This is a genomic window from Symbioplanes lichenis (assembly GCF_030709675.1).
Classification (GTDB): Bacteria; Actinomycetota; Actinomycetes; order Mycobacteriales; family Micromonosporaceae; genus Actinoplanes; species Actinoplanes lichenis.
On the sequence record NZ_JAUZQD010000006.1, the window covers coordinates 115343 to 500185 of the forward strand.

Annotated in this window: 357 protein-coding genes and 7 pseudogenes (1 of these 364 running past the window's edge); 162 read left to right on the forward strand and 202 right to left on the reverse strand. The window is 72.5% G+C overall.

What is annotated here, in order from left to right; genetic code table 11:
• Positions 1 to 518, forward strand: the final stretch of a protein-coding gene (locus RAN62_RS15835; RefSeq protein WP_305785406.1) for an NAD(+) synthase. The gene continues 1522 nt to the left of window position 1, outside the view; 518 of the gene's 2040 nt are visible here — the last part of the coding sequence; its start codon lies beyond the left edge, outside the window; the stop codon is at positions 516 to 518.
• Here RAN62_RS15835 and RAN62_RS15840 read toward each other — a convergent pair.
• Positions 508 to 960 carry a MarR family winged helix-turn-helix transcriptional regulator gene (locus RAN62_RS15840; protein WP_305785407.1) on the reverse strand — a complete coding sequence of 151 codons (453 nt, stop codon included), beginning with the start codon at positions 958 to 960 and terminating at the stop codon, positions 508 to 510. The genes RAN62_RS15835 and RAN62_RS15840 overlap by 11 nt on opposite strands.
• Before the next feature lie 73 nt (positions 961 to 1033).
• Between RAN62_RS15840 and RAN62_RS15845 the strand changes: the two genes are divergently transcribed.
• From RAN62_RS15845 to RAN62_RS15855, 3 genes are all read left to right on the forward strand, one after another.
• Complete coding sequence (locus RAN62_RS15845; protein WP_305785408.1) at positions 1034 to 2071, forward strand: LLM class flavin-dependent oxidoreductase; 1038 nt, start codon at positions 1034 to 1036, stop codon at positions 2069 to 2071.
• On the forward strand, positions 2068 to 2769 hold the full coding sequence (locus RAN62_RS15850; protein WP_305785409.1) for an NADPH-dependent F420 reductase: 702 nt from the start codon (positions 2068 to 2070) through the stop codon (positions 2767 to 2769). Before RAN62_RS15845 ends, RAN62_RS15850 begins: the two co-directional genes overlap by 4 nt.
• A 174-nt stretch (positions 2770 to 2943) precedes the next feature.
• Positions 2944 to 4599, forward strand: a complete 1656-nt coding sequence (locus tag RAN62_RS15855; protein WP_305785410.1) for a serine/threonine-protein kinase — start codon at positions 2944 to 2946, stop codon at positions 4597 to 4599.
• Between the two features lie 878 nt (positions 4600 to 5477).
• Here RAN62_RS15855 and RAN62_RS15860 read toward each other — a convergent pair.
• Positions 5478 to 6020 (reverse strand): GNAT family N-acetyltransferase, encoded by a 543-nt coding sequence (locus RAN62_RS15860; protein WP_305785411.1) that lies wholly within the window; start codon positions 6018 to 6020, stop codon positions 5478 to 5480.
• Positions 6021 to 6351: 331 nt separating this feature from the next.
• On the opposite strand from RAN62_RS15860, the gene RAN62_RS15865 reads away from it, so the two are divergent.
• The 5 genes from RAN62_RS15865 to RAN62_RS15885 all read left to right on the forward strand — a co-directional run bounded on the left by RAN62_RS15865 (position 6352) and on the right by RAN62_RS15885 (position 12929).
• On the forward strand, positions 6352 to 7365 hold the full coding sequence (locus RAN62_RS15865; RefSeq protein ID WP_305785412.1) for a LacI family DNA-binding transcriptional regulator: 1014 nt from the start codon (positions 6352 to 6354) through the stop codon (positions 7363 to 7365).
• Positions 7366 to 7827: 462 nt separating this feature from the next.
• On the forward strand, positions 7828 to 9903 hold the full coding sequence (locus tag RAN62_RS15870; protein WP_305785413.1) for a glycoside hydrolase family 36 protein: 2076 nt from the start codon (positions 7828 to 7830) through the stop codon (positions 9901 to 9903).
• Positions 9904 to 9905: 2 nt separating this feature from the next.
• Complete coding sequence (locus RAN62_RS15875; RefSeq protein WP_305785414.1) at positions 9906 to 11213, forward strand: ABC transporter substrate-binding protein; 1308 nt, start codon at positions 9906 to 9908, stop codon at positions 11211 to 11213.
• A gap of 1 nt (position 11214) precedes the next feature.
• Positions 11215 to 12099, forward strand: a complete 885-nt coding sequence (locus tag RAN62_RS15880) for a carbohydrate ABC transporter permease (RefSeq protein WP_305785415.1) — start codon at positions 11215 to 11217, stop codon at positions 12097 to 12099.
• Positions 12096 to 12929 carry a carbohydrate ABC transporter permease gene (locus RAN62_RS15885; protein WP_305785416.1) on the forward strand — a complete coding sequence of 278 codons (834 nt, stop codon included), beginning with the start codon at positions 12096 to 12098 and terminating at the stop codon, positions 12927 to 12929. Before RAN62_RS15880 ends, RAN62_RS15885 begins: the two co-directional genes overlap by 4 nt.
• 359 nt (positions 12930 to 13288) lie before the next feature.
• Here RAN62_RS15885 and RAN62_RS15890 read toward each other — a convergent pair whose 3' ends face one another.
• Positions 13289 to 13720, reverse strand: coding sequence for a winged helix-turn-helix transcriptional regulator (locus RAN62_RS15890; RefSeq protein WP_305785417.1), 432 nt, complete (start codon positions 13718 to 13720; stop codon positions 13289 to 13291).
• Between the two features lie 269 nt (positions 13721 to 13989).
• On the opposite strand from RAN62_RS15890, the gene RAN62_RS15895 reads away from it, so the two are divergent.
• Entirely contained in the window at positions 13990 to 14820 is an 831-nt protein-coding gene (locus RAN62_RS15895; RefSeq protein WP_305785418.1) for an alpha/beta fold hydrolase, read from the forward strand.
• A 135-nt stretch (positions 14821 to 14955) separates the two neighbouring features.
• On the forward strand, positions 14956 to 20337 hold the full coding sequence (locus RAN62_RS15900; RefSeq protein ID WP_305785419.1) for an ATP-binding protein: 5382 nt from the start codon (positions 14956 to 14958) through the stop codon (positions 20335 to 20337).
• Between the two features lie 53 nt (positions 20338 to 20390).
• Here the strand turns inward: RAN62_RS15900 and RAN62_RS15905 are convergent, their stop codons facing one another.
• From RAN62_RS15905 to RAN62_RS15935, 7 genes are all read right to left on the reverse strand, one after another.
• Positions 20391 to 20834, reverse strand: a complete 444-nt coding sequence (locus tag RAN62_RS15905; protein WP_305785420.1) for a hypothetical protein — start codon at positions 20832 to 20834, stop codon at positions 20391 to 20393.
• A gap of 19 nt (positions 20835 to 20853) precedes the next feature.
• Complete coding sequence (locus RAN62_RS15910) at positions 20854 to 21348, reverse strand: EndoU domain-containing protein (protein ID WP_305785421.1); 495 nt, start codon at positions 21346 to 21348, stop codon at positions 20854 to 20856.
• A gap of 6 nt (positions 21349 to 21354) precedes the next feature.
• A complete protein-coding gene (locus tag RAN62_RS15915; RefSeq protein ID WP_305785422.1) occupies positions 21355 to 21849 on the reverse strand; it encodes a WXG100-like domain-containing protein in 495 nt (164 codons plus the stop codon).
• 3 nt (positions 21850 to 21852) lie between these two features.
• Positions 21853 to 22179, reverse strand: coding sequence for a hypothetical protein (locus RAN62_RS15920; protein WP_305785423.1), 327 nt, complete (start codon positions 22177 to 22179; stop codon positions 21853 to 21855).
• Positions 22176 to 22598, reverse strand: coding sequence for a YbaB/EbfC family nucleoid-associated protein (locus tag RAN62_RS15925; protein ID WP_305785424.1), 423 nt, complete (start codon positions 22596 to 22598; stop codon positions 22176 to 22178). The genes RAN62_RS15920 and RAN62_RS15925 overlap by 4 nt, the downstream gene beginning before the upstream one ends.
• 203 nt (positions 22599 to 22801) lie before the next feature.
• Entirely contained in the window at positions 22802 to 24502 is a 1701-nt protein-coding gene (locus RAN62_RS15930) for a dihydroxy-acid dehydratase (RefSeq protein WP_305785425.1), read from the reverse strand.
• Positions 24499 to 25284 carry an SAM-dependent methyltransferase gene (locus RAN62_RS15935; protein ID WP_305785426.1) on the reverse strand — a complete coding sequence of 262 codons (786 nt, stop codon included), beginning with the start codon at positions 25282 to 25284 and terminating at the stop codon, positions 24499 to 24501. Before RAN62_RS15935 ends, RAN62_RS15930 begins: the two co-directional genes overlap by 4 nt.
• Before the next feature lie 85 nt (positions 25285 to 25369).
• Between RAN62_RS15935 and RAN62_RS15940 the strand changes: the two genes are divergently transcribed.
• Complete coding sequence (locus RAN62_RS15940) at positions 25370 to 25927, forward strand: thymidine kinase (RefSeq protein WP_305785427.1); 558 nt, start codon at positions 25370 to 25372, stop codon at positions 25925 to 25927.
• 69 nt (positions 25928 to 25996) lie between these two features.
• Entirely contained in the window at positions 25997 to 27412 is a 1416-nt protein-coding gene (locus tag RAN62_RS15945; protein ID WP_305785428.1) for a DUF5005 domain-containing protein, read from the forward strand.
• Here the strand turns inward: RAN62_RS15945 and RAN62_RS15950 are convergent.
• On the reverse strand, positions 27354 to 28697 hold the full coding sequence (locus RAN62_RS15950) for an FAD-dependent oxidoreductase (RefSeq protein WP_305785429.1): 1344 nt from the start codon (positions 28695 to 28697) through the stop codon (positions 27354 to 27356). The genes RAN62_RS15945 and RAN62_RS15950 overlap by 59 nt on opposite strands.
• A gap of 97 nt (positions 28698 to 28794) precedes the next feature.
• On the opposite strand from RAN62_RS15950, the gene RAN62_RS15955 reads away from it, so the two are divergent.
• From RAN62_RS15955 to RAN62_RS15985, 7 genes are all read left to right on the forward strand, one after another.
• Positions 28795 to 29646: a S1C family serine protease gene (locus RAN62_RS15955; RefSeq protein WP_305785430.1), complete on the forward strand. Its 852-nt coding sequence runs from the start codon at positions 28795 to 28797 to the stop codon at positions 29644 to 29646.
• A gap of 18 nt (positions 29647 to 29664) precedes the next feature.
• Positions 29665 to 30648: an AAA family ATPase gene (locus RAN62_RS15960; protein ID WP_305785431.1), complete on the forward strand. Its 984-nt coding sequence runs from the start codon at positions 29665 to 29667 to the stop codon at positions 30646 to 30648.
• A gap of 3 nt (positions 30649 to 30651) precedes the next feature.
• Positions 30652 to 31530 carry a DUF58 domain-containing protein gene (locus RAN62_RS15965; RefSeq protein WP_305785432.1) on the forward strand — a complete coding sequence of 293 codons (879 nt, stop codon included), beginning with the start codon at positions 30652 to 30654 and terminating at the stop codon, positions 31528 to 31530.
• On the forward strand, positions 31527 to 32495 hold the full coding sequence (locus tag RAN62_RS15970; RefSeq protein WP_305785433.1) for a VWA domain-containing protein: 969 nt from the start codon (positions 31527 to 31529) through the stop codon (positions 32493 to 32495). The genes RAN62_RS15965 and RAN62_RS15970 overlap by 4 nt, the downstream gene beginning before the upstream one ends.
• Positions 32495 to 33532, forward strand: a complete 1038-nt coding sequence (locus tag RAN62_RS15975; protein WP_305785434.1) for a VWA domain-containing protein — start codon at positions 32495 to 32497, stop codon at positions 33530 to 33532. The genes RAN62_RS15970 and RAN62_RS15975 overlap by 1 nt, the downstream gene beginning before the upstream one ends.
• A 33-nt stretch (positions 33533 to 33565) precedes the next feature.
• Positions 33566 to 34528 (forward strand): SAM-dependent methyltransferase, encoded by a 963-nt coding sequence (locus tag RAN62_RS15980; RefSeq protein ID WP_305785435.1) that lies wholly within the window; start codon positions 33566 to 33568, stop codon positions 34526 to 34528.
• 265 nt (positions 34529 to 34793) lie between these two features.
• The gene (locus tag RAN62_RS15985) at positions 34794 to 35156 is read left to right on the forward strand and encodes a hypothetical protein (protein ID WP_305785436.1); all 363 of its coding nucleotides are present in this window, start codon (positions 34794 to 34796) and stop codon (positions 35154 to 35156) included.
• 208 nt (positions 35157 to 35364) lie between these two features.
• Here the strand turns inward: RAN62_RS15985 and RAN62_RS15990 are convergent, their stop codons facing one another.
• From RAN62_RS15990 to RAN62_RS16005, 5 genes and pseudogenes are all read right to left on the reverse strand, one after another.
• Entirely contained in the window at positions 35365 to 35673 is a 309-nt protein-coding gene (locus tag RAN62_RS15990; protein ID WP_305785437.1) for a hypothetical protein, read from the reverse strand.
• A 544-nt stretch (positions 35674 to 36217) separates the two neighbouring features.
• Positions 36218 to 36622 (reverse strand): SMP-30/gluconolactonase/LRE family protein, encoded by a 405-nt coding sequence (locus tag RAN62_RS15995; protein ID WP_305785438.1) that lies wholly within the window; start codon positions 36620 to 36622, stop codon positions 36218 to 36220.
• The gene (locus RAN62_RS16000; RefSeq protein ID WP_305785439.1) at positions 36595 to 36717 is read right to left on the reverse strand and encodes a hypothetical protein; all 123 of its coding nucleotides are present in this window, start codon (positions 36715 to 36717) and stop codon (positions 36595 to 36597) included. The genes RAN62_RS15995 and RAN62_RS16000 overlap by 28 nt, the downstream gene beginning before the upstream one ends.
• Positions 36718 to 36923: 206 nt before the next feature.
• Positions 36924 to 37109 (reverse strand): annotated as a pseudogene (locus RAN62_RS41135) (AraC family transcriptional regulator); the annotation flags it as partial.
• 24 nt (positions 37110 to 37133) lie between these two features.
• The gene (locus RAN62_RS16005) at positions 37134 to 38252 is read right to left on the reverse strand and encodes an epoxide hydrolase family protein (protein ID WP_305785440.1); all 1119 of its coding nucleotides are present in this window, start codon (positions 38250 to 38252) and stop codon (positions 37134 to 37136) included.
• Here RAN62_RS16005 and RAN62_RS16010 point away from each other — a divergent pair.
• A complete protein-coding gene (locus RAN62_RS16010; RefSeq protein ID WP_305785441.1) occupies positions 38230 to 39441 on the forward strand; it encodes a hypothetical protein in 1212 nt (403 codons plus the stop codon). The two genes, RAN62_RS16005 and RAN62_RS16010, sit on opposite strands and share 23 nt — an antisense overlap.
• On the opposite strand, the gene RAN62_RS16015 is transcribed toward RAN62_RS16010, so the two are convergent.
• Genes RAN62_RS16015 through RAN62_RS16030 form a run of 4 tightly spaced genes read right to left on the reverse strand, consistent with a single transcriptional unit; the run spans position 39413 to position 43837 of the window.
• Positions 39413 to 40783: a GH1 family beta-glucosidase gene (locus RAN62_RS16015; protein WP_305785442.1), complete on the reverse strand. Its 1371-nt coding sequence runs from the start codon at positions 40781 to 40783 to the stop codon at positions 39413 to 39415. The genes RAN62_RS16010 and RAN62_RS16015 overlap by 29 nt on opposite strands.
• Positions 40784 to 40788: 5 nt before the next feature.
• The gene (locus tag RAN62_RS16020) at positions 40789 to 41676 is read right to left on the reverse strand and encodes a carbohydrate ABC transporter permease (RefSeq protein ID WP_305785443.1); all 888 of its coding nucleotides are present in this window, start codon (positions 41674 to 41676) and stop codon (positions 40789 to 40791) included.
• A gap of 2 nt (positions 41677 to 41678) precedes the next feature.
• Positions 41679 to 42584, reverse strand: a complete 906-nt coding sequence (locus tag RAN62_RS16025) for a carbohydrate ABC transporter permease (protein ID WP_305785444.1) — start codon at positions 42582 to 42584, stop codon at positions 41679 to 41681.
• On the reverse strand, positions 42581 to 43837 hold the full coding sequence (locus tag RAN62_RS16030; RefSeq protein ID WP_305785445.1) for an ABC transporter substrate-binding protein: 1257 nt from the start codon (positions 43835 to 43837) through the stop codon (positions 42581 to 42583). Before RAN62_RS16030 ends, RAN62_RS16025 begins: the two co-directional genes overlap by 4 nt.
• Positions 43838 to 44015: 178 nt before the next feature.
• Between RAN62_RS16030 and RAN62_RS16035 the strand changes: the two genes are divergently transcribed.
• From RAN62_RS16035 to RAN62_RS16045, 3 genes are read left to right on the forward strand one after another with little or no spacing between them, the layout of a single operon-like run.
• Positions 44016 to 45029 (forward strand): LacI family DNA-binding transcriptional regulator, encoded by a 1014-nt coding sequence (locus tag RAN62_RS16035; RefSeq protein ID WP_305785446.1) that lies wholly within the window; start codon positions 44016 to 44018, stop codon positions 45027 to 45029.
• The gene (locus RAN62_RS16040; RefSeq protein WP_305785447.1) at positions 45026 to 45493 is read left to right on the forward strand and encodes a DNA polymerase ligase N-terminal domain-containing protein; all 468 of its coding nucleotides are present in this window, start codon (positions 45026 to 45028) and stop codon (positions 45491 to 45493) included. The genes RAN62_RS16035 and RAN62_RS16040 overlap by 4 nt, the downstream gene beginning before the upstream one ends.
• Positions 45494 to 45504: 11 nt before the next feature.
• Entirely contained in the window at positions 45505 to 47748 is a 2244-nt protein-coding gene (locus tag RAN62_RS16045; RefSeq protein ID WP_305785448.1) for an ATP-binding protein, read from the forward strand.
• Between the two features lie 79 nt (positions 47749 to 47827).
• Here the strand turns inward: RAN62_RS16045 and RAN62_RS16050 are convergent, their stop codons facing one another.
• From RAN62_RS16050 to RAN62_RS16060, 3 genes are all read right to left on the reverse strand, one after another.
• A complete protein-coding gene (locus RAN62_RS16050) occupies positions 47828 to 48301 on the reverse strand; it encodes a DUF2267 domain-containing protein (RefSeq protein ID WP_305785449.1) in 474 nt (157 codons plus the stop codon).
• 128 nt (positions 48302 to 48429) lie between these two features.
• Positions 48430 to 49281 carry a pyridoxal kinase PdxY gene (pdxY, locus tag RAN62_RS16055; protein WP_305785450.1) on the reverse strand — a complete coding sequence of 284 codons (852 nt, stop codon included), beginning with the start codon at positions 49279 to 49281 and terminating at the stop codon, positions 48430 to 48432.
• Entirely contained in the window at positions 49278 to 49691 is a 414-nt protein-coding gene (locus RAN62_RS16060; protein ID WP_305785451.1) for a hypothetical protein, read from the reverse strand. Before RAN62_RS16060 ends, pdxY begins: the two co-directional genes overlap by 4 nt.
• Positions 49692 to 49798: 107 nt before the next feature.
• On the opposite strand from RAN62_RS16060, the gene RAN62_RS16065 reads away from it, so the two are divergent.
• Positions 49799 to 50209 (forward strand): hypothetical protein, encoded by a 411-nt coding sequence (locus RAN62_RS16065; RefSeq protein ID WP_305785452.1) that lies wholly within the window; start codon positions 49799 to 49801, stop codon positions 50207 to 50209.
• Between the two features lie 54 nt (positions 50210 to 50263).
• Here the strand turns inward: RAN62_RS16065 and RAN62_RS16070 are convergent, their stop codons facing one another.
• The 3 genes from RAN62_RS16070 to RAN62_RS16080 form a co-directional block, all read right to left on the reverse strand.
• Positions 50264 to 52273, reverse strand: a complete 2010-nt coding sequence (locus tag RAN62_RS16070) for a CHAT domain-containing protein (RefSeq protein ID WP_305785453.1) — start codon at positions 52271 to 52273, stop codon at positions 50264 to 50266.
• A 135-nt stretch (positions 52274 to 52408) separates the two neighbouring features.
• Positions 52409 to 53548 (reverse strand): endonuclease, encoded by a 1140-nt coding sequence (locus tag RAN62_RS16075; RefSeq protein WP_305785454.1) that lies wholly within the window; start codon positions 53546 to 53548, stop codon positions 52409 to 52411.
• Between the two features lie 104 nt (positions 53549 to 53652).
• Positions 53653 to 55134, reverse strand: coding sequence for a cellulase family glycosylhydrolase (locus tag RAN62_RS16080; RefSeq protein WP_305785455.1), 1482 nt, complete (start codon positions 55132 to 55134; stop codon positions 53653 to 53655).
• A 157-nt stretch (positions 55135 to 55291) separates the two neighbouring features.
• On the opposite strand from RAN62_RS16080, the gene RAN62_RS16085 reads away from it, so the two are divergent.
• Positions 55292 to 55864, forward strand: coding sequence for a hypothetical protein (locus tag RAN62_RS16085; RefSeq protein WP_305785456.1), 573 nt, complete (start codon positions 55292 to 55294; stop codon positions 55862 to 55864).
• Between the two features lie 26 nt (positions 55865 to 55890).
• Here RAN62_RS16085 and RAN62_RS16090 read toward each other — a convergent pair whose 3' ends face one another.
• The 5 genes from RAN62_RS16090 to RAN62_RS16110 all read right to left on the reverse strand — a co-directional run bounded on the left by RAN62_RS16090 (position 55891) and on the right by RAN62_RS16110 (position 59605).
• Positions 55891 to 56412, reverse strand: coding sequence for an NAD(P)/FAD-dependent oxidoreductase (locus RAN62_RS16090; protein ID WP_305785457.1), 522 nt, complete (start codon positions 56410 to 56412; stop codon positions 55891 to 55893).
• Positions 56413 to 56643: 231 nt separating this feature from the next.
• Positions 56644 to 57432: a HoxN/HupN/NixA family nickel/cobalt transporter gene (locus RAN62_RS16095; protein ID WP_305785458.1), complete on the reverse strand. Its 789-nt coding sequence runs from the start codon at positions 57430 to 57432 to the stop codon at positions 56644 to 56646.
• The gene (locus RAN62_RS16100; RefSeq protein ID WP_305785459.1) at positions 57429 to 58112 is read right to left on the reverse strand and encodes a hypothetical protein; all 684 of its coding nucleotides are present in this window, start codon (positions 58110 to 58112) and stop codon (positions 57429 to 57431) included. Before RAN62_RS16100 ends, RAN62_RS16095 begins: the two co-directional genes overlap by 4 nt.
• A gap of 51 nt (positions 58113 to 58163) precedes the next feature.
• Positions 58164 to 58688 (reverse strand): cysteine dioxygenase, encoded by a 525-nt coding sequence (locus RAN62_RS16105; protein ID WP_305785460.1) that lies wholly within the window; start codon positions 58686 to 58688, stop codon positions 58164 to 58166.
• The gene (locus RAN62_RS16110) at positions 58685 to 59605 is read right to left on the reverse strand and encodes an amidohydrolase family protein (RefSeq protein ID WP_305785461.1); all 921 of its coding nucleotides are present in this window, start codon (positions 59603 to 59605) and stop codon (positions 58685 to 58687) included. The genes RAN62_RS16105 and RAN62_RS16110 overlap by 4 nt, the downstream gene beginning before the upstream one ends.
• 56 nt (positions 59606 to 59661) lie before the next feature.
• On the opposite strand from RAN62_RS16110, the gene RAN62_RS16115 reads away from it, so the two are divergent.
• A complete protein-coding gene (locus tag RAN62_RS16115) occupies positions 59662 to 60663 on the forward strand; it encodes a LacI family DNA-binding transcriptional regulator (protein ID WP_305785462.1) in 1002 nt (333 codons plus the stop codon).
• Here RAN62_RS16115 and RAN62_RS16120 read toward each other — a convergent pair.
• From RAN62_RS16120 to RAN62_RS16130, 3 genes are all read right to left on the reverse strand, one after another.
• Positions 60660 to 62132, reverse strand: a complete 1473-nt coding sequence (locus tag RAN62_RS16120; protein WP_305785463.1) for an aromatic amino acid lyase — start codon at positions 62130 to 62132, stop codon at positions 60660 to 60662. The two genes, RAN62_RS16115 and RAN62_RS16120, sit on opposite strands and share 4 nt — an antisense overlap.
• On the reverse strand, positions 62129 to 63133 hold the full coding sequence (locus RAN62_RS16125; protein ID WP_305785464.1) for an ornithine cyclodeaminase family protein: 1005 nt from the start codon (positions 63131 to 63133) through the stop codon (positions 62129 to 62131). Before RAN62_RS16125 ends, RAN62_RS16120 begins: the two co-directional genes overlap by 4 nt.
• Before the next feature lie 86 nt (positions 63134 to 63219).
• Complete coding sequence (locus RAN62_RS16130) at positions 63220 to 63384, reverse strand: hypothetical protein (protein ID WP_305785465.1); 165 nt, start codon at positions 63382 to 63384, stop codon at positions 63220 to 63222.
• Positions 63385 to 63538: 154 nt separating this feature from the next.
• On the opposite strand from RAN62_RS16130, the gene RAN62_RS16135 reads away from it, so the two are divergent.
• Positions 63539 to 64171 (forward strand): LysE family translocator, encoded by a 633-nt coding sequence (locus RAN62_RS16135; RefSeq protein ID WP_305785466.1) that lies wholly within the window; start codon positions 63539 to 63541, stop codon positions 64169 to 64171.
• Positions 64172 to 64181: 10 nt separating this feature from the next.
• Here the strand turns inward: RAN62_RS16135 and RAN62_RS16140 are convergent, their stop codons facing one another.
• Complete coding sequence (locus RAN62_RS16140) at positions 64182 to 65618, reverse strand: aromatic amino acid lyase (protein WP_305785467.1); 1437 nt, start codon at positions 65616 to 65618, stop codon at positions 64182 to 64184.
• 123 nt (positions 65619 to 65741) lie between these two features.
• Between RAN62_RS16140 and RAN62_RS16145 the strand changes: the two genes are divergently transcribed.
• From RAN62_RS16145 to RAN62_RS16175, 7 genes are all read left to right on the forward strand, one after another.
• A complete protein-coding gene (locus RAN62_RS16145) occupies positions 65742 to 66758 on the forward strand; it encodes an ABC transporter ATP-binding protein (protein WP_305785468.1) in 1017 nt (338 codons plus the stop codon).
• Positions 66755 to 67390, forward strand: coding sequence for an ABC transporter permease (locus tag RAN62_RS16150; RefSeq protein WP_305785469.1), 636 nt, complete (start codon positions 66755 to 66757; stop codon positions 67388 to 67390). The genes RAN62_RS16145 and RAN62_RS16150 overlap by 4 nt, the downstream gene beginning before the upstream one ends.
• Positions 67387 to 68046, forward strand: a complete 660-nt coding sequence (locus RAN62_RS16155) for an ABC transporter permease (RefSeq protein ID WP_305785470.1) — start codon at positions 67387 to 67389, stop codon at positions 68044 to 68046. Before RAN62_RS16150 ends, RAN62_RS16155 begins: the two co-directional genes overlap by 4 nt.
• A gap of 20 nt (positions 68047 to 68066) precedes the next feature.
• A complete protein-coding gene (locus tag RAN62_RS16160) occupies positions 68067 to 68993 on the forward strand; it encodes an ABC transporter substrate-binding protein (RefSeq protein WP_305785471.1) in 927 nt (308 codons plus the stop codon).
• A 99-nt stretch (positions 68994 to 69092) separates the two neighbouring features.
• Positions 69093 to 69500, forward strand: a complete 408-nt coding sequence (locus tag RAN62_RS16165; RefSeq protein ID WP_305785472.1) for an SRPBCC family protein — start codon at positions 69093 to 69095, stop codon at positions 69498 to 69500.
• Positions 69501 to 69509: 9 nt separating this feature from the next.
• Complete coding sequence (locus RAN62_RS16170) at positions 69510 to 70391, forward strand: helix-turn-helix domain-containing protein (protein ID WP_305785473.1); 882 nt, start codon at positions 69510 to 69512, stop codon at positions 70389 to 70391.
• A gap of 27 nt (positions 70392 to 70418) precedes the next feature.
• Entirely contained in the window at positions 70419 to 70976 is a 558-nt protein-coding gene (locus RAN62_RS16175; protein WP_305785474.1) for a dihydrofolate reductase family protein, read from the forward strand.
• Between the two features lie 7 nt (positions 70977 to 70983).
• Here RAN62_RS16175 and RAN62_RS16180 read toward each other — a convergent pair whose 3' ends face one another.
• The gene (locus tag RAN62_RS16180; protein ID WP_305785475.1) at positions 70984 to 71946 is read right to left on the reverse strand and encodes a GrpB family protein; all 963 of its coding nucleotides are present in this window, start codon (positions 71944 to 71946) and stop codon (positions 70984 to 70986) included.
• Entirely contained in the window at positions 71943 to 72533 is a 591-nt protein-coding gene (locus tag RAN62_RS16185) for a TetR/AcrR family transcriptional regulator (RefSeq protein WP_305785476.1), read from the reverse strand. The genes RAN62_RS16180 and RAN62_RS16185 overlap by 4 nt, the downstream gene beginning before the upstream one ends.
• A 68-nt stretch (positions 72534 to 72601) precedes the next feature.
• Between RAN62_RS16185 and RAN62_RS16190 the strand changes: the two genes are divergently transcribed.
• From RAN62_RS16190 to RAN62_RS16225, 8 genes are all read left to right on the forward strand, one after another.
• The gene (locus RAN62_RS16190; protein ID WP_305785477.1) at positions 72602 to 73669 is read left to right on the forward strand and encodes an FAD-dependent oxidoreductase; all 1068 of its coding nucleotides are present in this window, start codon (positions 72602 to 72604) and stop codon (positions 73667 to 73669) included.
• Positions 73670 to 73921: 252 nt separating this feature from the next.
• Entirely contained in the window at positions 73922 to 74605 is a 684-nt protein-coding gene (locus tag RAN62_RS16195) for a DUF1684 domain-containing protein (protein ID WP_305785478.1), read from the forward strand.
• The gene (locus RAN62_RS16200) at positions 74602 to 76086 is read left to right on the forward strand and encodes an ABC transporter substrate-binding protein (RefSeq protein WP_305785479.1); all 1485 of its coding nucleotides are present in this window, start codon (positions 74602 to 74604) and stop codon (positions 76084 to 76086) included. The genes RAN62_RS16195 and RAN62_RS16200 overlap by 4 nt, the downstream gene beginning before the upstream one ends.
• Entirely contained in the window at positions 76086 to 77036 is a 951-nt protein-coding gene (locus RAN62_RS16205; protein ID WP_305785480.1) for an ABC transporter permease, read from the forward strand. The genes RAN62_RS16200 and RAN62_RS16205 overlap by 1 nt, the downstream gene beginning before the upstream one ends.
• Entirely contained in the window at positions 77033 to 77905 is an 873-nt protein-coding gene (locus RAN62_RS16210; protein ID WP_305785481.1) for an ABC transporter permease, read from the forward strand. The genes RAN62_RS16205 and RAN62_RS16210 overlap by 4 nt, the downstream gene beginning before the upstream one ends.
• The gene (locus tag RAN62_RS16215; protein ID WP_305785482.1) at positions 77902 to 78690 is read left to right on the forward strand and encodes an ATP-binding cassette domain-containing protein; all 789 of its coding nucleotides are present in this window, start codon (positions 77902 to 77904) and stop codon (positions 78688 to 78690) included. Before RAN62_RS16210 ends, RAN62_RS16215 begins: the two co-directional genes overlap by 4 nt.
• Complete coding sequence (locus tag RAN62_RS16220) at positions 78683 to 79432, forward strand: ABC transporter ATP-binding protein (protein ID WP_305785483.1); 750 nt, start codon at positions 78683 to 78685, stop codon at positions 79430 to 79432. Before RAN62_RS16215 ends, RAN62_RS16220 begins: the two co-directional genes overlap by 8 nt.
• Before the next feature lie 46 nt (positions 79433 to 79478).
• A complete protein-coding gene (locus RAN62_RS16225; protein WP_305785484.1) occupies positions 79479 to 79922 on the forward strand; it encodes an ankyrin repeat domain-containing protein in 444 nt (147 codons plus the stop codon).
• Here the strand turns inward: RAN62_RS16225 and RAN62_RS16230 are convergent.
• Positions 79907 to 80662 (reverse strand): GNAT family N-acetyltransferase, encoded by a 756-nt coding sequence (locus RAN62_RS16230; RefSeq protein ID WP_305785485.1) that lies wholly within the window; start codon positions 80660 to 80662, stop codon positions 79907 to 79909. The genes RAN62_RS16225 and RAN62_RS16230 overlap by 16 nt on opposite strands.
• 138 nt (positions 80663 to 80800) lie before the next feature.
• On the opposite strand from RAN62_RS16230, the gene RAN62_RS16235 reads away from it, so the two are divergent.
• Positions 80801 to 81598: a class I SAM-dependent methyltransferase gene (locus tag RAN62_RS16235; RefSeq protein WP_305785486.1), complete on the forward strand. Its 798-nt coding sequence runs from the start codon at positions 80801 to 80803 to the stop codon at positions 81596 to 81598.
• Between the two features lie 40 nt (positions 81599 to 81638).
• Positions 81639 to 82376 carry a LiaF transmembrane domain-containing protein gene (locus RAN62_RS16240; protein WP_305785487.1) on the forward strand — a complete coding sequence of 246 codons (738 nt, stop codon included), beginning with the start codon at positions 81639 to 81641 and terminating at the stop codon, positions 82374 to 82376.
• On the opposite strand, the gene RAN62_RS16245 is transcribed toward RAN62_RS16240, so the two are convergent.
• A complete protein-coding gene (locus RAN62_RS16245) occupies positions 82360 to 82980 on the reverse strand; it encodes a hypothetical protein (RefSeq protein ID WP_305785488.1) in 621 nt (206 codons plus the stop codon). The genes RAN62_RS16240 and RAN62_RS16245 overlap by 17 nt on opposite strands.
• A gap of 810 nt (positions 82981 to 83790) precedes the next feature.
• Between RAN62_RS16245 and RAN62_RS16250 the strand changes: the two genes are divergently transcribed.
• Together RAN62_RS16250 and RAN62_RS16255 are read left to right on the forward strand one after the other, a co-directional pair.
• Positions 83791 to 84561 carry an NYN domain-containing protein gene (locus tag RAN62_RS16250; RefSeq protein WP_305785489.1) on the forward strand — a complete coding sequence of 257 codons (771 nt, stop codon included), beginning with the start codon at positions 83791 to 83793 and terminating at the stop codon, positions 84559 to 84561.
• A 64-nt stretch (positions 84562 to 84625) separates the two neighbouring features.
• Positions 84626 to 86371, forward strand: coding sequence for a right-handed parallel beta-helix repeat-containing protein (locus RAN62_RS16255; RefSeq protein WP_305785490.1), 1746 nt, complete (start codon positions 84626 to 84628; stop codon positions 86369 to 86371).
• 95 nt (positions 86372 to 86466) lie between these two features.
• Here RAN62_RS16255 and RAN62_RS16260 read toward each other — a convergent pair whose 3' ends face one another.
• The 5 genes from RAN62_RS16260 to RAN62_RS16280 all read right to left on the reverse strand — a co-directional run bounded on the left by RAN62_RS16260 (position 86467) and on the right by RAN62_RS16280 (position 93322).
• Entirely contained in the window at positions 86467 to 87429 is a 963-nt protein-coding gene (locus tag RAN62_RS16260) for a phosphotransferase (protein ID WP_305785755.1), read from the reverse strand.
• Complete coding sequence (locus RAN62_RS16265) at positions 87429 to 88088, reverse strand: response regulator (protein WP_305785491.1); 660 nt, start codon at positions 88086 to 88088, stop codon at positions 87429 to 87431. Before RAN62_RS16265 ends, RAN62_RS16260 begins: the two co-directional genes overlap by 1 nt.
• On the reverse strand, positions 88085 to 89218 hold the full coding sequence (locus RAN62_RS16270) for a sensor histidine kinase (protein WP_305785492.1): 1134 nt from the start codon (positions 89216 to 89218) through the stop codon (positions 88085 to 88087). Before RAN62_RS16270 ends, RAN62_RS16265 begins: the two co-directional genes overlap by 4 nt.
• Before the next feature lie 5 nt (positions 89219 to 89223).
• A complete protein-coding gene (locus RAN62_RS16275) occupies positions 89224 to 92253 on the reverse strand; it encodes an efflux RND transporter permease subunit (protein ID WP_305785493.1) in 3030 nt (1009 codons plus the stop codon).
• A gap of 91 nt (positions 92254 to 92344) precedes the next feature.
• The gene (locus RAN62_RS16280; protein WP_305785494.1) at positions 92345 to 93322 is read right to left on the reverse strand and encodes a quinone oxidoreductase family protein; all 978 of its coding nucleotides are present in this window, start codon (positions 93320 to 93322) and stop codon (positions 92345 to 92347) included.
• 86 nt (positions 93323 to 93408) lie between these two features.
• Between RAN62_RS16280 and RAN62_RS16285 the strand changes: the two genes are divergently transcribed.
• Genes RAN62_RS16285 through RAN62_RS16295 form a run of 3 tightly spaced genes read left to right on the forward strand, consistent with a single transcriptional unit; the run spans position 93409 to position 95143 of the window.
• Positions 93409 to 94338 carry an AraC family transcriptional regulator gene (locus RAN62_RS16285; RefSeq protein ID WP_305785495.1) on the forward strand — a complete coding sequence of 310 codons (930 nt, stop codon included), beginning with the start codon at positions 93409 to 93411 and terminating at the stop codon, positions 94336 to 94338.
• A gap of 11 nt (positions 94339 to 94349) precedes the next feature.
• On the forward strand, positions 94350 to 94661 hold the full coding sequence (locus RAN62_RS16290; protein WP_305785496.1) for an ArsR/SmtB family transcription factor: 312 nt from the start codon (positions 94350 to 94352) through the stop codon (positions 94659 to 94661).
• The gene (locus RAN62_RS16295; RefSeq protein WP_305785497.1) at positions 94661 to 95143 is read left to right on the forward strand and encodes an SRPBCC family protein; all 483 of its coding nucleotides are present in this window, start codon (positions 94661 to 94663) and stop codon (positions 95141 to 95143) included. Before RAN62_RS16290 ends, RAN62_RS16295 begins: the two co-directional genes overlap by 1 nt.
• Here the strand turns inward: RAN62_RS16295 and RAN62_RS16300 are convergent.
• Positions 95113 to 96060 carry a DUF6879 family protein gene (locus RAN62_RS16300; RefSeq protein ID WP_305785498.1) on the reverse strand — a complete coding sequence of 316 codons (948 nt, stop codon included), beginning with the start codon at positions 96058 to 96060 and terminating at the stop codon, positions 95113 to 95115. The genes RAN62_RS16295 and RAN62_RS16300 overlap by 31 nt on opposite strands.
• A 98-nt stretch (positions 96061 to 96158) precedes the next feature.
• Between RAN62_RS16300 and RAN62_RS16305 the strand changes: the two genes are divergently transcribed.
• A complete protein-coding gene (locus RAN62_RS16305; RefSeq protein WP_305785499.1) occupies positions 96159 to 97079 on the forward strand; it encodes a siderophore-interacting protein in 921 nt (306 codons plus the stop codon).
• Between the two features lie 50 nt (positions 97080 to 97129).
• Complete coding sequence (locus tag RAN62_RS16310; protein ID WP_305785500.1) at positions 97130 to 97825, forward strand: AraC family transcriptional regulator; 696 nt, start codon at positions 97130 to 97132, stop codon at positions 97823 to 97825.
• A 27-nt stretch (positions 97826 to 97852) separates the two neighbouring features.
• On the opposite strand, the gene RAN62_RS16315 is transcribed toward RAN62_RS16310, so the two are convergent.
• Positions 97853 to 99007: a 4-hydroxybenzoate 3-monooxygenase gene (locus RAN62_RS16315; protein WP_305785501.1), complete on the reverse strand. Its 1155-nt coding sequence runs from the start codon at positions 99005 to 99007 to the stop codon at positions 97853 to 97855.
• Between the two features lie 113 nt (positions 99008 to 99120).
• Here RAN62_RS16315 and RAN62_RS16320 point away from each other — a divergent pair, with 113 nt between their 5' ends.
• The 4 genes from RAN62_RS16320 to RAN62_RS16335 all read left to right on the forward strand — a co-directional run bounded on the left by RAN62_RS16320 (position 99121) and on the right by RAN62_RS16335 (position 104791).
• Positions 99121 to 100500 carry a S28 family serine protease gene (locus RAN62_RS16320; RefSeq protein WP_305785502.1) on the forward strand — a complete coding sequence of 460 codons (1380 nt, stop codon included), beginning with the start codon at positions 99121 to 99123 and terminating at the stop codon, positions 100498 to 100500.
• Between the two features lie 162 nt (positions 100501 to 100662).
• Complete coding sequence (locus RAN62_RS16325) at positions 100663 to 102132, forward strand: hypothetical protein (protein ID WP_305785503.1); 1470 nt, start codon at positions 100663 to 100665, stop codon at positions 102130 to 102132.
• Positions 102133 to 102253: 121 nt separating this feature from the next.
• Complete coding sequence (locus RAN62_RS16330; RefSeq protein ID WP_305785504.1) at positions 102254 to 102781, forward strand: hypothetical protein; 528 nt, start codon at positions 102254 to 102256, stop codon at positions 102779 to 102781.
• Between the two features lie 84 nt (positions 102782 to 102865).
• The gene (locus RAN62_RS16335; RefSeq protein ID WP_305785505.1) at positions 102866 to 104791 is read left to right on the forward strand and encodes a potassium transporter Kup; all 1926 of its coding nucleotides are present in this window, start codon (positions 102866 to 102868) and stop codon (positions 104789 to 104791) included.
• Here RAN62_RS16335 and RAN62_RS16340 read toward each other — a convergent pair whose 3' ends face one another.
• The gene (locus RAN62_RS16340) at positions 104792 to 105631 is read right to left on the reverse strand and encodes a hypothetical protein (RefSeq protein ID WP_305785506.1); all 840 of its coding nucleotides are present in this window, start codon (positions 105629 to 105631) and stop codon (positions 104792 to 104794) included.
• A gap of 132 nt (positions 105632 to 105763) precedes the next feature.
• Between RAN62_RS16340 and RAN62_RS16345 the strand changes: the two genes are divergently transcribed.
• Entirely contained in the window at positions 105764 to 106861 is a 1098-nt protein-coding gene (locus tag RAN62_RS16345; RefSeq protein ID WP_305785507.1) for a hypothetical protein, read from the forward strand.
• Positions 106862 to 107006: 145 nt separating this feature from the next.
• On the opposite strand, the gene RAN62_RS16350 is transcribed toward RAN62_RS16345, so the two are convergent.
• From RAN62_RS16350 to RAN62_RS16360, 3 genes are read right to left on the reverse strand one after another with little or no spacing between them, the layout of a single operon-like run.
• On the reverse strand, positions 107007 to 108041 hold the full coding sequence (locus tag RAN62_RS16350; RefSeq protein WP_305785508.1) for a sensor histidine kinase: 1035 nt from the start codon (positions 108039 to 108041) through the stop codon (positions 107007 to 107009).
• Positions 108041 to 108703, reverse strand: a complete 663-nt coding sequence (locus RAN62_RS16355; protein WP_305785509.1) for a response regulator transcription factor — start codon at positions 108701 to 108703, stop codon at positions 108041 to 108043. Before RAN62_RS16355 ends, RAN62_RS16350 begins: the two co-directional genes overlap by 1 nt.
• A 41-nt stretch (positions 108704 to 108744) precedes the next feature.
• A complete protein-coding gene (locus tag RAN62_RS16360) occupies positions 108745 to 110448 on the reverse strand; it encodes a hypothetical protein (RefSeq protein WP_305785510.1) in 1704 nt (567 codons plus the stop codon).
• 48 nt (positions 110449 to 110496) lie between these two features.
• On the opposite strand from RAN62_RS16360, the gene RAN62_RS16365 reads away from it, so the two are divergent.
• Positions 110497 to 111138, forward strand: coding sequence for a hypothetical protein (locus RAN62_RS16365; protein WP_305785511.1), 642 nt, complete (start codon positions 110497 to 110499; stop codon positions 111136 to 111138).
• A 2-nt stretch (positions 111139 to 111140) separates the two neighbouring features.
• Here RAN62_RS16365 and RAN62_RS16370 read toward each other — a convergent pair whose 3' ends face one another.
• Positions 111141 to 112058 (reverse strand): serine/threonine-protein kinase, encoded by a 918-nt coding sequence (locus tag RAN62_RS16370; protein ID WP_305785512.1) that lies wholly within the window; start codon positions 112056 to 112058, stop codon positions 111141 to 111143.
• Between the two features lie 126 nt (positions 112059 to 112184).
• Here RAN62_RS16370 and RAN62_RS16375 point away from each other — a divergent pair, with 126 nt between their 5' ends.
• Genes RAN62_RS16375 through RAN62_RS16385 form a run of 3 tightly spaced genes read left to right on the forward strand, consistent with a single transcriptional unit; the run spans position 112185 to position 115238 of the window.
• The gene (locus RAN62_RS16375; protein ID WP_305785513.1) at positions 112185 to 113072 is read left to right on the forward strand and encodes a polyphosphate polymerase domain-containing protein; all 888 of its coding nucleotides are present in this window, start codon (positions 112185 to 112187) and stop codon (positions 113070 to 113072) included.
• Positions 113062 to 113739, forward strand: coding sequence for a DUF4956 domain-containing protein (locus RAN62_RS16380; protein WP_305785514.1), 678 nt, complete (start codon positions 113062 to 113064; stop codon positions 113737 to 113739). Before RAN62_RS16375 ends, RAN62_RS16380 begins: the two co-directional genes overlap by 11 nt.
• Entirely contained in the window at positions 113739 to 115238 is a 1500-nt protein-coding gene (locus RAN62_RS16385; protein WP_305785515.1) for a CotH kinase family protein, read from the forward strand. The genes RAN62_RS16380 and RAN62_RS16385 overlap by 1 nt, the downstream gene beginning before the upstream one ends.
• On the opposite strand, the gene RAN62_RS16390 is transcribed toward RAN62_RS16385, so the two are convergent.
• From RAN62_RS16390 to RAN62_RS16400, 3 genes are all read right to left on the reverse strand, one after another.
• Positions 115225 to 115869 carry a class I SAM-dependent methyltransferase gene (locus tag RAN62_RS16390; protein ID WP_305785516.1) on the reverse strand — a complete coding sequence of 215 codons (645 nt, stop codon included), beginning with the start codon at positions 115867 to 115869 and terminating at the stop codon, positions 115225 to 115227. The two genes, RAN62_RS16385 and RAN62_RS16390, sit on opposite strands and share 14 nt — an antisense overlap.
• 42 nt (positions 115870 to 115911) lie before the next feature.
• On the reverse strand, positions 115912 to 117471 hold the full coding sequence (locus RAN62_RS16395) for an ABC-F family ATP-binding cassette domain-containing protein (protein WP_305785517.1): 1560 nt from the start codon (positions 117469 to 117471) through the stop codon (positions 115912 to 115914).
• A gap of 92 nt (positions 117472 to 117563) precedes the next feature.
• Positions 117564 to 117860 (reverse strand): winged helix-turn-helix transcriptional regulator, encoded by a 297-nt coding sequence (locus RAN62_RS16400; protein ID WP_305785518.1) that lies wholly within the window; start codon positions 117858 to 117860, stop codon positions 117564 to 117566.
• 25 nt (positions 117861 to 117885) lie between these two features.
• Here RAN62_RS16400 and RAN62_RS16405 point away from each other — a divergent pair, with 25 nt between their 5' ends.
• Entirely contained in the window at positions 117886 to 118617 is a 732-nt protein-coding gene (locus RAN62_RS16405; protein WP_305785519.1) for an enoyl-CoA hydratase/isomerase family protein, read from the forward strand.
• Here the strand turns inward: RAN62_RS16405 and RAN62_RS16410 are convergent.
• Positions 118598 to 119209: an AbfB domain-containing protein gene (locus RAN62_RS16410; RefSeq protein WP_305785520.1), complete on the reverse strand. Its 612-nt coding sequence runs from the start codon at positions 119207 to 119209 to the stop codon at positions 118598 to 118600. The genes RAN62_RS16405 and RAN62_RS16410 overlap by 20 nt on opposite strands.
• 94 nt (positions 119210 to 119303) lie before the next feature.
• Here RAN62_RS16410 and RAN62_RS16415 point away from each other — a divergent pair, with 94 nt between their 5' ends.
• Entirely contained in the window at positions 119304 to 120080 is a 777-nt protein-coding gene (locus RAN62_RS16415; protein WP_305785521.1) for an SAM-dependent methyltransferase, read from the forward strand.
• A 126-nt stretch (positions 120081 to 120206) separates the two neighbouring features.
• Here the strand turns inward: RAN62_RS16415 and RAN62_RS16420 are convergent, their stop codons facing one another.
• Together RAN62_RS16420 and RAN62_RS16425 are read right to left on the reverse strand one after the other, a co-directional pair.
• On the reverse strand, positions 120207 to 121724 hold the full coding sequence (locus tag RAN62_RS16420) for an Ltp family lipoprotein (protein WP_305785522.1): 1518 nt from the start codon (positions 121722 to 121724) through the stop codon (positions 120207 to 120209).
• Positions 121725 to 121780: 56 nt separating this feature from the next.
• Positions 121781 to 122698, reverse strand: a complete 918-nt coding sequence (locus RAN62_RS16425; RefSeq protein WP_305785523.1) for a Bug family tripartite tricarboxylate transporter substrate binding protein — start codon at positions 122696 to 122698, stop codon at positions 121781 to 121783.
• A 28-nt stretch (positions 122699 to 122726) separates the two neighbouring features.
• On the opposite strand from RAN62_RS16425, the gene RAN62_RS16430 reads away from it, so the two are divergent.
• Entirely contained in the window at positions 122727 to 124283 is a 1557-nt protein-coding gene (locus RAN62_RS16430) for a sensor histidine kinase (RefSeq protein ID WP_305785524.1), read from the forward strand.
• Positions 124280 to 124954: a response regulator gene (locus RAN62_RS16435; RefSeq protein WP_305785525.1), complete on the forward strand. Its 675-nt coding sequence runs from the start codon at positions 124280 to 124282 to the stop codon at positions 124952 to 124954. Before RAN62_RS16430 ends, RAN62_RS16435 begins: the two co-directional genes overlap by 4 nt.
• Here the strand turns inward: RAN62_RS16435 and RAN62_RS16440 are convergent.
• The 4 genes from RAN62_RS16440 to RAN62_RS16455 form a co-directional block, all read right to left on the reverse strand.
• A complete protein-coding gene (locus RAN62_RS16440) occupies positions 124944 to 125684 on the reverse strand; it encodes an aminoglycoside phosphotransferase family protein (RefSeq protein WP_305785526.1) in 741 nt (246 codons plus the stop codon). The two genes, RAN62_RS16435 and RAN62_RS16440, sit on opposite strands and share 11 nt — an antisense overlap.
• A 538-nt stretch (positions 125685 to 126222) precedes the next feature.
• Positions 126223 to 127932: an ABC transporter ATP-binding protein gene (locus tag RAN62_RS16445; protein ID WP_305785527.1), complete on the reverse strand. Its 1710-nt coding sequence runs from the start codon at positions 127930 to 127932 to the stop codon at positions 126223 to 126225.
• A complete protein-coding gene (locus RAN62_RS16450; protein WP_305785756.1) occupies positions 127929 to 129509 on the reverse strand; it encodes an ABC transporter transmembrane domain-containing protein in 1581 nt (526 codons plus the stop codon). Before RAN62_RS16450 ends, RAN62_RS16445 begins: the two co-directional genes overlap by 4 nt.
• Before the next feature lie 172 nt (positions 129510 to 129681).
• Positions 129682 to 130665 carry an SDR family oxidoreductase gene (locus RAN62_RS16455; RefSeq protein ID WP_305785528.1) on the reverse strand — a complete coding sequence of 328 codons (984 nt, stop codon included), beginning with the start codon at positions 130663 to 130665 and terminating at the stop codon, positions 129682 to 129684.
• Positions 130666 to 130739: 74 nt separating this feature from the next.
• Between RAN62_RS16455 and RAN62_RS16460 the strand changes: the two genes are divergently transcribed.
• The 7 genes from RAN62_RS16460 (at position 130740) to RAN62_RS16490 (ending at position 137257) form a co-directional block, all read left to right on the forward strand.
• Positions 130740 to 131573 carry a helix-turn-helix domain-containing protein gene (locus tag RAN62_RS16460; protein ID WP_305785529.1) on the forward strand — a complete coding sequence of 278 codons (834 nt, stop codon included), beginning with the start codon at positions 130740 to 130742 and terminating at the stop codon, positions 131571 to 131573.
• Between the two features lie 60 nt (positions 131574 to 131633).
• Positions 131634 to 132647, forward strand: a complete 1014-nt coding sequence (locus RAN62_RS16465) for a tripartite tricarboxylate transporter substrate binding protein (protein ID WP_305785530.1) — start codon at positions 131634 to 131636, stop codon at positions 132645 to 132647.
• The gene (locus RAN62_RS16470) at positions 132648 to 133103 is read left to right on the forward strand and encodes a tripartite tricarboxylate transporter TctB family protein (protein ID WP_305785531.1); all 456 of its coding nucleotides are present in this window, start codon (positions 132648 to 132650) and stop codon (positions 133101 to 133103) included.
• Positions 133100 to 134641, forward strand: a complete 1542-nt coding sequence (locus RAN62_RS16475; protein ID WP_305785532.1) for a tripartite tricarboxylate transporter permease — start codon at positions 133100 to 133102, stop codon at positions 134639 to 134641. Before RAN62_RS16470 ends, RAN62_RS16475 begins: the two co-directional genes overlap by 4 nt.
• Positions 134642 to 134679: 38 nt before the next feature.
• Positions 134680 to 135849 (forward strand): winged helix DNA-binding domain-containing protein, encoded by a 1170-nt coding sequence (locus RAN62_RS16480; RefSeq protein WP_305785533.1) that lies wholly within the window; start codon positions 134680 to 134682, stop codon positions 135847 to 135849.
• Between the two features lie 36 nt (positions 135850 to 135885).
• A complete protein-coding gene (locus tag RAN62_RS16485; protein ID WP_305785534.1) occupies positions 135886 to 136515 on the forward strand; it encodes an MDR/zinc-dependent alcohol dehydrogenase-like family protein in 630 nt (209 codons plus the stop codon).
• 94 nt (positions 136516 to 136609) lie between these two features.
• Complete coding sequence (locus RAN62_RS16490; protein ID WP_305785535.1) at positions 136610 to 137257, forward strand: M50 family metallopeptidase; 648 nt, start codon at positions 136610 to 136612, stop codon at positions 137255 to 137257.
• 16 nt (positions 137258 to 137273) lie between these two features.
• On the opposite strand, the gene RAN62_RS16495 is transcribed toward RAN62_RS16490, so the two are convergent.
• The 7 genes from RAN62_RS16495 to RAN62_RS16525 form a co-directional block, all read right to left on the reverse strand.
• Entirely contained in the window at positions 137274 to 139265 is a 1992-nt protein-coding gene (locus tag RAN62_RS16495) for a S9 family peptidase (RefSeq protein ID WP_305785536.1), read from the reverse strand.
• Between the two features lie 13 nt (positions 139266 to 139278).
• Positions 139279 to 140466: an RNA polymerase sigma factor gene (locus tag RAN62_RS16500; RefSeq protein WP_305785537.1), complete on the reverse strand. Its 1188-nt coding sequence runs from the start codon at positions 140464 to 140466 to the stop codon at positions 139279 to 139281.
• Positions 140463 to 140840 carry a YciI family protein gene (locus tag RAN62_RS16505; RefSeq protein ID WP_305785538.1) on the reverse strand — a complete coding sequence of 126 codons (378 nt, stop codon included), beginning with the start codon at positions 140838 to 140840 and terminating at the stop codon, positions 140463 to 140465. The genes RAN62_RS16500 and RAN62_RS16505 overlap by 4 nt, the downstream gene beginning before the upstream one ends.
• 86 nt (positions 140841 to 140926) lie before the next feature.
• Entirely contained in the window at positions 140927 to 142111 is a 1185-nt protein-coding gene (locus RAN62_RS16510) for a hypothetical protein (protein ID WP_305785539.1), read from the reverse strand.
• Positions 142083 to 142637: a SigE family RNA polymerase sigma factor gene (locus tag RAN62_RS16515; RefSeq protein ID WP_305785540.1), complete on the reverse strand. Its 555-nt coding sequence runs from the start codon at positions 142635 to 142637 to the stop codon at positions 142083 to 142085. The genes RAN62_RS16510 and RAN62_RS16515 overlap by 29 nt, the downstream gene beginning before the upstream one ends.
• A 46-nt stretch (positions 142638 to 142683) precedes the next feature.
• Entirely contained in the window at positions 142684 to 143442 is a 759-nt protein-coding gene (locus tag RAN62_RS16520) for an ABC transporter permease (RefSeq protein WP_305785541.1), read from the reverse strand.
• Entirely contained in the window at positions 143439 to 144353 is a 915-nt protein-coding gene (locus tag RAN62_RS16525; protein WP_305785757.1) for an ABC transporter ATP-binding protein, read from the reverse strand. Before RAN62_RS16525 ends, RAN62_RS16520 begins: the two co-directional genes overlap by 4 nt.
• 98 nt (positions 144354 to 144451) lie before the next feature.
• Here RAN62_RS16525 and RAN62_RS16530 point away from each other — a divergent pair, with 98 nt between their 5' ends.
• Positions 144452 to 145084 carry a TetR/AcrR family transcriptional regulator gene (locus tag RAN62_RS16530; protein WP_305785542.1) on the forward strand — a complete coding sequence of 211 codons (633 nt, stop codon included), beginning with the start codon at positions 144452 to 144454 and terminating at the stop codon, positions 145082 to 145084.
• An 895-nt stretch (positions 145085 to 145979) separates the two neighbouring features.
• Here the strand turns inward: RAN62_RS16530 and RAN62_RS16535 are convergent.
• From RAN62_RS16535 to RAN62_RS16560, 6 genes are all read right to left on the reverse strand, one after another.
• On the reverse strand, positions 145980 to 146948 hold the full coding sequence (locus tag RAN62_RS16535) for a hypothetical protein (protein ID WP_305785543.1): 969 nt from the start codon (positions 146946 to 146948) through the stop codon (positions 145980 to 145982).
• A gap of 325 nt (positions 146949 to 147273) precedes the next feature.
• Positions 147274 to 147528: a hypothetical protein gene (locus RAN62_RS16540; RefSeq protein WP_305785544.1), complete on the reverse strand. Its 255-nt coding sequence runs from the start codon at positions 147526 to 147528 to the stop codon at positions 147274 to 147276.
• Between the two features lie 93 nt (positions 147529 to 147621).
• Positions 147622 to 149661: an iron ABC transporter permease gene (locus RAN62_RS16545; RefSeq protein ID WP_305785545.1), complete on the reverse strand. Its 2040-nt coding sequence runs from the start codon at positions 149659 to 149661 to the stop codon at positions 147622 to 147624.
• Positions 149658 to 150716, reverse strand: coding sequence for an iron-siderophore ABC transporter substrate-binding protein (locus RAN62_RS16550; RefSeq protein WP_305785546.1), 1059 nt, complete (start codon positions 150714 to 150716; stop codon positions 149658 to 149660). The genes RAN62_RS16545 and RAN62_RS16550 overlap by 4 nt, the downstream gene beginning before the upstream one ends.
• Positions 150713 to 151531, reverse strand: a complete 819-nt coding sequence (locus RAN62_RS16555) for an ABC transporter ATP-binding protein (protein WP_305785758.1) — start codon at positions 151529 to 151531, stop codon at positions 150713 to 150715. The genes RAN62_RS16550 and RAN62_RS16555 overlap by 4 nt, the downstream gene beginning before the upstream one ends.
• A gap of 73 nt (positions 151532 to 151604) precedes the next feature.
• Positions 151605 to 152423, reverse strand: a complete 819-nt coding sequence (locus RAN62_RS16560; protein ID WP_305785547.1) for a helix-turn-helix domain-containing protein — start codon at positions 152421 to 152423, stop codon at positions 151605 to 151607.
• 55 nt (positions 152424 to 152478) lie between these two features.
• Between RAN62_RS16560 and RAN62_RS16565 the strand changes: the two genes are divergently transcribed.
• Positions 152479 to 153294: an SAM-dependent methyltransferase gene (locus tag RAN62_RS16565; RefSeq protein WP_305785548.1), complete on the forward strand. Its 816-nt coding sequence runs from the start codon at positions 152479 to 152481 to the stop codon at positions 153292 to 153294.
• 44 nt (positions 153295 to 153338) lie between these two features.
• On the opposite strand, the gene zwf is transcribed toward RAN62_RS16565, so the two are convergent.
• Entirely contained in the window at positions 153339 to 154700 is a 1362-nt protein-coding gene (gene zwf, locus RAN62_RS16570; protein WP_305785549.1) for a glucose-6-phosphate dehydrogenase, read from the reverse strand.
• A 289-nt stretch (positions 154701 to 154989) separates the two neighbouring features.
• On the opposite strand from zwf, the gene RAN62_RS16575 reads away from it, so the two are divergent.
• Both RAN62_RS16575 and RAN62_RS16580 read left to right on the forward strand, forming a co-directional pair.
• Entirely contained in the window at positions 154990 to 155610 is a 621-nt protein-coding gene (locus tag RAN62_RS16575) for a hypothetical protein (RefSeq protein ID WP_305785550.1), read from the forward strand.
• 195 nt (positions 155611 to 155805) lie between these two features.
• Positions 155806 to 156756: a LuxR C-terminal-related transcriptional regulator gene (locus tag RAN62_RS16580; protein WP_305785551.1), complete on the forward strand. Its 951-nt coding sequence runs from the start codon at positions 155806 to 155808 to the stop codon at positions 156754 to 156756.
• A gap of 218 nt (positions 156757 to 156974) precedes the next feature.
• Here RAN62_RS16580 and RAN62_RS16585 read toward each other — a convergent pair whose 3' ends face one another.
• The 10 genes from RAN62_RS16585 to RAN62_RS16630 all read right to left on the reverse strand — a co-directional run bounded on the left by RAN62_RS16585 (position 156975) and on the right by RAN62_RS16630 (position 165278).
• Complete coding sequence (locus tag RAN62_RS16585) at positions 156975 to 157523, reverse strand: BON domain-containing protein (protein ID WP_305785552.1); 549 nt, start codon at positions 157521 to 157523, stop codon at positions 156975 to 156977.
• A gap of 1 nt (position 157524) precedes the next feature.
• Positions 157525 to 157929: a monovalent cation/H(+) antiporter subunit G gene (gene mnhG / locus RAN62_RS16590; RefSeq protein ID WP_305785553.1), complete on the reverse strand. Its 405-nt coding sequence runs from the start codon at positions 157927 to 157929 to the stop codon at positions 157525 to 157527.
• Complete coding sequence (locus RAN62_RS16595; RefSeq protein ID WP_305785554.1) at positions 157926 to 158186, reverse strand: monovalent cation/H+ antiporter complex subunit F; 261 nt, start codon at positions 158184 to 158186, stop codon at positions 157926 to 157928. Before RAN62_RS16595 ends, mnhG begins: the two co-directional genes overlap by 4 nt.
• Complete coding sequence (locus RAN62_RS16600; RefSeq protein ID WP_305785555.1) at positions 158183 to 158674, reverse strand: Na+/H+ antiporter subunit E; 492 nt, start codon at positions 158672 to 158674, stop codon at positions 158183 to 158185. Before RAN62_RS16600 ends, RAN62_RS16595 begins: the two co-directional genes overlap by 4 nt.
• Positions 158671 to 160167: a Na+/H+ antiporter subunit D gene (locus tag RAN62_RS16605; RefSeq protein WP_305785556.1), complete on the reverse strand. Its 1497-nt coding sequence runs from the start codon at positions 160165 to 160167 to the stop codon at positions 158671 to 158673. Before RAN62_RS16605 ends, RAN62_RS16600 begins: the two co-directional genes overlap by 4 nt.
• Positions 160164 to 160640 (reverse strand): Na(+)/H(+) antiporter subunit C, encoded by a 477-nt coding sequence (locus RAN62_RS16610; RefSeq protein ID WP_305785557.1) that lies wholly within the window; start codon positions 160638 to 160640, stop codon positions 160164 to 160166. Before RAN62_RS16610 ends, RAN62_RS16605 begins: the two co-directional genes overlap by 4 nt.
• Positions 160637 to 163354: a Na+/H+ antiporter subunit A gene (locus tag RAN62_RS16615; RefSeq protein ID WP_305785558.1), complete on the reverse strand. Its 2718-nt coding sequence runs from the start codon at positions 163352 to 163354 to the stop codon at positions 160637 to 160639. Before RAN62_RS16615 ends, RAN62_RS16610 begins: the two co-directional genes overlap by 4 nt.
• 16 nt (positions 163355 to 163370) lie before the next feature.
• Entirely contained in the window at positions 163371 to 164018 is a 648-nt protein-coding gene (locus RAN62_RS16620) for a response regulator (protein ID WP_305785559.1), read from the reverse strand.
• On the reverse strand, positions 164015 to 164941 hold the full coding sequence (locus RAN62_RS16625; protein WP_305785560.1) for a sensor histidine kinase: 927 nt from the start codon (positions 164939 to 164941) through the stop codon (positions 164015 to 164017). The genes RAN62_RS16620 and RAN62_RS16625 overlap by 4 nt, the downstream gene beginning before the upstream one ends.
• 82 nt (positions 164942 to 165023) lie before the next feature.
• Positions 165024 to 165278, reverse strand: a complete 255-nt coding sequence (locus RAN62_RS16630) for a hypothetical protein (RefSeq protein WP_305785561.1) — start codon at positions 165276 to 165278, stop codon at positions 165024 to 165026.
• Positions 165279 to 165581: 303 nt separating this feature from the next.
• Between RAN62_RS16630 and RAN62_RS16635 the strand changes: the two genes are divergently transcribed.
• Positions 165582 to 165971, forward strand: a complete 390-nt coding sequence (locus RAN62_RS16635; protein WP_305785562.1) for a hypothetical protein — start codon at positions 165582 to 165584, stop codon at positions 165969 to 165971.
• A 121-nt stretch (positions 165972 to 166092) separates the two neighbouring features.
• Positions 166093 to 166791 (forward strand): hypothetical protein, encoded by a 699-nt coding sequence (locus tag RAN62_RS16640; RefSeq protein ID WP_305785563.1) that lies wholly within the window; start codon positions 166093 to 166095, stop codon positions 166789 to 166791.
• Positions 166792 to 166851: 60 nt separating this feature from the next.
• Here the strand turns inward: RAN62_RS16640 and RAN62_RS16645 are convergent, their stop codons facing one another.
• Positions 166852 to 167718, reverse strand: coding sequence for an RNA polymerase sigma-70 factor (locus RAN62_RS16645; protein WP_305785564.1), 867 nt, complete (start codon positions 167716 to 167718; stop codon positions 166852 to 166854).
• Positions 167715 to 168293, reverse strand: coding sequence for a carboxymuconolactone decarboxylase family protein (locus tag RAN62_RS16650; protein WP_305785565.1), 579 nt, complete (start codon positions 168291 to 168293; stop codon positions 167715 to 167717). The genes RAN62_RS16645 and RAN62_RS16650 overlap by 4 nt, the downstream gene beginning before the upstream one ends.
• Positions 168294 to 168365: 72 nt before the next feature.
• On the opposite strand from RAN62_RS16650, the gene RAN62_RS16655 reads away from it, so the two are divergent.
• The gene (locus RAN62_RS16655) at positions 168366 to 168653 is read left to right on the forward strand and encodes a hypothetical protein (protein ID WP_305785566.1); all 288 of its coding nucleotides are present in this window, start codon (positions 168366 to 168368) and stop codon (positions 168651 to 168653) included.
• Here RAN62_RS16655 and RAN62_RS16660 read toward each other — a convergent pair.
• Positions 168640 to 169224, reverse strand: a complete 585-nt coding sequence (locus tag RAN62_RS16660; RefSeq protein WP_305785567.1) for a bifunctional 4-hydroxy-2-oxoglutarate aldolase/2-dehydro-3-deoxy-phosphogluconate aldolase — start codon at positions 169222 to 169224, stop codon at positions 168640 to 168642. The two genes, RAN62_RS16655 and RAN62_RS16660, sit on opposite strands and share 14 nt — an antisense overlap.
• Before the next feature lie 41 nt (positions 169225 to 169265).
• Between RAN62_RS16660 and RAN62_RS41140 the strand changes: the two are divergent.
• Positions 169266 to 169598, forward strand: a pseudogene (locus RAN62_RS41140) (helix-turn-helix domain-containing protein); the annotation flags it as partial.
• 20 nt (positions 169599 to 169618) lie between these two features.
• Positions 169619 to 170194, forward strand: coding sequence for a ClpP family protease (locus tag RAN62_RS16670; RefSeq protein WP_305785569.1), 576 nt, complete (start codon positions 169619 to 169621; stop codon positions 170192 to 170194).
• Here the strand turns inward: RAN62_RS16670 and RAN62_RS16675 are convergent.
• From RAN62_RS16675 to RAN62_RS16685, 3 genes are all read right to left on the reverse strand, one after another.
• Positions 170187 to 170756, reverse strand: a complete 570-nt coding sequence (locus RAN62_RS16675) for a Sua5/YciO/YrdC/YwlC family protein (protein WP_305785570.1) — start codon at positions 170754 to 170756, stop codon at positions 170187 to 170189. The genes RAN62_RS16670 and RAN62_RS16675 overlap by 8 nt on opposite strands.
• Positions 170753 to 171970, reverse strand: a complete 1218-nt coding sequence (locus RAN62_RS16680; RefSeq protein WP_305785571.1) for a hydroxymethylglutaryl-CoA lyase-like TIM-barrel protein — start codon at positions 171968 to 171970, stop codon at positions 170753 to 170755. The genes RAN62_RS16675 and RAN62_RS16680 overlap by 4 nt, the downstream gene beginning before the upstream one ends.
• A gap of 94 nt (positions 171971 to 172064) precedes the next feature.
• Positions 172065 to 175424, reverse strand: a complete 3360-nt coding sequence (locus RAN62_RS16685; RefSeq protein ID WP_305785572.1) for an SIR2 family protein — start codon at positions 175422 to 175424, stop codon at positions 172065 to 172067.
• Positions 175425 to 175506: 82 nt separating this feature from the next.
• On the opposite strand from RAN62_RS16685, the gene RAN62_RS16690 reads away from it, so the two are divergent.
• Both RAN62_RS16690 and RAN62_RS16695 read left to right on the forward strand, forming a co-directional pair.
• Positions 175507 to 176271 (forward strand): hypothetical protein, encoded by a 765-nt coding sequence (locus RAN62_RS16690; RefSeq protein WP_305785573.1) that lies wholly within the window; start codon positions 175507 to 175509, stop codon positions 176269 to 176271.
• The gene (locus tag RAN62_RS16695) at positions 176268 to 178247 is read left to right on the forward strand and encodes an SIR2 family protein (RefSeq protein WP_305785574.1); all 1980 of its coding nucleotides are present in this window, start codon (positions 176268 to 176270) and stop codon (positions 178245 to 178247) included. The genes RAN62_RS16690 and RAN62_RS16695 overlap by 4 nt, the downstream gene beginning before the upstream one ends.
• Here the strand turns inward: RAN62_RS16695 and RAN62_RS16700 are convergent.
• From RAN62_RS16700 to RAN62_RS16720, 5 genes are read right to left on the reverse strand one after another with little or no spacing between them, the layout of a single operon-like run.
• Positions 178238 to 178591 (reverse strand): nuclear transport factor 2 family protein, encoded by a 354-nt coding sequence (locus RAN62_RS16700; protein WP_305785575.1) that lies wholly within the window; start codon positions 178589 to 178591, stop codon positions 178238 to 178240. The two genes, RAN62_RS16695 and RAN62_RS16700, sit on opposite strands and share 10 nt — an antisense overlap.
• The gene (locus RAN62_RS16705) at positions 178588 to 179010 is read right to left on the reverse strand and encodes an SRPBCC family protein (protein WP_305785576.1); all 423 of its coding nucleotides are present in this window, start codon (positions 179008 to 179010) and stop codon (positions 178588 to 178590) included. Before RAN62_RS16705 ends, RAN62_RS16700 begins: the two co-directional genes overlap by 4 nt.
• The gene (locus tag RAN62_RS16710; protein ID WP_305785577.1) at positions 179007 to 179342 is read right to left on the reverse strand and encodes an ArsR/SmtB family transcription factor; all 336 of its coding nucleotides are present in this window, start codon (positions 179340 to 179342) and stop codon (positions 179007 to 179009) included. The genes RAN62_RS16705 and RAN62_RS16710 overlap by 4 nt, the downstream gene beginning before the upstream one ends.
• Positions 179343 to 179389: 47 nt before the next feature.
• Positions 179390 to 181564, reverse strand: coding sequence for a CATRA conflict system CASPASE/TPR repeat-associated protein (locus RAN62_RS16715; RefSeq protein WP_305785578.1), 2175 nt, complete (start codon positions 181562 to 181564; stop codon positions 179390 to 179392).
• Positions 181542 to 181916 carry a CATRA system-associated protein gene (locus tag RAN62_RS16720; protein WP_305785579.1) on the reverse strand — a complete coding sequence of 125 codons (375 nt, stop codon included), beginning with the start codon at positions 181914 to 181916 and terminating at the stop codon, positions 181542 to 181544. Before RAN62_RS16720 ends, RAN62_RS16715 begins: the two co-directional genes overlap by 23 nt.
• Positions 181917 to 182060: 144 nt before the next feature.
• Between RAN62_RS16720 and RAN62_RS16725 the strand changes: the two genes are divergently transcribed.
• Both RAN62_RS16725 and RAN62_RS16730 read left to right on the forward strand, forming a co-directional pair.
• The gene (locus RAN62_RS16725) at positions 182061 to 183083 is read left to right on the forward strand and encodes a zinc-dependent alcohol dehydrogenase (RefSeq protein ID WP_305785580.1); all 1023 of its coding nucleotides are present in this window, start codon (positions 182061 to 182063) and stop codon (positions 183081 to 183083) included.
• 163 nt (positions 183084 to 183246) lie between these two features.
• Positions 183247 to 183519 (forward strand): DUF3040 domain-containing protein, encoded by a 273-nt coding sequence (locus RAN62_RS16730; RefSeq protein WP_305785581.1) that lies wholly within the window; start codon positions 183247 to 183249, stop codon positions 183517 to 183519.
• Between the two features lie 76 nt (positions 183520 to 183595).
• Here the strand turns inward: RAN62_RS16730 and RAN62_RS16735 are convergent.
• Together RAN62_RS16735 and RAN62_RS16740 are read right to left on the reverse strand one after the other, a co-directional pair.
• Positions 183596 to 184111, reverse strand: a pseudogene (locus tag RAN62_RS16735) (alcohol dehydrogenase catalytic domain-containing protein); the annotation flags it as partial.
• Positions 184089 to 185522 (reverse strand): carbohydrate-binding module family 20 domain-containing protein, encoded by a 1434-nt coding sequence (locus tag RAN62_RS16740; RefSeq protein WP_305785759.1) that lies wholly within the window; start codon positions 185520 to 185522, stop codon positions 184089 to 184091. The pseudogene RAN62_RS16735 and the gene RAN62_RS16740, both read right to left, overlap by 23 nt.
• A 624-nt stretch (positions 185523 to 186146) precedes the next feature.
• Here RAN62_RS16740 and RAN62_RS16745 point away from each other — a divergent pair.
• From RAN62_RS16745 to RAN62_RS16755, 3 genes are all read left to right on the forward strand, one after another.
• Entirely contained in the window at positions 186147 to 187517 is a 1371-nt protein-coding gene (locus tag RAN62_RS16745; protein ID WP_305785582.1) for a sulfatase family protein, read from the forward strand.
• Positions 187518 to 187645: 128 nt separating this feature from the next.
• The gene (locus RAN62_RS16750; protein ID WP_305785583.1) at positions 187646 to 188425 is read left to right on the forward strand and encodes a S1 family peptidase; all 780 of its coding nucleotides are present in this window, start codon (positions 187646 to 187648) and stop codon (positions 188423 to 188425) included.
• 166 nt (positions 188426 to 188591) lie between these two features.
• Positions 188592 to 192191 carry a family 78 glycoside hydrolase catalytic domain gene (locus RAN62_RS16755; protein ID WP_305785584.1) on the forward strand — a complete coding sequence of 1200 codons (3600 nt, stop codon included), beginning with the start codon at positions 188592 to 188594 and terminating at the stop codon, positions 192189 to 192191.
• Here the strand turns inward: RAN62_RS16755 and RAN62_RS16760 are convergent.
• Positions 192178 to 193023 (reverse strand): NAD(P)H-binding protein, encoded by an 846-nt coding sequence (locus RAN62_RS16760; protein ID WP_305785585.1) that lies wholly within the window; start codon positions 193021 to 193023, stop codon positions 192178 to 192180. The genes RAN62_RS16755 and RAN62_RS16760 overlap by 14 nt on opposite strands.
• Positions 193024 to 193103: 80 nt before the next feature.
• Here RAN62_RS16760 and RAN62_RS16765 point away from each other — a divergent pair, with 80 nt between their 5' ends.
• Positions 193104 to 194066, forward strand: a complete 963-nt coding sequence (locus RAN62_RS16765; RefSeq protein WP_305785586.1) for an NAD-dependent epimerase/dehydratase family protein — start codon at positions 193104 to 193106, stop codon at positions 194064 to 194066.
• A 91-nt stretch (positions 194067 to 194157) separates the two neighbouring features.
• Here the strand turns inward: RAN62_RS16765 and RAN62_RS16770 are convergent, their stop codons facing one another.
• Positions 194158 to 194958 carry an SAM-dependent methyltransferase gene (locus RAN62_RS16770; RefSeq protein WP_305785587.1) on the reverse strand — a complete coding sequence of 267 codons (801 nt, stop codon included), beginning with the start codon at positions 194956 to 194958 and terminating at the stop codon, positions 194158 to 194160.
• 41 nt (positions 194959 to 194999) lie between these two features.
• On the reverse strand, positions 195000 to 196169 hold the full coding sequence (locus RAN62_RS16775; RefSeq protein WP_305785588.1) for an RCC1 domain-containing protein: 1170 nt from the start codon (positions 196167 to 196169) through the stop codon (positions 195000 to 195002).
• Positions 196170 to 196325: 156 nt separating this feature from the next.
• Between RAN62_RS16775 and RAN62_RS16780 the strand changes: the two genes are divergently transcribed.
• The gene (locus RAN62_RS16780) at positions 196326 to 196871 is read left to right on the forward strand and encodes a hypothetical protein (RefSeq protein ID WP_305785589.1); all 546 of its coding nucleotides are present in this window, start codon (positions 196326 to 196328) and stop codon (positions 196869 to 196871) included.
• A 6-nt stretch (positions 196872 to 196877) separates the two neighbouring features.
• Here RAN62_RS16780 and RAN62_RS16785 read toward each other — a convergent pair whose 3' ends face one another.
• From RAN62_RS16785 to RAN62_RS16820, 8 genes are all read right to left on the reverse strand, one after another.
• Complete coding sequence (locus RAN62_RS16785; protein ID WP_305785590.1) at positions 196878 to 197255, reverse strand: hypothetical protein; 378 nt, start codon at positions 197253 to 197255, stop codon at positions 196878 to 196880.
• On the reverse strand, positions 197252 to 199759 hold the full coding sequence (locus RAN62_RS16790) for a prenyltransferase/squalene oxidase repeat-containing protein (RefSeq protein ID WP_305785591.1): 2508 nt from the start codon (positions 199757 to 199759) through the stop codon (positions 197252 to 197254). The genes RAN62_RS16785 and RAN62_RS16790 overlap by 4 nt, the downstream gene beginning before the upstream one ends.
• Entirely contained in the window at positions 199759 to 201174 is a 1416-nt protein-coding gene (locus RAN62_RS16795; RefSeq protein ID WP_305785592.1) for a class I SAM-dependent methyltransferase, read from the reverse strand. Before RAN62_RS16795 ends, RAN62_RS16790 begins: the two co-directional genes overlap by 1 nt.
• A complete protein-coding gene (locus tag RAN62_RS16800; protein WP_305785593.1) occupies positions 201171 to 202136 on the reverse strand; it encodes an L-histidine N(alpha)-methyltransferase in 966 nt (321 codons plus the stop codon). Before RAN62_RS16800 ends, RAN62_RS16795 begins: the two co-directional genes overlap by 4 nt.
• An 80-nt stretch (positions 202137 to 202216) precedes the next feature.
• The gene (locus RAN62_RS16805; protein WP_305785594.1) at positions 202217 to 203020 is read right to left on the reverse strand and encodes an ABC transporter permease; all 804 of its coding nucleotides are present in this window, start codon (positions 203018 to 203020) and stop codon (positions 202217 to 202219) included.
• Positions 203017 to 203847 carry an ABC transporter permease gene (locus RAN62_RS16810; protein WP_305785595.1) on the reverse strand — a complete coding sequence of 277 codons (831 nt, stop codon included), beginning with the start codon at positions 203845 to 203847 and terminating at the stop codon, positions 203017 to 203019. The genes RAN62_RS16805 and RAN62_RS16810 overlap by 4 nt, the downstream gene beginning before the upstream one ends.
• Complete coding sequence (locus RAN62_RS16815; protein ID WP_305785596.1) at positions 203844 to 205010, reverse strand: ABC transporter substrate-binding protein; 1167 nt, start codon at positions 205008 to 205010, stop codon at positions 203844 to 203846. Before RAN62_RS16815 ends, RAN62_RS16810 begins: the two co-directional genes overlap by 4 nt.
• Positions 204961 to 206034: an ABC transporter ATP-binding protein gene (locus RAN62_RS16820; protein ID WP_305785597.1), complete on the reverse strand. Its 1074-nt coding sequence runs from the start codon at positions 206032 to 206034 to the stop codon at positions 204961 to 204963. Before RAN62_RS16820 ends, RAN62_RS16815 begins: the two co-directional genes overlap by 50 nt.
• Before the next feature lie 104 nt (positions 206035 to 206138).
• Between RAN62_RS16820 and RAN62_RS16825 the strand changes: the two are divergent.
• The 3 genes and pseudogenes from RAN62_RS16825 to yidC form a co-directional block, all read left to right on the forward strand.
• Positions 206139 to 206285 (forward strand): annotated as a pseudogene (locus RAN62_RS16825) (phosphatase); the annotation flags it as partial.
• Positions 206286 to 206361: 76 nt separating this feature from the next.
• Entirely contained in the window at positions 206362 to 206637 is a 276-nt protein-coding gene (locus RAN62_RS16830; protein ID WP_438874512.1) for a DUF6412 domain-containing protein, read from the forward strand.
• 54 nt (positions 206638 to 206691) lie between these two features.
• Positions 206692 to 207537 (forward strand): membrane protein insertase YidC, encoded by an 846-nt coding sequence (yidC, locus tag RAN62_RS16835; RefSeq protein ID WP_369077170.1) that lies wholly within the window; start codon positions 206692 to 206694, stop codon positions 207535 to 207537.
• On the opposite strand, the gene RAN62_RS16840 is transcribed toward yidC, so the two are convergent.
• A complete protein-coding gene (locus tag RAN62_RS16840) occupies positions 207464 to 208201 on the reverse strand; it encodes an alpha/beta fold hydrolase (protein ID WP_305785598.1) in 738 nt (245 codons plus the stop codon). The two genes, yidC and RAN62_RS16840, sit on opposite strands and share 74 nt — an antisense overlap.
• Positions 208202 to 208249: 48 nt before the next feature.
• Positions 208250 to 210100 carry an ATP-binding protein gene (locus tag RAN62_RS16845; RefSeq protein ID WP_305785599.1) on the reverse strand — a complete coding sequence of 617 codons (1851 nt, stop codon included), beginning with the start codon at positions 210098 to 210100 and terminating at the stop codon, positions 208250 to 208252.
• Between the two features lie 20 nt (positions 210101 to 210120).
• Between RAN62_RS16845 and RAN62_RS16850 the strand changes: the two genes are divergently transcribed.
• The 3 genes from RAN62_RS16850 to RAN62_RS16860 all read left to right on the forward strand — a co-directional run bounded on the left by RAN62_RS16850 (position 210121) and on the right by RAN62_RS16860 (position 212877).
• On the forward strand, positions 210121 to 211011 hold the full coding sequence (locus tag RAN62_RS16850) for a helix-turn-helix transcriptional regulator (protein ID WP_305785600.1): 891 nt from the start codon (positions 210121 to 210123) through the stop codon (positions 211009 to 211011).
• A gap of 11 nt (positions 211012 to 211022) precedes the next feature.
• Positions 211023 to 211805 (forward strand): alpha/beta fold hydrolase, encoded by a 783-nt coding sequence (locus RAN62_RS16855; protein ID WP_305785601.1) that lies wholly within the window; start codon positions 211023 to 211025, stop codon positions 211803 to 211805.
• A gap of 82 nt (positions 211806 to 211887) precedes the next feature.
• Positions 211888 to 212877 (forward strand): MsnO8 family LLM class oxidoreductase, encoded by a 990-nt coding sequence (locus RAN62_RS16860; protein ID WP_305785602.1) that lies wholly within the window; start codon positions 211888 to 211890, stop codon positions 212875 to 212877.
• On the opposite strand, the gene RAN62_RS16865 is transcribed toward RAN62_RS16860, so the two are convergent.
• Positions 212862 to 213536, reverse strand: a complete 675-nt coding sequence (locus RAN62_RS16865; protein WP_305785603.1) for a CBS domain-containing protein — start codon at positions 213534 to 213536, stop codon at positions 212862 to 212864. The two genes, RAN62_RS16860 and RAN62_RS16865, sit on opposite strands and share 16 nt — an antisense overlap.
• Before the next feature lie 146 nt (positions 213537 to 213682).
• Here RAN62_RS16865 and RAN62_RS16870 point away from each other — a divergent pair, with 146 nt between their 5' ends.
• Positions 213683 to 214420, forward strand: a complete 738-nt coding sequence (locus RAN62_RS16870) for a maleylpyruvate isomerase family mycothiol-dependent enzyme (RefSeq protein ID WP_305785604.1) — start codon at positions 213683 to 213685, stop codon at positions 214418 to 214420.
• Between the two features lie 6 nt (positions 214421 to 214426).
• On the opposite strand, the gene RAN62_RS16875 is transcribed toward RAN62_RS16870, so the two are convergent.
• Together RAN62_RS16875 and RAN62_RS16880 are read right to left on the reverse strand one after the other, a co-directional pair.
• Positions 214427 to 214834, reverse strand: coding sequence for an arsenate reductase ArsC (locus RAN62_RS16875; protein WP_305785605.1), 408 nt, complete (start codon positions 214832 to 214834; stop codon positions 214427 to 214429).
• Positions 214831 to 215214 carry an ArsR/SmtB family transcription factor gene (locus RAN62_RS16880; protein ID WP_305785606.1) on the reverse strand — a complete coding sequence of 128 codons (384 nt, stop codon included), beginning with the start codon at positions 215212 to 215214 and terminating at the stop codon, positions 214831 to 214833. Before RAN62_RS16880 ends, RAN62_RS16875 begins: the two co-directional genes overlap by 4 nt.
• A gap of 73 nt (positions 215215 to 215287) precedes the next feature.
• Here RAN62_RS16880 and arsM point away from each other — a divergent pair, with 73 nt between their 5' ends.
• Both arsM and RAN62_RS16890 read left to right on the forward strand, forming a co-directional pair.
• On the forward strand, positions 215288 to 216079 hold the full coding sequence (gene arsM, locus RAN62_RS16885; RefSeq protein ID WP_305785607.1) for an arsenite methyltransferase: 792 nt from the start codon (positions 215288 to 215290) through the stop codon (positions 216077 to 216079).
• A 111-nt stretch (positions 216080 to 216190) separates the two neighbouring features.
• Positions 216191 to 216895 (forward strand): VIT1/CCC1 transporter family protein, encoded by a 705-nt coding sequence (locus tag RAN62_RS16890; protein ID WP_305785608.1) that lies wholly within the window; start codon positions 216191 to 216193, stop codon positions 216893 to 216895.
• Between the two features lie 114 nt (positions 216896 to 217009).
• Here the strand turns inward: RAN62_RS16890 and RAN62_RS16895 are convergent, their stop codons facing one another.
• Together RAN62_RS16895 and RAN62_RS16900 are read right to left on the reverse strand one after the other, a co-directional pair.
• Positions 217010 to 217405, reverse strand: a complete 396-nt coding sequence (locus RAN62_RS16895) for a DUF6582 domain-containing protein (protein WP_305785609.1) — start codon at positions 217403 to 217405, stop codon at positions 217010 to 217012.
• A gap of 217 nt (positions 217406 to 217622) precedes the next feature.
• Complete coding sequence (locus tag RAN62_RS16900) at positions 217623 to 218408, reverse strand: SDR family NAD(P)-dependent oxidoreductase (protein ID WP_305785610.1); 786 nt, start codon at positions 218406 to 218408, stop codon at positions 217623 to 217625.
• A 119-nt stretch (positions 218409 to 218527) separates the two neighbouring features.
• On the opposite strand from RAN62_RS16900, the gene RAN62_RS16905 reads away from it, so the two are divergent.
• Both RAN62_RS16905 and RAN62_RS16910 read left to right on the forward strand, forming a co-directional pair.
• The gene (locus RAN62_RS16905; RefSeq protein ID WP_305785611.1) at positions 218528 to 219349 is read left to right on the forward strand and encodes an ABC transporter ATP-binding protein; all 822 of its coding nucleotides are present in this window, start codon (positions 218528 to 218530) and stop codon (positions 219347 to 219349) included.
• Complete coding sequence (locus RAN62_RS16910) at positions 219346 to 221946, forward strand: ABC transporter permease (RefSeq protein ID WP_305785612.1); 2601 nt, start codon at positions 219346 to 219348, stop codon at positions 221944 to 221946. The genes RAN62_RS16905 and RAN62_RS16910 overlap by 4 nt, the downstream gene beginning before the upstream one ends.
• A 77-nt stretch (positions 221947 to 222023) precedes the next feature.
• On the opposite strand, the gene RAN62_RS16915 is transcribed toward RAN62_RS16910, so the two are convergent.
• Positions 222024 to 222740: an HD domain-containing protein gene (locus RAN62_RS16915; protein WP_305785613.1), complete on the reverse strand. Its 717-nt coding sequence runs from the start codon at positions 222738 to 222740 to the stop codon at positions 222024 to 222026.
• A 70-nt stretch (positions 222741 to 222810) separates the two neighbouring features.
• Here RAN62_RS16915 and RAN62_RS16920 point away from each other — a divergent pair, with 70 nt between their 5' ends.
• Positions 222811 to 223692 carry a LysR family transcriptional regulator gene (locus RAN62_RS16920; RefSeq protein WP_305785614.1) on the forward strand — a complete coding sequence of 294 codons (882 nt, stop codon included), beginning with the start codon at positions 222811 to 222813 and terminating at the stop codon, positions 223690 to 223692.
• An 8-nt stretch (positions 223693 to 223700) separates the two neighbouring features.
• Here the strand turns inward: RAN62_RS16920 and RAN62_RS16925 are convergent, their stop codons facing one another.
• The 5 genes from RAN62_RS16925 to RAN62_RS16945 all read right to left on the reverse strand — a co-directional run bounded on the left by RAN62_RS16925 (position 223701) and on the right by RAN62_RS16945 (position 227929).
• Positions 223701 to 224516: an SDR family oxidoreductase gene (locus RAN62_RS16925; RefSeq protein ID WP_305785615.1), complete on the reverse strand. Its 816-nt coding sequence runs from the start codon at positions 224514 to 224516 to the stop codon at positions 223701 to 223703.
• Positions 224513 to 225682: an NAD(P)/FAD-dependent oxidoreductase gene (locus RAN62_RS16930; protein ID WP_305785616.1), complete on the reverse strand. Its 1170-nt coding sequence runs from the start codon at positions 225680 to 225682 to the stop codon at positions 224513 to 224515. The genes RAN62_RS16925 and RAN62_RS16930 overlap by 4 nt, the downstream gene beginning before the upstream one ends.
• Positions 225679 to 225876, reverse strand: a complete 198-nt coding sequence (locus RAN62_RS16935) for a ferredoxin (protein WP_305785617.1) — start codon at positions 225874 to 225876, stop codon at positions 225679 to 225681. Before RAN62_RS16935 ends, RAN62_RS16930 begins: the two co-directional genes overlap by 4 nt.
• 10 nt (positions 225877 to 225886) lie before the next feature.
• Positions 225887 to 227116, reverse strand: a complete 1230-nt coding sequence (locus tag RAN62_RS16940) for a cytochrome P450 (RefSeq protein WP_305785618.1) — start codon at positions 227114 to 227116, stop codon at positions 225887 to 225889.
• Between the two features lie 108 nt (positions 227117 to 227224).
• Positions 227225 to 227929 (reverse strand): response regulator transcription factor, encoded by a 705-nt coding sequence (locus tag RAN62_RS16945; RefSeq protein WP_305785619.1) that lies wholly within the window; start codon positions 227927 to 227929, stop codon positions 227225 to 227227.
• 348 nt (positions 227930 to 228277) lie between these two features.
• On the opposite strand from RAN62_RS16945, the gene RAN62_RS16950 reads away from it, so the two are divergent.
• Positions 228278 to 228532 (forward strand): TM2 domain-containing protein, encoded by a 255-nt coding sequence (locus RAN62_RS16950; protein ID WP_305785620.1) that lies wholly within the window; start codon positions 228278 to 228280, stop codon positions 228530 to 228532.
• Positions 228533 to 228636: 104 nt separating this feature from the next.
• The gene (locus RAN62_RS16955; protein WP_305785621.1) at positions 228637 to 229596 is read left to right on the forward strand and encodes a CE1 family esterase; all 960 of its coding nucleotides are present in this window, start codon (positions 228637 to 228639) and stop codon (positions 229594 to 229596) included.
• Between the two features lie 10 nt (positions 229597 to 229606).
• Here RAN62_RS16955 and RAN62_RS16960 read toward each other — a convergent pair whose 3' ends face one another.
• Positions 229607 to 230140 (reverse strand): TetR/AcrR family transcriptional regulator, encoded by a 534-nt coding sequence (locus RAN62_RS16960; protein WP_305785622.1) that lies wholly within the window; start codon positions 230138 to 230140, stop codon positions 229607 to 229609.
• A gap of 97 nt (positions 230141 to 230237) precedes the next feature.
• Here RAN62_RS16960 and RAN62_RS16965 point away from each other — a divergent pair, with 97 nt between their 5' ends.
• The 5 genes from RAN62_RS16965 (at position 230238) to RAN62_RS16985 (ending at position 234766) form a co-directional block, all read left to right on the forward strand.
• Positions 230238 to 231395, forward strand: coding sequence for a 4-hydroxybenzoate 3-monooxygenase (locus RAN62_RS16965; RefSeq protein WP_305785623.1), 1158 nt, complete (start codon positions 230238 to 230240; stop codon positions 231393 to 231395).
• Between the two features lie 22 nt (positions 231396 to 231417).
• Positions 231418 to 232326, forward strand: coding sequence for an RNA polymerase sigma factor (locus RAN62_RS16970; RefSeq protein WP_305785624.1), 909 nt, complete (start codon positions 231418 to 231420; stop codon positions 232324 to 232326).
• A 93-nt stretch (positions 232327 to 232419) separates the two neighbouring features.
• Positions 232420 to 233529 carry an acyl-CoA dehydrogenase family protein gene (locus tag RAN62_RS16975; protein ID WP_305785625.1) on the forward strand — a complete coding sequence of 370 codons (1110 nt, stop codon included), beginning with the start codon at positions 232420 to 232422 and terminating at the stop codon, positions 233527 to 233529.
• A 45-nt stretch (positions 233530 to 233574) separates the two neighbouring features.
• Positions 233575 to 234423: a polysaccharide deacetylase family protein gene (locus RAN62_RS16980; protein ID WP_305785762.1), complete on the forward strand. Its 849-nt coding sequence runs from the start codon at positions 233575 to 233577 to the stop codon at positions 234421 to 234423.
• A gap of 16 nt (positions 234424 to 234439) precedes the next feature.
• Positions 234440 to 234766 (forward strand): DUF2256 domain-containing protein, encoded by a 327-nt coding sequence (locus RAN62_RS16985; protein ID WP_305785626.1) that lies wholly within the window; start codon positions 234440 to 234442, stop codon positions 234764 to 234766.
• Position 234767: 1 nt separating this feature from the next.
• Here the strand turns inward: RAN62_RS16985 and RAN62_RS16990 are convergent, their stop codons facing one another.
• On the reverse strand, positions 234768 to 236315 hold the full coding sequence (locus RAN62_RS16990; protein WP_305785627.1) for a YncE family protein: 1548 nt from the start codon (positions 236313 to 236315) through the stop codon (positions 234768 to 234770).
• A 183-nt stretch (positions 236316 to 236498) separates the two neighbouring features.
• Here RAN62_RS16990 and RAN62_RS16995 point away from each other — a divergent pair, with 183 nt between their 5' ends.
• Positions 236499 to 236744: a hypothetical protein gene (locus RAN62_RS16995; RefSeq protein ID WP_305785628.1), complete on the forward strand. Its 246-nt coding sequence runs from the start codon at positions 236499 to 236501 to the stop codon at positions 236742 to 236744.
• Between the two features lie 7 nt (positions 236745 to 236751).
• Here RAN62_RS16995 and RAN62_RS17000 read toward each other — a convergent pair whose 3' ends face one another.
• Entirely contained in the window at positions 236752 to 237570 is an 819-nt protein-coding gene (locus RAN62_RS17000) for a phytanoyl-CoA dioxygenase family protein (protein ID WP_305785629.1), read from the reverse strand.
• A 60-nt stretch (positions 237571 to 237630) separates the two neighbouring features.
• Between RAN62_RS17000 and RAN62_RS17005 the strand changes: the two genes are divergently transcribed.
• Positions 237631 to 238614, forward strand: a complete 984-nt coding sequence (locus RAN62_RS17005) for a LacI family DNA-binding transcriptional regulator (protein WP_305785630.1) — start codon at positions 237631 to 237633, stop codon at positions 238612 to 238614.
• Between the two features lie 4 nt (positions 238615 to 238618).
• Here RAN62_RS17005 and RAN62_RS17010 read toward each other — a convergent pair whose 3' ends face one another.
• Positions 238619 to 239530 carry an NAD(P)/FAD-dependent oxidoreductase gene (locus RAN62_RS17010; protein ID WP_305785631.1) on the reverse strand — a complete coding sequence of 304 codons (912 nt, stop codon included), beginning with the start codon at positions 239528 to 239530 and terminating at the stop codon, positions 238619 to 238621.
• Positions 239531 to 239619: 89 nt separating this feature from the next.
• Here RAN62_RS17010 and RAN62_RS17015 point away from each other — a divergent pair, with 89 nt between their 5' ends.
• Together RAN62_RS17015 and RAN62_RS17020 are read left to right on the forward strand one after the other, a co-directional pair.
• Positions 239620 to 240480, forward strand: coding sequence for an AraC family transcriptional regulator (locus RAN62_RS17015; RefSeq protein WP_305785763.1), 861 nt, complete (start codon positions 239620 to 239622; stop codon positions 240478 to 240480).
• Between the two features lie 95 nt (positions 240481 to 240575).
• Positions 240576 to 243908 carry a 3-keto-alpha-glucoside-1,2-lyase-like domain-containing protein gene (locus RAN62_RS17020; protein ID WP_305785632.1) on the forward strand — a complete coding sequence of 1111 codons (3333 nt, stop codon included), beginning with the start codon at positions 240576 to 240578 and terminating at the stop codon, positions 243906 to 243908.
• A 4-nt stretch (positions 243909 to 243912) separates the two neighbouring features.
• Here the strand turns inward: RAN62_RS17020 and RAN62_RS17025 are convergent, their stop codons facing one another.
• The 6 genes and pseudogenes from RAN62_RS17025 to RAN62_RS17045 form a co-directional block, all read right to left on the reverse strand.
• Entirely contained in the window at positions 243913 to 244056 is a 144-nt protein-coding gene (locus RAN62_RS17025; protein ID WP_305785633.1) for a hypothetical protein, read from the reverse strand.
• A 373-nt stretch (positions 244057 to 244429) separates the two neighbouring features.
• Positions 244430 to 245170 carry a hypothetical protein gene (locus RAN62_RS17030; RefSeq protein WP_305785634.1) on the reverse strand — a complete coding sequence of 247 codons (741 nt, stop codon included), beginning with the start codon at positions 245168 to 245170 and terminating at the stop codon, positions 244430 to 244432.
• Positions 245167 to 245697, reverse strand: coding sequence for an RNA polymerase sigma factor (locus RAN62_RS17035; RefSeq protein WP_305785635.1), 531 nt, complete (start codon positions 245695 to 245697; stop codon positions 245167 to 245169). The genes RAN62_RS17030 and RAN62_RS17035 overlap by 4 nt, the downstream gene beginning before the upstream one ends.
• A 113-nt stretch (positions 245698 to 245810) precedes the next feature.
• Positions 245811 to 246428 carry a carbonic anhydrase gene (locus RAN62_RS17040; RefSeq protein ID WP_305785636.1) on the reverse strand — a complete coding sequence of 206 codons (618 nt, stop codon included), beginning with the start codon at positions 246426 to 246428 and terminating at the stop codon, positions 245811 to 245813.
• Positions 246429 to 246444: 16 nt separating this feature from the next.
• A complete protein-coding gene (locus tag RAN62_RS41370) occupies positions 246445 to 246864 on the reverse strand; it encodes a methyl-accepting chemotaxis protein (protein ID WP_438874514.1) in 420 nt (139 codons plus the stop codon).
• Between the two features lie 87 nt (positions 246865 to 246951).
• Positions 246952 to 247998: pseudogene (locus RAN62_RS17045) on the reverse strand (GAF domain-containing protein); the annotation flags it as partial.
• 164 nt (positions 247999 to 248162) lie between these two features.
• Between RAN62_RS17045 and RAN62_RS17050 the strand changes: the two are divergent.
• Positions 248163 to 249323, forward strand: coding sequence for an alkaline phosphatase PhoX (locus RAN62_RS17050; protein ID WP_305785638.1), 1161 nt, complete (start codon positions 248163 to 248165; stop codon positions 249321 to 249323).
• Between the two features lie 51 nt (positions 249324 to 249374).
• Positions 249375 to 249644: a hypothetical protein gene (locus RAN62_RS17055; RefSeq protein ID WP_305785639.1), complete on the forward strand. Its 270-nt coding sequence runs from the start codon at positions 249375 to 249377 to the stop codon at positions 249642 to 249644.
• A 54-nt stretch (positions 249645 to 249698) separates the two neighbouring features.
• Here the strand turns inward: RAN62_RS17055 and RAN62_RS17060 are convergent, their stop codons facing one another.
• Positions 249699 to 250523, reverse strand: coding sequence for a helix-turn-helix transcriptional regulator (locus tag RAN62_RS17060; protein WP_305785640.1), 825 nt, complete (start codon positions 250521 to 250523; stop codon positions 249699 to 249701).
• Between the two features lie 120 nt (positions 250524 to 250643).
• Here RAN62_RS17060 and RAN62_RS17065 point away from each other — a divergent pair, with 120 nt between their 5' ends.
• Positions 250644 to 251462, forward strand: a complete 819-nt coding sequence (locus tag RAN62_RS17065; protein WP_305785641.1) for an SDR family NAD(P)-dependent oxidoreductase — start codon at positions 250644 to 250646, stop codon at positions 251460 to 251462.
• A 92-nt stretch (positions 251463 to 251554) separates the two neighbouring features.
• On the opposite strand, the gene RAN62_RS17070 is transcribed toward RAN62_RS17065, so the two are convergent.
• Positions 251555 to 252337 carry an LLM class F420-dependent oxidoreductase gene (locus RAN62_RS17070; RefSeq protein WP_305785642.1) on the reverse strand — a complete coding sequence of 261 codons (783 nt, stop codon included), beginning with the start codon at positions 252335 to 252337 and terminating at the stop codon, positions 251555 to 251557.
• 99 nt (positions 252338 to 252436) lie between these two features.
• Between RAN62_RS17070 and RAN62_RS17075 the strand changes: the two genes are divergently transcribed.
• Both RAN62_RS17075 and RAN62_RS17080 read left to right on the forward strand, forming a co-directional pair.
• Entirely contained in the window at positions 252437 to 253564 is a 1128-nt protein-coding gene (locus tag RAN62_RS17075; protein ID WP_305785643.1) for a sensor histidine kinase, read from the forward strand.
• Entirely contained in the window at positions 253555 to 254013 is a 459-nt protein-coding gene (locus RAN62_RS17080) for a response regulator transcription factor (RefSeq protein ID WP_305785644.1), read from the forward strand. Before RAN62_RS17075 ends, RAN62_RS17080 begins: the two co-directional genes overlap by 10 nt.
• 169 nt (positions 254014 to 254182) lie before the next feature.
• Here RAN62_RS17080 and RAN62_RS17085 read toward each other — a convergent pair whose 3' ends face one another.
• The 3 genes from RAN62_RS17085 to RAN62_RS17095 form a co-directional block, all read right to left on the reverse strand.
• Positions 254183 to 254884, reverse strand: coding sequence for a DedA family protein (locus tag RAN62_RS17085; RefSeq protein ID WP_305785645.1), 702 nt, complete (start codon positions 254882 to 254884; stop codon positions 254183 to 254185).
• 110 nt (positions 254885 to 254994) lie between these two features.
• Positions 254995 to 256578, reverse strand: a complete 1584-nt coding sequence (locus RAN62_RS17090) for an aminotransferase class V-fold PLP-dependent enzyme (RefSeq protein WP_305785646.1) — start codon at positions 256576 to 256578, stop codon at positions 254995 to 254997.
• Positions 256579 to 256631: 53 nt separating this feature from the next.
• Complete coding sequence (locus RAN62_RS17095) at positions 256632 to 263399, reverse strand: polyketide synthase (protein ID WP_305785647.1); 6768 nt, start codon at positions 263397 to 263399, stop codon at positions 256632 to 256634.
• 225 nt (positions 263400 to 263624) lie between these two features.
• Here RAN62_RS17095 and RAN62_RS17100 point away from each other — a divergent pair, with 225 nt between their 5' ends.
• The 5 genes from RAN62_RS17100 to RAN62_RS17120 all read left to right on the forward strand — a co-directional run bounded on the left by RAN62_RS17100 (position 263625) and on the right by RAN62_RS17120 (position 267683).
• Entirely contained in the window at positions 263625 to 264326 is a 702-nt protein-coding gene (locus RAN62_RS17100) for a hypothetical protein (protein ID WP_305785648.1), read from the forward strand.
• A gap of 73 nt (positions 264327 to 264399) precedes the next feature.
• A complete protein-coding gene (locus RAN62_RS17105) occupies positions 264400 to 264639 on the forward strand; it encodes a hypothetical protein (protein ID WP_305785649.1) in 240 nt (79 codons plus the stop codon).
• 78 nt (positions 264640 to 264717) lie between these two features.
• A complete protein-coding gene (gene bla, locus RAN62_RS17110) occupies positions 264718 to 265641 on the forward strand; it encodes a class A beta-lactamase (RefSeq protein ID WP_438874515.1) in 924 nt (307 codons plus the stop codon).
• A 70-nt stretch (positions 265642 to 265711) separates the two neighbouring features.
• A complete protein-coding gene (locus RAN62_RS17115) occupies positions 265712 to 266341 on the forward strand; it encodes a hypothetical protein (protein WP_305785651.1) in 630 nt (209 codons plus the stop codon).
• 127 nt (positions 266342 to 266468) lie between these two features.
• Positions 266469 to 267683 carry an MFS transporter gene (locus tag RAN62_RS17120; RefSeq protein WP_305785652.1) on the forward strand — a complete coding sequence of 405 codons (1215 nt, stop codon included), beginning with the start codon at positions 266469 to 266471 and terminating at the stop codon, positions 267681 to 267683.
• Here RAN62_RS17120 and RAN62_RS17125 read toward each other — a convergent pair.
• The 3 genes from RAN62_RS17125 to RAN62_RS17135 all read right to left on the reverse strand — a co-directional run bounded on the left by RAN62_RS17125 (position 267670) and on the right by RAN62_RS17135 (position 270539).
• On the reverse strand, positions 267670 to 268494 hold the full coding sequence (locus tag RAN62_RS17125) for an alpha/beta fold hydrolase (protein ID WP_305785653.1): 825 nt from the start codon (positions 268492 to 268494) through the stop codon (positions 267670 to 267672). The genes RAN62_RS17120 and RAN62_RS17125 overlap by 14 nt on opposite strands.
• 104 nt (positions 268495 to 268598) lie before the next feature.
• Entirely contained in the window at positions 268599 to 269540 is a 942-nt protein-coding gene (iolC, locus tag RAN62_RS17130) for a 5-dehydro-2-deoxygluconokinase (protein ID WP_305785654.1), read from the reverse strand.
• 48 nt (positions 269541 to 269588) lie between these two features.
• Positions 269589 to 270539: a helix-turn-helix transcriptional regulator gene (locus RAN62_RS17135; protein WP_305785655.1), complete on the reverse strand. Its 951-nt coding sequence runs from the start codon at positions 270537 to 270539 to the stop codon at positions 269589 to 269591.
• Between the two features lie 132 nt (positions 270540 to 270671).
• Here RAN62_RS17135 and RAN62_RS17140 point away from each other — a divergent pair, with 132 nt between their 5' ends.
• On the forward strand, positions 270672 to 271133 hold the full coding sequence (locus tag RAN62_RS17140) for a VOC family protein (protein WP_305785656.1): 462 nt from the start codon (positions 270672 to 270674) through the stop codon (positions 271131 to 271133).
• A gap of 50 nt (positions 271134 to 271183) precedes the next feature.
• Here RAN62_RS17140 and RAN62_RS17145 read toward each other — a convergent pair whose 3' ends face one another.
• Both RAN62_RS17145 and RAN62_RS17150 read right to left on the reverse strand, forming a co-directional pair.
• Complete coding sequence (locus RAN62_RS17145; RefSeq protein WP_305785657.1) at positions 271184 to 272590, reverse strand: FAD-dependent oxidoreductase; 1407 nt, start codon at positions 272588 to 272590, stop codon at positions 271184 to 271186.
• A gap of 232 nt (positions 272591 to 272822) precedes the next feature.
• Positions 272823 to 273749: an ATP-binding protein gene (locus RAN62_RS17150; RefSeq protein ID WP_305785658.1), complete on the reverse strand. Its 927-nt coding sequence runs from the start codon at positions 273747 to 273749 to the stop codon at positions 272823 to 272825.
• A gap of 70 nt (positions 273750 to 273819) precedes the next feature.
• Here RAN62_RS17150 and RAN62_RS17155 point away from each other — a divergent pair, with 70 nt between their 5' ends.
• Positions 273820 to 274989 carry an MFS transporter gene (locus RAN62_RS17155; RefSeq protein ID WP_305785659.1) on the forward strand — a complete coding sequence of 390 codons (1170 nt, stop codon included), beginning with the start codon at positions 273820 to 273822 and terminating at the stop codon, positions 274987 to 274989.
• On the opposite strand, the gene RAN62_RS17160 is transcribed toward RAN62_RS17155, so the two are convergent.
• Positions 274961 to 275821, reverse strand: a complete 861-nt coding sequence (locus RAN62_RS17160; protein ID WP_305785660.1) for an NAD-dependent epimerase/dehydratase family protein — start codon at positions 275819 to 275821, stop codon at positions 274961 to 274963. The two genes, RAN62_RS17155 and RAN62_RS17160, sit on opposite strands and share 29 nt — an antisense overlap.
• Positions 275822 to 275981: 160 nt before the next feature.
• On the opposite strand from RAN62_RS17160, the gene RAN62_RS17165 reads away from it, so the two are divergent.
• From RAN62_RS17165 to RAN62_RS17180, 4 genes are all read left to right on the forward strand, one after another.
• Positions 275982 to 277568, forward strand: coding sequence for a methyl-accepting chemotaxis protein (locus tag RAN62_RS17165; RefSeq protein ID WP_305785661.1), 1587 nt, complete (start codon positions 275982 to 275984; stop codon positions 277566 to 277568).
• 17 nt (positions 277569 to 277585) lie between these two features.
• A complete protein-coding gene (locus RAN62_RS17170; RefSeq protein WP_305785662.1) occupies positions 277586 to 278443 on the forward strand; it encodes a helix-turn-helix transcriptional regulator in 858 nt (285 codons plus the stop codon).
• Positions 278444 to 278486: 43 nt separating this feature from the next.
• Positions 278487 to 278993, forward strand: coding sequence for an SRPBCC family protein (locus tag RAN62_RS17175; protein WP_305785663.1), 507 nt, complete (start codon positions 278487 to 278489; stop codon positions 278991 to 278993).
• A gap of 118 nt (positions 278994 to 279111) precedes the next feature.
• Positions 279112 to 281220, forward strand: coding sequence for a DUF4153 domain-containing protein (locus RAN62_RS17180; RefSeq protein ID WP_305785664.1), 2109 nt, complete (start codon positions 279112 to 279114; stop codon positions 281218 to 281220).
• Positions 281221 to 281357: 137 nt separating this feature from the next.
• On the opposite strand, the gene RAN62_RS17185 is transcribed toward RAN62_RS17180, so the two are convergent.
• Genes RAN62_RS17185 through RAN62_RS17220 form a run of 8 tightly spaced genes read right to left on the reverse strand, consistent with a single transcriptional unit; the run spans position 281358 to position 289806 of the window.
• Entirely contained in the window at positions 281358 to 282338 is a 981-nt protein-coding gene (locus tag RAN62_RS17185) for a sugar phosphate isomerase/epimerase family protein (RefSeq protein ID WP_305785665.1), read from the reverse strand.
• Positions 282335 to 283705, reverse strand: a complete 1371-nt coding sequence (locus RAN62_RS17190) for an FGGY family carbohydrate kinase (RefSeq protein WP_305785666.1) — start codon at positions 283703 to 283705, stop codon at positions 282335 to 282337. Before RAN62_RS17190 ends, RAN62_RS17185 begins: the two co-directional genes overlap by 4 nt.
• Positions 283698 to 284651 carry a transketolase family protein gene (locus RAN62_RS17195; protein WP_305785667.1) on the reverse strand — a complete coding sequence of 318 codons (954 nt, stop codon included), beginning with the start codon at positions 284649 to 284651 and terminating at the stop codon, positions 283698 to 283700. Before RAN62_RS17195 ends, RAN62_RS17190 begins: the two co-directional genes overlap by 8 nt.
• Positions 284648 to 285529, reverse strand: coding sequence for a transketolase (locus RAN62_RS17200; protein ID WP_305785668.1), 882 nt, complete (start codon positions 285527 to 285529; stop codon positions 284648 to 284650). The genes RAN62_RS17195 and RAN62_RS17200 overlap by 4 nt, the downstream gene beginning before the upstream one ends.
• 14 nt (positions 285530 to 285543) lie before the next feature.
• A complete protein-coding gene (locus tag RAN62_RS17205) occupies positions 285544 to 286515 on the reverse strand; it encodes a D-ribose ABC transporter substrate-binding protein (RefSeq protein WP_305785669.1) in 972 nt (323 codons plus the stop codon).
• Positions 286516 to 286575: 60 nt separating this feature from the next.
• The gene (locus RAN62_RS17210) at positions 286576 to 287646 is read right to left on the reverse strand and encodes an ABC transporter permease (protein ID WP_305785670.1); all 1071 of its coding nucleotides are present in this window, start codon (positions 287644 to 287646) and stop codon (positions 286576 to 286578) included.
• Positions 287643 to 289154, reverse strand: coding sequence for a sugar ABC transporter ATP-binding protein (locus RAN62_RS17215; RefSeq protein WP_305785671.1), 1512 nt, complete (start codon positions 289152 to 289154; stop codon positions 287643 to 287645). The genes RAN62_RS17210 and RAN62_RS17215 overlap by 4 nt, the downstream gene beginning before the upstream one ends.
• A gap of 1 nt (position 289155) precedes the next feature.
• Positions 289156 to 289806, reverse strand: coding sequence for a DUF2291 family protein (locus RAN62_RS17220; protein ID WP_305785672.1), 651 nt, complete (start codon positions 289804 to 289806; stop codon positions 289156 to 289158).
• Between the two features lie 125 nt (positions 289807 to 289931).
• Between RAN62_RS17220 and RAN62_RS17225 the strand changes: the two genes are divergently transcribed.
• Both RAN62_RS17225 and RAN62_RS17230 read left to right on the forward strand, forming a co-directional pair.
• Positions 289932 to 290927: a sugar-binding transcriptional regulator gene (locus tag RAN62_RS17225; RefSeq protein WP_305785673.1), complete on the forward strand. Its 996-nt coding sequence runs from the start codon at positions 289932 to 289934 to the stop codon at positions 290925 to 290927.
• A gap of 209 nt (positions 290928 to 291136) precedes the next feature.
• Complete coding sequence (locus RAN62_RS17230; protein ID WP_305785674.1) at positions 291137 to 292105, forward strand: pectinesterase family protein; 969 nt, start codon at positions 291137 to 291139, stop codon at positions 292103 to 292105.
• Positions 292106 to 292156: 51 nt separating this feature from the next.
• Here RAN62_RS17230 and RAN62_RS17235 read toward each other — a convergent pair whose 3' ends face one another.
• Complete coding sequence (locus tag RAN62_RS17235; protein ID WP_305785675.1) at positions 292157 to 292783, reverse strand: DUF2510 domain-containing protein; 627 nt, start codon at positions 292781 to 292783, stop codon at positions 292157 to 292159.
• Positions 292784 to 292912: 129 nt separating this feature from the next.
• A complete protein-coding gene (locus RAN62_RS17240) occupies positions 292913 to 293512 on the reverse strand; it encodes a phosphoesterase PA-phosphatase (RefSeq protein ID WP_305785676.1) in 600 nt (199 codons plus the stop codon).
• A gap of 95 nt (positions 293513 to 293607) precedes the next feature.
• On the opposite strand from RAN62_RS17240, the gene RAN62_RS17245 reads away from it, so the two are divergent.
• Positions 293608 to 294147 carry a hypothetical protein gene (locus RAN62_RS17245; RefSeq protein WP_305785677.1) on the forward strand — a complete coding sequence of 180 codons (540 nt, stop codon included), beginning with the start codon at positions 293608 to 293610 and terminating at the stop codon, positions 294145 to 294147.
• Here RAN62_RS17245 and RAN62_RS17250 read toward each other — a convergent pair.
• The 3 genes from RAN62_RS17250 to RAN62_RS17260 form a co-directional block, all read right to left on the reverse strand.
• On the reverse strand, positions 294117 to 294854 hold the full coding sequence (locus RAN62_RS17250; protein ID WP_305785678.1) for an SDR family oxidoreductase: 738 nt from the start codon (positions 294852 to 294854) through the stop codon (positions 294117 to 294119). The two genes, RAN62_RS17245 and RAN62_RS17250, sit on opposite strands and share 31 nt — an antisense overlap.
• Before the next feature lie 61 nt (positions 294855 to 294915).
• Positions 294916 to 296367, reverse strand: coding sequence for a nucleoside hydrolase-like domain-containing protein (locus tag RAN62_RS17255; protein ID WP_305785679.1), 1452 nt, complete (start codon positions 296365 to 296367; stop codon positions 294916 to 294918).
• 24 nt (positions 296368 to 296391) lie between these two features.
• Positions 296392 to 296967, reverse strand: a complete 576-nt coding sequence (locus RAN62_RS17260) for a DUF4760 domain-containing protein (RefSeq protein ID WP_305785680.1) — start codon at positions 296965 to 296967, stop codon at positions 296392 to 296394.
• A 106-nt stretch (positions 296968 to 297073) separates the two neighbouring features.
• Here RAN62_RS17260 and RAN62_RS17265 point away from each other — a divergent pair, with 106 nt between their 5' ends.
• Positions 297074 to 298786: a DUF6055 domain-containing protein gene (locus tag RAN62_RS17265; protein ID WP_305785681.1), complete on the forward strand. Its 1713-nt coding sequence runs from the start codon at positions 297074 to 297076 to the stop codon at positions 298784 to 298786.
• 11 nt (positions 298787 to 298797) lie between these two features.
• Here RAN62_RS17265 and RAN62_RS17270 read toward each other — a convergent pair whose 3' ends face one another.
• Positions 298798 to 299304, reverse strand: coding sequence for an urease accessory protein UreH domain-containing protein (locus tag RAN62_RS17270; protein ID WP_305785682.1), 507 nt, complete (start codon positions 299302 to 299304; stop codon positions 298798 to 298800).
• A gap of 174 nt (positions 299305 to 299478) precedes the next feature.
• Here RAN62_RS17270 and RAN62_RS17275 point away from each other — a divergent pair, with 174 nt between their 5' ends.
• Both RAN62_RS17275 and RAN62_RS17280 read left to right on the forward strand, forming a co-directional pair.
• Positions 299479 to 299913 (forward strand): RrF2 family transcriptional regulator, encoded by a 435-nt coding sequence (locus tag RAN62_RS17275; RefSeq protein ID WP_305785683.1) that lies wholly within the window; start codon positions 299479 to 299481, stop codon positions 299911 to 299913.
• An 11-nt stretch (positions 299914 to 299924) separates the two neighbouring features.
• Positions 299925 to 301103, forward strand: coding sequence for a globin domain-containing protein (locus RAN62_RS17280; RefSeq protein ID WP_305785684.1), 1179 nt, complete (start codon positions 299925 to 299927; stop codon positions 301101 to 301103).
• Here the strand turns inward: RAN62_RS17280 and RAN62_RS17285 are convergent.
• From RAN62_RS17285 to RAN62_RS17305, 5 genes are all read right to left on the reverse strand, one after another.
• The gene (locus RAN62_RS17285; protein ID WP_305785685.1) at positions 301094 to 302320 is read right to left on the reverse strand and encodes an NAD(P)/FAD-dependent oxidoreductase; all 1227 of its coding nucleotides are present in this window, start codon (positions 302318 to 302320) and stop codon (positions 301094 to 301096) included. The two genes, RAN62_RS17280 and RAN62_RS17285, sit on opposite strands and share 10 nt — an antisense overlap.
• A 592-nt stretch (positions 302321 to 302912) precedes the next feature.
• Positions 302913 to 303434 carry a hypothetical protein gene (locus RAN62_RS17290; protein ID WP_305785686.1) on the reverse strand — a complete coding sequence of 174 codons (522 nt, stop codon included), beginning with the start codon at positions 303432 to 303434 and terminating at the stop codon, positions 302913 to 302915.
• A gap of 35 nt (positions 303435 to 303469) precedes the next feature.
• Positions 303470 to 303673 (reverse strand): hypothetical protein, encoded by a 204-nt coding sequence (locus RAN62_RS17295; protein WP_305785687.1) that lies wholly within the window; start codon positions 303671 to 303673, stop codon positions 303470 to 303472.
• 87 nt (positions 303674 to 303760) lie between these two features.
• Positions 303761 to 304420: a DUF8692 domain-containing protein gene (locus tag RAN62_RS17300; RefSeq protein WP_305785688.1), complete on the reverse strand. Its 660-nt coding sequence runs from the start codon at positions 304418 to 304420 to the stop codon at positions 303761 to 303763.
• On the reverse strand, positions 304417 to 305382 hold the full coding sequence (locus RAN62_RS17305) for a 2-hydroxyacid dehydrogenase (RefSeq protein ID WP_305785689.1): 966 nt from the start codon (positions 305380 to 305382) through the stop codon (positions 304417 to 304419). Before RAN62_RS17305 ends, RAN62_RS17300 begins: the two co-directional genes overlap by 4 nt.
• A gap of 130 nt (positions 305383 to 305512) precedes the next feature.
• Between RAN62_RS17305 and RAN62_RS17310 the strand changes: the two genes are divergently transcribed.
• Positions 305513 to 306151, forward strand: coding sequence for a hypothetical protein (locus RAN62_RS17310; protein WP_305785690.1), 639 nt, complete (start codon positions 305513 to 305515; stop codon positions 306149 to 306151).
• On the opposite strand, the gene RAN62_RS17315 is transcribed toward RAN62_RS17310, so the two are convergent.
• The 6 genes from RAN62_RS17315 to RAN62_RS17340 all read right to left on the reverse strand — a co-directional run bounded on the left by RAN62_RS17315 (position 306139) and on the right by RAN62_RS17340 (position 316450).
• Positions 306139 to 310341, reverse strand: a complete 4203-nt coding sequence (locus RAN62_RS17315) for a PDDEXK-like endonuclease domain-containing protein (protein WP_305785691.1) — start codon at positions 310339 to 310341, stop codon at positions 306139 to 306141. The genes RAN62_RS17310 and RAN62_RS17315 overlap by 13 nt on opposite strands.
• A 58-nt stretch (positions 310342 to 310399) precedes the next feature.
• Complete coding sequence (locus tag RAN62_RS17320; RefSeq protein WP_305785692.1) at positions 310400 to 311899, reverse strand: sulfatase family protein; 1500 nt, start codon at positions 311897 to 311899, stop codon at positions 310400 to 310402.
• A gap of 68 nt (positions 311900 to 311967) precedes the next feature.
• A complete protein-coding gene (locus RAN62_RS17325; RefSeq protein WP_305785693.1) occupies positions 311968 to 312909 on the reverse strand; it encodes a phosphotransferase in 942 nt (313 codons plus the stop codon).
• Positions 312906 to 314222 carry a helix-turn-helix domain-containing protein gene (locus RAN62_RS17330; protein ID WP_305785694.1) on the reverse strand — a complete coding sequence of 439 codons (1317 nt, stop codon included), beginning with the start codon at positions 314220 to 314222 and terminating at the stop codon, positions 312906 to 312908. Before RAN62_RS17330 ends, RAN62_RS17325 begins: the two co-directional genes overlap by 4 nt.
• 334 nt (positions 314223 to 314556) lie before the next feature.
• Positions 314557 to 315309, reverse strand: coding sequence for a ZIP family metal transporter (locus RAN62_RS17335; protein ID WP_305785695.1), 753 nt, complete (start codon positions 315307 to 315309; stop codon positions 314557 to 314559).
• Positions 315310 to 315355: 46 nt separating this feature from the next.
• On the reverse strand, positions 315356 to 316450 hold the full coding sequence (locus RAN62_RS17340) for an FAD-dependent monooxygenase (RefSeq protein ID WP_305785696.1): 1095 nt from the start codon (positions 316448 to 316450) through the stop codon (positions 315356 to 315358).
• Here RAN62_RS17340 and RAN62_RS17345 point away from each other — a divergent pair.
• Complete coding sequence (locus RAN62_RS17345; RefSeq protein ID WP_305785697.1) at positions 316449 to 316733, forward strand: hypothetical protein; 285 nt, start codon at positions 316449 to 316451, stop codon at positions 316731 to 316733. The two genes, RAN62_RS17340 and RAN62_RS17345, sit on opposite strands and share 2 nt — an antisense overlap.
• A 5-nt stretch (positions 316734 to 316738) precedes the next feature.
• On the opposite strand, the gene RAN62_RS17350 is transcribed toward RAN62_RS17345, so the two are convergent.
• A complete protein-coding gene (locus RAN62_RS17350; protein ID WP_305785698.1) occupies positions 316739 to 317449 on the reverse strand; it encodes a TetR/AcrR family transcriptional regulator in 711 nt (236 codons plus the stop codon).
• Positions 317450 to 317575: 126 nt separating this feature from the next.
• Between RAN62_RS17350 and RAN62_RS17355 the strand changes: the two genes are divergently transcribed.
• A complete protein-coding gene (locus tag RAN62_RS17355; protein ID WP_305785699.1) occupies positions 317576 to 318190 on the forward strand; it encodes a TMEM175 family protein in 615 nt (204 codons plus the stop codon).
• Between the two features lie 64 nt (positions 318191 to 318254).
• Here the strand turns inward: RAN62_RS17355 and RAN62_RS17360 are convergent, their stop codons facing one another.
• From RAN62_RS17360 to RAN62_RS17375, 4 genes are read right to left on the reverse strand one after another with little or no spacing between them, the layout of a single operon-like run.
• Positions 318255 to 319523: an SGNH/GDSL hydrolase family protein gene (locus RAN62_RS17360; RefSeq protein WP_305785700.1), complete on the reverse strand. Its 1269-nt coding sequence runs from the start codon at positions 319521 to 319523 to the stop codon at positions 318255 to 318257.
• Between the two features lie 56 nt (positions 319524 to 319579).
• Positions 319580 to 320908 (reverse strand): urease accessory protein UreH domain-containing protein, encoded by a 1329-nt coding sequence (locus RAN62_RS17365; protein WP_305785701.1) that lies wholly within the window; start codon positions 320906 to 320908, stop codon positions 319580 to 319582.
• On the reverse strand, positions 320905 to 322215 hold the full coding sequence (locus tag RAN62_RS17370; protein ID WP_305785702.1) for a tetratricopeptide repeat protein: 1311 nt from the start codon (positions 322213 to 322215) through the stop codon (positions 320905 to 320907). Before RAN62_RS17370 ends, RAN62_RS17365 begins: the two co-directional genes overlap by 4 nt.
• A gap of 4 nt (positions 322216 to 322219) precedes the next feature.
• Positions 322220 to 323815, reverse strand: a complete 1596-nt coding sequence (locus RAN62_RS17375; protein WP_305785703.1) for a DUF4331 domain-containing protein — start codon at positions 323813 to 323815, stop codon at positions 322220 to 322222.
• Between the two features lie 160 nt (positions 323816 to 323975).
• On the opposite strand from RAN62_RS17375, the gene RAN62_RS17380 reads away from it, so the two are divergent.
• Entirely contained in the window at positions 323976 to 324317 is a 342-nt protein-coding gene (locus RAN62_RS17380) for a YciI family protein (RefSeq protein ID WP_305785704.1), read from the forward strand.
• Positions 324318 to 324604: 287 nt separating this feature from the next.
• Here the strand turns inward: RAN62_RS17380 and RAN62_RS17385 are convergent, their stop codons facing one another.
• The 6 genes from RAN62_RS17385 to RAN62_RS17410 all read right to left on the reverse strand — a co-directional run bounded on the left by RAN62_RS17385 (position 324605) and on the right by RAN62_RS17410 (position 330886).
• Positions 324605 to 325297 carry a class F sortase gene (locus tag RAN62_RS17385; RefSeq protein WP_305785705.1) on the reverse strand — a complete coding sequence of 231 codons (693 nt, stop codon included), beginning with the start codon at positions 325295 to 325297 and terminating at the stop codon, positions 324605 to 324607.
• Between the two features lie 6 nt (positions 325298 to 325303).
• Positions 325304 to 326116: a GVDTG sorting domain-containing protein gene (locus RAN62_RS17390; protein WP_305785706.1), complete on the reverse strand. Its 813-nt coding sequence runs from the start codon at positions 326114 to 326116 to the stop codon at positions 325304 to 325306.
• A 102-nt stretch (positions 326117 to 326218) separates the two neighbouring features.
• Positions 326219 to 327913, reverse strand: coding sequence for a serine/threonine-protein kinase (locus tag RAN62_RS17395; RefSeq protein ID WP_305785707.1), 1695 nt, complete (start codon positions 327911 to 327913; stop codon positions 326219 to 326221).
• Positions 327914 to 328028: 115 nt separating this feature from the next.
• A complete protein-coding gene (locus tag RAN62_RS17400; RefSeq protein WP_305785708.1) occupies positions 328029 to 328778 on the reverse strand; it encodes an anti-sigma factor in 750 nt (249 codons plus the stop codon).
• Positions 328775 to 329344: an ECF RNA polymerase sigma factor SigK gene (gene sigK, locus RAN62_RS17405; protein WP_369077171.1), complete on the reverse strand. Its 570-nt coding sequence runs from the start codon at positions 329342 to 329344 to the stop codon at positions 328775 to 328777. Before sigK ends, RAN62_RS17400 begins: the two co-directional genes overlap by 4 nt.
• Before the next feature lie 558 nt (positions 329345 to 329902).
• Positions 329903 to 330886: a DMT family transporter gene (locus tag RAN62_RS17410; RefSeq protein ID WP_305785710.1), complete on the reverse strand. Its 984-nt coding sequence runs from the start codon at positions 330884 to 330886 to the stop codon at positions 329903 to 329905.
• Positions 330887 to 330959: 73 nt separating this feature from the next.
• On the opposite strand from RAN62_RS17410, the gene RAN62_RS17415 reads away from it, so the two are divergent.
• From RAN62_RS17415 to RAN62_RS17435, 5 genes are all read left to right on the forward strand, one after another.
• Complete coding sequence (locus RAN62_RS17415) at positions 330960 to 331898, forward strand: LysR family transcriptional regulator (protein WP_305785711.1); 939 nt, start codon at positions 330960 to 330962, stop codon at positions 331896 to 331898.
• A 41-nt stretch (positions 331899 to 331939) separates the two neighbouring features.
• Positions 331940 to 333505 (forward strand): M1 family metallopeptidase, encoded by a 1566-nt coding sequence (locus tag RAN62_RS17420; RefSeq protein WP_305785712.1) that lies wholly within the window; start codon positions 331940 to 331942, stop codon positions 333503 to 333505.
• Positions 333506 to 334086: 581 nt separating this feature from the next.
• The gene (locus RAN62_RS17425; protein ID WP_305785713.1) at positions 334087 to 334863 is read left to right on the forward strand and encodes an SAM-dependent methyltransferase; all 777 of its coding nucleotides are present in this window, start codon (positions 334087 to 334089) and stop codon (positions 334861 to 334863) included.
• 146 nt (positions 334864 to 335009) lie between these two features.
• Positions 335010 to 338825 (forward strand): Pls/PosA family non-ribosomal peptide synthetase, encoded by a 3816-nt coding sequence (locus tag RAN62_RS17430; RefSeq protein ID WP_305785714.1) that lies wholly within the window; start codon positions 335010 to 335012, stop codon positions 338823 to 338825.
• Positions 338822 to 340168 (forward strand): M1 family metallopeptidase, encoded by a 1347-nt coding sequence (locus RAN62_RS17435; protein ID WP_305785715.1) that lies wholly within the window; start codon positions 338822 to 338824, stop codon positions 340166 to 340168. Before RAN62_RS17430 ends, RAN62_RS17435 begins: the two co-directional genes overlap by 4 nt.
• A gap of 7 nt (positions 340169 to 340175) precedes the next feature.
• Here RAN62_RS17435 and RAN62_RS17440 read toward each other — a convergent pair.
• Positions 340176 to 341333: pseudogene (locus RAN62_RS17440) on the reverse strand (pyridoxal phosphate-dependent aminotransferase); the annotation flags it as partial.
• A gap of 32 nt (positions 341334 to 341365) precedes the next feature.
• On the reverse strand, positions 341366 to 342142 hold the full coding sequence (locus RAN62_RS17445; RefSeq protein WP_305785716.1) for a copper chaperone PCu(A)C: 777 nt from the start codon (positions 342140 to 342142) through the stop codon (positions 341366 to 341368).
• A 157-nt stretch (positions 342143 to 342299) separates the two neighbouring features.
• Between RAN62_RS17445 and RAN62_RS17450 the strand changes: the two genes are divergently transcribed.
• Complete coding sequence (locus RAN62_RS17450; protein ID WP_305785717.1) at positions 342300 to 343367, forward strand: alkene reductase; 1068 nt, start codon at positions 342300 to 342302, stop codon at positions 343365 to 343367.
• A gap of 388 nt (positions 343368 to 343755) precedes the next feature.
• Positions 343756 to 344475: a hypothetical protein gene (locus RAN62_RS17455; RefSeq protein WP_305785718.1), complete on the forward strand. Its 720-nt coding sequence runs from the start codon at positions 343756 to 343758 to the stop codon at positions 344473 to 344475.
• Positions 344476 to 344485: 10 nt separating this feature from the next.
• Here the strand turns inward: RAN62_RS17455 and RAN62_RS17460 are convergent, their stop codons facing one another.
• From RAN62_RS17460 to RAN62_RS17475, 4 genes are all read right to left on the reverse strand, one after another.
• Positions 344486 to 345256 (reverse strand): phosphotransferase family protein, encoded by a 771-nt coding sequence (locus tag RAN62_RS17460; RefSeq protein WP_305785719.1) that lies wholly within the window; start codon positions 345254 to 345256, stop codon positions 344486 to 344488.
• On the reverse strand, positions 345253 to 345993 hold the full coding sequence (locus RAN62_RS17465) for an alpha/beta fold hydrolase (protein ID WP_305785720.1): 741 nt from the start codon (positions 345991 to 345993) through the stop codon (positions 345253 to 345255). The genes RAN62_RS17460 and RAN62_RS17465 overlap by 4 nt, the downstream gene beginning before the upstream one ends.
• Before the next feature lie 15 nt (positions 345994 to 346008).
• Complete coding sequence (locus tag RAN62_RS17470) at positions 346009 to 346743, reverse strand: SDR family oxidoreductase (protein ID WP_305785721.1); 735 nt, start codon at positions 346741 to 346743, stop codon at positions 346009 to 346011.
• 70 nt (positions 346744 to 346813) lie between these two features.
• Complete coding sequence (locus RAN62_RS17475; RefSeq protein WP_305785722.1) at positions 346814 to 347572, reverse strand: SDR family NAD(P)-dependent oxidoreductase; 759 nt, start codon at positions 347570 to 347572, stop codon at positions 346814 to 346816.
• An 86-nt stretch (positions 347573 to 347658) separates the two neighbouring features.
• On the opposite strand from RAN62_RS17475, the gene RAN62_RS17480 reads away from it, so the two are divergent.
• Positions 347659 to 348495: a helix-turn-helix transcriptional regulator gene (locus RAN62_RS17480; protein ID WP_305785723.1), complete on the forward strand. Its 837-nt coding sequence runs from the start codon at positions 347659 to 347661 to the stop codon at positions 348493 to 348495.
• Here the strand turns inward: RAN62_RS17480 and RAN62_RS17485 are convergent.
• The 5 genes from RAN62_RS17485 to RAN62_RS17505 form a co-directional block, all read right to left on the reverse strand.
• Entirely contained in the window at positions 348482 to 349624 is a 1143-nt protein-coding gene (locus RAN62_RS17485; protein ID WP_305785724.1) for an FAD-dependent monooxygenase, read from the reverse strand. The genes RAN62_RS17480 and RAN62_RS17485 overlap by 14 nt on opposite strands.
• A gap of 310 nt (positions 349625 to 349934) precedes the next feature.
• A complete protein-coding gene (locus tag RAN62_RS17490; protein WP_305785725.1) occupies positions 349935 to 350627 on the reverse strand; it encodes a glycosyltransferase family 2 protein in 693 nt (230 codons plus the stop codon).
• Entirely contained in the window at positions 350624 to 351232 is a 609-nt protein-coding gene (locus RAN62_RS17495; RefSeq protein WP_305785726.1) for a methyltransferase domain-containing protein, read from the reverse strand. The genes RAN62_RS17490 and RAN62_RS17495 overlap by 4 nt, the downstream gene beginning before the upstream one ends.
• Positions 351229 to 351942, reverse strand: coding sequence for a PIG-L deacetylase family protein (locus tag RAN62_RS17500; protein ID WP_305785727.1), 714 nt, complete (start codon positions 351940 to 351942; stop codon positions 351229 to 351231). The genes RAN62_RS17495 and RAN62_RS17500 overlap by 4 nt, the downstream gene beginning before the upstream one ends.
• Entirely contained in the window at positions 351936 to 352820 is an 885-nt protein-coding gene (locus RAN62_RS17505) for an acyl-CoA dehydrogenase family protein (RefSeq protein ID WP_305785728.1), read from the reverse strand. The genes RAN62_RS17500 and RAN62_RS17505 overlap by 7 nt, the downstream gene beginning before the upstream one ends.
• Before the next feature lie 58 nt (positions 352821 to 352878).
• Between RAN62_RS17505 and RAN62_RS17510 the strand changes: the two genes are divergently transcribed.
• Both RAN62_RS17510 and RAN62_RS17515 read left to right on the forward strand, forming a co-directional pair.
• A complete protein-coding gene (locus RAN62_RS17510) occupies positions 352879 to 353424 on the forward strand; it encodes a DUF3632 domain-containing protein (protein ID WP_305785729.1) in 546 nt (181 codons plus the stop codon).
• Between the two features lie 8 nt (positions 353425 to 353432).
• The gene (locus tag RAN62_RS17515; protein WP_305785730.1) at positions 353433 to 354077 is read left to right on the forward strand and encodes a DUF4232 domain-containing protein; all 645 of its coding nucleotides are present in this window, start codon (positions 353433 to 353435) and stop codon (positions 354075 to 354077) included.
• A gap of 219 nt (positions 354078 to 354296) precedes the next feature.
• Here the strand turns inward: RAN62_RS17515 and RAN62_RS17520 are convergent, their stop codons facing one another.
• Positions 354297 to 354878, reverse strand: coding sequence for a dihydrofolate reductase family protein (locus RAN62_RS17520; protein ID WP_305785731.1), 582 nt, complete (start codon positions 354876 to 354878; stop codon positions 354297 to 354299).
• A gap of 75 nt (positions 354879 to 354953) precedes the next feature.
• On the opposite strand from RAN62_RS17520, the gene RAN62_RS17525 reads away from it, so the two are divergent.
• From RAN62_RS17525 to RAN62_RS17535, 3 genes are read left to right on the forward strand one after another with little or no spacing between them, the layout of a single operon-like run.
• The gene (locus RAN62_RS17525) at positions 354954 to 355295 is read left to right on the forward strand and encodes a cytochrome P450 (RefSeq protein WP_305785732.1); all 342 of its coding nucleotides are present in this window, start codon (positions 354954 to 354956) and stop codon (positions 355293 to 355295) included.
• A 27-nt stretch (positions 355296 to 355322) separates the two neighbouring features.
• A complete protein-coding gene (locus RAN62_RS17530) occupies positions 355323 to 355736 on the forward strand; it encodes a prenyltransferase/squalene oxidase repeat-containing protein (RefSeq protein WP_305785733.1) in 414 nt (137 codons plus the stop codon).
• A 34-nt stretch (positions 355737 to 355770) separates the two neighbouring features.
• The gene (locus tag RAN62_RS17535) at positions 355771 to 356424 is read left to right on the forward strand and encodes a TetR/AcrR family transcriptional regulator (RefSeq protein WP_305785734.1); all 654 of its coding nucleotides are present in this window, start codon (positions 355771 to 355773) and stop codon (positions 356422 to 356424) included.
• Positions 356425 to 356505: 81 nt separating this feature from the next.
• On the opposite strand, the gene RAN62_RS17540 is transcribed toward RAN62_RS17535, so the two are convergent.
• From RAN62_RS17540 to RAN62_RS17555, 4 genes are all read right to left on the reverse strand, one after another.
• A complete protein-coding gene (locus tag RAN62_RS17540; protein WP_305785735.1) occupies positions 356506 to 357750 on the reverse strand; it encodes a glycoside hydrolase family 6 protein in 1245 nt (414 codons plus the stop codon).
• Positions 357751 to 358113: 363 nt separating this feature from the next.
• Complete coding sequence (locus RAN62_RS17545; RefSeq protein ID WP_305785736.1) at positions 358114 to 358764, reverse strand: response regulator; 651 nt, start codon at positions 358762 to 358764, stop codon at positions 358114 to 358116.
• Entirely contained in the window at positions 358761 to 360704 is a 1944-nt protein-coding gene (locus tag RAN62_RS17550) for an alpha/beta fold hydrolase (RefSeq protein WP_305785737.1), read from the reverse strand. The genes RAN62_RS17545 and RAN62_RS17550 overlap by 4 nt, the downstream gene beginning before the upstream one ends.
• Positions 360705 to 360756: 52 nt before the next feature.
• Positions 360757 to 361578, reverse strand: a complete 822-nt coding sequence (locus RAN62_RS17555; RefSeq protein WP_305785738.1) for a hypothetical protein — start codon at positions 361576 to 361578, stop codon at positions 360757 to 360759.
• A gap of 268 nt (positions 361579 to 361846) precedes the next feature.
• Here RAN62_RS17555 and RAN62_RS17560 point away from each other — a divergent pair, with 268 nt between their 5' ends.
• From RAN62_RS17560 to RAN62_RS17575, 4 genes are all read left to right on the forward strand, one after another.
• Positions 361847 to 364090, forward strand: coding sequence for a LuxR family transcriptional regulator (locus RAN62_RS17560; RefSeq protein WP_305785739.1), 2244 nt, complete (start codon positions 361847 to 361849; stop codon positions 364088 to 364090).
• A 155-nt stretch (positions 364091 to 364245) separates the two neighbouring features.
• Entirely contained in the window at positions 364246 to 365454 is a 1209-nt protein-coding gene (locus tag RAN62_RS17565; protein WP_305785740.1) for a hypothetical protein, read from the forward strand.
• A 103-nt stretch (positions 365455 to 365557) separates the two neighbouring features.
• A complete protein-coding gene (locus RAN62_RS17570; protein ID WP_305785741.1) occupies positions 365558 to 367327 on the forward strand; it encodes a dynamin family protein in 1770 nt (589 codons plus the stop codon).
• Positions 367324 to 368793, forward strand: coding sequence for a dynamin family protein (locus tag RAN62_RS17575; protein WP_305785742.1), 1470 nt, complete (start codon positions 367324 to 367326; stop codon positions 368791 to 368793). Before RAN62_RS17570 ends, RAN62_RS17575 begins: the two co-directional genes overlap by 4 nt.
• Positions 368794 to 368798: 5 nt before the next feature.
• Here RAN62_RS17575 and RAN62_RS41375 read toward each other — a convergent pair whose 3' ends face one another.
• Positions 368799 to 369257 (reverse strand): hypothetical protein, encoded by a 459-nt coding sequence (locus RAN62_RS41375; RefSeq protein ID WP_438874513.1) that lies wholly within the window; start codon positions 369255 to 369257, stop codon positions 368799 to 368801.
• Positions 369258 to 369341: 84 nt separating this feature from the next.
• Between RAN62_RS41375 and RAN62_RS17585 the strand changes: the two genes are divergently transcribed.
• The 3 genes from RAN62_RS17585 (at position 369342) to RAN62_RS17595 (ending at position 373004) form a co-directional block, all read left to right on the forward strand.
• Positions 369342 to 371294, forward strand: a complete 1953-nt coding sequence (locus RAN62_RS17585; protein WP_305785743.1) for an Hsp70 family protein — start codon at positions 369342 to 369344, stop codon at positions 371292 to 371294.
• Positions 371295 to 371439: 145 nt separating this feature from the next.
• A complete protein-coding gene (locus RAN62_RS17590; RefSeq protein ID WP_305785744.1) occupies positions 371440 to 372003 on the forward strand; it encodes a GNAT family N-acetyltransferase in 564 nt (187 codons plus the stop codon).
• Positions 372000 to 373004 (forward strand): ThiF family adenylyltransferase, encoded by a 1005-nt coding sequence (locus tag RAN62_RS17595; RefSeq protein WP_305785745.1) that lies wholly within the window; start codon positions 372000 to 372002, stop codon positions 373002 to 373004. Before RAN62_RS17590 ends, RAN62_RS17595 begins: the two co-directional genes overlap by 4 nt.
• Here the strand turns inward: RAN62_RS17595 and RAN62_RS17600 are convergent.
• Both RAN62_RS17600 and rho read right to left on the reverse strand, forming a co-directional pair.
• Complete coding sequence (locus tag RAN62_RS17600; protein WP_305785746.1) at positions 372935 to 373969, reverse strand: epimerase; 1035 nt, start codon at positions 373967 to 373969, stop codon at positions 372935 to 372937. The two genes, RAN62_RS17595 and RAN62_RS17600, sit on opposite strands and share 70 nt — an antisense overlap.
• 52 nt (positions 373970 to 374021) lie before the next feature.
• Positions 374022 to 375245: pseudogene (gene rho, locus RAN62_RS17605) on the reverse strand (transcription termination factor Rho); the annotation flags it as partial.
• 346 nt (positions 375246 to 375591) lie between these two features.
• On the opposite strand from rho, the gene RAN62_RS17610 reads away from it, so the two are divergent.
• From RAN62_RS17610 to RAN62_RS17620, 3 genes are read left to right on the forward strand one after another with little or no spacing between them, the layout of a single operon-like run.
• Positions 375592 to 377409 (forward strand): AMP-dependent synthetase/ligase, encoded by a 1818-nt coding sequence (locus RAN62_RS17610; RefSeq protein ID WP_305785747.1) that lies wholly within the window; start codon positions 375592 to 375594, stop codon positions 377407 to 377409.
• A 38-nt stretch (positions 377410 to 377447) separates the two neighbouring features.
• Positions 377448 to 378446 carry a quinone oxidoreductase family protein gene (locus RAN62_RS17615; RefSeq protein ID WP_305785748.1) on the forward strand — a complete coding sequence of 333 codons (999 nt, stop codon included), beginning with the start codon at positions 377448 to 377450 and terminating at the stop codon, positions 378444 to 378446.
• A gap of 11 nt (positions 378447 to 378457) precedes the next feature.
• The gene (locus tag RAN62_RS17620; protein ID WP_305785749.1) at positions 378458 to 378988 is read left to right on the forward strand and encodes a GNAT family N-acetyltransferase; all 531 of its coding nucleotides are present in this window, start codon (positions 378458 to 378460) and stop codon (positions 378986 to 378988) included.
• On the opposite strand, the gene RAN62_RS17625 is transcribed toward RAN62_RS17620, so the two are convergent.
• From RAN62_RS17625 to RAN62_RS17640, 4 genes are all read right to left on the reverse strand, one after another.
• A complete protein-coding gene (locus RAN62_RS17625; RefSeq protein WP_305785750.1) occupies positions 378964 to 379980 on the reverse strand; it encodes an acetamidase/formamidase family protein in 1017 nt (338 codons plus the stop codon). The genes RAN62_RS17620 and RAN62_RS17625 overlap by 25 nt on opposite strands.
• On the reverse strand, positions 379977 to 381341 hold the full coding sequence (locus RAN62_RS17630) for an APC family permease (protein ID WP_305785751.1): 1365 nt from the start codon (positions 381339 to 381341) through the stop codon (positions 379977 to 379979). Before RAN62_RS17630 ends, RAN62_RS17625 begins: the two co-directional genes overlap by 4 nt.
• A gap of 192 nt (positions 381342 to 381533) precedes the next feature.
• Positions 381534 to 383570 carry an nSTAND1 domain-containing NTPase gene (locus RAN62_RS17635; protein WP_369077172.1) on the reverse strand — a complete coding sequence of 679 codons (2037 nt, stop codon included), beginning with the start codon at positions 383568 to 383570 and terminating at the stop codon, positions 381534 to 381536.
• Positions 383567 to 384517 (reverse strand): SIR2 family NAD-dependent protein deacylase, encoded by a 951-nt coding sequence (locus RAN62_RS17640; protein ID WP_305785753.1) that lies wholly within the window; start codon positions 384515 to 384517, stop codon positions 383567 to 383569. The genes RAN62_RS17635 and RAN62_RS17640 overlap by 4 nt, the downstream gene beginning before the upstream one ends.
• Between the last annotated feature and the right edge of the window lie 326 nt (positions 384518 to 384843).

Genomic DNA, 384843 nt, shown 5'->3' on the forward strand with positions numbered 1-384843 from the left:
GCGTACCGAAAACGCTCATGCAGCACCTGATCCGCTGGGTCATCACGAGCGGCCAGTTCGACGCGGCGGTCAACGACGTGCTGTCGTCGGTGCTCGACACGGAGATCAGCCCCGAGCTGGTCCCCGGCGCGGAGCTCCAGTCGACCGAGAGCAAGATCGGCCCGTACGCGCTGCAGGACTTCACCCTCTTCCACGTCCTGCGCTACGGCTTCCGCCCGTCCAAGATCGCGTTCCTCGCGTGGCACGCCTGGCACGACGCGGCCGCCGGAGCGTGGCCGCCGCACTTCCCCGAGCACAAGCGCAACGCGTACGACCTGCCGACCATCCGCCAGTGGCTCGAGGTGTTCTGCCGGCGCTTCTACGGCTTCGCCCAGTTCAAGCGCTCGGCCATGCCCAACGGCCCCAAGGTCAGCGCCGGCGGCTCGCTCTCCCCGCGCGGCGACTGGCGCGCACCTTCCGACAGCTCGGCCAAGGCCTGGCTGCGCGACCTCGAGCGCTGGGACCCCTTCATGAAGTGAGAGTCCTCCGCAGGGCCCCGGCCACGTCGGCGGCGGCGGCGAGCTGCTCGGGCGTCAGCGCGTCGACGAAGAGCTCGCGGATCGCGCGCAGGTGGGGCGCGGTGGCCTCCCGGAAAGCCGCCGCGCCCGCCGGCGTCAAGGTGATCAGAGCACCACGGTTGTCGTCGGTGGCGCGGCCCCGGCTGATCAGGCCGCGGCGCTCCATGCGGCCGAGATGGTGGGACAGCCGGCTGCGTTCCCAGCCGACGGCGAGAGCCAGGTCCGACGATCGCAAGCGCTGGTCGGGAGCCTCGCTCAGCGCCAGGAGTACGCCGTAATCGCCGGCCGAGAGACCGGAGTCGCTCTGGAGCCGGGCGCCCACGGCGGCGCGCAGGGCCTCGGTGGTCTCGATGAACTCCCGCCAGATGTGCAGCTCGTCACGTGTGGGCAGTCTCCTGGGCATAAGTGGGCGCCCTCCTCTGTTTGACGTGTCAATCGTACAAGTTGACATGTCAATCACGTGGAGGAGCGGTCCCATGAGCGAGCTTCAGCTCGGCCTCGACACCTTCGGTGACGTACCCGTGGACGACAACGGCGCCCCGGTGACCCAGGCTGCCGCGATCCGCCAGGTCGTCGACGAGGCGGTGCTGGCCGACGAGCTGGGCATCGATGTCATCGCGCTCGGCGAGCACCACCGGCCCGAGTACTCGATCAGCACGCCCGAGACCGTGCTGGCCGCGGTCGCCGCCCGTACGCAGAGAATCAAGCTGGCATCGGGGGTGACCGTCCTGAGCTCGGACGACCCGGTGCGGGTGTTCCAGCGGTTCGCGACCGTGGACGCGATCTCGCGCGGGCGGGCGCAGGCCATCCTCGGGCGTGGGTCGTTCACCGAGTCGTTCCCGCTGTTCGGGTACGACCTCAGCGACTACGACGTGTTGTTCGAGGAGAAGCTCGATCTCTTCGTCCGGCTCCTCGACGAGAAGCCGGTCACGTGGGAGGGCACGACCCGGGCCGCGCTGACGGGCGCCGACGTCTATCCGAAGACGGAGTCCGGGCGGCTCGACACGTGGGTCGGCGTGGGCGGCTCGCCGCAGTCGGTCGTGCGGACAGCCCAGCACGGCCTGCCGCTCATGCTGGCGATCATCGGCGGCGACCCCGCGCGGTTCAAGCCCTACATCGACCTGTACGAGCGGGCAGCCGAGCAGCTGGGCACGGTTGCGCATCCGGTGGGCATGCACTCCCCCGGGTTCGTGGCCGACACCGACGAGGAGGCGAAGGAGCTGTTCTACCCGTCGTACAAGGTGATCCGCGACCGGATCGGTGCCTTGCGCGGGTGGCCGCCGTTGCGCCGGGCGGAGTTCGACGCGGAGGTGGCGCACGGCTCGATGTACATCGGCTCCCCGGAGACGGTGGCCCGTAAGATCGCGGCGGCGGTGCGGACGCTGGGCGTGGGGCGCTTCGACCTCATCTACACCGCGGGGGAACAGCGGGTCGGCGCCCGTACGCGGGCGGTGGAGCTTTTCGGCAGCAAGGTGGCACCCATGGTTCGTGACCTGGTGGGGAGGGCGAAGTGACGACGATCGGCATCCTCGGCGCCGGCAAGGTGGGCACGGTGCTGGCGCGGCTGGCCGTCGCCGCCGGGTACGACGTGCTGATCGCGGGGTCCGGCGACCCGGCGAAGATCGCGCTGATCACGAGCGTGCTCACGCCGGGCGCCGTCGCCGTGACCGCGGCCGAGGCGGCCGCCCGGGCGGACATCGTCGTGCTGGCGCTTCCGCTTGGCAAATATCGGACAGTTCCCGTCGAGGAGCTGCGCGGCAAGCTCGTCGTCGACGCCATGAACTACTGGTGGGAAGTCGACGGAGTGCGCGACGACCTCGGATCGTCCAGCGAGCTGGTGCAGGCCTTCCTGCCGCAGTCACGCGTTGTGAAGGCGTTCAACCACATGGGTTACCACGATCTCGAGAGCGGCGCGCGGCCGGCGGGAGATCCGGGGCGGCGCGCGATTGCCGTCGCCGGCGACTCGTCGGTTTCCGAGGTGGCGGCATTCGTCGACAAACTCGGATTCGACCCGGTGATGGCCGGGCCGCTGACCGAGGGCGTACGGATGGAGCCCGGCACGGAGCTCTTCGGGGCCAACACCGACGCGGCGTCCGTACGGGCGATGCTATCGCGTTTTTCCGCTTCGTCGCCGCCGCTTCCCGCGTCGCCGCCGGAGCCCGCCACTTCGGAGAGTGTTCGTATCGTTACGCAATCCGGTGACGCTTGGTGACACGCGAAATGTTGCATGTGGATCACGTGGCTTAAGCGACACTTTTTCGCGATGGCCTCCCCTTCCGTGGGCCGGTAGGATCAGCTCACCCGGTGGCGCCGAGTATCTGTCGACTCCTCGTGACACGCTGCGTGACGACTCTGGGTAACGGGGAGGAACAGCAAAATCGGGGAGGTGCCCGTGGTGCGGATGCTCGCGGGACGCTACAGGGTCGAAGAGGCCGTGGGACGCGGGGGCAGCGCGGTCGTGCACCGCGGCTGGGACCGCACGCTCAAGCGACGGGTGGCCGTCAAGGTCTTCTCGTCCTACCGGGCCGACGGTGACGAGCCGTCGGCCGAGGTGCTGCGCGAGGCACGGACGGCGGCGGGGCTCAACCACCCCAACGTCGCCCGGGTCTACGACTACGGCGAGGCGACCGAGGGCAGCCACCGCGTGCCCTATCTCGTCATGGAGTTCATCGACGGCGACACGCTGGCCGACCGGATCGCCCGCGAGGGCGCCCTCCCGTGGCCCGAGGCCGCCATGATCTGCGCCGCCACCGCCGCCGCGCTGGCCACTGCCCACGAGCGCGACCTCGTGCACCGCGACATCAAGCCCCGCAACGTGATGCTGCCCTCCGGCGGCGGCGTCAAGGTCGTCGACTTCGGCATCGCCGCCGCCGCGGGTCAGAACAGCGTCGACACCCAGGGCAACCTCTGGGGCACCCCGGTCAGCCTCGCGCCCGAGCAGCTGCGCGGCGAGCCGACCTATCCCGCCGCCGACATCTATGCGCTGGGCCTGGTCCTCTTCGAGTGCCTGGTCGGCCGCGCCGCCTGGCAGGGCTCCAGCGTGGGCGAGATCCTGGCCCAGCGCCACAACAACCCGGCGCCCCGCCTCCCCCGCATCTCCGGCCTGCCCCGCGAGATCGTCAAGCTCTACGAGGCGTGCACCGCCGACAAGCCCGAGCAGCGCCCGACCGCCGCCGAGGCCCGCGCCGTCCTGCGCCGCGCCGCCGGCCTCGTGCCGACCCTGCGCCCGCAGATCTCCCTGCTGCCCGCCGTCCCCCGCGCCGCGGGCACGCTGGTCACCGCGGCGCCCGCCGCCACCACGGTCGCGGCGCCCGAGACCCCGGCCGCCCCGTCGCGCCCGGCCGGCCTGCTGCCCAAGTACGTCCTTTCCCGCTCGCGCCCGCCGGGCTCGCGCCCCCAGCAGCAGCGCTCCCGCCGCCGCGCCGCCGCCGTCGCCTCCATGGCCGTGGCCACCGCGGTCGTCAGCGTCCTCGGCCTCCAGCTGGCCAACGGCACCGCCAACCCGGGCGGCCGCACAGCCGAAGCCGCCGTCGACGGCGCCGCGATCGCCCCCACCCCCCAGCCGATCGACACCCCACCCCTCGGCTCCGCCTCACCCCGCGCCACCACCCCCACCCCGACCGCCACCACGACCGCCCCGGTCTACGCGGTCCCGGTCGACCGCACCACGCGCGACCACGACTCGGACAACGACGACGACTACGACCCCACCAAGCCGCCGAAGTCCTCCAAGCCCACCACCAAGCCCACCGACGACCCCACCGACCCGTCGGAAAGCACACCCCCCACCTCCCCGGACCCGTCCACCCCCACGGACGACGACCCGACGGACGACCCCACCACCGACCCGACGGACCCGGACGAGCCCCACGACCCGGAAAGCACCCCCACCCCCGACGACCCCACCGACGACCCCACCACCGACCCCGAAACCACCCCCACCGGCGACCACACCACCCCACCCACCGGCGACGGCGGCGTCAGCGGCAACAGCACCGGCAGCAGCACCGGCACCGGCACTGGCACTTCGACCGAGTCGTAGCCCCCGCCCACGCCCGGCGACAGTGGCGCCGTGGCCGGCAGCGCTGGGCTGGGTTGGGCCGCGCTGGGCAGGGCTGGGCTGACCCAACGCGCGGCGCCCGCGTGTGGTGGCGTGCGGGTATTGCAGCGCCCATGAGGTGGCACCCGCGTCCAGTGGGCGCGCCAGTGTGGCAACGCCCGCACGCGGTCGCGCCCCGCACGCGGTGATGCGCGAACGTGGTGGCACCCCGCACGTAGCGGCGCGCGAACGTGGTGGCACCCCGCACGTAGCAGCGCGCGAACGTGGTGACGCCCCGCACGTAGCGGCGCGCGAACGTGGTGGCGCCCCGCACGTGGCGGTGCGGGCGTGTGGTGGTGCTCATTTGTCGCGGTGCCCGCATGGTGCACAGCGGCCTGACGTGACAGCGCCCGCACAGTGCACCGTGTGGGAGACGCCCGCGCCGGACCAATACCGCATGGGCACACCATCAAGGGCGCCTACGCCGCGCCACCACACGGTTGGTAGCAACCATCAGATTCGAGAGCGTTCCTAGAGGCGGTCGCCTCACGAGGCGAAGTCCCCCCGAATCAGAGAGCCCCTCCGACCCCAGCCATCCCGTCCGCCGTCGACCCACCCGAAGGGGTGCAGGCCGGCGCCGGGGCCGCCACTGACCGCAAAGCGCAACCAATCGGCCCAAGCCTGGCGGCCCCGGCGCCGGTCTGCAAGGCTCCCCTGGGTCGACGGTGGCCGGGATGACTGGGGTAAACCCCATCCCCGAAGCCAGAGCCCCCCGCCGGAGGCAAACTCCCCCGACCAAAGCCTTCGCCAGAGTCACGCTCAGCCGACCAAAGCCCCCGCCAGAAACACACTCTGCCGACGCAGCGCCGACGGACTTCGACTCAGCCCCGACCGGCTCGCCACTCGGCCGCCAGCAACCCGTACCGAACAGCATCAAGAAACCGGCCATTCACCCAGGCCGCCTCCCGCCGCACCCCCTCCTCGGCGAACCCGGCCGCCCGAGCCGTCCCCCGCATCGCGTCATTGTCCGCAAGCGTCTCGATCTCGATCCGATGCAGCCCGCGCACATCGAACCCGTACCAGCACAGCACCGCCACGACATCCGCCCCGAACCCCCGCCCCCGCGCACCCGGCCGCAGACTGATGCCCAGACCGGCGTTCCGGCTGAGCAGATCAATGCGATGCAGCCCGCACTGGCCGAGAAGCTCCCCACTCCCCAGCTCCACCACGGAAAACCGCGCCCGGCTCACATCATCTTCCGGCGCCAGCCCGCACGGATCGGCATCACTCCCCGCCGTCATCGGCATCCACGCCCGGCTCGTCCCGCGCGCGAACGTCAGCACGTCACCGTGCAGCTCCTCGTGCAGCACCGGCACGTCCGCCGCTTCCCGGGCCCGCAGCCCCACTTTCTCACCACGCAGCATGCGCCGCTTTCTATCGCCCGCGCACCCCGCCCAGCAATCGAATTCCCCCGAGCTCCGCCCACCGGATCCCCCGCACCGCCCGCCGGATCCTCCCTGGCCGCCACCGAAAAGGCACCCAGACGAAGGCGCGCAAACCAAGGCGTGCAAACCAAGGCGTGCAAACCAAAGCGTGCAAACCAAAGCGCGCAAGCCAAAACGCGCAAGCCAAAACGCCCAGACCAAGGCCGAAGAGCTGAAGCGAGCGGCCGGCGCCAGGAGACCGCATACACCGCGGATTCCTTTACCGGCAGCCGTCGCCGGGCGCCCGCCGACGCTGAGTACCCTGATCAGCGTGAACAGCCGGCCGGTGAAACGTGCGCCCGTCCTGGCCGACGTGGCCCGGGCGGCGGGCGTCTCCGTGCCCACCGTCTCTCGGGTGCTCAGCGGGTCGACGCCGGTCAGCGCGGACAAGGTGCGCCTGGTCATGCAGGCCATCCAGGACCTGGGCTATCACCCCAACGCCGCCGCGCGGGCGCTGGTCACCGGGCAGCGGTCGATCATCAGTGTGCTGACGGGCGACACGACCCGCTACGGGTACGCGACCACGATCCAAGGTATCGAGGAAGCCGCCCGGGCCGCCGGGCTCGTCGTGGCGATCACTGTCATCGACCGGCCGGACGAGCAGTCCGTACGGGCGGCGGTGGATCTTGCTCTGACGCAGCCGCTCGCGGGGGCCATCGTCCTGGAGTTCGACATTCAGGGCAGCCGGGCCCTGGCCGCCTTGCCGGACACCCTCGCCCTCGCGGCGGTCTCGTCGTCGAGCAGTGCCCGCAACGTGCCCCGGGCGCTCTTCGACGATCACGCGGGCGGGCGCAAAGCGACGGACTACCTGCTGTCGCTGGGCCACCGCACTGTCCACCACGTCGCCGTGCCGGGCTCGGGGCGCCCGAGCGGCCGCATGCTCGGCTGGCGCGAAGCCCTCCGCGACGCCGGCGCCAAGGTGCCCAAGCCGCTCGAGACCGACTGGTCCGCCCGTTCCGGCTACGAGGCCGGCGTCAAGCTCGCCCAGCGCGCCGAGGTGACGGCGGTGCTGTGCGGCAACGACGAGGTGGCCTTCGGCGTGATCAAGGGCTTGCAGTCCCAGGGCCGCCGGGTGCCCGAGGACGTCAGCGTCGTCGGCTTCGACGATCATCCGCTCGCCCAGCTGTGGACGCCCGCCCTGACCACGATGGGCCAGGACTTCGCCGCCCTCGGCCGCACGGCGGTCGGCTTCCTGTTGGGCCGCCTCACCGGCGAACCCTACGAAGCCCCGCGAGCCGACCTCCACCTCGTGGTCCGGGAGAGCACCGCCGCCCCGCACGCCTGAAACCCGCGCGCAAGAGGCCGGACCGACGCGCCAGACCCAACCGCGATCTGGGCCCTGGCGACAGCGCGCCGCGCGCCATGGGAGTGCGCCGCGCGCCATGAGGAGGGGCGCTATTCAGCGCGCCCAGCCCAGTCGGCGATGGTGCGCGGCGACGGCGGCGCGGCGATAACGGCGGCGCGAGGGCGGTGGCGACGCGGTGACGGCCGCGCGGTGACGGCCGCGCGGTGACGGCCGCGCGGTGACGGCGGCGGCGTTGCGGGGCGAGACGAGGAATCACGCGACCCACGTCACGGCTTGCGAGACCGAAGCCACACCACCGGCGCGACGCAGTCACACCACGCCACCCCGAGCCCGTGATGAAAACGTTATCACGCGACTTCGCGAAAAACTCTTGTAACAAACCCTGATAAACGTTTTCATGGCCCCAAGCCCCGCTGAGCTGGGATCGAGCGAAGGGAAGCCATGACAGGCACGTTAATCGAGTGGGCCGCGGGAGAGATCCGGCTCACCGTGGACATCCCGGCCGACGCCCCCGCGCGCCTCGCCGGTCTGAGCACCACCACCGGCGACCACCAGGTCACCGATCGGCTGCAGCCGCTGGTCGAGCTGCTCGTCCTGGGCGAGGGCCACTCGCTCACCAACACCCGCTTCTCCAACACGCTGGCCGGCAACCGGTTGCGCTACGCCGACCACACGGCCACGGACACCGAGCTGCGCATCCGGCAGAGCGACCCGGTCACCGGCCTCGAAGTGACCACCGTCTTCCAGGCCGAGCCCGGCGTCCCGGCCACCAGGACGTGGACGGAGGTCGTCAACCGCGGCGCCGTCCCGAAGGTGATCCAGATGGTGTCGTCGTTCGCGGCCTCCCCGCCGGGCGACCGCGACGTCAACCTCATGCGGGCCCGCTCCGACTGGTGCGCCGAGGGCCGCTGGGCCACCATCCCGCTGCGCGGCCCCGACGGGCTGGCGGACATCAACAGTGACCTGCACTTCCACGACGGCCGCGGGCAGCACGTGACCAGTGCGCGCAGCACGTGGTCGTCGGCCGAGTTCGTACCCGTCGGGATTCTGCACGACACGGCCACCGACGTCGCCTGGGCGTGGCAGATCGAGCACAACGGCGGCTGGCGCTGGGAGGTCGACGGGCGGCGTGACCACGACAACGCGTACGGGCTGATCGTCACCGGCCCGAACGACAGCGACCACCAGTGGGCCGTCAAGCTGGCCGGGAACGAGCAGTTCGTGTCCGTACCCGTCTCAGTTGCCGTGTCGGACGACGGCTGGCAGGGCGCGCTGGCCGGCCTGACCCGGCAGCGGCGCGCGTCGCGGCGGCCGCACCCGGCGGACGACGGCCTGCCGTTGATCTTCAACGACTACATGAACACGCTGATGGGCGAGCCGACCACCGAGCTGCTGCTGCCGCTGATCGACGCGGCCGCCGCGGCGGGGGCGGAGTACTTCTGCATCGACGCCGGCTGGTACAGCGACGAGTACTGGTGGGACAGCGTCGGCGAGTGGGAACCGGCCACGGGGCGGTTCCCGGACGGCGGGCTCAAGGCGGTGCTCGACTACATCCGTGGCCAGGGCCTGCGACCCGGGCTGTGGCTGGAGCCTGAGGTCGTCGGCGTCCGCAGCCCGATCGCGGACAAGCTGCCGGTCGAGGCGTTCATGAGCCGGCACGGCGAGCGGGTGGTCGAGCACTCGCGCTACCTGCTCGACCTGCGGCACCCGGCCGCCCGCGCACACCTCGACGAGGTCGTGGACCGACTGATCAACGACTACGGTGCGCGATATTTCAAGCTGGACTACAACGTGACGCCCGGGCCGGGCACCGACCGGGACGCGTTGCAGCCGGGCACCGGCCTCCTCGAGCACAACCGAGCCCACCTGGCGTGGCTCGACGGCGTTCTCGACCGCCACCCCGAGGTGATCTTCGAGAACTGCTCCTCCGGCGCCATGCGCTCCGACTACGCTCTGTTGTCGCGGCTCGATCTGCAGTCCACCTCGGACCAGCAGGACTTCCGCCTGTACGCGGCCATCGCGGCCGCCGCGCCCGCGACGATGCTGCCGGAGCAGGCCGGCAACTGGGCGTACCCGGAGGCCGGGCAGACCGACGAGGAGATCGCCTTCACCATGGTGAACGGCCTGGCCGGGCGGCTCTATCTGTCGGGCTACCTCAACCGGATGGGCGAGCGGGAGCTGGCCCTGATCCGCGAGGCCGTCGAGGCCCACAAGCGCATCCGGGCCGACGTCAAGCGGGCCGAGCCGTTCTGGCCGGTGGGGCTGCCGGCGTGGGACGACGACCTGATCGTTCTCGGACTGCGGGCCCCCGATGCCACGTACTTGGCGGTGTGGTGGCGGGGTGCGGAAAGCACCCAGGTCTCGCTCGACGTCGCCGGAGACGCGCAGGTCGTGTATCCCGCTCACCTCACCGACTGGCAGCCCCGGACGACCGGCGGACACCTCGAACTCACGACCACCCCCGGACCGGCCGCGCGCCTGTTCCGCCTCGACCCCACCCCCCGACAGGAGAGCTGATCATGAACAAGCTCCGCACAGCGATAGCGGTCGGCGCGGTCGCCGCCCTGCTCACCGGCTGCTCCGCCAACAACCCCGGCAGCGACACCGGCAGCGGCGGCGTCACCTGGAACGACCCGACGGCCAAGCTCGACGACGTCACGCTCACCTTCTGGACGGCCACGCAGACGGCCACGATGGCCGACGGTGTCATCAAGGCGTTCGAGGCGCAGACCGGGGCGAAGATCAACAAGGTCATCATTCCCGACGTGTACGAGACCAACGCGCCCACCAAGCTCGCCACCGGCGCCAAGCCCGACCTCGCGACGTGGCAGCCGACCGGGAGCATGCTGGCGCTGCTCAAGCCGGCCACCGGGCTGCAGCAGCTCGACGGCGCCCCTTGGCTCGCGCAGCAGACCCCGGCGATCCAGCAGCTCGGCAAGGTCGACGGCCACAACTACGCGGCGTTCGTCAACGTGCCGTCGACGCTGGGCATCTTCTACAACAAGGACGTCTTCGCCAAGGCCGGCATCACTGACCCGCCGAAGAACTTCCAGGAGCTGCTGACCGACGCCGGCAAGATCAAAGCGTCGGGTACGGCCCCCTTCTTCGGCGCCGCCGGCGACCAGTGGCCGACACAGTGGTGGCCGCAGGTGCTGCTGGCCGAGCAGTCCAAGGACGGCATGTGGGACAAGGTCAACTCCAACGAACTCAAGTTCACCGACCCGCCGATCATCGACGCCATCAAGCAGTTCAAGCAGATGAACGACGACGGGCTGTTCAACGCGGACAACAAGACGTCGAAGTACACCGAGTCCGGCCCGGCGCTGCTCGACGGCAAGGCCGGCATGGTGCTTCAGCTGACCTCGTTCACGTCGCTGCTGCAGTCGACGGCGGACACGGCGACGATCGACAAGAAGATCGGCTGGTTCCCGATCAGCCAGGACGGCAACGTCGCCACGTCGGTGCCCGGTGGTGACAACGCGCTGGTCGCCATGAAGACCGGCGACGCCAAGCGGGAGGCGGCAGCCCGGCAGTTCCTGAGCTTCTGGCTCCAGACGGACTACAAGGACTACCTGACCGCCGCGAAGGGCGTCTCGATCGAGCCGTCGGTGCCGACCCCGGACGGCGTACCCCAGGTGGCGAAGGACGCGTCCGCCGCGCTGGACACCGCCGCGGGCTCGATGCAGCAGAACGCCGCCGTCAACCCCGACTTCTATGTCAACCTGGCGAACATGGTCAACGGCACGATGACCCCCGAGCAGGTCGCCCAGACCACGCAGGCCCAGTTCGCGCAGCTCGCCCAGGCCCTCGGCATCCAGGGCTTCTGAGGTGACAGCGCCATCCGTACGACGGGGCCCCCTCCTGGGAGGGGGCCTCTACCCCACCTGGTTCCTCGCGCCCGCGTTCGCCATCCTGATGGTGTTCTTCTTCCTGCCGACGCTGTTCAACTTCATCTACGCCTTCACGAACTGGTCGGCCTTCCACGACGACATCGCCGGCGTCGGCTTCGCCAACTTCGAGTCCGTGCTCAGCAACGGCTCGCTGGTGTCGTCGCTCAGGATCACCATCGTGTACGCCGTCCTGGTCGCGATCCTGCAGAACGGCATGGGCCTCGGGCTCGCGCTCCTCCTCGAACGCGACACGCGGCTCAACCGTTTCGCGCGGGTCGTGTTCTTCGTCCCGGTACTCATGTCGGCGCTCGCGGTCGGCTACATCTTCCAGGCGCTCCTCAAGCCCGACGGCGCGCTCAACGGCCTGCTGCACGTCTCGGTCCCCTGGCTCGGCAGCACCACCTGGACCGTCGTCACGGTCGCCTTCGTCAACTCGTGGAAGTGGATGGGGCTGGCAATGGTGATCTTCCTGGCCGGCCTCAAGACCATCCCCGAGGACGTCCTCGAAGCCGCCCGCCTCGACGGCGCGGGCGTCTGGAAGACCTTCACCCAGGTACGGTTCCCGCTGCTCGCGCCGGCCGTCACGTTCAACGTGGCGACCGCGCTGCTCGGCTCGTTCAACGGCTTCGACACGATCCTCGCCACCACCGGCGGCGGCCCGGCCCAGACGACCGAGGTGCTCAACATCTACATCTTCAAGGTGTACGGCAACGGCCTCTTCGCCCAGGCGACCACGATGAGCCTCGTCCTCTTCCTGATCGTCACGATCCTGGCCTTCCCCGTCATCGGGTATCTGCGCAAGAGGGAGCGGGTGCTGTCGTGAAAGGCTCGGTGCTCTGGACGCGCGTGCTGCACCCCGTGATCGTGGTCGTCCTGCTGGTGACCGCGATCGGGATCCCGCTGTGGCTCGCGCTGATCACGTCCTTCAAGTCCCAGGGCGAGGCGAACATCCCCGACCTGACCCTGCCGTCCTCGTGGCACGTCTGGGACAACTACCGTCAGGCGTTCACGCAGGGCGACATGCTGTGGGCCCTCTTCGGGAGCCTGCTCGTCATGATCCCGGCCGTGCTGGGCGTGCTGATCTTCGGCTCCCTCGCGTCCTGGGTGCTCGCCCGGCGTACGGGGAAAATGGTCTCGATCCTCTACTCGGCGGCCATCAGCGGCATCATCCTGCCGCCGGCCGTCGTGACGATCGTGCTCCTGCTCAGACAGCTCGGCCTGGCCAGCACGCCCTTCGGGATGATGTGCGTCTACATGGGCATGTACATGTCGCTGGTCGTCTTCTTCATCACCGGCTTCATCCGGACCATTCCGCTGGAGCTCGAAGAGGCGGCCCGCATGGACGGCGCCAAGCCGCTGGGCATCTTCCTCAAGGTGATCCTGCCGCTGCTGCGCCCCGTCATCGCCACGGCGACGATCCTCATCTGCCTCTACATCTGGAACGACGTCTTCTACTCGTTCTTCGTGCTGGGCGGCGGATCGGTCACGACGCTGCCGCTGAACCTCTACTCGGTGGCGAGCAGCAACCTCTACCAGAACAACTGGAACCTGGTGTTCGCGTACGTGATCCTGATGAGCCTCCCCCTCATCGTCATCTTCGCCTTCGCCCAGCGCCGCATCATCTCCGGCATCACCGGCGGCGCCGTCAAGTAACCCCGGCGCCCGGGTGGCGCGCCGTTCCGACGGCGCGTCCCCGCCGCCGGGAACCGCCGGCCCGTCGCCGGAGTCGAGCAGCCAGAAGTCATCCACGGTCAACGCTTCCGGCCCCGGCGCCGGATCCACCAGGAGTTCCACGGTCACCAGGGACTGTCCCTTCGCGCGGACCGAGGTCGTCGCGGTCACCGTCTGCGGCGTGACCCGGAAGTCGCCGGGGCCAGTCCGATCAGCAGCACGAAGACTCCGACGTCGACCACCAGGATGGCGAGCGGCCTGCCGGTCAACGTCCCGCGACCCTCGCCGTCCACGCCGCCCCCCAAGATCGATCCAACGACAGGCCCTCGGGCACGACCGCGTCAGGCGACGCGGGTGTCGTACTTGTCGCGGTTGGCGAGGACCTCGTCCATGTTGTTCTGGGCCCAGCTCTTGATGCCGCCCATCATCTCGCGCAGGGAGAGGCCCAGCTCGGTCAGCTCATACGTGACCGTCACCGGCACGGTGGGCTCGACGGTGCGGGTGACCAGGCCGTCGCGTTCGAGGTTGCGGAGGGTCTGGGTGAGCATCTTCTGGCTGACGCCGGCCAGCAGGCGGGACAGCTCGGAGTAGCGCAGCGGGCCGGGCTCGCCGGGGCCGGTGTCCGGGCGCCAGCCGCCGAGGGCGGTCACGATCAGGGTGACCCACTTGTCGGCGATGCGGTCGAGGAGCTTGCGGCTCGGGCACTGGGCGAGGAAGGCGTCGTACTCCGCCTTGGCCTGGGCGCGCTTCTGCGCCGCCGTCGTCGTCGCCATGAGTGCCTCCTGGTGCTTGCCGAGCCCGCGAGTACCTGCTTCCCAAAAGAAAGTTACCGCACCGCCGGCAACGGCCGTCACCTTTGCGTTCATCGATCGCTCATTGCAACGGTACGAAGGGATAAGTTGCTTTACGTTCATAACCATTGCAACAACTTCGGCGCTTCTAGCAGCCAGGACGCCAGGTCAACGCAATATGACTGTTGCCCATCCAGTGAAGGCAACGTAGCGTTTCTGGTGTTGGAAACATGGCATCGAAGGGGGTCGCGATGACTGCTCAGGAGCAGGTGGGACGCATGACGGGGAACAGCGATGTCCCGGCCGCATCGGCGTGGTCCGGCATGGTGGCGGTCGAGGACACGGCGCTGGCCGTCACCGACAGCGGTGGGGCCGGCGTGCCGGTGGTCTACCTCAACGGGCAGTTCGCCACCCAGGGGTACTGGCGCCGGGTCGTCGCCGAGTTGGGCCCCGGGTGGCGGCACATCACCTACGACGAGCGGGCGCGCGGCCGGTCGCGCCGCTCGGCGGACTACTCCTTCGAGGCCGCCGTGCGGGACGTCGACGCCGTCCTGGCGGCGCGCGGGGTGGACCGGGCCCTGGTGGTGGGCTGGTCCTACGGAGCGGTGGTCGCCGCGCACTGGGCCCGGCGCAACCCGGACCGGACGATCGGCGCGGTCATGGTCGACGGCGCCTTCCCGCACGACTGGCTCGACGAGGCCATGGAGCGACGGATCCGGAAGCTGTTCCGGCGGATGGGCTGGTTCCTGCCCTTGATGCGCCCGACGGGTCTGACCCCGCGGATGACCGCCGCCCAGCAGGCCGACAGCAACATCGAGCTCGGCCGGCTGTCCCGCGAACGCGAGCTCGGACCCGTGCTCGACGCCATCACCGTCCCCACCCGGTACGTGGTCGCCTCGGGCTCTTCTCTCGGCAGTCGCGGTGACGAGCAGGAACGGATCCGGGCCGGCCTCGACGCGGTCACCGTTCGCAATCCGAACATCCGCGTCCACGCGAAGGTCGCCAGCAACCACGGTGCTCTGCTCAAGAAGGACTTCCCGGTCATCGCCGGCGCCGTCCGCGACGTTGCCGCCCACGATTGACCCGAGCCACCAACGTCTTTGTAGGTTTCCTACAAAGCTGCCCCGATGGCCCGCGCTGCGGACGACATGGCGCGGGCGCCCGGGAGGAGGAAAGGTGGAGTCAGCAGCGTTCCATCCTCAGAAGGGCCAGCTCTGGTGTTCAGCCGTGTCGCCATCGTCAACCGCGGTGAGGCCGCCGTCCGGCTCATCCACGCCGTGCGGGATCTCGCCGCGGAGACCGGACAGCCGATCGAGACCGTCGCCCTCTACACCGACGTCGACCGGACGGCCACCTTCGTCCGCGAGGCCGACCGCGCGATCGATCTCGGCCCGGCGTCCGCCCGGCCCTACCTGGACCTGAAGGTCCTGGAGCACGCGCTCGTGGAGTCCGGCGCCGACGCCGCGTGGGTGGGCTGGGGCTTCGTCGCCGAGGACCCGGCGTTCGCGGAGCTGTGCGAGAAGATCGGCATCACGTTCGTCGGGCCCAGCGCCGACGCGATGCGCAAGCTCGGCGACAAGATCGGCGCGAAGCTGATCGCCGAGGAGGTCGGGGTGCCCGTCGCGCCGTGGAGCCGGGGCGCGGTCGAGAGCCTGGAGGCGGCGACCGAGGCGGCGGCCGGGATCGGCTACCCGCTGATGCTCAAGGCCACGGCCGGCGGCGGCGGGCGCGGCATCCGGGTCATCCGCAGCGCGGACGAGCTGGCCGACGCGTACGAGCGGACCTCGCAGGAGGCGGCGCGCGCGTTCGGCAGCGGCATCGTCTTCCTGGAGCGCCTGGTCACCGGGGCCCGGCATGTCGAGGTGCAGGTCATCGCCGACGGTCAGGGCACGGCGTGGGCGCTGGGCGTGCGCGACTGTTCCGTGCAGCGGCGGAACCAGAAGGTCATCGAGGAGTCCGCGTCGCCGGTGCTCCCGCCGGCGCGGGTCACCGAGCTCAAGGAGTCGGCCGAGCGGCTGGCCGTGCGCGTGGGCTACCGGGGCGCGGCGACGGTCGAGTTCCTCTACCACCCCGGCGACGACCTGCTGGCGTTCCTCGAGGTCAACACCCGGCTGCAGGTCGAGCACCCGATCACCGAGTCGACGACCGGCTTCGACCTGGTCAAGGCGCAGCTGCACGTGGCGTCGGGCAACCGGCTGGAGGGCACGCCGCCGGCCGAGCGCGGGCACGCCGTCGAGGCGCGGCTCAACGCCGAGGACCCGGACCGCGACTTCGCCCCCTCCCCCGGCCGCATCGTGCGCCTCGACCTGCCCGCCGGCCCCGGCATCCGGGTCGACACCGGCGTGAGCGAGGGCGACACGATCCCGGCCGACTTCGACTCGATGATTGCCAAGATCATCGCGTACGGGTCGGACCGCGAGGAGGCGCTCGCCCGCCTGCGCCGCGCCATGGCCGAGACCACGGTCGTCATCGAGGGCGGCGCCACCAACAAGAGCTTCGTGCTCGACCTGCTCGACCAGCCGGAAGTCATCGACGGCAGCGCGGACACGGGCTGGATCGACCGGGTCCGCGCCGAGGGCCGCCTGGTCAGTCACCGCCACTCGGCCGTCGCGCTGGCCGCCGCGGCCATCGAGGCGTACGAGGAAGAGGAGCGCGCCGAACGGCAGCGCCTGCTCTCCACCGCTTTCGGCGGACGCCCGCAGGTCCAGCACCGCAGCGGTACGCCGCTCGATCTCAAGCTGCGCGGCGCGAGCTACCGCATCCGCGTCGCCCGGGTCGGCGCCCACCGCTTCCGCGTCGGCATCGAGGCGGGCGGCGACGTGCGCACGGCCGACGTCGAGCTCGACCGCTACGACACCCACGCCGGCCAGATCACCGTCAACGGGCGCCGCCACCGGCTGCTCACCGGCACGCACGGCCCGATCCACCTGGTCGAGGTCGACGGCGTCACGCACCGGGTCAGCCGGGACGAGGGCGGCGTGCTGCGCTCCCCGATGCCCGCGCTGGTCGTGGCGACGCCGCTGGCCGTGGGGGCCGAGGTCGAGGCGGGGGCCCCGGTCCTCGTACTCGAAGCCATGAAGATGGAGAACGTCCTGCGCGCACCCTTCCGCGCCCGGCTCAAGGAGCTGGTCGTCGCGGTGGGCAGCCAGGTCGAGAGCGGCGCCCCGCTGCTGCGGCTGGAGCCGCTCGGCGACGGCGCGGAGGCCGAGCAGGCGGCGGGCGAAGCGGTCGAGCTCGATCTCCCCGCGGACGGGCCGCACTCCCGCGGTCTCGAGGATCTGCGCAACTTGCTGCTCGGCTATGACGTCGACCCGATCGACCAGGGCCGGGTGCTGGCGGGCTTCCTCGCCGCCCGGAGCGGTCAGCGCTCGCTGGAGGGCGAGCTGGAGCTGCTCTCGCTCTTCGCCGACCTGGCCGAGCTGAGCCGCAACCGGCCCGCCGGCGAGGACGCCGCGAGTGACACGCACGTGCACAGCGCCCGCGAGTTCTTCCACACGTACCTGCAGAGTCTCGACGTCGAGCGCGCGGGTCTCCCGGCGTCGTTCCAGGCCAAGCTGACCAAGGCGTTGCGGCACTACGGCGTCAGCGAGCTGGAGCGCTCGCCCGCGCTCGAGTCGGCCGTGTTCCGCATCTTCCTGGCCCAGCAACGCGCGGCCGCCGACGTCCGGATTGTGACGACTGTGCTGCGCACGTGGCTGCAGGAGGCCCCGCCGGAGGACGCGCTGCGCGAGCCGACCGGTCTGGCCCTCGAGCGGCTGATCGGCGCGACCCAGGTCCGCTTCCCGGTGGTCGCCGACCTCGCGCGCGGCGTCGTCTTCGCGTGGTTCGCCCAGCCGTTGCTGCGCCGCGAGCGCGCCCGGGTCTATGCGGACGTGCGCCGCAACCTGCGCCACCTCGACGCCGACCCGCAGGCGGCCGACCGCGACGAGCGCGTCGCCGAGATGGTCCGCAGCACCGAGCCGCTGGTCCGGCTGCTCGGTCAGCGGTTGCTCCGCGCCGACCTGGACAATTCGGTCATGCTCGAGGTGCTCAACCGCCGCTACTACGGCAACAAGAACCTCACCGCGCTGCGCACGACCGACGGGTTCGTCGTCGCCGAGCGCACGGACGGGACCATCGTGTCCGCGGCGGTGCGCTTCGACGCGCTGGGCGGCGCGCTCGACGGGCTGGCCGCCTTCGGCGACGCGGTGGCCGCCGACATCTACGTGGCCTGGGAGAGCCAGTCCGAGGACTTCGACGCCATGGCCGCCGCCCTCCAGGAGGTGCTGCGCGAGCACCCGGCCGAGGCGGGCCGGATCACGTTCACCGTGGCGGGGCGCAACGGCGCTGTGATGCACCACCACTTCACGTTCCGCGACGGCGTCGAGGACCGGCTGATCCGGGGCATCCACCCCTACATCGCGCAGCGCATGCAGCTGGAGCGCTGGCACAAGTTCGACCTCACCCGGCTGCGCGCGGCCGACGAGGAGGTCTACCTCTTCCAGGCCGTCGCGCGGGGCAACCCCTCCGACGACCGGCTCGTCGCCTTCGCCCAGGTCCGCGACCTGACCGAGCTGCGCGAGCAGGACGGCCGCCTGGTGGCGCTGCCCACCGCCGAGGACACGATCGCGACGTGCCTCGACTCGCTCCGCCGCGCGCAGGCTCGGCGGGCCTCCAAGCAGAGGTTCAACACCAACCGCATTGTCCTGTACGTGTGGCCGCCCATCGACATCACGCGGGAGGAAGTGGAGACGCTCGCCGCCCGGGTGCTCCCGACGACGGCGGGCGCCGGTCTCGAGGAGATCCAGTTCATCGCCCGCCGCCGGGACCGCGACACGGGCGCCCTGGTCAAGACGTCGGTGCGGATCGCGCTGGGCGTGACGGGCGGTGCCGAGGTGACGTTCGGCGAGCTGACCGACGAGGCCGTCGAGCCGCTGGACGACTACCGGCTCAAGGTGCTGCGGGCGGCGGCGCGCAACACCGTCTACCCGTACGAGCTGACGGGGTTGCTCGGGTCCTTCCGCGAATTCGACCTCGCCGCGTCGGGGGTCCTGGAGCCCGTCGACCGGCCGAAGGGGCAGAACAAGGCGGCGATCGTCGCCGGCGTGGTCACGACGCCGACGTCGCGCCACCCCGACGGCATCACGCGCGTGGTGCTGCTCGGCGACCCGACCAAGGCGCTGGGCGCGCTGGCCGAGCCCGAGTGCCGCCGGATCATCGCCGCGCTCGACCTGGCCGCAGAGATGCGGGTGCCGCTGGAGTGGTACGCGCTGTCGGCCGGCGCCAAGATCTCCATGGACTCGGGCACCGAGAACATGGACTGGGTGGCCGCGGCGCTCAAGCGCATCGTCACGTTCACCCAGGACGGCGGCGAGATCAACATCGTGGTCGCGGGCATCAACGTGGGCGCCCAGCCCTACTGGAACGCCGAGGCCACGATGCTCATGCACACGCGCGGCGTCCTGATCATGACCCCGGACTCGGCGATGGTGCTGACCGGCAAGCAGTCGCTCGACTTCTCGGGTGGCGTGTCGGCCGAGGACAACTTCGGCATCGGCGGCTACGACCGGGTCATGGGGCCGAACGGGCAGGCACAGTACTGGGCGCCGACCCTGCCGGCGGCGCGCGACATCCTGATGTCCTATTACGATCACTCGTACGTGCTGCCGGGCGAGTCGTCGCCGCGGCGGGCCGTGACGTCGGACCCCGTCTCCCGGGACGTCTCGGACTACCCGCACGCTTTCGGCTCGGACTTCACGACTGTCGGGCAGATCTTCTCCGCCGAGCACAACCCGGACCGCAAGAAGGCGTTCGACATCCGGACGGTCATGCGGGCCGTCAGCGACCAGGACTTCCCCGTGCTCGAGCGCTGGGCGGGCATGGCGGACGCGGAGACGGCAGCCGTGCAGGACGTGCACCTGGGCGGCATCCCGGTCACACTGCTGGGCATCGAGTCGCGATCGGTGCCGCGGCGCGGCTTCCCGCCCACCGACGGGCCGGACACGTACACGGCGGGCACGCTCTTCCCCCGCTCGTCCAAGAAGGCGGCGCGCGCCATCAACGCGGCCTCGGGCAACCGCCCGCTGGTCGTGCTGGCCAACCTGTCCGGCTTCGACGGCTCCCCCGAGTCGATGCGCAAGCTGCAGCTGGAGTACGGCGCCGAGATCGGCCGGGCCATCGTCAACTTCCAGGGCCCGATCGTCTTCTGCGTCATCTCGCGCTACCACGGCGGCGCGTTCGTCGTCTTCTCGAAGGCGCTCAACCCGAACATGACGGTCCTCGCGCTGGAGGGCTCCTTCGCCTCGGTGCTGGGCGGCGCCCCGGCCGCGGCGGTCGTCTTCTCGGGCGAGGTCAAGGCGCGTACGGCGGCCGACCCGCGCATCCGCGACCTGGAGGCCCGCGTGGCCGCGGCCACCGGCACCGACAAGGCCGCGCTGACCGCGGAGCTGGACGAGCTCCGCGGCTCGGTCCGCGCGGAGAAGCTGGGCGAGGTCGCCGCCGAGTTCGACCGCATCCACAACATCCAGCGCGCGGTCGAGGTCGGCTCGGTCGACGCCGTGATCAGCGCGGCCGAGCTCCGCCCGAAGATCATCGAAGCCATCGAGGCGCGTCTGCGCTGACGGCTTCTGCTTCACGGCCCTGTCCCGGTGCTCCGGGGCAGGGCCGCTTTCTGTCAGAAGAGCCGGCCCCGGTAGGGGTGGGTGCGGCCCCACTTCTCCTCCCACCAGAGCAGGTCGGCCTGCCATCTCAGGAGGTCGGGACGGTATGCCCGGACGGATACTCGCTCCGGCTGAGAAACCAGGAAACGCCAGTAGTCCTCGATCGACGCCCGGGCGACATCGGCCGGGAACGCACCCTCGGCGCCGGGCACCCACAGGTTGGTGATCAACAGCTCCGCCGGGCTGAACGACACGGCGTAGTTCTCGCTGCTCCATTCCTCGAACGGCGGCTCGCCGCGGGCGACCTCGTCGGCCATCGCCAATGCGTCCAGGGTGACCAGGAAGAACCGGTCGAGGTCGGCGGTCAGCCACTGGCCCAGCAGGTCGTACCGCTGGTCCTCGACCTGGTACACGGGCAGGCCGTACGTGGGATCGATCCCGAAGCTGACAACACCCACCGCGGTGCCTCTCGATGCGCTAGGGAACGGGCCAGCCGTGCGTGAAGCCACCGGCCTGGTCGTAGAAGCCTCTTATCGTGACGCCATTGTAGGTACCGGCCCACATGTTGCCGGGGAGCGGTGTCGCGTTCTTGAAGGCGCCGGACACCGCGTTGTCCACCTGCGCCGGCGTCCAGTCGTCGGGGAAGAAGGTACTGATCCCGCCGTTGCCGGCTTTCGGCTTCCAGGCGCCGGTCGGCGGGTTCAGGGTCGGGTCGAAGAACTGGGGTTGCGCCTCGTACACGCCATTCGGATAGGTGATCTCCGAGCCGGGCACGAGCCGGCGGCCGGGGAAGTCCTCGCCGCCCGGGCGGTAGTGGTAACCGGAGCCCTTGGACTGGCCCGGCCGCACATGGCCGCCGCCGATCGTGTGGGTCGTGAAGTGCGGACTCATCCGATCCGGGCGGGCGCGCTTGCGCGTCTTGCGGAGGAACCGCAGCGCGGCCCGCATGAGCCGGCCGGAGCCCCGGGCCATGCCTGGTCACCCGTCCAGAAGCTGCGCGATGGCGTTCTCGACGAGACTTCCGACGATCGACCGGGTGAGCTGCTGGAAGATCGGAATCTCGATGAGGCTCGCACCGAACGTCGGGGCCGCCGTCGCCACCGCCTGGGCGATCTGCACCGCCAGGATGGCGAGCTGGGCGATGATCGCCATCTTGAGGGCCAGCACAATTCCGCCGCAGACCATCAGGCCGGTGCCGGTCAACGTGGCTGCATTCGCGCCGTCGACGAGCACCGTGGCCGGGCTGTCCGGCCGGGCCCACCAGTCCTGGAACGCGGCGACGGCCTCACCTTCGTGCCCGGTCCAGACCTCGGAGGCAGTCGACGCCGCGTCTGACACGATCGCCTCGAGACGGCCGGAGAACGACATCCACGCGCGGCCCATCTCGACCAGCGCCGTCTCTTCGGCCTCCGGCCAGTCGTATCCGAGGATGCCGAGCAGCGACCGCAGTTCGCCCGGTATCTCCAGGCCCATCGGTCAGTCCTCCCGCTCGGTGAGCAGACCACGGAACCGGCGGCTGACGTCCTCGTCGCCCTCCACGTACTGCACGCTCATGTCCACCACGTCGGCGCCGGCCGCGGCCAGCTCCTCCAGGGCGTCCTGATAGCACTCGAACGCCCACGACGACACCTCGTCGTGGGCAGCGCCGATCAGCGAGCCGATGTCGTCACTCCCCCAGGGCGACCCGAACCCGGCCAGCTCGGCCCGGAAGGCCACCAGCTCGGAGGAAAGCCGTGCGGCGACGCTCTGCAGCGCGGCCCCGGAGGCCGTGAGCCGCTCGGGGTCGATCGCGAAGCCGGTCATCGTTCACCGGCCCGGCGGGTGAGTTGCTCCTGTGCTTCGACCAGCGACGCGGTCAGCTTCGCGAACTGGCGCTCGGCATCGAACTGGATGTCCTTGAGCCGGCCGGTCAGCGCATCGAGGTCGGCCGGGGCAGGGGCGACTCGATCCTGCAGGTCGGCGAGCGCGGCGTTGACGGCCGACATGATCTCCCGCGTCAGCTCTCCGGCACTCAGCCGGAGCACCGAGGGCTCTACCTCCAGGGCCGCTATCCGCCCCGGCAGCGCCGCCCAGGCGCGGACCCGGCCGTCGGCGGCCTCACCCGTACCGATCGGTGGCTCTCGCTCGTCCTGGTCGCCGGGCAGGGCCTGGGTCCGGCCGAGCGCGGCCACCACATCGGCCAGCGTGCGGTTCAGACCGGAAGGATCGATCGGGTCGGCCATCGTCAACCTCCTTGCGCGTTCTCCAGGGCCGTCGGGTTGCAGACCTTCCAGGCGCCGCCCTCCTTGCCTCGGCCGCCGCGCGGACGGGCGGGCGGTCGCGGTGCTCCTTGACGCGCTCGAAGGCGACGAGCGACGTGACGCCGCAGCAGCACAGCAGCACCGCCGCGCTCACGGCGAGGCCACCCCGGTAGCGCCGGAGAACATCAGTGAGATTCGCGGGAGACCCGGTCACCGCTGGATCCCAGCAGGAAGTCGCAGTCGGCACCGGTGTCGGCCTGGGTGACGGTGTCGACGTAGAGGCGTTCCCAGCCGCGGACCGGGGCGGCGTAGCCCTTGACGGCCTCGGGGGCCGGGTCGCGGTCGAGGAAGGCCGGGTCGTCGACGTCGAGGCGGCGGTTGGGGACGTCCAGGGTGATGTAGTCGCCGGTGCGGACCTTGGCCAGGGGGCCACCGGCGGCGGCCTCCGGGGCGACGTGCAGGACTACCGTGCCGTACGCGGTGCCACTCATCCGGCCGTCGGAGATGCGGACCATGTCGCGGACGCCCTGGGCCAGGAGTTTGGCGGGCAGCGGGAGGTTGCCCACCTCGGGCATGCCGGGATAGCCCTTGGGGCCGCAGCCGCGCAGGACCAGCACCGAGTCGGCGGTGACGTCGAGTGAAGGGTCGTCGAGGCGGGCGTGGACGTCCTCGACCGAGTCGAAGACGAGGGCCGGGCCGCGGTGGCGCAGCAGGTGCGGGGAGGCGGCGGCCGGTTTGATGACCGCGCCGGAAGGGGCCAGATTGCCGCGCAGCACGGCGATGCCGGCGTGGGACTGCAGCGGCTGTTCCCTCGGGCGGATCACCTCACGGTCATAGACGCGCGCGTCGCCGAGGTGGTCGACGAAGGGGCGGCCGGTGACGGTGAGGGCGGCGGGGTCGAGCAGGTCGCGGATCTCGGTCAGCACGGCGTGCAGGCCGCCCGCGCGGTAGAGGTCGTCCATGAGGAAGCGGCCGGCGGGCAGGAGGTCGACGAGCAGGGGCACGTTCGCGCCGGCGCGGTCGAAGTCGTCCAGCGTCAGGTCGATGCCGAGACGGCCGGCGATGGCGAGCAGGTGGACCACGGCGTTGGTGGAGCCGCCGAGGGCGGCGAGGGCGACGACGGCGTTGAGGAACGAGGCGCGGGACAGGACGGTGCTGGGACGGCGGTCGGTGTGGGCGAGCTCGACGGCGAGGACACCGGTGGCGTGCGCGGCCTCGAGGAGCCGGCTGTCCGGGGCCGGGGTGCCCGCGACCCCGGGCAGCGTCACGCCGAGGACCTCCGCGAGCAGGCCCATCGTGGAGGCCGTACCCATGGTGTTGCAATGGCCCTTGCTCCTGATCATCGAGGACTCGGAGCGCTGGAACTCGAGCGCGCTCAGGGTGCCGGCGCGGACCTCCTCGGAGAGCTTCCACACGTCGGTGCCGCAGCCGAGCGGCACGCCGCGGAACGTGCCGGTGAGCATCGGGCCGCCGGGCACGACGACCGCGGGCAGATCGACCGACGCGGCCCCCATGAGCAGGGCGGGGATCGTCTTGTCGCAGCCGCCGAGCAGCACGACGCCGTCGATCGGGTTGGCCCGCAGCATCTCCTCGATCGCCATCGCGGCCATGTTGCGCCACAGCATCGCGGTCGGGCGCACCTGCGTCTCGCCGAGCGACACGACGGGCAGGTTCAGCGCGATGCCGCCGGCGCGGTGGATGCCGTCGGCCACGCTGCGCGACACCTCGTTCAGGTGGGCGTTGCACGGCGTGAGGTCGGAGGCGGTGTTGGCGATCGCGATGTGCGGGCGGCCGTCGAAGGCGTCGGCGGGCAGGCCGCGGCGCATCCACGCGCGGTGGATGTAGCTGTTGCGCAGATCGCCCGCGTACCACTCGGCGCTTCTCATCGGCGGGCCACCGCGCCCAGGATCATCGGGCAGGGGGTGACCTCGTCGTCGAGCTCCGGATGCCAGTCGCTGATCGGGACCACGCCCGGCAGCAATGGATCCCAGCCGTCGAGCAGGTCGGCGATCTGCTGCGGGCTGCGCACGAAGAACGGCAGCGGAGTACGCCGGTAGAGCTCGCCGACGCCCTCCACCGACTCCGCCGCGTCCTCCACCAGCGTGCCGTGGGAGATGGCGACATGACTGCCGGGCGCGAGCCGGTCCCGCAGGCGGGCCACGAGCGCGCCGGGCTGATCGTCGTCCGGGACGAAGTGCAGCACGGCGACGAGCAACAGACCGACCGGCAGATCAAAATCGATGACCCGGCGTACGTCCGGATCGTCGAGGATGCCGTCCGGATCGCGCAGATCGCCCCGTACGAACACCGCGCGCGGGTTGTCCGCGAGAAGTTGCCGGCCGTGCCGCACCGCGACGGGATCCAGATCGACATAGGCGACCTGCCGGTCGGGGACGATCTGGTGCACGTTGCCGACCGACGGGATCCCGGAGCCGATGTCCAGGAACTGCCGGACGCCCTGACCGGCCAGGAAGCGCACGGCCCGGCCCAGGTACGCGCGGTTGGCGTGGGCGAGCCGGGAGACGTCCGGGAAGAGCTTCTCGGCCTCGCGCAGCATCTCCTGGTCGACCGGCAGGTTGTGCGTACCGCCCAGCGCCGCGTCGTAGACGCGTGCGGCGTTCGGCACCATCATGTCCACCTCGGCGGGCACCCATTCAGGACGATCCATGCCCTCACCCTAGGCAGCTGTGGTGATCGTCTCCAGGGTGCGGGCCGGGTGCGGCATGCCGGAGCGTCGATGGCACGGTCTGCGGATGGATTTGACCGTGATCCTCGGCCCGATGAAGGGCGGCAAGTCGCTGGAGATGATCAGCCTGCTGTCCCCGCTGCGGCACGCCGGCGTCCCGCACCGCATCTACCAGTCGGCGCGGCACGGGCGCGACACCGCGGTGACTTCCCGCTCGGGCGGCAGCCTGCAGACGGTCAAGGTGACCACCCTCGCCGGCGCCGCCGAGCCCGGCGTCGAGGTCATCGGCGTCGACGAGATCCACATGTTCACGGTGGCCGACATCGCCGCCCTGGGCGAGGCGGTCCGCCGCGGCGTCAAGGTCGTCGTCGCCGGCATCGACCTGGACCACCGCGGCAAGCTCTTCGCCCCGGTCACCGCCCTCCTCGAACTGGCCCCGGAGAAGGTCATCCACCGCCGCGCGGTCTGCGACGTCTGCCGCTCCCTGGACGCGACCCACACCCAGGTCCTGGAGCACGGCGAGCCCTTCCTCCGCGAACTGGCCCCGTCGACCGCCCTCCCCGACGACGGCACCTACACGTACGAAGCCCGCTGCCGGCGCTGTGTGGTGCTGCCACTCGACTGACACCGCGCAGTCTTGGCACGATCGGCACGAGGGGTGTGACGCGCGGCGCCAGGAGTCCACAATGGCCGGATGAGCGGACTGCGGCGGCTGGCGGCGACGGCGACGACCTTGGTGCTGGCGGGGTGTGGTGGGTGGTCCGTGGCGCCGACTGACGTCACGGCGACTACGGCGACGTTGCGGGCGCAGGCGGCTTGTGCGGCGGAGACGACGGACAATCCCTGTACGTTCTGGTGGCAGTACTGGGCCGACGGGGCCGGCGGGGTCACCAGCACCGTGCACCGGGAGTGGAATCAGAGCACCGGCGGGAACTACGCCGACGTGGACCAGGCGGTTACCGGGTTGTCGGCGGACACGGTTTATCGGTCGCAGTTCTGTGGCTTCGGGGACAGCAACGTGCCGCAGCCGGGGACGTGCGTCGGGCAGCGCAGCAATCCGGTCAGCAACCCGGGGCAGCAGCCGGACGCCGGCGACCTGAGTGCGACGCAGAACTTCCGGACCGCCGGGAACGGGAAGGTGGCGACGGTCGACGCCGGGCGGCCGTTGTCGACGGCGGACACGGCGGATCGGCGGATCTCGCGGGATGCCGGGCTCAGTGCCGCCTATTCGGCGACGGAGAGTGTCTGGCTGTTCGGGGACACGGTGCAAGACACGTTCATTCCGGGGACCACAGCCGCCGCGGGGCCGTACACGCCGGGGCAGGCGCCGGACGCGCTGCGGGAGTTGCCCACTCCCCCGCAGGCACCCGCGCCGGGGCGGACCAGTCCGGCGCCGTTCCTGCCGACTCCGGTCAACCTCGGGTGCGGCGGAGGGTACCCCGCGTCGTGGCCGTCGGGGGTGGTCGCCGTGCCGGGGACGCAGACGGTGCTGATCACGTACGCGGAAACCTGCGTCACCGGGCCATTGCCGGCGGTGCGCCTGAGCCTCGCCCTGTACGACCCGGCCACCAACCGCATCACCAGGACCGCGACGCCGTTCGTGGCCGCCTCGGCGCAGACCGGGCTGCCCACGGCGCGACGGCTCGGATCACCCGTGTACGGCACCGACGGGTACCTCTACCTGTACGCGTACGACGCAGCCGGGGTCCTGGCCGCCCGTGTTCCCGCCGCGAGCTGGGCGACCGCCTCGGCCTACCGCTGGTGGAACGGCTCGGGCTGGTCGGCCGACAGCGCCACGGCGACCGGCGTCACCGCGCTCCCCTACGTCGGGTCGGTGCACGTGGCGAACTACGGCAGCCGGTACGGGATGATCGTGCAGACGGCGTTCGGCAGCGGCGACTTCCGTATCTTGACGGCGGCCACGCCGGCCGGCCCGTGGGTGCCCGGCCCGGCGGGTCAGGTGCCGGAGGGGTGCCCGCCGCCGACGGGCTGCTACGCCATCGCCGGGCATCCCGAGCTGTCGCCGGCCGGCACGCTCTGGTTCTCCTGGCTCAGCGGGGCTGACCTGAACGAATTCGGTCATCTGCGCCTGGGGTCGATCGCATGGTAGCGATCAGCTCGGCGCGGCTCGGGCCGGGCGCGGGGGCCGGGCGCCAGCCGGACTCGTAGAGCTCGCGCGCCCGCGGTTCGGCGGCGGCCAGGGTCGCGGGCAGGCCGGTCATCGACAGGAAGGGCAGGACCAGGGGCATCAGGGACTTGTCGGCGTCGGCGGCCGCGGTGATGTGGCCGGAGGTCAGGGGGCGGGACAGGTCGACGTCGAGGCCGGCCAGCTGGCGTACGGCATCCGGGTCCCACGCCTGGTGATCGTCGAACCACGGCCGGATCGCCCGGGTGCACCAGTCGTCGAAGGCGAGACTCAGCGAAACCAGGTCGGCCGGGTGCTCGGTGAGCAGTTCGACGAGCCGGCGGGCCTGCAGCAGCGACGTGGCGATGCCGCGCCCGGCGGTCGGGTTCGTGGTGCAGACCGCGTCGCCGGCGTGGATCAGGCCGGGCAGGGCCACCTTGCCGTCCGGGCCGAGCTGCCCCCGGTACGTGTTCCGCAGTCGCACCCCGGGCAGCACGCGCGAGACCGGGCGGGTGCGGGCCGGGTCGGTCCACTCGGCGAGGCCCGGGATCGTGCGGACGACGGCCTCGTACGCGGCCGGGTGCCGGACGGCGGCGAGCTCGGTGTCCGTGGTGAGGTGCGTGAACGAGACCGAGACCGTGCGGTTGTCCTGCAGGAACACCACGCCGATGTAGCCGTCGAACCGGGAGATCAGCCCGACCGCCGCACTGGTGGGCCCCGGCGCGGCGCCCGGCAGCAGCTGGTACTCCCGGGCGACGTACGAGACCCCGCAGTCGCTCTCGACGACGGGGGCGCGCAGGGCGTCGGCGACGTGGCCCGCGCGGCCGGAGGCGTTGACGACCAGGTCGGCGGCCAGCGGCGCGCCGTCCACGAGCAGGCCCGCGGCGCGACCGGCGGCGGGCAGGACGTCGTCGGCGCGGCCGGTCACGAGGGTCACCCCCTTCTCGCGTACGGCCGCCGCCCGCAGCACCCGCTCGAACAGCGGCCGCCCGCAGGTCAGCCCGACCACCTGCGAGCCCCGCACGGTGAGCGACGCCCCGGCCGCCAGCAGGGCGTCCTTGACGTCGGGCAGCTCGGCCTCCAAGGCGTCCGCCACCTGTTGCCGCAGCCCGTGCGGATGGTGGAACTGCATGACCCCGCGCCGGTCCCACGTGCCGTCGGGGGCCGGGCCGGGATCGCGATCCACGACCGTGACCCGATGACCCCGGCGGGCGAGCACCATGGCCGTGTAGAGACCCGTCGGCCCCGCGCCGACCACCGCGACATGCATGGACCGCAGCCTATCGAACGTTAAGTGATCATACCGTCACGGAAAGAGCATCACTCTCTTTCGGTCAATTTTGAGGTGACGCTTCTAGGCTCAAGCAATGGAGCGTCCCGAGATGACGGTGCTGGGCACTGATCCGCCCCCGGAACAGGACAAAAAGCCCGCCCCCGTCACTTTGCGCCGCCGCATCGGCATCGGCCTGGTCGTCGCCTGGGCGCTCGTGCTCACCGTCGTCGTCTTCACCCGCGGCAGCGACAGCGACGAGGAGCAGGCCGCACCTCCGGCGAGGCCGTCCCCGTCGGCGTCGCAGGGGCCGCTGACCACCGGCGAGGTCTATCAGACGCTGCTGCCGTCCGTGGTCCGCATCGAGACCACCCGCGGCGCCAAGGCGAACGCCACCAGCATGACCGAGTCGGCCATCGGCACCGGCGTCATCGCCAACGCCGACGGCTCGATCCTCACCGCGCTGCACGTGGTGGCGAACGCGAGCGCCATCAGGATCTCCTACACCGACGGCACCACGTCGCCCGCGAGCGTGGCGAGCAGCGACCCGGACAACGACATCGCCGTGCTCAGCCCGCAGAAGGGGCCGGAGACGCTGGTGCCGGCGACGCTCGGCGGCGGGGTGCAGGTCGGCGACAAGGTGGTGGCGATCGGCAACCCGCTCGGCCTGACCATGAGTACGAGCGACGGGGTCGTCTCCGGCGTCGACCGCGACCTGGCCCGCGACCAGGAGGGGGCGACGCAGGGCCTCATCCAGTTCGACGCGGCGGTCAACCCGGGCAGCTCGGGCGGGCCGCTGATCAACGACGGCGGCGCCGTGGTCGGCATCGTCGTCTCGCTCGCCAACCCGACCAGCGCCGGCACCTTCATCGGCATCGGCTTCGCCGTCCCCATCGGCACCGCCCTCGGCGGCGGCGGCGAGGGCGACGGGCAGACCCCGCCTCTCTAGAGACCAAAGGACAACCGCATGACGTACGCCCAGAGCGATGCCGGCCCGATCGAGAAGGTCCTCTACGAGGTCAAGAAGGCCATCGTCGGCCAGGACGTCCTGCTCGAACGGCTCATGGTCGCCCTGCTCGCCCGCGGCCACGTCCTGGTCGAGGGCGTGCCCGGGCTGGCCAAGACGCTGGCCGTGAAGTCGCTCGCGGAGGCCGTGGGCGGGCAGTTCCACCGGGTGCAGTTCACGCCCGACCTGGTGCCCGCGGACATCCTCGGCACCCGGGTCTACCACCAGCCGACCGGCGAGTTCCAGGTCTCGCTCGGCCCGGTCTTCACCAACCTGCTGCTGGCCGACGAGATCAACCGCGCCCCGGCCAAGGTGCAGAGCGCGCTGCTCGAGGTCATGCAGGAGCGGCAGGTCACCATCGGCCGCGAGACGCATCAGGTGCCGAACCCGTTCCTGGTGCTGGCCACCCAGAACCCGATCGAGAGCGAGGGCACCTATCCGCTGCCCGAGGCGCAGGTCGACCGGTTCATGATGAAGGTCGTCATCGGCTACCCGAGCGTGACCGAGGAGTTCGTGGTCGTCGAGCGCTCGCTGAGCCCGGCCGCGACGATCCAGCGGATCATCGACCCCGGGACCCTGGTCACCCTCCAGCAGCAGGCCGACCAGGTCTATGTCGACCCCAGCCTGATCGAGTACGCCGTCCTGCTCGCCCACGCCACGCGGGACCCCGCCCGCGCGGGTCTGCCCGACCTCGCGCGCTACGTGCAGTTCGGCGCCAGCCCGCGCAGCTCGATCAGTCTCGTGCAGGCCGGCCGGGCGCTCGCCTACCTGCGCGGCCGGGAGTACGTGGTGCCCGAGGACATCGACGACCTGGCCCTCGACGTGCTGCGTCACCGGCTCGTGCTCAGCTACGAGGCGCTCGGCGACGACGTCTCCCCCGACACGATCCTGCAGAAGATCGTGGCCAACGTGGCGGCGCCCGAGCCCGCCGGGCGGGGCCGCTGACCCATGGCGGGAGCACCCGAGAAGCTGCTGCGCCGCCTCGAGTGGCGCCTGGGCCGCCGGCTGGACGGCCGGCTGCAGGGCGCCTATCGCACGGTGTGGCACGGGACCGGCATCGACTTCACGGACCTGCGCGCCTACACGCCGGAGGACGACGTCCGGCACATCGACTGGAACGTGACCGCGCGCCTGGACGAGCCGTTCGTCCGCCAGTACACCGAGGACCGCGAGCTGACGGCCTGGCTGGTGATCGACCGCTCGGCGTCCATGAGGTTCGGGATCCGGAACGGGAAGGCGGGCGTCGCCACCGAGCTGGCGGTCAGCCTGAGCCGGCTGGTCGCGCAGGGCGGCAACCGGATCGGCGCCATCCTGTACGACAACGCGGCGCACGCGGTCATCCCGCCGCGCCCGGGCCGGGACCAGGTGCTGACCATCACCCGCGAGCTGCTGCGCGAACCGGCCGCGTCGACGGGGACCACGGACCTGGCCGCCATGCTGAAGCTGGCCGCGCTGACGACCGTACGCCGCCGCAGTCTGATCTTTGTCATGAGCGACTTCATCGGCGAGCCGGGCTGGGACCGCCCGCTCGGGCAGCTGGCCCACCGGCACGAGACCGTCGTGATCCGGGTGACCGATCCGGCCGAGCACGAGCTGCCCGACCTGGGCCTGATCCTGGTGCAGGACGCGGAGACCGGTGAGCAGGTGCTCGTCGACACCAGTGACCCACTGCTGCGCGGCCGCCTCGCCGACCAGGTCGGGGCGCGCGAGGACGAGCTGGCGGAGAGCATGCGCCGCGCCGGGGTCGCCCCGCACCACGTGACCACCGACCAGGACCTGCTCGGCGCGCTGCTCGCCATGGTCCGCCGCTCGGGAGTGCGCCGATGAGCTTCCAGCAGCCACTGATCGTCGTGGTCGCCGTGCTCGTCACGGTGGCGGCCGGCTGGGCGTACACGCTGGTGCAGCGCCGGCGGACCGCGGCCTGGACCGGCGCGGGGTTCGCCCCGAACCGCTCGCGCCGGGCGGTGCTGCGGCGCCATCTGCCGTACGTGCTGCTGCTCGTCGCCCTGCCGGTGCTGCTCGTCGGTCTGGCGCGCCCGCAGGCCGAGGTCGCGGTGCCGCACCGCGCCGGGACCGTCGTCCTGGCGTTCGACGTGTCGAACAGCATGTCCGCGACCGACGTGCAGCCGAGCCGGCTGGGCGCCGCGCAGGCCGCCGCGAACGAGTTCGTCGCCGCGCAGGCCGACAGCGTGGACATCGGCGTGCTGCCCTTCGGCGACCAGGCGCTGCTCACCCAGGCCCCGACCGACGACCGGCAGGCCGTCTCCGCGGCGATCGCCCGGCTCAAACCCGGCGGCGGTACGTCACTGGGGCAGGCGATCCTCGTCGCGCTGGGCGCGGTCGTCGGCAAGCCGGTCGCCCTGCCCGAGGCCGGCGCGGCGGCTCCTTCGCTCGGCTACTGGCCCTCCGCGACAATCGTGGTCTTCTCGGACGGGCAGGAGACGGGCGGGCCGGACGTCGAGGCAGCCGCGGAACTGGCGGCGGCGGCCGGGGTCCGGATCCAGACCGTCGGCGTGGGCACCGCGCGGGGTGCCACGGTCGAGGTCGACGGCTACCAGCTCAACACCGCGCTCGACGAGTCTCTGCTGAGTGCGGTCGCGCAGGTGAGCGGGGGCGCCTACCACGCGGCCGGCGACGCGGCGGCGCTCAACGACACGACGAAGTCGATCGACCTGCGGCTGACCACCGAGAAGGAACCGCTCGAGCTGACCGGTCCGATCGCCGCGGCGGGGTTGCTGCTGCTCGTCGCGGGCGCGCTGCTCGGCCTGCTCTGGCACGGGAGGTTCGTCTGATGTCGTTCAGCTGGCCGTGGGCGCTGGTCGCCCTGCTGGCCGTACCCCTGTTGCTCCTGGCCCGGTGGTGGCTCAACCGCCGCCGCAAGCGGGCCGCCGTGATCGTGCCGAGCATCGCCCTCATCCGCGCCGCGCTGCCGGGCCGGACCGCCTGGCGCCGCCGCGTCCCGGTCTGGCTCTTCCTGGCCGGCCTGCTCGTGCTGGCCGTGGGCGCGGGCCGCCCCCAGGCGTCCGTGTCCGTGCCGGCCAACGACACGTCGATCCTGCTCGCGATCGACGTCTCCGGCTCCATGTGTACGACCGACATCGCCCCGAACCGCATGACCGTCGCCATCGACGCCGCCCGCGACTTCGTGAGCAACCAGCGGGACGGCACGAAGATCGGGCTCGTCGCCTTCTCCGGCATCGCGGGCCTGCTCGTCTCCCCCACGACCGACAAGGATCAGCTGCTCGACGCGCTCGACACCCTGACCACGGCTCGGGGCACGGCCATCGGGCAGGCCATCCTCACGTCGCTCGACGCCATCGCGGAGACCAACCCCGACGTGGCGGCGACCGGCGTGGACCTCGGCGACGTCCCGCCGGGCCCGGACGGCGACTACGAGCCGGACACGATCGTCGTGCTGACCGACGGCGCGAACAGCACCGGCGTCGAGCCCGCGGTCGCCGCCGAGCAAGCGGCCGCGCGGCGCGTACGCGTCTTCACCATCGGCTTCGGGACGACGAACCCGGCGCCCATGGTCTGCAGCCCCGACCAGGTCGGCAACGACTCCTTCGGCGGCGGGCGGTTCGGGGGCGGGGGCTTCGGCGGCAGCCGCATCCAGGAGATCGACGAGGAGGCGCTCACCGCGGTGGCCGACACCACGGGCGGGCGCTACTTCAAGGCCGAGGACGCGGGCCAGCTCGACGACGTGCTCGGCGACCTGCCCAAGGAGTTCGGCCTGCACCGCGAGGACCAGGAGATCACGGTCTGGTTCATCCTCGCCGGGGTGCTGCTCGTCTTCGGCGGGATGGGATTCTCGCTCTGGCCTCGCTAGGCAGGTGCCCCTTGGGCCATGCAGTATGCATTCATGGGGATCGAAGAGTTGCTGGCTCGGTGGGGTCAGGGCGCCCAGGCGCTCGCCCTGCTGAGCGCGGCCCAGGAGCTGTCCGGATTCTTGCGGGAGGAGCGGGACGTCGCCGCCGTGGCCGCGTTCGCGGGGCTGACCACCGGCCGGGCCGGCGACGTGCTCGCCGCCCTCGTCGCCCACGACCTGGCCGAGGAAGTCGCCCCCGGCCGCTTCCGGATCGCACCCGGCCTCGCCGCCGCCCTCGCCGACGACGCCCCCGGCGACCTGCCGGCCCGGATCGCGCAGGCCACGCTGCTCACCCGCCAGACCGAGGCCGCCGTACGCACCGGAGTCGTCACACTGTCCGCCGAGGACGCCCTCACGGTGGCCCGCGCCAACGCCTTCCGCCCCGGCGACGGCGCCCGCGCGGTGGTCACCAAGATCTTCGAAGCCGTCCCCGAGGTCGCCGCCGCCATGGCCCACGGCCGCATGCTCGACGTCGGCAGCGGCGTCGGCGGCTTCGTCCTCACCGCGGCGGGCATGCTCCCGGACATGCGCGCCACCACCCTGGAAGTGGTCCCCGAGGTGGCGGCCGTCGCCCGCTCCCGCGCCCGAGCACTGGGCGTGGACGACCGCGTCGACATCCGGGTGCAGGACGCGCGCGACTTCGACTCGCCGGACGCGTACGACATCGCCTTCTGGGCCCAGCCCTTCTTCCCGCTCCCCGCCCGCCCGGCCACCCTCGCCATGATCCACCGCAGCCTGCGCACCGGCGGCCTGCTCCTCCTCCAACAGCTGGACACCGCCCCGGCCGGACGCGCCGAACTGGCCAACTTCGCCCTGCGCCGCATGGTGGCGCACGCGCAGGGGCTCCCCTTCGCCCGCCCGATGGCCGACCTGGTGGCCGAGGCCGCCCCGGCGGGATTCTCTCTGATCCGCGAGCTGGACGAGGACTTCGGCCGCATGGCGCTGTTCAGCCGCTGACCTACCTCGCGCCGACATGGCGCACTGGCTCGCGCGAACTCAGCGCTCATGCCATGTCCGGATCTGCCGATGACAGTGAGGCGGTGATCGAACGCGTGCGGCCCGCGTCGTGGCCCCGCCTCTCCGGGCTCCACCCCCTGGCCGCAGAATGCACCGCACCGCCTTGCGGGATTGCCGACGTGCACCACTTGCCATTCAATTTTGTGTGACGCCCCTCATTCAGTCACCACTTCCGATCTTGAAGTCGCGGGAGAAGAATCAAGTAATGAGGTGGGTTCAGACGGAAATATTCTCGGCCGTCGAATTAGCGTGGCTGCGCGACTCGACACGGCGGCGCAACTATTCCGCGGAGAAGGAGGGCTTCCGGCGTGCGCACGGGGTCCGGCGAGCGTTCGGAAAGGCTCTGCGCCATGCCGCCCGGATGCGGCGCGATGCCCCTGAGGCCCGGACGCCCGACGGTAAGCTGCGGTGGATCGAAGCCGCGCGTGCGGACTTCCGTGAGGCGAACAGAAGGCGAGCACAAGCGGGCGCCGATGACGAGCGTGACCGCAAGCGTGCAACCGGTGACCTGTTCGACTGGGCTCGTTTCACGAACCGGTGGCGAGTGAACCTTGCCGCCGCCTTCTAGTCGTATTCACATGCGTCGGTGCGAACGAGCGCAATGGGGAGCACGCTTCCGTGACATCGCGCGAAATACGGGCGCGGTCCTCGGCAAACCAATGATGAGAGCTCATGAGATATGCGCGCTGAGCGCACCCCTCTGCCACCGACAATGAGCGGCGTGACCGGCTACGGACGTTGCTCGAGCTGTAAGCGCCGCCGGCTTCGTCGCTGCGTCACTGCCCAGTGAGGCCGCGGCCGGCAGCGATCCGGTCCACCGCCTGCTTCGCCTCGAGCAGGCTCGACCCGGTTTGCTTGCGGTAGGCGCGGACGGCCTCGATCGTCCGCCCGTTCTCCAAGTGGTGGATCACCTCGGATTCTTCCGGCGCGGCGATACCAAGGTGGCCCATCACCAGATCAAGTTTGCGCTGCACGGCCGCCAGCTGGGCCGCCGAGCTGCGCCGTTCCTGAAGCCAGGCCCCGGATGCCGCAGCGACCGACCCGATGCCGGCGATGACAAGCAACGCTGTTTCGAAACCGCTCATCGACCCATCGAACCAGCCTTCCGCCAGTCGAGAGTCCGGAGTACCCGCAAGGACCGGGCGGTCCGGGCGATGCTGACTGCTTCCGGCGCACTGCCGGGCGACCGGGACCCGAGGTCCGGCCGACCAGGACGCACGGATCCGCCGCTGACAGCGGGATGGTCAGCGATCGCTTGCGGTGAGTCGGGTGTCGGGGCGTCGCTCCGGACGCGGGTTGACCGAGGCGGACGGGCACCCTCCGGCGCCGCACTCCTCATCGGGGTCGGCCGGGTCGTGCTCGAACTCGTAGTGGAAGCAGACGTAGTGCATGTCTTCGAAGACCTCGCACTGATCGCGGGAGACCGTCACCTGGCGCCCGCACCGTCGGCAGGCCGGTGTCGGAGACTCGTCGCTCACCAGGAAATCCTCGCACGAAACCGTCCCAGCCGAAGACGGCGCACTGATCTGCCGCGACAAGTGCGTGCGGAATGATCGACTGCGCTTGCCGGGAAGGTCGCGGGGAGGAGCTGCCAGGCGGCTGGAGGGTGCGGGAGCATGGGCGGTCCCGTCACGCCAGGACGACGGAGTAGAGGGCGGTGTCGGCGGCGAGGAAGAGGCGGTTGCGTTTGGGGCCGCCGAAGCGGATGTTGGCGACGACGTCCGGGACGAGCAGGCGGCCCAGCAGCGTGCCGTCCGGGTCGTAGCAGTGCACGCCGCCGCCCATGGCCGCGGCCCACAGGCGGCCGCCGGCGTCGGAGCGGATGGTGTCGAAGGTGCCCGAGCGGCATGTCGCGAAGACCCGGTCGGCGCCGATCGAGCCGTCGTCGCGGACGGTGAGCTCGCGGATGTGGGTGGCGCGGCTGTCCGAGAGGCTTTCGTCGAGCGAGAAGACCAAGCCGTTGGGCCGTCGAAGCTGTCGGCGACGACCGTCACCGATCGTCGTACTTAGACAGGGCCCTCGGCCCAACAGCACCCGTCGGAGAGCTTCTCCAGCCGGGAGTCGCCCGCCGTGCACTTCCCGGTGCGGAACCGGTCGTCCAGGATCTCGTAGAGCGGGTCACGAGCCACCGGGCGACCGTACACCCGCGACGGACGGGGCCGGGACCGCGGCGGGCGCCCATCGCGACGGGCGGCATCCGGTGTGGTGCAGGAACACCGCCGAGAAGTGGGGCGTACCGGAGAAGCCGCAGTGGGCGGCCACGGCCGTGACCCGGCAGGCCCTGCTTCAGCAGGCGTTGCGCCTCGCGGACCCGCAGCAGCGTCAGGTGCCGGTGCGGTGTCCGGCCGACCTCGCGGCGGAAGACCCGCACGAAGTGGTACGGGCTCAGCCGCGCCACGCCCGCCAGCTCGGCGATCGTGAGCCGGTGCCCCAGCCGCTCGCGCATGTGGGCGACCACCCGGCGTACCCGTGGGTCCATGCCGTCGATGGTCGGGCGGACGGGCAGCGGGCCACAGCCCATCCGCTGCCCGTTCGGTGCCCATCCTCAGCGCGCGGCCCGGAAGGCGCTCCGCAACTCGTCGACCAGCACGTCCGGGTGCTCCCAGCCGGGGTAGTGCCCGCCGCGCTTCTGCTCGTGCCAGGCTGTGATGTTCTGGTAGCGGCGCTCGGCCCAGCGCCGGGCCACGGGGAACGGCTCGCCGGGGAAGAGGGTGAACGCGGTCGGCACGGTGACCGGCTGGGCGTTCTGCTCCTCGGCGCTGCGGGGCGACCAGCGCGGGCCGGACTCCCAGTACCAGCGGGCGGTGGACGCGCCCGTCCTGGTGAACCAGTAGAGGGCGATGTTGTCGATCTGGCGCTCCTGGGAAACGCCCCGGTTGTCGGCGAAGGCGTCGAGGTGTTCGCCGAGCCACGCGGCCAGCCCGGCTGGCGAGTCGAGCCACGCGTAGCCGAACGTCTGTGGCCGCAGGCTTTGCGCCAGCACATGCACCATGCCGCTGCGGACGAACCGGTCGCGCTGGGCGATCATCGCTTTCTCGGTCTCGTCGGCGGTGTCGGCGTCCGAGGGCAGTGGAGCCGCGAGCGGCATGGTGAGGTGCAGGCCGGCGACCCGTTCGGGCACGATGCGGGCCAGTTCGGTGCTGACGAAGGAACCCCAGTCGCCGCCGTGCGCCCCGAAGCGTTCGTAGCCGAGTTCCGTCATGAGCGACGCCCACGCGGAGGCCGTACGCCCGGGATTCCAGCCTGTTTCCCGCGGGCGCCCGGAAAAGCCGAAGCCGGGCAGCGCCGGGACGACGACGTGGAAGGCGTCCGCCGCCGGGCCGCCGTGCGCGACCGGGTCGGTCAGCGGGCCGATGACGTCCTCGAACTCCAGCACCGAGCCGGGCCAGCCGTGCGTGAGCACCAGCGGCAGCGCGTCCGGCTCCGGCGAGCGGACGTGCCAGAAGGCGATGTCGAGCCCGTCCAGCCGGGCCTTGAAGTGCGGGATCGCGTTCCACCGGCGTTCGAGCGCCCGCCAGTCGTGGCGCCGCCACACGTCGAGCAGCGAGCGGAGGCGGTCCAGCCCGAAGCCCTGCGTGAGCGCGCTGCTGGCCCGGACCGTCGACGCGGCACCGACCTCGCGGCACCGGACGGCGCTCGAGGTGTGCGCGCATCTGCCGGTCACGACCGAGGAGCTGCTGCGCGCGGTGGCCGGGGAGGACGCGGGCGAGCTGTTCAAGTGGCTGCGCACGCTGTCGTTCGTCGAGGAGGGCCCGTACGGGCTGTATCCGCACGACGTGGTCCGCGACGCGCTCGACGCCGACCTGCGCTGGCGCGATCCCGGCGGCTACGCCGAGCTGCACCGGCGCCTCTCCGCGGCGACCCTTGCCCGGATCCGCGCGACCGCCGACCGCGGCGAGCGCCTGCGCCTGATCACCGGCTCGATCGTGCTGGCGGGCGGCCGCTCCCGGGTGGAGACCTGCAGCACTCCCCCGGCGACACTGCAGGCGTACGTGGATGATCTGCGGCCCGGTGACCGCCCGGCGATCGAAGCCATGACCGGCACGTGGCAGGGGGCCGAGCAGGCCCGGCAGGCCGGCTACTGGATGGCGCGGGACCCGGGCGCGTTCCGGGTCTTCCGCACGTTGTCGGGCGAGCCGCGGGGCTACGCCGCCTGCCTGACCCTGGACGGCACGAGCGCGGACCCCGCGGCGGAGGCGATGTGGCGGTACGCCCAGGAGCAGGCGCCCCCGCGTCCCGGCGAGGTGATCCGCGCGTGGCGGTTCTTCGTCGACCGGGAGCACGGGCAGCGGCCGTCGCCGTCGACGACCCTCTTCGCCGCGTGCCAGACGCTCGACATCCTCACCCTGACCGGCGTCGCGTGGACGCTGAACGGCGCCTACGCGGACGCCGGCCAATGGGGTCCCACGATGGAGAATCTGGACTTCTGGCCCGCGTTCGACGGCGCTGAGCACCCGGTGTTCGCCCACGACTGGCGGCGCGTCGACGTCGCCCAGTGGATGGCCGTGGTGCAGGCCCGGCAGGACGGGGAGCCGACGCGGGCGACCGCGGCGGACGCCGGTGCCGTGGTGCTCAGCCGCGCGGAGTTCGACGCCGCCGTCCGGGCCGCCCTGCGCGACTTCGACAACAATCCCCTGCTGGGCACGCGCCTGAGCCCCCTCCGCGAGCTCGTCGAGGAGGCGGCCGCCACGCTGCCGCCGGCGCTGAACGACCTGGTCGACCGCACGTTCCTGCACCCCGTCACCACTCAGGAACGGGTGGCCGAGACGTTGCACCTGTCGTTCAACACGTACCGGCGGCACCGCGATCAGGCCGTCGCCCGCATCACCGACTGGCTCTGGGCACGCTCGTAGCCCGCAGCTGCTCGCGCAGCCAGTGATAGCTCGCGCGCGGGGTGCGCGTACCCGTGGGGTAGTCGACGTGCACCAGGCCGAAGCGGGGTCCATAGCCGCGCGCCCACTCGAAGTTGTCGAGCAGCGACCAGTAGAAGTAGCCCCGCAGGTCGACGTCGGCCGCGGCCGCCGCGGCCACGTGCGCGGCGACGAACTCAATGCGCTTGGGGTCCGGGCCGGTGTCCTCGCGCAGCTCGGCGACGCCGTTCTCGGTGACGTAGATCGGCGGCAGGCGCGGGAACCGGTCGGCGAGACCTCGCAGCGTGTCGTGCAGCCCCTGCGGCTCGATCGGCCAGCCCAGGTCGGTGACCGGCACCCCCTCGCGCGGCACCGACCGCACCCCGATGTCGCACGCGCTGCGCAGGGCGGGGTCGGGCTGCTCGTGCGGGGCGTCGGCGGCGTGGATCCGGTAGTAGTAGTTGACGCCGAGGAAGTCCAGCGGCGCCCCGATCAGCGCGAGATCGCCGTCGTGCCGGAACGACAGGTCGCTCACGCCGGCATAGAGATCTTCGAAACCTGACGGGTACGCACCCCCGAGCACCGGATCGGTGAACTGCCGGTTGAGCATCAGGTCCATCCGGGCCGCCGCCGCCCGGTCCGCTTCGCTGTCGGTGGCCGGCACGGCCGGGGACAGGTTGAGCGTGATGCCGACCCGCGCGCCCGGGGAGGCGGCCCGGATCGCCGGCACCGCCAGACCGTGCCCGACCAGCAGGTGATGAGCCGCCGCCAGCGCGCCGTGCCCGTCCCGGGCGCCCGGCGCGTGCCGCCCCTCGGCATAGCCGACGATCGACGAGCAGTAGGGCTCGTTGAGCGTGATCCAGTCCTGCACCCGGTCGCCGAGCCGGGCCGCGACGACGGCCGCGTACTCGGCGAAGTGGTGGGCCGTGTCCCGCACCCGCCACCCGCCGCCCGCGTCCTCGAGCGCCTGCGGCAGGTCCCAGTGGTAGAGCGTGACGAACGGCCGGACGCCCCGCTCGCACAGGGCGTCGACCAGCCGGTCGTAGTAGTCGAGACCGGCCTTGTTCACCGTCCCCGCCCCGGCCGGCAGGACCCGCGGCCACGACACCGAGAACCGGTACGCGTCCACGCCGAGATCCCCGAGCAGCTGCACGTCGTCGCGCCACCGGTGGTAGCTGTCGCACGCCACCGCGCCGGACGCGCCGCCGACGACGGCCCCGGGCGTACGGCAGAAGACGTCCCAGATCGACTCGCCGCGCCCGTCCTCGGCGGCCCCGCCCTCGATCTGGTACGCCGCCGTGGCGGCCCCCCACACGAAGCCGTCCGGCATCTCTGTCAGTTGCATGGTGTTCAACCTTTGATCGCGCCTTGCATGATGCCGCCGACGATCTGGCGGCCGAGGAGCATGAAGATCACCAGGATCGGGAGCGTGGCGAGCAGCGTTCCCGTCAGGGTGAGGGTGTAGTCGGTGGTGTAGCCACTGGCCAGCGACGACAGGGCGACCTGGACCGTCGGGTTGTCCTGCAGGACGACCAGGGGCCAGAAGAAGTCGTTCCAGGCCTGCATGAAGGTGAACAGGCCGAGCACCGCCGCCGCCGGGCGCGCGGCCGGCAGCACGACGTGCCAGTAGAGGCCGAAGGTGCTGCAGCCGTCGACCCGGCCGGCCTCCAGCAGCTCGTCGGGCACCGCGCGGCCCAGGTACTGCGTCATGAAGAAGACGCCGAACGCGGTGACCAGCCCCGGGACGATGACGGCGGCCAGGTGGTCGGTCCAGCCGAGCTTGGCCATGAGCAGGTAGAGCGGGATGATGCCGAGCTGCTGGGGCACCATCGACGTGGCGATGGCCAGGGCCAGCAGCACCTTGCGGCCGCGGAAGCGGAGCTTGGCGAAGGCGAAGCCGGCCAGCGTCGAGAAGAACACCACGGAGACGGTGACCGAGCCGCTGACGATGAACGAGTTGACCAGGGCCGGCCCGAAGTCGGGCGAGTCGAAGACCCGGGCGATGTTGTCGAAGAGGTGGCCCCCCGGCACGAGCACCGGGGGCACCTGGGCGACGGCGTCGCTGGTCTGCGACGCGACCACCAGCGTCCAGTAGAGCGGGAACACCGAGCCGGCGAGGACGGCGAGCAGGGCCGCATAGGTCCAGACCGAGGCCCGGCGCGGATAGCCCGACCGGCGCTTCCTCGACTTCGCGGGCACCACCGGGGCCGGTTTTGTCCGTTCGGCGATGAGCGTCATGGCTACTCCTCGTTCGCGATGCGCCGGGTGAGCAGGAAGTTGGCGATCGCGAAGATGGCGATGACCAGGCAGAGCGTCCAGGCGATGGCGGAGGCGTAGCCGAACCGGAACTCGCGGAAACCCTGCTCGTACATGAACAGCGCGGCGGTCTGGAACTGCCGGTCCGAGCCGCCGGTCGGGGTGGAGGTGCCCGCGAAGAGCAGCGGCTCCGCCATGATCTGCAGGCCGCCGATCGTCGAGATCACCGCGGTGAACATGATGGTCGGGCGCAGCTGGGGCACGGTGATGCGCCAGAACTGCTGCCGCTGGTTGGCGCCGTCGAGGTCGGCGGCCTCGTACAGGTCGTGCGGGATCGCCTGCATCGAGGCGAGATAGATCAGCGCGTTGTAGCCGGTCCAGCGCCACGCCACGATGAGCGAGATCGCGAGGTGCGAGCTCCACGTGTTCGCCTGCCAGTCGACCGGGCCGACGCCGACGACCCCGAGCAGCCAGTTGATCATGCCGAAGTCGCGGCCGAACATCTGGGTGAAGACAATCGTCACGGCCACGATGGACGTGATGTTGGGCAGCAACACCCCCATGCGCAGACTGGTACGCGCCCGGAGCCGATGGTTGAGCAGGTGCGCGATCCACAGCGCCGCCAGCAGTTGCGGCACCGTGGACAGCACCCAGATGCTCAGCGTGTTGCCGAGCGCGTTCCAGAAGTACGAGTCGTGCAGCAGCTCGCTGTAGTTCGCCAGCCCCACCCAGGTGTGCGCCCCGGCGTCGACCAGGTCCCAGTCGTTCAGCGAGACGTAGCCGGTGTAGAGCAGCGGCCACAGCCCGAACACCCCGAAGAGCAGGAAGAACGGCACGATGTAGAGGTACGGCGACCCCTTGGTGTCGAGCCGGCTGAGGGCGGCCCTCACTTGGCGAGACGCTCGACGTCGCTGACCGTCTGCGTCCAGGACTGCTCGGAGTTCTGCTTGCCCTGCTCGACGCGGATCAGGCCGTCGCGGATGGTGGTCTGGATGTCACCCGTACGCGGGCCCTGGTACTGCGGCTTGAGCTCCTTGGCGGCGGTGGTGAACAGCTTGCCGACCGGGGCGTTGTTGAAGAACGGGTCCTTGTAGTTCGCGATCTCGGGCTTGTCGTAGAGCGCCGGGATCGAGGGCAGGAGACCCTGCGAGGTGAAGTTGCGCGCCTGCTGCTCGGGCGCCGTCAGCCAGGCCGCGAGCTTCTTGGCCTCCTCGGCGTGCTTGCCCTGCTTGGGCACGGTCAGGTACGAGCCGCCCCAGTTGCCGCCGCCCCCGGGCACCGAGGCCACGTCCCACTTGCCGGTGAAGGCCTTGGCCTGGTCCTTGATCTTGGTCATCATCCACGCGGGGCAGGCGATGGTGGCGAACTGGCCCTTGGCGAAGCCGTTGTTCCACTCCGGCGAGCTCTCGACGAGCTTGGCCGACATGTTGCCCTGGATCGCCCGCACGACCAGGTCCCAGGCCTTGCGTACCTCCGGGTTGGTGCCCACGACGACGGTGTTGTCGGGCGCGTAGAAGCCCTCCGCGGCCTGGCCGATGACGGCGTTGTAGAGCGCGCCGCCACCGTCGAAGAACGCGGTGCCGGCCGGGGCCTTCTGCGTGTACTTCGCGCCGACCTCGAGGTACTTCTCCCAGCCCGCGGCCCAGGACGCGGAGACGGCGTCGCGGTCGGACGGGAGGCCGGCCTTTTCGAAAAGGTCCCGGCGGTAGCAGATGGCGAGGCCGCCGACGTCCGTCCCGTACCCGATCTGCTGGCCGTCCTTGGTCAGCGAGGCCTGCCACTTCCAGGGCAGGTACTCGGCCTGGCGCTCGGTGCCGAGGTCCACGAACTGCTTGCCGGCCTCGCGCATCTGGGCGATGAAGCCGGTGTCCACGCCCTCGATGTCGCCGGCGCCCGAGCCGGTCGCGAGGTGGGTGGCGAGGTTGCGGTGGTGGTCGTTGTAGGCGGCCGTGTGCTCCTGGATCTTGATGCCGGGGTGGGCGGCCTCGTACTCCTTGTAGAGCTGCTCGTAGCCGAAGTTGCCGAACAGGTTGACGTCGAGCGTGACGTCGCCGCCGCCACCTTCGCCGTCGCCCCCGGAGCCGCAGGCGGTGACCAGCATCGTGGCCGCCGCGAGCACGCCGACCGTACGGAAGAAGCGCATGCCAAAGGTCCTCTCGCGTTGATGTAACCGGTTACATCCGGCTCGCGGAGATCGCTTAACCGGTTCGGGAGATTGATGGGGACGAGTGTGCCGTCATCACCCGGGGTCCCGTCAAGTAACAAGCCGGTAACGAGATCCACAGGATTGACGCTGTTTTGAAACCGGTTACACTTCCCGCGTGTCGAGCATCCGGGAGGTCGCCCGCCGGAGCGGCGTCTCCGTCGCCACCGTCTCCCGGGTCTTCAACGCCCCCGAGGTCGTCAGTCAGCGCACCCGTCAGCTCGTCCTCGCCACCGCCGCCGAGGTCGGCTATCTGCCCAACGAGTCGGCCCGCACCCTCGCGACGAAGAAGTCGCACATGGTCGGGCTCGTGTGGGACACCGACCACCGCCGCCCCGGCTGGCGGCACCCGTTCTTCCAGGACATCCTCGTCGCCCTCAAGAGCGCCCTCAGCGCCCACGGCCTGCACCTGCTGATGCTCGCCCCCGACCAGACGCCCGGCCTCGACGACCGGCAGCGCTTCCTCCGCGCGGTGCAGCGCCACAGCGTGGACGGCGTGGTCATCATCGACAACGGCAGCCGTGACCCGGCCGTCCTCGCCCTCGTCGACGCCGCCGTGCCGTGCGTCGCCCTCGACCTGCGCTTCACCGGGCCGACCTGCACCCACATCACGTCGGACAACGCCGGTGGCGGCCGCCTCGCCGCCACCCACCTGATCGAACGCGGACACCGGCATCTCGCCACCATCACCGGCCCGCCCCCGACCCTGCCCGCCGCGGAACGCCTGGCCGGCTTCCGCGACGCGCTCACCGAGGCGGGCCTGCCTCTCGCCGACGACGACGTGGTGGCGGGCGACTTCTATCTCGACAGCGGCTACGCCGCCATGCAACGCCTGCTCGCGCGCGACCCCCGGCCCACCGCCGTGTTCGCCGCCGGCGACGAGATGGCGGTCGGCGCCATGAAGGCGATCCACGAGGCCGGGCTGCGCATCCCGGCCGACATCGCCGTGGTCGGCTTTGACGACATCGAGGTCGCGGCCCTGATCCCGCCCGGTCTCACCACCGTCACCCAGGACAAGACCGGCTTCGGTACGGCCGCCGCCGAGGCCGTCATGACGATGCTCCACGGCGCGGCCACTCCCCCGGCGCCGACCACGCTCCCGACCACGCTCGTCGTCCGCGGCTCGACATGATCTTCGTCGTCCAGCGCCACCGCGCCCGCCGGCTGCACTACGACTTCCGGCTGGAGCTGGGCGGCGTCCTCGTCAGCTGGGCCGTCCCCAAGGGCCCGACCCTCGACCCGGGCGTGCGCCGGGCCGCCTACCGAGTCGACGACCACGAACTCAGCTACGGCAGCTTCGAAGGCGTCCTGCCCGCGGGCCGGTACGGCGCCGGCGACGTCATCGTCTGGGACACCGGCCCGTGGCACCTGGCCTCCGGCGCCCTGGAGGACGGCGAGCTGCACTTCGACCTCGACGGCGACAAGCTCCGCGGCCGCTTCGTCCTCGTCCACACGCGCACGTCCCCCGCGGGAAAGGAGGAGTGGCTCCTCCTCCACAAGCGTGACGATCACGCGGTCGCGGGCTGGAACGCCGAGGACCACCCGCGCTCGGTCCTCACCGGTCGCACCAACGACGAAGTAGCCGCCGGCGCCTGACAGGATTGCCGTTGTCTCAGCTGAACGCTTTCTTCGCGCTGCCGGCGCCCGCGGTGTTCGTCGGGCGGCAGGAGTTGCTGGCCGAGCTGGCGACGGCCGGGCCCGTGGTGCTGCTCAGCGGGGAGCCGGGCGTGGGCAAGAGCCGGCTGGTCGTGGAGTCCCTGCAGGACAGCGGGCTGCCGGTGATCGTGGCGCACTGTGACGATCTGCGGGAGCCGCAACCGCTCGGGCCGCTGGTCGACGGGATCCGGGTCGCGCACGCCACCGGGACGTTGCCGCCGTTGCGGAGTCCGGATCCGGTCACCGGGGTGCTGGCGCGGCTGCTGCCGCCGCTCGCCGACCGGTTGCCACCCGCGCCGGCGCCGCTCGGGGACCCCGACGCCGAGCGGACACGGTTGCTGCGCGCGGCGGCGGCACTGCTGGCGGCCCTGGCGCCGGTGGCGGTGGCCGTCGAGGATCTGCAGATGGCGGACCGGGCGACGCTGGAGCTGCTCGATCTTCTGGGTGCTCGGCCCGTACCCGGCGTGCGGGTGGTCATCACCATGCGCGAGGGCGAGGCGCCGCCCGGGTGGCAGCCGGGTCCCGCCGTGCGCACGCTGCGGGTGCCGCCGCTGTCGCGGGCCGAGGTGGGGCTGCTGGCGGCCGCGCTGCTCGACCTGAGCGAGCAGCCCGGCACGTTCATCACCCACCTGTACGAGCGGACCGCCGGCGTCCCGTTCCTGGTCGAGGAGGTCGTACGCTCGCTCGTGGCCGACGGCGACATCGACCGCATCCGGCAGCATCCCGACACGCTGGCCGACGTGGCCGTGCCCGCCCTGCTCCGCGACGTGCTGCTCGGGCGCCTGCGCCACCTCGACGAGCCGGCGCGCGAGATCCTCGGCGCGGCCGCCGTGCTGGGCCGGGCCGACGCGCGCGCCCTGGCCGCGATTTCCGGCACCGACGGGCGTACGGCCGCCGCGGCGCTCGCCCGCGCCGAAGCGACCGGGTTCCTGCACGAGCGCGACGGGCAGCTGTGGTTCCGGCACACCCTCGCCCGGCAGGTCATGCACGAGCTGTTGCCGCCGGTCACGCGGCGCCTGCTGCACCTGCGCACGGCCCACCTGCTCGAACAGCACCAGCCCCGCCCGTACGCCCGGCTGGCCCACCACTATCGCGAGGCCGGCAGCCCCGCCGACCACGTCCGCAACGCCGAGGCCGCGGCCGATCTGGCGACGGCGCGGGGTGACGACGCCTCGGCGGCCCGCTTCCTGCTCGGCACCACCGGGTACGCCCGGCTGCCCCGCCCGGTCCGCGTCCGGCTGGCCGCCAAGCTGGGCCGGTCCGCCATCGAGAGCGTCGCCCAGGCCTCCGCCATCCCGGTCCTGCGCGACCTGCTCGCCGACCGCCGGCTGCCCCCGGGCGCCCGGGGCGAGCTCGGGCTGGCCCTGGGCCGGATGCTGCGCCAGCAGGGCGAGGCGCGGGCGGGCTACGAGGAGATCGAGCGCGCGGTGCCCTCCCTGCGCCACCACGGCCGGCGCGCCCGGGCCCTCGCCGTCCTGTCCGCCCCCGACACCGTGGTGGGCCGGCACCTCAGCGAGCACCAGGCCCGCTGCACCGAGGCCGCCGGGGCCGCCGCCCTGTCGGGTGAACCGTCCGCGGTCCTCGCCGTCGAGATCGCCCGCCTGTCGCTGCTGCTCGAAAGTGGACACCCGGCGGCGGCCGGGGCGATCACCGCGGCCGTGGCGTCACTGGCCGGCAACTCCCGCGAACGCGCCCGCGCCTGCCTCAACTGGGCCCAGGGCGCCTTGCACATCGGTGACATGTCGCTGGCGGAATCGCTGCTGGCGACCGGTGCCCGCGCGGTCGACGACGCCGACTACGAGCGGCTGCGGCCGCTGGTGGAGCTGACGACGTTCGGCCTGGATCTGGTCACGGGCCGGCTGTCCGGGCTGGAGGAGCGGCTGCTGCACTTTCTCGCCCGCCCGTACCGGCTGCCGCTGGCCATGGCCGACGCCCGGCTGTACCTCGCCCGGGTCCGGTGGCTGCAGGGCTCGGCCGACGTCGCCGAGCAGGGCCTGCGCGAGGTCATCGCCGAGGCCGCCCGCGTCGGGGCGGTCTGGCCGCTGATCCCGGCCCGGACGGCGCTCGCCGAGCTGCTGATCGCTCGCGGACACGACGCCGCGGGCCGGGCCGAGGCGGCTGCCGCCCTGGCCCTGGCGGAGGCGAAAGGGTTGCCGGCCTGGGGCCGCACCGCCGCGGCGCTGGGCGTCTCCTGAAACTCGGGCGCGCTGGATGCGCTGAGCCGGTCCTGGGGGCGTCAGGCGAGCTGGGTGCGCCGGGCCGGTCCTGAGGACGTCAGGCGAGCTGGGTGCGCTGGGCCGGGATGATCGCGGGGACGCGGAGCTGGGTCGTGAGGGTGGCCGGGCGCGGGGCCGTGCGGGCGACCGGCGGGCGGCCCGCCAGGAGCAGCGGGCGGAGGTCCGGGGCGACCAGGTGGGCGAACGCGGCGGGGCTGATCACGCGGAGGGAGGCGTTGAGGTGCTCCAGGACCACGCGGGCGAGGAAGGCGTTGGTGGGCTGGTCGACGTACAGGATCGAAGCGACGCGGCCGAGGAAGGCGCGGCAGGTGGCCGGGGTCTCGGTGCGGGCGCGGGTGTCGAGGCGGACGCGGAGCTCGGCCGGCAGGTGCGGGGCCAGCAGCTCGGACGCGCGCAGCGGGAGGACGTCGGCGAGGGCGCCGGTCACCCCGCTGACCACGCGGAGGCTCTCGCGGCGGCCGTGGAGCCGGGCCCGCTGCTCGACACCGGCCAGGAGAAGATCGATTTCCACCGCGACGTCCTTCCAAACCTTCGGGGGTGGTTGTTCTGTGCCCCTCGGGAAAAACGTCAAACGGCAATGAGGCGGACGTCACTCGTCGATCGGCGGGGGAAGCGCCGGCCGGGCGCTCCCCCCGGGCGTCAGCGCACCTGCTCGGCCTTGAACTGCAGGCGCGGCGTGGCATAGAACTCCTGGGCCTCGATGAGCTGCAGCTCGCGCTCGCCGGACTTGTACGTGGTCTCGATCAGGTCGAAGACGCTGGAGGCGGTGCGCTCCAGGGCCACCGACGCGTCGCGGGTCGCCACGTAGTGGGCGGTGAACAGGGCGGCCGTGACGTCGCCGGAGCCGTTCGCCTTGAACGGCAGGTGTGGGGTGTTCACGAGCCAGGCGCCGGCGTCGTCGACGACCAGCATCTCGATCGTGCCCTGCTCGCGGTCGGGGCGTTCGACGCTGGTGACCAGGACGGTCGAGGGGCCCATGGCCCGGGCGAGGTCGGCCGAGGCCAGCGTCGACTCGATGCTCGCCGGCTCGGTGCCGGTCAGGAAGCCCAGCTCGAACTGGTTCGGCGTGATGATGTCGGCGACCGGCACGACCCGGTCGCGCAGCAGCTCGGGGATCTCCGGCGCCACGAAGCAGCCGGACTTGGCGTTGCCCATGACCGGGTCGCACGCGTAGACCGCCGCCGGGTTCGCGGCCTTCACCCGGCGCACCGCGTCGACGATGACGTCGCCGATGCCCACCCCGCCCTGGTAGCCGGACAGCACGGCGTCGACCTGCGGGAACACGCCGCGCTCCTCCACGCCGAGCAGCACCTCGGCCACGTCCGCCGGTGGGATGAGCGGGCCGCGCCAGGCCCCGTACCCCGTGTGGTTGGAGAAGTTGACCGTGTAGACCGGGACGACCTCGACGCCGATGCGCTGCAGCGGGAAGACGGCCGCGGAGTTGCCGACATGGCCGTGGGCCACCGCCGACTGGATGGACAGAATCTTCATGTCCTCACCCTAGAACTCGCGCGTCTCAGCTCGTCAGGAACCACAGCGCCGATGTCAGCCAGGCGGTGAAGAGGAGGCCCCTGGCGGGCGTCGGTCGTGCCCGCGAGCGTCGCCCCCCGCTCCCCGGTCAGCGCCGGCGTGCCGCCGGACATCGCGCCGCGCAGCCGGGCCTCGGCCCGCTGGTCCGGAATCGGACAGCGCCACCGTCGCACCCTCGTGCAGGCGGCGTCCCCGGCCGGCGTCGAGCTGGGCACCGGCCGGCCGTCGACGACGACCGTCGCGGGCGGCTCCGCCCCGCCGAGCGCGGCCCGTACGAGATCGCCGAGCGTGGCGTCGCGGCTGCGCAAACGCGCGTCCAGCTCGAGCTCGGCCCCCGCGTCGCCGGCGTTGAAGATGATGTGCACACCCACCCTCGGTCGTCGCGCTGGGCTCCGCCGAGGGGGACCGATCATCCGGGCCCGGGGTCCGCTGTGGAGTCGATGGACTTGATGTTTTTCCCGGCACCAGGCTGGCTTCCATGACATCACAGCCGAGAACGCTGAGCGACGCGAATCTCTTCGACTTCGCGGGCCCCATGCAGATCAACTACTCGAGCTCCAGCATCAAGGGCGTACCCCTGCTGTCCTACCAGGACGCCCAGCTCAACCTGAACTTCGAGAACGAGGACATCACCCGCGTCGCCCTGGCCGGCGGCGAGGAACTGGTGACCGTGACGCTCGAGCAGGCGGTGGACGCCTTCGTGCGGACCCTGACGCTGGTCATCCCCGGCGTCCGCGTGGCCATGGGCGACGTCGTCGAGTTCGAGACCATCGCCGTCGAGACCGTCGACCGCTCACAGGCCTTCGTGGCCCCGCCCGGCCCGGCCGGCGCCCTCCAGACCTACCTGGTCCACCAGATCCGGGGCTCCGCCCAGGCCGTCAACTTCTGATCCACCGCACCGTCCCCAAGCCCGCGCCCGAGCGCCGTCGAGCGCGGGACCACGTCACCAGCGGACGCCGTGGGCGGCGTAGGCGGACCAGGTCAGGGGGTGGGCCTCGGGGTCGCCGGCGCGCCAGTGGGCGAGGGCTTCGAGCTGGGCCGTGCGGACGGCGGCGGCCGCGTCGGTGGTGTGGTGGAGGGCTTGGGTCAGGGTGGCGGCGAAGGACGCGGCGAAGGGGGTGTCGGGGATCGGCCAGTTGGTGGCGATCACCTGGCGGGCGCCCGACCAGAGGACGGCGGCGGCCAGGGCTGACCATTCGCCCGCGCCGGTGCCCGGGTCGCCTGTGGTGGTGGAGGCGGTCAGGAGGGCGCGCGCCGGGAAGGGGCACGGGTCGGTGAAGAGGCGGGTCGCCGTCAACTCGCCGTTGCGCAGCTGGAGGCCGGCGTCGAGGCCGGCGCCGGCGTGGCCCGCGAAGGAGAACAGGCTCGGGTGCGACGGGCCGAGCCGGGCCAGGGCTTCCCGCAAGGACTGTTCGGTGGCGCCGCCCAGCACGGCGGCGGTCTCGGGCGGGGCCTGGCGGGCGTGGGGCAGGTCGCCGGTCGGGTCCACGCAGGCGAGGCTCACCGGCAGGTCGGGGGCGGGGAAGGTCGGGTGCCTCGCCACGTGCTCGGCCAGCACGGCGGGCGGGCCCAGGCGCAGCACGGCGGACTCGATCAGGCGGGCCGGGAAGCGGTCCGGGGACACCGGTTCCGCCCCGAGCGACGCGACCGGCAGGGCGGCGAAGAGCGTGCCGCTCAGCACCAGCGACAGCGGATCCGTGCGCCGGCCGCGACGGCGGAGGGCCCGGAGCAGCACCGGCGGGACGAGCAGCCGGCCGAGCTCGGCGGACACCGCTTCCTCCGTACGACAGGAAGCCGTCTCCAGAAGCTCCTGCAGCAACCGCCCGAGGTCGGTGTCGTCGCCCGCCTCCAGCAGGCCGCAGTCGGCGACCCCGTCGGCCAGCACGCTCCAGTAGATCCGTTCGTTGAACGCCCACGCGCCCCACCACCAGGCGCCCGGCCCACCCGTACGGTCGATCAGCTCGCGCAGCTCGAGCGGCGCGCCGGCCGCGGGGCGCAGCGGGCCGAGCCGGGAGACGCCGTCCACGGTGACCGTGCGCACGGTGGTGCCGAGCGCTTGGAGGCGGGCGCACTCGATGAGTTCGGCGGCCAGGGCGGCGTCGCCGTGGCGGCAGGCGGTGACGAGCGCGATCTCGCGGGCCGCCTCGCTGCCGGCGGCCGTGAGACGCCGGGCGAGCGAGGATTCCGTACGCACGGCGTGCTCGTCGCCCCACGCCACCGCGCGCAAAGCGTGGTCCCGGGCCCCGGCCAGGTCTCCGGACCCGAGCAGATATCCGGCGCGGTGCAGGTACGCGTCGGCGCACAGTCCCGGATCGCGGGTGCTCGCCGCGGCGGCGACCGCCCGCGCGGAGGCGTCGTCGCACCACTGCGGGAACCGTTCGCCGCGCCGCCTCGGGTCGCCGAGCATGCCGAGCGCGGCCACGAACTTCGCCACGTCGCGGGTCGCGAAATGTTCCGCCGCCCGCCGGACCCGGGAGAAGCCGTCGGGCGCCGGGCCCCCCGCGGCGGACGCCACCACGGGCCTGCGGGCCGGCTGGGCCGCGCGGCGCAGGTCGCTGATCCGCTCACGCCACTCCGGCCGGTCACCGAGCGACTGCTCCGCCCGATCCAGGTACGCGACCGCGCCGTCCCCGAGCCCGAGCCGGCTGAGCGCCACCGCCGTGTCCAGCATCGCCCGCCCGTACTCGACGCTGTTGCGGGCGTCGTGGCCGAGCAGCTCCTCGGCCCGCGCGAAGGCGTCGAGGGCGCTGTCGAAGTCGCCCTCCTCCAGGTGGATCAGCCCGAAGAGATGCTGCACGCGACCCAGATCGCCGCGCCGGCCGGCCGAGTCGGGGGCGGCGGCGAACAGCTGCTCGGCCTTGCGCAGCCGGTCGGCCGCCCGGCGCAGCTCCCCCTGCTCGAAGGCGCGGACGGCAGCCCGGGCCACCGCGGTCGCGCGCAGACCCTCCAGCACCCCTCCACTTCACCCTGTCCCCGGAGCGGAAGGGAGACGCCGTTCGGCGGAGCCGTTCCGGCAAAGGCAGCCGGGGCCGGGCAGGCGCAACGGGCCGGGGGTGCGAGACACCCCGGCCCGCCGCGGGTCCGGTGGTCAGCCGAAGATCGAGGCGACCCATTCCGGGTGGTCGATGAACGGGTTGCGGTTGTGCTGGTACGAGGCGTAGATCACCTGGTTGCGGTTGCGCTCGAAGGCGTCCGGCGGGTCCTGGGTGTTCCAGGCGAGCAGCTTGGAGAGGCGGCCGAGGCGGGGCGACGTGCCGTTGCTCACGGAGTCGTTGACCTCGAGGTCGGGCCACGCGTCGTCGCCCTGGTAACGGACGGCCATGTAGAAGATCATGCGCGCGACGTCGCCCTTGACGGCGTTGCGGGGTTCCCACGAGTCCGAGTCGGTGTAGTTGCCGGTGGCGCCGCTGACGGCCGTACCCCCGGTGTCGAAGTCCTTGTTGTCGCGCAGCGCGTTGACGGTGACGTCCTCGGGGCGCAGGTGGTGCAGGTCGGTGCCGGGCCCGTTGGCCGTACCGAAATCGCCGTGGGACTTCGCCCAGACGTGCTCGCGGTTCCAGTCGCCGCTGTCGCCGCCGTTGAGCGACTTCGAGCGGCTCAGTCCGGAGTAGAGCAGGATCACGTTGGACGAGTTGTTCGGGTCCTGATCGGTGACCTTCAGGGCGTTCCACACCGCGTCGTACGACAGGGTGGTCACGCCCGAGCTGATGATCGTGTGCAGCGCGGTCTTCAGCGCCGCCCCCGACTTGCCGCTCGCCGCCGCGTAATAGGCGTCGGTGCCCCCGGTCGGCGGCGGCGTGGTCGGCGTGGTGCTGCCGCCACCCGCGGTCATGGCCGTCGGGGATTTCAGGCCCGCATGCGAGAAGTACGCGGTGAGGGTGCCCGTGACGGTGATCCGGCCGGCCATCAGCCCGGGGTTGCTCAGCAGCCCGAAGGACGACCGATAGGCGCTGGTCACCTGGATGTAGAGCATCGAGCCGGTGGCCGTCGTGCTCGCGCTGTCGGCGATTGCGATGGCGGTGTCGCCGGTGAAGTTGCTCGTCCGGACGGTGCTCGTGGCGGTGGGCTCGCCGACGACGTAGCCGGTGACCGTGCCCACGGCGCCGGTTTGGCTGCTGATGGCCTGGGCCACGGTCAGCGTGGCGGCCGCGTCCGAGGGCCGTGTGACGGTCAGGCCGAGGAGTGCCAGGACGGCGGTCAAGGGGACGAGCCAGAGGCGCCGGGACATCGCAGCTCCGTTCACCAGCGGGTATAGATGCCGGTGAGCATAAAGGCGGCCGGGGCCCGGCGTGGCCATATCAGCCACGTCATAAGGCCCCGGCCATCAACAATTCAGCTGGTCGGGAAGTTGTCCGCCGTACTGATGCGGCTCTTCAGCAGCTTGCCCGAGTCGGACAGGTTGCCGAACGCCCCGCTGGAGCAGGCGCCGGACTGCAGCGCCGCGGTGGCCTCCGCCTTGTCGGCCCACGACCAGTTCGCGTAGCTGATCTTCAGCTTGTCGAGCAGGTCGAGCCAGGTGGTGGTGCTGGCGGTGTCCACGGAACCGTTGCCGTCCGCGCTGCCCGTGCCGAACTCGGTCACGAAGAGCGGCAGCTTCTGCGCGGCGGACTGCACCTCGGCGCGGTAGTTGTCCTTGTGCGACGCGGCGTAGAAGTGGAAGGCGTACATGATGTTCGTCGCCTTGACCGGGTTGGCGATGATCTCACTGGAGGACGAACCGTCGGAGACACCCAGCGAGGACCAGCCCCGGGTGCCGACGATGACCACGGCGTCCGGGTCGTTGGCCCGGATGACCGGGATGACCTGCTCGGCGTAGCTCTTGATGCCGGTCCAGCTGACGCCGTTGGGCTCGTTGGCGATCTCGTAGATGACGTTCTTCTTGGCCGCGTTGCGGGCGCTCACCGCCGCGAAGAAGGTCTTGGCCCGCTCGAGGTTGTAGTTCGGGTCGCCGGGGTTGAGCGTGTGGAAGTCGACCAGCGCGTACATGCCGCGGGCCTCGGCCTGGTCGACCAGCGTGTTGACCTGGCTGGTGAAGCCGGCGGGGTTGGTCTCGTAGCCGCCCTCCTGCACGTACATGGCGATGCGGAACAGGTCGGCCTTCCAGTCCGTGGCGAGCGTGCCGAGCGCCGACGCGGTGTAGCAGTTCGGGAACCACTGCAGGCCGTGCGAGCTCATGCCGCGCAGCTGGATCGCCTGGCCGTACTGGTTGCACAGGTTGACGCCGCAGACGCTCAGCTGCCCGTTGATGCCGACCGGGGTGCCGGTGGCGGCGGTCTTCGACGGCGTCGGCGCGGCCGTCGTGGGCTTGGTCGTGGCCGGCACCGTCGTGGGAGCGGTGGTCGGCTTCGTCGTCGCCGGCGTCGTGACCGGCTTCGTGGCCGCCGGGGCCGTGGCCGCCGGGGTCGTCGTCGCCGGCGTGTTCACGACGCCGCAGTCCGCGCCGTTCACCTTGCAGGACGTGGGACGGCCGGTCCCGTTGACGACCATGCCGAACTCGGCCGACGCGCCGGCGCCGATCGACGCGTTCCACCCGGCGGGCGTGAACGTGTACGTGCCGCCGGACACCGCCTGCGTGGTGTTCCACGCGTTGACGACGGTCGTCCCGGCCGGGAAGGCGAGCTCCACGCGCCACGTGGACAGGGTCTTCGAGGTGTCGTTCTTGACGACCACACTGGCCTGGTAGCCGGTGTTCCACGCGTTGGTGACGGTGAAGGCGGCGGTCTCCGCGGACGCCGGCAGCGCGATCAGCGCCACCGCCGAGGCCGCGGCGGCAACCGCGCCGGCCACGAGGAGTTTGAGCTTCTTACGGCGCATCGAGCGAACTCCGTCGAGAAGAGGGGGGCAGGGCCCGGCGACTGTAACCACACCCCTCGCGACCAGGCAAAATAGCCTAAAACTTGGCTTAAATCGGGGCTCCGGGCAACCTTTGGCGGTTCGGCGGCCACCTAGGAGTCAGCGTGGGCGCAGTCGAATGGTGCCGCAGCGCCACCAGGTCCACGCCCTGCTGCCCGGCGGCCGGGCCCAGATCGAGCGCTGGCTCCCGGGCTTCACCGCCGAGGCCCTCGCCGCGGGCGCCACCCTGTCGATGCCCGCCGGGATCGAGGCCTGGGTCGACGAGGAACGCGCCGTCACCACGCCCAGCGCGATCCTGCTCAACGCGACCCGGCCCTTCCTCGAGGCCCACCTGCGCCGCCGCGCCCTCGCCCTGCCCGACGTCACGGCCACCACGGGCGCAGTGACCCCCACCCGGCGCTCACCGCCGCCATCTCCCGCTGCTCCCCCACCTACCCCCGGCAGCACATCGGCGCGCTCAACGCCGTCGAGGACAACCGGAGGACGGTGTTGCTGGCACGGCCAAGGCATGAGCTCGGCCGCGCTCCAGGCGTCGTGCCTGTCCGAGTACCTCTGCGGGCACCCCGACCTGACCGAGCCGGCCACCGCCTTCTTCCGCCTCCAGGCCGCCCGGGCCGTCCTCACCAATCTCCGTCACCGCCGCGCCCCCGAGCCGGCCCTCCCCGGCCCCGTTCCCGCCCGCACCGCGTAAGAGAGGACCAGCGGACCGTCCAGACGCTACTTCGCCCGGATGCCGTGGTAGTAGAGACGGCTGACGAAGTGGCGTTCGACGGCGTCGTAGACCCGCAGGGAGTAGCGGAAGTGGCGGCCGGACGCGAGAAACACGAGCAAGCCGTCGCGCAGGGGACCCAGCACGGTCCCCTGCGCGTGCGACGGCGGGCGCCAGGCGCGGGTGCTCCGGCCGCGCAGCGACGCCACGATGTTGCGGGCGGCCAGCTGAGCGCCGAAGTTGCGGGCGGTGGCGCGCAGGGGGTCGCTGGCGGCCACGTCACCGACGGCCCAGAGTCCGGGGTGACCCGGCACGCTCAGGTCGGCCCCGACCGGGACGAAGCCGTCGGCGTCGAGCAGAGCGGAGGGCAGCCACTCCGTGTTGGGACTGGTCCGGCCGGTCGCCCACAGCACGAGCGCGGCCTCCGCCGGGGGCTGACCGGTGGTGAAGCGTACGGGTCCGGCGGAGGGGGCCAGGCCCGTCGCCGCGGACCGCCGCCCACGATCGCGATCGACCCGGCCGCCGCCCATCGCTCGGGACGGGCCAGCCGCAGGCCGGCGTCGCGGCCGCTGAGCCAGGACGGCGTGGTGGAGATGCCGACCAGGTCGAGGTGGCGATGCTGCCGGGCCAGCGCGATCGCGGCGATCAGCCCGGTGTCACCGAGCCCCGCGACGACGACCCTGCTCCGATCCGCTGCCGCCGACATAGTTGACCATCATTTCGCATCGGGCACCGGCGCGGGCTTGCGGGTGGGCGCGTACTCAGGCGACGCCGGTGAGGTTGGCCGCGGCGACGGTGACGAGGCCGGCGCCGAGGAGGGTGACGCCGGTGGCGGCGAGGACGGGGGTGATGCGGCCGGCCAGGTGGAGGGCGCCGAGGGAACGGGCGCTGCGGGTGACCAGGGTGCTGCCGGCGACCGCGAGCACGCCGACGGTGAAGAGGACGACGGCCATGCCGAGGCCGAAGGTCAGGACCAGGAGGAGGGCGAAGGCGCCGCGGCCCAGGAAGAGGCCGGTGGCCAGCACGAGGAAGGCCGCCGGGGACGGGGTGAGGCCGCCGGAGATGCCGAGCAGCAGCAGCCCGGGGCGCTTCGATGGTTCATGCCCATGGCCGCCGTCATGAGAGTGGTCGTGCGAGTGGCCGCCATGAGAGCCGTGCGAGTGGGAATGGCTGCCGTGCGAGGAAAACAGGTGGCGGCGGAGCATCCAGATGCCGGTGCCCAGCACGAGCAGCCCGGCGGCGATCTGCAGCCACGTGGTCAGTGCCTCGAGGCCGATGTGGTCGGACAGCGACAGGAACGTCCACGCCACCCCGATCACCAGCACCGACACCGTGTGCATGACGGCGACCGACCCGCCGAGCCACGCGGCGTCGCGGACGCGGCCCTTCGAGCCGGCGAGGTAGGCCGCCGCCAGCGTCTTGCCGTGCCCGGGGGCCAGGGCGTGACCGGCGCCCGCGACGAAGGCGAGGAGGAAGGCGAGCGGGGTGACGCCCGGGGTGTGGACCAGGTCCTGCATGCGGTCCGAGGCGGAAGTGACGAAGTCCATCATGCTGCTACTCGCTGCCTGCGCAGCCGGCGCGCCACGAGGACGGCACCGGCGATCGTGAGAAGGAGGACGCCGGCCACCGCGGCCAGCTGGAGAAAGGCGCTGCGGGCGAGGCCCGGGCCGGCCGGCGTGGCGGTCGCTGTCCAGGTGTGGGTCTCGGTGCGGCCGTCGTACACGGCGCGTTGGCCGTCCGGGCCCGTCGCCAGGGTGCGGTAGGCCGGGTTGAGGTCGGTGAGCATCCGGACCCCGACCCCGGCCGCGGTGACCGGGCCGGGGCACGTGAAGTCGGCGGTGGCTCCCTTGAGGGCCAGGGCGAGCACCGGCTCGACCACGCCGGTGCACGGGCGTACCCCGTCAGTCACCGTGATGCGCTCGAGCAGATAGCCGGAGAACGTGGCGGAACCACCCACGACGCCGGGGTCCGTGTAGACGTGGTCGACGGTGCCGTCGGCGTGCAGGCGGTGCGCCGGGAGCAGGCCGAGCGACACGCCGAGGGCGGTCAGGTCGTCGGGCCCGCCGACGCGCCACCGCACGTGGACGATCTCGGGGCGCTGCTGGTCGAACGTGACGGCGACGGTCTGCGGGTCGCCGAAGGGGTGGGCCGCGGCGGGCCCGGCCGGAAGGACCGCGGCGCCGGTGACCAGGGCCGTGGCCACCAGCGCGCGGAGGATGAGCGATACCACGGACGGAGTCTGCGGGCCCTTGATGATCTTGGAGGAAGCCTCAGGTGAACATCAGGCGTCGGTCAGCGGCCGCAGCTCGTCGGCGTAGCTGACCGACTTGCGGCGCAGCACCCCGCCCGCGCTGATGGAATACTGCCCCATGCGCCAGAGCGGCGGCGAATAGGCGTGGATCGACACCGACCCGTCGACCGCGCCACCCATGCGGTGAATGTGCTCGGGTCCGAAGGCGAAGACCCGGCCCGCCCCCACCGTACGGGACACCGCCTCGCTCCCCATCCGCGGCGTGGCCTCGGTCACGGCGCCCCGGGTCACCGCCACGGCACCGCTCGACACGTCGTGGTCGTGCCAGCCGGTGTCGTCCTCGACGTTCCAGCACAGCACCCAGACGTCGATGTCGCCGTCGCGATAGAGCGACGCGTAGTGCCGCTTGCCGGTGTCGTGCCGCACCAGCGACTCCCACACCTCGGGGCGCTGGGCGAGCTCGGCGACCCACGCGTGCAGCTCCTGGGGCGACAGGACGCGACCGGGGAGGGCGGGCAGGGACGCGGGGTCGGTGACCGCCACGGTGTCGTTCATCTCGGGTCTCCGTACAGCAAATGGCGGGGGTTGGCGGTGAAGACGGCATGTGTGAACGCGGCGCCGAAGTCGCACTCCAGACGCGACGCGTAGGGCTTGTCCGAGCCGTGCACGATCGGGTCCACGCCGACGACGCGGACGAGGGCGTCGACCGCGCGCGGGCCGTAGGACGAGGTCTCGTAGTAGACGTACGGGTCGAGGGGGCCGAGGGCGCCGCCGCGCGCGGTGAGCCGCTCGTGGTGCAGGGGAGCCAGCCCGGCGAGGGCCACGAAGGCGATGCGCAGCCTGGGGTGTTGCCGGCGGCCCGCGATGTGCCAGGCCAGCCAGGACTGGTGCAGCTGCGACACGTACGGCACGAGGGCCGGCCACCACCCGGGCAGGCCGGGGTCGCACGCCGGCGCCGGGCCGGGATGGATCAGGACCGGCTTGCCCGCCGCCTCGGCCGCGGCCAGCACCGGCCCGCTGCGCTCGATGTCCACGGGGCAGGTCAGCGCGGTCGCGGGCAGCTGGAGACCGGCGATGCGATCCTCGCTGAGCGTCTTCGTGAGCGCGTCGACGTCGGGCTCGGTGACCGATGCCGCCGCCCACACCCGGAACGGGTCGCCCAGCTCGAGCGCGCTCTCGTGCCAGATGTCGATCAGCTCGGCGCCCTCGTCGCCGGGCAGGTGCTCGATGCCGAGCGGGCTCGACAGCGACACCACGACCTCGTCGAGCTCGTCCCGCCGCCGCCGGTCGACGTCGTGCGCGGCGGGATCGACCTCATAGGGCGGCTCGCCGGCCAGATGCAAGGTCCACCCTCGCAGGTACGGGAACGAGCTGCGCCGCCGCAGCGCCTCCACCAGCCGCGGGGGCCACAGGTGCTGATGACAGTCGACCAGCATCTCGACCTCCGAGCCGTAGGGAAGCGCTTCACTCAATGCATCGAGTGAAGCGCTTCCGTTCCGGAAAAGCAAGCCGGTGTTAGTCTCGGCGAGTGGCAGGTCAGCAGCGGCGCCGGACGCTTCAGGACCTGGCCAGTGCGGCGGGGCTCTCCCTCGCGGCGACGTCCTACGCGTTGCGGGGCAAGCGCGGGTCCCCGGCGACGATCCGGCGGGTGCGCGAGCTGGCCGACGAGCTCGGCTACACGGTCGACCCCATCGCGCGGGCCCTGGCCAGCGGGCGCACGGGCGCCGTCGGGGTCAGCGGCTCCCTGCGCGACCTGTGGCAGCAGGAGCTGTCCGTCATGCTCACCCGCGAGCTGCGCCGGCACGGCCGCAACGCCACGATCGCCGACGCGGACGCCGACCCCGGGCGCGAGCGGCTCATCGTCGAGCAGTTCGCGGCGCAGCGCGTCGACGGGGCGCTCGTGTCGCCGGTCGACCCCTCCGCCGCGTACTGGCAGATGCTCGGGCCCGAGGTCGCGGTAGTGTCCATCGGGGACGCGCTGACCACACGGCCCGGGTCCGGCAGCGTGCTCTTCGACAACGCGTACGGGGTGACGACCGCCCTCGAACATCTGGCCCGCCTGGGTCACCGCCGCATCGGCCTGCTCTGCCCGGCGCTGCCGTCCACGCCCGGCCGCCCGGCCCAGCTGCTCGCGGAGGAGATCGCCGCGAAGCTCGGCGTCGGGCTGGTCGCCGTCGCCGCCCCGGCCGCCACCACCGACGCGATCGACGTGGCCGCCGGCCTGATCACCGGCGCGGAGCGCCCGTCGGCCGTCTTCTGCCTCAGCGACTCGCTGGCCTTCGCCGTCTACCGCGCCGCCCGCCACGCGGGCGTGCGCATCCCGGGCGACCTGTCGGTCATCGGCTACGACGACCACCAGCTGGCCGTCCTCGTCGACCCGGGCCTCACCACGCTGGCCTGGGACGAGGACGCCATCGTCGAGGCGGCCGTCAATCAGCTCACCGGCCTGCTGGACGGGCCGGTCCCGAGCCCGCCGCCGTTCCGTCCCGATCTGGTCGTGCGCGGCTCGACCAGCCCGCCGTCCGCTTAGCCGTTCGCTTCGCCATGAGGCCAGCCTGCCTTCAGCAGTGCACTGATCGCGTCCAGGTCGCGGCCGAACGGCCGGTCTCCGGTGCCCGGCGGCAGCACGGCGGCGACCTCGTCCAGCGCGGCCAGCGCGGCCCGGTCCAGTCCGGCGGGTGGTCCCCCCAGCCGCACGGCCTGATGGACGGCCAGCAGCTCGCACGCCAGCCCGTCCCGCACCCCGGCGACGGCCTCCCCCAGGCACTCCGCCGCCTCGAAGCCGAAGCTCTGCACGTCCTCCTGCCCGAGTGACGTCTCCATCGCCCCGCCCAGCGCCGGCACCGCGAACCGCCGCAGCCGGTGCGTGACGCCGACCGCCCGCTTGTGCACCGCCACCAGCCCGGCATGCCGCCCGGGCGCGTCGGAGAGCTGCCGGGGCAGTCCGGTCACCTCGGGGTCGAGCAGCCGGTGCAGCCGTGCCGTCCCCAGCTCGGCCAGGTGCAGCAACGCCGTGGTCAGCGCCCCCGCACACGCGACCAGATCCGTGCCCGCGAACCCGGCCGTCCCCACGAACCGCCCGTCCAGGTGCGCCGGCGAGTCGGTGACCGCGGCCAGCGCCCGATCGGCCGCCGCTTCGAGGGCCGCGACCGCCCGCAGCGCCACCGCGAGCGCCGGAGCCGTCACGCGGAAGGAGACGGGCGCCTGCAACTTCCCCTCGGACTGCTCGTGCAGCAGCCCGCGCAGGGCGTCCAGCACGGTGGCCAGCTCGGGGCTGTCGGCCAGCGCCGGGTGCAGCGGATCCCGGCTGGCCCGCGCGACCGCGTGCGACGCCGCCGTCACGAGCAAGGCCTGCTTTAGCAGCACCCGGGACGCGTCCGCGGCGAGGATCGCCAGCCCGGTGAGCCCCGGCACCCCTTCGAGGAAGGCGACACCCTCCTTGGCCGCGAACGACCGCGGGCTCAGCCCGGCCGCGGCGAGCGCCTCCGCGGCGTCGATCGCGGTGCCCGTGGCGTCCAGCACCTGACCCGTACCGTTGAGGGCCGCGCCGGCGTGCGCGAGCGGGATGATCTCGCCGGCCGCACCGCTGCCCCGCGCCGGGACCGCCGGCACCACGTCCGCGTCGAGCAGCGCGGCCAGGTGCCGGCACAGCTCCGGCGAAGAGCCGGCGGCCGGGTGCAGCAGGGTCCGCAGCCGTACGGCGAGCAGCGCGCGGGCCTCCTCCCGGCGCAGCCACGGCGCCGAGCCGACCGCGCGGCCGGTCATCAGGGTGTCCTGGTGCCGCTGCTGTGCCTCAGCGTCGAGCCGGACGCCGGCCAGCGCGCCCATGCCGGTGTTGACCCCGTAGACGGGCTGGTCCCCATCAAGGTCGCGCAGCACCCGGCGCCGGTTCTCCCCCACCTCGGCCAGCAACCCGTCGGCCAGCGTGAGACGGCTCTCGCCCCTCGCCACCGCGGCGATGAGGGCGCGGTCCAGCTGCTCGGCCCTGGTGACAATCATCGGTAGCGCAGCATCGTGCCGGCGTCGGCGGCCTCGGCCCGGGTCAGCACGAGATGGGCGAGCGCCACGTCCAGGATCGACAGCCCGCGGTGCCAGAAGAGGATCCGCTCGTCGGGCCGCTCACGCCCCGGCTTCTGCCCGCTGACGATCTCGCCGATCTCCGCGTACAGGCTCTCCTCGCTCAGCCGCCCGCTGTCCACGTGCGCGCGCAACGCCCCGAACCGCCCCGACCGCGACTCCCGCCAATCGTCGACGACGACTTTGTCCATGACGTCGAGCAGATCAAGTTCAACCGCGCTGATCGTGCCGTACGGGACCACGAACGCACCGGGCTTGACGGCACTCGTCCGCAGAAGCGGTGCGGGCTTCTCCAGCCGCGACGCCTCGACCAGAATGTCGGCGCCGTCATAGGCCTCGTCCGCCGTCGCCACCGCCCGCACCGGCGTCGTCGTCGCCGCCCGCAACCGCTCGGCGAAGGCCTCACGTGACTCGGGCCGCCGGCTGGTGACCCGAATCTCGTCCAGCTCGAACAGGCTGTCGAGCAGCGTGACGTTGGCGAAGGCCGTGCCCCGGGCGCCCACGTGCCCGAGCACCTTCGCATCGGCCCGAGCCAGATACTTCGCCCCGACGGCGGTCATCGCCCCCGTCCGCATCTCCGTGATCCACGTCGCGTCCATGATCGCAAGCGGCACCCCGGTCGTCGGGTCGTAAACCGTCATGAGCGCCAGCTCACTGGGCAACCCCTTGGTGTAGTTGGGGACGAAGTCCCCCACCACCTTGATCCCGCTCAGCCCACGCTCACCGAACGTGTTCACATGCCCGCGCAGAACATTGAAATGCCCGGCCCCGCCGTTCTCCGGCACCAGATGCACCCGAGGTTCGAAAACCGTCTCCCCCCGCCCGTGCGCCGCCACCACCGCCTCCACGGCAGCCACCGCGTCGGCCGCGCCGATGCCCAGCCCCTCGACATCAGGTCCGGACAGAAAGCGCAGCCAGATCATGGGGTGGGTCCTCTCGCCGGCAGAACAGGGGCCGCCCACCATGCTCCCGGTCTTTCCCCCGCCCGGCCACCGTCTTGTGATCTTTCTCAGCCCCTGACCCGGGAGCTGACGACATTGCCGAAGCGCAGCGCGAACGGCTTGTCGGTGAGGTCGCCCCGTTCGGGCCATCCGGCGATGATCAGCCCCTCCGCTGGCGCGGCCGGCTCCTTCTCTCCGTCACGTCCCGCCCGCGCCAGCCACGCGTTGACCATCGCACCCCTCCCCCGTCGCCCGGGGGAGTCCACCGGATCACCACTGTCTCAAGTGGTGTGTCGGGGGCTTTCGAAGCTCCGGTGCGGCGTCTCGGGCGGCCGGGTGGAGCGACTGCTCGTGGAGGGCGCCGCGGACGCGTGGGAGACTTTGGGCATGATCGATTGGCCCGGGTTTCTGGCGGCGGTGACGCTGGTGTCGCTCATTCCGGGGGCGAGTCAGCTGCTCGGGTTGCGCAACGCCGTCCGGTACGGGCCCGGGCGGGCGCTCGCTGGGATCTTCGGGCGGTTGGCGGCATTTGTCGTGCTGATCGGGCTCGTGGTGGCCGGGCTCGGGGCCGTACTGGCCGCCTCGGCCACGACGCTCGAGATCGTCAAGTGGGTCGGGGTTGTCTACCTGGGCTGGCTGGGCGTGCAGAGTGTGCGGAGCGGGCTGCGGCCGGCCGGCGACGATGACGCGCGGATCGTGGCGGGGCCGCGGCGCGGGGTCGGGGCGATCGTGGTGAACGAGTTCGTGGTGGCGATGAGCAATCCGAAGGCGCTTCTGTTGTTCGCGGCGTTGCTGCCTCAGTTCACCGACACGTCGGCGCCCGGGGCGGGGTGGCATCTGGCGGTGCTCGGGGCGGCCTATCTGGTGGTCGAGCTGGTTGTCGGGCTGGGCTACATCGGCGTGGGGCGGCGGATCGGGGCGACCGGGGTGCCGGCTCGCACGCAGCGTCGCGTCGACCTGGGCGCCGGGGTCACGTTTCTGGGCCTGGCGGGGCTGCTGGCGGCCGACGACCTGGCCTGAGGGACGGTTGTCACAGCTCGCCCGCGGCGACCTCGGCCAGGGCGGGCAGCATCGCGGCGGCGCTCTCCAGGTCGGCGCCGAGGGGGCGGTCGTCGTCGACACTCTCGAGGCGCTTGCCCGCCAGCTCGTACGCGTCCCGGGCCGGGCCGGTGTCGGGCAGGCGGCCGGGGGCCATGCGCAGGGCCCGCACCGCGGCGATCAGCTCGATGCCCAGCAGCACCGGGGCGAGGCCGGTCATCGTGCGCAGCGAGCGGGCGCCCTGGGTGGCGAAGCTGGCGTGCTCCTCGAGGCCGAGCGAGATGGTGAGCGTGCCGGCGGCGGTGGGGGTCATGCCGACGCGGATCTCGGTGAGGACGTCCTGGACGACGTACTCGCCGATCATCAGGCCGGAGCTGGCGGCCGGCCCGGCGGCCAGGAAGGCGCGCAGGCCGGTCAGGTCGGGCCGCATGAGCAGGCCCAATCGGGCAGAGGACAGGGAGAGTACGGGCAGGAAGGCTCCGCGGACGGCGTCGAGCCCGGCCGCGAGGGTCGCCGTGTGGAACTGGCCGTGGTGGCGGACGCCGACATCGGTGACCAGCGGGTTCTCGGCGGCGGCGTTGAGCTCGGCGACCAGGACGTCGTCGAGGTTGCGGGCGGCGTTGACGGCGGGCGCCATGACCTGCGGGAGGACGCGCAGGCCGAAGGGGTCCTGGATGCGGGCGGGGGCGGCGGCGCCGAGGGTGAGGCGGCGCATCAGGGCGGCCACCTCGGCCTGGGCGGGGTGCGGGCGGAGCAGGTGCACGGCCGGGTCGTACGCCTCGGCGTTGCCCCGCAGGGCGTGGAAGGCGAGCGCGGCGACGACCGCGGCGGCGCGCAGCAGCGTGCGAACCTCGTGCAGGGCGAGGGCCGCCGTGGCCACGGTGAGCGCGCTGGAGCTGATCAGCGGGAGGGCGTCGGTGGCGTCGATGGTGGTGACCGGGCCGGGGCCGGTGCGCCACGGCCGCTCCCCCGCCAGGGTCAGGCCCAGCTCGGCCAGGGGCGCCAGGTCGGCCGTGCCGATGGCGCCCCAGGAATGCATCGTGGGCACCGCGCCGGCGCGCAGGGCTGTGGCGAGGGTCTCGGCGACGCGGCGGGAGATGCCGGAACCACCGGCCAGGATCTGGTTGAGGCGCGTGGCCATGGCGGCCCGGGCTGTAAGATCGTCTTCCACCGGGCCGACGGCGGCGCAATGACTGCGCAACAGGCGGAGGCCGTGGTCGCCGTCGTCACCGGCGCTCTCGTGACGATTGGCGCCGACACCGGTGTTGGCGCCGTAGACCGCACCGTTCGTTCGGGCGGCATGCAACAGGGCGTGCCGCTGCTCGATGCGGCCGAGGGCGACAGTGTCGATCTCGGCCTCCCGACCCCCGGAGGCGACCGCGACCAGACCCTCGACCGTGAGGGTCCGCCCGTCGAGGCGAACGACCATACCGCCCTCCAGCTGCGATATTAACGAACCGTAAAGGCTCCGGCGGAACGTTGACACGTTATTCACTACGCCGGAAGTATGAATAGCCGTATTCACCGACCGCCAGCACTCGCCGGGAGCGACATGATCACATTTGACGACGTCGTGAAGGTGTATCCCGGCGGGAGCACTGCCGTGGACCACCTCTCGCTGGAGCTGCCCACGGGCAAGACGACCGTGTTCGTCGGCCCGTCCGGCTGCGGCAAGACCACGTCGCTGCGCATGATCAACCGGATGGTGCACCCCACGTCGGGCCGCGTGCTCATCGACGGCCAGGACGTCGCGGGACAGGACGAGGCCCTGCTGCGGCGGGGCATCGGCTACGTCATCCAGCACGCGGGGCTCTTCCCGCACCGCACGGTGCTCGACAACGTGGCGACCGTACCGATGCTGACCGGGAAGACGCGCCGTGAGGCGCGGACGGCGGCCCTGGGCCTGCTGGAGCGCGTGGGGTTGTCCGAGGAGTTCGCGAAGCGCTACCCCGCGCAGCTCTCCGGCGGCCAGCAGCAGCGCGTCGGCGTGGCCCGGGCGCTCGCCGCCGACCCGCCGGTGATGCTCATGGACGAGCCGTTCAGCGCCGTCGACCCGGTCGTGCGCGAGGGGCTGCACAAGGAGTTCCTGCGCCTGCAGGAGGACCTGGGCAAGACCATCGCGATGGTCACCCACGACATCGACGAGGCCATCAAGCTGGGCGATGTCGTCGCCATCTTCCGCCAGGGCGGGGTCCTGGCCCAGATGGGTACGCCCCAGGAGCTGCTCGACCACCCCGCGGACGACTTCGTCGCGGAGTTCGTCGGGCGGGACCGGGGCTTCCGCGGGCTCTCCTTCGACTCCGCCGCCGACCTCCCCGTCCGCGAGCTGACGCCGGATCTGGTCCTCGACGACAAAGGCCGGCCGGAGGGCTGGCGCGTCGACGGCGGGATCAAAGCGCTCGGCGGCACGTTCACCACGGCCGACTCGCTGCGCCAGGTGACCGACCTCGCCATCATCTCGCCGGTCGGCATCGCGGTGCGGGTGGACGAGAGCGGCGCCGCCGACGGGCTCGTGCGCCACCACGACCTCGCCGACCACCTGGCCGCGCGGCGCGGGCGGTCCGCGTGATCACTTATCTGTCCAACAACGGCGACACGGTGCTCGCCGCGCTGCGCCAGCACATCTGGCTCGCGCTGGTGCCCGTACTCCTCGGCTTTGTCATCGCCCTGCCGATCGGCTGGCTGGGCGTGCGCTTCCCGTGGCTCTACCACCCGCTCGTCAACGTGGCCGGGGTGCTCTACTCGATCCCGTCGCTCGCGCTCTTCGTGTTCCTGCCGGTGCTGCTCGGCACGAAGATCCTGTCCCCGCTGAACATCGTGGTCGCGCTCACCATCTACACCGTCGCGCTGCTCGCCCGTACGGTTGCGGACGGTCTGCGGGCCGTCGACCCGCTGATCGTGCAGGCCGCGTCGGCCATGGGCTACCGGCGGTTCAAGCGGCTGACCGACGTCGAGCTGCCGGTCGCGCTGCCGGTGATCCTGGCCGGCCTGCGCTCCGCGACCGTCGCCAACATCAGCCTGGTCAGCGTCGGCGCCCTGATCGGCGTCGGCGGCCTCGGGCAGCTGTTCACGCGCGGCTTCCAGCTGTTCTACCTGGAGCCCATCTTCGTCGGCATCATCCTGTCCGTGCTGCTCGCGGCGGCGGCCGACGGCATCATCGTCCTCATCCAGCGCGCCCTCACCCCCTGGACCCGCGCATGAACCTCTCCTACCTGTTCGACGCCGCCCACTGGGACCCGTCGGCCACGGGCAGCTTCCCGGACCTGCTGCTGGCCCACCTCGGCTACGTGGCGCTCGCCCTGCTCATCGGTACGGTCATCGCGCTGCCCGTGGGTCTCTACATCGGCCACACGGGCCGGGGCTCCTTCATCGCCATCAACGCCGGCAACGCGGGCCGCTCGTTGCCCACGCTCGGCCTGCTCATGCTGATGGTGACGCTGCTGGGGCTGGGGCTGCTGCCCGTCCTCATCGCCCTGACAGTGCTGGTGATCCCGCCCATCCTCACGTCCGCCTACGCCGGGATGCGCACCCTCGACTCCCAGGTCGTCGACGCGGCCAAGGGCATGGGCATGCGCCCGTGGCAGGTGCTCACCCGGGTCGAGCTGCCGATGGCACTGCCGGTGCTCTTCAGCGGTTTCCGCAGCGCCGCCCTCCAGGTGGTCGCGACGGCGACCGTCGCCGCGGCGGTCGGGCTCAGCGGGCTCGGCCGGCTCATGATCGACGGCCTCGCCGTCAACGACTACTCCCGGGTGCTGGCGGGGGCCATCGTCGTCGCCCTCCTCGCCGTCCTGCTCGATCTTCTGCTCGCCCAGGTCCAACGCTGGATCGTCTCTCCTGGCGTGTCCAAGCGCTTCTAGCTCCTACCGGAAGGCATTTCATGTCCCGCATTCGCCTGGCGGCAACCGCTGCCGGACTTGCCACCGCCCTGTTGCTGTCCGCCTGTGGGTCGGGTGACGACCCCCTCGCCTCCGACGACAGCGGCGCCTCCTCGGCGCCCGGCACCGTCACCGTCGGCTCGGCCAACTTCGCCGAGAGCGAGCTGCTCGCCGAGATCTACTCCCAGGCCCTCGAGGCCAAGGGTGTCACCGTGAAGCGCCAGTTCAACATCGGCGCCCGCGAGCTCTACCTCAAGGCGCTGCAGGACGGCTCGATCGACCTGCTCCCCGAGTACAACGGCGCGCTGCTCTCCGCCCTGCAGACCGGCGGCGCGCCCGAGGGCGTCAGCAAGCCCGAGGACGTGCTCGCCGCCCTCAAGAAGGTGCTGCCCGCCGGCACCGAGGTGCTCGACCAGAGCGCCGCCGAGGACAAGGACACCCTGACCGTGAGCCAGGAGACGGCCACGAAGTACAGCCTCAAGACCATCGACGACCTCAAGCCGGTCGCCGGCCAGCTGGTCATCGGCGCCGGCCCCGAGTGGCAGGAGCGCTACCAGGGCCTCAAGGGCCTGGAGGAGCTCTACGGCGTCAAGTTCAAGGAGTTCAAGCCGCTCGACGCGGGCGGCCCGCTGACCGTCAACGCCCTCAAGAAGGGTGACATCCAGGTCGGCAACATCTTCTCCACCGACTCGTCCATCAAGACCAACAACTTCGTCGTCCTCGACGACCCGCGCAACCTCTACCTCGCGGAGAACATCCTCCCGCTGATCCGCACCTCGGCCAAGACCGACGCGGTCGCCGGGGCGCTCAACGCCGTGTCGGCCAAGCTGACCACGGAGAACCTCACCACCTACCTCGCGCAGGTGCAGGTGGACAAGAAGGACACCGCCACGGTGGCCAAGGCGTTCCTGTCGGAGAACGGTCTCTGATCGTTCCCCGACGACAGCGGCCCGGGCGTTCTCGCCCGGGCCGCTTTTCCGCAATCTGGTGAATGCGGCCGCCGGGCCGGCGCGGCTAGCGTCGTGATCATGAGAGCTTCGTACGACGTCGAGGTCGAGTCGCCGGCCACCCCGGAGCGCGTCTGGGCGCTGCTGACCGACGCGCCCAGCTGGCCGGCCTGGGGCACCGTGGACGAGCTCGTCGCCGAGACGTCGAGCGGGGTCGGCGCCGTCCGGACCTTCCGCACCGGCCGCGTCGTGACCAGTGAGCGGATCGTGGAGCTGCGGCCGCCGTCGCTGTTCGCCTATGTCGACGCCGAGAACCCGTACCTGCGCGACTATCGGGCCGAGATCCGGCTCAGCCCCGCCGCCGCGGGTGGCACCACGATCCGCTGGCAGGGAAGCTACACCGTGGGCCTCGGGGCGTACCTGGTCATGCGGCCGGTGATGAGCCGGACCATGCGCCGGATGGCCGAGGGCCTCGCCCGGGCCGCATAGGCTCTGCCCGTGGACCGCAGCGAGCGCTTCGACCAGGGCGGCTACGCGAATTTCGACACGGATCGGCACGTCACCCGGCGGCTGTCGAGCTGGGCGGACGCGGGCTGGCGGTCGCTGCTGGTGCAGCGGTTCGACCACCGGCCCGCCGCCGACGTGATCGACCTCCCGGCGTCGACCGACACCCACCTCTGGGTGATCACACAAGGCGCCGGCGAGATGCGCGTACGGTCGGCCGACGGCTGGCAGCGGCACGCGATCGCGCCGGGCCTGCTGGGCCGGGCCACCCCGGGCGTGCCCACCGAGCTGCGCTACACCGCGTCCGCCGCTCTCAGCAGCGTCCACGTGCACCTGCCCGCCGACGTCGTCGACCGGGCCCGCGCGCAGACGCGGCCGGCCCGGCAGTCCGGCCCCGACTCCTTGGAGGCCGTCCTCGCTCGCCGGCTGACCTCGCTGGCCGACGCGGCCGAAAGACGCGCGGACCCGATGTACGGTGACACCGCCGCCGAACTCCTGGCGGTGCGGCTCGTCACCGGGGACGGCCGGCGACGGACGGACGAGCCGGCGGGCCGGGAGGACGCGCGGGTGCGGCGGGCGCTCGCCCTCATGCGCGAGCGCCTCGGCGACCCGCTGACGCTGGCCGATCTCGCGACGGCGGCCCGGCTGAGCCCCTATCACTTCCTGCGCGTCTTCAAGCGGGCCACGGGCGAGACGCCGGGGCGGCACCTCACCCGATTACGCGTACGGGAGGCAGCCCGCCTGCTCGACGCCGGCGGCTCGGTCACCGCGGTCGCCGCCCGGTGCGGGTTCTCCAGCCCGTCGCACCTGTCCACGGCGTTCCTGCGGGAGGTCGGCGTCCGCCCGTCGCAGTACCGTGTCTCCGGCCCGGAGTGAGGGCCGGGGCGCCTACACTCGCTGACCATGGGACTGCTCACCTTCAGCCTCAACGTCACCCTCGACGGTTGCGTCGACCACCAGGAGGGGATCGCCGACGACGAGACGCACGCCCTCTTCACCCGGCTCATGGACGAGAGCGGCGCGATGCTGTGGGGCCGCGTCACGTACGAGATGATGGAGAGCCACTGGCCGGCCGTCGCCCGCGGTGACGTGGAGGCGCCGCCGGCCTGGCGCGAGTGGGCGGTCAAGCTGGACGCCAAGCCCAAGTGGGTGGTGTCGTCGTCGCGCTCGGACTTTCCGTGGGCCAACAGCCACCACATCGCCGGTGATCTGCGCGCGGGCGTGCAGAAGCTCAAGGACGAGACCCCGGCCGGGGTGCTCCTCGGCAGCGGCGCGCTGGCGACCGAGCTCGACCGACTGGACCTGATCGACGAGTACAGGCTGCTCGTCCAGCCCCGGATCGCCGGCCACGGCCCGACGCTCTTCCAAAGCGGGCTGCCCGCCACGCGCCGGCTCGAGCTGATCTCGGCGGACCCGCTCCGCAACGGCGCGGTCGCCATGCACTACCGCCGCGCGCGCTGACCTCCGCTCACCCGCTGATCTTGGCGACGATCTCGACCAGGTTGCCGTCGGGGTCACGCACCAGAGCGTTCCTGTTGCCGTTCCCGGCGTCGTGCGGCTCCTTGAGCACCGGCACCCCGGCCGCCCGCAAGGCCGCGACCGCCGCGTCCACGTCGCCGGTCCACACGACGATCACCATGCCGGGGGCGCCGGGCGTGGCGTCGACCTCGTGCACCCGCCGGGCGGCCTCGACCGTGCCGAGGGCGAGCGTGAACCCGCCGAGCCGGAACTCGACATGCTCCGGCCGCCCGTCGGCCGGCGTCCGGAACGTCTCGGTGAACCCGAGCAGATCACGATAGAACCGCAGCCCGGCGTCGATGTCCCGGGTGTAGAGGTTGACGAGCGCGTCCGTGTACCCGGGCGGGCGGGCTCGCCCGGCCCGGGCGCGGGTCTTGATGGCCTGGATGACGTCGGTCTTGGCGTAGGCGTAGTCGTTCATGTCGTCCCAGCGCCGGCTCATCAGGGCTCGTTTCACGCTCTCGTAGAGCTCGCGGTCGCCGGCGTCGGCGCGGAGGTGGTCGCGCAGGAGGAGGTAGTCGTGCACCGCGGCGACTCCCCGCTCGTAGATGTGCACGTGGACGTCGCGGGCCGGCGTGCGGACGAGGCGATGGCCCGGCTCGCGGACCCGCAGCTCGTAGCCGGCCACCAGCAGCCCGGGCAGGTAGTCCTCCTCCGCCGTGATGTCGGGCACCGCGACGACGATGTCGACGATCGGCTTGGCCGCCAGGCCGGGGACCGCCGTGGATCCGATGTGCTCGACGTCGACGTCGACGTCGACGTCGGCGCCGGCGAGCGCGTCGAGGATCCGGCGCCGGTGCTCCTGGAAGTTCGCCGCCCACCGGGGGTCGTAGCTGTGCAGGGACAGCTCGAGGGCCTCGGGGCCTCCGATGATCTCGGCCGTCGTGACGTCGGGCCGGCGCGGGCTGGTCATGAGCGGGTCCTTTCCGGCGGGTGCCAGCCGTGCTCGAGGACGGTGAAGATCTCGTCGATGGCGGCGCCCAGGTCGGGGCGGCCCCGGGTGAGGGCCGGGATGTCGAGGACGAAGCGGGCCAGGGCGAGGCAGCTGAGGTCGCCGGGGGGTGCTCCCGCCTCGGCCGCGATCGCCGCGCCCAGGGCGGCGGTGTGGCGGGTCCACATGCGCTCGCCGTGGTCGCGGAGGGCGGGGGTGGCGTCGATCAGCGCGAAGAACTCGGCGGCCCGGGGGTGGCCCGAGGTGGCCGTCCAGCCCGCGCGGACGTGCTCGCGCAGGGCGTCGAGGATCCCCTGACCGGGCCGGCGGTCGCGGACGGCGGCGACCAGCTGCGCCTCCCGGTCCTCCTCGCGGTCGAAGACCAGGGCCTCCTTGCCGCTGAAGTGCTTGAACAGCGTGGTGGTCGACACGTCGGCCGCCTCGGCGACATCGCGGATGCCGACCTTCTCGTAGCCGTGGGCCAGGAAGAGCTCCAGCGCGGCATCGGCGATGGCCTGCCGGGTCGCTGCCTTCTTGCGTTCGCGCCGGCCGGGGGCAGGGGTGGTCACGCCGTGACCTTACCCGATCCATCAGTTGAACCGTTGCACTTTTGCATTCGTTCCACTTTACTGGAGGCATGACACGCATCGACATCATCGGCGCGGGGCCCGGCGGCCTGACGTGCGCTCGCATCCTTCAGCGGCGGGGCCTGCGGGTCACCGTGCACGACCGGGACGCCGGCCCCGGCGCCCGCGACCAGGGCGGCACGCTCGACCTGCATGCCGACAACGGGCAGATCGCCCTGCGCGAGGCCGGCCTGCTCGACGAGTTCTTCCGGCTGTGCCGCCCCGAGGGACAGGAGATGCGGCAGCTGAGCCCGTCCGGCGAGCTGCTGTTCCGCCTGGAGCCCGAGCCGGGCGAGCTGGTCAAGCCCGAGATCGACCGCGGCGACCTGCGCGACCTGCTGCTGCGGTCGCTCGAGCCCGGCACCGTACGCTGGGGAAGCGCCCTCACCGCCGTCGGCGGCCCGGCCGACGGGCCCCGCACGCTGCACTTCGCCGACGGCTCGACCGTGGAGACCGACCTCGTCGTCGGGGCGGACGGCGCGTTCTCCAAGGTGCGCCCGGCGGTGTCGCCGGCCGTGCCGCAGCACACCGGCGTCAGCTTCCTGGAGGCGTGGTTCGAGGAGGTCGACACCCGGCATCCGGAGCTGGCGGAGCTGGTCGGCCCGGGCAGCGCCGCGGCGGCGGACGGCGAGCGGGGCATGTTCGCCCAGCGCAACAGCCGCGGCCGCATCCGCGTCTACCTCATCCGGCGGGCCGGCGAGGCAACCGAAGCCGCATTGCTCGACGAATATGCCGCCTGGTCGCCCGGCTGGCGGCGCGCGATCAGCGACCACGACGGCCCGTACGTGCACCGGCCGATCTTCGCCCTGCCCGTCCCCCACACCTGGGAGCACGTGCCGACCGTCACGCTGCTCGGCGACGCCGCCCACCTCATGCCGCCGCTCGGGGTCGGCGTCAACCTCGCCATGCTCGACGCGAGCGAGCTGGCCGTGGCGCTCGCGAGTCACGACAGCGTGGCGGCAGCCGTCCGGGCCTACGAGGAGACGATGCTGCCCCGTTCGGTCGAGACGGCCACACTGCTCGAGGGCGGCGCCGAGCAACTGCTGTCGGCGGAGGTGCCCGACTTCGCGCGGGACTGAGGCCGGCGGACGAGGTGCCAGTAGGTGAGGCCGGCCGCCCGGAGCAGACGGGCGAGGATGGAAGCGACAAAACCGGGCATGCCCCAGTTCAACGGACGGCACCCGGCACGGTGACGGACGGGACGTCAAGTGCGACTTCGGTCACCCGGCCCTGCAGAATGTGATCACGCGAACATGGCCGCTAGACCCACCGGTCTCATAGGGTTGACGCCTCAAGCACCAGCCGCGAGGACCAGGAAAGACGAGGACCCCATGAGCCAGGCCGAGGCGCACGACAGGTGGCGTGAGGCACGCCGCCGCAAGGTCACCGCGCCGCAGGGGAACCTCGCGCTGATCGACACGCGCTGGGGCGAGAGCGACGCCGAAGCGGCGCTCGCGGGGCAGCCCGGGACGGTCACGGCCACCCGGCTGCGCCGCAAGGACCTGATCACCGGTCTGGAGCAGGAGGGCGTCCGGCTGTGGGACGCCGACTCGCCGGCGATCCGGGCCTTCACGGGCATCGACACGTACGCTTACGACCCGGCGTGGGTCCTCCCGGCGCGCTTCACCGAGGTGTCCGAGTCGCGTCAGCTGCCGTTCGAGCACCTGCGCGACGAGGGGCGCACCCGTGACCTGGTGGTGCCCGGCGACATCCACGTCACGATCGCCGGCGCGGACTACACGCTGAGCGCGTTCGACGACGACGGCACGCTGCTGCTGGTCTTCGGCGATCCCACGAACGGCACGGAGACGTACGCGACCGGGCGGTTCCTCTTCGTCCCCCGAGAGCCCGGCAGCGACCGCGTGACCCTCGACTTCAACCGGGCGTTCGTGCCGCCGTGCGGATTCTCCGACCACTTCAACTGCCCGATGCCGCCCCGGCAGAACCGCATCGCCGTGCCCGTCGAGGCCGGCGAGAAGCTTCCCATTTTCAGCAAGGAGAACGACCCCCGATGAGAAAGACACTCGTAGCGGCCGCCGCCCTGAGCCTGACGCTGGCGCTCGCGGCCTGCGGGGGCGGCGGGAGCGACGGCACGGCGAAGGCCGGCGACGCCGCGACCATCCAGATCGGCTCGATGTACGAGCCGCAGAACCTCGACAACACCGCCGGAGGCGGCCAGGGCGTCACCGAGGCGCTCAACGGCAATGTGTACGAGGGCCTGTTCAAGCTGACCGACGACGGCAAGGTCGAGCCGCTGCTCGCCCAAGACCAGAAGGTCAGCGACGACGGTCTCACCTACACGTTCACTCTCCGGCCGGACGTCGAGTTCCACTCGGGCAAGACGCTGACGAGCAAGGACGTCAAGGCGAGCATCGAGGCCGTGACGGCGGAGAGCTCCAAGTCGGCCCGCAAGTCGAGCCTGCCCGAGATCAGGTCCATCGAGACGCCGGACGACGCGACCGTGGTCGTGCGGCTCGCCACGCGGTCGATCTCGTTCGTCTACAACCTGAGCTACATCTGGGTCTTCAACGGCGACGCCACCGACCGCACGACGAAGGCCGACGGCACGGGCCCGTACAAGCTGGGTGACTGGAAGCGCGGCTCGACGCTGACGCTGACCCGCAACGACGCCTACTGGGGCACCAAGGCGAAGAACGCGGGCGTCGTCTTCCACTACTTCACCGACGCGACGGCGCTCAACAACGCGCTGCTCACCAACGCGGTGGACGTGGTGACGAGCGAGCAGAGCCCGGACGCGCTGTCGCAGTTCGAGGGCAACAACGCGTACAAGGTGAACAACGGGCAGTCGACCACCAAGCTGCTGCTGGCGTTCAACGACAAGGTCGCGCCGTTCAATGACGTCACGGTGCGGCAGGCGATCAGCGCCGCGATCGACGACAAGAAGCTGCTCACCTCGATCTGGGGCGAGTACGGCACGACGATCGGCTCGATGGTCCCGCCGAGCGACCCCTGGTACGAGGACCTGACCTCGGTCAACGCGTACGACCCGGAGAAGGCCAAGCAGCTGCTCGGCGGCAAGACGCTGACCTTCACGCTCGACACGCCGAGCTACGACCCGCACCCGACCGCGGCGACCTTCATCAAGTCGGAGCTGGCCAAGGTCGGTGTGACGGTGAACATCAACACCATCACCGCCGACGAGTGGTACACGAAGGTCTACCAGAAGCACGACTTCCAGGCGACGATGCAGGAGCACGTCAACGACCGGGACGTGGTCTGGTACGGCGACCCCGACTTCTACTGGGGCTACGACAACAAGCAGGTCACCGGCTGGATCGACCAGGCCGAGCAGGCGAAGACGGCCGACGAGCAGACGGCGCTGCTGAAGCAGGCCAACCGGAAGATCGCCGAGGACGCGGCCAGCGACTGGCTCTACCTCTACCCGCAGATCGTGGTCGCCTCGACGAAGCTGTCGGGCTACCCGGTCAACGGGCTCAACTCGCAGTTCTACGCGTACGGGATCACCAAGAGCTGATGATCGCGTACCTGCTGCGGCGGACCGCGATCCTGCTGGGATCGCTGGTCCTCGCGGCCGTGGTGCTGTTCGTGCTGCTCCGGCTCCTGCCGGGCGACCCGGCCAACGCGCTGCTGGGGGTGGGCGCCACCCCCGAGCAGATCGAGGCCGCCCGGCGGGAGCTGGGCACGGACGCGCCGCTGGCCACCCAGTTCCTGCGCTGGCTGGCCGACGTGGCCACCCTCGACCTCGGGAAGTCGCTGGTCAGCTCGCTGCCGGTCGGCCCCGAGATCGTCGCGCGGCTGCCCGTCACCGTGCCGCTGACCCTGTCCGCCTTCGTGGTGGCCGTGCTGGTCGCGGTGCCGGTCGGCGTGCTCGCCGCCACGCGCGCCGACCGCTGGTACGGCCCGGTGCTCAACGCGATCGCCCAGCTCGGCATCGCCGTACCGGCGTTCTGGGTGGGGTTGCTGCTCATCACCGTCTTCGCGCTGCGGTTGCGCGTGCTGCCCGCCGGCGGCTTCCCGCCGGACGGCTGGGGCGACTTCGGCGCGGCGGCCCAGTCGCTGGTCCTGCCGGTCGTGACGGTCGCGCTGGTCATGTCGGCCTCACTGATCCGGTACGTCCGGAGCGCCACCCTGGACGTGCTGGGCTCCGACTTCCTGCGCACCGCGCGGGCGCTCGGCGCGTCCCCGGCCCAGGCGCTGTGGCGGCACGGGCTGCGCAATGCGGCCGTACCGGTGCTGGCGGTCCTGGCCATGGAGCTCGCGACCACGTTCCTCGGGGCGGTGGTCGTGGAGAGTGTGTTCGCGCTGCCGGGCCTGGGCGGGCTGCTCACGCGCGGGATCAGCCAGCACGACTATCCGGTGGTGCAGGGCGTGATGCTCGTGAGCACGGCCACGGTGCTGGTCGTCGGCTTCCTCGGCGACCTGGCCCAGCGCCTCGCCGACCCCCGGCTGCGGGTGCGCCCGTGAGCCTCGATCCGGAAACACTGTCACCGCCGGCGCCGGCCGGCACCGCCCCGCGGAAGGCGCGCCGCCGCCTGTCGTGGCACCTCGTGCTCGGCCTGATCCTGGTGCTCGTCGTCGCCGGGGCGGTGCTGGTGTCGTACGTGTGGCTGCCCTTCGCTCCCGACGACACCTCCGGCGGCCGGTTGACGCCGCCCGGGGGCGACCACCTGCTCGGCACCGACAAGCTCGGCCGCGACCTCTTCACCCAGCTGCTGATCGGCGGCCGGATCGCGCTCGGCACGGCCCTCGGCGCGGTCGCGGTCGGCGGCGTGCTCGGGGTCAGCGCCGGGCTGCTGGCCGGCTTCGCCACGCGATGGCTCGACGACGCGGCCGCGGTCGTGCTCGACATCCTCATCGCCTTCCCGACGCTGCTGCTCGCGATGCTGATCGTGGCGGGTGCCGGAGCTTCCCTGGGTACGGCGATCCTGGCCATCGGGCTCGCGATGGCGGCGATCGTGGCGCGGCTGACGCGGGTCCTGGTCAAGCAGGTCCTCGCCCGCGACTACATCACGGCCGCCCGGGTCGCCGGCGTGTCCTGGCCCCGCATCGTCGCCGCCCACGTGCTGCCCAACATCGCGCCGGTGCTGCTGGTCAACCTGGCCCTGCAGGCGGGGCTGGCGGTGCTGGCCGAGGCGAGTCTGTCCTATCTGGGCCTGGGCACCCCGCCGCCGAACGCCTCGTGGGGCCGCATGCTCTTCGAGGCGCAGGCGACCGTGCTCACCGCCCCGGCCGCGGCCCTGGCGCCGGGCATCGCGCTCGTCGTCCTCGTGATCGGCATGAACCTCACCGCCGACGGCCTCCGCGACCTCACCGACCCCCGGAGGCGTCGATGACCCTGCTCACCGTGGACGGCCTGACCGTCGGCGACTCGCTCGTGGCGGACGTGTCGTTCACCGTCACGGCCGGCGACCGGGTCGGACTGATCGGCGAATCGGGCTCGGGCAAGTCGCTCACGTCGCTGGCGATCCTGGGCCTGCTGCCGCCGGGCCTGCCCGCCTCCGGCAGCGTCCTGCTCGACGGCGTCGACATGCTGCACGCCCCCGAACGCCGCCGCACGAGAGTCCGCGGCCGGGTCGCCGCGGTCGTCTTCCAGGAGCCGCTCACCGCGCTCGACCCGCTGATGCGGGTGGGCCGCCAGATCGCCGAGCCGCTGCAACGCTTCCAGCGCCTGCGCGGGCCCGCGCTGCGCGACGCCGTGCACGCCGCCCTCGACGACGTCCGGCTCACCGACACGAGCCGCATCGCCCGCGCCTATCCACACGAGCTCTCGGGCGGGCAGCGGCAGCGCGTGGCGATCGCCATGGCCCTGGCCTGCCGGCCCCGGCTGCTCGTGGCGGACGAGCCGACGACGGCGCTCGACGTCACCGTGCAGGCGGAGATCCTCGACCTGCTCGACCGGCTCGTCACCGAACGCGGCACGGCGCTGCTGTTCATCACGCACGACCTGCCCGTCGCCGCCCGCGTGATCCGGGACACGCACGTCATGCGGTCGGGGCGGATCGTCGAGTCCGGGCCGATCGGGTCGCTGATCGCGGCGCCGGCGCACGACTACACCCGTACGCTCGTCGACAGCGCGCGCCGCTTCGACGCCGCGCTCGAAAGGACCGGCCGTGACTGACGCCCTCCTCGCCGCGTCTCACGCCGGCTTCTCCTACCGCGGCGGGACACCCGTGCTCGACGACGTGTCGCTCGAGGTGCACGCCGGCCGCAACGTGGCCCTGGTCGGCGAGTCCGGCGCGGGCAAGTCGACGCTGCTGCGCCTGCTGCTCGGCCTGGCCACCCCCACGTCCGGAGCGATTCTGTTCACGGGCGCTCCCCTCACCCGGGGCCGGATGCGCGACTACCGCCGCTCGGTGCAGGCGGTCTTCCAGGACCCGTACTCGTCGCTCGACCCGAGGCAGCGCATCGGCCGCATCGTCGCCGAACCGTTGCGCGGCCTCGGCCTCGGCACCGACCCGGCCCGCGTCACGGAAGCCCTGACCGCCGTCGGCCTCCCCGCCGACACCGCCACCCGTTACCCGCACGAGTTCTCGGGCGGCCAGCGCCAGCGCATCGCCATCGCCCGCGCCATCGTCTGCCACCCCAAGGTCCTCCTCGCCGACGAACCCGTCAGCGCCCTCGACCTCACCACCCGCATCCGCATCGTCGACCTCCTCACCACCCTCTGCGCCGACCGCGACCTCACCATCCTCCTGGTCTCCCACGACCTGGGCGTCGTCGCCGAACTCTGCCACCACACCGCTGTCCTCGAACGCGGCCGCATCGTCGAACAAGGCGCGACGTCCTCCGTCCTGGGGGCACCCTCCCACCCGTACACCCAGAAGCTCCTCGCCAGCGTCCCCCGCCTCCCGCAAGCCTGACCGCCCGCCGCCGGCGTCACGGCTGCGCTGTCCGACAATGGGTCGCATGAATCGGCGGCGGCGCAAGAAGCTGCAGAGCAGTCTCGTGGAGGCGGCCGGGTGGGGCTCGGCCCGATGGGTGGCCCGGCTGCTCCGGGCGGGGGCCGACCCCGACCGGCCCGATCACCACGGCAGCACCCCGCTCTATCGCGCGAGCGTGCAGAACATGGCCGACAACATCCGCGTCCTCACCGCGGCCGGCGCCGACCCCCGTCGCGAAAGCGGCGCCGGCGACGAGGGACTGCCCCTGTGCGGCGCCGCCTGCTGGGGCCACGAGGCCGCGGTCCGCGAGCTGCTGGCGGCCGGCGCCGACCCGCACCAGCGCGAGGACCACGGCCAGGGCCGCACAGCGATCGACTGGGCCGAGGCCGGCCACCACCACGAGGTCCGCGCCCTGCTGACGGACACCGGGGCGCCGAGCAGGTCGGCGAAAGCTCAGGCTTGCAGGTAGGTCCAGTGCTCGATCGTCGTGAAGCCCATCGAGCGGTACAGCGCCAGCCCCATCTTCGACGGCTGCAGGTACGCGACGGTCACCCCGGCGGCGAAGGCCTCCCGCACGGCGACCTCGGTGATCAGCCGCCCGTAACCTTGGCCCCGGTGCGCGGGCGGGACGGCGATGTTGAAGATGCCGGCGAAGGGGCCCGTGCGCAGGCTGTACGCGGTGGCGACCGGCTCGCCGGCGGCTTCGGCCAGGTAGGCCGTGGCGCCCGGGGCGTCGAGTACCGGGCCGCTCATCAGCGTGTCGAACGGCTCGCGGGGGGCGCCGAAGCCGGCCGCGAGCGTCCCGGCGTAGAGCCGCTGCTCGGCGGAGGTGACCCGGCGCACCGTCACGCCGGTCGCCTTGGGCCGGGCCTCGACCTCCGTGGCGATCATCAGCGGGACTTCCCTGCTGGGGTGGAGTTCGTACTTCTCGCCGAGAGCCACCACCGCGGGCTCGGCTTCGCCGCGCACCTGGATGGACCAGGGCAGGCCGGTGGCGGGCAGGCGGGCGGCGAGGCGGGCCAGCTCCGCCGGGTCGGCCGATCGGGCGCGGGTGAAGACGCCGTTGAGGCCGGCCATCGGCGCGCCCGAGACGAGCAGCTCGGTGCCGTGGGCGCCGGACTCCGCGAAGCCGGTCGGGGACGCGGCCGCCAGCACGCCGATCGCGTCGAAGAACGCCGCCGCCGTCCGGTCGGCCAGGGTGAGATCCACCCGTGCAGCATGCCACGGCGGACCCGAGCCGGCCTTTCCGGCGACGAGCGCGGAGGACAGCACGACGCCCGGCAGGGCGAGCAGGACCACCGGAGCCGTTGACCGATCGCCGCCCCGGAGTGAGAGTGAGACATGTCGATGGAAACGACCCACGGGTACGCGTACGACAATGACAGTGAGCAGGCCGAGGCCCACCACCGGGCGCTCGCCGACCTGCTGGACCGGCAGACGCAGTGGCGTCTCGACGAGCTGATCGACCTGACCGGGCGCCGGTGCCTGGAGGTCGGCGCCGGCGGGGGCAGCGTCGCGCAGTGGCTCGCCGACCGGGTGGGCCCGCACGGCAGCGTGCTCGCGACCGACCTCAAGCCCGAGCACATCCCCCGCAGCCACCTTTTGACCCCGCTGCGGCACGACATCACGTCCGGCGAGCCGCTCGGCCGCTTCGACCTCGTGCACGCCCGGCTGCTGCTGGGCCATCTGCCCGCGCGCGAGGCGGCCCTGCGCCACATGGCGGACGCGGTGGAGCCGGGCGGCGTCCTGATGACCGAGGACTTTCTCCCGACCCCCGACGACGAGATCGTCGCCTGGGCGCCCGACCCCGGGACGGCCGAGCTGGTCGACCGCTACAACCGGCTCCAGATGGGCATCCTGGAACGCCACGGCGCCGACCGCACCTGGTCCCGCCGGGCGGCCGCCGCCTATCGCGACCTGGGCCTCGCCGACATCGAGGTGACGGCGCACGGCGCGACCTGGCGCGGCGGCGGGCCCGGCTGCCGGCTCCTGCTGGCGGGTCTGGGCCAGCTGCGCGCGCCGCTCGAGGCCCTCGGCATGACCGCCGCCGAGCTCGACCAGATCGCCGCCGCGCTGCGGGATCCCCGCCTGGTCCTCAACGGTTACCTGGTCTATCTCACGAGCGGACAGAAGCCCTTGGACTGACGTCTCGATCCGAACCGGAGCACCCGGAATCTCGACACCCATGGTTGGATTCGAAGGTGCAGAGTCGTCGTCTTCTCCGCAGGAGGCCCAGGTGAGCCGCGGCGGCCGGTTCTTCTCCGCCGGACTGGTGATAGCTGGGACGCTGCTTCTGCTCGATCGGACGGTGCCCGCAGTCGATCTGACCGCGCTGGCCGCTCGGTGGTGGCCGGTCGTTCTCATGACTCTGGGGATCGCCGGTTTTGTGCGGCTGCTGCCCACGCCGGACGCCATGATTGGACCGCTCCTTCTGCTGCTCACCGGAGGCGCGGCACTGCTTCTGACCCTACAACCGGTGCCGTTTTGGGCGCGGCCGTTGCTGTTGCCCTTGCTGCTCCTCGCCGCCGGCGTCGTTCTCCTGCTCCCTGGTGCCGCCACCCGGCCCGGGGATGCCGGTGGCGGCCTCGTGCGACGCGAATACGTCCTGGTCGCCCGACCTGTGGAATGGGACCCGGACAAGCATCCCTTGCTGGACGTTCGCACGCTGGCCGGCGGTTGCGTGCTGACCATCCTGCAGCCTCCAGAACGCCTGCCGGAGGAGCCTGCTCCGCGCTTGGAGCTCAGGTCCGCACTCTGCGGACTGGACATCGTCGTGCCGCGCGGCCTCAAGGTGCACGTCGACGTGCGGGGGTGGGGTGCACGGTCACGGATCGACACGGCCCCGACGAGACAGGACGCGGCGGACGTCACGATAGTGGCGTTGTCAGCCTTCAGTTCCCTGCGCGTCAGAGTCGCCGTCTAGGTCGCCGCCGACGGAGATCCTGCAGGAAAATCGCCATGTCACTGTCCGCGCGAGCATAAAGAAAGTTCACGGTGCGGTCGCCAGCCCACAGGGCGCCCAGTTGCCGGTTGATCGCTCTTTCGCCCTCCATGTCAGCCGGCATGTCGAGGCGCATTTCTTGATGCAGTCGCGCGCGGTAGACATCGACGGCAGCGGTCACGGTGATGCCGTAGTTCTCAGCCGCGGAGAGGGCCGATTGGTAGGCGATCACAGCCCCCACCAACAGCGCTCCGGGCAGGAGCCACCACACCGGATAGGAAACTAGCAGACCGACCGAGATGAGCGCGCTCACCCAGAAGGTCAGACACAGACGACAGGCTGTGTCGAGCTGGGTCCGCGATCTATTGATGTAAATCAAAGCCGAGTCGGGAAGGACAAAATACAAGCGCGGCCAGAGCTTGATGGCATCGAAATCATACGAAAGACCAGCTCTGTTCTCGAAAGCTTTGAGTCGATTGCCGAGGGCCGTGGGCAGTAAGTCGTCACCTACCGGATACCGTAGGACCGCCAGCTCGAAGCTTTTGTGCGGGAGACTCCTTGCTCCTGCTGCCTGGTGAAGGAACATCGCTCTGTCCCTCCGCCGACGTTGGACGGAGCGGCCCGCTTGCGACAATCGGCGCAAGGGACCGACATCCGGCCAGTAACCCTCTAGGATCCGCACAGAGGCAAGCTCTAACGGCTCCAGCAACAGAGCCGCCACCGCAACGACCACCGCTCCCGCAGCGGCACCCCACCAACCCCATCGCCGCGCTTGCTCGACCAGATTGCCGAATTCCGGAGCTCGGCCTGGTGCACCGGCCAGGATCAGCGCGGAAATCAGACATGCGAGGAAGGCCGCGGGCAAGGCGTTGACAACCTTAAAGCGAAGCGGGAGATCAGCTACGGCATCACCGGGCGAGACCAATCAAGCCTCCACCCGGTGCAGGACACAGCGGAAGTCGGCCTCAGTGTGCCGTCCTTGAACGTAATCGACGGTCACCGACTCGTTGCGGCATCTACCTTCGGCGAAGCAACGCACTCGTACCGGACCATTCTCGACGAAGAAACTCTTGCCAATATGCCCCGGACTCCGGCAGCCGGTCGAGTCCGACAGGTGCTCAAGGAACATGCGCCAAGAACAGTCCGGGCAACGCGCCAGCCGTCCGCCGCTCGAATAACCTTGCAGTTGGTTCTCGGCGAAGTACAGCGCTGGGACCAACGAACCAAGTAAAGAGGAGCGCATTACCCACTCCTCTCCCACGACCGTCCTTGTGACGCTACGCCGCAAGCCCGGAGGCGACTGTCGGATGAGAGACAGCGGATCACACGGTAAGCACACGCGTCAGCAAGACCACCACGTCGCGGCCATTCCCTGGTTAGGCCGTAAGCTGCGCCGATGAGTACGGGGACGGAGACGTCGGCGCGGCTGGCGGTGCTGATCGACGCGGACAACGCGCAGCCGGCGATCGTGGACGGGTTGCTGGCCGAGATCGCCAACTACGGGACCGCGCACGTCAAGCGGGCCTACGGCGACTGGACGGGCACCGGGCTGCGCGGGTGGAAGGACCAGTTGCTGGCGCAGTCGATCCAGCCCATTCAGCAGTTCGCGTACACGTCCGGCAAGAATGCCACCGACGCCGCCATGATCATCGATGCGATGGATCTGCTCTACTCGGGGCGGTTCGACGGGTTCTGCATCGTGTCCAGCGACAGCGATTTCACCCGGCTCGCGTCGCGCATCCGGGAGTCGGGACTCATCGTGTACGGATTCGGCGAGCGCAAGACGCCGAAACCGTTCGTGGCCGCGTGCGACAAGTTCATCTACACCGAGAATCTGCGCGCCCCGGTGGCCGAGATCGTGCCGGCCGAGACCGAGGCGCCGGCGGCCGGAGCCCGTACGCGCGAGCAGTTGCGGGCCGACAGCGCGCTCGTGAATCTGCTGCGCCGGGCCATGGAGAACGCGTCCGGCGAGGACGGCTGGGCCCGGCTCGCCACCGTGGGCCAGCTCATCACGAAACAGCAGTCGGACTTCGACCCGCGCACGTACGGATACGCCAAGCTGGGCCTGCTCGTCACCGCCACCGATCTGTTCGACACCGAGCGCCGCGAATCCGCGGAAGGCAAAGGCGGCAAGGTCGTCTGGGTGCGGGACAAGCGCCGCCGGTGAGATGCAACAAATCTGCACATTGTTGTCATTGATTTGCATCAATGTGCGGTGACAGGGTGCGAACATGCCCTTCCGCACCCGCAAGGCCGCCCTCGTTCTCGGCGCGGCGGCCGTTCTCACCGCCGTCGCGGTGACCCAGGCCCAGGCGGCCACCGTCTTCACCGCCGACTTCGAGTCCGGCGCCTCCGGCTGGTCGAAGTCCGGCGGCACCTGGACGGTCACCGCCGACGGCTCGCAGACCCTCCGGCAGACCAACGCGACCAGCGAGAACGCCCGCGACTTCGCCGGCGACACGGCGTGGACCGACTACACGCTGTCGGCCCGGGTCAAGCCGCTGTCGCTCGGTGGCAACGGCTTCGCCGGACTGCTCGCCCGGGCCAAGAGCTCGACGACCTTCTACCGGCTGGCGCTGCTGCCCGGCAACCAGGTGCAGCTCCAGGCCGTCAACAGCGGCAACGTCACCGTCCTCGGAAGCGCGTCGCGCACGGTCGCCCCGGGCACCTGGTACACGCTCAGTCTGGCCGTCAGCGGCTCCACGATCACCGGCAGCGTCGACGGGACGCCGGTCGGCTCGGCGACGAGCTCGGTCGCCGCGTCGGGGCGCATCGGACTGCAGACCGCGTACTCGACAGCCGGTTTCGACGACGTGACGGTGTCGACCGGCGGGTCCGCCGAGCCCACGACGCCGCCCCCGAGCAACCCGAGCACCCCTCCCCCGGCGAGCGGGACGATCTACGCCGCCCCGAACGGCAGTGCCGGCGCGGCCGGGACGCAGGCGGCGCCGACCAGCATCGGCGCGGCGATCACGCGGGTCGCGGCCGGCGGCACGGTCTATCTGCGCGGCGGTACGTACAGCCTGGCGCAGACGCTCACCATCGCGCCCGGCAACAACGGCACGGCCGGCGCCCTCAAGAATCTGACCGCCTATCCCGGTGAGACGCCGGTGCTCAATTTCTCGGCGCAGAGCGAGGACCCGGCGAATCGCGGGCTGGCCCTGAACGCCAATTACTGGCACCTGACCGGGCTGGTGGTCGAGCGCGCCGGCGACAACGGCATCTTCGTCGGGGGCAGCAACAACATCATCGAGCGTACGATCACCCGCTTCAACCGCGACAGCGGTCTCCAGTTGTCGCGGATCGCCTCGGACACGCCGAGCGGTCAATGGCCGGCCAACAATCTCGTCCTCAGCGCCGAGTCGCACGACAACGCGGACTCCGACGGCGAGGACGCGGACGGTTTCGCCGCCAAACTGACGGTCGGCGGCGGGAATGTCTTCCGCTATGCCGTGTCGCACAACAACATCGACGACGGCTGGGATCTCTACACCAAGACCGAGACCGGGCCGATCGGCGCGGTGACGATCGAGGACTCCCTGTCCTACAGCAACGGCACCCTCAGCAACGGAACCGTCAACGCCAACGGCGACCGCAACGGCTTCAAGCTCGGCGGCGAGGACATCGCGGTCAATCATGTGATCCGGCGCAACATCGCGTACAAGGACGGCAAGCACGGGTTCACCTACAACCGCAACCCGGGCTCGATGACCTTCTCCCACAATGCCGCGATCGACAACACCGAGCGCAATTTCACGTTCGAGGCGGGCACGACCGTCTTCCGGGACAACACCTCCTGCCGTACGGGCAGCAGCGGCACCAACGACAAGATCGTCGGCAACACGGACAGCTCGAACCAGTGGTGGACCGGCACGAACGGGTCGCGCTGCGCGGCGTACACGGGCGCCCTGGGCTGGTCCTTCGCCTCCGACGGCCGCCTGGTCGTCACCTTCGGCGGCAAGGTGGTCACCCCCTGAGAGGCGGCTCAGGGTCACCCCGTCACCGGGAGTGAGCAGGCGCCCGGTCGGTGGCGGCCGGCCGGGCGCCCCAGGGGTTGCCAGGACAGCAGCTCTCAGGATCGGCCCAGCAGGCGAAGTGCCGCCGGCCCCCACCCCGTCGGGTCGTCGCCGGGCGGCACCATGGCCAGGGCCTGCCACCGCACCAGGATCGCCAGCCACTCCGCCTCGGCCGGGTCCAGCGGGCGCACCGACTCGTAGCCGGCGAGGAACAAGGCATGCACCTCGGCCGGCACGGGACCCCAGTCGTGGTAACGGGTGCCGAGCAGGACCGTCGCCCGGGCCAGCTCGGTCACCCGGTGCTCGTGCCGCGCCTCCTCGAAGTCGAGCACCGCGGCGACTTCCCCGCCGGCCCACAGGATGTTGGCCGAGCGGATGTCGAAGTGGACGAGCTGACGCGGCAACGGCCTGCCCGGCGCGGCGGCCACCATGGCGCGCAGCGTGCCCCGGGCGACCGCCGGAAGGTGCCCGGCCCGCGAGTCCAGCCAGCCGGTGATCTGCTCCGCCAGCGGCACGGGCGCCACGAACCGCTCGGCGCCGGGATAGACCGCCAGCGCGTCCTGCAACCGGGCCAGGGTGGCGCCGGCCGCGCGTACCTGGACGGGGTCCGCGGTGTCGAGCAGTTCGCCGGCGATCACCCGCTGCAGACCGATCGAGACGCCGCCGGTCTCGACCTGGAGCCGTCCGTCGCGCGCGGGCACGGGCGCCGAGACGGGCAGCCCCTTCCCGTCCAGCCACGCCGTGAGCCGCGCCACCTCCGCCAGGTGCGGGAAGAGCGCGGACGCCACCGACCACTTCGCGAGCATCCGCCCGGACGGTGTCGCGACCCAGGCCAGCGCGTTGCCGTCGCTCATGACGATCCGCTCGACCGCGTCGATCCGGACGCCCCAGTGCTCCGCCAGCGTGGCCGCGACCCAGCGCGAAGCGGCCGCGCCGTCGTCGAAGCCGAATCGTTCCTTCAGCACGGCACCCGGGTCCCGCGACTCCCACAGCATCTCCAGCACAGCCCCGTATTGCATCACGGGCGCACCAGCCCGCTCTGGTAGGCGATCACGACCAGCTGGGCCCGGTCGCGGACGCCGAGCTTGGACATGGCCCGGTTGACGTGGGTCTTGGCGGTCAGCGGGGAGAGGAAGAGGCGCTCGGCGATCGTGTCGTTGGAGAGGCCGTGGGCGACCAGGGTCAGCACCTCACGCTCGCGCTGGGTGAGGGTGGCCAGCGACTCGGGGGTGGCGGCCTCGGGCTCGGGGCGGGCGCGGAGGTGGTCCATGAGGCCGCGGGCCGCGCGCGGGGAGAGCATGGCGTCGCCGGCGGCCACGGTGCGCACGGCGCGGACGAGGTCGTCGGGGCCGGCGCCCTTGCCGAGGAAGCCGCTCGCGCCGGCGCGGACCGCGAGCATGACATTGTCGTCGTCCTCGAAGGTGGTGAGCACGAGCACCCGGACGCCGGCCAGGTCGTCGTCGGCGGCGATGCGGCGGGTGGCCTCGATGCCGTCCATGCCGGGCATGCGGATGTCCATGAGCACGACGTCGGCACGGGCGGTGCGGGCCTGGTCGACCGCCTCGCGCCCGTCGACGGCCTCGCCGACGATCACAATGTCCGGCTCCGACTCGAGGATCATCCGGTACCCCGCCCGGATCAGCGCCTGGTCGTCAGCCAGCAGCACACGAATGGTCACACGTCCCCCAGGGGCAGGTCGGCATGCACGACGAAGGTGTCGCCGTCAGCGTCGGCGGTCAGGGTGCCGTCGGCGGCGGCGGCCCGCTCGCGCATGCCGACCAGGCCGTTCCCGGCGCCGGACGGGCGGCCCGGCGCGATCTCGTTGCGCACGTCCACGGAGAGGACGGACGGGGTCCAGCCCACCACCAGGGCGGCGTGCCCCGTGCCGTACTTGTGGGCGTTGGTCAGGCCCTCCTGCACGATCCGGTACGCCGCCAGGTCCACCACCGCGGGCAGCTCGCGCGGCGTGCCGCTCGCCGCGTAGTCGACCCGCAACCCGGCGGCGCGCACGTCGTCGAGCAACTGCGGCAGCCGGACCAGCCCCGGCGTCGGCTCGGTCGCCGCGTCCGGGTCGTCGGACTGCCGCAGCACGCCCACCACCGACGCCAGCTCCTTGAGGACCGTGTCGCAGGCCTTCCCGATGTACGCGAGCGCCGTGCGCGCCTGGTCCGGCCGCCGCTCGAGCACCCGGGTCGCCCCGCCGGCCTGCATGTTGATGACGGCGATGTGGTGGGCGACGACGTCGTGCAGCTCGCGGGCGATGCGCAGGCGCTCCTGGATGACGCGGCGCTCGGCCTCCTCCTCGCGGGTCTGCTCGGCGCGCCGGGCCCGTTCCTCGACGGCCGCGATGTACGCCCGCCGGCTGCGCGCCGCGTCCCCGAACCCGCCCGACATCGCCGTCCACGCCGCGATCAGCAGCATCGGCGGGTGCAGCCAGCCGCCCTCCAGCCCGATCAGCGCACAGGCGTAGAGGACGACGGTGCAGACCCCCGCGTAGGTCCAGCCGGTCCGCCGGTCCGCCGCGGTCGCCGCCACCAGGTAGAGCAGGAACGGGATCACGAACACGAGCAGCCCGGGCACCCACCCGGCGAGCAGGCAGCCGGCCGCGACGACCACCCCGGTCCCGAGCGCCGGCACCGGGGCGAACCGCCGCCCGGCCAGGAGCAGGGCGGCGAGGATCGTGGTGAGCAGCGCGATCGGCGTGGGCGCCTCGTTCGGCCGGCCCGCGACCATGACGGCCGCGATGCCCGCCCCGGCCAGAGCGACGGCGCCCGCGACGTCGGCCGCCAGCAGCCACCGTGTCCGCATGCCGATCACGGTACGGGCTGCAGCTCACGCTCCGGCACCGGATCCGGCTGCACGCGGGGTGCCCGCCGCGACTCCACCATCGTGTAGAGCACCGGGATCAGCACCAGCGTCAGCAGCGTGGAGCTGACTAGCCCGCCGATGACCACGACCGCGAGCGGCTGGGAGATGAACCCGCCCGCCCCGGTGAGGCCGAGCGCCATCGGGAGCAGCGCGAAGACGGTCGCCAGCGCGGTCATGAGGATCGGGCGCAGCCGCCGCAGGCCGCCCTCGACGACGGCCTCGGCCACGGTCGCCCCGCGCTCGCGGTACTGGTTGATCAGGTCCATGAGCACGATCGCGTTGGTGACCACGATGCCGATCAGCATGAGGATGCCGATGAGCGCCGCGACGCCGAGCGGAGTGCCGGTCACGAGCAGCAGCGCGACCGCGCCGACGAAGGCGAACGGGATCGACACGAGCAGGATCAGCGTCTGCCGGATGCTGCGGAACACGCCGACCAGGATGAGGAACACCAGCGCGATCGCGGCGCCCATCGCGAGGAAGAGCTGCGAGAACGCTTCGTTCTGGTCGGCGGTGACACCACCGGTCTCGTACGCGGCCCCGGCCGGAAGGGACAGCGACGCCAGCTTGTCCGCGACCGCGGTGCCGGCCGCGCCCGTGTCCTCGCCCACCGGCGTGGCGGTGACCGTGTTCGTCCGCTCGCCGTCGGCGCGGGTGCGCTGCACGGGCCCGTTCACCAGGGTGACCGTGGCGACCTGGTCCAGCCGGACCGGTCCCGCCGCGGTGGGCACCTTGAGCGCCTTGACCTCGGCCAGGCTGTCCGGGGCGGCCGCGCCGGTGCGGACGACGACGTCGTGACTGGTGCCGTCGATGGTGACCTGCGTGGCGGTGGTGCCCGCCGTCGCCTGGCGCAGCGCTCCGACGATGGTCATGTCGCTGAGCCCGTACTCGGCGGCCTGCTCGCCCTCGGCCACGATGCTGATCTGTGGTGAGCTCTCGGTCAGGTCGCTGCTGACGTCCGTGACCTCGGGCACCTGCGTCAGCGCCTGCTGGATCTGCGACGTGGCCGCCCGCAGCGTCTCGTCGTCGTCCGCGGTGACCGACACCGCGATGTCACTGCTCCCGAGTCCGCCGCCCCCGTCGGAGAAGGAGAGACCGGTGGTCTTCTCCGCGATCGCGTCCTCGACGGTCGCGGCGTCCGCGTCCTCGGCGAGATTGACCGTGTAGGTGACGGTGTTCGCGCCCCCGCCACCGCCGAGGAAACCGCCGGAGGAGCCGATCACGACCTGGTACGACTCGACGCCCGCGACCGTGCCGAGCACCTGCTCGACCTTCGCCGCCGCCGCGTCCGTCGTCGCCAGGTCCGAGCCGGCCGGCAGGGTCTGGGTCGCGCTGACGCTGTCCTGCCCCGAGTCGCCCAGGAAGCTCGTCCTGAGCGCGGTCGCCATACCCGCCGTGGCCACCAGCAGCAGCGCGGCGACGAAGAGGACCGTCTTGCGGCGTCGCACCGACCACGTGATGACCGGCAGATACACGCGCTGCAGCCGGCCCCGGCGCTCCTCGGCCTCGACCCGCTCGCGGTAGACCTCCGGGGGCACGCCGGCGGCGTCCTTCGGCGTGCGCAGGAACCAGTACGCCAGCGCGGGCACCACGGTCAGCGACACGAGCAGCGACGCGATCATCGCCACGGTCACCGTGATCGAGAACGGTCCGAACAGCTCGCCGACGAAGCCGCTCACGAGCGCGATCGGCAGGAACACGGCCACGGTGGTCAGCGTGGACGACGTGACCGCGGTGGACACCTCGCGGACGGCGGTGATGATCGCCCGGCCGCGCTCCTCCCCGTACCCGAGATGGCGTTTGATGTTCTCCAGGACGACGATGGAGTCGTCCACCACCCGGCCCACCGCGATGGTCAGGCCGCCCAGGGTCAGGATGTTGAGCGAGTAGTCCTGCGTCCACACGACGGTCAGGGCGATCAGCAGCGACAGCGGGATGGACACCGCCGTGACCAGCGTCGACCGCGCCGAGCGCAGGAAGAGCAGGATCACGATGACGGCCATGACCAGGCCGAGCAGGCCCTCCTCGAGCAGCCCGTTCACCGAGTCCTTGACCTGCGGGCCGCTGTCCGAGACGACCGTCAGCCGCAGGCCGTCGCCCTGCAGCCCGGGCAGCTTGTCGCGCACGGCGTCGGAGATGGACGCCGCGCTGCCGCCGTGATCCATGGTGATCGACAGGCCGAGGCTGGGCTCGCCGTCGGTGCGCGTGATCGAGGTCGCCGGGGCGTCGGTGAGCGTGGCCGTGGCGACGTCCTTGAGCTGCCGGCCCGGGGCGACCCACAGGTTGCGCACCTGATCGAGAGAGGTCACCGCGCGGCCCACCGCGAGGCTGAGATCCTTGCCGTCGCTCGTGATCGAGCCGGCCGCCGCGGTGCCGCCGAGCGACTGCAGCGCGGCGGTCAGGCTCTGCACCGGGGCGCCTGCCTTCGGCGTCACGGTCACGATCTGCTCGCGCGTGCCGGTGAGCGTCACCTCGTTGACGCCGTCGATCGCCTCCAGCTCGGGCACGACCGTGTCGCGCAGGCGGTCGCCGTCACCCGCCCCGGTGGCGGCCAGCACCATCGTGGGCAGGTCGCCGGTGCTGCCCGTGACGACCTGCGGGTCGACGCCGGAGGGCAGGGTGCTCGCCAGCTTCGCGACCGCGGCGGACACGTCGTCGGCCGCGGCGTCCAGGTCGGCGTCGAAGTCGAACCGCAGCAGCACCGTGGCCGAGCCCTGCTGCGAGGTGGAGGTCATCGACTCGACGCCGTCGAGGTTGTTGACCGCGCCCTCGAGCGGGACGGCGACCTGCTGCTCCACCACCTCGGGGGCGGCGCCCGGGTACTGCGCCACCACGGTGACGGCCGGGAAGGACAGGTCGGGCAGCAGCTGCTGCTTGAGCGCCGCGGTCGCGTACACCCCGAGGGCGACCACGAGGACGGCGATCAGGGCGACCAGTTTCCGGTTGGCCAGGCTGATCCTGGACAGCAAAGACATGCTGACAGCCTCGGGCCCGCACCGCCCCCGCCGCGTCGTCCAGCGGGAGGCAGCCCGGCTACCGCAGCCGTGGTAGCTGGGCGCTCCGCTACTACGGCTGGACGACGATCTTCCCCAGGGGATGGTGGCGCGCGTGCTCCACGACTGCCCGCACGGCGTCGTCGAGGCGGTAGCGGCGGGCGATCGGGGTCGCCAGCTCGCCGGAGATCGCGCCCTCGGCGACCGTGGCCATGCTGCCGAGCTTCCCGTCGGTGTCCAGGATGAAGTGCAGCTCCACGTCGTCGCGACCGAGCTTCGCGGGCTCCGGCGGCGGAAAGATGATCGTGAGGAAGCGGCCGCCGGGGCGCAACGTCCGTGCCGCCGCCGCGAGCCGGTCCTCCGGCAGGATCAGGTTGAGGACGACGTCGACGCCGGTCGGATAGCCCTCCGGGTCGTGGCCGATGATCCGGTCGGCGCCCAGGCCGCGCAGCAGCTCCCCGCCGGCCTCGGTGGCGGCCGTGGCGGTGATGTCGGCCTTCGCCGCGGCGAGCAGCGGCAGCGTCGTGAGGCCGGTCGCGCCGGTGGCCCCGATGACGAGGATCTTCTCCCCCGGCTGGACCGCGGCGACGGCCCGGAGCACGAGCGCGGTGCTGCCCGGGATGACCAGGGCGGCGGCCTGGTCGGCGGGGAGGGACGGCGGGCGGTGGGCCACCTTCGGGGTGTCCGCCTCGAGCACGACGTATTCGGCCAGGGCGCCGGTGCTCAGCGACGGCCGGGCCGCGCCGGCGGTCGCGGCGCGCAGGGAGCGGGGCAGGGCGTGACCGAACACCTCGTCGCCGACGCGGTAGGCGGTGACGCCGGGCCCGGTCTCGGTCACCGTGCCGGCGAAGTCGGTGCCGGGGACGTACGGGAACTCGAGCACCCGGCCGAAGGCGCCGGTGATGGCGTACGTGTCCGGCGGGTTGATCGACGCGGCGGCGACCCGCAGCTGGAGCTGGCCGGGGCCGGGCCGGGGCACGGGCAGCTCGGCCACCGTGAGCTGCTCGGGCTGCCCGTAGTCCGTCGCGACGAGGGCTTTCATCGTGGTCATGACAGAACCGTAGGACGCTCCGGATGCGGCAGTCGATGCTCCTCTGACGCAGTTGATTACTCGTCTGCCTCAGATAGCGTACGGGCGTGGATCTGGTCGGCGATGTGCTCAGCGTGTCGGGAGTCCGGGGTGCCCTGGGGGCGCGGCTGGAGGCGGGCGGCGACTGGGCCGTCGCGGTGGACGACTATCCGGGCGCGGCCCTGCACGCCGTCACGGCGGGCAGCGCGTGGGTCACCGTCCCGGGTCACGAGCCGCTGCGCCTGGCCGAGGGCGACGTCGTCTTCCTGCCCGCCGAGACCCCGCACGTGCTGGGCAGCGCGCCCGGGATCGCGGCGGGACCGTGCGACGCCGACGCGGTGGCGCGCGCGCAGGCGACGGGCGAGGCCGTGCGGGCCGGGTCGGGCCCCGCGCACACCTGGATCGTGACGATCCACTACGACTGCGACCATGCCGTACGCACCCAGGTGCTCGACGCCCTCCCGGCCCTGCTGCACATCCGCGCCGAGCTGTGCGGCGCGGGATTCGGCGACACGGTCCGGATGCTCGGGCGCGAGCTGGCCTCCCCGCAGATCGCGACCGCCGCGGTGCTCAACAGCCTCGTCGACATCATGCTGATCCAGCTGCTGCGCGCGTGGCTGCCCGGCGCCGCGGCCGGCCGGCAGGGCACGTGGCTCGGCATGTTCGGCGACCCGCTGGTGCGGCGGGCCATGGAGCGCATCCACGCCGAGCCGGCCCGGCCGTGGACGACGGCGACGCTGGCCTCGGCGATCGCGGTGTCCCGGGCGACGCTGTCGCGGCGGTTCCCGGCGGCGATCGGGCAGAGCCCCGGCGCGTACCTCACGCAGTGGCGCATGGATCTCGCCGCGACCCGGCTGCGCACGACCGACCAGCCCGTCGAGGTCGTGGCGGCCGCCGTCGGCTATCAGTCCGTGCCCGCGTTCAGCCGGGCCTTCGCGCGCTCGCACGGCGACACTCCCGGGCGATACCGGGTTGCCTCCCGGGCCGGTCGCGACTAACGTACAACCACATGGTTGTAGATCGCGTCTTTCATGCGCTGGCGGACGCCACGCGACGCGACATCCTCACGCGGGTGATCCGGGAGGAGCAGTCGGTGTCGGCGCTCGCCCGGGGCTATCCGATGAGTTTCGCCGCGGTGCAGAAGCACGTCGCGGTCCTCGAAAGCGCCTCGCTGGTGGTCAAGCAGCGGCGGGGCCGGGAGCAGATCGTGCGGGCCGATCTCACCGCGATGCGGCGGGCGGCCGCGCTCCTGGACGCGTACGAGGAGCTGTGGCGCCACCGCGTACAAGGCATCGACCGCATTCTTCAGGAAGGAAGCTGATGGTCACCTCGCACAAGGACGTCGAGAACCTGACCCTCACGTTCGTCGCCGAGTTCCCGGCGCCGGTCGGCCGGGTCTGGCAGGTCTGGGAGGACCCGCGCCAGCTCGAGCGCTGGTGGGGCCCGCCGACGTGGCCGGCCACCTTCGACCGCCACGAGTTCACGGTCGGCGGCGAGTCGCGCTACTACATGACCGGCCCGGACGGCACCAAAGCCCACGGCTGGTGGCGCATCACCGCGATCGACGCCCCGCACCGCCTGGAGTTCGAGGACGGCTTCGGCGACCAGCACGGCGAGCCGACGGACAAGCTGGGCGTCACCCGGATGGTCGTCTCCCTCGAGGCCGCGGGCGACGGCACCCGGATGACCACGGTCTCCCACTTCACCGACGCCGAGCACCTCGAGCAGCTGGTCAAGATGGGCATGGAGGAGGGCATGCGCCTCGCCATGGGTCAGATCGACGACGTGCTCGGCACCGCCTGAGCGCTCTCCCACAGCTCGGCGAAGCGGTGCTCCCGGTTGCCGACGATCCGGGCGTCGAGCAGCAGCCGGGTGGTGAGTTGCCACGGCGCGGCGGACACCTCCCGGCGGGTGACCGGCGTGCTCACATAGCCGAGCTCGCCGTCGAAGACCAGATAGTCGGAGACGCCGCCGTCCTGGGCCGCCTCCTCCGGGCGGTCCAGCAGCCGGACCTGAATCCCGGCGCTGCGCTGCATCGCGACGATGCGGCTCAGCTCGGTGCCGGGGGTCAGGCCGGCGGACTCGACGATGAAGATCCGCCGGACGACGACGCCCCGGCGCACGGCGGCCCGCTGCAGATCCAGATAGCGGGCGCCCAGGTCGCTGAGCCAGAAGCCGGTGCCGGAGCCCTCGCCCTGCGCGTTCATCGCCCAGCAGATCGCGTCCAGCGACCGGGTGGTGCCGCGGGCGAGGGTCAGCAGGAACTCCCGGTCCTCACCGTCGTAGAAGACCTCCTGCCCGGCCGCGAGCGCCTGCAGCGTCTCGGTCAGCCGCCGGGTCTCACTGCCGGCCACCAGCCGTACGAGCGGGGAGGCGTCGCCGGTGATCCGCGCCGCCCGGTGCAGCAGCGCCTCCAGCACGTCGTGATCGACGGCGGAGCGGCCGATCTCGGCGACCAGCTCGGTGGCCTCGTTCACGCTCGCGAAGCCCCGCCGGACCGTGTCGCCCAGGCCGGCGATCTCCGCCCGGCCGGCCCGCTCGGACTCGGCCACCTCGAGCAGGTACTGCACCAGCAGCGCGACACCGCCGGCCACCACCGTGATGATCAGCTGATCGGCCAGGCTGGCCTCGAGGACGTCGTCGAGCACGTTCGAGCCGGTGAAGCCGACGAAACCGGTGAGCAGGGTCCATCCGATCTTGCGCGCGAGCGAGCCGCTCATGGCATTCCCCCCGATCAATGCGTGACCGGGTTCAGCATCGCATCCGGGGTGGCATGTTAGGTTAGCCTCACCTGGCAGCCACCCCCCGGAGGATCGTCATGACCCAGACCGTCGAACGCGTGACCACGCAGCCGTGGCGGTTCTTCATGACCGAGGTGCGGCGCGTGCGGCGGCTCAGCCCGAGCTTCGTGCGGGTGACGCTCACCGGGCCGGGCGTCGACCGCTTCGCCGACAACGGGTACGACCAGCGCATCAAGCTGATCCCGCCGCTGCCCGGCGCCGGGCTGGCGCACGTGCCGACCGGCCCCGAGTGGTACACCGAGTGGCGGGCGCTGCCGGACGAGCTGCGCAACCCGATCCGGACCTACACGATCCGGGCCGTGCGCCCCGCCGCCCACGAGATCGACATCGACATGGTGCTGCACGGCGCCACCGGGCCCGCGTCGGCGTGGGCCGAGACGGCGGCGCCCGGGGCGCAGATGTGCGTGCTGGGGCCGAACGCGGACTTCGCCGGCGAGCACGGCGGCATCGACTTCCGGCCGCCGGCGCACACCGGCTGCCTGCTGCTGGGCGGCGACGAGACGGCCGTCCCGGCGATCGCCTCGATCCTGGAGCGGCTGGCGCCGGACGCGAAGGGCGAGGCGCTGCTGGAAGTGCCCGAGTCGGGCGACCTGCTCGACCTGGTGGCGCCGCCCGGCGTACGGGTGACGTGGTTGCCCCGCAACGGCGCCGCGCAGGGCGACAAGCTGATCCCCGCGGTGCGCCGGGCCACCCGGGGCTTCTTCGGTGAGCGTCCCGCCGGACCCGCCGGGGAGCTCGAGGACATCGACGTCGACCACGACCTGCTCTGGGAGGTCCCGGAGCCGCTCACCGACACCAGCTCGTTCTACGCCTGGCTGGCCGGCGAGGCCGCCGTCATCCGGACGCTGCGCCGCCACCTCGTGGCCGAGTGCGGGGTGGACCGGCGCTCGGTCGCCTTCATGGGTTACTGGCGCGCGGGCAAGGCGGAAGCCAACTGACCGCCGACAGCATCACCCTCGGCGCCGGCCGGCTGCGGCACGGCTTCCGGATGGCGCCGCACTCGCACACCGTCGGGCAACTGGTCTACGCAGCGACCGGCGCCCTGTCCATGACGACCGAGCGGGGCACCTGGATGGCGCCCGCCGACCGGGTGACCTGGACGCCGCCGGGGTTCGAACACTCCCACCGCAGCTACGGCGACACCGACGTCCGGCTGGTCGCGATCCCGGCCGGCCTGTGCGGCGAGGTGGCTCCACGGCCGTACGTCTTCGCCGTCAGCCCCGTGCTCCGCGAGGTTCTGCTGGCGCTGACCGACCGGCCGGAGACCCGCCCCGGCGCCCACAACCGGCTGCGCGCCGTCGCCGTCGACGAGCTGGTCGAACCGGCCGGCTTCTCGCTGCACCTGCCCGAGCCGCGCGACGACCGGCTGCGGGCCGTGACGGACCGGCTGCACGCCGACCCCGGCGACAACACCACGCTGGCCGAGCTGGGCCGGGCCGTGGGGACGAGCGAACGTACCCTCAGCCGGTTGTTCCACGCCGAGCTCGGCCTGGGCTTCCACCGCTGGCGCACGGTGCTGCGCCTGCACCACGGCCTGATCCACCTGTCCGCCGGCCGGTCGGTGACCGACACCGCGATCGCGTGCGGCTGGTCCAACCCGACCAGCTTCATCGAGGCCTTCACCCAGGTCGTGGGTCAGACCCCGGGCCGCTATCAGGCGGAGCTCACGCGACACCTGAGCTGAGCTCCGCTTCTTGTTGTCAGGCGGAGCTCACGCGACACCCGAAGTGAGCTCGGCAAACACGCGGCCGGCCGCCTCGGACTCGAACTGGCGGCGCAGCTCGGCCCGGGCCACCTGCTTGCGGAACTCGCCCGCGGTGGACGAGTCGCCGGCGTCGTGCATGAGATCGGTGATCCAGGTGGCGAAGGCCTGGTAGTTCCAGACGTGGTGCAGGCACGTGTCCGAATAGGCCGCGAGCAGGCTCGGATCGTCGTCCTTCAGCCGCGCGATCACGGCCCGGGCGAACGTCTCGGCGTCGAAGAGCGCCAGGTGGATGCCCTTGGCGCTCATCGGCGGCACGATGTGCGCGGCGTCGCCCAGCAGATAGAGCCGGCCGTACCGCATCGGGTCGTAGACGACGCCGCGCAGCGCGACGACCTCCTTGCTGAGGATCTCGCCCCGGCCCAGGGACCGGCCGACGCGGCTCTCGAGCTCGTCCCAAATTCGGTCGTCGGGCCACTGCTCGACGGTGTCCGTCCGGGGGCACTGCAAATAGATGCGGCTGTTCTCGGCGCCGCGCGGGATCAGGCCGGCCAGGCCTCGCGTGTGGATCGCCATGCCGGACGTCGTGCCTGGCACCGCGGCCAGGACGCTCAGCCACGAGTACGGGAACTCGTGCGCATACCGCGTGAGCACCCCGGCCGGAATCGCCGCCCGGCTCACGCCGCGATCCCCGTCGCACCCGGCGACGTAGGCGCAGTGGATGACGTGCGTCGTCCCGGCCGGGTCCCGGAACCGTACGACCGGATCCGGGCCGGCGACGTCGTCGAGCGTGACGTCCGCCTCGTACCGGATGTCGCCGCCCTCGCGCAGGAAGATGTCGGTGAGCCGCCGGACCAGCAGCTGCTGCGGGATGAACATGCTCTCGTTGTCGTCGTCGGCCTCGATCGGCAGGGCCTCACCGTCGAGGAAGAAGCCGCCCTCCACCTCGGGCGTGGGACCGGCCTCCAGCACCTCGGCCAGCCCCCACTCGCGGAACAGCCGCACTCCCCGCGTGTCGAGCGTGCCGGCCCGCTGGCGTGCTTCGACGTACTCGCGGGGGCGGTGCTCGAGGATCACGCAGCCGATGCCGTTGCGGCGCAGAAAATTGCCGACGGTCAGGCCGGCGACGCCGGCGCCGATGATGACCACGTCAGTTTCGATCATGCGACCCACTATCGGCGGCGGGCGCGGCGGTCACTACCGGTGATCGTCGGCGCGATGCCGGAAACCCGCCGACTTTCCGACCTTGGATCGCCGGGAATCGATATGGTGACGGCGTGAAGACTCGCGTCGTGGCAGCCCTCGCGTCCCTGCTGGTCGTACTCTCCCCCGCGCCGGCCGCGCACGCCGCCGCCGATGATCCGCTGCTCGATCAGTTGCACGCGATCCCCGGACTGACCGTCGTGTCGGAGACGCCGGGCACCGGCTACCGCTTCTTCGTCCTCACCTACCGCCAGCCGGCCGACCACCGGCATCCCGGCCAGGGCAGCTACGAGCAGCGGCTCACCCTGCTGCACCGGTCCAGCGACGCGCCGGTCGTGCTCTCCACCAGCGGGTACGGCCTCGCGGCGACCCCGCGTCCGGGCCAGACCGAGCCGACGGCCATCCTCGGCGGCAACCAGATCTCGGTCGAGCACCGCTTCTTCACCCCGTCGCGCCCCGCGCCCGCCGACTGGTCGGACCTGACCATCTGGCAGGAGGCGACCGACGAGCACCGCATCGTGACGGCGTTCAAGAGCATCTATGCCGCCAAGTGGATCCAGACCGGCGCGAGCAAGGGCGGCATGACCTCGGTCTACCACCGCCGCTTCTACCCGGGCGACGTCGACGGGGTCGTGGCCTACGTCGCCCCCGACGACGTGATCAACCCCGAGGACCGGGCCTACGACAAATTCTTTGACACCGTGGGTACGCCCACCTGCCGCCTCGCGCTCGACAACGTCCAGCGCGAGGCGTTGAAGCGGCGCGACCGGCTCGTGCCCCGGGTGGCCGCCACGGCGGCGGATCAGGGCTGGACCTTCACGAACACGCTGGGCACGGCCGACCGCTCCTTCGAGATGACCGTCCTCGACACGGCGTGGGCCTTCTGGCAGTACTCGACGCTCGCCGACTGCGCCTCGGTGCCCGCCACCACGGCGACCGACGACGAGCTGTACGCCTGGATCGACGGCGTGGCCGGCTGGAGCTTCTACACCGACCAGTCGCTCGAGTACTACTTCCCGTACTACTTCCAGGCGGCGTCGCAGCTCGGCTGGCCCAGCCTGAAGTTCGAACACCTGCGCGGCCTCCGCCACTATCCGGGCCTCTACACCGCCAACGCCTCCTTGCCCGCCTCCCTGCGCCGCCCCCACAACCCCCTGCCCATGATCGACGTCGACCTGTGGGTCCGTACGTCCGCCCAGCGCATGCTCTTCATCTACGGCGAGAACGACCCGTGGGGCGCCGAACGCTTCACCCCGAGCAAGCACGACTCGGCCCTCTACGTCGCCCCGGCCACCAACCACGGCGCGAACATCGCCCGCCTCTCCCCCGCCGACAGCGCCGCCGCAACCGCAACCCTCAAGCGCTGGGCAGGCGTCACCACAACCGCCGCCGCGCAGCGCTCCGCGCCCCTCCCCCTCGACACCATGCTGGAGGGCCGCCATCGTCTCCCCTGACCCTCACCCCTGACACAGCTGGCCGCGCTTCCCGCGACCGCGCCGACCACCCCGAGACGAAGCCAGAATGCTTCACCAATTCGGCTGAATTGCACGGCATCCGAACTCGTTACAGTGGGCGGTCGTGACGAACTGTGGCGCCGTCACGGATGCGGAGTTGCGATGCTGTATGTCGGTGTGGGCGTAGCGAAATACCAGCACCGGTCGTTCGTGAATCTGCCTGCCGCCAACCGGGACATCAACCGACTGCATTATCTGTTCTCGAAGCGCAGATGCGCCGCCGAGCGACTCGCCGATCCCCGCCATCGTGGAGAGGTGACCGACTTCATCGAACAGCATGTTCCCGGGCATACCAGCGCGCTCCTGCACTGGGCCGGTCACGCGCTCATCAGTCCACGGGGTGAACTCCTGCTCGCCCTGGGGTCCAGTCGCCCGAACGATGTGAGCGCCGACAAGCTGCGCGCCGAGGACTTGATCGATCAGTTGGTCGCCCTCGGCGTTCGGCAGCTGATGCTGGTGATCGACACGTGCGGTGCCGCCGCCGGGATGCTCGAGTCTCTGAACGCGGCACTGGCGCGCATCGAAGGCGGCAACAAGTCGGCACGCCGGCATGCGTGGGTGGGAGTGCTGGCCGCCTCTCAGAGCGACGGCACCGCCGTCGACGGGGCGTTCGGCCGTTTCCTGTGCGACCTGTTGCGGACGGGACCCGAGAACGCGGCGGACCGAGTGCACTGGAACGCGTACAACGTGGCAGTCCGCGGCGTCGACGTCGCGCATGCGGCCCACAATGCCTGGGACGAGGACCGGGAGCAACAACTGGCCTACGGTCACATCGGTTGGTCGCAACCCCTTCTGCCGAACCCGTTCTACGATCCCACAGCGGCACCCGCGCACCTCGACGGATCGAGCGGCGGCAAGGCGCCGAGCAACGCCCAGCTTCGGGCCGATCTCGCGCTCATGTCCGCCCCCGAAAGAGCGAGAAGCACCGTGCTCCTCCAGGTTCTGGCAGCCGCGCAGGGCCGCGGAATGCCGGCCCGTGATGTCTGGCTCATGGTGGCGGAGGCCCTGAGTACCGATGAGGAGCCGTTCACGGACGCCGATCTGCAGCACCTGACCGGACGGCTCGGCCGGCACATCACCATCGACGGCGACAACGGTCAAGCGGTGTTTCGATTGAGACACGGCCATGCGCGCCGGTTCCTTCTTGACGCCGAAACGACACGCCGCATCGATCGGGCCGTACTCCGGCTCTCCGACGGACCCGAGACGGGAATCGCGGGCAATCCTTATCTGCGTGAACACTTACGCGCGCATGCGCTGCGTGTTCTGCGGCCCGGGCGGCGGACACCTTTGGCGGACCAGACCGACGATATGGGAGACGCTCGCGCGCTTGCGGCTGACGCGGAAGGCATGCTGCGGGAGGCAGCCGGGCTGTTGTCCGGTGCGCGAACTCATGCCGTTGAGGGTGGTGTCGCGTCTTACCTGGATCACCTGGCTGGTGAAGCCGTCCGCCTGGCGGACGCCGTAGGCCTCCTCCTCCACGAGGTGCGGGGTTACGAGGACTCATTTCCTGCCTTGACATCCGGGGGTGTTGCCGCACTTCCGCGCGGGCAAGGCGCCATCGGTATGTGACCCACGCCCGCAAGTCCGCGTGCGAAATGCGGGGTTGCGACCTCGGCGGGCGGACTCGCCTGGACCGGGGTGGGGGTCGCCGGGGCTCGCGTGTCGGCCGAGGGCGCGCTTCGATGGGCGCATGGCGCAGGTGGAGATCGAAGCGGATGACGTGCGGGCGTTCGAGGCGGCGGCCGCGGCGGCGGGGACCGATGTCGGGCGGTGGCTGGCCGCGGCGGGGCGGGCGTGGCTGGGCGCGGACGGCGACAGCGGCGGGGACGGGGGCAGCGGCGGGGGTGTTGAGCTGGGGGCGCTGTGGCGGGATGTGCTGGACGATCTCGCCGACGGTGGGTTGTCCGGGCGGCAGCTGGAGTTCCTGCGGGCGGCGCAGCCGTTCGCGCTGGTCGAGGACACCTTGTTGCTGCGGGTGCCGGACGTGATGAGTTTGCGGATCATCGACACGTCGTTCCGGCTGATGGCCGCGTTGCATGTCGAGCGGCGGCTGGGGCGGCCCGTGCAGCTCGCGCTCTCGGTCGGGGAGCCGCCGCGCGCCGCGGTCCGGGGTGAGCTGGGGCTGGTGCGGCGCTACGAGCGGCTGATCGCCCGGCCCGAGGTGACCCGTGCGCTCGCGGAGGTGCTGGCGCGGGCCGACGGGATGCCGCCGCGCTGAGAGCGCCGGGAGGTTCGGCGGGTGGGGGCGGGCGGGGGCGGGTATGGTCGCGCTGCAATGTCGTGATCAAGCGGGGGGACCACCGTGGCCGAGCAGCAGCGGACGGCGGGGCACGGGCACGACGGCCTGCGCCTGGCGGGGGTGGTGGCCGCGCTCGGGGTGGTGTTCGGGGACATCGGCACCAGCCCGATCTACAGCTTGCAGACGGTGTTCGATCCGGGCGACCCGCATCCGGTGCCGGTCAGCACGGCCAACGTGTACGGGGTCGTGTCGCTGATCTTCTGGTCGGTGATGATCATCGTGACGGTGACGTACGTGCTGCTGGCGCTGCGGATCGACAACGACGGCGAGGGCGGCATCATGGCGCTCATCGCGTTGCTGCGGGGGCGGGCCTCCGCCTCGGGGCGCAAGACCGCCCTGCTGCTGGCGCTGCTCGGCATCTTCGGGGCGTCGCTGTTCTTCGGCGACAGCATGATCACGCCGGCGATCTCCGTGCTGTCGGCGGTCGAGGGCATCGAGGTGGTCGAGCCGTCCTTCGCGTCGCTGGTGGTGCCGGTGACGGCGGTCATCATCGTGGTGCTCTTCTCGGTGCAGCGTCACGGGACGACCGCGGTCGGGCGGGTCTTCGGGCCGGTGATGATCACCTGGTTCGTCGTCATCGGCGCGCTCGGGGTCAAGGGGATCGTGGCGCACCCGGCGATTCTCGAGGCGCTCTCCCCCACGTACGCGATCGGGTTCCTGGCCGGGCACTTCGGCATCGCCTTCTTCGCGCTGGCCGCGATCGTGCTCGCCGTGACCGGCGCCGAGGCCCTGTACGCCGACATGGGCCACTTCGGCCGCAAGGCCATCTCGCGCGGCTGGCTGTTCCTGGTGCTGCCCGCGCTGACGCTGAGCTACCTGGGCCAGGGCGGGCTGATCATCGCCGATCACGCCAACATCGACAGCCCGTTCTTCCTGCTGGCGCCGGGGTGGGCGCGGCTGCCGCTGGTCCTGCTGGCCACCGCCGCCACGGTCATCGCCTCCCAGGCCGTGATCACCGGCGCCTTCTCGGTGGCGTCGCAGGCCGGGCAGCTCGGCTATCTGCCGCGGCTGCGCCTGGCGCACACTTCCGAGTCGTCCATCGGCCAGATCTACGTACCGTGGATCAACTGGCTCCTGATGGTGTCCGTGCTCACGCTGGTGTTCGCCTTCCGCAGCTCGGCCGCGCTGGCCTACGCGTACGGGATGGCCGCCACCGGCACCATCACCTGCACCACGCTGCTGTCGCTCTACATGGCGCGCCGCCGCTGGGGCACGCCGGTATGGGTGATCGGCATCGGGGGCGGCTTGCTGCTCCTGGTCGACCTGCTCTTCGTCGCCGCCAACCTCACCAAGCTCGTGCACGGGGCGTGGCTGCCGCTGGCCATCGCGCTGACCGCGTTCACGCTGATGACCACGTGGAAGCGCGGGCGCCGGATCGTGACGGACGAGCGGGAGCGCCTGGAGGGGCCGCTGCTCGGCTTCATCGACGAGATCCGCACCGGCACGTCGGTGACGCAACGGGTGCCGGGCACGGCCGTCTTCCTCAACCGGGGCAAGGTCACCGCGCCGCTGGCCATGCGGGCGAACGTCGAGCACAACCACGTACGCCACGAGCACGTCATCATCATGTCGCTGGAGACCGAGCCGGTGCCCCGGGTGGCCGAGGCGGAGCGGATCGTCATCGACGACCTCGGGTACGCCCACGACGGCATCTTCCACGTCGTGGTGCGCTACGGCTACATGGAGACCCCCGACGTGCCGGCGGCGCTGGCCATGCTCGACCCCGGGACCACCGAGGGGCAGCTCGACCTCGACCAGGCGTCGTACTTCCTCTCGAAGATCGAGCTGCACCCGGGGCCGGCGCGCACGATGGCCCCCTGGCGCAAGCGCCTCTTCGTCGCCACGTCGCACGCCACGGCCGACGCCGCCGACTACTTCGGCCTGCCCCGCGACCGTACGGTGATCATGGGGTCCCGGGTCGAGGTGTGATCAGCCCCGGGCGTGCTTCTGGACGTACGTGAAGCCTGGTTCCAACGGTCCGACCTGCTCGTCGGCCAGGGACAGCTGCTTCTCCGACGGGTGGGCGCCGGGCGGCAGCTTGCGCACGAACCCGTTGACCCAGTGCTCGCGGCGGCCGGAGGCTTCCTCGTCGTCCCAGAGTTCCGCCTCCTCGACCAGCGGCGCGTAGAAGAGCATCTCGGCCGGCTTCTGCCCCTCGACCGCCGGATAGGACGGGTAGCCCGCCTTGTCCAGGCTGCCGGTGACCCGGGTGAGATAGCCCTCGCGCAGCAACTGGTCGACGGCGTTGGCCAGCAGGAACTGCCCCTTGGCCCCGCGACCCAGCCCCGCCCGGGCACCGAGGCCCTCCTCGGCCAGCACGGCGCTGCCGTCCTCGAAGACCCGGCCCATTTTGCGTACGGCCGAAAGCACCTTGCCCCGGTTGGACCCCGCATCGGCGAACTCGCGGGTGACCACCTTGGGGTCGTACTCATGGTAGTAGGGCACGCCGTCGACGTGGACCGGCTCGTCGAGCGGCGTCGTGCGCACCTGCACGTCGGCGCCGGAGCCCCCCGGCCAGGTGACGGTGACCAGCACGCCGACCTGCACGTCCTCGGGCCACGCGATGCCGTCGAACTGCCACTCGACGTCCTGCCGCAGCGTCGTCTCGAAGACCCGCTTGGCGGCCGCCCGCCCGTAGAGCCGGTGCTCCAGCGCCAGGGTGACGTCGTCGCGACCGGCCAGCGCCTCCGCGCACTCCTCGGGCGCCGCGCAGATCCCGCCGTCGAGGTCGGCCCGCCACAACGCGGAGCGCCGGGTCACCTTTCGCACGCCGGCATCGTATCCCGGCGGGTACGCAGGGGCAGACAACGGCCCGGGCGCGGACACAGTCAGGTTGAAAGAGCAACTTCCGGAGGCTTGCGGGCATCTAGTACTGAGTAGGTAGGACTTGGGGAGGCAGACATGCCGGGAGCAGCGCAACGGGCGGCGACGCTCGGCACGGCCCGCGCCGTGGAACAGGTGTTCCGCGAGACCGGGGGCGGTCGCCTGATCGAGGTACGCCCGGAGTCCGCCCGCGGCCGGACGACGATCCTGGTCCGCTTCGTGCGCGGCACCTGGATGTGCCACGCCACGGTCGACCCCCGGACCGGCGCCGTCCTGTCGATCGCCGACGAGGGCCCCCGCATCCCCGTCGCCGCCTCGCCCCTGGGCGCACCCGTCGGCGCCCAGCTCGACTTCCGCACGATCGGGGACGTGCAGGCCGCCGTCGACGACCCGGCCGTCGCCTATGTCGCCACCGACGCCGGCGTGGGCCGCGTCCGCTTGAGCCGTGACCTGACCTGGACTCTGACCATCGAGGACCACCACAGTACGGGCTTCGGCGCCACCCGCCACGTCGCCGCGGTCCCCGGCGGCGTGGTCGGCACCACCGCCGACGGCCGCGCCTTCCGCCTCGACGGCGACGGCCGCCGCTGCTGGGCGACCTGGCTGCCCGCGGCCCCGCACTCCGTCGTCGCCGACCCGGCCGGCAACCGGTTGCTCATGGCCACCGACGCGGGCGCCCTGGAGATCCGCGCCGACACGGGCGCCGTGCTCGGGGTGGGCGGCGGGCCGGTCCGGGCGGCGGCCTACCTGCCCGAGGGCAACGGCCACGTGCTGGCCGGCCACCGCGGCGAGCTGCTCGTCACCGGCGCGCGCGGGGGCGTCCGCCGGCGGCACGAGCAGGACGGTTATGTCGAGCGGCTGTGGGCGTACGCGGGAAAGGTGTTCCTGACCGGGGAGAACGGCCTCAAGGAGATCTCCCCGGCCAAGGGCGTCGTGGCGCAGTGGGCCGCCCCGGGCGCGGGCGCCGTGCAGAGCGCGGCCGTCGCGGGCGGCCAGGCCTTCACCTGTACGCGCGACGGCCGCATCGACCGGCACGACCAGGCGACCGCCGCGTGGCACGGGACGCTGCCGGCCCTGGACGGCTGCCCGTCGGCGGTCACGTGCGTCGACCCGGGCACCGGCCCGTGGCTCCTGGTCGCCCACCGCGACGGCCGCCTGACCGCCCTGCCGGTCTGACCTCAGCGGTAGTAGTGCTCGGGCGCTCCGCAGGCCCACGCCTTCAGCGCCCCGCAGACACTCGGTGAGCTCGCCGACCGTGGTCGCGCCCCCGGGATCCGGGACGGACGCGCCGCCGTTCGGACTCGTGCGAACTTTCCGCGAGTCAGACGGGCGGGAGGCGGACGGTGAAGCGGAGACCGCCGCCCTCGACGGGGTCGGCGGTGATGGTGCCGTCGTGGGCTTGGACGATCGAGCGGGCGATGGCCAGGCCCAGGCCGCTGCCGCCACTGTGGTCGATGCGGGCGGCGGCGAGGCGGGTGAAGGGTTCGAAGAGGCGGGCGACGTCCTCGGGCGGGACGACCGGGCCGGTGTTCTCGACGATGAGCACGCCGTCGACGGTGACGCGGACCGTGCCGCCGGGGTGGTTGTACTTGGTGGCGTTGTGGACGAGGTTGCGGACCAGGCGCTCGAGGAGGATGCCGTCGCCCGGGACGCGGTAGGGGTAGACCGCCGTGCTGACCTTGACGTCGTTGGCGCCGGCGAAGGCCGCGTTGGCGTCGATGACGGCCCGGGTGATGCGGTCGAGGTCCTGCGGGGTACGGGCGGCGAGGCCCTGGTCGGCCTGGGCGAGCACCAGCAGGCCCTCGATGAGCCGCTCGTTGCGGGTGTTGGTGGCCAGCAGCTGGCTCGTGAGCAGGGCCGACTGCTCGGGCGTGAGTTGCTCGGCCATGCCGACCTCGATCAGCGTGCGTTGCAGGGCCAGCGGGGTGCGCAGCTCGTGCGAGGCGTTGGCCGCGAAGGCGCGCTGCCCCTCGTAGCCGGACGCGATCCGGTCCATCATCGCGTCGAGGGCGCGGCCGAGGCGCTTGCCCTCGTCGCGGCCGCGCCGCCCCGGGCGTACGCGATAGCCCAGGTTCTGCGGTCCCAGCTGGTCGACCACGGGCACCAGGCGGCGGATCGGGGCCAGGACCCACCAGCCCAGGGGTACGAGCACCAGCAGCGCCACGCCGAGCACGACCGCGTACCCCGTGAGGTCGACGAGGGGGATCTTGCGCGTGACCCGGCAGGCCAGCCCGTTGATGTCTTCGTTGCAGACGTTGTAGTAGAGCCAGGGCCAGTTGAGGCGGTAGTAGAGGAACTGCAGGACGTGCACCAGCGTGACCGTGGCGACGGCGGCCACCGCCAGACGCAGGCGCATCAGGCCAGGCCGATGCGGTAGCCCGCGCGCGGGACGGTCTGCACGACCGGCGGGTCGCCCAGCTTGCGGCGCAGCGTGGACACGGTGACGCGGACCACGTTGCTGAACGGGTCGGTGTGCTCGTCCCAGACCTGTTCGAGCAGGTCCTCGGTGGTGACGGCCTGGCCCTGGGCCCGCATCAGCGCGTGCAGCACGCCGAACTCCTTGACCGTCAGGGCGAGCGGGCGCCCGTCGCGGGTCGCCGTGCGGGTGGCCACGTCGACCACGATGCCGTCGCGCTCGAGGACGGGCGGCAGCGCGGGCGCCGTACGCCGGGCCAGGGCCTGGACCCGGGCCACCAGCTCGGCGAACGCGAACGGCTTGGTCAGATAGTCGTCCGCCCCGAGCCCGAGCCCCTCGACCCGGTCGTAGATGCCCGCCGCGGCGGTCAAGAGCAAGACCCGGGTGCCCCCGCCCGTACGCGCGACATGCCGGCAGATGTCGTCACCCGAGCTGCCCGGCATGTCCCGGTCGAGCACCGCCACGTCGTACCGGTTGACGGTGATCTTCTCCAGGGCCTGCGCCCCGTCGTACGCGACGTCGACCGCCATCGCCTCGCGTCGCAGCCCGACGGCGATCATGTCCGCCAGCAGTTCCTCGTCGTCCGCCACCAGTACTCGCACGGGCGTCATGCTGCCACGCCGGCTATGAAGATCTTGTGAGGTCATGGTTGCCAGAGCCACACGTCGCGGACGGTGACCGGGTCGCCGTACACCTGGGCGATCAGGTAGCGAAGCCCGGCATTGGACGTGTCGGCGCGCATCGCGAGGGCCTCACCGTGCCACCTGGCGACATCCGCGCGTACCGCCGCCTTGTCGTCCGCGGTCAGCTCGGGCGTCTTGCCGGCCATCTGGACCCCGGAGACCAGCTGGGTCAGGCGGCTGGGATGCGTCGTGCCCATCTGACCCTTGCCGTCCGGTCCGGGGCCCAAAAAGTAGCCCTCCGGCACGGTGAACTCCTGCCGCGCCTGCGCACTCCACCCGAGGCTGTCGCGCCCGAGCCAGTTGCTGGGCAGGGGCACCGGGACGAGGGTGCCGCCCGGGTGGACGTACTCGCGCCAGGCGCCGCTGGTGACGAAAGCCGGCGCCGGCCGCTCGGGCATCGCGGGCAACGGCGTCGGCAGCAGCGGGAGCAGGGCCGCCGCGACGAGGAAGCGGGACGGCTTGAGGCGGTCCCAGGCGAGGGCGATGAGGAGGACGATGGCGCCGGTCACCGCGTACGTGAGCCGGCTCGGCATCATGAGGTTGAACACGGGCAGGTGCTCGGGCAGGTGCGCCAGCGGGCCCTGGTGCTCGGTGTTCTCGCCGGCGATGCGCACCACCGGGCCGATCGACAGCACGGCGAAGACCACGGCCACGCCGCTCGCCACGCGCGCCGCGACGGATCTGCGCCAGAGCAACGCGGCGAGGACGATCGTCAGCAGGGTGAGCGGCCAGCCGAACCAGCTGTTCTGCTCGATGCCGCCCTGCGCGGCCTCGTCCGCCGGGGTGCCCGCGAGGCTGTCCCGGGGGAAGGTCAGATAGGTGAGCGGGTCCTCGCCCCACGTCGTGAAGGCGGGCATCCCGACGAAGGTCTGCGGCCCGTGAAACTGGAACCAGATGGGATAGGCGCACAGCGCGCCCGCCACGACCGCGGTCACGGCCAGCGGCTTGAGCTTCGTCAGCGCGTTCCGCGGCCGCAGCAGCACCCCCAGCCCGCAGGCCAGCGCCGTGACCAGCAGCAGCTCCTCGTTGATGAAGAGCTGCCACGTCACCAGCAGGCCCAGGATCGCGCCGTCGCGCACCCAGTGCTTGGTCGCCCCGAGCCGGAAGACGGCGGCCACGATGAGCGGGAGCACGAAGTTCGACACGAAGTTGGGCTGGCCGTTGGCGTGGTGGATCACCCCGGGCGCGAAACCGGCCAGCGCGCCGCCCGCGAAGGCCGCGGCCCGCGAGCGCACGACATGGCGCTGCAGCACCCAGTAGGTCGTCGCGGCGGTGCCCGCCACGGCCAGGATCATCCAGACCACGTACGCGACCCGGGGCCCCGCCAGCCACGTCAGCGGCGCGAGCGGCAGCGTCACCCCCAGCACCGACGTGTTGGCCATCATGTTGACGCCGAACGGGGTGTTCTGGGTCGCCGAGAAGAGCGGGTTGCCGCCGTGCACGAGCACGTGGGCGCCGTGGGCGAGCAGCCACTCGAACCACGTGTGGTCGGCGGGCAGGTGCGAGGAGACGCGCTCGCCGGGCGCCTCGAGGAACCGCCACATGACGACGACACCGAGCGCGAGGTACGCCGTGAGGGCGACCAGGTGTGTCTTCTTGCTCGCCGCCGGGGCCGCCGGGAGCGCGGCGACCCGGACGGGCGCTCGTTCGAGGAGGACGGTCATGGCCGGGGACCGTACGGGCGCCGACATAAGGGCCGGATAAACGCGCCGTTGCACGATGACCGGGGCCTCGACCTCACCCCCGACATGCGCGCCCTCACCGACGCGACGGGCTGGACCCTGACCACGTACGACGACGCCGGGCACCGCTTCCTCGCCGCCGCGACCCGCGCCCGAGTCCGGGACGTCCGCGTTCCGGACAGTTCGGATCAGGCCGAACACTGCCGCCGGCGCACCGGTGTTGATGGGCTGGGCGGGTCACATCCATCGACCCAGGGAGATGACATGCTCAGCATCCGCTCCACGGCGACCCGGCTGACAGCCGTCGGCCTCGCCTGCACCGCCATGATCACCACTGCCGGTTCCGGGGCACAGGGGTCGGCGGCGGCCCTGTCGTGCCCGAGCCGGTCGAACCCCGTGCCCGCCGCCGGATCGGTCACGAACCGGAGCAGCATCGGGGTCGGCGTCTACCACCTCGCGGACGGCAACTGCACCTACGGCACGCACGACGCCGTCCTGCCTCCGGGCCGGAACACCCGCGACTACTTCGGCTGGACCGAGGTCGCCGGGGCCTACGTCGGTGGCGGCTACACCGGATACGCGAGCGCCGGCGGCTCCTACTTCAAGATCGCTCCCGGGCCCGACTTCTTCCCCCGGCCGGAGGGCGGCAGCTGGCAGATCTACGCCGAGTAGGCTCACCGTCCCGTCTCGACCAGGACGACCTTGGACACGCGGACGTGGAAGCCGGGCGGCTGACCGCCGATCTGGAACGTCAGCTCCGAATGCGGATTGGTCCGCCCGCCCGGGAACGTGTACACATGCCGGCATCCGCCCGGCCCGATCCCGAAGTCGCGCGACAGCGACGGGTGGTAGTCGGGCGGCTGCGGATCCTGGGCGCGGACACGGACAGTGGCCGGACGGTCCGCCTCCGCGGTGAAGGCCACGGCGTACGTGTGGCCCTCGGCGACGGAGATGTCGCTCAGGATGAGGACGATGTCGCCCGGGCGCGTGGTGCGGGCGGTCACCGTGGCGTCGAGCCGCCGGCCGCGGGTCGTGAGAGTGGCGCGGGCCGGATCGCTGACCCACCAGCCCCGGCCCGCCGCCGGGACCAGGTCCTTCCCCTCGGGGTCGGGCCGGTCCCCGCACGTGTCCGGCGTCGCGGCCCGCGCGGAGGGCGCCTCGCCGGCGGTCAGGCGCGCCCCGATCGCGCCGACGCCCACGCCGAGCAGGAACGCCACGGATGCGGTGACGACCAGCCTCCACCGCCGGCGGGGACGCTCGCCGGGCCCGGCATCATCGGCCGCCAGCTCGCGCCACCGTTGCTGCCAGCGGGCGGTCTCGGACGCAACGGCGGGCTGGTCCGAGCCGGCGGCGTGCAGGCAGGCGACGACGAAGGACTCGACGAACTCCCAGCGTGGCAGCCCCGGCAACCGCTTGCCGGCGAGCACCTCCGAGACAGTGCTGGGCGGGAGCGGCTCCGGGCGGCTGTGCGGCGCGGCCTCCTCGATCCGTTGCTCGGCGAGGCGGCTCAAGCGGCGAAAGGACGGCTGACCCACGCTCGCCCGCAGCCGCCGCAGATCGGCGAGGAAGAGGGCTTCCCGGGTGTGCACCACGCCCCTCAAGGTATCGATACACATCAACCCCTAAGGACCGTACACCTTCCGTACACCTTGCGTTCCCAGGTTATTCACAGAGGGATCCGAGGTTCTCTTGTCGTGCGCCCCTTCATATAGACACCCATGAAGCGCTTGCCCCTCCGGCGTCGCCGCTCCGAGCCCGTCGGCGACCCCGAGCCCCCGGCCCCGCCCACCCCGCACCAGGCGGACGACCATGCCGGGCACGCGCTGCGGGCGCCGGGCAAGCTGCACGCCTTCAACCGGTACGAGATCAAGTACCTGCTGCCCAGCGACCGGATCCCCGAGCTCCGCGCCGAGCTGACCGCACGGCTGGATCGTGACAGCCACGGCAGCGACGGCGGCTACGGGGTGTGGAGCACCTACTACGACACCCCGGACCTGCGGTTCTACTGGGAGAAGATCGAGGGGCTGCGGTTCCGGCGCAAGCTGCGGATCCGGCACTACGGCGACCGGTTCGCCGTGGACGGCGACACGATCGTGCACGTCGAGATCAAGCAGCGGGTCAACCGGGTCACGCAGAAGCGGCGCGTCGCTCTCCCGTACCGGGAAGCCCTGGATCTTTGTGATCGGCGGCGGATGGTCGCGCCCGAGCCGGGGCAGCGGGCCTTCCTCGAGGAGGTGCTCGAGCTGGTCTCGCGGCTGGATCTGCGGCCGGTGGCGATGACCGGCTATCAGCGGGAGGCCTTCGTCGGGCGGGACGCCGACCTGGGCCTGCGCGTGACGATGGATCACCGGGTCCGGGGCCGGGACCGCGACTTCGGCTTCGCCACGGACGCCGAGAACCGGCTGATCGTGCCCGCGCGGCTGTCGGTCGTCGAGTTCAAGGCGGACGAGCGGGTCCCCGCCTGGCTCACCGACCTGGCCGCCCGGATGAGCCTGTCCGTGGTGCGCGTCTCCAAGTACTGCCAGAGCGTCGAGGCGTTCGGCCGCGCCCCGCGCTCGATCTTCCACATCCCCTCCGAGGAAAGGACCGGCTCGCATGCCATTTGACGTCCAGGACCTGTCGGGCACGTTCAGCGTCGGCGACATCGCCATCGCCCTGGTGCTGTCGTTCCTGCTGAGCTCGATGGTGGCGTGGGTCTACCGGTTCACCCACCGCAACGTGTCCTACAGCCAGTCGTACGTGCAGACGCTCGTCATCCTCGGCATGCTCATCTCGCTCATCATGCTCGTGGTCGGCTCGAACATCGCGCGCGCGTTCGCTCTCGTCGGGGCGCTCAGTGTTGTTCGTTTCCGCAACGCCATCAAGGAGACCCGCGACGTCGGGTTCATCTTCCTGGTGATGGGCGTCGGCATGGCCACGGGTACGCGGTTCTACACCCTCGCGATCGTCGCGGCGGTCGTGATCAGCCTGGTCATCGTCGTGATGTTCCGCTTCAACTGGTTCGCCGCGAACGTCCAGCGGCAGGTCGTCAAGGTCCAGGTCCCGCCGGACGGCAGTTACACCGGGCCCGTCCAGGACGTGCTCATCGCGCACACCAGCGAGTTCGAGCTGATCAGCCTGGAGTCGATCCGGGGCGGCGCACTCACCGAGCTCATGTACACGGTGCGGCTCAAGAAGGGCACCGAGCCCGGCACATTGATCACCGCGCTCGGCGAACGGACCGGCGGGCAGCGGGTGACGGTCCTCACCGGGTACGACCAGACGGACCTGTGATGGCTTCCGGCAAGCGACTGCGTGACCGGATCCCCGTGCGGGTACGGCACTACTGGAAACTCCTCGCCGGGTGCGTGGCGGTCGTGGTCGCGTGCGCGGTCGTGTTCAGCACCGTCCGGGTCGCGCCCCTGGTCACGAGTACGAGCGACGAGTCCGGCGACGACGTGACGGTCGACATCGCCGGCTCGCGCGACCTGTTCGACGCGTCGGTGGCGCACGAGATCAAGCTGACCTTCCGGGACGACGACTATGAGCGGTTGCTCGACTCCTTCTGGAAGGACGGGGAGAAGGATTTCCTCGAGGCCGACCTGGTCGTCGACGGCACCAGTGTTCCGAGCGTCGGCATCCGGCTGAAGGGGAATTCGACGCTGCAGGGGCTGACGCGGGACGGGGAGTCGCGGCAGAACGGGTTCGGTGGCGGGCGCGGTGGCTTCCCCGGCGGCGGTGGACCCGGCGGCGGCGCTCCCGGCGGTGCTCCGGAGGGCGGCCCCGGCGCTTTTCCAGGCGGACCCGGCGGCGGGCGGACGTCGCTCAAGGCCGAGGAGCCGGAAACCCTCCCCTGGCTCATCCGCTTCGACGAGTACGTCGAGGGCCGCCGCTTCCAGGGCCACCGCGAGATCGCCGTCCGCGTCGGCGGCATGGGCGGCGGCGCGAGCGTGCTCAACGAGGCGGTGTCGCTCAACGTCCTGGCCGCGGCCGGTCAGCCGGCCCAGCGGTACGCCTACAGCAGCTTCACCGTCAACGACCGCCCCACCACGGCCCGCCTCCTCGTCGAGCACCCGGACGAGACCTTCGCACAGACGGTGGGCGGCGACGGTGTCCTCTACAAGGCCCTGTCGACCAGCCAGTTCACCGACCAGGGCGACGACCCGACCGACTACGCCGACGACTTCAAGCAGATCAACCTCAAGGGCAGCCAGGACACCCAGCCGGTCATCGACCTCGTCCGCTGGGTGACCACCGCCACCGACGACGACTTCGCCGCCCACCTCGCCGACCACGTCGACGTCGAGTCGTTCGCCCGCTACGTCGCCACGCAAAATCTGCTGGTCAACTTTGACGACATGGCCGGCCCGGGCAAGAACTACTACCTCTGGTACGACCTCGGCACCAGGAAGTTCCAGGTGATCGGCTGGGACTGGAACCTCACCTTCTCCGGCAACGCCACCCAGGACCCGGCCCGGAGCGCGAGCATGGGCGGCGGCGGCTTCCGAGGCGGCAACCGACCAGGCGGCGGATTCGGCGGCAACGCCCTCAAGGAGAAGTTCCTGGCCAGCCCCGCCTTCCAAGAGGTCTACGCCACGGCCTACCGCGATCTGTACCAGCAGTTCTACGGCAACCGGACCGCCCTGACCGCCGTCGACACCCTCACCACGCTGCTCACCACAGTGGACGGCGCCAACGCGGAATCCGTGGCGGCCGAGGCGAAGAACCTGCGCACTCTCATCGAGGAGCGAACGCAGTACCTCGCCACGACCGACATCGTCACCGGCGGGTGAGGAGGAAGCCGTGCTCGGTCAGCTCGGCGAGGCCGAATTTCTCGACCATGCGGTGCTCCGGGCGCGGCTCCCGGCGTACGTGCTCGATCTCGAAGAAGCGCGAGTAATACTCCTCGATCTCCGCCGCCCCCACCGAGAACGGCGGCGTGGGCAGCGTGGGCCGGTATTCGAGCGTGTTGATGAAATAGCGCGCGCCCGGCGGGATCAGCTCGATCATTTTGGCGACGTACCGGCCGCGCATGTCCGGGGGGAAGGCGATCAGTGAGGCCCGGTCGTAGACCACGTCGACCGGGCCCACGTCGCCGGCTGTCAGCTGAAACAGATCAGCGCGGCGGATCTGCAGGTTGCCGGCGGTGAGGACCCCGGGTGGGTCCTCGACCGGCGTCAATGCGTTGTCGGTGAAGAACTGCTCGACCGCCTCGGGCACGAGTTCCACGCCGACGACCCGGCGGGCGTGCGCCGCGAAGTAGAGCAGGTCGACCGACTTGCCGCACAACGGCACCAGAACCGTCGCGTCGTCGAGCAGGCCCAGCTCCGCGAGCAGCGCCGCGTGCGGGTGCACGTCGCGCAGATGGAAACTCGTCCTGGTTCCGCCTTCGGCCCATGACTCGAGCCAGAATCGCTCCTCCATGGTCACGCAACATAGTCAACTGGCGCACGAATTGTGGCCCTGTCACTCCGGCGCGTGACGCTCGTCCGCGGTCAGGCGGCCCGCGTCGAGCCGGAGGCGCCGATCCACGCCGATCGCCGACAAGAAGCGCTCATCGTGGCTGACCACCACAAACGCCCCCTCGTACGCCACCAGGGCGCTCTCCAGCTGCGCCACGCTGACCAGATCGAGATTGTTCGTCGGCTCGTCCAGCAGGAGCAGTTGCGGGGCCGGCTCGGCGAACAGCACGCACGCCAGCGTCGCCCGCAGCCGCTCGCCGCCGGAGAGCACCCGGATCGGCAGGTGCACGCGGTCGCCCCGGAAGAGGAAGCGGGCGAGGAGTGTCATGCGCTCGGAGTCCGTACGGCCGGGGGCGGCCTCGGTCAGGCATTGCGCGACCGTCCGATCGGGGTCGAGCAGGTCGAGCCGCTGGGACAGGAACGCGACCCGTCCGGCCGCCGGGGCCGCTGCGCGTTCGATCAGTCGCAACAGTGTGCTTTTGCCCGCGCCGTTGGCTCCGGTCAGCGCGATCCGCTCGGGTCCGCGGATGATGAGCCCGGCGCCGTCGAAGACCGTGCGTCCGGCCGGGACACGCGTGCCAGGCAGCTCCAACGCGATCCGGTCGTCCTGGCGCGCCGCCCGGTCGGCCTGGTCGCGCCGGGCCTGCGCGGCGGCGACGCGCGAAGCGTGCACATCGGACGTGCGCGCCGCGGACACTTGCGCACTGTTCTTCATGTTCCCCGCGAACAGGCGCGGCAGCCCGGCATCGGCCAGCCCGCGGGCGGCGGTCGATGCCCGGCGCTGCGTTCGCTCACGCGCCTGCTGCAACTCGCGCTTCTGCCGCTTGAGATCCTGCTCGGCGGTACGCAACTGCTGGGCGGCCGCCTCCCGCTCGGTGCGCAGAGCTTCCTCGTACGCGCTGAAGGGGCCCCCGTACCAGCGGATCTCCCCGTGGTCGAGGGCCGCGACGCGATCCATCTCCTCGAGCAGCTCGCGGTCGTGGCTGACGACGAGCAGGCAGCCGGTCCAGCCCCGGACGACGCCGGCGAGCCGGGCCCGGGCGGCGCGGTCGAGGTTGTTCGTCGGCTCGTCGAGCACCAGCACGTCCGGCTGCTTGAGCAACTGCGCGACCAGCCCCAGGGACACGATCTCGCCGCCGCTGAGCGTGTCGAGCCGCCGGTCGAGCCCGACGTCACCGAGCCCGAGCCGATCCAGCTCGGCCCGCGTCCGCTCCTCGACGTCCCAGTCGCTCCCGACGGCCGAGAAGTGTTCCTCGGCGGCGTCACCGGACTCGATGGCGTGCAGGGCGGCGATCGTCCGGTCGACGCCGAGCAGTTGCGCCACGGACTGCGTACCCGTGAAGGGAAGGTCCTGCGGCAGATAGCCGAACGCGCCGTGCACGGTGACCGACCCCGCGGCCGGCCGCAACTCGCCCGCGATCAGCTTGAGCAGGGTGGACTTGCCGGCGCCGTTGGCGGCGACCAGCCCGGTGCGCCCGGCGGGCACCGTCACGGACAGCCCGGAGAAGACCGGCGTGTCGTCCGGCCAGGAAAAGGACAGTGCGGAGCACACGATGGAAGACATGGTGAAGTGACCTCGGAAAAATGGCGGGAATGGGGAACGGCGAAGGAAGCCCGGGGGAACTCACCCGGAGATGTCGTCGTCACCCGCCACAATCACTCCCCCACGATAGCGGGGCCCGCAACCGATTTGCGGGTGTCGTAGGCGCGCTGCCGCTCGGTGATCTCGTCGGCGTGCTCGACCGTCCACCAACAGAGGTGCGAGAACGGCTCGCGCAGCGACACGCCGAGCGGCGTGAGCGAGTATTCGACGCCGACCGGCGAAGTGGGCAGGACGCGGCGCTCAATCATGCCGTTGCGCTCGAGGCGGCGCAGGGTCTGGGTGAGCACGCGCTGGGTGATGCCCTCGAGGCGGCGCTTGATCTGGTTGAAGCGCTGCGGCTCGGTCAGCACCTCAACGTCATCAGCCTGGCTGATGATGGCCGAGCTGACGACGCTGATGCGCGAGCTGCGCGACGACGAGACGGCCAAGGTCGTGGTCTTCGCCAGCGCCGACCCGGAATTCTTCCTCGCCCACGTCGACATGACGCTCGTCGACGACGCGGACGCGGTCGCCGACCCGACCGCCGGGGCGCCGGACGGCCTCAACGTCTTCCAGGCCCTGGGCGAGGCCCTGCGCACCGCGCCGCAGGTGACGATCGTCAAGCTGGCCGGCCTCGCCCGCGGTGGCGGCGCCGAGTTCGTCGCGGCGGCGGACCTGGCCTTCGCGGCGATCGGCCCGGCCGGCCTCGGCCAGATCGAAACGCTCGGCGGCATCGTGCCGGGCGGCGGCGGTACGCAGTATCTGCTGCACCGCACCGGCCGCAACCGCGCGCTCGAGATTGTGCTCGGCGCCGACCTTTTCGACGCGGAGACGGCCGAGCGCTACGGCTGGATCAACCGCGCGCTGCCCGCCGACGAGCTGGACAGCTTCGTCGATCGGCTCGCCCGGAACATCGCGGACCTGCCCGAGGGCACGGTCGCGGCGGTCAAGAGCGCCCTTCCCGCGTACGACCTGAGCGCCGGAATGCTGCGCGAGCACAACGCCTGGGCGAGTCAGTTCGCCCGTCCCGCCGCGGACAAGCTCTTCCGCGCCGCGCTCGCCGCCGGGGCCCAGACGCGCGACGGCGAGCGGAACCTCGAGGAGCTGTTCAGGCCGGCTGGACGATGAACGCCGTCGCCTGCGCGTCGCCGGTCTCGTCGATGTAGAGCTCGGTGTCGCTGCGCCGGTTGAGCACGTGGTCCGGATAGTTCTTGGACTTCAGGCGCACCGTGCCGGCCGGCGCCCCGGACACCGGGCAGAACGTGGCGTCCTCGCGGAACAGGTCCGAGTCGTCGGCCTTGTCGAAGCGCAGCCGGTAGTCGAAGTGGCGCAGCCAGCCGCCGCCGGGCTCGCGGAACGAGAAGCACGCGTCGTCGGCGAGCCCGGCGCTCACGGTCACCACCATGCGCTGGTCGGTGGAGAAGACCGCGAAACCGTCGTCGCCGAGGGCCAGGAAGCTGTCCTTGTCCTCGGCCGGGGACACCAGCCACGAACCGGCGGCGAGCTTGACGGGCGCCGGCGACGGGCGGGAGGGCTGGGGCTGGGCGGGCGCGCTGGTCACCGCGGCGGCGGCCGGCTGGGGAGTGCCGCCCGACGACCCGGTGACGAGCCAGACGCCGATGCCCACGGCGACGAGCACCGCCACGGCGACGAGGGCGAGGACGGCGGGGTGCATGCGGCCGACGGCACCCCGGCGCGGCTCTTGGCCGTACACAGTCATGTTGGTGAATCTCCTGATGGCACACGATTGGGGGAAGTTTGCGAGATTACGCGACGGCGTCCACAACCCGGAAATGCGGAGCACGATGGCGGGCATGAGCCAGCCGGACACGTCAGTGCCGCAGTCCGCCCGCATCTGGAACTACTGGCTGGGCGGTTCCTACAACTTTCCCGTCGACCGCGGGGCCGGGGCCGAGTATCTCAAGGTGTTCCCCGGCATCTCCGAACTCGCCCGCGAGTCCCGCCGCTATCTCACCCGCGCCGTCACCTGGCTCGCCGGTGAGGCGGGAATCACCCAGTTCCTCGACGCCGGCGCCGGCCTCCCCGCCGCCGACAACACCCACCAGATCGTCCAGCGCACCAACCCCGCGGCCCGCGTCGTCTACGTCGACAAGGACCCCTACGTCCTGGAGAACGGCCGCCTCATGCTCGAAGGCACCACCGGCGTCACCTACGCCGAGGCCGACCTCCAGAACCCGACGACCGTCCTCGCCGCCGCCGCCCGCGACCTCGACCTGAGCCGCCCGCTCGCCCTCATCCTCAACGGTGTCCTGGGACACATCCCCTCCACCGCCGAGGCCCGCCACATCGTCAGCACCCTGGTGGCCGGCCTGGCCTCCGGCAGCTATGCGTCCATCAGCGACGGCAGCCTGCAGGAGCAACAGGACGCGGGCATCAACCTGGCCCAGGACGCCTACAACACGAGCGGCGCGGTCCCCTACAACCTGCGGACGCCGGCCGAGTTCGCCGAGTTCTTCACCGGTCTGGAGCTGGTGCCGCCGGGCATCGTGCCCCTGGTCCGCTGGCGTCCCGAGCCGGGCGACGACCAGTCCAGCACGGATCAGTACGGTGGCATCGGCCGCAAGCCCTGACCCGGTCGGCTCGTTCGCGACGACCCCGCCGGCCGGGTCCATGGCAGTGCTGCGCCCGATGTCCGGCATGAATCACCACGGTGGCGTCACTCCCAAGCCCTGACTGTCACGAGCGGCCGGGCCCGTTCAAAGTCCGGCCGCACCGGCTCCGTGAACGGCTTGCGATTCTGTGAAGCCCTCATACTCAAGTTGTTCGATCAGTCCCCTGCGCGAGAACGCCGAATGGCTGAGATACGTCGCCGCCGACTTGGCCGCCTGCTCGTCGTAGTCGACGTCGAGGATATTTACCGCGTTTGTCGCCGCCTCCTTCGAGAAGCCCTCGGCCGAGACCAACTGCTTGATCAGCCCCTTCCGCGAGAACGCCGTGTGGCTGAGGTAACTCTTCGCTGACTCGGCCGCCTGCTCGTCGTAGTCGGCGCCCAACGAGTCCACCGCAGCGGTCGCCGCCTCCTTCGAGAAGCCCTCGGCCGAGACCAACTGCTTGATCAGCCCCTCGCGCGAGAACGCCGTATGGCCGAGATAGCTCTCGGCCATACGGACGGCGTTCTGCTGCTCCATTGACGTCGGCTCAGCGGCAACGGGGTCGATGGGCGTGGTGGTCGTGGGCTTGGGGCGCCGAGGGATGTGCTCACCACCCCGGCTGCTGGTGTGCAGCTTCTCCGCGTCGTTCCGAGGCGCGACCCGCTCCAACAGCGCGAACATCACCTGCGCCGCGGCACGTGCGGCGAATCGCTTGTAGCGGTGCCCTTTCAAAGCATCGGCGTAGTCCGACACGCCTTTGACGACCATCCAGGGCAGCTTCTTTGCGTGGGCGACGGTGGCGATGGTGGCGGCTTCCATGTCGATGGCGGTGATCCACAAGGCGCCCATAGCCTTCAATCGGTCCCACTCATCCGCATCGGTGCTGACGGCGCTGCCACTGGCCATCGGAGATTCCAGCACTCGGTACGGCAGCCGCTGTGGGCCGTCCACATCGTCGTACACCGCCTCTGCCAGATGAGCGATTCCCTCGGCGGTCAAGACAGACGCTCCGCGTTCGCGACGGATCCAGCCCACGTCGACGAGTCGCGCCAACCGAGGTTTCCATGTACCGGCGGGAAAGTACTGCTCACGAGCCGGGTGGTTACGCGGTTCCTGTCCGTGATGAAGCAGTTCGAGAAACCACAGCAGGGCCTCTTCCTCGCCGATCTCGCCGTAGCTGTCCAAATCGGCGGGGCTGAACTCCTGAGCCGCACGCTGCCAGTCAGAGTCCAGCGGGAACTGCTGGTGATTGCCCGCGAATCCGTCACTTGATCGTTGACCTTCGTCCCATTCGTAAACAGGCGAACCGACCACGACGTCTCCCAGCGCCGTTTCGGCGGGGTTGCCCCCGCACACGCCACACATGACCACGGACGAGGGCTGCAGCCGGTCGACCAATGTGGTGACGAACGGTCCCGCCGCCCGTCCGCCCATGCGCAGCGGTCGAGCCAGGGCCACGGTGAACCCGCGTCCTCCATCGACGCGGTACTCGCCCCAGATGTAGGGCGAGGACTTGTCCACCTCTCGTGGCTCCCAGCGGGCCACCCGATCTGACGCAACATCCCGGGCCGCTTTGAGCTCCTCGGGAATGGCCGTCACTACCAGCACGTCGACGTGGTTCATGGGCGTTGATCAAGCTCCTGGAGGCGGGACGGCGCTGTCGTTCCACCATTGTCCGCCTATGCGAGGCCGAGGCGGGTCAGGAGGGTGGTGACGCGGGCGGTTTCGTCGGCGATGAAGGGGCCGAAGGCGGTGCCGTCGAGGTAGGCCGGGCTCCAGCCGAAGCGGGCGCACGCGTCGGCCCAGGCCGGGGAGCGGGCCAGCTCGGCGATGGTGGTGCGGACGTCCGCCAGGTCCGCGGTGGTCAGGCCGGGCGGGGCGACGAGGCCGCGCCAGTTGGTGAAGGTCACGTTCAAGCCCGCGGCGCGTACGGTCGGGACGCCCAGGAGCGGGACGGGGTCGGCGCTGGTCACGGCCAGGGCGCGGAGCTGGCCGGAGGCGATCTGGCCGGCGTACTCGCTCGGGCCGGACAGGGCGAAGGCCAGCTCGCGGCCCAGCAGCGCGGCCAGCAGGTCGCCGCCGCCGTCGTGGCGACGGTAGGCGACGCGGGACGGTGTGATGCCGGCCGCCTCGGCGACGAGCATGGTGACCAGGTGATCCGGGCCGCCGATGGAGGAGCCGCCGCCGACCGGCACGGCAGCGGGGTCGGCGCGCCAGGCGTCGACCAGGGCGTCGAGGGAGCCGTACGGGGAGTCGCGCGGCACGACGACGACGGCCGGCTCCTGAACGAGGCGGGCGACCGGGGCGGTGCCGAGCAGCGTGACGTCGGCCGTGCGCTGGGCGCCGATCAGCCCGAGGCCCATGAGCATGAGCAGGCGTGGGTTGCCCCGCTCGTACGCCAATCGGCGCAGGCCGACCACTCCCCCGCCGCCGGGGAGGTTGAAGACCTCGACGCCCAGCTCGCGCGCCAGCACCCGGGCCGTGATGTCGTAGCCGCTGCCCGGCGGGTTGGGGACCATGATCCGTACGCCGTCCGGGGCGCCCTGGCAACCGGCCAGCGCACCCAGGGCACCGCCCAGCAGCACGCGCCTTCTCATCCCGACAGTGTGCGGGCAGGATCGGGGCATGAGACAGCGGCTCTCGCTGGCCGGTCAGCTGCTCGCCCTCCAGCTGGCCATCGTGCTGCTGGTGGCCGGGGCGGTGGCCGCGGTGTCGATCGCCGAGGCGGACGCGTCGTTCCGGCGGGTCGAGGGCGAGCGGCTGCGGTCGGTGGGTGAGAACACCGCGATCAACCGGACGGTACGCCTCGGGCTCGGCGACCCGCTCGGCCGCGACGCCCTGGAGACCGTGGCGGAGAGCGCGCGGGCCGTGTCCGGGGCCTCGTACGTGACGATCACCGACGCCGCCGGCACCGTCGTCACCGGACCCGACGCCGGGCGTCCCGCCGAGCTCGCCGGCAGTCCCGCCCTCACCGGCCGCTCGTGGGTCGGGATTGCCGGGAACGCCCTGGTCGCGCACGTGCCGGTGCTGCGCGAGCCCGACGGGCGCTTCCTCGGGCTGATCGTGGTCGGCCGCACCTATCCGACGCTCGCCGACCAGCTGGGCAGCGCCCTGACGAACCTGCTCACCTATCTGGTGCTCGGGACCGTCCTCGGCGTGGGCGGGTCGCTGCTGGTCGCGCGCCGGGTCAAGCGCCAGACCCTGGGACTCGAACCGCGCGAGATCACCGGGCTGGTCGAGCACCGGGAGGCGATGCTGCACGGCATCCGCGAGGGCGTGATCGGCACGGATCCCGCGCATCGGGTGACATTGGTCAACGACGAGGCCGTACGGCTGCTGGGGTTGCGTCCCGACGCGGTCGGCCTCCCGCTGTCCGGCTTCGGGTTCTCCGCGGCGCTGCTCGACGTGCTCACCGGCCGGTCGCCGGGCGCCGATCAGGTGGTGCTAAGCAACGACCGGGTGCTCGTGCTGAATCGCCGCCCAGTCGTGCTGCAGGGCCGCGTGGCGGGCTCGGTGACCACGTTGCGTGACCGTACGGAGCTGACGGCCCTGCGCCGGGAGCTGGACGTCAGCCGCCACACGACGGACACGCTGCGGGCGCAGGCGCACGAGTTCGCCAACCGGCTGCACACGATCTCGGGGCTGGTCGAGCTGGGCGAGCACGAGGAGGTGGTGCGCTACATCACGCGCACCAGCGAGCTGCACGAGCGCCTCGACCGTACCGTCACGACGGCCGTGCGCGACCCCGCGCTGGCCGCGCTGCTGATCGCCAAGGCCGCCCTGGCCGCCGAGCAGGGGGTGACGCTCACCCTGGACGCGGAGACCGAGCTGCCGCCGGTCGGGGACCGGCTCTCCGCCGATCTGGTCACCGTCGTGGGCAATCTGGTCGACAACGCGCTCGACGCGGTGGGTCCGGGCGGGTCGATCACGGTACGCGTCCACGGCGCCACGGTCACGGTGACCGACTCGGGCCCCGGGGTGGCGCCGGCGCTGGCCGATCAGGTCTTCCAGCAGGGCTGGAGCACCAAGGCGACCGCGGACGGGCATCACGGGCTCGGCCTCGCCCTGATCCGGCTGATCTGCACGCGTCGAGGCGGTGACGTGTCGGTGCACGGGTCGACGTTCACCGCGCGTCTCGCCGGTCTCGCTGATCTCGCTGATCTCGCTGAGGAGCGTTCGTGATCCGTGTCCTGGTCGTGGACGACGACTTCATGGTGGCCCGGGTGCACCGCGGCTTCGTCGACAAGGTGCCGGGGTTCGCCACGGCCGGCGTCGCCCACACCGGCACGGACGCCCTCGCCCAGACCGCCTCGCTGCGCCCGGACCTGGTGCTCCTCGACATCTATCTGCCCGACATCACCGGGCTCGAGGTCCTGCGCCGCCTGCGCGCCACGGCCGACGGCGGGCCCGACGTGCTCGCCGTCACGGCCGCCCGCGACGTCCCGACCGTACGCTCGGCGTTGCGCGGGGGCGTGGTGCACTACCTGCTGAAACCGTTCGGCTTCGACGTGCTGCGGGACCGCTTGGAAAGGTACGCGGCGGTGCACGACCGGCTCGCCGGGATCGCGGACGTCGAGCAGCCCGAGGTGGACGAGCTTTTCGTGACGGCGCGCGCGGGGGGCGTACCGATGCCGAAGGGTCTCACCCCCGACACCTCGCGCCTGATCGCCGGGGTGATGCGCGCCCGCGGCGAGGACCTGTCCGCCGAGGAGTGGGCCGCGCGGGCGGGCCTGTCGCGGGTGAGCACCCGGCGCTATCTGGAGTGGTTCGTCGCGTCGGGAAAGGCCGAAGTCCATCTCCGGTACGGAACCGTGGGGCGCCCGCAACGCCGCTACCGCTGGATCACTCCATGAGGTGCCGGTGCTCGCGCGCCCACCGGATGCGCGCCGCGGTCGCGTCGAGGGTGCCGTCCTCGCGCCACGCGAGCTGCGGCTGCCGCCCCTCGTCGGCGAGCCGTTGCGCCAGGTCGAGTGTCTCCTGTTGTTGCGCGAAAACCTCGTCCACGAGCCCGTCGCTGCCGATGCCGTAGGCCGCCGCGAACGTCTCCAGCCGCCGTCGCCGGTCCGGCGGTGCAACGTACGCATGCCAACGTAGGCAGGTCTCGTCGTCGCGGAAGGGAACGACGTACTCGAGGGCATATGCAACGTCGAAGACCGGCCGCGCGGGCCGCGCATAGTCCCAGTCGAGGATCCCGACGGGCCGGTTGCCGTGCCACACCAGATTCCACGGCCCGAAGTCCCCGTGACACATCACCTCGTCGCCTTGCATCGTGGCAACCGGCCGGAAGCCGCGCACCGCCTCGTGGTACTCCCGCAGCAGCCGCGCCATTCCGGTCAGCCCTTCGTCGGTGACCACCCGGGCCCATGCCGCCGCCCCCGAATCACCCGCCAGATAGGTGAGCACCTCCCGCCCGTCGTCGTCGATGCCGAGAAACCGCGGCGCGTACGGAAAACCGACCTCCTCCAGGTGCCTCAACACCTCGTGCACACGAGGTGACCAGGGCTGCACCGGCCGTCGCACAGTCCCTCCAACCCGGACCACCCGCCGATGCTCGGCATCCTGCAGCACCTCGTCATCCCCCATGCCCGGACGCTAGCCCTCACCCCCGGCCCGCCGCACTCCATTACCTGCCGGTGGGCAGCGCCTGTCGATGATTACCGCCCCGGCGCCCGTCTCCAGTCACCCTGCGGCACAGCTGACCCGCCTGACCCCGGCCCCCGCCACGTGCGTCACCCCATGTCCGGAGCCTGACGGACACCGCGAACGATGCCGTCAAGGCCCACGCTGTCGTCGTCGACGCCCAGGGCGATCGCCATTACCGGTTCGAGCACGCCGGTGGCTGGTTCGAGGACCAGGTCGTCCCCGCCGCCGGCTTCGACCCGGCCACCGCACCGGCGTCCCGGCTCGCCGCCTTCGGTCTTCCGCCCCGGCCCACCGCCAGCGCCGACCGGACCGTCTGGACCAGGCGGCCCGCAACATAGCCAAGCCACGCACCCCTCAGCCCGCATGCGTCCGGCCGGGAGTCCGCGCGACGGCGTACTCCTCCAACTGGTCCGGCTATCGCGCGAAGGCGGCATCGGGAAAGATCTGCTCCGCGGCGAGCACCTCTTACACCGCGCTCTCACTCGCCGTGCCAGGAGTGCCAGAGGGCGGCGTACGGGCCGCCGGCGCGGAGGAGGTCGTCGTGGCTGCCCAGTTCGATGATGCGGCCGGCGTCCATCACGGCGACGCGGTCGGCGTCGTGGGAGGTCTGGAGGCGGTGGGCGATGGCGATCACCGTGCGGTCGTGGAGGACCGCGGCCAGCGCCCGCTCGGCGCTGCGGGCCGCGCGCGGGTCGAGCAGGGCGGTCGCCTCGTCGAGGATCACCGTGTGCGGGTCGGCGAGGAGGACGCGGGCCAGCGCGAGCTGCTGGGCCTGCCCGCCGCCGGGCGGGTGCGCGCCCAGGTCGGCGTCGAGGTCGTCGGCCCAGTCGGCGCCGACGGTCTTGAGGGCGCGGCGCAGCACGTCGTCGGGCGCGGCAACCATCAGGTTGTCGCGCAGGGTCGAGCGGAAGACGTGGTGGTCCTGGGTGACCAGCACGACCTGGCGGCGCAGCTCGTCCGGGGGCAGGTCGGCGACCGGCACGCCGCCCACGGTGACCGTGCCCGCGCCGGGGCGGTCGACGCCCGCGATGAGCCGGGCGAGCGTGGACTTGCCCGCGCCGGACAGGCCCACGACGGCGAGGCGCTCGCCCGGGCGCACGGTCAGATCGACGTCGCGCAGCACGTCCGGCCCCGACCCGTACGCGTAGGACACGCCCCGCACCTCGATGCGGTCACCGACCGGCGCACCGACCGCCCGCGGGGGCTCGGCGGGCACGGCGGCCAGGCCCTCGACCCGGGCGAAGGAGGCGCTGCTGCTCTGCAACTGCTCGATCCAGATCATGATGGTGTCGAGCGGGCCGACGATCTGACGCAGATAGAGGATCGCCGCGGCCACCGTGCCGAGCGTGACCGCGCCGTGGAAGTAGAGCGCGCCGCCGACGGCCATGATGAACACGACGGGCAGCACATAGGACATCTCCACCATCGGGAAGAAGATCGTGCGCAGACCCAGCGTGGCCATCCGGGTGCGCCGGGTCTCCGCCAGCGCCGCGTGCCCGGCGGCGAGGCGCTGCTCGCGCAGGGCGAAGGCCTCGATCGTGCGGGCGCCCGCGGTCGTGGCGGCCAGCTCCTCGGCCATCACGGAGTTGGCCTCGCCCTCGGTGAGATAGGCGGCGCGGGCCCGGCGCAGATACCACCGGGTCATGAACCAGATGCCGGTGAAGCCGACCAGCCCCACCGCGCCGAGCGGCAGGCTGAGCAGCAGCACGGCGACGGCGATGAGCACCAGCTGGACGAAGCCGACGAGCAGCTCGGGCAGCACGTCGCGCAGCGTGGTGGCGACCGCGTCGACATCGGTGGTGCCGCGGGCGGTGAGGTCACCGGTGGGCACGCGCTCGATGACCGACGCGGGGAGGCTGAGCGAGCGGCGCAGGAAGCCCTCGCGGATCCGGGCGGCGGTGCGCTCGCCGAAGCGATAGCCCACCCGCAGCGCGTAGCGCGACACCACCGTGCGCACGACCGCGCAGGCGAGCACGGCGACGGCGAGGCGGTCGACGCCGGCCGTGCCCTCGCCCGCGGCGACGGCGTCGATGATCCGGCCGAGGAGCCAAGGGCCGCCGAGCGCGGCGACGGCGGCCAGCACGTTGAGACCCAGCATGACCGTGACGGCCCGGCGGTCGGCGGCGATCAGCCGGAGGGCGGCCCGCGCCACCAGGCGGGTGTCGGCGATCGGGAGCACGGTGCTCATCGGTCCTCCTCCTCGCCGAACACCCGCGCGACCAGGCGCCGGTAGCCGGGGGCCGCGCCGAGCAGCTCGCGGTGCGTCCCGCTGGCGGCCACCCGCCCGTCGACCAGGTAGTGCACGACGTCGGCCCGGTCGAGCAGCGCCGGCGACGTGGTGGCGACGACGGTGGCCCGCCCGGCCCGCGCCGCGGGAAGCCGCCCGGCGATGGCCGCCTCGGTGTGGGCGTCGAGGGCGGACGTGGGCTCGGGCAGCAGCAGCGTCTCCGCTTCCTGGTGGAACGCCCGGGCCAGGCGGACGCGCTGCCGCTGGCCGCCGGAGAGGTTGCGCCCGCCCCACTCGACCGGATGATCGGGGGCGCCGACGTCGCGGGCGGCCGCGGCGGCGATCGCCGGGTCGAAGCCCCCGCGCGGCGCGGCGCCGGTCACCACGTCGAGCAGCGACCCGGCGAACAGGTCGGCGTCGTGCTCGGCGACCAGGATCCGGGCGCGGACCTCGTCGCGGGAAATGCTGTCGAGGCGCACGCCGCCCCAGGTCGCGTCGGTGGGCCCGTAGCGCCCCAGCCGCTCGAGCACCGCGGCGGCGTCGGCCGGACGGGCCCCGGCGAGCGCGGTCAGGCGCCCGGGCTCGGCGACGACGCCCGAGGCCGGGTCGTGCAGCGGGGCAGGACCGGCCGGGCCCGGCTCCCCGCCGGCCGGCTCGGGCGGCAGGGCCAGGAAGGCGATCACGTGCCGGGCCGCCACCAGCCCCCGCGTGATGTCGAAGCCGCAGAAGATCAGCACGTTGACCGGGATGGTGAGCATGGCCGTGTAGCCGTAGACCGCGACCAGCTCCCCCGCCGTCAGCTCGCCCGCCGCCGCCTGCCGCGCGGCCAGCCACACCACGACGCCGAGGAAGATGCCCGGCAGCCCGTCGCCGAGCGCGCCGACCCAGCTGCTCGAGCGCCCGACCCGGTAGCCAAGCTCGCGCAGCTCGGCGGAGCTGCGCCGGAACGCGGTCAGGTGCCCCTCCTTGCCGCCCAGCCCGTTGAGGATCCGCAGCCCGCCGAGCACGTCGACCAGCTGCGCCGCCAGCTCGCCCTGCCGCTTGCGGTAGCGCGCCGCGGCCGCCTGCACCCGCCCGAGCAGCGGCGCCAGGACCAGCCCCAGCACCGGCACGCCCGCCAGCACCACGACGGCCAGCAACGGCGACGTCCGGAAAAGCAGGATCGCCACCGTCAGATAGGCCAGCACGCTCGCCACCCCGACGCCGCCGACGTTCATCGCCCGGCCGATGGTCCACACGTCGGCGATGCCGATCGTCACCACCTCGCCGGACGTGACCCGCCGGGGCAGGGCGGCCCCGAGCCGCGTGGCGTGGGTCATCACCGCCTCGGCCGTGCGCAGGGCGGCGGCCAGCCGCAGCTTGGTCATCGAGCGGTGGCGCATGATGCCCAGCCCGGCGCTGGACACGCCGACGACCAGCACCACGGCGGTCCAGCCGGCGAGGGCCCCCGGGTCGCGCGGCGCGAGACCACGGTCGATCGCCCGGGAGATCAGCCACGGCGTGAAGGCCAGGCTGACATACCAGAGCGTGCCGAACATGGCGCCGAGCAGCACTCTGCGCCGCAGCTGTCGCCCGAGCTCCCAGAGGAAGCGGGCCGGTCCCCGTGTGTCCACGGAGACCACTCTGCCAACCTTCCCCTACGTGAGGACAAAACAATATTTGGCGCCCCAAAGCTCCGGACCAGCAGCGACGCGAAGAGAGTGGCGCAGGTCACACGAGAGACCGCGCCGCCGCCACGATCGCCTCCTCCGGGTCGCGCGGGGACCACCCCAGCACCCGGCGCGCCTTCTCGTTCGAGGTCCGCTTCGCGAAGCCCAGCTCCGGCGCGAAGGCCCGGAACTCCGGATTCACCAGCGCCGCCGCCCGGACGATCACGTTCGGCACCGTACGCGTGGGCACCTTGGCCGCCGCCGCACCCAGCCGGGAGCGCATCGTGGCGCCGATGTCCTTGAGCTCGACGGCCGGCCCGTTCGAGAGCAGGAACCGCTCCCCCGCCGCGGCCGGAACGGTCATGGCGAGCACGTGGGCCCGGGCCACGTCGCGGACGTCGACGATGGGCATGAACAGGTGCGGGAACGCGGGCATCCCCCCGGTCAGCATGCGCTGCACGACGTGGTTGGCGCCGGAGACCTCGCTGCCGAACACGGGCCCGAGCACGGCGACGGGCAGGAGCGTGACCAGCTCCAGCGGGGTCCCGGCGACGAACTCCCAGGCGGCCCGCTCGGCCAGCGTCTTGCTCTTCGCGTACGCGTCGACGCCCGGCCCGTCCAGCACGGTCCAGTCCGCCTCGGTGAACACGTGGTCCGACCGCGGATGACCCCAGCCCACGGCATGGAACGCCGAGGTGAGCACCACCCGGCGGACACCGGCGTCCCGGGCGGCGCGCACCACCCGCAGGGCTCCCTCGCGGGCCGGCACGATCACGTCGTCCTCGTTCTCGACGTGTCCCGGCCGCACCGGCGACGCCACGTGCAGCACGACGTCGATGCCCGCCATCGCCTCGGCCCACCCCTCGTCGCGGGTCAGGTCCGCCGCGACGAAACTGAGGTGCGGATCATCACCCAGCACCGCCCGTACGGACGCCTCCCGCGACAAAGACCGGACAGTCGTACGAACGTCGTGCCCCGCGTCGAGCAGCTGCAGAACGCAGTGCCCCGCGATGAAGCCGGATCCCCCGGTGACCAGGATGTGCATGCGTCTCACTGTCGGCGCCGGCGCGAAAGCCAGCCAGTACCTCCTCGATCCTGGTAGTCCGGCTACCGTGAAGTGTGACCACGAACCCGCTGGGCGACTTCCTCCGGGCCCGCCGCGAGCAGGTGACTCCGGAGCAGGCCGGCATCACCGTCGCCGGCGTGCGCCGGGTGCCCGGGCTGCGCCGCGAGGAGGTCGCCATGCTCGCCGGCATCAGCAACGAGTACTACCTCCGCCTCGAGCAGGGCCGCTACCGCAATCCGTCGGCGCAGGTGCTCGAGGCGGTCGCGCGCGTGCTGCGGCTCGACGAGGTGAGCGTCACCCACCTGCTCCAGCTCGCGGGCGAGCGGAAGCGCCGGGACGACAGCGCCGAGACCGTGCCCTCCGGCGTACGGAAAATGGTCGCGGCCCTGCCCATGCCCGCCTTCGTCGAGGGCCGTTTCCTCGACGTCCTGCTGGCCAACCCGCTCGCGACGGCCGTGTCGCCGCGGCTGGCCGAGGGCGGCAACCGGCTGCTCGACGTGTTCCTCGACCCGGGCGAGCGCGACCTGTTCACCGACTGGGAGCTCGCCACGGAGGGGATCGTCGCCGCCTTCCGTCAGTCGGTGGGCACCCGGACCGATCACCCGCGCTGCGCCGAGCTCGTCGACCGGCTGTCCCGGGAGAGCCCCCGTTTCCGCCGGATCTGGGAGCGGCACGACATCGGCGGGCGGCAGGGCGCGGTCATGCGCTTCCGGCATCCGCTCGTCGGCGACCTCCGGCTCAACCGCGAGAAGCTGATCGTCGCCGAGGCGCAGCACCTGACCGTCGCCGTCTACCACGCCGACCCCGGCACGGCGGACGCCGACAAGCTGGCGCTCCTGACGCCCGTACCAGAAAGACCAAAAGAACCTTCACGACCGGAACGGTGACCGCCGCCCGCCACCGCGTGCAGCATCTCTGCAACATGGACGTAACGCGGAGGTGCGGTCGTGAGGAAACATGTCGTCGCCGCGGGGCTGGTGGCGGTGCTCGCCGCCGGGGCCGCCGGATGTGAGAAGGACACCGCGGGCGGGCGTACGGGATCGGGCGACGCCGCCTATCCGGCCAAGACGCTGCAGCTCATGGTGCCGGCCGCGCCGGGCGGAGGATGGGACCTGACCGCCCGTACGATGCAGAAGGCCCTGACCGACGGCAAGCTGGCCGGGGGCAAGGCGGTCGAGGTCTACAACGTCACCGGGGCCGCCGGGACGATCGGGCTGGCGCAGCTCGTGTCCAAGAACGCCGGTGACGCGCACCACCTGATGGTCATGGGCCTGGTGATGGTGGGCGGCGTGGTCGCCAACAAGTCGCCCGTCAAGCTCGACCAGGTGACGCCGATCGCCACGCTGACCGCCGAGCAGGAGGTCGTGGTCGTTCCCGCGAACTCGAAATATCGGGACCTCAAGCAATTGCTGGCCGACGCCAAGGCCAATCCCGCGTCGATCAGCTGGGGTGGCGGTTCGGCCGGCGGCACCGATCAGATCCTCGTCGGACTGCTCGGCAAGGCGGCCGGTGCGGATCCGGCGGCCATGAAATACGTCGCCTATTCCGGCGGCGGCGAGGCCAAGGCGGCCCTGCTGTCCGGCGATCTGACGGCGGCGGTCTCGGGCCAGAGCGAGTTCAAGGATCTGGTCGCGTCGGGCAAGGTGCGCGCGCTCGCGGTTTCCGGCGCGACGGGCGTCGATGTGGGTGGTGGAGCGCCGGCTGAAACCATCAAGGAGCAGGGGTACGACGTCGAGCTCATGAATTGGCGCGGTGTCGTCGCCCCGCCCGGTCTCGACGGGGCCGCCCAGGCGTCGGTCGTCTCCTTCGTCGACACATTGCACTCGTCCCCGCAATGGCAGACGGCTCTCCAGCAACAGGGCTGGGAGGACTTCTACAAGAGTGGCGACGAGGCGAAGGCGTTCTTCGAGAGCGAGAACCAGCGCATCACCACGGTGCTGACCGAGATCGGGCTCGGCTGAATGGAGACCCGCCTGCGCACCGGCGGTGTCGTGCTCGGCGCGGTGCTCGTACTCGCCGGGGTGGGCCTGGTGTGGTCGGCGCTCGCGGCGGCCGACGGCGATCTCGGGCTGCAGAGCCCGCGCCTCGCCCCGGTGGTCATATCGTTGGCGTGGGTCGGGATCGCGGCGGCGTACCTGATGTCGCAATTCCGCACCACCGACGAGGAACCGGCGGAAAGGCCGCACTGGTGGGGCCCGGCCGGGGTGGCGGCGAGCCTGGCCGGCTTCGCCATTGCCCTGGAGTACGCCGGATTCGTCGTCTCCGCCGCCGCCTTCGTGCTCGTGGTCGCCCGCGTTCTCGGCAGCCGCAATCTGCTGCGTGACGCCATTGTCGCCCTGCTGTTGCCGGTGGCGATCTACTTCGCGTTCACGCACCTGCTCGACATCTTCCTGCCCGCGGGGGTGCTGCCGCTGTGAACGTCTTCGGCGATCTGCTGTCCGGCTTCGGCACGGTTCTCAGCCCGCAATACCTGCTGTACGCGGCCATCGGCGTCACCCTCGGCACCTTCGTCGGCGTGCTGCCCGGCATCGGCCCGGCGCTGACCATCGCCCTGCTGCTTCCCGTGACATTCAGCCTGGACGATCCGATCGGGACGTTCATCATGTTCGCCGGCATCTACTACGGCGCCATGTACGGCGGCTCGACCACGTCCATTCTGCTCAACACCCCGGGCGAATCGGCCTCCGTGGCCACGGCGATCGAGGGCTATCAGATGGCGCGCCGGGGCCGGGCGAAAGCGGCGCTCGCCACGGCGGCCATCGGCTCCTTCGTGGCGGGCACGATCTCCACTCTGCTGCTGAGCGTGCTGGCGCAACCGGTGGCCCGGCTGGCGACGACTTTCCGGGCGGCGGACTACTTCGCGCTGGCGTTGCTGGCCATGGTCGCCGTGACGGCATTGGTGGGGCGGTCGATCGTACGCGGGCTGATGTCTCTGGTTTTCGGTCTGTTCCTGGGCCTTGTCGGCATCGACGCGCTCACCGGTCAGGCGCGTTTCACCTTCGGCACCATGGAACTGCTCGAAGGCGTCGACGTCGTCGTGGTGATCGTGGGCCTCTTCGCCATCGGCGAGACCCTTTACGTGGCCGGCCGTCCGCTCCCCGACCAGCTGGAACCGGTCACGCCCGGGAAGTCGCCGTGGCTCAGCCGCGACGACTGGCGGCGCTCCTGGGGCCCGTGGCTGCGGGGCACGGCCGTCGGATTTCCTTTCGGCGCCCTGCCGTCCGGGGGCGCCGATGTGCCGACCTTCCTCTCGTACACCTATGAGAAGCACCGCGCCGCCCACCGCGCCGAATTCGGCAAGGGCGCGATCGAAGGCGTCGCCGGCCCGGAAGCGGCGAACAACGCGGCCTTCTCCGGCGTCCTCGTCCCGTTGCTGACGCTCGGCATCCCGACCTCGGCGACGGCCGCGGTCATGCTGGCGGCCTTCCAGATCTTCAACCTCCAGCCGGGCCCGCAATTGTTCGACACGTCGCCCGACCTGGTGTGGGCGCTGATCGCGTCGCTCTATGTGGGAAACGTCCTGCTGCTGGTCCTGAACCTCCCTCTCATCCGTGTCTGGGTGAAGGTGCTGCAGATCCCCCGGCCGATTCTGTACGCGGGCATCCTCGTCTTCGCGACCCTGGGCGTCTATGCGGCAACGGGCAGCGTGAACCAGGTCTTCCTCGCGTACGGCATCGGCGTCATCGGCTTCGGCATGCGCCATTTCGACTTCCCCATCGCCCCGGTCATCCTCGGCCTCATCCTCGGCCCGATGATGGAAGTTCAGTTCCGCCGCGCCCTCCTCGTCGCCAACGGCGACCTGACCACCTTCGTCGACCGGCCCCTGACCGCCGCCCTGCTGACATTGGCGGTGCTCGCCTTCGTGGTGCCCTACCTGCCCCGCATCATCGCCCGCCTCCGCGGCCGCACCTCCGACGAGGAGCCGAAGAAGCTCGTCTTCGCCGAGGACGACTGAGCCCGATTTTGTCGGACCCTTGTGCCAGCATCATCGGCATGCGGCATGTGACGGACGAGGAGCGGCGGGCCCGGCTCGCGGTGCGGCATGCGCTGGCGCCGGGGCATCAGGTGGGCACGGCGGAGCAGGTTGTGCGGGCCATGACCGTGTTGCACGCCACCGAGCCGGCGACCGTCCATCTGTCGAGCTGGGCCCGGGGCGAGGGTCTGACGGCGGCGGACGTGTCGCGGGCGCTGCACGAGGATCGGACGGTGGTCAAGCAGCTGGCCATGCGGCGGACGCTGTTCGTGTTTCCGCGGGACCTGCTGGCGGCGGCGTGGGGCGGGCCGGCCGCGCGGGTGGCGCGCACCGAGCGGGCCGCCATCGTCAAGGACGTCGTCAAGGCGGGGATCGACGCGGACGGCGAGGCATGGCTCGACCGGGCGCGGAAACAGATGCTCGACGTGCTGGCCGGAACGCCGGAGGGGCTCACCGCGGCGGAGGTGCGGCAGGCCGTACCGATGATCGATGTGAAGGTCGCGGTGACGCCCGGGGTGAGCTGGACCGCGTCCCGGATCCTCACGCAGCTGGGGGCTTCGGGCGAGGTGATGCGCGGCACCAACACGGGCGGATGGCACACGTCGCGCCCGCGCTGGACGCTGACCCGGCACTGGCTGGGGGCGGATCCGGAGCCGGCGAAGGCGGATGACGGCTACCGCGAGATCGTGCGGCGATGGTTGCACACCTTCGGCCCGGGGACCGAGGACGACCTGGTGTGGTGGCTGGGGTCGACGAAGACGACGGTACGCACGGCGCTGACCGAGCTGGACGCGGTCGCCGTGACGCTGGACGGCGGCCGGACGGGCTGGCTGCTGCCGGACGACGCGAACGAGCCGGGCGACCCGGGCGACCCGGGCGACTGGGCGGCGCTGCTGCCGATCCTGGACCCGACCGTCATGGGCTGGAAGGAGCGCGACTGGTACCTCGGGCCCCACCGCGAGCCCCTCTTCGACCGCAGCGGCAACGCCGGGACCACCGCCTGGGTGAACGGGCGGGTCGTCGGGTGCTGGGTGCAGGACGCCGCCGGGGTGGTCGAGGTGCGGCTGCTCGAGCGGGTCTCCGCGCGAGCCCGCCGCGCCCTCGACGACGAAGCGGCCCGCCTGACCGCCTGGCTGGCCGGTTTCCGGGTGCCGTCCCTCTACGGATCCCCGGCTATGCGGGCCCACTGACCCGGCGGCGAGCCGGGCGACGGGTTCCGTGAGGTCATGGGTCACGAGAGCCTGGATCAGCGCCTCGGTCAGCATCGCCGATTTGGTCTGAGCCCGTTCGCGGAGCGCGGGCGTGGTGGCGATGAGTCCGGCGCGCCGCTCGGCGACGGGACGGCCGGCGACGAACAGCGGGATGGCCGCCGCGTACGCACCCACGACCAGCGCCAGCGGAGAGGGCTCGCCCGCGCTGGGCTCGACCCGGTGCAAGCGGCCACGCTGCCGATGGTGGTGCAGACGGCCGCGTGGACGCTGGAGATCCTCGACCCCCGCCCCGGCTCCACGCTGCTGATCCACGGCGCCGGCGGCATGGCCGGCTACGCCTGTGTGCAGGTCGCCCTGCGCCGCGGCATCCAGGTGATCGCCACCGCCGGCCCCACATTCGCCGCCGACCTGGAAAAGCTCGGCGCCCGCGTCACCATCGACGAGCTGAGGCCCGACGTCACCCCGGCGACCGAGCTCCTGCCGCGCTACGCCGCCCTCGCCGCCCAGGGTGAGTTCCACCTGCCGATCGCCAAGACGTACCCGCTGGACGACTGGCGTAGCGCTGTCGAGCTCAGCTTGACCGGCAACCCGCACGGCAAGCTCGTTCTCCTGCCCGGCGACGGCCCGGGCCCGCGTGGGAACTGACCTCCCCGACCGGTCCGCGCCGGTGCTTCCGACCCGGAACGGCGGGTCCCCTCGGCCGATCCGATCAGGCGGGCACCCGGCCTAGCCTGCCTCCATGACGGACACGGCGATGTGGCACGCGGCGATGCTCGCGTGGATCCTCGCCGTGCCGCTGTGGCCGATCACCAAGTTCGTGGTCGTCGTCGCGCACGAGGGCGGTCACGCCATGGCCGCGGTGGCGGTGCTGCAGGCGGTCAAGAGAATCACGTTCAACACCGATGGGGGCGGTGAGACCATGACCGTCTCGCGCTGGCCGTTCACCATTCTGATCTCGGTCGCCGGGTACGCCGGACCGTCGCTCTTCGGCCTGTTCGCGGCCTGGCTGCTCCTGCACACCGAGCCGGTGATGGTGCTCTGGGCGAGCATGGCGTTCCTGGTGCTGATGCTGCCCACGCTGCGCGGACTGCTCGGCTGGATCATCATCCCGGTCCTGCTGACCGCGCTCTTCCAGATCACGACCAAGGCGAGCCCGGAGCACCTGACTCTCGCCGCCTACGTGTGGGTCTGGCTTCTTCTGATCGGCTCCGTGCAGCGGATGATCCTGCACGCGACGCGCGGCGACTGGACGGTCAAGGAGAACGACACCACCCGGCTCAGCGAGCTCACCCTCGTCCCGTCCGCCGTGTGGAGCTTCGTGCTGCTCATCGGCACGATCGGGGCGCTGGTATGGGGCGGGTCCCTGCTGCTGCGGATGCCGGCGTAGGGACCCGCGTCCAAAATCAGCCGAGCAGCTCCGGCCGCTCCCACTTCTCGCCGCGGACGTGCTGGGCCAGGAAGGCGAACACCGTCTCGTACCAGGCGCGGACGTTGCCGGGCTTGAGGATCCAGTGGTTCTCGTCCGGGAAGTAGAGGAACTTGTGCCGCTCCGGGTGCTCGCCCGACTGCAGCTCCCACCACAGCCGCAGCCCCTCGCCGATCGGCACGCGATAGTCCTTGTCGCCGTGGATGACCAGCATCGGGGTGGTGATCGACGCGGCGGAGCGGTGCGGGGAATTCTCCAGCGTCATCTCGCGGGTCATCTCGCGCGTCCAGTAGTACGAGGCGTCGGTCGTCTCCGAGAACTGGTCGAGCGCCCACAGCGAGGCGTGCGTCACGATCGCCTTGAAGCGGTCGGTGTGCCCGGCGACCCAGTTGGCCATATAGCCGCCGAACGAGCCGCCCATGGCCGCCGTGCGGGTGGCGTCGATGTCGGCCCGGGCCTCGGTGGCGTCGGTGAGGCTGAGCAGGTCGGTGTAGGGCGCTTGACCCCAGGCGCCCCAGCCGCGGCGGATGAAGGCGGTCCCGTAGCCGGTGGACAGGGCGGGGTCGGGCAGCAGCACCGCATAGCCGCGCTCGACCGCGAGCCACGGGTTCCAGCGCCAGGACCAGGCGTTCCACGACCCTTGCGGTCCGCCGTGGATCCACAGCAGCAACGGTACGGGCGCCTCCGCGCTCGCTCCGTGCGGCAGCGCGAGCCACGCGCGCAGCGGCGTCCCGTCGGCCGCCGTCGTGGACACCTCCTCCAGCCGTCCGGGGGCGGTGACCGGCTCGGCGGGCCCCGGCAGGGGGGTCACCTCGGGGGCCCCGCTCAGCGCGACGCGTACCGGGGCGGGCGGGGTGTCGATCGTCGCGCGCAACGCGTAGGCCCAGCGTCCGTCCGGGGAGACCACGACATTCGAGTACGCGGCATCGTCCGGTGTCAGCCGCGTGACCTCGCCGCTGCTCGCGTCGATCCGCCACAGCGGCGCGCGGCCGAGGTCGTCGGCGGTGGTGACCAGGGCGGTGCCGTCCGGCGTCCACCGGGGCCGCCCGGGCAGCCTGTCCCAGCCGGCGGTGAGGTCGCGGGCCGGGCCGCCGGTCAGCGGGACCAGCGCCAGCCACGAGTCGCCCGGCTCCTCCGGGGTGGACCGGCGCTGGGCGACGAAGGCGACCTGCGTGCCGTCGGGCGAGATGCGCGGCGCCTCGTAGTCGTGGCCGGGGTCGTCGGCGAGCGTGCGCCGCTCCCCCGACTCGGCGTCGATCGCGACGAGGGTGACCCGCCGGGAGCCCCCGGCCACGGGGACGGCCCAGGTGGTGACGACCGTGCGCCCGTCCGGCGCGAGGTCCCACGAGCTCGTGTCGTCCAGCGCCGAGCTGGCGTGCCCGGTGAGATCGCGGGGCTCCAGCCGCTCGGCGAGCGGGGCGACCAGCAGCCGCGTACGGTCCGGGCCCAGATCGTGGTCCCAGTAGCGCACCGGGTAGTCCTCGTGGAGGATCGCGGAGACGCCGGCGTCCTTGCGCCCGGTGCGGGCCTCCGCGTCGGCCTCGGCGCTCGCCGACGAGGGCAGCAGCGCCGATCCGAGCAGAACCGTCCCCTCCTCGCCGACGACGACCTGCCGGACCCCGCCCCGCGGCGCGGCCACGACGTGCGCGTCACCGCCGCCGGCCGGCAGCGACCAGAGGGCGGACTTCGGCTCCTCGCTGTCGTCGCCGGGCCGCGGCCGCGCCGAGACGAAGAGCAGGTCACCGGCGGGGGTGAAGGCGGCGGCCGACTCGCCCTTGTCGCTGTGGGTCAGCCGCCGGGCCGGGCGGGCGCCCTCGGGGTCGACCTCCCAGAGCGCCGTGACATAGGACGAGTTGTCCTGGGCGGGGGTGCCCACTCCCACGACGAGGCGGCGCCCGTCCGGGGACAGGTGGAGCCCGTCGAGGCGGGGCAGGCGCACGTACGCGTCCAGATCGCTGTAGGGGTTCACTCGACCATTCCTATCACCTGCCCCGGGCCGCCAGGTGGTCGCGCACAGCCGGATCGGTCGCCAGTGCCGCGGCGGTGCGATAGGCCTCGGCCGCCTCGGCGGGACGCTTCGCGCGGGCGAGCAGATCCGCGCGTACGGCGTGAAATGGCTGGAAGGAAGTCACCTGGGCCGCGTCGAGTTCCGCGAGCTCGGCCAGTCCCGCGGCCGGGCCGTCGGTGCGCCCTGTCACGGCGGCGCGGGCGACTCTGCTGCCGAGGCTGGGCGCCACGTGCACCAGCGCCGTGTAGAGCACCCGCAGCGCCGCCCAGTCCACCTCGCCGGTGCGGGCGCGGTCACAGTGCACGGCCTGGATCGCGGCCTCGAGCTGGAACCGACCGGGCGGCCCGCTGCCGGCCCGGCGCAGGAACAGGCCACCTTCGACGATCAACTGCCTGTCCCACGTACGCGGATCTTGCTGCTCGATCGGCACGTACTGCTCGCCCCGGCCCGCCGCCCGGGCCAGCGACAGCGTGATCAATGACGCCAGCCCCCACGCCTCCGGTTCGGTGCCGAGCAACGTGGCCAAAGTGACCGCGAGGTACTGCGCCTCCCCGTCGCCCTGGTCCCAGGTGAGGGCGTGACAGCCGTACACCGCCTCGAGGACCGCCGGCAGCCGCGCGGGCATCGCCTGGCGCCCGGGCACGACGAACGGGATCCGGACGTCGCGGATCTTGCGCTTGGCCCGGACCAGCCGCTGGGCCATCGTGGCGGGCGGCACGGCGAAGGCCGACGCGATCCGGGCGGCCTCGAAACCCAGCACGGTCTGCAGCATCAGCGGCGTCCGCGCGGCGGGGTCGATCGCGGGGTGCGCGCAGACGAACAGCAGCCGCAGCCGCTCGTCCGGAATGGCGTCCGGATCGAGGTCGTCGATCGGCGTCACCGCGGCGTGCCCGGCCGCGTCGTCCAGCGGTGCGCTGGTGCGGTGCGCGGCCGACTTCCACACGTCGCGGACGCGGTTGCGGGCCACGGTGAGCAGCCACCCCTCCGGGTTGCCGGGCACGCCGGCGGCCGGCCAGGTGGTCAGCGCCCGCTCGAAGGCTCCCGCCAGGGCGTCCTCGGCCAGGGCCAGGTCGCCGGTGGGCGCGGCGAGCAGGGCGACGAGCCTGCCGTACGCGGTGCGGGCCACCCGCTCGGTGACGGCCCGCGCCGCGTCGGCACTCATGCGTTGGGGCGCCAGACGCCGTCGGTCACGTACATGGCGCCCGGCCGGACCTCGACCGTGCCCCAGGTCGCGGCCGGCACCCGGCCCGCCCACTCGATCGCGGCGTCGAGGTCGGGCACGTCGATGACGAAGGTGCCGCCGAGCTGCTCCTTCGTGTCCGCGAACGGGCCGTCCTGGATCCGCAGCTCGTCGCCCACCCGGCTGACGGTGGTGGTGGCGGCCGACGGCTGCAGGACCTCGGCGGCGATCAGCACGCCCGCCTGCTGCAGCGTCGCCGTGTAGTCGGTCATGGCCCGCCGCCCCTCGGCCATCGCCTCGGCGCCGAGCGTCTCGGGGGTCTGCTCGGTGTAGTGCATCAACAGCGTGTAGCGCATGTCGTCATCCTCCTCGGAGTCGTCATCTTCCCGGCTTCCAGGAAGATGACGACTCGCGGGCCGCCCGATCGACATCCGGCCGGATGTCACTCGGCCGGCGGCCAGGACTCCTGGTCGCGCATCGTCGCGGGGCGCAGCGACATCAGGATCTTGGTGATGTCCGCGACCGTGAGGCCCTTGCCCGAGCTCTGGAACTCGGCGAAGTGGCCCGCGTCGAGCACCAGCACGCAGTTCCTGATCGGCTCGTCGCAGACGACCCGCCGGCCCTTCCCCGCCTTGTAGCCGTCCTTCGGCGTACCCGTCCAGACCCGGACCACCCCGCCGCTCAGGACACCGTCGTCGACCGGGCCGGCCTGCTCGGCGCGGCTCGGCGGACCGTCGTGCAGCACGACCTCCGAGACGACGTCGGACATGTCCTCGGCGTTCTGCGTCACGCTCACCGCCTGCCAGCCGCCGGGCAGCCAGCCGAAGGTGTACGGCATCCGCAGCGGGCGTTCCGCGGCCGGGCGCACCCCGGCGACGATCGCCAGGGTGTCCTTGCGCGTGAACGGGTCACGGCCCTGACCGGGCAGGAAGGTCGCCCAGGCGTCGTCGGCGTACTCCCAGGCGACGGCGGTGCGCGTGTACTTGACCTGGGGCAGGTCCCGGGCGGACGACGTGTCGCCGTCCTTGCGGGTCGAGAGCCACTTCTTCATGGCCTGCTGCTCCGGCAGCAAGTACGTCAGCTCGCGCACCAGGGCCGTCGTGCCGCCCACGTCCACCTTGGCGGCGGGACCGTAGGCGGTGTTGAACTCGCCCTTCGCCCCGAACGTCGCCGGGTCGAAGACGCCCGGCCGGTAGACGGTGATCGTGGCGTCCGCCAGCGGGTACTCCTTGTCGTCGACACCGATCACGTAGCCGTCGCGATAGACCGGGAGCACCTGGTAGCCCGAGGTCACCTGGTTGACCGGCCCGACCCGGTACTTGCCGGCGCGGAAGCTCGCGAGCGTCGAGGCGAACCCGTCCGGCTGGGTGAAGACCGGCCGCGCGACGACCGGGGACGGCGAGGCGGCGGGGACCGGCGGGGCCGGGGGCGCGCTCCGGAGCGTACCCGTCAAGCCTGTCACCAGAGCGACCACGACGGCGGCCGCGCCTCCCGCCCCCGCGACCGCGGCCGTCCGGCGCCGCCGGCGGATGCGGTGCGCGCCCGCGATGATGTCGTCCGTGCTGGTCCGCGGCGCGGGGGCGCCGTGCTGGACGGCCTCAAGCACGTCCTCGATGCGATAAGACACGATCCGCTCCTTCCGGCGACTCGTCGGCGAGGACCGCCCGCAGCGCGTCCAGCCCCCTGCTCGTCTGACTCTTCACCGTGCCCTCGGTGCAGCCGAGCACCTCGGCCGTCTCCTCGACACTCAGCCCCTCCAGGAACCGCAGCACCAGCGCGGCCCGCTGCCGGGGCGGCACCCGCCGCAACGCCGCCCGCAGCCGCAGCCGCTCGTCGACGTCCACCGACGGGTCCGGCCCGGCCACGTCCGGGAACGCGTCCCCCGCCGAGCGCTCGCGCCGCCACGGCCGGCGCTTCTCCCCGATCGCCGCCCGGACGACCATCGTGCGCGCGTACGCGTCCGGGGCGGCCACCTTGCCCCAGCGCAGGTAGAGCCGGGACAGCGACCCCGCGACCGCGTCCTCGGCGGCCTGCCAGTCGCCGCAGGTGACGTACGCCAGCGCGCGCAGCGACGGGAACCTGGCCCTGACGAACTCCCGGAAAGCCTCCTCGGCCTCGGCGTCCACTCGGTCGTGCTCCTCTCGTCGAGGCATAGAGGAGAGACGAACCCCGCCGGGTTGCACCGCCGCCGAGAAACTCTCAGATATCGCGCCTGCGGAAGACGAGCTGGGCCGCCAGACCGGCGGCCACCGCGGCGCCGGCGAGCAGCAGTATCCCCGGCCCCGGGGCGAGGGCGCCATCCACGGGCACCACCGCGTACGCCGCCTGACCGGCCGTGATCGGCCAGAACCGGCCGAACCAGTCGCCGAGCACGCCGGGCAGACCCGGGCCGAGCGCCGGGACGAGCAACAGGGCGCCGACCAGCAGGGCGAGGCTGCTCGTGGCCGACCGGACCAGCGCGCCGACGGCCAGCCCGAGCAGGGCGACCAGCGTCAGGTACGCCGCCCCGCCGAGCAGGGCCCGGGCGACGCCCGGATCACCGAGGCCGGCCGCGGGCAGATCCGCCCCGCGCACCATGAGCTGCACCACGGCGAAGCTGAGCAGCGTCGTCACGAGAGCGGTCGCCAGCCCGACGGCCGCGACGACGGCTGTCTTGGCCGCGAGCAGCCGGCGCCGCGACGGCACGAAGACCAGGCTCGTGCCGATCATCCCGGTGGCGTACTCGGGCGTGATGGCCAACGCCCCCAGCATGCCGATGACGAGCTGGGCGAAGAGGAAGCCCTTGAGGCTCTCGGCGGTCGGGTCCCAGCCGGCGGACAGCTCGGACGGCGGCGTGCCGAGCAGGTCGGACACGCCCAGCACGCTGAGCGCCACCCCGGCCGCCACCGCGGAGGCCGCCGCGATCCAGGTGCTCCGGACGCTGCGCAGCTTGGTCCACTCGGAGCGGAGCACGCTCATGCCGCGACCCCCTCGTAGTCGGTGGCCTCGTGGGTGAGCCGCAGGAACACGTCCTCCAGCGACTCGCGGACCGGGCTGAGCTCGTCGAGCGCGAGCCCCTCGGCCGCGGCGATCCGGCCGACCGTCGGCGCGTCCGCCCCGGTGACCAGCAGCGACGAGTCCGGCTGGGCCGCGAAGTCGACACCGGCCCGCGCCAGCGCCCCGCCGAGACGATCGGGCGAGCCGGCCCGGACCGTGACCGCCCGGGTGGTGTGGGCCCGCACGAAGTCGTCCAGCGTCGCCTCGGCGATCAGCCGGCCCCGGCCGACCACGACGAGGTGGTGCGCCGTCAGCTCCATCTCGGACATCAGGTGACTGGAGAACAGAATGGTCCGGCCTTCCCGCGCCAGATCCCGCAGCAGCGTACGCAGCCACCGGATGCCCTCCGGGTCGAGCCCGTTGAGCGGCTCGTCGAGCACGAGCACGCCCGGATCGCCGAGCAGCGCGGTCGCGATGCCCAGCCGCTGCTGCATCCCGAGCGAGAACTCCCCCGCCCGGCGGTCGCCGGCCGCCCCGAGCCCGACCAGCTCGAGCACCTCCCCGACCCGCCGCCGGTCGAGCCCCGCCGCCTGCGCGAAGGCGAGGAGGTGCTGCGCGGCGGTGCGATGCGGGTGGACGGCTCGCGCGTCGAGCAGGGCGCCGACCGTACGCGCCGGGTCGTCCAGGTCCGCGAGCCGGCGGCCGCCGATGGTGATGGCGCCCGACGTGGGCCTGGTCAGCCCGGTGAGCATGCGCAGGGTCGTGCTCTTGCCCGCGCCGTTGGGCCCGAGGAAGCCGGTGATCACCCCCGGCTGCGCGGTGAAGGACAAGTCGTCCACCGCCACGGTGGCGCCGTATCTCTTGGTGAGCCGTTCGGCCCGGATGCCGTGCATGCCGCTCCCCTCAGAAATCACACTGTTCGGTGTAGTTTATCGATCGAGGGCAAGCCGGGCCTCGACCCCTTCTGGTCAGGGTCACGTAGTCTGGGCCCGTGCCGAGAACGATCGCGGAGGCCCAGACCCCGGGGCGCCGGCGCCGGTCCGAGGGCAAGAAGACCGCCATCCTGGACGCCGCCGAGGCACTGTTCCTGACCGAGGGCTACGACCGCACGAGCGTGGACGCCGTCGCCGCCCGGGCCGGGGTGTCCAAGCGCACGGTCTACGACCACTTCGGCGACAAGGAAACCGTCTTCCTGCGCGTCGTCGAACGCGTGGGCGAATCCCTCCTCGCCACCGTCCGCGCCGCCGTCGACGAAGAACTGACCTCCGGCCGCGACCTCGGCACCGCACTGACCGCCTTCGCCCACCGCATCGTCGACCGAACCTTCCCGTCCCCCGACTACCTGACCTTCCGCCGCCTGCAGGCCCAGCAGTCCCCGGCCGGCAAGCAGCCCGTCACGGTCCGCGACCGCCCGGAGCAACTCCTCGAAGAACGCTTCGCCGGACTGGCCGCCGAGGGCGCAATCCACGCCGAGAACCCCGCCGTCGCCGCCCGCCACTTCACGGCGCTGACCATCACGCTCGCCCTGCAGGCCGCCCTCGACCAGCGCGAGGACCTGCCGCCCCGGGACTCCGCGCGGATCATCGCGGACGGGGTGGCCGCCTTCCTGCGCGCCTACGCCTGAGCCACTGTGTTCGCCCGCCGGCCCACTCCCGGCGTCGCCGGCGCGGCCGGGGACGCCCGCTGCTCACTTCTGGCGCGCACGTGCCCGATATCGGCCGCGCTCTCGGAGGGTGGCTTCGTTCGCGGCTTTCGGCGCCATTCCGCCGCCATCACGCGCCGGAATGTTTCGTGAGAACCGGCACCAACCGCGAACCTTGACCACCGGTGGCGCAGACGGTCGCCCGCCGAACTCGCTTACGCTGCGTACAACGGATCATGAAATCACTCGGAGCGCAGATGCCTGGATCCGCCGACGAGAGCATCGGTTCGGTCGGCCGTTCAGCCCGGCTGAAGCTCTACAGCCCGAAACTCTCTCCGGCGAAGTTCCAATAGACCAGAGCAGCCACATACCAGAGGGCGTAGAGCCCTGCAACGGTTACAAATCCCCAGACGAACCACCTGAGGATCTTCCGCATCTGCTCGCGTGGCACCTCATCAGGCTGCCGAAGGACGGAGCGGTGTTTTCCCTGTTCAGGTTTTTTGATCTGCCGCCAGTCGCGCGCCATAGGCCGTCACGAGCTGCATGGCGCTGGCCGGTAGCCGGGTATGCCGATGGCAGAGCCCGGTGGTGCGGCTCGGTCGCGCAGCCTCTGGCACTAATCGGGCACCATGCAATTCCGCCCCGGGCAGCAGAGCCGTACTCGACTTCTCAGGTTGAAGCCCATCACGAGGGCGTTGGTGCACTGATCTGCCGCGATCCGGCCGCGACCTAATGTGTTAGTCACTGCGCGGCTTGGCTTGCGATATGCAGAGGCGAGGCCGCCAGCAAGGTTCGCCGAGTAGTGACCAGGCATTACGCAGGCCGACGTCAGTGCATCGGCGACCTCGGTCGTGGGCCGCGACAAGTATCTCGAACATCATCGCGGCCGCTTGAAGTCTTGCCGGTCGACCACTAGCAACGGGGATCCGCCCTGGCCGACGGCACTAGCGATGCTTCCCTGGAATAGGTCGACGCAGTCGCACCGGAGCGACCACGCGATCAGGTCCTCGGCACGTCGCGCGACGATCCGGTGCAGGAACTCGTCGGGATTGTCGGCCGCGGTCGCCGCCGCGGCCGTGAAGTCCTTGAGGGTCACCCGACTGTCGCCCTGGATGAAGTCGGTGTAACCCAGCACCTCCATCTGCGGCAGTAGCGCTTTGATCAAAGTGGCGACGCAGCCCATCACCCGGGCATGGCTCACGTCCTTCGATCTGTGGGCGACCGCAGCCTCGGCCGCCCACACGCCGTAGAGGCGGACGGCGACCGAGCGTAGGGCGTTTTCGTTCGGCTTCGTGGTTAACGTCATGTCGAGCAGTGCCTCGAACAGCAGAAGCTTGGTCTTGTCGCCGAATTGAGGATCCCAGCCCCCGTCGACTGCGCTCGGCCAGTGCAGCGACTGACACGCATCGAGGCTGCGGGCGTTGCGGCAGAGCAGCTCGGCCGCCATCAGCTGGGCGTTGCGCTGATCCGATCGCAGCGCGCCGTCGATGACCAGGATCGCGGTTTCGGTCGAAACCTTGTCCTTTCCCCCGTCCCAGAGGTCGACCAGCATGGCGACGGCGAGGCCGGCCTGGTCGAGGCGTGTCAGCGCCAGCAGGCTGGAGGCCGCCGCGGCTCGGTCGACGCCCAGGCCGTCCTTGGAACTGACAAGCTGCCCGGCGCGCATCGCCGCTTCCAGCTTCAACTGGCCGAAGCTCTGCTTCTGTTCGACCGCGAGCCGACGGTTGGACTGGCGGGTCAGCGTGTGGGCGATCAGCGCGACGAGCGCTGTGACCACGGCGCCGGCGTATACCAGCATCTTGTCTGAGTAGCCGAACAGCGACCCGGCGCCCAACGGGATCACCACAGCGACAAGGGTCAGAATCGCTCCCCAACCCCAGATCCAACGTCTATCGTCGTTCTGGCTCTTCGTCATTTCCCTCGACCTCGTTTGTATTCGCACCGCCGGGACCGGCAAACGATGCACCCACCATCGAGAGCTGTCCATCGCCTAGAACGGTGGCCGCGCTGTCCGATCGAGGACGGCAGCGTCGAAGGCCGTTTGTGCTTCTGCATCCGGTCCGCCGCCTGACCGTGCGCTGGAAACGCCGCGCCGACATCCACGACGGTTTCGTCAGCCTCGTGTGCGCTCCGATCTGCCGGCGACGCGTGGTTCGCTGGACGAACGGCAGCTACGAAGGGCTGTAAACCGTCCGGCCCGTGTCTGGGTCGATCACCGAAACCACCTCGCTGGTCCGGAACACGTCCACGGCGGCGCCCTCGCGGCCGGGGCTGATGTTTGTCGTCACGTGAGCCCACTGGTCGCCGAGGTCGTAGCCCCACGCGATGTCGTACACGACCAGGCGACGGCCGTCCTGAAGCAGCACCACGGTCTCCACGCCGTCACGATCGTGGAGCAACTTCACCAGTGCCGGCGGCTGCGTCATGAGTGCACGCTACCGATACCACCACCAGCCTTCCGCGATCGGGACAAGCGGCACGAGCGGCGCCGGGGCGGTCCGGGCGAGCGGCGGCGCCGGTCAGAGGCGGGAGCGGCGCAGGAGCCAGACGAAGTAGGGCGCGCCGATCAGGGCCATGATCAGGCCGGCCGGGATCTGGGACGGGGCGATGACCGTGCGGCCGAGGGTGTCGGCCATGGTGACGAGGAGGGCGCCCAGGAGCATGGCGACCGGGACGATGCGGCCGTGGCGGGCGCCGGTCAGGGCTCGGGCCAGGTGGGGGGCGACGAGTCCGGCGAAGCCGACCACGCCGACGGCGATGACGCTCACTGCCGCGGCGACGGCGGCGATGGTCAGGAGGGTCAGTCGCGCGGCTTCCCGGCGTACGCCGAAGATGGTGGGTGTGTCCTCGTCGATGGCCAGCAGGTCGAGCTGGCGGCGCAGGCCCAGCACCGCCGGGGTGGCGACCAGCAGCACGAGCGCGACCGGCAGCACGTCGGGGAAGGTCCGGCCGTAGGTCGTGCCGGAGAGCCAGGTCAGGATGCGGGGCGTGTCCCACGGGTCGGCGCGCAGCAGCAGGAAGGTGCTGACGTTGGCCAGCGCGTAGCCGCAGCCGATGCCGATGAGCAGGAAGCGGTCGGGCAGGAGGCCGCCGCGCCAGGCCAGCACGGCGATGATGGCGAAGGTGGCGAGGCCCGTCGCGACGGCCGCCGCGATCAGGGTGGGGCGGCCGGAGTGCAGGGCGAGCACCGCGCCGAGGCCGGCGCCGGCGGTGATGCCGAGGACGCCCGGTTCCGCGAGCGGGTTGCGGACCGTGCCTTGCACGACGGTGCCGGCGAGGGCGAGCGCGGCGCCGGCGGTGACGGCCGCGGCGACCCGGGGGGCGCGGTCGTCGAGGGCCAGGGCGATGAGGTCCGGCGCAGAGCCCCGCAGCCACAGGGCGATGTCCCCGGTACGCAACCACAGGCTGCCGGCCAGCAGACCGGTGAGCACGGTCGCGGCCAGCAGCACCGTCGCGACGATCACGACGATGACGAAGCGGCGCCGGGAGCGGACGGCGACGTGCGTGAGAGGTGTCTCCCCCGCGTCGCGCAGGCGCAGGGCGAGGACGACGATGACCACGGCGCCGAGCAGCGCGGTCGGGATGCCGGTGGGGATCGACGCGGCTGCCTGGGCGCCGAGAATCGCCCGGAGCACGACATCCGCGAGCAGCACCAGCAGCGCCCCGGCCAGGCCGCTCGCCGGGATGAGAAACGCGTGCCGGGTCAGGGCGCCGATGCGGTGCGAGGCGAGGCGTACGGCCACGGGGGCGGCCAGGCCGACGAACGCGATCGGGCCCGCGAGCGTCACCGAGATGCTGGTCAGCAGGACGGCGCAGAGCACGGCGACGAGCCGGGTCGACCGCACCGGTACGCCGAGCGTGGCCGCCGCGTCGTCCCCGAGCCCGAGCACGTCCAGTCGCCGGGCCAGCAGGAGCGCGACCACGAGCACGGCGACGATCACCGGGGCGGCGCGCGTGGCGGCGTCGATGTTGAGTTGCGCGAGCGAGCCGCTGCCCCAGGCGTACAGGCCGGTGGTGCTGTCCTTGAAGAGGATCAGGAGCGTGGCCGTCGCCGCGTCGAGCGCCATGGCCACGGCCGAGCCGGCCAGGATCAGCCGGGTCGACGCGACGCCCGAGGCGGCGCCGACCAGGCCGAGGACGAGTCCCGCGGCGAGCACGCCGCCGCCGAAGGCCACCGCGCCGGAGGTCCACAGCGGCACCGTGAGGTGGAAGGCGGCGACCACGACCAGCGCGAAGTAGGACCCGGCGGTGACGGCGAGCGTGTCCGGGGCGGCCAGCGGGTTGCGGGTGACCGACTGGAGCAGCGCGCCGCCGGCGCCGAGGGCCACGCCGACCGCGATGCCCGCGGCCATGCGCGGCAGGCGGGAGCCGGTCAGCACGTCGCCGACCGGGACACCGCCGACGTTCTCGTGCGCGCCGAGCAGATAGCGCAGCAGGTCCCAGAAGCCCACGCCCGAGGTGCCCTGTGTGACGTGCCAGAGTCCGGTGACGACGACCGTGGCGAGCAGGACGGCCAGGACGGCCGCCCCGCTCGCGCCCCGGCTGGGGGTGGTGCTCACTGACCGGTCAGGATCTTCACGTAGGCGTCGATCGCCTGCTCGTTCGACTTCGGGCCGCCGGCGCCCCAGACGCCGTCGGGGAAGGAGTAGGCGCGGCCCTCCTTGACGGCCGGCAGCGCCTTCCAGATCGGGCTCTTCTCCAGCTCCGGGACGTAGCTGTCCGGCACCTCCTCGCCGGCGTAGATGAGCATCGCGTCGCCGACGGCGGTCAGGCCCTCGATGTCGGTCTGCGCGAGCCCGTACGAGGGGTCGACCCCGCCGCTGCCGTAGCTCTTGTTGATCTCGTCGGTCCAGGCCGCGGTCAGCCCGAGCTGCTCGCCGATCTCGGTGAAGAGCGCACCCTTGCCGTACGGGCGGACGACGACGTTGCCGCCCTCGATCCAGCCGTCGAAGTGCAGGAAGCTCTTGGTCTTGAGGTTCACGCCGGCGACCTTCCGCTTCGCCTCGGCGAGGTGCTCGTCGAAGTGCTTCAGCAGCTGGTCGGCGCGTTCGGTACGACCGGTGGCGGCGGCGATCGTCGAGAAGACCTTCTTCATGTTCGCGATCTGGCCCTTGGCATCGGCGCCGACGGTCGCGAGCACGGGGACGCCGCGCTTCTCGAGCTTGCCGAGCAACTCGTCGTCGGGCTGGTAGGCCTCCATGACGATGAGGTCGGGCTTGGTCGCGTACAGCGCGTCGAAGTCGGGCTCGCCGCGCTGGCCGGCGTCGGCCACGCTAGCGGGCAGCGTCTCCGCTTTCACGTAGGTGGCGTAGCCCTTGGGGTCGGCCGCCGCGACCGGCGTGATGCAGAGCGAGAGCAGGTCTTCGGTCTGCTGCCATTCCAGGACGGCGACGCGCTGCGCGGGCTTGGGCAGGTCGACCTTGCGGCCGAGGCCGTCGGTCAGTGACACCGGGCCCGTCGCGGTCGTCGTGGTGTCGTCGGCGCAGTTCTGCGACGCGGGGGCCGACGGGCCGCCGGCGGCGGGCTCCTCGACGTCCGTGGTGCCGCAGGCGGTGAGCGCCGCCGCGGCCAGGGCCAGCGTCGCCGCCGAGGCCGCGAGACGGGTGGTGATCATGCTTCTCCTGAGATGACGTGACGGGCGGGGTGCCGCCCGACGGGGTCGATGCGCAACCGGCCCGTACGCGGGTCGATCGCGACCTCGACGGGCAGGTCGTAGACCGCGCTGAGGTGCTCGGCGGTGAGCACGTGGAGGGGGTCGCCGGCGGCGTGGACGCGGCCGGCGCTGAGCAGCACGAGCGTGTCGGCGACGCGGGCGGCGTGGTCGAGGTCGTGCAGCACGATGCCGACGGCGGCGCCGTGCTCCCCGGCCAGGTCGCGGACCAGGTCGAGGGTCTCGATCTGGTAGCGCATGTCGAGGTGGTTCGTCGGCTCGTCGAGCAGCACGACCCCGGTGTCCTGGGCCAGGCACGCGGCGAGCCACACACGCTGCATCTCGCCGCCGGAGAGCTCACCGACGGGGCGTCCGGCCTTGTCGCGTACGCCGGTCAGGGTCATCGCCCGGTCGACGGCGGCCCGGTCGGCGGGGCCGGGCCCGGCGAAGCGGCGCCGATGCGGGTGCCGCCCGAACGCGACGACCTCGCTCACCGTCAGCCCGTGCGGCGCCGGGCGGGACTGGGAGAAGAGGGTGACCTCCCGCGCGAAGTCCCGGGCGTTGAGCAGCGACACGGCCCGGTCCCCGAGCAGCACCTCGCCGCCGTCGACGCGGTGCAGCCGGGCGAGGGCGCGCAGCAGCGTGGACTTGCCGCTGCCGTTCGGGCCGATCAGCGCGGTGACGTGACCGGCGGCCAGCTCGACGGAGACGCCGTGGACGACGGCCGTCTTGCCGTAGCGCAGGACCAGCTGGTCGCCACGCAGGGACGTCGTCCGCATCACCGCTCCGAAGTTAGGGTTGCCTTGCCTTACGGAGGCTAGGTGATGATCAAGTTTTTCCGCAATCCCGATGTCAGGACAGGCGATACGGGTTTCCGGACATCGAGCGCGCCGGTGTCACCTTCATCACGCGACGGAAGGCGGCGATGAACGTGCTCGGTTGCGCGTAGCCGAGCCGCTCGGACACCTCCCGCACCTCCGCGCCCGCCGACAGCAGCGCCAGCGCCTCGTGCACGCGCAGCGCCTGCCGCCACTGGGCGAACGACAGCCCGGTCGCCTCGCGGAAGGCCCGGGTGATGGTGCGGTCGCTCGTACCCAGGAAAGCCGCCCATTCCAGCAGGCCGCGCTCGTCCGCGGGGTCCCGCAGCAGCGCCTCGGCGATCGGATCGATCCGGGCGTCGCCCGGCAGATCCAGCGCGAACTGCCGCTCCGAGGGCTCGAGCACGTCGAACACGACCGCCTCGGTCCGGGCCCGCGCCTCGGCGCTCAGGTCGTCGCGGGTGAGGCGGAGCAGCAACGACTCCAGCAGCGGGGTCACGGCGATCGAGGTCGGCCCGGCGAACTCGACGGGGGTGCGCTCGGGCGCGAAGAACGCGGCGTGCAGCTCGACGCCCGCCGTCAGCCGGCCGCCGTGGACCACCTCGGCGGGCACCCACAGGCCGAAGCCGGGCGGCACGGTGAAGATCCGGCTCCCGATCCGCGAGGTCAGCGTGCCGCCGCGCACCCAGACCAGCTCGTGCACGGGATGCGTGTGCGGCAGCCACTCCGTCGGCACCGCGAGCGGCCCGGACTCGGCCACGATCGCGCCCGCCGGGGCACCCGCCGGCATCGGCTCACCGTTGAGCACGACCGTGCCGGGGTCGCGCCGCCATGTGCCAAGTCCGACGTCCATGGTCCCCAGCCTAAGAAGTCTAATGTGGACGCCAAAACGGCGGGAAGGGGCGACGATGGACGAGGAGACGGCGCGGGCACTCGGGATCGACACGAGCGTCACGCATCCGGCGCGGCGCTACAACTATCTGCTCGGCGGCACCGACAATTTCGCGGCCGACCGTGAGTCCGGCGACATGATTCTGAAAGTGTTCCCGGAGGCACGCGTCTCGGCGCTGGAGAACAGGGCATTCCTGGTCCGGGCCGTCCAATATCTGGCGGCCGAGGCCGGGATCGACCAGTTCCTCGACATCGGGACCGGGCTGCCCACGGCCGACAACACGCACGAGATCGCGCAGCGGATCAACCCCGCGAGCCGGGTGGTCTACGTCGACAACGACCCGCTGATCGCCCATCACGCCAAAGCCCTGCTGACGAGTACGCCCGAGGGCCGCACCCACTATCTCGAAGCCGACCTGCGCGACCCGGCCGGCATCCTGGAGCACCCGGAGGTCCGGGAGGTGCTGGACCTGGGCCGTCCGGTGGGGCTGGTGCTGCTGGCGGTGCTGCACTTCATCGAGGGCGACGCCCAGGCGACCGCGATCGTGCGACAGCTCCTCGACGCCCTGCCGTCCGGCAGCCATCTGGTCGTGACGCATGTGACGCTCGACGCCTCGGCGCCCGAGGTCCGCGCGGCGTCCGACGCGATGCAGGCGTCCGGCAAGCTCGACGCCTGGCCGCGCACCCGGGAGCAGTTCGAGCGGTTCTTCGACGGCCTGGAGCTGGTGCCGCCCGGCATCGTGCTGCTCTCCGACTGGCGGCCGGCGCCCGGGGTGGAGCGGCCGCCCACGCCGGCGATCGGTGGCTATGCGGCGGTGGGCCGCAAGCCGTGAGCCTTTCGCCCGGAACGCTGCGGCGTTCCGGGCGGGACCCCGGCTCAGGCGGTCGGCTTGTGCCAGGGGCCGGCGAGCTGGTCGGCGGCCCCGGGCCCCCACGACCCTTCCTCGTACGGGTGCGGCTCGCTCGCCGAGTCCAGGACGGGCCCGACGATCCGCCACTCCTGCGCGATCGTCTCCTCGTGGGCGAAGCGCAGGTGGCTGCCGTCCATCGCGTCGTCGAGCAGCCGCTCGTACGCCTCGCGGCGCGGGCCGAAGGCCTCGTCGAAGCCGGCCGACAGCGCCACGGGCGTCGTGACGACCTCGGCACCCGGCTGCTTGGCCTGCAGGCTCAGCGTGATGCCGTCCTTCTTGCCGAGGCGCAGGCGCAGCAGGTTGGGCTCGGGGTTCGTGGCCGGCACCAGGCTGTGCGACGGCGGCTTGAACTCGACGACGACCTCGGTCGCCGTGGCCGGCAGCAGCTTGCCCGTGCGCAGGTGGAACGGCACGCCGGCCCAGCGCGGGGTGTCGATGGCGAGCGTCGTGGCGACGTACGTCTCCGTGCGCGAGCCCTCGGCCACGCCCGGCTCGTCCCGGTAGCCCGCGTACTGGCCGAGCACCGTCGTCGCTGGGTCCATCGGCGCGGTCCGCTCGAGCACGGCGACCTCGGCCTCGCGGAAGCCCTCCGGCGACGCCGGCGGCTCCATCGCGAGCAGGGCGACGACCTGGAGGACGTGGTTCTGCAGGACGTCGCGGATCGCGCCGACCTTGTCGTAGAAGCCCGCCCGGCCCTGCGTGCCGAAGCTCTCGGCCAGCGTGACCTGCACGTTCGCGATGTGCTCGGCGCTCCAGAGCGGCTCGAGCACGCGGTTGCCGAAGCGCAGCGCCGCGATCCCCTCGACGGCCTCCTTGCCGAGGTAGTGGTCGATGCGGAAGATCCGGTCCGCCGCGAACGCGCCGTTCAGCGTGGCGGCCAGCTCGGCCGACGACGCCAGGTCGTGCCCGAACGGCTTCTCCACGACCACCCGGCCGCGCTCGGCCAGCCCGGCGCCGGCGATGCCGTGCACCACGGGCTCGAACACCGCGGGCGGGATCGCCAGATAGAACAGCGGCGCCTTCGCGTCCTGCAGGGCTCCGGCCAGACGCTCGTACGTCTCCGGGGCGGCATAGTCGCCGGACAGCATCCGGAACCGGGCGGCCAGCGCCTCGAAGGCGTCCTCGTCGATCGGGCGGCCCGTCTCCACGACGGCCTTGCGCGCGGCGGCGATCAGCTGCTGGTCGTCCCAGGGGGAACGGGCGACGCCGATCACCGGGCCGGTCAGCTTGTCGCGGCGGGCCAGCTCGTAGAGAGCCGGGAAGAGCTTCTTGGCGACGAGGTCGCCGGTGACGCCGAACAGCACCACCGCGTCGGAACGCGTGTCCATGGAACGGTCTTCTCTCACGCTTCGGATTTGTTCTTCTTCCCGCGTGAACCTAAAGGCGCCACCCGCTGATTCCACATACCGTCCCACCGTGATCTTGATTACGTCCGGGCGCGGAAAAGTGTCGTACCCCCGGCGCATCATGACCGGTATGGCGCAGCCGGCTTCGCACTCCGGTCCTTTGTCCGCATCGGGATTTCCGCCGCCCGGGGCTCGTCGCGAGCTGCCCGGGGGCCGGCGCGAGTCGTCGGGCGGCCGGCGTGAGCAGCCCGGGGCCTCGCGGAGGCTGCCCGTGGGCCGCGGCGAGCAGCCGGGTGCCCGGCAGGAGTCGTCGGGCGGCCGGCACGAGCTGGCGGTGCAGGAGGCGCGGTCCCGGCTGGTGCCGCTCGCGCGGATGACCGGGCTGACCGGGCAAGTGACGGTGCTCACGGAGGGCGGCCGGGCGCTCGCGGCGCTGGTGCCGGTGGAGGCGCTCGACCGGCTCGACGCCGCGCGGCCGCCGAGTGCCGTCCCGGCGCAGCGGGTCGACGGGCGAGAGGAGGCTGCCCGGTGGCGGTCACGGGCCGAGGCGGCCGAAGCTGCGCTGGCCCAGCGGGCGGACGACGAGCGGGCGACGCAAGCCCGGCGGGCGGACGACGAGCGGGCGGCGGAGGCGCGGCGGCAGGCGGTGGCCGAGGGGTGGCAGCGCCGGCTGGAGACGTTGCGTGAGCAGCTTCGGGTGCAGCACCAGCGGCGCACCGAGGAGCTGGAGCGGGCGCTCGCGCAGGCGTGGGCGGTGGTCGACGAGCTGCGCCCGCCGGGCCGCGACCGGGCGCTCGACCAGCTTCGCGCCGAGCACCGCGCCCTGGCCGGCGACGGTCACGACGATGCGCCCGGACAAGGTGGAGGTGAGCGGAGAGTGACCAGTTACTGATCTTCCAAGTAAGCAGCTGCCCACCGGAACATTGCCGACTGCGTCACGGGGCGGTGGTGTTGATCGAGGGGGAGCGAGCACGTGCGGAGTCCGGTAGGAATGTCGCCGGCGGACCTGGCAGGTCCCGGCCCGCGGCAGGCCGGCCAGGCCCGGGTCCCGGGCGTTGTCCCGGCGGCCACGGGTGAGCTGAGAGTCATGGTCCGGGCGCAGGACAAGGTGGACCTCGCCGGGGCCCGCGCCGTGCTCACCGCCGCCGGGGCGACCGTGACCGAGCGCCCCGAGCGGGCCCAGGTCGCCGTCCTCGTCGTGGACTCCGACCCCGCGGCCGTCCTCGGCGACACCCCGGCCGGTCTCCCGGTGGTGATGGTCACACCCGAGCTGACCGCCGAACAGGCCGAGCCCGCCGCCCGCCGCCACGTCGTCATCGCCCTCCCCAAGGCGGCGGTCACACCCCGCAGCCTGGGCGCCGGCGTGGCCGCCGCGGCTCGGAGCGCGGCCCGGCCCACCGCCTCCCAGCTCTACGCCCAATACCTCCACACCGTCGCCGAGGCCGACGCCCGCCGCCGGGCCCAGCCGCCCGTCCGCCCCGCAACACCACACCACCGGCCGACGACCAACCGCGCGACAGCCCTCCGAGGCACGGCCGCACCCGGGTCCGCACCCGGCCCGACGACATCTGGCGCGGCGTCACCGGGTTCTGCCCGCGGCGCGGCGTCACCCGGCTCTGCGCGCGGCGCGGCGTCGCCGGGCTCTGCGCGCGGCGCGGCGTCGCCGGGCTTTGTGCGCGGCGCGGCTCTACCGGGAGCCTCGCGGGGAGCGGCTGCACCGGGAGCCTCGCGCGGAGCGGCTGCACCGGGAGCGCCGCGAAGCACCGCCCAGCCGGCGACCACCCGGCCGATGCTTCCGGCGCCCGCGCCCGCCGCCGGGTGGATGTCCCCGGGCGACATGCCGGCCTGCGAGCTGACCGAACGCGAGACCACCATCCTCCGCCACGTCGCCGACGGCCTGGACACCGAGGAAATCGCCGCCGAGCTCGGCTGCAGCCGCCGCACCGTCATCAAATGCGTCGGCGACGTCATGCACCGCTACGGCCTGCACAACCGCCCCCACGTCATCGCCTTCGCCATCCGCGCCGGCGCCCTCTGACAAGCCCGGCCACGTCGGCGCCCTCTGACAAGCCCGGCCACGTCGGCGCCCTCTGACAAGCCCGGCCGCACCGACAACGCGAGCCCGGCCGCACGGCGAATGCGATCCCGGCCGCACCGGCGGATGTGGGTCCGGCCGCACCGGGGATGCGAGGAGCGGGCCGGCGGCCGGCTCGAGCGGCGGCGGGCTCAAGCGTCGGTGCGACGGCGGCGGCGGGCTCAAGCGTCGGTGCGGCGGCGGCGCAGGAGGAGGTCGGCGATGCGGGCGATCACGCCCACGGCGACCAGGAGCACGAGTTCGCCGACCAGCTCGGCCAGCACGACGACGGCGGCCACCCCGAGGGCGATGCGCCGCAACATGCGCAGCACGCGGTGCGTGGGCAGCCCACGCAGCACGCCGGGCGGTGGCAGCCCAGGCAGCACGCCGGGCGGTGGCTCCGGGCGGGATCGGGTCTGGCCGGCGTCATGGTGATCCAGCGTGGCCAGGTGGGCGGCCAGCTCGCCGAACTGGGCCGCGTCGCGGGCGGGGCCGATCAGGAAGCCGGAGCGGACGACCAGGCCGTCGCACACGTCCCGCACGCCGGGGACCCGCCGGACGTGGCCGGTGACCACGTCGTGCAGGGCGGCGGTGTCGACCGTGCCGCCGAGGATGGCCACGCCGTGCTGGACCTGGACGCTGAGGTGCTGGCCGTGGAGGCGTTCGTCGGCGGCGAGGACCGCGGCGACCGTGCCGGTGAGGTGTCCGTCGCGGCCCGGCGGCGGCAGCATCTCAGCCCCGCCGGCCGGTTTCGGAAGCGCCGGCCCCGTCGGACTGGGAAGACCGGAGACCGGCGACCGGAGCGGAGCCGGACCGGCGCAGTTCGTCGGTGACCAGGAGGTCGTTGCGGCACTGACCGGCCCGGTACGCCGCCCGGCCCACCATGTGCGCGGCCACCGGCGCGGTCGCCATCTGGAAGACCAGGACCAGCAGCAGCGTCGTGATGTCGACCAGCTCGCGCAGCCGCAGCGCGCACCCGATCAGCACCAGCAATAACCCCAGCACCTGCGGCTTCGTCGCCGCGTGCATGCGGGACAGCAGATCCGGGAAGCGCAGCAGCGCCACCCCGGCCGACAGGCTGAGCAGCGCGCCCGCCACGAGGCACGCCCACGCGACGGCGTCCAGCGCGGCGGTCATCGCGACCGCCCCGAGAAGCGGGCCACGCTGACCGAGCCGACGAACCCCAGGATCGACAGCACCACGAGTACGGGCAGAGCCGTCGCGTCCCGGGTGAACGCCGCCTCGGTGGCGATCGCCACGACGACGATGGCCAGCAGCACGTCGGTGGCGACGATGCGGTCGAGGACGGACGGGCCGCGTACGACCCGGATCAGGGCGAGCGTGGCGCCCGCCGCGAGGAGCGCGGTGATGACGACGGCGACGGCGGTGGTCATGCGGGCCTCCCGAAGGCGCGGATGAGCCGGTCCTCGAGGTCGAGGACGCTGCGGCGGTAACGGTCGGCGGCGGCCGCGTCGGGGACGCCGAGGACGTGGACGTAGAGGACGCCGAGCGACCGGTCGACCTCGACGACGAGGCTGCCCGGGACCAGGGACAGTGCCTCGGCGGTCAGGGTCAGGCCCAGGTCGGAGGGCGCACGCAGCGGCACCGCGATGATGGCGCTGCGGGGGATGTGTCCGAAGCGGAAGGCCAGCACGGCGACCTGGACGCTGGAGACGACCAGGTCGACGGCGAAGCGGCCGGCGAAGCGCAGCACCCCGAGCGGATGGACGCCGCCGGTGTGCGTGACGACCGGCAGCGGGAAGACGGCCAGCACGATCACGGCGATCACCGCCCCGCCCACGAGCGTCAGCGGGGTGAACGAGCCCCAGAGCAGCATCCAGATCACGGTCAGCCCGGCGGCCGCGACCGCCCGCGCCCTCACTGCCCTCCTCCGAACACTGCCTCGACGTAGCCCGAGCGCTTGAGCAGGTCCCCGGCGGCCTGATCACCGATGTCGAAGAGCGGACCCGCGACGACGGTCAAGCCGACTCCCAGTGCGACCAGGGCGACGGTCGGCCACACCATGAGCCTGGGGAGCGTGGCCCGGGGCATGTCCGGGTGCGGCGTACGCCAGAAGGCCAGGTTCCAGACCCGGGCGACGGCGTACAACGTCAGCAGGCTGGTCAGCACGCCTCCGATCACGAGCAGCCAGGCGAGCACGCTGCCGTCCGCGACGCCCGCCTGGATCAGCCCGAGCTTGCCCAGGAAGCCGGAGAACGGCGGGATGCCGGCCAGGTTCAGCGCGGGCACCAGGAACAGCACGGCCAGCACCGGCGACAGTTTGGCCAGGCCGCCGAGCTTGTCCAGGGCCGAGCTGCCGCCCCGCTGCTCGATGAGGCCGGCCGCCAGGAACAGCGTGGTCTGCACGGTGATGTGGTGGACCACGTAGAAGATGGCGCTGGCCAGGCCCAGCTGCGTCGCGAGCCCCACGCCGAAGAGCAGGTAGCCGATGTGGCTGACCAGCGTGAACGACAGCAGCCGCTTGATGTCGGTCTGCGCCACCGCGCCGAGGATGCCCACGAGCATGGTCAGCAGCGCCGCCACGAGCAGCACGGAGGTCGCCCGGCCGCCCGGGAAGAGCAGCGTCTCCGTCCGGATGATCGCGTACACGCCGACCTTGGTCAGCAGCCCGGCGAACACGGCGGTGACCGGGGCGGGCGCGGTCGGATAGCTGTCCGGCAGCCACGAGGAGAGCGGGAACACAGCCGCCTTGATCCCGAACGCCAGCAGGAGCATCGCCTGCAGGATCAGCCGCAGGCCGTCCGGCAGCTCGTCCAGGCGCGACGCCAGCTGGGCCAGGTTCAGCGTGCCCGTGGCGGCGTAGACGAGCCCGATCGCGGTCAGGAAGATCACCGACGACAACAGACTGACGACCACGTACGTGGTGCCGGCCCGGATGCGCGACGCGGTGCCCCCCAGCGTGAGCAGGACGTAGCTGGCGACCAGCAGGATCTCGAAGCCGACGTAGAGGTTGAAGAGGTCGCCGGCCAGGAACGCGTTCGTGACGCCGGCCGTGAGCACGAGGTAGGTCGGGTGGTAGACCGACAGCGGCGTGTCCTCGCTCCCGTCGGCCATGCCCTGGCCGATCGAGTAGACGAGCACGCACACGGTCACCGCCGCCGAGACGACGAGCATGAGCGCGGCCAGCTGATCGGCCACGAGCACGATCCCCAGCGGGGCCACCCAGCCGCCGACCGCGACGACCTGGGGGCCTTCGACGGTCGACAGCCACAGCAGAGCGCCGGACACCAGCAGGGTGACGGTCAGGACCGAGAGGCTGACCGTACGCTGCGCGCGTGGGCGCCGAGCCATCATGAGCGTGAGAGCGGCGCCCAGCAGCGGCAGCACCACCGGAAGCGGAACAAGCCACGTCATCGCGCCACCACCGGCGTCGACGAATCGCGAGAAATGTCCGAGTCGTGCGGCGTGGTCGACGCCGGACCGGCGGGTCCGTGCTCGTCGTGCGTGTCGTCGGCGCCGGAGCCCTCGTCGCGCTCGGCGAGCTCCATGATGCGGCGGTCCTCGACGTCGTCCTGCACCTCGTCGTGCCCGGACATGGCCCAGCTGCGATAGGCCAGGGCCAGCAGGAACGCCGTCATGCCCAGCGTGATGACGATCGCCGTCAGGATCATGATCTGCGGCAGCGGGTCGGCCATCTCCTCGGCCGGCCCGTCCCCCACGATCGGCGGCGTGCCGGCCTTGCCACCGAGCAGGATGAGCAGGTTGACCCCGTTGCCGAGCAGGATCATGCCCATCAGCACCCGGGTCAGGCTGCGCTCGAGCAGCATCGACACACCGGTCGCGAAGAGCACGCCGATCAGGACGATAGAGACGAGATTCGGGGTCATGATGTGGCCTCCTCGTGGACCCGGTCCAGTTCGGCGCCGAGGCTGCGCAGGATCTCCAGCACCAGGCCGATGACGATCAGATAGACGCCGACATCGAAGAACACCGACGTGGCGACGTGCAGGTGGCCGAGCAGCGGCACGTACAGGTCGAGCAGCGCGCTCTGCAGCACCTCTCCCCCGGCCACGAGCGCCGCTGCCCCCGTACCGACGGAGAGCAGCAACCCCCCGCCCAGCAGGAAGCCGGCGTCGACCGGGGCCGCCGCGTTGAGTTCCCGCCGCCCGCCGGCCAGATAGCGGGTGACCAGCGCCAGCCCCGCGACCAGCCCGCCCGCGAACCCGCCGCCGGGCGCGTTGTGACCCGAGAACAGCAGGTAGACCGAGAAAAGCACGATCGTGTGAAAAACCAGCCGGGCCACGACCTGCAGGACGATCGACTGGCGCTGCGCCTCGGGGGTGTCCGCGGCGCGCAGCCAGCCCGGCCCGGCCTCGGCCGTGGGCACGTTCTGCTCGGCGCTGCGGCGCTGCAACGACGAGCTGCGGCGGAAGATCAGGCTGGCCACGCCCGTCGCGGCCACGACCAGCACGGAGATCTCGCCCATGGTGTCCCAGGCCCGGATGTCGACCAGGGCGACGTTGACGATGTTGTGCCCGCCGCCGTAGGAGACGGCCAGGTCCGGGAAGTCGACCGAGATGGGTACGGCCGTCCGCCCGCTGGTGGCCGCCCACGCCATGCCCGCGGCGACCAGCCCGGCCGCCGCCCCGAGCGCGGCGCGCAGCCACCGGGTGGTCCGCAGCGGCCGGGCCGAGAACCGCACCGGCAGCCGCCGCAGCACCAGCACGAACATGACGATCGTGACGGTCTCGACGAGGAACTGGGTGAGCGCCAGGTCAGGGGCCCCGTGCAGCACGAAGAGCACGGCGACGCCGTAGCCGCAGACGCCCACCAGGATCATCGCGGTCATCCGGTGCCGGGCCCGCGCGGCGAGCAGCGCGGCCGCGGCCACCACGACGCCCGCGACCAGCTGCAACGGCGTGTCCCAGAGGCGCAGCCCGGCCGGCCGGGGCGCGCCGAGCAGCAGCGTGACGCCGCCCAGCACGACCAGCGTGACCAGGATGAGCCCGAGCGAGAACGGCATCGACCCGCGCTGGGAGGCGCCGGTGACCTCGACGGCCGTACGGTCGACGGCGCGCATGACCCGCTGATAGGCGCTCTCGCCGGTGGGCAGCAGCCGCGCCGGCCACTGGCGTCCGGCCCGCTGCCACGCGTGCACGCCGATGCCGGCTCCCCAGACGACCAGCGACAGCAGGACGGGCAGCCCGAAGCCGTGCCAGAGGGCCAGGTGGTAGCCGGCTCCCGGGTTGAGCAGATGGTCCAGCCACGGCGCGAGGACACCGGTGGCCAGGCCGGCCGCGGCCAGCAACGCGGCGGGCGCGATGAAAGAGGCATTGACGGGTTGGAATCCGGACACTTCTTGCTTGGTGGCGAAGGCTCCCCAGAGGAAGCGGAGGCCGTACGCGACAGTCAGGGCTGACCCGGCGACCACCGCGACCAGCACCGGTGGGTCGGTGGCCAGCGCGGCGAACAAGGCTTCCTTGCCCACGAAACCGGCCAGCGGCGGCACCCCCGCCATCGAGGCGACGGCGAGGACCGCCACGGTGGCGAGCACGGGGTGGGCCCGGCCCAGCCCGCTGAGCTCCCGCAGGTCGCGGGTGCCGGTGGTGCGGTCGATGATGCCGACGACCAGGAACAGCGTGGCCTTGAAGAGGGCGTGCGACAGCAGGAGGACCATCCCGGCGAGGGCAGCGGCTTGGGTGCCGGCGCCGAGCGCGACCGTGAGGAGACCCAGCTGACTGACCGTCCCGTACGCGAGAAGCAGTTTGAGGTCGGTCTGGCGCATCGCCGCCCACGCGCCCAGCAGCAGCGTGACCACGCCGGCCGTGACCGTGACCGGCCGCCAGCCGGGCACCTCCGCGAACGCCGGTCCGAGCAGCCCGATCAGGAAGACGCCGGCCTTCACCATCGACGCGGCGTGCAGATAGGCCGAGGCCGGGGTGGGCGCCGCCATGGCCGCGGGCAGCCAGAAGCTGAACGGGAACAGCGCCGACTTGCTCAGCGCCCCGGCCAGGATCAGGACGCCCGCCGCCGTCACCGTCGCGGTGCCCGGCAGCGGGCCGTTCGCCGCGATCTCCGACCAGCGGTACGTGCCCGCCGAGTGCCCGAGCAGCACGATGCCGACGAGCATGGCGAGCCCGCCCGCGGTGGTCACCACGAGCGCCTGGGTCGCGGCGCGCCGGCTCGCGGACCGCTCGGCGCTGTGCCCGATGAGCAGGTAGGAGAAGACCGAGGTGAGCTCCCAGAACACGTACGTGAGCAGGAGGTCGTCGGCGAGGACGAGCCCGGTCATCGCGGCGCCGAAGCCGAGGAAGACGGCGGCGAAGCGGCTGTCGTACGACGGGAAATAGCGCGCGCAGTACGCGAGGACAACCGCGCCGACCCCGCCGACGACCACCAGCAGGAGCCCTCGCAACGGGCTCATGGTGAAGGTGATCGTCAGGTCGAGGGCGGGCACCCAGCGGTAGGTCTCGTGGGTCGCGACGGCCGGAACGACAACCGCCGACGCGGGCACGAGGGCCAGCAGATAGAAAGCCCTACGGCGTGACAAAAAGGGCGAAATGACGGCCGCGAGGGCATGCGTCAGCACCAGGACGAGCACGAGAGGTCCCTCCTGGTCAGGGCTCGATGAGCCCGGCGCGGATCGCGTACCGGGTCAGTTCCTGGCGGTCGCGCAGGCCGAGCTTCGACAGGATGTTGGTGCGATGGCGTTCGACGGTCTTGACGCTGATGAACAACAGCTCGGCGATCTCCTTGGTCGAGTGGCCCTCGGCGACGAGCTTGAGGACCTCCTCCTCGCGGTCGGTCACGGCCCGCTCGGGGATCCCGGCGCCCGAGCGGGCCCGTTCGAGATAGTCGCGGACCAGCGCGGTCACGGCGCCCGGATAGAGGAACGGCTCATCGCGCATGGCGGCCCGGCACGCCTCGACGAGGTCGCGGTCGGCGACCGCCTTCAGCACGTAGCCGGCCGCGCCCACGCGCAGGGCCTCGAAGAAGTACTGCTCGTTGTCGTACATGGTCAGGATGAGGATCTTGAGGCCCGGCTGGATCCGGGACAGCTCCCGCGCGGCCTGCAGCCCGGTCATCCGCGGCATGGCAATGTCGAGCACGGCCAGGTCGGGCGGGTCGGTCTTGGCCAGGGTCACCGCCTCAGCGCCGTCGGCGGCCTCCCCGATGACCTCGAGATCGGGCTCGTTGTCGAGAATCAGACGCACACCGCGGCGTACGAGGGCATGGTCGTCGGCGAGCAGGATGCGCGTGGTCATGCGTGGACCCTCAGTGTGATCTCCGTTCCGGGATTCCTGTCGCCGACCGTCAGGGTGGCGTTGATCAGCAGCGCCCGCTCGCGCATGCCGCGGAGGCCGGCGCCTTCCGGTGCACCGCGCAGTCCCCTGCCGTCATCGCTGACGGTGAGTTGCAGGATCTCGCCGTCGCGGTGCAGACGCAGATCCGCGCGGTGGGCGTTCGCGTGCCGGGCGACGTTGGTCAACGCCTCCTGCGCCACGCGATAGAGCACGAGCTCGGTGTCCTTGCCCAGCTCGGGCAGGTCCTTGCACACGTCCCGGCGCACGGACAGCCCGACGGTGGTGAACTCGGTCGCCAGCGCGCGCAGGGCACTGGCCAGCCCGAGCTCCTCCAGCACGCCGGGGCGCAACCGGCGGGCGATGCGGCGCAGCTCGTCGAGGCTGTTACGGGTGCTCTCGACGGCACCGTGCAGCTCGTCGCGCGTACCCGTGGTGTCGGCGACGCGCTTGAGGTCCAGCAGCACCGCCGTCAGCGTCTGCCCGATCTCGTCGTGCAACTCCTGCGCGATCCGGTGCCGCTCGGCCTCCTGTGCCGACAAGGCCCGGGCGGCACTGGTCGCCCGCTCGGTCTCCAGCCGCTCCAGCATCGTGTTGAACGCCGTGATCAGCGCGGCGACCTCACCCCGCCCCTCGGCCGCCAGCCGCGTGCCGGGCCGCAGCAGGTCGATCGTCGTCATCACCCGGGTCAGCCGGGCCAGCGGCGCCAGCCCCACCCGCAGCAACGCGGCGTTGGCGATCAGCACCACGACCATCCCGGCCAGCACGATGGCCGCCTCGGCCGCGCGCGCGGTGGCCGACACGGTCACCGGCGCGAAGAGCAGGAGGAGCGCCGCGACGGCCAGAACGGCCGCGTTGAGGGAGAAGATCCTCCAGAACAACGACACGGCAACTCCTCTCGCTCTCCGGGGTGAGCCTCAAGGTTGCCGAATCGGGGCCGGCCCCCGCATCGGGGCTGACCCCCAACCCTCAGCCCGCGGACATGACCTTTCCCCGCGCCCGCCACGCCATGACCGACCCCACCGCCACCGCCGACAGGATCGACCCGGCCGCCACGAACGACCCGATGCTCAGCACCGACGCGAACGACCCGATCGACCCGACCGACAGGATCGAGCCGCTCGACCCGACGCTCAGGATCGAACCCTTCGAGTACGCACTCAGGATCGACCCCTCCGACTTGTACGACAGAATGTTCAGTTCGCGGCGCGGATGAGGACGCATCGGCCCATCATGGCACCGCTGGTCCGGCCGTGGGCTCCACCGCCGTGTTGTCATGCCGGGGAACGTCGGAACGGCAGGCGGCCGAGGACGGTCCTGACCGCCATTTGTGGGGACATCGACGCATAGGGGCGTCGAAAGCTGGAAAGCGTCGTCAGCCCTCGCGGGAAAAGGTCACCTGTCCGACAGGAACAAGCCGGCCGCCGGATGCGATCGCTACCCTACACAAACAACGCGCAAACCTGCGCCCGATCACGTCACCCGGCGGCGACGCCACACCGGCACCAGGCCCGGAACGGAGGGGCTATGGATTACGGGCCCAACCAGGAATTGATGTTGGCCGTTCTTCAGCACTATCCCGAGACAAGACTCGTGATAGAAGCGCTGGAGTGGCTGGAACAGCGGACGGGATACCCCTTGCGCGCCGCCTCCGACCTCGGGCAGGCGGCCGGTGAGGGCCACGGCGATCCCCCGCCCGATGCGGTGGCCTGGTTCGCCGCAACCATCCCTCCGTACTACTTCCCGATCACCGGCATCGAAGATCTGGCGGCGAAGTTCGTCCATCTCCGGCGCGTCTCGGCCGCACAATTCCCTCCGGCCGATTTTGCCGCCTTGCAGCCTCCGCCGCCGCCGAGCCGGACTCAGCAGCAACATCAGCCGGCCCCGCCGCTCATGCCGGGCGCCTTCTCTTCGTGAGGAGTCCCGCGCACATCGGGTCGGCATCGCAACAGCGCGGGCGGAGGGCCGGGCCGGCCCACGAGCACGTCGAGACGGGACACATCGAGTCGAACGGGTGATGAGACAAGGAAGTCAGTCAATGGCTGATTGGTTCAGAGTCAATTGGTCGGGAGGCGTCAACTTCCCGAGGAACATAACCTTCACCGACCTTGCCAGCGGAGCGGTCCTGCCGCCCGACCTCCCTCTACCGGGTCAGCCGCGAGAATTGTTTCACGTTCCGACCGGCCATTTCAGGGACATCCGGGTGACGGCCGACAACTTCACTCCGGCCTTTGTGAACACCGGCGGAATCGAGACCGGCGAGTTTCCGGGTCAAGCGATTTCCGTAGGTCTGCAGCACGTGTGGCCGTACGCCCTGGACTACAGCAGATTCTCACCGCAGACGTCACCGAACTGCGGCTTCATACCGATCGGGACTCCCCTCGACGCCGGCGACTACATCACGGCCTGCAGAGAGGACAAGGCGCTCCCGGGGAACGTCGTGGAGATCTGGATTCACAGTGATCTCTGGTGGTTCAAGCGGATCAACGTGCCCGATGGCGAGGGGAGCTCCTGGGACATCTGGACGGGCGCTCCCTGGCTCGGCGGACGGCGATTCGACATGGGAATCGGCCTCTGGGCCCATCAGGTGAACAAGCTGCAGTACCTCACCTTTCTCAAGGCAGAAGGAATCGGCACCTTGTCCGCGAAGTACGTCCTCCAGGTCAGCCCGACCTGGCTTCCGGCCGGCTCACGGGTGACCTTCAACTGGATCTCGGATTCCGTACCGGGGACCTGACCAGGCGGAGCAGCGCCGAGGCAGGCGGCGTACCTCAGGACCCGCCGGGAACCGCTCCGGTCAGCGGGTCAGCGTGGCCTCCTCGGTGAGGTGGGCGAGCTTGGCCGGGTTGCGGATCGCGAAGATGCGGGTGATGCGGCCGTCCTCGACGACCAGGCTCGCGACCGTGTCGAGCTCGCTCGCCAGGTCGACGCGCAGGGCCGGGCCGCCGTTGAGGCGCAGGGGCGTCATGGCGTAGTCGGGCAGGTCGGCGAGCATGGCCAGGAACTTGGCGGCGCGGGCGGCGCCGTGGATCGGGTGGCGGGCCGCGGTGACCACGCCGCCGCCGTCGGCCAGGATGATCACGTCGGGGGCGAGGACGTCGAGGAGGCCCTGGAGGTCGCCGCCGCGGACGGCGGACAGGAAGCGGTGGACGACGGCGTCCTGCTCAGCGCGGCTTACGGTGATGCGGGGGCGGCGGGCGGCGACGTGGTCGCGGGCGCGGTGGGCGATCTGGCGGACGGCGGCGGGCGACTTGCCGAGGGTGGCGGCGATCTCGGCGTACGAGATGTCGAAGACCTCGCGCAGCACGAAGACCGCGCGTTCCGTGGGTGCCAGCGTCTCCAGGACCGTGAGCATGGCGACCGAGACGCTTTCCGCCAGTTCGACGTCCTCGGCGACGTCGGGGCTGGTGCGCAGCGGCTCGGGCAGCCACGGGCCGACGTAGTCCTCGCGGCGGCGGGCGAGCGTGCGCAGCCGGTTGAGCGCCTGGCGGGTGACGATGCGCACCAGGTAGGCGCGGGGGTCCCGGACCTCGGCGCGCGCGGCCGCCCACCGCAGCCACGTCTCCTGGACCACGTCCTCGGCGTCGGCGGCGGTGCCGAGCAGCTCGTACGCGACCGTGAAGAGCAGGCTGCGGTGGGCGACGAACGGATCGTCGTCGGTCATGCCCGCGACGGTACGGCGAGCGGGGCCAGGTTGCACGAGGCGGCGAGGCCCTGCGCCTCGATGCCGAGCGCCACGTTGGACCGGGTGTAGACGTTGGCCAGGGCGACGACCGTGGTCAGCTCGATCAGCGCCGGCGCCCCGAGCGTGTCGAGCAGGCGGGCGGACAGGTCGTCGGTGACGGTCGGCGGGGTCTGGGACATGGCTTCCGCGTACGCGAGGACGTCCCGCTCGAGCGGCGAGAACACGTCCGACTCGCGCCAGCGCGGGACCTCCCGGGCCTTGGTCATGTCGAGCCCCTCGTGGTGCGCCTGCCAGTAGCCCAGGTCGAGGCAGAACGAGCAGCCGACGAGCGACGCGACGGCCATGTGGGCGTACGTCTTGAGGTCCTGTCCGCACTCGTGCCACCGGCGTGACTTCATCCCGAGCCCGAGGCTGAACCGCAGGATCGGCTTGTGGTGCCACATCACGCCGATGTTCTCGGGGACCTCGCCGAACATCTTCCTGGTGAATCGCTTGAGCAGGGCACCGTACAGGCCGGTGACCTCGATGGCGGGAATGCGCGTGTCATGGGTCATGCCATCAAGACACCGGCGACCGGAGCGGTGTGACAGTTGAACCTTGCGGGCCCGCGCGCCGTTAAGATCAAAGTGACTGGTGAGACGCGCGGCCTCGCGCTGCGGACCCATCTGGCGATCGTGGCCGGGCTGCTCGGCCTGGTGGTGCTGGCGAGCGTGATCGGCCGGGAGACCGGGCCGACGGCCGCAGCGCTGGCGTTCGTGCCCGCGCTGGCCCTGCTCGGCACGGTCTATCTGCTGGCCATCGTGATCGTCGCCGCGGTACCCGCCCTGCGCCGGAGAAGCGCGCTCATGACCGGCTTCGTCCTGGGATCGATCCTGCTCACCGTCGCCCTGGCGGTCGTCCTCAGCCTGGCGTGACCGCCTCGACCGCGGCCTTGGCCAGAGCGGTCACCTCGTCCAGGTCGCGGGAGATCATCCAGGACCCGCTCACGGTACGCACGGCCGGCACCGCCAGGTAATCGCCAAGCGTGGCCGCGTCGACCCCGCCCGACGGCACGAACCGCACGCCCGGGAAGGGCGCCGACAGGGCCCGGATGTAGCCGGGGCCGCCTAGCAGCCCGGCCGGGAAGAGCTTGACCTCGTCGAACCCGAGGGCCACGGCGGCCATCAGCTCGGAGGCGGTGGCGACGCCGGGCAGCACCGGCACGTCGTAGGACCGGGCGCGCTCGACGACCGCCGCCGACAGCCCCGGGCACACGATGAACTGAGCACCGGCCGCGACCACCTGGTCGACGTGCTCCGGGGTGAGCACGGAACCGGCGCCGACGCGCAGGCCCCCGACCGTACTCGCCCGGCGGATGCCCTCGAGACCCGCCGCCGTCCGCAGGGTGATCTCCACGTCGGTGACGCCGCCGGCCAGCAGCGCCGCGCCGAGCGGGGCGGCCTGCGCGGCGTCGTCGAGGACCACCACGGGCAGGATCGGATTCATCGAGCCTCCTCACTTCGTGGACCTACCCTATGCTGTGGAGCATGTCACTGCTGCGGACCGCCATCGGGACAGTGCTGCGCCGCCTGCGCCAGGGGCAGGGCCGGACGCTGCAGGACGTCGCCGACGACGCGGGCGTGTCGATGCCGTACCTGTCGGAGATCGAGCGGGGCCGCAAGGAGGCGTCGTCGGAGATCCTGGCCACGATCTGCCGGGCGCTGGGCATCGCGCTGCCCGACCTGCTCGAGGAGGTGCGGCTCGAGCTGCTGCGGGCCGACCCCGCCGTGGTGCCGGGCCGGCTGCGCGCCGGGCACAGCCAGGGCTCCTATGCTCTGGGCCGATCTGCCTCGGGCAGAGAAAGCGGCGTCCGCGGCATGCGCACGCCCAGACTGGCCCTATGCAGAACACTCAGCCCTACGGCTTCCAGCTTTTCGACGAGCTGCTGAAGGAGCGCATCGTCTTCCTCGGCACCGAGGTGACCGACGAGAGCGCCAACACGCTCTGCGCCCAGCTGCTCCTGCTCTCCGCGGCCGACCCGGTGAAGGACATCCAGTTCTACATCAACTCGCCGGGCGGCTCGGTCACGGCGGGGATGGCCGTCTACGACACGATGCGGTTCATCCCCAACGACGTGGCGACGATCGGCTTCGGCATGGCCGCGTCCATGGGACAGTTCCTGCTCACGGCGGGGACACCCGGCAAGAGGTACGCCCTCCCCCACGCCCGCATCATGATGCACCAGGCGTCGGGCGGCATCGGCGGCACCGCGGCCGACGTCACCATCCAGGCCGAGAACATGCTCTTCGTCAAGCGGCAGATGCACGAGCTGATCGCGTCGCACAGCGGACAGTCCGTCGAGCGGATCGCGGAGGACTCGGACCGCGACCGCTGGTTCACTGCCGATCAGGCCCGCGAGTACGGGCTGATCGACACCGTCATCACCGAAGCGGCCGCGGTCCCGGCCCTCACCTGACGAACATGGCGTCCTGAGCGCCCGGCCGGTGCACCTCGAGCCGGCCGTCCGGGTGCAGTCGGACGGTGGTGGTGGCCGACCGTACGCCGGGCTCCGGATCCTCCCCCGCCGCGACCGGCACCTCGTCGCCGAACATCGCCCGCGCCGCCGCAGCCGAGGCCACGGGCGCGTGACCGGTCCGGTTGGCGCTGCTCACGTAGAGGATCGGGTGCTCAGCCAGCAACCCGGCGACCGGCGCCCAGCGCGCCCCGAAAAGCAGCGCCCACCCGTCCTTCGTCGCCGGCCGCAGCCAGGCCGGAACGTCCGCCGGCACCGGCACGAGCAACGTCACCAGATCCTCGCGCAGCAGCCGCCACCCGATCGCCCCGGCTGCCGTGTCCCGGGGAAGTACGTGGTCCAGCGTCTCGTCGTGGTGACACCACAGCGCGACCGGCTGATCCGCGGGCCGGCCCTTGAGCAGGTTGACGGCCTGCGGGCTCGTCGCGGCGACGACATGCGTCAGCGGCGCCGGATTGGGCACGACAACGGCCCCGCCGGCCGCGAGGGTGTCACGGGCGTTCACCGGGCCACCGTAAGCCCGTCGAGATAGCCGGCGAAGGTCGCCTCGTCGACGGTCGCCCGGCCCGCCCGGTAGGCGTGCGCCTTCACCCACGCCATCGCCGCCCGCACCTGCTCCCGCCCGAGCCGGTAGCCGAGCCGTTCCGCCACCGCGGCGACCACCCGGGCACTGGCGAGATGGGTGAGCAGCACTTGCGGCTCGACCCCGAGCACCTCCCGCGGGTCGAACGGCTGGAAGATCCGGGGCTCCACGAACGGCGTACCGGTCGAGATCGTGCCGACGCCCGACCCGACGATCGGCGTCGTCACCGTCAGCGGCACGCCCGTGGCCGCGGACACCTGGGCGGCCAGTCCCGGCAGCCGGGTGAGGTCCGGAGCGGTCCACCACGGCTGCGCGTCCGGCCCCAGCAGCGCCTCCGGATGCCGGGCCAGCAGGAACAGCAGCTGCTCGGTGGCGACCAGCCCGGTCCGCTCGGCCAGGCCGAGCCACGAGCTGGAGATGACGCGTACGCCGGCCGCCAGCGCCCGCATCGAGTTGGCCAGCCCGAGCCCGAGATCGTTGTGCAGATGCGAGCCGAGCACCGTCTCCGGGCCCGCCCCGGCCGCGACCGCCTCGAACATCGCCGCGCAGTCCGCCGGCAGCTGGCAGCCCACCGTGTCGGCGAGCAGCACGACTCCGGCGCCGGCCGCGGTGCTGCGGGCGGCGTACTCGGCCATCAACCCGTGATCGGCGCGCGACGCGTCCGCGAAGCACACGTCCACGGCGACGTGGCCGTCCCGCGCCCGGGCCACGAGGTCCGCCCCGGCGGCGAGGGCTGCGCGGCCGGTGGTGTGGACCATGGCGCCGGCCATGGCGTCCGTGGCGGGCACGACGACCATGACGCGGGCGTGGGCGCTGCCGCGTACGGAGGCCAGCGCCTGGTCGACGTCCCCGGCCGCCCCGCGACAGACCGCCGCGACGCTCACGCAGCCCTCGGCTTCCGCCGCCACCTGGCGTACGGCTTCGTACTCCTCGGCGCAGACAGCCGGGAAGCCGGCGGCGAAAACAACATGCCGGGGCCCGTCGGCGCCGAACATCGCCCCCTGCTCCCGCGCGAGCCGCACCCGCTGCCCGGCCCCCATCAACGTCTTGGCCTGCGCCCCGTCGCGCGCGGCCTCCTCCCACACCACAACCCGGCCCGCAGCCGCCGACTCCCGCACAACATCCCTGTACGACATGTCGAGACTGTGGCATTTGCCCGCCCGGCCCCGGAAGGGGTGTCCCGCTAACGGATCACTCACCCGTCCCCACCAGCACGTCGCCGGCCGCCGTTCAGCTCAGGCGCGCCACCTCGTTGCGGAGCGGCTCGACGTCGATCGACGGCCGCAGCTTCTCGACGATCGCCCCGAGCCGGCGGCCGCCGTAGAAGGGCTTCTCCGTGGCGCGCAGCAGGTGCAGGAGCAGCCTTCCGTACGCTTCCGGGTGCTCCTCGACGCGGTCGTCGAAGGATTTCAGGAGCCGCGTGTGCGGGTCGAAGCGGGCGCCGTGCCGGGTGGCCAGCGTCACGGCCTCGTCCGTCGAGTCCTTCAGCCTGAGCGCCCAGGCAGCCATGGCCGACGCCTCGCCGTCGGTCAGCGAAAGGGGCCTGCTGTCGAGGCGATTCCGCCAGTACGACCTCATCCAGCGCGACCACTGCGCTTCGGCCACCTCGGTCCCCGCCCCGGCGAGCAGCTCGTCCACGTCGCGGATCCAGGCGGTCCGGGCCTCGGTCGGTGCCGTCCGGGTGAACTTCGGCAGCCATTCCCCGGGATCCGCCGTCGCGTAAAAGGTCACCTGGGCCAGGACACCGGTGATGCCGCGGCCCCGCTCGGGACGGAATTGGTCCACGCGCCGCGCGGCTTCGAGCAGCGAGGTGCGCAGACCAGCTTCCAGCAGGCGGTCGTTGACCCGGCCGCTCGACAGGTAACCGTCCCAGCAGCGCCGGGCCCGTTCCTCGTCCGACGACCAGTCCAGGAGGGGCAAGATGCGCGACTCGGCCCACTCGTGGTCCACGGCGTGCAGGAAGGGAAGGAAGTAGCTGAAGATGATCGGGGCCGCGAGCGAATCGGCGATCATTCTTTCCAGCCGTTCCTTCATCGAGTCCGGCAGCCCGGTCCAGCCATCGGGATCGGCCTGCCGGGCGGCCTCGACGACCCGCACCCAGAACTCGGCGAGCCAGCCGCCGGGGTGATTGATCGCGACGGAGTACCAGTCGTCGCTCGCCACCCGCGAAGACTCGCCCTGGACCGCCTCCCACGTGCGGTCGGCCAGCTCGTGTGCGCCGGCCGCCCAGTCGGCTCCGGAGAGCAGCTCGGCGATCTCCATCGCGGCGAAGGGCAGCACGTCGTCCCTCAGACTCCGCACCACCTCGGCCGCCGTCGCCTGATCCGGCTCGGCGGCGGCCCAGCCTTTCACCACGGCGGGGAAGATCACCGTCGCGCCGGTGCCGATCGCGGCGAAGCCGTCCTCCGGATGCTCGGCCACCGTCCGCTGGAGTAGCCCGAGGGCGTCCTCCCAGGTGGTCTCGTCGATGCTCCAGTCGACGTCCTCGAAGCGGCGCAGCTCGACGACGGCCGCGGCCGGATCTTCGGTGATGCGCTCGTGCAGGGCCTCGACCGACATGGGTGGCCGCGGCGGAACGGTGCCGCCCTCGGTCCACCGGCGCAGATCGGGATGCTTGCTCGCCTGGAAGCCGGGCCAGGCCGTCATCGCCGCGCGGGCGCTCGCCAGCTGCGGAGCATGGCGGGCGATCCAGTGGATGATGCCGGCCTTCTCGTGCTCGGTGGCGACGTCGTCGGGCGCCTTCACAACGTCGGCGACAAGGGCGTCGAGCACCGGCTCGTCCGCCGTTGCGGCCGTCTTCGCGATCAGCATGGCGACCTCGTGCCACAACTGGCCGACCAGCAGCCAGCCGCGCTCCCGCAGCCACGTGAGCTTGGCGGTCGCGGTCACGTCCTCGCGACAGACCCAGCCGTGCACGGCAAGCCGCCGCAGCAGCTCGGGCTCGGCGCTCTCCCAGCTCCGGAGCTGTTCGCGAGCGGTGCCGGGGTCACTGCGCAGCAACTCTTCGAGGCAGTCTCGTGCGGCATCGATCAGGATGTCGAGCGGTTCGTGCACGTTGTCCTGCTCGTGCGGTTCGATGGCGGACCGCGCCCGGGACACCAGGTCCCAGCGACCGGACCGGGCGGTTGCCAGCAGCCGGTAGGCCTGCCGGAGATGGGTGTCCGCGATGACGAGAACCTCGGCCGCCACCGACGCCAGGTGCGGGACGAGCGCCTCTTGCCAGGCGTCCCGCAAAGAGCTCGGCTCTCCCCTGACGGTCAGCTCGAAGAACGTGCCCAAGCGAGTGAGTGTGAAGCGCGGGAACTCGACAGCCGGTGTCGTGAGATGCGCGAAGAGAAGCAGGGCAGCATCGCGATCCGCCGGCAGCAGGGAGGCCCGCAGCGCTTCCTCCAACCAGCCAGGCCCGGCTCCCGGGTCGTCTCGCACCAGCAGGACCAGCCACTTCGACAGCCAGGGTGGCCGGGCGGCCGGGCCCGGGTCGGTCATTAACCGGCCGATGGAGTGCCAGACCTGCGGACCGAGCCGGCCACCACAGCTCCTCACGGCTTGGAAGGCGGCCTCCGTCAGCTCCTCCACGGCGACGTAGTGCTGGGCGAACCACTCGGCGAGCGACGAATCGCCGGGCTCGGCAGTGAAGAGGCGCCGGAACTCCGGGCGCTCGGTCGCCCAGGCGAGCCACTCCGGGCCCCGGGCGTACTCGGCGAAGTATGTGACCTTGTCGGCTGTGGCCACGATGTCCTCGAGGTAGGACATCTCTTCGGGAACGCCCGACGGCGGTCCGGAGAGCAACTCGGCGACGCGCTGCCGGTGGTCGAGCAACGACATGGCCGCCTGCCCGGCCCACTTGCCGAGCACGATCGGCAACGGGGTGTGGTCCTGGGCGTCCTTGGTGTAGGGCACGGCCGTGATGCCCAGGCGCTGCCAGTGTCGCGCCTGATCGGGGTCGTCGACGGTGAACGCGAAACGCCGGCTTGACGCGGGCAGCGCCCGGGCCAGATAGGTCATCGCGAAGTCGTTGTGGCTGTAGCCGACGAAGAGCACGGTGAAGCTCCGGAACATCCGCTCGAGGAACCGGACCGCCCAGCCGTCGAGCAGGTACGCCGCCCCGAAGTCGGCGTCGGTCGCCACCAGCCGGCGCGGGTCCTGGCCCAGCGTGCCGTGCAGGTAGACGAGGCCATCGAAGTCGTTGCCCAGCGGCAGCGCCGGTCCGCGGTATTCCGCGAGGCCGGGCAGGACCGTGGAAAGGTGGCGGTCGTAGTTCGTCGTCACCACTCGCGCGGTCGGTCCCGCCGCGGCGAGCCGGCCGATCGCCCGGTGCACGTCGTTGGGGCGCGACGTCGCGACGCCGATCGTCTCCGCGATGCGTCTGTGGACGTCCATCAGGGGGTGCGCGTCGGCGTAGCCGAGGATGACGTCGAGCTCGTCCGTCCCCATCGGCACGCCGGCGTCGGCGGCGATCTCCTCGGTCAGTTTCCAGAAGCTGGGCAGGTTCGACGGCGGCGCGATGGAGGCTCCCGCGCCGACGAAGATCACGAGGTCACCGGACCGGTGCGCGTCCACCAGGTCACGCGGCAGCTCGACGTCGCCCATCCACATGACACGAAGGAGAACACATCGACGACTGTCACGCCGGTCCGGAAGGGCTCCGCTGAACGGATGACCATGGTGGAGCGTGGCGGACCGCATCATGGAGCGCATGCGGCGGCGGTGGCGGCAGGTCCTGGACGATGTTCGGCGGCGGCGGTTTCTCGACCTTTACGCGACCACGTTGGTCAGCCTGGGGTTCGCCGTGGTGCTGCTGGTCGGGGCGGATCTGCCCGACAGCGTACGGTGGTCGGTGCTCTTCGCCGGGATGGGGTTTCTGCTGCTGCGGGCCGCCCTGGCGCATCATCGGGAGGAGCGTTTCCTCGACCGCAGTGATTATGACCGCCGGCCGATCACCGAGGATCTGCGCCGGGCGAAGGATGTGTGGATCTTCGCGCCCGTGGGGTCGAACTTTCTCACCGAGGAGCGGTGCGACGTGTTGCGCCGCGGGCCGCTGGCGCGGGACGAGGGCGCCGTGCGGATCGTGGTGCTCGCGGAGTTCGATGCCGGGGACGCCATGTCGGAGCAGCTCGACGCGTTGCTCGACCATCCGGTGCAGAAGGCCGCCGACTCGTTGCGGGAGACCCGGGCGCGGCTCGCGGCGATGGCTCAGTGGCCGGTCAACGGCACGTTCGCGTACGGGGACATCGCCTTCAACCCCGGGTTCAGCCTGGTCGCCGTGAATCCGCACGGGGCGGGCGGCTACGTCAACGTCGAGTTCCACGGGTTCCGCAACGATGCCATCCGGTCGCGGATGCACATTCACCTGACGCGGGACGACGGGCCCTGGTACACGTACTGGCTGGATCAGTTCGAGGCGATGTGGCGCTCGGCGCGCGGGGCGGCGGCATGAGCGCCGGGCTGCCGGGGGTCGCGTCGGCCGGGTCGTTGTTCGTCTTCGCCGGCGCCGGGGCGTCCTTCGCGATGCCGGCCGCGCTGCCGCTCTTCGACCCGATGCGCAATGACATTCTGCGGCAACTTCGGCTGCATGAGTACGTACCCGGGGAGGACCCGCACCGCCCGGAGCTGGAGCGGATCACCGAGGGCCTGGCGCCGGAGCCCTTCATGCTCGCCCTGCGCGAGAGCGGCGTGGACGTCGAGGGCTGGCTGGCCCGCACGCTGCGCCCCACCGACCCGGCGCCGGCCCGCCCCAACGCCGTCCACGTCGCCCTGGCCCAGCTCGCCGGGGCCGGCGCGGCGGTGTGGACGGTCAACTTCGACACGCTCATCGAGGAGGCCGACCCGAGTCTGCGCGTGGTCGCGTGGCGCGAGGCCGCCAGCACGCCCGGGGAGATCTACAAGCCGCACGGTTCGCTGCCCGGCCCGCTGATCGTGACGGCCGACGCGGTGCTGGCCGGGCTGCGGGACGACTGGCGGCGGGCGCTGGCCGACGCGGTACGCGGCCGGACCGTGGTGTTCCTCGGCTACAGCGGCCGCGACTTCGACTTCCAGCCGCTGTGGGACGACGTACTCACCGACGCCGCCCGGGTGATCTGGTTCGACCGGCCGAGCGGCGACCCGGAGGCGGCCGAGCAGGAGCGGGCCCGGCGACGCCGGCTGTTGCGGCGCTGCGTGGAGCGGGACGCCCTGGTCGTGGCCGAGTCGGAGAATCCGTCCGTCGGCTTCGTCGCGTGGTGCCGGGGCAACGGGCTCGTCACCATGTCTGACGACGAGGTGAAACGGCTGGAGGAGAAGCGTCCGGAGCGCTCGTTCCCGCCGCTGGCCGGCGACCTGGGACGGGCCGAGGCGAGCATCCGCGGCATCCTGGGTGACTGGCACGGCGCCGTACGCGTGAATCTGCGCAGGCTGCGGCAGGAGCCCGGCCGCCGGCAGACCGCGGTGGACCTGGTCGCGCAGACCGTCAACAACGCCGGCCGCTGGGTGACGGTGCCGCTGTGGGCCGTCGCCCGCACGCCGGTGCTGCCCGGCCGCGTGCGGACGGTCGCCGAGCGCAAGCGGCTGACCGCCCACTCCCGGCTCGGCAACCACCGGCAGGTGCTGCGTGGCACCCGGCGGACCGACGAGACCAGCCTGTCGACGCTGCTCATCCTGCGCGCGCTGTCGCTGCGCATCACCGGCGACCTCGACGCGGCGGCCGAGACAGCCGCCGAGGCGCACCGGCGAGCCCTGCGCGAGACCAACGACGTCCGGGTGGCCCACGCGGCGTACCAGCGGGCGCAGGCTCTGCTGTGGGCGGAACGCCTGGCCGAGTGCCGGTTGTGCCTGGACGAGGAGCTGCGACCGGCGGCCGGGCTGGCCGCCGCGCGCTGGGTGGCCTGGGCCGACTTCATCGAGGCGGGCATCGCGCTGCACGAGGGGAACGCCCGGGAGGCGGCCCGCCACTACGAGCTCGCCCGGCTGCGCTTCGAGGGCGAGGGCAGCATCGACGGGCAGGTCAGCGTCCAGACGGCGCTGCTCGCGCTGTGCCGGATGACCGACCCCGGCCGGTTCGCCGCCACGCTGGCCACCCTGGAGACGATCCGAGCCGCGAAGACCGCGCAGACCGCCACCTATTTCACCCGCGGGCACCCCTTCACCGACGAGGCCGTGCTCGTCGAGCGGGCCGAACACGCCCGGGTGCACGAGGGCGACCTGGCGCACGCCGCCCGCCTGTACGGGCAGGTGGCCGGCTCGCGCTATCCGCTCCAGCGGTCCCTCGGCCTGCTCGGCGCCGGGATGATCGCGGTCGAGCGCGGCACCGACCGGGGCGCCCTGACCCGGGCCCGCGACCTCGCCGGCCGGATCGGCGCCCGCCTGGTCACCCAGCACGCCACCGAGGCGCTCGGCCTGCCGTCCGGCGAGCGGCCCCGGGAGGTCTTTCACTGCTGAAGAGGTACGACATAGGAGTCGACGGCGGCGATCAGGTCCTCGCGGAAGGTGAAGAGGTCGCTGTACGCGAACCGGAACGCTCCCGCCGCCCGAAGCCGCCCGGCGCCCGTGCCGGTGACGACGACAACATCATCGGCCTCGATCGTGCGGTCGACGGTCAGCTCGGGGCTGCCCTCGAAGGCCGGGTTCTCGATCTCCGAGTCGAACTCGTCCTTGCCCTTCGTCACGCGCAGCCCGTGAATGCGCCACACGACGTCGTCGGTCAGGCAGGCGAGCACGGCCCCGTGGTCACTGTGGCGAAAGCCGTCCATGTAACGGTGCACGGTCGCGATGCGGTCGGTCATCGTGGTCCTTCCACTAGTCGTTGCAGCTGGTCGAGGATGCCGTCGAGACCCGTACGCGCCTGCTCGGTGCGCAGCTCGGGCGGCAGGCGGCGCTGGTGGACGGTGACTCTCGTGCCGCCCGGGACGGGATCGAGCCGGATCTCGGTGCGGATGCCGGTGCGCGGCTCGGCGAGCACCAGCCGGCGGGGCTCGTCGACGATCTCGTAGCGGAAGACGAGCCGGCCGCCCGTGCCGTCCGGTCCGCGGGTCTCCAGCTCGAAGTGGCCGCCCACGCGCAGGTCGACGGTCACGGAGTCCGCCGGGACGGTCGCGTGGTCGCCGCCCCAGAAGGCGGCCAGGTGCTCCGGCGTCGTGAACACCCGCCACACGAGCGCGATGTCCGCGTCGAGCCGCCGGGTGGCGATGAGCTGGTCGGTCACCCGTCCGCCGCCCGCACCGCGGCGAGGTGGTCCTCGAGCCGGTCCAGCCGGGACTCCCACTGCCGCTGCTGCTCGGTGATCCAGCCGGCCAGCTCGCGCATGCGCCCGGCGTTGAGCCGGCACGGGCGGCGCTGGCCGTCGACGCGCTGCTCGATGAGCCCGCAGCGGCGCAGGATCCCGACGTGCCGGGAGATCGCCTGCTGGGTCAGGTCGAACGGCTCGGCCAGCTCGCGCACGGTCGCGTCACCGTCGGCGAGCCGGGCCACGATCGCCCGCCGTGTGCTGTCCGCCAGGGCGGCGAAGGCCGCGTCGAGATCGAGGACATCGGGCATGCCCCGACCCTATAAACAACGGATCGCTTGTACAAGGCTTTCGTTGTTTACGTGAACCGGGTGAGGTCGAGCCAGTCGGTGCCGTCGGTGCGGACCTCGTAGCCCAGCCGCCGCAGCCGCTCGGCCAGCTGATGCAGGCCGAGGACGCCGGCGCCGTGGATGTGGACGGAGTCGCGGCCGGCCAGGTCGCCGGGCAGGGTCGCGGGGCCGAGGCGGACGAGGATGGTGCGGTCGGGCTGCAGGGCGACGGCCATGCCCGCCAGGACGTCCGGCGACGCGCCCGGGGCGAAGAGGACCACCGCGGCGGTGTGCTCGGCGAACGCCTGCTGCAGGACTTTCATGCGCTCGGGGGCCGCGCTGCCCGTACGGGCGACGAGCTGTTCCCACTCCAGGGGGCGCAGGCCGATCGCGCGCAGGAAGCCGAACAGCGCCGAGCGGGCCCGGTCGTCGTCGCCGTGGATGACGAAGACGTCGCGCGTGCCCGGCGCTGTCGTCGTCTCCTCGGCCTTCTCCGGACGCGGTTCGGCGGGCGGCGCACCGGTCCAGAGCCAGGCCTGCTTGTCTAAGGTCTTGACCCGCACCCGTACGGGCGTGAAGTGCGCCGCATCGAGACCGGGATAGCCCTCGGCGACCACGTCGGCGTGCAACCGGTCGGAGACCAGCGCGACCAGGTCGGCGCCGGGGTGGTCGGTCACGGCCCGGCGCAGGGCGTCGCTGTCGAGCAGCCGGCCCGTCTCGATGATCGTGGCGCCGGTGAAGCCGATGTCCGACGGGGTGAACGGGCCGGTGGTCACCGACAGCCGCAGCCGGATCCGCTCCTCGGGGTGTTCGGCGTTGTCGGCCGTCACCTGGGCCCGCCATCCGTTGAGCAGCCGGGGCAACGCCTCGTGCGGCTGGACCCCGGCCGGCAGCACCACCATCATCCCGTCGCCGGCGTCCTGCCGGTCGCTGTCGTGCAGCGCGACCCCGACGCCGGACAGGACGCGTTCGACGATGCCGGCCAGCCGGCGCTGGATCTCGAACTGCCGTGGGGTCGTCCGGTCGCTGTAGCGGACCACGTCGACCCCGAAGCCCATCCGCTGCTCGGTGCGCCCGCCCGGGGCGCGAGCCGGCGCCGCCACGGGAGCCGGCCGCTCGAGGACCGACCGGGCGGGCGGCTGCGGGGCCGGCGCCGGGATCAGGTGCCGCGTCTGCTCGGCCCGGGTCTGCACCTGCCGCAGGAAGTAGACGTCGTCGTCCAGCCACTGCGCCAGCGCGGGCGCGAGGGCCCGGTCTGCGGGCAGCGGGTCCTTGATCGCCGACCCGAGGTTGTCGCGGGCGATCTCCACGCTGCGCTGCATCCAGCTCAGCGCCTGCACCGTCGCGGCCACGGTGGCCTGGTCCGCCGCCAGCCCGGCCGCCTCGGCCGCGAGCCCGTCGGCGCCGTCGGGCCCCTCCAGCAGGTCGGTGATGCGGTCGAGCCGGGCGGCGGTCCGGTCGCGCACAGCGGCGACCTGGGCACCATTGCCGCGTACGCGCGCCGCGTACCGAAGTTTCGCCGCGTGCAACAGATAGCGGCCGAGCGGCGGTAACGCCACGTCCCCCGCGCTCCACGTGAACCGGCTCAGTCGCGCGTCCTCGTCCGGGCGCCCGAGCACCACGAGCCGCCGGCTCACGCCCTCCCCGCCCGGCGTCACCTCCCACAGCGTGAAGTCGTCGACCGTGGTCGGCCGCGTCCACCACTGGCTCGCGTCGTCGTCCTGGGACGGCAGCGCCGAGCGTACGTCCGCCCGGTCCGGATGCGGCGTCTTGGCCTGATAGACGGTCGCCGCACCGAGCAGCGCCCCGACGCCGGCGCGGGTCAGGGTGCGCCACCAGCGGGCGTACTCGTACCAGCCGGGCGGGGTTGCCGCGCCGAGCCGCATCCGGCGCCGGGAAGGGGCCAGCGGGGCCGCCATGACCAGGGAGAAGTTGAGCACGTCGTGCTCGCGGCGCAGGACGGCCTGGAAGTTGACCGCCTGGTCCTGCAGGCCGGCCAGGGCGCCTTCCCGGGTGGCCCGCGGATCGCCCGGCAGCGCCGGGGGCAGGTCGGTCCCGTCGATCGGGTGGGTCATGGCCAGCTGGGTCCGGCAGGCGTCCCAGAGCTGCTCGATCTGGGCGAGCGCCGCCTCCACGCCGGGCCCGTCGAGCGGCGCGTAGAGGTGCGCCACGAATTCCTGGTCATCGAGCCGGGTGGTCGCCACTGCTCTCCTCCGTAGGCGCCGCCCGGCGCTGCTCGCTCGTCGAGGCCGGCGCCGCCCGGCGCTGCTCGCGCACCAGGGCGTGGACCAGGGTGTTGCGGCGCTCGAGGACCGGTTCGGGGATGCCGTCCACGCCGGCGGTGCCGATCCGCAGCGCACGCACCGGCCCGCTCAGCTCCAGGTAGGCGACGGCCGCGCGGACCTCGTCGGCGTCCCCCGCCGCGAAGGCGGCCGCGATCCGGCCGAGCAGCCGGTCCACCTGGGACCATCGGTCCGGCACCAGCTGCCACAGCACCAGATCCTGCAGGACGTCGAGCGCGTCCCCGACCGTCTCGGCGTCCCAGCCGTCATCCATGTCACGCACCCTAGTCACCAGCCTCCCGCTGACGGCTCGCCCGAACCACCGACCCGTTCCGGTTGACCGACGGCGGCGCCGTCCGGCCGGGTCATGACCGGCTCTGCCGGACACGGGCGATCGGCAGCGGTCATGATGGTCGGCATGGAGCTCATGCGGGCCTTCGTGCTCACCGCGCCGGAGAAGTTCGCCGTGGAGGAGGTGCCGGTGCCCGTGGCCGGGCCCGGGGAGGCCGTGGTGGAGGTCGCCCGGGTGGGGGTGTGCGGGACGGACTTCGAGTTCTACACCGGGGCGATGGCCTATCTGCACTCGGGCCACGCGGCCTATCCGATGCGGATCGGGCACGAGTGGTGCGGGACCGTGACGGCCGTCGGGGCGGGCACCGATCCGGCGTGGGTCGGGCGGCGGGTCATGGGCGACACCATGCTCGGCGACGGGACCTGCCGGCTGTGCCTGCGGGGCCGCCGGCACGTCTGCGAGCAGCGGCAGGAGGTCGGCATCCGGGGTGGCCGGCCCGGCGCGCTGGCCGAGCGGCTCGCGGTGCCGGTCTCCTCGCTGCACCACCTGCCCGACGACGTGGACGACGTCCTGGGCGCCCTGGTCGAGCCGGGTGGCAACGCGTGGCGCGCCGCCCGGGCCGCCGCCGTGGGCCCGGAGGACCGGGCGCTGGTCCTGGGCCCCGGCACGATCGGGCTGCTCACGGCCATGTTCCTGCGGGCGTCCGGCGCCGAGGTGCACGTGCTCGGGGTGGCGCCGGAGTCCCTCGGCTTCGCCCGGGACCTGGGCTTCGAGCACGCCTGGACCTGGGACGACCTACCGGAGCTGCCTTTCGACGCGGTGGTCGACGCGAGCACGGGCGTGGACTCGCCAGCCCGGGCCCTCGAGCTGGTCGAGCCCGGCGGGCGGATCGTCGGCATCGGGCTGGCCGGGGAACCGAGCCTGATCGACACCCGGTCGCTGGTGCTCAAGGACGTCGTCGCGATCGGCATCCTGTCCGCTTCGCCCGGGCTTGCCCCCACCATCGACGCGTACGCCCGGCAGCTCATCGATCCCCGTCCCCTGGTCGCCGCGACCGTCGGGCTGGCCGGGGCCGGCGCCGTCCTGGCGGGCGAGCGTCCCCCCGGGGCGGGCGCGGGGCCCAAAATTCACGTCGACCCCCACATCTGAGGCCGGGGGGTGGCCGGGCTTGCGAACGAGTGGCAGACTTCGCCGAAAAGGCGGGTGTCCGGGGCAACCGGCGACCGTCACATAACCGTCATGGAACTGAACATTCTCTTCCACCCACGCGTTATAGCTGTAGGGGGACAACGAGAACCGGGTGGTGAGCACCATGGCAGCCAAGGACCAGCGGCGGCAGTTCGAGGACATCGTCGCCCGCTTGACCGCGGACGATCCCGACTTCGCCGAGACGATGCGCGCGGGGCGCAGCAGCCTGAGCACGGCTGCGCGGGTCACGCTGGCCGTGGCCGGCGCGATCGTGTGGGGCCTGTTGTCCGTGCTGATGGTCGCGTGGCGCACGCCCGGCGTCATCCTGACGATCGCGGTCGTCCTCGTCACCCTCGCCGTCGCGATCACCCGCGAGCGCCGCAACCAGCGCCTCTGACCCGCCCGCCCCGCACCACGCGCCCTCGAGCCCGCGCGCCGCACCGCCCAGCCCTGGGCCCCGCGCGCCGCCCCGCCCCCGCCAGCGCCTCGAACGTCGCCGGGTCGCCGGTCGCGTGGTAGTCCGTGGCGCCGAAGGCCAGCCCGTCGTCCTTCTTGCCCAGCGTCTGCGACAGCACGGTCACCTCGGCGCCCATCGCGGCGGCGATCTTCACGGCCATGTGCCCGAGACCGCCCATCCCGACGACGGCCACGCGCAGGCCGGCCTTCCAGTGCGCCGGCGGCGAGTACGTCGTGATGCCCGCACCCAACAGCGGGGCGGCCTTCTCGTACGGAATCGACGACGGCACCCGCAGCACGAAGTCCTCGTCCACCACCACGTGCGTCGAGTAGCCGCCCTGCGTGATCGTGCCGACCCGGTCACCGACGGCGTGCTTGGTGACCTCGGCGCCGACCTCGGTGACCACGCCGACGATCTCGTACCCGACGGTCAGCGGGTACGCCACCCCGCCCCACTCCCCGCGCACGGTGTGGATGTCTGAGTGGCAGATCCCGGCGTACGGGGACCGATCAGCGCCAACTGTCCGTGATATTGAGTGCGCAGGGTGTGTCCGACGGCACGGTGAACGATCGGTTCGGGTCGCTCTCCCAGATGACGCTGTCGCCTTCCTTCTTCACGTACTTGTACTCGACCGGCTGCCCGGGCGCCAGGTCCACCGTGCCGGTCCAGACCGGGTAGGAGGCGGAGGACAGCGGCACCGCCCGCGCCGGGTCCCACGAGCCGAGCGCCGGGACACTGCCGACCACGAACACGTTCTGGCCCCACGTCGTCTCGGTGGTCGAGGCGAAGGAGACGGCACAGGCGACCGCCGCGTCGACGCGGGCGTTCACGTGCAGAGCCACCACGCCGTTCGCGGGGACGGTCGTCGCGGCGTTGCCGGAGCCGTCCACGGACACGGTCGTACCGGTGCAGGTCCCGCTCGTGACGTCGCCGCTCATGACGTCGCAGTAGGTCCCGGCCGGCAGCCCGGTGGCGAAGGTCCGTGTCAGCGCCGTCCCCGACCGGTTGAACGCCACGTACGCCTTGTCCCCGCGCCCGAAGGCGATCTGGCTCGACCCGTTGCTCCACCAGTTCGTCAGGCCCGTCCCGGCGGCGGCGTTGCGCAGGCCGACCATGTTGGCCGTCGTCCGTTCCCGGTGCTCGCAGACCCAGCCGGACGAGCAGTCGGTGGCCTTGGTCGTGCCGTCCGCGCTCGACGGCGGCCCCTGGTCGTAGGAGCTGAACTCGTAGCCGGACATCACCTGCGGCACGCCGTACGGGTAGGCGATCATGAACGCCTCCGCGAGCCGGTAGTTCGTGCCGTCCTTGTAGTTCAGCACCGGGCGCGAGCCGTTGCGCTGCGTGTCGTGGTTGTCGATGAACGCGATCGCGTCGCCGGACGGCAGCCGCATGCTCGACGCGAGGGTCTGCAGGCCGGACAACTGCCCGTCCCGGAAGGCGGCGCTGACCCGGTCGCCGTAGCGGAACTCGGTCACGTCCCCGAGCGGCGTGTACTCCTCGGGCGCGGGCTCCGACGCGGCACCCTCGATGACTTCCTGATAGATGTACGGGCTCCCGGTCAGCTGCCCGTAGATCGCCTGCAGATCGGCCGCCGGCATGTGCTTCGCCGCGTCCACCCGGAAGCCGTCCACGCCGAGCGCGGTCAGGCTGTTGAGATAACCCGCGACTTTCGTCCGTACGGAAGCCGCCTCGGTCTTGAGATCGGCCAGGTCGCTGAGCTCGCAGTTCTGCGCCTCGGAGCGGTCCTCGTAGTGGACGATGTCGTCGTTGCCGTTCTTCCCGCAATGGTGGAAGTCCGCGTCGGTGTACGGCACCGCCGGGTACGAGTAGTGGCTGAAGCCGGTCCCGGCCACGCCTTTGCCTGTGGAGTCCCCGCCCGCCATGTGGTTGATGACCGCGTCGACGTAGATCTTGACGCCCGCGGCGTGGCACGTGTCGACCATCCCGGCCACAGCACGTGCTCCTGCGGCGGGGAGACCTGCACGCCGCCGAAGCCCTTCGGGCCGAGCTCGGTGGTGCACTCGGTCGCCACCGAGTCCCACGACCACTCGAAGAGATGGACGATGACGTCCCGGGTGCCCGGCGCCGCCTCGCTCGCCCCCGCCTCGTCCGCCTGCCGGGCCGCACCGCCCGCGACCAGGGCCGCGGTCGACAGCAGAACCGCCGCGGAGGCGGCCACCCACATTTTTCCTCGCATGGGTGGTGACCCTAGGAAACGGGCACGGGCGGCGAAGGCGCACGTCGCGGGCTTGTTCACCTGCCGGACAGTCGCTCGTGGACTGCCGGTTGACCAGCCGACCTAAGATTCCGAAAAATTGCCGGACGATCGCGGCAAAATACGATGAATAGCCATTCCGTCACAGCGAGTGAGACGTTTCTTGCCTATCCGAGACATTCCCTTTCCCGTTCGTACCCGGAAGGGTGTCCGTAAAGTGCAGCCCGTCCGGAGACTCCTCGCCGCGATCCTGCTCCTCACGGGCCTGGCCGCCTGCAGCGCGGACCGCCCCGCGACCCCGCCGCCAGCATCGCCGGCGCGCTCGGCCCCGCCCGTGACGACCGCCCCGGCGATGACGAGACCGGGCCCGCTGAACATCGTCTTCGTCCTCACCGACGACCTCGCGACAAACCTCGTGCCCTTCATGCCCCACGTCCAGGCCCTGGCCGCGCGGGGCACCTCGTTCTCGCAGTACACGGTCACGGACTCGTTGTGCTGCCCGTCGCGCGCCTCGATCTTCACGGGCAAGTACCCGCACAACACCGGCGTGTTCACCAACACCGGGCCGGACGGCGGACTGCCGACCTTCCAGCGGTACGGGAACGAGAAGTCGACATTCGCCACGGACCTCCAGCGGGCGGGTTATCGCACGGGCTTCTTCGGCAAGTACATCAACGGTTTCCAGCCGAGCTCGAAGCACGTCCCGCCGGGCTGGTCGACGTGGGCGGCGGGCGGGGACGCGTACGCCGGATTCAACTACAACCTGCTCGAGAACAAGAAGATCGTCGCGTACGGGAAGAAGCCCGCCGACTACGTCACGGATGTGCTCAGCGCCAAGGCCAACGCGTTCATCACAGCATCGGCGAAAGCGCGCAAGCCGTTCGTCGCCGAGGTCGCCACCTATGCGCCGCACCTGCCCTACACACCGGCGCCCCGGGACGCGAAGCGGTTCCCGGAGGTCAAGGCGCCCCGGGACGCGTCGTTCGGCAAGCTGCCCACGAATCCGACGCCGTGGATCGCCGGGCACGGGCCGTTGACGGCGGCCGATCTCGCCTCGATCGACCGCGACTTCCGCGAGCGGGTGCGGGCGGTGCAGGCCGTGGATCGGATGGTCGCCTCGCTGCAGGCCACGCTGGAACGGGCGGGCGTCGCCGACCGGACCGTCGTGATCTTCAGCTCCGACAACGGCCTGCACATGGGTGAGCACGGGCTGATGCCGGGCAAGCAGACGCCCTTCGACACCGACGTCCGCGTGCCGCTGATCGTCGCGGGCCCCGGCATCGCGCGGGGGGCCACGGTCGCCGAGCCGGTCGAGAACATCGACCTGCGGCCCACCTTCGCCGATCTCGCCGGCGCCCCGGTGCCGGCCGGCGTGGACGGGGTCAGCCTGGTGCCGCTGCTGGCCGGTGCGCCGCCGGCCGACTGGCGGGAGGTCGCCCTGGTCGAGCATCACGGCCCGCCCCGCGACCCGAAGGACCCCGACTACCAGCCGTGGCGCAACGCCAACCCGCCCGACTACCGGGCGATCCGGACGCCGGGCTTCACCTACATCGAGTACGGCGACGGCACGCCCGAGTACTACGACAACGCCACCGACCCGGCCCAGGCGCACAACATCGCCGGCACGCTCAGCCCGGAACGGCTCGCGCGACTGCGGAGCGTCATGGCCGCCCTCGGTTCGTGTCGCGGACAGCAGGCCTGTCAAGCCGCGGGCCAGTGGTGACGGGCAAACCTCACCGGGCACTCAGGGTCACAAAGACTGCCCGTCGACGCTCCCGAGTTGAGCGTCTTGAATGGACTTACTAGCGTGGCATGGGCACTGATCTATCCGGCGACGCTAGGAGACTATTCGTGCGACGCAGAACTACCTGGGGTCTCCTCGCGGTCACCACGACCGCCGTGGTGGCCGCGGGGATCGCCTTGTCCGGCTCGGCCAACGCGATCGCCAACGGGGAGCCCGTCAAGGAGGGCAAGTACAGCTTCTCCGTCAAGCTGGTCATGACCGGCATCCCGGTCCTGGGCGGCGGCACCCGCAACAGCGGGTGCTCCGGTTCGCTCGTGGCGGCGGACTGGGTGGTCACGGCCGGGCACTGCTTCCGGGACGAGAACGGCGTGCGGGTCGAGCGCCCGGTCGCCGCGTCCACGCTGGCCACGGTGGGCAAGACCGATGTCCGGACCAGCCCGGGCGGGCACAGCGCCGAGGTCGTCGAGGTGCACCAGTCCCCCACCGCCGACGTCGCGGTGGCCAAGCTGGCGTCCCCGGCCGAGGGCATCAAGCCGCTGAAGATCTCGTCGAAGGCCCCCGAGGTCGGCGACGTGCTGCGGCTGACCGGTTACGGCTCGCTCACCAGCACCAACCCGGTGGCGGTCGACCACCTGCAGACGGGCCAGCTCCAGGTGGTCTCGCTGCAGGACGCCACGCTCGGCGTGAAGGGTCTCGCCCCGCAGGCCAACACCACCCCGTGCCCGTACGACTCGGGCGGCCCGTTCTTCCGGGAGCGGCGCTGGGGCGGTCCGGAGCTCGTGGCCGTGGTGAGCAACGGGCCGAGCTGCCCGCACACCGAGGTCGAGAGCCCGGCCCGCACCGACAACATCGCCGGCTGGATCAAGGACATCGTCAACGCCGGCTGAGCACCCGCACCACCTCGGATCGCCGTCACCCGCCCGGGTGGCGGCGATCCGTTTCTGTACGGAACCTTGTCCGGCCGCCGGTCCGGGGCTTAAGTTCGAGGAGCCTCGATGGATTGAAACGTGCAAACGAGGCGCCCGCGCAACTCCCCCCACCGAGGAGAACCGCATGGCATCCCCGCTCGGACCGCTCGCCCTCGCCCTCACCACCGCCCTGGCCCTCGCCGGTCTCCCCGCCGGCGCCCCCGCAACCGCCGCTCCCGCAGCCCCCGCAGCCGCCACCCCCGTAACCCTCGCGACCCCCACAGCCCCCGTCTCCCTGGACACCGCCCACTGGATCCGCGGCGAGAACGGCACCGCCACGCTGACCCGCACCTTCACCGCGCCCACCGGCCCGTGGACCGACGCCCAACTCGTGGTGACCGGCGACGACGCCATCGACGTCCGGCTCAACGACACCTGGCTCGCCAACTCCCCCGGCACCGCCGGCTCCTGGCGACAGGCCCGCTACGTCGACCTCGCCGCCGCCCTCCGCCCCGGCGCCAACACCCTCACCGTCGCCGTCCGTAACACGAGCGGCCCCGCCGGACTGCTCGGCCGCCTCCGGGTCGCGAGCGCCGCCGGCTCCGTCGACCTGGTCACCGACCGCACGTGGACGGCCGGCGGATCGCCGGTGCGCGACCTGGGGACGTACGGAATCGGGCCCTGGCACCGCGCCGTCGCCGCACCGCGCTCCCGGGCTGCCTCCCCCGTGAGCGTCGCCGGGCTCACCGTGGAGCGCCGCGCGAATCCCGTCGGCATCGACGCCGCGCAGCCCCGCTTCGGCTGGCGGCTGGTGTCGCGCCAGGGCGGCCAGGTCCAGGGCCGCTATCAGCTGGCCGTCGGCACGTCGCCCCGCGCGGCCGACGTCTGGGACAGCGGCGTCGTCGCCTCCGGCACCAGCGTCGACGTGGCGTACGGCGGCCCGGCCCTGGCGAGCAACCGCACCTACCACTGGCGGGTGCGGATCTGGGACGCCCAGGGCCGCCCGAGCGCGTGGAGCGCCCCGGCCCGCTTCGACACCGGCCTGTACGACGCGACGGCCCAGTGGCCCGCGGCCTTCATCGGCGGCCCGGCCGAGCCGACGGTCACGGGCGCGTCGTGGATCTGGTACCCCGAGGGCGATCCCGCGGTGGAGGCCCCGGCGGCGACCCGCTACTTCCGCCGTACGGTGGAACTGCCCGCGACCGGACCGGCCACCCTGGTCGTGACCGGCGACGACACCGCCGACGTGTGGGTCAACGGCGCTCCGGTCAGCGTGTCGCGCCGGGTCACCGACTCATGGAAGCGCGCGACCACGGTCGACGTCACCGCGCAGCTGCACGCGGGCGCCAACACGATCGCGGTCGCCGCGACGAACACCACGGCCGGGCCGGCGGGTGTCCTCGTCAAGCTCGTCGCCGGTACGACCACGATCGTCAGCGACGCGTCGTGGCGGGCGGCTCAGGATGCGCCGGACGGCTGGCAACAGCCCGATTTCGACGACAGCGCGTGGCCGGCGGCCCGGGCCGGGGCCGCGTACGGCGGGGGTCCCTGGGGTTCTCAGGTGACCGTGCCGGCGCCGGCGCCGTACCTGAGCCGAAGTTTTGCGATCACCAAGCCGGTCGCCCGGGCGCGGCTCTTCACGACGGCGCTGGGGCTGCACGAGACGTATCTCAACGGGACCAAGGTCGGTGACGAACGTCTGGCGCCGGGGTGGACCGACTACACGAAGCGGCTGCAGTACCGCGTGCAGGACGTCACCGGGTCGCTCAAGCGCGGCGGGAACACCCTCGGCGCGCTGCTGGGCAACGGGTGGTACTCGGGCAACATCGGTTTCGCGGGCAGCGAGCGCTACGGGACGTCGCCGTGGTACTCCGCGTTCCTGACGGTGGAGTATGCCGACGGCACGCGCGCGGAGGTGCGTACGGACGGAAGCTGGTCCTCCTCCGCGAGCGTGATCGTGGCCGACGACCTCTACCACGGCGAGGATCAGGACGCCCGGATCAAGGGTGCGCCGCAGCCCGTCACCGTGCGCACCGGCGCGTTGCCGCCGCTGGTCGCGCAGGTCGATCCCGGGGTGACCGTCCAGCAGGAGCTGAAGCCGGTCGCGATCACCCAGCCCGAGCCCGGCGTGTGGATCGCCGACCTCGGGCAGAACTTCGCCGGCTGGAACAAGCTGCGCGTCACCGGCCCGGCCGGCACGCGCGTCACGCTGCGGCACGCGGAGATCCTCAACGCCGACGGCACGCTCTACACGGCGAACCTGCGCGCCGCCCAGGCCACCGACACGTTCACGCTGGCCGGCACCGGGGCGGCGGAGGTGTTCGAGCCGCACTTCACGGTGCACGGCTACCGGTACGTCGAGGTCACCGGGCTGCCCGGGGCGCTGACCGCCGGCATGCTGACCGGGCTCGCCGCGTGGTCGGACGGCGCGGAGACCGGCTCGTTCACGACCAGTGACCCGCTCGTCAACCAGGTGCAGCACAACATCCTGTGGGGCGCGCGCTCGAACCTGCTGTCCATCCCGACCGACTGCCCGCAGCGCGACGAGCGGCTGGGCTGGACCGGCGACATCGCCGCGTTCGGGGCCACCTCGACGTTCAACTTCGACACGCACGGGCTGCTGACGAAGTTCGCGGACGATCTCGTGGACGCGCAACGGGCGGACGGCGCGTACACGGACGTCGCCCCCGCGGTCATCGACGGCGCGGGCAAGGCGGGCTGGGGCGACGCGGGCGTCATCGTGCCGTACACGATCTGGCAGCGCTACGGCGACCTCGCCCCGGCCGACGAGCACTTCGACGCGATGGCCCGGTGGGTCGACTACCTGCGCTCGACCGCCGACGCGAGCCTGATCCGCGATCACGAGACCTTCGGCGACTGGCTCAATGTGGACGACCCCACGGCGCAGGACCTGACGAGTACGGCGTTCTTCGGCTGGTCGGCCCGGCTGGTGTCCCGCATGGCGGCGGCCACCGGGCGCACGGCCCAGGCCGACGCGTACGGGGACCTGGCCGACCGGATCGCCGCGGCGTTCACGGCCCGGTTCGTCGCCGCCGACGGGACGGTCCGGGGCAACAGCCAGACCGGGTACGTCCTCGCGCTCGCCTTCGGTCTCGTGCCCGCCGACCGCGTCCAAGCCGTCGCCGACAAGCTCGCGGCCGCCGTCGACGCCCGTGAGGGGCACCTGTCCGTCGGGTTCATGGGCGTGGAGAACCTGCTGCCCGTGCTGTCGGAGCACGGGCACGCCGGGACCGCGTACCGGATCCTGCAGCAGCCGGACTATCCCGGCTGGGGCTACATGAGCGCCCAGGGGGCGACGACGATCTGGGAGCGCTGGGACGGCATCCGCCCCGACGGCAGCCTGCAGGACCCGGGCATGAACTCGTTCAACCACTACGGGCTCGGCTCGGTCGGCGACTGGCTCTACCGCGAGGTGGGCGGGCTGGCGCCGGCGTCCCCGGGCTATCGGTCGCTGCTGATCGCGCCGCGGCCGGGCGGCACGCTCACGTCGGCCCGGACCGCCCTGGACACGCCCTACGGCCCGGCGAGCTCGTCCTGGCGGCGCACCGGCGACCGGCTGACGCTGGCGGTCGTGATCCCGGCGGGCACGACCGCGACGGTACGCGTCCCCGCGTCCTCCGCAGCGGCGGTGACCGCCCCGCCGGAAGCCGTACCCCAGGGCTACACGGACGGCGCCGCCGTGTTCGCGGTCCCGTCCGGCTCCTACACCTTCACGACCGCTTGACAGACGCGGCGTGGTCCTCGGCCCACTGGCGGAACGTACGCGCCGGCCGGCCGAGGACCGCGGCGACACCGGACGACACGTAGGCCGGCTGTCCCTCCGCCGCACCCCAGGCCGCCAGCAGCATGTCGACGACGGGACGAGGCCAGCTCCCCGCGGTCTCGTCCCGCCACTGATCGGGTGTCAGCTCCTCGAACGTCGCCTCCGGAGCCAGCACGCGCAGCTGCTCGGCCTGGCTCAGCGACTCCGGCCCGGTGAGCACGTGATCGCCGCCGACATTGGCATCGGTCAGCGCCCGGGCGGCGACCGCGGCGACGTCCCGGTCGTCGACGGGCGCGGTCTCCACATCGGCGTACGGCCAGCGGACCGGCCGGCCGTCCCGGATCGCCGGCGCCCACCAGTGCAGGGCGTTCGAGGCGAACATGCCCGGCCGCAGGATCGTGGCGGCCAGGCCGGACTCCCGGATCAGCCGCTCGATGTCCGCCTGCACCCTGGCCATGGCATTCGGCTGCTGGAAGAACGGGTGCGGCACGTTGTGCGGCGAGGACAGAAAGACGACGCGCGAAGTGTGCCGCGCTATCTCCTCGATCACCGCGGGCGCTGTGTCGAAGGGCAGCGTCCACACCAGAAAAACGGCGCCCACGTCCCGCAGTGCCCCGTCGAGCGAGCCGGGGTCGGTCAGGTCACCCCGCACCACCTCGACCTCGGAGGGAAAGCCGGCCTTCCCGGGATCGCGCACGAGCGCCCGCACCGGCACGCCGGCGGCCACCAGCTCGTCGACCACCAGCCCGCCGATGCCGCCCGTACCGCCGGTGACCAGGACAGGTTGCACCACGATGGGCTCCTCAGGGGTATCGGTGGTACCAGTACAAGTTGAGGCTCCCACGCGGCAGATCCGCGGCACAGCATGGGGCCATGGACATCTTCTTGACCGGCGGCAGCGGGTTCGCCGGGCGTCACATCATCGGCCGGCTGGTCGCCGAGGGGCACACGGTGTGGGCGCTGGCTCGCAGTGCGGCGGCCGCCGAGCGCGTCACGCGGGCGGGGGCGACAGCCGTGCACGGCGACCTGAGCGAGCAGGACTGGCTGCCCGTGCTCGATCGCTGCGACGCGGTGGTGCACGCGGCGGCGCGCATGGAGTTCTGGGGGCCGGACGCCGGCTTCGAGCGCGACAACCAACGGCCCACCGTCGCGCTGTTCGACGCGGCAGCCAAGGCCGGCGTCGGACGGTTCGTGCTCATCAGCGCCGCCGCTGTGTCGACGGATCGGCGACGTGGACCCGCCGTGGTGGCCGAGGACACGCCGACCGGGCGGCCGCTCATCGCGTACGGGCGGGTCAAGCTCGGCACCGAGCAGGCGCTGGCGGCCGCCCGCACGCCCGGCATGACGCTGGTGATCCTGCGCCCGCCCTTCATCTGGGGCGCCGGCATGACGGCGCTGGACGAGACGGTCGCCTCCGGCCGCTTCGCCTTCCTCGACGGCGGCCGTCGCATCATGGACTTCGTGCACGCCGGCAACCTCGCCCAGGCGACCGCCGCGGCGTTGCACCGTGGCCAGGACCGCGGCGTCTACTACGTCACCGACGGCACGCCGATGCCGATCCGCGAGTTCTTCGTTGCCGTGGTCGCCGCGCTGGGTGCCGACGTCAGCAAGGCGCCCAGCGTGCCGCTCGCCGTGGCGTCGCCGGTGGCGCACGTGCTCGACCTCGGCGCCCGCGCGCTGCGCCGGCCCACGCCGCCGCCGCTCTCCAATTGGCTGGTCGCCATCATGGGACGCGACCGCAGCTACGACATCAGCCGGGCGCGGGCCGACCTGGGCTACCGGCCCGAGGTGACCTTCGCGGCCGGCCTCGACGAGATGCGCCGCCCGGCCTCGTGACCACCCGCCCCCGGAATGCGGCGGCTCCGGGCACCAGCCGGCGCCGCCGTTCGCAGCGTGGTCCGCAGGGCGTCCAGAGCCGGCGGCCGGATCACGGCTTGCGGGCGACCCCGGCCCAGCAGTTCGCCACCTGCGGCGAGAGCGGGCGGGTGTCGGCGTCCGGGCGCCACTCGGAGTTGGGCACGATGCCCGGCGGGATCAGCTGCAGGCCGTCGAAGATGTCGGCGATCTCGTCTCGGCCGCGCAGCCAGAAATCGGACTTGCCCTGCTCGACGAGGGCCAGGGCCGCCTGCGCCTCCGCCGGGGACATGAAGTCGGTCGTGGCGTGGGTCAGGACGAGGAAGCTGCCGGGCGCGAGCGGCTCGAGCAGCCGGCGGACCAGGGGCGCCGCGGCGCCGCGGCCGGGGATGAAGTGCAGGACGGCCACGAGCATGAGGGCGACCGGCTCGGCCAGGTTCAGCGTGCGGGCGACGGCCGGGTGGGCCAGGATGTCCGCCGGGTCGCGCAGGTCGGCCTCGAGGTAGGCGGTGGCGCCCTCGGGCTCGGTGGTGAGCAGCGCGCGGGCGTGGCTGAGGACCAGCGGGTCGTTGTCGACGTAGACGATGCGGCTCTCCGGCGCGACCGCCTGGGCGACCTCGTGCGTGTTGTTGGCCGTCGGCAGGCCGGTGCCGATGTCGAGGAACTGCCGGACGCCCTCGGCGGCGGTGAGGTGGTGCACCGCGCGGCGCAGGACGCCGCGGTTGGCGAGCGCCGCGTCGCGTACGCCCGGGAAGGCCCGCTCGATCGCGTCGCCGGACGCCCGGTCGGCGGCGAAGTTGTCCTTGCCGCCGAGCCAGTAGTCGTAGCGGCGGGCGGGATGCGCGACCATCGTGTCGAAGTCGGGGTTCGTCACGTCGGCACTCCCGCCCGCGTCAGCCACTGTGGAGCGTCAGACTACAGGGGTACGCGCTGCGGGGCCGGACGCTGGGTCGTGGTTCCGTCACCCAGCTGCGCGTTCGCGTTGTTGCCCCAGCACCACAGGCCACCGTCCGTACGGTAGGCGCAGTTGTGGTAGCCCGCCACGAGATCGCTCGTCCACGTGGCGGCGTCGCCGACGCGCGTGGGGGCGTACCGGTGGGTGGTCGTGCCGTCGCCGACCTGGCCGGCGGAGTTGTTGCCCCAGCACCAGAGGCTGCCGTCCGTCCGCGTGGCGCACGCCGTGTCGAAGCCCGCGCTCACCCCGGTCCACGTGGTGGCCGTGCCGACCTGGACGGGCGAGGAGCGATAGATCCCGGTCACGCCGAGCTGCCCGTAGCCGTTCTCGCCCCAGCACCACAGCGTGCCGTCGGTGCGGATGCCGCAGGTGAACGTGTAGCCCGCCGTCACCGTCGCCCAGCTGGTGAGCGTGCCGACCTGCGCCGGCGTCGTCTGGTAGCTCAGGATGCCGAGGCCCAGCTGCCCGGCCGAGCTGTCACCCCAGCACCACAGCGTGCCGTCCGTACGCGTGCCGCACGTGTGCGCGAACCCCGCCGTGACGCTCGCCCAGGTCGCCGCCGTCCCCACCCGCAGCGGCGTGGTCGCGATGTAGGTGACGGCGCCGTCGCCGAGCTGGCCGAGCCGGTTGAAGCCCCAGCACCACAGCGAGCCGTCGGTCCGCACCCCGCACGTGTGGCTGTCGCCCGCGCTGACGTCGGTGTAGGTGGCGGTGCCGACCTGCACCGGCGCCGTGCGGGTCACGGTGCTGCCGTCGCCGAGCTGGCCGCGCGTGTTGCTGCCCCAGCACCACAGCGTCGCGTCCGTCCGGATGCCGCACGTGTAGCTCGTCCCCGCGTCGATCTTCGCCCAGGTCGCCGTCCCGACCCGGACCGGGGCGGTGCGGCTGGTGCGGGTGCCGTCGCCGACCTGGCCGCTCGCGTTGCCGCCCCAGCACCAGAGCGAGCCGTCGGTCCGCACCGCGCACGAATGTGAATAACCGGCCGCCACGCCCGGCGGCTCCGGGGCGGCGGCCGCGCGCGCCGGGCCACCGGCCGCCAGCCCGCCGGCGATCGCCAGCACAACGACAAAAACCCTGGTCACCGTACGCCCCCAACGGGCGCGCAGCCCGCCGTACCGCACTTCGCTCATCTCGCCGATCCTCTCCCGCAGTATGACGGGAAGGTTACGGGAGCGCTCCCATGCATTCAAGAACGTCGTTATTTGCAGAGATGATCCTTGATTTCTCTTTGATCTTGCCCGACCATTGCGGGGCCGCGACTACCCGTGTTGGGGGACCACACACCCGTGGACGTCCGATCTTCGCCGAGACACGACAGCATCCGCCGGCCCCGCGACGGCGACGGCACTCGCGACGGGGATGGCGCCCGGGACGGCGCCGACACGATCCTGCGGTGGATCCGCGTGCTGCACCACGGCACCGGCACCGTGGCGTTGTGGAGTGCGCTGACCGACGAGCTACGGCTGTCCGTCGCCCAGGAGTACCTGATCGCCGCCGGGCGGACCGGCGACGACGCGCTCGCCGCCCGGCTGGCCGCCCCCGGCGGCGCCGAGCCCGGCGCCCGCGACATGGTGGCGGCCCAGTGCGAGATGTGGCGCACCAGCCTGTCGGCACTGGCCCCGGGCGCCGACATCGTGTCCGCGCACACTTTCGGCGCCACCATGGAGGTCGTGACCGTCGCGCCGACCGTGACCCGGGCCCGGCACGCCGCCCCGCACCGCTTCCTGGTGCGGCACGGGCCCCGGGAGATCGAGGTCGCCGCCGTCGGGGACGAGCTGCCGGTGCCCGGCTGGCCGCCCGGCTGGTGGTCGGTCCCGAACCTGCCGCGCTGAGGCGGATCAGGCCAGGAACGGCAGCAGGACGACGGCGAGGATCACCGACAGCAGGCCGCCGAGGATCAGCAGGACGGCCCGGCGGGCGATCGGGCGGCGCTGGTGCATGCGGATCTCGCGCCGCTCGGGCTCCTCGAACATCGGGCTGTCGAGCAGCGCCGCCTCCGCCTCGGCGTTCTGCAGCATGGTCGCCGCGACGGTGACCAGCGCCGCCCCGAGCACCCAGGCGATCGAGTCCAGCACCGTCAGCGCGCTCAGCCCGCCGCCGTCGCCCACCGCCGACGAGGTGAGCAGGTTGATGCCGGTGCCCGCGAAGAGACCGGCGAGAAAGTTGAGCAGTCCGGGGGCGGGCAGCCGGGCGACCCAGCGGTCCCAGGTCGTCATCGGGGTCCCGCCTCGTCGTCGTACGACAGACCGCCGTTCCACCCCGTGCCGCACACCGTGTCGCCCAGCTCGACCAGCCGCTCGATCACCTCGATCGGCGTCCGCTCCCGCAGCTTCTCGCGCAGCTCGCGGCAGAGGGCGAGCTGCGCGGTGTACTGGTCGTAGGCGGCCTGCACCACCGGCATCCCGCCCGGAGCGGCCCGGCGCAGCACGGCCCGCCGCCGTTGCACCTGACCCTCCAGCTGCTCCTCGATCTGGCGGGTCACCTCACGCCAGTGGGTGACGGACGGGCGCAGCCGCATCCCGGCCGTCGCCGGCAGCCGTGGCTCGAGCCGCGCGGGACGCCGCTCGGCCGCCGCCGGGGCCGGCTCGACCAGGGCCGCGGCCTCCCGGCTCACCGCCACGCGGACCAGGGCGGCCAGCTGCGCCGCGGCGAAGGGCGCCCGGAGCGTGCCCTCGGGCAGCCCGAGGTCGCGCAGGCCACCGCGGAACTCCTCGTTGGCCCAGGACAGCAGGTTGAGCAGCCGGCCGTAGGACGACCGCCAGTCGTGCGCGCCGAGCAGGATCGCCTCCAGCGCCAGCGCGAGGTCGATCTCGCGGCCCGGGCGCGTCCACTCCCCCACCCGCGAGCGCAGCCACACCACCGCCTTGCCGACCTCCTCGCCGGCCGGGGCGCCCGCCCGCAGCAGCGCCACGACGCACATGGCCGTGGTGGCCTCGTCCCTGTTCCACGAGCCCGTGCCGCCCTTCCACCACTCGGCGTAGGCGCCGCCCTCGCGCACCGGGCGCACCAGCCAGTCGCAGGCGCGCCGCACCACGTCATGGGTGGCATAGGTCAGCCCCGCCCCGCACAGCCCCAGCACGACCCGGGCCGTCACCCACGGCACCCGGCGCGGATAGAAGTGCCCGTCCGGGGCGCAGTGGTGCTCGGCGGTGGCCAGCAGCGCGTCGAGCCGCCCGTCCGAGCGCTCGAGCGCCGACCCCTCGAAGCCCAGCAGCACGCCCAGCATCCAGGTGCTGTGGAAGCGGGCCTTGTCCACCCCGGTGCCGAGCAGCGACGCCGGCCAGCGCCCGCCCAGGAAGAGATCCTCGGCGATCATGTTGGCCTGGATGCGCTCGAAGTCGCCCTCTTCAAGGGTGGGTCCGCCGGTGGCGCGCGGCAGCTCGCCCGGGACGTCGTAGCTGAGCCGGCCCCGCACGAACTCCGCCACCCGCCGCCACTGCTCGGCGTGCCCGAGCTCCGCCAGCGCCTCCGCGGCGAAGACGGCGGCGCCCACGTTGTCGTCCCAGTCCGGGTTCGTGGCGCAGTAGCGGTCGAGCTGCTCCCCCAGCCGATAGAGCAGCTCCCAGCTGAAGGTGAGGTTCCGGCTGCCCTCGACCCGCGCGTGCCCGTCGCGGCCCGGGAAGCCCACGAGATCCAGCTGCTCGAGGGGCGCGCGCCCGGCATCGGCGCCGGCCATCTTCAGGTACGCCCAGATGAGCTCGCCCGGCGGCGCCCGCCCCGGCAGCCCGGCCTGCCCCGCGACCAGCGCGGTCGGCGTGACGCCGGCGCCGAGCCGGTAGTAGACCTTGCCGTCCACGGCCGTGAGATGGATCAGCTCGCGCTGTTGCAGCCGGTGCAGCTGCTCCGGATGGTAGCGGCGGTCGGCGACGGCCACGAGCGGCTGGATGCCGAAGAGTCCGAGACAGGCGAACCAGTACATGACCGCGGCGTCCTGACCCGGCATGGCGACCGGCTGGCGTACGGGCACCTGCTCGTAGAAGCCGTAGAGGGCCGGCATCGCCGCGACCGCGCTCGGGGTGTCCGTGGTCAGCAGCCGCAGGTCGAGGTCGAAGGCGTGCCGCAGCCGGCTGATGATCGTGCGGGTGTCCTGGAAGCCCGCCACCAGCGCCCGCCGGCTCACCACCACGAGGACGCGATCGTGCCGGGGCAGCCGGAGCAGCTCCCACACCACGGTCGGCGGGCTCTTCGCGCCGCTGCGCAGGTCGATCCAGACGGCGGCGCCACCCTCGGCCGCGAAGAGCCGGGCCGCCCGGGCGGCGCTGACGGCCTTGCCCGAGCCCTCGTCCCCGACCACCACGACGTCGAGCTTCGCGGCCAGGGCGGCGGTGATGCGGGCGGCCAGGTCGGCGCCGGCGGCATCGGGGGCGGCGGGGATCCGGGGCGGGGCGTGCGGGGCCAGGCCCAGCTGGTCCGCCGGGGGCAGCGGCCGGTCACGGGCGACGAACGCGTGCGCCACCAGGGCCAGCGGATCGGTCCCCCGGAACACCGCGGCCCGCAGGTCGGCGGCCGCCAGCACGAGCAGCACGGGCGGGCGGCCGGGCACGGTGACCCGCACCTCCAGGGCGCTCGTACCCCCGGCGAGTCCGCACTGGACCGTCAGCAGTGGCTCGGTGCCACCGAGGGCCTCGGCCTGCGCGGCGCGGATGTCCTCGCCGGCCGCGCGCAGCCACGCCGGCGACCCGGTCGCGCCGGGCCCGGCCCGGGCCGCCCTCTCCCACATCAGTCACTCCGCTCGGCGGCCACGCGACAGACGATGCGTAGATAGTCGCATCCGGCGAGCTCACCGGCCACCGACGCGGTTTCCGACCGGACGACCTCGAAGCCGTGCCGGCGCAGGAAGTCCAGCACCTGATCGGCCCCGCCCAGCTGGTCCGAGCTGCGCATCCGCTTGGCGTAGTGGTGGGCCGCGCTGAGCAGCTCGGTGAAGTCGATCCTCAACAGCCAGAACGAGTTCTTCGCCCGTTCGTAGAGCCGCATGCCGTACTCGGTGACCAGCGTCGCCCCGGCCGCCGCGCCCGCCTCCTCGTAGATCCGCACGGTCGTGACGACCTGCCCGCCCGGCCGCAGCAGCCGGCGCCAGTTCTCGACCACGGTTGCCGCGTCGTCGGAGGGGAACCGCGTCAGGAACGCGTCCGAGACGATCAGGTCGAAGGGCTCCTGCTCCTCCACGAACTGCTCGCCCGCGCGGACGAAGTCCACGTTGTGCGTGGTGATCTCCGTGCCGCGCCGGCGGGCGTACCACCGGTTGGCCAGCAGCGGGGTCAGGCAGACGTCGAGGACGTGCACGTCGGGCGCGACCCCGGGCCCGGCCGCGTTGAGCACGCAGGCCAGCATCCCGTAGTCGGCGGCGCCGGTGATCAGCACCCGCGGCTCCGCCCGGCCGCGCAGCTGCTCGCGCAGCACCTCCGAGTAGAAGCCGATGTGCCAGTTCGGGCTGCTCACCATGTCGAAGAGGCGCAGGTACTGCCAGATGCCGTGGTACCAGGCGCAGCTCACCGGGTCGACGTAGTGCCCGGTGCAGGCGACCCGCGCGAGCGAGTGCAGCATGTCGGCCGACTCCAGCAGCGGCTCCGCCAGGTGCGGCGGCCGGTGCGCCAGCGCGTGCCGGTTGGTCCACAGCTGCTGCCAGCGGTCGAGCGCCGCGCGGACGTCCTCGGGCCGCCGGCTGACCACCCACCCGGCCGGCCCGGTGTCGCCGTGCTCCTCGAAGACCACGACGTCCTCGTCGATGAGCCAGGTGTGCGTCATCGGCACCGGCGCGCGCGGGATCACCTCGAGGTGCAGCAGGTGCGCGTCGATGCGGCTGTCCCGGTCCAGGTCGCGCTCGCGCAGCACGGGCGTCATGTCCGGGTTGCCGTAGGGCACCAGATAGAGCCGGTGCACCCGGGCGCCCCGGGCCGCCCGCTGCCGCCACGCCATCAGCAGGAAGAGATCGGCGTCCTGCCACCCCGAGCAGGGCACGATCTGGCGGACGGTGCCGGCCCGGTCGGCCAGCACCCGGGCCAGGTCGGCGGCGGCGCCCTCGGGCAGCCGCACCACCTGGTCGTCGGTCCCGGTGACCCCGAGATAGTAGGAGCCGAGCGCCTCGCGCGCCGCGGTGAGCAGCTCCCCGGCCGCGTCCGCGGTCACGCTCACCCGGGGCTCGACGCGGTGACGACGGCGTGCCGGGTGCCCGGCTCGTGGTGGTCGGCCTCCAGCTTCCACCCGGCCGCGCTCACGATCCGGTGTACGTCCCCCAGGTCGAACCGCCGCGAGCGGAAGCACCGCACCGTGTGGCCCGCCGGCAGCTCCCGCTCCCCGGCCGGCACCGGCCCGAGCAGCCGCACCTCGCCGACCACCTGGTCACCGGCGGCGTCATAGACGATGGACAGATCGAGCAGCCGCCGCTCCACGCCCAGCGCCAGCAACGGCTCCAGGGCGGCGGCCTCGAAGACCTCGGTGAGATAGGGCGCCCGCACCGTGTCGGGATCGTCGGCCTGATCGCGCAGCGTGACGCCGAGGACGAGCCTGTCGCCGGCCCGGACGCTGTGCCGCAGGTGCTCCAGGGCGGTCACGGGGTCCTCGAGGTTGCCCAGCGTGTTGCCGAGGAACAGCACGGACAGCGGCGCCGCGTCCCCGGCCCGCCAGCCCTTGATCCGGTCGGTCGGCCCCTCTTCCACGTCCCAGAACCGCTTGTCGAAACCGGCCACGAGCAGATCCTCGCGCAGCCGCTGCGACGCCACGTCCAGGAGCGTCTCGCTGAAATCCAGGGCCAGATAGCGTACGCGGGGAAAGCCGGCCTCCCGCAGCAAGCGGAACACCTCCGCGGTGTGCCGGCCGTTGCCGGGCCCGACCTCGGCCAGGCGCACCGGGCCCGAACCGGGCTCCCGCAGCTCGCTCAGCGCCTGGCAGGCGAGGGCGCCGAGACCCGTGACCGACTGGTAGCCCTCGCCGCGGGCGAGCAGATCGTGGGTGAAGGCGGCGCTGCCGGCATAGGCGAACTTCAGCGGCAGCACACCGGACTGCAGACCTCGCACGACGGCGTCGTGATGGTCGGCCCGCTCGAAGAAGGACGGCGCTTTGGCCTCGGCGTCGGCGCCGACCATATCGTGCTCCATGTTTTGACCATCATGAGAGTCCGTGACGCAATGTCAAGCATATCCGCGCACGCAACGCCCCGGCCCTCCGACGTTCACTCTCAGTGCCCGGTACGACCGGCGCCCGCGGCCGGACCGGCGAGCCGCTGCGCCAGCCAGACGGGCACCACGGAGAGCACGATCAGCACGGCGGCGACGACGTTCACCACGGGCGCCTGGTTGGGGCGGAACAGATTGGTGAAGATCCAGATGGGCAGCGTCGTCACGCCCGGCCCGGCGGTGAACGTCGTCACGATGATCTCGTCGAAGGAGAGGGCGAAGGAGAGCAGCCCGCCCGCGAGCAGGGCCGAGCGCAGCAGCGGGAACGTCACGTACCGGAAGGTCTGCCACGGTTTGGCCCCCAGATCGGCCGACGCCTCCTCCAGGCTGGTCCCGGTGCGGCGCAGCCGGGCCAGCACGTTGTTGTAGATCGTCACCACGCAGAAGGTGGCATGCCCGACCACGACCGAGAACAGGCCCTTGCCGATGCCCAGCTCCCCCATGACCGAGCGCCACGCGCTGTCCAGGGCGATGCCGGTCACGATGCCGGGCAGGGCGATCGGCAGCACGATCAGCAGCGACAGGGTGTCCCGGCCGAAGAACGCGAACCGGTGCACCGCGAACGCGACGAGGCTGCCCAGCACCAGCGCAATCGCCGTGGCACCGAGCGCCGCCTGCACCGACGTGATCAACGCCTGCCGGGCGCCGTCGTTGGCCCAGGCGGCCGCCCACCAGCGGGTCGTGATATCGCGCGGCGGCCAGGCGAACGTCCGGTCCCCGTTGACCGAGTTGACCAGCACCAGCAGCAGCGGCACATAGATGAAGGCCAGCCCGAGGGCCATGACCACCCGCAACGTCAGCCTCACAGCTCCTCCAGCGCGCCGGAGCGGCGGACCGCCACCAGGTAGATCACCATGATGAGGACGGGGATCGTGGCCAGCGCGGCCGCGAACGGCAGATTGTTCGCGGCGCCCACGTTGGCATAGACCAGATTGCCGATCAGCTGCGTCTTCCCCCCGACGATCTGCACCGTGATGTAGTCACCGAGCGACAACGAGAACGTGAACACCGCCCCGGCCACTATCGACGGCACGATCAGCGGCACGGTGATCGCCCGGAACGTGCGCCACCCCCGCGCCCCGAGATCCGCCGACGCCTCGAGCACCGAGTCCGGCAGCCGCTCCAGCCCCGCATAGACCGGCAGAATCATGTAGGGCAGCCACAGGTACGCCAGCACGAGCACCACGGCCGGCAGCCCGTACCCCGGCCCCCGGCCCGGCCCGCCGAGCAGCGTGTCCAGCGGGCCGCCGTTGGCCAGCAGCACCCGCCACGCGTACGCCTTGACCAGATAGGACGCCCACAACGGCGTGAGCACCGCGATCACCAGCCACGGCCGCGCCCGCGCCGACGCCACCTTCGCCATGAAGTACGCCATCGGCAGCGCCAGCACCGCACACAGCACCGTGACCGCGGCCGCCACCCCGACCGACCGCAAGGTGACGGTGCGATAGACGTCCTCGCGCAGAATCGTCTCGAAGTTGCCCAGCGAGAACCGCTTGACCGTCGCCCCCGTGAACCCGTTCACCGTCCAGAACGCCGACACGAACAACGTGGCCAGCGCCCCGAGATAAGCCACCACCAACCACACCACCGGCGCGGCGAGCAGGGCGGCCAGCCGTACGCGCGGGCTCATCCTTTTATCGTCGTCCAGGCTTGGGTCCAGGCGGCGTAGTCCTTGCACTGGACGTCGGTGCGGCCGTCGACGCAGCGGGCGAGGGGGGTGGTCCAGAACCAGACCTGGTCGAAGTAGGCCTCGTCCTCGGCGTGGAACGTGGCGCAGTGGTTCTTGTCGGTGGTCTTGGCGCAGGCGAGCTTGTTGGCCGGGGCCTCGCCGAACCACTCGGCGACCGCCGCGTTGGCCTCCGGCGAGACGATGTGGTTCATCCACTGGTACGCACAGTTGGGGTGCTTGGCCTTCGCCGCCACCATCCACGTGTCGGACCAGCCGGTCGCGCCCTCGGTGGGCAGCACCGCCGCGACGGGGGCCTTGTCGGCCTGGGCGAGGTTGACGATGACCTGCCACGAGGTGCCGAGCACGGAGTTGCCCGCCTTGAAGGCCTGCACCTCCTTGGTGTAGTCCGACCAGTACTCGCCGATCGTCTCGTTCTGCTGCTTCAGCAGGTCGACGGCCGCCTGGAACTGCTTGTCGTCCAGTGCGTACGGGTTCTTGATGTTCAAGTCGGGCTTGGTCTTCATGAGGTAGAGCGCCGCGTCGGCGATGGAGATCGGCGAGTCGTACGCCGTGATCTTGCCCTGGTGGGGCGAGGCCGGGTCGAAGACGGCGCCCCAGGACGTGGGCGCGGGCTTGACGACATCCGTGCGGTACATGAGGACGTTGGCGCCGCGGCCGTGCGGGATGCCGTAGGGCTTGCCGCCGACGGAGTTCCACGGCTTCGCCTTGAGCCCGTCGAACACGTCCTTGTAGTGGGGCACGAGATCGGTGTTGACCGGCGCCACGTCCCCGCCGTAGATCAGCCGGAGCGACGCGTCGCCGGAGGCGGACACCACGTCGTAGTCGCCGGTCTTCATCAGCGTGACCATCTCGTCGGAGGTGGCCGCCACCTTGTTGGCCACCTGGCAGCCGGTCTCGCGCTCGAAGCCGGTGACCCAGTCGACCGTCTTGTCCGTCGAGCCGTCCTCGACGTACCCGGCCCAGGACACGACGTCGACCTGGCCCTCACCGGCGCCGAGCGTGCTCAGCGCGGCGATCTCCGGCGGGCCGTCGCCGGTCTCCTCGGTCGAGCTGTCACCGCACGCGGTCAGCGTCAGGACGCTCAGGGTCAACAGCGCGGTCATCCGTCGCAAGTGCATCGTTCTCGTCCTCTCCGGAAGGGATTTCGATCACGTGCTCGTCGGGCCAGGCGACCCCGGTTCGCTCGCCCTTGTGCACGGCGTCGCCTCCGCCACTGTTCTGCCGGGCCACGACGACCCGCGCGCCGGCGTCCAGGTCCACCACATAGCGGGTCGTCGCCCCGGCATAGATGACCTCGGCCACCGTGCCGGGGGCGCCGGCTTCCTTCAGGATCAACTTCTCCGGGCGTACGGAGAACGCGCCGGACCGGCCGAACAGGGCACGCGCCGCCGGGCCGGTGACGACGTTGGACGAGCCGACGAAGCCGGCCACGAAGGCGGTCGCCGGGTGCTCGTACACCTGCTGGGGTGACCCGCACTGCACGATGCGCCCCGCGTCGAAGACGGCCACCCGGTCGCTCATGGTCAGCGCCTCGTCCTGGTCGTGCGTCACGAACACGAAGGTGATGCCGACCTCCCGGTGCAACGCCTTCAGCTCGACCTGCATCTGCTCGCGCAGCCGCCGGTCGAGGGCGCCGAGCGGCTCGTCGAGCAGCAGCACGCGCGGCCGGTTGACGAGCGCCCGGGCGAGGGCCACCCGCTGCCGCTGCCCGCCGGACATGGCCCCCGGCCGGCGACCGCCGAATCCGGGGAGGCGCACCTGCTCGAGCGCCTCCTCGGCGCGGCGGCGGCGGTCGCGTTTCGGGACTTTGCGCACCTTGAGGCCGTACTCGATGTTCTCCAGGACGGTGAGGTGCGGGAAGAGCGCGTAGTCCTGGAAGACTGTGTTGACGTCCCGCCGGTGCGGCGCCAGCCCGGTGACGTTGCGCCCGCCCAGCGCGACCGTGCCGCCGGTGGGCTGCTCGAAGCCGGCGATCAGCCGCAGCACGGTGGTCTTGCCGGAGCCGGACGGCCCGAGCATCGCGAAGAACTCGCCGTCCGCGACGTCGAGATCGACCCCGGCCACCGCCTCGACCGCGCCGAACGACTTGCGCAACCCGGAGAGCCGGATCGCGGGGTGCGTGCCCATCCCGCTGTTCTAGCGGATCGTCCCTTTGCGGCGGTCTGTCCCCAATGGATCTTCGTCCCAGATGCGGATTCCGGCAAACCGCGCATCCGGAGTTGCCGCCGAGCGACGCCTGCCCGGTCTTCCCCGGCGAACGCTACGAGGACTGGAAGCTCGACGACCCCGCCGGCCGGGACCTCGACGCCGTCCGCCCGGTCCGCGACGAGATCCGCGACCGCGTCCAAACCCTGCTCAAGGACCTCCGGCCGGCCTGACCGCCCCGGGCGGGTGCGCCTCGTCCACGACGTCCGCCGTGATCGGGCCGTTGTGCCCCCGGGTAGGATGGCGGGCGTGAGTTTGTTCGCGGCGTTCTACTACCTGGTCGGGTTGCTGACCGGGGAGTCGCTCGCGACAACGGGTGCCGCGGTGGCCGTGCTCCTCATCGCGGTGGTCTCCGCCGCGGTGCTGGCGGCCTTTCTGCGCATGCCGCACCAGCAGCACAAGCCGGGCCTGGCCATGCGCAGCCGGGCCGCGCGCGCCCGCGTGCCCCGGCTGAGCGACCCCGACGCCGAGGGCCGCACCCGCCCGAGAGGACCCACCGGCCGCCCCGCGGCCGCGCTTTCCTGAGCGATCACGGCCGTTTCCGACTGTCATCCTTCCTCAGTCGCGAAAGGCTCTTCCATGAGTTTCGTCATGGCGGGTGTGTACTCGGCCATCTCGGCCATCCTGCTCTTCTGGCACGCCGCCTGGGACCTCGTCCTGGGCGCCGGCACCGCGCTGGGCACCAGCTGGACCTGGGTGCTCGGCATCGTCTTCCTGGTCCTGACTGTGCGCCTGGCGCTCTTCCCGGTCGTGATCCGCCAGGTCCAGTCGCAGCGCGCGATGCAGGCCCTGCAGCCGCGCCTCAAGGCCCTGCAGGCCCAGCACAAGGACGATCCGCAGGCCATGCAGCGCGAGCTCATGGCCCTCTACCAGGCCGAGAAGATCAACCCCTTGGCCAGCCTGTTGCCCATGCTCGTGCAGATCCCGGTCTTCCTCGGCCTCTTCCACGTGTTGCGCCACCTGCGGCCGAGCATCACCAGCGAGTCCGCCCGCACTCTGTACGGCTGGACCCTCACGCAGTTCGACAGCGCGGCCAACGCGAAGCTCTTCGGCGCGCCCCTCGCCGCTACCTTCCACACCAGCGGCGCCACCGTCCAGCTCGTCGCGGCGCTGCTGATCGCGGTGATGGTGGTCACCACCTATCTGTCGAGCCGGCAGATGATCCTCAAGACCGGCTGGGCCGAGGACCCGCAGCAGAAGATGATCCAGCGCCTGATGCTGTACGGCATCCCGGCCTCGCTGCTCGTCTCGGGTCTCCTCTTCCCGATCGGCGTCATCGTCTACTGGGTGACGCAGAACCTCTTCGCGCTCGGGCAGCAGACGTGGATCCTGCACAAGTATCCGATGCCGGTCACCGGGCCAGCAGCGCTGCCAGTTCCTTCGGGTGGGCCAGATGCGGGAAGTGACCGCCCGGCAGGACGGTGATCGTCGCTTCCGGCGGCAACCATTCCTGAGGGCCGGGGTCCGACGTCACGAAGTGGTAGCCGATGCCCCGGCCCAGCACGGTGGCCAGCTCGTCGCGTGAGGTGGCGTCCACGACGGCGTTCGGGTGGCGGAGGATCTCGTCCCAGTAGCCCAGCAGCTGATCCTGCCGGGGCACGCACGACTCGACCAGGTCGCGTGCCCCGGCGGGCAGCGCCTCGATCCCCATGCCGCCCAGCAGCCGGTCCCACACGTCGCGCCAGCCCGGGCCGCGCAGCACGGGCTCGACCCGGTGCAGCAGGTCGCCGAAGGCACCGAGCACCAGCGGCTGGTCCAGATTGAACACCTCACGCGCGGGGTAGCGGGCCGCATAGGCGGTCGCGAGCACGCCTCCCGCCGAGTGTCCGACCACGACCGGCGTGTCGAGACCGGCGGCGGTCACCGCGCGGTGCACCAGCTCGGCGAGCGTGGCGCGGCTGTGATCCGGCGGCTGCGGGGACTCACCGTGGCCGGGCAGGTCGAGGGCGAGCGCCTGACGCCCGGGGAGCTCGTCCAGCAGGGGACCCCACTGCCGCCGGTCGAAGGTCAGCCCGTGCAGGAGGACCAGCGGCGGGCGCGTGCCGGCCACCCCGGTCAAGGTCCCCGCCAGTACGTCGAAAGTCGTCATGCCCCGGACGGCGTACCACCGGACCGTACGAGTCGTTCGTGGCCGCCGTCACACCCGCCAGCGCACCGGACCGGGCTGATAGCGCAGCATCGCACCGGTCCGGACCGAGGCGCGCAGGTGCGCCCCGGCCAAGGGGGCGACCGCCTCGATCCGCTCGATCGCCGTCCGCACCGCCCGGGTCACGCTGACCCGCGCCCGCTCGGCCTCCGCGCTCGGCCGACGCCCCCGTCCGCCGAGTCCCGTGGCCCGCCGCAGCTCGTCCAGCAGCGCCGACCGCTCCGCCGTCAGCCGCGTGGCAGCGTCCGCGTCACCGGCCCGGTCCGCCGCCGCCAGCCCCGAGTCGAGCTCCGCCAGGCGCCGCCGGAACGCCGCCCGCCCCGCGTCGTCGAGCACCGGATCGGGCGCCCGGGTCCGCAGCCCGGCGCCCCCGGCGGCCAGGTCCAGCGCGGCGATCTCCTCGCCCGGGGCGGCCAGCAGCGCCCGCAGGTGGTGCAGGCCCACGCTGTCCCGGAGCCGCCCGGATTCGCTGCCCGCCGCCAGCCGCCAGTCGGCGCCCTGGAGGACCAGCACCCACTCGGAGCCGCCGAGGCCCAGGCGCCGCCGGATGTCCTGGGCGCGGGCCACGTCGCCGTCGCGGGCGCGGGCCTCCAGCGCCGAGGCCAGCCACGGCAACGCTCCGAGCCGTTCCGAGAGGGCGACGGCCCGGTCGAAGTGCTCCGCCGCCGCGGCGTGCTCGCCCGCGCGGGCGGCGAGACGGCCCAGATACTCGTCGACCGGGCCGGTGACCATGTTGGCGCCGCCCCACACGACGAGCCGTCCCGCGTACGGGCGCAACGCCGCCGACAACGACCGCACCGCGGCGCCGGACCCGCCGAGCGAGGCCACCAGCGCGAGGTCGGCGACCGCGCCGAGCCAGCGGGGGCCGCCGCCGGCCAGCACGGCGGGCAGCAGCCGGTCGAGCTCCAGCAGCGCCTCGTCGAGCCGCCCGGACACGGCCATCACCCGGGCCGCCGTCGCCTCGTAGAAATGTCCGGGCAGCCGCCGCGCCAGCGTCAGCAACGGCGCGATGTGCGGCTCGGCCGTGCCGCGCAGCAGGGCCAGCTGCCCGGTCAACGACGCGACGAGCCGGTCGGTGTCGGCCAGCCCGGCGCGACGGCCCTGCTCGGCGACCTCCGCGGTCAGCGCCTCGGCCCCGGCGAACCGGCCGCGCACGGTGGCCAGCACGGCCTGGCGGGCCCGGACGACCACGGCGGCGGACGGATCGCCGTCCAGCTCGCCCGCCCGGGCGTACGCGATCAGGGCCGCCTCGGCCGCATCCAGCTCGCCCTGCTCGACCAGCGCGATGAACCGCCAGAACAGCCCCTGCCGCTCCACCGCCGCGTCGCCCGCCGCCCGGGCGTACACGACGATCTCGGACGCGACCTCGAGCCGCTCCGCCGCCGCAGCCGGGTCCCAGAGCGCGTGCAGGCGGCCGTCGAGCACTTCCGCCGTCACACCCGGATCACCCACCGTACGGGCGAGAGCCACCGCCTCGTCGACGAGCTCGCGCCGCCGGGCCGCCGCGGACGGGTCCCCGAGCAGCTCGCGCGCCAGCCGGGCCAGCACCCGGGCCCGGGTCGCCGGAGGCATCGGGCGAGCGGCGGCCGACTCCAGCAGCCGGATCAGCGCCATGTCCAGCACGAGGAACTCGCCCGGCGGCGCGGTGCCGAGCGCCAGCTCGACCACCGGATCGCCCGGCCCGGACAACGTCGCCGCCAGCGCGAGAGCCCGCTCCCGCCAGCCGCCGGTGGCCAGCCACAGCGCGTGGATCGCGTCGCGCGTCAGATCGGGCAGGAGCGCGGCCAGCTCGGGCTCGGTCAGCGGACCCGTGTGCCGTCGCTCACCCTGGTCCCCGGACATCGTGTCCTATCGTGGCACGCGTGCTGGACCGTGGATCACTGGGCAAGTTCCTGCGGCGTCACCGGGAGGGGCTGACGCCCGAGCGGGCCGGGCTTCCCGCGCGGGAGCCGGGGCGCACGCCCGGGCTGCGCCGCGAGGAGGTGGCGGCGCTGGCCGCCGTGTCGGTCACCTATTACGAGCGGCTGGAGCAGGGGCGCGGACCCCGGCCCTCGGGAGCGGTGCTGGCGGCGATCGCGGGCGCGTTGCGGTTGTCCGGCGACGAGGAGGCGCACCTGTTCCGACTGGCCGGCCACGCGCCTCCGCCCCGGTCCGGCGCGCAGCCGGATCCGCTCGACCCCGGGCTCGCGTACCTGCTGAAGGCGGTCTCGGACACGACACCCGCGTTCGTGACCGACGAGCTGGGGACCGTGCTGGCCCAGAACTGGCTCAACGTGACCCTCTTCGGGCGCTTCGCCGGGCTGCCCGGGCTGGAGGCCAACCTCGTCTGGCACTGGTTCACGTCGCCGGCCTGGCGCGACAAGCTCGACCCGCCCGAAAACCAGGAACAGACCGGCTTCGCGTACGTGGCCGATCTGCGCGCCGTCCGCGCCCGCCAGCACCCCGACGGTCCGGCGGCCGCGCTCGTGGCGGCGCTGCACGCGGCCAGTGCGGAGTTTCGTGCGATGTGGCGGCAGCAGGCCGTGTCGATGCTGCACTGTTCCACGAAGGTGGTGCACGACGAGCGGGTCGGGCGCATCGACCTGGACTGCTCGATCGTGCTCGGTGCCGCCGGCCGTCAGCGGATGCTCATGCTGCAGCCGGTCCCGGGCACTCCGAGCGCCGAGCGCATCGCCGCGCTGGCCGCCCCGGTTCCTGCCCCAGTTGTTGACCCGCACAAACGGGACGTGGTTGATGATCGGAGTCCGGCCTAGCGTTCCGGGGCATGCGTACCGTCGTTCTTCTGCACGGCGCCTGGCACGGCGCCTGGTGCTGGACCCCGATCACCACCCGCCTGGCCGCCCGGGGCATCCCGTCCGTGGCCGTCGACCTGGAGGGCCACGGCCTGCTGGCGCGCCGGCCGGCCGACCCGGCGGGCCCCTCCCCGGTGGCGCACATCACCGCCTCCTCGGCGGCCGGCCTGCTGATCGACCAGCTCCGGGCCATCGGCGGCGGCGTGCCCTGCGTGGTCGTCGCGCACAGCATGGGCGGCGTCGTGGCGACCGCGGCGGCCGAGCGCGCGCCCGAGCTCTTCGACCACCTCGTCTACGTGGCGGCGCTGGCCCCGCTCAACAGTCACCCGACCGCCGGCTACCTGAGCCTGCCGGAGAGCGCCGGCGACCGGATCCCCGGGCTGCTGACCGCCGACCCGGCCGCCGTGGGTGCCCTGCGCGTCGACGGTACGGGCCCCGGCGTGCACGACGCGTTCTACGGCGACGTGGACCCCGGGGTCGCCGACGCCGCCCGTACCCTGCTCACGCCGGACTTCCCGTTCGGCATCGCCACCGAGACCGTCCTGGTGACCCCTGGCCGCTTCGGATCCGTCGCCCACAGTTACGTCGTGTGCGAGCAGGACTACGCCGTACGCCCGGCCCTGCAGCGCCGCCTGATCGACGAGCTGGACGCCGTCTCGGCCGCGCCGGCGAAGGTCTTCACGCTGGACTCGGCGCACTCGCCCTTCCTGTCCCGCCCCGGCGAGCTCACGGACGTCATCGCCTCGGTGTGGTGACCAGGGCCCTTGATCTTGTGACCAGGGCCCTTGTTGTAGTGACCAGGGAACAAATCGCCCGTCCGGCCGCGCTGCACCCAGGGTGATCATTTCGCTGCTGGACCGGTCCCGGACGCGCGCCGGCGAGCCGGAGCCCGCCGCGCTGCGAGGCACGGTCGCGCGCGCGGCGCGGGCCGAGAACCTCGGCTACCACCGGGTCTGGGTCGCCGAGCACCACGGCGTGCCGGGGATCGCGGGCGCGGCCCCGGCAGTGCTGCTCGCCGCGATCGCCGCGGCCACCAGGACCGTACGGATCGGCTCGGCCGGCGTGATGCTGCCCCATCACCAGCCGATCGTGGTCGCCGAGCAGTTCGCCACGGTGTCGGCCTTCGCGCCGGGCCGGGTCGACCTGGGGCTGGGCCGCTCGCCCGGCTTCACCCCGCCGGTGCGCCGGGCGCTGCGGCAGACCGACCGCGATTTCGCCGCCGATCTCACCGAACTCCGCGCCTTCCTCGACGGGACGGCGGAGGTCGGTCTGCACCCGCGCCCGGACGGCCCGCTTCCGATGTACGTGCTGGCCACCGGGAGTGGGCTCGCCATCGCGGCCGAGCTCGGGCTGCCCGTGATCGTGGGCGGCCCGCTGCTGCGGCCCGGCGGTGAACCGGCCCTGGCCGCCTATCGCCGCGACTTCCGGCCCTCCGCCCAGCAGCCGGAGCCGAGGGTCGCCGTCAGTCTCGACGTCCTGATCGCCGACACCGCCGAGGAGGCCGCCGACCTGCTGCTGCCCGAGGCGTGGGCGATGGCCCAGGCGCGGACGACCGGGGTCTTCCCGCCCCTCGAACCGGTGAGCGTGGTCCGGGCCGCCGCCCGCACCCCACGGCAACAGCAGTATCTGGAGCAGACGGCCGCCGCGGCGATCACCGGCACCCCGGCGCAGGTGGAGCGGCGGATCGCCGAGCTGCTCGACCGTACGGGTGCGGCCGAGCTCGTCGCCGCCGGCAGCACCTTCGACCGGGATGCCCTGGCCGCCTCGGACGCCGCCCTGGCGAGCCTCGTCGGCGGCAAGCCGGAGCAAGATCACGCGATCCCGTAGAAGGACGTCGTCGCCAGCGGCCCGTCGTCCAGCTCGAAGGTGAGCTCGTTGCGCACGGCCACCACGCCGGGCACCTGACGGACCTGACGTTCGAGCGACGCGGCCGCCGACCAGCGGACGACCTGACCACGCAGGGTCACGAGCCCGTCGGCGACCTCGGCGTGGGCGGTGTCCGCGTACGGGTGCAGGGGGCCCGTGCGTACGTCGGCCAGGATGTCGTCGTCCGCGCGCAGGTGCACCTTCAGCAGGTCGCCGCGGGTGACGATGCCGACCAGGCGATCCTCCTCGTCGACCACCGGCAGGCGCTTGACGTGCTCGGCGTCCAGCCGGCGGGCCGCGGCGGCCACGGTGCTGCCCGCGCGGATCACCACCGCGGGCGCGGTCATCAGCCCGGCCGCCGTGGTGGCGACCGCCTTGGCCCGCTCGCCCCGGCGCCTGCGGCCCTCGAACAGGCGAGGCTCGTCGGCACCGGCGTACTCGATCTTGCGCAGCAGATCCGTCTCGGACACGATGCCCGTGACCCGCTGCCCGTCGTCCACCACCGGCACCGCGCTGAACCGGCGGCCCACCAGCAGATCGACCAGCTCCCGGTACGTCGCGGCGCCGGGCACCGCGACGACCGCCTTCGTCATGACGTCGTCCACCGACCAGGTCCTCATGACAGCACCTCCCTGAGGTCACCTCCGACGCTACGAGCGCGGGCGGGCGCTGCGCAGAGGCGAGGGGAACCGGCGACCGGGACCTTCGGCCCTGACCGGCGTAACGTCCGGTCCAGGCGCAGGGGCTGTCGTGCGGAGGTGCTGCCATGTTCCGGACCGATGTTGTCGACGACCTCGAGGCGGAGCAGGACCAGCTGGAGGCGGTGCTGGCCGGGCTGCCCGCCGACGCCTGGCTCCGGCCGTCGGCGGCGCAGGGCTGGACGGTCACCGACGTGGTGCTGCACCTGGCGCAGACCGAGGAGGCCGTGACCGCGGCGCTGGGCGGGCCGCGGGCGGTCGACTGGCTCAGCTACGGCACCACTGTGGAGAGTGCGATGGCCGTCATGGTCGACATCGAGCGGGCGGCGCCGGACGCGGTGTTCGCGCGGTGGCGGTCCGCGCGGCGGTCGTCCGTACGGGCGCTGCGGTCCGCCGACCCGGACCGGCCGGTGCCGTGGGTCACCACCGCCCTCAAGCCGCGCACGCTGGCCACGACCCGCCTGGCCGAGCACTGGGCGCACGCGCTGGACATCACCGGGCCCGCCGGCCTCGCCTATCCGGACACGGCCCGGCTGCGGCACGTCGCCTGGCTCGGCTGGAACACGCTGCCCTACGCCTTCCGGACGGCCGGGCTCACCCCCGTCCCGATCCACTGCGATCTGACCGGGCCGGACGGCACCCCGTGGCAGTACGGCGATCCGGCCGCGGAGTCGACGATCAGCGGGCCGGCGGCCGCCTTCTGCCGGGTGGGCGCCCGCCGCCTCGACCCGGCCGCATCCGGCCTGCTGACCCGCGGCCCCCACGCCACCGAGGCGTTGCGACTGCTCCGGAACTTCGCCGTGTAGGAGCGGTCAGGCCGGCCGGAGGTCCTTGAGCAGGGCTTGGACGCGGTCGCGGATCTCGTCGCGGATCGGGCGGACGGCGTCGAGGTTCTGGCCGGCGGGGTCGTCGAGCTTCCAGTCCTCGTAGCGTTTGCCGGGGAAGACCGGGCAGGCGTCGCCGCAGCCCATGGTGACGATGACGTCGGATTCCTCGGCGGCGTCCCAGGTCAGCTTGGCCGGGGTCCGGTCGGTGATGTCGATGCCGGCCTCGGCCATGGCCTGGACCGCGGCCGGGTTGATGCGGTCGGCGGGCTCGGAGCCGGCGGAGCGGACCTCGACGGTGTCGCCGGCGAGGTGGCGCAGCCAGCCGGCGGCCATCTGGGAGCGGCCGGCGTTGTGCACGCAGACGAACAGCACGGTGGGCTTGGTGTCGCTCATGACGTCGCTTCCTCCGCGTCCGGGGTGAGCAGGGTGGCCAGCCGGCGCATCAGGCCGGGGCGGGCCCGGTAGTAGACCCAGCTGGCGCGACGCTCGGCGTCGACCAGGCCGGCTGCGCGCAGGGTCTTGAGGTGGTGGGAGATGGTCGACCCGGACACCTGGAAGGAGGGGGTCAGGTCGCAGACGCAGATCTCGCCGCCGGGGGCGGAGGCGATCATCGACATCAGTTCGAGCCGGACCGGGTCGCCGAGGGCCTTGAACGCGGCGGCCAGATCGGCCGCGGTGCCGGGCTCGAGGCGTTGCTGCGACATCGGCGGGCAGCACTGCTGGGCTGCGGCGGGGTCGGGAGCAGCGAGGGTGAGGGCGGCCGGTTTCGACATGCGTCGAGCTTGACATGTATCGAAACCGCGAGCAAGCTCGGTTTCGACGGTTATCGAAACCGAAGGAGCTGCCATGACTGACAACACCGTTTCGACAGTGACCGACATCGGCGGCGGATCTTGTTGCGGGACTCCGGCTGCCGCCAGTGGTCTCGGCGTCGGCGACGGGGAGGCGATCCGTGAGCAGGTTCGTGCCCGCTACGCCGACGCGGCGACCCGCGCCACCGAGGGTGCCCAGTGCGGCACCGACGGGCTCTACGGCGACGCCGAGCAGGGCGAGCTGCCCGAGGCGGCGCTGCGGGCCAGCCTCGGCTGCGGTAACCCGCTGCGGGTCGCGGACCTGAACCCGGGCGAGACCGTTCTCGACCTCGGCTCGGGCGGCGGCATCGACGTCCTGCTGTCGGCCCGCCGGGTCGGGCCCACCGGCAAGGCGTACGGGCTGGACATGACCGACGAAATGCTGGAGCTGGCCCGCCGCAACGCCGCCGAGGCCGGCGCCACCAACGTGGAGTTCCATCAGGGTCACATCGAGGACATCCCGCTGCCGGACGCCTCGGTCGACGTGATCATCTCCAACTGCGTGATCAACCTGTCCGCCGACAAGCCGTCGGTCTTCGCCGAGATGCACCGGGTGCTGCGCCCGGGCGGCCGGATCGGCATCTCCGACGTGGTCGCCGAGGATCACCTGACTCCGGAGCAACGCGGCGTGGTCGGTGACTGGTCGGCCTGCATCGCCGGGGCCCTGTCCCGCACCGAATACCTGGACGGGCTCACCGCGGCCGGGTTCACCGACATCAGCGTCGAGTTCACCGGCGCCTACGCCGAGAGCATGCACGCCGCGATCATCCGCGCCCGCCGGCCCTGACTGTCGCCCGGCGAGAACTCCTGATGCGCGTTTGCCGGCATTCACGTTTCCGCGCAACGATCGGTGGGCCTGGGCCGACCACCGCAGGCGCCGCATCGAGGAGGTTCTGAGGTGACGCATCCGGGCGAGCCGCACGACACCGCCGTGTCGAGCCGGTTGAACTGGCTGCGCGCGGGGGTGCTGGGCGCCAACGACGGCATCGTGTCCACCGCCGGGCTGGTCGTCGGGGTGGCCGGCGCCACCACGGCCACCGGGCCCGTCCTGACCGCCGGCGTCGCCGGCCTCGTGGCGGGCGCGGTGTCCATGGCGCTGGGCGAGTACGTGTCGGTCAGCAGCCAGCGCGACACCGAGCGGGCCCTGCTGGACAAGGAGCGGGCCGAACTGGCTCAGTTCCCGGAGCAGGAGTTCGAGGAACTGGTCGCACTCCATCGGGCGAAGGGGCTCAGCGAAGCGACCGCACGGCAGGTGGCCCGGGAGCTCACCGACAAGGACGCCTTCGCCGCCCACGCCGACATAGAGCTGCGCCTGGATCCCGGCGAGCTGGCCAATCCGTGGCAGGCCGCCGTCGCGTCCGCGATCGCCTTCACCGCCGGGTCAGTTCTGCCGCTGGTGGCGATGCTGGCACCGCCACCGAGTACGCGGGTCGCGGTCACCGCCGTCGTGGTCCTGGCGACGCTGGCCACAACCGGCTGGCTCAGTGCTCGTCTCGGCGGCGCCCCGCCCGGTCGCGCCGTGGTGCGGCTGATGGCGGGCGGCGCTCTGGGCATGGCCGTCACCTACGGCGTGGGATCTCTGGTCGGCACCGCCGCCGGGTGAGATCGGTACCGGCGACCGGGGGCATGTCCAGCACCGCGGTCTCGCTTCCGGCGGGCGTCGATCGTCTTCGGCCTCGACAATCTGCCGGTGCTGACGGGTTGAGCCCTCGGCCCGTCATCGATCGCGCAGCGCGCGCTGCAGCTCGGCCTTCGTCATGGTCGAGCGGCCCGCGATGCCCCGGCGCTTGGCCTCGGCGTAGAGCTGTTCCTTGGACGCGTCGTCGCGGGGCTTGTCCGAGGACTTGCGGGCGGGGCTGGGCTTGCCGAGCTCGTGCCAGCTCGACTCCGACAGCTCGACGCCGAACTTCTTCGCGGCCCGCTTGATCCGCTGGAACGCCTCGTCGCGCTCCTTGTCACTCACGTCACGCACCTGGTCGAAGCGGGCGATCGCGTTGCGCACGTGCCGGGCGTCGTTCAAGGGCTCCTTGCGTACGCGCGGGAAGGCGAAGGTGCTGTCGGACATCTCGTCGCGCTCAGCCGCACTAAGCTGGTGCTGCGTCTTCGTGGCCATGTCAACTGGCTACCCGGCGCCGGGGCCTGTCACTCCTCCGGCCCGTGAGTCATGCCTCCGGCCAGCGTTTCCTCCCCCCGGGGCCCGGCGGGCGAGTCATCCCTCCGGACCGGCGGGTGGGTCATGCCTCCGGCCGGCGTTTCCTCCCCCGGGGCCCGGCGGGCGAGTCATCCCTCCGGCCCGGCGGGTGGGTCATGCCTCCGGCCCGGCGGGTGGGTCATGCCTCCGGCAGGCGGGGCGGGCCGCCGACCATCACGTGATAGCCGGCGTCGACGGGCAGCCAGGCGCCGGTGAGCGCGGCCGTGCGCTCGTCGAGCAGCAGGTCGATGACCGCGGCGACGTCGTCAGGCTCGACCATGCGGCCCAGCGCCGAGTGCCCCGCGAGATGGCGGGCCATCCCGGGCAGCATGAAACGATCACTCGCCTCCGTGCGCACGGCCCCCGGCGCGACCGTGTTGACGGTGACCCCGAACTCGCCCGCCTCGGCCGCCACCTGCTGGGCGAAGGAGTTGAGCGCCGCCTTGGACACAGCATGGCTTATCTGCTGCTTCCCGGTCCACTCGGCGGACATGCTCGACACGTAGACGATCCGGCCCGAGCCCTGCTCACGCATGGCGGCGAGGACTTCCTGCGTGACGAAGAACGCACCGCCGAGCTCGGCGCCGACTTTGCCGATCAGGTCCTCCCAGGTGGTCTCGGCCAGGGTGGCCCGGGTCGGCTGGCGCACGTTGGCGTTGGCGACCAGGGCGTCGATCCGGCCGTGGCGCTCGAGGATGTCGTCGACCAGGGCTCGTACCTGATCGGGGTCGCAGACGTCAGCGCACGCGGTGCCGGCCGTGCCTCCCGCGGCCTCGACCGCCGCCACCACGGCCCGCGCCGACTCGGCGTCGCGCCGATAGTTGACGACGACGTGGTAGCCGCGCCGGCCCAGGACCCGGGCGGTGGCCGCGCCGATCCCCCGCCCGGCCCCCGTCACCAGGGCGACCCGCTGGTTGTCCGCCATGCCTCTCGTACCCCCTGCTGTACCTCAGACTGGGTAGTCAGCTGGATCGATCTCAAGCCGTCCGATCCGTAGCGTTTCTGGTGCGCGCACCGACCACCTCGCTACCGAAAGGACCGACCGTGCCCAGCCATGATGACCATGCCGTCCGGGTCGAGCAACTCACCCGGGTCTACGGCAGCGGCCCGCGCGCCGTCACCGCCCTCGACGGTGTCGACGCCGCGTTCGCCACCGGCACGTTCACCGCCGTGATGGGGCCCTCGGGCTCCGGCAAGAGCACGCTGCTGCAGACCGCCGCGGGGCTCGACCGCCCCACCTCCGGGCGGGTCTGGGTCGGCGGCACCGAGCTGTCGCGGCTCTCCGAGACCAAGCTCACCATGCTGCGCCGCGAGCGCATCGGCTTCATCTTCCAGGCGTTCAACCTGGTCGGCGCGCTGACCGTCCGGGAAAACATCGTGCTGCCGGCCGAGCTGGGCAAGTCCCGCGTGGACCAGGCGTGGCTCGACCACGTGGTGGCCCGTGTCGGGCTCGGTGACCGGCTGCACCACCGGCCGGCGGCGCTGTCCGGCGGCCAGCAGCAGCGGGTGGCCATCGCCCGGGCGCTGGTCACGCGGCCCGACGTGTTCTTCGCCGACGAGCCGACCGGGGCGCTCGACTCCCGCACGGCCGCGGAGGTGCTGGCGCTGCTGCGGGCGGTGGTCGACGAGCACGGCCAGACGGTGGTCATGGTCACGCACGACCCGGTCGCGGCGTCCTATGCGGACCGGGTCCTGGTCCTCGCGGACGGTCGCATCGTGACCGACACCCCGCAGCCGGGCACCGCGCACATCGCGGAGCTGCTGACCTCCCTCGACCGGCGGCGCGAGCCGGCCGTGGCCGGGATCGAGCGCGGCTTCGTCGCCAACGGCGCCGGCCACGGCGCGGACGGGCGGGCCGTGCGATGACCCGCCTCGCCGCGCGCATGCTGCGCCACCGCCCCGGCTCCACCGTCGCCACGCTGCTGGCCCTCGCGATCGGCGCACTGGTGCTCACCGCGATGGGCATGCTGGTGGAGTCCGGCGTGCGCTATCACGGCGCGCCCTACCGCTACGCCGCCGCGGACCTGGTCGTCGCCCACCGGGACCTGACCGTCACCGGCAAGGACATCGACGGCGAGAAGGTGACCACCACGGTTCCGCTGTCCGAGGGCGGCACGGTCGGCGACGACCTCGCCGGCAAGCTGCGCGACGTGCCGGGCGTCACGGCTGCCGTCGCGGATCGCACCCTTCCGGTCGTCGCCGCGGCCGCCGCCGGCATTCCGCTGGCCGGTCATGGCTGGGGCAGTGCTTCCCTGATGCCGTACGCCATGGTGGCGGGCGGGAAGCCGGCCGCCGACAACGAGGTGGTGGTCGACAACCGGCTGGCCGCCGCGGCTGGGTTCCGCCCCGGGCAGACGATCGAGCTGCTCGTCGACGGCACGGCCCATCGCTACGAGGTCAGCGGCGTCGCCGAGGGTGCGCACAGTTCCGGCACCCGGCCGGCCGCGGTGTTCTTCACCGACCGGGCGGCAGCCGCGATCGACCCGCGTCCCGGCCGGGCCGACGCCGTCGGGGTGTTCCTCGCCCCGGGCGCCGACCGGCAGGCGGTAACCGCGATCGCCGCGGAGGCCGGCGCCCGTGTCTATGCCGGCGACGACCGCGGGCAGGCCGAGGAGTCCGCCGAGGGCCCAATGCGCAACCTGCTCATCCAGATCGGCGGCACCTTCGGGGGGTACGTCGTCCTGCTGGTCGTCTTCGTCGTGGCCGGCACGGTCGGGCTGTCCGTCCGGCACCGCCGCCGCGACCTGGCCCTGCTGCGGGCCGTCGCCGCCACTCCCCGCCAGGTGCGCGGCATGGTGACGGCGGAGGCGGCGCTGCTCGGCTTGGCCGGCGCGGTGCTGGGCATCCCCGCCGGGCTGCTCGCCGCGCGCTGGGTCCACGGTGAGCTGGTGGACCGGGGGTTCCTCAGCGCGACGTTCCCGATGGTGCCCGGGCTGGTGTCCGCGGCGGCGGTGCTGCTGCTGACCGTGCTGGTCGCCGTGGCGGCCGCGCTGCTGGCGGTGCGCCGGATCAGCCGCATCCGCCCGGTCGAGGCGCTGGGCGAGATCGCGGTCGAGCCGGCCCGGGGCGGCAAGGTGCGCCTGTGGTTCGGCCTGCTCTGCCTGGCCGGGGCCGTCGCCTCCAGCACCGTCACCGTCGCCATGACCGGGGAGGCGGCGCTGGCCGGGGCGCTCGGCATGCTCTACCTCTTCGTCGCCGGGATCGCGCTGCTCGCACCGTGGGTCAACGAGGCGGCCGCCCGGCTCCTGAGCCCCCTGTTCCGCCGGGTGTGGGGCGCGAGCGGGCACCTGGCCGCGGCCAACCTGCGGGCCAACGCGAAGGGCGGCGCCACGGTGCTCACCGCGCTGGTGCTGGCCGTGGGCTTCGGCGGCTCGGTGTGGTTCCTGCAGGACAACATCCAGCGGGCCACCGTGGCGCAGAGCCGCGACGGCCTGATCGCCGACCGGATCGTCACCTCCCCGGCCGGGCTGCCGTCGGGCACGACCGCCAAGCTGCGCGAGCTGCCCGGCGTCGAGGGCGTGACCGGGCTGCGGCCGACGTCCGCGGTGGTGCGGATCATGGGCGGCGAGGCGGAGTCCGTGGGGGCGCTGGCCCTCGACCCGGTGGACGCCGCCCGCACCTTGGACCTCAAGGTGAGCGAGGGCGACCTGGCGGCCCTCGACCGCACGAGCCTGGCCGTGTCGAGCATCCGGGCCGGCATGCAGGGCTGGCACGCCGGCGACCAAATCGAGCTGTGGCTCGGCGACGGGACACCGGCCACGCTGACGGTCGCCGCCGTCTACGAGCGGGGGCTCGGCTTCGGCGACCTGATCCTGCACCACGACACGGTGGCCGGGCACACGGCCGGCACCGCGGACAGCGAGGTGCTGGTCAAGCTGGCGCCGGGGGCGACGCCCGACCTGACCGCAGCTCTGACCGCCGGCGCCGCGAACGCCAGCGGCCGTGGCAGCGACAACGACAGCGGCAACGGCAACGGCAGCAGCAGTGCCAGCGGCGCGGGCCAGCCGACGCTCGTGGCGGTGGGCGACGCTGCTGGGCGCACGGGGCAGCTGGCTGAGGATCTCGCCCTCAGCGCCTGGCTCAACAAGCTCCTCGTCGGCGTGATGGTGGGCTACGCCGCCCTGGCCGCCGCCAACACGATGGTCATGGCCGCCCTGGCCCGCCGGCGCGAACTGGCGCTGCTCCGCATCGTCGGCGTCACCGGCCGGCAGGCGCGCCGCATGGTCAACGCCGAGCAGACCGGGCTGCTCGGGGTGGCGCTGCTGCTCGGCGGGGCCATCGCCGCGGTCACCCTGACGGCGGTGGTGCACGCGCTGACCGGCAGCCTGCTGCCCTGGGTGCCGCCGCTGGGCGGGGCAGCGATCCTGGCCGGCGCGACCCTGCTGGCCCTGGGCACGACGATCCTGCCGGTCCGCCACCTCCTGCGCGTGCCCCCGATCGAGCACCTGGGCCTCAAGGAGTGACCCGCGCGCCCTTAGGTCCCCCCGCGAGCCCCGCGGGGGGACCTCGGCGCGCGCAGCTGGAACCCGTCGGGGCGTGTTCAGGCCGCGGCGATGGCGGCGATGCGTCCCTGTGCCACGTCGAGTTTCGTGTCGATGTAAGCCTTGACCGCCGGGGCGAGGGGCGTGTCCGGGCGGTGCAGCAGGTCGCGCATCACGGCGACGGCGGGGCCGTACTTGACCGCCGCGCGTTGCGCCTTGGGGCCGGGGGTGTGGATGAGACCGGCGGCGTTGTCGGTGAAGTCGGACAATTTGATCACGCGCGCCCACGGCTCCGCGGCCACCGCGGTGGACAGGTGCCGAAGATAGGACTGCGTGCGGTCGGTGCCGGGCGTGGTGATCGGGTTGGTGACGGCGGCCACCAGGGCGCGGACGCGGGCGCTGTAACGGTCGGTCAGCGCGGCGAAGGCGGCCTCCCGCGGCGGCGGGCCGGCTCCGCAACGGGCGGCGACGGCCCAGGGCTGGTCCTCGACGGTGTCATGCAGCAGCGCGGCGGTCAGCACGTCGGGATCGTGCACCCGGTAGTAACACAGGATCCGCAGCGCCACCCGCAGCGGATGGTTGATGTAGGGCTCGCGGACCCGGTGCTGACTCTCGTGCAGCCGGCCGGCCCAGGCGGCGGCATCGGTGACGGCGGTGCGGGTGGCGGCCGGCAGCCGGTCGAGCTCGAGAACGAGACGTTGCTGCAAGCCGCCTGTACCCAGGATCTCGGTGATGGCGTGCAACGGCATGACGCGGAGCTGATTCGCTGTGATCATGAATCCAGCATGATCGCCCCGCTATAGAAATAAAAATATAGTTTGGCCCGGGCACTATAAGCTTCCACCTATGCCGCGGATCACCTTCGATGCCCTGTCCGCGTTCGCCGTGTTCGCCGACCACCTGCACATGACCCGGGCCGCAACCGCACTGCACATCACCCAGCCGGCGCTGCACACCAAACTCAAGGCCCTGGCCCGGCAACTCGACTGCACACTCTGGGAGCACCAGGGCCACCGCCTCGTCCTCACCCCCGAAGGTGAGCAACTGGCCCGCTTCGCCCGCGACCAGCAGGAGCGCCTCACCGCCTTCCTCGACGAGCTGCACGAGGTGCCGGCCAGCCGGCCCGTGGTCCTGGCCGCCGGTCACGCCGCCTACCTGCACATCCTCGGCGACGCCGTCCGCAGCACCCTGACCGCCCGCCCCGGCAGCCTGCGACTGCTGCACACCCACCGCCACGACATGCTCGACGCCGTCCGCGCCGGCCGCGCCCACCTCGGCGTGTCCGCCCTCGACGTGCTGCCCGCCGACCTCACCGTCGCCAAGATCGCCAGCTACCCGCAGGTCCTGCTGACCCCCGCCGACCACCACCTCGCCACCCGGCGCAGCATCACCCTCGCCGACCTCGACGGCGCGGACCTCGTCGTCCCCCCACCGACCCGCCCGCACCGAGCCAACCTCGAACGCGCCCTGCGCGGAGCAGACGTGCACTGGAACGTCGCCGTCGAAACCGAAGGCTGGCCCCTCATGATCCACTTCGCGAGCCTCGGCGTCGGCCTCGCCATCGTCACCGGCTGCGTCACCGCACCCCACGGCCTGTCCGCCATCCGCATCCGAGACCTGCCCCCCATCACCTACTACGCCGTCCACCGCGACGGCGCACTACGCGACAGCCGCACCCAAGAACTCCTCCGCACGATCCGCACCACCGTCGCAGCCAAAAGGACATAGCGGTCCTGTTACCGGCGGTGCCAGCGCAGCCACGCGGCTTGGCCGCCGTCGACCAGCAGGTCAGTGCCGGTGATGTAGCGGGAGTCCGGGCCGGTCAGGAACGCCACCGCCTCGGCGATCTCACCGGGCGTTCCGGTGCGGCCGATGCCGCACGCCTCGAGCATGCCCATCATGTGCTCCCCGCTGTCGGATCGGGCCTCGGCCCGGCTCATCGCGGTGGCGATGACGCCGGGACTGACGGTGTTGATCCGGGCGCCGAGCCTGTTCAAGGCGGGCGCGGCCGCTTGCACCCGGACGTGGTTGGCCCGCTTGGCCAGGATGTACGCGGCCACCGGCTCGCGTACCGCGGTCACCGCCGGCAGATCCAGCAGATCGCCGGCAGGCGCCGTGGCGAGCGCCCGCTCGTCGTCCGGGGTGAGTGTCGCGTAGTGGCCGGCCATGCTGGAGACGCAGACCAGCGCCGTGCCCGGGCCCGCCACGTCGGCGAAGGCGTCGATGACGTGTGCGGTGCCCGCCAGGTCCACCCGCATGATCTTCTCGACGGTCGAGGTCGCCGCCGAGACGCCGGCGGTGTGCACCACGGCGGCGATGTGCCCTTCCGCCGTCGCGGCCTTGGCGAGGCCGGTCACCGCGGCCGGGTCGCCGACGTCGGTGAGGTGTCCGCGCACGTCGTAGCCTTCGGCGTCCAGTGTGGCGACGGCCCGGTCCAGGCTGTCGCGGAAGGCGTCGGCCAGGATGACCGTACGTCCGCTGCCGGTGCGCCGGGCGACAGCCAGGCCCATGCCACCGGCTCCGGTCACGACGATCACGTCTCCACCGCTCATGACGGCACTCCTTCGCTGACGACGGATGACCAGGACGCGCCCATGGCCATGGCTTGCCGCCAGGACCGGATCGCCTTGGGCGGCATGCCGACGGCCAGGGCGCCGACCAGCCGGTCGCCCTTGCGGTACGCCGCCAGGAAACGCCGCTCGGCGACGTCGCCCGCGACGATCGTCACGAGGTCGTGGCCGCGCAGGTGGCCGTACGCGTGAATCTTCAGGTCGTACTGGTCGGACCAGAAGTAGGGCACCGGCGCGAACGGCCGGGCCGCGCCGAGCAGGTTGCGGGCGGCGGCCATGCCCTGCTCGGCGGCGTTGGTGCGGTGCTCGATGCGCATCTCCTCGCCGAACAGCGGGTTGTGCCAGCGGGCCACGTCACCGGCCGCGTAGACGCCGGGCGCGGCTCGGCAGAACTCGTCGCACACCACGCCGTCGCCGACCGTCAGCCCGCTGCCCTCGAGCCATTCGGTGTTGGGCCGGGACCCGATCGCGACGAGCACCTCGTCGGCCTCGACCAGCGCACCGTCAGCGGTGAGCACACCTCCGTCGGTGACCGCCGTGACGGCGACGCCCGTACGCAGGTCGACACCGTGCTCGCCGTGCACCTGGGACAGGATCCTCCCGATCCGGTCGCCCACCGCGTGCGCCAGCGGCACCGGGGCGGGTTCGAGCAGCACCACCTCGCAGCCGAGCCCGCGGGCGATGGCGGCGGCCTCCGCGCCGAGGAATCCGGCACCGACCACGGCCAAGCGGCGCCCCGGGCCGAGCCGCTTGCGCAGCTCCACCGCGTCATGCAGCGTACGCAGAACGTGCCCGCCCTGACCCGGCAGCCGCCGGGCCCGCACACCGGTGGCCACGATCAGGCCGTCGTAGCCGATGCTGCCGCCGTCGGCCAGGTGCACGAGCCGGGCCTCGCGGTCCAGGCCGGTGGCCACCGCCCCGAGGCGCAGCTCCAGTCTCAGCGCGCTCAGCTGATCCGCCGTGCGCAGGGCCAGCTTCGACGCCTCCCAGTCGCCGGCGAGGATCTGCTTGGACAGCGGCGGCCGGTCGTACGGGGCGTCGAGCTCCTCCCCGATCAGGGTGAGCGTGCCGTCGTAGCCCTCGCGGCGCAGCGTCTCGGCGGCAGCCAGGCCCGCCGCCGAGGCGCCCACGACGACGATCCGGTTCACTGCTCCACCAGGCGGATCGCCGCGGCCGGACACACGGCGGCCGCCTCGCGCACCTCGTCGTGCAGCGACGGGTCCGGGGTCGCGTCGAGCACGATCGCCACGCCGTCGTCGTCGCGCTGGTCGAACACGTCCGGGGCCACCATGGCGCACTGCCCGGCCGCGACACACTTCGGCTCGTCGAACTCCACCTTCACGGCAACCACCTCACCAGGTCACGGGCAGGGATTTGAGGCCGTACGCGACGCCTTCCATCGCGAACGGCACCTCCTCGAAGGGCACCGCCAGGGCCAGCGTCGGGATGCGCCGGTAAAGGGTGCCGTAGACAACCTGCAGCTCGACGCGGGCGAGGGACTGCCCCAGGCACTGATGCGCGCCGTAGCCGAAGGCGTGGTGCTGGCGGGCGGGCCGGGTCAGGTCCAGCTTCTCCGGCTCGGGGAACTCCCGCTCGTCGTAGTTGGCCCCGGCCAGCTCGAAGATGACGCCGTCGCCGGCCTTGATGGTCGTGTCGTGCAGCGTGATGTCCTCGTTGGCGATGCGCCGCACGCCGGTGTGCACGATGGTCAGATAGCGCAGCAGCTCCTCGACCGCACCGGCGACGAACTTCGGATCGCCGGAGGAGGAGCGCAGCAGGTCGAGCTGGTCCGGGTGGCGCAGCAGGGCCAGGGTGCCGAGCGAGATCATGCTGGCGCTGGTCTCGTGCCCGGCGATGAGGATCGCGCTGGACATGGTCAGCGCCTCCTCGTGGGCCATCTCGCCCGCCCGCACCTTGCGGGCCATCTCCGACATCACGTCGTCGCCAGGCGCGGCCATCTTCTCGGCGAACAGCGCGGCCAGGTAGCCGCCGAGCTCGCGCCCGGCCGCGGCGGACTGCTCGGGCGTCGAGTCGTGGCTGATCAGCACGTGACTGGTGCGCTGGAACATCTCCCGGTCGGCGTACGGGGCGCCGAGAAGCTCGGTGATGACCACCGTGGGCACGGGCAGCCCGATCGCCTGCACCAGATCGGCCGGTTGGGGCCCGGCCAGCATGTCGTCGATGAGTCCGTCGAGGACCTGCTGGATGCGCGGGCGGAGAGCTTCGACCCGCTTGACCATGAAGGGCGCGTTGACGCCGCGGCGCAGCCGGGTGTGCTCGGGCGGGTCGGTGTTGGTGATCATCGCCGGGTGGTGCGGGGCGCCCGCCGCCCGGCTGCGGGTCATGTGCGGGTAGCCGGGGCGCTTCTCGTCGATGCTCAGCCGCGGGTCGTTGAGCAGGGCCCGCTGGTCGGCGTGGCGGGTGACGAACCAGGGCGTGCTGCCGTCCCAGATGCGTACCTTGCCGGCCGGGTCCTCGCGCGTCATCTCGCGCACCGTCGCCGCCGGGAAGAACGGGCACTGCGGCTCGCGCCGCATCGGGTACTCCGGGATGCGCCCGGCGGAAGCCAGGGTCTCGAACATGGGTTTCTCCGTTCGTCGCGCGAGGCGGAAACGTTGATAAACCCATACAAACAAGCCGGCCTGACGCGGCCCGGACCACGACCTGACAAAGACCTGATGTGGCTCAGATCACTGCGTGGCGCTGCCGTCGCCGAACCAGTAGCCGAAGCCGTGGCGAGTGTGGATGAGAGCCCCACCGACCTTGTGGCGCAGCCGGGAGATCAGGCGTTCCACATTGTTGGCTCCTCGCGGCTCGCCCCAGACGTGCCGGGCCAGCTGCTCTTTGGACAGCACCCGGCCGGCATTGCGCATCAGGTGGCGCAGCAGACGGTATTCCGCGGGAGTCAGGTCGAGCGGCCGGCCGCCGCGCCGGGCCCGGAAGCGGACGTCGTCGAGCTGCAGATCGCCGTGGCGCAGCGCCGATTCCGCGCGACCGGCTCGTTTGCCCCGCAGCAGCACTTCCGCCCGGGCCAGCACTTCGGCTATCCGCGCGGGCTTGGTGACGTAGTCCTCCACCTCGACGCCGAGCTCGGGCACCAGCGACGGCAGCGCATCGCACGGGCACACGCAGAGGATCGGTGGGCGTTCGATCAGCGCGGGCCGGTGCCGGGCCAGCTCGTCGACATCGGCGATCTCGACGTCGACGATCACCAGGTCGAAGTCGTGCTCGTCGAGCAAGGCCAGGGCCTGCGCGCCCGTCTCCGCGGGCCGGACCGCGCAGCCCTCCCGGCCCAGCCGGTCGGCCAGTTCGTTGCGCCACCGGGGGTCCGGGGCCGTCACCAGGAGCCGGTTGCCGAACAGAGCCGCCGACGGCCGATCACGCGTGCTGTCCATGAAAGAACCTTCGTTCCGCCGGCCGCTTCAGGACGAACCCGCTCGCGCCTCGGCCAGCGGCAGGACCGCTTCGACGACGTACGTGTCATCCTGCTGGAATCCGGCGGACAGACTACCCCCGGCCGCCTTGGCCCGCTCGCGCATGCCGATCAGTCCGTGGCCGGTGCCCGCCCCCCGGCGAGCGGGCCGGTCATGCCCATGATCGCCGGCTCGCCGCCCCGCCGACGCCGCGCGGGATCGTCCGGTCGGCTGGTCCGGTTGCCCGAAAGGGCGGCATCAACGGCCATCGTCTCAACATGTGGGCGCGGGCCGCGGCGGGGGCGACGGTGATCACTATGGTGGCGCGTCATGACCAACGCACAGTTCCAGCAGCCCGTCGGCGTCTCGGACAAGTCCAAGCTCGTCGCCGGCATCCTCGGCATCTTTCTCGGCAGCTTCGGCGTCGGCCGCTTCTACATGGGTGACACCAAGACCGGCGTCCTCCAGCTCGTCGTCTCCCTCGTCACCTGTGGCGCCGGCGGCCTCTGGGGCTTCATCGACGGCATCCTGATCCTCGTCAACGGTGGCGTCGACGGCCAGGGCCGCCCGCTGCGCGAGAACTGACGGGCCCGGCCCGCACGGAGCCACCCGCGCGGGCACCACACCGGCGCGGGTGCATCACTTTCCGGCGTACGCGTCAATTGATCGATGTTTGCTAATGTCTGATCGTGCTCGCCTCCCTCGCCACCGTTGCCCTGTCGGCCGCCCTGGGCCTGACCGTGCCGGCCACCGTGGACACCGCCGCCGCCTGTTCGCGACCCGCCGACCGGGGTGACACCACGGTCGGCGTCGACTTCGAGGGGCGCACGTACCCGGTCCTCGTGCACGTCCCGCCGGCGCTGGCCGCCACCGGGCGCGTACCGCTGGTGCTCAACCTGCACGGCAGCAGCGGCAACGGCCCGGGCCAGATGGACTACAGCGGGTTGCGCCCGGTCGCCGACGCCAACGGTTTCATCGTGGCCGCCCCGGACGGCGCCATCACACTGCCGCAGGATCCGATGCCCCCGGCGGGCAGCTGGGCGTGGAACGTGCCGGGCGTGCCGACCACGGCCGGGCAGATGCCGCCGCCCGACGCCCGCGACGACGTCGCCTTCCTGGGCCGGGTCATCGACGTGGTGTCCGCGACGCTGTGCACGAACCCCCGCCGCACGTACGCCACCGGCCACTCCGGCGGCGCGCGCATGTCCTCCGCCCTGGCCTGTCGCCTCGCCGACCGGATCGCCGCCATCGCCGCGGGAGCCGGGCTGCGGGCGGGGCGCCCGGATCCCGACGACGTGACCGTGCCGGAGGTCGAGGACTGCCGGCCCACGCGACCGGTGCCCGTGGTGACATGGCACGGGCAGCAGGACACGGTCAACCCGTACGCGGGAAGTGCCGATCTGCGCTGGGGTTATGCGGCCCCGATCGCGGCGCAGACGTGGGCGCGGCTCGACGGCTGCCGCCAAGGTCCCGACGCCACGCCGGTCACCGAGCACGTGACCCGGTTGACGTACTCGCAGTGCGACCGGGGCGCCGAGGTCGTCTTCTATCGGATCAGCAACGGCGGGCACGTGTGGCCCGGCGCCACCGAGCCCGGCTCCGAGATCGACGCCGCGCGCATCGCGTGGGACTTCTTCCGCCGCCACTGAAAGCGGCCGGTCAGCGCTGCGGGCGCCGGCCCAGACCGTCGAGGATGAGGTCGAGGATCGGCCCGGTGCGGTCCGGGGCGGCCCGCCACAGCGCCCCGGTGAGCTGCAGGAAGTCGCCGGGCTCGGCGTCGGGGCGGATGCTGCCGTCGGCCTTGCCCGCGTCGAGCAGGCGGGTGATGGCGGTCATGACCGGGCCGTAGGAGCGCTCGGTGATGGCCGTGTGGTCGGCCGGGCTGAGGGCGCCGCCGAGACCGTGCTTGGTGCGCATGGCGCCGACCAGCTCGACCGTCCAGAGCCGCAGCGCCTCGACCGGCGGGTGCCCGGCGAGCAGGGTGGTGACCGCGGCGGCGAGCCGGTCGATCTCCTCCTGATAGATGTCGAGGACGAGCGCCTCACGGTGGGGATAGTTGCGGTAGAGCGTGCCCGGCCCGACGCCGGCGCGCTGGGCGATCTGGTTCATCGAGACGTCGGCGTCGGCGAGGAAGGCCTCGCGCGCGGCCGCGAGGATCCGGGCGCGGTTCTCGCGGGCGTCTGAGCGGACCATCGCCGTCACGATAGCGGACCCGCCGCGGCCACCCAAGCTTCCGCTGGGCGGAAAGAGCCTCTTGCCGTACGGGCGGCCCGGCGGTTCTGCTCGGAGCATGAAGACCGAGGTCGCCATCGTCGGAGCCGGTCCCGCCGGCCTGTTGCTCGCCCACCTGCTTCACCGCGCCGGGGTCGCGGCCGTGGTGGTCGAGACGCGCTCGCAGGAGTACGTCGCCGCCCGCATCCGGGCCGGGATCCTCGAGCACTCCAGCGTCGGGCTGCTCACCGAGGCGGGCCTGGGCGACCGGCTGCGCGCCGAGGGCCACGAGCATCGCGGCATCTACCTCCAGCATCCCGGCGAGCGGCACCATCTGGACTTCGTCGACCTGACCGGGCGCAGCGTCTGGGTCTACGGGCAGACCGAGGTGCAGAAGGACCTGGTGGCGGCGGGCACCGCCGAGGTGGTCTACGAGGTGACGGAGACCGCGCTGCACGACGTGGGCACCGATTCCCCGTACGTGACCTTTGTCGGCAAGGACGGCAGGCCCGGCCGGCTCGACGCCCGCGTGATCGCGGGGTGCGACGGCTCGTTCGGGCCCAGCCGCACCGCGGTGCCGGCGCAGACGTTCGAGCGCGAGTACCCGTACTCGTGGCTGGGGATCCTGGCCGACGTGGCGCCCTCGACCGACGAGCTCATCTACGCGTGGCATCCCGACGGGTTCGCGTTGCACTCGATGCGCTCCCCCACGGTCAGCCGCCTCTATCTGCAGGTGCCGAACGGGACCGCCCCGGGCGAGTGGTCCGATCAGCGGATCTGGGACGCCCTGGCCACCCGCCTGGGCGACGGCGAGAACGGCTGGAAGCTGACGCCGGGGCCGATCACCGACAAGAGCGTGCTGCCGATGCGCAGCTACGTGCAGACGCCGATGCGCCACGGGCAGCTCTTCCTGGCCGGGGACGCCGCGCACATCGTCCCGCCGACCGGCGCCAAGGGTCTCAATCTCGCCATTGCCGACGTGGCGCTGCTGGCCCGGGCGCTCGTGGCGCTGCTGAAGGAGAACGACGCCCGGCTCGCGGACTCGTACTCCGACGACGCCCTGCGCCGGGTGTGGCGGGCCACCCACTTCTCCTGGTGGATGACCACCATGCTGCACGCCTCGGCCGACCCGTTCGAGGCCCAGCTGCAGCTGTCGCAGCTGCGGTGGGTGACGTCGAGCCGCGCCGGGGCGACCGGGCTGGCCGAGAACTATGCCGGGCTGGACATCGGGATGTGAACCGGTCGTATCGTTGCCTGCTGTGACTGTGGAGCTCGCCCGTGCCGCGCAGAGCGGTGACGACGTCGCTTTCGCCGGCCTGATCGAGCAGCATCGGGCCGGGATGCGGGCCGTCGCGATCAGCCTGCTCGGCCATGTCGACGAGGCCGAGGACGCGGTGCAGGACGCCGTGCTCGTGGCGCTGCGCCGGCTGCCCGAGCTGCGGGACCCCGCGGTGGCCGGGCCGTGGCTGCGGGCGATCGTGCGCAACAACTGCCGGATGGCGTTGCGCGCGCGGCGGGCCGTGCCGGTGGCGGAGCCCGAGCCGCTGCTGCCCGCCGACCCGGGGCCGGGTCCTGACCAGCTGCTCGACCGGGCCGCGACGCGCGACTGGGTGCACCATGCCGTGGCGGCACTGCCCCGGCCCGTACGCGAGGTGACCGTGCTGCGGTACTTCAGCGCGCATTCGTCGTACCGGCAGATCGCGGAGCTGTGCGCGGTGCCCGAGCACACCGTCCGCAGCCGCCTGCGCGACGGCCGGCAGGCGCTGCGCCGGGTCCTGCACGAGACCGCTGCCGGGGCGCACGCCGACTCCGCCGCCGCGGCCGCCGCGAGCCGGGCCCACGCCGACGCCACCCTCGACGCCGCCCACAGTGGCCACTATCACCGGATGCTGCGCGAGAGCTTCCGCCCGGACGCGCGGCTGACCGTGCTGGGTGGGCTCACGGGCACCCCCGAGGTGATGCTCATGATGCTGGACTACACGCTCGGGGCCGGCGTCCGGACCAGGCTCCGCGAGGCGACCGCGAGCCGGGACGTCATGGTGTGGGAGACCGACTTCGTCAATCCGGCCGACGCCCCGGACCACTGCCCGCCGGGCATGGTGTGGCTGCACAGCCTGCGTGACGGCCGCACGGCGCACCTGCGGCTGGCGTACCGGCTCGAGGAGTGACGCGCATCACCGCCTCGGTCGCGCACGATCGGCGGGCGTGGTGCATCTCGTTCCGACCGGCCCGGACTCCCCGGGCCCTGCGAAGGATCGACGATGACCCACTCTGTGCACGACCTGCCCGAGCTGCTGCGCCCGGCCGTCGAGAAGTACCGGGACGAGGCGGAGGCGCTCGGCCGGCTGCCCGAGGAGCTGGTGCGGGAGCTGCGCGAGCACGGCGCGTTCCGGCTCTACACGCCGCGTGAGCTGGGCGGGCACGAGGCCGCCCCGGCCGTCGTGCTCGACCTGCTGGCCCGGCTGGCGCGCGTCGACGGGCCCACCGCCTGGACCGTGTGGAACCTCAACATGGGCTTCACGGCCGGGTTGCTCGGCCCTGAGCGCGCGGAGGAGATCTTCGGCGGCGGGCGCGATCCGCTCATCGCCAACTCGGGCCAGCCCGGGCGGATGACCCCGGTCGAGGGCGGCTTCCACCTGACCGGCACCTGGAAGATCGTCAGCGGCGCCCACCTCGCGGACTGGTTCCTGCTGGCCGGAATGCTGGAAACGGGACTCCATTTCTGCCTCGTGCCCCGGGACGCGGTGAAGGTGCTCGACACGTGGGACGTCGCGGGCATGCGGGCCTCGGACAGCAACTCCGTGGTGGCCGACCAGGTGCTCGTACCGTCGGACCTGGCCTTCTCGCTCTTCGCCCCCAACCGCCTGGACCGGCCGGCCTATCGGCTGCCCACCGTGAACCTGGTCTATCCGGGCTGCGCGGCGGTGCTGATCGGCATGGCCCAGGGCGCCGTGGACGAGCTGGTGCGGGTGGCCCGGGCCAAGACGGCCTTCACCGGCGAGCCGCTGGCCGCGATGGAGAGCACCCAGGTCGCTGTAGGCCGGGCCAGTGCCCGGGTCGCCGCCGCGCGGGGCCTGCTGTTGTCCACCGCCGGGGAGCTGGACAGCACGACCGCCGCCGGGCAGGAGACCACCGACGAGCAACGGGCCGCACTGCGCGGCGCCATCGCGCACGTGACCGAGACCGCCCGCGAGGTGCTGCTGTCGATGTACGCCACGGCCAGCTCCGAGCCGCTCTACACCAGCAGCCGCCTGGGCCGCGTCTTCCGGGACGGGATGGCCGCCGCGCAGGCCGCGAACCTCTCCACCATGCAGTTCGCCCTGCCGGGCCGGCTTCTGCTCGGGCAGCCGGCGGGAGTGCCCTTCGTCTGACAGTGCGGGCGTTGACGCCTGTTGCTACCTTCCCGTGTCGTGATCATGGATGACCACACATCAACGGGATTGTCCGGCTATTCCCGGCGCCGGGTCCTCGGCGCCGGGGCAGTCGCCCTGGGCACGCTTACCCTGGCCGGCTCGGCCGCCATCCCCCGCCAGCGCACCCCGGGCAGCGCCCGCGCGACCACGACGCCCCGGCCGCCGGCCCCCTCGCCCGCGCCCTCGAAACCGCCGCTCACCCTGCCGGTGCTCAAGGAGCCGGTGCGCACGCTCGCCGACTATCGGCGGGCGGTCGGCGGGCCGGCCTTCCCCTCGGACACGATCGCCCTGACCATCGACGACGGGCCGCATCCGGTCTGGACGCCGAAGATCCTGCGCCTGCTCGAGAAGCACCACGTGCCCGCGCTCTTCTGCATGATCGGCAACCAGGTGCTCGGCCACGAGGCGATCGCCCGCGACGTGGTCCGCGACGGGCACCACGTCGCCAACCACACGTGGAGCCATCCGACGCACCTGGGGAAGCGCAAGCGGAAGCTGGTGAACAAGGAGCTGCTGCGGGGCCAGGAGAAGATCCACGACACCACCGGGCAGACGCCGGCGCTCTTCCGGTCGCCGGGCGGCGACTGGTCCCCAGGTCTGCTGCGCGAGGCCGCGGGCCACCGGCTGGTGCCGCTGGACTGGAGCGACGACCCGCGCGACTGGTCCCGGCCCGGGGTCGCCCACATCACCCGGCGGCTGGTGGCGGCGCGGCCGGGGCAGATCCTGCTGTGCCATGACGGGGGCGGGGACCGGTCGCAGACGTACACGTCGCTCAAGACCGTCCTGCCCGCGCTGCGCGCGAAGGGGCTGACCTTCGTCGCCCTGGATCGGCGGCCGCGGCTCGAGGTCTGAGCCTATGCTTCTGATCATGCCCGACACCAGGATCTGTGCCTCGTGCGGCCGCACGATCACGTGGCGCAAGGCGTGGGCCGGCGACTGGGAGCAGGTGCGCTGGTGCAGCGGCGCCTGCAAGCGGCGGGGTCTGCGCCCGGCCGACCGCGAGCTCGAGGAGCGGGTGCTGGCCGCGGCCGGGCGGACCCGGCGCTTCCCGCTGGCCGGCGTGACGGGCGACCGCGAGGACGTCCGGCGGGCCGCGCGCCGGCTCGCCGCGGCCGGCCGGGTGCGCTGGACCCAGAAGGGACACCCGGTCGACCCGAGCACCGCCCGCGGTGACGTGGAGATCACCGCCCTCTGAGTCACCGGGACGTCAGGTCGAGCACCGAGACCGAGCCCTCACCGCCGTTGCTCACATAGGCGAACCGGCCGTCGGGTGAGACGGCCACGGTTCGCGGGCTGCGCCCGACCGCCACGGTCGCGGTCACCTTGCCGTCGCGCAGCCGGACCACGGAGACCGTGTCGTCGCCCTCGTTCACGGTGTACGCGTGCAGCCCGTCCGCCGCCACCGCCACGCTCTGTGGCTGCCGCCCGACCCGGATCGGCCCGCGCCGCGCGAGGGTTCCCGCGTCGACGAGGTTCACCGCGTCGGCCCCGAAGGCGGCGACCACCACGGTGTCGCCGTCCGGGGTCACGGCCAGGCTGTGCGGCGCCCGGCTGACCTTGACCGACGTGATCAGCCGGTTCGTGCGCGTGTCGATCACCGAGACGGCGTCCGACTCGTGGTCCGGGGTGAAGGCGCGCTGCCGCTCCGCCGAGAACCGCACCGAGTGCGGGTTGCGCAGCACCGGCACCCGCGCGGACCGGCGCCGGGCCCCGGCCGCGAAGATCTCCACGCCGCTGCCCCCGTGGATCGGCACCCACAGCCGCCCGTCCGGGGCGACCGCCAGGTCGTAGGGCTGGACGCCGGTGTTCAGGTGCCGCACCACGCTCCGGCTCGCCACGTCGACGACGGCGACGCCGCTGCCGCTGAGGTCGTCGTCGTACATGGACACGAACACCTCGGCGCCGTCGCGCGCCACGGCGACGAACCGGGCGATGCCCCGCAACGGCACCCGGGTCGCGCGGCGCGTCCGCACGTCCACCACGACCAGCGCCCGGGCACTCTGATCGGCGACGTAGACCGTCCGCCCGTCCGGGGCGACCGCCACCCCCTCCGGCTCGCCGCCGACCCGGACCGTGGCCAGCACCTCCGGCCGATCCGAGCTGACCGTGCGCCGCGGGGCGAGCAGCGGCGCCGCGGAGACGGGTGCCGCCGCCGGAGCGCTGCCGCCGCGGTTGCGGACGACCAACCCCAGACCCACCAGCAGGAGTACGACCACAGCCCCCACCACCACGAGCGGCCCTACCCGGCGTGGTGGCGCCTCGGGCTCGGACGGGGTGCCGCAGCGCCCGGTCACCAGCACCGAAGCCGAGCCGCCCGGCCCGTGCAACGTCACCGACCCGTGGAACACGCCGGCGCCCGGGGTCCACGTGACGCGCAGCCGGTTTCCGGTCAGCCCGGCCCGCAACGTGGCGTCGGACACGGTGACGGTGCCCGCCCGGGCGAGCAGCGCCCCCTCGACCAGGACGTCGGCGCTCTGCTCCGCCCCCGGCGCCACCTCGCCGAAGTCCACTGTGCCGGGGTTCAGCCGCGGCGACAGCCGCCCGAGCCCTTCGGTCGCCGCCGCGCCGACGGCCGGCACGCGGTCCTGGGCCAGGCGCACGAGCGCGTCCCGGGCGACGGCGGCCAGCGGGAGGTCCACACCGGCGGCGAGGCGTTCGAGCTCGGCGGCCGCGCGCAGCCGGGCGGGGACCGAGGTGCTCACGAGGCGGATCTGCAGGGTGACCGGCAGTCGTCGTCTGCTCACCTCGCCCATCATCCGGCGGCGGGCGCCCCCGGTGAACCCGTGCCGCGCGAAACCACCTGGTCAGACGACCGCTGCCGGGGTGCACCCCACTGTGCGCGGCGTCACCGGGGGAAACGAATTGCGGGACATGATCGATCTGTTGAGACTCGAAGGACCCCACGAGGAGAAAGGGCAAGGAGTCCGATGACGAACCGACACCATCAACGTGCCGAGGCCCTGTTCGCCTCGACGCTGCAGGCCGGCGAGAGCCCGGACCAGGAGGCGGTGGTCCGCGAGACCACCACCCTGCTGGCCGACGCCGGGCCGGTGGGTTGCTCGGCGGCCATGGCCTACGAGTTCGGGGAGCACCCCGAGCTGGCCGTGCGCCGCATGCGCTGGGCCCGTCAGACGGTCCAGCGCTGCTTCGAGGAGAAGCAGGAGCAGCGGTGAGTGGTGCTCACGCCTCACCCATGACGAGACCCTCGATGGTGTGCTTCTGGGTGATCGGCGTGAGCACGTCCACCACCGGGCAGTGCAGGTGCTGCTTGACCTGCTCGGGCAGGGCTGCCCAATAGTCGTGGGTGACCGCCGTGTCGTGGCGGTCGCCGTTGATCGCGCCCGGCCCGTCGATGCCCAGCACCAGGACCGGGCGTGACTTCTGCGAGTCGTTGCGCGTGCCCCGGTGGATGGTCAGGGCCGAGCGGGCCGAGATGTCGCCGCGCTTCGGAAACTTGCGCACCGCACGCTCGTCGTAGCGCCCGTACGCCTTCTTGGGCGGGAACATGCCGTGGCCGAAGTCGGGCGAGTCGTCGAAGTGGGTGCCGGGCGCGATCTCGAACGGGCCCATGTCCTCCTCGGTGTCCACGCCGGTGAGGTTGAAGGCGAGCGAGTCGAGCTTGCCCTGGGTGCGGGTGATCTCGGGCATGGGGAAGTCGCGGTGCCACGGCTGGTTGACCGCGCCGGCGAAGGGGATGTCGAAGCCCAGCTCGACGATCTGCCACTGCGGGCCGAGCACGGCCTCGCACACGGCGGTGACCCACGGGTGCGTCACCAGGTCGACGAAGCCGCGCAGCTGCTCGGGGTGGATCTCCACGTAGTAGCGCTTGGGCCCGCGGCCGACCGCGCCGTTCGGCCGGGCCATGGCCTCGGCGAACGCCTTCTCGATGTCCTCGCGCATGGTGTCGGCCCACTCGGGGGTGAAGGCGCCCTTGCAGGCGGTGATGCCGTCGCGGTAGATGGCCTCGCGGGCTGCGGTTCCGATGTCGGTCGTCGTCATGTCCTCTAGGCTTGCAACGTGGCATGCCACGTTGCAAGTCCTCCCGGTAGAGTTTTCACCATGAGCGCGACCCTGCGACAGGTGGCCGAGCGGGCCGGGGTGTCGGTCCGCACCGTTTCCAATGTGGTCAGCGGCTTCGCCCTCGTGGCGCCGGAGACCCGGTCCCGGGTGCAGGCCGCCATCGACGAGCTGCGCTACCGGCCCAACGCCGCCGCCCGTCACCTGCGCGGCGGCCGCTCGGGGCTGATCGCCCTGGCCGTGCCCGAGATCGCCTCGCCCTATTTCAGCGAGCTGGCCGGCCTGCTCGCCGAGGAGGCCGGGCGGCGCTCTCTGCTGCTCTCCATCCAGCAGACCGGCGGCGACGCCAAGGTCGAGCGGACGCTGATCGACGGCGTGCCCGGCCAGACCGTCGACGCCGTGATCCTCAGCCCGTGGGCCCTCTCCCCCGCCGAGATCACCCACCGCGCCTCGGACGTGCCGGTCGTGCTGCTCGGCGAGCAGGACGCCGGCGGGCTCTTCGACCACGTGGCGGTCGACAACGTGGCCGCCGCCCGCGAGACCACCCGGCACCTGATCGAGCGGGGCCACCGCCGCATCGCCGCCGTCGGCCTGCAGCCCCACCTGGGCAACGGCACGGCCACCCGGCGCCTGGAGGGCTACCGCCAAGCCCTCGCCGAGGCCGGGCTGACGGCCGATCCGACGCTCGAGATCCCCGTCGCCCGGCTGCACCGCACCGACGGCGCCGACGCCTTCACCGCCCTGCGGGGCCGGGCCGACGCCGCCTTCTGCTTCAGCGATCAGCTGGCCCTGGGCCTGATGAGCGCGGCCCTGCGGCACGGCCTGACCGTCCCCGGCGACCTGGCGGTGGCGGGCTTCGACGACGTGGAGGACGGCCGCTACGGCAACCCGCCGCTCACCACGGTCGCCCCGGACAAGGAGGCGATCGCCCGCGCGGCCCTCGACTGTCTCGAGGACCGTCCCGCCGGCGCCCCCGCCCGCCGCGTCGTCGCCGGTCACCGTCTGGTCGTGCGGGCCAGCACTTGAGCCGTCAGTACCCGGCCGCGGCCAGCACCGCCGCGCCCGCTCCCGCCAGATAGCCCGACGCGACGGCGGCCGCCATGGAGGGCGGGACGGACGTGGCCGCGTCGCCGGCGGCGAAAAGGCCGGGCACCCCCGTACGGAACATCGCGTCGACGACGATCGCCTCGACCCCCAGGTGCTCGGGCAGCATGGTCACCGTGGCGCCGAGATCCCGGGCCAGCGACGACCGCTGGTACAGGAACGCCTTGACCAGCAGGGCCTTCACATCCAGCCCGGCGCCGTCCGTGAAGTGCACCGCGCTCAGCCGCGCCCCCGGCCCGTCGACCGCGGCGACCGGCCGTTCGTCCACCTTGACGCCGCCGGTGGCCAGCTGGTCCCGTTCCGCGCCGGACAGCTCGGTCCCGTTGGTCAGCAACGTGATGTCGTCCGTGTACGCGCGCAGATTCAAGGCCCCGTGCACGCCGACCGCCCCGGTCGCCAGCACCGCCGCCGGGCGGTCACGCATCTCCCAGCCGTGGCAGAACGGGCAGTGGAACACGTCGCCGCCCCACCGCTCGGCCAGCCCGGACACCGGCGGATACCGATAGTCCATCCCCGGCGCCAGCAGAAGCGTCCGCGCGGTTTCCCGGCGCCCGTCGGCGAGCGTCACCGCGTACGTGCCGTCCTCCTGGCGGACCGCCCGGGAGACCTCGCCGCCGGTGAGCTCGGCCGCCGGGTAGGCCGCGAGTTCGGCGCGCGCGGCGGCGTAGTACTCGGCCGGCGGTCGCCCGTCGTGACCCAGCAGGCCCCCGATGACGGCGGCGGGCAGGTTGCTCGGGCGGCCCGCGTCGACGATCCAGGTCGTACGCCGGGCCCGGGCGAGCGTCAGTCCGGCGCTGAGTCCCGCCGCGCCGGCGCCGATGACGATGCAATCCCTCATGCCCTCCAGCCAAGCCCGCCGACGGCCCGGGGACCATGCGGCGACGTCGCACACAGGTGCGCGTAGGTAGCATCGCGCCGGTGGACGCGATGAGTCAGGCGCTCGCCGCCCTGCGGGTGGGGCGCGGCACGGTGCGGCGGTTCCGGCAGTCCGGCCCCTGGGACCTGGGCTTCTCGGATCTGGTCGGCAGCGGTTTCCACGTCGTCCTGCGCGGCACCGGCTGGCTGCTGACCGGCGACGCGGCTCCGGTCGCGGTCGGGCCGGGCGACGTCGTGCTCGTCACCTCCGGCGCCGACCACGGGCTCGCCTCCGCGCCCCGGGCGCTGCGCGGGCTGACCCCGGTCGAGCTGGGCACCGCGGAGCCGATGGCCGGGCCGGCCGACTTCGAGTTCCTCTGCGGCGCGTACCGGCTGGGGCCCGGGCAGCATGTGCACCCCTATCTGGCCGCGCTGCCCGACCCGATCGTGGTCCGTACGCCGGACTCGCTGACGGCCTTGTTCGACGAGCACCAGGCGGCGGGGCTCGTCGTCGACGCCGCGCGGCACGCCTGGCTGGATCTCGTCATCGCGAACGCGCTGCGCCGCTGGCTCGACACGGCGGACTGGCCGGCGACGTCCGATCCGGCGATCACTGCCGCCGTCCGCGCGATCGACGAGCGCCCCGAGACCAGGTGGACGGTGCAGGACCTGAGCCGGGCGGCGGGCATGTCGCGGGCCACGTTCACCCGGCGTTTCACCGCGGCGGTGGGCCGGACGCCCGCGGACTATCTGCTGGCCCATCGTCTCGGTCACGCCGCCCGCCTGCTGCGCGAGACCGACGCGCCCCTGGCCGCCGTGGCCCGCCGGGCCGGTTATGCCACCGAATCCGCCCTGGCCGGGGCATTCCGCCGCGAGTACGGCCGGGCCCCCGGCGCGTTCCGGCGCGAATCTGGAAACAACACTTTTCAATAAACGCGCAAAAGTTATGGACTGCCGTACGAAAGCGGCCTACCGTCTTCAGGCATCGAAGGCATCGATCCTCGTCGAAGTCAAAGTGAGGGCGGTCCATGAAGAGAAGCCTGCTGATAGCTGCCACGATCGCGGGCCTGCTGCCCGCCGTGCCCGCTGCCGCCGCCGACGTGCCCCCGCAGGAGCCCGGCGTCACGCTGCGCACGTTCGACCTGCAGACGTCGCGTGACTCGCTGTGCACGCTGAAACCCGGCCAGACCCCGAACGTCGACAAGCTGCTCCCCACGATCAACTGGACCACCGCCGCCGACTTCGGGCTCGAGGACCGGTTCCAGTCCGAGGTGCTGGGCAACATCAACATCGGCGCCGCCGGCACGTACGCCTTCCGCCTCACCAGCGACGACGGCTCGCGCCTGCGCATCGACAACACGACCGTCATCACCAACGACGGCGCGCACGGCGCGACCGCTGTCGAGGGTTCCGTGGCGCTGGCCACCGGCTACCACGGGCTGCACATCGACTTCTTCGAACGGGACGGCGGGCAGCAGCTGACCCTGGAGTGGCGGCCGCCGGGGGCGAGTGCGTACGCCGTGGTCCCGACCAGCGTGCTGAGCACCGACGCCGGGGTCGTGCGGGTGACCGCCCCGGGCCGCAAGGAGTGCGAGACGGCCGGGGACAGCCCGGGCGACGGGTTGCCGCTGACCGGCGTGCATCCCGGCTACACGCTGGGGAACCTGCGCCCGCCGGGCTTCGAGCCGCAGGTGAGCGCGATGGACTGGTTCCCCGACGGCCGGCTCGCGATCGCCACGTGGGGTGGCAGCGACACCGTGGCCGGCGAGGTGTACGTCCTGACCGGCGCCACCGGAAGCGGCCCGGTCACGTACAAGAAGATCGCCACCGGTCTCCGCGAGCCGATGGGACTCAAGATCGTCGACGGGAAGATCTACGTCTCGCAGAAGCACGAGCTGACCGAGCTCAACGACACCAACGGCGACGGCACGATCGACCAGTACCGCCGCGTCGCCACGTGGCCCTTCGACGGCAACTTCCACGAGTTCGCGTTCGGGCTGCTCTATCAGGACGGCTACTTCTATCTGAACCTGTCCGTCTCGATCAACCTCGGCGGCGCGACCACGGACCCGCAGGGCTCGCCGAACCGCGGGACGACGCTGAAGATCAACCGGTCCACGGGCGCGGTGCAGTACGTCGCGGGCGGGCTGCGTACGCCCAACGGCTTGAACTTCGGCCCTGACGGCGACATCTTCGTGCTCGACAACCAGGGCGGCTGGCTCCCCGCGTCGAAGCTCGTACAGATCAAGCAGGACCGCTTCTTCGGCCACTACACCAACCCGGACGGCCCGTTCGACCTCAAGCCGGTGACGCAGCCGGTGCTGTGGCTGCCCCAGAACGAGATCGCCAACTCGCCGAGCACGCCGCTGATGCTCAGCTCGGGCCCGTACGCGGGTCAGATGCTCTTCGGCGACGTCACCTACGGCGGCATCCAGCGCGCGTACCTGGAGAAGGTCGGCGGCCAGTACCAGGGTGCGGTGTTCCGGCTCACCCAGGGCCTGGAGATGGGCGTGCTGCGGCTGAGCCAGGGCCCGGACGGCGCGCTCTACGCGGGCGGGCTCGGCGCCGGCGGCAACTGGGGCCAGGAGGGCAAGCTCACGTACGGGCTCCAGAAGCTGACGCCCAACGGCACCAGCGTCTTCGACATCAAGGCGATGCGGGCCGTCACGGACGGCTTCGAGCTGGAGTACACCCAGCCCGTGTCGGACGCGACCGCCGCGCAGCTGGCCACCCGCTACCGGGCGAAGCAGTGGCGCTACGTGCCCACGCCCGACTACGGCGGCCCGAAGGTCGACGAGGAGACGCTGACCGTCACGTCCGCCACCCTGTCGGCCGACAAGCTGAAGGTGACGCTCAAACTCGCCGGGCTCAAGCCGGGCCGGGTCGTGCACGTCCGCTCCCCGCGCCCGTTCACCTCGGCGTCGGGCTCGTCGTTGTGGAGCACCGAGGCCTGGTACACGCTCAACAGCCTGGCCAACGGCACCACACTCAAGTCCGACCGCGTCGAGGCCGAGTGGTCGGGGCTCAGCGGCAGCACGTCGTTCGCCAGCGACCACACCGGCTACACCGGCACCGGCTTCGCGGCGGGCCACAGCGCGGCCGGGGCGGCGACCACCTTCACGGTCAACGTGCCCACCGCCGGGGCGTACCCGGTGTCGCTGCGCTTCAGCAACGGCCCGAACCCGGCCGCCGGGACCAAGACCCTCAGCCTGTACGTCAACGGCACGCGCGTGAAACAGGTGAGCTTCGCCGACACGGGCAACTGGGACACGTGGGCGAACGTGACTGACACGGTCACGTTGCAGGCGGGCGGCAACACCGTCTCGTACCGGGTCGACAGCGGTGACTCCGGCCACGTCAACCTGGACAGCCTGACGCTCGCGTCCGCCGCTGCCACCAAGACCGGCACGATCACCGGCATCGGCGGCAAGTGTCTCGACGTGGACAACGCTTCGATCGCCGACGGCGCCAAGGTGCAGCTCTACACGTGCAACAACTCGTCCGCGCAGAGCTGGACCCGCGAGGGCGACACGCTTCGGGCGCTGGGCAAGTGCCTCGACATCGACAACGCCGGCACGGCCAACGGCACCAAGGTGCAGCTCTACACCTGCAACAACAGCGCCGCGCAGGTGTGGCAGACCCAGGCCAACGGCTCGCTGCTCAACCCGGCGTCGGGCAAGGTGCTCGACGCGGCCGGCGGGGCGAGCGCCGACGGCACGGCCGTGCAACTCTGGGAGTGGGCGAACGTGGCCCAGCAACGCTGGACGCACAACGGCACCAGCCGCGTGACCCTCTTCGACGGCGGGACGCTCGGTGCCTTCCGCAACGCCGACGGCAGCGCGCCGACGTGGCCGGTCTCCGGCGGGTCGGCCGAGGTGCTGGGCGGAGACCTGCGCACCAAGCAGACGTACGGGGACTTCAAGCTGCACGTGGAATTCCAGATCCCGACCCTGCCGGCCGACGTGACCGGTCAGGCCCGCGGCAACAGCGGCATCTACCTGCAGGACCGATACGAACTGCAAGTGCTCGACTCGTACGGCAAGCAGGTCCCCGCCACCGACGACGCCGGCGCCATCTATCTGAAGCGCGCGCCGTCCTCGAACGCCGCCACGGCCCCGGAAACGTGGCAGACCTACGACGTGACCTTCCGCGCCGCCCGCTGGAACGGCACGACAAAAACCGAGAACGCCCGCGTCACCGTCGTCTGGAACGGCGTGACCGTCCACAACAACATCGAGATCGACGGCCCGACCGGCAACGGCGCGGCCGAGAACGCATCCGCCCAGCCCATCCGCCTCCAGGACCACGGCGACCCGGGCGCCAACGTCCGCTACCGCACCATCTGGATCGAACCGGCGTAACCGCTCACCGGGCCCGTGGGCATCCCGCCCGCGGGCCCGATCCCGGGCCGATCACCGTCGAGCCGTTCGCCATGACCTGCTCGGCGATCAACCGATCGATGATCCGCTTGGCGGTGTGCCGCTGCTTGCGTGGCGTGTCGAGATCCATCCACAGATTTCATCGATCACCGGCTTGAACGCGTCCAGCTTCGACGGCCGAGCCGGTAACGCTTTCCGCTGCTCCGGCCAGGCCGACGCCGGCACCTTGCCCACGGTCCGGCGTGCACGTGATACTCGGCCTCGATCGCCCGGCCGGACAAGCCGGCGCGAGCGTCCCGACGGATCGCCGCGTAGAGCCGGACCTTCGACATGGGCGGTATCAGCAGGCCCTTCACTACAGTGGTGAGCGGTGAGGTGAGCGCCGCATCCGCGATGTGGTCGTGGATCGCGGGCCGAGAGCGGCTATCTCCGTCCGGCCCGAGCGGATCGAGCAGGACCCGGTCCGGCGCGCCGGCTTGCCCCTTCCGGCCGGCGCGCCCCGGTCAGGGCAGCTGGGACGGGCGGTGGGTGGTGGTACGGACACCGGCGTGCACGACGACGGTGAACGTGTCGACCTCGCCGCCCTCCGGGCCGGGCCACCACGCGCCCCACCAGCCGTTGCGGACGCTGGCCTGGATGACCCGGCCGTTGTCCAGGCGTACCTCCACTCCGGTGACGCCGGGGCCGGCGAGGCCGATGATGTTGGACCACATGTCGTCGCCGTCGCCGTAGGAGCTCATCGTCTCCAGAGTCACCGATCCGGCGGGCGCCGGCGGCGGGACTGCGCCGGGACCGGTCAGCGACATCGACGCCATGCCGACGTCCCCGGCCGACAGGCACTCGACCGTGATGTCGCCGGGCTTGCGCAGGACGAGCAGCGTCGCCTTGCCGCGTTGCTCGGCGAGCAGGACGTCGGCCGGCGCGACCGAATCGGTGGACGTGCCGCCGACGTCGTTGCGGGCGCATTCGCGGGCCTGCGGCAGCACCTGGTCGCCGGTGCGGGCGGTCGGCACGGCGGTCCACGAGGCGATGGCCTCGTTGCCGGCGCCGGGCAGGACGGCGGGCACCACCACGGCGGCGGCCACGCCGAGGGCCAGGGCGGCGCCCGCGGTGAGCCAGCGCCGGTTCGGTGCGGGTGCGGGACGCCCGCCGGCGATCGCTCGCTCCACGGCGGCGCGGGAGCGGGCCCACTCCATCTCGGTCGGCTCGCGGTCGCGGGAAGGGTCCAGGACGGAGAGGTTCACGGCTGCTCCTGCAGGATGGGCACGGATGCGGCGTCGGGGCGGGGGTCGAGGGCGGCTTGCAGCCGCTTGCGGGCGCGGGCGAGGCGCATGGCGTACGTGCTCCGGCGGCATCCCAGCACGGTGGCCGCCTGATCGGAGGTGAGCCCGTCGAACGCCACGAGCGCGAGCACTTCGCGGTCGGCCGTGCTCAGGCCGCGCCACGCGCGTTCCAGGTCGATGCGCGACGCCGCGCCGGCCGTACTGTCGGGGTGGTGTCGCTCGTCGGTGGCCGTGAGCCGCACGGCCAGCGCCTTGCGTCGCAGCCAGCCGCGGGTCTGGTTGGCCATGGTCCGCCGGGCCACCGCGAAGAGCCACGGCCGGGCGTCCTCGGGCACCTCGCCGAAGCGCCGCCACGCGGTCAGATAGACGGTCGCGACGACGTCCTCGGCCTCGTCCGGGGGCACCCGGCGCTCGACGAACCGCAGCAGGTCGCGGAATGTCGCCTCGTGGAGGGCGCGGAACCGGTCCTCCGCCGTTTGCTGTTTCATGACCGCTACCTGTCCGGCTGCCCGGGTCCTGTCACACCGTCCGCCGGATCTTTTCACGGCGAAGCCCCGGCCGGCCCGAGGAGGGCCGGGCCGGGGCTCGAAAACTGCGCTACCTAGGCCGCCGCGGCCACGGCGGGCTGGGCGGACACCTCGGCGACCGTGCCGGTGCAGAGGTCGTACTGCGCGGGGACGATCTCGAGACGCCCCTCGCGCACGGCGGCGTCGACGAGCGGGGAGCGTTCGCGCAGCAGCTCGGCGGTGAGGGCGGAGTGGTGGCCGCTGATCTCCGTCGCCGTCTCCGCTCCGGCGGCGCGGGCCCGCAGGACGTTCGGGGCGATGTGGCCGGCGATGTCGCGGATGTGGCCGGGCGGGACGGGCGCGCCGTCGACGATGCCGGTGGCCGCGGCCACGGCGCCGCAGCCCGTGTGGCCCAGGACGACGATCAGCGGGACGCCGAGGACCGCGACGGCGTACTCGACCGAGCCCAGGACGGCGGTGTCCAGGACGTGCCCGGCCGTGCGGACCACGAACAGGTCGCCGAGGCCCTGGTCGAAGACGATCTCGGCCGGCAGGCGCGAGTCGGAGCAGCCCAGCACGAGGGCGAAGGGCGCCTGCGAGGTGCTGAGCTTGGCGCGGCGGGCGGCACCACGGGCGGCGCCGGCCGTGCTGCGCTCCTGCACCCAGCGGCGGTTGCCGGCGCGCAGCTTGCTCCAGGGGGTTTGCTTCGGCACTTCGGACTCCAGGAAATCAGTCGAGGATGGCGCCGGTGACGGCGATCTGGTCGGTGAGCACGCCGCTGATCAACTTCTGGGTCTCGTTGATCTCCTCCACGGCGTGGTGGATCTCGGACAGCGAGGCGGTGACGGCGTCCACGCGGGACTGGATGGTGCTGACCTTCGCGCTGACCTCGGTCGTGGCCCGCTCGGTCTCGCCGGACAGCTCCTTGACCTCGCCGGCGACGACGGCGAAGCCCTTGCCGGCCTCCCCGGCCCGGGCGGCCTCGATGGTCGCGTTCAGCGCGAGCAGGTTGGTCTGGGCCGCGATCGCCTGGATGGCCTGCACGACCTCGTTGATCTGCGCGCTGGCCTGGCCCAGATCGGCGACCTGCTGGTTGGCCTCGACGGTGAGCTGCTCGCTACGGGCGGCCACGGCGGCGGCCGAGGTCACGTTGCGCTCGACCTCGGCGATCGAGTCGAGCAGCGTACGCCCGGCGGTGTTCAGATGCTCCTGCGACGCGAACCGCTCGAGCGCCTGCCCGACCAGGAACGCGGTGTTGCGCAAGGCGCTCTCCCGCCCGGGGTACATGATGAGCGTGCGGGTCGCGAAGAAGTCCATCGTGCCGATGATCTTGCCGCCGACCCGGATCGGCAGGCACACGCCCGACTTGACGCCGGCGGCCTGGGCGGCCGGGCGGCGCACGCAGTCGGTGAGCTCGCCCAGGTCCTCGACGAAGACCAGGTCGTCGCGGGCCCAGGCCCGGCCGGAGAGCCCGACGCCCTTGGCGAACGACGCGGACATGGTGACCTTGCGGAACTCGGCCCCGGCGTCGCCGGACTCGAGCGCGAAGCGCAGCACGGCGGCGTCCTCGTCGAGCAGCCAGAAGGAGCCGTACTGCCAGTCGAAGTCGGCGCGGATGGTCTCCAGCGCCACCCGCAGGGCCTGGTCGCGGCTGGTGACCTCGGTCAGCTTGCGGATCACGGTGGAGACGGCCTCGGTGTCCTGCACGGCCTTCTCCTGGCGGACCGCCTCGTGCAGCCGGGCCAGCGCGCCCGAGACGAGCTGGCCGACCGCGCGCAGCACGGCCATCCGGCCGTCGGAGGGGCTGAGCTCCTCGTTGGCGAAGAAGTCCATCGTGCCGACGACGGCGCCGTCCTCGATGAGCGGGAAGCAGACACCGCTGCGCACGCCGGCGCGGGCGGCCACGGGGGCGCGGACGCAGTCGCTGAGGTCGGCGATGTTGCGCACGAACACCAGGTCGCGGCTGCGCCAGGCCCGGCCGGACAGGCCGACGCCCTCGGCGAACGCCGCCTCGAGCGTGACCCGGCGGAAGTCGTCGTTGACGCTGCCGTGCTCCTGCGCGAAGCGCAGCACCCCGGCGGCCCGGTCCAGCTGCCAGTAGGACCCGTAGGCCCACCCGAACAGGTCGCGCACCTGCCGCAGCGCGGTGCCGATGGCCTCGTCCGGTGACGCGGCGTTCTCCATCGCCCGCATGAGCGTGGTCACTGCCTGCACGTCCGCCCGGCTCTCGGCCAGCTCCGCGTGCAGCTGCTCCGCCGCGGACCGCTTGCTGGAACCGAACATTGGCTGCCTCCCTCATCTGATCGAGGAGACCTTTCGGCGGCGCGGTGCCGGACTTGAGCGTCGTTCCTTCGCCGGATGGACGACTTCTCGTCATCGCACGCTCAGTCATTGCACTGTAACGGAAAGCTAGCCTCCGGACACCGCACAGCGATCGAGGAGGCTCCATGGACAGGCGTACGTTGCTGCGAGCGACCGTGGCGGGCGCGGGAAGCGTGGCTTTGCCGTTCACGGCGTGGTCGGCCGCCTATGCCGCCCCGGCGCAGAACGCGCCCGGGCCCTACGGCGCCCTGCAGGCCGCCGACGCCAACGGCATCCAGCTGCCGGCCGGGTTCACCAGCCGGATCGTGGCCCGCTCCCGGCAGACGGTGCCCGGCACCTCGTACGTGTGGCACGACGCCCCCGACGGCGGCGCGGTCATTCCCCAGGGCTCGGGCTGGGTCTACGTCTCCAACTCCGAGACCTCCGCGGCGATGGGCGGCGGTGCGTCCCGCATCGTCTTCGACGCCAACGGCGATGTCACCGGCGCCTCCCGCATCCTTTCCGGTACGAACACCAACTGCGCCGGCGGCAAGACGCCCTGGAACACGTGGCTGTCGTGCGAGGAGATTGCGCTGGGTCGCGTCTGGGAGACGTATCCGCTCGGGGGCACCGCGGTCGTGCGCCCCGCGATGGGCCGCTTCAAGCACGAGGCTGCCGCCGCCGATCCCGTACGCAAGGTGGTGTACCTCACCGAGGACGAGCCCGACGGGCGCCTCTACCGCTTCGTGCCCACCACGTGGGGCGACCTGAGCGCGGGCACGTTGCAGGTGCTCGTCGCGGGCACGGCCACCTCCGGCTCGTACACGTGGGCAACCGTGCCCGACCCGGACGGCTCCCCGACCGCAACTCGCTACCAGGTCGCCGGGGCCAAGGTCTTCAACGGCGGCGAGGGCTGCCACTACGCCGGCGGCACGGTCTGGTTCACCACCAAGGGCGACAACCGCGTGTGGCAGCTCGACCCGGCGGCGAACACGTACGAACTCGCCTACGACGACAACCTCACCAGCCCCGCCCCGCTCACCGGTGTCGACAACATCACCGGCTCGGCCTCCGGCGACCTGTTCGTGGCCGAGGACGGCGGCACCATGGAGATCTGCCTCATCACCCCCGACGACAAGATCTCGGTCTTCCTGCGCGTGACCGGCCAGAGCGGCTCCGAGCTGACCGGCCCGGCCTTCACCCCGGCGGGCAACCGCTTCTACTTCTCCTCGCAGCGCGGCCCGTCCGGCGCGTCCTCGGGCTCCGGCGGCATCACCTACTGCGTCACCGGCCCGTTCCGAGCCTGACCGCGGGCCGTTCGCCGGTGCGGGCCCGGCCGAGGTGCTGGGATGAAAGCCATGACGATCAGCACGGTGCTGCGCGTGGCGGGCGCGGGTGTCGCGGCGTACCTCGGCGGACTGCTGTCGGCCGGCGCGCTGCTCGCCGCCCGCTGGGCCGGGCCGGGTGTCTCCGGGGAGGCGGCGGGCTACGGCGGCCTGGCTCTGCTGCTGGTGGCGGCGGCCTCGGTCGCGTGGTGGTTCCTGCTGCCGGGAGTCCGCTGGTGCGGTCTGCCTGTGACGATCCTGGTCGCGGCCGGCCACGCGCTCGCCTTCACGTCCGATCTATGAGCCGACGGTCCGGACTATGAGCCGACGGTCTGGTCTATGGGCCGACGGTCTGGTTCATGGGCCGACGGCCTGGGCGGCCCACAGGGCGAGCAGCTTGAGGTTGTCGTCGGAGGGGCTGCCCGGGTCGGCGGTGTAGAGGAACAGGGTCTGATCCTCGTCGCCGGGCAGCGCCAGGGCTTCGTACCTCAGGGTGATCGGGCCCACGGCCGGGTGGGTCATGCGCTTGGTGCCGTGCGTGCGCTGGTGCACCTTGTGGCTGTTCCACCAGGTACGGAACTCGGGGCTCTTGATCGTGAGCTCGCCCACCAGCTCGGCGATGCCCGGGTCGTCGGGGAAGCGGCCGGCGTTGAGCCGCACCGTGCCCACCACGTCGGCGGCGACCGTCGGCCAGTCGAGGAAGGCGGCCCGGGCGTCGGGGTCGAGGAAGATCCAGCGCGTGTAGTTGCGGTGCTTCACCGGCAGTTTGCTCCAGTCGGTGAGCAGCGCCCGGGCGAGCGGGTTGGCGGCCAGCACGTCGGTGCGGCGGCCCAGGATCAGCGCCGGGTGCCCGGTCAGCGAGGCGAGCATCTGCTGCATGGCCGGGCGTACGCGCTGGGGTGGGGCCTGCTTGCGGCGGGCGCGGGCCGGGCGCGCGAGATCGGCCAGGTGGGCGCGGCCCGCCGCCTCCAGCCGGAACACCCGGGCCAGGGCCTCGATCACCGAGTCCGACGGCGTCGCGTGCTTGCCCTGCTCCAGCCGCGTGTAGTAGTCGACGCTCACCCCGGCGAGCTGGGCCACCTCCTCGCGGCGCAGCCCGCGGACGCGCCTGGTCGCCGGGGCGGTCTCCGCCGGGCTGGTGCTCTCCCGGCAGGCGCGCAGGAACTCCCCGAGGTCGGTCATGTGATCAATGATCCCGCGCCGGGAGAAGAGCGAACAGGGGCATGGCTGGGCCACCTTCGCCGTGTCCGGAGGCGGGTCCGCGGCGACAGGCTGGGGTCACCAACCTTCGAGGAGCTGTTCATGTCGCACTGGTTCGTCACCGGCACGTCCCGCGGGCTCGGCCTGGAGCTGGTCACCCAGCTGCTGCGCCGCGGCGAGACCGTCACGGCCACCACCCGTTCCGCCGCCCGGCTCGAGGCCGCGCTGGACAAGGACGTCGACCGGTCCCGGCTGACCCCGCTGGAGCTGGACCTGGCCTCCGCGTCGGCGGTCGAGGCCGCCTTCGCCACGATCGGCCCGGTGGACGTGGTGGTCAACAACGCCGGCTACGGCTTCCTGGCCGCCGTCGAGGAGGTCAGCGACGCCGAGGCGCGGCAGATGTTCGACGTGCAGATCTTCGGCGTCTGGAACATCCTGCGCGCCGTCCTGCCCGGCATGCGCGAGCGCGGCGCCGGCCACATCATCAACGTCTCGTCGATCCTGGGCCTCACGGCGTTCCCGGGCTGGGGCCTCTACTGCGCCGGCAAGTACGCGCTGGAGGGCCTCACCGAGTCGCTGGCCGCCGAGGTGTCCGGCTTCGGCATCAGAGTCAACCTGGTCGAGCCCGGTTACACCCGCACCGACTTCCTGCGGACGAGCTCGCTGGGCCTGCCTTCCGGCACCCTCGACGGGTACGAGGCCATCCGCGAGATGACCGACGCCCACCTCGCCATGCCGGGCACCCAACTGGGCGACCCGGTCAAGGTGGCCGCCGCGATCATCGGCGTCGCCGGCCGTGAGGCGCCGCTGCACCAGGTGCTCGGCTCCGACTCGTACGGGCTGGCCCGGGGCCGGATCGACGCCCTGACCGCCGACGTCGAAGCCGGCCGCGAGGTGGCGCTGAGCACCGACGTGTCCTAACGCGGTATTTCGCGGGGCATGACGGCCACCACTGGCCCGCGGTCGACCGGCTCGACGCGGCGGTGCTCTTCCGGCTGGCGACTATCTGGGCGTCAGCCCGCGTTGACCTCGTCACGCCAGGCGAGCCAGCGGCGGAGCTCGGTGAAGTCGTAGTCCGGGCCGTTGGCCTCCACGGTGAACAGGGTCGCGCCCAGGTCGAGAAGCGGACGGCCCTTCTCCTCCGGCTCGCCGTCGACCGCGGCCGAGATCTCGATCTCCGCGGGGTCACGGCCCACGTCGGCGCAGTGCTGCCGGAGGATGCCGGTCTTGCGCTCGACGGTCGCGGCGTCACCGAAGCTGTGCCAGATGTCGGCGTGCTTGGCCACCAGGCGCAGGGTCTTCTTCTCGCCCCCGCCGCCGATCAGGACGGGAATCTTGCGGGTGGGCGGCGGGTTGAGCGCACCCCAGCGCTTCTCGATGCGCGGGAGGGACCCGGCCAGGTCGTCGAGGCGGCCGCCGGCGGTGCCGAACTCGTAGCCGTACTCCTGGTAGTCCTTCTCGAACCAGCCGGAGCCGATGCCCAGCAGCAGGCGGCCGCCGGAGATGTGGTCGACGGTGCGGGCCATGTCGGCGAGCAGCTCCGGATTGCGGTAGCTGTTACAGGTGACCAGGGCGCCGATCTCGGCCCGGGTGGTCTGCTCGGCCCAGGCGGCGAGCATGGTCCAGCACTCGAAGTGCTTGCCGTCCGGGTCGCCGTAGAGCGGATAGAAGTGGTCCCAGTTGAACAAGATGTCGGCGCCGAGCTCCTCCGCCTCGGCGGCGGCACGGCGAATGGCGGCGTAGTCGGCGTGCTGCGGCTGGATCTGCACCCCGATGCGGACAGGCCTCTGAGTCATGATCTCGACACTATCCGTTCCGAGTGTGCGGGATGCCCCCCGCCCGCGGGATTCACGACGGGCGTCCACCCTCTGGCGTGGCAGGTAAGGTGACGGCCCGTGCCCGGCAAATCTTTCCCGCAGCGCGCGACGGGATATCTGGCCGGGATTCCGATCGCCCTGGCCGAGTCGCTCTACCTGATCCTCGGTGGCGCCGTTCTCGGCCCCGCCATGCTGTGGCCACAGACCCGGAGCGGCGTGCTGCGCCTCTTCCGGGCGGGGGCACGCCGGTTCGTCGATCTGGAGCTGGGGCGGCGGTCCCGCTTCTTCGGCGACACCTTTCCCGCCGAGCGTGACGAGCAGAAGCTGCTGCCCTACATCGCCGCGCACGCCGCGGCCGGCCTGCTGTCCGCCGTGGTTCTCGCGCTGCTCGGCTTCGGCCTGGTCCTGGCGGTCCTGCTCACCTGGGGCCTGATCCGCGGCTCGATCGGCGTCGTGGACCTGCTGACCCAGGTCGTCCTCGGCGGGGTGCTGCTCTTCCTGGACCTGCAGGGGGTCCTGACCCTGGCCGCGCTGGACGGGCGCCTGGCCCGGCGCCACTTCGGACCGTCCGAGCGCGAGATGCTCAAGCGGCGGATCGCCGAGCTGTCCGCGAGCCGCGCCGGCATCGTGCGGGCGGTGGACCACGAGCGCCGGCGCATCGAGCGCGACCTGCACGACGGCGTCCAGCAACGGCTGGTCGCGCTGGCCATGCTGCTGGGCCGGGCCCGGCGCCGCAGCCCGGCCGAGGCCGCCCGGCTGCTGGAGCAGGCGCACCGCGAGTCCGAGGAAGTGCTCGTGGAGCTGCGCGAGGTGGCTTGGCGGGCCTTCCCGTCGGCGCTGGACACCGTGGGGCTGACGGCGGCCCTGGCCGGCGTCGCCGAGCGTTCCGTGATTCCCGTGCGGGTGACCGTCGAGCCGGGCGGCGACCTGCCCCGGGCGGTGGAGACCGCCGCCTACTTCGTGGTGTCGGAGGCGGTGACCAACGCGGTCAAGCACTCCGGCGCATCGGCCGTCACCGTCGGGATCGGACGTACGGCCGGTAACCTTCTCGTCCGGGTCACCGACGACGGGTCCGGCGGCGCCGACCCGGAGGGCAGTGGCCTCTCCGGGCTGCGGCTGCGGGCCGCCGCCCTCGACGGGCGGATGACGGTGACCAGCCCGCCCGGCGGCCCCACCGAGATCACTGTGGAGATCCCTTGCGACTGATCCTGGCCGAGGACTCGATCCTGCTGCGGGAGGGCCTGGTCCGGCTGCTCACCGAGGAGGGGCACGAGGTGCTGGCCGCCGTGGGCGACGGCGACGCCCTGCTGCGCGAGGTCGACCTGCTCAAGGACCGGGTGTCGCGGGTGGAGGAGTTCCTCGACTCGCTGGAGCGGGTCCACGGCGGCGGCGCCGCCATCGACCCCGAGGTGGTGCGCCAGCTCCTCGCGCGCACCACCCACGTCGACCCGCTGAGCAAGCTCACCAACCGCGAGCGCGAGGTGCTCGACCAGATGGCGCAGGGCCACACCAATGCCGCCATCGCCGCGAAGCTGTACATCTCGCAGAGCGCGGTCGAGAAGAACGTCAACATGATCTTCGAGAAGCTCGACCTGACCCGCACGACCGGATACAGCCGGCGGGTCCTGGCCGTCCTGCACTACCTGGGCTCGTGACGATTCCAGCCATCCCTCGCGTCATTTCCGGGCCGATTCCTTCAGCCCACTCCTGACACCCGGCATCCCGGTGGTGCCGGCGCTCTCCTCGGGGGCGGCCGCCGTCGGCCTCTCCGCCCTCGTGCTGTCGCGGGCCTGGCGGCCCGGCGCGTACGACCGCCCGCGCTGATCAGGACCGGTCACCCCGGCGCGAACCGGCGCGCCGGCGCCGCGCCCGCGGCATCCGGTTGACCACGAACCAGGCGAACAGCAGCACGCAGACCGCGATGACGACGTTCTGGTAGGTGCCGACCCAGCCCTCGATCGCGGTCCAGCTCTCGCCGAGCCCGTAGCCCGCGACGATGAAGATCGAGTTCCAGATCAGGCTGCCCAGGGTCGTGCAGAGCAGGAACGTGGTGATCCGCATGCGCTCCAGCCCGGCGGGGATCGAGATCAGGCTGCGGAAGATGGGAATCATGCGGCCGAGGAAGACGGCCTTGACGCCGTGCCGGGCGAACCACTCCTCGGTGCGGTCCACGTCGGCCAGCCTCACCAGCGGCAGCCGCTCGGCGATCGCCCTGACCCGGCCGCGGCCCAGCAGGGCACCGACGTAGTAGAGCACCACCGCGCCGGCCACGGAGCCGATGGTGGTCCAGATGATCGCGGAGGCCAGGTTGAGGTCGCCCTGGCTGGCCGCGAAGCCCGCGAGCGGAAGGATGACCTCGCTGGGGATCGGCGGGAAGAGATTCTCGAGGGCGACGGCGATGCCGGCGCCCGGGCCGCCCAGCTTCTCCACCAGGTCGGTGACGAAGGCGACGATACCGCTCGGCTCGGTTGACGGCTCGGCGGCGAGGATGCCGGCCCGGTCGGAAAAGGTCCTCGTGATGTCCATGTCCCGACGCTAGGATGGCGCCCGCGCAGCCACTATGAGCTGCACCGTTGACTTGGCGGCGGTCCACCGCAGCGGCGTCCTGCGGAAAACCACAGGGGACGCTGAGGTGGTCACTGCAGACAGACGGCCGGCAGGACGAACCAGCGCAACTCCTCGACATAGCCCGGCAGCCCGGCGCCCCCGTCGTCCGCGGGCTCGGGACGGTCCGCGGCCAGGGCGTAAGCCTCCGCGAGGTGCCCGGCCAGCGACTCCTCGCCGAGTTCCTCACCCTCGCCGCCCGCGAGGAGATCGATCTCGGACACGGGCGGCGGCGACGCCCGGTGCCGCCAGCGGCCGGTGTGCGGGTCGAAGCGGTAGTCGGGCAGGAAGCGCGCGCCGCACCGGGCGACGAAGAGCACCGCGTCGGCCAGGTACCCGGCGACCGTGGGAGTGAAGAAGTAGTTGAGGCCGACCCGCGCCCAGCCGGGCTTGACGCCCTCCCACCCGGCGTCGATCAGCTTCTCGAAGGCCCGCGAGCGCGCCTCGTCGATGCCGAGGAGCCGGTGCCCGTACGGGCCCGCGCACGAGCACCCGCCCCGCGCCTGGATGCCGAACAGATCGTTGAGCAGCGTGACGACGAAGTTGTGGTGCAGGAACCGGTCGCCGTGCGCCACTTGGAACGACACGATCGGCAGCCGGTCGGGGTCGCCGGGGCCGAGGACGCGGACGCGCGGTTCGTCCCGCCACCGCTCGGAGACACTGCGCCACAGCCGGTGCTCGCGGGCGTTGATGGATTTCACGCCGACCGCTTCCTTGACGGCGAAGACAAGGCCGGCGCGGATCGACTCCACGATGGCCGGGGTGCCCGCCTCCTCCCGCGCGACCGGGTCGTCCCGATAGCGGTGGCCGACCGGGTCGACGTACGCGACGGTGCCGCCGCCCGGCGCGGTCGGGGCCGCGGGGATCAGCTCGCGCCGCACCACCAGCACGCCGGGGGTCTGCGGGCCGCCGGGGAACTTGTGCGGGGAGAGCACCACGGCGTCCTTGCCGGTCATGCTTATTTCCAGGTACGGGCCCCCGGCCGCATAGTCGAACACCGACAGCGCCCCGTGCTCGTGCAGCACCCGCGCGATCGCCGTGGTGTCGGACAGCACACCGGTCACGTTGGACGCAGCGGAGAAACTGCCGGCGATCAGCGGGCGGCGCTCGTTCTCCGCCAGCAGCCGGCGCAGGTCGGCCAGGTCGATGTGGCCGTCGGGGCGTTCGGCGACGACCAGCACGTCGGCCCGGCTCTCGCGCCAGGGCAGTTCGTTGGAGTGGTGTTCGTACGGTCCGATCAGGACGAGCGGCCGGTCGCCCCCGCCGGCGCCGGGGCCGCCGCGCAGCCCGAGCAGCGCCACGAGCTTGTCGATCGCCGCGGTCACCCCGGAGCCGCAGAAGATCACCACGTCGTCGTCGGTGCCGCCGACCGCCCGGTGGATCGTGCGGCGCGCCTGTTCGCGCAGCCGGGTGGTGTGCGCCCCGGTCGCCGACGCCTCGGTGTGCGTGTTGCCGTAGAGCGGCAGGACGTGCCGGCGGATCGCGTCCTCGACGAAGTCCAGCGACCGGCCCGAGGCGGTGTAGTCGGCGTAGGTCAGGCGCCGGGGCCCGTACGGGCCGTCGAGCACCGCGCCCTCGCCGATGACGCCGCGCCGCACCCGCTCGGCCATGTCCATCGTCCACCTCCCGGTGGCGCACGAACGTTCGTTAAGTCGGTCGAACTACTGAACTATAGCCACGCCCGGATCGCCGCCGCGGTGGTCGCGGCGTGCTCGTCGAGCATGGTGACGTGGTCACCGGGCACCTCGACGCGCTCGTGCGGCACCGACCGCGTCGCCCGCCAGTCGTCCGGCATGCCGCTGACCGGTTCGCTCGCGGCGATCAGCAGGCTCGGCGTGGCCAGTGGGCCGGGCCGCCAGCCGTGCAGCATCCGCAGGTAGGCGCCGGTGGCCAGCAGCGCCGTCTGCTCCGCGGCCGGGCCGAGGTGCCCGCCGGCCCGGTCCAGCCCGGTGACGAGCAGGCGGGCCAGCCACTCCTCGGTGGTCTGGCCGAGGTCCTGTTCGTACGTGTCGAGCAGCACGAGCCCGGCCGGTGGGCGGCCCGCCTCTTCGAGGGCGGCGGTGACGGCGTGCGCGAGCTGCCCGCCGCTGGACCGCCCGACCAGCACGGCGGTCCCGGCCGCGCCGGCCAGCCGGGCCACGAGCTCGTCGCGGGACCCGGGCAGCTGCCGGAGATCCTCGAAGCCGGGCAGCGGCAGGACCGTGACCGGGCCGGGATAGGCGCGGCTCAACGCCAGGAACTCGGCCGCCCCGGCAGGTCCGAAGGAGGGCAGGCAGAGCAGGGGTGGCGCCTCACCCGCGGTGCTGAGGGGCACGGGTGCGGGCAGGCCACCCGTACGCCCCTGAACCGCGGCCGCGGACGCGCTGACCAGGAGGTGGACGGCGAGCCGGGGGTCGGCGACGCGGTGGAAGAGGCCGGCCAGCGTGGCGAGCGGCTCGGCGGTCTCCGCCGGCAGCTGATCGGCGAGCCAGGCGGCCAGGGCAGCCGGGGTCGGGTGGTCGAAGACGACGGTCGCGGGCATGGCGATGCCGGTGACCGCGACCAGGCGGGTCCGCAGCTGGATCGAGCTGACCGAGTCGAGCCCCTGGTCGGTGAACGGCCCCCGCACGTCGACGGTCGCCGGGTCAGCCAGCCCGAGCTCGGCGGCCAGCTCGTCGCGGACGACCTTCTCGAGTTCCGCCACCCGGTCCGGCCCGGTGAACTGCCGCACCCGCGTGACCACCGGAGGTGCGGCGACGGGCGGGGCGGAGCGGTCGAGCACGATCGGGGCGAGCACCGGCTCGTCCGAGGTCAGAGCCGCGTCGAAGGCGGCGGTCACCTCGGCGGGGGTCATGGCGCGCACCCCCGAGCGGCCGGCCGGCATGCCGCCCGCCAGATCGAGCGGTCCCCACGCCAGCGACAGCGCGGGCTGCCCGGCGGCGTGGCGGCGCCGGGCCAGGTCGTCGAGGAACGCGTTGCCGGCCGCGTAGGCGCCCTGCCCCGGGTTGCCGAGCAGGTTCGACGCGGACGAGCACAGCACGAAGGCGGCCAGGTCGCCGGTCAGCTCGTGCAAGTGCCAGGCGGCGTCGACCTTGGGCCGCAGGACGGCGTCGGCCCGCGCCCGGGTCACCGTCTCGATCGGCCCGTCGCCGAGCACCCCGGCGGCGTGCACCACCGCACTGACCGGCGGATCCGCGGCGGCGAGGACCGCGGCGAGCGCGTCCCGGTCGGCGGCGTCGACGGCCCGGACGGTGACCGTGGCGCCCTCGATGGTGACGGCGCCGGGCCGCCGACCGGCCAGCAGCAGATGACGTACGCCGTGGGCCCGCACCAGATGCCGCGCCAGCACCTGTCCGAGGGCGCCGGTCCCACCCGTGATGAGCACGGTCCCGTCCCCGAAACTGCTCCGCGAGCCGCCGGTCGTCGCCCGCACGAGCCGCGGCCGGAGCAGCTTCCCCTCGGCGACGCGAACCTGCGTCTCGGCGGCGGCGGCCCGGATCGCGGCGGGCAGGGCGGCCCGCGACTCCTCGGTGCCGTCCAGCTCGACCAGCCCGACCTGCCCCGGATACTCGCCGGCGGCTACGCGGACCAGTCCCGCCACGGCCGCCGACGTGGTGGTGACGACGACCCGGTCCGTCCCGGCCAGGGCCGCCCGCAGCCGAGTGACCGTCGCCCACACCTGGTCGTGCACGTCGCCGGGCGTCGCCGGGGCGGGGAACCGCGCGTCCACGACGACCGGCGCCGCCGCGTCCGCCGGGGCTTCGAGGGGTGTCCACGCCGGCCGGTGCAGCGCCGGGGGCAGGGCTCGCAGCACCAGCCCGCCGATCTCGAGGACCGGGCGCCCGTCCAGATCGGCCATGAGGACGGTCACCCGGTCCGGGCCGGCCGGCGTGACGCGGACCCGGACGGCGGTCACCGGCCCGTCGACGCCGAAACGCCGCACGCCGGACCAGGCGAACGGCACGCGGGACGCCGGCCCGGGCCCGCCCAGCAGCCGGGCCGGGTGCAGCGCCGCGTCGAGCAGGGCCGGGTGCAGCTCGTAGCCGCCGCCCGCCACGGCCGGGAGCCGCACCTCCGCGTACACCGTGTCCCCGTCCCTCCAGGCCGCGGTGACGCCCTGGAAGGCGGGCCCGTAGCTGTCGCCGGCATAGAAGTCGCCGAGGTCCACGGGCGCGGCCGTCGTCCACGACCAGTCGGGGACGCCGCCGGACGCGGGCAGGCACCGCCCGGTCGCGCACGTCACCCCGTCGGCGGTGATGTCGAGCGCGCGGCCACCGTCCGGGCCGGGCTCGCCGAGGACCAGCCGCAGCTCGATCCGCTCGTCACCGGTAATCGTTGTCGGACGGAGCAGGGTGAGCTCGGCCAGCTCCGGCACACCCGCCCCGCGCCCGAGTGCCGTGGCCAGCTCCACCAGCGCCGTGCCCGGCACGAGCGTCTCGCCGCCGATCCGATGATCGCGCAGCCACGGATGCGTCGCCGCCGACAGTGTCGTGACGCCCTGGTGCCGGCCGGTGCCCGGGACGGCGCCCATGGTCATCGGGGCCGCAGCGGCCGGACGCCGCCCGTCACCCAGCCAGAACCGCCGACGCGTGAACGGATAGGTCGGCAAAGTAGCGGCGACGCGCGGATCGGCCCGGCCCAGCAGCGCCGCGCGGTCGACGGGCACCCCGTGGGCCCAGAGCACGCCCGCCGTGTCCGCCGACACCGGCCGGATCCCCTGCGGCACGTGCGGGGCCAGCGTCGCGGCCGGGGCCATCTCGACGACCAGGCCGGGCAGGGCGGAGACGGCCGCGCCGAAGCGTACGGGCTCCCGCACCTGCCGCACCCAGTAGGCCGCCGACCGCAGGTCCGGTCCCGTGGCCGGCCGCCCGGTGAGCGTGGACACGATCGGGACCGCCGGGGTCGCATAGGTCAGACCGGCCGCCACCTGCGCGAACTCCGCGAGCATCGGTTCCGTGCGCGCCGAGTGGAAGGCGTGGCTGACCGCCAGCTCGGTGGTCCGGTGACCCCGCTCGCGCAGCACCGCGGCGACCTGCTCGACGGCCGGCCGGTCGCCGGACAGCACGACCGAGCGCGGACCGTTGAGCGCGGCGAGCTCGACGCCGGGGCGCAGCAGGGCCCGCACCTCGTCCTCGGGCGCGCCGACGGCGATCATGGCCCCGCCGCCGGGCAGGGCGCCCATGAGCCGGGCCCGCGCGGTGACCAGCGTGGCGGCGTCGGCCAGGGACAGGATCCCGGCGACGTGCGCGGCGGCCAGCTCGCCGATCGAGTGCCCGGCCAGGACGGCGGGGCGCACACCCCACGATACGAGCAGCCGGTACGCGGCCACGCCCCACGCGAACAACGCCGGCTGGGCGAATTCGGTCCGCCGCAGGTCCGCCCCGGGCGGCACCGGGTTCCCGAGCGCGGCCGTCACCTCGTGGTGCGCGGCGCGGAAGACGTCGAACGGGAGCGGATCGAGCCGGTGCGCCCCCTGGCCCGGGAAGACGAGGGCGACTTCGCCGGGCGGGCGGGCGTCACCGCGTACGAGATCGGGGTGCTCGAAGCCGGCGGCCAGCGCGGCCAGGGCCTCCTCCCGGCGCGGGCCCACCACCGCGGCCCGGTGGCGCAGAGCGGCGCGCACGCCCAGCGCGGCGGCGTCGACCGGACTATGCTCCAGCAGCCGCTCGGCCTGCCGTTCCAACGCCGTCCGGTCCGCGGCGGAGAGCAGCAACGGCCCACCGCCGGAAGAAGCGGCGGGCTCGGCGGCGGGTGCCTCCTCGATGATCACGTGGGCGTTCGTGCCGGAGATGCCGAAGGCCGAGATCCCCGCCCGCCGTGGCCGGTCGCCCGCCGGCCACGGCCGCGCCGCCGTCAGCAGCCGCACGTCGCCCGCGGTCCAGTCGACGTGCTCGCTGGGCTGGTCGGCGTGCAGCGTGCGCGGCAGCCGCCCGTGCCGCAGCGCCCCGACCATCTTGATCAGGCCGGCGACCCCGGCGGCGGCCTGGGTGTGGCCGATGTTCGCCTTGATCGAGCCCAGCCACAGCGGCTGCCCGGCGGGCCGGTCCCGGCCGTAGGCGGCCAGCAGCGCCTGGGCCTCGATCGGGTCGCCGAGCGGGGTGCCGGTGCCGTGCGCCTCGACCGCCCCGACGTCGGCCGGGTGCAGGCCGGCGTCGGCCAGCGCGGCCCGGATCACCCGCTGCTGGGCGGGGCCGTTCGGGGCGGCGAGGCCGTTGGACGCGCCGTCCGAGCCGACGGCCGTGCCGCGGACCAGGCCGAGCACCGGGTGGCCGTGGCGGCGGGCGTCCGAGAGCCGTTCGAGCAGCAGCAGCCCGGCGCCCTCGGCCCAGCTCGTGCCGTCGGCCTCCGCGGCGAACGCCTTGACCCGCCCATCCGGGGCGAGCCCGCGCAGGCGGCTGAACGCGACGAACGGCCCGGGCCCGGACATCACGGTGGCCCCGCCGGCGATGGCCATCGTGCAGTCGCCGGCCCGCAGCGCCCGGACGGCGTCGTGCAGGGCGACCAGCGACGACGAGCAGGCGGTGTCAATGGTGACCGCCGGCCCGGTGAGCCCGAAGGTGTACGCGATCCGGCCCGACGCGACACTGCCGGCCGACCCGAGGCCGAGGTGCGCCTCCAGCTCGGCCGGCGGGTGCTCGGCGAGGCTGTCGTAGTCGCGGTACATGAGCCCGACGTAGGTGCCGACCGCGCTGCCCCGGACGGTCGCCGGGTCGATCCCGGCCCGTTCCCACAGCTCCCAGGCCGTCTCCAGAAGCAGCCGCTGCTGCGGGTCCAGGGCGAGCGCCTCGGTGTCGCCGAGGACGAACGGCGCGGGATCGAAATCGGTCACACGGTCGAGGAAGCCGCCGGCCCGGGCGTACGTGTGCCCGGCGCGATCGGGGTCCGGGTCGTGAAGGTCCGGGTCCCAGCCCCGGTCGGCCGGGAACGGGGTGATGGCGTCGATCTCCTTGTCGGCCAGCGCCCACAGGTCCTCCGGCGACGCGACGCCACCCGGATAGCGACAGGCCATGGCCACGATCGCGATCGGATCATCGCCTGCCGGGCGCGCCGCCCCCAGCTCCGACCGAATGATCTTGCCGGTGGCGGTCCGGGGCACCGCGGCGATCAGGTGCAGCTCGTCGGGCGCCTTGGCCGCCGACATCCGGCGCCGCACGTCGGCGAGCAGCGCGTCCGGGCCGACGCCGGCGTGCGCGGGAACCACATAGGCCACCGCGACCTGCCCCAGCCGGTGGTGATCGCGCCCGGCCACGGCGGCGTCGGCCACCCCGGGCAGGCCGAGCAGCACCTGCTCGATCTCGGCGGGATGGATGTTGGCGCCGCCCCGGATGATCAGGTCCCGGGCCCGGCCGGTGAGCACCAGCTGGTCGCCGAGCAGCCGGCCCAGGTCACCGGTGTGGTACCAGCCGCCGGCGAGCGCCTCCGCCGTGGCCTCCGGCTGCCTGTGATAGCCGGCCATCAGGCTGTCGCCCCGCACGTGCACCTCGCCCTCGGCGCCGGGCGGCAGCTCGGCGCCGGTGCGCGGATCGGCGATGCGGACCTCGGTGACCACTCGCCCGACCGAGCCCTCCCCGGCGAGCTCCTGCCCGGGCCGCTCCATGGCGATCGCGCCGCAGGTCTCCGTGCTGCCGTAGCTGTTGACCAGCGGCGCCCCGAGCAGCTCCCCCACCGCGGCCCGCAGCTGCGGCGGGCAGGGCGCACCCCCGGTCACGCACATGCGCAGACCGGCCACCGGCTCGCCGGGCGGAAAGACCGACACCAGCCGGTGGTACGTCGTGGGCACGCCCGTGAGCACGGTCGGTGCCGTGGTCCGCAGAGCCGTGACCAGCTCCTCGTCGGACGGATGGTCGAGAATCGTCGCGGTCGCGCCGAGCACCGTGACCCCGAGCACACACCGGGCGTGCCCGAGCGCGTGGAACAGCGGCAGCGGCCACAGGAACCGGTCGCCGGCGGTCAGGCCCAGATGGCGTACGAGCGAGCGGTCCACCATCGTCAGCCAGCGGCCCTGGCTGGACACCACGCCCTTGGGCCGGCCCGTGCTGCCCGACGTGTAGTGGATCCAGGCGTCCTCGTCCCACCCGAGATCGTCCCGCGGCAGCGCCGTGTCCCGCCCGGCCTCCAGGATTTCGGCGACGGTCTCCGGCGTGACGGTCAGCACCGGCTCGCAGTCGGCGGTCAGACGCGCGAGCTCGTCGGTCGAGGCCCGCGGATTCACGGGTACGCCCACCCCGGCCGCCCGGACCGTGCCCAGCACCGCCACCACGGCGTCGACCCCGGCGGGCAGACTGATCAGGACCCGCTCGCCGCGCCGGTGCCCCCGGGCCGCCAGCCCGCTCGCGAACTGGGCCGTGGCCCGTTCCAGCCCGGCATAGGTGATCCGCCGCTCCCCCGCCGCGAACGCCGTCGTGTCCGGCCGCTCCGCGGCGTGCCTGCGCAGCAGCTCCACAATGGTCTCCAGCACCCGCGCCACGGTGTCAGACGAGATCAACCCACCGGGACGACGCTGACCTGCGACGATGCATCGAGCCGGGCTCGTGACGGGTTTCCGACAGTTCTGGCCCCGGAGTCCCGGCCCTGGCCCCGCGGGCCCGCCCGGCGGCCGGACCCGCCCGGTAGTCTGCCCCGATGGAACCAACCCGCCGCCCGACCGGCCCCCGGACGTGAACCGGTCCCGGGGCGGGCCGCCGTGCCGCCCCCGCTGACCTGGGACCTCGAGTCGACCCCCGGCTCCGCCCGCCTGACCCTGCACGGCCGCCCCGACCGCCCCTCGGTCGACGCCCTCGCCCCCGTCCTGCGCAGCCGGGCCGCCCGCTCCCCGGAGTGGCTGGTGATCGACCTGCGCGCGCTGACCTCGTACGATCTGTCGTCCGCCGCCGGGCAGACCCTGCTCGCCGCGTGCGGCCACCCCGCCGGGACGGGCGCCACCCTGGTCCGCGGCCCGCGCCCGCGCAGCGCCCCCGTTCCCCCACCCCTGCCCGGCGGCGACCCCTGGACCGCCCCGCGCCTGCCCCACGTCGGCCAGGTCGTGCTCGGCCACGCGCCCGAGCGGCCGTCGATCAGCGAAGTCCTGCTGCCGGCCACCGGCGCCGGGCGCCATGCCCGCGTCATCGTGACGGCCGCCTGCCACGCCTGGCGCCTCCCGCAGGTGGTGCCGGCCGCCGCCACGGTCGCCACCGAGCTGGTGCTGCTCTCGTCCCGCACCGCCTCCACGTTCATGCAGCTCACCGTCGGCCCGTACGGGGACATGCTCTATCTGACCCTGCGCAGCGGCCGCTCCTCCACCTTCGCCGCCGACCTGTCCCTCACCATGATCAACGCTTTGGCCGACGCCTGGGGCCTGCTCTCCGACGGCCCCGACACGGTGATGTGGGCCGCCCTGCGCATCTGACTCGCGCACATCGGGAGGGATGGCGGCCCGGCGCTGGGGTATGCCTGCGGTGATCCCTACCGAGGAGGCGGCCATGACCACCAGCCCGCAATCCCCCCAGGGCCTGCCGCTCGCCGCGCAGGTGGCCGCGAGCGAGACCGATGACGAGACCGCCGAGCCGGGCGCGGGCCCGACCGTGGGCGCCTCCGACGCCGAGGCCGACGCGGCGAACTCCGGCGCCGACGCCGACCTGCGCGGGGCGACGCGCGACTCCGACGGGGTGCTCGTCGGCGAGGACGACGCCGAGGCGGACCGGCGCAACTCGGGCGCCTGACAGCCATGCCGGAACGGCATTGATCCGGGCGGAAGTGTCTTGGACAGCATCGTTCCGGCGTGCCACCGTCGGGGTGTGATCGTTCTCCGACTCGCCCCGGCCCTGACCGTGCTGGCCCTCGCCGCCTGCGCCGCCCCGCCGACGCCGGCCGCGCCCGTCTCCCCCGCCGCGTCCGCCGCACCCTCCGCCACGTCCGCCGCACCCTCCGCGTCCGTCGGCGCTGGTTCCGCGGTTTCGTTCGCGGCGCTGGAGAAGGAGTTCGGCGCGCGGCTCGGCGTCTACGCGCTCGACGTCGCCAGCGGCCGCGAGGTCACGCACCGCGCCGACGAACGCTTCGCCTACGCCTCCACCCACAAGGCTCTCACCGCCGGCGCCCTGCTGGCCCGCACCACCCCCGCCGAGCTCGACGAGGTCGTCAGCTACCGCCGCGCCGACGTCATCGCCCACTCCCCCGTCACCAAGAAACACGTGAGCGACGGCATCAGCATCGGCGCCGCCGCGGAGGCCGCCGTCCGCGTCAGCGACAACACCGCCGCCAACCTCGTGCTGGCCGAACTCGGCGGCCCGGCCGGCTTCGAGGCGAGCCTGCGCGACCTCGGCGACACCGTCACCGAGCCCGCCCGCACCGAACCCGCCCTCAACGAAGCGAAGCCCGGCGACGAACGCGACACCAGCACCCCGCGGGTCCTGGCCGAGGATCTGCGACGGTACGTGCTCGGCGACGCCCTCGACCCGGACGACCGCAAGCTGCTGACGGCCTGGCTCACCGGCAATGCGACCGGCGCCACGCTCGTGCGCGCCGGGGTCCCCGCGGGCTGGCGGGTCGCCGACAAGAGCGGCGGCGGCGGATACGGCACCCGCAACGACATCGCCGTCGTCTGGCCGTCCCCGGACCGCCCGATCGTCCTGGCCCTGCTCTCCCGCCGCGACACCGCGAACGCCGAGTACGACGACGCCCTCATCGCCCGCGCCGCCACATCCGCGGTCCAGCTCCTGCAGTGACCGCGCCGCCACCGCCGTGACCCGGACCGCCGCGCGCGGGCTGATCATGGGTTCGGATAGCCTGCCCGCGATGACCAGATACGCGGCACTCCTGACAGCGACGGCCATGGTGGCGGCGTGCAGCTCCCCCGACACCCCGGCCGCCCAGCCGGCGCCGCCGGTCACGTCCCCGCCCGCCTCCTCCGCCCCGGCGTCGCCCCCGCCACTGTCGTCGGCCCCGGCGTCGGTGCCCACCTCGGCGCCCGCGCCCGCCGACCCGAGCACGCCGGCCGACTACGTGGAGCCGGCCGCCAAGCCCTGCCCCGACGTGGTCAAGGCGCTCGCCACGGCGACCGGCGTCCCATGGCGCCTGGCCGACGACACGACCGAGCCGGCCACCGCCGTGCGCACCTGCGCCGCCCGCTCCGTGAAACCGGCCGCCCAGCTGCGCATCGCCCTGCACCGCACCGACCCCGCGACCGACACACCCGAGAAGCTCCTCGAAGCCGCGATGCAACGCACCGGCACCTGCACCACGCCGCTGCCCGACCCGCCGGACGGCGTCGGCTACGCCGTCAGCTGCGCCGGCAACGGCACGGCCACCACGACCTTCGTCCTCGAGTCGGGCTGGGTGTGGGTCGAGGTGTCCGCCGACGAGGGCGACGCCTTCGCCACCACGGCCTCCCGCAAGGCCGCCGTCAGCTCCCTGTCCCTCATGTGACCCGCCGCCGCCGGCTCGGGAACCCTTGCGACCCGCCGCCGCCGGCTCAGCGAATCACGCGACCCGCTGCCGGTTCCGGAACCGGCAGCGCTGGCGGCACACCGTCCACTGTCGATAGCGTGACCGCGTGGAACTCACGGCGGTCCGGCGCGGACGGGTCGCCACGTCGCTGGCGTTCCTGCTCTTCGGGGCGGCGCTCGGCACCTGGACGGCCCGGATTCCCGCCGTCAAGCAGCGGCTCGGCCTCGGCGACGGCCGGCTCAGCGTCGCCCTGCTCGCCTTCGCCGCCGGCTGCATCGTCGGCATGGCGGTGCTCGGGCGGCTCACCGACCGCTTCGGCAGCACCCGGGTGCTGGTCCCGGCCGCGCTGCTCGAGGGGCTGCTGCTCGTACCCCCGGGGCTGGCCCGGAACCTGGCCACGCTGGCCGCGGCCCTCTTCCTCTTCGGCGCGGTGCACGGCACGCTCAACATCGCCATGAACGCCAACGCCATCGAGGTGCAGCGCGCCTGGGGCAGCCCGATCATGTCGTCGTTCCACGCGATCTACAGCATCGGCGGCTTCCTGGGCGCGATCACCGGCGGGGCGTTCGCCGCGGCCGACGCCGGCGCGGCGGTCACGTTCCTCGTGGTGGGAGCGGTCGTGCTCGCCCTCGCCGGGTGGACTGCCGCGTGGGTGCTGCGCGCGCCGGCCGTACGCGATGCCGCAGTCGCCGCCCCGGAAGCCGGCGGCCGCCGCTCGTCCCTGCTGATGTTCCTGGGTTTCCTGGTGTTGTGCACGCTGGTCGGCGAGGGCGCCGCGGCCGACTGGAGCGCCGTGCACCTGCGCGACGAGCTGGGCACCAGCGCGGGCGCCGCGGCCTACGGCTACGCCGCCTTCGCGATCATGATGACGGCCGGGCGCCTCGCCGGCGACCGCCTGGTCCGCGCGTGGGGGCCCGTCACCGTGGTACGCGCCGGAGGCACCGTGGCCGCCGCCGGCCTGGCCCTCGCCCTGCTGATCGCCAGCCCCGCCGCGGGCATCGCCGGCTGGGGACTGCTCGGCGCCGGGCTCTCGGGCATCGCCCCGCAGGTCTACTCCGCCGCCGGCAACCGTGACCCCCGCCGCGCCGGCCGCGCGCTGTCCACCGTGGTCAGCATCGGCTACCTCGGCTTCCTGCTGGGCCCGATCGTCATCGGCGCCGCGGCAACCGTGGCCGGCCTGACCGCCGCCCTCTGGATCCCGGTCGCCCTCGCCCTCGTCGTCGCGGCCAGCGCCACCGCCCTGCGCCTCGCCGCCCCGCCGCCGGGCGCTGCGGGGGCCGCCGGTGAGGCGGCGGCCCCGGGGGAGCTCAGGACTGGATGAAGGCCAGCAGGTCGGCGTTGATGGTCGCGGCCTGCGTGGTCGGCATGCCGTGCGGGAAGCCCGGGTAGGTCTTCAGCGTGCCGTTCTGCAGCAGCTTCGCCGTCAGCGGGGCCGAGTCGTCGTAGGGCACGACCTGGTCGTCGTCGCCGTGCATGACCAGCACCGGGACGGTGATCTTCTTCAGGTCCTCGGTGAAGTCGGTCTGCGAGAACGCGACGATGCCGTCGTAGTGGGCCTTCGCGCTGCCCATCATGCCCTGGCGCCACCAGTTCTGGATGATCGCCTCGACGGGCTCGACGCCGTCGCGGTTGAAGCCGTAGAACGCGGTCGCGGCCAGGTCGCGGTAGAACGCCGACCGGTTCGTCGCCGTCTGCTCCTGCAGGCCGTCGAAGACGCTCTTGGGCAGGCCGCCCGGGTTGGCCTCGGTCTGCACCATGATCGGCGGGACGGCGCTGATGAGCACGGCCTTGGCGACCCGCTCCTCGCCGTGCCGGGCGATGTAGTGCGCGACCTCGCCGCCGCCCGTCGAGTGTCCGACGTGGATCGCGTCGTGCAGGTCGAGGTGGGCGGTCAGGGCGGCCAGGTCGTCCGCGTAGTGGTCCATGTCGTGGCCGTCGGAGACCTGCGCGGAGCGGCCGTGCCCGCGGCGGTCGTGGGCGATGACCCGGTAGCCGTGCTGCAGGAAGAACAGCAGCTGCGTGTCCCAGTCGTCGGCCGACAGCGGCCAGCCGTGGCTGAAGACGATCGGCTGACCGGTGCCCCAGTCCTTGTAGAAGATCTCGGTGCCGTCGGAAGTGGTGATGTAAGGCATGAGCCGGAAGCTACGCCGCCCCGGCGCCCCGCGACCACCTCGCGGCGGTGAACAACAGGCACATCTGCCCGTACGACGCGACCGCCCCCCACGAACTTGACAGGTCACCGCTCGGCGAGCTTACGGTCCACCTCCGCGGTGCTCGGCATGGCGTCGGAGCAGGAGACCTGCCCAGCCACGATCGCCCCGGCCGCGTTGCCGAAGCGCAGCGTCCGCTCCAACCCCCATCCGGCCAGCAGCGCGTGACACAGAGCACCCCCGAAGGCGTCACCGGCCCCGAGCCCGTTGACCACTTCCACGGGTACGGGCGGCACCTCCACGGTCGAAGTGTCCGTCACCCCGAGCACCCCGCGCGGCCCGAGCTTCACGATCGCCAGGCCGGCACCCCGATCCACGGTCAGCCGCGCCGCCACGTCCGGCGCCGTGTCCGCCACGGCGGTCGCCCACTCGTCCTGGTTGCCCACCACCACCGTGGCCAGCGGCAGCGCCCGCTCGACCCACGCGCGCGCCTCCTCCCGCGACGACCAGAACATCGGGCGATAGTCCAGATCCAGTACGGTCACCCCGCCGCGCCCTCGCGCCTCCAGCGCCTCCAGCGTCGCGCTGCGGCTGGGCTCCTGGCTCAGCCCGGTCACCGTCACCCAGAAGACCCGCGCCGCCCGGATCGCGTCGAAGTCCAGCTCCTCGGGCCGCATCTCGAGGTCGGGCGCCTTCGGAAACCGGTAGAAGTACAACGGAAAATCGTCCGGCGGAAATATCTCGCAGAAGGTCACCGGCGTCGGCAGCCCGGGCACCGCACTCACATACCGGTCGTCCACCCCGAAGCCGCGCAGCGCGTCATGCAGGAACTCCCCGAACGGATCGGCCCCGGTCCGCGTGATCACCGCCGCCCGCCGCCCGTGCCGAGCCGCCGCAACCGCAACGTTCGTCGCGCTGCCCCCGAGAAACTTCCCGAACGTCGCCACCTCCCGCAGCGACACCCCGATCTCCCGCGGATAGATGTCGACCCCGATCCGCCCCATCGTCAGAACATCGAAATCCGTCACCACCCCACCCTGCCCGCCGATCGCCCCCGTCACCACCGCTGGTCCGTCCTAGGATCCTGGGTCAGCGGCTCGGAGGCGGTCGGCGAGGACGCGGCAACGCTCAGCCAGCTCCGGCGGGTCGACCACGGTGAAGTCATGTCCGAGCAGCACCATGTGCATGAGCACGAAGTCGAGATCGCCGCCTCCGCTGAGCACCTCGCACTCACCGTCCGGGCGCGGCCGGACCACCGCCGCCGACGCCGGGATCTGCGCGCGGACCACCTCCGGCGGCGCGTGCACCACGAACCGCGCCTGGTGCCGGTACGCACGACTCGCCACGCTCTCCTGCACGTACGCCACCGGGTCGGGGCCGGGACGCGGCCGGAAGTGGCGGCTGCCCACCGTCACCTCGCTCATCCGGTCGGCGCGGAAGCTGCGCCAGTCGAGCCGATCCAGGTCGTACGCGAACAGGTACCACCGCCGCTCGGAAGCCACCAGCCGATGCGGCTCCACGTGCCGCGGGCCGCGGCCGACGTACTCGAAACCCACCTCGACCTCGTCCCGGCACGCCCGCGCCAGCGTCAGCAGCACATCCGGCCCCACCGGTGTCCGCCCGTCCGCCCCGAACGACTCCACCGCCCCGGACAGCGCCCGCACATCCGGCCGCAGCCGCGCGGGCAGCACCCGGTCGAGCTTCGTCAGCGCCCGCAGCGCGGCGTCCCCGGCCCCCGCCACCTGACCGCCGGCCCCGGCGAGCAGGGCCGCCGCCGTGGCGATCGCCTCCTCGTCGTCGAAGAGCAGCGGCGGCAGATCCTGCCCCGGCCCCAGCTGATAGCCGCCCCCGGTGCCCTGGCCCGCCCGCACCGGATAGCCCAGCGCCCGCAGCCGCCCGACGTCCCGGCGCACGGTCCGCGCGGTGACGCCGAGCCGCGCGGCGAGCTCCGGCCCGCTCCACACGCGCCGCTGCTGCAGGAGGCCGAGCAACGTGAGGACGCGTTCGGTCGTCCCTCGTTCGTCCATCCCGCGACCGTAGCGGACCGATCCTGTCCGCCTCGGCTGCGACGATGGCCGAATACACATCCACCGCGAGCTGATTCATCATCTGTCCGAGGTCTGCCTGCTGCGCGACCTCTACCCGAGGAGGAACGACCGGTGAGCAAGGAATTCCAGATCACCTTCGACTGCCACGACCCGCAGGCGCTCTCGATCTTCTGGCGAGATGCCCTGGGATACGCCCACCCGGGGCCGCCCGGCGTCGACCTGCCCCCGGGCGCCGACCCCCTCGCCGCGTGGGAGGACTTCCTCGACCGCAACGGCGTCCCGGCCGAACACCGCAACACCCGCTCGGCGCTGGAGGATCCGGACGGGCGCGGCCCGCGTCTGTTCTTCCAGCAGGTCCCGGAGGACAAGGTGGTCAAGAACCGTCTGCACCTCGACGTCCGCGCCGCCCCGGGCCTGCGCGGCGACGACCGGATGGCCGCCCTCGAGGCCGAGTGCGACCGGCTCGTGGCGCTCGGCGCGAAGCGGCTGCGCCGCGAGGAGCCCGAGCCCCCGCTGAGCTTCGGCTTCATCGTGCTGGCCGACCCCGAGGGCAACGAGTTCTGCCTGGACTGACCGAAACGGCCGGCCGGGGCAGCGCCCGGCCGGCCGTACGGGGAAGGAGATCAGACCTCGCTGAGCGGAACCGTCTCCGTAGTGGTGACGACCTCGCCGTCCGGGCGGACCGACGTGTTGGAGATGGTCACCATCTCCTCGCGGGCGACGACCTTGACGCGCTTGCGGCTGTGCGGCTCGCCGAGCGAGATCTCGTGGGCGTCGAGCCGCTGCCAGCCCTCCCACGTGGTGTACGTGAGGCCGCGCTGCTCGAAGAAGGCGAGCACGTCGGCCGGGTCGGTCGCGGTGGCCGCGGGCAGCGACTCGGCGTCGGCGAGGAGGCTCGTGACCGTCTCGCCGGCGTCGCCCTTGGTGTGGCCGATGAGGCCGACCGGGCCGCGCTTGATCCAGCCGGTGACGTACATGCCGGGGATGTGCTCGCCGTCGAGGTCGAGGATGCGGCCGGCGTCGTGCGGGATCGTGCCGGTCTTGGTGTCGAAGGGCAGGTCCGGCAGCGCGGTGCTGAGATAGCCGACCGCGCGGTAGACGGCCTGCACGTCCCAGTCGGTGAACTCGCCGGTGCCCCGGACCCAGCCGTCGCCGGTGAGCTCCTGCGTCTCGGTGCGCAGACCCTCGACCTTGTCCGTGCCGAGCACCTCGACCGGCGCCTGCAGGAAGTGCAGGTGCAGGCGGCGGGGGCGGTCCTCGCGCGGGTCGCGGACGGCCCAGTTCTGCAGGATGTCCACGCACATCTTGACGTGCCGGGTCTGGCGCATCATCTCGAGGCTGCCCTCGTCGAACTCGATGCCCTCGGGGTGCACGATGACGTCGACGTTGGGCGAGTGGTCGAGCTCACGCAGCTCCTGCGGGGTGAACTTGACCTGCGCCGGTCCGCGCCGCGAGAAGACGTGGACGTCGGTGACCGGGCTGCGCTTGAGGTGCTGGTAGACGTTGTCCGGGATCTCGGTCTCGAGCAGCTCGTCGGCCGTCTTGGCGAGGATGCGGGCCACGTCGACGGCCACGTTGCCGGCGCCGATCACGGCGACCTTGGTGGCGGTCAGCGGCCAGTCGCGGGAGACGTCGGGGTGCCCGTTGTACCAGGAGGCGAAGTCCGCGGCGCCGTAGCTGCCGGGCAGGTCGATGCCCGGGATGGCCAGCTCGCGGTCCTTCTCGGCGCCGGTCGCGATGATCGTCGCGTCGTAGAAGCGGCGCAGCTCCTCGGGCTTGAGGTCGGTGCCGTACGCGACGTTGCCGATGAACCGGATGCGCGGGTTGCTCATCACGCGGTGCAGCGCGTTGATGATCTCCTTGATCCGCGGGTGGTCCGGGGCGACGCCGTAGCGGATCAGCCCGTACGGGGTGGGCAGCTTGTCGAGGATGTCGACGGTGACCGTCTCGTCGGCCTTGATCAGGTGGTCGGCGGCGTAGATGCCGGCCGGTCCGGCGCCGATGACGGCTACCCGCAGGGGGCGACTCATGGGTGCGTTCCTCACTCTGGGTCCGGCCCTCGGGCCACGGTCGAGACTCGCCGAACCCGGCACGAGGGCCAAGATCGCTCGAGCAACCCCCACGGTAGAACTTGAACCTAGGTTGACATCAAATGTCCCGACCGGCCGCCGCAGAGATCAACAGAAGGTAAACCCGCAGGTCAGAGTGCATTTGACCGCGACCACCCGGGCGGCGGCACGTGACCTTAAACACAGGCAAGCCTTACCTCAGCGTCAGCTGATCGGTAACGTCGCCGTGCCGGCTGCGTACCCACTGCTTCTGGGCGAGCCGAATGTGCAGCTCGCGCAGGCGGTCCGCGCGCCGCCCGGCCGCCACCGGCCGCACATGCCCGGCAAGCAGCCTCAGCGGCGCGGCGTCGTCCAGGTCGGTGAGTGCCGGCCGCTTGCCCGCCTGCCGGGCCCGGCGCAACCCGGCCTGCAGCGGGAGTACGGCCACCGGCTCGGCCCCCAGCTCCCGCCGCAGATAGTCGAGGTCCACGTCGTCGGCCGTCTTGTTCCCCACGAAGGCGACCAGGTCGGCGATGCCCGCCGCGCCCGCCAGCTCCCGATAGCGGCGCGCCACGGACACCGACTCCGGGGTCGGCTCCACGACGACGGCGATCGCGTCGAACTGGGCATGCAGCGAGTTGGCGAACGCGTCCGTCCCGGCCACCATGTCGCACACCACCCAGTCGCCTTCCGCCGTCTCGAGGTGCGACAGCAGGTTCTCCAGGATCGCCAGGTGACCGTGGTAGCAGCCGCCGCCGATGTGCTCCGGCTCGTACGTGCCGACATGCATGACGTGCGTCCGCTCGTCGAGGGCGGCGGCGTGCGCGGCGAGCACCGGGTCGCCCGGGTCGAGGGTGACCGTCCGGGAGCCGGGGCCGGGCGGCGTGGTGGCCACGAACCGGTCCACCCCGCCGATCAGCGTGTTCGACCCGAGCAGGTGCCGGCGCACCGCCGCGGTGTTGTCCGGATGCGACAGGGCGGCGCCGGCTGTCGCGGTCACGCCGAGCAGCGGCGCCAGGTGCACGTTGACGTCGGCGTCGATCGCGAGCACCCGGTGCCCCGCCGCCCGCAGGTGCCCGGTGAACAGCGCGGCCACGGTGCTCTTGCCACTGCCACCCTTGCCAGTGAAAGCGATTTTCATTTCCGAGAAGGTAGTGGCAGCCCGCCGCCCGGGCAAGCGCGGCACGCCCGGAGATGAGGTAATGACCCGGATGAGAAGATCGATCGGCGCCTTGATCGCGATGGCGGTCGGCGCGTTCTGCTTCGTCGCCATGGAGACGCTCCCGGTGGGGCTGCTCCCGCTGATCGCCGGCGACTTCGGCATCTCGCTGCCCGGCGCCGGGCTGCTGGTCACCGGGTACGGCCTCACGGTCGCCCTGATGTCCGTGCCGCTCGCCCACCTCACCCGCAAGGTGCCGCGCCGGCGACTCATGGCGGTGCTGCTCGCCGTCTTCGTCGTCGCCACCGGCGCTTCCGCCTGGGCGGCCACCTTCGAGCTTCTCCTGGGCGCCCGCGTGGCGGTGGCCCTCAGCCAGTCCGTCTTCTGGGCCGTCGTCGGGCCCGCCGCGGCGAGCCTCTTCTCCGTCGAGGTCCGGGGCCGCGCCGCGGCGACGGTCTTCAGCGGCTCCGCCCTGGCCCCCATGCTCGGCGTGCCGGCCGGCACGTGGCTGGGCCAGCAGGCGGGGTGGCGGTCCGCGTTCTTCGCGCTGGCCGGGCTGGGCCTGCTCGCCCTGGTGCTCGTCGTCGCGCTGATGCCCTCCCTCCCGGTCGGCGAGGGCCACGCGGCCACCGGCACGGCACCGAGCACACGCCGCTACGTCCTGCTCGTCGTCCTGACAGTTCTCGTCGTCGGCGGCATCTACGCGGCCTTCACGTACACGACGCCCTTCCTCACCGACGTCGCGAAGTTCCCCGAGTCCGCCGTGAGCGCCGTGCTCCTGCTGCGCGGCGTGGTGGACCTGGCCGGGGTGATCGTGGGCGGGATGCTCGTCGACCGCCGGCCGCACCTGGTGCTGATCGGGTCCGTCGCGCTGACGCTGGTGTCGCTGCTCGGGCTCGGGGTCCTCGGCCCGTCCCGGGTCGCCACGGCCACCCTGCTGGCGCTTTCCGGGTTCGCCCTCGGCGCGATGAGCCCGGCCCTGACGGCCCGCGTGCTGGAGGTCGCGCCGGGCAATTCCGACCTGGCGTCGGCGGGCACCTCCGCGGCCTTCAACCTCGGCATCGCCGGGGGCGCCGCGCTCGGCGGCCTGGTGCTGGGCCCGGGCGGCCTGCGGGCCACCGCCCTGATCGGCGGCGTGCTCGTGGCGGCCGCCCTGGCCCTCACCGTCCTCGACCGCGCCTACGCGGGCCGGGTCATCGCGGCACCTGGTCGCGCCAGCTGAAGCGGGGTTCGTAGCCGAGCTGGGCCCGGGCCTTGGCGATCGACAGCAGGGTGTCGTTCTGCCCCAGTTCGCCCCGGATCTCGACGCCCGGGAACACCTCGGCGACCAGTTCGGCGTTCGGCCGCGACATGACCGTGTCCGCGTTCGCGATGATGTAGACCTCCATGCCGGTCGCGGTGCTCTCCAGCGCCAGCCGGACCGCTTGGGCGCCGTCGCGCGCGTCGATGTAGCCCCAGAGGTTCCACTTGCGCAGCCGCGCGTCGGCGTCGAAGGACGGGAAGGCCGCGTAGTCCTCCGGCTCCATGACGTTCGAGAAGCGCAGGCCGATCATCTTGAGCTGCGGGTCCCACCGGCACAGCTCGGCGGCCATGCGCTCCTCGAGGGTCTTCACCAGCGAGTACGTGGACTCGGGGCGCGGCGGGTAGTCCTCGTCGACCGGGATGTAGGGCGGAGGGGTGTCGAAGGGCAGCCCGAGCACGGTCTCGCTGGACGCCCACACGATGGTGCGTACGCCGGTCCGCCGGGCGGCCGTGACGACGTGGAACGTGCTGTTCATGTTGTTGGCGAAGGTGGCCTGGTCGGGCACGACGCCCGGGGCGGGGATCGCCGCCAGGTGCACCAGGGCGTCCACCGTGTCGTAGCGCTCCTCGACGCCGTGCGTGGCGTCGAGCACCTGCCCGTAGTCGGTCAGGTCCACGGGGACGAACACCGCCTCCGGATGCGGCGGCCGCACCTTGTCGAGGACGACGACCTGCCATCCGGACGAGATCAGCTCCGTCACCACCGCCCGGCCCAGCTTGCCGGCCCCGCCCGTCACGATCACTCTCGGCATTGCCCGTACTCCCTCGGTTCGCGGATCTCCCCGCAGCCTCGCAGAAGAAGCCGGGCCCCGCCCGTCCGGCCGGACATGCGAGGTGATCAATTCCGGCCCGTCGTCCGTTTCCGCCGTCGATAGTGAGGGGCAGGGGAGACGGCGAAGGGACAGAACACCGGTGAGAGGCCTCGCGAACCTCAGCGTCAACGTCAAGGTGCTGGGCGCCGTCGGGCTCGCGGCACTGGTCGCGATCGTCGTGGGCGGGACCGGGATCCTCGGGCTCAAGCAGGCCAGCGACGCCGCGGCGGCGATCTCCGCCGACAACGTGGCCAGCCTGCGGGCGCTGGCCGCGCTGCGGGCGGCGGCGCTGCAGGCACAGGTGGACTCGGCCAACCAGGCCCTGTCGCCCGACCAGAACGCGGCCGTCGGCTTCGCGAACTCCTTCAACGCGGACCTCGTCTCGTTCGACAGCGCGCTCGAGGAGTACCGGGCCAGCGGGCCGGCCGGCGACGCGGCGAAGATCGAGGACCTGGCGACGAGCTGGCAGTCCTACGCGTCCGTGGCCAAGGACAAACTGCTGGCCCTGGGTACGGCCAACAACCTCGACGACTGGTCGGCCGTCCGTGACGACGAGGCGACGCCGCTGGTCAAGCGGGTCAACGCCGACCTGGTCGCCCTCGACCTGGCCGAGCGGGACGACGCCAACGCGAACGCCGCCAACGCCAGGTCCGTCTACACCAGCGGGCTGACCCTGTCGCTGATCGTGCTCGCCGTGGGCCTGGCCCTGGCCCTCACGCTGGCCGTCCTGGTCGCGCGGCAGATCGTCCGGTCGTTGCGCAGCGTGCAGGCGGTGTGCGACGCGCTCGCCGCCGGGGACCTGACCCGGACCAGCGGGCTCACCTCGCGCGACGAGCCGGGCCGGATGGGCCGCTCGCTGGACACCGCGGTCGCCTCCCTGCGCTCGACCGTCACGACCATCGACCAGTCCGCGTCGTCGCTGGCCAGCGCGACCGAGCAGATGACCGGCACGACGACGCAGATCGCCGACTCCGCGCAGAGCGCCTCCCTGCAGTCGCAGGCCGTCTCGGCGGCGGCCGACGAGATCTCGCGCAGCGTCAGCACGGTCTCGGCGGGCGGCGAGCAGATGGGCGCGTCGATCCGCGAGATCTCCCAGAACGCCTCCGAGGCTGCCCGCGTTGCCGCCGAGGCCGTCGCCGTCACGGCCAGCACGTCGACGACCATGAACCAGCTCGGCGAGTCGTCCGCGGAGATCGGCAACGTCATCAAGGTCATCACCTCGATCGCCGAACAGACCAACCTGCTCGCCCTCAACGCCACGATCGAGGCCGCCCGGGCCGGTGAGATGGGCAAGGGCTTCGCGGTGGTCGCCTCCGAGGTCAAGGATCTCGCCCAGGAGACCGCCCGGGCCACCGAGGACATCTCCCGCCGGATCGAGGCGATCCAGGCCGACACCACCGGCGCGGTCACCGCGATCGACGAGATCTCGCAGGTCATCGCCCGGATCAGCGACTTCCAGACCACGATCGCCAGCGCCGTCGAGGAGCAGACCGCCACCACGGCGGAGATGAACCGCAGCGTCGCCGAGGCCGCGCAGGGCACCAACGAGATCTCCCAGAACATCGTCGGCGTCGCCGAGTCCGCCGCCCAGACCAGCCGGGGCATCCAGGAGACCCAGCAGGCCACCGCCGAACTCGCCCGCATGTCCACCCAGCTCAGCGGTCTGGTAGCGGCCTTCCGGCTCTAGAGTGCGATCATGCACCGATGAGCGCGGTGACCTTCGGTGCCCTGGTGCGGCGGTGGCGTGACCGGCTGGATCCGGCCGACGCCGGTTTCACCCGGACGGCCAAGAGCCGCGCCCCCGGCCTGCGGCGCGAGGAGCTGGCCGGTCTCGCCGGTCTGTCGGTCGAGTACGTGCTGCGGCTCGAGCAGGGCCGCGCCACGAACCCGTCGGCGCAGGTGGTGGCCGCGATCACCCGGGCGCTGCAGTTGCGCCGCTCGGAGCGGGATCAGCTGTTCCGCGCGGCCGGGCTGTTGCCGCCGCAGGACGGCATGGTGGACGGTCACGTGCCGCCGGGTGTCGCCCGGCTCGCGGCGCGGCTCGGCGACGTACCGATCGGCATCTTCGCGGCGGACTGGAGCCAGCTGTGGTGGAACGACATGTGGATCGCCCTGCACGGTGATCCGGCCGTGATCCCGGAGCGGGAGCGCACCATCGGGCACATGCTGTTCGGCTCCGGGCCGGCGGCTGCCTATCTGCGGCCGCTGCGCTCGTCGGCGGGCCCCGAGGCGTTCGCGGCCACGATCGTCGCCGACCTCAAGGAGGCCACGGCCCGCTACCCGGCCGACGTGCGGCTGGCGGCGCTGGTGGCGGGCTTCCGGGAAAGCTCGCCGCAGTTCGAGCGGCTGTGGGCGACGGTCGGCGCCTCGACGCTGACCAGCGACGAGAAGACGATCGGCCACCCGGACGCCGGCGACGTGACCCTCGACTGCGACGTGCTCACCGTGCCCGGCGCCGACCTGCGCATCGTCACCTACACCGCGGCGGCGGGCTCGGACGGCGCGGCCAAGCTGGACTGGCTGCGGCTGGTCCGGCCCCGCGCGGCCGAGCGTGTGTACTGACAGGGATCTGCCTGATCCGCCCCGGGTGTCCGATGCTCGTCCCATGCTGATCACCACGCACGACGTCACCGTCCCGATCACCGTCTTCGCCCGCACCACGGCCGCCCCCGATCTCGCCTTCGCCGTCGTGGCGCCGATCGACCTGACGACCGTCTTCAAGGCGGACCGGTTCTTCCCCGGCATCACGAGCGTCACCGGCCAGACCGACAGCTGGGACCACGCCGGCGTCTCCCGGCATCCTCGGTTCAGCGACGGCAGCACGGTCACCGAGAAGCTCACCGAGTACGTGACCGGGCACGGCTTCGCGTACGAGCTGACCGGCTTCACCAACGCGCTGAAGAACCTGGCCGAGGGCGTGCGCGGCGAGTTCTCGTTCCTGCCCGACGGCGAGGGCACGCTGATCCGCTGGACGTACGAGTTCAAGCCGCTCCCGGGGCGGCGCCTGATCCTCGCGGGACCGTTCGCCCCGCTGTGGAAGCGCTACATGCAGGCCGGACTGGGCCGGATGGTGGCCGCGACCGAGGCCGCCGCTCATCCCGCCGGAGCATGAGCCGGGCGCGGATCACCACCTGCTCACAGGCCCCGGCCAGGGTCGCGGCGGTACGGGATCGTCCTGGCGTGGCGCGCACCCTTTACAGTGTGCCGACCTGACCAACCCAGGAGGCACCGTGGCGGAGCTGCCACCGAAGCAAACCGGTCCCGAGACGGCGGCGCAGGCCGTCCCGCCGGACCCGGCCCCCGACGTTCCCGCCGGCCCGGCCCCGGCGCCCCAGCTGCTGGTCGTGCCGGCCACCGACGCGGTGCCGTCGCTGGTCTGGCCGGGCGCCGACGGGGAGACGGCCTGGGCGATCCCGGTCCGGATTCCCTCCGGTACGCGGGGATTCGCCGTGTTCCTGCCCATGGTCCCCGTGGCGGAAGCGGCGCCGGCGGTCACCGCGCCGGCGGCCCGGCCCGCACCCCAGGTGGCTTCCCCGGCCGTCATCCCCCAGGCGGCTCCCCCGGCCGTCACCCCACCGGCGGCTCCCGAGGCCGTCGCCGCACCGGTCCCCGCGCCGGCCGCAAAGGCGCCGCCCACCGACGCGCCGGCCACGAAAGCACCGGCCGGCAAAGCACCGGCCGGCCCGGCGCCGGGTGACAAGACGCCGGCCGGCCAACCGGCGGGTGACAAGACGCCGGCCCCGAAGCCGCCACCGCTCAAGCCCCCGGCGGCCCCGCCCCAGCGCACCCCGCCCGCCCCGGCCCGCCCCTTCGGCCCGTACGAGCCCCAGCCCACCCCCTGGCAGGGGTGGCGCGCCAAGAACTGGCCGGGCCCGAAGCCGGCCCGCGGCCGCGCCGTCCCGGCCGGGGTGCTCGCCGGCGCCCTCGGCTTCCTGGTCTTCCTGCCGCTGAACCGGGTCGGCATCGGCTGGTTCCTCGGCTGGCTGACCCTGGCGCTGGGCGTCGCCTTCGCGGTCCGGCGCTCCGCGGACCTGCCCCGCCGGGAGCGCCTGATCCGGTCCGGCTGGGCCGCGGCGGCGCTCGCCCTGATGCTCGTCCCGGCGTTCCGCAACGCGTGGTGGCTGGTGACCTTCAGCGTGCTGGGGGCGATCGGCTGCACCGCGCTGGCGATCGTCGGCGGCCGGCAGGTCCGGTCGATCCTGTTCAGCTTGTTCGCGGCGCCGTGGGCGGCGATCGCCGGCATCCCGTGGGTCCGCAAGCACCTGGCGACCGGGCGCAACCCGGGGATCGCCGGGCGGGTCGTCTTCTCGGCCGTGCTGACCGTCGTGGTGCTGCTCGTCTTCGGCGCACTGCTGTCGTCGGCCGACGTCGCGTTCTCCCGGCTGCTCGACGACGCGGTGCCCGATCTCGGCGCGGGCACGGTCTTCGAGTGGGTCTTCCTGGCCGTGACCGGGGCGCTGCTGGCCGTCTCCGGCATCTACACGCTGACCGCTCCCCCGGCGGCTTCCCGTCTGGACAAGCCGGGCCGGGGCCGGTTCGGGCTGCTCGAGTGGGCCCCGGCGGGCGCGGCCCTGGTGCTGCTCTTCGCGGGGTTCGTGGCGGTGCAGTTCACCGTGCTGTTCGGGGGCAGCCGGCACGTGCTGAAGACGGCCGGGCTCAGCTACTCCCAGTACGCCCGGAGCGGCTTCTGGCAACTGGTCGCGGTCACGCTGCTGTCGCTGGCCCTGATCGCGGCCCTGGCCCGGTGGGCGAAGCGGGACCAGCCGGGGGAACGCGTGCTGCTGCGCGTACTCCTGGGGCTGCTCTGTGCTCTGAGCGTCGTCATCGTGGCGTCCGCGCTGTCGCGGATGTGGGAGTACCAGCGGGTCTACAGCTTCACCGGCGAGCGCATCTTCGTCATGGCGTCGGAGCTGCTGCTCGGCGTCATCTTCGTGATGATCGCGGCGGCCGGCGTCAAGTGGCAGGGCCGCTGGATCCCGTCGGCCACGGTCGGTCTCGCCGTGCTGATGCTGCTGGGCCTGGCCGGCCTCGACCCGGAGGGCTATGTGGCCAGCCGCAACGCGGCCCGCTACGAGGGCTCGGGCAAGATCGACGCCTGGTACCTGCGGGCGCTGTCGGCCGACGCGACCCCGGCGCTGACCAAGCTGCCCGATCCCGTACGCCGGTGCACGCTCAGCTGGATCGCCGAGGACCTGAAGGAGCCCGATCCCTGGTACGCGTGGAACCTGGGCCGGCAGCGCGCCCGCCAGGCCCTCGAGGATCTGGGCCCGGCGGCGATCGGCACGCAGAAGGACTGCCGCGCCGCGGACCAGTTCGACCTGCCCAAGACGCGCCGCTGAGCATGGTGGTGCTCCGGTGTCCGGGCGCAAAGGCCCGGCCGGAGCACCACCAAGCCGAAGCCGCCCCCGCCGGAGCACCACCAAGCCGATCCCGCCCCCGCCGCGACGCCCGCGAGAAAGCCGGCCGCGGCAGGCGGTCAGAGCGAGCCGTAGAGGGCGTCCTGGATGACCCGCTGGGCGGCCATCGCGTCCTGACGGTCCTGGGCCTCGGCGAGCGCCGGTTCGTCGAGGCGGTCCAGGGCACGATGGATGCGCTTGAGGATCTGGATGGACGTGCGGGCGGCGTCGACGCTGTCCTCGCGGAACGGGAACTGGTCGAGCTGCCAGACGCCCTCCCAGTTGTTCTTGCGCAGCACGTGGAAGAACTCGAAGATCTCGACCGGGTGCACGGTGCCCACCACGAGGTCGTCGTCCCAGCCGCGCAGGTTGTCGTTGACGTCCATGCCGAAGAGGCGCCCGTGGTCGATGATCAGCTGGGCCGCGTCGGCGGGCGACTCGCCGCCGTAGAGGCTGTGGCCGAAGTCGAGCAGGATGCCGACGTTGTCGAGGCCGATCTCCTGGATGCCCAGCAGCGACCGGGCGGCCGAGTCCCACGTCATCTTGACGCGCGGCTCCCGCGGCTTGTACTCGATGGCGAACTTGAGGTCCGGGTGCGCGCCGGCCAGCTCGCGCATGCCATCGACGGCCAGTTTCCACAGCGTCTTGTGGTCGACCTGGAACGGGTAGTCCCAGCCGTCCTGCCCGGGCCAGATCTTCACGTAGCTCGCGCCGAGCTCGCGGACGATGCCGGCGGACTCGTGCATGAGGTCGAGCGCGGCCTTGCGCACGCCGGGATCGGGGTTGGTGAACGCGCCCCGGCTGAACTTGCGCAGGTAGATCTCGGGCGTGATGCCGATGGCCGACAGGCCCTGGGCGGCCAGGGCGTCCTTGACCTCGGACAGTCCGACACCGGGCGTGAACGGGTAGTTGAGGTCGACGACGGACAGGTCCTCGACCTGCCCGGCCAGCTCGATGGCCTCGAGCGTGGTGCGGGACGGGCCGTAGCCGTCCGTGGCGTAGCGGTCGACGTAGGTGGCGAAGTGCCACAGTCCGGCGCCGAAGCGGGGGTAGTCGGTCATCGGGACTCCTGGGAAGACAGGGCACGGCGGACGGCGTCGCGCCAAGCGGATCGGGACTCGGCCGCGCCGGGCCGGGGCAGGAACTCGTCGTAGGTGAGCGCCGGCGACAGGCCGCCGGCCAGGGCGGCGGCGCCGAGGGCGGAGAGGTTGGCGGTCCGGGCCCGCCGCACCGGTACGCCGAGCAGGTCGGCCTGGATCTGCATGAGCACGTCGTTGCCGGTGGCGCCCCCGTCGGCGAGCACGCAACTCGCCCCGCCCATCGCCTCGACCACGTCGGCGACCTGGTGCGCGACGGACTCGACGGCCGCCCGGGCCAGCTGCGGGGCGCGCGTGCCCAGGGTGAGCCCGCTGATCGTGCCGGTGGCGGCGTCGTCCCACCAGGGCGCGGCCAGCCCCCCGAAGGCCGGCACGAGGTGCACTCCGTCGCTGCTCGCATCGGCGGCAAGCGCTGCCACGTGCTCGGTGGTCGTGCCGAGCAGCTCGGCGACCCAGGCGACGGTCGAGCCGCTGGACCGGATGTTGCCCTCGGCCGCGTGCGCCGGGTTCGGCGAGGCCCAGGCGATGGTGCGGCAGACGGCGGGACCGGTCGAGTCGCCGAGCTTCATGACGGAGGACCCGGTGCCATAGGTCACCTTGACGCCGTCCGTCGACCCGTGCGCGTAGAGGGCGGCGTGTGAGTCGCCCAGCACGGCCGTGATCGGCAGCCCGGCCAGCGGCCCGAACGACGGCAGAACCGTGCCCAGGTCACCGCTCGACGGGACGATCGACGGCAGCGCCGATGCCGGGATGCCGAACAGGTCGAGCAACGCCGGACTCCACTCCCCCGTCGACACGTCGAGCAGCTGGGTGCGCGAGGCGTTGCCGGCTTCAATGCGATGGTCCCCGGTGAGGGCATAAAGCAACCAGGAGTCGACCGTCCCCACCAGAGCATCCGGAGTGCGATCGAGGAGCCACCGGAGTTTCGCGGCACTGAACATGGGGTCGAGCGGCAACCCGCTGAGCTTCCGCACCACAGCGGCATGCTCGCGCCGCTCGTCGCAGACCTCGCGCCCGCGCTGATCCTGCCAGCCCAGCACCGGCCCGGCGGGCTTGCCGGTGCGGCGGTCCCAGACGACGGCCGACTCGCGCTGGGTGCTGAGCCCGACCACCCGCACGGCGGCCGGGGGCACCCCGTCCAAGCACTCGGCGGCGGCCGCCAGCACGCTGTCCAGGATCTCGCCGGCGTCCTGCTCGACCCAGCCAGGCCGCGGATACCGGATCGGCACCGGCGCCGACGCGGACCGCACTACCTCCCCGGCCCCGGAGACCAGCAGACATTTCGTCGCACTGGTCCCCTGATCGATCGCCAGGACGAAACCGTCAGCCACGGGACAGCTCGACGGCCGCGGCCCGGATGTCGCCGGCGGTCAGCCCGAAGTGCTCGAGCAGGAACGCCGTGTCCCCGGTCGGCGCGAATTCCCGGTGGACGCCGAGCATGCGCATCGGGACCGGGCGCGGCCCGGCCACGACGACGGCGGCCACCGCGGCGCCGAGGCCACCGGTCGTGGTCGCCTCCTCGGCGGTCACGATGGCGCCGGTCTCCCGCACGGCCGCCCGGATCGCGTCCTCGTCCAGCGGCGCGATCGTGGACATGTTGAGCACCCGTACGGACACCCCGTCGCCGGCCGCGAGCTCCGCCGCCGCCAGGGCCCGGGACACCATCGTCCCGGTGGCCACCACGGTCACGTCACTGCCGTCGCGCAGCCGGGCGGCCGCGCCGAAGGTGAACCCGTCCGTGACCGCCGGCACCTTGAACCGCCCCACGCGCAGGAACACCGGCCGGGACGCGCCGGCTGCCCACCGGACGGCCGCGCGGGTCTCGGCGGGATCGGCCGGCACGACGATGTCCAGCCCCGCGATCGCCCGCAGCCACGACAGGTCCTCGATCGAGTGGTGCGTGGGACCCAGTTCCCCGTACGCCATGCCGGGGCTCATCCCGCACAGGATGACCGGCGCGTGGCTGTACGCGACGTCGGCCTTGATCTGCTCCAGCGCGCGTCCCGTGAGGAAGGGCGACGCCCCGCACACGAACGGGATGTAGCCGCTCAGGGCCAGCCCGGCGCCGACGCCGACCATGTCCTGCTCGGCGATGCCCACGTTGATGAGCCGGTCGGGGAACTCCTTCTGGAAGGCGCCGAGGTTGCTGGAACCCACCGAGTCGTTGCAGACGGCGACGATCCGGTCGTCGGCCCGGGCCAGCTCGATGAGCTCCCCTGCGAAGGCGACCCGGCAGTCGAAGGTCTCGCCGGCGAACGAGGCGACGGCCGCGCTCATCGGGCCAGCTCCGCGGTCGCCGCGGTGATCTGCTCGGCGCTGGGCACCTTGTGGTGCCATTCCACCCGGTCCTCCATGAAGGAGACGCCTCTTCCCTTGATCGTGTTCGCGATGACGCAGACCGGGCGATCGCCGCGGGGTGCGGTGAACGCGCCGAGCAGCGCCAGGTGGTCGTGGCCGTCCAGCTCCACCACGTCCCAGCCGAAGGCCCGCCACTTGTCGCCGAGCGGGTCGAGGGCGGCGGTGTCCTCGGTGCGGGCCCCCTGCTGGAGGCGGTTGCGGTCGACGACGGCCGTGAGGTTGGACAGGCGGCGGTGCCCGGCGGTCATCGCCGCCTCCCAGTTGCTGCCTTCCTGGAGCTCACCGTCCCCCAGGACCACGTACACGTGGCGGTCGGACGAGGCCAGGCGGCCGGCGACGGCCATGCCCACCGCAACCGGCAGCCCGTGGCCCAGCGGGCCGGTGTTGGTCTCGACGCCCGGCACCTTGGTGCGGTTGGGGTGGCCGTTGAGCGCGGAGTGCGGCCCGGCGAAGGTGCGCAGCTCGTCCTCGGCGAAGAACCCGGCCGCGGCGAGCGTGGTGTAGAGCGCGCCGGCGGTGTGGCCCTTGCTGAGCACGAACCGGTCGCGGTCGGGCCACTCCGGCTGCTCGGGGTCGACGCGCAGCACGGCGAAGAACAGCGTCGTGAGGATGTCCAGCACGGACAGGTCCCCGCCGACGTGGCCCAGCCCGGCCCGGCCGATCATGGCCAGGTCGGTGCTGCGCGACCGGTTGGCCCGGGCCCGCAGCAGCTCCCGGCGCTCGTCCGGGCCGGCGGCGGCGAACTCCTCGCGGAACCGGCGCCACGCCGCGGCGGTGGCAGGGTCAGCGACCAGCATGGGTGAGGGTCCTCTCAGCTTCCGGCGACGGCGAAGTCGGTCACCGAGGCCGCGTTGTCGGCGTTGACGAGCACGCAGTCGATCGACTGCTTCTCGGGCTGGCTCGCCTTGCCGTTCTTGATGTACTCGTCGGCCTGCTGCACCGCCATCTGGGAGATCTTGCTGGCCGGCTGGAGCACGGTGGCCTTGATGCCACCCTTGGTGATCGAGTTGACCACGTCGGGGCTGCCGTCGAAGCCGACCACGACAATGTCCTTCTTCGCGGCCTGCACGGCGGCCCAGGCGCCCAGCGCCATGGTGTCGTTGCCGGCGATGATGCCCTTGATCGCCGGGTGGGCCTGCAGGATCGTCTGGGTCTTCTGCAGCGCCTCGGCCTGGTCCCAGTTGGCGCTCTGCTGGGCGACCATCTTCATGTCCGGGTACTGGTCGAGGATGCCGTGGTAGCCCTGCGACCGGACGCCGGCGTTGGTGTCCGTCGCCTTGCCGGTCAGCTCGGCGTACTCGCCCTTGTTGCCCATCAGCTTGGCGAACTCCTGGCCGCCGAGCCCGGCGCCCTGGGCGTTGTTGGACACGATCTGCGCGACGGCGACGCCGGTCTTGTTGATCTCCCGGTCGATGAGGAAGGTCGGGATCTTGTTGTCCTTGGCCCGCTGAATGGCGGCCTCGGACGAGTCGGCGCCCGCGTTGTCGAGGATGATCGCGGCGGCCTTGCGGGAGATCGCGGTGTCGATCTCCTGGCTCTGCTTGGTCGGGTCGTCGTCGTGGCTGAGCACGAGCGTCTCGTAGCCGAGCTTCTTGGCCTCGGCGGCCGCGGCGTCCTGCTCGGCCTTGAAGAAGACGTTGTCCGGCGACGGCGTGATGACGACGATGAGCTTGCTCGCCGCCGGTGCCGCGGACTCGCCGCCGGAGGAGTCGTCACTGGACGACGAGCAGGCGGACAAGGCAAGCAGAGCCGCAACACCGGCAGGAACCAGAAATCTGCGCATACTGTTCATTCGGGGGCCCTTCACTGGCTGGTCTGATCAGGCAACTGCGTGGGACAAACGTCAGGCGACGCGCTTGGCGAGGCCGGACTGCAGGCGCTGCTGGGCCTGCTCGGTGACGACGGCGAGGACGATGACGGCGCCCTTGACGACGGACTGCCAGAAGGTGGAGACGCCGACGAGCACCAGCCCGTCGCTGAGGAAGCCGATGACGAAGGCCCCCATGACGGTGCCGACGATGGTGCCGCGACCGCCGGCGAGGGCCGTGCCGCCGAGCACCGCCGCGGCGATGGCGTTGAGCTCGTACGTGGTGGCGGTGTCGGGGTAGGCCGCACCCAGCTCGGACGTCAGCAGCAGGCCGGCCAGTGCCGCGCAGCAGCCCGAGAGCACGTAGACCGCGATCTTCACCCGGTTGACCCGGATGCCGGCCAGGGTGGCGGCCCGCTCGTTGCCGCCGACCGCGAAGATGCGGCGGCCGAACGGCGTCTTGGTGGTCAGGACGATCGCGCCGGCCGCGACCACCACCATGATCCAGACGGCGACCGGGATGCCGAGCCAGCTGTCCACGCCGATGACGTGGAAGCCGGTGTTGCCCCGGGCGTCCGTGCCGGCCAGGTCGGGGAAGGTGCCGCCGTTGCTGAGCAGCTGCGCGGCGCCGCGGGCGACGTAGAGCATGCCGAGCGTGGCGATGAAGGGCGCCACCTTGAACCGGGTGACCAGCAGGCCGTTGACCGCGCCGACCAGTGCGCCGACGACGATGCCGATCACGACGACGACGGCGACCGAGAAGAAGACGGTGCCGCCGGGCACGTGCAGGCCGGTGAAGAGCAGGCCGCCGGCGACCATGCTGGACAGGCCGGCGATCGAGCCGACGGACAGGTCGATGCCACCGGTGAGGATGACGAAGGTGACGCCGATCGCGAGGATCGCGTTGATGGCGACGTGCTTGGTCATCAGGATCAGGTTGCTCTGCGTCAGGTATTCCGACGAGATCGCGCTGAAGAAGATGACCAGGACGACCAGCACGACCAGGGTGCGCCCGCGCAGCAGGAGCAGCGCGGCCCGGGCGAGGGTGTCGTGGCGGCCGCCCCGGGCCGCGGGCGGCGCCGGGGCCGGCACCTTGGTGTCGATCATGAAAGCGCCCTTTCGGATGCGGAGGCGGCGACGAGGCCCTCCTCGGTGACGTCCGCCGCGGCGAACTCGGCGGTGATGCGGCCGCGGGCCATCACCAGGACCCGGTCCGCCATGGCGCGGACCTCGGCCAGCTCGGAGGAGATGAAGAGCACCCCGTAGCCCTCGGCGGCGAGCCGGGCCATCAGCTCGGCGATCTGCGCCTTGGCGCCGACGTCGATGCCGCGGGTGGGCTCGTCGAGCAGCAGCACCACCGGCTCGGTGAGCAGGGCCCGGGCCAGGACGACCTTCTGCTGGTTGCCGCCGGACAGCGAGGTCACGGCGGCCGCCAGCCCGGGAATCTTGATGGCCAGCTCCTTGACCTGGCCGGCCGCGGTGCGCCGCTCCCGCTCACCCCGCAAGATCCCGGTACGCGCGAAGCGCCCGATCGTCGACACGAGGATGTTGTCCCGCACGGACATGGTCTGCACGAGCCCGTCGCGTTGCCGGTCCTCGGGGACCAGGGCGAGCCCCGCCGCCAGCCGCGCCTGCACGGTGGCCTTCGGTTCCTCCGCCCCGCGGATGCTGACCGTGCCCGCGCTCGCCTTCCGGACGCCCATCAGGCACTCGACCAGTTCCGTGCGGCCGGCGCCCATCAGCCCGTACACCCCGACGACCTCGCCGGCGCGGACGGTGAGCGAGACGTCGTCGACCAGCGGGCGCACCGGTCCCTCGGCCGTCAGGCCGCGCACCTCGAGCAGCACGTCGCCGGTGGGCGCGGAGTTGTGGGTGTAGAGCGAGTCCGGGTCGCGCCCGACCATCTGCCGCACGATCCAGCCGGTGTCGGTGCGGCTCATCGACTCGTGCGCGACGAGGCTGCCGTCGCGGAAGACGGTGACCCAGTCGCCGATGCGCCGGAACTCGTCGAGCTTGTGCGAGATGTAGATGACCGTGACGTCCTGCTCGCGCAGCTCGGCCATCACGCCGAACAGCACGTCGACCTCGTGGTGGGACAGCGCCGACGTGGGCTCGTCCATGATGAGCACGCTGACGTCGGTGAGCAGCACCCGGCCGATTTCGACCAGCTGCTGCTGGCCGATGGGCAGGTCACCCACGAGGGTGTCCGGGCTCAGGTGCTCCTGCCCGAGCCGGGCGAGGACTTCCCGGGTACGCCGCTTCTGGGCGCGCTCGTCGACGAAGCGCCCGCCCCGGCGCAGTTCCCGGCCGGCGAACATGTTCTCGGCGATGGTCAGGTTCGGGAAGAGGCTGAGTTCCTGGTGGATGATCCCGATGCCGAGCGCCTGGGCGTCGCGCGGGCTGCCCAGGCGTACGGGCTCGCCGTCGAGCCGGATCTCGCCGCTGGTGGGCTGTTCGGAGCCGGAGAGGATCTTCATGAGCGTCGACTTGCCGGCGCCGTTCTCGCCGACGAGGACGTTGACCTTGCCCCGGTAGGCCGTGAAGGTCACGTTCTTGAGCGCGCGCACGCCGCCGTAGTTCTTGCTGACGTCGCGGGCTTCCAGCTTCTCCGCCATCTCAGCCGGCCCGCAGCTCGGTGGGGACCAGGAAGATCGTGCCGGGGGCGAGCGCCGAGAACGCCCCGGCGAAGGTCACCGTCTTCCCGGTGACGGCGTCGAGGTCGATCTTCGCGACGACCTCGGTCTTGGCCTTGTCGTTGAGCTTGTTGGCCACGTCGGCGTACTCGATCTGGTTGGTGAAGTCGCCGAACTTCAGCCCGGCGCCGTCGCGCAGCGCCGTGCCCGCGATGACCGGGCCGGTCGCGATCGTCACGGTCAGCGGCTTGCCGCCGGCTTGCGGGACCTCGACGGTCATCGGCCCGGTGGGGACCGTCTTGTCGACCTTGGTCACCGTGCCGGACCCCTTGACCAGGTACGCGTACGGGCTGCCCGTCCCGGCCTGGACCCCGTACTGCTCACCGGCGGCGGCGGGGTCCTTGTCGATCGCGGCGGCGACCGTGGTGACGTCGGTCGCCCCGCTCCGCACCGCCGGGACGACCTTCTCGGTCCAGGCCTGGTCCGCGTAGGTCGTCGCGTCGAACGCCGTCGCCTTGGTTCCCCCTGCGTCCTTGGCCTCGTAGGTGTAGACGCCCGGCACGTGGGCGCAGCCCGCCAGCGCGAACGCCAGCAAGAGGCCGGCCGCCGAGGCGCGGAGTGTGGTGACCGTCATAGTGAATATCCATTCATTGCCGACTGGACATGCAAGTACTGTGAACGCCAGATGTCGTCGTTGTCAACGGTGTGTTTTTTGACGTGTCGCTACTCTTCGTTGACCAAATAGGTGGAGGAGGCGCCGTGAGCCCCAGGCTCGACGCGGACGGGGCGGGGAGCCCGACGGTCCCGGCCGATCACATCCGGTTGCTGACCAAGGTCGCCCGGATGTACCACGAGCGCGGCATGCGACAGCCGCAGATCGCCGCGAACCTGCACATTTCGCAGCCTAGAGTCTCCCGGCTGCTCAAGCAGGCGGTCGCCGCGGGCATCGTCCGGACGGTGGTGATCACTCCCCGTGGCGTGCACTCCGACCTGGAGGAAGCGCTCGAGCAGCGCTACGGATTGACGGAGGTCGTGATCGCGGACAGCGACGGCCAGGACGACGAAATTTCGGTGACCCAGGCGATCGCCGCGGCCGCCGCCGTCTATCTGGAGACCACGCTCGCCCGCCACGACCGGGTCGGCATCTCCTCCTGGAGCGCCACCCTGCTCGCCACGGTCGACGCCATGCACCCCGCCCCCAGCCTGGCCGCCGAGCGGGTCGTGCAGATCCTCGGCGGCGTCGGCGTCAGCGCCGCCCAGAGCCAGGCCACCCGTCTCACCGGGGGCCTGGCCCGGCACACCCGCGCCGACGCGGTCTACCTGGTCGCCCCGGGCCTGGTCGCCACCCCGTCGATGCGCGAGGCGCTGGTCCACGAGCCCTCGATCGCGGCCGTCATCCAGGCGTGGCAGGACCTCACCGTGGCCCTGGTCGGCGTGGGCAGCCTCGAGCCGTCCACGCTGCTGCGCCAGAGCGGCAACGCCATCGCCGACGAGGAGGAGCAGCGCCTGCGCGAGCTGGGCGCGATCGGCGACGTGTGCATGCGCTTCTTCGACGAGCACGGCCGGCACGTCGACTCCGGCCTCGACGACCGCGTCCTGGGCATCGGCGCCGAGACCCTCCGCCGGGTCCCCCGCCGCATCGGCGTCGCCGGCGGCCAGCGCAAGTGGCGGGCCATCCGCGCCGCCCTCACCGGCGGCTGGCTCAACGTCCTCATCACCGACCAGGCCACCGCCGCCGACCTCCTCCGCGACTGAGGCGAGCGGCACCTTCCTCGGCGAGCGGTCCTATCTGGTGCGGGACACGATGAACGGCCGGGCGGGGACGGTCACGGGCATCACGGCCGTCGTCGAGCGGGCCGTCGTGCGGAAGTCCGGCGACCGGCCCTGACAACGCTTTTCCGGCGAACTTGCCACGATGTGAAAGCAGTCCATAACATTGACGCCTGTCGATTAATGTGCCGGGCATGCGTACGTCACGAAGAATCGCCGCCCTGATCGTGGTGCCGGTCGCCGGGCTCGGCCTCACCGCCGTGCCCGCGACGGCCGCCACCACGCTCACCGTCGCGTCCGACGGCTCGGCCACCTATCGCACCGTGCAGGCCGCGGTCAACGCCGTCCCGGCCGGCAACGCGAGCCGGGTCACCATCACGATCAAGGCCGGCACCTACCGCGAGAGCGTCGTCATCCCGGCGGACAAGCCCTACGTCACCCTGGAGGGCCTCGGCTCGACCGCGGCCGCCACGGTCATCGTCAACAACAAGCCCGCCTCGACCGCCGGCACCACCGGGTCGGCCACGGTCTACGTGCAGGCCAAGGAGTTCTACGGCAAGAACCTGACCTTCAGCAACGACTACGACGAGGCGGCCAACGGCTCCTCGCAGGCCCTCGCCCTGGCCCTCTACGGCGACCGCGCCCGGCTCGGCAACGTCCGGCTGCTCGGCGACCAGGACACACTGCTGATCTACAACAAGGCCCGGGCGTACGTCTGGAGCTCCTACATCGAAGGCACGGTCGACTTCATCTACGGCAACGGCAGCGCCGTCTTCTACGCCTGCCAGATCTACGAGAAGCGCAGCACCGGCGGCTACCTGACCGCCGCGAACACCGACGCCAGTTCCCCGTACGGTTTCCTGATCTACAAGTCGACCGTGACCGGCGCCCCCGCCAACCTCACCTACCTGGGCCGCCCGTGGGGCGCCGCCGGCCAGGTCACCGTCCGCGAATCGACGCTGAGCAACACGATCCGCATCGCCCAGCCCTGGACCGACATGTCCGGCAACCCGTGGCAGGGCGCCCGCTTCTACGAGTACAAGAACACCGGCGCCGGCGCGACGATCAACAGCAACCGCCCCCAGCTGACCGACGCCCAGGCCGCCAACTACACCCCGCAGAAGTACCTGGCCGGCACCGACGGCTGGAACCCGGCCGGCTGACCCTTCCGCCCCGGCGCCACCTCACCCGGCGGCGCCGGACCAACACGCGCGTCAGAGCCCCAACGTGGCCTTGACGGTGCCGGTCGCGTCATCCACGTACGCCGCGCATCCCACCGACTTCGAACCGCGGAGACTTCCATAGGCGTTCCGGGCGAGCTGATGCAGCGTGATTCGCCCGACGTACTTGTCGCCGGACTCGCGCATCCCCTCGACGGTCACGTCATCGATGGTCACGGTGGTCCCGTACGCGCCGACGCCCGAGTCCTCCTCGACCGAACGCGCGAGCTCACGCCCCTTCTCCAGGCACGCGGCGGAGGCAGTCTCGGCGGTGAGCTCGGGCCCGGCGAGGCTCGCGTACACCCGGGGAACCCCCACGAACGCCGCCGCCGTCACCACGAACGTGACCACCACGGCCAGCGGCACAGCCGACCGGCCACCACGGCGCGGCCTCCTCCGCCCGCCGGACTCCCCTCCGCCCGGCGCGGAGTCCACCGGCGCGGCACCGACCGGCGCGGGGTCATTCACCGCGATGGTCACCGGCGCTCGATCCGGCACGGCCGGAGTTGCCGGGGCCGGCTCGACGAAGTCGGTCCACCGCTGCCCGTCCCACCACCGGGACGCGGCGGCGTCGATCGGATCCGCGTACCAGCCGGCAGGCACCTGCTGAATGTCACTCATGGGAAGGCCTTCACCGCAGTCGGACGGACGCCGTACCCATCGGCCCGCCGGCCGCCCCCTTGAGAGGTCCGCATCCCCCCGCCGGTCACGGTGGTTCGCGCACCGCGCTCATGAGGTCCGCTCGCCCGGTCACAGCAGGGCGGGGAAGAGGATGCCCGTGGCGGCCGTGCCGATGGCGGCGCCGGCGAGGACCTGGCCGATGGTGTGTTCGCCGAGGCGGACGCGGGCCCAGCAGACGGCGGCCACGACGACGGCCGCTGCGGCCACGGCGGGGCCGAAGACCACGGTGAGCGCGGCCACGGTGCCGGCGGCGACCAGGGCGTGGATCGAGACGCCCCATCCGGTCAGCACGGTGATCGGGGCGGCGACCAGGAGCGACGCGATCATGGCGGCGACGAGGGCGAGGAGCTCGCGGGGCGCGCCGGTCAGGGCCAGGGCGGCGACACCGGCGACCGTGGAGGCGAGCACGGCGGTCAGGGGCACGCGGCGTTGCGTGTGGACGGTGACGTGCTTGTCGGTCCAGTGTCCCCGGCGGACGCCGCGCAGGATGAAGAGCACGGGCAGCACGCTCGCCGAGGCCACGGAGACGAGGCCGTACGTCACCGCCTGGCCGACGGTCCGGCTGGAGTGCCAGGCCACGAGGAGCACCAGCACCGCCACCAGGATGCCCGGCGAGAACACCTCGGTGATCAGCCGGGCGATCCGCCGCGATGTGCTCTCCAAGGTCATCGGAGGACCGTACCGTGCGCCGGGCGCTCCCGGTTTCGTGCCATCGCCGGACGGGATGCACCCGTCAAGATCGGCCGCCCGGCAGGATCATCGACATGAATCGTCTTCTGGCCCTTCCCGTGATCGCCGGCGCACTCCTCCTGTCGGCCGCTTGCTCCAGCGACCAGACGGTCGCCGCCGCGCCGAGCGCCGCCGCACCAAGCGCAGCCGCGCACACGGAGAAGACCGGGGACGCGCCCACCCCGGCCGCCACGAAGAAGAAGGCTGTCGTCGAAGAAGAAGAGAAGGAAGACGCGACCTTCCCCATCGGCGCCGGGAAGCACATGGTCATCCTGCACAGCTACAGCAGCGCCAAGGACACCGCCGTCGTCGAGCCCGCCGAGTTCACCGACGGCGGCCAGTCGTACGAGGGCGACGGCAGCACCTACACGCTGCCCGTCAACCCGTCGCTCAACGTCTTCAGCGTCAACGGCGGCAACCCCGAATGCCTCCAGGGCAAGGGCCGGAACATCACCGGGACCTGCATGGCCGGCGTCGACTGGCTCGAGGAGGAGCTCGCCGGCGGCGCCATGCTCGTCACCATCGCGAACACGGGCGACTCCATCTACGAGATCGCCGAGCAGTACCGGCCCTGAGGCAGCCACTCCTCGAAGGTCTGCACGCCCCGCGGACCCGGCCCGGTGGGCAGCAGCCCGGCGCCGGGGAAGGGCAGCGGCAGCACCGGGCGGCGGCGGGCGCCTCCGGCGGCGATCAGGCGGCGGCACATGCTGACGAGGGACTCCTCCCGCGGGCCGGCGAGTTCGGGGGCCATGCCCTGCGGCGGCTCGGCGATCAGGCCGGCGAGGTGCGCGGCGACCTCGCGGACGGCGACGGGCTGGGTGCGCATGGCCGGCACGACGGCGACCGGTCCCGGCACCCCGGCCAGGATCTGCCCCGCGAACTCGTGGAACTGGGTCGCCCGCAGGATCGTCCACGGGACCGGGCCGCCGCGGACCAGCTCCTCCTGCCGGATCTTGCCCGCGTAGTACGGGGTCCGGACCCGGTCGACGCCGACGATCGACAGCGTCAGCAGGTGGCCGACCCCGGCTTGCCCGGCCGCGGCGAGGAGGTTGCGGCCGGCCGCGCCGAAGAAGCCGGTCGACACCTTGCGGCTCATGGTCGTCACGTTGCTCACGTCGATGACGGCGTCGGCGCCGGCCAGAGCACGATCCAGACCGGTTCCGCGTACGAGGTCGGCGCCCGTGGCCCGGGACAGCGGGACCGGGTCGTGGCCGCGCTCGCGCAACGCCGCCACGACATGCCGGCCGGTGAGCCCGGTGCCGCCCGCTACTGCGATCTTCATGCGTTCCTCCAAGGGAAGTGTCGGCACGAGGACGAGCGGGCGGACCGGGATGTGACACCTTCTACCGTACGGTGATGATCACGCGGTCGTAGCGGGTCAGCGGGAACTCCCCGTCGTCCGTCGCCTGGACGATCACGGAGATGGTCTGGCCCCGCCGGGCGTCGGCCGGGACGGTGACCACGCCACGCGGGCTGACGGCCACCGCGCCTGGATAGGTGCCCTCCTCCCGGTAGTGCCACCACGACGTCGTGAGGTGGTCGCGGTCCGGGTCGGACGTGCGGGCGGTGAGACGTACGGTGGCACCTGGTTGTGCGGTGGTGGAAGCCGGGCGGGCCGTGACCGTCGGCGCGTGGTTGGCCGCCCGGAAGCGCGGGGTCAGCGTCCAGCTCATCCGGGCGGCGAAGTCGTTCTGCGCCGCGTCCGCCCAGCGTCGCGTCGTGTAGCCGGCGATGCCATTCTCCGCCGGCACGAGCGTCCAGAGGTTCGGGCCGGTCCGCTCGGCGCGCCCGCCCCAGCCGCCGAGCGCCGGATTGTCCGGGGCCTGGATGCCGGTGTCCAGCAGAGGGTTGAAGGCCACGTTGTCGCCTTCGGACAGGAAGTCGTACGGGGCGAGCGGCTTGCACCAGCCGCCCGGCGCCTTCTCCGGATCGCCGAAGATGTCGAGCGGGTCGCCCGGCATCGCCTGGCCGTCGAGCCACGAGCGGTAGAGCCGCCCATACGGGCCGATCTGGATGTTCTTCCTGATCCACGCGCCGGAGAACAGGGGCCCGCGCGTGTTGCCTTGGCCCCGGTCGCAGTTGTAGCCCCACGTCGCGTAGCCGGCGGACAGCTCCTCGACCCGGATGCCCGGCCAGTGCGGCGCGATGTAGCTCGCATAGGTCTCGTCCTGGAAGCCACTGGCGAGAATGACGGCCTTCCGTGACACGCGCTCCTTCACGTGTACGCCGAAATCGTCCTCGATCGATTTGAGCGCCCGCGCGATGGTGTTCGTGCCGCCCCACGCCTGCAGGTAGAGCGGGCGCGGATCGCGGTCCAGCAGCAGGTCGCGGATCAGGTCGGAGCCGGGCGTGTCGTGGGCCATGTCGCCCTCGAAGGCGATGTTGCCGACCCGCACCTTGGCCAGCAGGCTCCGCGCGGACGGATAGTCACGGTCGTGCCGGACGAGGTTCGGGTGCACCCGGCCGTACGCGCGCAGTGCCTCGTCCTGGATCGTGCGCGTCCCGGTCCACCGCCACGACGTCTGCGGCGTGGTGTACTCGCGGCCGGGCAGGAAGAACTCGGTGCCCCGGCCGTCGCCGGCCCAGTGGAACCGGCTGCTGGTGTAGACGATGCCCTGGGTGTCGACGTCGTTGGTGTAGAGCAGATAGCGGATGAGCGAGGCGTAGTCGTCCTGCTCCATGTCGGTCGTGACGACGGTCCGGGGCTTGGCGTGCGTCCCGGCCGTCGCAGGCGCGGCGACAGCGGTGGCTCCGAGCAGACAACCGGCCAGGACTGCTGTCCAGTGCTTGAGCATGGGAGCTCCTTTCGGACGGAATATCTATTCACTTCCGAATGGACGTTCCTCCGCATTGAAATTCCTCATTGTCGAGCCGTCAAGGCTCCGTTCGCCGGGCGCGTACCGGTGGAGGTTGAGTTTGTCGTGGATGGCGGCCGGCGGCTTGTGGGCGGCGCGATAGGCCAGGTCCTCGAGGTAGATCCACAGGTTGCTGCCGCGCTTGGCGCGCTCGGCGCGGACGAAGGGTTCGACCGCCGCCCAGATGCGGCCGGCCTGCGGGCCGTTGGAGCCGATGATCAGCTCCTCCTTGACGATGCCGTGGGCGACGAGCTTGCCGAGGTCGTCGTAGAGACCGCCCACCATGCGGATCTGGGAGCGGGCCTCCAGCGGCAGGTCGGTGTAGGGCTGGACGGGCTGGGCGGGCAACTCGTCGAAGACGTACTGCTGGGCGTCGAAGAACTCCTGGGTGCGGAACTGGCTGAACACGTTGAGCACCACGGGCAGGGCGTAGCCGTCCATCGTGGTGCGCGTCTGCCGGAGCGCGAGCATCCCGGAGAGGACGAGCGACAGGACGGAGATGGCGACGGCGACCAGGGCGATGACTGTCTTGGCGTCCATCCGCCGACAATAGATAGATGACGCTCACTTGACGTAGGGGGCGAAAAGGACAAGCATGGGCCGTCGCCGTCACATGGAAGCGCTCCCACCCCCCTTGGAGATCACCATGCGTCATCGCTGGCTCGCGGCTCTGGCCGTGGGCGCCCTCGCTCTCACCGCCCAGCCCGCCCTCGCCGCCGCCGACAAGCCCGTCTACATCCCCACGTCGTGGCAGAGCACCGGCGAGGTGCCGTGGAGCACGGATCGCAGCAAGCAGTCCGCCAACTTCGTCCTGCTCTGGGGCGAGAAATCGGGCACCAATCCGGCGAGTGCCCCGGCGCCCTACACCTTTGACCCGGACAACATTCTCGCGCAGCTCGAGTCGCTCTACTCGTACTACATCAACACGATGAAGTTCACGGCCGAGCCGCAGTACAAGATCGATGTCATCGTCACGCAGACGTGGAATCGCACCGAGCTCAACGCCTGGGCGACCGGCGGCAGCGCGGACGGCAAGGTCGGCGTCATCAACATCGCCCCGGCCGCGGCGCTGCCCGGATCGTGGGGGCTGGCGCACGAGCTCGGGCACGTCTTCCAGAACTCGACATTCTTCGGCCGGTCCGGATACGGCTTCACCGACGCGTCCGCCGGCACCTTCTGGGAGGCGAGCGCCGAATACATGGCGATGCAGGTCTATCCCGACGGTGGCGCCGGGGACCTGACGCGCTTCCTGCGCACGGAGAATCTGGCGTACTCGTCGAGCCGGCATCACTACGGCGCCTGGATGCTCATTCAGTATCTCGTCGACAAGAACGGCGGGATCGGCATCTTCAACCGGTTGTGGAACGAGGCCCGCAGCACCGAGCACCCCCTGGAGACGTACCGTCGGATCGCGGGTCTGACCCAGGCCCAATTGAACGCCGACCTCGCGGGATACGCGCAACACCAGGTGACGTACGACTACAGCAACGCGAGCCACGTGCGGCCGTTCATCACCACCATGTACGGCGCCGGCTTCATCAACGCCTACAACGGTGTGCCCGTCGACGCGGTCGGCCGGCACTACGCGATTCCGGACGCGATCGCCCCCTCCGACTACGGCTACAACAAAATCAGGCTCGTCCCCTCCAGTGACGGCGCGCTGATCAAAATCCACTTCAAGGGCCACGTCAACGCCGCCGCCGGATCCGGCTGGAGCTACGGTTTCGTCGCGGTCAAGAACAACATTCCCCGGTACGGGCAGATCGCCACCGCCGCGGACGGTCAACTGTCGTTCCAGCTCCAGCCGGGCGAGAAGGACGTGTGGCTGGTCGTGCTCGGGGCGCCCGCGACGGTCCACCACTACGGATTCCTCGACGGGTACACGAAGAACTACCGGTATGCGTACGAGTTCGGCATCACGGGCGCCGTCCCGTCCGGTCACGAGCCCGGCTACACCAAGCCGGCCGCGACCGGGGGCGGCCACTGGCACAGCAACGGCGGCGGCTGGGTCGACAACCGCGCCACCGTGGCCGCCACCGCGTACGTGGGTCCGCGCGCCGCCGTCTACGGCAGCAGCACCGTGTCGGGCAACGCGCGCATCGAGGGGCTGGCCTGGGTCAACTCCGGCGCCACGGTCACCGGCAACGCGATCGTCAAGGACAACGCCCTGGTCCAGGGCGGCGCCAACCTGTCCGGCTCGGTCGTCGTCGGCGGTGACGCGGAGCCGGGGGCGGTGTGCGGCTCGGGCACGTACCTGCTCTTCGACCCGAGCCGGACCTGCGACGGCCGCGCCGGGGAGACCGACGTGAACCCGTCCTACGCCCGCTTCACCGACGCGGAGGTGGCCGTCACCGGCTGACTCCGGCGGGGTCAGGGCAGCAGACCCACGGCCCGCACGAGGAGCCCGGCGCCGAGGGCCGTGACGACCAGGGCGCTGATCAGCGGAAGCCGGGCTGCCCAGCGGCCACCGGCCCGGCCGAAGCGGGCGGCGAGGCGCCGGGACCGGAGGAGCAGGACACCGAGGCCCATGAGGACCGCGGCCAGCCCGAGGCTGAAGGACACGATCAGGCCGAGGCCGACGAGCGCGCGGCCGGCGCCGACGGCCACGATCATGACGCCGAGGGCCTCGGGGCAGGGCACCAGGCCACCGGAGACGCCCATGGCGACGACGCCCCGGGCCGTGATGCCGCCGGCGGGGAGGGCATGCGTGTGCGGCCGCCCGCCGTGGCTGTGCGCGTGCGCGTGGTGGTGGTTGTCGTGACTGTGCGCGTGGTGGTGGGCGGCGCCGGCCAGGGCCGGTTCGGGCACCGGGTGCGGCCCGTCCGCGCCGCGCGGCCACCGGCGCCGGACCAGGTGCAGGCCGATCGCGACGACCATGCGGGCCCGGGGTGACGGGGGCGCCGGTGGCCTGCGCCCGGATGCGCACCTTGCCGTATCCCGCCCGCAGGACCTCGGTGCTCATCGTCGTCCGCATGAGCGTGCGGAAGGCGTCGACGTGACACCCGCCATAAGAGGACTCTTCGATACCTCTTTTGGGTTACGGTCCACAGTGTGCGACTCAATCGCTCCACCGACATCGGGTTGCGGATCCTCATGCTGGGGGCGGCCCGCGACGACCGGCTCACGATCGATGAGCTGGCCGATTCGCTCGCCGTCCCGCGCCACCATCTCGCCAAGGTGGTGCAGCGGCTGCAGCACCTGGGACTCCTGGAGACGGTCCGGGGCCGGGGCGGCGGCGTGCGGCTGTCGGCTGCCGCGCGTACGGCGTCGGTCGGGAAGTTCGTCCGGGAGCTGGAGGGGGCCACCGAGGTCGTCGACTGCGAGGGCGAGACCGCCTGCCCGCTCAGCAGCGGCTGCCGGTTGCGGGGAGCGCTGGCCCGGGCGCAGGAGGCGTTCTACGCGACGCTCGATCCGATCACTGTGGACGATCTGACCGCACCGCCCGTACGCGAGGTCCTGCTGACCATCGGCCGGACCGGAAGATAAGGGGGAGGACAATGCTGTCCAGCACCAGCAAGCCCGTCATCGAGGCCACGCTGCCCGTCGTCGGGGAGCACCTCGGGGACATCGCGAGCGTCTTCTACGACACGATGCTCGGCGAGAACCCGGATCTGCTCGATCTGTTCAGCCGCAGCGCGCAGGCCACCGGCGAGCAGAAGTCCGCGCTGGCCGGGGCCGTCGCCGCGTACGCCGGGCATCTGATCGGGCAGGGCCCGGACGCCGCCGTCTTCGACCACATCGCCGAGCGCATCGCGCAGCGGCACTGCGCCCTGGGCATCCGGCCGGAGCAGTACACGATGGTCGGCCGCTATCTGCTCGGCGCCGTCCGCACCGTGCTCGGCGACGCCGTGACCCCGCCGGTGGCCGCCGCCTGGGACGAGGTCTACTGGCTGTTCGCGGCCCGGCTGATCGGCCGGGAGGCGCGCCTCTACGCGATGGCGGACGTCGACGGCGCCGAGCCGTGGCGCCGCTACACGGTGGTCACCAAGGTCGCCGAGGCCGAGGACGCGGTCTCGCTGGTGCTCTCCCCCGCCGACGGCCGCCCCGCGCCGATCTTCCTGCCCGGCCAGTACGTGACCGTCGCCGCCACGCTGCCCGGCGGCTCCCGGCAGCTGCGGCAATATTCGCTGTCCCAGGCGGCGACCGGCGGCACGCTGCGCATCACCGTCCGCCGGGTGCGCGGCCGCAACGGCACCCCCGACGGCGTGGTCTCCGGATGGCTGCACGACGTGGTCCGGCCGGGCGACGAGCTCACTCTCAGCCAGCCGTACGGTGACCTGACCCTGCGGGGCGGCGCCGAGCCGCTGGTGCTCGTCAGCGCCGGCGTGGGCATCACCCCGATGGCCGCGATCCTCGAGCACGTCGCCCGTCACCAGCCCGACCGCCCGGTCGTCGCGGTCCACGCCGACCGCAGCCCCGGGCGCCACCCCCTGCGCGCCGACATCCTCCACCACGGCGCCCGACTCCGTTCCTTCGACCACCTGACCTGGTACGGGCCCGCCGACGTCGACGCCGTCCCCCTGCCCGGCAACGCCCGCGTCTACCTCTGCGGCCCGGTGCCCTTCATGCAACTGATCCGCGCCGCTCTGCACCAGCGCGGCGTGCCCGACGACCGCATCCACTACGAGGTCTTCGGCTCCGAGCAGTGGCGCCCGGCGGCGCTGGCTCAGGCCTGAGGGATCAGCTCCTCGAGGGGCACGGCCGGGTCGGCCAGGCGGGCGGGGTCGACCGGGCGGCCCGCGGTGATCAGGTCCTGGATGCGGTCGGTGACGTCCCAGACGTTGACGTTCATGCCGGCGGCGACACGGCCCTCGGACGTCCAGAAGACGAGGCACTCGCGCTTGTCGAGGTCGCCCCGGACCACCACGTCATAGGCGACGCCGGGTTCCAGCAGGCCAGCGTACTCCAGGCCGAGGTCGTACTGGTCGGTGAAGAAGTAGGGCACGCGCGCCCACGGCGTCCCGTTGTCCAGCATGGACCGGGCGGCCGCCGGGCCGGAGTGCAGGGCGTTGGCCCAGTGGTCGACCCGGACCCGCCGCCCGTAGAGCGGGTGCTGCACCGCCGCGATGTCGCCCGCCGCGAAGATCGACGGGTCACTCGTGCGGTGGTAGGCGTCGACGAGCACCCCGCCCTCCACCGCCAGCCCGGCCCGCGCGGCCAGGCTCACGGTCGGGACGGCGCCGATGCCGACCACGACGAGGTCGGTCTCGACGGCGGTCCAGTCGTCGAGGAGCACGCGGCGGACGTGGTCGTCGCCGAGTAGCTCGCGCACGCGGGTGCCGAAGCGGAAGGTCACCCCGTGCTCGCGGTGCAGCCCGGCGAGCATGCCGCCGATCCGCTCCCCCAGCACCCGGTGCAGCGGGGCCGGCGCCGGCGTGACCACGGTCACCTCGGCGCCGCGCTCCCGGGCGGCGGCCGCGACTTCGAGCCCGATCCAGCCGGAGCCGAGCACGGTGACGCGCCGGCCGGCCGTCAGCTCCGCGGCCAGCGCGAGCGAGTCCTCCCACGTGCGCAGGTAACGCACGCCGGCCAGGTCGCCCCCGGGCCCCGGCCAGCGGCGCGGGCTCGACCCTGTGGCGAGGAGCAGTTTGTCGTACGGAATCCGCTCCGGCCCGGCCACGACAGCGCGCCCGCCGCGGTCGATCGCCGTCACCGTCACGCCGGTCCGCAGCTCGACGTCGTGGCCGGCGTACCAGTCGGCGTCGTGCACGAACGGGCTCCCGGCCGCGCCCAGCAGCAGCCCCTTGGACAGCGGCGGCCGCTCGTAGGGGCGCCGCTGCTCCGCCCCGGCCAGCACGATCCGGCCGCCGAACCCCTCGGCGCGCAGGGTCTCGGCGGCCTTCGCCCCGGCGAGTCCCGCCCCGGCGATCACGAACGTCTCGGATGAAGCCATGCCGTGCCGCCTTCGGGGATTGCCTGCTCAAGTGCCTGGCAGTGTAGTGCGCCCGGCCCGATCCCGGCGTGCCACAAATCACCCCGATACGCTCGATCGTCGTGACGCTCACCATTGAAGGAGATGGCCCGCCGGTCGGGTCTCGCCGGTCGAAGACCAGCCCGGGGTCCCGCACGTCCACCCGCACCCGGTACTCCTCGTCGAGCAACCGCCGCACCGAATGCCGCCCCACGTGCCGGCAGCTCCGGTCATCAGGACCGACGTCAACCCCGCCCTGCTCTTCCCCACGCTGCTCTGACTCGGGGCCGGTACTGCTCGGCGATCTCGTCGATCGAGTCGCCGGTGTTCGCAATGGTGACGAGCAACCCGCCCCGCCGATCTGCTCCTCGAGCCAGTCGGTCCCGGCTGTGCAGCTCCGGTCATGGCGTAGCCCTTGCCGTCCATGCAGTCCGGGTCACCCCCGTTGACGTTGAACACGTTCACCGACGAAGCGACCGGCAACGTGTACGTGCTCCCGTCCCCGGCGAACGACTGCCCACCGTCGGTGAACTTCGTGGGACGACGCCGTTGTCCCGACGGCACGAGTGCGGGATCACTTCACCACCACGGCCGGACTGATCTGCGCGGTGTCGTACCGGCTGTAGGTGCCGGACGGGGTCAGCTGGGAACACGCGACCCCGAGCGAGTAACGCTCCCCTCGTACAGCGGTCAAGGTCGTGCGGCCGTACCTGTTGCCTTGCTCATCCCCCATGTAGCCCGTGATCGCCGTGATGCTGACCTTGCGCTTGACGTCTCGCACCATCAGGATGCCGTAACAGATGTCGTTCGCCCGGGCCATGCTCACACCGCGCACGTTGACTGCGACGCTGAACTTCGTGCCCGCTCTGACCGCCGGGTTCCACCTGTCGACGCCGGGATCACCTGTCGAGATGATGCCGGACAGCCCCGCGCTCGCCGAAACCACCGTGAAATGTCCCCGGCTGCTCTCGTAGTCGTGTTCGACATATCCGGCCGAAGTGGTCTTGTTGACCGCGGCCGCCGCGGGAGCGGCAAGCGAGAGCGCGAGCAGGACCGAGCCGGCCAGAGTCGTCCAGCGTCGTGATGTGCGGGTCATGTGCGCCTCCGGACGGCCTGATGCCAAGGACATGCCTATGGTCGGCAGCCGGCGGTGCCTTCTTGAGGATCCAGGGCTCCTAGCAGGTTGGCGCCCCACGCCGGCTCAGGCGGCCACCCGGCTTCCTGAACGAACGGGCACTCCTCCGCGCCGAGCAGCAGCCCGTTGGACAGCGGCGGCCGCTCGTAGGGACGCCGCTGCTCCACCCCGGCGATCACGAACGTCCCGGATGACGCCATGCCGCGCCGCCTTCGGGGGATCTTCTGGTCAAGTGCCCGGCAGTGTGGTGCGCCCGGCCCGATCCCGGCGTGCCACGAATCACGCGGCTACGCGCGAGAGGGCAAGCGTGACATGAGTGACAAAAGCTGCAGACCGACCGCGACGGCAAAGCACAGGTCCGCCGCGAGCTCGAAGCACTCCTCCAGCGACTGCTGCACGCGCTCCTGGGCGAGCGTCCACGTCGCCGGGTCGATCGAGTCGGTGCCGACCGCGACGAGAGCGCAGGCGATGCCGGTGAGCAAGGCGATGCGCGCGCCCCGGTCGTCCCGGAAGCAGCGGGCCACGCGGGGCAGCACGAGCAGACCGGCCACCGCATAGGCGAGCATCAGGAAGTCACCCGGCGCCACCCACGGCAGGAAGGGCACGGTGACATCCGCGGGCGCCAGCAGCTGATCGCGAACGCGTTCGTGCACGGCGAACCGCTCGTCGACAGCCAGCGCGGCGAAGCCGGCCCCCAGCAGCAGCCAGCCCCGGCCCATTCCGGTACGGGCGGCCGCCGCCAGCGCGCACCCGGCCGCGACCAGTACCAAGACGACGCTTTGCAGCCAGGTCATCGCCGTCTGCTCGGGCGCGATCTCCAGCCACCAGCGGGGCCAGCGCGCCGCCCCGAGCACCAGCGGCGTGGCCACCGCGACGCCGCCCGCGCCCGCGACGAGCACCCGCCGAGCCGCAGTGCCGGGCGTGACGGCCGCTTCGACGGCGCTCACTCGGCCACGCTCACCGGGCGCGGCCAGGTCACCACGTCGAGCGGCGCGCCCTCGGCGGCGGCGATCAGGCGGCGTCCCCACGCCTCGGCGCCCTTGCTCATCGTCTCGTCCCGCCACCAGGCGCTGTGCCCGGTCTGCAGGAGCCGGCCCTCGCGCACCACGTCGTCGTACGCCGGGTCGCGCAGGTCGTCGTCGACGCCGTAGCCGCGCAGGTGTCCGGTGCGCAGCGCGGCCACGGCGGCGCCGGTGTCCACCAGCGCGGCGCGGGCGGCATTGACCAGGAACGCGCCGGGTCGCATGACGGCCAGCTCGGCGGCCCCAATGATCGGCCCGCCGCCGTACCGGTGACTTGCGCACAGCGCCACCACGTCCGCACTACGCAACAGCTCCCGCAGCCCGACGCTGCCGGTCGCCGCCGGGTCGGTGCCCATGACCCGCATGCCCAGGCCCCGGCCTCGCTCGGTCACCGCGCGCCCGATCCGGCCCAGCCCGACAACCCCGAGGGTACGACCGGTCAGCTCGACACCCCGCAACGAGATCCCGGGCTCCACCAGCCCCCGCGCACGGTCGTTCGCCAGGTGCAGCCGGGTCGCGAGGGACAGCATCAGCGCGATGGTCTGCTCCGCCACACCGACTGTCGCGTAGTCCGGCAGCACCGAGAGACCGACACCGCGCCGGGCGAGCAGATCGGTGTCGATGTGGTCGTGCCCGGTCGCGTACAGCACCACCCCGCGCAGCCGCGGCGCCCGGTCGAGAAGTGCCTCGTCGAGCCGCGGCAGACACACGTTGGTGGCGCCCAGCAGATCCATCGACGCGAGCATGGCCGCGGCCTCCGCGGGGCCCGGGGCGCCGGCCAGGGCGGCCGCCCGCACGTCGGCCAGCTCGCTGAGCCGCTGCCAGTGCTCCGGAGTCAGGCTGGCCCGGCCCTGCCTGCTCAGCAACAGCATGTGTGGTCGTGCCACGTGGTACCTCCCGATTCTGGTGGGACACAACGTAAGCCGGGAGGCGGACGCCGGACGCGGAACGCCGATCGGTCACCGGTTCGGGCTACCGGCTTCTCATGCCGGGCCCGCCGCGGACGATGGTGCGGGCGTGAGCCGAACGGGATGGGCTGCGGCGGGCGGGGCGGCCGGCACGCTGGTCGCCGGACTACTGATCGTCATGGGCGTACAGACGCACCAGAGCTCGGAGACCGCCGCGCGGGCGGCCCGGGAGGTCGCCGACATCCGGGCCACGGCGTCGGCAGCGGCCGCAGCCGACCAAGCCGCGACGGAGAAGGCCGCGGCCGACAAGGCGGCAGCGGACAAGGTCGTGGCCGACAAGAAGGCGGCGGACAAAGCCGCAGCCGACAAAGCCGCGGCCGACAAGAAGGCGGCGGACAAGGCCGTGGCGGACAAGAAGGCCGCCAAGCGGTCCGAGTTGCTCGCGCGGTCGACAGTGGACGCGTACTTCCGCGCCATCAACGCCACGAACTACCGGACCGCGTACGACCTCGGCGGCCACAACTTCAACTCGTCGTACGCGTCCTTCCGGGCGGGGTTCGAGAACACGGCCTCCGACGAGTGGGACATCACCGGGGTGTCCGGCAATCGGGTCTATCTCACGCTGACCGCCTACAACTTGGACTGCACGACGCAGGTGTGGCGCGGCTACTACGTGGTGACCGCCGGCGAATTGAGCAGCGCGCACCTCACCGGCGGCCGGTTCCAGCCCAGCCGCTACTGCGACTGACTCCCAGGGTGGATGCCCCGGCGCTCGAGGGTGGCCCACAGATCGCGCAGGACCGCCGCCTCGTCGATGACGAAAGCGGACTGCGCCACCCGGAAGAACTCCCAGCCGCACCGGGCCAGTTCGCGCTGCTTGGTCATGTCGGCCTCGTGGCGGTCGGGGCCGGCCCACGTGTCGCCGTCGCAGATGACGGCGAGTTTGCTCTCCGCGCCGACGACGACGAGGTCGAGGGTGTGGCCGGGCGTCTCGTACCTCGGCACCACGGTGTAGCCGCGCGCGACCAGCCGGTCGTGGACGGCCTGCTCGAACGCGGTCCGGGGCAGGGCGACCGGGGTGGCAGCGACCGCGGGCGGTTCGTAGCAGAACTCCAGCAGCTGGTGGCGCAGGTCCTCGGGGTCCTCGATGTCAGCCGCGCGCACCGAGTGGAAGACCCACATCTGGTCCTTGGCCCGGGACGCGGCCACGTTGTAGCGCTGCAGATACATGTCCGCGGTCGCCGAGCCCAGGCGCCGGTCCGGCTCCAGGGCGGTGACCATGCTCAGGAACATGACGTCGCGCTCGGAGCCCTGGAAGTCGGCGGAGTCGCCGCAGCGCAGGTCGCGGCGCTCCCACTCGGCCGGGTCGAGGCGTTGCAGGAGCAGGCTCTCGATCAACTTGGCCTGGTGCGGGCCGCGCAAGGAGATGACCCCGAAGGTACGGCCGGCATAGCGCGGGTCGGCGACGCACGCGACGATCTGGTCGGCGATCGCCTCGGCCTCGGGCGGGTTCGTCTTGTCGCTCGCGCCCCGGAGATAGCCGCCTGCCACGTGCACCGGCTTGATCGGCTCGAGCCGGTCGGCGCCGTACTGGCGGACCGGGACGAGGCGGATGCGCTCGGGCTCGTACGCGATGCGGTTGGAGAACTCGATGATCTCGGGCACGCAGCGGCGGTGCTCGACCAGCGGGATGTGGCCGCCGAAGCGCATCTTGGCCTCGTCGAAGAGGCTGCGCTGCGGGTCCTGCCACGACGCGCGGTACTCGTCGTCGAAGAGGTACTGCTGGGCGAGGTTGCGCAGGTCCTGCTGGTCGACGCCGACGGCGGAGGGCGACACCTGCTTGTCGTCGCCGATGACGACCATGGTCGGCGCGAGGTACTGCAGGAACGTGGCGGACAGGCCCGCCTGTGACGCCTCGTCCACGATGACGACGTCGAACATGTTCGCCTGCACGCGCAGCTGCTCGGCGACCCGGTAGATCGGCATGATCCAGACGGGGACGGACGGCCGGCAGCGGTCCATGGCCTGGCGGATCTCGGCGCGGCGCTGGGCGGCGTACTTGGCGGTGCCCTTGCCGAGGCGGCGGACCAGCTGGCCGTACTGCTGGAGGTTGGCCCGCGCGGAGCCGGTGATGCGGTCGGGCGAGGCGGCGTGCTGCCAGGCGCGGGCCGCGGCGAGCTCGCCCACGTGGCGGCGGATGGTGTGCTCGGTGTCGGCGGCCTCCTGCTGCAACGTGTTCACGTCGGCCGGGCGCTGCTGGGTCAGCCACGCTCCGACGACCAGCCAGGTCCAGGCGTCGGCCCAGCCGGCGAGGCGCTCGTCCCACGCGGGGTCGGCCGCCGTCGCGGCGATCGCGTCGCGCAGGGCGGGGGCGCGGTAGCCGAGGGCGGCGGCGAGCTCGTCGCGATGGGTGCTGAGCGCGCGGACTTCGTACAGGCGGATCAGGCGGTGGACCGCCGCGCTGTAGGCGACCGGGTCGCGCTGCTGCACGGCGGCCACGATCGCGGGCAGCGCGGGCGACGGGCTGGCCTCGTGCAACGACGGCACGACGGGCAGGGCCGCCGCCTCGACGGCCGTGCGGGCCGCGTCCAGCGCGTCCTCGGCCGCCGCCGCGTCCACCAGCGCGGCATAGGCGCGGACGCCTGCCGGGTCGGTCCAGTCGGGGCGCGGCAAGCGCCGCTCGGCGAGACGTTTTTCCTGCTCCGCGTACGCGGCCCCGAGCGCGAGCACCCGTTCCAGCTGCTCCAGCTCGGCGAGGTGCCAGGCGAGCCGTTCCCCCGGACTGCCCTGCATCGGGACCGCCGCCGGGCCGGGCCAGGCCTGGTCGAGGTCGCGCAGCAACGGCTGGGCCTGGGCCCACGCCACGAACCGGCCCAGCGACTCCGGCGACGCCGGGACGTTGCCGTCCACGCTGACCTGCAGCAACAGGTCGCGCGCCGCCTTGACCGGCTTGGCCGTGAGCACGCCCAGGGCCGGCATCCCGTCCGCGGCGATCTTCACCCGGCCGCCGGCGCCGAGGTGGTGCTTGAGCTGCTGGGCCTGCACGACCAGCGGGGTCAGGTCCGCGGTGGGCACATTGATCGTGGCGCCGCCGAACTCGTCGACCAACGGCTGCGCGCGGGCGACCAGCTGACGAACACGTTCGGCGCGTCCCTGCCACGTGCGCATGCGCCCGGCGCCGGCGTCCGACACGGCCTCCGCCATCCAGCCGGGCCCACTTCGGACCAGCGAGTCGGCGGTGTCGGCGAGGCGGTGCAGATATTGGCGCAACGACTCGCGCTCGGCCGGAGGAAGCGCACGCAGCGAGGCGTACGCGGGATGGTGTGTCTGCTCCTCGATCTGTGAGCACGCCGTCCAGGCCGCGGCCTCGGCGGCCACCGCGGCGGCGAAGGCGGACGGGGCCGGCAGGGCGGACGGGTCGACCAGCGTGTCGTAGGCCGGGCCCTCGTCGGCGGTGAGGGCGTCGTCGCGCAGCAGCCGCAGCCACTCGGCGACGCGGAAGGCCGGCAGCGGCGGCTCGTCGTCCGGCGCGGCGGGCGCCCACACCCGGATCCAGCCGTGACGCGGCTCGTCGGCCCGGTGCGCGGCGGCGATGGCGGCGAGCGTCCCCCGGTACGGGCCCTGCTCGTGCCGCGTGATCTCGGCGGCCCGCGCGTCCACGATGCGCCGCTTGACCCCGGACAGGTGGCGGCGCAGCTTGTCGATGGCCATGAGGTGGTGCTCGACGGTCCGCGTGCAGCGCTGCTCGTCGTAGTCGACGGCCTGCTGCGAGATGGTGTCCACGGCCACTTTGAGGTCGGTCAGGTCCTCGCGGGACGCCCCGACCACGGCCACGGAGAGCGGGCGGATCGCGGCCGGCAGCTTCGCGCGTACCTCCTTGAGGGCTCTTTCGGTCTGGGCCGTGACCAGCACGCGCTTGCCCTGGGCCAGCAGATGGCTGAGCAGCGCCGCCGCGGTGTGCGTCTTGCCGGTCCCGGGCGGGCCCTGCACGAGGGTCTGCGCGTGCCGGTCGACCTGCTGCAGGATCTTGAGCTGCTGCTCGTTGACCGGCAGCGGCGTGAAGACCTCGTCGTCCACCGTGACCATCGCGCCCGGCGTCGGGTCGGGGCGCACCTTCGGGCGGTGATCAGGATCGACCAACGGCAACAGCCCCTCCGGTACGGTCTGCGCGCTGAGCAACTGCGCCCGGACGGTCTCCAGCAGCTCCACCACGCCCTGCCGGTCGCGCCGCCGCAGCACGATCGCGGGCGCGAGACTCACCTCGGCGGTCGCGAGCGTCGCCCGGCTCGGCGGCTCCGACTCCTGGTAGCGCGCGTCGGGGTCGAGACTGTTCGCGATGCGGTGCAGCACTTCGCCGATCGCCTTGCGGTGCAACGGATGATCCGTGTACGACCGGGCGACGTCCCGGGCCTCGGTCAGGTGCCGCGACTGGGTCAGCTCCGAGTCGAGCATGTCGAGCTCGATGCGCAGCGCGTCGGTGGCCTCCGTGGCGTAGACGCGCAGGGTGCCGCTGACCGGCTCGAGATCGATGGCGATCGGGGTGGTCACCAGGTGGCGGCGGACGGGCTCATGACCCTCGGGGTGCCACACCAGGTAGCCGAGCGCGAGGACGAGCTCCTGCTCCTCCGGATTCGCCGTGGCCTCCGCTTGCATGGCGAAGAGCTGCGCGTACGCGTCGCGCAGCAGCCGGTCCTCATCGGTCTCCGGCGGCGTGTCCAGCCGCTCGAGATGGCCGATCTCGTCGCCGGGCCCGGGCGCGTCGGTCCAGTGCGCGAACTGCACGGCGGGCTGCCGGGGCAGGTCGTCCGCCCACACCAGCTGGTACCCGTCGGACGTGCGCGGCGACGACGCGGTGGCCTGCTGCGCCCGGGCGAGAAACTCGAAGAGCCGCACGGCACGGTCCAGCCGGCTCGTCGGCGCGGTGGTCTTGGGCTGCACCTTTCGCACCATAACGGCAGGAACCGGCAACGCAGGGCCGTTTGTCCAGATAGCCCCCTTACGAGCCCGCAGCCCGGCCCGCCGGCCGGTCCGCGGTGTGGCAGGCGGCGCCCTTGCAGGTGGTGTAGGCGGCCAGGGCGCGGTCCAGCGCGGCGGCCCGGTCGGGCTTCAGCGTCAGGGCGAGGTTCTTCAGCTGGTACGGATCCCGCGCCCGGTCGTAGTACTCGCGGAACCCGTCCTCGTACTTCACGTAGGTGAACGTGGGCGTGCGCAGCGCGTTGTACGTCACCGGATTGCCGCCCCGCGGCAGCGCGAGGTCCGGGTCGCCGATCTCGGCGTTCGGCCCGTGATGCTCGACCAGCGCCGCCGTCCGCCAGTCGCCCGGCCGCTCCCCCTTCAGCAGTGGTACCAGGCTGCGCCCGTCCACCTCGGCCGGCACGGCCACCCCGGCCAGCTCGTCGAACGTGGGCCGCAGGTCGACGTTCTGCGCGGGCAGGTCCACGGTGGCCGCCTTCGCGACGCCCGGGCCGGCGACGACCAGCGGGACGTGGACGTCGGTCTCGTACGCGGTCTGCTTGCCCTGGTTGAGCCGGTACTCCCCCATGTGCAGCCCGTTGTCCGAGCTGAACACGACAACCGTGTTGTCCGCGACGCCCGCCCGCGTCAGGGTCGCCCGCAGGTCGGCGATCATCCGGTCCACCGACTGGATCGACTGCGCGCGCTTGCGGAACGCCGCGTCCATGGTCGCCTGCTGCCCGGGGGTCAGCGGCTTGAGCTTGCTCACCCAGTGCGGCGCGCCCTCGGGCTTCGCGTCGTACGCCTTCGTCCGCGGCAGCTTCAGCCCCGGGAACGCGTTCACGTCCTGCGGCGCCGGCGTGTAGGGCAGGTGCGGCGAGAACGTGGCCACCTCGACCAGGAACGGCTGCCCCGCCGCGGCCGAACGCGTGATGAACTGCTGCGCCTTGCCACTGATCACCGTGGTCAGATAGTCCTGGGGCCGGTTGCCGTAGCGCTTGACGACACCGTTCTCGAGCAGCGAGTAGTTGTACTGGCTGTAGGAGCTGCCGGCCACGTACCACTCGGTCCACCCCGGCGGGACGACCTCCTTGCCCTTCTCGGGGTAGTAGGCGTTCATGTACTTCCCGAGCATCGCCGTGCGATAGCCGGCCCGCTGCAGATCCGTGGCGAACGTCGTCTTGTCGATCCCGTTGCGCACGAAGACCTTGTTGCCGCCTTCCTTGGGCCCGTTCGTGAACACGCCGGTGTTGTGCGCGTACATCCCACTGAAGATCGTCGCCCGCGACGGGCAGCAGAGCGAGTCCGTCACCGTGTACTGACTGAACGACGTGCCCTCCTGCTGCAGCTTCTTCACCTGCGGCAGATAGGGCAGCAGGTTCATCGAAAGATCGTCGACCAGCACCATGACAATGTTCGGCCGCTGCGACACAGCCGTCCGACCGGCCCCCTCCGACGAGGCGGACGGGCGCGGCGCGGGATCAGCGGTGCACGCGGACAGCGCGAGCACCGCCACGAGAGCGGTGAGGCAACGGCGAAGCATGCGGGAACGGTAGAACCCCCGCGCCACTACACCAAATCGGGCCGCCCGGCCCCTGTGGACAACACGAGTCACCGGCCGAGCAGCCGGTCGGCGACCGCGAGGAGGCGCTCGGTGGCCGGGTCCGGGAAGGCGGCCGGCTCCCCCCGCTCGTCCTTGACCAGCTCGCGCACCCCCGCCTCCATCAGCAGCTCGAGCCCCAGCAGCGGACGGGCCACCGCCGGATCCAGGCCCGGCTCGGCGTCGAGCCAGCGGGCCAGCACACGTTCCCCGCCCTCGGCGCCACCGGTCCGGGCCGCCCACCGCGCCGCGTCGAACTCCGCCGGCCCCACGTAGCCGCAGGCATCCAGGATCCGCAGGCCGCCGTCGCGCTCGCGAACGACGTTGCCGCCGCCGAGGTCACCGTGCAGGATCACCGGCCGATCGCTGGTCGTCAGCCGGTCCACCAGCCCGTCCTCGTCGGGCCGGATCGGGTACCCGTGGCGCCGGGCCGCCACGAGCACCCCGCCGAGATGGGTGCGCAGGGCGTCGCCGAGCCTCGGCAACCCCTTCCGCGCGCCGGCGTCCCCGGCGGCGTGGGCCCCGCTCATGATTCCGGCCAGCTCGGTGGTCAGGCTGTCGAGCGCGGGTACCGGTCCGCGGGCGACCGGCGCGGCGTCCAGGTGCTCCATGAGCAGCCAGCTGTGCGGATCGTCGCCGGCGTCCAGCACCCGGACGACGCGGACCCCGTGGTCGTGCCACAGCCGCTGGGCCCGCGCCTCGCCGGCCCGCACCCGCCCGTACGCCTTGAGCACGCCCCGTTCGAAGAGCAGCAGGAACTGCGGTTTGGCCTTCGGATAGCCGACCGGTCCCAGGAACCGGCCCAGATCCAGCCGCTCGCACAGATCGTGGACGGCGCGGGCGGCGACCCGGACCTCGTCGCGCTCGCTCGCGTAGATGTCGCCGCCGCCGGTGACCCGCCGGTCGACCCGCTCGATCTGGGCGGCGAGCAGCTCGTCGAGGGACTCGGTCACCGCAGCTTCCCGGCGATCTCGTGGAAGGCGGACTCGTACGCGTCGAACATGTCGTCGACAGCATCGCTCCAGACGCCGTCGGCCGCGCGGACGACGCGCGACGGCAGCTCGATCGTGTGAGTCAGCAGCGGTCGCTCGGCCGCGAGAGCGAGCAGGGCCTCCTGCTGGCGGGTCAGCATCCGGCGCATCGCCTCGGTGTCCGCGTCGCAGGGCCGGTTGGCGTCGACGCAGCACAGCCGGTAGGCGGCATAGTCGAGGGCACTGACACCGAGCACGAGCAGCACCACCGGGCCGGCGAAGTCGTGCACCCAGGCGCGGCCGCGCTCGTCGAGCAGGGCGTCCGGGTCGTCCGTCGCCCACACCATCGGCCCGGAGGCGGCCGGGGGCCCGCTCAGCACCTCGTGGGCCACGCCCGCGATCGTCGTCTTGAACTGGTCCGACGGCAGGCCGCGGAGCCCTTCCCGGGCGTGCAGGCGGGCGAGCTGGTCGAACGTGCTGAAGCCGTAGCCGAGCTCCCGGGCCAGCAGCGCCGCCACGTCGGGCGCCCCGGCGTAGTAGACCCCGGTGACCAGCACGGAGGGCACTCCCGGCCGGGGCACCGCGCGTACCCCGGGCGGCCGCATCTCCAGCAGGCCCGGATAGAGCAGGAGATCGGACATGCCCCGGAAGAGCGGCAGCGCGAGATCGGTGGAGTGCTCGCGGGACACCGGGATCAGGGCGCCGTCCATGATCCGGTCGACCTTCGCCCGTACTTGGGAGATCAGCTGCTCGGCGCGGCGGCCGGAGCGGCCCTCCGGCGCCTCCGCGAGCTGCCGCGGCACGACATAGATCTGATATTGGTACGGGTCCGGGCCGGGCCCGGCGGCCGTCCGCCCGCGACCCACCGGGGCCAGCACCACCACCGCGTCGACGGGATCGGGCGGTGCGGGCAGCAGCTCGCGCAGCATCCGCACCGCGACGTCGACCCCCTGCGGGCGCGGCTCCTGGGCGCCCATGCCGAGTATGTGCGCGAGCGCGCGGACGTGCTGCTGGTAGAGGGCGACGTTGAGCTCGCGGGCCGCCGCGGCCTCGAGGAAGACGGTCGGCGCCGGGCCCGGCGCGGGCACCATCTCGGTGGTCAGGGCGGCCGGGTCCTCGCCGAGGAACGCCGCGATCCGGCTCACCACGCCCGGGTCGCGGGGATGCCGCTCGGGCCGGGCCCGGTATTGGTAATAGGTCGCCCGGCTGACCTGGAGCTGCCGCAACAGATCCTCGACGGACATGTTGCGCTCGGTGCGGACGCGTTCGAGTCGCAGGAACCACGGCGACGTCACGATGCCCTCCCCAGTCTACTGACTAATAGACTTCGTATGCTCTTACATACATACAACGTCTACTCGTACCGTACTCCCTAGACAGCCTCACGGGGGGTGGGTGCGATGACCAGAGTTACCGAGACCGAACGGACCGGCGGGCGCCGGAGAGCGCTGACGGGCCTGCGCATTGCCGCCGCACTGGCGACGATCGTGAACGGGGTGCTCGCGGCGCAGGCGCTGCGGACCGAGGGGCCGACCTGGGGCTGGGCCCTGGCGGTGGCGGCCACGGTGCTGAATCTGCTGGTGCGGCGGCTGACTCAGGAGGCGCGGTTCCGCCGCCCGGCCCGGCGGGTCAGCCGGCCTGGGACAGGGCGAACGCCACGAGGAAGCCGGCGACCGTGATCAGGCCGATGAGCAGGTGGGCGTCCTCGAAGGCTTCCGGGATCATGGTGTCGGCGACCATGGCGAGGATGGCGCCGCCGGCCAGGGCGGTGATCGCGGCCAGCACGGCGTCCGGCGCCCCGCCCAGCACGGTGTAGCCCGCCACCGCGGCCAGACCGCTGATCAGGGCGATGCCGGCCCACAGCGTGAAGACGTACCGCCGGGTGCGGCCGGCGTGACGCATGCCGGCCGCGCTGGACAGGCCCTCCGGGACGTTGCTGATGAAGACCGCGGCCACGGTGACCACGCTGATCGCGCCGCCGCCGAGCAGGCTGGTGCCGATCACAATTGATTCCGGTACGCCGTCGAGCAGCGCGCCCAGCGCCAGCGCCGTCCCGGAGCCGCCCTGCTCCGCCTCGGACGGCTGCTGCTTGCCGGAGCGCTTGCGGTGCCGGGCGCCGCGCCGGGCCAGCAGCACGTTGCAGCCGGTGTAGACGACGGCGCCGCCGACCGCTCCCAGCGCCGTGGGCAGCAGACCGGCCTGCTCGTCGGCCTCGGCGAAGAGTTCGAACGCGACGGCCGACAGCAGCACGCCGGCGCCGAAGGCCATGATCGACGCGATGACCCGCTGCGGGATCCGGGCCAGGTAGCCGAGCGCGGCCCCGACGAGCAGAGCGGATCCGGCGAGCAGTCCCCAGCCGCCGGCTTGCAACCATCCAGGCATGCCGCCGCCTTTGCCCCCCAGCGGCTGCATCAAACAGCTTTCCCGCTCAGGCCGGGCTGCGCAGCGGGCCGTACGCCTCCCGGTACGAGCGCGGCCCGAGTGCGGGCAGCACGAAGTCGCGCAGCCACGTCGGCACGCCGGCCGCCTTGGCGAACCGGTCCGTCGCGGCCTGCACATGGTCGACCCGCGCCCGCCGGCGCTGTTCGAAGCGAGCGCCCGCGGTGTCCCAGTCGCCCTCCGCCAGCAGCTCGGACAGCACGAGAGCATCCTCGGCCGCCAGCGCGCACCCCTCGGCCCACACCGGCGCGGTGGCGTGGGCGGCGTCACCGACCAGCACGCAGCGGCCCCGGCTCCACGAGGGAACGCGCACCTCCTCGACCGGCGAGTGGTAGAGCGAGCCGACATTGCCGAGCACCGTGCGCACCGGCTCCGGGTAGTCACCGAACGTGTCGTGCAACCACGACGCGTCGGCGCCGATCGGGCCGCCGCGGGTGGCGGACGCGTACCCGTACACCTGGTGGTCGTCGACCGGGATCAGCAGGATCGTGCCCGCGGCGCCCGACCACACGATCCAGCAGTCGACCCCCGGATTGGGGGCCATGAAGCGCCAGCTGGCCGCGCTGAGCACGGCCTCGCGCACGCCGTCACCGCCGAAGACCGAAGAACGGACAGCCGACCGTACGCCGTCCGCGCCGGCCACGAAGCCGTACGTGGCCGTCTCCCCGGTGCCGAAGGTCACCTCGGCGCCCCCGGTCGTCGCCCGCACCGAGGTGACCTCCGCCGTCCGGGGCGTGACGTCGAGCCCATCGGCCAGCAGATCGTGGAGATCGGATCGGAGCACGCACCGCGGCCGCGCCCCCGCACCCCAGAAGGCGTCCTCGTCGACCCGGAAGAGCAACCGCCCGCTCGCCGCCCGATATTCCCGGCGCCCGGTCGGCCGCCCCACCTTGGCCAGCCCGTCACCGACCCCGAGCGCCGTCAGCGCCGTCACCGCGTTGCCGGGCAGATTGATCGCCAGCCCGCCGCCCGCCCCGGGGTTGCGCTCGACCAGGTCCACGGCCACTCCCCGCTGCCGCAACCCCCGCGCGAGCGCCAGCCCCGCGATGCCGCCCCCGGCCACGAGCACCCTGTCGTCCGTCATGACCCCACCCTGCCCGAGCCCGCGCCCGGGGCGAAAGCCGACTGTCCTTGACCGGTCCGAACGGGCGCTCCCCTGTGTTCACCCGGACGCCCCGCCTGTCCTGACCCCATGGCCGAGGCCCGGCTTCGACGGCTACGAGGAGCTGCTCGCCCGCCTCGGCCCGCACACCACCGGGAAGTCGTGCCTCCATCTGAAGCGCCCGGCCGCCGTCGACGAGCAGGCCCTGCGTGAGCTGGTCACCGCGGCCTTCCGCCACCTCGACGGCCGCACCCTCACGGCCTGACGCGCCTACCGGATCGACCCGGCGCGGCCGGACATGCGCGCCTCGAGGCCGTCGAGGACGACGTCGAGCCCGCCGTCGAAGCGGTCCTCGACGAACTGGTGCCGCAGGCCGGCCACCGAGCGCAAGCCGTCGAGCCCGTGGCCGACCACGGTGTCGCGCAGGTAGTCGTCGATGCCCGGGTGCCCGGCATAGGGCGTCAGCACCCCGCGCGCCGGGTTGAGGGCGTAGCCGGCCACGAAGTTCTTGACCGTGCCGACCGCGAGCGTCACGTCCGCCGGGGTCAGGCGCGGGGTGATGCCGGGGTCGGTCAGGGCGACCACATGGTCGTTCCAGTGGCGCAGCTGTCCCGGTCCCGGCAGGGTTCCGGGATGGCCCAGCGCGTGCACGAACCACGGGTGGGCCTGATAGATCTCCAGCGTGTCGCGGCCGATGGAGCGCAGCCGCGCCCGCCAGTCATCACCGATCGGGGCCGGGCGACCGGCGAAGATCCGGTCGACCATGAGCTCGACGAGCTGGTCCTTGGTGTCGACGTACCAGTAGAGCGACATCGCGGTGATGCCCAGCTCGGCGGCGACCCGGCGCATCGACACCACGGCGAGCCCGTCCCGGTCGGCCAGGGCGACCCCGGCCGCCGCCAGGTCGTCCTGGGTGAAGGCCTGCCCCCGGGCGGACCGGGGCGTCCGCGCGGGCCGCAACCACACTGAGCCGGTCGACATAGCTCCCGACTCTAGTGAGCACGCCGAACGTCATGTTGCCATACAGCGTATGGCAACATCGGCCGGGAGGCGTTACAGTGCGCCATACGCCGTATGGCAAGTTGCCCCATCGAGTCGAGGACGGTCATGAACGAGCCACGTCTGCACGCCGAGCGCCTGACGTTCTTCAGTGACGCCGCCGCCGCGATCGCGTTGACGCTGCTCGTCCTCCCGCTGATCGAGCTGGTCCCCGAGGCCGTGGAGAATCACGAGTCGCCGCGCGAGCTGATCACCGGCAACCTCGTGCCCTTCGGCAGCTTCGCACTCAGCTTCTTCGTGATCTGGCGCGTCTGGACGGTGCACCACCGGCTGTTCGACCGGGCCGAGGCGATCGACACGCGCGTCGTCCGGATCAACTCGCTGTGGCTGCTCTGCGTGGTCCTCCTCCCCTTCCCCGCCGAGCTGGTCGGCGCGTACGGCGACGAGCCGCTGGTCATCGCCGTCTACATCGGCGTCCTGCTGGCCTGCAGCGGCACGTTGACCGCCCTGGCGATCGCGCTGCGCCGCACCAACACCGCGGCGTCGGCGCCCGGCCGGGCGAGCCTCGAGCCGCTGGTGGGCAACGCCGTGTGCCTCACGCTGGCCTTCGTGCTCGCCCTGACCGTGCCCGGCGCCGGCTACTGGCCACTGCTGCTGCTCCTGCTCGACGGTCCCACCCTGGCCCTCGTACGCCGGAAGCGGTCCAAGGCAGCGGCAAGCTAGCGGAAGACTCGACGGGCCCGCCCCGGCCCCTCGTACGCCGGAAGCGGTCCAAGGCAGCGGCAAGCTAACGGAACAGTCGCAGCGGGACGGCGCCGGCCATGGCCCGCATGCCGGCGTCGTTCGGGTGGAGGTGGTCGCCGCTGTCGTAGGCGGGGAGCATGCGCACCGGCTGGGCCGGGTCGCGGACGGCGCGGTCGAAGTCGGCCACGGCGTCGTACTCGCCGCTCGTGCGGATCCAGCGGTTGAGCGCCTGCCGCGTGGCCTCGCGCTCGGCGGTGTAGTAGCCCGGGATCGTCGTGTCGCCGAACGGGGTCAGCGTGCCGCCGTAGATGCGCAGGCCGTGGTCGTGGGCGCGGGCGATCAGCTGGCGGTGGGCGAAGATCAGCTGGTCGAGGGTGACCGCCTCGTCCGCCGGGGAGGTCGAGCCGGGCTGGCCGATGTCGTTGATGCCGAGCAGCACGATGACGTGGCGGACGCCGGCCGGGGCGAGCACGTCCCGGTCGAAGCGCCGCAGCGCGCTGTCGCCGAAGAGCGGGCCGATGCCGGAGAAGTCCGTACCGGGCAGGGTGTTGCCGTCGTGCAGCAGGCGGTTGCCGCCGATGCCCTTGTTGAGGACGGGCAGCCCGGGCCGCCGGGCGGCCAGATAATCGGGCCAGCGGTGGTTGGCGTCGGTGGTGGTGCTCGACCCGTCGGTGATGGAGTCGCCGAAGGCCACGACCGCGCCCGGTCCGGCCGGGGCGGTGACGCTGACGTCGGAGAGGAAGTACCAGGACGTTGTCGTGGCAGCACCGGGCAGGTCGGCCGCCCCGGCCTGGTTGCCGGCGGCGACATAGTTCGTCTGGAACGCCGAGTTGTGCAACGTGGACGCCACCGTCCGGCGCGGCAGGTGGATGCTGATCGCCACGTCGGACCGGGCGGGAACGGCCAGCGGCACGGGGTCGCTGACCACGGGTGCGCCCGGCGGCACGGTGACCGAGGCGTGGCCGCCGAAGGTGAGCGGCCGGTCGGTGCCGGCGACGATCCGGGCGCCGGCGTCGCGGCGGGCGACGCGGGCGGCGCTGATCTCGAGGGGTGCGCTGCCGTGCTCGTTGGACAGCCGCACCCGCAGCGTGCGGCCGGCGACGCTGGTGTGCACGATCTGGCGCAGGGTCTGGTCGGTGAAGACGGTCTCGGCGACCGGCGCGGTGGCGGCGCCGGTCACCGCGGTGGCCCAGGTGCCGGTCCAGGCCTCGGCGGTACGCCCGCCGGCGCCGGCCGATCCGGTGAGGGTGAGGGCGGCGAGGACCCCGGCCGCGACGACCCCGGCCAGGTGACGCTTGACGTTAAGAGTCATGCCTCCACCCCAGCCGCGCCGCCGCGTCCCGTCAATACATCGACGCCTCTGAATCTTCAGACGACGGCAACGAGCGCCCGGCCGGACAGCCCGAGCCCCACGACGACGATCAGGGCCGCGGTGACCGGCGGCGCCACCGCGCTCCACCGGACGAGCCGCCCCGAGAAGCGGTCCCGCACCCGGACCAGGACCAGCCCGGCGGCGGTCAGGGTGGCGGCCATCCCCAGCCCGTACGCGAGGACGAGCAGCACCCCGAAGACGGTACGCCCGAGCGCCACCGCCCCGAGCAGCACGACCAGCGCGGACGGGCTCGGCACGAGTCCCCCGGCGACACCGAGCCCGGCGAGCCCCCACTTGCCCGGCCCGTGCTCGTGGTCGTGGTCGTGGTGATGCTCGTGGTGATGTTTGTGCTGGTGGCGGTGGCGCAGTGCCGCCCGCAGCGCGCCCAGGCCGACCGCCGCCACGAGCACGCCGCTGACCAGGCCGAGCCAGCCGAGCACCAGCTCCCCGGCCACCCCGGCGGCGAGCGTCAGCACGAGTCCGAGCACCAGGACCGCGGCGGTGTGGGTGGCGGTCACCGTGGCCCCGACCAGCAGCGCGTCCCGGGGCCGGCCCCGGCTCCCGGCCAGATAGGCCGCCATCACCGTCTTGCCGTGCCCGGGCAGCGCCGCGTGCGCCGCGCCGAGCAGCAGCGCCAGCAGCACGGCGAGCAGCCCCACGAGTGGGGTCAGCCGGTCGCCGCCGACGAGCCCGTCCAGCCGATGCGCGGCCGCCGCCAGCAGGCCCGGAGACGACGAGGCGACGGGCGCGGCGGCCGGGGCGGCACCGGATCCGGGCGCCGCGGTGAAGCTCGCCGACCGTACGTCCGGCGGGGACGCCAGCGGATCGGCTGGGTACCGCCGCAACTCGTCGCTCACGCTCGTCGCCGGCAGCGGCGATCCGGTCAGCGCCACGCCGGAACCCGTCGCGACCAGCTCGCGCCAGCCGATGCGGTCGTCCCGGAACCGGAAGTCGACGGTGACCGGCACAGATCCCCGGATCACGGCCACTGCGGACAAACGACATTCCACCCTGCTCGTACGCAACCCGCCCGCCCCCGGCGCGGACGACGGCGACTCGCTCTCCACCGTCCAGGCCGCCGGCGCGCCGTCCACGGTCACGGTCAGCGCGGCGACCACCTCGCCGCACGTGGCGGCCGGGTCCTGCACCGTCGGCAGCTCGGCCAGGTCGACCACGGCCAGCGCGTCGATGCGGTCCTGGTGCAAAGTCAGCCCGGCGTAGCGGTTGACGGAGAAGTTGCCGAGCGGGTGGGCGGCGGCCGGTCCCGCGGGCCAGAGGACGGCGGCGACAGTCACGGTCATGACCAGGACGATGAGGCGTCTCACGGTTGTCCCCCCAGGGCGGCCAGGGCGCGGGCCGCGGTCGGACCCTCGACGGGCGAGAAGAACGGGTTGAGGCTCTGCACTCGCGACAGCTGAGCGCGGGCGGTGCCCCGGTCGCCGAGGGCCAGCGCGATCAGGGCGAGGTGGTAGGCGTACCCGGCGTTGCGGGGGCCGAGGGCGACGGCCCGGCGCGCGTAAAGCAGGGCCTCCCGATCGCGTCCCGCGGCGTGCAGAGCGTGCCCGAGCACGTCCGCGACCTCGGCGAACGGCCGCCGGCGCCACTCGGACCGGGCCGCTGTCACGGCCGCCCCGGCGTCACCGCGGGCGAGGGCCAGCAGGGCCGCGGTGAGGTCGTCGCGACCGCCGTGGGCCACGAAGATCCGATGCGCGGCGGACGCCAGGGCGACCTGCCGGTCGGCTTCCGCCGTACGGCCGGCCACGCGCAGCAGGTCGGCGTACTCCAGAAGGATGTCGGGGGCCGGCGTGCGCGCGGCGACCGCAGCCGCATCGGTCAGCGCGGCGCCGACGTTGCCCGTCGCGACGGCCACCCGGGCCCGGCCGCGGTGCAACGGCTGGTAGGACGGGTCGGCCGCGAGCCCGGCCTCGTACTCGGCGGCCGCGGCGGACAGGTCGCCGGTGGACCGCGCGAGATCGCCCAGCTGGTTGCGGCAGAACGCGATGCCGGCCGGCTCCACGGCGGCGGCCAGGGCGCGGCGCATGAGGTCGGCGGCCTCGGCGAGGCGGCCGCGCTGTTCGAGATCATAGGAGGCCCGGGCGTACGCCGGGAGCCCCGGCCGCAGGTCGAGCATGCGCTGGACGGCGGCGGTGGCGGCGCTCGCGTGGCCGAGCTGGGTCTCGGCGTCGGCCAGCACCCCGTACGCGTCGGCGTCGTAGGCGTTGAGGCGCAACGCGTCCCGGGCGTGACCGCGCGCGGCGGCGAAGTAGTGGCGGGCGTTGGCCAGGGCGCCGAGCCCGACCGCGGCGTCGGGGTTGTCGGCGGGCCGGACCCGCACCGAGCGGCGCAGGGCGGCCTCGGCGAGCGGATAGCGGCTGGGGTCGCCGGTGACGCGGGCCTGCTCGACGTACGCGACGCCCAGCTCGGCCCACGTCCGGTAGTCCCCGGGCAGCCGCCGCAGCCGGTCCTGCGCGCGGGCGATCGTGGCCGCGAGCGGGTCGCCCGAGGCCGGGGCCGCGAAGGCCCCGGCCCGCTCCGGCGTCGCCGCGTCGCGCAGTCCCACCACACCACCGACGGCGAGCATCGTGCCGGCCGCGACAGTGACCGTCACGACGATCCGGAGAGAACGACGCATGATGTCAGTCCGCCGAGGTCCAGCGGCGGCGGAGCAGCCACCACCACGTCGTGACGATCAGCAGCAGGCCGGTGGCCCCGGCGCCGCCCGCGATCAGGGCCTTGTCGACGTCACTGAGCCCGGAGGACTCGGCCGCCGGCACGAGACCGATCGGGCCGCCCGCCCGCAGCTTGCTGGGAGTCGCACTCGTGGACGAGTCGCCGCCCTGGTTCGGCAGGGCCACGTACGGGAACGAGTCGCCGAAGTCGTTGTCGTTGACGTCCACCTTGTCGCCGGCCGCCAGCGCGTCGACCAGCTTGCCGCTCTGCGCCGCGCCCTCGACCGCCTGGATCGAGATGTCGACGGCGTCGTCGGCCAGGCGCCGCCCGTTCGGGAAGCCCTGCAGGTCGCCCTTGAGCACGCCGAGCCGGTCGGGCTGATCGGTGACGGGCACCCCGAGGTTGAGCCGCAGCATCTCCGACGGCCGGAACGCGCCGGGATCGACGTCCTGGTTGTTGAGCTGCGAGTTGAGGTCGGCCTTGATCGGGCCCTTGGCCTTGGTCGTGATCCCGGTCAGGAAGATCTCGACGAGGTCGTTGCGCGGCGTCTTCGGCGCCTTGATCTTGTAGATCTTCTCGATGAGCCGGGCGAGCTCGGGATCGGTGACGCGCTTGACGACGGCCGGGATGCCCGCGTCCTTGTCCGGCGAGATCGAGTTGAAGGCGTCCTTGAGCCCGGCGGGCACGACGACCTCGTTGACCAGCGGGTTCCCGAGGCGCGACACCTGCACCCCGCTGCTGCGGCCGGGGGCCTTGTCGTTCTGGCCGGTCATGCGTACGCGATTGCGCTCGGTCGTGGTCCACACCCCGATGACCGGGTTGCGCTTCGCGTCGCCGCCCAGCGCGACGTCCTTGAAGGGCACCTGCACCGCGAGCGTGTTGACGTTGTACCCGGCGAGCGTGTCGCGGCCGGTCTCACCCAGGTCGCCGCCGTAGAGCAGATCGAAGACGCGCAGGTCCAGGAAGAACGGGTCGTCGGCCTGCCCCGCGAAGAGTTTCCAGCCGCCGTCCAGATCGACGGTCGCCTGGTCCCGCAGCTTCTGATAGTCCGGGAACGACGCCGCCCCGACCCGCGACGGCGCGACGGGTGCGTCGGCGATCCGCGTGCGGAACGGCCCGCCGCCGAACGACGTCTCGAGCGTGTACGTCTGCTTGAACAGCAGGTTCTTGTCGTCGAACGACGTGACCGGGCCGTCGTTGTAGAGGAACGTCTTGGTCCCCCGCTTGTCGATGTTCTTGAACGTCCAGCGGAACACCGAATCGGCCTTGGCGTCCCCGTCGCTGTCGACATTGATCAGGTATGCGGCATCGGTCGCGAACGGATAGAAGTTGGGCCCGCCGTCCGGATCCTCGAACGGGATCCAGTTCGCGAGCAAAGTCACGTAACCGGGGCGGTCGGGGCTGACGAAGGCGTACAGGTCGGTGTTGTCCGCGGCCGGGTCGCTCGCGATGAGCGGCGCCTCACGGTGGCTCGAGGCGACGGACGTCGCGGGCCCGAGCCCGGCGACCGCCACGACAAGCGCTACCGCCCCCGCCGCCGCGAGTCTTGCTCTGTGCTCCATGGGAATCCTCCCCCTTCTTGTGGGAAGGACTTCGCGCTCGCGGCCGGGCCGGATGGTGAACGACTCGGCTTTGGCACATCATGGGCCCGGCCGGGGCATGTCGAGATCGCTGCCCCGGCTCCGACCCCGCTGCGCAAGCACCGATCCGAGGAGAACACCCATGCCCCAGTACGCGGTCCTGATCCACAGCGGCGGCACCGGCGCTGTCGCCGACCACGACGAGTACGCCCGGGAACTGATCGCCGACGGCACCCTGGCGGCCGCCTTCGCCCTGGCCGAGACCGCCACGTCGATCCGCGACGGCCAGGTGACCGACGGCCCGTACGCCGAGACCAAGGACGTCGTCGCCGGCTTCTTCATCCTGGAGGCGCCGGACCTGGCGACCGCCGTGGCGATCGCGGAGCGCAACCCCGAGGTCCGCCACGGCGGCGGCGTCGAGGTTCGCCCGATCACCGGCGCCTACACGGTGCGGGACCCGGGCGTGAAGTCGCCGAAGGACTGATGCCAGGACCTCGACGGGCCGGTAGTGCGCCGTGTAGAGCGTCCGCGAACCCCTCCTCGTCGACGGCTCGGTCGAGCGGCGGCTTCAGCATCGCCGCCACGTCCACGCCCGCGGCGCGGATGGCGCGCAGCCGCTCCGGCGTCCGCAGGGCCCGTTCCTGCTCGTCGGTCACCGGCAGATGCTGGTGATTGGCGGCGCAGCCGCCGCTTGCCCGAGCGGACGCCGTACGGCTCGGCGCGCAGCACCGTTGTTGTCGATGACGGCTGGTCCGCTGCCGGGGCTGCGGATCAGTTCGGGCCGGCCTGGCTGAGGACGGCGTAGACGACGATGTTGTCGCGATAGTGGCCCGCATTGTTGTCGAACTCGCCGCCGCAGGTGATCAGGCGTAGTCCGGCGTGGTTGATGGGGCCGTAGACGGCGTCGGACGGGAAGCGGTCCTTGGCGTAGCGTTCGGTCTTGGCCACGGTGAAGACGGCGATGGTGCCGTCTTTGCGGGCGATGGTGATGGTGTCGCCGCGGGTGAGGTCGGCGAGGTGGGCGAACGTGCCCGGTTGTTTCTTGTAGTCGACGTGGCCGGCGAGGACGGCGGGGCCGAGCGCTCCGGGTGTCGGGGCCTTGGTGTACCAGCCGACGGTCTTGGCGTCGGTGGGGACCTGCATGCTGCCGTCGGATTGTTGGCCGAGGCCGATGACGGGCACCTCGACGTGCAGGGCCGGGATGCTGATCCGGGTGGGTGGTGAGGTCGCCATCAACGGTCCGGTGGTCAAGTCGCTGCCCGTGGTATCCGGACGGGGTGTGCCGGTAGTTGTGTCGGGAGCCGCGGTGGGGACCCCGGCGGCCTCGGGTGGCTCGGTCGTGTGCCGAAGAGCAGCGGTGGTGATGAACGCTGCGCCGATGATGGCGAGGACGGCGGTGACCGCCAGCAGCGCGAAGCGCGTGCGGCGGCCACCGGTCGTCGGCGAGGTTCCGCCGTCGGTCATTTCAAATCAGCTCCGATCACGCAGCTCGCGCGGGGCGACGAAGGAGCGCCGGCGGCTGATCACGAACGCGCCGATCGCGCCGAGCAGGGCCAGGCCGCCGAAGCCGTACAGCGGGGCGGTGCTGCTGCGGGTGCTGCCGTCTCCGGTGGCGACCCCGCCCACGGGAACGGAGCCGGCGGCCGCGCCGGAGACCATGCCGCAGTTGGCCGGGTCAGTGGCTTCCTCCGGGATACCGCTCAGGCCCGCGGACTTCGCCAGCGTCGACTCCCCCAGCGCGTCCATGTCGTACTTGCCGTTGTTGTTGGCGTCGATGCCGTGTTCGACGACGTGCAGGTCCTTGAGGTGCTCGAGGGTGCCCTTGGGCAGGTCGGCGGCGGCGATGGTGCGGTCGTAGGACAGGTTGCCCTGGGCGTCGGCGGTCGGCATCCGGTCGACGGCCAGGCCGCTGGCCTTGGTGGTGTCGCCCTTGGTGGTCAGCGAGACGAAGATGTCGCCGTACATCGGGACGCCTTCCTCGGTGGTGAGGTAGCCGTCGCCGTCCTTGTCGGCCGACATGTCGGGGCAGTGGAAGTCCATGCCGTCAGTGGATCCGTGCATGTGCTGGGCGTGCGGCGAGTTGGGGACCAGACCCTTCGAGCGGATGCTGACCTTCAGGTCGCCGTTGTCCATCGCGGTCAGCGTCGCGGTGCCGGTGGAACCGGACTTGTTCAGCGCGTCGAGCCGGACGTGGACGCTCTCGTCGGCGAACGCGGCCGTGGGTGCGGTGAGCAGGATGGCGGCTGCGGCCGGGACGGCCAGCAGGGTTCGGCGTAGCTTCACGATTCTCTCCCTTGTCGATCGTTGTCATCAGGGATTCGGAACGGGCGATGCCGCAGACGGGTCAAATATCGAAAGACATTGTTAATCCGGCTCTTTTCACCGTCACGGTGCCGGAACAGCCCAGGTTGACGCGGTCACCAGCGGATCCCGGAAAGTGGCCAGTAGCGCACGCTGACGGCGTAGTTGAGAGGTCCAGTCACGGTCTTGGGTGGTCCATGACAACTCGAACGGGCGGGCGCCGCCGGCAGGCAGCAGTATCCGGCGGGTGTGCAGCCGTGGCCCGCTCGGCGGCTGCCATGAATATTCCCAATCGGCTCCGCCGCCGGTCACCAGCAGCACACCCATGGCGACTTTCCGGTATCCCGGCAGTGTGCCGCGGGTGAGGGCGGCTTGTTCGGCGTTCTGCCAGTGCTGCAGCGGGTCTTCCGCCGTGGCGGATGGGCTGCTGACCGTGAATGTCACGGAATCGTCGGGCGCCCGGAGGCAGACGAGGGACTTCATCTGTGAGCGGGTCCAGCCCTCGGGTGTGGCGACCGCAAAACCGGCCGGGTCCCGGTATGCCCGCCACCCGGGCGGAACAGCACCGGCAGCAGGCTCTGCGGATGGCGTTGTCAGCGGTTGCCGGTCAGCCGGATCGCAGGCACTGATCGCGGTAGTCGCCGAAGCGGCGGGATCGGCCACGCTGCGAACTGTCGTCTGCCGTCCCTCGTCTCGGTTCAGGGCCACGACTGCACTGCCCGCGGCGAGCAGCACAGCGGCGACACCCAGTCCGACGACCGACCGCCTGCGGCTTGAGCGCGGTCGGGCCTGCTCCTGCGCCGCAGTGGCCGAGGCCGGTCGCGGTGGTGCCACTGGGACTCGGGCGGCAACGACGGCGGGGCGGAACCGGACGTCGTCGGGTGGCCGGCGCGGAGCCGGGACCGCCGAGACGCCCATCGCGCGGTGCGTGATCGTTTGCAAGGATTCATGGGCTTGGCCTGCGGTAACTCGCGCCGCCGGGTCGCGCACCATCAGCGCGGCGATGATCGGGTGCAGCGGACCCAGATGCTGCGGCGGGTCCGGTTCCTCGACCAGAGCCGCGGCCAAGGACTCCGCGATGCTGGAGCGGTCGAACGGGGGGCGCCCTTCCACCGCGGTATACAACGTCGCTCCCAGCGACCACAGATCACCGGCCACGCTCGACGGGTCGCTACCGCGCAGCCGTTCCGGTGCGACGTAGTGCGGCGATCCGAGCAGCGGCGCGGTTTGTGTGCCATCGCCGACCGCGGCTGCGGTGTCCAGAGTGGCCAGGCCGAAGTCGGTGAGCATGATGCGGCCGTCGGCGGCCAGCAACACGTTCGCCGGTTTGACGTCGTGGTGCACCACCCCCGCAGCATGGGCCGCCCGCAGAGCTTGCAGGACCGCCACGCCGATGCGGGCTGCGTCTTGGTGTGGCAGCGGCCCGTCACGGGTCACCCGTTGCTGCAGCGACTCGGATTCGACATATTCCATGACGATCCAGGTGCGGCCGGTTACCTGCAGCACGTCATAGATGCGTACGACGCTGGGATGCTCCAGCCGGGCCGCCGCCCGCGCTTCTCGCATGGTCGGCAGCTGCGCGATCCGACGGTCGGCGACCGGCGACGCGGCAGGAGGCAACAGTTCCTTCACGGCCACCAGCCGGTCGAGGACTTCGTCGCGGGCCCGCCACACCCGGCCCATGCCGCCGGACCCGATCAGCGCCAGCAGACGGTACCGGCCGGCCACCGTCAACATGCCTCTGGGGCGAGCCGTGCCTACTTCGCTGTCGGAGTCCATGCCGCACCGCCCGTCACCGCTGTCGCATCCACCACGGTGGTTCGGAGCGGCCCGGGTTCCGGCTTGGTCTTCGATGCACTCGTGTCGCACGTGCTCGGCGACAGGTCCGGCTGGGTCAGGTCAGTGTCACCAGGGCGTCGAGCGGAGTCGTCGGCGTGGTCGACCCGGGTGCGGGCTCGACGGTCACACCGACCGCGGAGGCACCGGGAAGGCCTTCGACGATCTGTACGGCCGTGGACTCGCCCTCGGTGAGCGCCTTGGCCGAGGTCGGCGTTTCCGAGCGAATGGTCCACAGCTGGTAGATCCGGCCCCGGGCCGGCGCGTCGTCGGCAGCCAGCATGATCACTCCGGCGTTACGCAGCCGGGACACAGCTACCGTCACGCGGCCGCCGCTGGTCAGCGGCTGTTCGCGGAGGGTCAGATCGGGGGCGGCGAGAATCGCCCGGATACGCGCTTCGCTGTCCTGCGCGGCCTCGGCGATCGACTGCTCCTGACGTACGCGCCGGTCTTGAACGGCATAAACCGCCGTGCCGGCCGCCATTGCGGCGACGACCGCGGCGGCCGCGGTGATCAGCCGCACGCGGCGTGGCTGATCGATCCGCCCGATCCGGGCGGGCACCGGATCCGGGCTCGAGGGGGCGAGCTGCCGGGTGTTGCTGATCTGGGCCAGGACGCTGTCCCGCAGTCTCGGGGGCGGCACCGACCAGGCGCCATCGGCCAGGCGCGACGCTGTCTTGCGAAACTCATCAGCGTCGCTGCGGCAGTCGGAGCAGTCCCGCAGGTGCCGTTCGAACGCGGCGCGCTCGAGGTCGTCGAGCGCGTCCAACGCGTACGCCCCGACCAGGGAGTGGATGTCGGCCGTCATGCGGTCACCGCCGTGGACAGACAGTCCCGCAGCCGGATCAACCCGTCACGCATCCGGGTCTTCACCGTCGGCACCGGCGCTCCGAGCAGCTCCGCCACCTGCGGATAGGAGCGCCCTTGGTAGTAGGCGAGAGTGATGGCTTCACGTTGCAGGTCGGTCAGTGCGTCCAAGCAGCGGCGTACGTCGCGAACTTCCTGACGTGTCGCCGCCTCGTCGGCCACGACGTCGTAGGCGGTGTCGACCGACGCCGCGCCGACTCGGACGGTGCGGTCCGCAGCGGCCTGTTCGGATCGCACCCGGTCCACCGCCCGGCGGTGCGCGATTGTGAGAATCCATCCGGTTGCCGAGCCCCGGGCCGGGTCGAACCGGGCCGCCGCCCGCCACACCTCCACCATCACCTCCTGCGCGACATCCTCAGCGTGACCGGCATCGCGCAACACCCTCCGGACCAGGCCGTACACGCGCGGCGCGACCAGGTCGTAAAGCCGCGTGAACGCCTCCCGGTCGCTACGCGCGACCGCCGCGAGCAGCGTGTCGATCGCAGGCGGCGGATCCGGGTCGGTCACCGGTGCCAGGTGCGGCCGGCTGCCGGGATGACGCTCTGCCATGGTCGTCTGCCTTCCGCCGTGGACAAGGCCGTCACCGCCGTCTACTGCTCCTCGTCGCGGCCAGGGTGCTGGTCCTTCGTATGACCGGCAGCATACGGACCCCCACCGGCGGAACCTATCTGCCGCCTCCGGCGAGCAGCCGGCTGCCGCGGATCAGCCGCGTCCGTCGGCGGGTCTTCACGCGCATCACGGCCGGGCCGCTCAGGACGGGTCGCTTCATCGGACATAACGCCTCCCACAATTCGCCGCTGCCTCCGGTGGGCGGCACCAGCAGTCGGCTACCCGCGTAACCGTCCTTTACTCCACTCGCTGAGTTCCCCCGTTTCGACGGAGAGGGCACAAAGACCCGCAAGGCTTCGCTGTGAGCGGGCACCTGGCCAGTTCGGTGTCACCTACAAGGGTTCGGCGCGCCGGTCTTCACTCCCAGCGGTATCACTCAGAGGGACTTCACGCTCACCGTCGACGAGCAAGGTGGTCCCGCCAAGCTTGTGGTGACGCTGGTGCCGCCGCCTGATGTCATCGAGGCCGGTCCAGACGCACTGCTCGACGCAGTGCACGAGTGCCTCGGGGACGCGTGGCAAGGCGCGTGAGGTGACCTGGGCGAAACGGCCGGGGGCTTGGGGCGGATGAGCTGACGCTCCCGCCGCCGCGTTGCTGGATCACCGCGACCGACGCGAGGACAAGGACACCGCCCGCGAGCTGGGCAGGGGTGAGGGACTCGACCAGGGTCAGCGCCGCCAGGGCGGTGGTCACGACGGGTTCGAGGGTGGAAAGGATTGCCGCGGCGGAGGGGCCGATGCGCCCGAGGCCGGCGAAAAAGGTCAGCATCGCCACAACGGTCGAGATCACGGCGATGCAGGCCAGCCAGAACCAGCCGCGCGGGGCGAAATCGGTGCCGACGCCGCCGGTGACCGCGGCGCGGACGGCGAACGAGGCCGCCGCGCCCGTCATGACCAGGGCGGACAGCACCACAGGGGCGACCCGGTGCACGACGGTGTCGGCCACCAGGATGTAGGCGGTGTAGACGACGGCCGCGGCGCCGGCGAGGGCTGTGCCAGCCGGGTCGAAGGTGCCGCCGCCGGCCCCGAGGAGGACCAGCAGGGTGCCGGCCGAGGCGGCTACCAGGGCGAGGGTCCGGCGCCGGGTGAGGCGGTCGCGGCCGAGCAGGACGGCGGCCACGGTCACGAGGATCGGATAGGTGTAGAGGATCAGGGAGAGCAGCGAGGCGTCCATCCGTTGCAGGGCGGCGAAGAAGAGGCCGGCCTGGAGGGCGTACCCGACAGCTCCCAGGCCGATCGCGGTGACCAGCACCCGGCCGCGGGCCGCCGGGCGCCGCAGCTCCGGGCGGGCCAGCAGGACCAGGCCGAGCAGCGCGGCCGCCAGCGTGAAGCGCACCAGCAACAGGGCGCCGGGCGTGACCCCGGCGTCGTACGCGAGCTTGCCGAAAATCGCCATCGCACCGAAGCACGCGGCGGAGACGAGACACAGAACCGCACCCATGAGGGCGAGCATGCGGCACCGCACCGTTCGGGACCAGCGATGAATCCCGTACCGTATTCGTTAGGATTCTCGCATGGTCGAGCTGGACCTCCGGCGGTTGCGCTTTCTGCGCGAGTTCGAGGAGCGGGGCACGCTGGCCGCCGTCGCCACGGCGCTGGGCTACAGCCCGTCGACGGTCTCGCAGCAGCTGGCCCTGCTGGAGAAGGACGCCGGCACCCCGCTGACCGAGCGGGCCGGGCGGGGGCTGCGCCTCAACGACGCCGGGCGGGTGCTGGCCCGGCACGCGCGGATCCTGCTGGCGGCCGCGGAGGCGGCGGAGGCCGACCTGGCCGCACTCGGGGGTGAGGTCCGGGGCACGGTTCGCGCGGGCGGGCTCCAGTCGGCGGCCCGGCGCATCCTGGTCCCGGCCGTGGCCCGGATGGCGGCGGACCATCCCCGCGTACGCCTGGAAATGTCGGAAATCGAGCTGGAGCAAGCGCTGCCCGGCCTGCGCCTGGGTGCCGTGGATCTGGTCATCGGCGACGAGTACGACGGGCATCCGCGGCCCCGCCCCGCCGGAACGCGCTTCGCCACCCTGCTCGAGGAGCCGCTCAAGGTGGTTCTGCCGGCCGGGCATCCGCTGGCCGGACCGGGCGGGCCCGTGGCGATCACCGCCCTGCGGGCCGAGGTCTGGACCGCCTCCGACGCCGGCACCGGGCACCACGCCATGGTCCTCGGCGTCTGCCGGTCGATCGGCGGCTACGAGCCCGACCTGCGGCACCTCTCCAGCGACGCGGACATCCAGCTCGAGCTCGTCCGGGCCGGGGTCGCCGTGGCCCTGATGCCCCGGCTGACCCTTCCGGCCGCCGATCCCGCCGTCGCCGTCCGTGACCTGGCCGGCGCCACCCTCGCCCGCCGCCTGATGGTCGTCACCCGGGACACCCCGCCGTCGCCCGCGCTCGCCGCCTTCCTGACCGTGGTGACGGACCAGGCACGCCGGACGGGCACCTCGGACGAGCCACATCGGACGTAAGTCGGTATCGATCTTTGCGGGGCGGGCGTAGCGTCCGCAACATGACTGTATGGAGAAACAAGCGTCTATCCGCCGCCGTCGCGGCCGGGGCTGCGGCGCTGGTCACGGTGGCCGGGGCGACGCCGGCGCAGGCGACATACGGCACGCCCGGTGCGCCCGGGCTGGGCGACAGGCTCTATCCGCTGCTCGGCAACGGCGGGTACGACGTGCGGGACTACGCGCTCAGCCTGCGCTACCCGGCGAAGGACCCGGCCCAGACCATCACCGGTACGGTGACGATCTCGGCGGTGGCGACGCAGGCGCTGTCCCGCTTCGATCTGGACTTCGGGGGCGGCTCGGTCGGCGCGGTGTCGGTGAACGGGCACGCGGCCCGCTTCACGCGCACGGGCGACGAGCTGGTGATCACCCCGCGGCAGGCGCTGCGGAAGGGCAAGCGGTTCACCGTCACGGTCAGCCGGTTCACCGCCACGCCGGTGCAGGCCAACGCCGACTCGCCGGTCGGCTTCGTGACCACCCCGGACGGGACCGTGCTGGCGGGACAGCCGGACACGTCGCACCTGCTCTTCCCGAGCAACGACCACCCGCGCGACAAGGCCACGTACACGATCTCGCTGACCGTGCCGAAGGGCTGGACGGCGGTCGCGAACGGCCGTCACGTCCGTGACAAGACGAGCGGAAACGCGGTGACGTCGACGTACCGGGAATCGGCGCCGATGGCCAGTGAGCTGGTGCAGGTCGTCGCCGGCGACTACGTCGTGCAGAAGCGCCCGGCCGCGGGCGGCGTGCCGATCCGCGACGTCGTGCCGCGCCGGTTCGCGAGCACCCTGCTGCCCAAGGCCGACGCCGAGCGCTCCCAGGTGACCTGGATGCAGGGCAAGGTCGGCAAGTACCCGTTCGAGAACTACGGCTCGCTGGTCATCGACGCCAACCTCGGCTTCGCGCTCGAGACCCAGACCCTGTCGCTGTACGACACGGGGCTGTTCGCCCGGCCCGCGTACGTGCTCAATCCGATCATGACCCACGAGCTGGCCCACCAGTGGTTCGGCGACAGCGTCGCACCGTACGAGTGGAGCAACGTCTGGCAGAACGAAGGCCACGCCACCTGGTACGAGCTCGTCTACGCCGACGAGAAGGGCTACCTCCAGCAGTACGCCGGAGCACCCGACCTGGACACGTACTTCAAGGGTGTCTACGCCTCCGGCGACCGTTACCGGTCAACCTACGGCCCGGTGGCCGCGCCCCTGCGCTCCGACTCCATCTGGGACGTCTTCAACCCCAACGTGTACGACGGCGGCGCCCTCGTCCTCTACGCCCTCCGCCAGCAGGTCGGCGCGGCGACATTCCAGCGCATCGAACGGGCCTGGGTCACCAAGTACCGGGGCAAGTCCGCGTCCTCGGCCCAATTCGTGGCGCTCGCCTCGCAGGTGGCCCAGCGTGACCTGCGCGGCTTCCTGAACGCCTGGCTCTACGGCACAAAGACGCCCGCCATGCCCGGCCACCCCGACTGGACCGTCACCCCGGCCACAGCGCCCGTACCGGCCGCAGTCGTCCGCAGCGAAGCTTCCACGGGCGCCCGGCTCCAGCGCCTCGGAGCCGGCACCCACTGATCCGACGACCCGTCAGCGAGCACGGCCGGCGTGGCGCCGGCCGTGCTCACTGCGGCCCCGTCCGAACACGCGGATCCGGGTGGCACACTCGCCTCCCGGCGCTTGAGATACGCCCTCGCATCTGCCACGCTCCGAGTCGCCCCAAGCCAGTCCCAGGCAGCGTCCCGCAGCTCACGCTGCACGATCAACCCGCTCGTCGGCAGTGCCGCGCCCGCAAGGCGCTGACGTGTCAGTGGTAGCCGGTCTCGGCCCTCAGCCGCCACGGATGATGACCGCCATGATTTTCCTCAGCCAGACCGAGGCCGACTTGGTGTGCGACGGGCAACTGGCCGAGCCAGGGTTTCGTCCCCACCCTCGACCGCTGACCCTCGCCGTTGAGGAACGGCTCTGAAGTCACCCCCACTCAACACACCTCGATGCGTCGAGATGGCGAACGCTCACGCCACCAGGTCGCTGGTCAGCGATTTCACGTCGGCTGAGCCGCCGGTGAGCGCCCCGGTCGGGCTTGGTGAGGCACAGGCCGAGGGTCCCGTAAAGGTCCTCTCTGGACATTGTCCGAGGTGGTGGGGAGGATGCGGAGTATGACGGAGGCGGGGATCGACACGACCCGGCCGAGCAGTGCGCGGGTTTGGAACTACCTGCTCGGCGGCACGGACAACTTTGAGATTGACCGGGTGGTCGGGGACCAGATCAAGGGCTCGTTCCCGGAGATTGTGGTCGTGGCGCGGGAGCAGCGGCGGTTTCTGCGGCGTGGGGTGACGTGGCTGGCTCGGGAGGCGGGTGTGCGGCAGTTCCTTGATATCGGGACCGGGCTGCCCGTTGAGGGGACCACGCATCAGGTGGCGCAGGCCGTGGCACCCGATGCGCGGGTCGTCTACGTGGACAATGATCCGCTGGTGCTGGCGCATGCACGGGAGTTGTTGACGAGTACGCCCGAGGGGGCGACCGCGTACGTGAACTCGGACGTCGAGGATCCGGCCCGGATTGTGCGGGAGGCGGCGCGCACGCTGGACTTCTCGCGACCGGTGGCGCTGACGATGCTGGGGATTCTCGGGAACGTGGCGGACTACGCCGAGGCGCGCACGATCGTGGATCGGTTGCTGGGGGCCGTACCCTCGGGCAGTTATCTGATGGTGGCCGACGGGACGGCGACCAGTGCGGGCATCGTCGAGGGGCAGCGGCGGGCCAATCGGGCCGGGCATCCCTATCATCTGCGCAGCCCGGAGCAGGTGGCCGGCTATCTGAGCGGGCTCGAGCCGGTCGAGCCGGGCGTGGTGCCGACGCCGCACTGGCGACCGGAATCCCCTGTCGCGGACGCCGTCACGGACGGGTGGTGCGGAATCGGTTTGAAGCCGTGAGGGGGTGTGTCGTCGGACACGAATCCTTCATTGGGCCGTCATCGGGCGGCGAAAGCACGTAGCGTGGATCGCTGCCCTGGGCAGCTCGTCGATGTGCGCGCCGCGGGCCTGAAGCCGACCCGTGAGGCGAAAGTGGGACGCGCCCGTTGACTGTGACGACTGACCTGCGGCTGATCACCCTGCCCGAGCTCTCCGTGGCGCCGTTCGCGCCGGCGGTGTTTCGCGCCCAGTCCGCCCCGGTGCGGCGCACGCTGCTCGACATCGTCGAGGAGACGGCGGCCCGGCACCCGTCGGCGGCGGCGATCGACGACGGGTCGCGGGTCCTGACGTACCGGCAGCTGGCCGACGAGATCGAGGCGCTGCGGCAGACGCTGGCCGGGCACGGCATCGGCGTGGGTGACCGGGTCGGTGTGCGGATCGCGTCCGGCTCGGCCGAGCTCTATCTGGCGATTCTCGGCGTGCTGGCGGCCGGCGCGGCCTATGTCCCGGTCGACGCGGACGATCCCGACGAGCGCGCGCAGGTCGTCTTCCGCGAGGCCGGCGTGTGTGCGGTCCTGGGCGAGGGGCTCACCTTGCGCGGAACGCCGCGCGGGACCCAGCAGAGGCCGGGACCGGACGACGACGCCTGGATCATCTTCACCTCCGGCTCCACGGGTACGCCCAAGGGCGTCGCCGTCACCCACGGGTCGGCCGCCGCGTTCGTCGACGCCGAGGCGGAGCTGTTCCTGCGGGGTGAGCCGATCGGCCCGGGCGACCGGGTGCTGGCCGGGCTCTCCGTGGCGTTCGACGCCTCGTGCGAGGAGATGTGGCTGGCGTGGCGGCACGGCGCGTGCCTGGTGCCCGCGCAGCGGTCGCTCGTGCGCAGCGGCGTCGATCTCGGCCCGTGGCTGGCCGGGCAGCGGATCACGGTCGTGTCGACGGTGCCGACGCTGGCGTCGCTGTGGCCGGTCGAGGCGCTCGACGACGTACGGCTGCTGATCTTCGGGGGTGAGGCGTGCCCGCCCGAGCTGGCCGAGCGGCTGGCCGTCGAGGGGCGCGAGGTCTGGAACACGTACGGGCCGACCGAGGCGACCGTCGTCGCCTGCGCCGCCCGGCTGACCGGCGAGGGGCCCGTGCGCATCGGGCTGCCGCTGCACGGCTGGGAGCTCGTGGTCGTCGGGCCGGACGGGCTGCCTGTGGCCATGGGTGAGACCGGTGAGCTGGTCATCGGCGGCGTGGGCCTGGCCCGCTATCTGGACGCGGAGAAGGATGCCGCGAAGTTCGCGCCGCTGCCCGCGCTGGGCTGGGAGCGGGCCTACCGCAGCGGCGACATCGTGCGGGCCGAGCCCGAGGGGCTGCTCTTCCTGGGGCGCGGCGACGAGCAGATCAAGCTCGGCGGCCGCCGGATCGAGCTGGGCGAGGTCGACGCGGCGCTGTCGGCGCTGCCCGGGGTCGCCGGCGCGGCCGCCGCCGTCAAGACGACTGCCGCGGGCAACCAACTGCTTGTCGGTTACATCGTCCTGCAAGACGACGCGGACTTCGACAAGACGGCCGCCACCGAGCAGCTCCGCGAGCACCTGCCCGCCGCCCTGGTCCCGCTGCTGGCCGTGATCGACGACCTGCCCACCAAGACGTCGGGCAAGGTCGACCGCGCTCTGCTGCCCTGGCCATTGGCCGTGGAAACCGAGGGAGAGCTCACCGACACCGAGGACTGGCTGGCCACCGGCTGGGAGCAGATCCTCGGCGTACGCCCGGCCGCCCCCGACGCCGACTTCTTCACCAGCGGCGGCGGCAGCCTCACCGCGGCGCAGCTGGTCGCGTACATCCGCCGGGTCCACCCCCAGGCCTCGGTCGCCGACATCTACCAGCACCCGGGCCTGGGCGCCCTCGCCGCGCGCCTGGACGGCATGGAGGCCACCTCCGCCGTACGCCCGGACGTCCGCCCCACCCCGCGCCGCGCCGGCCTGCTCCAGGCCGTCCTCCTGCTGCCCATGCTCGTCTTCGTCGGCCTGCGCTGGACAACCGTGCTGGCGGCCGTCAGCAACCTTGTTCTGCCCTGGGCGCCGCATGTGTCGTGGTGGTGGGTCGTGGCCGGCTGGGTCCTGCTGTTCAGCCCGCCCGCGCGCATCGGCCTGGCGGCGGGCGCGGCCCGGCTGCTGCTGCGCGGCGTGGGCCCCGGCGACCACCCGCGCGGCGGCAGCGTGCACCTGCGCCTGTGGGCGGCCGAGCGGTTCGCCGACCTCACCGGGGCGACCGGCGTCGCCGGGGCGTCCTGGATGACCACGTACGCCCGGCTGCTCGGCGCCCAGCTCGGCCCCGACGTCGACCTGCACGCGGCGCCGCCCGTCACCGGCCTGCTCAAGCTGGGCCGGGGCGCGGCCGTCGAGCCCGAGGCCGACCTGTCCGGCCACTGGGTCGACGGCGACGTGGTGCACGTCGGCCGCATCCGCATCGGGGCCGGCGCCGTGGTCGGCGCCCGCAGCACGCTCATGCCCGGCGCCCGCGTGGCCAAGGGCGCTCGCGTCGCGCCGGGGACCACGGTGTCCGGCGCGGTCCGGGCCCCTCGCACGCCGAAGGGCGACTGGCCGGCCGAGCGGCCCGGGCGGTCGCGGGTCTGGCCCACGATCTACGGGCTCACCGGCCAGGTGCTGAGCCTGGTGCCGGCCGTGGCTGCTCTGCCCGGCATCGCGCTCCTGGCCTCGGCCGTCCGGGACGGGCGGGACCTCGGAGCCGCCCTCGCGCTCACGCCGGTCGCGGCCGTTGCCTGGTTCCTCGCGTACGCCCTCCTGGTCCTGGCCGGTGTCCGGCTGCTCGGCGTCGGCCTGCGCGAGGGCTACCACCCCGTGCAGGGTCGCGTGGCGTGGCAGGTGTGGGCCACCGAGCGGCTGATGGCCATGGCCCGGATCGGGCTGTTCCCCCTGTACGCCAGCCTGTTCACCCCCGTCTGGCTGCGCCTGCTCGGGGCGAAGGTCGGGCGCAACGTCGAGGCGTCGACCGTGCTCGCGGTGCCGGCCATGACGACGGTCGAGGACGGGGCGTTCCTGGCCGACGACACGATGGTCGCCACGTACGAGCTGAGCCACGGGTGGCTGCGCATCGCCCCCGCCCGCATCGGCAAGCAGGCGTTCCTGGGCAACTCGGGGATGACGGCGCCCGGGCGTTCCGTACCGAAGCGGGGTCTGGTCGGGGTTCTGTCGTCGGCGCCGCGCAAGGCGAAGAAGGGCTCCTCGTGGCTCGGCTCGCCGCCGATGCCGCTGCGCCGCACGGTCGAGTCGGCCGACGCGAGCCGCACGTACGCGCCGCCGGTCCGGCTCAAGGTGGCGCGGGCGGCGGTCGAGCTGTGCCGCATCGTTCCGGTGATGGGCAGCGCGGCTCTCGGCGTACTCGTGGTGTGGGGCTTGCTCGCGACCTGGACCGCCGCCGGGGCGTGGGCCGCCGCGCTCGTGGCCGGGCCGGTCCTGCTGCTCGCGGGTCTGGTCGCCGCGGCGGTCGCGACGCTGGCGAAGTGGCTGATCGTGGGCCGGTTCCGGGTCGGCGACCGCGCGCTGTGGACGTCGTTCGTGTGGCGCAACGAGCTGGCCGACACGTTCGTCGAGGTGCTGGGCGTGCCGTGGCTGGTCCGCTTCGCCACCGGCACGCCGCTGCTCGCGGCCTGGCTGCGGTCGCTGGGCGCCACGATCGGTCGCGGTGTGTGGCTGGAGACCTACTGGCTGCCCGAGTACGACCTCGTGCGCCTCGGTGACGGCGCCACGGTGAACCGCGGTTGTGTGGTCCAGACCCACTTGTTCCATGATCGTGTGATGAGCATGGACGAGGTGACCTTCTCCGCGGGTGCGGCGCTCGGTCCGCACAGCATCGTGCTGCCCGGGGCGAGCCTGGGCGCGCGCACCACGGTCGGGCCCGGGTCGCTGGTCACCCGGGGTGACGCGGTGCCGGCCGACTCGCGCTGGCTGGGCAACCCGATCGCGATCTGGCGCTCATGACCCCGAAGGCTCCGGGACCCCGCGGCGCCAAGCCCGGGGCCGAGCACTCGGCCGACTCCTACCTGCCCGGCCACGGCAACGGCGGCTACACGGTCCAGCACTACGACCTGGACCTGGACTACCGGATCGCCACCAACCGGCTCGCCGGCAAGGCGTCGATCACCGCGACGGCGACGCACGCGCTGTCGCGGTTCGCGCTCGACCTGGGCAGCTTCCGGGTCCAGGACGTGCGCGTCGACGGCTGGCCCGCGAAGCACACCCAGCGCGGCCACAAGCTGTCGATCAAGCCGCAGCGGCCGATCGACGCGGGCGAGACGTTCCGCGTCGACGTGCGCTACGCGGGCACGCCACATCCGATCAGCGGCCGGTGGGGCGACATCGGCTGGGACGAGCTGACCGACGGCGTGCTCGTCGCCAGCCAGCCCATCGGGGCGCCCTCCTGGTTCCCGTGCAACGACCAGCCCGGCGACAAGGCGACCTTCCGGGTGGCGCTCACGGTCGCGTCGCCCTACACCGTCGTGGTGACCGGCGACCTCGTCTCCAAGTGGCGCGGCGCCGGCTCGACCCGCTGGGTCCACGAGCGCCGCGAGCCCACCTCGCCCTACCTGATGAGCGTGCAGATCGGCCGCTACGAACAGCGCGAGCTGGCGGCCGGGCCGGTGGTGCAGCGCGCTTTTCTTCCCGCCCGGTTGCGCACCCCCTTCTCGTACGACTTCGGCCGCCACGCCGAGATCATGACGGCGCTGACCCAGTTCTTCGGCCCGTACCCCTTCTCCGAGTACGTGGTCGTGGTCGCCGACGACGACCTGGACGACCCGGTCGAGGCGCAGGGCATGGCCGTCTTCGGGGCGAACCATGTCGACGGGATGCGCACGCACGAACGACTCGTGGTGCACGAGCTGGCGCATCAGTGGTTCGGCAACAGCCTGACGGTCGCCGACTGGCGCCACATCTGGCTCAACGAGGGCTTCGCCACGTACGCGGAATGGTTGTGGTCCGAATCGGCGGGCGACCTGTCCGCCGACGCCCTCGCCGCCCGCTGGCACCACATCGTGGCCTCCCGTCCCGGCGGCATCACCGTCGCCGACCCGGGCGTCGCCCGCATGTTCGACCCGCTGGTCTACAAGCGCGGGGCGCTGACGTTGCACGCGCTGCGCCACAAGATCGGCAGCGGGCAGTTCTTCCCGCTGATGCGCTCGTGGGTCGCCGAGCACCGGCACGGGCTGGTGACGACGGCCGAGTTCCGGGCGCACGCCCAGCGGTTCTCCCGCGAGCCGCTGGACGCGCTGTTCACGGCGTGGCTGGACCGCCCGGCCCTGCCGCCCCTCCCCCGTCGCCTTTGAGGAAACTGCCCCAGGCGGTCTCGAACCGGCTGCGCAGGTCGTGCAGCCGCTCGACGGGCTCGTTGGCGAACACCAGACGCAGATACTTGTCGCCGGAGGGGCCCCAGCCGGCCATCGGGGTCGCGGCGACCCGGCCGCGGGTGAAGAGCAGCTCGGACGCGTCGGCCGGCGACAGCCCGATCCGGGTGGTGTCGATGAGCAGCGACCACCCGCCGTCGGGCGGGACGACCGGGAGCCCGGACAGCTGGTTCACGATCACGTCGCGCCGCTGCCGCCAGGTGTCCACGGCGCGCCGGACGTCCTCCTCGGCGTCCGGGGCGGTGAGCGCGGCGGCGACCGCCTCCTGCGCGAGCCCGACCGGGCACACGACGTTGGTGAGACCGACCAGGTTGATGTCGGCGATGATGCTTTCCGGACCGGCGACCCAGCCGACCCGCCAGCCGATCATCCTGAGCTCCTTGGACGCGGCGCCGACCGTGATCGTCCGCTCGGCCAGCCCCGGGACCCGCGCCGGATGCACCCGCTCGGCGCCGTCGAACCGGATGCGCTCCATGGCCGCGTCGTAGATCAGCCAGGCCCGGTGACCGTCGAGCACCCGCGCGAGCGCCGCCCAGTGGGCCCGGCCCAGCACCGAGCCGGTCGGCATGGCGGGCGACATCATCAGCACGGCGGCCGTACGGGCGGTGACGGCGGCGGCCAGCTCCTCCGGATCGAGCGTCCACCCGGTCGCCGAGGCGGTGAGCGGCACGAACCGCGGGACGCCTCCGGCGAGCCGGACTCTGTTCACCAGGCCGGCATAGATGGGATCGACCAGGACGACCTCGTCGCCCGGCTCGACGGTGGCCAGCAGGGTGTTGAGCACGCCGTTGAGCCCGCCGGCGGTGACGACGCACTCGCGCAGCGGATCGTAGAACCGGCCCGCCTGCCGCCCGACGTGCTCGGCGGCGGCCCGCCGGAGCGATACGCCGCCCTGGAACGGCAGGTAGCTGTTCGCCTCGTCCTCGTCGACCGCCGCCCGGGTCCGTTCCAGCGCGACCGCGGGCGGGCGGATGTCGGTGTCGAGGTTCTCCAGTCTCAGCAGAGCGGGGTCCTGCTCCCGGTCGGCCCGGTCGCCGAGCTGGTCGACCCCGATGCCGGGAATGTGCCGCAGGCGGCTCACGGGCACGGCGGCTCCTTCGTCCGGGCCGGAACGACAGGTCAGGCGGCCGTGCACTCCGGGTCGGTGGAGGGCTGCGGCGCGGGCGGGTCGGCGACCACGGGATCCAGTGCCGTGTTCACGACACCTCCGTCGCCGGCCGCCAGGACGAGGAGCCGGTAGTCCTGGTAGCCGGGGCGGATCTCGTAACCCTCGGGCGCGGTGAAGTGCACCTGGTAGAGCCCGCCCGGGATGCGCAGCGAGATCCAGCCCTCGGCGCAGGTGTGGACCGTGCGCCACGTCTTCTCGACGCCGTCGCGCAGGTAGGTGAAGGTGATGCCGGCCCCGGGCAGCGTCCCGTTCTTCAGCAGGGCGGTCACCGTGTAGCCCGCGTCGCCGTACACCACCGGGGTCTGCACCCGGACGCTGTTGTCCGCCGGGTTGCGCTCGCGCTCGGTGGTGAACCGGTAGGAGGCCCAGGCGACGCCCTCCACGTCGGCCTCGTTGGCGAAGATGACGCTCTGCCAGAACTCCCGCGACTCCCCCGGGGCCAGCTCGAAGGGGGCCAGCTGGGTCAGGTCCTGGTTGCCGGGGCTCCAATAGATGTTGTGCGAGGCGAGATCCGTCAGCCGGACGTCCCGCGCCGGGCCCCGGCCCGTGTTGGTCACCGTCAGGTAGTACCACGCCCCGTCGCCCACGGTCGGCGGCGTGGCCCCGGTGACCTGGAGCTCCGCGGTCACGCGCAGGTCGGGCCGCGGTGCCGGTGATTGGGCGTACGCCGGAGAGCTGCCGGCCAGCACGCACAGCGCCGCCGCGGCGCCCGCGAAAGTCCGTCGCATCGTCAAGTCCCCCCGTGGGATCGAACGGTCGTCCCGGCAGCGTAGGCCTCCATTGTGGAAACCGCCACGTCCACAGTGACGCTCGTCACGCGCCAGACGGGAAGATCGAGTCGGCCGGGGGGCTTCTCGTGTCTGCACACGCAGAGGGAGGCACGACATGAGCAACGCTTTCGAACCCGTCCAGGTGGGCCGCTACCGCGCGAGCACGGCGATCGTGATGGCGCCGATGACGCGCAGCCGGGCGTACGGGGAAGGCGCCAGCCCTACCGACCTGATGGCGACCTACTACGGCCAGCGCGCCGGGGCGGGCCTGATCGTCACCGAGGGCATCCAGCCGTCCGCCGTCGGACAGGGCTACATGAACACGCCTGGCCTGCACAGCGCCGAGCAGGTGGCGGCGTGGCAGAAGGTGACCGACGCGGTGCACGAGGGCGACGGCCTGATCTTCGCCCAGCTCATGCACACCGGTCGCATCGGCCACCCCAGCCTGTACGCCGGGGATGCCGGCCTGAGCCCGGTCGGCGCCTCCCCCGTCAAGGCCGCGGGCCAGGCGTTCACGCCGGACGGGCCGCAGGACCACGTCGAGCCGCGCGAGCTGACGGGCGACGAGATCCGGGCCACCATCGCCGACTTCGCCGACGCGGCCCGCAACGCGATCGCGGCCGGGTTCGACGGGGTGGAGATCCACGGGGCGAACGGCTACCTGCTGCACCAGTTCCTGTCCACCAACGCCAACCTGCGGACGGACGAGTGGGGCGGCGAGGGCCGCATCCGCCTGGTTGTCGAGGTGGCGCGGGCGGTGGCCGACGCGATCGGCGCCGACCGGACCGGGCTGCGCCTCTCGCCGGGCAACGGGCTCGGCGACCTCGTCGAGGACGGGCACCGGGAGACGTACGCGGCTCTGCTGGACGAGCTGAACCCGCTGGGCCTCGCCTACCTGCACGTCATGGAGGGCCCGGACACCGAGTTCACCCCGCAGCTGCGCGAGCGGTGGACCGGCACGTTCATCCTCAACCCGTACACGCCGGGGGCCTACACCGGGCCGGAGCACCTGAAGCTGGTCGAGTCCGGCGCGGCCGACCTCGTCTCCTACGGCGCCCTCTTCCTGGCCAACCCGGACCTGGTCGAGCGGCTGCGCGCGGGCGGCCCCTTCAACACGCCGGATTACACCAAGGCGTACGGCGGCGACCACGAGGGCTACACGGACTACCCGGTCCTCGCCTGACGATCCCGGGCCGGGCGTCGATGGCGCCCGGCCCTACTCCCGGCCCGCCGGGACTGACAGGCGCCCCCGGCTCGACGGAGGGCACACTGCCGGAACGCGGCTCGGTCGGCTGCTGCCGGAAGTACGCGGTGGGCGGCGGTGCGCCGCACGACCTCCATGCCGGTAGCCGCGCACACCGCCAAATCAGTCACTGCGACGAGCCGCTCGGCGAGTGCCGCGGCCACCGGCGTGATACGTGTGATGCCACCTGGCCACGGCGACGACAGGAGCACCACACATGCTCAGCGAGAGTGAGCGTCTCCAGGCCTATCCCTGGCTGGCCAGACTCGGCAAAGTCGAGCGCCACCTCGCCGGGCTGCGCCGGCAGCTCACTGACACGGACGCCGCTGTGGCCGACGGGAGCGGGCTGGGCTGGTTCGACCGTCACCTGGGCGGCTTCTTCGGCAGCGACCCGCGCGGCGCTTCCTACCGCGCGGCCCGGAACGACCAGCAACGGCTGCGAGCGGAGATCGCCGTCCAGGAGGACAAGGTCGACAAGTTCTTCGACGCATTGGACGAGATCGCGCATCCTGTTCTCGTGCGCGAGGATCCCCGGTACGCCGAACTGGCCGCCGCGCACGCGCACAGCCGGCAGGCATTGGACGATTGCCGGTCGCTCGTGGGAAGCCTCGGTTCAGCGGCCTCCGCCGCCCGGGAGTTCGACCGTGCTCTGAGCCGCGCCGCGATGCAGCGGGAGCCGGGACGCCGGGACATGTTCGAGCAGCGGGCCGAGGACGCGGCGAGACGCTACGAGTCGGCTCTCAACGCCGCTCGCCAGGCGCTGCCCGGAGTCCGGACGAGCGCGGCGAGACTGCGCCGGCAAGCGCCCGCAGCGGAACATCCTCGGCCTGACAACGTGTCCGAGCCTTCCCTCGCCGGTTTCCCCAGCGCGCCACGCACCAACCATGACCGGTCCCGCGCGGTCGTCTTTCGCCGGGAGGTGGGGAGCACGGTGCGGCGTTCGATGAGGCTGTCCCGGGAGGTGGCGGCCCTCGAGCAAGTAGTCCGGAGATGGGAGCGTGACGACCGAATGGCACGCCGGAACCATCTGCGCGACGCGTTGCGCTGAGCTGGGGATGTTACCGGCGCTCGGGCGAGAACAACCGAGGCAGGGCATCGAGGCTGTTGTGGATGTAGGCCTCCACGCCGTACGCGAGGTCCTCCAGCATCATGCACCGGGCGAGGAAGAGGACCCGCCCCTCCCGCGCGGGCTCGTCGAACGCGGGGCCGAGGTCGCGGAGCAGGCGGGCCTGGTCGACGGCCGGGTCGGCGAGGGCGGCGTCGGACCAGTCGATGATGCCGGTCACCGTGCCGGCGGGGTCGACGAGGATGTGTTCGGCGCCGAGGTCGTTGTGGGCGAGGACGCGCTGCGGGGTGTCCGGTGGGGGTTCGGCACGGAGGAAGTTCTCGACCGTCCGGCGGTGTCGGGCGGGGATCACGCCGGCCACGGTGTCGTATTCGTTGCGGGCCTGGGTCAGCCACTCGTGCAGCGGCGTGTCGTCCCGGGGCAGGTCCGGTGCGGGCTGGGCGTGGAGCCAGGCGAGGAAACGGGACAGTGCGGGTACAGCCTGCTGCCGGTCGACCGGGGCGGTCAGGAGCGGCGTGCCGGGTAGCAGGCGGTACGCGAGACAGCCCTCCCGCACATCATGAAAGAGCGGCACCGGTACGGGCAGAGGCGCGCGCGGCGCAAGAAAGCCGAGCAGCCGGGATTCAAAAGCGACGGACGACCCGAAGCGCAGCACCAGATCGTCCCCGACCAGCACCGCCGTATGGTCCAGTCCCGCCCCGAGCGGCGTCACCCGGGCGCCCACGAGCCCATGCCGCCGCAGCACGGACTCGAGCGGCGTCATGACAGGAACGTGTCGAGCACCGGCGCCAGCTCCGCCGCGAACTCGTCGAAGAAGCCGTGCCGCCCGCCCTCGGTCCAGTGCAGCGCCGCGCCCGGGATGCGGCCGGCGAGCAGCGGCGCGTTGGCGGACGGCACCATCAGGTCCTCGGTGCCGTGCAGGACCAGCGTCGGCGCCTGGATCAGGGGCAACACGTCCCAGGCGTCGTGCCGGTTGCTGGCCCGCAGGTGGGCCACGCCCTCCGCGGCGGTCATCGTCGGGTCGCCGAAGAGGTGGCTCTCGCCCGTCCACGCGTCGGTGTAGAAGAGCTTCCGCAGCGTCCGGGCGTTGGTGGCCGGGTCGGCCAGGCGGCGCCGGATCTCGGGGGTGCGTTCGAGGGCGTGCGGGCCACCCGGCGAGGTGCAGGCCAGGACCAGCCGGTCGACCAGCTCGGGGTGCCGCGCCGCCAGGTGTTGCGCGACGCGGCCGCCCATCGAGGTGCCGTACACCGCCGCCGGTGCGTCCGTCACGGATCGGAGGACGGCGGCGGCGTCCTCGGCGAACAGGACGGTGGACCAGTCGCCGACCGGGCCGCGGCTGCCGCCCGTACCCCGGTAGTCGAAGGTGACCACCCGGAAGCGGTCCTCGAAGGTCTCCCGCAGCCCGGTCCACCACACGTGCGAGTTGGCCTGACCGGCCAGCAGGAGCAGCACGGGCCCGCCGGGAAGGCCACTCTCCTGCACCGCGACGGGAAGGTCCACCTCCCGATGATCCCACTAGCGGGCGAGCCACTCCTGGAGGGTGGTCTTCGCGGGCACGGCGTCGTCGCCGCCGATGATCGCGTCGCCGGGAACCGCCGCGAACAGGCCGGCCTCCGGGTCGGTGACGACCGGCCGCTGGTCCCCGTGCGCGGCGAGGACGGCCCGGCCCAGATCGTCGAGCGTGAAGACCTCGGGCCCGGCGACGTTGCGGATGCCGTTGAGCGGCGCGCCCGCGCTGACGTCGGCCACCGCCCGGGCCACGTCGGCGGCGGCCATGGGCTGCACCGGCGTGGGCGGCAGGTGGACGGCGTCCGGGCCGGGGTCCGAGGTGACGATCGTGTCGAGGAACTCGAAGAACTGCGTGGCCCGGACGATCGACCACGGCACCGGCCCGGCCGTGAGGAGCTGTTCCTGCAGCACCTTCGCCTCGTAGTAGACGAAGCCCGGCACCCGGTCCACGCCCACGATCGAGAGGATGACGGCATGGCCGACGCCGGCCTCGGCGGCCGCCGAGAGCAGGTTCTCCATGCTCGTACGGAAGAAGGCGCGCGCGGCCTCGTCGAACGTCGGCGAGTTGGTCAGGTTGACGACCACGTCCGCGCTCTCGAGCGCCTCGGGCAGCCCGGCCCCGCTGAGCAGGTCGAGCCCGGTGGACGGGGAGTGCGGGACGGCCTCGTGCCCGTCGGCCCGCAGCATTGTCACGACCTGCGAGCCGATGAGGCCGGTGCCACCGATGACGGCGATCTTCATGGGGTTTTCCTTCCGGGTTGACGGGGTTTCCGTCAGCAGGACGAGCCGGCCCCGGAGGATGTGACAGCCCTCAGGCCCCCGCGCCGCCGTCGACCGGGACGATCGCGCCGGTGACCATCGCCGCCCGGTCGCTGAGCAGCCACGCGGCGACCTCGGCGACCTCCCGGGGCGTGGCCATCCGGCCCAGGGGCGACGAGGCGTTGATCTGCTCCTTGATGCCGGGGGTCGCCGCCTCCCATTCCTCGATCATCTCGGTCGCCGTACCGCCGGGGGTGATGCCGTTCACGCGGATGCCGTCCCGGGCCCACGTCACCGCGGCGGTCTCGGTGATGCTGTTCAACGCGCGCTTCATGGCCCCGTACGCGGGAAGTGCGGGGTTGGCCCGGCGGCTGCCGATGCTCGACGTGTTGACGATCGCGCCGCCCCCGTGCGCCCGCATGAGCTGGGCCTCGGCCGTCATCGCGGTCCAGTGCGCCCGGAAGTTCACCGCGAACTGGCGGTCGATGTCCTCCTCGCTCGTCGTGTCGAGCGGCCCGGGCTGCTGGCCGGTCGCGCCGTTGTTGAACGCCCCGTCGAGCCGCCCGTGCAGCTCGCCCACGCGCTCCACGGCGGCGCGGATGCTCGTACGGTCGGCCAGGTCGAGGGCGACGGCGTCCGCGACGCCGCCGGTGGCCCGGATCTCCTTGACGACGCTGTCCAGGGCGCCGGTGTTGCGGGAGGCGAGCACGACGGTCGCGCCCTCCTCGGCGAAGAGCGTGGCCGCGGCGGCACCGATGCCGCGGCTCGCGCCGGTGATGAGGATGACCTTGTCGGCCAGCATGTCTGTCATGCCATCGAGACTCCCGGCAGCCGGGCGGCGGAGGCAGGCACAAGTGGTACCAGGATCCGGGGCCGCGCGGCGGGCACACTGGGGGCATGGACAAGCACGAGCTCGGCGCGTTCCTCACCAGCCGCCGGCAACGGCTCCGGCCGGGGGACGTGGGCCTGCCCTCGGGCCCGCGCCGCCGCACGCCCGGGCTGCGCCGCGAGGAGGTCGCCGTGCTCGCGCACATCTCGACGGAGTACTACGTCCGGCTCGAGCAAGGCCGCGCGCCCCGCCCCTCGGGCGAGGTCCTCGCCGGCATCGCGGCCGCGCTGCGGCTCACCGACGCGGAGTCCGACCACCTGCATGTGCTGGCCGGCACCGCGCCGATCCGCTCCAGCCTCCACAGCCGGGAGGTACGCCCCAGCATCCTGGCCCTGCTCGAACGCCTCCCGCAGACGGCCGGCTTCGTCACCTCGGCGGCCTACGACGTGCTCGCGTGGAACGATCTCGCCGCCGCGCTGATGGAGGACTTCGGCGAGCTGCCCCCGCGCGACCGCAACCTCGCGCGCCGCGCTTTCCTCGGCCCGCCCGGCCTGTACGGGGTCTCCGACGTCACCGAGTTCCGCCAGCACGTCGTCATGGACCTGCGCGCCACCGTCGCCCGCTACCCGGCCGACCCCGTGATCACCGGGCTCGTCGAGGAGCTGCGCACCGAGAGCGCCGACTTCGCCCGGCTCTGGGAGCGCCACGACGTCCAGGCGGCGTCGATGCTCACGAAGACCTTCCGCCACCCCCTCGTCGGCCCGATCACGGTCGACTGCGACACGATGGCCCTCACCGACCGCGACCAGCACCTCGTGCTCTACTCCGCGGCGACCGGCTCGCGCGACGCCGAGGCCCTGGCCCTCCTCGCCGTCATCGGCACCCAGCCGATCACGGCCCGGTGACCGCGGCCCCGATGTCATAGCCGTGGATCCAGCCGGCCGTCTCCGGCAGGTCCCGCAGCCGCGCGTTGCGCTCGTCGGCGGCCGGCCCGTCGGGCAGCTGAAAACAGGCCGCGTTGCCGCGCGACCCGGCCTGGATCTGCCGGGTCCGCGCTTTGCGCACCTGCTCATAGCGGTGCAGCGCCGCGGCCACGTCGTCACCGGCCGCCAGGCAGGCGGCGAGCGCGGCCGCGTCCTCGATCGCCTGGTTGCTGCCCTGCCCGGCGTGCGGCAGCATCGGGTGCGCCGCGTCGCCCAGCAGCGTGACCCGCCCGGTGCTCCACCGCCGCACCGGCTCCCGGTCGTAGAGCGCCCACCGCCCGACCTCCCCGGCCCGCCCCAGCAGCGACGTCACCGTCGCCGTCCACCCGTCGAACGCCGCGGCCGCCTCCCCCGGCGTGCTGCGCGCCGACCACGACTCGCGCGGCCGGCCCGGGTCCGGCACATAGGCCACGAAATTCACAAAATCCCCACCCCGCACCGGGTACGCCACCAGATGCCGGCCAGGCCCGAGAAAGAACGTCAGCCCATCGATGTCGCTCCCGGGCACGAGCCCCCGGAAACAGCTCGTCCCCGAGAACACCGGCGCGTCCGCCCCGGCGACATGCGCCCGCACCGCCGACCGCAGCCCGTCCGCCCCGACCACCACGTCGGCCCGCACCCGGGATCCGTCCGCGAACTCGGCCGTCACGCCGTCCGCCCCCTCCTGCACGCCCACGCAGCGACGACCCAGGACAGGCTTCCCCTCGTACGCGTCCAGCAGCACCCGATGCAGGTCGGCCCGATGCACCCCGAGAAACGGCCCGCCGAACCGCCGCTCGTACCAGTCGCCCAGCGGATGCTCGTGAAAGACGCCGCCCGTACGCCAATGCCGGAACTGAATCCGCGGCAGATTCGACGCCACGCCTCGCACCGCCGCCCCGAGCCCGAGCCCGTCCAGCACCCGCATCCCGTTGGCGCCCAGCGACACCCCGGCCCCGATCTCCGCCGGCCGGCTCTGCTGCTCGTAAACGTCGGCGTGAATCCCCCGCCCCCGCAACGCGACCGCCGCGGTCAGCCCGCCGACCCCCGCCCCCACGATCGCCACCCGCATGACCCCATCATCGCGCCGCAGAATGTCGTAGGCCCATGCCAAAGTGTGCCGATGACCGACGCTCTCGACACTGTGCTCCAGCGGGCCGCCGACCTCGCTGACTATGACGAGCTCGCGGCCACAGTGGACGCACCGGCCGCGAGCGGTGACATCCCCGACGCGAGGTAGGCAAGCGGTGCACGGTCGCGGTGCGGCACGTTGCCCCGGAGGCCGCCCGTGAGGTGCTCGACCGGCTCCTGATCGACCCCGACCCGACCGTGCGCTGGACTACCGAGCTGCAACACAGACGCCTGCCGCCCGGATGACCCGGCTAACCGGCGGCGAGGCTCGACCGCGGATCGAACGCCGCGGCGGCCAGGCCGGACAGGTGGGCGGCGAAGCCATCCGGGGCCCGGCCCACGGCCCGTGAGCTCGTCCGCACCGGGCACGACGGGTCGGTCACCACGCGCGCCCCGGCCGCCCGGGCCCGGCGTACGAAGCCCCGGTCCTCCTCCACCCGCACCGGCGGGAACCCGCCCGCCGCCCGGTAAGCGTGTGCCGAGAATCCCAGGTTCGCCCCGTGGATGTGCCCGTGCGCGGCCTTCGTGACCTGCAGCCGATATCGCGCCTCGTAGAGCGCGGGAAACCCTGGCGGCCACAGCGCCCAGTCGTCCACCTCGACCGTGCCCACGAGCACGTCGGCGTCGGTATGACCCCGCTGCCAGTCCAGCCAGTTCGCCGGCACGCGGGTGTCGGCGTCGGTGCATGCGATCCACAGGTCGTCCGGCCCGTGCCGCAAAGCGTGCGCCACCCCGGCCGCCCGCGCAAGACCGACATTTCGGAAATCGCCCGTGACAACGACCGCACCCGCCAGAGCGGCCAGCGCCGCCGTGTCGTCCTGGCAAGCGTCGGCAACCACAATCACGTCCGAGGGACGCGCACCGGCCTCGGCCAGGGCGGTCAAGCAGTCGCCGATCAACTCCTGCTCGTCATGGGCGGGCACCACGACCGCGATCCGCCTCACGCCAGACCCTCGCGCTGTGCCACCGACCGCGCCGGCCCCGTCGCCCGCGTCCACACCTCGAGCAGGAAGTCAGCCTCCTCATGCCGCGCCAGCCGGGCCAGCTCCGGCGCGGCACCCAGCGCGGCGTGCACGTCGTCCCCGGTCAGCGTGTGCTCCTCGACCGGCCACCGCCAGTGCACGGCGACGAGATCCCCGCCCGGCTCCAGCGACCGCACGGCCCGCTCGACCAGCGTGCCCAGTGTCTCGCGGTCGAAGTAGTAGCCCAGCTCCGACATCACGACCAGGTCGAACGGCCCCTCCGGCCAGTCGTCCGGCATGCGGGCCGTGCCGACAGTGACATGGCCGAGTTCCGCGACGCGAGAAGCCGCCGTCCGAGTGGCGGCCTCGACGGCGTCCACGGCCAGCAGCCGGTCGCACCGCTCCGCGAGCCGGGCGGTCAGCATGCCGGTGGAGCAGCCGGGCTCGAAGCCGGACCGGTAACGGCGCTTCGGCAGGGCGTCCGCGGTGAGTGCGTGCTTGCGCGTGTCGTACCAGCGGTTCGCGAAGTCCCACGGGTCGGCGCTGGCGGCGTACATCTGCTCGAAGTACTCGATCGGTGTGCTCATGCGAAGACCACCTCGTAGGGACGGGCGAAGCGGGCCAGGACGTGGGGCGGCAGGATGGCCGCGTCGGCCTCGGCCGGGCCGAGCGGCTCGACCTGGCTGACGAAGGCGCTGATCGCGGCGGCCTTGGCGGCCTGCTGGGCCGGGTCGAGCGACACCCGGCGGGCGCGTTCCCACGGCACGCGCTCGTCGCCGGGCTCGGCCCAGTGCCAGGTCCAGATGGGGTATTCGAGCAGCCGGGCGCCGGTCTCGGCGCACGCGCGGGCCGCGGCCCGGCCGACCGCCTCGTGGTCGGGGTGCCCGTCGCCGCGCCACGTGGCCAGGCACAAGCGGCCGGGCGTCAGCAGCGGCACGAGCGCGGCGGCCAGCGCGTCTTCGTCGATGCCGCCGTCGGGCTGGCCCAGCCGGTGCACGGGGGCGCCGGCGAGCCCGAGCCGGGTGAGCGCCTCCGCGGTCTCGGCCCGGCGCAGCTTGGCCAGTTCCAGCGGGGTGAAGACCGTCGAGCCGGGGTGCGAGGCTTCGCCGTCGGTCACCGCGACGAGCTCGGCGGCGCCCGCCCGGGCCATCAGGCCGGCCACGCCGAGCACCTCGTCGTCGGGGTGGGCGGCGACCACGAGGGGTGCCGCCGGGAAAGACAGGGGCAGCTCGGGCAGGTCGAGCCAGGACTGCCAGGCGGACTCGGGCGTGCCCAGGCCCTCGATCGCCGTCACCATGCCGGGCCCTTCCCCGCCACGAGCTTGCCCAGCGCCTCCAGGTCGGCCTCGGCGTGGCTCTGCCGCAGATAGACGGTCAGGTCGGCGACGCGCCGCGCGTGCTGCTCGTCGCGGCAGAGCGGACCGGCGCCCAGCGCGCGGCCCACCCGGTCGATGACCTCGGTCGCGGCCCGTTCCACGGTCGATCGCACGCGCAGGGCCAGGGCGAACGCGTCGCGCTTGGGGTCGGCGTCGATCTCGTCGGCCGCCGCGTCCAGCACGGCCCGGGCGGCGCCCAGGGCCACGTCGACCGCGCCGAGGTGGGCCAGGACGTGCGGGGTCGACCGGTTCGTCGCGTAGAGGGCGTCGGCGACGCCCAGGGCCCCGCCGAACCAGCAGGCCGCCACGCCGACGCCGCCGTGCCAGAAGCCGGGGCGGCCCACGTAGTCGCCGGGGCCGCCGATCGCCTCGGCCGGGGCGGCGGTGAAGCGTACGGTCCGGCTGTCACTGCCCGCCATGCCGACGGCCGGCCAGGTGCCGTCCAGCGGGGTGCCGGCGGACGTCGCGACCGCGAACAACCGGGGACCGTCGTCGGCGACCGCGGTGACCAGCGCGCGGGTGCACCATCCGGCCCCGGAGCACCACGGCCGGTCGCCGTCGAGCTGCCAGCCGTCCGCGGTGCGGGTCGCCCGTACGGACGCGGGGGCCGCCGCCCAGACGCCCCAGCGCTCCCCGGGGGAGAAAGCGGCGCCCAACTCGGCGCCGATGGCGATCGCGTCGGCATGCCCCTCCGCCAGACGCGCGTGGACCAGATCCTCGCGGGCGATGTCGACGAAGGTCTGCAGGCGGCGCCGGGTGTCACCGTGCCCCGGCAGCGGCGGATCAGGAAGATCGATCATGAGCACGAGCAGGTGGTACCCAGCGAAGCGGTCGCGTACCAGCAGTACCGTGACTTCGGTGATCGATCTCGCACGGTACCTCCGGGACGAATCGCCCGTGGCGGACACGGCGGCCGCTTTCCCCGTACGCGAGGACGAGCTCTGGGCCGTCTGGGGCACCGTCGTCGAGGCCGCCGTGGCGGGCGGCGACGCGGACCGCGACCGGCTCGTCGCGCTCCTGGTGGCGCTCGGCCCGGACGGACGGTCCTGGTTCGGCGCCGTCATGCGGGAGAGCTGGGACATCTACTCCCCGCCCGGGGGCGACGCCACGGAGTGGGCCCGTCTCAACGACTTCGCGGCGCGGCTCACGGCGGCGGGGATCGACTACCTGACGTACGCCGTCTGGACCCTCCGCGACACCCTGGAGGAGCAGGAGACGGTACCGCCGGAGCTCCGGCCCGCCGTCAAGCCCTGGTTCGAGCACTGTGGACAACTTTTGCACGACGCGTGCACGGCCGGCGAGCAACGGCCGTACACCACCGTCGGCGCCGTCGCGGCCCGGGAAGGCGTGACCGAGCCCGGCTTCTCCCTCGCGCGGTGGGACTTTTGGCGCCGTAGGGCATGATCGGGCGCATGAGGCGCTGGCTGATCGGAACTGCCGTGGTGCTGCTGGCCGCCGGGTGCGCGCCGGCGGGGGTGTCCCCCGCGACGGGCTTGCGGTCGTCGTGGCCGGTGCCGCCGTCGCCGTCGCCCACGTGCCCGCCCGGCGGCGCGCGCATCGAGGCCGGCTCCGGTGACGCGGCGATGGGACTCCGGGTGCTGGACTTCACGCTGACCAACTGCGGGACGACGGCGTACCAGGTCGAGGGTTATCCGACGCTGACGCTGCTGGACGAGGAGCACAAGCCCCAGGACGTCCGCGTGTTGCACGACATCCGCGAGATCACCATCTCGGTGCCGAACCTCGAGGTCAAGCCCCGCCTGGTGACACTGCAGCCCGGTCAGCGGGCGACGGCCGGGGTGGTGTGGCGCAACACGTACGACGACATCAGCCACCCGCCCGTCAACGCCTTCTTCCTCGAGATGGCGCCGCAACCGGGCCGCCCCGAGCAGACGGTCGTCCCGGACAGCCGCCTCGACCTGGGCAGCACCGGCCGGATCGGGGTCAGCCCGTGGGTGTTCGACCCGGAGTCGCCCGAGCGCCCGGCGCCCCGCCAGGAGCCGCCGCCCGCGTCGGAGGACCCGTCGATCCTGGCCATCGGGGAAGCCGCCAGATGAGGCTGATCAGATGCTCATGCCGCCGTCCGTGGTGACGGCCGCGCACACGGCGGCCGGATCGGTGACGTCGGCGGCGGACCAGGTGGCGGGCGGGCCGTCGCGAGCCCGATCCCGCTCTCGGCCCGGCGCGCATCAGCACGGCGCCGGCGACCACGCACAGCGCGAAGGTGCCCTCGGCGGAGAGGTCCACCTCGCCACTGTGGCGCGTCCTGCCGACGGTCAGCGGCGCACCTGATACCGCAGGTGCAGCACCCGGTTGCCCTGGATCACCACCTCGGGATCCTCCAGCAGGTGCTGCGCGTCGACCGGCCCGAAGAAGCGCCGGCCGGACCCGAACACGACGGGCACGACGTCCATCCGCACCTCGTCCACCAGGCCCGCGGCGAGCGCCTGCCCCCCGACGTCACCGGCGGCGATCTCGACGATGCGGTCCCCCGCGAGCTCCTGCGCCCGGGCCACGGCCGCCTGGACCCCGTCGACGAAGTGGAACGGCGCCGCCGGGTCCCAGCCCGCGGGCGCGGGCCGGTGCGTCACGACGACGACATGATCGATCCCGCTCGGCGGCTTCCCCTCCCACCCGTCCGTCAGGTCGAAGACCCGGCGCCCGCAGACCGTCACCCCGATCCGGTCCCAGTACGACTGGGTGTGCTCGTAGGACGCCTGCGACACCTTGAGCACACCGCTGTCGTCCAACGGGACGTCGCCGCTCGTCAGCCAGTCGAACAACGGCCCGGGCTGATCGCTCCCGTCCGCGACGAACCCGTCCACCGACACCGAGCCGTACAGGACCACCTTGCCCACCGGGCATCTCCTCCACTCCGAGTTGCCCCCAAGCTAGCGTGCCGCGAGCCGCCCGCCCTGCTCACCGGGCCGGTCGTGCCGGCGACCGGGGAGATCGCCGAGATCCGGCTCGGCCCGATTCCCGCGTACGTGGTGACCAGCCCGGCCGTGGCTCACCAGCTGCTCGTGCCCGGCGACCGGGACTACGACCGCGGCCGGCTCATGGCGAAGGCGAGCGCCTGGCTCGGCGACTCGCTGCTCACCTCGGCCGGCGCGAACCACCAGCAGCAGCGCCGATCGTTGCGGTCGGCGTTCACGCCGGAGCAGGTCGAGGCGCACGTGCGGCACGTCCGGGAGGCGACGGGCCGGTTGGTGGCGTCGTGGACGGCGGGCACGGAACTGGCCGTGGACGAGCTACCGACACGTGGTGCACGGTGACCGGCGGCGTCGCCCTCGCGGCGGCCGGTGCTCCCGGGTCGGTGCTCGACCGGATCGCCAGGCGCCTCGTGCGCAGCCAGCTGCCCGGGGGCGGCTGGTCGGTCACCGGCGCCGCGGAAGGGCGTGCGCTTCGTGCGGGACAGTCAGAACGGCGACGGTGGGTGGGGACAGCGCGCCGGCAGTTCCAGTGATCCGATCAGCACCGCGTACGCGGTCATGGCGCTGTGCGGGCAGGACGATCCGGGGCCGGCGGCAGCGGGGGTCCAGTTCTTGCTGCGGCACCAGCTGACGGACGGCAGCATTCCGTCGGTCAGCGACTCGATCGGGCCGCGGCCGTTCCTCTTCCACGTGCCGGTGCTGGCGGACATCTTCGCGCTCATGGCGCTCGGGCATGTGCGGAGCCGGATCGGGGCGCCGGATCGCGTCCGGACGCCGGCCTGATCGCCCCAGGGTCATCGGATGCCAGAATTGCCGGATGGCCGAGAAACGCCCGCGGACCCGGGCCACCTATCACCACGGCGACCTGCGCGCCGCGCTGATCGCGGCCGGCCTGACCCTGGCCCGGGACGGCGGCCCCCAGGCCATCGTGCTGCGCGAGGTGGCCCGGGCGGTCGGGGTGGCACCCAACTCGGCGTACGGGCACTTTGCGACGCTCGACGCGCTGCGCAAGGCCGTCGCGCGACGGGCACTGGGCGACATGGCCGAAGCCATGCGAGCCCACCTCGACACCGTGGCGCCCGGCGACGCGCGGGCGTACCTGCGGGAGGTCGGCCGGGCCTATGTGCACTATGCCGTGGCGGAGCCGGGCCTGTTCCGCACCGCGATGGGCGGGGACCCGGCCGGGATCTACGTCCCCGGGCAGCCCGCCGAGCCGGAGACCGACGACCAGGGCCGCCCCAAGCCGGACGTCCTGCTGCTCGAGGCGCTGGACCGGCTCGTCGACGCCGGCGTCCTGCGCCCGGCCGACCGGGCCCGGGCCGTCATGGCCAGCTGGGCCACCGTGCACGGGCTGGCCGTCATGTTCCTGGACCTGCTGCCGCAGTTGACCGCCGAGCAGCGGGAGGCGGCCGTCGACGACGCGCTCGGCGTCCTCGCGGCCGGGCTGACCGCCTCCCGCCCCCGTTCCTGATCAGCTCTCGTGTGATCGGCTTTCGTGATCCACTTTGAGATCAGCTTTCGTGATCAGCTTTCGTGATCGGGCTCTTCCGGATCAGCGCAGCGGCGGGTTCGCCAGCTGGACCAGCTCGATCGCCTGCTGCGGGAACCACGCCCCGGCGGCCGGGTCGGCGATGCCGCCGCGGGCCGGGTCGGTGCCCGTGCCGGTGCCCCGGTCGCACTGGCCGTCGGACTGGCCGGGGGTCTTGACCCACAGGAAGGCGTCGGCCAGCGGCTCGCCGGTGCGCGTGGTCGGGCGCAGGCCCAGCCCCCGGTCCGGCGGGTTGCACCAGGTCTGCGGGTCGGGCCAGGTGACCCCGGCGGGCGCCGTCCACGGGCCCTGGCCGTTGCGGCTGGTGTCCACGACGAAGTGGGCCAGCCGGCGCGGCGAGACGTCGCCCACGTTGGCCGCGTACCAGGCGTCGGTCAGCGGCCAGGTGCTGAAGTCGCCCGGGCTGGCCGGGTAGTACTGGCTGGCGCACTGCTCGAAGTGCCCGCGGGCCTCGGCCGGGCCCTCGGTGCCGTACCAGACGCACTTCGAGATCCAGGTGCCGAACTTCAGCTGGCGCTCGGTCGTCTCGTAGTTCGACACGTTGAGGAAGAAGCCGTCCGCCTTGCGCACCCCGGCCTTGACCAGCCGGTCGGCGATGTCACCGACGCCGAGCCAGGCGCTGTGCGTACCGTCGAGATAGACGCTCGTCCGCGGCAGGGCGGCGAGCCGGTCCACCGCGTAGTTGAGCATCGCGAACCGGTCGGTCGCCGCGGTGGCCGCATCCGCCTCGGCCGGCTGGCACCACTCCTGGGCGCCGTTGATCGTCGTGTACCAGGGGATGATCCCGAGGCCGTCCGGCTCGAGCATGACCGCCGCCGGGTGGCTGCCGATGCCGGCCGCGAAGGCGTCGATCCACGCGCGATACTCGGCCACGGAGGTGGCGCCGCCGGCCGAGTATTGCGAGCAGTCGCGGAACGGGATGTTGTAGGCGACGAAGACCGGCATCGTCTTCTTCGCGGCCGCCCGGCGCGCTTCGGTCCGTACCGACTGGGTCAGCGACCGCCCGGACCCGCCGGTGAACCACACGGCCTGCGGAGTGTCGATCATGCTGCGGATCTGGCGCGCCAGCCCGTACTGGCCGGCCGCCTTGAGATCGGCGATCTGCTGGACGGCCCCGGGGTCGGGCTGTGGCGTGTAGAACCGGGTGCCGTCCGGGATGACGGCGCCGGCCGGGCCGGACCCGACCAGCAGCGCCGAGGCGCACACGGCGAGCACGGTGGCTGCCCGCCGGCGAGAGAACAAGGACACAGTGAACTCCTTGATTGTGGGAGCGTTCCCATAGCCTCGGCGTCTCATCCAGCCAAGTCAATGCCCCCGCCCCGCTCTCGCCCGGTCGACGCCCACCGCCCCCCGATCGACCGCCGCGCCTCAGCCGCCCGGCTCAACGCCCCGCGCCCCCGCCTCAGCCGGCCGGATGCACCACACACCCCGGATCGTCGCGCAGCTTCAGCCGACCGGGGCGGTGCTCCACGCGCCCCGCATCGTCGCGGGGTCTCAGCCGGCCGGGTCGATGGTCCGGACCACCCGGGCCGGGTTGCCGACGGCGACGACGCCGGCGGGCAGGTCACGGGTCACGACCGCCGTGTTCTGGAGGACAAGCCTAGGGAGCGGTCACGCCTGCGGGGAGGCAACGCCGGTCTCCCAGGCCCAGGTGGCGATGCCGACGCGGTTGGGCTGGTGCAGCTTGCGCTGGATGCTCGCCACGTGCGTCTTGACCGTGCCCACGGTGATGAAGAGCTCCGCCGCGATCTCCGCATTGGAGCAGGCCCGGGCGACGAGCCGCACGATGTCCAGCTCGCGGTCGGTCAACGGAGCCTCCGGGGCAGCCGTGCCCACCGGCAGCAGGTGCCGGAGCAGCCGCACCGTCAGCTGCGGGCTGATCAGCAGGTCACCGGCCGCCGCCGCGCGAACCGCCTCCACGAGCAGCGCCGGCCCCGAGCGCTTCAACAGGAACCCGGACGCGCCCGCGCGCAGCGCCCGCAGCACGTACTCGTCGAGGTCGAAGGTGGTGATCACGACCACGACCAGCGGCGCCCGCACGCCCGGACCGGCCAGCGCCCGGGTCACGTCGATGCCGTCCGCGCCGGGCATGCGGATGTCGGCCAGCACCACGTCGGGGCGCAGCGCCCGGGCCTGATCAATAGCGGTCCGCCCGTCGGCCGCCTCCCCCACGACGCTGATGTCCGGCTCCGCCTCGAGAAACCGGCGCAGCGTCCGCCGTACCACCTCCTGGTCGTCGGCCACGAAAACCCGGAGGCTCACGACGGCACCGGCAGCGCCGCGCGGACCGTCCAGCCGGCCGGGTCACCGGGCCCGGCCTGCAACGACCCGCCCAGGGCGGCAACGTCCCGGCTGAGCGCGGCCAGCCCGGTCCCGCCCGCGGGCCGGGCCGCAGCGGACGCTCCCCCACCCGGCGCAGCCGTCACGAGCCCACCGGCGGCGGGCGCATCGCCGTCGTCGGACACCGAAACGATCAGTGCGGTGGCCTCGCGCCGGACCCGGATCAGAACGGTCCCGGCGGTGGCGGCGTGGCGGCGGACGTTGGTCAGGGCCTCCATGACGACGCGGCGGGCGGTGCCGGCGACGGCCGGGTCAAGGACGCCGACGGGCGCGGCGTCGAGGCGGACGGTCATGGGCGCGCCGGAGGCGAACCGGCCGACCACGTCCGCCAGGTCGTCGAGACCGGCCGGCTCGGATGAGCGGGTGAGCTCCATGGCCCGGTCCACCGCGGCGAGGGCGCGCTGCCCGGCCTCCTCGATGCGGGTGAGGGTCGCCGCGGTGCCGTCGTCGGCGTCGAGCCGGGCGGCCTGCGCCTCCAGCACGATGCCGGTGACCTCGTGGGCGAAGAAGTCATGCAGGTCGCGGGCCGTCCGGAGCCGCTGCTCGCGGCGCCCCTCGGCGGCGGCCCGGAGCCGGGCGGCATCCAGGGAGCGCAGGTAGACGCCGTGTCCACCGTGGTCGGCCGACACCAGCCGCGCGCGGTCGCCGAAGGCGTGGCGCAGCCGCTGGGCCCCGGCGAGCGTGGTGGCCGGGTCGCGGGTCGCGTTGATCAGCAGCACCTCGGCTCCCTCCCTGGGCCGGATCACCGCCGGGGCCTCGGCGGGCCAGAACGCGCACGGCCAGATCGCCGAGCTCGCGCCGCCGGTCAGCGGGTGCCGGACCGCGTCGGCCGCGGCCTCCCGGGCGTAGACCTCCGGCGAGCGCGGGAACGTGCCGTCCGCACAGAAGACGGCCATCTGCCCGGAGGCCGTGTTGTCATCGTCGTACCACACCTGCAGCTCGGTGGACAGCTTCGCGGCGGCGGCCGCATCGCGCTCGCGGACCGCGGTCAGCAGACCGGACAGCGCCGGGAAGGCCGCGTCGTTGTACATCGCGCCGTAGAGGGCGATGCGCAGTTGCGTCGCGCCGATCGTCCCCGCGGGCGTCTCGAGGGGCGGACCGGCCAGCAGGCGCCGGATCTCGGCGGGCGACTCCCCGAAGTCCCGCAGCCGGGTCTCGAATCCGCTGGTCAGCGCCTCGCGCCACACCTCACGCCAGCCCCGGGTCCCGTCGACGACGCTGTCCAGCAGCATCCGCCGCACCCGGCCGGGGAACATCGCGCCGTACGCGGTGCCGAGATAGGTGCCGTAGGAGATGCCGAGGAACGAGATCCGGTCCGCCTTCAGGAACTGCCGGATACGGTCGACGTCCCGGGCGACATCGGCGGTGCCCATGTGCGACAGCAGCTCGCCGCCCCGCTCGGCGCACTGCCGGGCGATCGTGCGGGCCCGCTCGGTCGTCGCCGCGGCGGTCTCCAGCGGCCACGGAATCGTGTATTGCTGATCCGGCCGGAGGCCGCAGGTCAGCGGCGCGCTCCGCCCGAAGCCGCGCTGGTCGAAGCTGACGATGTCGTAGCGGTCCAGCATCTCGGCGGGCAGCCGCTCGGTCAGCGCCGCCGCGTCGGCCAGGTGCGCGGCCGGCCCGCCCGTGCTGGTCACGAGCACGCCGAGCCGGTGCCCGGGATCACGGGCGGGCGTCCGCGCCACGTGCAGGTCGATCGTCGTGCCGCCGGGCTGCCCGTAATCCACCGGCACGGCGACCGTGGCGCAGCGCGTGGTGCTCGCCTCGAAGGGACACTCCCCCCAGCGCGTGCGGGCCGGCTGTCCGGCGGGCACGGCCAGGAGGAGCGTGGTCAGCATTGCGGTCCATCGGTCAGCGGTCATGTGTCCACCCTCCCGGCGGAGCACAGACAGCCGCATCTGTCCAAAGAGGGACTCAGTAGCCGTACCGGCTCTTCAGATGGCGCCACCAGTCGCGGAACATCCAGGCGTCGAACTCGGTGATGCTCGTCGCGCTGCCGGCCTTCATGAGGAAGCCGCTCACTCCGGTCGGCGTCCAGTCGTAGAAGTCGTCGAGGCCCCAGGTGTGGCCCATCTCGTGCAGGAGGATGTGCATGTTGGCCGTACTCAGATTGGCCAGGTAGTACTCCTTGCCCACGCGCTGCCCCCAGTCACCGCCCGCGCCGCCGCCGAAGCCGTCCGTCAGCCACAGCGACTGGTCGTAGTGCCGGGCGACGCCGCCGGGGCAGTTCGGGTACTGGCCGTTCTGGTTGAAGAAGCGGCCGCACGGCGGGGCGCACTGGGGCGCGTTCTCGGCGATGTTGCCCACGTAGACGTCGACGGAGTTGTCCGTCCACTGCAGCTGGGCGCGGTCGCGGACGGCCCACCCGACGACGCGGACGGGCACGTCGGCATACGGCCACCCGTTGTGCCCGGTCAGCTCGTCCATCCACTTCTTGTGCTGGCGCGCCAGCGTCGCGTGGATCTGGTCCCGTTGCGCGGCGGTGACGCTCGACGACGAGTCCCACCGGACGCAGTAGTTGACGTATCCGCCGTTGGCCATGATCTGGTCCCAGCCGTAGTTGCGGAAGGCGTACAGGTTGCCGTTGTTGTAGGTCTGCTCCTGGTGCTGCCACACCTGGTTGAGCGGTGTCACCAGGTTGGCCGGCGGACTCCACGTCGCGGGGGCGGCGTGCGCGGCCGCGGGCCCGGCGAGCACCAGCACGAGGGCGAGCAGGACGGCTCGGATCGCTCGCATGGTCACTCCATTCATACCTATCGATGTCTGGACCCGGACCAGCGTGACTGACGAAACCGTTTTCGGCAAGGGCGGAGGCAGGAGCAAGGGCGAGGGCGGAGGCAGGAGCAAGGGCGAGAGCGGAGGCAGGAGCAAGGGCGAGAGCGGAGGCAGGAGCAAGGGCGAGAGCGGAGGCAGGAGCAAGGGCGAGGGCCAGAGCGGGAGCACGGGCCCGGGAATGGCAGGCCGACGGGTTTCGTCCCGCTCCCCCGCGTGCTCCACTGGCCGGGTGGTAGTCGTCGTCGGGGTGGACGGCGCCGGGCGTACGCATCGACTGCGCGAGCTCGCCGCCGACGCCGCCGCGCCCGCGTGGTGGCCCACCGCGCTCACCGGCCCGCCGGGCCGGCTGATCCTCGTGGACGACGCCCACCGCCTCGACGCCACCGCCCTGCGAGAGCTGACCGCCGCCGCCCGAGCCGGAGAAGACCTGGCCATGGCGCGGCGGCCGACGATCCAGCAGCCGGAGCTGGCCGAGCTCGACGAAGCCGCCGCGGCGGGCGGGGTGGAGATCCTGGCCCCGCTCGGCCCCGACGGCGTCGCCCGGCTCGTCGCCACGATCACCGGCCGCCCGGTGTCGCCCGCGGTGGCCGCGGCCGTGCTCGCAGCCTCGGCGGGACTGCCCGCAGTCGCCGCCGCGGTCGCCGCCGCACCCCCGGACACGCCGGCGCCGGCGCTGCTGGCCCGGGTGCAACGGCGTTTCGCCGCCCTCGACCCGCCCATCGTCACGGTTGCCCGGATGCTGGCCCTGGAACTGGACCTCCCCGACCACGTCCTGGCCGAAGCGAGCAAGGCCGAGGTGGCCACCGCGCTGCGGATCCTGCGCGACGAGGGTCTGCTCGTGCCGGACGGCGACCGGATGATCCCGGCGGTGGCCGTGGCGGTGCTCGCCGAGCTCCCCGCCGCCGAGCGCCGGCGACTCCACGACGCGGTCGCGCGGGCCCTCCTGGCGGCCCGGGCCGACCCCGTCACCGCGGCCACGCAGCTCCGGGCGGCCCGCGCGGTCACGCCGGTCGCCGCGACGGTCTATCGGGAGGCGGGCGAGCGGCTGCGCTTCGACGATCCGGCGGGCGCGCTCGGCTGGTTCGACGACGCCGTGGACGCCGGGGCGGAACCGGCGACCGTGGCGGCGGGGCGGGCGGAGGCGAGCGCCCTGCTGGGTCTGCCGATCGAGACGGACCAGGCCGGGGTGGACGCGGACCGGCTCGCCCTGGTCGAGGGCGCGGTCGCCGCCCACCACGGGCGCTCCGCCCGGGCCGCCGAGCTGCTGCTCAGCGCGGCCGGACCCGGGACCGTCCTGGCCGTACCGTCGCAGGTGGGTCTGGGGCAGGTGCCCACGCCCACCGCGCAGGCCCCGACGGCTCTGCTCCGGCTCGCGGAGGGTGCCCGCGCGGCCGGCGACCCGGAAGCCGCCCTGCCGATGCTGATCGAGGCGGCCGAGGAGTACGAGCGCCGCCCGCCCGCCCTCGTCCTGCCGGACACCCCGCACGCACTCGCCGCCGTCGTCGCCGTGACCGCCGGCGACGTGGCCACGGCGGAGGACCTGCTGCGCCGGAGCGGTGACGCCGGCGGTCCGGTCTTCGCGGAGCGGCACCGGCTGCTCCTGGCCTGGGCCCGGATGCGCGCCGGCCGCTACGACACCGCGCTGGCCGAGCTCAGCCGGCGGCCCGGGGCCGAGCAGCCGGGGCGCGAGCGGCTGCTGCGGGCGGCCGTCGCGGCGGGGATCGCCCGGCGGCGCGGGGACATCGCCGGGCTGCGCGAGGCCTGGACCGGCGCCGAGCCGCTGCTGGCCCGCCGCACGGCCGACCTGTGGCAGCTGGAGGCGATCGAGGAGCTCGCCGTGGCCGCGGCCCGCCTGCGCCGCCCGGGCCGGGCCGAGCCGGTGCTCGAGCTGCTGGAGGCGATCGTGACACGGCTCGGCCGGCCGCCCGCGTGGTCGGTGGCGCTCGGCTGGATCCGGCTGCACATGGCGGTGGTGACCGAGGACGCGGACGCGGCGGCCAAGGTGGCGGGACAGTTGTCCACCGTGGTGACCGGCGCCGCCCGGCCACGGGCCCAGTGCGCCGCCGCCGAGCTGTGGGCCGGGGTGCTGGCCGGGGACGTCGACCCCGCCGCGACGGTGGCGGTCACCGAGGAGCTGCACGCCGCGGAGCTGCCGTGGGAGGCGTCCCGGCTGGCGGGCCAGGCCGCCGTGCGTACGAGTGACGCGGTCGCCGCCCGGCACCTGCTGGAGCGGGCCCGGGAGCTGGCCGAGCCGGACCGCGCCGCCACCGCGACCGGCGACGCCGGGCTCTCCGACCGGGAGCTCGCCGTCGCCCGCCTGGTGCTCGCGGGCAGCACCCACCGCGAGATCGGCGCCCAGCTCTACATCGCGCCGAAGACGGTCGAGCACCACGTCGCCCGCATCCGGGTCAAGCTCGGCACCACCACCCGGGCGGAGATGCTGGCCGTCCTGCGCGAGATCCTCACCCGTTGAGCTGGACTGCGAGGCGGATCAACGACACGAGGCTGTGACACCCCCCATGACGGCTTCTACACCAGGGGGGACACCCCGATGCCCGGACCGGGCCGCGGGTCGCACGCTGGTGCGGTGTCCGGGTGAACCTGACGCACACCGAGCGAGGAGAGACCATGACCGTGGACGCCACCCAAGCCCTGAAGGACTTCATCACCAACCTGCTGACCGACCGCGACTTCGCCGCGAAGTACGCCGAGGACCCCTCGGGCACGCTGACCGCCGAGGGCGTCACCGACTGCGACCTGTCCGAGGTCGACGTGCCCGAGGTCACCGCGCTGGCCGCCGCCGGCCCGGGCGTCTCCGAGGGCACCCGTGAGGCCCTGCAAAGCTACACCAGCGGCGGCGGCAGCGGCGGGCACAGCGGAGGCAGCGGCGGGCACTCGTCGCCCCCGCCCGCCGCGACCGGCACGCAGTCGGTCGAGCACGTCGCCCAGCACCTCAACTACGTCACCTACGCCACGTACGAGGGCGACGACTACATCACGCAGAACCTCGACCTCAGCTTCACCAAGGTGACCGACAACAGCCTCGACGTCGACGTGGACGGCAACGTCTTCGGCGGCCTGGACATCGACAACAAGAACACCAACGTCGACGTGTCCGGCGACGGCGCCGTGGCCGGCACCGGCGACGGCGACGTCAACGCCGCCACCGGCGACCGGGCCGTGGCCGAGAGCGGCCCCGGCGACGCCGTCGCGGCGACCGGCACCGGCTCCACCGCGGTGGGCGGCAACCTCACCTCGGCCGGCGGGGACGGCTCGCAGATCATCGGCGGCTCGAACTTCGGGCAGGCCAACACCGGCGACGGCGCCGTGCAGGTCGGCGACGACCTGTCGGGCGCGGTCAACACCGGCGTCAACACCGGCATCGTGGCCGACGAGCTCGACGACGCCGTGGTCGGCGACGGCAACCAGACCGCCCAGGTGGACGGCAGCGCCGACGAGTCGGTCATCAACTTCGGCGGCGGCGACGTCACCAACTTGCCGGACGCCGAGATCGACGACAGCGCCGTGTCCTTCGGCGACGGCGATGCCACCAACGTGTCGGGCAACACCGCCTCCCAGGGGTCGGCGATCTCCGGCACCGGCGACGCGCGCGGCAGCTTCTCCGACGACGACACGACGATCAACGACAACGACACGACGGTGAACGACAACGACACGACCGTGACCACGGTGGAGGACAACGACACCACGACGGTCAACGACAACGACACGTCGATCAGCGACAACGACACCCGCGTCGACGTCGACACCGACATCCGGACGTCCGACGACGACACCGTCGAGAGCGGTGACGACACCACGATCGTCGCCGGTTGAGCAGCCGTACCGGCGGTCCGGGTGCGAACGGAGGGTCCCGGCGGCGGCGGAACGACCCCGCCGCCGGGACGGCACCCGGCGCGTACGGCGAGAGGAGTGAGCCGTGACCGAGTCCGCGAGCCAGGCGGTCGCCCTGGTCGATCTGGGCCTGCAGGCCTGTACGGCCTACGACCGCCCCGACGCGGCGGCCCGGCTCGCCGCCGCCCGCACCGCCCTGGCCGATCCCGTCACGCACGTGGTCGTGGCCGGCGAGTTCAAGCAGGGCAAGAGCAGCCTGGTCAACGCCCTGGTCGGCGCGAACGTCTGCACCGTGGACGACGACGTGGCCACGGCCCTGCCGACCTATGTGCGCCACGGCGAGAAACCCGAGGCGATCCTGCTGGCCGACACCGGCCGCGACCCGATCCCCCTGGCCGACGTGGGCAAGTACGTGGTGGAGGGCACCCGGGAGGCCCGGGTCACCGGCGTCGAGGTTCGGATCCCGCGCAAGCTGCTGGCCGGCGGGCTGGTGCTCGTGGACACGCCGGGGGTCGGCGGGCTGTCCTCGCCGCACGCCGCCGCCAGCCTGGCCGCCGTGTCGATGGCTGACGCGGTGATCTTCGTGACCGGCGCCGCGCAGGAGCTCACCGGCAGCGAGGTCGAGTTCCTGCGGCGGGCCCGGGCTCTGTGCGAGGTCGTCATCTGCGTCCTCACCAAGACCGATTTCTATCCGGCGTGGCGGCGGGTCCGGGAGCTGGACGAGCAGCACCTCGCCGAGCACTGCCCGATGCCCCTGCTGCCGGTGTCCTCCGCGCTGCGCTCGCGCGCGATCAAGGTCAACGACGCCGCGCTGAACGCCGAGTCCGGCTTCACCGAGCTGGTCGCGTTCCTGACCGAGCGGATCGGCGGGTCCGCGGCCGACCGGCTGGCGGCCGGGGCGGTGGCGGAGGTGGCCGGCCTGTGCGACCAGCTGGACGCCCACTTCTCGGCCGAGCGCGCGGCGCTGGCCGACCCCGCGGCCGCCCAGCGCGTCGTGGCCGAGCTCACCGCGGCGAAGGCGCAGGTGGAGGCGCTCAAGAGCGCGGCCGCCAAGTGGAACCAGACGCTCACCGACGGGGTGTCCGACCTCATGGCCGACATCGACCACGACCTGCGGACCCGGGTCCGGGCCGTCCTCGCCGAGGCGGACACCGAGATCGAGGCCGCCGACCCCGCCGACACCTGGCCCGAGATGGAGCCCTGGCTGCGGTCCCGGCTGGCCGACGAGCTGCTGACCAACTACGACCTGCTCCGCGTACGCGCGACCGAGCTGAGCGAGCGCGTCGGCACGCACTTCCTCCAGGCCTCGGGCGGGCTGCTCGAACGGCTCGCCGTGGACGACCCCGCGCGGCTCGCCACCGTCGACGGCTTCGAGCACAAGATCGACCTGGCCCGGATGCGGGTCGCCAAGCAGGCCATGGTCGCGCTGAAGAACGCGTACGGCGGGGCCCTGATGTTCATCATCCTGGGCAGCCTGGTCGGCGTGTCCCTGGGCCCCATCGGCATCGGGATCGGCCTGGTCATGGGGCATCGCGGGCTGCGCGAGGAGAAGAAACGGCAGCTGCAGCGGCGCCGCGCCGAGGCCCGCAACGCGGTCCGGCGCTACTGCGACGAGGTCACCTTCGTGGCCGGCAAGGACTCGCGCGACACGCTGCGCCGGGTCCAGCGGCAGCTGCGCGACCACTACAGCGGGCTGGCCGAGGAGCTCAACCGCTCCAACGCGCAGGCGCTGGCCAGCGCGTCCGAGGCGGCGACCCGCGGTCGCAGCGACCGGGACCAGCGGCTCAAGGACGTGGACGCCGAGCTGGCCCGGGTCCGGCGGCTGCGGGAGCGCGCGCTGGCGGTGCTGGGATGAGCCTGCTCGACCGGACGCGGACCGTGCTCGACCAGGCCGTCGACGTCTACCGGGGCACCGAGCTGGGCGGGCGGCTGGCCGGGATGCGCGAGCGTCTCGACGCGCCGCTGCGGGTGGCCCTCGCCGGGCGGGTCAAGGCGGGCAAGTCCACGCTGCTCAACGCGCTCGTCGGGGAGCGGCTGGCCCCGACCGGCACGGGCGAGTGCACGCGGATCGTCACGTGGTACCAGGACGGGACCGCCTATCAGGTGCGCGCGCTGCCCCTCCAAGGGCCGCCCCGGCCGCTGCGGTTCACCCGGGAGGACGGGGTCATCGACGTCGACCTGGGCGGGCTGGCGGCGGAGGACGTCGGGCAGCTGGTCGTGACGTGGCCGGCCCGGGCGCTGCGTACGGTCACGCTGATCGACACCCCGGGCATCGGCTCGCTGTCCGAGCGGACCGTCGCGCGCACGTGGGACCTGCTCGTGCCCGACGACGAGGAGACGCCGGCGGACGCGGTCGTCTACCTGCTGCGGCACCTGCACGCGGGCGACGTCGAGTTCCTGCGCGCCTTCCACGACACCGAGGTGGCCCGGCCGAGCCCGGTGAACGCGATCGGGGTGCTGTCGCGGGCCGACGAGATCGGGGTGGGGCGGCTGGACTCGATGGCCTCGGCGCGCCGGATCGCGGCCCGGCTGGGGACCGATGCCAACGTGCGGCGGCTGGTGCAGTCGGTCGTACCGGTGGCGGGGTTGCTGGCCGAGACGGCCGTGACCCTGACCGAGGTGGAGGTCGCCCGGCTGCGCCGGATCGCCGCGCTGCCCGTGCGCGAGGCCGAGGACCTGCTGCTGTCGGCCGACCGGTTCGTCAACACGATGCCCGAGGTCGGGCTGACCACCCTGGAACGCGAGGCCCTGCTGGGCCGGTTCGGCCTCTTCGGCGTACGGCTGACCAGCACGCTGCTCCGCCGCCAGGTCGCGACCACCGCCACCGGGCTGTCCCGCGAGCTGGCCGAGCGCAGCGGGCTCACCCAGCTCCGCGAGATCATCGGCTCGCTCTTCCTGGAACGCCGCGACGTGCTCAAGTGCCGGTCCGCGCTGCTCGCGCTGGCCGAAACCACCCGGGCGTACGTGCGGCCGGGCGGCGACGCGGTGGCCGCGGAGGTGGAGGAGCTGCTCGCCTCGGCGCACCCGTTCAACGAGCTGCGCGTGCTGTCGAGCCTGCGGGCGGGCTGGATCACCGGCAGGCCGGACGTCACCGCCGAGCTGGAACGGCTGATCGGCGGCGCGGGCGGCTCCCCGTGCGAGCGGCTCGGCCTGCCCCCGGACGCCGGGCCCGCGGACCAGGCGCGGACGGCGGCTGCGGCCCTCGAGCGCTGGCAGCGCCGCGCGGAGAACCCCCTGACCAGGTACGAGATGAGCGTCGCCGCCACGGTCGCGGTGCGCTCGTGCGAGGGGCTGCTGGCCCGGCTGGAGCGGACCCGATGACCTGCTCAGTCCGGCAGGTCGTCGTCGTCCGGCTCCGCCCACGGCTCGTCCACGTCGTCGTCCCACGCGGCGGCGGGCGCGTCCGGTGGCGGGGGCTCGTCGCCGCCGGGCTCGTCCCAGGCGACCGGTACGTCCCCGGCGAGCTCGGTCACCTCCTCGTCCGCCACGGGCGCCGGGGCCGCTCCCGCCCCGAAGTCGAAGCTCTCCTCCGCGGGCTCCTCCACCGCCGGGGCCGGCGCCGTGGCCAGCAGGCCGAGCCAGTCCGGGTCGGCCCCGGAGGTGTAGGGCGCCAGATGCTCGGCGATCTCGGGCGGCGCCGTGTCCGCATAGCTGCCCACCGCCTCGGCGACGAGCTCGTCGGGCAGGCCGGGGTGGCCGGCGGCGCTCAGCAGCTCGCCCGGATCACCGGCCGCGCCACGCGCGCTCAGCTCGGCGAACACGTCGCGGAGGGGGCGAGCAGTCATGAGCCCACCCTATGAGCATCCGCGCCCGGACCGTACCGGGGAAATCCCCCGGGCCACCCCCACGCCTCTCCTGGAGTGATCGGCATGTACGCACTCGGCCTGGACCTGGGCACCACCTTCACCGCCGCGGCCGTGTGGCGGGACGGGCACGCGGAGATCGTCCCGCTCGGCAGCCGGACCGCGGCCGTCCCGTCGGTGGTGCTGCTGCGCGAGGACGGCACGTTCCTCACCGGCGAGGCCGCCCACCGCCGGGCGCTGCTGGAACCGCACCGCGTCGCCCGCGAGTTCAAGCGGAGGCTCGGCGACTCGACGCCGTTCCTGCTCGGCGGCGTGCCGCAGACCGCCGAGGCGCTGACCGCCGAGCTGATCCGGGCGGTGCTGGGCCAGGTGACCGAGCTGTCGGGAGCTCCGCCGGCGGCGACCTGCGTGACGTACCCCGCGACGTGGGGCCGCTACAAGATCGACCTGATGCGCCAGGCCGTGGATCAGGCCGGCCTGACCGGCCCGGTGCTGTGGACGACCGAGCCCGAGGCGGCCGCGGCGTCGTCGCACGGGGTCGAGCCGGGAGCCACCCTCGCCGTGTACGACCTGGGCGGCGGCACCTTCGACGCCGCGGTCCTGCGCCGCACCGGGGTCCGCTTCGAGATCCTCGGCCGCCCCGAGGGCATCGAGCGGCTCGGCGGCGCCGACTTCGACGCGGCCGTGCTCCAGCACGTGCGCGTGGCGCTCGGCGGCAAACTGGAGGAGCTCGACGAGGACGACCCGGCCGCGATCACCGCCGTCGCCCGGCTGCGCGACGAGTGCGTCCAGGCCAAGGAGGCGCTCTCCGCGGACACCGACACCACGATCCCGGTGCTGCTCCCCGGCACGGTCACCGAGGTGCGGCTCACCCGCTCCGAACTGGAGGAGATGGTACGCCCGGCGCTGCACGGCTCGATCGAGGCACTCCGGCGGGCCGTCCGCTCGGCCGACACGTCCCCGGAGGAGCTGCACTCGGTGCTGCTCGTCGGCGGCTCGTCCCGGATGCCGGTGGTGGCGCAGCTGGTGAGCTCGGAGCTCGGCTGCCCGGTGGCGGTGGACGCGCACCCGAAACACGCGGTGGCCCTCGGCGCGGCGACGCTGGCCGGCGCCCAGGTGTCCGAGCCGGCCGCCCCCGTCCCGGCGTCCGGCCGCGCCACGGCCCCGTCGCCGGTCACCCGCAAGATCAAGCCGGCCGTCGTGGCGGCGGGGGTGGCGTCCGTGCCCTCCCTCGCCTCCTCGCCCGTCTCTCCTTCCGCCGCCGCCCGGCCCTCGGTGCCGACGCCGGCCACCCGGGCGCCCACGCCACCGGCGCCGGAAACCATCAAGCCGCCCCGGCGATTCGCCGCCAGGCGCTCCCCCGCCGAACCCTCCGCCGCCCCGCCTCCCACCCTTGGCGGAAAGCCCTCGGAGCACGCCGCAGCCCAGGCCGGCGCCCGCCGGACCCGCCGCCGCCGTCTGCTGGTGGCCGCCGGCGCCGCGATCGCCGTGCTGGCCGTCGCGGGCGGCATCGCCTACGCCCAGTACGACCGCGACAACCGCGGCACCCCCGCCGGCACCGCCGCCGGCCTGGCCCCCGGCGCGAGCCCGAGCACCGCCGAAGCCGCCACGGGTCCCGCCGACGAACAGTGCACCGACGAGCTCAAGAGCAACCGCCGCTGGGTGTGCATCACCAAGGCGACCATCGCCGACGGCACCTTCACCGTCGAGTACGACACCGACTTCGGCGGCTCCGACCCCGACGCCACCGGCGGCTTCCACCTGCACCTCTTCGGCAGCGAGGGCGACGACCCGCCCGACGACCTGATGGGCGCCCAAGCCCCCGAAAGCCGCCGCGGCGCCTACTACGACGAGGCCCGCACCAAGTCGGTCCTCGACACCGGCAGCGGCCGCTTCACCCGCACCATCGCCGACGCCCCCAAGGTCTGCGCCCGCATCGCCCGAGCCGACCACACCCTCGTCCGCGACGCCGCCGGCACCTACACCACCGGCAACTGCCTCCCCATCGACCGCCGATGACCTCGCCGAGACGACGCCGACCGCCGGCCCACCGCCGAGGAGGGCACTGCCGATGAAGAGCTGCGAAGCACGCGCACTCGCTCCGGACGGGCGCGGTGTCCTGAGACTGGAGGTCCACCGGCCGGCCGGCGAGGTGGTGGCCGAGGTGAGCCGCTTCCGGGGGGAGGTGCTCGGGGGCGACGGGTTCCGGCCCGCCTTCGCCTCGCGCACCGACCCACACCCGGCCGACCCGGACGCGTACCACTTGATCGTGCGGAACGGGCCCGCGATCGCCGGGTGTGTCAGCGTCGGGCCGGTCGAAGCGCTGAGCGTGAGCGCCGTCCGGAGCTGGAGCCCGGAGCTCTCCGCGCGTCTGCTCGCCGAACGCGGGCTCGACGACTCGGCGGTGGTGGAGATCGCCCGGCTGGTCGTCGCGCCGGAGTGGCGCGGGCGGCGGCTGGGGCTCGATCTGGTGCTCGGCACCGTCGCGCTGGCTCGGCTGCTCGGGCGGCGGCTCATGTGGTGCACGGCCGGCACCCGCCAGAACCAGCATCGTCTCGCGCTCGCCATCGGCCTCCGGCTGCGCGCCGAGTACGGGCGGCGGGACGCACCGGAGCTGGCCGACACCCTCTGCGTCCTCGCCGGCGACCCCCGCGACGTGCCGGCGCCGGTGCGCTCCCGGCTGGCCGAGCTGCACACGCTGATCGACCACCAGCTGGCGCCGGCATGAATGGCCAACCAGAACTGCACGACGCGGCGCACGGCCGCCCCGACCGGCCCGGCGACGTCCACGACACCCTGCACGATCAACTGCACGAGCTGATCCACGTACGCCACCCCGCGGCGACCGTCGCGGAGCGGAACCGCCTGGTCGCCGACCACTGCCCGGCCCCTGCCCGCCACGGCACCTGGGTGTACTACCCGTGGAGCCGGCGCCTGGTCCATCTGCTGCCGCGCGACGAGTTCCGCGAGGTCCGGGCCGACCGCAACCGCGACAAGATCACGCCGGCGGAGCAACGGCGGCTGGCCGGGGCGCGCATCGGCGTCATCGGCCTCTCGGTCGGCAACATGGCCGCGATCACGCTCGCCCTGGGGGGGATCGGCGGCACGTTCCGGCTGGCCGACCACGACCGGCTGAGCCTGTCCAACCTCAACCGGCTCCGGGCCGGGGTCGCCGACCTGGGCGTCGAGAAGACCGTGCTGGCCGCCCGCGAGCTCGCCGGCATCGACCCGTGGCTCGGCGTGGAGCTTTACCGGGAGGGCCTGCGCGCCGACCGGGTCGACGAGTTCCTGGACGGGCTCGATCTCGTCGTCGAGGAGTGCGACGACCTGGCGCTCAAGGTGCTCGTCCGCGAGCGCGCCCGGGCTCTGCGCGTCCCGGTGCTCATGGAGACCAACGACCGGGGCCTGCTCGACGTGGAGCGCTTCGACCGCGAACCGGACCGGCCGCTCCTGCACGGCCTGATCGGCCCGGATCCAGCCGACGTGCCGGCCATCGTGGACAAGAAGCAGCTGAGCGTACGCATGGCCGCCTCCCTGCCCCGGATCGGCGTCACGCTGAGCGGGTGGCCGCAGCTCGCCTCCGGGGTGGCCCTGGGCGCCGCGCTGGTCGCCGACACCGCGCGCCGGATCCTGCTGGGCGAGCACACCGAGTCGGGCCGCTACCGGGTCGACCTGGCGGAGCTGGTCGCCGACGGCCGGGGCGAACTGCCGGACCCTGACCGAGAATGAGCATGGCGGGCCACCAGGTCCGCGGCGGCCGCGTCCCAGGCCGGGTAGTCGAACCGGAACCCCGCGCCGATCAGCCGGCCCGGCGTGACGCGGCGACTCTTCAGCAGCAGCTCAGTGTCGGTCCGCAGGACCAGGGCGCCGATCTCCGCCATGAACCGCGTGGCGGGCAGCCCGACCGGCCGCTTCCACGCCCGGCGCAGCGAGCGCATCAAGTCGCGCTGCGGCACCGGCTCGGGGGCGGCCAGATTGACCGGGCCGCCGAGGTCGTCCCGTTCGAGCAGGAAGCACACCGCCCGGACGAAGTCGTCGCCGTGGATCCACGACACGTACTGCTCACCGCCGGCGACGGCACCGCCGAGGCCGAGCCGGGCCATCCACGACAGATAGTCGAAGACGCCGCCCTTGTCCGGCGTCATGACCATGGCCGCCCGGAGCGCCACCCGCCGGGTGTGCGGTGTGTCCGCGGCGGCCTGGGCCTGCTCCCACCGGCGGGCGATGCGCACGCTGTACTCCCAGTAGAGCGGCACGCCGGGCTCCTCACCGCCGATGATCCCGGTCGCCTCGTCGTGCGACCGGTCGTCGCCCCGGCTGCGCGCGTCCGCGTAGATCGTCGCCGTGCTCATCTGCAGCCACACCCGCGGCGCCCGGCCGGTCCGGCCGACGGACGCGATCGCCTCGCCCACGGCCCGGGTCGAGTCGATCCGCGAGCTCATCATCTGCCGCAGGTTCGCGTCGGTGTAGCGGCAACTGACCGACCGCCCGGCCAGATTGATCACCGCGTCGGCCCCGTCGAGCTCGGCGACCCAGGCCCCCGGCGTACGCCCGTCCCAGACCACGTGCCGCACGCCCGGCTCGAGCCGCTCGGGCCGCCGGCTGAGCACCGTGACCTCGTCGCCCCGCGCCACGAGCGCCCGCCGCAGCACGCCGCCGACCTGTCCCGTACCCCCTGGAATCACGATCTTCACAGCCGCCGCCTCCCGATTTGAGCGATCGCTCAAATGCACTGTAGCAAGCGGCTCACGGGAGGGCAGCGGCGATCTGACGGAGGAAGTCGGTGTTGGCCGGGGTGCCGGCGAGCTGGCCGAGCAGGCGCTGGAGGGCGGGGCGGCGCTCCTGGCCGGCGAGGGCGCGGCGGAGGCGGTGGACGACGGCCAGCTCGGCCGGGCCCATCAGCAGCTCGTCGTGGCGGGTGCCGGAGGTGGTGATGTCGATCGCCGGGAAGACGCGCGCCTCGGCGAGGCCGCGGTCGAGGCGCAGCTCGGCGTTGCCCGTGCCCTTGAGCTCCTCGAAGATGACGCCGTCGAGGGCCGAGCCGGTGTCGACGAGCGTGGTGGCGATGATGGTCAGCGAGCCGCCGCCCTCGATCGCGCGGGCCGCGCCGAGCAGCCGCTTCGGCGGATAGAGGGCGGTCGAGTCCAGGCCGCCGGAGAGGGTGCGGCCGCGGCCGGGGGCCACCAGGTTGTACGCCCGGCCGAGCCGGGTCAGCGAGTCGAGCAGCACGACCACGTCCCGCCCGTCCTCGACGAGCCGCTTGGCCCGCTCGATCGCCAGCTCGGCGACGGCGGTGTGCTCGGCCGGCGGCCGGTCGAAGGTGGCGGCGACGACCTCTCCGCGCACCGAGCGGCTCAGGTCGGTCACCTCCTCGGGCCGTTCGTCGACGAGCAGCATCATGATGTGGCACTCGGGGTGGGCGCGGGCGACGGCGTTCGCGATCGACGCGAGCACCATGGTCTTGCCCGCCTTGGGCGGCGCGACGATCAGGGCGCGCTGCCCCTTGCCGATCGGCATGACCAGATCGGTGATCCGGGCGGTGAGATCGTCGGCGGAGCCGAGCCGCAGCCGCTCGTGCGGGTGGACGACGGTGAGGTCCGCGAAGTCGGGGCGGTGTGTCTGCGGATCCTTGCCGTTGACCGCCGTGACGCTCAGCGCGCCGGACGCGTGCAGGGTGCCGGTGACGTGGTCGCCCCGGCGCAGACCGAGCCGGCTGAGCTGCCGCAGGGGAACAGCGACGTCGGCGGGCCCGGGCAGATAGCCGTCGGCCCGGATCCACGCCTTGCCCCCGGCGTGAGAGGAACCTGCGTGAGAGGAACCGGCGTGTGAAGAAGCGGCGTGCGAGGAGCCGGACGCCGGCGAGACGATGTCGACGAGCCCGGTCACGGGAACGTCGGTGACCGGGGCGCCCGGCGGTGGACCGGCGGGCGTCTGCCGGTTGCGGGGACGGGTGCCGGCCGTACGCCGGCGGGTGGTGGTGGGGTTGACCTTGAGATCGGTCATGAGAGCTCCTGGAGGGAAGGGAGAGCGCCCGGCATGGGGCGACCGCACGCGGGGCCCGAAGAAGGCCACACGCGGCGAAGGAAGCGGTGGCGCGCAGAGGCAGCCGAAAAGCCCGAGAAGGGGCTGACACGAGAGAGAAGAGAACGCCCGCGACTGGTCAGCGGATTACGTCTGGTGGAAAGATAGCGCCGACGGCAAGCATCCGCAACCCGCAGCGCGGTGGCGCCGGTCACCCGGCCACCCGATACCGTGGAGATCGACAGAGCACTCCCGGCGGAGACCCCCGCCGACGCCGAGGCGGGAGAGACCCACGATGACATCCGACGCCCCGTACCGGTCCCTGCCGGACATGCTGCTCCGGCGCGTGCGGGCGACGCCGGACGCCCGGGCCTTCGCCGCCCCCTCCGCGGACGACGCCGGGATGGACTGGCTGACCTGGGCCGAGGTCGGCGAACGGACCAAGGCTATCGCCGCCGGGCTGGCCGGGCTCGGCGTCGGCGTGGAGGACCGGGTCGCGATCATCGCGGGCACCCGGCTCGACTGGGTGCTCGCCGACCTGGGCGTCAACCTGGCCGGCGCGGCGACGACGACGGTCTACCCGAACACCGAGCCCGAGGACGCCACGTTCATCGTGTCCGACTCCGGCTCGAAGGTCGTCGTCGCGGAGAACCCGGCGCAGGCCGCCAAGGTCACCGGCACGGAAGTCACCCACGTCGTCCTCATCGACGGCATCGCCGACCCCGCCGCCCAACCGCCGCAGCTGACCCTCGCCGAGCTGCAGGAGCAGGGCCGCGCGCGGCTCGCCGAGACCCCGGACCTGATCGAGAAGATCGCCGAGGGCCTGACGCCCGAGCACCTCGCGACGCTGATCTACACGTCGGGCACGACCGGGCGGCCCAAGGGCGTCGAGCTGACCCACGCCTGCTGGACCTGGGAAGGTGTCGTCCAGGGCGAGGCCGATCTCCTGCAGGCGGCCGACCTCATGTACCTCTGGCTGCCGTTGTCGCACGCGTTCGGCAAGTGCCTGATCTCCGGCATCGTGCACGTGGGCACGCCGACCTACGTGGACGGCCGGGTCGACAAGATGATCGAGAAGCTGCCGGTCGTGCGGCCCACGGTGCTGTGCGCCGCCCCGCGCGTGTTCGAGAAGGTCTTCAACGCGGCCGTGCTGACCGCGCGCGGCGGCGGCGCCGTCACCCGCGCGGTCTTCAAGTGGGCGGTCGGCACCGGCCGGCGGCGGGCCGCGCTGATCGAGGCCCGCAAGCCGGTGCCCGCCCTGCTCAAGCTCCGGTACGCGCTGGCCGAGCGCCTGGTCTTCGCCAAGCTCCAGCAGCGCCTGGGCGGCAACATCCGGCTGCTCGTCTCCGGGTCGGCGCCGCTGAGCCGCGACATCTCGGAGTTCTTCGCCGGGGCGAACCTGCCGATCCTCGAGGGCTACGGGCTGACCGAGACCAGCGCGGCGGTCTTCGTCAACCGGCCGACGAACTACCGCACGGGCACGGTCGGGATCGCGTTCTCCGGGCTCGAGTGCCGCATCGACACCGACGGCGAGATCCTGCTGCGCGGCGCGCCGGTGATGCGCGGTTACCACCACCTGCCCCAGGAGAGTGCGGAAGCCTTCACCGAGGACGGCTTCCTCCGGACGGGTGACATCGGCACGCTGGACGACGACGGGTTCCTCACGATCACGGATCGTAAGAAGGACCTGTTCAAGACGTCGGGCGGCAAGTACATCGCCCCGGCCGCGATCGAGAACCAGTTCAAGGCCGTGTGCCCGTACACGTCGCACGTGATCGTCGTCGGCGCCTCCCGCAACTTCGCGACGATGCTGGTCACCCTGGACGAGGACGCCATCGTCAAGTGGGCCGCCGACGGGCCGCTGGCCGGGAAGCCGTACGCGGAGATCGTCGCCTCGCCGGAGGCGGAGAAGCTGGTCGCGGGCTATGTCGAGCAGCTGAACGCGAAGCTCAACCGCTGGGAGACGATCAAGAAGTTCACGATCCTCCCCCGCGACCTGACCACCGAGGACGGCGAGCTGACCCCCTCGATGAAGATCCGCCGCCCCGCCGTCACCACGAACTTCGCCGACGCCATCGACAAGATGTACGCGGACAGCATGCAGCACATGTAATCGTTGCCCCGGCGGCGCGGCGGGGTCATGGTGGGGCTATGAGCACCGTCGTGAGGGGGAAGGCCTGGCGGGTCGCGAGTCACGGGGATCCGGCGCGGGTCGTGCAGATGCGGGAGATGGCGTGGCCGGAGCCGGGCCACGGGCACATTTTGATCAGGGTACGCACGGCCGGGGCGGGCCACCCCGACCAGCTGATCGCCACGGGACACTTCCCGGGCCTGCCCGGCCCGCCGACCGGTCTCGGCGCCGAGGCAGCCGGGGAGGTCGTGGCCACGGCGCCGCGGTCCGCGTACAGGATCGGTGATCAGGTCCTGGGTCTGACCGCCGTGGACTCGGGCTGGGGCGGGCTCGCCGACTACACGTACCTGCAGGAGCAGGGCACCATGCGCATCCCGGACGGCATGGCCGACGAGGAGGCGGGCGGGTTCGCGGTCGGCTTCCGCACCGCGTACGCGGGCCTGGTCGACCGCGCGCCGGTCGAGAAGGGCCAGTACCTGGTCGTGCTGGGCGCCTCGGGCAGCACCGGCGCGACCGCCGTCCAGCTCGGCCGGGCCCTCGGCGCCCACGTCGTCGCCGTGACGGGCGGTCCCGGCGGCCGCGACTTCTGTCTGCGCTGCGGCGCCGAGACCGTCCTCGACCGGCACGCCGGCAACCTCGCCGCCCAGATCCGCGCGGCCACCGGCGGCCACGGCGCCGACCTGATCTACGACCCGGTGGGCGGCACGGCCGCCGTGGCCGCCATGGGGGGCCTGGTCCGCAACGGCCGCATCGCCCTGGTCGGCGTGGCCGGCGGCCTGCCCGCCCCGATCGACCCGCTGGTCCTGCTCTTCGCCAACCTCACGGCGATCGGCGTGTACGCGGGCGGCTACAGCGCGGCCCAGGACGCGGCGGCCTGGGAAGCCCTCGCCCGCCTCGCCCGCGACCGCAAGATCCGCACCCCGGTCGGCGCCGTCCGCTCCTTCGCCGACGTCCCCGACCTGATCGCCACCCTCGACAACTCCCCACCCGGCAAGGTCGTCGTCCGCGTGGCGGTCTAGCCTCCGTAGGCGTGCCCGAATTGATCAAACCGACAACGAGCCTGCACGCCGCCTGGCTCGCCGCCCGCGACGACTGGGGTCGCGGCGTCTACCAGGACGGAGCCGGACTGCGCCCCGGAGACGAGGTCGACGACCCGGCCGGGTTCGCCACCTGGGTGCAAGGGCTGCTCCGGCAGGAGGACCCGGCGGTACCGCCCGCGGCGGGCTGGGTGCACTGCAGCTACCGGTGGATCGCCGAGGGCGGCGACGTGCTCGGTTCGATCGCGCTGCGCCACGAGCTGAACGACAACCTGTTGGAGGCCGGCGGCCACATCGGCTACGGCGTACGTCCGGCGGCCCGGCGGCGCGGGCTCGCCTCCTGGGCGCTCGGCGAGATGCTGGGCGAGGCTCACCGGCTCGGTCTCGAGCGGGTCCTCGTCGTCTGCCGCGAGGCGAACACCGCCTCGGCGCGGACGATCGAGCGCCACGGCGGGCAGCTCGAGGACGTCCGCGACACCGAGGCCGGCCGGATGAAGCGTTACTGGATCGCGTTGCCCCGATAGCCGGCGGCCGTGGCGCGCAGGCGGTCGTGGATGCCGTCGTAGGCCGTCGCCGGTCCGAGGAAGCGCTTGGCGACCTTCGCGAGCATCGTGTAGTTGGGGTCGCAGACGTTGCCGACGGGGGCCTGGCCGGCCTGGCTGATCAGCTGATACGCGTCGAGCACGTCCAGCCCGGTCAGCCCGGCGGCCCAGGTGACGAGGTCGTGCTGGCTCATCCGGTACGCGTCCTCGAGCGGCCGGGCCGACCCGGCGGACATGAGCTCCGCGTCGGACTCGAAGCGGGGCGTAGGGGTCGGCTCGCCCTTGATCAGGTCGAGGACGACGACCGTGTTCATGGCCGACTCGACCCCGGTGCCGCAGACCTCGCCGTCGCCCTGGCGGCAGTGGCCGTCGCCGAGGGCGAAGAGCGCGCCGGGCACGTTGACCCCGAAGTACGCGGTGACCCCGGCGCGCAGCTCCGGCGTGTCCAGGTTGCCGCCGTGCGCGTCGGGGACGATCGTCATGCGGCTCTCGGACGCGGCGGGGGCGACTCCGGCCGTACCGTGCATGGGGTCGAGGGGCAGCTCGACATGGAAGTCGCCGCGCCGGGCGTGATAGCGCACGACGCCCGCGGCGAGGTCGACGTCGTAGCGCCAGACGAGCTCGTCGAGCGGCGGGTGCAGCGTCGCCGTGGCGTGCGTGCCGGTCAGCGCGCCGAAATGCGGAAACGTCGCCGAGACGGCCCAGTCGCGGGCCGGCGTGATGGACACGAAATGCACCGCGAGGGTGTCCCCGGGCTCGGCGCCGGTCACCGCGATCGGGCCGGAGACCGGATTGAGGTACGGGAACTCGCACACCTGGGACGGCAGATCGTCCACGGTCCGCACCCGCCCGCCGAAGCAGTCCTCGGTGAACACCTCGACGACGGTTCCCGGGGCGACTTCGAGCACCGGGTCCCGGCCGCCGAAGGTGTACGACAATTCGTCCGGTGCGGGGCGGTAATTGACGACTGTCACGCGTCGGTCCCTTCGTTCATCCCGGCGAGCACGGGGCGGCGGCCGGTGGCGTAGAGGCTGATCAACACGATGATGCCCACGCCGAGCCACGCGAATCCGAGCACCTGGGCGGCGATGTCGGCGTTGATGACCACGTACAGGAGAATGGCGAAGCCGAGGACGGGCACGACGAGGTGCCGCCACCAGTCGCGGCTGCCGTTCCGGACGACATAGTGCACGACCACGGCCACGTGCAGGGCGAGAAACGCGGTCATGGCGCCGAAATTGACGAGCGTGGAGAGCAGGGAGATGCCGTCGTCGCGGGACGCCATGTAAAGGCCGAGCGCGAGTGACAATGCGGCGACCACGAGCGTGGCATTGGCGGGTACGCGATGACGGTCGTTGATGCGGCTCAGAAAGCGCGGCATCTGCCGGTCGCGGGCCATCGCGTAGAGCAGCCGGCTGGTGGCCGCCTGCGCCACGAGCGAATTGGCGAACCCCCAGGCGATCGCCGTCGCGAGGGCCGTCAATGTCGCGAGCCACCCGCCGCCGGCCACGCGCGCGGCATCGTAGAAAGCGGTGCCTTCGGCATCGCCGTTCGCGATCAACCCCGCCGCATCCGGTACGAGCAGAGCGGCCACCCACGTCTGCACGATGAACAGGGTCCCGGCCAGCAGCAGCGCCGCCACCATCGCCCGGCCGATGGTCCGCGCCTCCTCACGGCTCTCCTCGGCGAGCATGGAGATGCCGTCGAAGCCCAGGAAGGACAACACCGCGATCGACACCGCCCCGAACACCACGGACCATTCGAACCGATGCGCGTCGTAGAGCGGCGCGAACGACCAGTCGTCCACGGCGGCGATCGCGACGACGAGAAAGACGACGAGCACGATCAGCTCGGCGATCAGCATGACCTTGGTGACCCGGGCGGTCATTTTGATACCGAAATAGTTGACGACCGTGTTGAGCGCCACGAAGGCCACGAGCCACAGCCACACCGGAATGCCCGGGACGAGCGAGTGCATGGCCACGCCCGCCACGAGATAGAGGAGACCGGGGACGAGGACGTAGTCGAGCAGGATCACCCAGCCCGCGAGAAAACCGACCGGCGGGGCGATCCCGCGGCCGGCGTAGCTGTAGACCGAGCCGGCCATCGGGAAGGCCTTGACCATCTGGGCGTACGAGAGGGCGGTGAACATCATCGCCACCATGCCCACCGCGTAGGCGAGCGCCACCATCCCGCCCGAGCCGCTGAATACGCTGCCGAAGATGCCGAACGGCGCGATCGGCACCATGAAGATGAGCCCGTAGGTGAGCAGGTCCCCGAAGCTCAGCGACCGGCTCAGCTCCTGCCGGTACCCGAAACGCTCCACGTCGCCCATGCCGGTCCGCCCTCCGCCAGAGATCGACAATCATCACTGGTGCGAGTATGGCCGGTCCCGATCTTCGGCGGAAGGCTCGCCGACCGGACCGTGGGCCACGCCCCGCAACCCGTCCGCTGGCCCCCACCCGCGGCGGCCCGGCTGCGCGAAACAGTCAGGGCCGCCCCGGGCCATCCGGCATCGGACTGCTCATCACAGGTCGGACTCGACGGCATAGAGAGCGCCGAGCACGAAGCCGGCGACCAGCATCGCCAGGTTGAAGCCCGCCGTCGGGGCCAGGTCGAACAAGGCGAAGAGGGAGGCTCCCGCGTAGGCCGCCAGGGTGAGGACGAGGTACACCGCCGGCCAGCCCAGAAACATCCGGACACCCAGCGGGAAACCTTGCGAACGACGCGGGTTCCTGGGCCACAGGATGTGTTTCGCCGCTTGTCGATCGTATTCCCGGGAGGACCGTTCCGTGTAGGCGGCAGTCTGCAGCGCTGCCGCGAGGGCAACCACAATGCCGAGCGTCAGCGGCGCGTACTGCACGGCGGGCAGGTCCCCCACGAAGTCGAGCACGAGCCGGGCCACAATGAGACCCGCGGCCGCGGCCAAGGCGCCGGCGAACCAAACCAACACCTTCGTGGCCGGGCGAGGATCGAAATACTGAGCCCTGAAGAAGCGCTCGAGCGCAAACGCCTCATAGGAGTTCCGCTGGGCGGCTCCCCGGACGTCGCGGTCCGGATGAGCCAGCATCACCCTCGTCAGCACCGCCTGGTGCCGGATCAGGAGATCCTGCGTCTCCTCGTCCGGCGGCCGGCCGCTCGCCGCGATGATGGCTGACGCACTCCGTGTGAGGATCCGTGCCGCGTTGACGTCGTTCGCCGAGACCGCGGAGTCGCCGGTGCCGTCCAGCAGGGCGATGGAATGTCGCAGATTCTTGCGAGCCACCGGGATCGCCGCGTGGCCGGAACCGAAGGCGCTGCGGCCCCGCTCCCCGATGACCTCGTCCCTCATCCGTGCCATCGCCGCGTCCCGGGCCAGGACGTGCTGTCGTTGCCAATCGAGCAGAATCGGACCCAGGAGGTCATGGACCAGCTCGTATTCCGTTCGCTCGCCGCGGACGGCGCGGCGGAACAGCGGTGACTCCGTACGCTTGAGATAGTCCAGCATCGATTTCAGGTGGGGTCGCACGGCGGCCCTGTCCACTACCATCCCGTCGACGGTGTAATCGTCACGGCCATAGACGCGGAAGACCCCCGCGGCCCAGGGCGCGAAGTCCACGACCCGGAGCTGGCCCAGGATGTCGTCCACCGTCAGGGGGACCTTCGCCCCGGTCGGCAGAATCATGTACCGCAGCGTCGCCCACAATATCTCCGCCTCGAGCGGCAGCAGCTCGGAGAGGATCGAGCTGACGAACGACTCCAGAATTCCGGCCGCCTTGTTCTCGGCCGCATAGGTGGCCCGGGTCATCTGCCGGCCGCCGTCGCCGATGCCCCTTTCCCAGAGCCTCGACCACACCACTTGGAAATAGCCCGCCTCGATGCGCCCGGATCGCGCGATCCCGTCCGACCTCGTCTCCCGCTCCAGGTCGTCGAGCACCTCGTCGACGAGACCGTCCTCGATGCCGGCGCTCTCGCCCACGGCGGCGAGGGGCCCGGTCACGGCCTCGGCGAGATCGTCCCTCGACAGGTCCGACACCCGGTAACTGGCGTCCAGCAGGCCACTCACCCGGTCCATCAGGCCCGCGAGGCCCGCGAGGTAGTCCTCGCGCAGGCTCAGCACCACGGTCGCCGCACTGCTCCGGGTGTTGCCCAGACGGGCCAGCTGCGCGTACAGCGCGTCCAGATCCGGCTCGTTGTTGAAGCGCTCCTCGAACTGATCCAGAACCAGGAGTGCCCGTCGCCCGGTCCCCTCGTGGTGACGCTCGAGCAGGGCGGCAAGGCCTTCCCTGGAGGCGTGAGCGCCGCCCGTCCAGCCCGAGGCGGACAACTTCCGTGCCGCGAGGCGCGTCACATCCTGCTCCGGGCCGTTGATGACGATCGGCACGTACTGCGGATCCTTCTTCACCACCGGCAGGAGACCGGCATTGAGCAGGGAGGACTTGCCGGTGCCGCTCGGCGCGTACACCACCAGGATGGGCACCGCCAGGATGAGGTTCTGCAGAATCGCCACGTCCTGGTCCCGGCCGAAGAAGACGTCCTCGTCCTGCGTCTCGAAGGGTCGCAGGCCCACGAAGGGATTCTTCATGACGTCTCCTCCGGCGCCCAGGCCTTGGCGAGGCGATCGCAGAAGCTCACCAGGTCGCCGTCGTAGACCTTGACGTTGCGCTTCTGCCAGAGCTTGGCCTCGAGCGCGTCGGGTCGCAGCTGGATGGAGAGGTGGCGGAGTTGATCCGTTCGCGAGATCGCGTTCTGCAGGACCAGGAGCCGGAGAAAGGCGCGGAAGTTCCAGTCCGCCAGCGAGTAGCCCAGGAAGAGGAAGCGCGAACTGCGGAAACGCGCCAGGAAGGCGGCGGGCGGGAACAACGGCGAGACCGGGCCACCGGTGTTGATGAGGAAATCGACGTAGTCGTTCTCGGTGATGATGACGTCGTCGCGGTCGCTGCCGGGTGCCTGGTGGGCCGAGCCGTGCATCTTGAACAGGAACGTCGTGCCGGCGGGGAGCTTCGGATGCTGCAGACGGAAGGTCTTGGCCTGGGCGAAACCCTTGGTGCCGTCCGGGTAGACGAGCTTGAGCCGAGCGGGCCCGTGCTCGGGATCCCGCATGTTCTGGATCACGACGCAGAGCGGCCGCCGAGCCAGGGCGAAGGCGTCCTCGACGTGGTTGTCGTAGTTGGTGGTCACGATGAAGCGGGGCGTGGTGACCGCGGGTATGGAGGCGAGCATCCGGGCCACCCGGGCCGGCGCGGCATTGACCTGCCCCTTGTGGAATCGCTCGTGCAGGAACTCGTACAGCGCCGGGCGGTCCCAGGCCCACTCCTCGTAGTACTGCGCCACTTTCGCCAGGTCGTCCGCCTTGTCGCCGGGATACGGCGCCATGCGTTCCCGCAGCTCGGAGGCGAGGCCGTGCCCGTCAGGCAAGGGGTCCGAGTCGACTCCGACCCGGGAGGCACCGGCGCCGAGGAACGGGATGACCTGGCCGTCGGCCAGCCACCGGGCAACCTGCTCAAAGCCGAAGGAATCGATGGTGTCCACCTCGCACCCTCCCCACCAGGACGGCTCAACGGCGCGACGGCGGATCCTTCCCGGGGCGGGAAGTCGACAATCCGGCGGAGCACCGCCTTGTCCCGGCGGACGTTACTAGCGACCCCTCGTGCGCAGAACCGATGTGGCGGTTAGTTGACGCCCGGCGCTACGCCGGTGGACGTCGCGGCCGACGACCTCGGCGGGCGGGGAGTTGTTCGGGGCGCGACGCCGGGAACTGCGCGGAAGGCGCCATTGTGATCGAGGGAATGCGGGCGCCATAATGGCGCGTCAGCCCCGTGGAATGCGATTTTCCGAAGCATTCTCACCAACGGCGA

Excerpts from the sequence above, each read along its gene's own strand:
- RAN62_RS17535 (WP_305785734.1), top strand. The coding sequence starts at position 355,771 with ATGGCCGAGAAACGCCCGCGGACCCGGGCCACCTATCACCACGGCGAC.
- RAN62_RS16410 (WP_305785520.1), bottom strand. The coding sequence starts at position 119,209 with ATGACTGTGTACGGCCAAGAGCCGCGCCGGGGTGCCGTCGGCCGCATG.
- RAN62_RS16415 (WP_305785521.1), top strand. The coding sequence starts at position 119,304 with ATGAGCCAGCCGGACACGTCAGTGCCGCAGTCCGCCCGCATCTGGAAC.
- RAN62_RS16135 (WP_305785466.1), top strand. The coding sequence starts at position 63,539 with ATGATCGATTGGCCCGGGTTTCTGGCGGCGGTGACGCTGGTGTCGCTC.
- RAN62_RS16965 (WP_305785623.1), top strand. The coding sequence starts at position 230,238 with ATGAAGACCGAGGTCGCCATCGTCGGAGCCGGTCCCGCCGGCCTGTTG.
- RAN62_RS16440 (WP_305785526.1), bottom strand. The coding sequence starts at position 125,684 with ATGGGGGATGACGAGGTGCTGCAGGATGCCGAGCATCGGCGGGTGGTC.
- RAN62_RS16875 (WP_305785605.1), bottom strand. The coding sequence starts at position 214,834 with ATGAGCGACACCAAGCCCACCGTGCTGTTCGTCTGCGTGCACAACGCC.
- RAN62_RS17380 (WP_305785704.1), top strand. The coding sequence starts at position 323,976 with ATGCCCCAGTACGCGGTCCTGATCCACAGCGGCGGCACCGGCGCTGTC.
- RAN62_RS17415 (WP_305785711.1), top strand. The coding sequence starts at position 330,960 with ATGGTCGAGCTGGACCTCCGGCGGTTGCGCTTTCTGCGCGAGTTCGAG.
- RAN62_RS16910 (WP_305785612.1), top strand. The coding sequence starts at position 219,346 with ATGACCCGCCTCGCCGCGCGCATGCTGCGCCACCGCCCCGGCTCCACC.
- RAN62_RS16080 (WP_305785455.1), bottom strand. The coding sequence starts at position 55,134 with ATGCGCCGTAAGAAGCTCAAACTCCTCGTGGCCGGCGCGGTTGCCGCC.
- RAN62_RS17150 (WP_305785658.1), bottom strand. The coding sequence starts at position 273,749 with ATGAAAATCGCTTTCACTGGCAAGGGTGGCAGTGGCAAGAGCACCGTG.
- RAN62_RS16730 (WP_305785581.1), top strand. The coding sequence starts at position 183,247 with ATGGCAGCCAAGGACCAGCGGCGGCAGTTCGAGGACATCGTCGCCCGC.
- RAN62_RS16325 (WP_305785503.1), top strand. The coding sequence starts at position 100,663 with ATGCTGTATGTCGGTGTGGGCGTAGCGAAATACCAGCACCGGTCGTTC.
- RAN62_RS17395 (WP_305785707.1), bottom strand. The coding sequence starts at position 327,913 with ATGGACTCCGACAGCGAAGTAGGCACGGCTCGCCCCAGAGGCATGTTG.
- RAN62_RS16610 (WP_305785557.1), bottom strand. The coding sequence starts at position 160,640 with ATGACCCCGAATCTCGTCTCTATCGTCCTGATCGGCGTGCTCTTCGCG.
- RAN62_RS17480 (WP_305785723.1), top strand. The coding sequence starts at position 347,659 with ATGGACAAGCACGAGCTCGGCGCGTTCCTCACCAGCCGCCGGCAACGG.
- RAN62_RS17410 (WP_305785710.1), bottom strand. The coding sequence starts at position 330,886 with ATGGGTGCGGTTCTGTGTCTCGTCTCCGCCGCGTGCTTCGGTGCGATG.
- RAN62_RS16015 (WP_305785442.1), bottom strand. The coding sequence starts at position 40,783 with ATGCAACTGACAGAGATGCCGGACGGCTTCGTGTGGGGGGCCGCCACG.
- RAN62_RS17175 (WP_305785663.1), top strand. The coding sequence starts at position 278,487 with ATGCTGATCACCACGCACGACGTCACCGTCCCGATCACCGTCTTCGCC.
- RAN62_RS17500 (WP_305785727.1), bottom strand. The coding sequence starts at position 351,942 with ATGGTGACGGCGATCGAGGGCCTGGGCACGCCCGAGTCCGCCTGGCAG.
- RAN62_RS16245 (WP_305785488.1), bottom strand. The coding sequence starts at position 82,980 with ATGTTCCTTCACCAGGCAGCAGGAGCAAGGAGTCTCCCGCACAAAAGC.
- RAN62_RS16755 (WP_305785584.1), top strand. The coding sequence starts at position 188,592 with ATGGCATCCCCGCTCGGACCGCTCGCCCTCGCCCTCACCACCGCCCTG.
- RAN62_RS16020 (WP_305785443.1), bottom strand. The coding sequence starts at position 41,676 with ATGACGCTCATCGCCGAACGGACAAAACCGGCCCCGGTGGTGCCCGCG.
- RAN62_RS16670 (WP_305785569.1), top strand. The coding sequence starts at position 169,619 with ATGCAGAACACTCAGCCCTACGGCTTCCAGCTTTTCGACGAGCTGCTG.
- RAN62_RS16385 (WP_305785515.1), top strand. The coding sequence starts at position 113,739 with ATGGCTTCCGGCAAGCGACTGCGTGACCGGATCCCCGTGCGGGTACGG.
- RAN62_RS17425 (WP_305785713.1), top strand. The coding sequence starts at position 334,087 with ATGACGGAGGCGGGGATCGACACGACCCGGCCGAGCAGTGCGCGGGTT.
- RAN62_RS17005 (WP_305785630.1), top strand. The coding sequence starts at position 237,631 with ATGAGCGCGACCCTGCGACAGGTGGCCGAGCGGGCCGGGGTGTCGGTC.
- RAN62_RS15895 (WP_305785418.1), top strand. The coding sequence starts at position 13,990 with ATGACTGCTCAGGAGCAGGTGGGACGCATGACGGGGAACAGCGATGTC.
- RAN62_RS17585 (WP_305785743.1), top strand. The coding sequence starts at position 369,342 with ATGTACGCACTCGGCCTGGACCTGGGCACCACCTTCACCGCCGCGGCC.
- RAN62_RS17450 (WP_305785717.1), top strand. The coding sequence starts at position 342,300 with ATGAGCAACGCTTTCGAACCCGTCCAGGTGGGCCGCTACCGCGCGAGC.
- RAN62_RS16740 (WP_305785759.1), bottom strand. The coding sequence starts at position 185,522 with ATGGTCGACACGTGCCACGCCGCGGGCGTCAAGATCTACGTCGACGCG.
- RAN62_RS16305 (WP_305785499.1), top strand. The coding sequence starts at position 96,159 with ATGACCCAGACCGTCGAACGCGTGACCACGCAGCCGTGGCGGTTCTTC.
- RAN62_RS16995 (WP_305785628.1), top strand. The coding sequence starts at position 236,499 with ATGACGAACCGACACCATCAACGTGCCGAGGCCCTGTTCGCCTCGACG.
- RAN62_RS16945 (WP_305785619.1), bottom strand. The coding sequence starts at position 227,929 with ATGGACAGCACGCGTGATCGGCCGTCGGCGGCTCTGTTCGGCAACCGG.
- RAN62_RS16660 (WP_305785567.1), bottom strand. The coding sequence starts at position 169,224 with ATGAATCCGATCCTGCCCGTGGTGGTCCTCGACGACGCCGCGCAGGCC.
- RAN62_RS17270 (WP_305785682.1), bottom strand. The coding sequence starts at position 299,304 with ATGGTCGTCGCGATCGGCCTGCACCTGGTCCGGCGCCGGTGGCCGCGC.
- RAN62_RS16095 (WP_305785458.1), bottom strand. The coding sequence starts at position 57,432 with ATGATGGACTTCGTCACTTCCGCCTCGGACCGCATGCAGGACCTGGTC.
- RAN62_RS17065 (WP_305785641.1), top strand. The coding sequence starts at position 250,644 with ATGTCGCACTGGTTCGTCACCGGCACGTCCCGCGGGCTCGGCCTGGAG.
- RAN62_RS16075 (WP_305785454.1), bottom strand. The coding sequence starts at position 53,548 with ATGTCCCGGCGCCTCTGGCTCGTCCCCTTGACCGCCGTCCTGGCACTC.
- RAN62_RS16855 (WP_305785601.1), top strand. The coding sequence starts at position 211,023 with ATGCGTACCGTCGTTCTTCTGCACGGCGCCTGGCACGGCGCCTGGTGC.
- RAN62_RS17615 (WP_305785748.1), top strand. The coding sequence starts at position 377,448 with ATGAGCACCGTCGTGAGGGGGAAGGCCTGGCGGGTCGCGAGTCACGGG.
- RAN62_RS17020 (WP_305785632.1), top strand. The coding sequence starts at position 240,576 with ATGAAGAGAAGCCTGCTGATAGCTGCCACGATCGCGGGCCTGCTGCCC.
- RAN62_RS16445 (WP_305785527.1), bottom strand. The coding sequence starts at position 127,932 with ATGAGCACCGTGCTCCCGATCGCCGACACCCGCCTGGTGGCGCGGGCC.
- RAN62_RS16375 (WP_305785513.1), top strand. The coding sequence starts at position 112,185 with ATGAAGCGCTTGCCCCTCCGGCGTCGCCGCTCCGAGCCCGTCGGCGAC.
- RAN62_RS17090 (WP_305785646.1), bottom strand. The coding sequence starts at position 256,578 with ATGGACATGGCCGAGCGGGTGCGGCGCGGCGTCATCGGCGAGGGCGCG.
- RAN62_RS16700 (WP_305785575.1), bottom strand. The coding sequence starts at position 178,591 with ATGACCGACCGCATCGCGACCGTGCACCGTTACATGGACGGCTTTCGC.
- RAN62_RS16630 (WP_305785561.1), bottom strand. The coding sequence starts at position 165,278 with ATGCGTCCTCATCCGCGCCGCGAACTGAACATTCTGTCGTACAAGTCG.
- RAN62_RS16205 (WP_305785480.1), top strand. The coding sequence starts at position 76,086 with ATGATCGCGTACCTGCTGCGGCGGACCGCGATCCTGCTGGGATCGCTG.
- RAN62_RS17565 (WP_305785740.1), top strand. The coding sequence starts at position 364,246 with ATGACCGTGGACGCCACCCAAGCCCTGAAGGACTTCATCACCAACCTG.
- RAN62_RS17195 (WP_305785667.1), bottom strand. The coding sequence starts at position 284,651 with ATGAGCGCGGCCGTCGCCTCGTTCGCCGGCGAGACCTTCGACTGCCGG.
- RAN62_RS16140 (WP_305785467.1), bottom strand. The coding sequence starts at position 65,618 with ATGGTCGTTCGCCTCGACGGGCGGACCCTCACGGTCGAGGGTCTGGTC.
- RAN62_RS16360 (WP_305785510.1), bottom strand. The coding sequence starts at position 110,448 with ATGACCGTCCTCCTCGAACGAGCGCCCGTCCGGGTCGCCGCGCTCCCG.
- RAN62_RS16190 (WP_305785477.1), top strand. The coding sequence starts at position 72,602 with ATGACACGCATCGACATCATCGGCGCGGGGCCCGGCGGCCTGACGTGC.
- RAN62_RS15940 (WP_305785427.1), top strand. The coding sequence starts at position 25,370 with ATGGATTTGACCGTGATCCTCGGCCCGATGAAGGGCGGCAAGTCGCTG.
- RAN62_RS17250 (WP_305785678.1), bottom strand. The coding sequence starts at position 294,854 with ATGAAGATCGCAGTAGCGGGCGGCACCGGGCTCACCGGCCGGCATGTC.
- RAN62_RS17205 (WP_305785669.1), bottom strand. The coding sequence starts at position 286,515 with ATGCGCAGATTTCTGGTTCCTGCCGGTGTTGCGGCTCTGCTTGCCTTG.
- RAN62_RS17555 (WP_305785738.1), bottom strand. The coding sequence starts at position 361,578 with ATGCGAGCGATCCGAGCCGTCCTGCTCGCCCTCGTGCTGGTGCTCGCC.
- RAN62_RS17630 (WP_305785751.1), bottom strand. The coding sequence starts at position 381,341 with ATGGGCGACGTGGAGCGTTTCGGGTACCGGCAGGAGCTGAGCCGGTCG.
- RAN62_RS16585 (WP_305785552.1), bottom strand. The coding sequence starts at position 157,523 with ATGCTGCCGCCGCCGGGCCGCGACGGACACCTCACCGGCACGGTCGCC.
- RAN62_RS16260 (WP_305785755.1), bottom strand. The coding sequence starts at position 87,429 with ATGCAATACGGGGCTGTGCTGGAGATGCTGTGGGAGTCGCGGGACCCG.
- RAN62_RS17000 (WP_305785629.1), bottom strand. The coding sequence starts at position 237,570 with ATGACGACGACCGACATCGGAACCGCAGCCCGCGAGGCCATCTACCGC.
- RAN62_RS15950 (WP_305785429.1), bottom strand. The coding sequence starts at position 28,697 with ATGCATGTCGCGGTGGTCGGCGCGGGGCCGACGGGTCTCTACACGGCC.
- RAN62_RS16295 (WP_305785497.1), top strand. The coding sequence starts at position 94,661 with ATGGTCACCTCGCACAAGGACGTCGAGAACCTGACCCTCACGTTCGTC.
- RAN62_RS15875 (WP_305785414.1), top strand. The coding sequence starts at position 9,906 with ATGAACAAGCTCCGCACAGCGATAGCGGTCGGCGCGGTCGCCGCCCTG.
- RAN62_RS16785 (WP_305785590.1), bottom strand. The coding sequence starts at position 197,255 with ATGACGACCTGGGACCGCTGGGTCGCCCGGCTGCCCGCCCCCGGACTG.
- RAN62_RS16280 (WP_305785494.1), bottom strand. The coding sequence starts at position 93,322 with ATGACCACGATGAAAGCCCTCGTCGCGACGGACTACGGGCAGCCCGAG.
- RAN62_RS17350 (WP_305785698.1), bottom strand. The coding sequence starts at position 317,449 with ATGTCGACCGGCTCAGTGTGGTTGCGGCCCGCGCGGACGCCCCGGTCC.
- yidC (WP_369077170.1), top strand. The coding sequence starts at position 206,692 with ATGAGTTTCGTCATGGCGGGTGTGTACTCGGCCATCTCGGCCATCCTG.
- RAN62_RS16605 (WP_305785556.1), bottom strand. The coding sequence starts at position 160,167 with ATGACGTGGCTTGTTCCGCTTCCGGTGGTGCTGCCGCTGCTGGGCGCC.
- RAN62_RS16310 (WP_305785500.1), top strand. The coding sequence starts at position 97,130 with ATGGCGCCGCACTCGCACACCGTCGGGCAACTGGTCTACGCAGCGACC.
- RAN62_RS16165 (WP_305785472.1), top strand. The coding sequence starts at position 69,093 with ATGAGAGCTTCGTACGACGTCGAGGTCGAGTCGCCGGCCACCCCGGAG.
- RAN62_RS17145 (WP_305785657.1), bottom strand. The coding sequence starts at position 272,590 with ATGAGTCGCCCCCTGCGGGTAGCCGTCATCGGCGCCGGACCGGCCGGC.
- RAN62_RS17170 (WP_305785662.1), top strand. The coding sequence starts at position 277,586 with ATGAGCGCGGTGACCTTCGGTGCCCTGGTGCGGCGGTGGCGTGACCGG.
- RAN62_RS16390 (WP_305785516.1), bottom strand. The coding sequence starts at position 115,869 with ATGGAGGAGCGATTCTGGCTCGAGTCATGGGCCGAAGGCGGAACCAGG.
- RAN62_RS17105 (WP_305785649.1), top strand. The coding sequence starts at position 264,400 with ATGACCACCAGCCCGCAATCCCCCCAGGGCCTGCCGCTCGCCGCGCAG.
- RAN62_RS17360 (WP_305785700.1), bottom strand. The coding sequence starts at position 319,523 with ATGACTCTTAACGTCAAGCGTCACCTGGCCGGGGTCGTCGCGGCCGGG.
- RAN62_RS16255 (WP_305785490.1), top strand. The coding sequence starts at position 84,626 with ATGCCCTTCCGCACCCGCAAGGCCGCCCTCGTTCTCGGCGCGGCGGCC.
- RAN62_RS16225 (WP_305785484.1), top strand. The coding sequence starts at position 79,479 with ATGAATCGGCGGCGGCGCAAGAAGCTGCAGAGCAGTCTCGTGGAGGCG.
- RAN62_RS17285 (WP_305785685.1), bottom strand. The coding sequence starts at position 302,320 with ATGGCTTCATCCGAGACGTTCGTGATCGCCGGGGCGGGACTCGCCGGG.
- RAN62_RS16315 (WP_305785501.1), bottom strand. The coding sequence starts at position 99,007 with ATGATCGAAACTGACGTGGTCATCATCGGCGCCGGCGTCGCCGGCCTG.
- RAN62_RS17135 (WP_305785655.1), bottom strand. The coding sequence starts at position 270,539 with ATGGACGAACGAGGGACGACCGAACGCGTCCTCACGTTGCTCGGCCTC.
- RAN62_RS17070 (WP_305785642.1), bottom strand. The coding sequence starts at position 252,337 with ATGACTCAGAGGCCTGTCCGCATCGGGGTGCAGATCCAGCCGCAGCAC.
- RAN62_RS17025 (WP_305785633.1), bottom strand. The coding sequence starts at position 244,056 with ATGGATCTCGACACGCCACGCAAGCAGCGGCACACCGCCAAGCGGATC.
- RAN62_RS16685 (WP_305785572.1), bottom strand. The coding sequence starts at position 175,424 with ATGGGCGACGTCGAGCTGCCGCGTGACCTGGTGGACGCGCACCGGTCC.
- RAN62_RS16960 (WP_305785622.1), bottom strand. The coding sequence starts at position 230,140 with ATGGTCCGCTCAGACGCCCGCGAGAACCGCGCCCGGATCCTCGCGGCC.
- RAN62_RS16090 (WP_305785457.1), bottom strand. The coding sequence starts at position 56,412 with ATGGGCGGCGGCCGGGTCGATCGCGATCGTGGGCGGCGGTCCGCGGCG.
- arsM (WP_305785607.1), top strand. The coding sequence starts at position 215,288 with ATGACTGACAACACCGTTTCGACAGTGACCGACATCGGCGGCGGATCT.
- RAN62_RS15930 (WP_305785425.1), bottom strand. The coding sequence starts at position 24,502 with ATGAGAAGCGCCGAGTGGTACGCGGGCGATCTGCGCAACAGCTACATC.
- RAN62_RS16810 (WP_305785595.1), bottom strand. The coding sequence starts at position 203,847 with ATGAGCCCGCGCGTACGGCTGGCCGCCCTGCTCGCCGCGCCGGTGGTG.
- RAN62_RS17515 (WP_305785730.1), top strand. The coding sequence starts at position 353,433 with ATGAGGCGCTGGCTGATCGGAACTGCCGTGGTGCTGCTGGCCGCCGGG.
- RAN62_RS16215 (WP_305785482.1), top strand. The coding sequence starts at position 77,902 with ATGACCCTGCTCACCGTGGACGGCCTGACCGTCGGCGACTCGCTCGTG.
- RAN62_RS17345 (WP_305785697.1), top strand. The coding sequence starts at position 316,449 with ATGACCCCACCCTGCCCGAGCCCGCGCCCGGGGCGAAAGCCGACTGTC.
- RAN62_RS15935 (WP_305785426.1), bottom strand. The coding sequence starts at position 25,284 with ATGGATCGTCCTGAATGGGTGCCCGCCGAGGTGGACATGATGGTGCCG.
- RAN62_RS16065 (WP_305785452.1), top strand. The coding sequence starts at position 49,799 with ATGACATCACAGCCGAGAACGCTGAGCGACGCGAATCTCTTCGACTTC.
- RAN62_RS17035 (WP_305785635.1), bottom strand. The coding sequence starts at position 245,697 with ATGAAACAGCAAACGGCGGAGGACCGGTTCCGCGCCCTCCACGAGGCG.
- RAN62_RS16520 (WP_305785541.1), bottom strand. The coding sequence starts at position 143,442 with ATGAGCGTGCTCCGCTCCGAGTGGACCAAGCTGCGCAGCGTCCGGAGC.
- RAN62_RS17280 (WP_305785684.1), top strand. The coding sequence starts at position 299,925 with ATGCTGTCCAGCACCAGCAAGCCCGTCATCGAGGCCACGCTGCCCGTC.
- pdxY (WP_305785450.1), bottom strand. The coding sequence starts at position 49,281 with ATGAAGATTCTGTCCATCCAGTCGGCGGTGGCCCACGGCCATGTCGGC.
- RAN62_RS16925 (WP_305785615.1), bottom strand. The coding sequence starts at position 224,516 with ATGAGCGGTGGAGACGTGATCGTCGTGACCGGAGCCGGTGGCATGGGC.
- RAN62_RS16085 (WP_305785456.1), top strand. The coding sequence starts at position 55,292 with ATGGTGCCGCAGCGCCACCAGGTCCACGCCCTGCTGCCCGGCGGCCGG.
- RAN62_RS16105 (WP_305785460.1), bottom strand. The coding sequence starts at position 58,688 with ATGAACGACACCGTGGCGGTCACCGACCCCGCGTCCCTGCCCGCCCTC.
- RAN62_RS16865 (WP_305785603.1), bottom strand. The coding sequence starts at position 213,536 with ATGAGGACCTGGTCGGTGGACGACGTCATGACGAAGGCGGTCGTCGCG.
- RAN62_RS16940 (WP_305785618.1), bottom strand. The coding sequence starts at position 227,116 with ATGTTCGAGACCCTGGCTTCCGCCGGGCGCATCCCGGAGTACCCGATG.
- RAN62_RS17015 (WP_305785763.1), top strand. The coding sequence starts at position 239,620 with ATGAGTCAGGCGCTCGCCGCCCTGCGGGTGGGGCGCGGCACGGTGCGG.
- RAN62_RS17255 (WP_305785679.1), bottom strand. The coding sequence starts at position 296,367 with ATGCTCAAGCACTGGACAGCAGTCCTGGCCGGTTGTCTGCTCGGAGCC.
- RAN62_RS16710 (WP_305785577.1), bottom strand. The coding sequence starts at position 179,342 with ATGCCCGATGTCCTCGATCTCGACGCGGCCTTCGCCGCCCTGGCGGAC.
- RAN62_RS17575 (WP_305785742.1), top strand. The coding sequence starts at position 367,324 with ATGAGCCTGCTCGACCGGACGCGGACCGTGCTCGACCAGGCCGTCGAC.
- RAN62_RS15945 (WP_305785428.1), top strand. The coding sequence starts at position 25,997 with ATGAGCGGACTGCGGCGGCTGGCGGCGACGGCGACGACCTTGGTGCTG.
- RAN62_RS17475 (WP_305785722.1), bottom strand. The coding sequence starts at position 347,572 with ATGACAGACATGCTGGCCGACAAGGTCATCCTCATCACCGGCGCGAGC.
- RAN62_RS16330 (WP_305785504.1), top strand. The coding sequence starts at position 102,254 with ATGGCGCAGGTGGAGATCGAAGCGGATGACGTGCGGGCGTTCGAGGCG.
- RAN62_RS17375 (WP_305785703.1), bottom strand. The coding sequence starts at position 323,815 with ATGGAGCACAGAGCAAGACTCGCGGCGGCGGGGGCGGTAGCGCTTGTC.
- RAN62_RS16680 (WP_305785571.1), bottom strand. The coding sequence starts at position 171,970 with ATGTCGTACAGGGATGTTGTGCGGGAGTCGGCGGCTGCGGGCCGGGTT.
- RAN62_RS17495 (WP_305785726.1), bottom strand. The coding sequence starts at position 351,232 with ATGAGCACACCGATCGAGTACTTCGAGCAGATGTACGCCGCCAGCGCC.
- zwf (WP_305785549.1), bottom strand. The coding sequence starts at position 154,700 with ATGGACACGCGTTCCGACGCGGTGGTGCTGTTCGGCGTCACCGGCGAC.
- RAN62_RS16120 (WP_305785463.1), bottom strand. The coding sequence starts at position 62,132 with ATGATTGTCACCAGGGCCGAGCAGCTGGACCGCGCCCTCATCGCCGCG.
- RAN62_RS16820 (WP_305785597.1), bottom strand. The coding sequence starts at position 206,034 with ATGGGCACGCACCCCGCGATCCGGCTCTCCGGGTTGCGCAAGTCGTTC.
- RAN62_RS15890 (WP_305785417.1), bottom strand. The coding sequence starts at position 13,720 with ATGGCGACGACGACGGCGGCGCAGAAGCGCGCCCAGGCCAAGGCGGAG.
- mnhG (WP_305785553.1), bottom strand. The coding sequence starts at position 157,929 with ATGACCGCCGCGCTGGACGCCGTCGCGTGGGCGTGCCTCGTGGCGGGC.
- RAN62_RS17115 (WP_305785651.1), top strand. The coding sequence starts at position 265,712 with ATGACCAGATACGCGGCACTCCTGACAGCGACGGCCATGGTGGCGGCG.
- RAN62_RS16525 (WP_305785757.1), bottom strand. The coding sequence starts at position 144,353 with ATGCACGGCATCCGGGCCGAACGGCTCACCAAGAGATACGGCGCCACC.
- RAN62_RS16250 (WP_305785489.1), top strand. The coding sequence starts at position 83,791 with ATGAGTACGGGGACGGAGACGTCGGCGCGGCTGGCGGTGCTGATCGAC.
- RAN62_RS16725 (WP_305785580.1), top strand. The coding sequence starts at position 182,061 with ATGGAGCTCATGCGGGCCTTCGTGCTCACCGCGCCGGAGAAGTTCGCC.
- RAN62_RS16270 (WP_305785492.1), bottom strand. The coding sequence starts at position 89,218 with ATGCGGACACGGTGGCTGCTGGCGGCCGACGTCGCGGGCGCCGTCGCT.
- RAN62_RS17185 (WP_305785665.1), bottom strand. The coding sequence starts at position 282,338 with ATGACCGACTACCCCCGCTTCGGCGCCGGACTGTGGCACTTCGCCACC.
- RAN62_RS15910 (WP_305785421.1), bottom strand. The coding sequence starts at position 21,348 with ATGGCCCGGGGCTCCGGCCGGCTCATGCGGGCCGCGCTGCGGTTCCTC.
- RAN62_RS17420 (WP_305785712.1), top strand. The coding sequence starts at position 331,940 with ATGACTGTATGGAGAAACAAGCGTCTATCCGCCGCCGTCGCGGCCGGG.
- RAN62_RS17240 (WP_305785676.1), bottom strand. The coding sequence starts at position 293,512 with ATGACCTTGGAGAGCACATCGCGGCGGATCGCCCGGCTGATCACCGAG.
- RAN62_RS16950 (WP_305785620.1), top strand. The coding sequence starts at position 228,278 with ATGACCAACGCACAGTTCCAGCAGCCCGTCGGCGTCTCGGACAAGTCC.
- RAN62_RS16500 (WP_305785537.1), bottom strand. The coding sequence starts at position 140,466 with ATGAGTGCCGACGCGGCGCGGGCCGTCACCGAGCGGGTGGCCCGCACC.
- RAN62_RS15925 (WP_305785424.1), bottom strand. The coding sequence starts at position 22,598 with ATGGCCGACCCGATCGATCCTTCCGGTCTGAACCGCACGCTGGCCGAT.
- RAN62_RS17485 (WP_305785724.1), bottom strand. The coding sequence starts at position 349,624 with ATGCGGGTGGCGATCGTGGGGGCGGGGGTCGGCGGGCTGACCGCGGCG.
- RAN62_RS16420 (WP_305785522.1), bottom strand. The coding sequence starts at position 121,724 with ATGAACCACGTCGACGTGCTGGTAGTGACGGCCATTCCCGAGGAGCTC.
- RAN62_RS15870 (WP_305785413.1), top strand. The coding sequence starts at position 7,828 with ATGACAGGCACGTTAATCGAGTGGGCCGCGGGAGAGATCCGGCTCACC.
- RAN62_RS16425 (WP_305785523.1), bottom strand. The coding sequence starts at position 122,698 with ATGAGAAGGCGCGTGCTGCTGGGCGGTGCCCTGGGTGCGCTGGCCGGT.
- RAN62_RS16775 (WP_305785588.1), bottom strand. The coding sequence starts at position 196,169 with ATGAGCGAAGTGCGGTACGGCGGGCTGCGCGCCCGTTGGGGGCGTACG.
- RAN62_RS16350 (WP_305785508.1), bottom strand. The coding sequence starts at position 108,041 with ATGCGCCTGCGTCTGGCGGTGGCCGCCGTCGCCACGGTCACGCTGGTG.
- RAN62_RS17050 (WP_305785638.1), top strand. The coding sequence starts at position 248,163 with ATGGACAGGCGTACGTTGCTGCGAGCGACCGTGGCGGGCGCGGGAAGC.
- RAN62_RS17385 (WP_305785705.1), bottom strand. The coding sequence starts at position 325,297 with ATGACCGACGGCGGAACCTCGCCGACGACCGGTGGCCGCCGCACGCGC.
- RAN62_RS17290 (WP_305785686.1), bottom strand. The coding sequence starts at position 303,434 with ATGACCCGCACATCACGACGCTGGACGACTCTGGCCGGCTCGGTCCTG.
- RAN62_RS17125 (WP_305785653.1), bottom strand. The coding sequence starts at position 268,494 with ATGCCTTACATCACCACTTCCGACGGCACCGAGATCTTCTACAAGGAC.
- RAN62_RS16765 (WP_305785586.1), top strand. The coding sequence starts at position 193,104 with ATGGACATCTTCTTGACCGGCGGCAGCGGGTTCGCCGGGCGTCACATC.
- RAN62_RS16840 (WP_305785598.1), bottom strand. The coding sequence starts at position 208,201 with ATGACGACTTTCGACGTACTGGCGGGGACCTTGACCGGGGTGGCCGGC.
- RAN62_RS16560 (WP_305785547.1), bottom strand. The coding sequence starts at position 152,423 with ATGGACGTCGGACTTGGCACATGGCGGCGCGACCCCGGCACGGTCGTG.
- RAN62_RS17505 (WP_305785728.1), bottom strand. The coding sequence starts at position 352,820 with ATGATCGATCTTCCTGATCCGCCGCTGCCGGGGCACGGTGACACCCGG.
- RAN62_RS16275 (WP_305785493.1), bottom strand. The coding sequence starts at position 92,253 with ATGTCTTTGCTGTCCAGGATCAGCCTGGCCAACCGGAAACTGGTCGCC.
- RAN62_RS16635 (WP_305785562.1), top strand. The coding sequence starts at position 165,582 with ATGGATTACGGGCCCAACCAGGAATTGATGTTGGCCGTTCTTCAGCAC.
- RAN62_RS17370 (WP_305785702.1), bottom strand. The coding sequence starts at position 322,215 with ATGCGTCGTTCTCTCCGGATCGTCGTGACGGTCACTGTCGCGGCCGGC.
- RAN62_RS17435 (WP_305785715.1), top strand. The coding sequence starts at position 338,822 with ATGACCCCGAAGGCTCCGGGACCCCGCGGCGCCAAGCCCGGGGCCGAG.
- RAN62_RS17060 (WP_305785640.1), bottom strand. The coding sequence starts at position 250,523 with ATGACCGACCTCGGGGAGTTCCTGCGCGCCTGCCGGGAGAGCACCAGC.
- RAN62_RS17320 (WP_305785692.1), bottom strand. The coding sequence starts at position 311,899 with ATGCTTCGCCGTTGCCTCACCGCTCTCGTGGCGGTGCTCGCGCTGTCC.
- RAN62_RS17085 (WP_305785645.1), bottom strand. The coding sequence starts at position 254,884 with ATGGACATCACGAGGACCTTTTCCGACCGGGCCGGCATCCTCGCCGCC.
- RAN62_RS16565 (WP_305785548.1), top strand. The coding sequence starts at position 152,479 with ATGGACGAGGAGACGGCGCGGGCACTCGGGATCGACACGAGCGTCACG.
- RAN62_RS15840 (WP_305785407.1), bottom strand. The coding sequence starts at position 960 with ATGCCCAGGAGACTGCCCACACGTGACGAGCTGCACATCTGGCGGGAG.
- RAN62_RS15845 (WP_305785408.1), top strand. The coding sequence starts at position 1,034 with ATGAGCGAGCTTCAGCTCGGCCTCGACACCTTCGGTGACGTACCCGTG.
- RAN62_RS16515 (WP_305785540.1), bottom strand. The coding sequence starts at position 142,637 with ATGCCTCGACGAGAGGAGCACGACCGAGTGGACGCCGAGGCCGAGGAG.
- RAN62_RS17470 (WP_305785721.1), bottom strand. The coding sequence starts at position 346,743 with ATGAAGATCGCCGTCATCGGTGGCACCGGCCTCATCGGCTCGCAGGTC.
- RAN62_RS16040 (WP_305785447.1), top strand. The coding sequence starts at position 45,026 with ATGATCTTCGTCGTCCAGCGCCACCGCGCCCGCCGGCTGCACTACGAC.
- RAN62_RS16920 (WP_305785614.1), top strand. The coding sequence starts at position 222,811 with ATGCCGCGGATCACCTTCGATGCCCTGTCCGCGTTCGCCGTGTTCGCC.
- RAN62_RS17355 (WP_305785699.1), top strand. The coding sequence starts at position 317,576 with ATGAACGAGCCACGTCTGCACGCCGAGCGCCTGACGTTCTTCAGTGAC.
- RAN62_RS16175 (WP_305785474.1), top strand. The coding sequence starts at position 70,419 with ATGGGACTGCTCACCTTCAGCCTCAACGTCACCCTCGACGGTTGCGTC.
- RAN62_RS16800 (WP_305785593.1), bottom strand. The coding sequence starts at position 202,136 with ATGGAGCACGATATGGTCGGCGCCGACGCCGAGGCCAAAGCGCCGTCC.
- RAN62_RS16815 (WP_305785596.1), bottom strand. The coding sequence starts at position 205,010 with ATGACCGCGCTGTTGACCCTGAGCGTCCTGACGCTGACCGCGTGCGGT.
- RAN62_RS16745 (WP_305785582.1), top strand. The coding sequence starts at position 186,147 with ATGACGAGACCGGGCCCGCTGAACATCGTCTTCGTCCTCACCGACGAC.
- RAN62_RS17610 (WP_305785747.1), top strand. The coding sequence starts at position 375,592 with ATGACATCCGACGCCCCGTACCGGTCCCTGCCGGACATGCTGCTCCGG.
- RAN62_RS16485 (WP_305785534.1), top strand. The coding sequence starts at position 135,886 with ATGGGTCACGAGAGCCTGGATCAGCGCCTCGGTCAGCATCGCCGATTT.
- RAN62_RS17235 (WP_305785675.1), bottom strand. The coding sequence starts at position 292,783 with ATGAGTGACATTCAGCAGGTGCCTGCCGGCTGGTACGCGGATCCGATC.
- RAN62_RS16845 (WP_305785599.1), bottom strand. The coding sequence starts at position 210,100 with ATGTCCGGGGACCAGGGTGAGCGACGGCACACGGGTCCGCTGACCGAG.
- RAN62_RS16030 (WP_305785445.1), bottom strand. The coding sequence starts at position 43,837 with ATGCGCTTCTTCCGTACGGTCGGCGTGCTCGCGGCGGCCACGATGCTG.
- RAN62_RS16195 (WP_305785478.1), top strand. The coding sequence starts at position 73,922 with ATGAGCCAGGCCGAGGCGCACGACAGGTGGCGTGAGGCACGCCGCCGC.
- RAN62_RS17460 (WP_305785719.1), bottom strand. The coding sequence starts at position 345,256 with ATGACGCCGCTCGAGTCCGTGCTGCGGCGGCATGGGCTCGTGGGCGCC.
- RAN62_RS17200 (WP_305785668.1), bottom strand. The coding sequence starts at position 285,529 with ATGCTGGTCGCTGACCCTGCCACCGCCGCGGCGTGGCGCCGGTTCCGC.
- RAN62_RS17055 (WP_305785639.1), top strand. The coding sequence starts at position 249,375 with ATGACGATCAGCACGGTGCTGCGCGTGGCGGGCGCGGGTGTCGCGGCG.
- RAN62_RS15920 (WP_305785423.1), bottom strand. The coding sequence starts at position 22,179 with ATGACCGGCTTCGCGATCGACCCCGAGCGGCTCACGGCCTCCGGGGCC.
- RAN62_RS16490 (WP_305785535.1), top strand. The coding sequence starts at position 136,610 with ATGACGGACACGGCGATGTGGCACGCGGCGATGCTCGCGTGGATCCTC.
- RAN62_RS16505 (WP_305785538.1), bottom strand. The coding sequence starts at position 140,840 with ATGCGCTACACGCTGTTGATGCACTACACCGAGCAGACCCCCGAGACG.
- RAN62_RS16395 (WP_305785517.1), bottom strand. The coding sequence starts at position 117,471 with ATGTCTTCCATCGTGTGCTCCGCACTGTCCTTTTCCTGGCCGGACGAC.
- RAN62_RS41375 (WP_438874513.1), bottom strand. The coding sequence starts at position 369,257 with ATGACTGCTCGCCCCCTCCGCGACGTGTTCGCCGAGCTGAGCGCGCGT.
- RAN62_RS16540 (WP_305785544.1), bottom strand. The coding sequence starts at position 147,528 with ATGACGCAGCCGCCGGCACTGGTGAAGTTGCTCCACGATCGTGACGGC.
- RAN62_RS17295 (WP_305785687.1), bottom strand. The coding sequence starts at position 303,673 with ATGGCGTCATCCGGGACGTTCGTGATCGCCGGGGTGGAGCAGCGGCGT.
- RAN62_RS17400 (WP_305785708.1), bottom strand. The coding sequence starts at position 328,778 with ATGACGGCCGACATCCACTCCCTGGTCGGGGCGTACGCGTTGGACGCG.
- RAN62_RS16180 (WP_305785475.1), bottom strand. The coding sequence starts at position 71,946 with ATGACCAGCCCGCGCCGGCCCGACGTCACGACGGCCGAGATCATCGGA.
- RAN62_RS17635 (WP_369077172.1), bottom strand. The coding sequence starts at position 383,570 with ATGAAGAATCCCTTCGTGGGCCTGCGACCCTTCGAGACGCAGGACGAG.
- RAN62_RS17245 (WP_305785677.1), top strand. The coding sequence starts at position 293,608 with ATGAATCGTCTTCTGGCCCTTCCCGTGATCGCCGGCGCACTCCTCCTG.
- RAN62_RS16125 (WP_305785464.1), bottom strand. The coding sequence starts at position 63,133 with ATGATCTGGCTGCGCTTTCTGTCCGGACCTGATGTCGAGGGGCTGGGC.
- RAN62_RS17260 (WP_305785680.1), bottom strand. The coding sequence starts at position 296,967 with ATGGACGCCAAGACAGTCATCGCCCTGGTCGCCGTCGCCATCTCCGTC.
- RAN62_RS17595 (WP_305785745.1), top strand. The coding sequence starts at position 372,000 with ATGAATGGCCAACCAGAACTGCACGACGCGGCGCACGGCCGCCCCGAC.
- RAN62_RS16595 (WP_305785554.1), bottom strand. The coding sequence starts at position 158,186 with ATGACCACCGCCGTCGCCGTCGTCATCACCGCGCTCCTCGCGGCGGGC.
- RAN62_RS16145 (WP_305785468.1), top strand. The coding sequence starts at position 65,742 with ATGATCACATTTGACGACGTCGTGAAGGTGTATCCCGGCGGGAGCACT.
- RAN62_RS15965 (WP_305785432.1), top strand. The coding sequence starts at position 30,652 with ATGGCGGGAGCACCCGAGAAGCTGCTGCGCCGCCTCGAGTGGCGCCTG.
- RAN62_RS16555 (WP_305785758.1), bottom strand. The coding sequence starts at position 151,531 with ATGCGGACGACGTCCCTGCGTGGCGACCAGCTGGTCCTGCGCTACGGC.
- RAN62_RS16235 (WP_305785486.1), top strand. The coding sequence starts at position 80,801 with ATGGAAACGACCCACGGGTACGCGTACGACAATGACAGTGAGCAGGCC.
- RAN62_RS16895 (WP_305785609.1), bottom strand. The coding sequence starts at position 217,405 with ATGGCCACGAAGACGCAGCACCAGCTTAGTGCGGCTGAGCGCGACGAG.
- RAN62_RS16980 (WP_305785762.1), top strand. The coding sequence starts at position 233,575 with ATGGATGACCACACATCAACGGGATTGTCCGGCTATTCCCGGCGCCGG.
- RAN62_RS15990 (WP_305785437.1), bottom strand. The coding sequence starts at position 35,673 with ATGAGCGGTTTCGAAACAGCGTTGCTTGTCATCGCCGGCATCGGGTCG.
- RAN62_RS16300 (WP_305785498.1), bottom strand. The coding sequence starts at position 96,060 with ATGAGCGGCTCGCTCGCGCGCAAGATCGGATGGACCCTGCTCACCGGT.
- RAN62_RS16880 (WP_305785606.1), bottom strand. The coding sequence starts at position 215,214 with ATGTCGAAACCGGCCGCCCTCACCCTCGCTGCTCCCGACCCCGCCGCA.
- RAN62_RS17155 (WP_305785659.1), top strand. The coding sequence starts at position 273,820 with ATGAGAAGATCGATCGGCGCCTTGATCGCGATGGCGGTCGGCGCGTTC.
- RAN62_RS16640 (WP_305785563.1), top strand. The coding sequence starts at position 166,093 with ATGGCTGATTGGTTCAGAGTCAATTGGTCGGGAGGCGTCAACTTCCCG.
- RAN62_RS17220 (WP_305785672.1), bottom strand. The coding sequence starts at position 289,806 with ATGACGGTCACCACACTCCGCGCCTCGGCGGCCGGCCTCTTGCTGGCG.
- RAN62_RS17210 (WP_305785670.1), bottom strand. The coding sequence starts at position 287,646 with ATGATCGACACCAAGGTGCCGGCCCCGGCGCCGCCCGCGGCCCGGGGC.
- RAN62_RS17335 (WP_305785695.1), bottom strand. The coding sequence starts at position 315,309 with ATGCCTGGATGGTTGCAAGCCGGCGGCTGGGGACTGCTCGCCGGATCC.
- RAN62_RS16720 (WP_305785579.1), bottom strand. The coding sequence starts at position 181,916 with ATGGATGACGGCTGGGACGCCGAGACGGTCGGGGACGCGCTCGACGTC.
- RAN62_RS17340 (WP_305785696.1), bottom strand. The coding sequence starts at position 316,450 with ATGACGGACGACAGGGTGCTCGTGGCCGGGGGCGGCATCGCGGGGCTG.
- RAN62_RS15985 (WP_305785436.1), top strand. The coding sequence starts at position 34,794 with ATGAGGTGGGTTCAGACGGAAATATTCTCGGCCGTCGAATTAGCGTGG.
- RAN62_RS15975 (WP_305785434.1), top strand. The coding sequence starts at position 32,495 with ATGTCGTTCAGCTGGCCGTGGGCGCTGGTCGCCCTGCTGGCCGTACCC.
- RAN62_RS15955 (WP_305785430.1), top strand. The coding sequence starts at position 28,795 with ATGGAGCGTCCCGAGATGACGGTGCTGGGCACTGATCCGCCCCCGGAA.
- RAN62_RS16480 (WP_305785533.1), top strand. The coding sequence starts at position 134,680 with ATGCGGCATGTGACGGACGAGGAGCGGCGGGCCCGGCTCGCGGTGCGG.
- RAN62_RS15980 (WP_305785435.1), top strand. The coding sequence starts at position 33,566 with ATGGGGATCGAAGAGTTGCTGGCTCGGTGGGGTCAGGGCGCCCAGGCG.
- RAN62_RS16550 (WP_305785546.1), bottom strand. The coding sequence starts at position 150,716 with ATGATCACCACCCGTCTCGCGGCCTCGGCGGCGACGCTGGCCCTGGCC.
- RAN62_RS15960 (WP_305785431.1), top strand. The coding sequence starts at position 29,665 with ATGACGTACGCCCAGAGCGATGCCGGCCCGATCGAGAAGGTCCTCTAC.
- RAN62_RS16470 (WP_305785531.1), top strand. The coding sequence starts at position 132,648 with ATGGAGACCCGCCTGCGCACCGGCGGTGTCGTGCTCGGCGCGGTGCTC.
- RAN62_RS16975 (WP_305785625.1), top strand. The coding sequence starts at position 232,420 with ATGACCCACTCTGTGCACGACCTGCCCGAGCTGCTGCGCCCGGCCGTC.
- RAN62_RS16430 (WP_305785524.1), top strand. The coding sequence starts at position 122,727 with ATGAGACAGCGGCTCTCGCTGGCCGGTCAGCTGCTCGCCCTCCAGCTG.
- RAN62_RS17265 (WP_305785681.1), top strand. The coding sequence starts at position 297,074 with ATGCGTCATCGCTGGCTCGCGGCTCTGGCCGTGGGCGCCCTCGCTCTC.
- RAN62_RS16160 (WP_305785471.1), top strand. The coding sequence starts at position 68,067 with ATGTCCCGCATTCGCCTGGCGGCAACCGCTGCCGGACTTGCCACCGCC.
- RAN62_RS16240 (WP_305785487.1), top strand. The coding sequence starts at position 81,639 with ATGGTTGGATTCGAAGGTGCAGAGTCGTCGTCTTCTCCGCAGGAGGCC.
- RAN62_RS17215 (WP_305785671.1), bottom strand. The coding sequence starts at position 289,154 with ATGGCGGAGAAGCTGGAAGCCCGCGACGTCAGCAAGAACTACGGCGGC.
- RAN62_RS15860 (WP_305785411.1), bottom strand. The coding sequence starts at position 6,020 with ATGCTGCGTGGTGAGAAAGTGGGGCTGCGGGCCCGGGAAGCGGCGGAC.
- RAN62_RS16200 (WP_305785479.1), top strand. The coding sequence starts at position 74,602 with ATGAGAAAGACACTCGTAGCGGCCGCCGCCCTGAGCCTGACGCTGGCG.
- RAN62_RS16580 (WP_305785551.1), top strand. The coding sequence starts at position 155,806 with ATGGTCCGGGCGCAGGACAAGGTGGACCTCGCCGGGGCCCGCGCCGTG.
- RAN62_RS16405 (WP_305785519.1), top strand. The coding sequence starts at position 117,886 with ATGGCCGAGCTGACGACGCTGATGCGCGAGCTGCGCGACGACGAGACG.
- RAN62_RS16455 (WP_305785528.1), bottom strand. The coding sequence starts at position 130,665 with ATGCACATCCTGGTCACCGGGGGATCCGGCTTCATCGCGGGGCACTGC.
- RAN62_RS16870 (WP_305785604.1), top strand. The coding sequence starts at position 213,683 with ATGTTCCGGACCGATGTTGTCGACGACCTCGAGGCGGAGCAGGACCAG.
- RAN62_RS16650 (WP_305785565.1), bottom strand. The coding sequence starts at position 168,293 with ATGACCCATGACACGCGCATTCCCGCCATCGAGGTCACCGGCCTGTAC.
- RAN62_RS16790 (WP_305785591.1), bottom strand. The coding sequence starts at position 199,759 with ATGTGGGAGAGGGCGGCCCGGGCCGGGCCCGGCGCGACCGGGTCGCCG.
- RAN62_RS16620 (WP_305785559.1), bottom strand. The coding sequence starts at position 164,018 with ATGACCACGCGCATCCTGCTCGCCGACGACCATGCCCTCGTACGCCGC.
- RAN62_RS16645 (WP_305785564.1), bottom strand. The coding sequence starts at position 167,718 with ATGACCGACGACGATCCGTTCGTCGCCCACCGCAGCCTGCTCTTCACG.
- RAN62_RS16915 (WP_305785613.1), bottom strand. The coding sequence starts at position 222,740 with ATGATCACAGCGAATCAGCTCCGCGTCATGCCGTTGCACGCCATCACC.
- RAN62_RS16130 (WP_305785465.1), bottom strand. The coding sequence starts at position 63,384 with ATGGTCAACGCGTGGCTGGCGCGGGCGGGACGTGACGGAGAGAAGGAG.
- RAN62_RS16345 (WP_305785507.1), top strand. The coding sequence starts at position 105,764 with ATGCCGGGAGCAGCGCAACGGGCGGCGACGCTCGGCACGGCCCGCGCC.
- RAN62_RS16900 (WP_305785610.1), bottom strand. The coding sequence starts at position 218,408 with ATGGCGGACAACCAGCGGGTCGCCCTGGTGACGGGGGCCGGGCGGGGG.
- RAN62_RS17550 (WP_305785737.1), bottom strand. The coding sequence starts at position 360,704 with ATGACCGCTGACCGATGGACCGCAATGCTGACCACGCTCCTCCTGGCC.
- RAN62_RS15915 (WP_305785422.1), bottom strand. The coding sequence starts at position 21,849 with ATGGGCCTGGAGATACCGGGCGAACTGCGGTCGCTGCTCGGCATCCTC.
- RAN62_RS15970 (WP_305785433.1), top strand. The coding sequence starts at position 31,527 with ATGAGCTTCCAGCAGCCACTGATCGTCGTGGTCGCCGTGCTCGTCACG.
- RAN62_RS17160 (WP_305785660.1), bottom strand. The coding sequence starts at position 275,821 with ATGCCGAGAGTGATCGTGACGGGCGGGGCCGGCAAGCTGGGCCGGGCG.
- RAN62_RS16985 (WP_305785626.1), top strand. The coding sequence starts at position 234,440 with ATGCCCGACACCAGGATCTGTGCCTCGTGCGGCCGCACGATCACGTGG.
- RAN62_RS17010 (WP_305785631.1), bottom strand. The coding sequence starts at position 239,530 with ATGAGGGATTGCATCGTCATCGGCGCCGGCGCGGCGGGACTCAGCGCC.
- RAN62_RS16695 (WP_305785574.1), top strand. The coding sequence starts at position 176,268 with ATGAGCGCCGGGCTGCCGGGGGTCGCGTCGGCCGGGTCGTTGTTCGTC.
- RAN62_RS17230 (WP_305785674.1), top strand. The coding sequence starts at position 291,137 with ATGCGTACGTCACGAAGAATCGCCGCCCTGATCGTGGTGCCGGTCGCC.
- RAN62_RS16155 (WP_305785470.1), top strand. The coding sequence starts at position 67,387 with ATGAACCTCTCCTACCTGTTCGACGCCGCCCACTGGGACCCGTCGGCC.
- RAN62_RS16450 (WP_305785756.1), bottom strand. The coding sequence starts at position 129,509 with ATGTTCGGCACGCTCTGGTATGTCAGCCTGGCCTTCACGCCGTGGCTG.
- RAN62_RS16290 (WP_305785496.1), top strand. The coding sequence starts at position 94,350 with ATGGTTGTAGATCGCGTCTTTCATGCGCTGGCGGACGCCACGCGACGC.
- RAN62_RS16380 (WP_305785514.1), top strand. The coding sequence starts at position 113,062 with ATGCCATTTGACGTCCAGGACCTGTCGGGCACGTTCAGCGTCGGCGAC.
- RAN62_RS17445 (WP_305785716.1), bottom strand. The coding sequence starts at position 342,142 with ATGCGACGGACTTTCGCGGGCGCCGCGGCGGCGCTGTGCGTGCTGGCC.